This is a genomic window from Alteromonas oceanisediminis, from assembly GCF_018474025.1.
Taxonomy (GTDB): Bacteria; Pseudomonadota; Gammaproteobacteria; order Enterobacterales; family Alteromonadaceae; genus Alteromonas_E; species Alteromonas_E oceanisediminis.
The window spans coordinates 1-413,961 of record NZ_JAHCTA010000004.1; the positions used below are offsets into that span (position 1 = coordinate 1).

The 413,961-nt window shown below is 48.0% G+C and carries 360 protein-coding genes, 6 tRNA genes, 1 other RNA gene and 1 pseudogene; 158 read left to right on the top strand and 210 right to left on the bottom strand.

The window, feature by feature from the left end; translation table 11 throughout:
* Positions 1-91 precede the first annotated feature (91 nt).
* The 4 genes from KIU71_RS07665 to KIU71_RS07680 form a co-directional block, all read right to left on the bottom strand.
* Complete coding sequence (locus KIU71_RS07665; RefSeq protein WP_214130644.1) at positions 92-721, bottom strand: hypothetical protein; 630 nt, start codon at positions 719-721, stop codon at positions 92-94.
* 179 nt (positions 722-900) lie between these two features.
* Positions 901-1,773, bottom strand: coding sequence for a cupin-like domain-containing protein (locus tag KIU71_RS07670; RefSeq protein ID WP_214130645.1), 873 nt, complete (start codon positions 1,771-1,773; stop codon positions 901-903).
* A gap of 78 nt (positions 1,774-1,851) precedes the next feature.
* Entirely contained in the window at positions 1,852-2,994 is a 1,143-nt protein-coding gene (locus KIU71_RS07675) for an endo-1,4-beta-xylanase (RefSeq protein ID WP_214130646.1), read from the bottom strand.
* 27 nt (positions 2,995-3,021) lie between these two features.
* Positions 3,022-3,828: a glycoside hydrolase family 11 protein gene (locus KIU71_RS07680; RefSeq protein ID WP_250207379.1), complete on the bottom strand. Its 807-nt coding sequence runs from the start codon at positions 3,826-3,828 to the stop codon at positions 3,022-3,024.
* Between the two features lie 147 nt (positions 3,829-3,975).
* Between KIU71_RS07680 and KIU71_RS07685 the strand changes: the two genes are divergently transcribed.
* From KIU71_RS07685 to KIU71_RS07700, 4 genes are all read left to right on the top strand, one after another.
* Positions 3,976-4,794, top strand: a complete 819-nt coding sequence (locus KIU71_RS07685) for a hypothetical protein (protein WP_214130647.1) — start codon at positions 3,976-3,978, stop codon at positions 4,792-4,794.
* An 80-nt stretch (positions 4,795-4,874) separates the two neighbouring features.
* The gene (locus KIU71_RS07690) at positions 4,875-5,606 is read left to right on the top strand and encodes an NUDIX hydrolase (RefSeq protein ID WP_214130648.1); all 732 of its coding nucleotides are present in this window, start codon (positions 4,875-4,877) and stop codon (positions 5,604-5,606) included.
* Positions 5,607-5,775: 169 nt separating this feature from the next.
* On the top strand, positions 5,776-7,116 hold the full coding sequence (locus tag KIU71_RS07695) for an MFS transporter (protein ID WP_214130649.1): 1,341 nt from the start codon (positions 5,776-5,778) through the stop codon (positions 7,114-7,116).
* 27 nt (positions 7,117-7,143) lie between these two features.
* Entirely contained in the window at positions 7,144-8,211 is a 1,068-nt protein-coding gene (locus KIU71_RS07700) for a glycoside hydrolase family 43 protein (protein ID WP_390881830.1), read from the top strand.
* A 20-nt stretch (positions 8,212-8,231) separates the two neighbouring features.
* On the opposite strand, the pseudogene KIU71_RS07705 reads toward KIU71_RS07700, so the two are convergent.
* A pseudogene (locus KIU71_RS07705) lies at positions 8,232-9,014 on the bottom strand (SMP-30/gluconolactonase/LRE family protein); the annotation flags it as partial.
* Between the two features lie 324 nt (positions 9,015-9,338).
* Between KIU71_RS07705 and KIU71_RS07710 the strand changes: the two are divergent.
* Both KIU71_RS07710 and KIU71_RS07715 read left to right on the top strand, forming a co-directional pair.
* A complete protein-coding gene (locus KIU71_RS07710) occupies positions 9,339-10,424 on the top strand; it encodes an endo-1,4-beta-xylanase (RefSeq protein WP_315853265.1) in 1,086 nt (361 codons plus the stop codon).
* A gap of 39 nt (positions 10,425-10,463) precedes the next feature.
* On the top strand, positions 10,464-11,684 hold the full coding sequence (locus tag KIU71_RS07715; RefSeq protein ID WP_214130652.1) for a DUF4350 domain-containing protein: 1,221 nt from the start codon (positions 10,464-10,466) through the stop codon (positions 11,682-11,684).
* 24 nt (positions 11,685-11,708) lie between these two features.
* Here the strand turns inward: KIU71_RS07715 and KIU71_RS07720 are convergent, their stop codons facing one another.
* The gene (locus KIU71_RS07720; RefSeq protein WP_214130653.1) at positions 11,709-12,674 is read right to left on the bottom strand and encodes an aldose epimerase family protein; all 966 of its coding nucleotides are present in this window, start codon (positions 12,672-12,674) and stop codon (positions 11,709-11,711) included.
* Positions 12,675-12,791: 117 nt separating this feature from the next.
* Between KIU71_RS07720 and KIU71_RS07725 the strand changes: the two genes are divergently transcribed.
* Positions 12,792-13,310, top strand: a complete 519-nt coding sequence (locus KIU71_RS07725) for a YkgJ family cysteine cluster protein (protein ID WP_214130654.1) — start codon at positions 12,792-12,794, stop codon at positions 13,308-13,310.
* Positions 13,311-13,547: 237 nt separating this feature from the next.
* Here KIU71_RS07725 and KIU71_RS07730 read toward each other — a convergent pair whose 3' ends face one another.
* A complete protein-coding gene (locus KIU71_RS07730) occupies positions 13,548-14,195 on the bottom strand; it encodes a TetR/AcrR family transcriptional regulator (RefSeq protein ID WP_214130655.1) in 648 nt (215 codons plus the stop codon).
* Positions 14,196-14,337: 142 nt separating this feature from the next.
* On the opposite strand from KIU71_RS07730, the gene KIU71_RS07735 reads away from it, so the two are divergent.
* Both KIU71_RS07735 and KIU71_RS07740 read left to right on the top strand, forming a co-directional pair.
* On the top strand, positions 14,338-15,255 hold the full coding sequence (locus tag KIU71_RS07735; RefSeq protein ID WP_214130656.1) for a sterol desaturase family protein: 918 nt from the start codon (positions 14,338-14,340) through the stop codon (positions 15,253-15,255).
* A 58-nt stretch (positions 15,256-15,313) separates the two neighbouring features.
* The gene (locus tag KIU71_RS07740) at positions 15,314-17,755 is read left to right on the top strand and encodes a TonB-dependent receptor (RefSeq protein WP_214130657.1); all 2,442 of its coding nucleotides are present in this window, start codon (positions 15,314-15,316) and stop codon (positions 17,753-17,755) included.
* Positions 17,756-17,864: 109 nt separating this feature from the next.
* On the opposite strand, the gene ilvB is transcribed toward KIU71_RS07740, so the two are convergent.
* Positions 17,865-19,625, bottom strand: a complete 1,761-nt coding sequence (gene ilvB / locus KIU71_RS07745; RefSeq protein WP_214130658.1) for a biosynthetic-type acetolactate synthase large subunit — start codon at positions 19,623-19,625, stop codon at positions 17,865-17,867.
* A 417-nt stretch (positions 19,626-20,042) separates the two neighbouring features.
* Between ilvB and KIU71_RS07750 the strand changes: the two genes are divergently transcribed.
* Entirely contained in the window at positions 20,043-20,498 is a 456-nt protein-coding gene (locus tag KIU71_RS07750) for an Lrp/AsnC family transcriptional regulator (protein ID WP_214130659.1), read from the top strand.
* Between the two features lie 244 nt (positions 20,499-20,742).
* Here KIU71_RS07750 and KIU71_RS07755 read toward each other — a convergent pair whose 3' ends face one another.
* The 4 genes from KIU71_RS07755 to KIU71_RS07770 all read right to left on the bottom strand — a co-directional run bounded on the left by KIU71_RS07755 (position 20,743) and on the right by KIU71_RS07770 (position 24,670).
* Complete coding sequence (locus KIU71_RS07755) at positions 20,743-21,636, bottom strand: hypothetical protein (protein WP_214130660.1); 894 nt, start codon at positions 21,634-21,636, stop codon at positions 20,743-20,745.
* A 71-nt stretch (positions 21,637-21,707) separates the two neighbouring features.
* Positions 21,708-22,469, bottom strand: coding sequence for a PEP-CTERM sorting domain-containing protein (locus KIU71_RS07760; RefSeq protein ID WP_214130661.1), 762 nt, complete (start codon positions 22,467-22,469; stop codon positions 21,708-21,710).
* A 169-nt stretch (positions 22,470-22,638) separates the two neighbouring features.
* Positions 22,639-23,013, bottom strand: a complete 375-nt coding sequence (locus KIU71_RS07765; RefSeq protein WP_214130662.1) for a VOC family protein — start codon at positions 23,011-23,013, stop codon at positions 22,639-22,641.
* A gap of 16 nt (positions 23,014-23,029) precedes the next feature.
* Positions 23,030-24,670 carry an FMN-binding glutamate synthase family protein gene (locus KIU71_RS07770; RefSeq protein WP_214130663.1) on the bottom strand — a complete coding sequence of 547 codons (1,641 nt, stop codon included), beginning with the start codon at positions 24,668-24,670 and terminating at the stop codon, positions 23,030-23,032.
* A gap of 109 nt (positions 24,671-24,779) precedes the next feature.
* Here KIU71_RS07770 and KIU71_RS07775 point away from each other — a divergent pair, with 109 nt between their 5' ends.
* The 8 genes from KIU71_RS07775 to bfr (KIU71_RS07810) all read left to right on the top strand — a co-directional run bounded on the left by KIU71_RS07775 (position 24,780) and on the right by bfr (KIU71_RS07810) (position 31,930).
* A complete protein-coding gene (locus KIU71_RS07775) occupies positions 24,780-26,249 on the top strand; it encodes a flavin-containing monooxygenase (RefSeq protein WP_214130664.1) in 1,470 nt (489 codons plus the stop codon).
* A 2-nt stretch (positions 26,250-26,251) separates the two neighbouring features.
* Complete coding sequence (locus KIU71_RS07780; RefSeq protein ID WP_214130665.1) at positions 26,252-27,139, top strand: SDR family NAD(P)-dependent oxidoreductase; 888 nt, start codon at positions 26,252-26,254, stop codon at positions 27,137-27,139.
* 6 nt (positions 27,140-27,145) lie between these two features.
* Positions 27,146-27,838, top strand: coding sequence for a 2OG-Fe(II) oxygenase (locus KIU71_RS07785; protein WP_214130666.1), 693 nt, complete (start codon positions 27,146-27,148; stop codon positions 27,836-27,838).
* Position 27,839: 1 nt separating this feature from the next.
* Positions 27,840-28,763 (top strand): alpha/beta fold hydrolase, encoded by a 924-nt coding sequence (locus tag KIU71_RS07790; RefSeq protein ID WP_214130667.1) that lies wholly within the window; start codon positions 27,840-27,842, stop codon positions 28,761-28,763.
* A gap of 25 nt (positions 28,764-28,788) precedes the next feature.
* The gene (locus tag KIU71_RS07795) at positions 28,789-29,163 is read left to right on the top strand and encodes a hypothetical protein (RefSeq protein WP_214130668.1); all 375 of its coding nucleotides are present in this window, start codon (positions 28,789-28,791) and stop codon (positions 29,161-29,163) included.
* A gap of 95 nt (positions 29,164-29,258) precedes the next feature.
* Positions 29,259-30,860, top strand: coding sequence for a cation:proton antiporter family protein (locus KIU71_RS07800; protein ID WP_214130669.1), 1,602 nt, complete (start codon positions 29,259-29,261; stop codon positions 30,858-30,860).
* A gap of 124 nt (positions 30,861-30,984) precedes the next feature.
* Positions 30,985-31,461: a bacterioferritin gene (gene bfr, locus KIU71_RS07805; RefSeq protein WP_214130670.1), complete on the top strand. Its 477-nt coding sequence runs from the start codon at positions 30,985-30,987 to the stop codon at positions 31,459-31,461.
* Position 31,462: 1 nt separating this feature from the next.
* Positions 31,463-31,930, top strand: coding sequence for a bacterioferritin (bfr, locus tag KIU71_RS07810; protein WP_214130671.1), 468 nt, complete (start codon positions 31,463-31,465; stop codon positions 31,928-31,930).
* Positions 31,931-31,943: 13 nt separating this feature from the next.
* Here the strand turns inward: bfr (KIU71_RS07810) and KIU71_RS07815 are convergent, their stop codons facing one another.
* Positions 31,944-32,396 (bottom strand): hypothetical protein, encoded by a 453-nt coding sequence (locus KIU71_RS07815; RefSeq protein WP_214130672.1) that lies wholly within the window; start codon positions 32,394-32,396, stop codon positions 31,944-31,946.
* 199 nt (positions 32,397-32,595) lie between these two features.
* On the opposite strand from KIU71_RS07815, the gene ccoN reads away from it, so the two are divergent.
* The 12 genes from ccoN to rssA all read left to right on the top strand — a co-directional run bounded on the left by ccoN (position 32,596) and on the right by rssA (position 43,350).
* Positions 32,596-34,029 carry a cytochrome-c oxidase, cbb3-type subunit I gene (gene ccoN, locus KIU71_RS07820; protein ID WP_214130673.1) on the top strand — a complete coding sequence of 478 codons (1,434 nt, stop codon included), beginning with the start codon at positions 32,596-32,598 and terminating at the stop codon, positions 34,027-34,029.
* Between the two features lie 10 nt (positions 34,030-34,039).
* Complete coding sequence (gene ccoO / locus KIU71_RS07825) at positions 34,040-34,645, top strand: cytochrome-c oxidase, cbb3-type subunit II (RefSeq protein ID WP_214131016.1); 606 nt, start codon at positions 34,040-34,042, stop codon at positions 34,643-34,645.
* A gap of 2 nt (positions 34,646-34,647) precedes the next feature.
* Positions 34,648-34,824 carry a cbb3-type cytochrome oxidase subunit 3 gene (locus KIU71_RS07830; RefSeq protein ID WP_214131017.1) on the top strand — a complete coding sequence of 59 codons (177 nt, stop codon included), beginning with the start codon at positions 34,648-34,650 and terminating at the stop codon, positions 34,822-34,824.
* 5 nt (positions 34,825-34,829) lie between these two features.
* Positions 34,830-35,783 carry a cytochrome-c oxidase, cbb3-type subunit III gene (ccoP, locus tag KIU71_RS07835; protein WP_214130674.1) on the top strand — a complete coding sequence of 318 codons (954 nt, stop codon included), beginning with the start codon at positions 34,830-34,832 and terminating at the stop codon, positions 35,781-35,783.
* A 58-nt stretch (positions 35,784-35,841) separates the two neighbouring features.
* Positions 35,842-36,336: a FixH family protein gene (locus KIU71_RS07840; RefSeq protein ID WP_214130675.1), complete on the top strand. Its 495-nt coding sequence runs from the start codon at positions 35,842-35,844 to the stop codon at positions 36,334-36,336.
* Entirely contained in the window at positions 36,333-38,789 is a 2,457-nt protein-coding gene (locus KIU71_RS07845) for a heavy metal translocating P-type ATPase (RefSeq protein WP_250207380.1), read from the top strand. Before KIU71_RS07840 ends, KIU71_RS07845 begins: the two co-directional genes overlap by 4 nt.
* Entirely contained in the window at positions 38,786-39,019 is a 234-nt protein-coding gene (gene ccoS / locus KIU71_RS07850) for a cbb3-type cytochrome oxidase assembly protein CcoS (RefSeq protein WP_214130676.1), read from the top strand. The genes KIU71_RS07845 and ccoS overlap by 4 nt, the downstream gene beginning before the upstream one ends.
* Entirely contained in the window at positions 39,016-39,690 is a 675-nt protein-coding gene (locus tag KIU71_RS07855) for a sulfite exporter TauE/SafE family protein (protein ID WP_214130677.1), read from the top strand. Before ccoS ends, KIU71_RS07855 begins: the two co-directional genes overlap by 4 nt.
* A gap of 31 nt (positions 39,691-39,721) precedes the next feature.
* Entirely contained in the window at positions 39,722-40,471 is a 750-nt protein-coding gene (fnr, locus tag KIU71_RS07860; RefSeq protein ID WP_214130678.1) for a fumarate/nitrate reduction transcriptional regulator Fnr, read from the top strand.
* 79 nt (positions 40,472-40,550) lie between these two features.
* Positions 40,551-41,480, top strand: a complete 930-nt coding sequence (gene uspE / locus KIU71_RS07865) for a universal stress protein UspE (protein WP_214130679.1) — start codon at positions 40,551-40,553, stop codon at positions 41,478-41,480.
* 65 nt (positions 41,481-41,545) lie between these two features.
* Positions 41,546-42,454 (top strand): tRNA 2-thiocytidine(32) synthetase TtcA, encoded by a 909-nt coding sequence (gene ttcA, locus KIU71_RS07870; protein ID WP_214130680.1) that lies wholly within the window; start codon positions 41,546-41,548, stop codon positions 42,452-42,454.
* On the top strand, positions 42,451-43,350 hold the full coding sequence (gene rssA, locus KIU71_RS07875) for a patatin-like phospholipase RssA (RefSeq protein WP_214130681.1): 900 nt from the start codon (positions 42,451-42,453) through the stop codon (positions 43,348-43,350). Before ttcA ends, rssA begins: the two co-directional genes overlap by 4 nt.
* A gap of 18 nt (positions 43,351-43,368) precedes the next feature.
* Here the strand turns inward: rssA and KIU71_RS07880 are convergent, their stop codons facing one another.
* The 12 genes from KIU71_RS07880 to KIU71_RS07935 form a co-directional block, all read right to left on the bottom strand.
* A complete protein-coding gene (locus KIU71_RS07880) occupies positions 43,369-44,007 on the bottom strand; it encodes a DUF2987 domain-containing protein (RefSeq protein WP_214130682.1) in 639 nt (212 codons plus the stop codon).
* Positions 44,004-44,810 (bottom strand): glucosaminidase domain-containing protein, encoded by an 807-nt coding sequence (locus KIU71_RS07885; RefSeq protein ID WP_250207381.1) that lies wholly within the window; start codon positions 44,808-44,810, stop codon positions 44,004-44,006. The genes KIU71_RS07880 and KIU71_RS07885 overlap by 4 nt, the downstream gene beginning before the upstream one ends.
* The gene (locus tag KIU71_RS07890) at positions 44,800-45,561 is read right to left on the bottom strand and encodes a hypothetical protein (RefSeq protein ID WP_214130684.1); all 762 of its coding nucleotides are present in this window, start codon (positions 45,559-45,561) and stop codon (positions 44,800-44,802) included. The genes KIU71_RS07885 and KIU71_RS07890 overlap by 11 nt, the downstream gene beginning before the upstream one ends.
* Positions 45,562-45,654: 93 nt before the next feature.
* A complete protein-coding gene (locus tag KIU71_RS07895) occupies positions 45,655-46,308 on the bottom strand; it encodes a LysE family translocator (RefSeq protein ID WP_214130685.1) in 654 nt (217 codons plus the stop codon).
* 34 nt (positions 46,309-46,342) lie between these two features.
* Positions 46,343-47,191, bottom strand: a complete 849-nt coding sequence (locus tag KIU71_RS07900) for a sulfurtransferase (protein WP_214130686.1) — start codon at positions 47,189-47,191, stop codon at positions 46,343-46,345.
* 150 nt (positions 47,192-47,341) lie between these two features.
* Positions 47,342-47,428, bottom strand: a tRNA-Leu gene (locus KIU71_RS07905).
* Positions 47,429-47,462: 34 nt separating this feature from the next.
* Positions 47,463-47,536: transfer RNA gene (locus KIU71_RS07910), tRNA-Cys, on the bottom strand.
* A 34-nt stretch (positions 47,537-47,570) separates the two neighbouring features.
* Positions 47,571-47,646: transfer RNA gene (locus tag KIU71_RS07915), tRNA-Gly, on the bottom strand.
* 110 nt (positions 47,647-47,756) lie between these two features.
* Complete coding sequence (pgsA, locus tag KIU71_RS07920) at positions 47,757-48,323, bottom strand: CDP-diacylglycerol--glycerol-3-phosphate 3-phosphatidyltransferase (RefSeq protein WP_214130687.1); 567 nt, start codon at positions 48,321-48,323, stop codon at positions 47,757-47,759.
* A gap of 61 nt (positions 48,324-48,384) precedes the next feature.
* Positions 48,385-50,211, bottom strand: a complete 1,827-nt coding sequence (gene uvrC / locus KIU71_RS07925; RefSeq protein WP_214130688.1) for an excinuclease ABC subunit UvrC — start codon at positions 50,209-50,211, stop codon at positions 48,385-48,387.
* Entirely contained in the window at positions 50,212-50,856 is a 645-nt protein-coding gene (gene uvrY, locus KIU71_RS07930) for a UvrY/SirA/GacA family response regulator transcription factor (protein ID WP_214130689.1), read from the bottom strand.
* 175 nt (positions 50,857-51,031) lie between these two features.
* Positions 51,032-51,123 (bottom strand) — tRNA-Ser (locus KIU71_RS07935).
* Between the two features lie 249 nt (positions 51,124-51,372).
* Between KIU71_RS07935 and KIU71_RS07940 the strand changes: the two genes are divergently transcribed.
* The 5 genes from KIU71_RS07940 (at position 51,373) to KIU71_RS07960 (ending at position 53,480) form a co-directional block, all read left to right on the top strand.
* Positions 51,373-52,041, top strand: coding sequence for a Bax inhibitor-1/YccA family protein (locus KIU71_RS07940; RefSeq protein WP_214130690.1), 669 nt, complete (start codon positions 51,373-51,375; stop codon positions 52,039-52,041).
* 84 nt (positions 52,042-52,125) lie between these two features.
* Positions 52,126-52,482: a sulfurtransferase complex subunit TusD gene (gene tusD, locus KIU71_RS07945; protein ID WP_214130691.1), complete on the top strand. Its 357-nt coding sequence runs from the start codon at positions 52,126-52,128 to the stop codon at positions 52,480-52,482.
* Between the two features lies 1 nt (position 52,483).
* Positions 52,484-52,837: a DsrE family protein gene (locus tag KIU71_RS07950; protein ID WP_214130692.1), complete on the top strand. Its 354-nt coding sequence runs from the start codon at positions 52,484-52,486 to the stop codon at positions 52,835-52,837.
* Entirely contained in the window at positions 52,837-53,142 is a 306-nt protein-coding gene (locus KIU71_RS07955) for a hypothetical protein (RefSeq protein ID WP_214130693.1), read from the top strand. The genes KIU71_RS07950 and KIU71_RS07955 overlap by 1 nt, the downstream gene beginning before the upstream one ends.
* On the top strand, positions 53,139-53,480 hold the full coding sequence (locus KIU71_RS07960) for a TusE/DsrC/DsvC family sulfur relay protein (protein WP_214130694.1): 342 nt from the start codon (positions 53,139-53,141) through the stop codon (positions 53,478-53,480). Before KIU71_RS07955 ends, KIU71_RS07960 begins: the two co-directional genes overlap by 4 nt.
* Positions 53,481-53,499: 19 nt before the next feature.
* Here the strand turns inward: KIU71_RS07960 and serS are convergent, their stop codons facing one another.
* The 6 genes from serS to lrp form a co-directional block, all read right to left on the bottom strand.
* Positions 53,500-54,795, bottom strand: coding sequence for a serine--tRNA ligase (serS, locus tag KIU71_RS07965; RefSeq protein ID WP_214130695.1), 1,296 nt, complete (start codon positions 54,793-54,795; stop codon positions 53,500-53,502).
* A 9-nt stretch (positions 54,796-54,804) separates the two neighbouring features.
* Positions 54,805-55,173, bottom strand: a complete 369-nt coding sequence (crcB, locus tag KIU71_RS07970; RefSeq protein ID WP_214130696.1) for a fluoride efflux transporter CrcB — start codon at positions 55,171-55,173, stop codon at positions 54,805-54,807.
* Positions 55,170-56,498 (bottom strand): replication-associated recombination protein A, encoded by a 1,329-nt coding sequence (locus KIU71_RS07975; RefSeq protein WP_214130697.1) that lies wholly within the window; start codon positions 56,496-56,498, stop codon positions 55,170-55,172. Before KIU71_RS07975 ends, crcB begins: the two co-directional genes overlap by 4 nt.
* On the bottom strand, positions 56,470-57,108 hold the full coding sequence (gene lolA / locus KIU71_RS07980) for an outer membrane lipoprotein chaperone LolA (RefSeq protein WP_214130698.1): 639 nt from the start codon (positions 57,106-57,108) through the stop codon (positions 56,470-56,472). Before lolA ends, KIU71_RS07975 begins: the two co-directional genes overlap by 29 nt.
* A 1-nt stretch (position 57,109) precedes the next feature.
* On the bottom strand, positions 57,110-59,566 hold the full coding sequence (locus tag KIU71_RS07985; protein ID WP_214130699.1) for a DNA translocase FtsK: 2,457 nt from the start codon (positions 59,564-59,566) through the stop codon (positions 57,110-57,112).
* 167 nt (positions 59,567-59,733) lie between these two features.
* Positions 59,734-60,219, bottom strand: a complete 486-nt coding sequence (gene lrp / locus KIU71_RS07990) for a leucine-responsive transcriptional regulator Lrp (protein ID WP_214130700.1) — start codon at positions 60,217-60,219, stop codon at positions 59,734-59,736.
* A gap of 124 nt (positions 60,220-60,343) precedes the next feature.
* Here lrp and ald point away from each other — a divergent pair, with 124 nt between their 5' ends.
* Complete coding sequence (gene ald / locus KIU71_RS07995) at positions 60,344-61,474, top strand: alanine dehydrogenase (protein WP_214130701.1); 1,131 nt, start codon at positions 60,344-60,346, stop codon at positions 61,472-61,474.
* Between the two features lie 21 nt (positions 61,475-61,495).
* On the opposite strand, the gene pyrF is transcribed toward ald, so the two are convergent.
* The 9 genes from pyrF to gyrA form a co-directional block, all read right to left on the bottom strand.
* Entirely contained in the window at positions 61,496-62,200 is a 705-nt protein-coding gene (gene pyrF / locus KIU71_RS08000) for an orotidine-5'-phosphate decarboxylase (RefSeq protein ID WP_214130702.1), read from the bottom strand.
* Between the two features lie 4 nt (positions 62,201-62,204).
* Positions 62,205-63,374, bottom strand: a complete 1,170-nt coding sequence (lapB, locus tag KIU71_RS08005) for a lipopolysaccharide assembly protein LapB (protein WP_214130703.1) — start codon at positions 63,372-63,374, stop codon at positions 62,205-62,207.
* Positions 63,375-63,377: 3 nt separating this feature from the next.
* Positions 63,378-63,632 carry a lipopolysaccharide assembly protein LapA domain-containing protein gene (locus tag KIU71_RS08010; RefSeq protein ID WP_214130704.1) on the bottom strand — a complete coding sequence of 85 codons (255 nt, stop codon included), beginning with the start codon at positions 63,630-63,632 and terminating at the stop codon, positions 63,378-63,380.
* A gap of 27 nt (positions 63,633-63,659) precedes the next feature.
* The gene (gene ihfB / locus KIU71_RS08015; RefSeq protein ID WP_214130705.1) at positions 63,660-63,944 is read right to left on the bottom strand and encodes an integration host factor subunit beta; all 285 of its coding nucleotides are present in this window, start codon (positions 63,942-63,944) and stop codon (positions 63,660-63,662) included.
* Between the two features lie 106 nt (positions 63,945-64,050).
* On the bottom strand, positions 64,051-65,724 hold the full coding sequence (gene rpsA / locus KIU71_RS08020; RefSeq protein WP_214130706.1) for a 30S ribosomal protein S1: 1,674 nt from the start codon (positions 65,722-65,724) through the stop codon (positions 64,051-64,053).
* A 127-nt stretch (positions 65,725-65,851) separates the two neighbouring features.
* A complete protein-coding gene (gene cmk / locus KIU71_RS08025; RefSeq protein ID WP_214130707.1) occupies positions 65,852-66,529 on the bottom strand; it encodes a (d)CMP kinase in 678 nt (225 codons plus the stop codon).
* 116 nt (positions 66,530-66,645) lie between these two features.
* Positions 66,646-67,920: a 3-phosphoshikimate 1-carboxyvinyltransferase gene (gene aroA, locus KIU71_RS08030; RefSeq protein ID WP_214130708.1), complete on the bottom strand. Its 1,275-nt coding sequence runs from the start codon at positions 67,918-67,920 to the stop codon at positions 66,646-66,648.
* A gap of 4 nt (positions 67,921-67,924) precedes the next feature.
* Complete coding sequence (gene serC / locus KIU71_RS08035) at positions 67,925-69,004, bottom strand: 3-phosphoserine/phosphohydroxythreonine transaminase (RefSeq protein ID WP_214130709.1); 1,080 nt, start codon at positions 69,002-69,004, stop codon at positions 67,925-67,927.
* A gap of 6 nt (positions 69,005-69,010) precedes the next feature.
* Positions 69,011-71,719, bottom strand: a complete 2,709-nt coding sequence (gene gyrA, locus KIU71_RS08040) for a DNA topoisomerase (ATP-hydrolyzing) subunit A (RefSeq protein ID WP_214130710.1) — start codon at positions 71,717-71,719, stop codon at positions 69,011-69,013.
* A gap of 237 nt (positions 71,720-71,956) precedes the next feature.
* Here gyrA and ubiG point away from each other — a divergent pair, with 237 nt between their 5' ends.
* The 4 genes from ubiG to yfaE all read left to right on the top strand — a co-directional run bounded on the left by ubiG (position 71,957) and on the right by yfaE (position 77,055).
* Positions 71,957-72,664: a bifunctional 2-polyprenyl-6-hydroxyphenol methylase/3-demethylubiquinol 3-O-methyltransferase UbiG gene (gene ubiG / locus KIU71_RS08045; protein ID WP_214130711.1), complete on the top strand. Its 708-nt coding sequence runs from the start codon at positions 71,957-71,959 to the stop codon at positions 72,662-72,664.
* 541 nt (positions 72,665-73,205) lie between these two features.
* Positions 73,206-75,530 (top strand): class 1a ribonucleoside-diphosphate reductase subunit alpha, encoded by a 2,325-nt coding sequence (gene nrdA, locus KIU71_RS08050; protein WP_214130712.1) that lies wholly within the window; start codon positions 73,206-73,208, stop codon positions 75,528-75,530.
* Between the two features lie 83 nt (positions 75,531-75,613).
* Positions 75,614-76,744 (top strand): class Ia ribonucleoside-diphosphate reductase subunit beta, encoded by a 1,131-nt coding sequence (nrdB, locus tag KIU71_RS08055; RefSeq protein ID WP_214130713.1) that lies wholly within the window; start codon positions 75,614-75,616, stop codon positions 76,742-76,744.
* 8 nt (positions 76,745-76,752) lie between these two features.
* Positions 76,753-77,055 (top strand): class I ribonucleotide reductase maintenance protein YfaE, encoded by a 303-nt coding sequence (gene yfaE / locus KIU71_RS08060; RefSeq protein ID WP_390881831.1) that lies wholly within the window; start codon positions 76,753-76,755, stop codon positions 77,053-77,055.
* 49 nt (positions 77,056-77,104) lie between these two features.
* Here yfaE and purC read toward each other — a convergent pair whose 3' ends face one another.
* From purC to dapA, 3 genes are read right to left on the bottom strand one after another with little or no spacing between them, the layout of a single operon-like run.
* Positions 77,105-77,815, bottom strand: coding sequence for a phosphoribosylaminoimidazolesuccinocarboxamide synthase (gene purC, locus KIU71_RS08065; RefSeq protein WP_214130714.1), 711 nt, complete (start codon positions 77,813-77,815; stop codon positions 77,105-77,107).
* A gap of 21 nt (positions 77,816-77,836) precedes the next feature.
* Positions 77,837-78,955: an outer membrane protein assembly factor BamC gene (bamC, locus tag KIU71_RS08070; RefSeq protein ID WP_214130715.1), complete on the bottom strand. Its 1,119-nt coding sequence runs from the start codon at positions 78,953-78,955 to the stop codon at positions 77,837-77,839.
* 9 nt (positions 78,956-78,964) lie between these two features.
* Entirely contained in the window at positions 78,965-79,843 is an 879-nt protein-coding gene (gene dapA, locus KIU71_RS08075; RefSeq protein WP_214131019.1) for a 4-hydroxy-tetrahydrodipicolinate synthase, read from the bottom strand.
* Between the two features lie 159 nt (positions 79,844-80,002).
* Between dapA and KIU71_RS08080 the strand changes: the two genes are divergently transcribed.
* Together KIU71_RS08080 and bcp are read left to right on the top strand one after the other, a co-directional pair.
* A complete protein-coding gene (locus tag KIU71_RS08080; RefSeq protein ID WP_250207382.1) occupies positions 80,003-80,539 on the top strand; it encodes a glycine cleavage system protein R in 537 nt (178 codons plus the stop codon).
* Between the two features lies 1 nt (position 80,540).
* Positions 80,541-81,005, top strand: coding sequence for a thioredoxin-dependent thiol peroxidase (bcp, locus tag KIU71_RS08085; RefSeq protein ID WP_214130716.1), 465 nt, complete (start codon positions 80,541-80,543; stop codon positions 81,003-81,005).
* Positions 81,006-81,028: 23 nt separating this feature from the next.
* Here bcp and KIU71_RS08090 read toward each other — a convergent pair whose 3' ends face one another.
* Positions 81,029-82,099 (bottom strand): AI-2E family transporter, encoded by a 1,071-nt coding sequence (locus KIU71_RS08090; RefSeq protein WP_214131021.1) that lies wholly within the window; start codon positions 82,097-82,099, stop codon positions 81,029-81,031.
* A 214-nt stretch (positions 82,100-82,313) separates the two neighbouring features.
* Here KIU71_RS08090 and bepA point away from each other — a divergent pair, with 214 nt between their 5' ends.
* On the top strand, positions 82,314-83,783 hold the full coding sequence (bepA, locus tag KIU71_RS08095) for a beta-barrel assembly-enhancing protease (RefSeq protein WP_214130717.1): 1,470 nt from the start codon (positions 82,314-82,316) through the stop codon (positions 83,781-83,783).
* Here bepA and KIU71_RS08100 read toward each other — a convergent pair.
* The gene (locus tag KIU71_RS08100; protein ID WP_214130718.1) at positions 83,766-84,260 is read right to left on the bottom strand and encodes a TlpA family protein disulfide reductase; all 495 of its coding nucleotides are present in this window, start codon (positions 84,258-84,260) and stop codon (positions 83,766-83,768) included. The two genes, bepA and KIU71_RS08100, sit on opposite strands and share 18 nt — an antisense overlap.
* Positions 84,261-84,323: 63 nt before the next feature.
* On the opposite strand from KIU71_RS08100, the gene arsC reads away from it, so the two are divergent.
* Genes arsC through KIU71_RS08120 form a run of 4 tightly spaced genes read left to right on the top strand, consistent with a single transcriptional unit; the run spans position 84,324 to position 87,676 of the window.
* On the top strand, positions 84,324-84,677 hold the full coding sequence (arsC, locus tag KIU71_RS08105) for an arsenate reductase (glutaredoxin) (protein WP_214130720.1): 354 nt from the start codon (positions 84,324-84,326) through the stop codon (positions 84,675-84,677).
* Positions 84,674-85,264, top strand: a complete 591-nt coding sequence (gene wrbA, locus KIU71_RS08110; protein WP_214130721.1) for an NAD(P)H:quinone oxidoreductase — start codon at positions 84,674-84,676, stop codon at positions 85,262-85,264. The genes arsC and wrbA overlap by 4 nt, the downstream gene beginning before the upstream one ends.
* 24 nt (positions 85,265-85,288) lie before the next feature.
* Positions 85,289-85,705 carry a DUF2069 domain-containing protein gene (locus tag KIU71_RS08115; RefSeq protein WP_214130722.1) on the top strand — a complete coding sequence of 139 codons (417 nt, stop codon included), beginning with the start codon at positions 85,289-85,291 and terminating at the stop codon, positions 85,703-85,705.
* A 3-nt stretch (positions 85,706-85,708) separates the two neighbouring features.
* Complete coding sequence (locus tag KIU71_RS08120) at positions 85,709-87,676, top strand: hypothetical protein (protein WP_214130723.1); 1,968 nt, start codon at positions 85,709-85,711, stop codon at positions 87,674-87,676.
* Between the two features lie 8 nt (positions 87,677-87,684).
* Here the strand turns inward: KIU71_RS08120 and KIU71_RS08125 are convergent, their stop codons facing one another.
* Together KIU71_RS08125 and KIU71_RS08130 are read right to left on the bottom strand one after the other, a co-directional pair.
* Entirely contained in the window at positions 87,685-88,428 is a 744-nt protein-coding gene (locus tag KIU71_RS08125; RefSeq protein WP_214130724.1) for an HdaA/DnaA family protein, read from the bottom strand.
* On the bottom strand, positions 88,416-89,693 hold the full coding sequence (locus KIU71_RS08130; protein WP_214130725.1) for a DUF2066 domain-containing protein: 1,278 nt from the start codon (positions 89,691-89,693) through the stop codon (positions 88,416-88,418). Before KIU71_RS08130 ends, KIU71_RS08125 begins: the two co-directional genes overlap by 13 nt.
* Positions 89,694-89,847: 154 nt before the next feature.
* Between KIU71_RS08130 and purM the strand changes: the two genes are divergently transcribed.
* From purM to fadE, 4 genes are all read left to right on the top strand, one after another.
* Positions 89,848-90,891: a phosphoribosylformylglycinamidine cyclo-ligase gene (gene purM, locus KIU71_RS08135; protein WP_214130726.1), complete on the top strand. Its 1,044-nt coding sequence runs from the start codon at positions 89,848-89,850 to the stop codon at positions 90,889-90,891.
* The gene (gene purN, locus KIU71_RS08140; protein WP_250207383.1) at positions 90,888-91,520 is read left to right on the top strand and encodes a phosphoribosylglycinamide formyltransferase; all 633 of its coding nucleotides are present in this window, start codon (positions 90,888-90,890) and stop codon (positions 91,518-91,520) included. The genes purM and purN overlap by 4 nt, the downstream gene beginning before the upstream one ends.
* Positions 91,483-92,244 (top strand): DUF3108 domain-containing protein, encoded by a 762-nt coding sequence (locus tag KIU71_RS08145; protein WP_250207384.1) that lies wholly within the window; start codon positions 91,483-91,485, stop codon positions 92,242-92,244. Before purN ends, KIU71_RS08145 begins: the two co-directional genes overlap by 38 nt.
* A gap of 183 nt (positions 92,245-92,427) precedes the next feature.
* Positions 92,428-94,887: an acyl-CoA dehydrogenase FadE gene (gene fadE / locus KIU71_RS08150; protein WP_214130728.1), complete on the top strand. Its 2,460-nt coding sequence runs from the start codon at positions 92,428-92,430 to the stop codon at positions 94,885-94,887.
* A gap of 60 nt (positions 94,888-94,947) precedes the next feature.
* Here the strand turns inward: fadE and ggt are convergent, their stop codons facing one another.
* On the bottom strand, positions 94,948-96,666 hold the full coding sequence (ggt, locus tag KIU71_RS08155; RefSeq protein ID WP_214131023.1) for a gamma-glutamyltransferase: 1,719 nt from the start codon (positions 96,664-96,666) through the stop codon (positions 94,948-94,950).
* 68 nt (positions 96,667-96,734) lie between these two features.
* The gene (locus tag KIU71_RS08160; RefSeq protein ID WP_214130729.1) at positions 96,735-97,496 is read right to left on the bottom strand and encodes an enoyl-CoA hydratase; all 762 of its coding nucleotides are present in this window, start codon (positions 97,494-97,496) and stop codon (positions 96,735-96,737) included.
* A 96-nt stretch (positions 97,497-97,592) separates the two neighbouring features.
* Between KIU71_RS08160 and rrtA the strand changes: the two genes are divergently transcribed.
* Positions 97,593-98,207 carry a rhombosortase gene (gene rrtA, locus KIU71_RS08165; RefSeq protein ID WP_214130731.1) on the top strand — a complete coding sequence of 205 codons (615 nt, stop codon included), beginning with the start codon at positions 97,593-97,595 and terminating at the stop codon, positions 98,205-98,207.
* Here rrtA and KIU71_RS08170 read toward each other — a convergent pair.
* Complete coding sequence (locus KIU71_RS08170; protein ID WP_214130732.1) at positions 98,204-100,699, bottom strand: S9 family peptidase; 2,496 nt, start codon at positions 100,697-100,699, stop codon at positions 98,204-98,206. The genes rrtA and KIU71_RS08170 overlap by 4 nt on opposite strands.
* A gap of 234 nt (positions 100,700-100,933) precedes the next feature.
* Between KIU71_RS08170 and KIU71_RS08175 the strand changes: the two genes are divergently transcribed.
* On the top strand, positions 100,934-101,500 hold the full coding sequence (locus KIU71_RS08175; RefSeq protein WP_214130734.1) for a glutathione peroxidase: 567 nt from the start codon (positions 100,934-100,936) through the stop codon (positions 101,498-101,500).
* A gap of 190 nt (positions 101,501-101,690) precedes the next feature.
* Here the strand turns inward: KIU71_RS08175 and KIU71_RS08180 are convergent, their stop codons facing one another.
* Genes KIU71_RS08180 through KIU71_RS08190 form a run of 3 tightly spaced genes read right to left on the bottom strand, consistent with a single transcriptional unit; the run spans position 101,691 to position 103,986 of the window.
* Complete coding sequence (locus tag KIU71_RS08180; RefSeq protein ID WP_315853273.1) at positions 101,691-102,095, bottom strand: NAD(P)H-dependent oxidoreductase; 405 nt, start codon at positions 102,093-102,095, stop codon at positions 101,691-101,693.
* A 9-nt stretch (positions 102,096-102,104) separates the two neighbouring features.
* Positions 102,105-103,343 (bottom strand): cystathionine gamma-synthase family protein, encoded by a 1,239-nt coding sequence (locus KIU71_RS08185; RefSeq protein ID WP_214131024.1) that lies wholly within the window; start codon positions 103,341-103,343, stop codon positions 102,105-102,107.
* On the bottom strand, positions 103,333-103,986 hold the full coding sequence (locus KIU71_RS08190; protein ID WP_315853267.1) for a lysophospholipid acyltransferase family protein: 654 nt from the start codon (positions 103,984-103,986) through the stop codon (positions 103,333-103,335). Before KIU71_RS08190 ends, KIU71_RS08185 begins: the two co-directional genes overlap by 11 nt.
* Before the next feature lie 84 nt (positions 103,987-104,070).
* Between KIU71_RS08190 and KIU71_RS08195 the strand changes: the two genes are divergently transcribed.
* Together KIU71_RS08195 and KIU71_RS08200 are read left to right on the top strand one after the other, a co-directional pair.
* Positions 104,071-104,844, top strand: coding sequence for an NRDE family protein (locus KIU71_RS08195; RefSeq protein WP_214130735.1), 774 nt, complete (start codon positions 104,071-104,073; stop codon positions 104,842-104,844).
* Between the two features lie 77 nt (positions 104,845-104,921).
* Positions 104,922-106,112 (top strand): amino acid aminotransferase, encoded by a 1,191-nt coding sequence (locus tag KIU71_RS08200; protein WP_214130737.1) that lies wholly within the window; start codon positions 104,922-104,924, stop codon positions 106,110-106,112.
* A gap of 3 nt (positions 106,113-106,115) precedes the next feature.
* On the opposite strand, the gene KIU71_RS08205 is transcribed toward KIU71_RS08200, so the two are convergent.
* Genes KIU71_RS08205 through KIU71_RS08225 form a run of 5 tightly spaced genes read right to left on the bottom strand, consistent with a single transcriptional unit; the run spans position 106,116 to position 110,954 of the window.
* Complete coding sequence (locus KIU71_RS08205) at positions 106,116-106,571, bottom strand: YaiI/YqxD family protein (RefSeq protein WP_214130739.1); 456 nt, start codon at positions 106,569-106,571, stop codon at positions 106,116-106,118.
* A complete protein-coding gene (locus tag KIU71_RS08210; protein ID WP_214130741.1) occupies positions 106,571-107,332 on the bottom strand; it encodes an SDR family oxidoreductase in 762 nt (253 codons plus the stop codon). Before KIU71_RS08210 ends, KIU71_RS08205 begins: the two co-directional genes overlap by 1 nt.
* A 28-nt stretch (positions 107,333-107,360) precedes the next feature.
* Positions 107,361-108,122 carry an SDR family NAD(P)-dependent oxidoreductase gene (locus tag KIU71_RS08215; protein WP_214130742.1) on the bottom strand — a complete coding sequence of 254 codons (762 nt, stop codon included), beginning with the start codon at positions 108,120-108,122 and terminating at the stop codon, positions 107,361-107,363.
* Entirely contained in the window at positions 108,122-109,135 is a 1,014-nt protein-coding gene (locus tag KIU71_RS08220) for an NADP-dependent oxidoreductase (RefSeq protein ID WP_214130743.1), read from the bottom strand. The genes KIU71_RS08215 and KIU71_RS08220 overlap by 1 nt, the downstream gene beginning before the upstream one ends.
* A gap of 16 nt (positions 109,136-109,151) precedes the next feature.
* A complete protein-coding gene (locus KIU71_RS08225) occupies positions 109,152-110,954 on the bottom strand; it encodes an acyl-CoA dehydrogenase (RefSeq protein ID WP_214130744.1) in 1,803 nt (600 codons plus the stop codon).
* A gap of 397 nt (positions 110,955-111,351) precedes the next feature.
* Here KIU71_RS08225 and KIU71_RS08230 point away from each other — a divergent pair, with 397 nt between their 5' ends.
* Complete coding sequence (locus KIU71_RS08230) at positions 111,352-112,356, top strand: GlxA family transcriptional regulator (protein ID WP_214130746.1); 1,005 nt, start codon at positions 111,352-111,354, stop codon at positions 112,354-112,356.
* Between the two features lie 95 nt (positions 112,357-112,451).
* Positions 112,452-114,743 carry a TonB-dependent receptor gene (locus KIU71_RS08235; protein WP_214130748.1) on the top strand — a complete coding sequence of 764 codons (2,292 nt, stop codon included), beginning with the start codon at positions 112,452-112,454 and terminating at the stop codon, positions 114,741-114,743.
* A gap of 127 nt (positions 114,744-114,870) precedes the next feature.
* Here KIU71_RS08235 and KIU71_RS08240 read toward each other — a convergent pair whose 3' ends face one another.
* From KIU71_RS08240 to KIU71_RS08255, 4 genes are all read right to left on the bottom strand, one after another.
* Positions 114,871-118,023 (bottom strand): efflux RND transporter permease subunit, encoded by a 3,153-nt coding sequence (locus KIU71_RS08240; RefSeq protein WP_214130750.1) that lies wholly within the window; start codon positions 118,021-118,023, stop codon positions 114,871-114,873.
* Positions 118,020-119,249: an efflux RND transporter periplasmic adaptor subunit gene (locus tag KIU71_RS08245; RefSeq protein WP_214130751.1), complete on the bottom strand. Its 1,230-nt coding sequence runs from the start codon at positions 119,247-119,249 to the stop codon at positions 118,020-118,022. Before KIU71_RS08245 ends, KIU71_RS08240 begins: the two co-directional genes overlap by 4 nt.
* Before the next feature lie 175 nt (positions 119,250-119,424).
* Entirely contained in the window at positions 119,425-120,351 is a 927-nt protein-coding gene (locus tag KIU71_RS08250; RefSeq protein WP_214130752.1) for an electron transfer flavoprotein subunit alpha/FixB family protein, read from the bottom strand.
* Positions 120,348-121,100 carry an electron transfer flavoprotein subunit beta/FixA family protein gene (locus KIU71_RS08255; protein ID WP_214130753.1) on the bottom strand — a complete coding sequence of 251 codons (753 nt, stop codon included), beginning with the start codon at positions 121,098-121,100 and terminating at the stop codon, positions 120,348-120,350. Before KIU71_RS08255 ends, KIU71_RS08250 begins: the two co-directional genes overlap by 4 nt.
* A gap of 210 nt (positions 121,101-121,310) precedes the next feature.
* On the opposite strand from KIU71_RS08255, the gene KIU71_RS08260 reads away from it, so the two are divergent.
* From KIU71_RS08260 to KIU71_RS08280, 5 genes are all read left to right on the top strand, one after another.
* Entirely contained in the window at positions 121,311-122,963 is a 1,653-nt protein-coding gene (locus KIU71_RS08260) for an electron transfer flavoprotein-ubiquinone oxidoreductase (protein WP_214130754.1), read from the top strand.
* A 10-nt stretch (positions 122,964-122,973) separates the two neighbouring features.
* On the top strand, positions 122,974-123,747 hold the full coding sequence (locus KIU71_RS08265) for an alpha/beta fold hydrolase (RefSeq protein ID WP_214130756.1): 774 nt from the start codon (positions 122,974-122,976) through the stop codon (positions 123,745-123,747).
* Between the two features lie 447 nt (positions 123,748-124,194).
* Positions 124,195-124,419 (top strand): DUF2788 domain-containing protein, encoded by a 225-nt coding sequence (locus tag KIU71_RS08270; protein WP_214130757.1) that lies wholly within the window; start codon positions 124,195-124,197, stop codon positions 124,417-124,419.
* A gap of 31 nt (positions 124,420-124,450) precedes the next feature.
* Positions 124,451-124,975 carry a flavodoxin FldA gene (fldA, locus tag KIU71_RS08275; RefSeq protein WP_214130758.1) on the top strand — a complete coding sequence of 175 codons (525 nt, stop codon included), beginning with the start codon at positions 124,451-124,453 and terminating at the stop codon, positions 124,973-124,975.
* Positions 124,976-125,068: 93 nt separating this feature from the next.
* Positions 125,069-126,163 carry a tetratricopeptide repeat protein gene (locus tag KIU71_RS08280; protein ID WP_214130760.1) on the top strand — a complete coding sequence of 365 codons (1,095 nt, stop codon included), beginning with the start codon at positions 125,069-125,071 and terminating at the stop codon, positions 126,161-126,163.
* Here the strand turns inward: KIU71_RS08280 and KIU71_RS08285 are convergent.
* Positions 126,153-128,153 (bottom strand): methyl-accepting chemotaxis protein, encoded by a 2,001-nt coding sequence (locus KIU71_RS08285; RefSeq protein ID WP_214130761.1) that lies wholly within the window; start codon positions 128,151-128,153, stop codon positions 126,153-126,155. The two genes, KIU71_RS08280 and KIU71_RS08285, sit on opposite strands and share 11 nt — an antisense overlap.
* A 261-nt stretch (positions 128,154-128,414) precedes the next feature.
* Between KIU71_RS08285 and fur the strand changes: the two genes are divergently transcribed.
* Positions 128,415-128,843 carry a ferric iron uptake transcriptional regulator gene (gene fur / locus KIU71_RS08290; protein ID WP_214130763.1) on the top strand — a complete coding sequence of 143 codons (429 nt, stop codon included), beginning with the start codon at positions 128,415-128,417 and terminating at the stop codon, positions 128,841-128,843.
* Here fur and KIU71_RS08295 read toward each other — a convergent pair.
* Genes KIU71_RS08295 through KIU71_RS08310 form a run of 4 tightly spaced genes read right to left on the bottom strand, consistent with a single transcriptional unit; the run spans position 128,840 to position 132,066 of the window.
* The gene (locus KIU71_RS08295; RefSeq protein ID WP_214130765.1) at positions 128,840-129,712 is read right to left on the bottom strand and encodes an aminotransferase class IV; all 873 of its coding nucleotides are present in this window, start codon (positions 129,710-129,712) and stop codon (positions 128,840-128,842) included. The two genes, fur and KIU71_RS08295, sit on opposite strands and share 4 nt — an antisense overlap.
* On the bottom strand, positions 129,709-130,674 hold the full coding sequence (locus tag KIU71_RS08300; RefSeq protein WP_214130766.1) for a 5-oxoprolinase subunit C family protein: 966 nt from the start codon (positions 130,672-130,674) through the stop codon (positions 129,709-129,711). The genes KIU71_RS08295 and KIU71_RS08300 overlap by 4 nt, the downstream gene beginning before the upstream one ends.
* The gene (locus tag KIU71_RS08305) at positions 130,667-131,338 is read right to left on the bottom strand and encodes a 5-oxoprolinase subunit B family protein (protein ID WP_214130767.1); all 672 of its coding nucleotides are present in this window, start codon (positions 131,336-131,338) and stop codon (positions 130,667-130,669) included. Before KIU71_RS08305 ends, KIU71_RS08300 begins: the two co-directional genes overlap by 8 nt.
* The gene (locus KIU71_RS08310; RefSeq protein WP_214130768.1) at positions 131,335-132,066 is read right to left on the bottom strand and encodes a 5-oxoprolinase subunit PxpA; all 732 of its coding nucleotides are present in this window, start codon (positions 132,064-132,066) and stop codon (positions 131,335-131,337) included. The genes KIU71_RS08305 and KIU71_RS08310 overlap by 4 nt, the downstream gene beginning before the upstream one ends.
* An 82-nt stretch (positions 132,067-132,148) precedes the next feature.
* On the opposite strand from KIU71_RS08310, the gene KIU71_RS08315 reads away from it, so the two are divergent.
* From KIU71_RS08315 to KIU71_RS08335, 5 genes are all read left to right on the top strand, one after another.
* On the top strand, positions 132,149-132,988 hold the full coding sequence (locus KIU71_RS08315; RefSeq protein WP_214130770.1) for a CvfB family protein: 840 nt from the start codon (positions 132,149-132,151) through the stop codon (positions 132,986-132,988).
* Positions 132,989-133,010: 22 nt separating this feature from the next.
* A complete protein-coding gene (locus KIU71_RS08320; protein ID WP_214130771.1) occupies positions 133,011-133,412 on the top strand; it encodes an OsmC family protein in 402 nt (133 codons plus the stop codon).
* 162 nt (positions 133,413-133,574) lie between these two features.
* Complete coding sequence (locus KIU71_RS08325) at positions 133,575-134,678, top strand: efflux RND transporter periplasmic adaptor subunit (RefSeq protein WP_214130773.1); 1,104 nt, start codon at positions 133,575-133,577, stop codon at positions 134,676-134,678.
* 25 nt (positions 134,679-134,703) lie between these two features.
* Entirely contained in the window at positions 134,704-137,994 is a 3,291-nt protein-coding gene (locus KIU71_RS08330; RefSeq protein WP_214130774.1) for an efflux RND transporter permease subunit, read from the top strand.
* Positions 137,987-141,076 (top strand): efflux RND transporter permease subunit, encoded by a 3,090-nt coding sequence (locus tag KIU71_RS08335; RefSeq protein WP_214130775.1) that lies wholly within the window; start codon positions 137,987-137,989, stop codon positions 141,074-141,076. The genes KIU71_RS08330 and KIU71_RS08335 overlap by 8 nt, the downstream gene beginning before the upstream one ends.
* Positions 141,077-141,136: 60 nt before the next feature.
* Here the strand turns inward: KIU71_RS08335 and KIU71_RS08340 are convergent, their stop codons facing one another.
* Both KIU71_RS08340 and KIU71_RS08345 read right to left on the bottom strand, forming a co-directional pair.
* Positions 141,137-141,931, bottom strand: a complete 795-nt coding sequence (locus KIU71_RS08340; protein WP_214130776.1) for a DUF2189 domain-containing protein — start codon at positions 141,929-141,931, stop codon at positions 141,137-141,139.
* 217 nt (positions 141,932-142,148) lie between these two features.
* Positions 142,149-142,670 (bottom strand): hypothetical protein, encoded by a 522-nt coding sequence (locus KIU71_RS08345; RefSeq protein ID WP_214130778.1) that lies wholly within the window; start codon positions 142,668-142,670, stop codon positions 142,149-142,151.
* Positions 142,671-142,857: 187 nt separating this feature from the next.
* On the opposite strand from KIU71_RS08345, the gene KIU71_RS08350 reads away from it, so the two are divergent.
* From KIU71_RS08350 to KIU71_RS08360, 3 genes are read left to right on the top strand one after another with little or no spacing between them, the layout of a single operon-like run.
* Positions 142,858-144,075: a pyridoxal phosphate-dependent aminotransferase gene (locus KIU71_RS08350; RefSeq protein WP_214130779.1), complete on the top strand. Its 1,218-nt coding sequence runs from the start codon at positions 142,858-142,860 to the stop codon at positions 144,073-144,075.
* A gap of 3 nt (positions 144,076-144,078) precedes the next feature.
* Positions 144,079-144,684 carry a 5'-deoxynucleotidase gene (gene yfbR, locus KIU71_RS08355; RefSeq protein ID WP_315853268.1) on the top strand — a complete coding sequence of 202 codons (606 nt, stop codon included), beginning with the start codon at positions 144,079-144,081 and terminating at the stop codon, positions 144,682-144,684.
* On the top strand, positions 144,662-145,186 hold the full coding sequence (locus KIU71_RS08360) for a YchJ family protein (protein ID WP_315853269.1): 525 nt from the start codon (positions 144,662-144,664) through the stop codon (positions 145,184-145,186). The genes yfbR and KIU71_RS08360 overlap by 23 nt, the downstream gene beginning before the upstream one ends.
* 16 nt (positions 145,187-145,202) lie before the next feature.
* Here the strand turns inward: KIU71_RS08360 and KIU71_RS08365 are convergent, their stop codons facing one another.
* Positions 145,203-146,066, bottom strand: a complete 864-nt coding sequence (locus tag KIU71_RS08365; protein ID WP_214130780.1) for a transporter substrate-binding domain-containing protein — start codon at positions 146,064-146,066, stop codon at positions 145,203-145,205.
* A gap of 169 nt (positions 146,067-146,235) precedes the next feature.
* Between KIU71_RS08365 and KIU71_RS08370 the strand changes: the two genes are divergently transcribed.
* The 3 genes from KIU71_RS08370 to msrQ all read left to right on the top strand — a co-directional run bounded on the left by KIU71_RS08370 (position 146,236) and on the right by msrQ (position 149,318).
* Positions 146,236-147,588, top strand: a complete 1,353-nt coding sequence (locus KIU71_RS08370; protein ID WP_214130781.1) for an anti-phage deoxyguanosine triphosphatase — start codon at positions 146,236-146,238, stop codon at positions 147,586-147,588.
* Between the two features lie 102 nt (positions 147,589-147,690).
* Complete coding sequence (gene msrP / locus KIU71_RS08375) at positions 147,691-148,695, top strand: protein-methionine-sulfoxide reductase catalytic subunit MsrP (RefSeq protein WP_214130783.1); 1,005 nt, start codon at positions 147,691-147,693, stop codon at positions 148,693-148,695.
* On the top strand, positions 148,695-149,318 hold the full coding sequence (gene msrQ, locus KIU71_RS08380; RefSeq protein ID WP_214130784.1) for a protein-methionine-sulfoxide reductase heme-binding subunit MsrQ: 624 nt from the start codon (positions 148,695-148,697) through the stop codon (positions 149,316-149,318). Before msrP ends, msrQ begins: the two co-directional genes overlap by 1 nt.
* Positions 149,319-149,322: 4 nt before the next feature.
* Here msrQ and KIU71_RS08385 read toward each other — a convergent pair whose 3' ends face one another.
* Positions 149,323-150,201: a hypothetical protein gene (locus KIU71_RS08385; RefSeq protein ID WP_214130786.1), complete on the bottom strand. Its 879-nt coding sequence runs from the start codon at positions 150,199-150,201 to the stop codon at positions 149,323-149,325.
* Between the two features lie 293 nt (positions 150,202-150,494).
* On the opposite strand from KIU71_RS08385, the gene KIU71_RS08390 reads away from it, so the two are divergent.
* On the top strand, positions 150,495-150,911 hold the full coding sequence (locus KIU71_RS08390) for a hypothetical protein (RefSeq protein ID WP_214130787.1): 417 nt from the start codon (positions 150,495-150,497) through the stop codon (positions 150,909-150,911).
* A 2-nt stretch (positions 150,912-150,913) separates the two neighbouring features.
* Here the strand turns inward: KIU71_RS08390 and KIU71_RS08395 are convergent, their stop codons facing one another.
* From KIU71_RS08395 to yceD, 14 genes are all read right to left on the bottom strand, one after another.
* On the bottom strand, positions 150,914-151,501 hold the full coding sequence (locus tag KIU71_RS08395; RefSeq protein WP_214130788.1) for a pyridoxamine 5'-phosphate oxidase family protein: 588 nt from the start codon (positions 151,499-151,501) through the stop codon (positions 150,914-150,916).
* Positions 151,498-152,274: a TatD family hydrolase gene (locus KIU71_RS08400; protein ID WP_214130789.1), complete on the bottom strand. Its 777-nt coding sequence runs from the start codon at positions 152,272-152,274 to the stop codon at positions 151,498-151,500. The genes KIU71_RS08395 and KIU71_RS08400 overlap by 4 nt, the downstream gene beginning before the upstream one ends.
* Entirely contained in the window at positions 152,264-153,256 is a 993-nt protein-coding gene (holB, locus tag KIU71_RS08405; protein ID WP_214130790.1) for a DNA polymerase III subunit delta', read from the bottom strand. The genes KIU71_RS08400 and holB overlap by 11 nt, the downstream gene beginning before the upstream one ends.
* Positions 153,253-153,876, bottom strand: a complete 624-nt coding sequence (gene tmk / locus KIU71_RS08410) for a dTMP kinase (RefSeq protein WP_214130791.1) — start codon at positions 153,874-153,876, stop codon at positions 153,253-153,255. The genes holB and tmk overlap by 4 nt, the downstream gene beginning before the upstream one ends.
* Positions 153,877-153,892: 16 nt before the next feature.
* Complete coding sequence (mltG, locus tag KIU71_RS08415; protein WP_214130792.1) at positions 153,893-154,900, bottom strand: endolytic transglycosylase MltG; 1,008 nt, start codon at positions 154,898-154,900, stop codon at positions 153,893-153,895.
* The gene (pabC, locus tag KIU71_RS08420; protein ID WP_214130794.1) at positions 154,897-155,721 is read right to left on the bottom strand and encodes an aminodeoxychorismate lyase; all 825 of its coding nucleotides are present in this window, start codon (positions 155,719-155,721) and stop codon (positions 154,897-154,899) included. The genes mltG and pabC overlap by 4 nt, the downstream gene beginning before the upstream one ends.
* An 18-nt stretch (positions 155,722-155,739) precedes the next feature.
* Complete coding sequence (fabF, locus tag KIU71_RS08425) at positions 155,740-156,981, bottom strand: beta-ketoacyl-ACP synthase II (RefSeq protein ID WP_214130796.1); 1,242 nt, start codon at positions 156,979-156,981, stop codon at positions 155,740-155,742.
* Between the two features lie 78 nt (positions 156,982-157,059).
* Positions 157,060-157,299 carry an acyl carrier protein gene (gene acpP / locus KIU71_RS08430; RefSeq protein ID WP_075609221.1) on the bottom strand — a complete coding sequence of 80 codons (240 nt, stop codon included), beginning with the start codon at positions 157,297-157,299 and terminating at the stop codon, positions 157,060-157,062.
* A 175-nt stretch (positions 157,300-157,474) separates the two neighbouring features.
* Complete coding sequence (gene fabG / locus KIU71_RS08435) at positions 157,475-158,212, bottom strand: 3-oxoacyl-ACP reductase FabG (protein WP_214130797.1); 738 nt, start codon at positions 158,210-158,212, stop codon at positions 157,475-157,477.
* 9 nt (positions 158,213-158,221) lie between these two features.
* On the bottom strand, positions 158,222-159,151 hold the full coding sequence (fabD, locus tag KIU71_RS08440) for an ACP S-malonyltransferase (RefSeq protein ID WP_214130799.1): 930 nt from the start codon (positions 159,149-159,151) through the stop codon (positions 158,222-158,224).
* A gap of 17 nt (positions 159,152-159,168) precedes the next feature.
* Complete coding sequence (locus KIU71_RS08445) at positions 159,169-160,128, bottom strand: beta-ketoacyl-ACP synthase III (RefSeq protein ID WP_214130801.1); 960 nt, start codon at positions 160,126-160,128, stop codon at positions 159,169-159,171.
* 2 nt (positions 160,129-160,130) lie between these two features.
* Entirely contained in the window at positions 160,131-161,156 is a 1,026-nt protein-coding gene (gene plsX, locus KIU71_RS08450) for a phosphate acyltransferase PlsX (protein WP_214130802.1), read from the bottom strand.
* A gap of 28 nt (positions 161,157-161,184) precedes the next feature.
* Positions 161,185-161,355, bottom strand: a complete 171-nt coding sequence (rpmF, locus tag KIU71_RS08455; RefSeq protein ID WP_214130803.1) for a 50S ribosomal protein L32 — start codon at positions 161,353-161,355, stop codon at positions 161,185-161,187.
* 3 nt (positions 161,356-161,358) lie between these two features.
* Positions 161,359-161,892, bottom strand: coding sequence for a 23S rRNA accumulation protein YceD (gene yceD / locus KIU71_RS08460; RefSeq protein WP_214130804.1), 534 nt, complete (start codon positions 161,890-161,892; stop codon positions 161,359-161,361).
* A 50-nt stretch (positions 161,893-161,942) separates the two neighbouring features.
* Here yceD and KIU71_RS08465 point away from each other — a divergent pair, with 50 nt between their 5' ends.
* Positions 161,943-162,602, top strand: coding sequence for a Maf family protein (locus KIU71_RS08465; RefSeq protein ID WP_250207386.1), 660 nt, complete (start codon positions 161,943-161,945; stop codon positions 162,600-162,602).
* A gap of 51 nt (positions 162,603-162,653) precedes the next feature.
* Here KIU71_RS08465 and KIU71_RS18105 read toward each other — a convergent pair whose 3' ends face one another.
* From KIU71_RS18105 to rluC, 3 genes are read right to left on the bottom strand one after another with little or no spacing between them, the layout of a single operon-like run.
* Positions 162,654-162,740, bottom strand: a complete 87-nt coding sequence (locus KIU71_RS18105; RefSeq protein WP_390881843.1) for a hypothetical protein — start codon at positions 162,738-162,740, stop codon at positions 162,654-162,656.
* A 20-nt stretch (positions 162,741-162,760) separates the two neighbouring features.
* The gene (locus tag KIU71_RS08470) at positions 162,761-163,411 is read right to left on the bottom strand and encodes an HAD-IA family hydrolase (RefSeq protein ID WP_214130805.1); all 651 of its coding nucleotides are present in this window, start codon (positions 163,409-163,411) and stop codon (positions 162,761-162,763) included.
* Positions 163,401-164,372 carry a 23S rRNA pseudouridine(955/2504/2580) synthase RluC gene (gene rluC, locus KIU71_RS08475; protein ID WP_214130807.1) on the bottom strand — a complete coding sequence of 324 codons (972 nt, stop codon included), beginning with the start codon at positions 164,370-164,372 and terminating at the stop codon, positions 163,401-163,403. The genes KIU71_RS08470 and rluC overlap by 11 nt, the downstream gene beginning before the upstream one ends.
* A 510-nt stretch (positions 164,373-164,882) precedes the next feature.
* On the opposite strand from rluC, the gene rne reads away from it, so the two are divergent.
* On the top strand, positions 164,883-167,738 hold the full coding sequence (gene rne, locus KIU71_RS08480) for a ribonuclease E (RefSeq protein WP_214130808.1): 2,856 nt from the start codon (positions 164,883-164,885) through the stop codon (positions 167,736-167,738).
* A 61-nt stretch (positions 167,739-167,799) separates the two neighbouring features.
* Here the strand turns inward: rne and KIU71_RS08485 are convergent, their stop codons facing one another.
* From KIU71_RS08485 to KIU71_RS08500, 4 genes are all read right to left on the bottom strand, one after another.
* Entirely contained in the window at positions 167,800-168,429 is a 630-nt protein-coding gene (locus tag KIU71_RS08485; RefSeq protein WP_214130809.1) for a TetR/AcrR family transcriptional regulator, read from the bottom strand.
* A complete protein-coding gene (sohB, locus tag KIU71_RS08490; protein WP_214130810.1) occupies positions 168,426-169,466 on the bottom strand; it encodes a protease SohB in 1,041 nt (346 codons plus the stop codon). The genes KIU71_RS08485 and sohB overlap by 4 nt, the downstream gene beginning before the upstream one ends.
* Before the next feature lie 74 nt (positions 169,467-169,540).
* A complete protein-coding gene (locus KIU71_RS08495) occupies positions 169,541-172,054 on the bottom strand; it encodes an acylase (protein ID WP_214130811.1) in 2,514 nt (837 codons plus the stop codon).
* A 176-nt stretch (positions 172,055-172,230) separates the two neighbouring features.
* Positions 172,231-174,822 carry a VolA/Pla-1 family phospholipase gene (locus KIU71_RS08500; protein WP_214130812.1) on the bottom strand — a complete coding sequence of 864 codons (2,592 nt, stop codon included), beginning with the start codon at positions 174,820-174,822 and terminating at the stop codon, positions 172,231-172,233.
* A 387-nt stretch (positions 174,823-175,209) separates the two neighbouring features.
* On the opposite strand from KIU71_RS08500, the gene KIU71_RS08505 reads away from it, so the two are divergent.
* Positions 175,210-175,992, top strand: coding sequence for a YciK family oxidoreductase (locus KIU71_RS08505; RefSeq protein WP_214130813.1), 783 nt, complete (start codon positions 175,210-175,212; stop codon positions 175,990-175,992).
* A gap of 37 nt (positions 175,993-176,029) precedes the next feature.
* Here the strand turns inward: KIU71_RS08505 and glnS are convergent, their stop codons facing one another.
* Positions 176,030-177,688 (bottom strand): glutamine--tRNA ligase, encoded by a 1,659-nt coding sequence (gene glnS, locus KIU71_RS08510; protein WP_214130814.1) that lies wholly within the window; start codon positions 177,686-177,688, stop codon positions 176,030-176,032.
* Between the two features lie 193 nt (positions 177,689-177,881).
* On the opposite strand from glnS, the gene KIU71_RS08515 reads away from it, so the two are divergent.
* Positions 177,882-178,910 (top strand): LacI family DNA-binding transcriptional regulator, encoded by a 1,029-nt coding sequence (locus KIU71_RS08515; RefSeq protein ID WP_214130815.1) that lies wholly within the window; start codon positions 177,882-177,884, stop codon positions 178,908-178,910.
* Between the two features lie 17 nt (positions 178,911-178,927).
* Here KIU71_RS08515 and KIU71_RS08520 read toward each other — a convergent pair whose 3' ends face one another.
* Both KIU71_RS08520 and KIU71_RS08525 read right to left on the bottom strand, forming a co-directional pair.
* On the bottom strand, positions 178,928-180,403 hold the full coding sequence (locus tag KIU71_RS08520) for an MFS transporter (RefSeq protein ID WP_214130816.1): 1,476 nt from the start codon (positions 180,401-180,403) through the stop codon (positions 178,928-178,930).
* Positions 180,404-180,440: 37 nt separating this feature from the next.
* Positions 180,441-182,321: a glycoside hydrolase family 13 protein gene (locus KIU71_RS08525; protein WP_315853270.1), complete on the bottom strand. Its 1,881-nt coding sequence runs from the start codon at positions 182,319-182,321 to the stop codon at positions 180,441-180,443.
* 339 nt (positions 182,322-182,660) lie between these two features.
* Between KIU71_RS08525 and KIU71_RS08530 the strand changes: the two genes are divergently transcribed.
* Positions 182,661-184,133, top strand: coding sequence for a tryptophan halogenase family protein (locus tag KIU71_RS08530; protein WP_214130817.1), 1,473 nt, complete (start codon positions 182,661-182,663; stop codon positions 184,131-184,133).
* A gap of 6 nt (positions 184,134-184,139) precedes the next feature.
* On the opposite strand, the gene KIU71_RS08535 is transcribed toward KIU71_RS08530, so the two are convergent.
* From KIU71_RS08535 to KIU71_RS08555, 5 genes are all read right to left on the bottom strand, one after another.
* Positions 184,140-186,527, bottom strand: coding sequence for a glycoside hydrolase family 31 protein (locus tag KIU71_RS08535; protein ID WP_214130818.1), 2,388 nt, complete (start codon positions 186,525-186,527; stop codon positions 184,140-184,142).
* Positions 186,524-188,491 carry an alpha-amylase family protein gene (locus KIU71_RS08540; RefSeq protein WP_390881837.1) on the bottom strand — a complete coding sequence of 656 codons (1,968 nt, stop codon included), beginning with the start codon at positions 188,489-188,491 and terminating at the stop codon, positions 186,524-186,526. Before KIU71_RS08540 ends, KIU71_RS08535 begins: the two co-directional genes overlap by 4 nt.
* A gap of 136 nt (positions 188,492-188,627) precedes the next feature.
* Positions 188,628-188,780 carry a DUF5989 family protein gene (locus tag KIU71_RS08545; RefSeq protein ID WP_214130819.1) on the bottom strand — a complete coding sequence of 51 codons (153 nt, stop codon included), beginning with the start codon at positions 188,778-188,780 and terminating at the stop codon, positions 188,628-188,630.
* 1 nt (position 188,781) lies between these two features.
* Positions 188,782-189,213: an SxtJ family membrane protein gene (locus KIU71_RS08550; RefSeq protein ID WP_214130821.1), complete on the bottom strand. Its 432-nt coding sequence runs from the start codon at positions 189,211-189,213 to the stop codon at positions 188,782-188,784.
* Positions 189,214-189,218: 5 nt separating this feature from the next.
* Positions 189,219-191,072, bottom strand: coding sequence for a carbamoyltransferase family protein (locus KIU71_RS08555; protein WP_214130823.1), 1,854 nt, complete (start codon positions 191,070-191,072; stop codon positions 189,219-189,221).
* Between KIU71_RS08555 and KIU71_RS08560 the strand changes: the two genes are divergently transcribed.
* The 6 genes from KIU71_RS08560 (at position 191,062) to KIU71_RS08585 (ending at position 198,076) form a co-directional block, all read left to right on the top strand.
* Positions 191,062-192,933, top strand: a complete 1,872-nt coding sequence (locus KIU71_RS08560; RefSeq protein WP_214130824.1) for a tetratricopeptide repeat protein — start codon at positions 191,062-191,064, stop codon at positions 192,931-192,933. The two genes, KIU71_RS08555 and KIU71_RS08560, sit on opposite strands and share 11 nt — an antisense overlap.
* Before the next feature lies 1 nt (position 192,934).
* Positions 192,935-194,674, top strand: coding sequence for an SGNH/GDSL hydrolase family protein (locus KIU71_RS08565; RefSeq protein WP_214130825.1), 1,740 nt, complete (start codon positions 192,935-192,937; stop codon positions 194,672-194,674).
* 9 nt (positions 194,675-194,683) lie between these two features.
* Positions 194,684-195,580 carry a mechanosensitive ion channel family protein gene (locus tag KIU71_RS08570; protein ID WP_214130827.1) on the top strand — a complete coding sequence of 299 codons (897 nt, stop codon included), beginning with the start codon at positions 194,684-194,686 and terminating at the stop codon, positions 195,578-195,580.
* 89 nt (positions 195,581-195,669) lie between these two features.
* Entirely contained in the window at positions 195,670-196,572 is a 903-nt protein-coding gene (gene rimK, locus KIU71_RS08575; RefSeq protein ID WP_214130829.1) for a 30S ribosomal protein S6--L-glutamate ligase, read from the top strand.
* A gap of 2 nt (positions 196,573-196,574) precedes the next feature.
* Positions 196,575-197,612: a succinylglutamate desuccinylase/aspartoacylase family protein gene (locus KIU71_RS08580; RefSeq protein WP_214130830.1), complete on the top strand. Its 1,038-nt coding sequence runs from the start codon at positions 196,575-196,577 to the stop codon at positions 197,610-197,612.
* Positions 197,613-197,650: 38 nt separating this feature from the next.
* On the top strand, positions 197,651-198,076 hold the full coding sequence (locus tag KIU71_RS08585) for an ATP-dependent zinc protease family protein (RefSeq protein ID WP_214131031.1): 426 nt from the start codon (positions 197,651-197,653) through the stop codon (positions 198,074-198,076).
* Here the strand turns inward: KIU71_RS08585 and KIU71_RS08590 are convergent.
* The 9 genes from KIU71_RS08590 to KIU71_RS08630 form a co-directional block, all read right to left on the bottom strand.
* Positions 198,062-198,916 (bottom strand): LysR family transcriptional regulator, encoded by an 855-nt coding sequence (locus KIU71_RS08590; protein ID WP_214130831.1) that lies wholly within the window; start codon positions 198,914-198,916, stop codon positions 198,062-198,064. The two genes, KIU71_RS08585 and KIU71_RS08590, sit on opposite strands and share 15 nt — an antisense overlap.
* Positions 198,917-199,060: 144 nt before the next feature.
* The gene (locus KIU71_RS08595; protein WP_214130832.1) at positions 199,061-199,243 is read right to left on the bottom strand and encodes a hypothetical protein; all 183 of its coding nucleotides are present in this window, start codon (positions 199,241-199,243) and stop codon (positions 199,061-199,063) included.
* Between the two features lie 95 nt (positions 199,244-199,338).
* Positions 199,339-199,773 (bottom strand): DUF4019 domain-containing protein, encoded by a 435-nt coding sequence (locus tag KIU71_RS08600; RefSeq protein WP_214130834.1) that lies wholly within the window; start codon positions 199,771-199,773, stop codon positions 199,339-199,341.
* Between the two features lie 148 nt (positions 199,774-199,921).
* Positions 199,922-204,274, bottom strand: coding sequence for an alpha-1,6-glucosidase domain-containing protein (locus tag KIU71_RS08605; protein ID WP_214131032.1), 4,353 nt, complete (start codon positions 204,272-204,274; stop codon positions 199,922-199,924).
* 32 nt (positions 204,275-204,306) lie between these two features.
* The gene (locus tag KIU71_RS08610; RefSeq protein ID WP_214130836.1) at positions 204,307-207,363 is read right to left on the bottom strand and encodes a TonB-dependent receptor; all 3,057 of its coding nucleotides are present in this window, start codon (positions 207,361-207,363) and stop codon (positions 204,307-204,309) included.
* Positions 207,364-207,648: 285 nt separating this feature from the next.
* On the bottom strand, positions 207,649-209,148 hold the full coding sequence (locus KIU71_RS08615; protein ID WP_214130837.1) for a tryptophan halogenase family protein: 1,500 nt from the start codon (positions 209,146-209,148) through the stop codon (positions 207,649-207,651).
* Positions 209,149-209,155: 7 nt separating this feature from the next.
* Entirely contained in the window at positions 209,156-210,649 is a 1,494-nt protein-coding gene (locus tag KIU71_RS08620) for a tryptophan halogenase family protein (RefSeq protein ID WP_214130838.1), read from the bottom strand.
* A gap of 107 nt (positions 210,650-210,756) precedes the next feature.
* Positions 210,757-213,540, bottom strand: a complete 2,784-nt coding sequence (locus KIU71_RS08625) for a TonB-dependent receptor (RefSeq protein ID WP_214130839.1) — start codon at positions 213,538-213,540, stop codon at positions 210,757-210,759.
* A gap of 271 nt (positions 213,541-213,811) precedes the next feature.
* On the bottom strand, positions 213,812-215,227 hold the full coding sequence (locus tag KIU71_RS08630; protein ID WP_250207388.1) for an alpha-amylase family glycosyl hydrolase: 1,416 nt from the start codon (positions 215,225-215,227) through the stop codon (positions 213,812-213,814).
* Between the two features lie 260 nt (positions 215,228-215,487).
* Here KIU71_RS08630 and KIU71_RS08635 point away from each other — a divergent pair, with 260 nt between their 5' ends.
* Positions 215,488-216,504 (top strand): cupin-like domain-containing protein, encoded by a 1,017-nt coding sequence (locus KIU71_RS08635; RefSeq protein WP_214130840.1) that lies wholly within the window; start codon positions 215,488-215,490, stop codon positions 216,502-216,504.
* 87 nt (positions 216,505-216,591) lie between these two features.
* Here KIU71_RS08635 and sucD read toward each other — a convergent pair whose 3' ends face one another.
* The 8 genes from sucD to sdhC form a co-directional block, all read right to left on the bottom strand.
* Entirely contained in the window at positions 216,592-217,464 is an 873-nt protein-coding gene (gene sucD / locus KIU71_RS08640; RefSeq protein WP_214130841.1) for a succinate--CoA ligase subunit alpha, read from the bottom strand.
* Positions 217,461-218,630, bottom strand: coding sequence for an ADP-forming succinate--CoA ligase subunit beta (sucC, locus tag KIU71_RS08645; RefSeq protein ID WP_214130842.1), 1,170 nt, complete (start codon positions 218,628-218,630; stop codon positions 217,461-217,463). Before sucC ends, sucD begins: the two co-directional genes overlap by 4 nt.
* Positions 218,631-218,772: 142 nt before the next feature.
* Entirely contained in the window at positions 218,773-220,317 is a 1,545-nt protein-coding gene (gene odhB, locus KIU71_RS08650; RefSeq protein ID WP_214130843.1) for a 2-oxoglutarate dehydrogenase complex dihydrolipoyllysine-residue succinyltransferase, read from the bottom strand.
* A gap of 11 nt (positions 220,318-220,328) precedes the next feature.
* The gene (locus KIU71_RS08655; protein ID WP_214131034.1) at positions 220,329-223,151 is read right to left on the bottom strand and encodes a 2-oxoglutarate dehydrogenase E1 component; all 2,823 of its coding nucleotides are present in this window, start codon (positions 223,149-223,151) and stop codon (positions 220,329-220,331) included.
* 200 nt (positions 223,152-223,351) lie between these two features.
* On the bottom strand, positions 223,352-224,062 hold the full coding sequence (locus KIU71_RS08660; RefSeq protein ID WP_214130844.1) for a succinate dehydrogenase iron-sulfur subunit: 711 nt from the start codon (positions 224,060-224,062) through the stop codon (positions 223,352-223,354).
* Positions 224,063-224,076: 14 nt separating this feature from the next.
* On the bottom strand, positions 224,077-225,849 hold the full coding sequence (gene sdhA, locus KIU71_RS08665) for a succinate dehydrogenase flavoprotein subunit (RefSeq protein WP_214130845.1): 1,773 nt from the start codon (positions 225,847-225,849) through the stop codon (positions 224,077-224,079).
* A gap of 1 nt (position 225,850) precedes the next feature.
* Positions 225,851-226,198, bottom strand: coding sequence for a succinate dehydrogenase, hydrophobic membrane anchor protein (gene sdhD, locus KIU71_RS08670; RefSeq protein WP_214130846.1), 348 nt, complete (start codon positions 226,196-226,198; stop codon positions 225,851-225,853).
* Positions 226,192-226,566, bottom strand: a complete 375-nt coding sequence (gene sdhC, locus KIU71_RS08675; protein WP_214130847.1) for a succinate dehydrogenase, cytochrome b556 subunit — start codon at positions 226,564-226,566, stop codon at positions 226,192-226,194. The genes sdhD and sdhC overlap by 7 nt, the downstream gene beginning before the upstream one ends.
* A 408-nt stretch (positions 226,567-226,974) precedes the next feature.
* On the opposite strand from sdhC, the gene KIU71_RS08680 reads away from it, so the two are divergent.
* Both KIU71_RS08680 and KIU71_RS08685 read left to right on the top strand, forming a co-directional pair.
* Positions 226,975-228,255 carry a citrate synthase gene (locus KIU71_RS08680; RefSeq protein ID WP_214130848.1) on the top strand — a complete coding sequence of 427 codons (1,281 nt, stop codon included), beginning with the start codon at positions 226,975-226,977 and terminating at the stop codon, positions 228,253-228,255.
* A 61-nt stretch (positions 228,256-228,316) separates the two neighbouring features.
* Complete coding sequence (locus KIU71_RS08685; RefSeq protein ID WP_214130849.1) at positions 228,317-228,742, top strand: DUF3429 domain-containing protein; 426 nt, start codon at positions 228,317-228,319, stop codon at positions 228,740-228,742.
* On the opposite strand, the gene KIU71_RS08690 is transcribed toward KIU71_RS08685, so the two are convergent.
* The 5 genes from KIU71_RS08690 to lhgO all read right to left on the bottom strand — a co-directional run bounded on the left by KIU71_RS08690 (position 228,739) and on the right by lhgO (position 234,889).
* Positions 228,739-230,196 (bottom strand): phosphomannomutase CpsG, encoded by a 1,458-nt coding sequence (locus tag KIU71_RS08690; RefSeq protein ID WP_214130850.1) that lies wholly within the window; start codon positions 230,194-230,196, stop codon positions 228,739-228,741. The genes KIU71_RS08685 and KIU71_RS08690 overlap by 4 nt on opposite strands.
* On the bottom strand, positions 230,193-231,614 hold the full coding sequence (locus KIU71_RS08695; RefSeq protein ID WP_214130851.1) for a mannose-1-phosphate guanylyltransferase/mannose-6-phosphate isomerase: 1,422 nt from the start codon (positions 231,612-231,614) through the stop codon (positions 230,193-230,195). Before KIU71_RS08695 ends, KIU71_RS08690 begins: the two co-directional genes overlap by 4 nt.
* A 111-nt stretch (positions 231,615-231,725) precedes the next feature.
* Positions 231,726-232,595, bottom strand: coding sequence for a pirin family protein (locus KIU71_RS08700; RefSeq protein WP_214130853.1), 870 nt, complete (start codon positions 232,593-232,595; stop codon positions 231,726-231,728).
* Positions 232,592-233,554, bottom strand: a complete 963-nt coding sequence (locus tag KIU71_RS08705; RefSeq protein WP_214130854.1) for a glutathione S-transferase family protein — start codon at positions 233,552-233,554, stop codon at positions 232,592-232,594. Before KIU71_RS08705 ends, KIU71_RS08700 begins: the two co-directional genes overlap by 4 nt.
* A 138-nt stretch (positions 233,555-233,692) precedes the next feature.
* Positions 233,693-234,889 carry an L-2-hydroxyglutarate oxidase gene (gene lhgO, locus KIU71_RS08710; RefSeq protein ID WP_214130856.1) on the bottom strand — a complete coding sequence of 399 codons (1,197 nt, stop codon included), beginning with the start codon at positions 234,887-234,889 and terminating at the stop codon, positions 233,693-233,695.
* Positions 234,890-234,967: 78 nt separating this feature from the next.
* On the opposite strand from lhgO, the gene tcdA reads away from it, so the two are divergent.
* Positions 234,968-235,747 (top strand): tRNA cyclic N6-threonylcarbamoyladenosine(37) synthase TcdA, encoded by a 780-nt coding sequence (gene tcdA / locus KIU71_RS08715; protein WP_214130857.1) that lies wholly within the window; start codon positions 234,968-234,970, stop codon positions 235,745-235,747.
* On the opposite strand, the gene KIU71_RS08720 is transcribed toward tcdA, so the two are convergent.
* Positions 235,744-236,067 carry a hypothetical protein gene (locus KIU71_RS08720; protein WP_214130858.1) on the bottom strand — a complete coding sequence of 108 codons (324 nt, stop codon included), beginning with the start codon at positions 236,065-236,067 and terminating at the stop codon, positions 235,744-235,746. The genes tcdA and KIU71_RS08720 overlap by 4 nt on opposite strands.
* Before the next feature lie 86 nt (positions 236,068-236,153).
* Here KIU71_RS08720 and KIU71_RS08725 point away from each other — a divergent pair, with 86 nt between their 5' ends.
* Both KIU71_RS08725 and KIU71_RS08730 read left to right on the top strand, forming a co-directional pair.
* On the top strand, positions 236,154-237,059 hold the full coding sequence (locus tag KIU71_RS08725; RefSeq protein ID WP_214130859.1) for a LysR family transcriptional regulator: 906 nt from the start codon (positions 236,154-236,156) through the stop codon (positions 237,057-237,059).
* A gap of 44 nt (positions 237,060-237,103) precedes the next feature.
* Positions 237,104-237,511: a hypothetical protein gene (locus tag KIU71_RS08730; protein ID WP_214130861.1), complete on the top strand. Its 408-nt coding sequence runs from the start codon at positions 237,104-237,106 to the stop codon at positions 237,509-237,511.
* A 22-nt stretch (positions 237,512-237,533) separates the two neighbouring features.
* Here KIU71_RS08730 and KIU71_RS08735 read toward each other — a convergent pair whose 3' ends face one another.
* Positions 237,534-238,031: a DUF2919 family protein gene (locus KIU71_RS08735; protein ID WP_214130862.1), complete on the bottom strand. Its 498-nt coding sequence runs from the start codon at positions 238,029-238,031 to the stop codon at positions 237,534-237,536.
* 110 nt (positions 238,032-238,141) lie between these two features.
* Between KIU71_RS08735 and rimO the strand changes: the two genes are divergently transcribed.
* On the top strand, positions 238,142-239,557 hold the full coding sequence (gene rimO / locus KIU71_RS08740) for a 30S ribosomal protein S12 methylthiotransferase RimO (protein ID WP_214130863.1): 1,416 nt from the start codon (positions 238,142-238,144) through the stop codon (positions 239,555-239,557).
* Positions 239,558-239,562: 5 nt separating this feature from the next.
* On the opposite strand, the gene KIU71_RS08745 is transcribed toward rimO, so the two are convergent.
* From KIU71_RS08745 to KIU71_RS08770, 6 genes are all read right to left on the bottom strand, one after another.
* Positions 239,563-240,222 (bottom strand): SDR family oxidoreductase, encoded by a 660-nt coding sequence (locus tag KIU71_RS08745; RefSeq protein ID WP_214130865.1) that lies wholly within the window; start codon positions 240,220-240,222, stop codon positions 239,563-239,565.
* Between the two features lie 25 nt (positions 240,223-240,247).
* Complete coding sequence (kdsB, locus tag KIU71_RS08750; RefSeq protein WP_214130867.1) at positions 240,248-241,018, bottom strand: 3-deoxy-manno-octulosonate cytidylyltransferase; 771 nt, start codon at positions 241,016-241,018, stop codon at positions 240,248-240,250.
* Positions 241,019-241,026: 8 nt separating this feature from the next.
* Positions 241,027-241,221, bottom strand: coding sequence for a Trm112 family protein (locus KIU71_RS08755; protein ID WP_214130868.1), 195 nt, complete (start codon positions 241,219-241,221; stop codon positions 241,027-241,029).
* 9 nt (positions 241,222-241,230) lie between these two features.
* Positions 241,231-242,265 (bottom strand): tetraacyldisaccharide 4'-kinase, encoded by a 1,035-nt coding sequence (gene lpxK, locus KIU71_RS08760; protein ID WP_214130869.1) that lies wholly within the window; start codon positions 242,263-242,265, stop codon positions 241,231-241,233.
* Between the two features lie 2 nt (positions 242,266-242,267).
* Complete coding sequence (msbA, locus tag KIU71_RS08765; RefSeq protein ID WP_214130871.1) at positions 242,268-244,016, bottom strand: lipid A export permease/ATP-binding protein MsbA; 1,749 nt, start codon at positions 244,014-244,016, stop codon at positions 242,268-242,270.
* Between the two features lie 64 nt (positions 244,017-244,080).
* On the bottom strand, positions 244,081-246,471 hold the full coding sequence (locus KIU71_RS08770) for a DNA internalization-related competence protein ComEC/Rec2 (protein WP_214130872.1): 2,391 nt from the start codon (positions 246,469-246,471) through the stop codon (positions 244,081-244,083).
* 41 nt (positions 246,472-246,512) lie between these two features.
* Here KIU71_RS08770 and KIU71_RS08775 point away from each other — a divergent pair, with 41 nt between their 5' ends.
* Positions 246,513-247,037, top strand: coding sequence for a DUF2062 domain-containing protein (locus KIU71_RS08775; protein WP_214130874.1), 525 nt, complete (start codon positions 246,513-246,515; stop codon positions 247,035-247,037).
* A 12-nt stretch (positions 247,038-247,049) separates the two neighbouring features.
* Here the strand turns inward: KIU71_RS08775 and ligA are convergent, their stop codons facing one another.
* From ligA to smc, 3 genes are read right to left on the bottom strand one after another with little or no spacing between them, the layout of a single operon-like run.
* Positions 247,050-249,080, bottom strand: coding sequence for an NAD-dependent DNA ligase LigA (gene ligA, locus KIU71_RS08780; RefSeq protein ID WP_390881844.1), 2,031 nt, complete (start codon positions 249,078-249,080; stop codon positions 247,050-247,052).
* 20 nt (positions 249,081-249,100) lie between these two features.
* Positions 249,101-250,408: a cell division protein ZipA gene (gene zipA / locus KIU71_RS08785; RefSeq protein WP_214130877.1), complete on the bottom strand. Its 1,308-nt coding sequence runs from the start codon at positions 250,406-250,408 to the stop codon at positions 249,101-249,103.
* Positions 250,409-250,427: 19 nt separating this feature from the next.
* Positions 250,428-253,892: a chromosome segregation protein SMC gene (gene smc, locus KIU71_RS08790; protein ID WP_214130878.1), complete on the bottom strand. Its 3,465-nt coding sequence runs from the start codon at positions 253,890-253,892 to the stop codon at positions 250,428-250,430.
* A 201-nt stretch (positions 253,893-254,093) separates the two neighbouring features.
* Between smc and cysZ the strand changes: the two genes are divergently transcribed.
* Complete coding sequence (gene cysZ / locus KIU71_RS08795; RefSeq protein WP_250207413.1) at positions 254,094-254,831, top strand: sulfate transporter CysZ; 738 nt, start codon at positions 254,094-254,096, stop codon at positions 254,829-254,831.
* Here cysZ and KIU71_RS08800 read toward each other — a convergent pair.
* Both KIU71_RS08800 and nlpI read right to left on the bottom strand, forming a co-directional pair.
* On the bottom strand, positions 254,728-256,302 hold the full coding sequence (locus KIU71_RS08800; RefSeq protein WP_214130880.1) for a tetratricopeptide repeat protein: 1,575 nt from the start codon (positions 256,300-256,302) through the stop codon (positions 254,728-254,730). The two genes, cysZ and KIU71_RS08800, sit on opposite strands and share 104 nt — an antisense overlap.
* Positions 256,299-257,225 (bottom strand): lipoprotein NlpI, encoded by a 927-nt coding sequence (gene nlpI / locus KIU71_RS08805; protein WP_214131035.1) that lies wholly within the window; start codon positions 257,223-257,225, stop codon positions 256,299-256,301. Before nlpI ends, KIU71_RS08800 begins: the two co-directional genes overlap by 4 nt.
* 80 nt (positions 257,226-257,305) lie before the next feature.
* On the opposite strand from nlpI, the gene KIU71_RS08810 reads away from it, so the two are divergent.
* Positions 257,306-257,740, top strand: a complete 435-nt coding sequence (locus KIU71_RS08810) for a cytidine deaminase (protein WP_214130882.1) — start codon at positions 257,306-257,308, stop codon at positions 257,738-257,740.
* Here KIU71_RS08810 and KIU71_RS08815 read toward each other — a convergent pair.
* The 3 genes from KIU71_RS08815 to nhaR all read right to left on the bottom strand — a co-directional run bounded on the left by KIU71_RS08815 (position 257,737) and on the right by nhaR (position 261,274).
* Entirely contained in the window at positions 257,737-258,042 is a 306-nt protein-coding gene (locus KIU71_RS08815; RefSeq protein WP_214130883.1) for a DUF1244 domain-containing protein, read from the bottom strand. The genes KIU71_RS08810 and KIU71_RS08815 overlap by 4 nt on opposite strands.
* Positions 258,043-258,144: 102 nt before the next feature.
* The gene (pnp, locus tag KIU71_RS08820; RefSeq protein ID WP_214130884.1) at positions 258,145-260,271 is read right to left on the bottom strand and encodes a polyribonucleotide nucleotidyltransferase; all 2,127 of its coding nucleotides are present in this window, start codon (positions 260,269-260,271) and stop codon (positions 258,145-258,147) included.
* 100 nt (positions 260,272-260,371) lie between these two features.
* On the bottom strand, positions 260,372-261,274 hold the full coding sequence (nhaR, locus tag KIU71_RS08825; protein WP_214130885.1) for a transcriptional activator NhaR: 903 nt from the start codon (positions 261,272-261,274) through the stop codon (positions 260,372-260,374).
* A 151-nt stretch (positions 261,275-261,425) separates the two neighbouring features.
* Between nhaR and KIU71_RS08830 the strand changes: the two genes are divergently transcribed.
* Positions 261,426-261,758, top strand: coding sequence for an HPF/RaiA family ribosome-associated protein (locus KIU71_RS08830; RefSeq protein WP_214130887.1), 333 nt, complete (start codon positions 261,426-261,428; stop codon positions 261,756-261,758).
* A 30-nt stretch (positions 261,759-261,788) separates the two neighbouring features.
* On the opposite strand, the gene KIU71_RS08835 is transcribed toward KIU71_RS08830, so the two are convergent.
* The 7 genes from KIU71_RS08835 to ftsH form a co-directional block, all read right to left on the bottom strand.
* Entirely contained in the window at positions 261,789-262,862 is a 1,074-nt protein-coding gene (locus tag KIU71_RS08835) for a mechanosensitive ion channel family protein (RefSeq protein ID WP_214130888.1), read from the bottom strand.
* Positions 262,863-263,077: 215 nt separating this feature from the next.
* Positions 263,078-263,163 (bottom strand) — tRNA-Leu (locus tag KIU71_RS08840).
* Positions 263,164-263,187: 24 nt separating this feature from the next.
* Positions 263,188-263,562: a preprotein translocase subunit SecG gene (gene secG, locus KIU71_RS08845; protein ID WP_214130889.1), complete on the bottom strand. Its 375-nt coding sequence runs from the start codon at positions 263,560-263,562 to the stop codon at positions 263,188-263,190.
* Between the two features lie 26 nt (positions 263,563-263,588).
* Entirely contained in the window at positions 263,589-264,344 is a 756-nt protein-coding gene (tpiA, locus tag KIU71_RS08850) for a triose-phosphate isomerase (RefSeq protein WP_214130891.1), read from the bottom strand.
* A 110-nt stretch (positions 264,345-264,454) separates the two neighbouring features.
* Entirely contained in the window at positions 264,455-265,798 is a 1,344-nt protein-coding gene (glmM, locus tag KIU71_RS08855; RefSeq protein WP_214130892.1) for a phosphoglucosamine mutase, read from the bottom strand.
* Positions 265,799-265,805: 7 nt separating this feature from the next.
* Positions 265,806-266,639, bottom strand: a complete 834-nt coding sequence (gene folP, locus KIU71_RS08860) for a dihydropteroate synthase (RefSeq protein ID WP_214130894.1) — start codon at positions 266,637-266,639, stop codon at positions 265,806-265,808.
* 86 nt (positions 266,640-266,725) lie between these two features.
* Positions 266,726-268,678, bottom strand: a complete 1,953-nt coding sequence (ftsH, locus tag KIU71_RS08865) for an ATP-dependent zinc metalloprotease FtsH (RefSeq protein ID WP_214130896.1) — start codon at positions 268,676-268,678, stop codon at positions 266,726-266,728.
* Between the two features lie 418 nt (positions 268,679-269,096).
* On the opposite strand from ftsH, the gene yhbY reads away from it, so the two are divergent.
* The 4 genes from yhbY (at position 269,097) to KIU71_RS08885 (ending at position 272,306) form a co-directional block, all read left to right on the top strand.
* Positions 269,097-269,393 (top strand): ribosome assembly RNA-binding protein YhbY, encoded by a 297-nt coding sequence (gene yhbY, locus KIU71_RS08870; RefSeq protein ID WP_214130897.1) that lies wholly within the window; start codon positions 269,097-269,099, stop codon positions 269,391-269,393.
* Positions 269,394-269,446: 53 nt separating this feature from the next.
* On the top strand, positions 269,447-270,226 hold the full coding sequence (locus tag KIU71_RS08875) for an SDR family NAD(P)-dependent oxidoreductase (RefSeq protein ID WP_214130898.1): 780 nt from the start codon (positions 269,447-269,449) through the stop codon (positions 270,224-270,226).
* A gap of 12 nt (positions 270,227-270,238) precedes the next feature.
* Positions 270,239-270,739 carry an AAA family ATPase gene (locus KIU71_RS08880; protein WP_214130900.1) on the top strand — a complete coding sequence of 167 codons (501 nt, stop codon included), beginning with the start codon at positions 270,239-270,241 and terminating at the stop codon, positions 270,737-270,739.
* Positions 270,740-270,929: 190 nt separating this feature from the next.
* Positions 270,930-272,306, top strand: a complete 1,377-nt coding sequence (locus KIU71_RS08885; RefSeq protein WP_214130902.1) for an NAD-dependent succinate-semialdehyde dehydrogenase — start codon at positions 270,930-270,932, stop codon at positions 272,304-272,306.
* A 7-nt stretch (positions 272,307-272,313) separates the two neighbouring features.
* Here KIU71_RS08885 and KIU71_RS08890 read toward each other — a convergent pair whose 3' ends face one another.
* A complete protein-coding gene (locus tag KIU71_RS08890) occupies positions 272,314-274,692 on the bottom strand; it encodes a Lon protease family protein (RefSeq protein WP_214130903.1) in 2,379 nt (792 codons plus the stop codon).
* Positions 274,693-274,891: 199 nt separating this feature from the next.
* On the opposite strand from KIU71_RS08890, the gene leuS reads away from it, so the two are divergent.
* The 13 genes from leuS to lipA all read left to right on the top strand — a co-directional run bounded on the left by leuS (position 274,892) and on the right by lipA (position 287,684).
* Entirely contained in the window at positions 274,892-277,501 is a 2,610-nt protein-coding gene (gene leuS / locus KIU71_RS08895; protein ID WP_214130905.1) for a leucine--tRNA ligase, read from the top strand.
* A 2-nt stretch (positions 277,502-277,503) separates the two neighbouring features.
* Positions 277,504-278,043, top strand: a complete 540-nt coding sequence (locus KIU71_RS08900; RefSeq protein WP_214130907.1) for an LPS-assembly lipoprotein LptE — start codon at positions 277,504-277,506, stop codon at positions 278,041-278,043.
* A gap of 2 nt (positions 278,044-278,045) precedes the next feature.
* Entirely contained in the window at positions 278,046-279,071 is a 1,026-nt protein-coding gene (gene holA / locus KIU71_RS08905) for a DNA polymerase III subunit delta (RefSeq protein ID WP_214130908.1), read from the top strand.
* A gap of 13 nt (positions 279,072-279,084) precedes the next feature.
* The gene (gene nadD, locus KIU71_RS08910; protein WP_214130909.1) at positions 279,085-279,759 is read left to right on the top strand and encodes a nicotinate-nucleotide adenylyltransferase; all 675 of its coding nucleotides are present in this window, start codon (positions 279,085-279,087) and stop codon (positions 279,757-279,759) included.
* A gap of 19 nt (positions 279,760-279,778) precedes the next feature.
* Positions 279,779-280,096 carry a ribosome silencing factor gene (gene rsfS, locus KIU71_RS08915; RefSeq protein WP_214130910.1) on the top strand — a complete coding sequence of 106 codons (318 nt, stop codon included), beginning with the start codon at positions 279,779-279,781 and terminating at the stop codon, positions 280,094-280,096.
* Positions 280,096-280,566 (top strand): 23S rRNA (pseudouridine(1915)-N(3))-methyltransferase RlmH, encoded by a 471-nt coding sequence (gene rlmH, locus KIU71_RS08920; protein ID WP_214130911.1) that lies wholly within the window; start codon positions 280,096-280,098, stop codon positions 280,564-280,566. The genes rsfS and rlmH overlap by 1 nt, the downstream gene beginning before the upstream one ends.
* A 3-nt stretch (positions 280,567-280,569) precedes the next feature.
* Positions 280,570-282,453, top strand: coding sequence for a penicillin-binding protein 2 (gene mrdA / locus KIU71_RS08925; RefSeq protein WP_214130912.1), 1,884 nt, complete (start codon positions 280,570-280,572; stop codon positions 282,451-282,453).
* Positions 282,450-283,565, top strand: coding sequence for a rod shape-determining protein RodA (gene rodA, locus KIU71_RS08930; protein WP_214130913.1), 1,116 nt, complete (start codon positions 282,450-282,452; stop codon positions 283,563-283,565). Before mrdA ends, rodA begins: the two co-directional genes overlap by 4 nt.
* Complete coding sequence (locus tag KIU71_RS08935) at positions 283,562-284,467, top strand: septal ring lytic transglycosylase RlpA family protein (RefSeq protein WP_214130914.1); 906 nt, start codon at positions 283,562-283,564, stop codon at positions 284,465-284,467. The genes rodA and KIU71_RS08935 overlap by 4 nt, the downstream gene beginning before the upstream one ends.
* Positions 284,468-284,631: 164 nt before the next feature.
* Positions 284,632-285,780 carry a serine hydrolase gene (locus KIU71_RS08940; RefSeq protein WP_214131036.1) on the top strand — a complete coding sequence of 383 codons (1,149 nt, stop codon included), beginning with the start codon at positions 284,632-284,634 and terminating at the stop codon, positions 285,778-285,780.
* 22 nt (positions 285,781-285,802) lie between these two features.
* Positions 285,803-286,066: a DUF493 family protein YbeD gene (gene ybeD / locus KIU71_RS08945; RefSeq protein WP_214130915.1), complete on the top strand. Its 264-nt coding sequence runs from the start codon at positions 285,803-285,805 to the stop codon at positions 286,064-286,066.
* 78 nt (positions 286,067-286,144) lie between these two features.
* Positions 286,145-286,729 (top strand): lipoyl(octanoyl) transferase LipB, encoded by a 585-nt coding sequence (gene lipB, locus KIU71_RS08950; protein WP_250207417.1) that lies wholly within the window; start codon positions 286,145-286,147, stop codon positions 286,727-286,729.
* Positions 286,722-287,684 (top strand): lipoyl synthase, encoded by a 963-nt coding sequence (gene lipA / locus KIU71_RS08955; protein WP_214130916.1) that lies wholly within the window; start codon positions 286,722-286,724, stop codon positions 287,682-287,684. Before lipB ends, lipA begins: the two co-directional genes overlap by 8 nt.
* A gap of 68 nt (positions 287,685-287,752) precedes the next feature.
* On the opposite strand, the gene KIU71_RS08960 is transcribed toward lipA, so the two are convergent.
* A complete protein-coding gene (locus KIU71_RS08960; RefSeq protein WP_214130917.1) occupies positions 287,753-289,099 on the bottom strand; it encodes a M24 family metallopeptidase in 1,347 nt (448 codons plus the stop codon).
* Between the two features lie 227 nt (positions 289,100-289,326).
* On the opposite strand from KIU71_RS08960, the gene ansA reads away from it, so the two are divergent.
* Together ansA and KIU71_RS08970 are read left to right on the top strand one after the other, a co-directional pair.
* A complete protein-coding gene (gene ansA, locus KIU71_RS08965) occupies positions 289,327-290,334 on the top strand; it encodes an asparaginase (protein ID WP_214130918.1) in 1,008 nt (335 codons plus the stop codon).
* Positions 290,335-290,495: 161 nt separating this feature from the next.
* The gene (locus KIU71_RS08970) at positions 290,496-291,329 is read left to right on the top strand and encodes a class I SAM-dependent methyltransferase (RefSeq protein ID WP_214130919.1); all 834 of its coding nucleotides are present in this window, start codon (positions 290,496-290,498) and stop codon (positions 291,327-291,329) included.
* Between the two features lie 2 nt (positions 291,330-291,331).
* Here the strand turns inward: KIU71_RS08970 and KIU71_RS08975 are convergent, their stop codons facing one another.
* The 8 genes from KIU71_RS08975 to KIU71_RS09010 form a co-directional block, all read right to left on the bottom strand.
* Positions 291,332-291,553: a hypothetical protein gene (locus tag KIU71_RS08975; RefSeq protein ID WP_214130920.1), complete on the bottom strand. Its 222-nt coding sequence runs from the start codon at positions 291,551-291,553 to the stop codon at positions 291,332-291,334.
* Entirely contained in the window at positions 291,553-294,387 is a 2,835-nt protein-coding gene (locus KIU71_RS08980) for a DUF349 domain-containing protein (RefSeq protein WP_214130921.1), read from the bottom strand. The genes KIU71_RS08975 and KIU71_RS08980 overlap by 1 nt, the downstream gene beginning before the upstream one ends.
* Positions 294,384-294,665: a YeaC family protein gene (locus tag KIU71_RS08985; RefSeq protein ID WP_214130922.1), complete on the bottom strand. Its 282-nt coding sequence runs from the start codon at positions 294,663-294,665 to the stop codon at positions 294,384-294,386. The genes KIU71_RS08980 and KIU71_RS08985 overlap by 4 nt, the downstream gene beginning before the upstream one ends.
* 6 nt (positions 294,666-294,671) lie before the next feature.
* Positions 294,672-294,998: a zinc-ribbon domain-containing protein gene (locus KIU71_RS08990; RefSeq protein WP_214130923.1), complete on the bottom strand. Its 327-nt coding sequence runs from the start codon at positions 294,996-294,998 to the stop codon at positions 294,672-294,674.
* A 130-nt stretch (positions 294,999-295,128) separates the two neighbouring features.
* Positions 295,129-296,790: an alanine/glycine:cation symporter family protein gene (locus tag KIU71_RS08995; protein ID WP_214130924.1), complete on the bottom strand. Its 1,662-nt coding sequence runs from the start codon at positions 296,788-296,790 to the stop codon at positions 295,129-295,131.
* 46 nt (positions 296,791-296,836) lie between these two features.
* The gene (locus KIU71_RS09000; RefSeq protein ID WP_214130925.1) at positions 296,837-297,964 is read right to left on the bottom strand and encodes a M14 family metallopeptidase; all 1,128 of its coding nucleotides are present in this window, start codon (positions 297,962-297,964) and stop codon (positions 296,837-296,839) included.
* A gap of 68 nt (positions 297,965-298,032) precedes the next feature.
* Positions 298,033-298,542, bottom strand: coding sequence for a redoxin domain-containing protein (locus tag KIU71_RS09005; protein WP_214130926.1), 510 nt, complete (start codon positions 298,540-298,542; stop codon positions 298,033-298,035).
* A 142-nt stretch (positions 298,543-298,684) separates the two neighbouring features.
* Positions 298,685-300,130, bottom strand: a complete 1,446-nt coding sequence (locus KIU71_RS09010; protein ID WP_214130927.1) for a glyceraldehyde-3-phosphate dehydrogenase — start codon at positions 300,128-300,130, stop codon at positions 298,685-298,687.
* A 178-nt stretch (positions 300,131-300,308) separates the two neighbouring features.
* Here KIU71_RS09010 and KIU71_RS09015 point away from each other — a divergent pair, with 178 nt between their 5' ends.
* The gene (locus tag KIU71_RS09015; RefSeq protein ID WP_214130928.1) at positions 300,309-301,115 is read left to right on the top strand and encodes a DUF2989 domain-containing protein; all 807 of its coding nucleotides are present in this window, start codon (positions 300,309-300,311) and stop codon (positions 301,113-301,115) included.
* Between the two features lie 112 nt (positions 301,116-301,227).
* On the opposite strand, the gene msrB is transcribed toward KIU71_RS09015, so the two are convergent.
* From msrB to malQ, 5 genes are read right to left on the bottom strand one after another with little or no spacing between them, the layout of a single operon-like run.
* Positions 301,228-301,620 (bottom strand): peptide-methionine (R)-S-oxide reductase MsrB, encoded by a 393-nt coding sequence (gene msrB, locus KIU71_RS09020; RefSeq protein WP_214130929.1) that lies wholly within the window; start codon positions 301,618-301,620, stop codon positions 301,228-301,230.
* 55 nt (positions 301,621-301,675) lie between these two features.
* The gene (gene gndA, locus KIU71_RS09025; protein WP_214130930.1) at positions 301,676-303,226 is read right to left on the bottom strand and encodes an NADP-dependent phosphogluconate dehydrogenase; all 1,551 of its coding nucleotides are present in this window, start codon (positions 303,224-303,226) and stop codon (positions 301,676-301,678) included.
* 47 nt (positions 303,227-303,273) lie between these two features.
* A complete protein-coding gene (glgX, locus tag KIU71_RS09030) occupies positions 303,274-305,328 on the bottom strand; it encodes a glycogen debranching protein GlgX (RefSeq protein WP_214130931.1) in 2,055 nt (684 codons plus the stop codon).
* Positions 305,329-305,334: 6 nt separating this feature from the next.
* Positions 305,335-307,518, bottom strand: coding sequence for a 1,4-alpha-glucan branching protein GlgB (gene glgB, locus KIU71_RS09035; RefSeq protein ID WP_214130932.1), 2,184 nt, complete (start codon positions 307,516-307,518; stop codon positions 305,335-305,337).
* Between the two features lie 8 nt (positions 307,519-307,526).
* Positions 307,527-309,743 carry a 4-alpha-glucanotransferase gene (gene malQ / locus KIU71_RS09040; protein WP_214130933.1) on the bottom strand — a complete coding sequence of 739 codons (2,217 nt, stop codon included), beginning with the start codon at positions 309,741-309,743 and terminating at the stop codon, positions 307,527-307,529.
* Positions 309,744-309,963: 220 nt separating this feature from the next.
* Between malQ and gap the strand changes: the two genes are divergently transcribed.
* Together gap and KIU71_RS09050 are read left to right on the top strand one after the other, a co-directional pair.
* Positions 309,964-310,959, top strand: a complete 996-nt coding sequence (gap, locus tag KIU71_RS09045) for a type I glyceraldehyde-3-phosphate dehydrogenase (RefSeq protein WP_214130934.1) — start codon at positions 309,964-309,966, stop codon at positions 310,957-310,959.
* Between the two features lie 103 nt (positions 310,960-311,062).
* Positions 311,063-311,899 (top strand): D-hexose-6-phosphate mutarotase, encoded by an 837-nt coding sequence (locus KIU71_RS09050; RefSeq protein WP_214130935.1) that lies wholly within the window; start codon positions 311,063-311,065, stop codon positions 311,897-311,899.
* A gap of 2 nt (positions 311,900-311,901) precedes the next feature.
* Here KIU71_RS09050 and KIU71_RS09055 read toward each other — a convergent pair whose 3' ends face one another.
* Genes KIU71_RS09055 through zwf form a run of 5 tightly spaced genes read right to left on the bottom strand, consistent with a single transcriptional unit; the run spans position 311,902 to position 317,545 of the window.
* Positions 311,902-312,549 carry a bifunctional 4-hydroxy-2-oxoglutarate aldolase/2-dehydro-3-deoxy-phosphogluconate aldolase gene (locus KIU71_RS09055; protein WP_214131038.1) on the bottom strand — a complete coding sequence of 216 codons (648 nt, stop codon included), beginning with the start codon at positions 312,547-312,549 and terminating at the stop codon, positions 311,902-311,904.
* Positions 312,550-312,551: 2 nt separating this feature from the next.
* Positions 312,552-313,505, bottom strand: a complete 954-nt coding sequence (gene glk / locus KIU71_RS09060; protein WP_214130936.1) for a glucokinase — start codon at positions 313,503-313,505, stop codon at positions 312,552-312,554.
* Between the two features lies 1 nt (position 313,506).
* Entirely contained in the window at positions 313,507-315,330 is a 1,824-nt protein-coding gene (gene edd, locus KIU71_RS09065) for a phosphogluconate dehydratase (protein ID WP_214130937.1), read from the bottom strand.
* A 10-nt stretch (positions 315,331-315,340) separates the two neighbouring features.
* Positions 315,341-316,033: a 6-phosphogluconolactonase gene (pgl, locus tag KIU71_RS09070; RefSeq protein ID WP_214130938.1), complete on the bottom strand. Its 693-nt coding sequence runs from the start codon at positions 316,031-316,033 to the stop codon at positions 315,341-315,343.
* A 9-nt stretch (positions 316,034-316,042) separates the two neighbouring features.
* Complete coding sequence (gene zwf / locus KIU71_RS09075; protein WP_214130939.1) at positions 316,043-317,545, bottom strand: glucose-6-phosphate dehydrogenase; 1,503 nt, start codon at positions 317,543-317,545, stop codon at positions 316,043-316,045.
* 314 nt (positions 317,546-317,859) lie between these two features.
* Between zwf and KIU71_RS09080 the strand changes: the two genes are divergently transcribed.
* Both KIU71_RS09080 and pyk read left to right on the top strand, forming a co-directional pair.
* On the top strand, positions 317,860-318,711 hold the full coding sequence (locus tag KIU71_RS09080; RefSeq protein ID WP_214130940.1) for a MurR/RpiR family transcriptional regulator: 852 nt from the start codon (positions 317,860-317,862) through the stop codon (positions 318,709-318,711).
* Between the two features lie 143 nt (positions 318,712-318,854).
* On the top strand, positions 318,855-320,291 hold the full coding sequence (gene pyk, locus KIU71_RS09085) for a pyruvate kinase (protein WP_214130941.1): 1,437 nt from the start codon (positions 318,855-318,857) through the stop codon (positions 320,289-320,291).
* Between the two features lie 13 nt (positions 320,292-320,304).
* Here the strand turns inward: pyk and KIU71_RS09090 are convergent, their stop codons facing one another.
* The gene (locus tag KIU71_RS09090; protein WP_214130942.1) at positions 320,305-320,859 is read right to left on the bottom strand and encodes an NAD(P)H nitroreductase; all 555 of its coding nucleotides are present in this window, start codon (positions 320,857-320,859) and stop codon (positions 320,305-320,307) included.
* Positions 320,860-320,921: 62 nt separating this feature from the next.
* Positions 320,922-321,524, bottom strand: coding sequence for an HvfX family Cu-binding RiPP maturation protein (locus KIU71_RS09095; RefSeq protein WP_214130943.1), 603 nt, complete (start codon positions 321,522-321,524; stop codon positions 320,922-320,924).
* A 74-nt stretch (positions 321,525-321,598) separates the two neighbouring features.
* Here KIU71_RS09095 and KIU71_RS09100 point away from each other — a divergent pair, with 74 nt between their 5' ends.
* The 3 genes from KIU71_RS09100 to KIU71_RS09110 all read left to right on the top strand — a co-directional run bounded on the left by KIU71_RS09100 (position 321,599) and on the right by KIU71_RS09110 (position 324,334).
* Entirely contained in the window at positions 321,599-321,769 is a 171-nt protein-coding gene (locus KIU71_RS09100; protein ID WP_214130944.1) for a hypothetical protein, read from the top strand.
* Positions 321,770-321,906: 137 nt separating this feature from the next.
* The gene (gene sppA / locus KIU71_RS09105; RefSeq protein ID WP_214130945.1) at positions 321,907-323,772 is read left to right on the top strand and encodes a signal peptide peptidase SppA; all 1,866 of its coding nucleotides are present in this window, start codon (positions 321,907-321,909) and stop codon (positions 323,770-323,772) included.
* 64 nt (positions 323,773-323,836) lie between these two features.
* Entirely contained in the window at positions 323,837-324,334 is a 498-nt protein-coding gene (locus KIU71_RS09110) for a SprT family zinc-dependent metalloprotease (protein ID WP_250207389.1), read from the top strand.
* Between the two features lie 40 nt (positions 324,335-324,374).
* Here the strand turns inward: KIU71_RS09110 and yfbV are convergent, their stop codons facing one another.
* Complete coding sequence (yfbV, locus tag KIU71_RS09115) at positions 324,375-324,821, bottom strand: terminus macrodomain insulation protein YfbV (protein ID WP_214130946.1); 447 nt, start codon at positions 324,819-324,821, stop codon at positions 324,375-324,377.
* A gap of 380 nt (positions 324,822-325,201) precedes the next feature.
* Between yfbV and KIU71_RS09120 the strand changes: the two genes are divergently transcribed.
* The 5 genes from KIU71_RS09120 (at position 325,202) to infA (ending at position 328,803) form a co-directional block, all read left to right on the top strand.
* A complete protein-coding gene (locus tag KIU71_RS09120) occupies positions 325,202-325,897 on the top strand; it encodes a hypothetical protein (protein WP_214130947.1) in 696 nt (231 codons plus the stop codon).
* 145 nt (positions 325,898-326,042) lie between these two features.
* Positions 326,043-327,002, top strand: coding sequence for a thioredoxin-disulfide reductase (trxB, locus tag KIU71_RS09125; RefSeq protein ID WP_214130948.1), 960 nt, complete (start codon positions 326,043-326,045; stop codon positions 327,000-327,002).
* 42 nt (positions 327,003-327,044) lie between these two features.
* On the top strand, positions 327,045-327,782 hold the full coding sequence (aat, locus tag KIU71_RS09130) for a leucyl/phenylalanyl-tRNA--protein transferase (RefSeq protein ID WP_214130949.1): 738 nt from the start codon (positions 327,045-327,047) through the stop codon (positions 327,780-327,782).
* Between the two features lie 28 nt (positions 327,783-327,810).
* The gene (locus tag KIU71_RS09135) at positions 327,811-328,509 is read left to right on the top strand and encodes an arginyltransferase (protein WP_214130950.1); all 699 of its coding nucleotides are present in this window, start codon (positions 327,811-327,813) and stop codon (positions 328,507-328,509) included.
* A gap of 75 nt (positions 328,510-328,584) precedes the next feature.
* Positions 328,585-328,803, top strand: coding sequence for a translation initiation factor IF-1 (infA, locus tag KIU71_RS09140; protein ID WP_214130951.1), 219 nt, complete (start codon positions 328,585-328,587; stop codon positions 328,801-328,803).
* Positions 328,804-328,861: 58 nt separating this feature from the next.
* On the opposite strand, the gene clpA is transcribed toward infA, so the two are convergent.
* Together clpA and clpS are read right to left on the bottom strand one after the other, a co-directional pair.
* Positions 328,862-331,129 (bottom strand): ATP-dependent Clp protease ATP-binding subunit ClpA, encoded by a 2,268-nt coding sequence (clpA, locus tag KIU71_RS09145; protein ID WP_214130952.1) that lies wholly within the window; start codon positions 331,127-331,129, stop codon positions 328,862-328,864.
* An 18-nt stretch (positions 331,130-331,147) separates the two neighbouring features.
* Positions 331,148-331,468 (bottom strand): ATP-dependent Clp protease adapter ClpS, encoded by a 321-nt coding sequence (gene clpS / locus KIU71_RS09150; protein ID WP_214130953.1) that lies wholly within the window; start codon positions 331,466-331,468, stop codon positions 331,148-331,150.
* 191 nt (positions 331,469-331,659) lie between these two features.
* Here clpS and cspD point away from each other — a divergent pair, with 191 nt between their 5' ends.
* The gene (gene cspD / locus KIU71_RS09155) at positions 331,660-331,878 is read left to right on the top strand and encodes a cold shock domain-containing protein CspD (protein ID WP_214130954.1); all 219 of its coding nucleotides are present in this window, start codon (positions 331,660-331,662) and stop codon (positions 331,876-331,878) included.
* Between the two features lie 63 nt (positions 331,879-331,941).
* On the opposite strand, the gene KIU71_RS09160 is transcribed toward cspD, so the two are convergent.
* The gene (locus KIU71_RS09160) at positions 331,942-334,170 is read right to left on the bottom strand and encodes an NADP-dependent isocitrate dehydrogenase (protein WP_214130955.1); all 2,229 of its coding nucleotides are present in this window, start codon (positions 334,168-334,170) and stop codon (positions 331,942-331,944) included.
* Positions 334,171-334,370: 200 nt separating this feature from the next.
* On the opposite strand from KIU71_RS09160, the gene KIU71_RS09165 reads away from it, so the two are divergent.
* The 6 genes from KIU71_RS09165 to KIU71_RS09190 all read left to right on the top strand — a co-directional run bounded on the left by KIU71_RS09165 (position 334,371) and on the right by KIU71_RS09190 (position 340,683).
* The gene (locus KIU71_RS09165) at positions 334,371-334,973 is read left to right on the top strand and encodes a pseudouridine synthase (RefSeq protein WP_250207390.1); all 603 of its coding nucleotides are present in this window, start codon (positions 334,371-334,373) and stop codon (positions 334,971-334,973) included.
* A gap of 79 nt (positions 334,974-335,052) precedes the next feature.
* Entirely contained in the window at positions 335,053-336,177 is a 1,125-nt protein-coding gene (gene mnmA, locus KIU71_RS09170; RefSeq protein WP_214130957.1) for a tRNA 2-thiouridine(34) synthase MnmA, read from the top strand.
* 1 nt (position 336,178) lies between these two features.
* Positions 336,179-336,805 (top strand): high frequency lysogenization protein HflD, encoded by a 627-nt coding sequence (gene hflD, locus KIU71_RS09175; protein ID WP_214130958.1) that lies wholly within the window; start codon positions 336,179-336,181, stop codon positions 336,803-336,805.
* Positions 336,806-336,819: 14 nt separating this feature from the next.
* On the top strand, positions 336,820-338,187 hold the full coding sequence (purB, locus tag KIU71_RS09180) for an adenylosuccinate lyase (RefSeq protein ID WP_214130959.1): 1,368 nt from the start codon (positions 336,820-336,822) through the stop codon (positions 338,185-338,187).
* Positions 338,188-338,287: 100 nt separating this feature from the next.
* Positions 338,288-339,547: an adenylate/guanylate cyclase domain-containing protein gene (locus tag KIU71_RS18035; RefSeq protein WP_214130960.1), complete on the top strand. Its 1,260-nt coding sequence runs from the start codon at positions 338,288-338,290 to the stop codon at positions 339,545-339,547.
* Complete coding sequence (locus KIU71_RS09190; protein WP_214130961.1) at positions 339,544-340,683, top strand: cupin domain-containing protein; 1,140 nt, start codon at positions 339,544-339,546, stop codon at positions 340,681-340,683. The genes KIU71_RS18035 and KIU71_RS09190 overlap by 4 nt, the downstream gene beginning before the upstream one ends.
* Here KIU71_RS09190 and KIU71_RS09195 read toward each other — a convergent pair.
* Positions 340,680-341,099: a DUF4826 family protein gene (locus KIU71_RS09195; RefSeq protein ID WP_214130962.1), complete on the bottom strand. Its 420-nt coding sequence runs from the start codon at positions 341,097-341,099 to the stop codon at positions 340,680-340,682. The two genes, KIU71_RS09190 and KIU71_RS09195, sit on opposite strands and share 4 nt — an antisense overlap.
* 20 nt (positions 341,100-341,119) lie before the next feature.
* Complete coding sequence (gene ydiJ / locus KIU71_RS09200; protein ID WP_214131040.1) at positions 341,120-344,221, bottom strand: D-2-hydroxyglutarate dehydrogenase YdiJ; 3,102 nt, start codon at positions 344,219-344,221, stop codon at positions 341,120-341,122.
* 172 nt (positions 344,222-344,393) lie between these two features.
* Between ydiJ and KIU71_RS09205 the strand changes: the two genes are divergently transcribed.
* Positions 344,394-344,606 carry a PGPGW domain-containing protein gene (locus tag KIU71_RS09205; protein ID WP_214130963.1) on the top strand — a complete coding sequence of 71 codons (213 nt, stop codon included), beginning with the start codon at positions 344,394-344,396 and terminating at the stop codon, positions 344,604-344,606.
* 49 nt (positions 344,607-344,655) lie between these two features.
* Here KIU71_RS09205 and ppsA read toward each other — a convergent pair whose 3' ends face one another.
* Entirely contained in the window at positions 344,656-347,028 is a 2,373-nt protein-coding gene (gene ppsA, locus KIU71_RS09210; protein WP_214130964.1) for a phosphoenolpyruvate synthase, read from the bottom strand.
* 181 nt (positions 347,029-347,209) lie between these two features.
* Here ppsA and ppsR point away from each other — a divergent pair, with 181 nt between their 5' ends.
* Positions 347,210-348,022: a posphoenolpyruvate synthetase regulatory kinase/phosphorylase PpsR gene (ppsR, locus tag KIU71_RS09215; protein ID WP_214130965.1), complete on the top strand. Its 813-nt coding sequence runs from the start codon at positions 347,210-347,212 to the stop codon at positions 348,020-348,022.
* Between the two features lie 4 nt (positions 348,023-348,026).
* Here ppsR and KIU71_RS09220 read toward each other — a convergent pair whose 3' ends face one another.
* A complete protein-coding gene (locus KIU71_RS09220; protein ID WP_214130966.1) occupies positions 348,027-348,374 on the bottom strand; it encodes an RnfH family protein in 348 nt (115 codons plus the stop codon).
* Positions 348,367-348,804: a type II toxin-antitoxin system RatA family toxin gene (locus tag KIU71_RS09225; RefSeq protein ID WP_214130967.1), complete on the bottom strand. Its 438-nt coding sequence runs from the start codon at positions 348,802-348,804 to the stop codon at positions 348,367-348,369. The genes KIU71_RS09220 and KIU71_RS09225 overlap by 8 nt, the downstream gene beginning before the upstream one ends.
* Positions 348,805-348,910: 106 nt before the next feature.
* On the opposite strand from KIU71_RS09225, the gene smpB reads away from it, so the two are divergent.
* Positions 348,911-349,381, top strand: coding sequence for an SsrA-binding protein SmpB (gene smpB, locus KIU71_RS09230; protein WP_214130968.1), 471 nt, complete (start codon positions 348,911-348,913; stop codon positions 349,379-349,381).
* Here the strand turns inward: smpB and KIU71_RS09235 are convergent.
* Positions 349,378-350,625: an NADH:flavin oxidoreductase/NADH oxidase family protein gene (locus tag KIU71_RS09235; RefSeq protein ID WP_214130969.1), complete on the bottom strand. Its 1,248-nt coding sequence runs from the start codon at positions 350,623-350,625 to the stop codon at positions 349,378-349,380. The genes smpB and KIU71_RS09235 overlap by 4 nt on opposite strands.
* Positions 350,626-350,692: 67 nt before the next feature.
* Between KIU71_RS09235 and KIU71_RS09240 the strand changes: the two genes are divergently transcribed.
* Both KIU71_RS09240 and ssrA read left to right on the top strand, forming a co-directional pair.
* Complete coding sequence (locus KIU71_RS09240) at positions 350,693-351,124, top strand: MerR family transcriptional regulator (RefSeq protein ID WP_214130970.1); 432 nt, start codon at positions 350,693-350,695, stop codon at positions 351,122-351,124.
* Between the two features lie 89 nt (positions 351,125-351,213).
* Positions 351,214-351,573, top strand: a transfer-messenger RNA (tmRNA) gene (gene ssrA / locus KIU71_RS09245).
* A 143-nt stretch (positions 351,574-351,716) separates the two neighbouring features.
* Here the strand turns inward: ssrA and KIU71_RS09250 are convergent.
* From KIU71_RS09250 to KIU71_RS18040, 4 genes are all read right to left on the bottom strand, one after another.
* Positions 351,717-352,490, bottom strand: a complete 774-nt coding sequence (locus tag KIU71_RS09250; RefSeq protein WP_250207392.1) for a hypothetical protein — start codon at positions 352,488-352,490, stop codon at positions 351,717-351,719.
* A 62-nt stretch (positions 352,491-352,552) separates the two neighbouring features.
* On the bottom strand, positions 352,553-354,511 hold the full coding sequence (locus KIU71_RS09255; RefSeq protein WP_214130971.1) for an alkaline phosphatase: 1,959 nt from the start codon (positions 354,509-354,511) through the stop codon (positions 352,553-352,555).
* Between the two features lie 12 nt (positions 354,512-354,523).
* Positions 354,524-356,107 carry an alkaline phosphatase gene (locus KIU71_RS09260; protein ID WP_214130972.1) on the bottom strand — a complete coding sequence of 528 codons (1,584 nt, stop codon included), beginning with the start codon at positions 356,105-356,107 and terminating at the stop codon, positions 354,524-354,526.
* 509 nt (positions 356,108-356,616) lie between these two features.
* Positions 356,617-357,135 (bottom strand): prepilin-type N-terminal cleavage/methylation domain-containing protein, encoded by a 519-nt coding sequence (locus KIU71_RS18040; RefSeq protein ID WP_214130973.1) that lies wholly within the window; start codon positions 357,133-357,135, stop codon positions 356,617-356,619.
* 522 nt (positions 357,136-357,657) lie between these two features.
* On the opposite strand from KIU71_RS18040, the gene KIU71_RS09270 reads away from it, so the two are divergent.
* From KIU71_RS09270 to KIU71_RS09290, 5 genes are all read left to right on the top strand, one after another.
* Positions 357,658-357,798, top strand: a complete 141-nt coding sequence (locus KIU71_RS09270) for an entericidin A/B family lipoprotein (RefSeq protein ID WP_250207393.1) — start codon at positions 357,658-357,660, stop codon at positions 357,796-357,798.
* A 167-nt stretch (positions 357,799-357,965) separates the two neighbouring features.
* Entirely contained in the window at positions 357,966-358,634 is a 669-nt protein-coding gene (locus KIU71_RS09275; RefSeq protein WP_214130974.1) for a methylamine utilization protein, read from the top strand.
* A gap of 2 nt (positions 358,635-358,636) precedes the next feature.
* Entirely contained in the window at positions 358,637-360,970 is a 2,334-nt protein-coding gene (locus tag KIU71_RS09280; protein WP_214130975.1) for a bifunctional diguanylate cyclase/phosphodiesterase, read from the top strand.
* A gap of 4 nt (positions 360,971-360,974) precedes the next feature.
* Positions 360,975-361,808: a DUF3034 family protein gene (locus KIU71_RS09285; protein ID WP_214131043.1), complete on the top strand. Its 834-nt coding sequence runs from the start codon at positions 360,975-360,977 to the stop codon at positions 361,806-361,808.
* Between the two features lie 4 nt (positions 361,809-361,812).
* Positions 361,813-362,232: a group I truncated hemoglobin gene (locus tag KIU71_RS09290; RefSeq protein WP_214130976.1), complete on the top strand. Its 420-nt coding sequence runs from the start codon at positions 361,813-361,815 to the stop codon at positions 362,230-362,232.
* An 18-nt stretch (positions 362,233-362,250) separates the two neighbouring features.
* Here KIU71_RS09290 and KIU71_RS09295 read toward each other — a convergent pair whose 3' ends face one another.
* On the bottom strand, positions 362,251-363,393 hold the full coding sequence (locus tag KIU71_RS09295; RefSeq protein ID WP_214130977.1) for a flavohemoglobin expression-modulating QEGLA motif protein: 1,143 nt from the start codon (positions 363,391-363,393) through the stop codon (positions 362,251-362,253).
* A gap of 179 nt (positions 363,394-363,572) precedes the next feature.
* Between KIU71_RS09295 and acnA the strand changes: the two genes are divergently transcribed.
* The 4 genes from acnA (at position 363,573) to KIU71_RS09315 (ending at position 369,662) form a co-directional block, all read left to right on the top strand.
* Positions 363,573-366,305, top strand: coding sequence for an aconitate hydratase AcnA (gene acnA / locus KIU71_RS09300; RefSeq protein ID WP_214130978.1), 2,733 nt, complete (start codon positions 363,573-363,575; stop codon positions 366,303-366,305).
* A 3-nt stretch (positions 366,306-366,308) separates the two neighbouring features.
* The gene (locus tag KIU71_RS09305) at positions 366,309-367,664 is read left to right on the top strand and encodes a class II fumarate hydratase (protein ID WP_214130979.1); all 1,356 of its coding nucleotides are present in this window, start codon (positions 366,309-366,311) and stop codon (positions 367,662-367,664) included.
* A 168-nt stretch (positions 367,665-367,832) separates the two neighbouring features.
* Complete coding sequence (locus tag KIU71_RS09310; RefSeq protein WP_214130980.1) at positions 367,833-368,297, top strand: pyridoxamine 5'-phosphate oxidase family protein; 465 nt, start codon at positions 367,833-367,835, stop codon at positions 368,295-368,297.
* Positions 368,298-368,309: 12 nt separating this feature from the next.
* Positions 368,310-369,662: an MATE family efflux transporter gene (locus KIU71_RS09315; RefSeq protein WP_214130981.1), complete on the top strand. Its 1,353-nt coding sequence runs from the start codon at positions 368,310-368,312 to the stop codon at positions 369,660-369,662.
* Positions 369,663-369,700: 38 nt separating this feature from the next.
* Here KIU71_RS09315 and KIU71_RS09320 read toward each other — a convergent pair whose 3' ends face one another.
* Positions 369,701-371,797, bottom strand: a complete 2,097-nt coding sequence (locus tag KIU71_RS09320) for a M13 family metallopeptidase (RefSeq protein ID WP_214130982.1) — start codon at positions 371,795-371,797, stop codon at positions 369,701-369,703.
* Positions 371,798-372,083: 286 nt separating this feature from the next.
* Between KIU71_RS09320 and KIU71_RS09325 the strand changes: the two genes are divergently transcribed.
* Both KIU71_RS09325 and KIU71_RS09330 read left to right on the top strand, forming a co-directional pair.
* Positions 372,084-373,577, top strand: a complete 1,494-nt coding sequence (locus KIU71_RS09325) for a bifunctional GNAT family N-acetyltransferase/carbon-nitrogen hydrolase family protein (protein WP_214131044.1) — start codon at positions 372,084-372,086, stop codon at positions 373,575-373,577.
* Positions 373,578-373,673: 96 nt separating this feature from the next.
* Positions 373,674-374,444 carry a hypothetical protein gene (locus KIU71_RS09330; RefSeq protein ID WP_214130983.1) on the top strand — a complete coding sequence of 257 codons (771 nt, stop codon included), beginning with the start codon at positions 373,674-373,676 and terminating at the stop codon, positions 374,442-374,444.
* A 63-nt stretch (positions 374,445-374,507) separates the two neighbouring features.
* Here KIU71_RS09330 and rpsO read toward each other — a convergent pair whose 3' ends face one another.
* Complete coding sequence (gene rpsO, locus KIU71_RS09335) at positions 374,508-374,777, bottom strand: 30S ribosomal protein S15 (protein WP_214131045.1); 270 nt, start codon at positions 374,775-374,777, stop codon at positions 374,508-374,510.
* A gap of 558 nt (positions 374,778-375,335) precedes the next feature.
* Between rpsO and KIU71_RS09340 the strand changes: the two genes are divergently transcribed.
* The gene (locus KIU71_RS09340; RefSeq protein WP_214130984.1) at positions 375,336-375,716 is read left to right on the top strand and encodes a VOC family protein; all 381 of its coding nucleotides are present in this window, start codon (positions 375,336-375,338) and stop codon (positions 375,714-375,716) included.
* A gap of 102 nt (positions 375,717-375,818) precedes the next feature.
* Here the strand turns inward: KIU71_RS09340 and KIU71_RS09345 are convergent, their stop codons facing one another.
* The 7 genes from KIU71_RS09345 to rimP all read right to left on the bottom strand — a co-directional run bounded on the left by KIU71_RS09345 (position 375,819) and on the right by rimP (position 382,910).
* A complete protein-coding gene (locus tag KIU71_RS09345) occupies positions 375,819-376,079 on the bottom strand; it encodes a Txe/YoeB family addiction module toxin (protein WP_214130985.1) in 261 nt (86 codons plus the stop codon).
* Positions 376,076-376,327 (bottom strand): type II toxin-antitoxin system Phd/YefM family antitoxin, encoded by a 252-nt coding sequence (locus KIU71_RS09350; RefSeq protein ID WP_214130986.1) that lies wholly within the window; start codon positions 376,325-376,327, stop codon positions 376,076-376,078. Before KIU71_RS09350 ends, KIU71_RS09345 begins: the two co-directional genes overlap by 4 nt.
* Positions 376,328-376,746: 419 nt before the next feature.
* A complete protein-coding gene (gene truB / locus KIU71_RS09355; RefSeq protein ID WP_214130987.1) occupies positions 376,747-377,739 on the bottom strand; it encodes a tRNA pseudouridine(55) synthase TruB in 993 nt (330 codons plus the stop codon).
* The gene (gene rbfA, locus KIU71_RS09360) at positions 377,740-378,168 is read right to left on the bottom strand and encodes a 30S ribosome-binding factor RbfA (RefSeq protein ID WP_214130988.1); all 429 of its coding nucleotides are present in this window, start codon (positions 378,166-378,168) and stop codon (positions 377,740-377,742) included. It lies immediately after the preceding gene.
* Between the two features lie 110 nt (positions 378,169-378,278).
* Positions 378,279-380,888 (bottom strand): translation initiation factor IF-2, encoded by a 2,610-nt coding sequence (gene infB, locus KIU71_RS09365; RefSeq protein WP_214130989.1) that lies wholly within the window; start codon positions 380,886-380,888, stop codon positions 378,279-378,281.
* A 24-nt stretch (positions 380,889-380,912) separates the two neighbouring features.
* The gene (gene nusA / locus KIU71_RS09370; protein WP_214130990.1) at positions 380,913-382,406 is read right to left on the bottom strand and encodes a transcription termination factor NusA; all 1,494 of its coding nucleotides are present in this window, start codon (positions 382,404-382,406) and stop codon (positions 380,913-380,915) included.
* A 45-nt stretch (positions 382,407-382,451) separates the two neighbouring features.
* The gene (rimP, locus tag KIU71_RS09375; protein WP_214130991.1) at positions 382,452-382,910 is read right to left on the bottom strand and encodes a ribosome maturation factor RimP; all 459 of its coding nucleotides are present in this window, start codon (positions 382,908-382,910) and stop codon (positions 382,452-382,454) included.
* Positions 382,911-383,341: 431 nt separating this feature from the next.
* Here rimP and KIU71_RS09380 point away from each other — a divergent pair, with 431 nt between their 5' ends.
* Both KIU71_RS09380 and KIU71_RS09385 read left to right on the top strand, forming a co-directional pair.
* Entirely contained in the window at positions 383,342-384,415 is a 1,074-nt protein-coding gene (locus KIU71_RS09380) for an efflux RND transporter periplasmic adaptor subunit (protein ID WP_214130992.1), read from the top strand.
* Between the two features lie 10 nt (positions 384,416-384,425).
* The gene (locus KIU71_RS09385) at positions 384,426-387,563 is read left to right on the top strand and encodes an efflux RND transporter permease subunit (RefSeq protein WP_214130993.1); all 3,138 of its coding nucleotides are present in this window, start codon (positions 384,426-384,428) and stop codon (positions 387,561-387,563) included.
* Positions 387,564-387,620: 57 nt separating this feature from the next.
* Here the strand turns inward: KIU71_RS09385 and KIU71_RS09390 are convergent, their stop codons facing one another.
* Positions 387,621-388,052, bottom strand: coding sequence for an OsmC family protein (locus tag KIU71_RS09390; protein ID WP_214130994.1), 432 nt, complete (start codon positions 388,050-388,052; stop codon positions 387,621-387,623).
* Positions 388,053-388,220: 168 nt separating this feature from the next.
* The gene (locus KIU71_RS09395; protein WP_214130995.1) at positions 388,221-389,975 is read right to left on the bottom strand and encodes a diguanylate cyclase; all 1,755 of its coding nucleotides are present in this window, start codon (positions 389,973-389,975) and stop codon (positions 388,221-388,223) included.
* Between the two features lie 205 nt (positions 389,976-390,180).
* Here KIU71_RS09395 and KIU71_RS09400 point away from each other — a divergent pair, with 205 nt between their 5' ends.
* Entirely contained in the window at positions 390,181-391,377 is a 1,197-nt protein-coding gene (locus tag KIU71_RS09400; protein ID WP_214130996.1) for a diguanylate cyclase, read from the top strand.
* On the opposite strand, the gene KIU71_RS09405 is transcribed toward KIU71_RS09400, so the two are convergent.
* The 13 genes from KIU71_RS09405 to KIU71_RS09465 form a co-directional block, all read right to left on the bottom strand.
* On the bottom strand, positions 391,374-392,477 hold the full coding sequence (locus tag KIU71_RS09405) for an acyltransferase family protein (RefSeq protein WP_214130997.1): 1,104 nt from the start codon (positions 392,475-392,477) through the stop codon (positions 391,374-391,376). The two genes, KIU71_RS09400 and KIU71_RS09405, sit on opposite strands and share 4 nt — an antisense overlap.
* Positions 392,478-392,494: 17 nt before the next feature.
* Positions 392,495-395,311 (bottom strand): response regulator, encoded by a 2,817-nt coding sequence (locus tag KIU71_RS09410; protein ID WP_214130998.1) that lies wholly within the window; start codon positions 395,309-395,311, stop codon positions 392,495-392,497.
* Between the two features lie 9 nt (positions 395,312-395,320).
* On the bottom strand, positions 395,321-395,533 hold the full coding sequence (locus tag KIU71_RS09415; protein ID WP_214130999.1) for a hypothetical protein: 213 nt from the start codon (positions 395,531-395,533) through the stop codon (positions 395,321-395,323).
* 9 nt (positions 395,534-395,542) lie between these two features.
* Entirely contained in the window at positions 395,543-396,373 is an 831-nt protein-coding gene (locus KIU71_RS09420; protein WP_214131000.1) for an SAM-dependent methyltransferase, read from the bottom strand.
* Between the two features lie 289 nt (positions 396,374-396,662).
* Positions 396,663-396,739, bottom strand: a tRNA-Met gene (locus KIU71_RS09425).
* 155 nt (positions 396,740-396,894) lie between these two features.
* On the bottom strand, positions 396,895-398,844 hold the full coding sequence (locus tag KIU71_RS09430; protein WP_214131001.1) for a hypothetical protein: 1,950 nt from the start codon (positions 398,842-398,844) through the stop codon (positions 396,895-396,897).
* Positions 398,804-401,257: a hypothetical protein gene (locus tag KIU71_RS09435; RefSeq protein ID WP_214131002.1), complete on the bottom strand. Its 2,454-nt coding sequence runs from the start codon at positions 401,255-401,257 to the stop codon at positions 398,804-398,806. Before KIU71_RS09435 ends, KIU71_RS09430 begins: the two co-directional genes overlap by 41 nt.
* Positions 401,250-402,359, bottom strand: a complete 1,110-nt coding sequence (locus KIU71_RS09440) for a BatA domain-containing protein (RefSeq protein ID WP_214131003.1) — start codon at positions 402,357-402,359, stop codon at positions 401,250-401,252. Before KIU71_RS09440 ends, KIU71_RS09435 begins: the two co-directional genes overlap by 8 nt.
* A gap of 11 nt (positions 402,360-402,370) precedes the next feature.
* Positions 402,371-403,270, bottom strand: a complete 900-nt coding sequence (locus KIU71_RS09445; RefSeq protein WP_214131004.1) for a DUF58 domain-containing protein — start codon at positions 403,268-403,270, stop codon at positions 402,371-402,373.
* A gap of 17 nt (positions 403,271-403,287) precedes the next feature.
* Positions 403,288-404,304: an AAA family ATPase gene (locus tag KIU71_RS09450; protein WP_214131005.1), complete on the bottom strand. Its 1,017-nt coding sequence runs from the start codon at positions 404,302-404,304 to the stop codon at positions 403,288-403,290.
* 29 nt (positions 404,305-404,333) lie between these two features.
* On the bottom strand, positions 404,334-404,966 hold the full coding sequence (locus KIU71_RS09455) for a DUF4159 domain-containing protein (RefSeq protein ID WP_250207427.1): 633 nt from the start codon (positions 404,964-404,966) through the stop codon (positions 404,334-404,336).
* 62 nt (positions 404,967-405,028) lie between these two features.
* Positions 405,029-406,372 (bottom strand): TldD/PmbA family protein, encoded by a 1,344-nt coding sequence (locus KIU71_RS09460; protein WP_214131006.1) that lies wholly within the window; start codon positions 406,370-406,372, stop codon positions 405,029-405,031.
* Positions 406,373-406,393: 21 nt separating this feature from the next.
* Entirely contained in the window at positions 406,394-408,025 is a 1,632-nt protein-coding gene (locus tag KIU71_RS09465) for a TldD/PmbA family protein (protein ID WP_214131007.1), read from the bottom strand.
* Positions 408,026-408,050: 25 nt separating this feature from the next.
* On the opposite strand from KIU71_RS09465, the gene KIU71_RS09470 reads away from it, so the two are divergent.
* Positions 408,051-408,188, top strand: coding sequence for a hypothetical protein (locus KIU71_RS09470; protein ID WP_214131008.1), 138 nt, complete (start codon positions 408,051-408,053; stop codon positions 408,186-408,188).
* Positions 408,189-408,297: 109 nt separating this feature from the next.
* Here KIU71_RS09470 and KIU71_RS09475 read toward each other — a convergent pair whose 3' ends face one another.
* The 3 genes from KIU71_RS09475 to KIU71_RS09485 form a co-directional block, all read right to left on the bottom strand.
* On the bottom strand, positions 408,298-408,600 hold the full coding sequence (locus tag KIU71_RS09475) for a 4a-hydroxytetrahydrobiopterin dehydratase (RefSeq protein ID WP_214131009.1): 303 nt from the start codon (positions 408,598-408,600) through the stop codon (positions 408,298-408,300).
* A gap of 227 nt (positions 408,601-408,827) precedes the next feature.
* Positions 408,828-411,512 (bottom strand): TonB-dependent receptor, encoded by a 2,685-nt coding sequence (locus KIU71_RS09480; protein ID WP_214131010.1) that lies wholly within the window; start codon positions 411,510-411,512, stop codon positions 408,828-408,830.
* 275 nt (positions 411,513-411,787) lie between these two features.
* A complete protein-coding gene (locus KIU71_RS09485) occupies positions 411,788-412,246 on the bottom strand; it encodes a MaoC family dehydratase (RefSeq protein WP_214131011.1) in 459 nt (152 codons plus the stop codon).
* 142 nt (positions 412,247-412,388) lie between these two features.
* Here KIU71_RS09485 and KIU71_RS09490 point away from each other — a divergent pair, with 142 nt between their 5' ends.
* A complete protein-coding gene (locus KIU71_RS09490) occupies positions 412,389-413,291 on the top strand; it encodes a LysR family transcriptional regulator (protein ID WP_214131012.1) in 903 nt (300 codons plus the stop codon).
* 10 nt (positions 413,292-413,301) lie between these two features.
* Here the strand turns inward: KIU71_RS09490 and KIU71_RS09495 are convergent, their stop codons facing one another.
* Positions 413,302-413,742 carry an SRPBCC family protein gene (locus KIU71_RS09495; RefSeq protein WP_214131013.1) on the bottom strand — a complete coding sequence of 147 codons (441 nt, stop codon included), beginning with the start codon at positions 413,740-413,742 and terminating at the stop codon, positions 413,302-413,304.
* Positions 413,743-413,961: the final 219 nt, after the last annotated feature.

Here is a 413,961-nt window from a genome sequence, read left to right on the forward strand (position 1 = left end):
GGATAGAGTCAATGATTGTGGGTCAGGAAGTGCGGATAAAATCGGGTCAGACAGGATAATAAGTCGGGCCGCTACAGCTAATATTTAAAATTTACAGCAACGGCAACGTTGTTAAATCCGCCTCTTTTCCCAAGTTAAATACTAAAGTTGGCCCCAACTCTACTTTTTGTTTTTTTTGAGATAGCTGCACATGCAAGCGAATTTCATCCTTTTTATACTTCTTTTCTGCTTTTACAGCCATCGCATATGTTTGCCACTGATCTTCAAGAGCCAGCTCTTCTGAAACAAGGTAGCTATAGGGTTCAACGGCTAATTGAAGGCCCCCAGTAGCATTAACGGTATTGCTGTTTAACCTGACCCAAAGGATCAAATAAATAACATCGCCTTTTTCAATGTCCGTTTGAATATTAGCAAAAGCGCCAACGTCCCATGGGTTCTTTCCTTTGCGTTTAACATTTACAAGTAAGGCATCACCACCGATCACCTCACTGTTGTTTAATGAAGTGACTGAATAATTTTCACCATAGGTTTGCCAAGCGCTTGAGTAGGGGTTGTGAATAAGCTGCGCATTAGTTGGTAGCAAATTCACTATTTTTGAATAGGCCAAATCAATTTCTTTTTGGCGATCTTCGGCTCGAGTGCATGTACTAATTGTCAAAACAAAGATAAGAAAAAAACCGCTGAATATCTTCATATTTACCTCTTTTTTTAAATTAACCATAAAAAGATTCAACCCTAGACCTACAGGTTTTTAAGCGATGACACGATAAAGTGTTCGATTACCCTATTGCGTTGTGCAGAACTCTTGCCTAGCACTCCACGCGCGTGTTCAGGCAAATGATCAACAGACTGACCTGCCGTATTTGAGAAAACAAAGTGCTCAAACAACGCTTCCCAAGCTTACCGTTCATTCAAGGGTAAATCGCGAATGACCATGACGGCGTGCGCTAGGCTAGCAATACAACAGCCCCTTTTGACATCATTCCACCAGTAATTCGCTAAGACGTTTAATGGACCTGTAGATTCAACATAATGCCACCACAAAGCAGGAATGTAGATCGCATCACCTGGTTCAAGTTCTGCAACCAAGGCACTTTTTATTGCCTCCTGATATTTTGGGCATTTGATAAAATCCGGAGCTGCCGGATCAACCATACTTGAAGGTTGTCCCGCCATAGTATTTTCTAGTGGGCCGACATACAGATTTTCTACTTGTTCGGGCGGAAATAATAAAAATCGACGTTTCCCGCAAACTACTCCTGCAATGTTTTCTGAAGCATCGTAGTGAGGTGCTATGCGCGCATTATTACCAATCCAGATAAGTGGGTTAATTTGCTGTTCCAAAAGAGAAAGCGGATTTTCCTCAGCAAAACTAGGAAATAAGTCTTGAGCAGATTTTGCGCCAGCATAGATGCTGATTGGCTTTTCATCGGTAGCAAGCGCCAAGAGTTTATCCAGAATATGTTCTACTGGAGCTTCACAATGCTCAAAATTATACCCACGTATATCTGAGCGATAAAAGTATCGCCCCGCCATTTCACGATTTCCCAGCATGATTTGTAAAGGCTTAGCACTATCGAAATGTCTTAGATATTGAGCCATGCTATGAACAGACTCGCGCCCAGTCTTTACTGCTGGCCAATGGCCCAATAAGTTGCGCATGACAATAGGTTTACCCGTCGCGCGAATCTCAGTGTTAAGGCTTTCTTTTGTTACTGAAGTGCATTCAACTAAAGGTGTGTAATCTTCAATATTTATGTGAATACTATGCAATGGACCGTTCCATCTTAAGTAATATGTAAAGGCTGGTTCAACACTTAAATCTATGAGCGCAACCGTATTACCTTGGTTTTAAAGAGAAGATACAAAATCTTTCACATCACCATTGCGGTCAATCAGTAGAGGGTAATCTGTTCTGCCTTTCATCGGCCAATCATTTCTCCAAGACTGCTGATCATGTACTCCCCAAAATGTGACTCGACTAATTTTGTCTTGATGACGTCGCAATACTTCAAATATCTGTTTATATCGAAAACCAAGTTGTTCATGCACTGAACGAGGTAGCGCCTCAGAATATGGATTAAACTTTGCACTTAGCTCGATATTTAAGGAAACATCTGCTCCCTGATTATCTTCGTCAGGAAACTCCAAAACTGAAACGTCTAACTCTGTGATCGGAACATCAACACCCAGTTTAGAAAATGCAATAATTGAGTCTTCTGTCATTGTTAGATTTGGGTAGTCAAGCGCGTAGTGTCCCTGAATACCGATACCATCAATTCGAATTCCCTTTTCCTGTAGCATTTTTGCTATTCGAATTGCGCCTTTTCGTTTGGCCGGCTTAAACAGGTTGTAGTCGTTGTAGTAGAGTTTTGCATTTGGTGCTGACTCTTGAGCGAACTTAAATGCGTAATAAATAAACTCCTCACCGATAATTTCGAACCATGGTGATTGACGATAAGTGCCATCCTCGTTTAGTGCTTCATTGACGACATCCCATGCAAAGATTTTTCCGGCGTATCGTCCAGCGACGGTGTGTATGTGGTTTTTCATTCTTTCTAGCAGCACATCCCTGGAGGTACGTTCCCCTGCACCATTTTCAAATACCCAATCTGGTGTCTGTGAATGCCAAACAAGAGTATGACCTACTACATTGATGTTTTTCTCCATCCCAAAATCAACCAATGCATCGGAAATTGAAAACTCAAACTGCTCCGGTCTGGGATGAATGCTCTCCCACTTCATTGCATTCTCCGGCGTAAACGAATTGAAGTGTCTTCGAACAATAGCCAAGTCGTCTAACTCGGTGTTCCCTAATATTTGGTCAGCACTTATAGCGGTACCGATTTCAAATGACTCGGAGAAATGCTGTTTTAATATCAGTTCATTTTGTTGTGAGCTACCTTTTTTATCCGCCTGTGCTTTTTCAATCAAAGAGGTGCAACTCACAGTGCTTACTAAAACAAAAAGTGTTGCAAGTGCGTAGGATTTCATGATGTCTCCTGTATAAGGTTTGTATGACTATTTTTCGGACGATTCCCAAACCCTTCCACTAGCTGAACCACCCTCCTTTGGGTTAAATACTTCTACAGCTAATACTTGATAGGTTGGGTCGTCAGAGGCATCTACGTTGTTTAAGTTGGGTAGCATCCACCCCGAATCGTTCCATGCTTTCACATGATCAGCGAACACAATTGTGTGTGTAACGCCTAAAGGTTGTTGCTGAGCAGGCATGCTCCAATACTGATAAAATGTCGAAGGTCCATTTATAGACGGTTTGTTTTCTCTCAGTGTTCGAAAAGTTCGATATTCAACACCGTTACTAGTTAAAACAATCCCTTCCTCTCCGTTGTCACTTGGCACATAGTCATTGGTCCATCTCTGCAAGACGTAGTACTCAACCAAATGAGAGGGGTCGCTCGTCGGTTGGTCAACATCGAATCCCCAGCCATAAAGCGTAATGAAATTAGCACCTGAATCACTATTCATAGAATAGTTTATATTTCTATTGATTTGGCCTTCGTGCCACCCTGGGCCGCCAACATAGTTATAGCCTCCACCTTCCCACGTAACGTTAAAGTGACCCGTCGGGGCCAATTGTAAAGATGTACTACCTCCGTCCTTCCAGTGAGTAAAAAAGAAGCTTCCTACATTTCCAGTAGCATGGTTCATTTCAATAAGTGAGTCTGATGTTGAACAATGAGTATATGCTTTGAACGTCACTTCAAGCACTTTTTCGACATCACGGTCGCATAGCGCATAAGTGGAAGCGTTAGCCTCAAATGCTAAGATCAATACGCAGCACATTATCCGTTGTCGTAAAGCCATGTTTGCTACTCCTTTTGGGCAATGAAAATGAAAAGAGTGACAAAAGCTCAGAGCACGTCTCAATCGTGCTATCGCTCTCTATTGCGTTAAGAAAGTAAATCCTCTAACCTATAAAGTCAACATGACTATAACATTTTATTAAAAACTATGAGACTCCTTTCTATTTTATTTTTTGTCTTAATTAGTCATTTCGACGTCTTCGCTGGAGTTCAACCTTTCGATAAACAGTATGATTTGCTTGTGCTCCAATTCGACTCTAAAACCGATGCGGACGATCTGCATTCAATCGCGGCTGCTAGCACTATACTAAAAAAGGTTGAGTTACCCGCCGGGCAATTTATTGCTGTCGCTGGGGCTTATGGCATACAAGGGGGTTTGTACATCCATTCGCCTGTGTTATTTGATAGAGCCTTTGAGAATAATTGGATAGACGCGCATTCCGCTCCAGATAGAGCGATTAGTGTGATTGAAGACCGTGTTAAGTCATGCATTAAAACCCGCTGTAGAGTGTGGGTTATGGAAGCGGGGCAATCGGATTTAACATCGCTTTGGCTAAAGAGAGTTGTATCGGACAAACAGTTAGCTGTAGATATCAAAACTAAAATAATCATCGTTCAACACAGTGAATGGAATGAGGAACAAACACATCCATCTAACCTTGAGTATGTCAAAAAGCATGCAAACTATATCAAAATACCAGACGGCAATGCCTTTGGAAACGGCACGCCTGGATTTAATGACGTTAATAGTGAAGCAAGGCAATACCTATTGAGTAACCATGGCGAGACATGGAAAATTGCTATTGACCTTGCTGAAAAATACAACGGTTTAAATGAACGATATTCAAATCAAACCATCCACGATGGTGGATTAGACTTTTCAGATGCAGCAGAATTAATCTGGATTTTGGGCATAAGAAATATTGAAGATATCGATGGCTTCATTAGGTGGACTAGGATGAAGTAAATCTTGAGACCAATCCTAGTTTGAATTTGAGACGTTAAATCAATACCATTTAAATATTCAAAACAAAAAGAACAAGAACAATGTCTGTGTATACCAGCAATCAACCTCGCGCGGGTCTTGATGACGACAAGATACCGCCAAATTGCATCAACAATATTACTGTAGACAACTTAATATTTGCTGTAGAAAATGGCAATCTTAAGGTTCTGTTAGTCAAATATTCTGAGGGCTTAGCTGCTGACAAGTGGGGCTTGATTGGTCATTGGGTGCAAGAGGATGAGAATTTAGATTCAGCGGCGGTGCGTGTAGTTAAAACGATTACCGGCGTAGACAACCTCTATCTTGATCAACTAGCAGCATTTGGCAATGTCGACCGATATCCAATAAGAAGAACCATTACTGTGGTGTACTACTCTTTGGTTCGAATGGAAGAAACATGCGTTGTGCCAAAGAATGATAGGTCCCAATGCCAATGGTTTGATGTGAGAAAACTCCCTGAATTAATGTTTGATCATAGGCACATAATGGATAAAGGCCTTGCACGCCTCCAATACAAAGTCCGCCATGAACCAATTGGATTTAATCTATTACCCGAAAAGTTCACACTGCTACAGCTTCAAGAAATTTATGAAGCGATACTAAACAAAAAGTTTGATAAACCTAATTTCCGTAGAAAAATCTTAAAGATGAATTTTCTGATCGATTGCAAAGAGAAGCAGACAAACGTTGCGCATAGGGCGGCATCGCTATATCGATTTGATAATCACGTTTATGAGAAATTACGAGAATTTGGCTTCACATTCGAATACTGAGTGAACACCCTACCGGTGCAACTTTTGCTGAAATTTCAGCATTGAATAACCACGATTTTCTGCAATTTTTTCAGTTTTAAAGGCCTCCAATAAAAATTAGTGTGGTTTAACTCGAATACTTATGGTTATAATGACTATAAACATTTTTATAACATTTAAGTGATCTTGCATGTCTGACCCAACAAAAAAATTAACAATAAGAGAAAAGTTCGGTTATGGCTTAGGTGATACGGCAAGCAACATCGTTTTTCAGATGGTTGCTAATTTTATGCTTATTTTTTACACCGATGTTTATGGTTTATCAGCGGCAGCCGCGGGAACACTTCTACTAGCAGTAAGGCTTTTTGACGGTTTTACAGACCCTGTAATGGGGGGAATTGCCGATAGAACCCGCAGCAGATGGGGTTCTTATAGACCGTTTTTATTGTTTCTTGCGGTTCCTTACGGTGTGTTCGCTGTATTAGCATTTATTACACCCAATTTCGGTACCATAGGAAACTTAATATACGCTTATGTGACTTACGCTTTATTGATGACTTGCTACACGGCGATTAACATTCCTTATGGTGCGTTAGGTGCGGTAATGACATCAGATCCAAAACAGAGGACGTCTTTGCAATCATACCGATTTGCGATGGCCATGGCTGCATTGGTTGTGATTGTCTGGGCGATTCCAAAGCTAGTTGAATTTTTTGGTCAGGGAGACGATAAAGTCGGCTATCCACTTGCTATGGTGTTTATGGGTACTTTAGCAGCTATTTGTTTTCTATTCTGCTTTAAAATGACGAAAGAAAACGTTCGACCTACGGAGTCGAAGAAAAAGAGAGAAATCATAACGGATTTCTTTAAGCTATTTAAAAATGACCAATGGGCAATTATTGCAGCCGTAAGTCTTGTCACATTAATATTGATTGGGATACGAGCATCCGTGGCCCCCCATTACATCAAGTACTACGTCAATGACGAATCTTTACTGTCCAGCTTTTTGACTCTTTCTGCATTCGGTGCTGTGTTGGGCGCTCTGTCTACAAACTTTCTATCTAAATTCTTTGAGAAGAAAGTGTTATTTCAAGCTGCTGTCGTTGTAGTTATAGTTTCACATTCACTGTTTTATATATTGGATCCCACTGACGTGGTGCTCATCTACATCGTTTATTTTATTGCCAATTTCGCTCACATGGTGCTCACTCCCATTATGTTCTCCATGGTTGCTGACACCGTGGATTATGGTCAGCTGAAACTAGGCAAGGCAATGACTGCAATCACGTTCTCAGGACATTTATTATCAATCAAATTTGGCTTCGCAATCGGCGGCGCACTGGCCGGTTGGATACTGGCTGCAACCGATTACAGTGCAAATGAAGCTCAGACGGAAACCGCTTTGTCAGGAATACTGTTCGCTTTTGCTGGCGTTCCCATTATATGCAGTATATTGAGCCTTCTATTGATCAGATTTTATACGCTTACCGAACAGCGCGTTCGTCAAATCCAAACACAAATAACCGCTTGAAGCGTCTCAATGATTCAGGGAAAAATCGTGACTATTAAAACTACCAACGAAGCTGAAGCTTCAAATCATGAACTAAGCGATGCTGAGAAAACCGTGGAAGAGGATCTGAAGCGTGCATCCTCTCTTAAGCAAAAAGATCTTGCTCTCGTTGATCACATTTACACCGCCGATCCATCTGCTCATGTGTTTGAGGGAAAAATATACATTTATCCGTCACATGATATCGAGACAGACAAACCCATTAACGATAATGGCGACCATTTTGCGATGGAAGATTATCATGTTCTTTCTTATGACGACGCAACTGGCAAAACTGTTGACCACGGCGTTGCTTTGCATATTGACGATGTTGAATGGGCATCGAAACAAATGTGGGCACCTGACGCGGCTCACAAAGATGGTATGTATTATTTGTACTTTCCCGCGCGAGACGAATCCGGTGTTTTTAGGATTGGGGTTGCAACGTCAACATCACCATCTGGCCCTTTTTCAGCTCAAAAAAATTTCATGAAGGGTACCTTTAGTATTGACCCCGCCGTTTTTGAAGATGAGGACCAAAATTATTATCTGTATTTCGGTGGAATATGGGGTGGTCAACTTCAAAATTGGCACAACGGTGCCTTTCAGGAACAAGACGCTTATCCCCAAGATGGTGAGCCTGCTATTCCACCAAAAGTTGCGAAGCTAAACGCCAACATGCTTGAAATTGATGAGCCTGCCAAGGATATATTACTGTTAGATGAGGATGGTACTCCGATTAAAGTAGACGACTTTGAAAAAAGATACTTCGAAGGTCCATGGATACACAAATTTAAAGGTAAGTACTATTTCTCCTATTCGACAGGCAATACACACAAAATTGTATATGCCACTGGAGACAGTCCATACGGTCCTTTTACTTATAAAGGCGTAATATTGAACCCTGTTCTCGGCTGGACTAATCACCATTCCATCGTTGAGTATCAAGGAAAGTGGTATTTGTTTTACCATGATAGTTCTTTGAGTGGCGGTCAAACCCATCTTCGATGTGTCAAAATGACTGAATTAACACATTTGGAAGACGGCACAATCCAAACTATTGATGCCTACGAATGATTTATTCTCTGAGGCAGCACTTACGAGTCATTGTATTCGCAGAATCCACGGCTTGATATTGAAGATGTGGGCAAAAATAAACCGCTTCCAGTAGTGACAAGAAGCGTCTTCCCCTCTGGTCCACCGTGAGCAGCATTAGTGACTTTGGGAGCGATGAAAATCCGACCAATTTCATCACCTCTATTGTTGAGTACGATTAAGTTGCCAGTATTATGACTGGCAACTAATACATTGCCTTCACAGTCTATGGCCATCCCATCCGGGGATTCTATTGTCGCAAACACCCTCTTTTCTTCTAGTCGACCATGCTCGTCGATTCGATACTTCCATACTGTGTTTCCAGCGTCGCCAACGTATAAGAACTGTTCATCGACACTTAACACAATACCTTTTGGATTTTTGTGTGCTTTTGAGAGCGTTACCTGCTGCCCATTTGGCTGCAGCAAATAAACGCCTGTAAAGGGTTTAGAACGTTCTCTGCGGCCTAGTTGCCAATTGGGGTCAGTAAAATAAATGGCGCCAGTTCGATTAAGCACTAAATCGTTCGGCGAATTTAACTTGATGCTGGTTAAATTGACTATCTCACCCGTCTCAACATTGAGTTTAGAAATGGTTTGAGTTGCATGATTTGCAACAATCAGCCAATCATTGAGTGAATATAGACCATTAGAACCGGAGTCAGATTTGACTAGTTTGACACCTTGAGAAGCGGAATAAGAATAAATATTTGATAGCGGCCCATTTGACTGATCGGTACTAAGATCCATCTCTGAAAAATAAAATATACATTTTTTATGCGACCAAGTTGCTCCTTCTCAAAATTTCAATTTATCTGTTATCAACTCTAACGAAGCTTTTTTAAAATACGCGTGGTTATGCTGGCTACTTTCCAGTAAATGGTCAGCCAATACACACTGAGATTTTGTCAACGCAGAAGTTATTGTGATAACCACTACTTTGATTAAGTTCTTGATTAATACCATGTGGAACTTTTCACTTTATCGAAATCGTTAACTTGATGTAAATACAATAACTAGATATAGTCACGCTGACAATAAAGAGATATACGGGCCACTATGTCTATCATGCATCGCTTAATCTTTTCGTTGCTAGTGATAACATCACCAGTGTCTTCTGAAGAGCTATTTCTGAAAGACGCCTTCTCGACCAAATTCAAATTTGGTTTTGCCGTTAATGATGCGATTGTTGCGAACGAACGTCCAGAACTCACAGATATAGTGTTAAGACACGCCAATACGATCACGCTGGAAAATTCAATGAAAGCTGAGGTCATAAGTCCAGCTCCTGGAATATTCAATTTCGCGCCCGGCGACGCCTTTGTTCAGTTTGGTAAAGACAACAACATGTTTGTTATTGGTCATACTCTTGTTTGGCATAATCAAACACCACCTTGGTTTTTTAATGATGAAAACGGCGAGCCCAATAGTTCGGCGGAACAATTAAGCATAATGGATGGGTATATAAAGCGGGTTGCAGGGCACTATGCGGGCAAAGTGGATGCGTGGGACGTGGTGAATGAGATAATTGATGACGATGGAAATTATCGAGAGACTATTTGGGTCGACCGTTTGGGGAGCGGTGAAGCAGTCGTAAGAGCAGCCTTTTCTCTTGCAGAAATCTATTTGCCTGATACCGAGCTCTACTACAATGACTTCAACGCATGGCGTCCTGAAAAGCGAGACGGTATTATTCGCATGATTAAAATGCTCCAAAAAAACAATATCCGCATAGACGGTATCGGGATCCAAGGTCACTGGGGCCTTAATTATCCTGATCTTGCCTTAATAGATGAAGCAATCGATTTATATGCTGATCTTGGCATAAAAGTTATGATCACTGAGTTGGATATCGATGTCTTACCCATTACAAAAGAAGGACAAATAATTGGCCAAGGCCTGATGGACTCACGGTTTGAATTACCAGAATTTGAAAGAGCGTTAGATCCCTATAAGAACGGATTGCCTGAAGAGGTACAACAAGCGCTCACGGCACGATATGGTGAGCTGTTTGAGCTGTTTATTGAAAAACAAGACAAATTGGATCGAGTTACGCTGTGGGGTGTTGACGACAGTATGTCATGGAAAAACACCTACCCTATCCCCAACCGCGTCAATTACCCCTTACTTTGGAATAGAGATTTAACGCCAAAAGAAGCAGTGTCTAGAATTGCAGAACTTTCGAATAAAGAATAAAGGTCTAAACGCACTTCTTATTGCCAGAGCGAACATAGAATGAAAACTTCACAGCTAAAGTCAGTACTCTTTTTTGTCGTATTTCTTTCTCAACTAATATCGCCCTCTGTATTATTTGCAAAAAACCAAAGCTTGAAGTTACAACGCTTTTCAGTCTTGTACGTTTATGGTGATGTGTCTGCCAAAGGTAATATTCCATCTGGCCCCAGTGAAGCATTTGAACCTATGAGACTGAGCGACTCTGGCCCCTTAGGTTTATCGATTTTTAAACAATACATAGAAGAAATCGGTGCTGAAATTATTGAAATGTACGACGCGTCTTTTACGTTGGATACTAATTTTCTCTCTGACTTTGACGTAATAATTCTTGCCTCAAATCAAAGGCGCTTTGCTTCAGCAGAAGCAAAAGCTGTTGAAAATTGGGTGCGCAATGGTGGTGGGCTAATCGTTTGGTCAGACAGCGCATTTGGCGGTCATTGGAAATATGTCGGTGTGGAGAACGAATCAGGACGACTCAGCGATAATGATATTTCCGAACAATTTGGAATGTACTTCTTAACGGACAATGGTGCAGGAAATTACCTTGTAACCAACTTTACACAGGAGCACTTTCTAAATAATTTTAACGCAAAGGGAGGCGTACGAATTCGAGGTGAAGGCATTAGCCTTGTACGAACGTCACCACCAGCAATAATACTCGCAATGCTTGAAAATGGTGGTTTGAATGGAAAGATCAGAGTAAATGAAATTGATGCTCCTTATCAAAAAGATAGAGACAGTGTTCTTTCGATCCTTGAATACCATCAAGGCCGCGTAATAGGGTTATTTGACAGAAATATGTTTTGGAACGGCGGTGCAGGAACACGTATCACTCATGTAGATCATATCGAGTTTTCTCAACGTTTAATTTTGTGGGCAGCAAATAAAGAAAACCTTGATATAGCTCTTTTTACTGATGACAAATCACAATCCTTCAAACACAACGTCCCGCCCTCGGTCGTTCCTTCTTACGACAGCATAGTTGATCGCAATGAAGCCGTTTTACGTGCAAAAATAAATTATGATGGGGTTCCAAATCCTTTTCCAGAAGTGGAGTGGTCGCTGTTAGATGGTCCCTTTGATGTAAAGTTTGATAATGACAACAGATTTACATCGGAGGTTTATGTCACCTTTGGCGGACCAGGGAAATACACGTTCACTGTGACAGTCAACGACGGCGATTTAGAGGTTGTTGAATACCTTGATGTCAGTGTTGATTGACACCGATTTATACAGTTCAACAGCTTAAAAGCTTCTGTGTTTACTCAGATTATTCAACAATGGGACCAGAGTATAATCAATATGGCCCTTGAATGTTGAACCGGGTAGCAATAGCCCATAATTGGGGTAATAATTTGGTGCATTGGCCCCAAAATGAGGTTCAATACATACTCCCTCGTTTGGTTTAAACGGCTTGGTTAAATTACAACCCGCATAATACTGGGCTGCAGGATAACTTGACACTACAAACAGAGACAAGTCCCTGTTTTTACTATACAGAACAGTTTGCTGGCTTCCTCTTCTGAATAAGAAATTATGATCTAAATTGCGAAAAGCACAGTTTTCGGAGAGCAATGTTGGCGTATCAAAGTTATATTGAGTCGCTTTAACATCCGCTTGCCGTTCCATTGAAACATCAAATAAATCCGAATGTTGCGTATGAGTTGCATTGGATTCAAGCCATTGTTCCAGACCTGAACACTGTGACTGAGTGCTATTTAAATTGAAATAACAATGGCTCGTGGGGCCAGCGATGGTTGCTCTTAAAGCATTGACTTCAAATTTTAATCGCAACAGAGCGTCGTGTAGTTCATAGTCTATTTTCAATTCTATCGGTCCGGGGTAACCATTCCACCCGTCTTCTATTGAAAGTTCTAACCGGATTTTATTATCTTCAAAGTCAACGACATTCCACTTTTTCTTGTCAAGAGCGTTAGGACCACCATGAAGATGATTAAGTCTGTCGTTCAACGTAAGTTGGGCAATCAACTTTTGATCTTTTTGGACTCTACCCTGTTTGATTCTATTGGCATACGGGCCAACAAATGCCCCAAGATAAAAGGGATCATCTAAGTAGTCTTCTAGTTTTTTATAAGACAAAATTATCGGTCTTATCTCATCCCCTAGATTCACTTTCCAATCAATGATTCTTGCGCCAAAGTCAGTTAGTGTTATTTCCATGGCTCTTGATTTGAGCGTGTAGGTTTTCAAGTCCTAAGTGCCTCTACCTGAATACAGTTTTTGCTTAGGCTATCACCTTATGGTCTTATTGACCATATTAAAATTAAAGAAGAATTAAGCACTTCTTTAAAAAAACAGAACCCATGTTTGAAATCGATTGTTTTCAAATCTCTTCCGGTCGCATTGAGCCAAAAAGAAGCCAAGATAGCAAAACGATTAACCAAAGCTAATATGCCAGTGTTGAAAAAACTCAACAGGTTGTATGCCTTGATGGATGATTTATCTGCACATGTTGAGAAGTTTACGCCCTGTACTAAAGGCTGTAACCACTGCTGCACTTATCCAGTCACGGTGTCTGAGATTGAAATACAGAATATTGAAAACAGTTCTGGGATAAAAAGAAAATCAATAATACTGAAACAAGAATGCAGTAAATTCACACCATGTCCGTTTCTTAAAGATGGTGCCTGCTCTATTTATGATGCTCGGCCTTTTGTTTGTAGGAGGCACGTAACGATGACTGAAACGAATGTATGGTGTAAACCTGACAATGCTTTTGAATATTCTTTTCCTCTACTCTCCTTTACTGAAATAAACAAGTCTTATGATTTGATTAGAGTTGAGAGTGGTCGACTTTCATTGGTGGACATTAGAGATGTGTTTTGACGTCTCGAAAACATTCATTTATGAGTAACGCGTGATGATTGGTAATAATTCTTATTCGCTGTGCGTGAATTTTGAGTTTTGTTTAGAAAAAGCCTATGTACAGAGCTCTGATTAAATTCAACAATTCAGCAACAATCTGAAGTGTAATGCCTTCAGAATAAAGATTACCATTTATGTGATTTCGTTTTCTTTCAGACCACAATGTTAAACAAAGTTTCGTTAACTTAGGTGAGCGGATCAATCTGTCGGCAAATCAAATAATAAGGTCATGCAGGTTTCGACATGTGTGTCGATTACCTCTTGTTGCATAGCACTTTTACCCGTCATCAACGCAAACTCAGGTGCTAAGACAAAGGGAGCCCCCACCGCTGACGCTAAGATGTATTTGGCATGGATAACGTCGACACGTTTAAAAATTCCCGCCGCTTGCGCTTGACGAATAATATCCATGATCATGTCGCTTTGACGGCGCTGATGGGTGTCGACTAACCACGTTAAGCGATCACTTGGTAATGTCCCTTCAATAAACAATAATCGCATGTATTCTGGTGCCTCAGCGGTTGACTGAATATATCCTTTTAGTAGCGCTCGAATATAATCTGCCCCACTCAATTCATTGATCTGGTTAAACATCTTAGCTAGGGCTTTGTCTAATTTTTCAAACACATTATTCACGCACTCTTTCCATAACTCCTCTTTGTTTTTGAAGTGATAGACAATAAGAGGCACTTTGATCCCCGAGTCACTTGCGACATCAGCTAATGAGGTGCCTTGATAGCCTACCGAAAAAAAGTGTTTTTCGGCTGACTTCATAATCGCGGCGCGAGTCTGTAATTTTAGTTCTGCCCGTGTGAGCACTTTATCTCGTTCATTAGGCCTCAACATCAAACTAAAGCTTCCTTTAAATTTTCATACAGCTTTTCATTGACAAACCAGTCAGTCAATGGAAAGCTTACATTAAATTCACCATTTGTTAACAAGTCGCAATTGGCAAACTGAATTCCTAGACATCCTAACGGAGTTTTCCATGAAAGAGCAATTAGAGAAATGGGGGCACATTGTTTATGCTTCGGCAGAATCAGGTCAATTGTTCACGGTACTTCTTATTGCTTATCTGATTATGATTGCGGTAGAGCGGATGTTGTATATATGGCTTCGTCCAAATCAATACAACAATAAAGATGGTCTCTACAGTATGGGGGTGTCGACAATCACCGCAATCGCTGAGGCGATCATTTTTGGTGCTCTATACATCGCTATCTACCTGTTTGTCTATGAGAACTTCAGACTTTTCACAATGCCTAACGTTTGGTGGGCTTGGGTAGCTATATTTCTGCTTCACGACTTTGCGTATTACGTCGACCATTATATTAGTCACCGAGTAGGTTTTTTTTGGGCATTCCATCATGTTCATCATTCTTCAAATGAAATTAACATAACAACCGCAGCACGCGGGTTTTTTTTGGGACAACTTGCGCAACCAGCATATTTGCTTCTACCACTGCTGGGGGTCGATTTAATCCAACTGGCGATAGTTGCGACCTTAAAAAATGTGTGGGGTATTTTCAATCATACCCGCTTAGTCACTAAGATGGGGTGGCTAGAAAGGTTTTTATGCACACCCTCAGTGCACCGAGTGCATCACGGCACGCAGCGAAAATACATCGATAAAAACTATGGGCAAGTGTTGTCACTTTGGGACAAGTTGTTTGGTACTTTCCAAGAAGAAGAGGAAGAACCTCGTTACGGGCTGGTTACGCCACTAAAGACCTATAATCCCTTTAAGGCGCATGTTGCAGGCGTCAGTGGTCTTTATCAAAAGATGCGCTTAGCTCCAACATTTACGGATAAACTCAAATACTTGTACAAACCGCCGGGCTGGGATCACATTACACAAAGAGAACTTGGGAAACATCGCCCAAGTGCTGATGACGTAAAAACATAAACCATTAAAGCATCTGAATAATTATAAACTAACCAGCAGAAAAAAGGCAGAATCGCACATGAACAGCTTTGGAAGACAGTCTTATTTAGCCCTTTCTGTAGGACTAATTTTTGGCACGACGCCAACTACTACAATCGCACAATCAGATATACCAAACATCGATAACGAGCAAATCGAAATAATTGAAGTCAATGCATTGAGGCGAGCTGCATCTATACAAACTGTGCCGGTTGCTGTATCAGCATTTCGAGCCGATCTACTTGATAATATAGGAATGCGGGATATTAGGGATTTAGAAAACTTATCCCCTAGTATTGATGTCTCGACGGGCCAGTCGGCCGCCACGGCAACGTCCATTAGCATCCGTGGAATAGGAACTGGCTCTGATAACCCAGGCTTCGAACCTGCAGTCGGTATTTTCATTGATGGCGTATATCGAAGCAGAACAGGTGTTGCATTATCAGAGTTGCCTGAATTAGAGCGTGTCGAAGTCTTAAGAGGCCCACAAGGTACTTTGTTTGGTAAAAACACTTCAGCAGGGGCGTTAACTATAACGACCAAAGCGCCATCGTTTGATCAAGGGGGATATATAAGCGGCGCTATTGGTAACTTTAGTGCGAGAGAGCTAAAAGGTGCATACAATACTCCAGCAAATGATGAGTGGGCGTTTCGTATTAATGGCTCAATCAGAGAGAGAGACGGATACATCGAAGATGTAAATAGCACCCGTGAATTTAACGATATTGATCGTTATTCTCTCCGAGGCCAAGCTCTCTATGAAGGCGCCGAACTCACCGCACGTTTTATAATGGATTCAGCATCTACGAATGAAAACTGCTGTGCAAGCATTAATATTTTTACGGGGCCAACTGCATCAGCAGTTGAAGCAGGCGCTGGATTATTAGGACTGACGGGCATTGTTTCAGGTGACTCGAGCGATCCAAAAGTCAGTTATAGTCCAAATCGGGATCTGGGAGAAAAAGTTGATGAGTGGGGTTTCTCAGCTGATATTCAATGGGACCTTGATATCGGCACCCTATATTCTTTGAGTGCGTATCGTGACTGGGACGTTGACAGAGGTATGGATGTCGATTTTTCTGGTATTGATCGCGCGTATCGAGACGATTACCTTTCCGGCGTTACAGATTTTATGCAAGAAGTCAGGTTACAAGGCTTATCGATGGACGATAAGCTTGACTGGCTTGTCGGCTTTTTCTATTCCAATCAAGAATTGAGTTTGCAAGATACCGTGCGTGTTGGCACACAGGGGGATCTGTACGTTGACCTTCTCCTTTCAGGTTTAGCTGGCGGTCAACTGTTTGGGAGCCTAGGCCCTCAAGTGCCTGCTCTCCTGCCCTTCTTGTTGCCAGGCTCGCAGGAAGGTGATGGACAGTTAGCGGATAAATTCGACGTTGAAACTAAGTCTGTTGCGCTATTTACGCACAATGTTTACGAATTGACTGACGATATCTCAGTTACACTGGGTCTTAGGTATTTACATGAGACCAAAGATATTGGTGCTGATTTAAAGGGGCGACTTCCTGTTTGTGACTTTTATTTGGATCCGGCAAATACCGCTATCACTCAAGGGTTAATTGCGGCCACCGGTGGCGCAGCGGTGTTACTATCATGTAACCCTGCAATTAATACTGAGTTTAATGGCGTTTATTCAGATGATCGCAGTGAGAATGCAATAACTGGCACACTCAAAGTGGCCTACCAGATATCGTCAGATATCATGGTCTATGGTGGTTACGATCGTGGTTACAAAGCCGGAGGTTACAATCTTGATAGAGGCGGATTTGATAGTGCTTTGTTTGGCGGTGACGGCGCGCAACTGACCGACCTTGAATTTTCAGAGGAAACAGTAAATGCCTTTGAATTAGGAATAAAGTCCAAATTCATAAACAATCGTTTATTAGTCAACACAACGTTGTTTTTGCAAAATTTCAGGGACTACCAATCGCTTGTGTTTTCTGGTACCAATTTTACGGTGCAAAATGTTGATAAGACCATCTCACAGGGACTCGAGTTTGAGGCAAATTACAGCGCATCAGAGGATTTACAAGTAGGTTTTGCGTATACGTATAACGAGGCGAGATTTGATGACAGCGCAAATCTTGAAGGCACGCCATTAGACGGACTTCAAGGTAAACAGCTGGCTGGCTCGCCTCGAAATGCTTACAATGTAAACTTAACATATACCCCTCACCTTACCGATACTACTAAGCTTGTTCTACACACTAACATTCGTACATACTCTTCTCATTTGGTGGAATCTAGCGATCTCTCGCCAAGAAATGATGGAGTTGCGGTTGTTGGTGCGAAAATTGGCATTACAGATATCGACGATAGATGGTCCGTCGCATTACGTGCAGAAAATCTATTTGAAGAGGACTACCTAGTCGCTGGCTTTTTTGTTCCAGAACAAAACGGAACTTTTGCCGCCTACCCTAGTCCACCTCGATTTATTACACTAGAGGCTAATTACAAGTTCTGATCGTCACGTTAGCGATGAGCTTTATGCATTCTTGACTTGCTCCCACAACTCATTAAGTAGTCAGTGTCTACTTAATGAGTCTTTTTTGTTACGGCGTCAGACCATTAGACTACTTACATGACGCACTTGAAAAGTGTTCACGAGTAGGAGCGTCTGTAATGCATTCAGGCAGGATCATATCACAATGCGCTTTTCCTGCCGGGATCATGGGTAAACAATTTTCCAATGGTGTTACTATGCATTCAATGACCGTAGGCTGTGTCTTGTCAGCTTGACATTCTTCCAACGCCTCTTCGAGTTCACTTTGTGTGGTAACTCGGTGGCTATCTATGCCATACGCTTTAGCTAAAGTAGCAAAATCTGGTAATGACTCAGCATAGCTTTCAGAGTGCCGCCCCCCATGATGGAAGTCTTGCCACTGTCTCACCATCCCCATGTGTTGATTATTAATAATGCAGAGAGTTAATGGTAGGCGATACTGTTTTACAGTAGCGAGTTCTTGAATATTCATTTGAATTGAAGATTCACCGGCAATGCACACAACCTGACGACCAGGAAAAGCTATCTGAGCTCCTATTGCAGCCGGAAACCCAAACCCCATGGTTCCTAAACCCCCAGAAGTCAGCCAGGTTCTTGGTTTTTCAAATTTCCAATACTGCGCAGCCCACATTTGATGCTGCCCCACTTCTGTCGTGACAATCGGCTGCATATGTTTAAAAGCATTGTAGATCGTGTGAATAGCCTGCTGAGGTAAAAGACAAGATTTATCTTTCTGGTAAGCGAAACAGTCTCTGGCTTGCCATACTTGAATCATTGAGCACCAATCAGAAGTATCTTCCTGACTTCTACTTTCTCTCAGCAATTTTATTTGTTTGTTAATCTCACTCAATGCTTCTGCAGCATTTGCTTGAATAGGAACATCCGCTTGAACCAATTTATCTATCGAGCCGGCGTCAATATCAATATGAATCTTCTTGGAGTTTGGCGAAAAACCACCCAGCTCTCCTGTTACTCGGTCGTCGAATCTTGCGCCTACACAAAGCATCACGTCGCAACCATGCAAGGCTAAATTTGCCTCATAAGATCCATGCATGCCAAGCATTCCCAAACTTAGTTCGTGAGTACCAGAAAATGCGCCGAGACCATGCAGTGTCATCGTAACCGGACAATGTAAGCTTTCAGCCAGTTCTTTCAGGTCATCACTCGCGCTCTGCCCTGCCAAAATTACTCCGCCTCCGGAATATATCACTGGCCGTTTTGCATGATAGAGAAGCCGAGCAGCTTCTTTCGCGGCTGCAATAAGAGTATCATTTTGGCTTTTTGTGGGAGGAATTTCTTTCTCTAACGTTTCTGAAGAGGTGTATTGCATTTCCACAGCCTGAATGTCTTTGGGAATATCAATGGCTACAGGGCCGGGCTTTCCATTACGCGCCAATGCAAAAGACTTAATAACTTGTGGAATTAACTCACTTGGATCCATAACTATTGAGTTAAACTTGGTTGCCGCTCGCATTAGACTTACTACGTTAGCTTCTTGAAAAGCATCTGTTCCAATTAAAGAAGTTTTAACTTGTCCGGAAATGCAGAGAATCGGGATTGAATCCAGCAACGCATCAGCTAAGCCGGTTATGGTATTAGTTGCGCCCGGACCCGATGTAACCATTACAACACCAACTTTACCAGTGCTTTTTGCGTAACCCTCTGCAGCGTGAACGGCAGCTTGTTCATGACGCGCTAGCACGTGCCTAATACGAGTTTGTCTAAATATAGCATCATAAAGCGGCAAAACCGCTCCACCAGGGTATCCAAAAATAGTATCTACACCCAGATCACTTAGACATTCTAGTAAGCAGTCTGCTCCCGTTTTCATGTGAAGCTCTCCTCTGTCGTGACGGTAGTTACAGCGTAAACAAACTCAAATGAATTAATTTTTTTTACGAGTCGATGGAAAACACTTTCATTGTAGCAATCAAACCAAAGTTCAATTTTCTGTGTAGAGTTCGATGCCTGACTACTTGTCATTTCGTGTAAGGACAAATTTAAGACCGCTAGTTGATCAAGAACTCTTAGCAAGGACCCCAAAGTACTGTCGGCTTCAACCACTAGTGAGCAGGATGTATTGTACGGTGTACTTGACACCGATTTATCTGCGCTCATCCGAACCATCTCTAATGAATATATTTTTCATATTATTGAGCAAAGTAAGGAATATTATTATGACATTATTGGAATTTACGGGTTATAATTGAATACTTATCAATCATTAAGCTGTAAATCTGAATAGAATATGCTGGACAAGTATGACAAGTTAATTTTAAACGACCTTCAAGCGGATGCCGCTTTGACGACCGTTGAAATATCAGAGAGAAATAATCTTTCACAAGCCGCATGTTGGCGTCGAATTCAACGACTCGAAGCAAATGGCTATATCAACAAGCGAGTTGCCCTTTTAAATGCAGATAAATTAGGGCTTGGTACAATAGTCTTTGCTCATATAAAACTTTCTGCACATGGCCGAACCCATTTAGATCAGTTTAGCAAAGATATTCAGCGCTTAAGTCGCGTAATTGAGTGCTATTGTTTGATGGGCGAACAAGACTTCTTCGCAAAAGTGGTTGTGAAGGATGTCTACGATTACGAGCGATTTTTTTTCGATACATTATCGAAGATAGAAGGTGTTTCTGAGATTAAAAGTACGATGGCCTTATCGCAAATAAAATTTACAACAGAATTACCTATTTAACTGAAGTACATGTGTGTAATCCCGAGGCACCTTGTAATTATTTATTAAAACAGCACTGACAGTTTGCTCAAGGGTGTAAGGGTATCTGCGTAAATAGCATTCTCTTCAACCTCTAGAAGCATATCAGGATGCCAATTTCAGATAAACTCATCGACCAATTGTTTAGCGCATTGTAGCGCTGCCTATTGATTCAAATGATACTCTAATTAATTTTAAGATCATCTTAAACTTCTATCTATCTTTGCTATTCAATATCTTTTAGCGTTTTACCCAAATTCTTATCGTCAGAGCGCTTAGCAGCGATAAGATGTTGCTTCATTAAGTTCGTATTTCCTTGAAGCGCATAAAGCTGCGCAAGGCGTCCGTGTGCCCATTCCTGAGACGGCAAATCTATCGAGTCTTGCGGCACACTATCAATATACTTCTGCAATGCATGGATACCTGCGGCGATGTTTGTTTCACTGAAAACCGCGGTGCGGCCTAGTTGATAAAGCGCGCTTAACTGCGCGTCGGAACCAACCTTTAACGTTGCTGCTTGTAAGAAAGCATTATGAGCTTGTTCATATTGCTCCTGGCTCTGTAAATACAGCCCGTGTTGAAATGGAAACTCTGCTTCTAAAGGGTATTCTTTAATAAGATGTGCAACCGTTCGCTCATAGTCGTCTGTGTTGTCGCCCATTTGATGATAAAATAGTTCTGCTTTGCCTCCTTCGATAGGATCCAGCTGTTGTATCGCTGCTACTTGCTCCCATGCCAAGGCTTCATCGCCGCCAGCAATACTGGGCGCACCTAGGTAAAACCGCAGCAATCCGATACGATATTCAACGTTACTGGGTTCCAATTCCACAGCTTGACTAAAACAAGCCAACGACTCTTTTGCATAACCAAGCGCAGAGAATATGCTGTTTTGCGCTTGCTGCCCCATGATCCTGCCGCACAAAAAATGTAGCTTCGGCTCGTCTGGAAATTGCTTCAATGCGCTCACCACAAGCGATTCTGCTTCATCCAAATCGTTACCGATTTCATTTTCGGCCGCAGTATAAAGTGCATCAGCAGACACCGTGTCTGCATGCGCCGCCGCAGACAACGGCAAAGTAAGAATGGTAAGCGTCAGGAATAGGGATAAATTAGCGCGCATTGTTTGAGCATCGACGAGTTTACAATAGCTCAACAATACCCGCTCTATTCGCTACACACCAGTGACGAAAGTCACTTTCCTAAAAAAGTAACGACACCCGCCTTTGCCTGTTTACGGCGCAAATGAATAGCAAACCCGAGTGCGATAGCAAACAATGCCGCGGTGGCAGGCTCAGGCACTGAAGCATTCGGCGTGGGATTAGTCGCGGGGTTAACTAAGAGCAAGTCCTGCGACGTGTCGCTCTGTAAAACAAATACATTAAAATTGCTAGTAATGCTGCCAAGCTTGCTGAGCCAATTTGATGCCAAGCTTATCACACCGCTGGGTGAGCTCGATGTTGCCTGGTATCGACCTTCAGCCAGGTCTGGCGATGACGAGTCATAAACTAGGTCCCACAGCGCCACTTGAAAAGCCGCGCTATAGGTTCGCTGCTCTCGCTGAGTGGTTTGTTGTGCAAGTGTATGGAAGAAACCCGTGTACAAGCGACCAATTTGGTCCACTTTGTGGCTGTCATGGAAAAAGTCTAATCCAGTCATCAGGTTATAATCTACGTCGCCTTTCGTGGTCAGAAACTGATCCAACTCCACACAGAAAGCGTCAATGCCAGACGGATTATTCGGATCGTGCTCAAAGAAGGAGTGGTCATTTGATTTCACCGTGAGATCGTACATTCCTGCTAAGGAGTTTCGTTGCACGCCGTCAAGTGACTGGCTTATCCTGCCCTTCCCTTGCGAAAAACCGTCGTAGTTTACGGTGATCACAGCTGCATGAGCAGTGTGAGTGAGCTGTAACAGCATCGTTGCTGCCAGTACTAAAACGCTTAAACCTTTCATTGCAAAACCCTTAGTGCGCATGAGCACGCCAATTTAATCTGACTATTTGCTCAGCGAACATTCAGATTAATTTTTCAACATGGTGTACCTATGCTATGACATTCAGGCTATCGATTACGTATTCGGTTACACTAAAAGGTATCGCGTTTTATCACATTAGTGATTGAGTTTACTCTTGATACAGTGCACACACCGCGCCAGCGGGATCCTCAATGATCACGAATTTGCTATTACCATAAGTTCGGATATCAGATAATGTCTTACCATTTCTGGCAACAACATTGGCAAGTGCGTGTTCAATATCTTGCACAATAAAGTACGGTAACCACTTTGCGGGTAATTCAGCGTTGCTCCCCTTGCGATGGCATATGCCTGCAACATCTTTTCCGCTGACGGGCATTTGCATGCTGTAGTCGTTGTATCCATCCATTTCAACACGCTGAGTTGACCAGCCAACCACGGACGCGTAGAAATCTTTAATCTCATCAGCGTTATCAACGGTTAGGTCGATCCATCCCATTTGGCCTATTTTTGAATCATTCATAAGTTTCCTTTCTATATTAAGCCTGCGCCACGGGAATAATATCTTCCTCTTCGACACTGCTTAGCTGTACGCGCGGCATAAAGCTCGAAGCACTTGCTTCTTCTACATCGAGCTTATAGCGCTCAGGGGGCGTCGACGTCAGAAAACTTCCTTCTCCAATGATCGGATAGATTTCATCAAATCGCTTCACTTCGGCCTGATTAATACGCCGATAGATGAATGTACGGTTTAACTCGCTCGGGTGTTTTAGGCCCGTTGACGATAACATATCAGCGACTACGTGCACTGTTTTCTGGTGAAACTGTCGAACGCGCTCAAATTTATCTTCAACCACTAACCCTTTGGCTAATGATTTGTCTTGAGTGGCAACGCCTGTAGGGCATTTATTGGTGTTACAGGACAATGACTGTACGCATCCAAGCGCAAGCATCATACCCCGGCCGCTGTTACAAATATCGGCACCCAGCGCGAGGTGTTTTATCACATGAAACCCCGTGATGATTTTCCCTGATGCAATCAGTTTTATGTCACTGCGTAAATCAAATCCACGCAGCATATCATCAACAAAGGCAAGGGCTTCTTTGAGCGGTGTACCAATCGAATTACTGTATTCAAGCGGCGCAGCGCCGGTGCCGCCCTCACCACCATCTACCGTAATAAAATCCGGTTTGATGTCACGATCTAACATGGCTTTACAAATTGCCACAAACTCACTGCGCCGGCCAAGTGCCAGTTTTATTCCAATGGGTTTGCCATCTGAGAGCTCACGTAGCTGTTGGATAAAATCCATCAATTCCAGCGGAGATTTGAACGCCGAGTGTCGGGCTGGGCTATCCACCTGAGTGTAAGGCTCAACGCCGCGGATCTGCGCAATTTCGGGGGTGTTTTTATCAGCGGGTAAGATGCCCCCATGGCCTGGTTTTGCGCCCTGAGAGAGTTTAATTTCGATCATTTTAACCGCGTCACGAGCCGCATTCTGTCTGAACTTTTGCGCATCGAATCCGCCCTCTTTCGTTCGGCAGCCAAAGTAGCCGGTTCCTATTTGCCAGACAATGTCACCGCCGTGTTCGAGGTGATAATGGCTTAAGCCTCCTTCACCCGTGTTGTGAGAAAAGCCGCCAGCCTTTGCGCCTTTATTGAGCGCCAAGATGGCGTTATCGCTCAGTGATCCGAAACTCATGGCAGAAATGTTTAAAATACTCGCGCTGTAAGGATGTTTGCACTGCTTGCCACCAATAGTGACACGCGGTGAGCAATCCAGCTTTTCAACATCACGCGCTGATAGTGAATGTCCGATCCACTCGTAGCCATTGCTGTAGGTATCTAATTGCGTACCGAAGGGAATTGTTTCGCGACTATTTTTAGCGCGTTGGTAAACAATACTGCGAAACATTCTTTGTATGGGCGCGCCGCCAGTATTTGGCTCAAGAACGTACTGCTGAATAAACGGGCGAAGTGATTCAATGATCCACCGTGAGCGCCCCACCAGAGGAAAGTTTCTTAAAATAGAATGGCTTGATTGAAAGCGGTCGTAAAGCGCCATCGACAGGAAAATAACCACAACACCCGTGAACCAAAAGCCGCTGTGATAAACCACGTTGATCACACCTGCCAATAACAAAAGTAGCGTCAGGATAGGTATTGCACGATGTTCCATGGGCTCTCCAAGTTGCAACACAAAGTGTGTTCGTTTTTAGTGATAGCAGTAGCATCTTTTATCTTGCGTCAGTAAAGTATAGTGAAAGAACGCGTAGAAAGAGAGTCTCTTGTCTAAGGTTAATAGGTTTACGGCAGTCATTATCGGTAGTGGGTTCGGTGGCCAGTGCGCTGCCATAGAGCTTGCCCGGATGGGTATAGACGACTTTATTATTTTGGAAAGACGTGCATTTGTCGGCGGTACGTGGGCGCAAAATACCTATCCCGGCGCAGCGGTAGATGTGCAATCGCCACTCTATTCGCTGTCATTTGAGCCGTATGACTGGAGTCGAATGTTTGCGCAGCGCGATGAACTCAGCCGCTACACTGAGTCGATATACAGCAAATACCGCTTGCATCAAAAAACGCGCGTTAATCAAAATGTCAAACGGGTTGAGTGGCAAGAAACGGCCAAACAATGGCTCATTCAAACCGATGCAGGCGATGAATTTAATGCTCAGTTCGTGATCAACGCGTCTGGCCCACTGAGCACGCCTATCATTCCTAAGTTTCAGGATCAGGCAACGTTTCAGGGGGCAACCTTCCATACCAATAACTGGGATCACTCAATTGATTTGAGTGGTAAAAACGTAGCGATTATTGGCAGTGGCGCCAGCGCTGCCCAAGTGATCCCGGCCATCGCAGAACACGTTAAGGCATTGCATGTATTTCAACGCACACCGCACTGGGTACTGCCCCGTTGGGATATCGTTTTTTCACCATGGCAACGGCGATTGCTTAAGAATCGATTCGCCTATTCGCTAGTTCGGCGCCTGATCTACTGGCTACTTGAAGTTCGCATACTGGGATTCAAGTACTCTAAAACGTTGCTGAAACTTCTAGCGGCTCGTCCTGCCAAGAAACATTTGCGGCGCCAAGTCCCCGACCCTGAGCTACGCGCAAAGCTGACTCCCGATTTCACCATTGGCTGTAAGCGGATCATCGTGTCGAGCAGTTTATACCCGGCCTTAGGTCGCAGTAATGTGGTATTGCATGACAAATACGACAGTATTTCAACATTTACAGAATCAGGGGTTACCACTGCACAAGGGCACGCTGTGCCGCTTGATGTGATTATTTATTCGACCGGGTATGATGCATCTGACGGCATTATTTCGTACCCGGTGATAGGCAAATCTGGCCGCTTGCTGAGCGACGTATGGAGCGACTTCCCACGCGCTTATCTCGGCACGAGTGTGCCCAAGTTTCCCAATTTTTTCGTCGTTACCGGCCCAAATACCGGGATTGGTCACACGTCTGCCCTGTTCGTGATTGAAGCGCAAATGGCGTATATTCGTCAGAGTATACAGGCAGCATTGTCTTCTGGCGCGTCGGCTATTGAAGCAACGAGCGAGGCCGAAAATGAATACACCGAGCATATCCATCAAGAAATGACCAAAACCGTATGGCATTACGGGGGGTGTCAATCATGGTATAAGAGCAAAAGTGGCAAGGTTACCGCGATGTTTCCTGGCTTTAGCTTCACCTACAGGCGATTATGTCGCAAATTTAAACCGCAGCATCACGTTTTTACGGAGTAATGATGGCCAACCCTAAAGAGTTCTTCGCGCATAAAACGGTGGTGATCAGTGGCGCTGGCTCAGGTATTGGTGCAGCACTCGCGTTTGAATTTGCAGCGCACAGCGCTCAGTTAGCATTATGTGATATTAACCAAACCGCATTGCAGGAGACGGTGTCAGCCGTTAAATCACGATACCCGCATACGCGTATTTACGCGCAGCCGATGGATGTTAGTCACGAACAGCAATGGTGTACATTTTTGGCTGCCAGTGAAGCCGCCCTGCAGAACATTGATATTGTTATTAATAACGCAGGTATTGAAGGCGCTTCTGCGCCGGTTTGGGCAACGTCGCAGGAAACGCTTGAACGCGTTATGAATGTCAATTTTTATGGTATGGTGCATGGGTCAAAAGCGTCATTGCCGTTTTTAGCACAGCGGCCCTGGGCGGCAATCGTTAATGTTTCCAGTGTTTTTGGTCTGATTGCGCCACCCAACACAGCGGATTATTGTGCGAGTAAGTTTGCGATACGGGGGTACACCGAAGCAATGCGGGCTGAATTGAGTGAGATTTTTCCGCATATTCAGGTTCACTTGGTGCATCCTGGCGGGATTAACACACAGATCGCGCGTTTACAGGAAAGCCAACAGTTTAAGCAACGCTTTTTGACCACACCACCATCGTGCTTGGCTAAGCGAATTGCAAATGCCGTTATGCGTAACCAGGCGAGGTTGGTGTATGGCAATCAAGCGAGCATGGTCAATCTTGCGTCGCGCTTGTTACCGCTATCATGGTTGAATAAAATACTGGCAAAACAAATGCTCGATTTGCAAATGACCTCTGAGTATTACCAGGATCATTCCGGATTAACACGGGCTCATAAAAAATCAAACGTACAGGAAGATAATTAGAATAACATGGTAACGATAAACCCCAACCTCGACCTCAATGTCATCAAGCAACACTACGCAGAAGATGATAGAACACGCATTCCGAACATTCTTCCTGACGAAACGGCTCAGGAAGTGTTCTCTGCGTTAAATAAAAGTGATGCTTTCGACTACGCTTATGTGAAAGATGGTCGCCCCGCGTTACTCTCTCCCAGTGAGACAGCGGCGATGAGCCCAGAAGCACAGCATGAAATGCGCAAGAAAATTGTCCAGCTTGGTTCGCAAGGTGTCGGGTATCTTTACGGTCGCCACCTGATCGACGAACAGTCTGAAGCGCTGTTTCAGGCAGTAAAGGCGTGGTTGAATAGCGCCGAAACGCTTAACATGATTAGACAAGTAACCGGTAAAGACGACATCGCGTTAGCCAGTGCACAGGCCACCAAATACATGCCCGGTCATTTTCTCACCCGCCATCAAGATGTGCACGATACGGAAAAACGTCGCCTCGCCTATGTCCTAAATTTAAGCCCAAACTGGCATCCTGATTGGGGTGGTCTGTTGCAATTTTTTGAAAACGACGGCACGCCCAGAGACGCATGGTCGCCACTATTCAATTCACTGAGTCTGTTTGATGTGCGTCATATTCATTCGGTAACCTACGTCACGCCAATGGCACTCACACCGCGTGTATCTATAACCGGTTGGTTCAGGGCTTCCTGATATGTGGATCATTCTGCTTTTTATTATACTGTTGGTTGGTGTCTACTGGGCTTACTACGCTCGGGCGGGGGCGTGGATTTATCGACAGGGCAATAAGTTTGAAGCCAAGCTCTATGGGTTGAAGCAAACTCGAATGACTTTAGGTGGCATTGAGCATGCCGTATGGCGTTCTGCGGATAGTGCAAAGCCGATGTTGTTGCTTGTGCATGGTTTTACGGCCAACCACAGTGTGTGGTTGCGCTTTGCGCGCTTTTTTACCCGCGATTACTACGTCGTTATTCCGGATCTTGCAGGCCATGGCGACACGGGCTTTGATCAACAAACAGATTACTCCATCACTGCCCAGGCAGAGCGCCTTGTCGAACTCATCAAAGCCAGTGGGCATTCGCGTGCGCATGTTGTCGGTAATTCGATGGGCGGGTTTATTGCAGCGTATCTGGCACGGTTCCATGCGGACGTCTGCTCGTCTGTCGTGTTGATTGATCCGGCTGGCGTCAAATCGCCAGAGCCCAGCCCTTTAATGACATTACTGTCGGAGGGCGTAAATCCGTTTGTAATGGAAAGCGACGACGACTTCGAACGCTTTTATGGCATGGTCATGGCTCGCCCGCCCTATGCACCCGGCAGCGTTCACCGTGCCATCGGTAGGCAATATCAGGCACGCGCTCGTCAATATGAAAAAATATTTGCCGATTACAATCAGCCCGAAGCTTATCTTGATGATGAGCTAAAAACGATTGACTGCCCTAGCCTTGTCATTTGGGGGGCTCAGGATCAATTGATTGATGTGAGTAGCGTGAGCGTTTGGCAAGAGGGGCTCGATTGTGATACCCACGTGTGGGCGGATCTCGGCCACATGCCTATGATAGAAGCGCCAGAAAGAACGGCGTACGCTGTACGTCATTTTATCCAGAGACATCGTTAACTCTAAAATTGCAGGCAGACCAAGCGTGAGTATTAAAGACGAAAAAGTTGAGTTGGTTAAGCGCCTTATTCGCGCGAACAACTATCGTCAGTACGACAAGACGCTGGAACAGTGCGTGGAACTGGGTATCAACATTAACCGTATCGCGTTAACGCGATTTGCGGATAAGTTGGAGTTAATCGACAAGGCAGAGCGCAGTCGTGCTCAGCGTCAACAAGCTGAACGCCAGCAAAGCAACAGCTCAACATCCACGCCGCTGGCGGCCAGAGATATGACTTACGAGCAGGTTAAGCAGCGTGAGGCCGAAATCACGTTTGAACTCGGTGCGCTCAGGATCAAGGAAAACGCGTTGCTCATGGAATTAAATTCACTGTCTGAGCGATTAAAAGACAAACACTAGCGTATTTTGGCGAATGCCTTATCACCCAGAAAAGGTTGAACCATCGGGACGACACCTTTATCTTTTAGCCCATCACTTTGTTGCACTGCGTTTCTATGGAATACATTTTTTTACTGTTTGCTTTTATTTTAGGCTTGTCGGTTAAGCTGTTCGGTATTCCACCGCTAGTGGGTTATCTAGCCGCAGGTTTTGCGTTGCATTTTGCGGGCTTCAACACCAATCCTGCGCTGCAATCCATTGCCGATTTAGGCATAACGATTATGCTGTTCACCATCGGTTTGAAGCTAAATATCAAAGACCTGGCCAAACGCGAAGTCTGGCTGGGAAGTGTATTACACACAGGGCTCTGGTGTGCACTCGCGGGCTTATGTTTAACTCTGCTTGCCGCATTGGGTCTGTCGGCTATTTCAGCGCTGTCTGTTTCCACTCTGGCATTGATTGTGTTTGCACTGAGCTTCAGCAGTACCGTGTGCGTGATGAAAGTGCTCGAAGAGAACGGAGAAAGTAAAACGCGGCATGGAAAAATCGCCATGGGCATTTTGGTGATGCAAGATATTTTTGCTGTGATTTTTCTGGTCATCGCAACAGGGAAGCTCCCAGAATGGTGGGCTATCGGCTTGATCCTGCTACTACCTGCCATGCCGCTCTTTAGCCGGATAATCAATAGTTCAGGCCACGGTGAGCTATTACCCCTGACAGGTTTCATTTTTGCGCTGGGGGGCTATCAACTGTTCGAGCTGGTTGGCATTAAAGGCGACCTTGGTGCGTTGGTGATGGGTCTACTACTTGCTCAACACAGCAAAGCGGCAGAGATGGCTAAATCGCTTCTCAGTTTTAAAGACTTATTCTTGATTGGTTTCTTCCTGAGTATCGGGCTCGCTGCCCTGCCCGATTGGGAAATGTTCGGGTTAGCCTTAGTACTGTCGTTGTTGTTACCCATCAAATATATTCTTTTCTTTGGCGTGCTATCGATATTACGGTTGCGTGCCCGCACCAGCTTCCTGACCGGTCTGGTCATGAGTAATTACAGTGAGTTCGGTTTGATTGTTGCTGCACTAGCCGTTTCATTGGGTATGCTCAGCACAGATTGGCTGGTGATCATTGCTATGGCCGTGTCGCTGTCTTTTGTAGTGACCAGTATTACTTATCGCTCGGCCCATACACTCTACTCCCGCAATAACGATTTGTTCAGGCGCTGGGAAAAGCAACAACCCTTGGTAGAAGACCAGTATCCTCATATGGATAGCGCCCGTTTTTTAGTGGTTGGCATGGGGCGCGTTGGCTTGGGTGCGTTTAATTCATTGAACAAATTGGCAGATGGTGCCGTTTGGGGGATGGACGCCGACCGTGTAAAAATACGCAGACTTCAAAAAGAGGGCCATAAAGTGATCACCGGCGATGGTGAAGATGCAGACTTGTGGGAAAGTCTGGATATGAGCAACGTCAAGCTCGTGATGTTGGCCCTACCCAGTATTGAAGACTCTATCAATATTGCCAAGCAACTCAAGCACACGCGCTTTCACGGCAAAGTCGCCGCAATAGCCCGTTACGAAGATGAGGTCAAAATTCTACGCGATAATGGCGTAGACAAAGTGTTTAATTTTTTCAAAGAAGCCGGTTTAGGTTTTGCTGAGGAAAGCCTGGCCTTTGTGGAGGACCGAGATCATTATGCTGAGCCAGCCCAACCATCGAACTGAATTACTAACAATGGTAACATTGATAACCATTATCATGTGTATATAGTTGTTTTTAAAGGTTTTTTTGATATTCTGCGCGGAGTACACTATACTCACTTAAGAATTCAATATTGTTAGGTGAACTATGCAAGGCGATCGCAGCGTTATCGCAGTACTTAACGAAGTACTGACGAGCGAACTCACTTCCATCAATCAATACTTTTTGCATGCGCGCATGTACAAAAATTGGGGCTTGGAAAAGTTAAACCATCACAGCTACAAGAAGTCCATCAAGGATATGAAACAAGCCGACGAGCTGATCGAACGCATCTTGTTTTTGGAAGGCCTGCCTAATCTTCAGAAATTAGGCAAATTGTACATCGGTGAAGAAACCCCGGAAATGTTGCAATGTGATATGGATTTTGAGTTAGAGCAGATTCCACTTCTGAAACGTGCCATTGCACTTTGTGAAGAGAAGCAAGACTTCGTCAGTCGCGATTTACTTGAAAGTATCTTGGCCTATGAAGAAGACTATGTGGATTGGTTAGAAACTCAGCAGTTCCAGATCAGCGCATTGGGTCTTGAAAACTATTTACAAACACAGGTAGAGGAGGACGAATAGCATGCAAGGCAAGAAAAACGTTATTGATGGCTTGAACACATTGCTGGGCTATGAGCTTGCTGCCATGGATCAGTACTTCATTCACGCGCAAATGTACGATGATTGGGGCTTAACCAAACTCTACGAACGCATAAATCATGAATTTGACGATGAAAAAAGCCACGCGACTAAATTGATTGAACGGATGTTGTTTTTGGAAGGTACGCCCGACATGCAAACGCGTGTTGGGTTTAAAGTCGGCAAAGATGTTCCTGAAATGTTAGAGAGCGATTTACGTGTCGAGTATGAGGTAGCAGCCAAGTTACGTGAAGTGATTACTCTGTGTGAGCAGGAAGAGGATTATGTGTCTCGCGATATCCTATTGGTTCTCTTGGACGACACGGAAATGGATCATGCACATTGGTTAGAACAACAGCTTAATCTGATCAAACGCCTGGGCTTACCTAACTACTTGCAATCACAAATGTGATGGAATCGCGGCATTAACGTTGCGTTTCGAAAAGCACCTGTATCGGGTGCTTTTGTTTTTCTAGTGTCAGCATTAGCCGCCACTGCATCAGCGGTTGGTGACAACTGCCGAGAAAAAATACGCCGGAGACCCTGTTCGTTGACACCCGATTGATCAGTAATGGCGTTTTACCCATGTACATGTTCACACCTTCCACCCACGCTGAAGTGATGTTTATCGGCTCGCTGGCGCTGATGTCGACCTGAGTCTCCTCTTCTGGCTCTGGCGGCGACATAAATTGAATAGTGAGTTTTTGCTGTCCAACGTGCAGTTCGCAACGGTTATTTTGAATAGAACAGACAGGCATCTTTGCTATACTGTCATCACTTAGTTTCGCACTCTGTCGCGAGTTGTGGGTACTAGTGAGATAGCCTGTCAGAAAAATGGCCGCTATCGCCGGAAATATGAACACTTTAAGCTTGTGCATTAACGTATAATTAACCTTGTATTTACTGCAATGTAGCGTTTATTGACCGAGATCAACAGATTCATTCTTTCGGTATCATTATGTATTTAAAAGCTTTAGTATCGCACCGTTAAAACTGTGGTGCTGAGCATGGTAGCAACAGCTCGCAGGTAAAAACAGAAGTGAACACATTTTTATATTGCAGTGGAAGATCCGTCAAATGAGTGAAATCAGCCAAGCACAGCCAGACTATAATTATAAAGTAGTACGGCAGTTTACCATCATGACCATCGTCTGGGGTATTATCGGCATGAGTTTGGGTGTATTGATAGCGGCGCAGCTATTTGCACCAGCGTTAAACTTCGATATCCCTTGGTTAACCTATTCGCGCCTACGCCCACTTCATACCAATGCGGTAATTTTTGCCTTTGGGGGCTGTGCCCTGTTTGCGACGTCTTACTACATTGTACAACGGACCTCGCAAGTACGCTTATTTAGCGACAAATTAGCGTCCTTCACCTTCTGGGGCTGGCAAGCGGTTATTGTGGCCGCGGTTATTACACTGCCATTGGGAATAACCGGAAGTAAGGAGTACGCTGAGCTCGAATGGCCCATTGATATTTTGATCACACTGGTTTGGGTCGCCTATATCATCAATTTCTTCGGCACATTGGTGATCCGTAAAACGTCGCATATCTACGTTGCCAATTGGTTCTTGGGGGCATTTATGCTTACCGTGGCGGTACTGCATATTGGCAATAGTATGGCGATCCCACTGTCGTTTACGAAGTCTTACTCTTTGTACGCAGGTGCTGTGGATGCGATGATGCAATGGTGGTACGGGCACAACGCGGTTGGCTTTTTCTTAACAGCAGGTTTTCTGGGCATGATGTATTACTTCGTCCCCAAACAAGCGGGTCGTCCGGTTTATTCATACCGTCTGTCAATTGTTCACTTCTGGGCGTTAATTTCACTTTACATTTGGGCGGGTCCACACCACCTTCACTATACGGCCCTGCCCGATTGGACTCAGTCACTGGGTATGGTGATGTCGGTTATTTTGTTCGTGCCGTCATGGGGCGGCATGATCAACGGCATCATGACGTTATCAGGTGCTTGGCATAAGCTACGTACCGACCCTGTGTTACGTTTCTTGATCGTGTCGCTGTCATTCTACGGCATGTCAACGTTTGAAGGCCCGATGATGGCCATCAAGACGGTAAACGCGCTATCACATTACACCGATTGGACCATTGGCCATGTTCACTCTGGCGCCCTCGGTTGGGTTGCCATGGTATCTATTGGCTCCGTATACCATTTGATTCCAGTGTTGTTTGCACAGCGCTCAATGTACAGCACGAAACTGATTAATGTGCATTTTTGGCTAACGACCATTGGTGTCGTTTTGTACATCGTTGCTATGTGGATGTCTGGCGTATTACAAGGCTTAATGTGGCGTGCAGTGAACGCTGACGGCACCCTAACCTACAGTTTCGTAGAATCGTTGGAAGCGTCTAAGCCGTTTTATGTCGTGCGTTTTATCGGCGGCGTGTTTGTTGTAGCCGGTATGCTTATCATGGCGTACAACACCTACATGACCATTCGGGCACCGAAACATAGCTTAGGCGAAGAGCCTGCAAGCGCTGCGGCATAAGGAGTCGATGATGAAAAATCCACATGAGTTAATTGAAAAAAATGTTGGTTTGCTCACCGTTTTGATCCTTGTTGCGATCAGCTTGGGTGCCATGGTGCAGATTACCCCGCTTATGTTTCAGCAGCAAACCATGGAACCAGTCAAAGGCTTGAAGCCCTACACGGCATTACAAATGGAAGGCCGCGACATTTACATTCGTGAAGGTTGCGTTGGCTGCCATAGCCAGATGATTAGACCGTTCCGCGCGGAAACTGAGCGTTACGGGCACTACAGTGTTGCTGGTGAGTCGGTCTGGGAGCGTCCATTTTTGTGGGGCTCAAAGCGTACGGGGCCTGATTTGGCGCGTGTGGGTGAGCGCTACAGTGATGAATGGCATCGTGTTCATTTGATCAACCCGCGTGATGTGGTACCAGAATCAAATATGCCGGGTTACCCCTGGCTGGCGGAAAATACGCTTGATGGCAAAATGACGGGTAAAAAGCTGCAAATATTTAAAGACCTCGGTGTGCCCTACACTGATGAAGATATTGCAGGTGCGGAAGCGGCGGTAAAAGGTAAAACAGAAATGGAAGCCCTTATCGCTTATCTTCAATCTTTAGGAACCTATTTAGAATAATGATGGATCAAGGTGTAATTGGCAGCATTTTTACTGTCATCGTATTTGTCTCTTTTATTGGCATCGTGATTTGGGCGTTTAGTAGCCGCAATAAGAAGAAATTTGACGAAGCCGCGAACTTACCGTTTGCCGACGAAGAAGATAGTCAGCCCGCAAAGAACAATAAGCAGGAGTCTTAAAACTTATGAGCATGTTTTGGACAATTTGGATTTCAGTGATCACCCTTGGTTCAATTTTCGGGTGCTACTGGCTGTTAAGATGGTGTTTATCCAACAAAACCGGAGTGCCTGAAGGCGAAAGTATGGGCCACGAGTTTGACGGGATTATTGAAATCAATAACCCGTTGCCGAAGTGGTGGACGATATTGTTCTACGTGTGCATCGTGTGGGGATTAGTTTATCTTGTCCTTTATCCTGGTCTGGGTGCCTATAAGGGGCTATTGGGCTGGACAAGTTCAAATCAGGGCATTTTGAGTCTTGAAGAGTCTAAAGCCAAACAACAGGAAGCCATCGCAAACAATGAATTAGTTCAGTACGATCGCGAGATTAAATTCGCCAATGAGCGTTTTGACCCCATCTTTGCTGAATATGCCAAGGTTCCGGTTGAAGAACTGATGCATAACGAGGAAGCGGTCAAAGTTGGCCAACGCCTATTCCTACAAAACTGTGCTCAGTGCCACGGCTCTGATGCGCGCGGTCAGAATGGCGGCTTCCCCAACCTAACCGACGATGATTGGCTGTACGGTGGCAGCGGCGATAAGATCAAAGAGACCCTTGTTAATGGTCGCCAAGGCGTTATGCCCGGTTGGTTAGCACCATTTGGTGAACAGGGTATCAAAGAAATTGTGGCGTACACGCTAAGCTTGAGCGGGCGTGAAGTGAATGAAACATTGCGCGATGCGGGTAGGGTTCGCTTTGCCGCCTGTGCAGCGTGCCATGGTATGGATGGTAAAGGCAACCAGATGATTGGAGCGCCAAACCTTACCGACAATATTTGGTTGTATGGCGGCAGTCAGCGCGCTGTAACAGAAACGCTTAATCACGGCCGCAACGGTGTGATGCCGGCATTTGATAAAACATTGGGTGAAGATAAGATCCACGTTGTCGCAACCTACGTTTATAGCTTATCGAATAAGTAGCCGAAAGGTGGTTTACTAGCCCCGTTCTTTCGGGGCTTTTTTATAGGATTTTCACTGAATGACTTCACCCGTTGTGCGGCCATGGTACAAACAGTTCTGGCCATGGTTTTTGATCGCGATCCCACTTTCGTCTTTTATCGTGGGCTTTACGGTGCTTCATCTGGCCATCAATTCATCAGATAGCCTTGTGGTGGATGACTATTATAAAGAAGGTCGTACTATCAATGCGCGTCTGGATAAAATTGAGCAAGCGCGTCAGCAAAATATGTCCGCAGGCTTATCGTTTGCTGACGACGGATCGGTACAATTACGTTTTCTTTCTGGCGTACCCAGAACCGGCGAAGCCATACAGCTGGGCATGTACCATGTCACATTAAAGGACCGTGACATTACGGTGATGCTAACCCGCGATGCTACGGGCCTTTACCGCGGTTACACCGAACAGCCATTGCAGGGTAAATGGCGCGTCACGTTATTGCCTGTTAGCGAATCGTGGAAAATCCAGCAAGTCGTTGCCCTGCCCCGTTCCGACGAGATCCGGTTAACCCCTTGAGTAGGCAGCAACAAACATGCTTTCACTGTGGATTGCCACATTCGGAAGGTACGAAATACGCGGTTGTCATCCATGATCAACGTCAGATTATGTGCTGTCCTGGTTGTGAGGCGGTAGCACAGGCAATCGTCGATAATGGACTTGCAGACTATTACACCTTTCGCACCGAGCCTGCGGCTAAGGGCGATGAATTGCTCGATGAGACCATGGCAAAGCTCGCGGTTTATGACAACCCAGCGATCCAGGAAGAGTTTGTTATTGAATCGGGGCAACACCGTCAGATACAGCTTACCGTTGAGGGGATTACCTGTGCAGCCTGCGGTTGGTTGATCGAAAAGCAAATGAGCAAACTTGCAGGTATAAAACAAATCGCGGTGAACGTGTCGGCGCGGCGTGCCACGCTGACCTGGGATCCTGAAAGCATCGCGCTATCGCAAGTGTTACATACTTTCCAAAAAATCGGTTATCGCGCGGCTCCGTTCCAGCAGGACCAGCACGAGGCCATTTATCACGCGGAACAAAAGGCGTATTTAAAAAAGGTAGGGTTGGCTGGCATCATGACAATGCAGGTCATGATGCTGATGGCAGGGCTCTACTTTGACTGGTTTGGCAACATTGAAGCCGAAACGCGCCATTATCTGTACCTTGTGAGTCTCGTACTTACCACACCCGTGGTCTTTTTTTCCGGTAGCGTGTTTTACCTCAGTGCGTTGAAAGCGTTAGCCGCTAAAACCATTAATATGGATGTGCCCGTCACGTTAGCTATCTGGGGCACCTACCTAGCAGGTATCAAATCAATTTGGCTGGGTAGCGGTGACGTTTACTTTGAATCTATCTGTATGTTTGTGTTCTTTTTGCTGCTAAGTCGGTTTCTGGAGCATAGATCACGGCACAAGGCCTCATTGATCAGTGCCAATATGCTGCAATATATCCCCGTGACTGCAAATCTAAAGCAAGACAATCGCTATAAATGCGTGTTGGCTAAACAACTTGCTGTTGGTCAGGTGGTTTTGGTCAAACCGGGTGAGACTGTGCCGGTCGATGGAATTGTGGTTGACGGAGAAAGTCAGGTTGATGAGTCCATGTTGAATGGTGAGTTCGAACCAGCGCGTAAGTTTTCTGGCAGCACGGTTTATGGCGGCACGGTTAATCAAGCTGGCAGTATTGAAGTTCGCGTTGAGCAAACGTTGAAGTACGCACTGGTGAATCAAATAGTGCGATTGCAAGAGCAAGCGATGGCGACCAAGCCGAAGATTGCCATGGTTGCTGATGTGCTGTCACGCTATTTTGTTGTTGTGGTACTGGCCATTTCTGCACTCACCTTCGGCTTTTGGCATTGGCGTGGCGAACCAGACGCCTTTTGGATAATGATTTCTGTGCTCATTGCCACCTGCCCTTGTGCACTGGGTCTTGCCACGCCCTCTGCGCTGACCTGCGCCATGGCAAAACTGAATAAACAGGGCGTTGTATTAAAGCGAGCTGATGCATTAGAACAATTAACACAGATTAACGCGGTGGTGTTGGATAAGACCGGAACACTCACGCACGGCAAGTTTGCCATTGAGCAACAATGGTATCACCAACCACAGGCCAAGGAGCAGCTGTTTGCCATTGCCTGTGCGCTGGAATCACGTTCTGAACACCCCATTGCGAAAGCCTTTATCGGCGACATCCCTGGCGCTGAAACTTCTGCCTCATCAGGTATACAACCTAGGGTCAAGGATTTTTCGGTGACCCTAGGTGGTGGGATTGCAGGTGAGGTAAACGGAACGACGTACCAAATGGGTTCGGCACGGTTTGTGGATGTAAAAGCGCATGCCAATTGGTCTAGCATTGAACATGAGGTTGAACAAGCCAACGTATTATTGAGTGACGGAACGCATATCCTTGCTGCATTCTGGCTGGCTGATCAGGTCAAAAGTGATGCGAAACCGCTTATCGAGGCACTGCCAGTTTCTACCATTACCATTCTCAGCGGCGACAGTCATGCGGCAGTCCGTCATATTGCACAGGCATTGGGGGTTAACCACTTTGTGGCGCAACAAACACCCCAAGATAAACTCGATTATGTACAGGCACAACAGAAGCAGGGCCATAAATTATTGATGCTGGGAGATGGTATCAATGATGCACCCGTGTTAGCGCAGGCAGACGTTTCCGCCGCTGTGGGTAACGCAACTGATCTTGCTAAAAACGCCGCTGATGTTATTTTATTGAATGAAAAGATTTCTTCATTACCTCAACTGTTCACGATGGCGCGGCGAACTAAGCGTAAAATTTTGCAAAATATGGCGTGGGCACTGGGATACAATCTGCTTGTGCTTCCGTTTGCGGTATCCGGTCTTCTGGAGCCTTGGATGGCAGCCGTCGGCATGTCGCTCAGCTCGCTTATTGTGGTAACCAATTCAACGCGATTACTCACTGATACTCAGCACAGTGAGGTACACCAATGAGCATCATCTTTGTGCTGATCCCTATTGCGGTCATTATTGTTGCCTTAGCCATTGGTATCTTCTTTTGGGCAGTTCGGGCTAATCAGTTTGATGATCTTGAGCGTCAGGGATATAACATTTTATTTGATGATGACTTACCTCCGGAAGAAAAAGCCCTCGCTGAGCAACGCAAGCATGATCAGCTAAATCATGAACGCGATGCACTGTCGGATAAAGAACCCCCGCAATGACGGCGCAGCTTGACTTATTCGCTGCCTTTCTGATTGGTATCGCTGGCGGAGTTCATTGTTTCGGCATGTGTGGCGGCATCACGGTCGCTTTGCAATCAGCCGTGCCAAACTCCCGTTATGCTCCGGTTTACACGCTGGCTTATCATAGTGGTCGAATTGCCAGTTATACCGTCGCTGGCGCACTGACTGGTTGGTTAGGCAGTATCTTCAGCCACCAATTCGTCTCAGGTATCCATTTGTTAACGCTGTTGAGCGCCGTTTTGCTTATTTTACTTGGGCTATACATCGGAGACTGGTTTCGTGGCTTGGCTGTGCTGGAACGAGCTGGCGGTGTGCTTTGGCGTAGAATTCAACCTTTTGCCACTCGCTTGTTGCCATTCAAAACCCCCGTGGCGGCGGTGGGATATGGCGCGGTTTGGGGGTGGTTGCCCTGCGGCCTGGTCTACTCCACGTTAAGTTGGAGCCTGGCGTCTGGCACTGCCGGTTCTGGTGCGTTAGTCATGCTGGCCTTTGGTTTAGGCACCCTGCCCGCTATGCTGACGGCCAGCTTCGGTTACCAGTACTTACGCGACTATTATCGCCATCCGCTAGTACGACAAGGCGTGGCATTAATGCTATTATGTTACGGACTTTATTTGTTTTTTCAGGGTTTACCGGATATAACTCACTAGTGTTTTTGGTAATCCGTATAAGGACGCGTTGATGCAAAAAGCGTTAGGTCGAAATGACCTTTCAATACATTGTCAGACTTGCAGTTTCAGTCATTTATGCCTTCCTGTGGCGCTTAGCGATGACGAGATGACGTCGCTAGATGACATTATTGAACGGAAGAAACCACTGCGTAAAAACGACAAATTGATAAAAGCGGGCGACCCGTTCACGTCGCTGTATGCGGTTCGGTCTGGGTCGTTTAAATCGTTCATTTGCGCAGAGGATGGCGAAGAGCAGATTATTGGTTTTCACTTACCCGGTGATTTGATTGGTTTTGACGCATTGCGCGAGCAGCGCCACCAAAGTTTCTGTCAGGCGCTGGAAACGGCTATGGTCTGTGAGTTGCCTTACGACACGTTGGATATTATGGCATCACGCTTCCCGAAGCTTCGTCGGCAAATCATGAGTTTCATGAGCGCCGAAATTAAAAACGACCATGAATTGATGATGCTGTTGAATAAACGCACAGCCGAAGAGCGGCTAATGTATTTTATTGCGCACCTTTCGGCGCGTTTCGAAGAACGGGGCTTTTCTTCAAAACAATTTAATCTAACCATGACACGCAATGAAATTGGAAACTATCTGGGCTTAACCGTAGAGACTATCTCGCGCTTACTGACACGCTTCCAAAAAGACAACATACTCGCGGTTGAAGGTAGACTTATCACCATTCTCGACCCTCAAGCGATGGAACACAAACTTCATCGTCAGGATCTAAAAGGCGCTAGCCTAGCGCGCTAAACAGGCCATTCGCTGTGCATTGGCGCGCTGTGTGATTGCTGTATACACTTAACTCGATACGTTTATCGAGGACCACGCTATGACAAGCCCCAATCACTTACTCGTCGTTGTCGACGCTGACGCGACGCAACAACCTGCCCTAAGTCGTGCTGTCACTTTGGCCAAGCGCTCAGGTGCGAAGATCACTGCCCTGTTGTGTATCTATGACTTTGCTTATGAAATGACCACCATGCTATCAATGGATGAACGCGATGCGATGCGCAAAGCCGTGTTAGCGGAGCGTCATGACTGGCTATCGACTGTGGTTGAACCTTATCAGGCGGATACTAACGCACTGAAAATTAACGTGGTATGGGACAACCGCCAATATGAGGCTATTATCAAACACGCCGATGACGTTGGTGCTGATCTGATCATCAAAACCGCTCACAGCCATGACGATCTCGCTTCTTTGATTTTCACCCCTACGGACTGGCACTTGTTACGCAAAGCGCCCACGCCGGTATTGATGGTTAAAACGCACGACTGGCCTGCCAACGGTAATATTCTCGCTGCGGTGAATGTGGGCACACAGGATGAGGCCCATGCCCTACTCAATCACAAAGTGACCAATACGGCCACACACTATGCGCAGTTACTCGACGGCAAAGTGCAATTAGCCAACGCCTTCGCTGGCGCCCCGATCAATGTGGCGATAGAAATTCCCGACTTCGATGCAAGCAGCCACAACCGATCCGTGCAACAACATCATCAACAAGAAATGTTGGCGTTTGCGAAAGAGCATCAGATCAGCCCGAGTTGTTGCCATGTTGAACAAGGGCTTCCAGAGCGCGTGATCCCGATGGTGGCGCAAAAAGTAGATGCTGAATTGGTGGTGATTGGTACCGTAGGAAGAGTCGGTTTATCTGCCGCATTGATAGGTAATACCGCGGAGCATGTTATCGACGCGCTAAACTGTGATGTGTTAGCCATTAAGCCGGATGATTTTACATCGCCAATAAATTTATGATCGAGGGTTTTAGCCGGCGCCACGAACGCTTACAATACGCGCCTTATTCGAGGTTACCGTGTGCTATGAGAGATTCATCCAATTCTGCTGTTAGCAAACAGCGATATAGTTTTAACAAACTACAAAAACGATTACGCCGTAACGTGGGCAAAGCGATCGCCGATTTTAATATGATTGAAGAAGGCGATCATGTCATGGTCTGCTTATCGGGCGGTAAAGACAGTTATACGTTACTCGATAGCTTACGCTTTTCACAAAGTATCGCCCCGATCCGTTTTTCGATCACGGCGATTAATCTTGATCAAAAACAGCCGGGCTTCCCCGAGGATGTTCTACCCAGTTACCTTTCCAAACTTGGCGTCGCATTCAAAATTGTTCAGGAAGATACCTACAGTATCGTCAAAGACAAGATCCCCGAAGGCAAAACCACCTGTTCGTTGTGCTCGCGGCTTCGACGTGGCATTTTATACCGTACTGCGAAAGAAATTGGGGCAACCAAAATTGCGTTAGGACATCATCGCGACGACATGCTGGAAACCTTATTTCTTAATATGTTCCATGGCGGTAAGTTGAAATCGATGCCGCCTAAACTGGTCAGCGATAACGGTGAACATGTCGTGATCCGACCGCTCGCCTACTGTAATGAAGCCGACATACGACGTTACTCTGACGCCCTGGCCTTCCCCATTATTCCGTGCAACCTGTGTGGTTCGCAGGAAAACTTGCAGCGCAAGCAAATCAAACTCATGCTACAGGATTGGCACAAACGGTTCCCCGGAAGGATCGAGTCAATGTTTAAAGCAATGCAAAATATTGTGCCTTCGCACATGATTGACAGTCACTTATTTGATTTTAAAACGGTTGCTGCCAGCGGCCGCCATGAACCCGAGGGTGATATCGGCTTCGACGCGCCAGTATTCAACTCGCGACACAATGCTGATGACGATGATGAACCTCAGGTGATCTCCCTATGAAGATTGGTTTAGCACTCGGTGCAGGCGCAGCCCGCGGTTGGACGCACATTGGTGTGATTAAAGCGCTCGAAAAAATGGGTATTGAGATTGACATCGTCGCAGGCTGTTCTATCGGTGCCTATGTCGGCGCGGCTTATGCAAGCGGCCATTTGTTAGCACTGGAAGAGTGGGCGTCGTCGTTAACGGAGTGGCAGGTTTTCGCATTACTGGGCGTGGGTATACGCCGTGGCGGCCTCGCCAGCGGCCAAAAAGTATTTGATAAGTTGATGAACGATTTATGCTTCGAATCGTTTGAAGAAATGCACAAACCTTTCGCCGCTGTTGCGACCGATCTTTATAGCGGCCGCGAAGTTGTGTTCAATTCTGGAAAAATAGGCGATGCGATAAAGGCCTCGTGCGCAATCCCAGGATTATTCTCACCCGTTGAGCATGGTTCACGCTACCTCGTGGATGGCGCAGTGGTAAACCCCGTGCCGGTTAATCTATGCCGGCAACTGGGGGCTGACTTTGTTATCGCGGTTAACCTCAGCGCGGACTTTCGCCCTCAGGTGTTAGAGAAGTGTTCTGTTGATCATGAGAATATTCAGCGCAAAACTGATGATTTCTTTAATAGCAAAGTGTCTGTGCTACGCCAGTGGTTTTCACCCGATCCCAAGCCCGAAAAGAAGTCTACGCCTGGGATCATGGGCGTAATGAGCAGCTCACTGGAAATATTGCAAGCGCGAGTCACTCGCTCTCGCTTAGCCGGTGATCCGCCCGACATTCTGATTGAACCGCATCTGAGAGACGTTGGCTTGCTCGAGTTCCATCGTGCAGCGGAATTGAGTCAAAAAGGCGAAGAGAGTGTGTTACGACTCTCTGAGCAAATTAAGTATCAACTGCAACTTGTTGATTAACGCTGTATTCAGCGCTGGCTAGCGAGTTAGCGCTGTTATTCGTTGCGGTGCAACGGGCAAATTCAGTGCCTTTGCCTGCGCCAACCATGCTTCCCTCAGCATCAACGTGCCATTCACGATGGCGGGTGCGCTGCTCGCTTGCGTACTAAGATTAGGGTCCGCAAACTGCAGGGTTAGCCCATCGACTTGCGGCATCATAAACGATAAGAAACTGCCCATCTCATTAAAAAACGCATGGTATTGGCTGAGCAAAAAATCCAATTCGGCCTTAGAATACTGTGCTTTTAGATACTCTGGCTTTGTTTCAAGTTGCACAGACATATCGCATTGATTCGGCTTGTCCTGAACATCAATTCGAACGATCGCGTCAGCCAGTTTCAATGCGCGTTCACTGGGCACGGTAAAGCGATTTTCGCGCGTCACGCTGAGCGGTATAGAATGTTTTTCTGTAACAATCGTTGCGCTGTCGATGATGCACAGCCTTGCTTCGTGAATATGCTGAAAGCCAAACCCGAATTGCAACGCCTGAGTATCCTCATTATCAAGTTTGCGTACATGACTGTAAAAACTCTTGTAGTCGACCTCAATTTGGTGCTTAGCGGCATTCGCTGAAACACTGAACGCCAGAGCAGCGCACAGTAGCCAAGTTATTTTCATACGCCGATATACTCTTGGTTAATTCTAATCATATGTTGCAATTCGTCGATGTAATCTTCTCCACGCTCTGAATAGCGCATCAGACCCTCACTCAAGGCTATAGCGGTAATTTCCTGTTGATTCTCTCTGAGCGTTCGGCGAATTTCACGCAAGTGCTTATACGCGGGATGGCGGTTTAAATTGCGCAGATAGACGTAGGTAGCTCGACTTAAATCGTCAAACTTAGCGACCTCGTGCGCCGCGTCATCATTGCGGCGCTTAGGCACAAACCCACAGCCTTTTTTAAAACACCACAACCCATAAAAGTTATAGCCGTTTCGAGCAAATCTGGATGTACCCCAGGCACTCTCATTGGCCGCTTGCACAAGTGCGAGTTCAGCAGGAATAATATCGACCCGCATCAGCAACACTTCAAACTGCTGTGCCAACGGCAATTCTTGGTCGATGTTATACTCTTCAACTAACCACGCTAAGCGCTCCTGTTGAAGTGGCGAAAGTTCTCCGGTTTGTTTGAATTCCTCGAACATCGATTTCACAATCAAACGCAAACTCAATATATACTCGTTCTGCTGCTCTACGACCGGAAGTAAATATTGAAAGAAAGCGGACTTTTTATCCTGAACGCGCTCAAATTCGCTGAAATCGGGTACCTCATCGTCGATTTCAGCAACCGGAATGTCGGGTAAAACGTTCGGTTTCTGCCACAGTGATGTGATTAGAATTGCGGCAATAGCAACGATGGCGGCAGCAATCCAAACCGCCTTCTTCTGGTAGATAGGTTTAGCGTCTTGATTATGCGTCAAAGGTTGACCCCTCCGGACTATTGGAAACCACATCGAGGTCTCCATGGCCAAACAACTGCTCGTAGAGCACCCCTTTGGCATTAAAATATAGCGGTATAACCCATACGAGGCCAATACCTAATGTGAGAATGGCGATAAAAAACAACGCAAATGTGATGAGAAAAAACACAACAAATTGCCCAAGATACTTATTCACAACACGTATAGAGAGCATAATGGCACTCAGTGCTGTCATCTTTTTATCGGCAATGAGAGGCAGGGTAAAGGTTGTCGCAATGGCCAAATAAAGGCCCGGTAACACCAATAAACGTAAACCCACCTGAACCAATATCGACGCTATCAACGAACCAAGCGCCAAAATGATGGTGAGCGAAATCCATTGGAACAGATCACTTACTTCGATGTGTTTTCCGCGTGCTTTTGAAATCCCCATCATCATCATACCGGCCATGAGGGGAGATAAGATCAATACCAGCACGATATCAATCACAGCGCGAGGCGTCGCATCAAGACTGTTGTAATTCTCTAAACTCACATTTAACACAGACAATGCAAGGTACAAACAAACGACAACTACCGTAAAAATTATCGCAGCCGCCAACGCAAATGTGCCGAACGACTGTCGCGTCAGAGTATTCCCGCGACGAAAAGCGTCGATTGCGTTGATCGCGATGTCACCTTGCAATGCTTTACGGATTTGGGCATCGTTTTTATGGTTGTTAGGCGGAGGGTTCACGCTGTTTTCTGACATGTTTAATGATTACCTGTATTTCTCAGCGTTCATTATAACGCACTCGCAGGCGACAAAATACAACTTGGCCTCAACATGGGCGCGCTTACACTGTCACGCTGGTTGAAATAGGACTAAGTTTGCAGCCAATATTACCAGTAGTACACCCATCGCTCGATCTAACAAATAGCCCTTTGTACCAATAAACCCAGCGATCCGGCTGGTAGACAACAAAAAAGATAACAGGCAAAACCATGCGCCTGTCGCGATACTCAGATAAATACCATACAGTGCCTGAACTGCGATGGGCGTTTGAATTGAGATCACCACGGTAAACACCGACATAAAAAACAATGTCGCCTTCGGATTCAGACCATTGGTAAGAAAACCAATCCAAAACCCTTTACGTAACGACATTGTCACCTGAGTGATGTTATTTAGCTTACTTGAAGGAGCGGAATCGGAAGGCTTTGCACGTAATGCTCCCCACGCTAACCACAGAAGATAGGCTGCGGCCACGTAGCTAAAAATTGAATACAGCCAAGGGGTCGTCTTTATCACTAAACTGATGCCCAGCAATGAGTAGGCGATATGCAGCAAAATACCGCAGCCAATGCCGATACTGGTAGCAAAAGCAACCTGCCGCCCATAGCGAATACTATGCTTAACAACAATGGCAAAATCTGGTCCGGGGCTGACAACCGCAAGCAGATGGATACTTGCGATGGTGAGAAACTCAAGCCAGTAAAGTTGTACAAATTCGTTCATTGAAACCTAGCGCCTGTTGATCTTTCATTATAGATTATTTGTCGTGCTGCGATGATTGCTGAATGGGAAGCGTGTTATCCCCTCCCCACTCTGTCCATGAGCCGTCGTACACACTGATTTGAGTATAGCCAGCAACGTGTGCAGCCAGCGCTAAAACACATGCTGTGACGCCTGAGCCACAGCTAAAGATTAGCTGATCATGTTTTTTAACGCCTGCACGTTCAAAAAGACGCTTTAACTCTGTTGCGGATTTTAGGCAACCGTCGCTGAGTACATCAGTGAAAGGCATATTGATAGAACCCGGAATGTGCCCGGAGCGCACACCATCACGCGGTTCCGCGGCTTTACCTTCAAAGCGCGCCTGACTGCGTGCATCAATGACTTTGAAATTAGCGCTACCGATGTTTTTGAGTATTGTTTCTTTATCGCACCACGCTGAAATATCATTCTGAGCGGTAAAATTGCCAACTGGCATATCGGTCACTGGCTGGCTGAGTGTTTTTAGCTGACGCTGCGTCCACGCCGATAATCCCCCGTCCAAAATTGCACACTTCAGATGCCCCATGCTACGCAACATGTACCACACGCGCGCCGACGAAAAAATACCCTTGGTATCGTAAACAACTATCGTGTCCGTGTTGTTTAAGCCAAGTCGCTTGGCTTCTTGTTCAAAAGTAAATTCGTCTGGGTGTGTGTGCGGAAGTGTTGCGTTTTCTGCCACGAAATCGTTTTCGAAGTCAAACAGCCTCGCGCCGGGTATGATCATACCGTCTAAAGACTCGTTCATTCCGGTGATGATATCACCCATGCGTGTGTACAAAACCACCACATCATTCTGGTGATAGCGTGCTTCTAACCAGGTTGCGGAAACGAGTGGATTCACAGTAAAAAACTCTTGCGTTGCTTATCATTACGACACGCATAGTCTGTGATGCAAAGTGGCGATAATCAAGTAATAATGTCGTTGATAGACGACGAGAGCCATTAAATGAAAGCACGTGATGCAGCAATTCATTAACTCGATGATGATAAATGGTGCCCGGGGCCGGACTTGAACCGGCACACGCTAACGCGCGAGGGATTTTAAATCCCTTGTGTCTACCAATTTCACCACCCGGGCGAGGATGGTTGCAGTCATCACTGCACTCAATATATGGAGGCGGAACCCGGAGTCGAACCGAGATCCACGGATTTGCAATCCGCTGCATAGCCATTCTGCCATTCCGCCATACAAAGAGCTGGAAACGTTGACTCCAATAAATTGGAGCGGGAAACGAGACTCGAACTCGCGACCCCAACCTTGGCAAGGTTGTGCTCTACCAACTGAGCTATTCCCGCTTGCAACGTGGGAGCGAATTCTACCGACAAAGTCAAAGCTGTCAACCTCTAAACAGTTTGTTTGCTGCGTTTTTAAGCGACTTTTGTGCAAGAGACGCAAATTTGCACAATTACTGACTGAGCTTAAGGTGTTTCCATGCCGCTTGTGTGTAAGTCAACATTGACCATACAGACAACGCCGCCGAGATGTACAACAAAATATAGCCCAAGCTAACCCAGTAAATACGCACGCCCATAAAATACTCCAGCCCCGACAGCAATCCAATGAGTGCCAGCATTTGTGCCATGGTTTTCGCTTTGCCGGTAAAATTCACCTTGACCACATCACTCAAGCCATGTTTTCCCATCCATTCACGTAAGGCTGAGATATAAATTTCGCGCATCATCAGAATGATTGCTGGCACAGTGATCCAAGGCGTTGCGTAGGTATGCGTGATCATCAGCAGAGCGGCGCCCACAATGAGCTTGTCTGCTACAGGGTCAAGAAAAGCGCCAAAAGGCGTGCTTTGCTGAAGTTTGCGAGCTAAATACCCGTCGAACCAATCAGTAATCGCGGCCAACCAAAAAATAAAGGCACCGGTGTATTGAGCCCAGCGCCAGTCTAAAAAGTAAACAATAACAAAAATAGGTATCAGGATGACACGAAAGACGGTGACGATGTTCGGAATGGTCCACACGAAAAATGCTGCTCTACTTCAAAAAGATCCTGCCTGAGTGTACACAACCATAGGGCAAAAGTTAACTGTGCAGGTGATCATAGATGATCTCTGCAAGATCGCTGCTAACACCGGGTACGTTCGCAATCTCATCTTTACTGGCCTTTTTCAACCCATGCAGCCCCCCCATATACTTCAACAGTGCCTGACGTCTTTTTGCCCCAATTCCCGGAATAGATTCCAGCGACGAAGTGGTTTTAATTTTCTGGCGACGATTGCGGTGCCCTGCGATAGCAAAACGGTGTGACTCATCACGAATATGTTGGATCAGATGCAGTGCTACTGAGTCGGCATCCATTGGAATGGTTTCGTGGGTTCCTTCAATGATCAACGTTTCCAGCCCCGGCTTACGCGTTGTGCCTTTAGCAACACCAATAAGCAACGGCTTTTTCTCGTACTGCCAATCCGCGAAACATTCCTCCGCTTGCGCTAACTGCCCTTTTCCACCATCAATTAACAGAATATCGGGAATTTTATCTTCATCCTGCACTTTGCCATAACGCCGCGTTAACGCTTGCGCCATTGCAGCATAATCATCACCGGGTGTAATGCCTTCAATGTTATAACGCCGATAATCACTCTTGAGCGGCCCATCTCGATTGAATACCACACAAGATGCAACCGTTTGCTGACCCGAGGTGTGGCTAATATCGAAACACTCCATACGCTGGATGGTTTGATCCCATTGCAAAATCCGCTCTAACTCAATGTATCGGGCCATCACGGATTTTTGCTGGTTTTGATGTGCGTCTAACGCATTTTGTGCATTGCTGTTGGCTAATTCGAGATAGCGACGTTTTTCGTCCCTCACGCCGTTATATAATTTAACGCGATACCCTGCCTCTGTGCTTAACAGTGACTCAATCGCTTGTTTGTTTTCAAGCGCAACGGGGATCACAATTTGCTTCGGAATGGTTTTATTGCCAGCCAAATAGAACTGTGTCAAAAACGCGGTAAATACTTCGGTTTCATCAGTCAGTGAAGGCACCTTGGGGAAAAAAGACTTACTACCTAACATCTGATTATCGCGAATGAACAAGCCTTGCAGACATGCCCCGCCGCGTCTTACCGCCATACCAAATACGTCAAGTTCCTGTTGCGTACCCGCAACAAATTGCTGCTCTTGAATTTTACGCAATGCCGAAATTTGATCCCGATAGCGGGCGGCAGCCTCAAAGTTAAGCTGCTCACTGGCCGCATCCATACGCTCAACCAGCGCCTGAATAACTTCTTTATTGCGCCCTTTCAAAAACAGTTTGACCCACTCTACTTGCTGCGCATATTCTTCATCAGATACGTGTCCTTTGACACATGGCGCTGAACAGCGCTGCATCTGGTATTGAAGGCACGGGCGCGTGCGCGCTCTATAATAGCTGTCTTCACATTGCCGAACCGGGAAAATACGCTGCATGGAACGTAAACTCTCTCGCACAGACCACGCGCTTGGGTATGGCCCAAAATAATCGCCCTTGGCTTTTTTAGTACCCCGATGAAACGCAAGTCGTGGATGCTGATGACCCGATAAGAAAATATAAGGATATGATTTATCATCACGTAGTACCACGTTGTAACGCGGTTTATACTTTTTGATAAAATTGTTTTCGAGGAGAAACGCTTCTGTCTCACTATTGACCACGGTCACATCAATATGGTCGATATTGGCCACTAAAGCGCGGGTTTTGGCGTTATCGTGCTGACTGCGAAAATAACTGGAAACGCGGTTTTTCAGATTCTTCGCTTTACCGACATAAATGACCTCATCCTTCGCATCGTACATGCGATAAACACCGGGCTTGTGAGTGAGGTGGCTAAGGTACTTGTCGAGATCGAAGGCGTTATCAGCTGGCATCTACAATTGATCAGATTGGATGAGTTTGTGCCGCAACGCTAAATGAGTGAGTTCTACATCAGAACTCACTTGCAACTTCTCAAACATACGGTAACGGTAGGTATTTACTGTTTTGGCACTAATATGGAGATAACTGGCGATATCGGGCACTTTTTGCCCGCGGGTCAACATCATGGTGATTTCTAGTTCTCGATCACTGAGTTGATCAAACGGATTAGAGTCGGTTAATTCTAACTGCCCGAGCGCCACCTGTTGAGCAATGTCAGGTGCCAGATATTTCTGACCTGCGGCCACTTTGTAAATTGCATTGATCACTTCTGTTGGCTCTGCATCTTTCGTCAGAAACCCAAATGCCCCCATTTGCATCACTTTCGCCGGAATAGGATGGTCCTTTTGCATCGATAAACCAATAACGCGCGTGTTTTCAGACATACGCATAATTAACCGAGTTGCTTCTAAGCCTCCCATACCAGGCATATTGACGTCCATCAGGACAACGTCAGGTGCATTTTTCCGGCAAATAGCCACGGCTTCCTCGCCGCTCTTTGCCTGATCAACAATTCGAAAGTCGCTCACATCTTCTAAAATCCGTTTAATGCCTGTGCGAACAAGATCATGGTCGTCAACTAGAAGAATTTTTATCACGTTATGTTCTTACTGTTTAGGTGGAGAATCCGCGCGCAGCATTTTACTACACACCCACAAAGAGGCAACACACCTCAAAATAAAGGCATAATGTTAACCGACTATTGTGGGAATGACAGCAAAAATAGCCAGAGTAGAAAGCAAAAAACCCGCCGAAGCGGGTTTCTTTATGTTTTGGCGGAGAGGGAGGGATTCGAACCCCCGGAAGGTTTGACCCTTCGCCTGATTTCAAGTCAGGTGCATTCAACCGAGCTCTGCCACCTCTCCAAGTGGGGCGAATATTAAAGGGCTACCTTTGGCTTGTAAAGTCTAAACTTAAAAAAAATGACTGTTTGCACAGGTTTTAATCACATCGTACAGCTTTGATGCAATTCATCGTTAAAACAGTTGGTTTAAATGATGAATTCACTTGAAAAATGGAACCAAAGACCATACAACATGCACTAAGATTGTGGGGTTGTGTATAATCACACTTTCCTAAAGAAAACTCAGTTATGACACCTGTTGGAGGGTAAAATGGAACATCGTTCGATGTACGCTGGTTCAGCTCAACAGTCTGCATTGCAGACTAACAAAGTATTGCGTAGTACTTATATGTTGCTCGCAATGACGCTGGCATTCAGTGCATTGTGTGCAGGCGTGACTATGGCAATTGGCATCGGTCCTTTTGCATCTATCGGCATGACGATCGGTGCATTCATTACGCTATTTATTATTCAGAAGAAAGCCAACTCTGCGGCCGGAATAGGTTTGGTGTTCTTGTTTACCGGGCTTATGGGCGGTTCACTGGGTTACATCCTTAACCACTATCTTGCGTTGGCCAATGGTCCTCAGCTCATTGCTCAGGCGTTAGGTGGCACTGCACTGGTTTTCTTTGCATTATCAGGCTATGCACTCACCACTAAAAAAGACTTCTCCTTCTTAGGTGGGTTTTTAATGGTGGGCTTAGTGGTGGTGCTTATCGCTGCTATCGCAAACATTTTCTTTGCTGTACCTGCAGTGAGTTTAGCGATAAGTGCGGCAATTGTATTTATTATGTCAGGGCTTATCCTGTTTGATACCAGCCGCATCATTAATGGCGGTGAGACAAACTATGTGATGGCGACTGTATCATTGTACTTGAGCATCTATAACTTGTTTACTGCAATGCTCCACCTTCTCGGTGCATTTGGCGGCGATGATTGATTAACGCGCTAATTCTGTTATAAAACACCCCTTAATTGGGGTGTTTTTGTTTGTGGCCTCTAAGTCTTATTAGGTTGAGTAGTTATGTCTGTGTCAGTATTGATAACAACGACAGCGCTGAATACGTTGACATCTCAAGATGCCGTTGACTTTGTTCGCTACGTGCTGAGCAACAAAGGCGGCGTTGAGCAAGTGTTTTTTTATCAAGATGGGGTTGATCACGCCAATGCATTGCGTCGTCCGCTTGGTGACGAATTTAATGCGACACGCGCTTGGCATGCACTGGCCGAAGATTTTTCAGTCCCTTTACTGGTCTGCGTTACGGCCGCTGAACGGCGTGGGATTGTGGAAGATAAAAGCAGCGCATTTCCTTTCAAACAGGTAGGTTTGGGCGAGTTTTTCTCCCGTTTACATCAAAGCGATAAACTGGTGCAATTCTGACATGTTGCCGATACTTGTCATCCTAACGCAAGCGCCTTACTCGAGTCCGTCCAATCAAGACGCATTAGATTTTATTTTAGCGTGTGGGAATTACGGTTTTTCAGCGGCAGTTCTGTTGATTGACGATGGTGTGTATCAGCTTGAGCATTGTGAGTCATCGACTGACTATAAAATAAAACAGCCCGGCAAAGTCATAAAGTCATTTAACTTTTTCGACGTCGAACCCATCTATGTGTGCGCCTCCAGCATACAACAAAGAGGCCGCTCGCCGGCTCTACCGCCCGGGGCACAATTGGTGAGTAAAGATGAGCTTCAGCCACTGACGGATGCTTACTCTCATGTGGTGACTTTCTAATGGAATTTGATTCGAAAACCCTGTGGCATGTCACTCAACCCTTCACGCACGACCACAACAATTGGTTACACTGTATACGTTCTGCACACCACGTGCTTTTGAGTCAAAATGCGGTATACAGCGTCGACGCTTATGTCGAACATTTCAGGCAGCGCTCGCTCACGCCGAGCTTGTTCGTCGCAGAGGCGCATGCATTACTGCGCAATGTTAAGGTTGAGACGCTAAAGCGGCGTGATATTACACTACTGTCTAAGGCGGACACGCATTCGCTGATAAACAGTGCAGCAAAGGTGATACTTCGATGACAGACAACACGCTATTCGTGGACGGCGAGACGTTGGCAACCGACACCGAAGGTTACCTTAAAGATTATCATCAATGGAATGAAGCAGTGGCGCAGGCTATCGCACAAGTCGATGGGATCGTGCTAACAGCGTCACACTGGGAAGTGATCCATTTTGTGCGAGAGTTTTATTTGACCTACGATACAAGCCCAGCTATCCGTGCGTTGGTAAAAGCGATGGCGGCATCATTGGGACCAGAAAAGGGAAATAGTCGCTACTTACACCGACTATTTCCCAAAGGCCCAGCCAAACAGGCAACTAAGCTGGCAGGCTTACCCAAGCCAGCAAAATGCCTGTAGCGCGAGCACTGACCGATCACTACTCAGCCGGAATCAGATCGACATTTCCCATATAACCGCGCAATACCTTAGGAATGGCCACTGAACCGTCTGCGTTCTGGTAATTCTCCAGCACCGCAACCAGCGTACGTCCTACGGCTAATCCGGAGCCATTCAAGGTGTGAACAAGTTCGGGCTTTTGCCCTTGTGCAGGTCGATAGCGTGCTTGCATGCGGCGTGCCTGAAAATCTCGCATATTAGAGCAAGACGAAATTTCCCGGTACGTGTTCTGAGCCGGTAACCACACTTCCAAGTCAAACGTTTTTGCTGCCCCAAATCCCATATCGCCGGTGCACAACAACATTTTACGATAAGGCAGTTCCAGCGCTTGGAGAATCGATTCTGCATGGCCGGTTAGTGCTTCTAGCGCAGCGTCTGACTCAGTGGGGTTAACTATTTGAACCAGCTCAACTTTGTCAAATTGGTGCTGGCGAATTAGCCCGCGAGTATCACGTCCATAGGCACCCGCCTCGCTACGAAAACACGGAGTATGCGCTGTCATGCGTAGTGGCAAATCATTTTCGTGCAGAATGCTGTCACGCACGGTGTTCGTCAACGGCACTTCAGCGGTGGGAATGAGTGACATGCCCTGCCCCTCTTCGGTGGCGGGCTTGGTGTGAAATAAATCTTCCCCAAATTTAGGCAATTGACCAGTGCCAAACAAACTGTCTGAATTGACCAGATACGGTACGTACATCTCTTGATAACCGTGATGTTGGGTGTGCTGGTCGAGCATAAATTGGGCGAGTGCACGGTTGAGTTTGGCCACTGCGCCGCGCATCACCACAAATCGAGCACCAGATAACTTAGCCGCCGTTTCAAAATCTAAACCTGCGGATAAGCCCGCGCCAATATCGACATGATCTTTCACATCAAAATCGAAGTTACGTGGCGTTCCCCAACGGCTGATTTCAACATTGTCTGCTTCATCGTTGCCAACCGGAACGTCTTCGTCGGGTACGTTTGGCGTTTCCTGATAGAATATATTCAACGCTTCCAGCACGTGCTCCAGTTCATGCTTAGCGGCATCTAGATCACTTCCGAGTTGACTCACTTGCGCTAACAGAGGCTGAATATCTTCGCCGGCTGCCTTTGCCTTGCCGATCGACTTGCTGCGGACATTGCGCTCGTTTTGAAGCTCTTGAGTCTTAATTTGCAGCGCTTTGCGTTTTTCTTCTAAATCATTGTAGGCGGCAATATCTAGCTCGAACCCTCTGCTGTGCAAACGCGCGGCGGTGGCGTTGATATCAGTTCGAAATAATTTCGGATCTAACATGCGATCTTTCTATCCTTTAAATAAGTGCACTGCCAATCCGGCAGCAGCAAGACATAACATGACATTCAGCACAATATTCGCGAATGCTTTTAACCACTCTCCATGCTGCAGCAATAGCAGTGTATCGTAGGAAAATGTTGAAAAAGTTGTCAATGCGCCTAGCATCCCGATGGCAAGAAAAGCTCGGCTGGGACTTGGCTCTAGGTCAGTGTGTTGCATAAGGGCGTAGAAAACACCCAATAGGAACGAACCGACAACATTAACCGCCAGTGTACCAAAGGGTAAACCTTTTCCAAACCACTGTTCGCAACGCATTGTTATGAACCAACGTAAACACGCACCTATTGCACCGCCCAGTGCTATATAAATGTAGGTCATGAGCGATCTTTATCAGCGAACTGCTGGTCGAGTGACGCCAAAAACGCCTGCTTTTCCGCCAGCTTTTTTTCCAGCCCCCGAGGCTGAGGCTGATAAAAACGGCCTTCAACCCCATCAGGTAGGTAGGACTCACCCGCAGCGTAAGCATGAGGTTCATTGTGCGCGTAACGGTAGCCTTTGCCGTGCTCCATGGATTGACTCAGTTTGGTGGGCGCATTGCGTAAGTGATTGGGAACCGGCGCATGTGCAAAATCCGCAGCGGCGCGTTTAGCCGCTTTGAAAGCGTTGTACACGGCATTGCTTTTTGGCGCTAATGCACAATATACAATCGCTTGCGCGATCGCTCTTTCACCCTCTGCGGCGCCGACGCGGTGGAACACATCCCAACTAGATAAACAAATATCAATCGCCCTCGGGTCGGCATTGCCAATATCTTCTGACGCAATCGCCAACAGACGCCTTGCAATAACCGTTGCCTCACAGCCAGACTGCAAAAGGCGAGCAAAATAAAATAATGCACCGTCAACGGACGAACCGCGTACCGACTTATGAAACGCAGATAAATGGTCGTAAAGATGGTCGCCATTTTTGTCAAATAACTGAACGTTCTCACCCGAGCTTTGCGTCACATGCTCAACCGTGATTTCACTACCCTCGCATAACTGCGCGGCAAGTTCCAATTGCGTCAGCAATCGTCGTCCATCGCCAGCACTCATGCGAATCAATGCCGTTCTGGCTTTGTCAGTGGCCGTGACACGGTTTGACCCGCTGAGGCGGGCTAATGCACGGTCAATAAGCTGCTGCAAATCAATGTCATCCAGCGTCTTGAGCACGAATACGCGAGCTCTTGAGAGCAGTGCGTTATTCAATGAGAAAGCCGGATTTTCTGTGGTCGCGCCGATAAATTGGATCAAGCCCGATTCAATATGAGGTAAAAAAGCGTCCTGCTGACTTTTATTGAAACGATGTACCTCATCCACAAACACGAGCGTACGCTGCTGCATCGCCTGACGCTGTTTTGCTTGCTCGATGGCATGACGGATTTCTTTAACACCGTCTGTCACCGCAGAGATGCGAACAATATGACTTTGACTGGTAGTGGCAATCAATTCAGCCAGAGTGGTTTTGCCAGTGCCCGGCGGCCCCCACAAAATCATTGAAATGGCACTCTGCTGCTTAATGATTTGTGCAATAGGCTTGTTGTCGGCCAGTAAGTGTCGTTGACCCAGCACGTCATCCAGCTGCTGAGGCCGCAGCAGCGCAGCTAGTGGAGCATGCGGTTGTGGGTCCTCAAAATCAAACGCCGGGCTGTCGTTGGTCGTCAAGATAGAAGCCCTCTGGAACGGTCAAAATAAATGTGTTCGCGTCGCCTAAGGGAACGTTTTGCCTCACATTTGTGAAAGCAAGCATACTGGTTTGCCCTTGCGCGTCTAAACTCTTTAGCGAGGTTATTCTGTTTTGGTCATTTAGCACCAACGTTAAAGACATAATCTGCGACCGTTCTTTCGCGGTAATGGAAAAACCGTTATCGACCCGCGAGATGTCAAACGCGTGCCAATCATCCGCATTATTGCTGGTGAGCAACATCATTGGATTGTTTTGCATCGCGGTTTGTTGATCAACCACCGACACTTGCTCAACGAAATAATCAATTTGCCAGACGGCGTCTCCGTCAGCGACCAATAAAATTTCATCCGGCGCGGTTGTATGCCAGCGCAGTAAATTGGGTTGCGCCATACTGATTTTTCCTTCGGCCTGATGCACCTCATTACCTTGCGCATCAACCACCGTTTGGTTGAAATCAGCCATGTAGGTATTGATCCCTCTCAGTACAGTTTGCAACGCTTCCGCTGCATCAGTTTTGTCGCTACCAAAGGCGTTGTAACTCAGGCTGCAAGCGGCGATTGTAATGATTTTCAGACAGTGTTTTATCATATTAGTCTCTTGGCGGGGGTGGAGGTGCTAGCACTTCGCGATTTCCGTTGTGCCCTGACGCAGTTACGACGCCACTTAATTCCATTTGTTCAACTATTCTTGCGGCGCGATTGTAACCAATTCTGAATTTACGCTGCACGCTACTGACGGAAACTTTGCGTGATTGCGTAACAAACGCGACCGCTTCATCATAAAACGCATCCATTTCCTGATCGCCGCCCTCAGGCTGCTCGCCAGGGAGTAAAATGTCTGCGCTTGCTTCACCATTTAAAATTTCGTCAATGTACTCAGGTTCTCCCCGCGCTTTCCAGTCAGCCACAACGGCATGTACCTCGTGATCATCCACAAAAGCGCCGTGAACCCGTGTTGGCACCGCAGTTCCTGGTGGCAGATACAACATATCACCCGCACCCAGCAGAGCTTCAGCACCTTGCTGGTCAAGGATAGTGCGCGAGTCAATTTTACTCGACACCTGAAAGGCAATTCGGGTGGGAATATTCGCTTTAATCAATCCCGTGATCACGTCTACTGAAGGGCGCTGCGTCGCTAACACTAAGTGTATCCCCGCAGCCCTGGCTTTTTGGGCGATGCGCGCGATGAGCTCTTCAACTTTCTTGCCGACAATCATCATCATGTCAGCAAATTCGTCGACTACCACGACGATAGCCGGTAATTTTTCAAGATCTGGGGCTTCTTCCAGCATGCTCTCTTCAGAGCGCCAGAGCGGATCTTTAATTGGCTCACCAGCCTCAATCGCGGCGAGCACCTTACTGTTGTAACCTTTAAGGTTACGCACGCCCAGCTCTGACATCAGCCGATAGCGACGTTCCATTTCTCCAACACACCATCTCAGCGCATTGGCGGCCTCTTTCATGTCGGTAACAACTTCGGCGAGTAAGTGAGGGATCCCTTCATACACAGACAGTTCAAGCATTTTCGGATCGATCATGATCATGCGCACGTCTTCGGGCTTTGATTTATACAGTAAGCTCAAGATCATGACATTAACGCCGACTGATTTCCCTGAGCCTGTCGTACCCGCAACCAATAGGTGAGGCATTTTCGCCAAATCAACTATCACAGGTTTACCCGAAATATCAGCGCCCAATACCATGGTTAGTGCTGATGCATTTGACTGAAAGGCTTCACATGAAATCACTTCACTTAAGCGCACCATCTCACGGTTTTTATTGGGCAATTCAAGGCCGATCACCGACTTACCCGGTATGACTTCAACAACGCGCACGGAAATAGCCGACATCGCCCGAGCCAGATCTTTTGACAACGCCGTGATCTTACTCACTTTAACGCCGGGGGCGAGATCCAGCTCAAATCGAGTGATTACCGGGCCTGGGTATACACCCACTACAACTGCCTCGATGTTAAAGTCAGCCAATTTCTGCTCGACAAGTCGCGATACCGCGTCAAGTTCTTCCGCTGAAATTGGATTCTCATGCTTGTCTGCTCGTTCTAGCAAATCAAACGATGGCATCGGTGTCACGGGCGGCGCCGTCACACTGACTTCGTCTTTAAGGTCTTCAACGGGCCGCTGCGTGGGCGGTGTCGATGTGTTTGCAGACTGAGCGGGCTGATTTACAAGTTCTTTTTGTTCGCTGTGTTCACGATCAACATGGCGACGCTTTGCGAACTTCTCTTTCAGTGTATCTAAACGGCTAACGGCCGGAGTGTCAACGTCATTACTCGATGAACTATGTTCTGTCTGAGCGGAGAAAACTTCCTCTGGGATGGTAAAATGAGGCGTTTTTCTCGTTTCTTCGCTGGACGGAGATGCACGCATACTGGTGATATTGACGGTGCTATTGCCAGCTTGCTCAGACCCGTTTTTGAGCTGAGGTAATCTTAACGCCGGTATCGATTGGGGTAATGCAGCGAGTTTTCGCCCGCCGTTTAATACGCCGGCACCTAAACCATCAATAACACCTAACCACGAAAGCCCCGTCATCAAAGTGAAACCCGTGCAGAAAAAGCACAGTAACAATAAAATGGTACCGGCGGTATTAAAATAGGGGATCAGAGCGCTACTGATAATATCACCGACCATACCCCCCGCGGAAAAGCTATAGATGTCATCGAAATTGATACTGGCTAGCCCTGTCAGGCCCAGTGCCAGCAATAACGTTCCGATAATACGCAAGCCAATCGCGAGATAATCAAGTTCAGAAAGCTGCTTAACATGGTGAAACAGGAACCAGCCCAGAAACGCACACGCGAAGGGTATGGCATACGCCAGATAGCCGAAACCAAAAAGAAGAATATCAGCAGCCCATGCGCCAGTGGCACCGACCCAGTTGCGGATATCGGTTTGCAGCCCAACCTGACTCCAGCCAGGATCGGCAGGGTGAAATGTGGCCACAGCTAACAGCAAAAAGAATGAGAATGTGCACGCCAGCATCATACCCACTTCAAATAAACGTTGTACGCCAGTCAATCGCGTCATAACTCTACATCATTTTCTTAAATTGTCGCCTGCGATACGCAAAAATAGCTCACTAGGCAGATGGATAGCGCAAAGCCTAGTCGCTAGCGAGGTGCTTATTAGGCTGAAAAGAATATCATAAGGCGTATCGATACTCTGCATAAATTCGTCACAAACAAAGCCGCCTATCACTTTACATTAATGTGCACTTGTGTCGTCGCTTTCACCTCTTCCATAACCACATAGGTTCGCGATTCACTCACACCGGGAAGACGCAGCAATGTGTCACCGAGTAGGCGGCGATAACTGGACATATCGGCAACACGTGTTTTTAACAAAAAGTCAAAGTTACCGGATACCAGATGGCATTCTTGAATATCTTCATGTTTTTGCACCGCCGCAGAAAATTCTGCAAAGATATCGACCGACGTTTTCGTTAATGTGATCTCAACGAACACCAACATGGCAGCCCCCAGCTTTTCCGGATCGACCATGGCTCGATATCCAGTGATGTACCCTTGGCTCTCCAGTCGCTTAACACGCTCAAGGCAGGGGCTGGCGCTTAAACCAATTTTCTTGGCCAGCTCGACATTGGATAATCGACCATCAATCTGCAACTCAATGAGTATGCGACGGTCAATCCTATCCAAGCTTTTTGGGGTTTTTGTTAGCATAGATTATTTTGATTATCAGGGTATTCTCCAAATATTAATCTATAATCTCTCATTATTCAGTGCTTTATTTGACTTTTTTCTCAGTATACTGCGCACGTTTTTTATTTAACAAAAGGTTTACGTAATGTTGGTAGGTGTACCTAAGGAAATTAAGAATCATGAGTATCGCGTTGGTCTTACACCTGCGGCGGTAAAAGAGTTTGTCGCGCACGGTCACAAAGTCATCATTGAGACCGACGCTGGCGCTGCCATTGGGTTCGACAATGCGATGTATATCGAAGCGGGTGCAGAGATTGTCGATTCGCCCGAGATCGTTTTTGAGCGCGCGGAACTGATCATCAAAGTTAAAGAGCCGCAACCTAACGAGTGCAAAATGTTGCGCGAAGGCCAAACATTGTATACCTACCTGCATTTAGCCCCTGATCCAACGCAGACCAAGTTGCTTGTGGAGTCTGGTGCGACCTGTATTGCTTACGAAACCGTAACGGATGCGCGCGGCGGCCTACCGCTGTTAGCACCAATGAGTGAAGTGGCAGGTCGTATGGCTGTGCAGGCCGGCGCACACTATCTTGAAAAAGCGCATGGCGGCAGTGGCACCTTGTTAGGTGGCGTTCCAGGCGTAGCGCCAGGTAAGGTCTTGATCATCGGTGGTGGTGTTGTGGGTACAAATGCGGCAAAAATGGCCATCGGTCTAGGCGCTGATGTCACTATACTTGACCGTTCTTTACCGCGTTTACGTGAGCTTGACGATATTTTTGGTAATCAATTGAAAACCGTCTACTCAACGGTTGATGCAATTGAGCATTACTCATCCAAAGCTGATTTAGTCGTAGGCGCGGTGTTGATACCCGGCGCGGCGGCTCCAAAGCTGTTGAACACCGACCATATTGCCAACATGAAGCAAGGCTCAGTGCTTGTCGATGTTGCGATTGACCAGGGTGGGTGTTTTCAGACATCGCGTGCGACTACGCACCAAGACCCTGTTTACATCGTCGATGGTGTTGTGCACTACTGCGTAGCGAATATGCCGGGTGGCGTTGCACGCACTTCAACCATGGCGCTAAACAATGCCACCATGCCTTTCGGGCTTGCGTTAGCGAATAAAGGTCCGAAACGCGCGATGCTGGAGAACCCTCACCTGCTGAATGGATTGAATGTGCATAAGGGTAAGGTGACTTATAGCGCCGTTATGGAAGCGCTCGGTGAACAATTGTCGCTTGAATATCAAGAGGCCGGCGCGGCCCTGAGTTTGTAGACAACGACAACATTGCGGCGGCTATCGCGTCGCCGCAATTTGTTCATTGATAGTACGTAATGCCGACACGGGATCGTTGGCTTTCGTGATAGGTCGGCCTACCACCATATAGTCAACACCGTAATTGATTGCGTCTTCAGGCGTCACGATACGAGTTTGATCGTCAGCTGAAGAGCCTGCAGGTCGTATTCCGGGTGTTACCAGTTGAAAATCGTTCGGCAGTTGATGTCTGAGCATCTGCGCCTCTTGCGCTGAACACACCACACCATCCAACCCGCTTTGTTTACTCAACACCGCCAGTTTCAATACTTGCTGCTCAATACTGATCCCGCCAACCACATCATCAAGCTGCATTTGATCCATACTGGTTAATACGGTCACTGCAATCAGTTTTACCTTGCTTGCACCGTGAGCATCTAACGCTTCACGCGTGTGTGACATCATTTTCTGGCCACCGGAAGCATGCACATTGACCATCCAAACACCCAAGTCGGCTGCTGCGATACACGCTTTTGCGACGGTGTTGGGAATATCGTGGAATTTCAAATCGAGAAATACATCAAAACCAGACGCCACCAAGTGCTTTACAAGCGCGGGCCCTTCGTGTGTGAACAATTGTTTACCCACTTTTAAACGGCATTCAGACGGGTTAAGTTTTTCTACCAATTGATCAACTTGCTGCCTAGTATCAAAGTCTAATGCAACAATGACCTTAGGATCGTTCATAGTACTATTCTCCATCTAATCCTTTAATAGGTTTTACCACGCCCCACTTTTTGCATGAAGGACATAACCAATACACTTTTCGCCCCGAAAAACCGCAGTTTCCACACCGATACTTCGGACGTTGTAACATTTGCTGCTCAACCAAACCTTTCAACAACGCCAAGCTACTCGTGCTTTCGTCCAGTTGTTGATTTTGAATGTACAAACGCATTAATGTGGCAAAGCCTTTCATAGTGGGTTTTTTGCGTAATTGTTCGTAAAGCATCTTGGTCGCTTCGTCCACCTCGCCGCGCCTTGCCATGACATTGACTTTGGCAAGGTATGCCGCTGCACTATTGCCGCCATGCTGATCAATAATACGTTCAAACTGTTGCCAATCCTGAGTGCCCTCTGCGCATTGTTCCAGCAGTGGGATGGCTTCACTCATCCAATTGATGTCTCGCTGAGCGACTTGCGTCAAACACTCGAAACCATCCTGAAAAGCGCCTTTATCAATCGCAAGTTTGCCCAACATCAACCAAGGTCTGACGGCTTTTTCGTCTGAAGCAACGGCTTTTTGTAGACTTTCAGCAGCGGATATTTGCTCACCTTTATCCAGCGCTTTCTGAGCTTTTTCACAGTAGAAATGCGCTAAGCGCACATGAATGTCATTGTTGTCACCATGGCAGTCGACCATTCGCTCGGCGAGGTCAATTGCCCTATCCCACTCTTTCGTGGTTTGATAAATTTTGAACAAACTTTGCTGGGCATTAAGATAATGCTTGTCACTATTCAGCAGTTGTAAGTAGGCGTTTTCAGCACGTTCCAGAAAACCTGCCTGCGTATAGTCTCTGCCGAGTTCGCGTAACGCGTTTTCGCGTTGCATGGGTTGAATTTCATCGCGGCTAACCAGATTTTGATGTACACGAATGGCGCGATCTATTTCGCCGCGATGCCGGAAGAAATTACCCATAGCAATGTGCGTTTCGACCGTATCATTGTTCAGATCGATCATTTTAATCAGCGTATCAACGGCCTTATCAGGCTGCTCTGACAGGAGAAAGTTGAGGCCACGATAATAGTGCTTAGACAGTATGCTTGATTGTTTACGCTGCGCCTGACGCAAACTGTTCCGCCCCATCACCCAGCCGTATCCGACAGCAATTGGAAGCAACAAAAACAACAGTTCTAACATGCGTTATTCGCTTTGCAGCTTTTTAAGTTTCTGCCTCAGCACACCCAGTTTGACCCGTAGGGCAAGCCAACTGCTTGCCATGGTGAGTAAACCAAGCGCCACACCCATTGAGAGTACAATCGCCATTAACGTTGAGAGACGCATACTGGCCTGAGCGACCAGGTAATTCACCGTAACCATCTGATCATTTTGAGAACCAACAACCACGCCTATAATAAGCAACAATAGAACGAGTAAAAATAGAATTAGTCCTTTCAAAAATCGAACTCCTGTCGTCCAGTGGGTTTACATGCCGTCGTTAACGCGGTCGCGAAGTTCTTTGCCTGGCTTGAAATGTGGGACATATTTACCCTCAAGCTGCACGGTTTCACCGGTTTTAGGATTACGCCCGACACGCGGTGCGCGATAGTGAAGAGAAAAGCTGCCGAACCCTCGTATCTCAATACGTTCGCCTTTTTGCAACGTTTGAGCGAGTTGTTCAAGTAATTCTTTGACTGCGATTTCAAGCTCGTGAGCGGGAACATGTTGTGCTTGCAACGCCAGTCTTTCGATCAGTTCAGACTTTGTCATGGCAACCTCTTGAGTGGTAATTAAAGCGCTTAATTATCTCAATGTTACCTGCAAATGATGAGCGGTGCATCATTTGATGCACCGCATTTGACTTTTTAGGTGAGTATTACTCGCCTTTCGCCGCTTTGAAAGCTTCTGCCATAGCGTTTGCGAAACCAGCATCTTCTGTCTGGTTATTCACTTTATCTAGAGCTTCTTTCTCGTCAGCTTGATCTTTCGCCTTAACAGAAAGGTTAACCATACGGTTCTTACGATCCACACCCATAAATTTGGCGTCAATCGCATCACCCACGTTAACTACCTCAGAAGCATCTTCTACACGGTCACGAGCAAGGTCGCCAACGCGGATGTAGCCATCAACTTCTTCAGACAAGTTAACCGTAACGCCTTTTGCGTCAACTGCGGTGACGGTACCGGCAACAATAGTGCCTTTCTTAGTATCAGCTAGGTACTTGTTGAACGGATCTTCTTCGATCTGCTTAACACCTAATGAAATACGCTCGCGCTCTGGGTCGACCTGAAGAACAACGGCTGAGATTTCATCGCCTTTCTTGTAGTCACGAACAGCGTCTTCACCGGTTTTATTCCAAGCGATGTCAGACAAGTGAACAAGTCCATCGATGCCACCGTCTAGACCGATAAAGATACCAAAGTCAGTGATTGACTTGATCTTACCAGACACTTTGTCGCCTTTTTCGTGCGACTTAGCGAATGTTTCCCAAGGGTTATCGATACACTGTTTCAAGCCAAGTGAGATACGACGACGTTCTTCGTCAATCTCAAGAACCATCACTTCAACAACGTCACCTAGGTTAACTACTTTAGACGGATGTACGTTTTTGTTTGTCCAGTCCATTTCAGATACGTGAACAAGACCTTCAACGCCATCTTCAATTTCAACGAAGCAACCATAATCAGTCAGATTGGTTACCGCACCACTCAGTTTAGAACCTTCAGGGTAACGGTTAGCAATCTCTTGCCATGGATCGCTGCCCATTTGCTTCATACCAAGAGAAACGCGAGACTTCTCTTTGTCGAATTTAAGTACTTTAACGTTGATTTCGTCGCCAACATTCACAATCTCGCTAGGATGCTTAACGCGCTTCCAAGCCATATCAGTGATATGAAGTAGACCGTCTACACCGCCTAAATCGACGAACGCGCCGTAGTCAGTAAGGTTTTTAACGATACCTTTAACTTCATGACCTTCTTCAAGGTTAGCCAGCAATGAATCACGCTCTGCGCTATTCTCTGCTTCAATGACTGCGCGGCGTGAAACAACCACGTTATTACGCTTGGCATCAAGCTTGATCACTTTGAATTCTAATTCTTTACCTTCAAGGTGTGTTGTGTCGCGCACTGGACGAACATCAACCAAAGAACCCGGCAAGAAAGCACGTACAGTATTTACTTCAACTGTGAAGCCGCCTTTCACTTTACCGTTAATAACACCCTTGATGGTTTCTTTCTCTTCATACGCTTTTTCAAGGTCTACCCACGCTTCGTGGCGTTTCGCTTTCTCGCGTGAAAGGATGGTCTCACCGAAACCGTCTTCAACGGCATCGAGTGCAACGTCAACCGTATCGCCGATAGCGATTTCAAGCTCGCCTTCTGCGTTCTTGAACTGGTCAACAGGAATAGCACTTTCAGATTTAAGGCCAGCGTCAACTAGCACAATATCTTTATCGATAGAAACAACGGTACCTTTAACAATGGCACCTGGGCGAGTTTCTAGCTGTTGTAAGCTCTCTTCAAAGAGATCTGCAAAATTTTCAGTCATATAAGTAAGTTAAAATAATCATTTTGACATCCACACTACAATCCAGTTAACGTGGGGTTGTTATTAAAAATCATCGCCAGTCCTTGTCGATGATGAGTTACGTGTCATTTCACGATCGAAAAATGCGCTAAACCAGCGCCTTTTCTTTCACAAAATTCATTGCCTTTTCAAATACTTGCTGAATATTCAGCGAAGTAGAGTCGATCAACAAAGCGTCTTCCGCTGCAACCAATGGTGCCACGGCACGTTGAGTGTCTCTCTCATCGCGAGCTTTTATGTCGGTTAAAAGGCGCGCAATGTTAACATCCAAACCTTTGTCTTTCAACTGGTGAAAACGTCGTTCGGCGCGAGCCTCGGCTGAGGCTGTCAGAAAAATTTTCGCTTCAGCACTGTTAAAAACAACCGTGCCCATGTCACGGCCATCAGCAATCAGGCCGGGGGCCTGCTGGAAGGCTCGCTGCCTGCGCAATAGCGCTTCACGCACTCGTGGAAGCGCCGCAACCTGAGAAGCAACACTGCCAACGTCTTCCGTGCGGATAACGTCGGTCACGTCTTCTCCTTCCAGCACAATTTTGCGCCCTTTTCCGTCAGTTTCAAACGAGACATCAAGGCTTGACGCTAGCGGCACAATGCCTTCTTCATCCATCGGCGCAAGGCCATGATGCTGAGTTGCGACGGCAAGCACGCGATAAAGTGCTCCACTGTCTAACAAATGCCATTCCAGATGAGTCGCTAACATGGCTGACAAGGTTCCTTTGCCTGCACCGCTAGGCCCATCCACGGTTACCACCGGTATTGCTTGCATAAAATAGACTTCCCTAGCAAAAAACGGGCGGGATTATACGCCCCGCTCGTCGGAATTACCAACCTCTTACCGCACAGATTATACTGCGTAATCGACAGGGTGGTGCTGGGAGCCCCTTAATACAGAGACTTGAATCGCGTAAAGAAATCAGGAAAGGTTTTGCGGGTGCATCCGGGGTCGTTGATGGTCACCGGTGAATCGCTTAACGCAACCAACGCAAAACACATCGCCATTCGGTGGTCATCGTACGTATCAATTTCGGCGTGCATCACCTTATTCGGTGTAATTGTAATGTAATCATGCCCCTCATCGACCACAGCGCCCACTTTACGTAACTCTGTCGCCATGGCATGCAGTCGATCCGTTTCCTTGACCCGCCAATTATAAATATTGCGTATCGTTGTTGTACCTTCAGCAAACAATGCCGTGGTTGCTATGGTCATGGCAGCGTCTGGTATGTGGTTCATATCCATATCGATTGCTTGCAACGTGCCTGCAGAAACGGATATGGAATCGTCTTGCCACTCAACATTTGCGCCCATTTTTTGCAGCACATCAGCAAACCGAACATCTCCCTGAATTGACTTGCGCCCCACGCCGGTCACTGTGACGGTACCGCCTTTAATCGCGCCCGCCGCTAAAAAATACGACGCCGATGACGCATCACCTTCGACCATAAAGCGGCCTGGGGATTGGTATTGCTGTGAACCTTTTACCGTGAATACCCGATAATCTTGGTTTTCAACCTCGACACCAAACGCCTTCATGGTTGCCAATGTAATATCTATGTAGGGTTTAGACACGAGTTCGCCAACAATAGTGATTGTTGAATCACCTTCGAATAGAGGCGCAGCCATTAATAGAGCGGTTAAAAACTGGCTAGAAACACTGCCATCCACCGTCATATTCCCACCTCGCAAGCGCTTTCCCTTAATCTGCAGCGGTGGAAACCCTGCGTTCTTTAGAAAAGTGATATCTGCGCCAGCTTGTCGCAATGCCTCTGTCAGATCGCCAATCGGACGTTCTTCCATCCGCGGCTCGCCCTGCAGCGTCACATCAACGTCCGACGTTGCCAGCACCGCGCATAAAGGGCGCATCGCAGTGCCAGCATTGCCTAAAAATAATTCCAGTGGAAGTTCAGTTTGAAACGAACGCCCTAAGCCTACGACGGTGCAACGTGTTTTATCATCAGAAAGGCGTGTTTTAACGCCCAGCTTAGACAACGCCGTCAGCATATGGCGTATATCATCACTGTCGAGCAAATTGGTTAATGTTGTTTCACCCTGCGCCACTGCGGCGAGTAATAATGCACGATTAGACAAACTTTTCGAACCGGGTACGTTCACAGTGCCATCGACTCGCGCGATGGGCTCTAGGGTAAGTTGTTGCAACTGGCTATCCTTTAGTACGTTCAAACTCTTGCATAAATTCAACTAAACACTGCACACCGGCAAGTGGCATTGGATTGTAAATACTCGCGCGCATTCCACCCACACTGCGGTGTCCTTTCAACGCATGTAACCCGTGTTGAACGGACTCAGTTAAAAACTGAGCATTCAGACTCTCATCGCGCAATTGAAAAACGACATTCATCAAAGAGCGATTTTGCGGAGCGATACGGTTCACAAACAAATCCGATGCATCGATGGCCTTATAAAGAAGTGCAGCTTTTTGGCGATTTACCGCCTCAATCGCAGCAACGCCACCGTTTTGCAACAACCACTTAAAGACCAGCCCCGACAAATACCAAGAGTACGTTGGCGGCGTGTTAAACATCGACTCGTTTTGCGCTGCCGCAGTATAATCCAAAATCACCGGGGTTTGCGGCTGAGCGCCCCCCAACAGTTCGGTTTTTACAATCACAACCGCCAGACCGCTTGGCCCAATGTTCTTCTGCGCACTGGCATATATGAGGCCATAGTCAGCCACGTTGATCTCACGCGATAAGATATTCGACGACATATCAGCGACAATCGGCACTTTCGCGCTGGGTACATCAAATAACTCGATGCCATCCACTGTTTCGTTCGGGCAATAGTGCACAAAAGCCGTATCGTCACCGACGGGCGAAGCTAAACTCACATCCGCGCCAATAATCCCGTTCTCTTCAAAACGTATATCAGCGCTGTCGGCATGAATATACTTAGAGGCTTCCACCACTGCCGCCTTCGACCAGGAGCCTGACACCAAATGCATACCATGCTGATGAGGTTGTGCCAGATTGAGTGGTACTGCCGCGAACTGACCACGACCGCCACCGTGCATAAACAGCACGGTGTAGTCTTCAGGAATGTTCATTAATTGGCGAAGATCGGCCTCAGACTCGGCGGCCACTCGCATAAATTCGGCGCTGCGATGGCTGATTTCCATAACTGACGTGCCCAGCCCTCCCCAATCGAGAAACTCCTGCTGGGCCTGCGCCATCACATCGGCGGGCAGCATTGCTGGGCCCGCTGAAAAGTTGTACACCGTCATTATTGATTAATCTTCTTGTGGATCATCACCTGATGGAACATCTGCCGATGTACCATCGCCTGATTGCGCTGTTTCAATCGCGCCTGTTTCAACGGAGTCGGATTCAAGAGCATCAATATCGTCAACCGCGATTTCCTCGATACGCTCCAACCCAACGACCTGCTCGTCGTCCGCCGTACGTATCAAGCGAACCCCTTGAGTATTTCGCCCGACCACCGAGACTTCGGCGACTCGCGTTCTCACCAAAGTACCGCGATTACTGATCAACATGATTTCCATGTTGTCATCAACCTGCACCGCGCCGACAACTTTACCGTTACGCTCCGAAACCTTGATTGAAACCACGCCTTGCGTTGCTCGACTCTTGGCTGGGTAATCCGCTAATGGTGTACGCTTACCGAAACCATTTTCGGTCACGGTGAGTACAGCGCCTTCGCCGCGCGGCACGATCATGGAGACCACACGTTGGCCTTCCTGAAGTCGAATACCGCGTACACCAGTCGCCGTTCTCCCCATAGGGCGGATCGCTAGAATTTCATCACCGGTTTCAGGATCACGTTTCACCTCACCGGTTTCAGAGTCACGCGCTTTCTCATTGAAGCGCACCACTTTGCCTTCGTCTGAGAACAACATAATGTCATCTTCGCCGTTGGTGATATCCACACCGATTAACTCATCACCTTCGTTCAGGTTAACGGCGATAATGCCGTTTGAGCGAGGGCGAGAATAAGACGTTAGCGCTGTCTTCTTGACGGTGCCATTCGCAGTCGCCATGATCACAAACTGATCCTCAGAAAACTCTTGGATCGGAAGAATGGCCGTTATGCGTTCATTTTCTTCCAGTGGCAGAATATTCACGATCGGACGACCGCGGGCATTTCGACTGGCGAGAGGCAACTGATATACCTTGAGCCAATACAATCGGCCGCGGGTACTGAAACACAGGATGTGGTCATGGGTATTAGCAACCAACAACTTCTCGATGAAGTCTTCATCTTTCATTTTTGTGGCTGATTTACCCTTCCCGCCACGACGCTGCGCTTCATAATCGCTCAACTTCTGATACTTAACATAACCTTCGTGAGACAAGGTCACAACAACGTCTTCTTGCTCGATCAAATCTTCAATATCGATGTCATGAGTGGCAGCGGTTATTTCAGTGCGGCGTGCATCACCAAACTCATCGCGGATCGCTTCCAATTCTTCGCGGATAACTTCCATTAATCGTTCAGGGCTTCCAAGAATATGCAATAACTCGGCAATCAGCTCGAGCAAGCCCTTATATTCATCGAGGATTTTGTCGTGCTCTAGGCCTGTCAACTTATGCAAACGTAAGTCGAGGATGGCTTGCGCCTGCTGCTCAGTCAGGAAGTACTCGCCTTCACGAATACCGAATTCTGGCGCTAGCCATTCTGGACGTGATGGGTCTTCATCTCCCGCGCGTTCAAGCATGGCCGCTACATCACCGAGTTTCCAGCCGCGTGCGATAATGCCCTGCTTCGCATCAGACGGGCTCTGCGAAGCTTTGATCAACTCAATGATTTCGTCGATGTTTGCTAGCGCAATCGCTAGACCTTCAAGGATGTGAGCCCTATCTCGCGCCTTGCGCAGCTCGAACACGGTACGTCGAGTCACCACTTCACGACGATGAAGTACAAACGCTTCGAGCATTTGCTTCAGATTGAAGACTTTTGGTTGACCGTTATCCAACGCCACCATATTGATTCCGAACACAGTTTGTAACTGGGTTTGCGAATACAAATGGTTGAGCAAAACTTCGGCGGATTCGTTGCGCTTCACTTCTACAACAATACGCATACCATCTTTATCAGACTCGTCACGTAGCGCAGATATACCTTCTATCTTTTTCTCTTTAACCAGCTCGGCGATTTTTTCAATCAAGCGTGCTTTGTTAACCTGATAAGGGATCTCATTGATGATGATGGTTTCTTTACCATTATCTTCGGTCTCAATCTCAGCGCGTGCACGCATATAGATTTTGCCACGTCCGGTACGGTAGGCATCATCGATACCTTTACGCCCGCTGATCATGGCTGCCGTGGGGAAATCCGGACCGGGGATATATTCCATCAATTGTTCAACGCCCAACGATGGGTCATTAATCAACGCGATGCAGCCATTCACAACTTCAGTCAAATTATGCGGAGGAATATTCGTCGCCATTCCCACCGCAATGCCCGAAGAACCGTTGACTAGTAAATTAGGTACTTTGGTAGGTAACACCTCTGGGATATTTTCAGTACCGTCATAGTTGGGTACGAAATTGACGGTTTCTTTATCCAGATCAGCGAGTAATTCATGTGCAATCTTCGCCATGCGAATTTCGGTGTAACGCATAGCGGCGGCAGAGTCACCATCCACAGAGCCAAAGTTACCCTGACCATCAACCAACATATAACGCAACGAGAAAGGCTGAGCCATACGTACAATGGTGTCATACACCGCTGAGTCACCGTGAGGGTGATATTTACCGATCACATCACCAACAACACGGGCTGATTTTTTGTACGGCTTATTGAAATCGTTTTTCAACTCGTTCATGGCGAAAAGAACGCGCCGATGCACAGGCTTTAAGCCATCTCTTACATCGGGTAACGCACGGCCAACGATGACGCTCATGGCATAATCAAGGTAAGAATTCTTTAATTCTTCCTCGATGTTAATGGGAAGGATTTCTTTGGCATTGTCAGTCATAAACTGGCTTGTCCCTTATAGGTTTATCGAGTCAACGCTACCGATACTCACGCTTCTTTAAAACGGCAGTGACACACTTTTATGGGTAAAACATCAAGCCTCCAGTGTACCACTACCTTATGCCAAACTGTAGCCTTTGATGTGCCTTAAAACGCAGTTTTGCAAAGGTCTTTACCTGTGCAACCGAAATCGCTAAGGTTATGCCGTTTTTCTTTTGCTGAATGAGCCTTCCTCTGCATGAATATCGACCACGACGAAATCCAGAAATTTTCAGCCATTGCAACACGGTGGTGGGATAAGTCTGGCGAATTTAAACCTTTGCACGACATCAATCCGCTTCGTGTAGCGTTTATTGCTGAACAGGCGAATGGGTTGTTCGGTAAGAATATCGTTGATGTTGGCTGTGGCGGCGGAATTTTGTCGGAAGCCATGGCTGCGATGGGCGCCAACGTCACAGGCATTGATATGTCATCAGAGGCACTGGAAGTCGCCAAACTGCACGGGCTCGAAAGTCAGATTGACGTGACATATCACACGTCGACCGCCGAAGCCTATGCAGAGCAACATGCGGATACATTCGATATCGTGACCTGTTTGGAAATGCTAGAGCATGTTCCCGAACCTGCGTCGGTTGTGCAGGCCTGTGCCCGTTTAGTTAAACCCGGTGGACTCGTGTTCTTTTCAACGCTTAATCGTAATGTGAAGTCGTACTTAATGGCGATTGTCGGGGCCGAATATTTACTCAATCTTGTTCCCAAAGGCACACATTCTTACGCGAAATTTATTCAGCCCAGTGAATTGTTGAACATGGTTGACTCAACCAGTTTAGTTCCGCTCCGCTCGACAGGGCTGCACCTCAGCCCGTTGACGCAGCAGTATTATCTTTCGAACAAGAACATCGACGTCAATTATCTGGTGGTTTGTCAGAAACAAGATTTTGCATGACGCCCACAAAACACTATATCTAGTGGTATTGAAGAAATATTAACCTATATATCGATATCGCCTAAAAACTAAATCATTATATAAATTTGGTTTTTGGGTGCGATTTAGTTTGATCTTTGCATATCGTTGCTCATCATAGGCACTGTGCAGTGAGCTTCCACTAACTAAAAATTGGTGCCAGTTTTTTATTGCTTAAATCACCATATCTTGGGTTGCATTACACCTAAAACCTCACTATCTTGTGTTTCAGCTGCTCAATAACACCAGAGCGTGCTGACCTTTGCGGTACAAATTTTGAACCCTGCGGGCAGCGCTTGATGACAATTTATACTGCGTTTTCGCTCGCTCATGTAGAATAACTACACAGCGCTCGCTCAGCCTTGTTTAAATTGTCATCAAACTGCTGCAAAAATGTTCCGCAAAGGTCAACACGCTCTCATCAAAAAGCGGCGCTGTTTCTACATAATAAATCAATATCACTGCGTGAGAGTTAACGCTCTTCTTTGCATGCCGTGGGCAAACACAATAATGGCTACTGATAATGAATAATAATTTATATGTCACCAAACGTGATGGCAAAAGAGAAACCATCGAATTAGATAAAATCCACAAAGTGGTAACGTGGGCAGCCAAAGACCTTAAAAATGTGTCCGTTTCTGAAGTTGAAATCAAGGCTCAGATCCAGTTTTATGACGGGATCAGCACTGAAGTTATCCACGAAACACTGATTAAGTCAGCGGCCGATTTAATTTCAACCGATGCACCAGACTATCAGTATCTCGCCGCACGTTTAGCCATTTTCCATCTGCGCAAGAAAGCGTATGGTCAATTTGAACCCCCTGCCCTGTATCAACATGTTGAGCAGATGGTCAAAAATGGTAAGTACGATGCGCATATTCTGACCGATTACACGCGGCAGGAAATCGAAGAAATGGACAGCTACATTGACCATTGGCGCGATATGAATTTCAGTTATGCGGCGGTGAAGCAACTGGAAGGTAAGTATTTGGTTCAAAACCGTGTGACAGGCGACATCTATGAGTCTGCTCAGTTTTTGTATATTCTGGTGGCTGCCTGTCTTTTTGCCAAATACCCTGCCGAAACGCGCCTGACGTACATCAAGCGTTTTTATGATGCGGTGTCATTGTTCAAGATATCCCTTCCTACACCGATCATGGCCGGGGTTCGCACACCGACTCGTCAATTCAGTAGCTGCGTTCTGATTGAAACAGGCGATAGCCTGGACTCTATTAACGCCACTGCCAGTGCCATCGTCAAATACGTGAGCCAGCGTGCCGGCATTGGGATTAATGCGGGCCGAATCAGAGCGCTGGGTAGCCCTATTCGTGGTGGCGAAGCATTCCACACTGGCTGCTTACCGTTCTATAAGTACTTCCAGACAGCGGTTAAAAGTTGCTCGCAAGGCGGTGTACGAGGCGGTGCGGCGACCTTGTTCTATCCGCTTTGGCACCTCGAAGTTGAGTCGTTGCTGGTACTTAAGAATAATCGCGGCGTTGAAGAAAACCGAGTACGTCATTTGGACTACGGTGTACAGTTCAACAAACTTATGTATCAGCGCATGATCAAAGATCAGCATATCACGTTGTTCAGCCCGTCTGACGTTCCGGGCCTGTATGACGCCTTTTTTGCGGATCAAGACAAGTTCGAAGCCCTATACGTGAAATACGAAAACGACCCTAGCATTCGCAAAAAGCAAATCAAAGCGATGGAGTTATTTGGTTTGTTTATGCAAGAACGAGCCAGCACCGGCCGTATTTATCTGCAAAACGTTGATCATTGTAATACTCACAGTCCTTTCAACCCTACTCTCGCTCCGGTCAGACAAAGCAACTTATGCTTAGAGATTGCCTTACCAACTAAGCCGCTAGAACATGTTAATGATGAAAACGGCGAAATCGCCCTATGCACATTATCAGCGTTTAACTTAGGGGCCATTGAAAGCCTCGACGAGTTTGAGGAACTATCTGATTTAGCGGTGCGTGCGCTTGACAGTTTATTAGATTATCAGGATTACCCGGTACCCGCCGCCCTCAATGCCACGATGGGGCGCAGGACCTTGGGTGTTGGTGTGATTAATTTTGCCTACTATTTGGCGAAAAATGGTGTTAAGTATTCAGACCAAAGCGCCAATGGTTTAGTGCATCGCACGTTTGAAGCCATGCAGTACTATTTATTGAAGGCGTCTAATAACCTCGCCAAGGAAAAAGGCCCGTGTCAGAAATTTAACGAAACCACGTATTCTCAGGGGTTAATGCCGATTGATACTTATCGTAAAGACTTAGATGCCATTTGCGATGAGCCGCTACATTACGATTGGGATAGTCTACGCAACGATATTGTAGAGCATGGTTTACGCAATAGTACATTATCTGCATTAATGCCTTCTGAAACCTCATCACAAATTTCTAATGCTACGAATGGTATTGAACCACCACGTGGACACATCAGTATCAAGTCCAGTAAAGATGGTGTGTTGAAACAAGTGGTTCCTGAGTATGACCGCCTAAAAGACCAATATGAGTTGTTGTGGGATATTCCCTCAAATGACGGTTATTTGCAGTTGGTTGGGATCATGCAGAAGTTTATTGACCAAACCATTTCAGCCAACACCAACTACGATCCAAGTAAGTACGAAGGCGGTAAAGTCCCCATGAAGCTATTGCTTAAAGACTTGTTGACCACCTACAAACTTGGCGTAAAGACACTTTACTATCACAACACCCGTGACGGTGCGACCGACAGCAGCAGTGCTACGGTTGCAAAAGCACAGGTCGTTCAGCCGCAGGCAGTAGAAGCTGTTGTTGAAGAAGATGATGATTGTGCAGGTGGTGCGTGCAAAATATAGCGTAGTTTGCGCACGCCATTGTGCCGAAAAGAATAAAACAGCCTAGAACGCTCGATAAATAACATCGTCAGGTAACAGATAATATGAAATACACAACGTTTAATCAGGTCGTCACTGACACCATGGTTGAGCCCATGTTTATGGGTAACCCCGTCAATGTGGCGCGCTATGATCAGCAGAAACACCCTATTTTCGAAAAATTAATTGAAAAACAGATCAGTTTCTTTTGGCGCCCAGAAGAAGTGGATGTGAGTCGCGATCGTGTTGATTTTCAGAAACTAAGCGATGCAGAGCAACACATCTTCATTTCAAACCTTAAGTACCAGACCTTGCTTGATTCAGTTCAGGGCCGCAGTCCGAACATTGCTTTGCTGCCTATTGTTTCATTACCTGAGCTGGAAACATGGATAGAAACCTGGTCATTCTTTGAAACGATTCATTCGCGCTCTTACACACACATTCTACGCAACCTGTTTTCAGACCCGAGTGCGGTGTTTGATGACATCATAGTGAATGATCAGATAAAGAAAAGAGCAAGCGACATTAGCCAATATTACGATGATTTGATTTTCTACACGCAGCTTTGGCAAACTTTAGGTGAAGGTGAGCACGTCATCAATGGCGAAACTCACGTTGTGACCGTGCGTGAGATTAAAAAGAAATTGTACCTGTGTATTAATTCTGTCAATGCGCTTGAGGCCATTCGTTTTTACGTGTCTTTTGCCTGCACATTTGCGTTCGCCGAGCGCAAGTTGATGGAAGGTAACTCGAAAATTATTCGTTTAATCGCACGTGATGAAAACCTTCACCTTACATCAACTCAACACATTCTGAACCTATGGGCCAAAGGGAAAGATGATCCGGAAATGGCGGAGATAGCAGAAGAGTGCCAGGAAGAAGCGAAAGCTATTTTCCTCAAAGCCGTAGAACAGGAAAAAGAGTGGGCTGAATACTTGTTCCAGAATGGCTCAATGATTGGGTTAAACAAAGATATTTTGTGCCAGTACGTTGAATACATCGCGAATCATCGCATGAATGCCATCGGTATGGGCCAACCATTCGATGTACAAAGCAACCCGTTACCTTGGATGAACAATTACTTGAGTTCTGACAATGTACAGGTTGCACCACAGGAGTCTGAGATCAGTTCCTATCTGGTCGGGCAAATCGATTCCGAAGTCAGTTCCAGTGAGTTCTCTGACTTCGAGCTGTAAGCAGTCCAGTGCGCGAATTACCTGTCGATGAGACGTGTATCATCACCGTTGTGGAGCATCAGGGCCACGACGGTGTCGTTAGCACTAAATCCTTGCATACAGAAGCCTCTGAAACATTGCTTCAAACACTGGAGCGCTATCAGATTGATATTCAGTACCATTGCCGAGACGGATTCTGTGGCGCTTGCCGCACTACACTGATTGATGGCTGCATAGACTATATCACCGACCCGCTCGCCTTCATCGACGACGATGAGTGCTTACCTTGTTGTGCTAAACCCAATGGGCCGGTGACGTTAAAGCTGGATTAAAAAAGGCGCTATAATCGCGCCTTTTTTGGATACATTCAGTAAGTGACTTCTATAGTTTAACACCAAGGCGCTGTGCAACTTCAATGTAGGTTTCTACCACACTGCCCAGCCCTTGTCTGAAGCGATCCTTGTCCATTTTCTTGCGTGTTTCCTTGTCCCATAAACGACACCCATCAGGCGAAAATTCATCGCCTAGCACTAAGCGGCCTTCAAACACACCAAACTCAAGCTTGAAGTCAACCAATAACATTCCAGCCTGATCAAAAAGCTGTTTCAATATCTGATTAATCTTCAACGTGATTGATTTCATTTCATCAATCTGCGCTTGCGTTGCCCACCCAAAAACAAGAATGTGAAAATCATTCACCATAGGATCGTGTAATGCGTCGTTTTTCAGGAAAAACTCAAACGTAGATGGCGACAACGCTTTGCCTTCTTCAATCCCCAAACGCTTGCACATTGAGCCCGCTGCAAAGTTTCTCACCACACATTCAACCGGGATCATGTCGAGCTTTTTGACCAACGATTCTGTGTCACTCAAGCGCTCTATTAACTGAGTTTCGATACCCTCAGCTTCAATTTTTTGCATGATGAAATGATTGAACTTATTGTTAATCTCACCCTTACGATCAAGCTGCTCAATAATTTCACCGTCAAATGCCGAGGTATCATTGCGAAATTCCAATATTAACTTATCGGCATCGTTGGTCGTGAAGACAGTTTTCGCCTTACCACGGTAGAGTTCTTGCTGCTTTTGCATTCCAACACTTCTCTTTACAGGTTAGATGTCCAGGTCATTTTCTGACATGACGTCTGAAAATGCATTATATAAATCGGCAACTTGCTTGGCTGAAAACGGCTGGCTTTCATCGTCCATAAACGTGATAGAGGTTTTCTCGCCCTGTCTTTTCACCAACAGGCGGTAATCATCTTCATCCAAATTGAGACCATTATCACTGCCAAACCAATCTTCCCACCAACTTGTCTCAGCACCACTGTAGGTAACAAAAAGTAAGCCATTTGACTTGTCTAAGTCTTTCACGTCGAAGCCTAATTTGCGTAACACCAGCAACGTGCGCGGCCATGTTATGTCATACTTTGCATCGACAACAAACGCTGGATCTCCATTGGGATCAAAGCCCATTTCTGTGGACAATCCTTGGCGAATTTCGCGCAATTTATTCGAGTTGGCAATCTGAATTTGTTGGTCATAATAGCTGATAACCTGATTCAGAATGTCGACTTCTTCCTGACGTTCGCTGATCACGTCAATATCTGCGCTCACGTCATTACCGGTTGTTTTTAAGTAATCGACAAGCTCAGTGTGCAACGCAGCGCTGCGTCCGTGAGGTTTCAAATCCAACGTAAATTCAAAACGTCGGCCCGTTTCGCCCTCAGTACGCGTCCAGCTATACCAGCTTTCATCTTCATCATTGCTGATAATCATCCAGTCCGTTACCAGACGTTGCGCTTCCGGGTCGAAGGTATCAACACCAATACCGCGATCGTCTAAAAACGCAATCAGTGAATTCCAAATGGTTTGATCAAGGGGCTGAGAGTCATCCACTTTATCAAACCAAACGGTGGCGGTTTTTGTGCCTTCAGTCACGTGCGAGCCTGTGACAACCGGCAAAACCAATCGTGGTGAGCTAATACGTAAATCTTTACCGAGTAACCCGCGTGGCGCATCGTCACCTAACTTGGGCAATTTGTAACGGCTACTGAACTCGGGAGAATCGACATCACTAGGAACTTTGATTGACTGCCCTTCTGAAATTTCAGTGTATTTGAAACCACCAGAGGCCAATTGGCGTTCTTGCTTGCTTGCGCAGCCTGTCATGACCAACAGTGGTAGCGAAACCAAAAGAACAGGTTTTAAACCTTTTTTATACGTATTCATGAACACCTTTTATACTAATCCTAGCAACTGCATGGTTGATTCGATTTGTTTTTGACTCACAAGTTCCGGCTCGACTAAAGGAAGTCGCAAAACCGGCGTTGAGATCAAGCCCATTTTAAACAATGCCCACTTTGGTATCACGGGGTTTGGCTCGCTGAACAATTGATGGTGTAACGCATCAAGTTGTTGGTTGATATTTTTCGCCTGTGAAAAATGCTTGTCTAACGCCAATTCACATAACTGTGACATTTGCTTGGGCGTGATGTTAGCTGTCACGGAAACGACGCCATGACCGCCATGGCTGAGAAACTCTAAACTGGTGGCGTCGTCACCACTCAATAGAATAAAGTCGTCAGGGACCAAAGGCAGCGTATCTTTTAACCGCTGGATATCCCCTGTCGCATCTTTAAGCCCAACGATATTGGGGTGTTTTGCTAATTCCGCCACGGTCTCAGGCAGCATATCTGCCGCCGTGCGCCCCGGCACGTTATACAACAATGTGGGTAACGTGGAGGCGTCAGCGATAGCATTGAAATGCGCAATCATCCCGCGCTGCTGCGGCTTATTGTAATAAGGAACAACGCTTAGATAGCCAACGATACCCGTATTCGCTAACTGATGATGAAGGAATATGGCTTCTTCGGTAGAGTTGGCCCCACTGCCCGCAACAACAGGGATTTTCCCCGCGGCGTATTCGACAGTTTTAGCGACAACGTCAATATGTTCTTCAAAAGGAAGCGTTGCAGACTCACCGGTGGTTCCAACCGAAACGATACCGTGTGTTCCCGCATCAATGTGAAACTTAACCAGTTTTTCAAGTGAGACGTAATCGACCTGCCCGTCCTGATGCATTGGCGTGACGAGCGCGACGTAGCTTCCTGTGAACATCATTACCCCTTTTATTTAAGAGCGCACATGGTAATGATGCAGCCTTTTAAAAACAAGCAACAGATGCCCAGATCCAAGCATTTTCATCATAATATTGCCATTCAAGATATTTACACGGAAAATACGCGGCTATTTTGACGCATTACAGTGTGGTCTATTATGAAGTTACAGCTCATTGTCACTATTTTGGGTATGAATCGGCCCGGCATATTAAGTGCAGTTGCACAGTGCGTCGCAGAGGCAAACTGCAATATCTTGGATAGCCGACAGGCCATACTGGGAAAAGACTTTTCGTTGACCATGATCATTGAGGGTCGTCAGGCATGTATTACTAAGGCTGAAATCATGCTACCACGCCTGTGTCAGGAACATGATCTGCTTTCTATTCTTAAGCGTACGAGCGAGCATTGTAAGCAAAACCTTGACCACCTGTTGAGCTTGGAGTTTACGGGCGTCGATTCACTTGGCATCGTAAAAACAGTGACGTCGTTATTTGCAGAGCACGGCGTAAGCGTAAGCGCCCTTCGGCAGCAAACATTTACACAGAAGCAGACGGGTGCCAATATGATGCGTTGTAAAATGATGTTGAGTGCGCCGCAAGCGACCGACATCAACGCATTTAGAATCGCTGTTTTCCGCGTACTGGAAGACTTGGGCCTAACCGGCGAACTGATTGACAAACAACGACAGGATTAATATGCAAACGTTGACAGCGGGCGATAAAGCGCCTCAATTTACTCTCCACGATGAACAAGACCAACCCGTTTCCCTAGCCGACTTCAAAGGTCAAAAAGTGCTAGTGTATTTCTACCCAAAAGCCATGACGCCAGGTTGTACGGTTCAGGCACAGGGCTTGCGTGATATTCATTCAGAACTTGAAGGTCATCAGGTGAAAGTTTTGGGTATCAGTATCGACCCTGTGGCCCGACTGACGAGATTTAAAGAAAAACACGATTTAAACTTCACGCTGTTGAGTGACGAAGATCACGCAGTCGCCGACCAATTTGGTGTGTGGGGTGAAAAAAAATTCATGGGTAAAGTTTACGATGGCTTGCATCGGTTGAGCTTTTTGATTGATGAAGATGGCAATATTGAACATGTGTTCAACAAGTTCAAAACGAAAGACCACCATGAGGTTGTATTGGGTTATTTAAATCAATAAACGTCAGCACTCATACCGCCCCACTATGGCGGCGGTATGACAATTTCTTTTGGTGACGACCACGCATTAACAACGGCTTTCACCAATGTGGCAAGCGGGATAGCAAAAAACACCCCCCAAAAGCCCCATAACCCACCAAAGAACAACACCGCAACAATAATATACAATGGATGCAAGCTGACCGCTTCTGAAAACAGAATGGGAACAAGCAAGTTGCCGTCCAGCGCCTGAATAATCGCGTAGGCGATCATGACCGTCCAAAAAGGTGTGCTAATACCAAATTGAAACAATGCCACAGCAGCCACTGGGATGGTAACTACCGCAGCACCTATATAGGGAATGAGCACCGATAGACCGACCAGCACGCCCAACAAAATGGCATAGCGTAGGTCGAGCACTAAAAATGTGACAACCGACACCGTGCCAACAATGACAATTTCAATCACTTTGCCACGAATATAATTGGCGATCTGTACGTTCATTTCTAAGCCGACTTGTGAAATTAACCGTCTCTCTTTCGGCAGAAATCGGGAAATTCCCAGTAACAGCTCTGCCTTATCTTTCAGCATAAAAAAGATCATTAATGGAACGAGGATTAGATAAATTAACAGCGCGGCTAGGTTGCCGATAGACGTAAACGAAAGAGAAATGATGTCTTCGCCATAACCGACCATGCGTTGATTGACATTTTCCATCATTTTTTGAATGGCATCATATTGGATGTAAGTTGGGTATTTTTCAGGTAGTGTCATCAACCACGCTTGGGCTTGCGCCCAAATGGCGGGTACTTCTTTAATCAGATTAGCACTTTGTTTTGAAATGACTGGTACCAACCCCACTAACGCCATGATGGTAATACTGAAAAACAATAACATGACAATGGCGGTAGAAAGCGTACGCTGCAGGCCCATTCTTTGTAGCTGACACACTAGCCAATCGAGCAAATAGGCGATCACTGCCGCGACAATAACCGGCATTAGCATACCGCCCCAAAAGAGCAAAACAACGGCTGTAAATAAAATTAGCAGCAGCAACATTAATGCATCAGGGTCGGAAAATTTACGTTTATACCAACGGTCAAATACACCTAGCATGGTTAACAATCGATCCAAGAAAAGCTCAGTTGCACGGATGATAGGTTATGCGGGGGTATAATAGCAATGCGGTTTACGCTATAAATACAGGCACGCCACTATACACGGCACGTCGTGCAACGCGTGAACGATATTAATGCAACTAATTTGGCAAAAAGCTGTTCTAATGATGGTGTGATTTCATCACTGGGCCGTAAAAAATCTCTGGAGTATTATGAGCTTTACCCGCGCTTTGACGACGCTATGCATCGCAATATTTATGTTCAGTGCAGCAATGGCTGTTGCACAGGAAACCCAACGCCTCAAACGCAACACCCTGCCAGAGATCGGTGTGGTCGCTTCTGACACCATTTCAATTGACAAAGAGATGTTGGTCGGCAATGTGATCATGCGGCAAATGCGCGCTCAAGCACCCATCGTGAATGATCCTGTGTTAGATGAATACATTCAGGATCTGGGTAACCGATTGGTTATTCATGCCGATAATGTCAAATTTCCCTACACCTTTTTTATGATCAATAACGCTGACATTAATGCGTTTGCTTTTTATGGTGGGCATATCGGCATCCATACTGGACTGATTTACAACGCCGACAATGAAAGCGAAGTTGCCTCTGTGGTGGCGCATGAAATCGCCCACGTCACGCAACGTCACCTAGCGCGTCGCATGCAATCAGCTCAGCGCGCATCTCCTGTGCAGATAGCCTCGTTGCTGGCGGGGATTTTGCTCGGGGCGGTATCCGGCAACGCCCAAGCTGGAATGGCTGCTGTAAGTGCCTCACAAGCTGCTGCTGTGCAAATGCAGCTCAATTACACTCGCTCAAATGAACAAGAGGCTGACCGCATTGGTATTACCATGATGGCACGGGCGGGTTTCGACCCAGACGCAGCAGGCACATTTTTCGGTAAGCTTGCCGCGCAGTTCAGGCTGGTTTCACGTCCGCCTGCCCGCTTGCTGTCGCACCCGCTGCCTGAGTCGCGTATTGCGGATGCCAGAATGCGAGTCGACGCGCTTCCATCGCGCCGAGTTCCGCCCAGTCTGGCGTTTCATTTGGCGAAAGCACGAATCACGGCGCGTTATATTTACGATGCAGAATATGCTTTGGAATATTACCAGGCTGAAGTGACAAAACCGCAAGTGATTGCTGAGGCGGCTCAATACGGATTGGCGCTCGCCTTGATGCGCAACGCAAAATATAAAGAAGCGCGTTCCATCATCGATACGTTGATCGAGAAGGATCCCAACAACAATTTTTATATTGATGCCGCAACCGATGTGTTGATTGAACTTGAGTTAACCTCAGAAGCGATTGAAATGCTGAAAGCGCAGCTGCAACAAACGCCGAGAAATGCGGTGGTGACGTTGAATCTGGCCAACGCGGCAATAAAACAAAATCAGTTTGCATTAGCCACTGATGTGTTGCGTGATTTTTTACTACTGAACCCCGATCATTTCTTAAGCCATCAGCTGTTATCCGACGCCTACGGCAACAACAAACAATATTTGGAAATGCATCAAATTAACGCCGAAATGTTTGCCTTAGCAGCCGCCTTCCCTCGCGCCATCGACGAGCTGCAACACGCATACAATTTCGCCGGTGATAGTCATTTAGATAAACAACGAATACGCGCCCGCATACAACAACTGCGCGACGAACAAGCCAAACTAGAACGATTGTTGTAATTGTAGAATGGCGGCGTTGATTGATTGCGCCGTTTGTTCTCCAAGCAGTGGTTTCGTGACACTGCCGTCAGGCTTTATGATGTAAGTGGCTGGCAGGTACTGAGGCTTGTCCATTGGCATTGCCTGCGTTTTTGCGGGATTGAGTAATGCGAATTGCATGTTGTACTGGCGTTTAACTTGGGTCAGCTGGTCGGTGGTGAGCGGATCATAACTGACCGCAAATAAAGAGATAGAATCACTTTGCTGAGCAAGTTGCTCAAACTGATTGAGTTCAGGCACCTCTTTCAAACAGGGTGCGCACCATTCTGCGAAGTAGTTAACCACCACGTACTGACCGTTAAAGTCCTGCCAACGAAACGCATGGCCATCCAGTGTTTCGAAATCATATCCCACGTCCTGTGGATCGATAGCGCGTTGAAGAAGCACGCCGCCAACTAATGCAGACACGGCAACCATCACAAATAACACTTTACGCACTTGAACCTCACAGCTAACTTCGCGGTATACTTAACGGTACATTACAGCGAATTAGGCTTCACTATGCAATATCTTCACAACCCGCGGTGTTCTAAAAGTCGTCAGGGATTAGAACTTCTGGCCGCCAACGGCGTTCACCCTGACATTGTCCTGTACTTGAAGGAACCGCTCAGTGAAGCTCAACTCACTCACCTTGTTAGCGCATTAGGAATCACCGATGTCACGCAAATGATGCGTACCAAAGAGCCCGAGTTTACTGCGCTCGGTTTGCAAGGCGCTTCCAACGAAAAATTAATCCGCGCGATGGCGCAAACGCCAAAATTGATTGAGCGCCCAATACTTATCGATGGTGATAAAGCGGTCATCGGACGACCACCAGAACAGCTTCTGTCGTTAGTGCAAGTCAATCGTTCATGAGTCATATTTTAATTCTATTTTATAGCCAGCATGGTGCCACGCGCCTTTTAGCTGAGAAAATAGCCTTAGGGGCCAGCTCCGCCGGCGGCGAAGTGCTGTTACGCACCGTCCCCAAAGTGACAGATAACCTTGATGCACAAGCGAAATCTGTTCCTGATGCGGGCGCTCCCTATGTCACCAGCAGAGAACTGCAGGAATGTGCTGCGCTGGCATTGGGTAGTCCCACGCGGTTCGGCAATATGGCCGCCCCAATGAAGTATTTCCTCGACAGTACCAGTGCGCTGTGGTTACGCGGCGACCTTGTGGATAAACCAGCGTGTGTATTTACGTCCAGCTCAAGTATGCACGGTGGCCAGGAATCAACGCTACTTTCTATGATGTTGCCACTGCTTCACCATGGCATGGTTATTTGTGGCCTTCCGTATTCGGTACCTGAATTAGCCAGCACGACAACGGGCGGTACGCCCTATGGGGTCAGCCATGTTGGATTGGATAGCAATGAACAAAACCCGCGTCTGTCTGAAGACGAAATTGCGCTTTGTCTTGCGCAGGGTAAACGTTTAGCGCATCTTGCACGTAAACAGTAAATCAACCTCAAGGCGAAGCACGTTATGTTTTCAAAAACCAGTCACTTTCGGTACTTAGCGCTATTCAGTCATATTGGCTTGCTATGTTGGGTTATCGTCTGGCACTTTTTTCTGCGAGATAGTGCGACGTACAGCCCTATTTTTATCTTCATTATTTATGTGTTGCCACTTCTGCTGCCTTTACACGGAGTTGTTAAAGGCAAGCCCTATACCCATGCGTGGGCAAATTTTATTGTAATGTTTTACCTATTACACGGTCTTACTATCCTATATGCCGAACCACACGAGTGGGTGTATGCCGTGATCGAGCTGATGTTTGTCATCGGTATGTTTGTAGGTTGTGCAGTGTATGCGCGCAAACGTGGAAAAGAATTAGGCGAAGGTCTTCCAAAGTTAAAGTCTGTGATGGAAGAGGAACGCCAACGATTTGAACGAGGTTAATCAATGATGATGTCGTCACGATGGATGTTTGTACTGAGTGTTGTCGCGATGTTGAGTGTCGCAAGCTGTGGAGGAGGGTCGGATAGTGGAACAGGCCCTGCGCCTAACCCTCCTGCCCCCCCTTCACCCTCACCCGAACCTGACAACCAACCGGTAGAACCGATTGCCACTGCCGGAGGATTATCCTTTTTCGGTGATAGTAACGCAGTGGTTGGCGAATCGGTTGGGTTAGGTGTTCGCGCCTCGGACAGCACTGACCTTGAGGAAGTCGAATGGCAACAAATGAGCGGACCTGCCAATGTCAATTTGCTCGCCGCTCATACGTTAGCGGTTGGGTTCGACGTACCTTTGGCGGGTGACTATGAGTTTAGCGTTAATGCACTCACTGCATCAGGCCAGACACTGAGTGCGTCAGTGATACTCACCGTGACAAGTGACCCAACGCCGAATGTCAACGTTCGCCTTGATCATGCGGCCACCGAACGCGGTCGTGTGTCATTCAGAGTCGATGCTGCCAATAGCAAAACAATCGATGCGGTCACATGGACGCAAACTGGCGGTCCTGAAGCGCAGAATGTTCAGCTTGATGCAGACCGACCTGAGTACATTTATTTTGATGCGCCGTCGGTGACTGCTGACACAGCTATCACGTTTGAAGCAGAGGTCGCGTTCACGGACCAAACTGTGGCAGCTGATGATGTCTTGCTCATGGTTCAGAACGACACTATTGTCGCTGATGCTTACTTCCCGGGTAATAATCAGATTGTCAGTGCTGACATGTTTGCTTTCAATTCCAACAGCCCCTACGCAGACGAGATTGAGCGCTGTGTTTACACCAATGCGCTCCGCTCCACCTGTCGATTTGGTGAATTGCCACTGTTAGGACAAACCGCGACCGAACCCACGGTAGAAGACGTACTGGATAGAACCTTGGTCTCTCACGCCTGGATGGGCGAACGATTCAGACAGTACCTGACCAACAGCGACGCAGGGCAAGATATGCTGAAGCTGTTACGTGCGACCACTGCCGTTGTGATTTCGTATGAGGTACGACCCTCTTTTTACTGGACAGCGACGGGGGCTATCTATCTGGATGCCAATAACTTTTGGCAAACCCCACAAGAGCGCGACACGCTGAATGACCGCCCTGACTTTCGTAGTGACTTTGGTAACGATCTTAATTTCGTTATTCCGTGGCGCTATGTGAAAAACAATGACTATTATCCCGCTGGCCGCTACCCAGCCGACGCTCGTTTGACGCGCAGTTTTGTTGACTTGGAAGCCTCAATTTCATGGTTAATGTACCATGAGTTAGGCCACGCCAATGATTTCTTCCCGCCCACCAGTTGGGCTGGATTGCGCAGTAGCGATGATCCGCTGTCGTATTTTCGCAATAATGGTGCTTCATCTGATCAAATCCCTGTTTCCTATCCGCTGTTGCCGAATGAAATGAAGGCGTTAGCGCAGGTAAGTTTTGCCGGTGAAACCGCCACTAGTACTCAACGAAGCTATCGCGGCGATGATATTGAACTGTTTTTCACCCCTGATGTTGCGCCTGCGTATTATGCGTATTTGAATGAACGCGAAGACTTTGCCACGCTGTTTGAACGATTTATGATGGCCTATCGATTAGGCGCCAGCAGCGATATTGGAATCATTGATACTGTGAATAATCCCGACGTCATCATTACGTGGGGGCAACGCGATCGCATTAGTGCAAGTGACTTACAGACGCGCGTTCGCTTCGCCGTTGAAAATGTTCTGCCAGAATTGAATGTTCGGGCGATTCAACAACAACTTCCAGCACCGCGATTGCTCGATCCGACACGAAGCTGGTTCGATAATGTGAACCCAAACGGCGCTACTCCCGCACCTGAGCATCATCACGAGCTTTTGCGCTTACCCGCGCGTCGTCTTTCTGATGAATTTATCCATGGGCCCGATGTACCTGTGTCGTTACCTGAGCAGTAGTGAATGGACTAAATACCCAACTCGCGTTTGATGAGATTGATTGAGAGCGGCTTTTGTTCTTGCAACGAGCGCTTATCTAAGCGCTCAATAAGTTTAACTAGCGCTTTATTACTGCGCTCACAATGGTGGATGATATACAGCGACGCCTGATGAGTGAGGCGCAAGCCTCTCAATCTGGCTAGCTGTTCCAATAATCGAATTTGCGCAGATTCATTCAACGGGTTGAGCACATAAGTTTCTCCCCAAGAAAGGCGAGATTGTAGGTCCGGTAACGTTCCATTGCCGCCTTTGTGTGTGGGTGGGAACCTTGATGCAAAGACGGTCAATCCTGCCCGCTGCTCTGCCCGCTGATTGATCAGATCAAACAACGCTATCTGCCAACCTTTGTCATGACTGATCCCGTGCACATCGTCAACACATAAAAGCGGTGTGTATGCCAACCCTTCGAGCACGTGCGTCGATAGGGTTACCACGTCTTTCATGTTCAGATAAAAACTCGGCAAGGACTCTGCGTTGGCTAAATGACACAGAGAAAACAGCAAATGGCTTTTCCCGGTACCCTCGCCACCATGGATAAAGAGCTGATTTACATCTGGGCCATCTGAGCAATCAGAACGCGCAATACATTGGCGCAATAGCATCTTGGCTCGCGTTACAAGTTGTGAGTTTTCACCTTCAACAAAGCTTTCAAACTGTTGGCTTACTGGCACGCTGATAGGCAGCGTGAGTTGTTCAATGCCTACGGTCGCCATACGAACTCGGCATCGTCAATCACATTACCGAAAGCATCGAGTTTAGGGAGTAATCTTCCATCCAACAGAAGCGCTTCGATCAATCTGGAACGATCCGCAAACAAACGAATTTCAAATGAGCCTTGCTGACCCTGAATTGAATGCAGGGTTGCAGACTCGACCAATGACAACGTGTTTAAAAACTGACTGACTTCGGTGAACGAACGCATGCTGGTCAAATTGGATACCACCAAGGTTGTTGGTTCAATTGCGGCTTGTGAGCGATCATGATGGATGGCGTACTTGCGGCTTAGGGAGTCGGCATACCGATGTACCAGTTCTGCAACGACCTGCTCCAGCGTTTCCCCTCCCAGGGCACCAGAAAGACGTTGACCATCGATGACGAAGGTGTAGTCGAGCTGAAACGGCTGCAAGCGCGCTAACATGTTCGAAAACTCGTCAAACGAAAACAACGGCGATGCGGCATCAGCGACCATCGTTTCGTTCGGTTTAATCAAGTCATCGGCTATCTCTGACGAGGTTATCGTGTCTGCCCCATCGAGTTCACCTTGGGCATCTGCCTGCTTAAGCGACTCAAGACGCGCTTGCAATTCTTCAACATCATAATCCTTACTGCGCTTAACCCGTGCAGCAATAATATGCGTGAGATTGTATCGTGTAGAGGCTTGCACAATCGGCCCCATAAACCGGCCTGCGATATCGTATGGCGACACAGTCAATGAATCTTCAATGTCCATCAGTGGCAGTGCCAGCGCAATACCACGTTGTTCAGCAACAGTATCAATCGTCTCAGTCAGTGAGGGCTTGAGCCCTTCAGACAATACAAAACTTTCAGGATCATTAGGCGCGTAAACCGAAAGCCATAAAATAGAATCAGGCCGCCGCGCATCCCAGACAGCAACGCCCTCTCGTCGCAGAAGTTCTTGCACTTTCACAATGTCAAAGGTAGCAACGTAGTACAGTTGCCCCTGCTCCGCATCGAACTGATAGGCCGTTAAATAGTCATCACCAGAGCGAAAAATGCGGCGCCACTCACTGCCTTCAAAAGCGTCGGTTTGCCCAGCCATTTTAATCAGTACCTGCTCAAAGGCTGCGCGCAGGGCGATGGCGCGCTGACGTTCAGTTTGATCGGGCACAGCAACACGCACGATATGTGTTTGATGTAATCGCGAGTCGTTAGCGTAGCTCGAAAAAGCCGAGAGTAACGCTACCCACATCAATATGAGCGACGCTACGCGACGAGAGGGGGGAGCATAATTAGACATCGACAACCCAATACCGTGTTGAACCAAAGAACCTACTCGCTATTGTCGATGATTTTGATTTTGATTTCATCCGTTAATATTTTATTTGTCGCGTTGGTAATCAAAGGCGATACTGGTAGAATTTGCCACGATTTCAATCTATAGCCATGAAGGTATGCCAGTGAATAGCCCTAAAAGTTCCCTTAGTTACAAAGACGCCGGTGTCGATATTGATGCAGGGAATCGTTTAGTTGAACGGATCAAGTCAGTAACCAAGCGCACGGCTCGCCCTGAAGTAAAAGGCGGCTTGGGTGGTTTCGGCGCGTTGTGTTCTTTACCCACAAAATATAAAAACCCACTGCTAGTATCCGGCACCGACGGAGTGGGTACAAAGCTAAGACTTGCTATGGACTTAAAGCAACACGATACCATTGGAATTGATCTCGTTGCGATGTGTGTTAACGATTTAATTGTACAGGGCGCGGAGCCGTTGTTTTTTCTGGACTACTACGCGACTGGAAAACTCAATGTAGACACTGCCGCAGCCGTCGTTACAGGTATTGGCGCTGGCTGTGATTTATCTGGATGTGCGCTCATCGGCGGTGAAACCGCCGAGATGCCAGGCATGTATCATGGCGATGATTACGACGTTGCCGGTTTTTGTGTTGGCGTTGTTGAGGCGGACGATGTCATTGACGGCAGTCATGTCAGACCGGGCGACGCTTTAATTGCGCTGGGTTCCTCTGGGCCTCATTCAAACGGCTACTCGCTGATACGTAAAATTATTGAAGTCAGCAACGCCGACTTGCAACAAGACTTGGACGGCAAAGCACTGTCCGAACATTTACTCGCTCCCACGAAGATTTATGTGAAGTCAGTTTTGGCACTACTGGAAAAGCACAGGGTCCATGCTATTTCGCACATTACCGGCGGTGGTTTTTGGGAGAACATTCCGCGTGTCTTGCCGTCCGATTGTATGGCTGTCATTGATGCTGGAAGCTGGCAATGGCCTGCCATCTTTAACTGGCTTCAGGATGCTGGCAACGTGACACAACATGAAATGTATCGCACGTTTAATTGTGGTGTGGGCTTAGTAATCGCGTTGCCTGAGTCGGACGTGGATGCGGCGATTGAATTACTTCAATCCCATGGTGAAACCGCATGGCGTATTGGCGCTGTCGCTCACAAAGACGCCGAACAGAGTGTTGTCATTCGATGAGGATTGCTGTTCTCATCTCCGGCAATGGCAGTAACTTACAAGCCATTATCGATGCGTGTGCCGCAGGTCATATCAATGGCAAGATTGTTGCTGTCATTTCGAATAAGCCTGATGCGTACGGATTGCAACGCGCCCAGTTGGCCGGCATTGACACAGCAGTGATCAGCGCTTCGGCAGGCGAGGTTCGCGAGCGCTATGATGAGCGCTTGATGGACTGTCTTGACGCGTTTCAGCCTGATTGTATTGTGCTGGCAGGGTTCATGCGCATTCTCAGTGAACCTTTTATTCATCGTTTTGGGCATAAAATGTTGAACGTTCATCCTTCGTTACTGCCCAAGTATCGGGGGTTGCACACTCACCGTCGGGCTTTGGAAGCGAAAGATGAGGAACATGGCTGCAGTATTCACTTTGTCACGGCTGAGCTTGATGGGGGTCCTGTTGTGCTGCAAGCGAAAGTGCCTGTATTTGATGACGATACGCAAGAGTCACTGGCGGAACGTGTACAAACTCAGGAGCGACAGATCTTTCCGCTTGTGGTTAAATGGTTTTGCGACGGTCGATTAACGGTCATGAACAATAAGGCTGTGTTAGATGAGAAAGAATTGCCAGAAGATGGATACGCTGCGTAGCTTAGTGATCAGTGCTGCGTTTCTGATCGTGGGTCATGCCAGCATTGGCGCATCCAACGCGATAGCAGAAGTCGGCGATTCCCCAGCCACGGAGCCGTTAACCCCCTTTGTTGCGGAGTATTCAGCCTACCGCTTCGGTGGCGAGGTTGGCCAAGCTAGTTTAACGCTAGAGCCGTTAACTACTAAGCAATATTCGCTGACGTACAGTTCAAAAGTCTCGAAGTTTTTCTTATCGGATAAACGCTTTGAGCATTCCATTTTTCTGCTCGAAGACGGTCAGCTTGTTCCCTCTCAATATTATTATAAGCGCAGCGGTACCGGTCCTGACAAAGCACTGGAGGTGAATTTTGACCACGACAAGCAACAGATCAAAATTGACGATCAACCTCCTCTCCCCTGGAATGGTCAATTTGATAATCAATTGTTTCGCATTGATGTACCGCGTCAACTGGCTCGTGGTAAAACAGAAATGACCTACGACTTTGTTAATTATCGCGGTGAAATGCGTGAATACAACATCCAGGTGGTGGGTACGGAACAATTGGAGTTACCTTACGGAATGCTCGATAGCATTAAAATAAAGATCAATCGTGGTTCAAGTTCGCGCGAAACCTTCGCATGGTTTTCGCCTTCCCTCGATTACGTCTTGGTGCGCTTGCAGCAATTTAAAGATGGTGACGAACAAGGCGATATTAAACTTTCCGCTTATCGCACCACAGACTGACCAGCCTCTTCACAACTGAGCTATACTTAGGGCATGCCCTATTAGACCGTTTAAAATCCGTAAATTGTTTTGAGCCGTATGCTTAGCATTGCTTGATCTTTGCGTATAGAACTATTAGTTTTGCAATGTCTGGTCTGACCATAGACCACTATCGAGAATTAGCTCGAGTTATCAGGAGGCTTCATGTCTGACTTAATTTGGTTTTTACTGAGTATCTTAGTGATCGCCATTGCTGCTTATAAGCAAACATCTTTGCTAAACACCGTCATTGGTGTTGGGGTTGTGATGGTTGTTGGAACATTAACCGGCGACATTGGCTGGTTTGGATGGTTGGTTTTTCTTGCGTTGTCGGTGCCGCTGGTCAACCGAGGTATACGCCAGCAGTACCTCAGCAAGCGCTTGCTGAAGTTCTATAAAAAAGTCATGCCTGAAATGTCTGACACCGAACAAGAGGCCATTGATGCCGGTAGCGTCTGGTGGGATGGAGACATTTTTACAGGAAAGCCTAATTGGAACAAATTACATTCCTTTGCGCAGCCTCGCCTTACCGCGGAAGAACAAGCTTTTCTGGAAGGCCCGTGTAACACAGTCTGTAACATGGTGGATGAGTGGCAAATAAACCACAAAGACGCCGACCTGTCTGCAGAGATTTGGCAATATCTTAAGGACAATAAGTTCTTCGCCATGATCATTAAAAAGCAGTATGGCGGGCTGGAGTTTTCAGCCTATGCACAGTCTCGAGTATTACAGAAGCTGGCTGGCGTCAGCGCAGTATTGTCCAGCACCGTTGGTGTGCCCAATTCGTTAGGCCCCGGAGAGCTGTTGCAGCATTACGGCACGAAGGAACAGCAAGACCATTACCTACCCCGTTTAGCCGTGGGAGATGAAATTCCGTGTTTTGCTTTGACCAGCCCGGAAGCGGGGTCAGACGCCGGAGCAATACCTGATGTCGGCATCGTCTGTAAAGGCGAGTGGGAAGGTGAAGAAATCCTCGGTATGCGTCTAACCTTTAATAAGCGCTATATTACACTAGCCCCAGTTGCGACAGTGATTGGTTTAGCGTTTAAAATGCGTGACCCAGATGGATTACTGGGAGACCAAAAAGAACTCGGTATTACCTGCGCACTGATTCCACGTGATACGCAAGGTTTAGACATTGGAAACCGTCACTTCCCGCTGAACGTGCCATTTCAGAATGGTCCGGTGCGCGGTGAAGACATTTTCGTACCGCTGGATTATATTATCGGTGGCAAAGCCATGGCGGGCAAAGGCTGGCGCATGTTAATGGAATGCTTGTCAGTTGGACGCTGTATTACCCTGCCCTCATCAGCCGCTGGCGGGGCCAAATCCATGGCTATTGCGACAGGTGCCTATGCGCGTATTCGTCGTCAGTTCAGGCTGCCTATTGGCCACATGGAAGGCGTCGAAGAAATGTTAGGGCGTATTGGTGGCAACGCTTACCTGATGGATGCGGTGACCAGCATGACAACCGCCGCTTTAGATGTAGGGCAAAAGCCCTCCGTGATCTCCGCAATTTGTAAATATCACCTGACCGAGCGTATGCGCACGGTGGTAAACGATGCCATGGATGTACATGCTGGCAAGGGAATTTGTTTAGGTCCGAATAACTATATTGGTCGTGGCTATCAGGGCGCGCCAATTTCAATCACCGTGGAAGGGGCTAATATCCTCACGCGTAATATGATGATCTTCGGTCAGGGTGCAATGCGCTGTCACCCTTACGTTTTGGATGAGATAAAAGCATCTCAATTGCAAGATCGGAAAGAAAGTTTACAGCGCTTTGACAAAGCGGTATTCGGACACATTGGCTTTGCTATCGGTAACACGGTACGCAGCGTGTGGTTCTCGTTGACTGGCGGTCGTTTAAGCCGCACGCCCTTTAAGGATGACACGTCACGGTATTACCAACTTATGCAGGGGTATTCGGCTAACTTAGCGTTGCTAACCGATGTTTCAATGGGCTTGCTTGGCGGCGAACTTAAGCGCCGTGAACGTTTGTCCGCGCGGTTGGGTGATATTTTAAGTCAGGTTTATCTTGCCAGTGCCGCATTGAAACGATTCGATGAACAAGGCCGCAATCAGGAAGATTTACCCTTGTTACATTGGGCTTTACAAGACTGCTTGTACCAAACGGAGACAGCAATCGATGAGTTCTTACGTAACTTCCCTTCGCCAGTGTTGGCTGGATTACTGCGAGCTATCGTCCTACCCTTCGGCCGTCGTATCGACCGCCCTAGTGACGTCACAGAGCATAAAATTGCGCACATCTTGCAAACACCATGTGCGGCACGTGATCGTATTGGCTATGGCCAGTATTTGACGCGTGAAGAGGGCAACCTGATTGGTGATCTTGAGCAAACACTCGACGATGTTCTAGCAGTTGAGCCTGTGTTTGAGCGCATTTGCCAAGCGCGTAAACAAAAGCTACCTTTCACTCAGCTAGCCGATTTAGCAGATAGTGCGCTGAAAGACGGCATTATCGACGAGCAAGAGGCCGCGTTAATGAAGCGTACTGAAGCAGGTCGACTGCGCGCCATCAGCGTGGATGACTTTGAACCCGCTGAGCTAGTGGCAGCGTCCACGACGAAGAAACGCAGTTCTCGCTCAAAAAAAGCAGCTTAGCTTAAACAAGCAATAATGAACAAAAGCCAGCGAAGTGCTTCACTCGCTGGCTTTTTTTTGCTATTGCCCTACCGCCACGCCCTCTCTTCTGGGGTCGGCTCCGCCAACCAATTGGTTGTTAAGGATCTGAATGCCATGCAATCCACTATTTAGGTCAATCACACGCACCGTGTGGCCTTTCTCAATTAGGGCTTTTTCTAGCTCAACAATGGGTGTCCCTTTTTCAAGCGCCGTATAGTCATTTCGATTGGTGATTTTTGGTAAGTTGATCGCTTGTTGGATATCTAATTGCCAGTCCAGAACGCCCACCAGTGTCTGAGCAACATAGCTGATAATACGACTCCCACCCGGTGAGCCCACCACTAGGGTCAATTGGTCATTTCGGTCAAATACCATGGTTGGACTCATTGCACTGCGCGGACGCTTGCCCGGTTCAAGACGATTCAGGGTCGGAAAGCCGTTGCGGGTTGGCGCAAGTGAAAAGTCGGTCAGCTGATTGTTTAGTAAAAAGCCGCCAACCATCAACCCTGAGCCAAACATAAATTCAATGCTTGATGTCATGGATATCGCATTACCCTTTTTGTCGACAATGGCAATATGGCTGGTATTCGGCAGCTCTAATGAGTAATCAGGGTTTAATTGCATGTGGGTGTAGGGTTTACCCGCTCTGAAGCGCCGCATTGGCTTATCCAACGCGATTTCCTTTGCGCGGTCAGATAAATAAGCATCGCTGATCAAAGCCGAAAAGGGTAACTGCGTAAAATCGTTGTCAGCGACATACATATTGCGATCAGCATACGCCAACGCTGATGCCTGAGTGTACAGGTGCGCAAACTCTACAGAGTTGTTTGCCATTGTGGCGACATCATAGCCTTCAAGCGCTTTCATGATCTGAAGCACATTGATACCACCTGAACTCGGTGGGGCCATACCGCAAATTTTATGCGTGCGATAATAGCCACACACGGGGGAGCGTTGGATCACGTTATAGTCAGCAAAGTCACTTTCACTGAGTACGCCGGGATTGATCGGACTGTTGGTAACCTTTTTCACGATGGCTTGAGGTAATTCCCCTTCATAAAACGCCTTTGTGCCAGACTCAGCGATAGTGGATAGGGTCTTGGCCAATGCAGGGTTTTTCTTCTTTGAACCGATGGGCAAGGGTTTACCGTTAGGGAAAAAGTAGCTTTTGGTTTCCGGAAACTGCTGCAGTCCAGGATGAACATTCAAGCTCAGCAGTTTATGTAACCGCGGTGATACTTCGAAACCGTGTTGCGCCGTAGTGACGGTATCTACAAACAATGTTTTCCAAGCCAACTCACCAAACATCGAGTGCGCTTTTTCCATGGCAGCTAGCACACCCGGAACACCAACCGATTTGCCACCTACGACGGCATCGCGCCATTTCATGACGTCGCCGTTGTCAGTAAATAATAACGCATCGGCCTTGCTGGGCGCTTTTTCTCTGCCATCAAAGGTGTGCAGCGTTTTTGTCTGATTATCCCAATACAGAATAAACGCGCCACCACCGATCCCTGAAGATTGAGGCTCGACCAGGGTAAGCATGGCCTGAACTGCGACTGCGGCATCAATCGCTGAACCGCCCTGTTCAATGATGTTACGTCCCGCCCAGCTTGCATAGGGATTGGCAGCCACAACCATAAACTGCTCGGCTGTAAAGGCTTGCTTCTCGCTGTACCCAGTCGCGGCTTCCGGTTCGCGGTCTTCTCTGGGGGCAATTTGCGCATCCACGCTGGTGGCCCATAGCGTTATGCACATGGCCGCACAAACACGACGAAAGTGCTGATGAAAGATTCTTATTGACGGCATGTTATCGCTGTTCGGTATCATTTAAACTTCTCTTTATTCACAGGACGTTTTTGTAAAAACGCCGCAAAAGCTTCCTGTGCCGGCTCTGAACGCATAGCGTCAATAAAGAAATCAAGTTCTTCCGCCATATGCTCATCTACGTTATGCACATCTGATTTCATCAGCTTTTTTGTATTTTTTAAGGCAAGAGCAGGTTTGGCGCGCAGTGCGTCGACAATGGTGTCAACCACACTGTCTAGCTCAGCGGCGCTAAACACATCATTCACAATGCCGAAATGCTTTGCTTCATCGGCACCAAATGGCTTGCCCAACATTAACCACTCGCTGGCTTTTCGATGGCCTACTACTCTTGGCAGAATGTAACTTGAGGCATACTCAGGCACTAAACCAAGGTCAATAAACGGCATCACAAATTTGGCTGAATCATCGCAATACACCAAGTCGCAATGTAGTAACAAGGTCGTACCGATGCCAACAGCCAAGCCGCGCACTTTGGCCACCACCGGCAAGTCACAGTGCATTAGAGCATTCATAAAGTGAGCCGTTTCGTTAACGTGCTCTGCCTCATCCACTGATGCAAAATCAGCGATATTGTTACCTGCGGTGAAACAATCGCCCTCGCCTTCAATAACAATGACACGCGCACCATCATCACGCGCCCGTTCAATGGCTTGTGCCATCTGTTCATACATCTCACGCGTTAAAGAATTCTTCTTAGCGGGACGGTTAATGACTACGCGCAATACGTGATCAACCATCTGAGTGTTGATATCAGACATACAGTATTCCTCTTTTCACAATGTTCAGGTACCACGTACCCAGTTTGGGTTATGATAACCGTTGTTGCTCACACAAAACGACTTTAAATCATCAATATGTTGGTATTACCCACTCAAATTCGCTATTGGATTGGCCCTTTGTGCGTTGCCATGATCGCTATCCTCGGCTTCGTTTTCGAACCTTGGTCAAGCCAATGGTTTGCGTTTAATCGTGCAACCGTGAATCAGGGCGAACTTTGGCGCTTACTGAGCGCACATCTGCTGCACACCAATGCGATACACCTTTTGTTAAATATCGCCGGCCTTGCGTTACTGTGGGGTCTACACGGCGAATACTATCGTCCTGCCCGCTTCAGTATTTTTTTCTCACTCTGTGCGGTGCTAACGTCACTTGCCATCTGGTTGTTTTCGCCACAGTTAACTCACTATGTGGGCCTGTCGGGGGTTTTACATGGTTTATTCGTGTGGGGCGCCTGTGGAGATATTCGCCGAGGCGATCACACTGGCTGGCTGCTACTCATTGGTCTGGCAATCAAGATTTGTTATGAACAATTTGGCGGTGACAGCAGCCAAATCGCCGCATTGATCGAGGCATCAGTTGCCGTTGATGCACACCTCTGGGGCGTGTTAAGCGGTTTATTGCTAAGTTTGTTGTGGTCGTTGCTGGGGCTCACCTGGCGTGAGCCCCTTGCAACTTCGAAAATACCCTAAAGGTTTTGCTCGAACAACTTATGAATACGGCGATATTCGTCTAGCCAGGAACTTGGCTGCACGAAACCGTGAGGCTCTACCGGGTAAATGGCGGTCTCGAAATTCTCTTTCTCAAGCTCGATCAGACGCTGAACCAACCTGACAACATCGACAAAAAACACATTATCATCCAGCATTGGTGCGTTGATTAACAAAGGTTTCTGCAAGCCTTCAGCAAAGTATATCGGCGAACTGCGACGGTAGGCAATCGGATCGATATCAGGTGTATTGAGAATATTGGACGTGTACGGGTGATTGTAGTGCGCCCAATCACTCACCGGCCTGAGTGCCGCACCCGCTTGAAAGAGGTCTGGCTCTGTAAACAGTGCCATAAACGTCATAAATCCGCCATAAGAGCCCCCGTAGGTTCCAATCCGCTGACGATCAACGTTGGCGTTTTCAACCATCCACGCGACGCCATCAACAAGGTCCTGCACTTCTGGCGTACCCATTTGACGATAAATAGCGGTACGCCAGTCTCGTCCATAACCTTTGGAAGCACGATAGTCCATATCCATCACAACATAGCCTTGGTGCGCGAGCAAACTATGGAACATAAACTCTCGAAAGTACGCTGACCAACCCATGTGCGAATTCTGCAAATACCCGGCACCGTGGTTGAACACAACAGCGCGCCGTTTCTCTGTGGTTGTGTCTGTGGTTTGTGGCGGCTGGTACACACGTGAAAAAATCGGTGCATCGGTATGTGACGAGGGTACCGGCACAATGCTAGGCGCAACCCAGGGTAACGCAAGAAACGCGTCACTCACGGTGTGCGTTAAGCGCTTTGCACTCATGTTTTCACTGGCTAGTGGCTGAATGTAAAGTTCTGGCGGCATCGTCAATTGACTGTGGGTTAGCAGCAATGCATCTTCAGTTGGGCTCAACACATAGTCAGTCATGCCATTCAGATCAGTCAACGCCTGTTGCTTAGCCGTTAGCACATCAACGCGATAGATTTCGTAAATTCCGGGGTGCTTAACGTTGCCTTTGAAGTAGGCAAATTGGTCGTTGGCACTGAAGGTAACGTCGTCGACGACAAACTGCCCTTTGGTTAACGCGCGCGCTTTGCCATCAAGTGGCTTAACATATAAGTGCGAATACCCTGTTTCTTCAGACAAGTAAAACAGCGTCTCTTCCGTGTTCAACCAGCCAAACTGATTGTACGCGTAATTGATCCAGGCATTGTCTGATAAACGATGCTGTGTCACGAAACGCTTCGCGTCAAAATCGACCGACACAATCCAGCGATCTTTGTTGTCCCACGCTTCCAGTTGTAAGGCGACGTTGTCGCCGGAATGGCTCCACTGTACTCCTGGTTGATTGTACCAACTTGACAACAAACCAATGTCACGCGGAAGGCGGTTAACCTGATAGTCTTCACCGCGCGCTTGCGCATTCTCGCGCTTAACGTCAGCCAACACGTCATCGTTGTAACCGGGAAGATGAGTATAAGCTAACTCACTGACATCACGGGAGGGAATATCAATCAACCAAACAGTATCACTTTCGGGGGTCGCATCGGCAACACGACGGCGTACTTCATCTGCCGCAATGCGACCGTCTTCCTGGATGTAATTGGGCATAATGTCGCTGTCTTGCCGTGTGGCTTTGTCCTCAGCAGTAACCACGATTAACCGGTCCCCTTTGGGAGATAGCGCTGCAAACACGTTTCTCTGGGTTTCAGGCAAATAGAACGGCTGGGGACTGGTAGTGACGTTCGCGTCGCGCATCGCCAACTGATAGTCAAATTGCTCCTGTCGCTGTTGCCGTTTAACCTGCACATACTCAATGAGATCCAACTGTTCGCGCGCAATGAAATCACTCGCGGGTTCGACCGCTTTGGGTTCCTTGGCGAACCGCCAGCTCACCAGTTCAACCTGTCGCCCCGTATCAACGTCCATCGCCATATACTGATTGTTTATGCGAAACGCTAAGCGGCCATCAGTCAAAATCAGCAGGTCATGCGGTTGATGGCTGTCTTGGGTTAACTGACGGACGTCTTGACCCTCTAACGTAGCGACAAATAGATTGCTATCAAACACCCAGGCCTGAAAACCGTGTTGCTCTGAACGCACGCTATGTTGCCTGTGGACCAGATGCATGTCGCTCAACTCAACCTGCTGCCCATTCCCCTGTGTTGTTTGATTTGGATCTCGCAGGAAAACATCTCTAAGCTCACTACCCGCTTGCTTCTGATAATAGATGACATTCTCGCCATCCAGTGACCAACTTGGCCGCTCGGGTGAATTCCCGATCCAGTCAGGATCGCTCATAATCAATTCAAGTGAAATTTCACTGGCGTTAACCAGATTTGCCGGAGACTGGCTTGATAAAGTCTCGAAGGTATTTGATTGAGGGGCAGATGCTGTGCCACTCGATTGGGTAGCCGAACAAGCCGACAAACTGAGAAACACAGCGGCTAGCGCTGAAAGTCGTTGAGTTTTAGTCATAGTCTTTAGTATGTGTTATTTGATCCAGTTCACTATACCACTGCGCCCATAGCTCAGGTCAATCACACTGAACGCGAGATATCGGTGCACTCATCGAAATTCACGTAACGGCAACAGTCGGATTCTTATCCGATGCACGCTGACATTGCCAGCGCCGCAGAATAATCATTGGTGATCTGTTTACAATCAATTAAGCTATTGATAACGGATAACATACAACTCAAGGCAAGTATCATGACGCGTTTTACCTTTTCAAAGACTGTGTTTGCAGCAATCACATTGTCCACAGCACTTATCAGTACCAATGTACAAGCCAATGAATGCCCTGATTTACTAAAGTTCGTCAAACGAAAACTGAACTCACAGGAAACGGTTAATCTGTGTGATGAATTTCAAGGCAAAACACTCTTGATCGTTAACACGGCCAGTTACTGCGGTTTTACACCCCAATTTGAAGGCTTAGAAGCACTTTACTCAGACTTTAAAGATCGCGATTTCGCGGTACTAGGTTTTCCCTCACATGACTTTAATCAGGAAGATCAAGATGAAGAGAAAACAGCCGAATTATGTGAGCTGACGTACGGTGTTCAATTCCCCATGTTTGAAGCTGTCAGTGTGCGTGGTGACGATGCTGATCCTCTGTATCGTATGCTTGCTGAACAGTCAGGCACAGCACCGAAATGGAATTTTTATAAATACTTAGTCGATAAAAACGGCAATGTTGTTGACAGCTATAGCTCATTCACTAAGCCGGGCGACGAAGACTTCAGAGCCGATATTGAGAAGGCATTGACGTTATAAGCAGTACTGCTAGATAAAAAAGCCCCGCTAAATTAGCGGGGCAATCAAGCACACTCAACTTGGAACACACAGTGAACAGAGTCGGAAGACATTCGTCATTCCCTGCTCACATAATCATAGACCACAGCATTGTTAAATAAGTTCCAATATTTTTTTATGCGCATCTGCCATACTCGTTCGCGCTTTTTCATCACCCATGGCTAGGCCCTCTGCGTAGACAAAGCGAACATCGGTCAAACCATGCTTTTAACGTACTGGGTATTCCGAAATTATACATCGGCACAGCCAACACGATTTCATCAGCAGACTGAACTTGTGAAACTATCTCATCAGACAGTGCAGCATGATGAGCTTGTTCTTCTGAGCGTTGTAATTCAGGAACTTGCCACGCAGCCAATTCATTCTGGTCAAGGTGCGGCATACTTTGTTGCGTTAGCGCACGTTCGACGACGGTAACGTTACCGTTTCGCTGCACAGCCTGGGTGTAACTATCAGCCAGAAGACTGGCATTACCATTTTGCGAATCGATACTCGATTTTACCCCCCCACTTAATCGAATAAAATCGCAAAATATAGCGCTTATCTTTCGAATAATTAGATACTTTTACTGAGCGTTAAGCCCCTGCTCGAAATCAGCAATGAGATCATCGATATCTTCGATACCCACCGATATTCGAATAAGATTCTCGGCAATGCCCATATCGGCTCGACCGTCCGGGCCATTTTCATAATAAATTGTGGAAGCGACAGGTAACGCAAGTGTGCGGGTATCGCCTAGGTGCGTTGCACACAGCACGAGTTGTAGTCGATCCAAAAATACACAGGGGTCGGCATCAGGCGCTAATTCGATGCTTAAAATGGCGCCAAACTCACTAAACAGACTACGCGCAATAAAGTGTTGAGGGTGATCGGCCAATCCCGGATAGTAAACCTTATCCACCTTTTCATGCGAGTTGAGCCAGGTCGCGAGTTGCAGGGCGTTATCACAGGCTCGGCTCATTCTGAGCGCTAACGTCTCTAAACCAATCGACAACCGGCTAGCAGAGTCAGGGCTTAACGTCGCACCGATATCACGCAGTCCGCGCTTCTTGATTTGGGTTAAACCCCATTGAGAAGTATCTGCAACCCGATATTCAGCATGTATATTACTGAATGTCTGCCAGTCATAGAGCCCTGAATCGACGACCGCACCGCCCAAAACATTGCCGTGACCTCCCACGTATTTTGTTAAAGAGCTGACCAGCAAACTGGCGTGCACCTTTTTGGCATCGAATATATAGCAGGGCGTCATGGTGGTATCCAGCATGAACACAATATTCTTTTCCTGGCAAAACCGGCCAATCGCTTCGCAGTCGCTCACCTGCGTAACCGGGTTCGCTATCGTTTCACAAAACACCATTTTGGTATTTGGCTGATAAAGCGCTTCAATGCAACGTACATCTGTGACGTCAACAAAACTGATTTGAACCCCCAAATCGGCGAGCGTATTCATAAAACTGCGTGAATTTCCAAACAAAAAGCGACTAACGATAATGTGGTCACCCGCGCGGATCAGCGAGAATAATGTGCTGGCAATAGCAGCCATTCCCGTCGAAAAGCACAGAGCGCCAACACCACCTTCCAGTTGATTGAGCATATTTTGCAACGCAGTCACTGCACCAGACGATGAGCGAGAGTAGACGTGCCCTGCTTGTTTACCTTGGAAAACGTCAATGAGATCCTGTGCACGGTCGAAGTTAAACAACACAGATTGTGTGGTTGAGGTATGTACCCCACCATGTTCAATCGTATTTAATTGCCGATCGGCATGAATGAGTTGCGTGGTAAACCCTTTATTGGTCACTACTGACGTCTCCATTGGCGACAGCGCTATGTGCGCTGGTGTTTACGGGGTATTTTGCTGGAACACTAGCATAAAACGAATACACGGTTTGCATATCTTTTTCAATGTCGCCGCTGGGTGAAAAATGAGGTCCTAAGACCACAGCTTTGCGCACAAAGTCAAAGCCAATCAATACCACTGGCACGTCGGCTCTGTGGGCAATTCGGATAAAGCCAGATTTCCAGGGATGAATATATGAACGGGTCCCTTCGGGTGCGACCGCTAAAATCATCTTTTTCTGGGTTTGAAAAATATTTGTAACCTGTTCAACCATTCCGTGTGCAGCGCGGCGATTGACTGGGATACCGCCGATAGACTTAAGCCACCAGCGTATGCCGGGAACGAAAATCGTGTGCTTGCCCAAAAAACGTATTTTGATGCCCAGCGCAAACAATACCGCTACACCGAGGAAAAAGTCCCAGTTGGAAGTGTGCGGACCTACTGCCAATACCATCTTCGGTGTATTTGGCAGTTCACCTTCGATGCGCCAGCCGGAAACACGCAACAGTAGCGCTCCGAAAGCACGTGATAATCCATTGCCTCCGCGCGAAATCTGGTCTAATTCACTCACTTTATTGACGTTGTGTAATTTTTCTGGAGGCACGGCGGTCTCTACGGCACAATGGACAGCTGAAAGCAGTCTAATCAACCTTAGGCTGTAAATGCAAATAAACGATGTATTGGCGCTATGTGTATACTTTTTATCGCAATCAATCAACACCCTGAGTACCCGTTGATTATTGCTGCGAATCGAGACGAGTTCTACGCTAGACCGGCATTAGCCTCACATTTCTGGGCGTCTCCTGAACAGCTTTTAGCCGGCCAGGATGTTGAAGCTGGCGGCACATGGATGGGGGTTACGCGTAACGGATTGGTTGGCGCATTGACGAATATTCGTGATCCTGAGCGGCAACGTTCCCATGCGCGCTCGCGTGGCGAGCTCATCGTGAATTATGCACAAGGCATCAATAACGATACCGACTATTCAGAGCAGTTGCGCAAGACCGCTTCGGAGTACAACGGGTATAATTTGCTCTACGGCACGCTTAAGCCACTCAAGCTAGCCGTGTTCAATAATCACACCCTGCTAAAGGCAGACTTACGTGACGGATACTATGGGTTATCAAATGCAGACCTTGATCGACCCTGGCCTAAGATCCAACGCGGCAAGGATGCCCTTATGCAATATTGTGAAAATCATCAACACCTTTCGGTGGAAGCACTGTTCACGTTGCTGCGCGATCCCACTCAGGCAGAAGACATCGATTTACCCCAGACTGGTGTGCCCTATGTCTGGGAGAAGCAGCTATCGTCGATTTTCATCAAATGTGAAAATTACGGGACGCGGTCCAGTACGCTACTTATGCTAGATAAACAAAGCAACGTCACATGGCAGGAACGCACATTTTCGTCTGTCGGGGAAGAAACCGAGCGTCAGCATTATCAATTTTCCTTGGGTTAAAACACAGCTACCGCTTCATCTTTGCACTGAAACTGGCATAATGCCGCTTCGTCATCACAATCACCTAAGGAACGCCTGTGTTCGAAGTATTACCGCAACTCGCCCCCGATCCAATTTTGGGTCTTTCCGCTGCTTTTAAACAGGACAGCAACCCACGAAAAATTGATTTAGGCGTTGGTGTCTACAAAGATGAACAAGGTAATACTCCTATTGTGTCTGCCGTCGCGAAGGCATCTAAGCGTTTACTCGAGCAGGAAACATCAAAAACCTACATTACCCCACAAGGTGTACAAGGGTTTATCGACAATATGTTAGGTTTGATTCTGGGTCACAAAAGCCCCGTTTTGATGGCCGACAGAGCAGCCGCAGTGCAAGCACCCGGAGGTTGTGGTGCATTGCGCATTTTGGCTGAACTACTCACACGCGTGAACAAAGATCTCACGGTGTGGGTTAGCGACCCAACCTGGGCAAACCACATTCCGTTAATCGGTAATGCCGGTTTAAAAATTAAAACTTATCCCTACTACGATAAAGCCACGGCATCAGTCAAATTCGATGAGATGATCGATACCCTCAGCACGATTCCACAAACTGATGTTGTGTTGTTTCATGGGTGTTGTCATAACCCAACCGGCGGCGACATGACTAAGGAACAGTGGCGTGCAGTACTTGACGTTACGCAGCAACAAGGTTTCTTACCCTTCTTTGATATCGCTTATCAGGGGTTTGGCGATGGGCTTGAGGAAGACGCGTATGCAGTGAGACTGTTCGCCGAAGCCCTGCCAGAAATTATTATCGCTGCCTCGTGCAGTAAAAACTTTGGTCTCTACCGTGAACGCGTTGGGTTAGCCGCAATCATCACCCAATCAACCCAGACCCGCCAGATTGCACAGTCGCAGATCCAAAGCGTTGCACGCGGCATCTACTCAATGCCGCCGAGTTATGGTGGTGCACTAGTGGAGATTATTTTAAGCGATGACGCCTTAAAGCAAGAGTGGATAAGCGAGGTCGATGATATGCGCACTCGCATGCAGTCACTGCGCGGTATGTTAGTGAGTGCGTTAAGCAAAAAAGGCGCAAACAAGGATTTTAGTTTCGTAAACCAGCAAAAAGGAATGTTTTCTTACCTGTGTATTTCACCTGATCAGGTGCAACAAATGCGCGATGATCACAGCGTTTACTTTGTTGACTCGAGCCGCGTTAACATCGCCGGAATCAATCACGAGAACGTAGACAGATTGGCCGATGCGCTGATCTCAGTATTGTAATTTTCATGATTGAATGGTGGCTCTTGCGAGCCACCGATCTAGCGCATTTGCAAAACTCTGCTTTTCTTTTTGACCATAAGGGCGTTGTCCTCCGGTACGTTCTCCGCTAGCTCGCATCGTATCCATAAAGTCGCGGATATTCAGCTGAGCGCGGATTGTCGATGCATCGTACTCGTCGCCACGAGGATTGAGCGCTGCTGCGCCTTTTTTCAACACGTCTGCCGCTAGCGGGATGTCAGAAGTGATGACGAGATCACCGGTTTGACAACGCTCAACAATCTGATCATCTGCTACGTCAAACCCCTGCGCCACCACAATACTCTGAATGTGCGCATCAGGCGGTGTTCTCATGCTTTGGTTAGCCACCAAATACAGTGGCATCTTGGTCCGCTGAGCCGCTTTAAAAAGGATTTCACGCGCCAAAACCGGGCATGCATCTGCATCTACCCAAATCGCCATTAGGCTAAGAACCCTCCATCTACCGTCACCGTAGTCCCCGTCGTGTAGGACGACGCATCTGAAACCAAATACAACACCGTGCCCGCCATTTCCTCCGGTTGCGCAACCCGCCCGAGTGGGATTTGCATCAGTGCTGTTTTGAGTATTTTATCATTCGTTGTCAGTGCAGACGCAAACTTGGTTTCCGTTAAGCCTGGGAGTAATGCATTGACACGAATATTATAACGCCCGCACTCTTTTGCAAATGACTTGGTCATGCTGATAACAGCGGCCTTAGTGATTGAGTAAATTCCTTGCATATCGCCGGGGCGAACGCCATTCACAGAAGCGGTATTTAATATCACACCACCGCCCTGCTCTCGCATCATTTTTCCGGCTTCCACTGACATAAAAAAGTATCCGCGAATATTCACGTCAGCGGTTTTGTTAAATGCGCCCAAATCGGTATCCAGTATATGACCAAAAAATGGGTTTGCTGCAGCATTGTTAACCAAGATGTCCAATTGCCCAAATTGTGACTTTATTGCCTCAAATGTTGCAGTAATCTGGTCCATCTCCCCCACATGACATGCCATCGCAGACGCTTTGCCTCCATCAGCGGTGATCGCGTCTGCAACGGTTTGGCAGTCGTTCAACTTACGACTCGACACGATCACATGTGCGCCGTGATGGGCAAGCAACTTTGCGATCGCCTCACCGATCCCACGGCTGGCACCTGTGACTAAGGCAACTTTGCCTGATAAATCAAATAAATTATCCATGTTCATAACCTTTCAATTGTTGTGATGACTACGCTAACATGCCGCCATCAAGCACCACATTATGCCCTGTCATAAAACTAGATTCGTCGCTGCTTAACCAGGCAACGGCAAATGCAATTTCCTCGACTTTGCCTAAACGTTTCATTGGATTTGCACCGATGATCGCTTTCTGAGCACGTTCGTCGACTTTTTTCAGTGTATTTTGCACCATCGGTGTGTCAATGAAGCTTGGACATACCGCGTTGATACGAATATTGGCGCGGGCATACTCGACCGCAGCAGACTTAGTCAAGCCAATAACACCATGTTTAGCGGCGCTGTAAGCTGCAATCATTGGTGACGAACGTAACCCGGCGACCGAGGCAACATTAATGATTTGACCCGCTTTTTGCTGCAGCATATACGGGATACATTCACGCATACAATGCCATACACCGGTCAAATTCACGGCAATATTGCGCTCAAACGCTTCTTGAGGGATGGCAGTTAAGGGGGCCGGATCGTGATCGACCCCGGCATTGTTAATCAGTACATCAATGCCGCCCAAATGCTCCATTGCATACGTCATCAAAGCTTTAACGTCAGCATGCTGGCTCACATCTGCATGGCAGAAATACGCTTTCGCGCCAGCTTCATTCAGCGATGCAACTAACGCATCACCTTCAGCATCATTGACATCACTGACCAACACCGTTGCCCCGCGTTGCGCCAGCAACCGAGCCGATGCGGCACCAATACCGGAGGCACCGCCGGTGATCACAACACGTTTGTTTTCCACGTTGGCCACCATTACTGAGCCGCCTCGTGATCGACTTTAAGCACCAGTTTACCGAAGTTCTCGCCGTTAAACAGCATCATCAGCGCCTCAGGGAACTTCTCTAACCCTTCAACAACATGTTCTTTTGCCTTGAGCTTTCCTTGCGCAATCCACCCCGCCATTTCCGCAGCCGCTTTGCCATAATTGGCTGCATTATCAAACACGACAATACCCTCCATACGGGCCCGGTTGACTAAAAGAGACAGGTAATTTGACGGCCCAGTCACAGGCTTCGTGTTATTGTATTGGCTGATTGCACCACAGATTACAATGCGCGCTCTCAGATTAATCCGTGTTAGAACACTGTCGAGAATATCGCCACCCACGTTATCAAAGTACACATCAACGCCTTTGGGACATTCGCGTTTCAAACCCACTTTAACGTCTTCATTTTTATAGTCGATAGCGCCGTCAAACCCCAACTCATCGATAAGGTATTGGCACTTGCCCTTACCGCCAGCGATGCCTACCACACGGCAGCCTTTGATCTTGGCAATTTGGCCAACGACAGTCCCGACCGCGCCAGCAGCGCCCGAAACCACCACAGTCTCGCCCTCTTTTGGCATGCCAGTATCGAGAATGCCAAAATAGGCTGTCATTCCTGGCATACCCAACACACCCAAGTAACGCTCTAAGGGCGCGAGAGAAGGGTCAACTTTATGTACCCCTTTGGTACTAACCACCGCGTAATCCTGAACGCCAAAATGACCGTAAACGAAGTCGCCAGGCGCGAAACCATCATCACTGGACTCTATCACTTCGCCGACCGTGCCTGCACGCATCACGTCACCAATGGCGACTGGCTCAATATATGATTTGCCTTCATTCATCCAGCCGCGCATGGCAGGGTCAAGCGAAATGTAGTCGATTCTGACCAATATTTCGTTATCGCCCAGTGCCCGGGTTTCACTGGTGGTGAAGGTCCAATTATCAGCGGTGGGTTCCCCTACGGGGCGAGAAGCAAGAAGAAATTGTCTGTTTTGCATAGTAAAAATCCTGTAATTAGAACCAATCCGGCTGCATGGTATCGCAGGTTGGATCGATCGTTTCGAGAAGTGAGAGATCACGCTGTACTAGCGGCAACTCCCAATGAATATAATATTCAGCAGCAGCCAATTTACCTTGTATGAACGCGCTGTGATCGGAACCGTTCTGTGTGCTTTCCATCGCTTCTGCGGCGATGGCCTGACGTATCCACACCCAACTCATCACAATTGACGAAAACACGTTCATAAAACACTGTGCATTGGCCAATTGTGCTGCTTGCTGGTCGCCTTGCAATGTTTTACCTATATGGCCAATGATAGATTGTAATTGCCCAAGATACGGGGTTAATTTTGCGACTAATGCACGTGTGCGAGTCGATGTTGCTTTCGCTAAATCGATTTCCACGCGTTGCTGCAATGTTCGTAAACCCAATCCCTGACTTTGCCAAAGTTTGCGAGCCATCAAATCCAATGCCTGAATACCGTTGGTGCCCTCGTGTATTGGATTGAGGCGATTGTCACGCCAACACTGCTCAACCGGATATTCTCGCGTGTAACCCGCGCCACCCAACACCTGTATTGCCAGATCATTTGCTTTTGGCCCAAATTCTGAAGGCCATGCTTTGCAGACTGGCGTTAGCAGGTCAAGCAACTCTTGTGTCGCTTGTTTCTCTTCACCCTCAGATAAAGTGGTCAGGTCGTCGACCAAACGGGCACCGTAAAAACACAGCGCCATGCCCCCTTCTGAATAGGCCTTTTGTGCCAACAACATTCTTTTTACATCACCGTGCTCGATGATAGGTACTGCACTGTCTGAAGGCGCAGTATTCGGCGCTTTTCGGCCTTGCGTTCTATCTTTGGCATATTCCAAAGAGTAACGATAGCCGCGATACCCAATCATCGCGGCCCCAAAGCCTACGCCAATACGTGCTTCATTCATCATTTTAAACATATATCGAAGCCCATGATGCGCTTCGCCAACCAGATAACCATGGCAGTCATCATTTTCACCAAAGGTGAGTGCCGTTGATGTCGTGCCGCGATAACCCAGCTTGTGGATCAAGCCCGCTAATGAAATGTCGTTTTTCTGACCGATACTGCCATCGTCCTGTAGTCGATACTTTGGCACAACGAACAACGATATTCCCTTCACGCCACCGGGTCCACCCGGAATTTTTGCAAGTACCAAGTGGACAATATTATCTGACAGTTCGTGCTCACCGCCGCTGATATAAATCTTACTGCCCTTAATGCGAAAGCTACCATCAACTTGCTTCACCGCTGTCGTACGAATATCAGCCAGAGAAGAACCCGCATGCGGTTCGGTCAACGCCATTGTACCGGTAAACTCACCGCTCAACATGCGCGGCATAAACTGCGCTTTGAGCTCATCAGTAGCGAAATGAGCGATCACGTTTGCCGCCGCTGCCGTCAGAAAGGGATAAGCGGTTGTCGATGGATTTGCTGCCATAAAATAGCTTGCACACGCTGTCATCACGGTCTCAGGAAGTTGCATACCCCCATCTTCAAATTTATAGCGGCCGGCAATGAAACCCGCTTCACGGTAGGCATCAAAAGCCCGTTTAACGTCATCCAGCATAGTGACTTTACTGCCGTCAAAGGTGGGCTCGTGCTTGTCAGCCGTTGCATTGTGAGGCAGAAACAGTTCTTCAGCAATTTTCTCCGCAGTGTCTAACACTGCGTTGAACGTATCAGTGGAATGGTCTGCGAAATAATCTCTGTCGATAAGTTCGTGGGTGTTGAGTGCATGATAAAGCTGAAACTCAAGCTCCTGACGCGGAACCAGTTGATTTGCCATTGTCGTATCTCCTTTAACGCTGTTAGAGCGTGTTGATCTTTGCGGTGCATTTTTGTAGCAGTTTGGTGACAATTTAAACCAGGCTGAGTGAGCGCTGTGTAGTTATTCTACATAAGCGAACGAAAACGCAGTGTAAATTGTCACCAAGCGCTGCCCGCAGGGTTCAGTTCTATAGCTTGGGGCTTTCGTCATTCGTCATTCACTTGGAATAACTAAGCTTCAATCCTCTTTTCTCAGCCGCAAGCTATAGAACTGAACAAAATTTGTACCGCAAAGACCAACACGCTCTAGTAATAATGACACGCAAACACGGTGAGGATAATTGTCACAAATGACATTATTATGGCGTATACTGCCACATATCATTGGCGTCAATAGAAGCAAGTAAACAACAGTAATGGACTCGCTGAATCACACAAAAAACTCACGCTTCCGTGTCATTATAGTGGGGTTTGACCAAGCCTTGGCATCGTCCATCACCGGTGCCATCGACATGTTTTCGTTGGCCGGCGTCGCCTGGCAACGTATTCACAATCAAGCCGTTCAGCGTCACTTTGAGGTGCGTTTAGCGTCACTCAATGGGCAGGATGTTCACTGCATCAATGGCAATACGTTGAAGCCCCATTGTCGTCTTGATCATGTCGAATCAGCCTCTATTGTCTTGGTGCCAACCATTGGCGGCGACATCAGTTATGTGCTGGAGCAAACCCGCGGGCTACTGCCGGAATTGATTCGATTGCACCGCGCAGGCAGCGATATCGCCAGTAATTGCACCGGCGCTTTTATTCTCGCTAATAGCGGGCTGCTCGATCACAAGCTCGCAACCACCCACTGGGGCTATGCGGAGCGATTTGGTCAGCAATTTCCACAAGTAAACCTACAACCAAACCAATTGATAACCGAAGACGAGCGCATTTTCTGTGCCGGTGGTGGGATGGCCTGGTACGATTTGGTACTACGCTTGATTGAGCGTTACTGTGGCCACCACGTTGCCTCAGAGACAGCGAAGTCTCATGTTATTGACGCTGCTCGGGGACATCAAGCAGCATATGCGCCGTTGCAGCGCCGAAAATTTCATCATGATGCTGAAATTCTTGCCTTGCAGAATTATCTTGAGCAGCACCTTGCCGAAGCAACCAGCGTTGAGCACATGGCACAATTGACGGCATTGTCTACACGCACTCTTATGCGCAGATTTAAGCGTGCAACCGGAAAAACACCTCAGCTGTATGTTCAGGAACTTCGTGTCGAGCAAGCCAAGCGCCTATTGGATAGCACTCCCATGCCAATCGCTGCTATCGTTCAAAGTGTAGGCTATGAAGACCTCAGCTCATTTAATCGTCTTTTCAAGCGGATTACCGGGCTATCGCCAGGGTTCTACCGAAAAAGTCTTCGAAACTGAGTGCTTCGTCTGGCATTGAGTAAAAATTAACTGGTATAATGAGTTCCAGCTTGTAGAAGCTACACAATTCCACACACTTGACTTGGTAAACACACATGAACTCAATGAAAATTGCATCGCTAGCAGCGTGTATCAGCTGTGCGCTAGGCAGTTCTGTTGCCTTTGCGCAGCAGGCTCCGGAGAATGAAGACGCCGTACTGGAGAAAATTACGGTTACTGCACAGAAACGCACTCAGTCAATTCAGGAAGTCCCCATTTCCATCGCGACACTGAATGGTGACGAATTCAACTCTATCTTTAGTGCCGGTGACGATATTTTATCTATCGCCCTTCGTGTACCGGGTTTGTATGCAGAATCCTCAAACGGCCGTGCTGCGCCTCGCTTCTATATTCGTGGTTTAGGCAACTCTGATTTCGACTTAGCGGCATCGCAGCCTGTTTCCATCATTATGGATGAAGTGGTTCAAGAAAACGTCGTTCTGAAAAGTTTTCCACTGTTTGATGTTGAACAGGTTGAAGTCATTCGTGGCCCGCAAGGTACATTGTTCGGGCGAAATACCACAGCAGGTATTGTGAAGTTCGACTCGGTAAAACCATCCGATGTTTTCGGTGGTTACGGGCGCGTATCATACGGCTCCTTTAACAGCATTAATTTTGAAGGTGCTGTTGGCGGTGGTTTAACAGACGAACTGTCTGCACGTGTGTCGGTGTTGTCACAAGATCGCGATGACTGGATCGACAATGGATTTACCGGTGAAAGCGACGCGCTTGGTGGGTATGATGAAAAAGCCTACCGTGTTCAGCTATTGTGGGAACCAACCAATGATTTTACTGCACTACTCAATGTGCATGGGCGTGATCTGGAAGGCAGCGCCTCAATTTTCCGCGCCAACATTTTTGACCGCGGTTCGAATAACCTGAACCAGAATTATGATCGCGACACGGTTTATTACGACGGTGGCGACGGTAACCCACAGGGTTACGAAGGTTTTGGTAGCTCACTAAAGCTTGAATGGGAACTTGATGGTTTCACAGTCACGTCGATCAGTGCAATTGAGGAAGCCGACGGCTTTTCACGCGGTGATATCGACGGTGGCGTCGTTCCGTTCAGTCTTGATGCCGTTGTTCCTGAAGGCATTTCATCGGCAATTGTTAACGTGTTCGGAACTGACACAGTCACATTCCCTGGCCCGATTTTCACGCCATCAGTCACGCAAGACAGTGCCGACGTAGAACAGTTTACCCAGGAAATACGCTTTGCCAGCAACACCAGCGATGCTTTCCAGTGGCAGGTCGGTGGATTCTATTTTGATTCCAGTTTAGATGTTGAGACCGAGTCATTTGCCTCTTTTGGTTTCGCAGGCGATCAACAAAATACCATTGTTTCTCAGGAAAACACCACATGGGCTGTTTTCGGACAAGGTTCATATGATCTGAGCGATGAATGGAACGTGACCCTTGGGTTGCGTTACACCGATGATGAAAAAGACTTTTTCGTCGGTCAATACGGTCAGCTATGGCTAGATTTAGGCATTCCGGCGGTGAGTGATATTAACCGTGAAGATGACAATCTGAGCTGGGAACTGAGCACCAGTTATCAGCTAACGCCTGATTCTATGGTGTTTGGTCGTGTTGCCAGCGGTTTTAGAGCACAATCTATTCAGGGTCGCGACGTGGCATTTTTGTTGTTCCCGACCACGGCAGAGTCCGAGACCATTATGTCCTATGAAGTGGGTTACAAATCCGATCTTCTCGACAATCGTGTTCGTTTGAATACCGCTGTTTTCTACTACGAGATTGACGATATTCAACTTTCAGCGGTGGGTGGCGCAACTAACAGCAACCAATTGTTGAATGCTGATCAAGGCACTGGCGTTGGTTTTGAAGTTGATTTGGAAGTGTTGGTCACTTCAGATTTCCTAGTCACTGCCGGTTTTGCTTACGCAGACACAGAGCTGAACGACGACACATTAGCAACTGCTGCGTGTGGTTCGGGTCTTTGTACCGTATTAGATCCACTCGATGCGAACGGAAATGCGCTGCTGGATGGAAACTCGTTCCAACAAGCTCCGGAAACCACGTTTAATCTAGCAGGCCGCTACACTTACGAAACGGAAAACGGTGAGATTTACGTTTACGCAGATTATGTGTATCAAGGCGATACCAACATGGCTTTGTACGAGTCAATTGAGTTCCAAACTGATGGTCAGTTTGAAATTGGTCTACGCATTGGCTACATCGATTACGTGCATGATTATTCAATCGCGTTATTTGGTCGAAACATTACTGACGAAGATAATGTAAAAGGCTTTGTTGACTTCAGTAACAACACTGGCTTCGTGAATGACCCTGCGGTTTACGGCATTGAGGCACAGTTCAACTTCTAAGTGGCTGTAGCCATTGTACAAAAAAACCGCTGACTAAACCCGTAAAGTCGGGGTTAGTCAGCGGCTATTAGGGCCTGATTTCGATTCACTGTCGAACTCAGGCCTTTTTTGTGGCTATCAATCTCGTTTATTTATCGAATGATGGGCTCTCATGTACGTACTCGCCTGCGGACTTCTTGCGAGACAATACGCCTTTTAAGTCGTTTAAAATTAAGTATAACGACGGTACCAATAGTAGCGTAATGATGGTTGCAAACAAGATCCCAAAGGCGAGTGAGATTGCCATTGGAATAACGACCTGAGCCTGCAGACTTCGCTCAAAAACGATCGGCATTAGGCCCATGAACGTGGTCAGGGATGTCAAAATAATGGCCCGAAAGCGTTGCGCGCCAGCTTGAATAGCTGACTCGATGAGTGAATGCCCCTCTTTGCGGTAGCGGTTTACAAAATCAACCATGATCAAGCTGTCGTTCACCACCACACCCGACAAAGCAATGATCCCGCAAATCGACAACACACTGACAGATTGCCCCAGGAGCAGATGCCCAACAACCGCGCCCACGATCCCAAAGGGTATAACAGACATGATAATGAGTGGCTGCGAATAACTGCGCAGTGGAATGGCTAACAATGCATAGATCGCAAACAGCGCAAACAGCATGCCTTGCATTAAGCTCACCATGGCTTCCTGCTGCTCGCGCGAATTCCCCTCAACTTTAAAATCCACCTGCGGATAGCGAGCAAGCAAATCGGGGATCACATTAGATGTAATTTCATTCATCGCTTCCGTGGGCTCCAGGATCGCTTTATCCAGCTTTGCGCTGACGGTAACGCTGCGATTTCCATTTACACGGATAATCGAGTCAAACCCCCGACCCAGCTCTATTTCAGCGACTTGCTCGAAGGGAACTTCATCACCGGCGAGCGTGCGAACCCGCATATTTTCTAAATGCCCCACCGACGATCGCTCACTTTGCGGGTAGCGGACCATCACTTTCACTTCTTCATCGCCACGCTGGACACGCTGCGCTTCGGCACCGTAGAAACCATAGCGCACCTGTTGCGCGAGCTGCTGCAATGATATACCCAAAATATCGGCTTGATCTTTAAGCGCCAACTGTATTTCATCAGCGCCGCCACTGAACGTATCATTGATTTCAGTCACACCGGTGTAAGCACGCAGGTATTCTTTCAGATCAACACTGATATTGCGTAGCTCATCGATATTTTCAGAAGAAAATTCAAAACTTAGGTCATCACCGCCCCCCGGGCCGCCCGGAGCACCAATCGTCAGGGTTCTTAAGCCAGGTATTTCAGTCACATAGTCGCGCCATATATCGCTGATTTCGGTGTCTGTGAGTTCCCGCGTTTCGCCCTTAGTCAGCTCAACAAATATCTGCCCCATTAGCGGGCCGTTATCAAACGCAATCGCATGCTTTACCACATCACCGCCACCGTCGGCTTTGACACTTTCTTCCATCTGGTTCATCGCCGCGAGCAATTCATCAATTGCCCTGTCGCGTTGTACCAAGGAAGAACCCGGTTCAAGTTCGACCGACGCCAACATAAAATCACTGGGAATGGTGGGAAAAAATACAAATCGCACTAAGCCGCTACCGAACAGCCCAGCGGTGAGCAATAGCATGGCAATAAAAGTCGCGAGCGTGGTGTAACGATTTTTAATGGCTTTTTCTAAAAATGGCACATACTTAGTTTTGACGAACGTTTTTATGCCTTCCGCAAAAAAGTCTCTAAATCGCTGAAAGCGGTTGGCCTTTGTTGGATCATACGGTTTTAACTTCATGTGCACTAAATGGGCTGGCAGGATCAATTTAGATTCAACCAATGAAAATACTAGGCAGATGATCACCACTAGGCCGATGGTTTTCCAGATAACGCCAAATACCCCTGTGACCATCAACATCGGCGAGAACGCTGCAATCGTCGTTAACACACCGAACGTCGCTGGCATCGCTACTTTTTTAACACCAGCGATAACGTTGTCGGCGGTATGACCTTTCTGATCAATTTCTGTGTAAGCCGATTCGCCCATAATGATGGCATCATCGACCACGATACCCAGCACGAGAATGAACGCAAACAGGCTTAGCATGTTAATCGACACCGCCACTGAGTCCAGCGACATGACCAGCAAAGTGCCTAAAAAACAAACAGGCAGGCCAACAATGACCCAGAATGCCAGCTTGATCTTAAGAAACAAGGACAGCACGATAAACACTAACAACGCACCGAAAAACATATTCTCCAGCATCATATTTAAGCGGTCTGCCAGATAAAACGAACTATCGCCCCAAGAATCCGCTTGTATGTTTGCCGGAAAACTCGCCCGATTGTTGTCGAGATACCGGTTTACCTGCTCAGAGATCTCCAGCGCGTTTTGATCCCCTACCGCGCGCACGCGAATACTCACAGCGGGCTTACCATCAAAACGCGCGTACTGATTGTTTTCGACAAATCCGTCCCGCACTGTTGCCACGTCTTTCAGCAGCAATCGTGTGCCGTCCTCACGAGTGGTCAGCACGATTTCTTCAAAATCCACGCCGTTATAGGCTTGGCCCGTCGTGCGCAATAAAATGTCACCATTCTCAGATTTAATGGATCCGCCGGGCAAGTCGATCGATGACCCTCTAACCGCATTGACGACGTCGGAAAAGGTCAGCCGGAATTCTTGCAAGCGGCGTTCGGTCAGCTCGATAGAAATTTCGTAATCCCTATCACCCACCACGGATACGCTAGAAATACCCGGTAAATTGGCGATATCGTCGCGCATATCTTTGGCAAATTCTTTCAGCTCACGCTCACTCGCATCACCATAAACCGATACCCACATCACGTCTTGTTGTGCCTTAACACGATACACAATCGGTTTTTCAGTGTTGGCTGGAAAACTCGGGATCGCATCTACCTGTGCTTTTGCTTCATCCAGCAGTATTTGCGTGTCGTAGCCATCTTCGACTTCGATTGTCACGGTCGACATGCCTTCAACTGACGTTGATGTGTACTTTTTGATGCCATCGAGATCTTTGATCGCCTCTTCGACCTTAATGGTCACGCCTTTTTCAACTTCTTGTGGCGCAGCGCCTAAATATGGAACTCGAACGGAAATGATGTTCAGCACGAAGTTAGGAAATACTTGTTTTTGAATGACATTCGCGCCGAAAATACCGCCAATGATCAGAATAAACATGAGCAGGTTTGCGGCAACGCTATTGCGCGCAAACCAAGCGATGATGCCGCTGTGTGTATCTATTCTGCTCATACAGATGCCTCGACCTGAGCTATTTCGTCATCTGCAGCATCTTCAACATCGCGTTCCGCTGGCGACGGTTCGTCGGATTGACTTCCCGGCAATCGGACCGGCATTCCGCTGTACGGATTAGGTACTGCGCTGGTAGCCACCTTATCGGTAGGCTCTAGACCACTGCGGATATACACAGATGTTTCATCCGCACGCACCACATCAACTTGCCGTATGGCGATTTCATTATCTGGGGTAACCGCCAGCACAGTGCCATCCAAACGCAGGGTATGACGCGGTAGTACCACTAATCTGTCGGCTTTTCTCCCGGTGATGGTCGCGTTGACGAATTGGCCAAAGCGCAGAACATCGCCGGCTCGGGTTGAATTTTCGTCGCGTAAGTAGGGGTCAGCGACTTGGGCCACGGCATAGATAACACGGCTTCGTTGATCCAAAACACCCTCGGTGCGAACAAGTGACGCCTGCCATTGTTTGCGTTGCCCTGCCACCACTGAGGTCAGGTTGACAGGAAGTGGTTCACCCTTGTCCAACTCTACAAACGCCAGATCCGCATCGGTTAGGGGCAGTCTGACCTCTGCTATGCGTGTCGAGTAAATCATACCCAACGATGTTGCAGAACTCACGAATTGCCCTACATCAACATCTCGCGATACAACCATACCATCATAAGGGGCCTTAATTTGTGTTCGCGCCAGGTTGCGCTGCGCTTTTTCCAACTGCGCCTGTGCCGCTTTCAGACTCGCTTGCTCACGCGCCAACTGTGGCTTGCGCAACCCTAAATCCGGTGCGACAGAGCTGTTGACTGAGCGCCATTCTGTTTCGGCGACACGGCCTCGGGCTACTTCTTCCTGAAGATTTGCCGTCGCTCTGGCCACCTCGGCCTCAGCCAGTTGCACTTCAGTGCGGTAGTCTTCTGACTCCAACGTGAGTAACACGTCCCCTTGTTTAAAAAAGCCACCTTCAACAAACACATCAGCGATACTGTCAATCCGCCCTGATACCTGTGCGGTTAATGTGGTCTCATTCATGGGTAACACATTGCCCTGCGTGCTTACCGTAAATTGAACCGCTTCAAACGCAATGGGCGTAGCACTCACCAGCAAAGCCTCGGTTTCGACCGGTTTTTTCTCTGGCGGCTTTTTCATGGAAATGAGCCCAATCATGGCGATCACCGCCACAATAAGAATGACAATGGGAATGCCTGCTTTTTTAATCGTATTGTTCATTTAAGGCCTTGTTTGAACGCATTTTCACCGCGCTAGTTTAGCCCAACCTAGCCCCCCAACACGATTAAAGATTGTTAATAAATATGTCAGAACCATGTCCACTGCCTGAGCGCTGTGCAAATACAAAAAAGCGGCTTGAGTAAGCCGCTTTTTTAAGTGGAGCTATCATGCGTAATTACAGTGATTTTTCCAACTCAGGTAGAACGTCAAATAAATCACCGACCAGACCGTAATCTGCGACCTGAAATATTGGGGCTTCTTCATCTTTGTTGATGGCAACGATCACCTTAGAATCTTTCATACCCGCAAGGTGTTGAATTGCGCCGGAGATCCCCACCGCAATATACAATTGCGGTGCAACAATTTTGCCCGTCTGCCCGACCTGCATATCGTTCGGTACAAACCCCGCGTCGACTGCGGCGCGAGATGCACCGATGGCAGCACCCAGTTTATCGGCAATACCATTTAACAGCGCAAAATTTTCACCGTTTTGCATACCACGACCTCCGGAAATAACAACATCCGCGGCGGTCAGTTCTGGTCGCTCTGATTCCGTCAACTCTTGAGATACAAATGAGGACTTATCCAGCTCAACCACATCTGCATGGGATTCAACCGGCGCGCTGTTGCCCGTGCCTGCCGCGTCAAATGCCGCAGCGCGAACCGTGACTACCTTCACGCGGTCAGAAGATTGAACCGTCGCAATCGCATTACCTGCATAAATGGGGCGAACAAATGTATCTGCGCTCTGTATTTCAATCACGTCAGAAATTTGCGCCACATCCAACAAGGCCGCTACACGTGGCATGAAGTTTTTGCCCGTTGTTGTCGCTGCAGCAAAAATGTGGGTGTAGCCGTCAGCCATATTAACCACGAGTTGAGCGATGTTTTCTGCAAGCTGATGTTGATAAGCGGCATTATCTGCCAGCAACACTTTGGCTACGCCGTCAATTTTCGCCGCTTCTTCGGCAACCGCCGCACAATCATGACCAGCGACAAGCACTGTAATATCATCACCAGCACGCGAAGCGCCGTGGATCATTTTGTGCGTTTCGGATTTCAGATGCTGATTATCGTGCTCTGCGTAAACAAGAATACTCATGAGATCACCTTCGCTTCATTTTTCAATTTATCGACTAAGTCAGCCACATCCGCGACCTTAACTCCACCTTCACGCACGGGTGGCGGTGATACACTAACAACTTTGACATTGGAAGCCAGTGTTACGCCTAAGTCGGCAGCATTGATGACATCCAATGGCTTACGTTTCGCTTTCATGATGTTGGGCAATGACGCATAGCGCGGTTCGTTCAAGCGCAAATCAGTGGTGACTACTGCGGGTAAACTCAACTTAACGGTTTGCAGGCCACCATCAATTTCACGTGTTACGCTCACACTTTCACCATCAACCGACACTTCTGAGGCAAATGTACCTTGCGGCATACCGGTTAATGCAGCCAACATCTGACCGGTTTGATTGTTGTCTGAATCAATCGATTGCTTGCCTAAAATGACCAACTGTGGCTGCTCTTGCTCAACCACTTTTTGCAACACTTTTGCCACTTGCAAAGAATCCAGATTTTCAGAGGTATCGACCTGAATGCCCTTGTCAGCACCTAGTGCAAGCGCTGTGCGAATTTGCTCCTGACATGCTTTATCGCCGATGGAAACCACCACGATTTCGCTCGCAACGCCTTTTTCTTTAAGACGCACCGCTTCTTCAACAGCGATTTCGCAAAATGGGTTAATCGACATTTTTGCATTGGTCAGATCGACACCTGAATTATCAGGTTTGACGCGCACTTTGACGTTGTAGTCAATCGCGCGTTTAACGGCAACTAATACCTTCATTTTCACCTCGATGAATGGGCTATTAAGGCCCGAGATCCGTAAGTTTGAATACGCAGGCCAGAAAAGACGGTTAAATCTACTGACAGTTGACGTAAACGTCAACCGCATTTACCCTGCTTCACAAAGCGTAATTTACCTGTTTTTATTGAGTTAAAATATTTGTTTAATCAATACTTCTCTATAAAAGCATAAAACATCGGGGAGATGAGTGTGGAAAGAGAATCTATGGAATTCGACGTTGTTATCGTCGGCGCAGGCCCCGCAGGGCTATCAACCGCGTGTAAATTGATGCAACTAGCCAAAGCGGCCGATCAGGAATTAATGGTCTGTGTGGTTGAAAAAGGCAGTGAAGTGGGTGCGCATATTCTCTCTGGCGCCGTGTTTGAACCACGCGCGTTAAACGAATTATTTCCCGATTGGAAAGACAGAAACGCGCCACTCAATACCGCCGTCACCCGAGATGACATTTATTTGCTGAAAGATGAACATAAAGCGACCAAATTGCCGAACGGGATCACACCGAAAACTATGCACAATGACGGTAACTATATCGTTAGCATGGGTAACGTATGTCGCTGGTTGGCTGAGCAGGCTGAGGAGTTGGGGGTGGAAGTGTTCCCCGGCTTTGCCGCCGCCGAGGTGATTTATAACGATGATGGCAGTGTGGGTGGTGTCATTACTGGCGATATGGGTATTGGTGAGCAGGGCCAGCATAAAGAGGGTTACATGCCCGGCATGGAATTACGCGCCAAACAAACTGTTTTCGCCGAAGGTTGTCGTGGTCATCTTGGCAAGGAATTAATAGCCAAGTTTGAGCTAGATAAAGATGCCTCTCCCCAACATTATGCGATCGGCTTTAAAGAAATTTGGGATGTAAAACCTGAGAATCATCAAGAAGGTCTGGTCGTGCACACCGCTGGCTGGCCACTTGATGACGCGACAGGGGGAAGCTACTTATATCACGCGGAGAACCATCAGGTTTTAGTTGGCTTGATTGTCGACCTGAATTACAGCAACCCGCATTTGAGCCCGTTCGACGAATTTCAGCGTCTTAAGCACCACCCGACCATTAAACAGTATCTAGACGGCGGAAAGCGCGTGTCTTATGGTGCCAGAGCTATCGCGAAAGGCGGTTTTAACTCCCTACCTAAAATGACCTTTCCGGGGGGAATGTTGGTTGGCTGTGATGCAGGAACGCTGAACTTTGCAAAGATTAAAGGCAATCACACTGCCATGAAGTCAGGCATGCTGGCGGCTGAGGCAATTTTTGAAGCGATGGCAGACGGTAAAGAAATCACATCTGTTGAGTTATCGTCCTACACCGAGAAATACAAAAACAGCTGGCTGTACGATGAATTGTATCGCTCACGCAATTTCGGTCCTGCCATTCACAATTACGGTACCTTCTGGGGTGGTGTGTTCAATACCCTTGATCAAAACGTATTTGGCGGCAAAATATTCATGAATCTGAGCGATAACGCGCGCGATTACGAAGGCATGAAACTGGCGAGTGAAGCTCAGAAAATCGACTATCCAAAGCCAGATGGCACGCTGAGTTTTGATAAACTGTCTTCCGTATTTCTCTCCAATACCAACCACGAAGAAGATCAGCCATGTCATTTGCAACTCAACGATCCTAGTATTCCTATTCAGGTCAATCTTCCGAAGTACGATGAACCGGCGCAGCGCTATTGTCCAGCGGGTGTGTATGAAGTGGTTGAAGACAATGATGGCAACAAGCGCTTTCAAATCAACGCGCAAAACTGCGTGCATTGCAAAACATGTGATATTAAGGACCCGTCGCAAAACATCCGTTGGGTAGTGCCTGAAGGTGCTGGCGGTCCTAATTACCCCAACATGTAACTGAGTCATTATGCTCAATTACCGGGTACAGCGAGCGGATATCGAGACTGACCAATGGGCCGTGCTTATCCACGGCCTGTTTGGTAGTCTGGATAATCTTAATGTGCTGGCGCGCAGCTTAAAGCCAACAACACACTGTCTGTCCATCGATTTGCCCAACCACGGACAGTCACCTTGGCTGGAGGATATCGGTTTCGATCAGGTGGCAGAGCAGATTGCTGAGGTTCTCAGGCATGAAGGTATTAAGTCCGCGCACCTGATCGGGCACTCTTTAGGCGGAAAAGTCGCACTGCATTACGCGATCACGCACCCCGAAGCGTGCCGTAGTGTGATCGCCGCTGACATCGCCCCTGTCGCCTACCCCAGCAGGCACAGCGCAGTATTCGCAGGTTTGCGCAATGTTGATTTATCCGAAGTCAATGCGCGTAGTGATGCATCGCGTATGCTGTCAGAACATGTAAAGGAACCCCCTACCCAACAATTTTTGTTGAAGAGTTTGAAACAATCAGGCGATAACTGGTCTTGGGCGTTTAATCTTAAGGGAATAATCGATACTTACCCGACCTTTATTGATTGGCCAAATTCAACCGATGTATTTAACGGACCGGTGTTGTTCATTATTGGGGGTGATTCAGATTATGTGACACCCGCGCATCAACAGGCTATTCAGGCACAATACCCCAATGCATCAGCGAAAATCATCAATGGCACGGGCCATTGGCTACACGCCGAAAAGCCCGCGGTGTTTAATAAAATTGTCGGTGATTTCCTTCAACATCACTAGAGCGTGCGATGGCGTGCATAAAGTCGCTGACTGACAATCGTCATGAATAACAAATAATGAGAAAACAAAACGTTTAGGGAGAAGAATGTGAAAAATCGGATCATGAAACACTGATTACCACGCTGGATCAAACCGGCCTGACGAACCTTTTGATTTCCGATGTCAACATGGGCGATTTGTTATTGGTCGCAGATAAACTCGAAACGGCTGGCTACTCTCTTTTCTATCTAAACAGCAACGGCGAAATAAAAGCGGTTGATATCGATTAAAAACCGGCTGCCGTTTTCACAAGGAATGATCAAATCGTCAGGGTAGCAGCGTTGCATCACGTTTAGGCGCAATGGTCCTTTTTTGGCGCTTTTTGGCGCTTTTTGGCGCTTCAAATTTTCCTCTTTAATTCAGTTCGTGGTATATTCTGCGCCTCATTATAGTGAGGTTCTCGGTTTAATGATTGCGGACAATTACGAGCAGATCGAAGCCATCATGCTCAACATCGGGTTGTTGGGGTTATTCTTGCTGATGGGTTACGCTATTCACGACGTGTTGAGCAAGAATAATGTGCCCAAGATAGGCCGTTTTGTGGCATACGGCGTACTAGGTTTAGGCGCTCTCGGTTTCGTTGCAAAAGGCATTATCGAAGTGTTTTACATGAGCATGGGTGTTAACGGCTAAATTATTTTTTGATTCAATTGAGGTAGATTAAATGGCAAGCGTTGGCCTTTTCTTCGGCAGCGATACGGGTAATACAGAACACGTTGCTAAGATGATCCAAAAACAGCTGGGCAAACAGCTGATCGACGTACATGACATTGCAAAAAGCAGCAAAGAGCAGATTGCCGAGTTTGACCTGCTAATTTTCGGCATTCCTACATGGTACTATGGTGAACCTCAGTGCGACTGGGATGACTTTTTTCCTGAATTAGAAGAAATAGATTTTCAAGATAAGCTGGTCGCGATCTTTGGATGCGGCGATCAGGAAGACTACGCTGAGTACTTCCTTGATGCCATGGGTATGATCCGGGATATCGTTGAACCTAAGGGTGCCATTATCGTGGGTCACTGGCCAACAGAGGGCTATGATTTTGAAGCGTCAAAAGGCATGGCAGATGATGACCATTTCGTTGGCCTAGGCATAGACGAAGACCGCCAACCGGAGTTGACTGAGCAAAGGGTAAAAGCGTGGTGTCAGCAAATTCATGAAGAACTGTGTCTTGCAGAGCTTGCGTAGGCAGCGGCATCCACATTAAACGAAAGGCGCTCTTGCGCCTTTTTATGATCAAAGGCGTCTGCCCTACCTTTTCGACAAAGAGTGTAAACGGTCATGTTAAATCCAACTCAACACGCTGAATCTCTTTACAACAATGAAGATTATCAGGCTGCATTAGCCCTCTATCAATCCATCCAAGATAACAGCGCGCACGTTCAGTGGAACATTGCCCGTTGCCAGTGGAAATTGGGCGACTATCACGCCGCATTGAGTGCATTTGAAAGTGCCTTTAATAAAGAATCCTCATTAGTTCACGCGATGAGTCTCGCTAACGCGCATATCATGTTGGGTTCGATTGAAAAAGCAAGGCAGTTGCTGGTGCGGATTAATATGGCTCAACCGGGTTTTGCCAATGCGGCAGTAAACCTCAGTCTATTGCAGTTTTGTGAACAACGTCGAGAAACCGCCATTAAAACGGTGGAAAGAGCATTTCAGCATAACCCAAGTGATCCCAATATCTTAATCACGCTCTATGCGTTCTATACATTAACACAATCGGCGCAAGCAAAAGCGTTGCTGGGGCACTTACCTCACGACATACGCACGCAAAGTCATCGAACATCGATTGACTTTATTTCCGAACAAATAGCCGCAAACCCGAAGATAAAGTTAACCAGTTCCACGCTGGAAAATTTGTCGCTTGCCCTTCAACACGCCAAACTGGAAGGTAGTGTGATTGAGTGTGGCGTGTATTATGGTCGCTCCATCAACTATCTCGCCGCTGAGTACGCTGGTGTCATAGATGGGTTTGATAGTTTCAATGGATTACCTGAAAAATGGAAAGCCGATGAAGCAGAGGGAAGCTATTCGACCGGCGGACAACTGCCAGATGTAGCCACCAATGTGAAGCTGCATCAGGGTTGGTTCGACGACACGCTTCCAGAGTATGCAAAAACGCAGTCTACTCCCATCAAGCTGCTGCATATCGATTGTGATATCTACAGTTCGACAAAAACCATTTTTGATTGCCTCGGCGGTTTAATTCAATCCGGCACCGTGATTGTTTTCGATGAATTTTTAGGCTACCCCGAATACCAGCAACATGAGTTTAAAGCCTTCTATGAGTTTATCGAAAGCTCTGGACTGGAGTTTGAGTTTGTGAGTTTTAGCCTATTGCCTCATGAGGCCACGGTTAGGATCATATCTTAAATTTCTCAACCGCTTGTTTCAGGCTCGACATTTGCGTTTCAATTTCGCTGGTAACCTCAGCCGACTTCTGTGTACTGTGTGCCGCTTGTTCAGCTAATTCTACAATCTGATCCAGGCTATTCGCTGCCTGCTCCAGCAGTACATCCTGATCTTTTGTATCATAAACGATCTGGTCATTAATTTTGGTGAGCGCAAGTACGATCTGGGTAATATCACTGACTTGCTGGTTCACTTTCTGGGTTAATTCTACGCTTTCCTGCGCCTGTTCTCTGCCATCTTTGATGGCTTTAACTGCCTGACTGGCGTCAACCTGAAGCGAGCCTATCATCTTCTCGATTTCTTCGGTGGAGTCATGAGTTCGATTCGCTAGCGTGCGCACTTCGTCTGCGACTACCGCGAATCCGCGCCCTTGCTCGCCCGCACGAGCCGCCTCAATGGCTGCATTGAGTGCGAGTAGATTGGTCTGCTCGGCAATGGTTTTAATCACGTCAAGGATGCTACCGATGTTACGACTATTTTCATCCAGTCGAGCGATAATTTGTGAAGATTGTTCCGCCTGTTGCGCCTGTGCTTCAACTTGCTTTCGGCTGTGGCTCAACAAGGTAATCACTTCCTGACTCTGTTCGTTCGCGGTGCGCAGTTGCTCCATGGACCGCTCGAATTGCGTGAGGTTACTTTGGCTCTTGGTTCTCACTTCGTGCGTATTCTCAGACGTGATCTTGATCTGTTCCCGCTGCTGCCCCACTTGCTCCAAACTGCGCTTACTCATGTCAATACTGCGTCTGGTGGTGTCATCCAACGCGATTTCTTGCTCAAGTATGTTGCCAACCAGCATGCGTAAACTGTTTGAGAGTTCATTCACTTTTTTGGCCAGATTAGCGAACTCACAATGACCCTCATCGCTTAAACGCTGCGTTAGATCGCCCTGGATCAGCTTATCCAGACCCGCATTTACACGCGACAAAGGAGTGACGATACTGCGGGTTGCCAGAACCGCCAAACCCACGACCGCCATTAAACCGAGCACAGCAATAAATATACTTTTGGTGACGTTAAGCTGAACATTTGACAATATATCGTTTTGCCCTGCTAGCGTCTGTTCACTGATTTGCGCGGTGAGTTGATCTACCCCATCCAACATAGCGTTGAGTGATGCTCTGGCGATTTGATTTTGCTCAGCCGCCTGTGTGATCGCGTCGATTTTTGCACGTTGCAACGCAAACAAGCCGTCGTCTTTTTCCAATAGCTGCTTTAACACGATAAACTGTTCATTGAACAACTCGACCAACCCTTCATCATCGATGGTTTCGGCAAGTCGATTGATATAATCCTTATCCACTTCGATATTGCTGACTGCGTATTCCAGATCACCAATAATACGCTCGGTCATTTCGCCATCATTTGAGGCCGAAAGCTCTTTAATGCCTCCCAACATCGGCGACAACTTATTATCGATACCAGTGCCGGCGCCAATCAGCGTTTGCAGACCCGGATCATCACCGCTCAGGTATGATAGGTCGAGCATCAACGCACTGGCTTCATCTGCCGCGTATAGCACTTCTTCTCCCAACGTTCTAATCGTACTATTTAATAGCAGGTGCCGTTTACGCTGTGCATACATGGCTTCACTGGCCACTAAAAATTGTTGTGGCTGCGCAAGCACTGCTAACTGTTCCTTTGATAATAACTGCCGAAGTGCTTCCAAATCCTGTTCGAAGACTGTCTTCGTGGTTTGAAAGCGCGTGTAGTTCTGCGCCAACGCCTCACTATTGCGCTCATGAAAACCGTTAGTGGTAATGTTGGCCAGCTTTAAACTGTTCGCCTGAAAACCGATGATTTTCGCTTGAACCGGCATTTTTTCTTCAACAACTGATTCAGCCGCACTGCGTATATCCACCAAGCCGATGTAACTGAGAAAACTGGTTAACATCAACAGCATGCCCAGAGCGATAAACCCAAATACGATTTTTTGAATAACAGTGAGTTTCATAATGTACCAACAATCTTGCTTTTATGAATCGCCGACACATGGCGTCTGATGAATGCAATGGCTTTTTACCACATCGTACCACTTGGTGACTAGCCGAACGGGACATATTGTAAATAAATTGTAAGGCATTTTTAGCATTTAGACCGGATCCATTCGGCGACTCAGTTTTGCCATTCTGCTATTGTTATTATCGTCTTTCCCTTTTAAATCTTGATAAGTCACCTATAATGGCGCTCATTAAATAAATCAAAGAAGCTTCTGATGGATCAAAATAAAGAACTTAAAAAAGCCGGCTTAAAAGTCACTCTGCCGCGCCTGAAAATCTTGGGAATCCTACAAGAGCCAGATAATCAGCACATCAGTGCAGAAGATGTGTACAAAATATTGATTGAACAGGACGAAGAGATTGGTCTTGCGACGGTTTATCGGGTACTGAATCAGTTTGACGACGCAGGAATACTCAATCGCCATCACTTTGAAGGTGGCAAGTCTGTGTTTGAAATCAGCCATAAAAAACACCACGATCACCTCGTCTGCCTGCGGTGTGGCAAAGTGATCGAATTTGAAGATGATGTGATTGAGAAACGCCAGGAAGAAGTCGCGGCGCGGCACAATATGAAACTTACCCACCACAGTTTATATTTGTATGGTGAGTGCAATAACGGCAACTGCGAGAACGCAGACGATTAGAACGAAAATTTGTGAGTGTGGTAACTGGCGAGTGCTTGTTCCCATACTCGCCCTACTTCACCCTGACCAATCGCTTTACCATCAATTTCCACCACTGGCGCAATCTCTTTACTTGAACTGGTCAGCCAAACTTCATCTGCCGATTTTAACTCATCCAGTCCTATTTGCCGTTCGCTGACCGTCAACGTACCGTCCTTGTGTAGACTGTCTATTACCATTCTGCGCGTGATCCCCGGTAACAATTGATTGTCCAGAGGGGGCGTATAGACCTTACCCTCTTTCACCATAAACACATTACACACGCTTGCCTCGGTGACCAGACCTTGCTCATTGTAGAGTATGGTTTCATTAACCCCTTGATCTTGGCTGTGCTGAAAATGCATCACGTTACCCAAGAGTGAGGTGGATTTTATGTGGCACCGTCTCCAACGCAGGTCTTGTTCGGTGTTCACCTTCAGTCCGGTCACGCTGCGCCGGTCCGCTTTATTTGACGCGGGTATACCAAACGCAAATGCAAACACGGTCGGTGTTACGCCCGTTGGGTATGCGTGAAAACGCTTCGAATCGGCACCCCGGCTTACGTGAATGTAAACGCCAATATGCTCGCCCAGCACGGCTTGGTTTTTGTCTACCAATTGCTGTGCGATCATTTGCCAGTCTGGTGCATGGATATTGTTGTTAAACTCGATGCCAATTTCACGCAACCCATTCGCCATGCGTATGGCGTGCAATTGTCCACCCACTAAGCGCCCAGCGTAACTGGGTATGACTTCATAAATTCCATCACCAAATAGGAAACCGCGATCCAGTGGCGATATTTTTGCATCTTCTATCGGTAAGAATTGTCCGTTGAGATAAGCGATTGTCATGATGATGAGTCTGTATAAAAAATTCGTTGTATCGATAAATCAAGCATACGCCAGTCATTTCTTGCTGTCACTGCATCGGCGCCTGAAAATGAAATTTGCTGATCAATGCTAGTCTGCGCAAGGCGTGGCAGATCAACGTGGGCTACTTTGGCAAGCTTCGGATACCCGCCGAGTGTTTGCCTGTCTGACATCATGATAATCGGTTGACCGTCAGGCGGAACCTGCATCGAACCAAAGGACAAGGGTTCTGAACGCATCTTAAATTGCATTTTTTGCACAGGATTGCCACGAAGGCGCAGCCCCATGCGGTTAGATTGTGCGGTGAGGGTATAAGACTCAGACAACAACCGTCGCCAGGCGAGACGAGAAAACACCTCAACCTGTTCGCCGGGCAAAACTCGTATAGGACCGTGTTGATAAACCCGGCGGATTAAATCCGACAATCGACTCTCATCCACCTCACGCTGATACTGCACATCGGTCGGTGCGCCATACACGGTATCGTTATAATTCAGCGCCTTACCGTCATTAGCCAGACCTCCGGCGTTTTCGCGCGCCACGGTGCACCGACTGTTGTAGCGTGTACCCGAGTCGATACTGAACGACACGCCTAGATAGAGCCTAGCCGCGTTCGGCTGGATGACCAGTTGTAGAACATCGCCTTTCTCAACGTGCACGGCTTTCCACTGTTCAATAGGCTGTTGATTGAGCTCACAATGCGCCTTTCCTCCGGTGATGGCTATGCGCAATGGTCGAGCAAAAACAGCGCGAAATTGTCCGGCGGTAATCTCAACTTGCGCGGCAGGCTCAGTGTGTTCGAGCAAGCGGTTATTGATTGTGTAAGCAAACCAGTCCATCGGGCCACTCGCACTAATACCTTGTGCCTGCATCCCGCGCCGACCGCTATCCACAATACAGGACAATGCCGCGGTTTCTTTGACCTGAAATAATGCGTCACTCATCGCCACTCACATCCCGAAATGCGACGGTATCGCCAATCTTGAAATTTAATGAGAGTAATGTTTTGCTGTGGCGGGCATAGCGCCCGATCAAATGCCACCCGCCCGGAGATTCAGTGGGATAAATAGCAGTATAGGCGTCTGCTATCGCTAACGTACCTGCGGGAACGACCGTTCGTGGTTCATCACGACGCGGTAATTGTAAGCTATCAGGCAACTCGCCAAGGTAAGCAAAGCCCGGAGAGAATCCGATTGCGTAGACGCGCAACGCAGCGTCACAGTATCGCTGAATAAACGCGTCACGGTCCATCCCGAGTGAACTGCACACGCGGTTTAAATCAAGCTCATCGGCACGGTCGAATACAATATCTATGGTGTGATGCACCGACGTTATTGACTCGCTGTGTCGTTCTTCTAAGCCGTCAAGCCACTGTAAAACATGATAGTGATCGACGCTTAGCCCATCGTATTGCAACATCAGCGTATCAAAAGCGGGCACGCATTCTTCAAGCCATGCTGGTGCTTGAGCAAGAATATGGCGATGCAGTTGCGCGACGCGGCTATTTTGTTGAACCAGCGTATCACCCTGAAAATAAATCGTGATGGCATTCTCAGCGCTCAACAAAAAATGTCGCACTGACCATTGTGTCAGCCAGCGCTGCTTCACGATGACATTTTAATGATGTGTTGAAGCGAACGCGCGATCGACAGAGCCTTGGGATTATCGCCATGTACACACAGTGACTGTGCAACAACATCAAGCTCCGATCCGGTGCTATCAATGACTTTACCGTGCTCGATCAGCAATCGCCCTTGCTCAATCGCTTCCTGTGGCGTCAAAACTGCCCCTTTTTCGCTGCGCGGCGTCAATGACCCATTGGCTTGGTAACGTCGGTCAATAAAGGCTTCAGCGATAAGCGTTAATGACTGGGGTTTGCATTCGGCTTGCCAATGCGAAAAGTGAGAGTGAGCCTGAAGCATTAAGTCAAGATGTGGAAAGTTTGCCATTGCCGCATAGACCGCATGGCGTACCTTATCATCGCTGACACAGTCATTATACAACGCACCGTGAGGCTTCACATACGTAAGCCGACCTCCCCAGCATTGGGTCAGCCCCTCAAGCGCCGCAATCTGGTATCGTAAACAGGCAGCCAGTTCATCTGCCGCCATGCTCATATGCCGCCGACCGAAGCCGACTAAGTCAGGATAGCCAGGGTGTGCACCAATACGCACCTTCGCCTCTATTGCTCTACGCACCGCTTTTTCGATAGTAGAGGGATCACCTGCATGGAACCCGCAGGCAATATTTGCTTGGTCAATTGAATCGAAAATGGCATCGTCGACCGACATGGACCATGGGCCAAAGTCTTCACCCAAGTCACAATTTAATTGCATGGCATGTTCCCTGATCTTTCGGTTCTGCTTTGTTTCAACAGTGCGTATGATAGTACGATGTTTTGTAAAGAATCTGGAACTAATGATAACAGTTGGCACAATGAATCGTCTAACGGTGGTAGACGAACTACCGTTTGCATACGTTCTAACCGATGAAACGTCTTCTGACTCGGTAGCGCTCACCAGTATACACGCCCCTAAAGGCTGTAAAATCGGTATGCAACTCGACGTATTTGTATACTATGACCATGACGGTGCCCTCGTCGGAAAAACCTCGCCGGCTAAACTTCAGCGTGACAAATGCGCATTGTTAACGGCTGTCGGAGTGACTGATTTTGCGGCATTTTTTGATTGGGGCCTAGAACGTGACTTGATGGTACTCAAGCATGATCAGGAACGTCCGATAGCGGAAGGTTTAGACTACCTTGTTCATCTCTACCACGATGATGATACCCAGCGCTTGCTGGGCAGTACCCGTTTGCACTATTTCTATCCTGAAACACTGGAAGACAATTCGTTAAGCGCAAAGTCGCCGGTAAAAGCCATGGTGTACGCTAAAACCGACTTAGGTTACAAGGTTATGATCAACGACGCGCTATTGGGCTTAATGTTTTTCTCAGATGCTGTGAAACCTTTGCGTACCGGTGATACTTTTAACGGTTTCGTCAAGCAAGTGCGCAGCGATGGTAAAGTCGACGTTAGCATGACAATTGATGGTATTGAACAACGCAAAAGCCTGGAGCAACAGATACTGGACGATCTGCAAGCTCATGGAGGTCTGTCCACACTGACCGACAAAAGCCCTCCGGAAGAAATCTACGCTCATTTTAATGTCAGTAAGGGCGCCTATAAAAAAGCGATTGGCACCTTGTTTAAGCAAAAGAAAATCCTGCTTAGTAAAGACAGCATCAAACTGATTTGAATATTTACGGAGGCCAATGCGAATGAAAACAACGGTACACTGGCAAGGCGATATGCGTTTTGAAGGTATAACGGATACGGGCTATACGACGCAAATGGACGGTGATGGAAAGGCTATATCGCCTATGGAATCGGTGCTTGTCGCGGTAGGCGCGTGCTCATCTGTCGACGTGGTTGAGATTATGAAAAAGTCGCGTATTGACTTACGCAGTTGCCGCTGCGAATTGCAGGCACAGCGCTCTGAAACAGCGCCGCGCGTGTTTGAGAGTATACACGCACACTATGTGGTCAGAGGCGAAGGCATCAAAGAGCATCAAATCGCCCGAGCGGTGAAGCTGTCAGCTGAGAAGTACTGTTCGGTCATGTTGATGCTGCACGGTAGCGTGAATATCACCACCAGCTATGCTATTGAAGAAATAGCGTAATTCGCTATCAATTGGTTTTTTTAACCGGTTGGGAGTGAGTATATTTACCAATAGGCGTTTTTCTATTTATGTAAACTATTGATACAAATAGGTATTTATATTTCCATAGCGTTGGCACAAGTGATGCTCTGAGATGGGAAACAACACATTGGAGTATCACTCATGGAATTCTCAACACACCGAAATCGCGCAAATTGGCTAAAACGGGTCACGTCGATATTACTACTTGCTGTTTTGGCGGGTTGCGGTAACGCCGATGCTATCGACACCACAGCAACGAAAGAAGACGACAAAATCGTCGCTATTCCCGTTGAAGCTGCCACGGTTTCATCTGGCGACATCAGTTCGCATTATGTCACTACCGCCGTTCTTGAAGCGAAAGAGGAAGCCTTTGTGGTTGCGCGGGCCTCAGGGATAATCGATGCAATATACGTGGAAGAAGGTGATTACGTCGAAAAAGGTCAAGTACTGGCACAACTCGACCCTAAGCGATACGAGCTTAATGTCGAGAAAGCAAAAGCTGATTTACAGGGCCTCCAAAAAGAGTTGGATAAAATTCATAAGGTCTATTCGCAACGGCTTGTCAGCGACGACACGGTCGACAAACTCACTGCCCAACATGCATCAGCACAAGCCCTACTCGCGCTTGCCGAACTCGATTTAAAGGAAGCTACCATAGTCGCTCCTATCAGCGGCTTTATCGCCGAACGTAACGCCAAAGTGGGTAACCTGACAGAAAGCTTCCAACGCGAGCGTATGTTTCACATTGTACAGCAACGTGAGTTACTCGGGATTGTTCATTTACCTGAAAAAGAATTAGCCAACATTCAAAAGGACCAGCAGGCCACGCTATCGATTCAAGCCATTGGCGCGGCACCTGTGACCGCCTATGTTCAACGTGTTAGCCCGGTGGTAAATGCGCAAACGGGCACATTTAAAGTCACGCTTCGAGTTCCCAATGAACAAAATCGCCTGATGAGTGGCATGTTTGCTGAAGTCTCATTGCAATATGCAACACATCAAAACGCGACTTTACTGCCACGCCGTGCATTGTTATCCATTGATAATAAAGACAGTGTTTTTGTCGTCACTGATGGCGTTGCCAATAAAGTCGACATTGTGACTGGGTTCCAAGACGCACAGTTCGTTGAAGTGTTATCCGGGCTGTCTGGCACAGAAACCGTTGTCACTGCCGGTCATCACAACCTGAAAGATCAGTCTCCCGTCGAAGTGATCAGCGCCGCAGCGCCCAATACCTTGGGTTAAGTACCCCGCATAAGGATTAAACACAATGAAACTTGTTGATTTAGCGGTTAAACGGCCCGTTGCTATCTGTATGTTTACGTTTGCAATCTTGTTGTTTGGCATGGTGTCCTTGTCACGACTCAGTGTCAGCCTGTTGCCAGAACTCTCCTACCCAACCCTCACTATTCGAACCGACTATGACGGCGCAGCACCTGTTGAAGTCGAACAATTGGTTTCTAAACCGATTGAGGAAAGTATTGGTGTCGTTAAAGGTATTCGCAAAGTCACCAGTACCTCGCGACCCGAACAGTCAGACGTGGTGCTTGAGTTCAGCTGGGGTACGGACATGGATTTTGCCAGTTTAGAGGTTCGTGAGAAGTTGGATGTGCTGCAATTGCCACTCGATATCGCTAAGCCGCGGCTGCTGCGCTTTAATCCAAGTCTGGATCCGATTATTCGAATGGGATTAGGGTTTGCCGATAGCTCACAAGGCGTGAGCGTGGCGCAAATGAAAGGATTGCGTCAATACGCCGATGAACAAATTAAACGCCGTCTTGAGTCTGTTGAAGGTGTCGCGTCAGTGCGTGTGGGTGGCGGACTCGAAAATGAGATCCATGTACTGGTCGATCAAGCCAAAGCGAGCCAACTGAATATTGATCTCAACACCGTGGTCGGGCGCTTAAGACAGGAAAATGTCAACACCGCGGGGGGGCGGATCAACGATGGAGCTCAGGCGTTTTTAGTGCGCACACTCAATCAGTTTGAGTCCCTTGATGATATTCGTAACCTGTACATCGTCAATCGCGAGCAGCGCAATATTAGGCTTGGCGACATTGCACAAATCACTGCAGCGTACAAGGAACAGGATGCGGTAACCCGGTTCAATGGCTTTGAAGGCAGTGAAATTGCGATTTACAAAGAAGGCGATGCTAACAGTGTGGCAGTGGCTGAGCGGGTCGACGCCGCGTTAGCTAATCTGCGCGAACAGATCCCTGCTCAGTATGAGCTGACTGAGGTATATGACCAAAGTGAATTCATTTCGCGCGCCATCAGTGACGTGAAATCAGCCGGATTAATCGGTGGCTTACTGGCCATGCTAATCATCTACTTATTCCTGCGTTCGTTCTGGCCAACACTGATCATTTCAGTGTCTATTCCGGTCTCGATTATTGCCACGTTCAACCTAATGTATGGAAACGGGATCAGTCTCAACATCATGAGTTTGGGCGGAATAGCACTGGCGATTGGTTTACTGGTGGACAACAGCATTGTTGTGCTTGAGAACATTGACCGCCGCAAACGTGTTGGCGACAACCCCCGAGCAGCAGCACAAAACGGAACCAAGGAGGTCTCCAGCGCAATCATTGCCTCTACACTGACCACAATGGCTGTATTTTTCCCCCTCGTGTTTGTCGAAGGGATAGCCGGTCAATTGTTTCGCGATCAGGCCCTCACTGTGACGTTCGCGCTACTGGCTTCTTTGGTAGTCGCGCTCTCCTTAATCCCGATGCTGGCAAGTCGGCAGCGCACACATGCGTCGCCTGAATCGGTTGATCCCGCATTTGCGACTACGCCCTCTATACCCATCAGTCAACGCAAGGGATTGAGTAAAGTGACGGCGATCGTGTTATGGCCGTTCGCGCTGGTGTTCCGTATCCTTTTCGTTGGCCTACCCGCTGCATTATTTTTGTTCGCTATCGTGGTGTGGCGGATCATCGCAAAGATAGGTTATTTTGTTTTTCTGCCATTGTGTTGGTTGTTTAATCACGCTTTTAGCGGTCTATCCGCGCTGTACAACCGACTACTCAATGCCGCACTGAACGCGCGCATCGTTACGCTCTCATTGATTGTTGCCACCAGCGCTGCCTCGGTTTTACTGATACCACAGTTGGGAATGGAGTTGATCCCGAGAATGGCGCAAAACGAGTTCTATCTTGAGATCAACCACGCCACAGGCGCACCCATTGGAGAAACAGACCGAACTTTACAAAATATTGCCCAGTTCGCCCAACAACTGGAAGGGGTAGAGAGAACCTACTCAATAGCAGGCACCGGTAGTCTGGTGTCAGCATCCCCATCACAAGGCGGCGATCACTGGGGCAAGATAAACATCGTTGCAAAAAAAAATGCTTCAGCGCAGGACGTGGCATCTATTCAACAAGCGCTACGCGATTACAGTGCCGGTTTCATCGGCGTCGAAACCCGTCTCGGTTTTCCCGAGCTGTTTACCTTTGCATCGCCCATCGTGATCGAGATCAGCGGTTATGATCTTAAGGCACTGCAATATCATGGCGAACGCATCGCTGAGCAGGTAGAACAACACTCTAGATTTACTGACGTAAGTTCTACGTTACGCGCAGGTAACCCAGAGTTGTCAATCAACTTTAATCACGCACAGCTCAATCAATTGGGTTTGAGTGCGTCGAGTGTATCGCAGTTGATTGCCAGCAAAGTGGGCGGCGATGTTGCCACCCAATACAGTGTTGGCGATCGTAAAGTGGATGTGTTGGTAAGAACATCAGAGCGCCAGCGCGATTCGATTGCAGCAATCGGCAATATTATTGTTAACCCAAATTCATCAGAACCGGTCCCACTGCGCGCTGTGGCATCACTCACCATGGATGTGGGCCCCAGTGAAGTGACGCGTGTGGGTCAACAGCGCGTTGCCCTGATTGAAACCAATTTGGCACACGGTGACCTTTCAGAAGGCGTTGAGGCGATCCAGGCTATTTTGCGCGACTACCCTTTGCCTTTGACAATGAATACCAAAATAGCCGGGCAAAGCGAAGACATGCAGACCAGTTTCACGTCGTTACAATTCGCTTTGGCATTGGCGGTATTCTTAGTGTATCTCGTTATGGCATGTCAGTTTGAATCGTTATTTCAACCGCTGCTCATTCTGATTGCTGTGCCACTGGCCGGCGCAGGATCGGTATATGGTCTGTGGTTGACAGGAACTCACGTCAGTGTCGTGGTGTTTATTGGCATGATTATGTTGGCGGGTATTGTCGTCAATAATGCCATCGTATTGATTGACCGGATCAACCAGCTGCGCGAACAGGGCATGGCGAAAACACAAGCGATTAAACAAGCGGCGAGTCATCGGTTGCGTCCCATTATAATGACCACATTGACCACTGTTCTGGGTTTACTCCCAATGGCATTAGGCACGGGTGACGGCGCGGAAATGCGCATCCCCATGGCTATCACCGTTATTTTTGGGCTGCTGTTCTCTACCCTACTTACGCTGGTGTTATTGCCGGTTATGTACAGTTTATTCGAGCGCAAATCATTCAATGTCGAATCACCTTCGCATGAGGTGACCGTACATGGATAATACAAACCACTCAACCCACTCAACGAAAACGCAGCTCGGTGCTGCCGCGTTAGCGCGCTTTGCCATGCGCCGACCTGTCACCGTGTGCATGTGTTTTCTCAGCTTGCTGGTGTTTGGCATTATTGCGGGTCGCCTGCTACCGCTGGAAAAATTTCCTGGTATTGATATCCCGCAAATGGTGGTGCAAGTGCCGTACAGCGACGCGACGCCAGCAGAAATCGAACGCATGATCACACGCCCGGTGGAGGAGGCTGTCGCATCGATGTCGGGTATTAAGCGCCTCTACGCAAATTCATTTGAAGACCGCGCTGAACTTTTTGTCGAATTTGCGTGGGACGAAAATATCAAAGCCAAAAGCATTGAGGCGCGTGAAAAAATCGATGCAATACGCCATCTCCTACCCAATGACGTTGAGCGTATTTTGGTCTTCAAGTTCAATACCAATGACATGCCAATATTTCAGTTGCGGGTATCAAGCGAGCGAGACTTATCCAGTGCGTATGATTTATTGGAACGCAATCTGAAACGCCCGATGGAGCGCGTACCTGGCGTGTCGAAAGTGGAGCTATACGGTGTATTAAAAAAGCATATTGTCATCCGTATTGATCCTGAGCGCGTGACCGCCCTGAATGTCGATGTGAATCGACTGTCAACGACGCTAAGAGACGCTAACTTTGCTATCAATGCGGGCCACATCACCGATTTAAACCAACAGATCACGCTGATGCCGCAGGGCGAGTTTCGCCAGTTAGACGATATCAAGCAGTTATTGATACGCCCCGGCGTGACCTTGGGAAATATTGCAACTGTGACTTATGAAACACCACCGCGTAATGAGGGCCGGCATCTTGACCGTACATACGCGGTCGGGTTTAACGTGTTTCGGGAATCGGGCAGCAACCTTGTTGAAGTCTCTGATAGCGTTATGAAGGTGATTGATGAAGCCAAACAAAACCCCGCTTTCAATGGCATCAGCCTGTTTGTTATGGATGACGTCGCTAGCAGCGTGACTGAGTCCTTGTCTGACTTGATCGGTGCAGGTTTAATCGGCGCCGCATTATCGATTGCCATTCTGCTTGTGTTTTTGCGTCAACTTTCTACTACCTTGATTGTCGTGCTCTCAGTCCCCTTTTCAATATGCATTACGTTAGGCATGATGTATTTGTTCGGTTATACCCTGAACATTCTGTCGTTGATGGGTTTAATGTTGGCGGTAGGCATGTTGGTAGATAATGCTGTCGTGGTTACCGAAAGCATCTTTCAGGAGAAACGACCCGGCGTTGACGCACGCATCGCCACCGAACGCGGTGTCGCCAATGTCAGCCTGGCCGTTTTTGCTGGCACGGCTACCACCGCCATCGTATTTCTTCCTAATATCGTAGGGGTCAAGATTGACGTCACCGTCTTTCTGGAGCACGTGGCCATCGCCATTTGTATCTCACTGTTTGCTTCATTGATTATTTCCCAAACATTGATCCCCTTATTGGCCAGCAAGATCAAGCCACCACAGCGCAACCTCGCGGTTTCAAATGGTCTGTCGAGGTATCAGAAAATACTTCGATGGACACTGAATAATCCCGTCAAAACCAGTTTGTTTGCCGTGCTTGTCTTGTTCAGTACTGCGATTCCCATGCAGTATGTCACGCAAGATGGTGATGGAAATAATAATAACGAGCGTATTTGGTTGAACTACCACATGCAAACTAACTACACGTTAGAAGAGGTCGAAATGACCGTAAACAAGATGGAGGCATTTCTGTACGCCAATCAGGAAGCCTTTCACATTAAGCAGGTGTACAGTTACTTTAACCCCGGTCATGCTGTCAGCGGGATCACGTTAAAGGACAATTTGCCAATACCGGTCAAAGAATTGAAAGAAAGGATCCGCGCTGAAATGCCAACCTTTGTGCGCGCTAAGCCGTCTTTTCAGTGGGACACCAATGATGGCGGCGGTGTGAGGATGACGATGCTCGGTGAGTCGTCTGAGCGATTACTGGAACTGAGTGAGCAAATCGTTCCTATACTTGCCAGTCTGCCAGGTTTGACCGATGTTAAAGCGGATACGGGCGCGCTGCGCCAAGAGCTACAGATCCGCATTGATCGCGACAAAGCATTTCGTTTTGGGCTGAATGCACAAGACGTTGCCAACCTGATCAGTACCGCTTTGCGTGGTTCAGCGTTGCGTACCTTCAGACACGACCCCAATGGCGAAATTGCCATTCGGCTGATGTACGGCGAGGAATTGCAATCATCGGTTGCCAATCTTAAAGCGCTCACTTTACGTCGCGATGGCAGTCAGCAGATTACGCTTGATCAGGTAGCGACGATCCGTGTCGAGCGGCAATTGGCGCAAATTAACCGTAGCTATCGTCAAACGGCGCTATCCATTGGCGCCAATTTAAATGACAACGTGACGCTGGAAGAAGCGAAAGCCCAAATCGAAAAAGCGATGCAACTGGTGGAACTGCCAGTAGGCTACGAGTGGATGCTGGGCGGCAGTTTTGAACGCCAAGATGAAGCAAATGCCGTTATGCAAATGAATATGTTGCTCGCGGTTTGCATGATCTACGTGGTGATGGCTGCATTGTTTGAGTCGATACTCCTGCCGACGGCCGTTATCACCTCGTTGCTGTTTTCATTCACCGGTGTGTTTTGGGCGTTTTTTGTCACAGGCACCAGCATGTCAGTCATGGGTATGATCGGCATGTTGATTTTGATGGGTATTGTGGTGAATAACGGGATCGTATTGGTTGATAGGATCAATCAGCTTATTCATGAGGGAATGACCCTTTTTGATGCCGTGCTCCAAGGCTGTGGCTCGCGCATAAGGCCCATCTTGATGACGGTGGCAACCACGGTACTTGGCCTTATTCCTTTGGCCATTGGAACAACACGCATCGGTGGCGACGGACCGCCCTACTCGCCGATGGCAATCGCCATTATCGGCGGCTTATTGTTCTCCACGCTCACGAGCTTGATACTGATCCCGTTGACCTACATATCGTTGCTTAAAATGCGCCATAAAACCCAAACGCTCTGGCGGCGTTGTCAACACATGGTGTCCAAGCGTCTGCCTGCCTAATAAGATTGTGAGTAGCTAAGACAAAATCGGCCGCACTACAGCGGCCGATAAATCTAAAAGCTATTCGTATTTTCGCTCGCGTTTAACTTCAATCGTATCAATGTAGCCATGCCATGTGGCGTACCCAATTAACGGCATTAAAAAGATAAAGCCCACAAAACCGGTAACAAAACCAATCGCAACAGCGCTGAATATGATAGCGCCCCAGATGAGCATAGGAACCTTATTTAACCACACAGCATTCATGCTGGTGAGTACAGCTGTAGCGATATCGACCTTACGCTCCATCAATATTGGTTGGGTAAATGCACTGATAAAAAATACCAATAGCGTGAAACCCGCTCCGACAATCGTTCCCAAGGCTAGAAAGGGTAGTAAATTTTCAAGCGTATTGTCTAAGTATTCGGGATAAAGCGCGTGGATCAGAGACGCGACTCTCAACCAGAAAATCATTAATACCATCAACAAGATTCCAAAGCCCCATTCGTTGACTGCGTTTCGGCTAATGGCTTTAAGCGAGTGCAGCATCGTTGGCTTATGCCCCTTCTCTAGTTCCCAACTGATATCGTACAGCCCAGCCGCTAAGAAAGGACCAATGAGCATAAAACACACAATGGCAGGCATGATCACCAAGTGCCAACCGGTCAATTGGACTAAATAAGCAATCATCCATGGAATAATCGCAAACATAATTCCATAGGCGACACTCAATCCTGGCGTGCGAAGAAAATCTCTCAAAGCCAAGGAAAGCCACTTAATCGGGTCGCCAACGTCCAACTGTTTACAGGGTATGACACGTGCAATTTTGCTGTCCGTAATGGCATTGTGCGGTGTTTCTTTGAAATGCTGAGACATGCTTGATCCTTTTACTGAAGAACGATTAATTGAACCGATAGTGCTCACTGATTAGTCAATACGATGACATAGCAAACAATAGTTCACAGCTCGTTAACAATTATAAGGGTATTTTTTAAAATTTCTCAGGGTTTTTTTAGCGCTGGATCAATAAAGGTGCGTTGATAATTTACTCAGAATGGGATGGGTATTCACTGAAAAAGCATCCCCCCCCATGTTAGTCAGTAATGGGCTGCCAGTACAAGGTGGTGTTGAAATGATGTCGCAATGCCGCGTTCAGTGAACCAAATCGCGTAACAAGCTGGTCATAGCCGAGCACGCATTGCAGTGAAAAGCGATGGCAATTATTGCCGATAACATCGTAGTCAGCGAATTGATATACCTGAGCGATTGCTCGCGCAGCACAGCCCTCACTCACCAGTGGGGTGCGCGATTCATCACACGCAACATAAATACGGTTGCCACTACGATCTTTAAGAAATCGTTGCGGCGAAATGGCGCGCACCAAACCGTTTCCGCGCAGCTCAATGATGTTTCCATCGACCCAGATACCGGAGTGTTGAAAAACTTCATAGATCCCGCAACACACCACGCTGCCATTGGCTGGCTCAGAAACGAGGCGGCATTCACCCGGAAAGTGTTTAATATCACCTCGTGACTTCAATCCGTCCCGACTCAGTTTGGTTCCTGCAACGGCGGCAAGCACACCTGCGCCTAACCATATTAAGGGTAATGCCATATCGACTTCTACCGGATGTTCAATAAAACCAAAATAACACGCTCTAGTTAGATTGCTGATTTATCGCTTACAGGGCAAGTAATAAGATGTAACGTTAAATTTCAGCGCTGAACCAAGTTTCTCTTAACATCAACCAAGCGCCTGTATTACTCTACCAGCCCGGTGACATAACCTATTGGAAAAGAGCATGATACAGGTCGGCAAATCGAAAAAATTGGATAATGTGTGTTACGACATCCGAGGTCCGATTGCCGCACAAGCGCGTAAATTGGAAGACGAGGGGCACCGTATCCTTAAACTGAATATCGGTAACCCTGCCCCTTTTGGGTTTGATGCGCCGGACGATATTCTTAAAGACGTTATTCGCAACCTGCCCACAGCACAAGGCTATTCAGATTCAACCGGCATCTATGCCGCGCGTGTTGCTGTGATGCAGTATTATCAGTCCATGGGCATCAAGCACACATCAGTGGATGATGTGTTCATCGGTAACGGTGTCAGCGAGATGATCATGATGTCAATGCAAGCTTTGCTTGATACGGGCGATGAAGTACTTCTGCCCAGCCCAGATTACCCCTTATGGACAGCAGCGGTGAGTCTTTCATCAGGAACCCCTGTGCACTATCGTTGCGATGAGAGCCAGCAATGGTTTCCAGATGTTGAAGATATAAAAAACAAAATTACACCGAAAACAAAAGCCATCGTACTGATCAACCCCAATAATCCGACGGGCGCGGTATACAGTAAAGCGTTATTGCAACAGATTGTTGAGGTCGCCAGAGACAATAATCTGGTTATTTTCAGCGATGAGATTTATGACAAAATTGTTTATGACGACGCACAACACCACTGTATTGCTGCATTGGCCGAAGATATAGTATTCGTCACCTTTAGCGGACTGTCTAAAAATTATCGGGTGGCAGGTTTTCGTGCTGGATGGATGCTGGTCAGTGGCGAAAAGCGCGCGGCAAAGGAGTATATTGAAGGGCTGACCATCCTGTCTTCAATGCGCATGTGTGCTAATGTGCCATGTCAGCATGCGATACAAACGGCGTTGGGTGGTTACCAAAGTATCAACGAGCTTATTCATGATACCGGCCGACTCAAAGTACAACGTGATTTGGCGTACCGCCTGTTGAACGAGATCGACGGGATAAGTTGCGTAAAACCGTTCGGCGCGATGTACCTTTTTGCCAAAGTAGACGCGCAAAAATTTAATATTCATAACGATGAACAAATGATCATGGATTTACTCAACAAAGAGAAGATCCTGTTGGTTCACGGCAGCGCGTTTAACCTGACCGATGGCATTTACTTTCGGCTGGTGTTTTTACCTCATCAAGACGAACTCAGTGTGGCGTTACAACGTATCGCCGACTTCTTTAGCTATTACAAACAGGGTTGAACCGTGATCTCGCACCTTAAACAAAGTACGTTTCTCGCGTGGATATTGCGCATGCCGCTGATCAAGCGATGGGCGCTGATGCATTCTGTCAAAAACGAAAATGTCGCTGAGCACTCGCATCAAGTCGCTGTCATCAGTCATCTTTTGGCGGTGATCAAGAATCATTATTTCAAGGGAACGATTAGCCCCGAGCGTGCGGTCACCATCGCGTTGTACCACGAAATTTCAGAAACCAAGCTACAGGATATCAACCACGTTACCAAGTATCACAATCCCGAACTGACGAAGGAATTCAAAAAACTGGAAGAAATGGCAGAGCTGGAATGCTTGCAAACGCTTCCCGAAGCGCTGCAAGATACGTTTAAGCCATTGATAGTGCAATCCGCGGTTGACCCTGAATATAAAAAGCTGGTGAAGGCAGCAGATTTGATCGCAGCTTATCTAAAAGCGTGCGATGAAATCACATTTGGAAATCGTGAATTTAATCATGTTAAAACGCGTCTAGAGGCCATGCTGAGCACCTACGTAGATACGATGCCAGAGGTGGATTTCTTCTTAAAAACTTTCAAAGACAAATGCCTTGTTAGTGTCGACGAACTTTCTGAGTAACGCCACGGCTGATGCAGCCTGCCCATGTGGTTCGGGGCGCGCGCTGACAAACTGCTGTCTGCCTCTGCTGACAGGTGATTCATCTGACACGGAAGCAATACGCTGTGAGCAATTAATGCGCTCTCGTTACAGCGCGTATGCACTGGGTTTTTATGATTACGTGTTATCCACTTATGCCACCGAGACCCGCCCCAGCTTAACCGCACAGCAGCTGCGTAATGAGAACCGACAGACACAATGGCACAGACTGGTGGTTACTGCAGCATCGCACAATAGCGTTGATTTCAGCGCGTACTATTCTGAGCCCTCAGCGATGGGGTCTGCTTCGCGCACACTGTTTTTGCTGTCAGAGCACTCGCGCTTTATTCAAGAGGACGGGCGCTGGCGCTATTACGATGGCGACATCAAAGCCGAAAGTGGTCCGATTAAACTGGGCCGGAATGAGCCGTGCTTCTGTGCCAGCGGGAAAAAATTCAAACGTTGTTGCGGCGCCCGCTTTTGAGCTTCACGTTTTGCACCTAATGATTAGCTTCCTCGAAAGACAGTAAACCGTATTCATTAATTGCTGCACGCGCTTTTGCAGAAAGCTCCGGATTCTCCAAGATCATCATTCTGCGTTGAAAAAACCGTTGTTCCTCAATCACGTCACCAAAATAGCGGTCAAAGATGGGATCAATCTTATCTTGTGCAAGCGCCAACAATAATCCCTTCTCCAGTCTTTCCGCCAACTCCGGATAAGCCGGTGATACAAACAGCATGTTCGCTAACGGGTATACCAACGCAACATGTTCATCCACAATAAGGTTCAACGCGCGATATTTTTGTGCCTCCGCCTCAACCTCGTTAAGACTGCGCGTTAGGCAGTCAAACCGCTTTCGTGCCAGCATTTCAAGTAAGCTCTTGTACCGGGGTGACGTAGATACCGATACATTATTGGCCAGTAGTATATTGGTGTCTGGCCAATGTGAGCCACTGCCAATCACTAAGCGCTGCTCTCGCAAGTCACGAACATTGCGCACTGACTTAAACAAATTGGGTTCCGCGCCGCGGATAACACAAACCCTCAAGCCAAGCAGCCCTTTATCCAGCGGAAAGTAGATCGGCAATAAGGCGTCTTCGCGAGATTTTTGGTTACCGAGCACGGCAACATTGACCAGCTCGCCACTGTGCATTTCTTTGACGGCCCGGCCCTGCTCCATGGATACTGACAGCGTGATTGAAACAGGCCCGTATTCAGCTTCGGTCAGTTGTGTAAACAGGTGTATATAATCATGCATGCCGGGGATATCGGCATCCCTATCCCACAGTCTTATTTCAGTATCAGCGATGACACAACGCACGAAAAGAAGCATAAAAATGGCTACCATGAGAGCTAAACGCAACAGACATCTCCTGTAAGAATCGGTGAAAAAACGCACTCCAGAGTTCATTTTTGCATAAATAACAGACAAAGTAACAGAACTTACACTCGCTATCTTGTTGCAAAGGTTACAGTGTGATCAAACTACGTTATTCTATTTTCATTCCAAGTTACCGGAGCTTGATAACGCCATGACGTTAACACATCAATGGATTGAACGACGCTTGCCGCGAGTGGAAAATCGAGATGGTGATCACCGATCGCCCTTTCAGCGCGATAAAGCCAGAATACTTCACTCAGCAGCATTTCGGCGGTTACAGGCTAAAACTCAGGTTTTGGGTGTTGGGATCGGCGATTTCTATCGTACGCGCTTAACGCATTCTCTGGAGGCCGCACAAATAGGCGTGGGCATTTGTGCTCAGTTGAACGCAAAATATGCAGCAGCGTGCGCGGCCGTTGAACTTGACGCGAATCTCATTGAAGCACTCTGTTTAGCTCATGACATAGGCCATCCTCCCTTTGGTCATGGTGGTGAAATTGCACTCAATGTGATGATGCACGACGCGGGGGGATTTGAAGGAAACGGTCAAACGTTTCGGATTGTGAGTAAATTAGAACCCTATACCGAGCATCATGGCATGAATCTGTCACGACGTACCGTTTTAGGCCTGGTAAAGTATCCCAACTTCATTGAAGAGTTACGCGTAACGAACAAAAGCACTGACACAAATCTTCACAGCCTCCGTCAAATAAGAGCTGGAGACTGGCACCCTGCGAAAGGTCTATTTACCTGCGATAAAGATATTTTTGACTGGCTTTTGGCACCTTTTAGCGCGCATGACCGGCAGAAATTCATACGCCACAGTGGTGATGACGCGACAATAACGCCAACGCAACACCATCGCACACTTCACAAGTCGGTTGATTGTTCAATCATGGAGCTTGCCGACGACATTGCCTATGGGGTGCATGATTTAGAAGATTCGATTGTGATGGGTATGGTCAATGAAACTGAATTCAGGCGCTGGGTATCTCAACCCATTCAAACCATGCAAGTGCCTTGGTTATCTGACCATATCGAACCGCTCACTGTAAAACTTTTCAGCGACCAGCATTACGAACGCAAGAATGCGATTGGCGCTTTGGTGAATACGTTTATCACGGCCATCACGTTATCACAGCAACATCAATTTGAGCACCCGCTGCTTGACCATCAAGCGCAGATGCCACAGGCACACCAGCAAGCCCTCTCGATATTTAAGCGTTTTGTATTTAATAAAGTGATTCAAAAGCCTGAAATCCAGCTCTTAGAGTACAAGGGGCAACAAGTCGTTATGGAATTGTTCCAAGCGTTTAGCTCAGATCCTGAGCGACTGTTACCAGACAATACCCGAGTGCGATGGGGAGATGCACAGGAGAACAACTTGGGCGCCCGCGTGATTGCGGATTATATCTCAGGTATGACAGATGAATTTGCGTCGCGGCTATACTCGAATATGTTCATTCCCAAGCGTGGTGGTACACACGACACACTTTCGCTTTAAGTCAGCGCGTTGTGCTTGCGTGCAATGCGACATGAAAGAATAGCGAGCTAAATCAGGTCTTAGTGCGTAGCAACTGTAAAACAGACCAAGGTAATCCGTGTTATGCGACTTAAATCGAACAAAACAGTTTCTCGACTGACCGATAATGACGTCACTGACGAACGCACTTACTTAAATCGGCGGCAACTCTTAAAGTCTATGGGGTTTGTCGGCGCCGGTGCATTGTTGTCGCAATCGGCCCAAGGTATTGGCTGGTTCGATGACGATGATGAGAACGTGTTTGAAAGACGCGATCTGTCCTTTACGCAGCCCGATCAATTTCAAATTAACGACACGGTAACACCTGAAGTGAAATCAACGTCGTATAACAATTTTTACGAATTTGGTACTGACAAGGGTGATCCTGCTGAAAATGCGCAGGACTTTACGGTTGACCCGTGGTCATTAACGATCGACGGCTTAGTCGAGAAACCCATCACGTTGAGCTACGACGATCTCTTCAAACGCTTCGACTTGGAAGAGCGTATTTACCGACTGCGTTGTGTAGAAGCCTGGTCGATGGTGATCCCGTGGATTGGTTTTGAGCTAGCCAACATTCTGCAGCAGGCGAAACCACTCAGTCGGGCAAAATTTGTCGCCTTCCAAACACTGTATGATCCAGAGCAAATGCCCGGGCAGCGCAGCCGTTTTGTTGGAGGCGGTGTAGATTATCCGTACGTTGAAGGATTAAGGCTAGACGAAGCCATGCATTCGTTATCAATACTTTCTGTGGGTATGTATGGGAAAACGCTCCCACCTCAGAACGGCGCGCCAATCCGTCTGGTTGTGCCGTGGAAATATGGTTTTAAGAGTATCAAGTCGATTGTACGCATCACGCTGACCGAACAAATGCCTCCCACTACCTGGAACCGCCTCGCGCCGCAGGAGTACGGCTTTTACGCCAATGTTAATCCAAAGGTTGATCACCCTCGATGGAGTCAAGCGCGCGAACGCAGGATCACCACAGGTGGCCTACTCGCCCGCAATCGCATCGAAACGCAGATGTTCAACGGCTACCCAGAGGTTGCTCCGCTGTATAGCGGCATGGATTTAAGTCGTTTTTACTGATGCAGGCATTGTCAGCGACACCGCTGCGCTTGTCGGAACGCCGCATTCTGATACTGAAGTGGCTTTTACATGGGGTTAGTTTTAGTTGGGTGGCCTATGTATTTTTCACGGCAGTAACCGATCAGGTCGCTGGCGATCCCGTTGATCGCTTACTTCATTTCACGGGTATGGGTGCGCTTAATCTACTCCTTTTGTCGCTCGCGATATCACCCGTGGCGAAACGATTTAGGGCCGCAAATCTGATCAAATTACGTCGTCCCACTGGGCTATGGGCGTTTAGCTATGCATTACTGCATTTGGCAACCTTTGTGTTGTTTGAATTGCAATTAGAATGGGCACTCATCGGGACTGAAATTATTGAGCGGCCCTACATCACGGTGGGCTTCAGCGCATTTATCATTCTGCTTCTACTCGCTGCAACATCGATTACCGCGGTGCGTCGTCGTATGGGACGGCGTTGGCAATTACTGCACAATTGGGTATATGTGAGTGCGCCGTTGGTTGTTATTCATTTTTATTGGTCAGTAAAGTCAGATGTTGTTGAGCCTGTTGTTTACGGACTACTCGTCTTGGTTCTGCTCTATGTAAGACGTGAACGGCTGCGTAAAATTTTTCGCGGTTGATGCACTATTGGGCAGTGATATGTTCTAAAATCACGTCACGTATTTCAGTATGTGCTGAAGGCGGTAAATAAGCTACATGGGCGTCAACAAAGCGCTCACTTTGATAAAGCGACGCCAACGCCTGATCAATTAACGCGATAGTCTGTTGTCCCACCTCGGTATCTGCGCAGATCACATGACCAGTAACAAAGTCAGGAGTTTGTGCAATTCCGTAGCTTCGGGTTTCGTACGGTTCGCTATCACCGAAATTGATGTACATGGATGCTGGAAAAATGAGAGCGAAGTCAACCCGCTGCTTCTCAAACAGTGTCATAAAGCGTTGATAATACGCACTGTTGGACATCGGAATAATTTGTTTTGAATTAATCTGTGCGATATCCGAATCCAATACCTCACCAAACGAATAATTCTCAGGGAGAATAATGGCTGAACGGGTATATTCATCAAGCACATCACTGACGCTGATCACCTGACCTCGTTCATCCAGTAAATGTTCACCTAACGGTTTTACTGAGGCTAACTGATACAGACGCTGAGTTTGGAAGTAACTAAGTGGGCTTGAAAAAAGATACTTTTTAACGCGCTCTGGTGACTTAACTTTGTTCAACACGCACACTGGGTTGCCTTTGTCTAATTGCATAAAAGAGCGTGACAAAGGCACATTCAGGACAGGATGGTGATAGCCCATTTCGTCCATCAGCATTTGTACGGTATCAACGGCGGTTGAATAAGGATCTTGGCTCGATTGATTAATCTTTTGGGTAAGGAATACATTGTCGGAGTGGAAGCGTACCTGTTGCAGGATGGCAGGCGTATGCTGCGCCAACAAGATTGTCGGGTAGGTGTAAAAGACAACGCAAATAAGCAAGCGAAACCCGTGCATGAAAACTCCTTCTTCAGTGCTAAACAGATTAGTCGATGATATCTGCAACCGCAATGACTTTCAGAACTTGAATTGAGGTGCATCAAAACCAGAGTGTGTTATCCCTGCTTATAACGTGCTTGCGTGCAATCCTTCCCACTCGGTCAATGGTGTTGTCTGGCGAAGTATCGCTTGATCACGAGCAACCGAGCAACAGGGTGATGTGTACAAAATAAACACAAAAAAGCTTGCAAAGCGTAAAACGCACATATACTGTATACGTATACAGGCTATATAAATATCAGGGTTTTGTTATGTCTTTACCGGTCGCTATTTCAATCAATACGCAAAATGTTGTTCACTTTGAAACACCACGTCAGCAGCGCGGGTGGCGCTATCTGTTAGCTGATTCGGTCTCATTCCAGAAACAGGATATGCGGCAGCACAGCCACTCTATCCGTATGCAGAAGCCTCAGTCGGATCAACTTCCTACGTGGATTAAGCGTTTAATTACAAGCGGTCAGTGTGAAGCAATCTACGTTGAAAACCTGCAACTCGCTGACGAAGAAGCACTCATTATCAAAGCCTTGTGCACAGAATACTGTGTCTCGCTTGTTGGCTTAACGGTAGCCACACAGTCCGTGAATGACGCGTGCAACGCTAATGTTATTCAAGGGCCATGGAGCGCTAATGATGCTCAGAGAAGTTTTACTTTTGCGGAAGCGGAGTAACCTTAAGGAATAATATCGATTGCTCGCCACTGCTTCTGTCTGTTGAGCGTGTAGCGAATGCGCTGTTGCGGGTCACCACGTAGATTCAGGTAATCAGCATGATTGATGTCGATAGCGAGCAGGCAAAAATGACTCGGTGGAAGGTCAGGTATCGTTTCCGCTGAAACTCTCAGTGAATTACCATCATCACGCCGTTCCCCTGGTGTTCCCCAGAGAAATTGACACTTAGCCGCGTTCGATAAATCATGCCAATAACGGGTGAGTAAAGCGTTGTGTTCTTCACTATCGTGAGCAACCAACGTTGCTTTGCCTGATAATCGATATTGCTCTCGCGTGTCGGTAAAATACCAGCATATTGCCGCTTTAGGGTCTTTTTTCAACGCTGACCATTTTGCCGTGCGCGTATCTGTGATCACAAGTACTCGGCTACTCTCATCAAAACCTCGGAAAACCACGGTTCGGTTGGCAATCCCTAAACTCTCACATGCAGTTGCCAGTTGAAAATATCGACTCTCAGGCTTTTTATGCGTTTTGTACAAGGTCCTCGCTAAAGGCTGGCGCCAGAGCGGAACAATTGGGATCTCTTTCATGATACGTGCGAAATACGATCAAACAAGCTATAGAAATTGCGCGTGGTTGCTTCAGCCAGCGTCGCTGTACTAATACCACGCAAATTAGCAATACACTCAGCGACCTCAACCACAAATCCCGGTTGGTTCTGCTTGCCCCGATGCGGCACGGGTGCCAACCAAGGAGAATCAGTTTCGATCAACATGCGATCCAGTGGGATCGCTTTGGCGACTGCTCTTAATTCGTCGGCACTACGAAACGTAACAATCCCCGAAAACGAAATATAAAACCCCATTTCAATAGCGCGTTCTGCCATTTCAAGTGACTCAGTAAAACAATGTAATACACCCTTCGTGTGTGACGCCAAGTGAGTCTCTAGTGTAGCCAGTGTGTCTTCACGAGCATCTCGGGTATGAATGATCAAAGGTTTGCCGGTTTCATTCGCCACATGAATATGATCGATAAACGAAGCCATTTGCACTGTTTTCGTGTCGGCGCTGTAATAGTAATCTAACCCGGTCTCTCCGACAGCAACCACATCATCCCTTTGACAAACTTGACGCAACTGGTCGATCTCGCAACGATCTTCCTGATGCAGTGGATGCACACCACAGGACATCGATACATTGTTAAACGGCGCCACTGTTTTGCGCATTGATTCAAATTCGTTAACCGACACTGAGACGCACAAGAAGTGCTCAACGCCTCGTTGCTGCGCAAACTCTAGCGTTTTCGTTAGCTGTGCATGATCTTGATCCAAGCGATCAAGGTGGCAATGAGAATCAACGTACATAGTGGGTAGCTTCCCTAAAGGTATTAAAAAGTTCGAACAACAACATACTTTTATTGGTACCCGCATGGCGTACTTTTTGCGCAGCCTGCGTGGTCTGCGTATAGAGCTGCCAGTAGTCAGTATCAGTATCAGTAGCGAGTGAATCGCGTGATTGCTGTCGCGCTTGTTGATGGCAATATCGCTGTAGCCAGATGATGACCTGCTCAGCATCGTTTTGCCAACGAGTAGAAACATCCAGTAAATCCACCTCTGCGCTCTGACCTGATTCGATTGACTTGAGTGTGTCGATAAAGCGGGTGAACGTGATCGCATTTTGCGCTTCAGCGCTGTCCAACAACAATAATGGTGCCCCGCCGTACGCAGCCAACGAGCGTTCATCAATTAATAGATCTTGCGGTAATGACATGGCGTCGTCTTGGCGAACCTTTGCTAACCAATCAAGACTTTCCGCCGTTGTCGGCGTATTAAAAATGACTTTCTCGCAACGGCTCAATATGGTTGGTAATAGCCGATTGTGCTGATGCGTGACGAGTATAATGAAAGTGGATGGTGTCGGTTCTTCGAGTGTTTTCAACAGTGCATTAGCCGCCGCGTCACTCAGTAAATGCGCATCAGGGATAATTAACACTTTGTTATGACTGAGTTGGGCCTTACTGCTTAGCGACTGTATCGCGCTGCGTATGAGGTCAACACCAATTTGCGTTTTGTCAGTGGTCAACCAATAAAAGTCTGGATGGCTGCCGGCTTGCATCAAATCACATGACTGACAGGCACCACAGGCAGTATTATCCGAACGCACTTGCTTACACAACAAACGACCAGCCATTTCATGGGCACTAACTTGCTTGCCAATGCCACGTTGACCAATAAATAACAATCCATGGTGCAAACGCTGGCGCTGCGCACGGCTGGCAAGTTCACTCAGAGTGTCCGCAAACCAGTCAATCTTAACGGCTTGCGAGGCGTCGACAGAAAGCGTCACGGGGTTAAAAACGCCGTAACAATCGCACTGACATCTGCATGCACATCTTTCATCGGTTGCATGGCGTCTACTTTAACGATGTTGCTGTCGTGTTTAACGGCATCTAGATAGGCTTCACGCGTGCGTTCAAAAAAGGATAAGCCTGACTGTTCGATACGATCCAACTCACCACGTCCTCTCGCCCTCTCCAAACCTGTGGCAGGATCAACATCTAAGTAAACAGTAAGATCAGGCCGGAACGACTTAAGCGTAATATCCCGCAGCGTAGACAGCAGCTCGGCTTCTACGCCACGCCCACCGCCCTGATAGGCTTGTGAGGATAAATCGTGACGGTCTCCAACGACCCACCACCCCTTGTTGATAGCAGGAAAAATAACATTGGCAAGCAACTGAGAGCGCGACGCATACATGAGCATTAATTCAGTTTCCGTAGTGACCTGCTCCTGCCATGATTGCTTGACACATTCACGTAACGCTTCAGCTAGCGGTGTACCGCCGGGTTCACGGGTTTGAATCGCGTGAACCTTTGCCTCGGACAGGATCTTCATGATCAGCGCGATGACTGAACTTTTGCCCGCACCTTCGAGCCCTTCAACTACAATAAATTTGCCGTGATTCAATTGGATAATGACTGTTCTAACGATTCTGATTTAGCTGGTATTGTCGCACAGCTTGATTGTGTTGTTCGAGGGTCTCTGAGAAAAAATGTGTGCCATCGCCTTTTGACACAAAATACAAATCATCAGTAACCAGTGGATTGAATGCCGCGCGCAGCGATGCCTCACCGGGCATTGCAATCGGCGTAGGCGGCAACCCATTGATACGATAGGTATTATATGGCGTGGTTGTGCGTAAATGTTGACGCGTAAGATTGCCATCAAAGGCTTCGCCTATGCCATAAATAACGGTGGGATCGGTTTGCAAACGCATATTTTGATGTAAGCGATTAACAAAAACGCCGGCAATATGCTCCCGCTCATGTGCAACGCCGGTTTCCTTCTCAATAATCGATGCCATGATAAGGGCCTCGTAAGGCTCTTCATACGGTAGGCCTGGGAATCGAGTTGACCACAGTTCGCTCAGCAATGTCTGCATTGATGAGTGTGCTCGCTCGATAATCGAGACAACGGGGGTATGCGCTGTAAATAAATACGTATCGGCCAGCAACCATCCTTCCATCGAGTTTCCCGGTAGCTGCCTCTCGGCTATCCATCGCTGCACGCTTTGCTCATTCATTGGATTTATAGTGTGGGGGTGCTTATTGAGTTGCGCCAGCCAGTCAGTAAAAATGAGCCCTTCGACAAGGGTAATTGAAAATTGTTGCTCCCGCCCTGCCGCAATATCATTCAAGGTTTGTTCAAGAGGCTGCGCTGGCCTAATAAGATAAGTGCCCGCTTTGATATTCGCAAGCGCTGGCTCAAGCTTAACCGCTAATTTTAACCAGACACTGTTGTCGTACAGCTCAGTCTCTGACAATCGCGTTAACAGCTGGTAGTAAGATGTGCCCCGCTCAACCACAAAACTATGTTCAGATGTGATCTGGGCTGGCTGAAGTAACGCCTGCGAAATTGCATTCATCGAATAGAACGCAACGCTCAGTACAAGCATAACGATGACAAGGATCACCACGAGAATGCGTTTCATCGCTGAGACATCCAGTCACAGAAATCGGCACAGAGCTGATTAAACTCAGCAGAGTTTGGCTCACTCGCGTATACGACCGTATCGTTAATTTTTACAGTCTTGACCGGCATCATTCCCATCAAGGCATTACAGATAAACAGACGAGAGCACGTAAGCAGGTGATCAACAGACAGCTCACGTTCCTCAACCTGCACATTCTGTTGAGCAAAGTAGTCTATAACCGCAGCACGCATAACCCCTTTCACTCCACATTCGGTCAGCAAAGGCGTGATCCAGCCATTCTGCACGGGACTGAATGCAAACAGGTTACCCGCTGATGCTTCGATAACTGCGCCCGCCGTGTCGAGCACGAGACAATCATCAACATCGTCCGGCATGGCGCGTTTAATCAGCACTTGCTCCAGCCGATTCAGGTGTTTAGCACCGGCTAGCAAGGGCTGCTTGGAAAGCCTTACGTCGGATAAACTGAGTACGACCCCGTGTGCTCGTTTTGCATCGTAATGTTCAGGATAGGCGTGTTCAGACAAATACACTTTCGCTGCCCCACAGTCACGCGGCGAGTAGCCTCGGCCGCCATCACCACGGCTAATGACCACTTTGACAACGCCCTGCATGACGCTTTTTTCTGCGATCGCTAAAATCTCGCCCTCAATATGATCTGGGTAATCAATACCTAGCGTTTGACAGTCGGCCTTAAGCCGTTTGACGTGATAACCCAGCAACTGTGGGTGCCCGCCCACCACACGAATTGTAGTAAAGCAGCCGTCGCCGTAATTAGCGGCGCGGCTGTTAAGAGCAAACCCGGTGAGGTATTCCGACATAGGTTGCCCTTCTGTGGCTTATTCGAAGCGTTTGAATACCAGCGAGCCGTTGGTTCCACCGAATCCAAACGAGTTGCATAAGGCATAGTCATGGAGAAATGGCTTGGCGGTGTGAGCGACTAAGTCGATATCACACTCATCGTCTGGGTTATCCAGATTTATAGTGGGTGGGGCCATCTTGTCACGCAGTGCCAACAAGGTAAATATCGCCTCGACGGAGCCAGCTGCACCTAACAGGTGCCCAATCATCGATTTTGTCGAGCTGACCTTCACATCTGATACTGCATCGCCAAACACGGCTTTAACCGCCCGCAATTCGGCGATGTCACCGGCAGGCGTAGACGTGCCATGTGCGTTAACATAACCAATCGCAGAGGCTTCAATGCCAGCGTCGCGAATTGCATTTTGCATCGACATGGCGGCACCCTCACCATTCTCAGGCGGTGATGTCATGTGGTAAGCATCACCACTCATTCCAAAGCCAACCAGCTCGCCGTAGATCTTGGCTCCGCGGGCTTGCGCGTGTTCAAGTGACTCCAATACAACCACACCTGCGCCCTCGCCCATCACAAACCCGTCGCGGGCTTTGTCCCAGGGGCGACTTGCGGCTGTGGGATCATCGTTACGCGAACTTAACGCGCGTGCGGCGGCAAACCCAGCCATACCCAGCGGCGTTATAGAGGCTTCTGCGCCCCCTGCTACCATGACATCTGCATCGTGATACGCGATGGTTCTAGCCGCGATACCGATATTGTGGACACCCGTTGTGCAGGCGGTCACAATGTTCAGGTTTGGCCCTTTAAGCCCTTCCATGATCGACAGAAAGCCTGAAATCATGTTGGTAATGGTGGAAGGCACAAAAAACGGTGAAACGCGCTTAGGGCCACTTTTGGTTAATTTAGTATGATTTTCTTCAATCAGTTGCAAACCGCCAATGCCTGAGCCGATAGCGACGCCAACGCGGTGTGCGTTTTGCTCATTGACATCTAATTGAGCGTCTGCAATGGCTTGCTTCGCTGCGGCTATACCCAGTTGAATGAAGCGATCCATCTTTTTAACGTCTTTGGGCGGAATGTATGCCGCTGCGTCGAAGTCTTTGACTTCGCCCGCAAAGCGAGTAGAAAACTGTTCTGTATCAAAATGGGTAATGGGGCCAATGCCGCTCTGCCCCTTTAGCACGCCGTTCCATGTTTCTTCAACGGTATTGCCAAGTGGTGAAAGCATTCCCATACCGGTTACCACAACGCGCCGTTTGGTCACTTTGCCCCCGATATTTCACGAATTTAGTAAGGGTATATTGAAAACGGCCCTGAAACAGGGCCGTTTGGGAGAATACGATTACGCGTCTTTGTTTGCGTTAATGTAATCAACTGCAGATTGGACCGTCGTGATCTTTTCGGCTTCTTCATCTGGAATTTCAGTATCAAACTCTTCTTCCAGTGCCATCACTAGTTCAACCGTATCCAAAGAGTCTGCACCAAGATCATCTACAAACGATGCTTCAGATTTTACTTCTTCTTCTTTTACGCCAAGTTGCTCAACGATGATCTTCTTAACGCGTTCTTCGATGTTACTCATAATTCTAGATTTCCCTTAACGTCACTAGATAAAAATTGCGGCTAGTTTATTCAGCCTGAAATGACCTTGCAAGTTACAATTGCCATATCGCCTGAGGTCGAACCAGCCAACTCTGAAAGTGTATCAACAAATTCTTAACAATCAAGCGCCCATTTCTGTTTGAAAGTGCACCTGTTTATTGCATAAACATCCCGCCGTTAACGTGCAGTGTCTCACCGGTGATGTAACCGGCAGACGGACCAGCAAGGAACGCAACCGCAGCGGCAATCTCTTCTGGTTTTCCTAAGCGATTGGCCGGCACATCGGCAAAGATAGCCTGTTTTTGCTCTTCCGTTAACGATTGTGTCATATCAGTATCAATAAAGCCTGGCGCCACAACATTCACAGTAATACCACGACTAGCGACTTCACGCGCCATCGATTTGGTAAATCCTATCACACCGGCCTTAGCCGCTGCGTAATTCGCTTGGCCGCCGTTTCCAGCGCTACCCACGACAGAGCCAATATTGATGATTCGACCGGCGCGCTTTTTCATCATTCCGCGACACACGGCTTTTGAAAGCGTGAAAATCGATTTCAAATTCGTATTAATAATCGCATCCCACTCGTCTTCTTTCATGCGCATCAACAAGTTATCTTTTGTTATGCCCGCGTTATTGACCAAAATATCGACACCGTCGTGCTCGTTGCTGATCCAGCTAATTAAATCGGCGACGCCATCCGCGTCAGTTACATTCAGGCATTTGCCAACCCCATTGTTGCCTAAATAGGCTGAGATGGCCTCTGCACCTGACTCTGATGTAGCCGTGCCAACGACAAAGGCTCCGTTAGCGACCAGTTGTTCGGCGATGGCTTTACCAATGCCACGACTCGCCCCAGTGACTAACGCAACTTTTCCGCTTACATTCAGCATATGTGCTCCTTAAAAATCCAACTCTTCAAAATGCTTTGCTTCATTTAGCGCCATGCCGCCTAATGACTTATCAATACGCTTGGTCAATCCTGTCAGCACTTTACCAGGCCCTATCTCATACAATGTATCTATGCCGTTATCGGCCAAAAACTCTACCGATTCAGTCCAACGCACCGGACAATATAATTGACGCACCAACGCATCTTTAATCTTGCTTGGCTCTGACTCAACGCGCACATCAACATTATTGACAACAGCGATTGACGGGGTGCGCAATTCGACACTCTGCAATAGCGCTTCAAGTTGAAGCGCCGCTGGCTTCATCAATGCACAATGCGACGGCACGCTGACTGATAAAGGCAAGGCGCGTTTCGCACCGGCATTTTTGCAGCCTTCAGCCGCAGCAGTTGCCGCTTTGGTTGAACCTGCAATTACCACCTGACCGGGTGAGTTGTAGTTGACCGGTGCCACCACCTCACCGCAGCTTTGCGCAGCGCGCTCACATTGTGCTTTGATTTCAGCGTCATCAAGCCCAATGATCGCAAACATGGCACCTTCTCCGGCTGGAACAGCCTGCTGCATAAACTGCCCTCGCGCTTCAACCAATTTAACCGCGTCGGCCAAATCGAGCGCACCAGCGCACACCAAGGCCGAATACTCCCCGAGACTATGCCCTGCGAGATATTCGGGCTTTGCCGCGCCCTGCTCCTGAAATACACGCCACAAAGCAACACTGGCTGTCAGCAGTGCGGGTTGAGTAATATGAGTTTGATTCAGTTTATCGGCATCCTGCTGGACCAATGTCCAAAGGTCATACCCTAAGCTATCGGAAGCTTCCTGAAAGGTTTGTTCTATCAGGGAATATTCTTCTGCCATATTGGCTAGCATTCCCACCGACTGTGATCCCTGCCCAGGGAACACACATGCAATCGTTGACATAGTGAGTCCTTAGATGATTAGTAACGTACTAACGCAGACGCCCAAGCGAAACCACCGCCGAACGCTTCTAATAATAGATGCTGGCCGCGTTTAATTCGACCATCTCTTATTGCCGCATCCAGCGCCGTTGGAACAGTCGCAGCTGACGTATTGCCATATTTTTCTAGCGTGATGACCACTTGACTGAGATCCATGTCAAGTTTCTTCGCAGTGGCTTTGATAATCCTGAAGTTCGCCTGATGTGGTACCAGCCAGTCTAAATCTGATTTTTGCATCCCGTTGGCATTTAATGTTTGCTCAACCACTTCACTGAGCTTCTTCACGGCCACTTTGAACACTTCATTGCCTTTCATAGAGCCCCAGTTTTCATGAACGGATGCTTCATCACCGTGTGTTGGGAAACCTATTGTGAGTAAATCACCGTAACTGCCTGCGGCATGAATGTGAGTAGAAAGAATACCCGGCTCTTCGCTGGCTTCTATAATCGTCGCACCTGCGCCATCTCCGAACAATATTACCATGGTGCGATCGGCGGGATTGATAGAACGGCTTAAACAATCGCTACCCACAACCAAAATTCGCTTGCACATGCCCGACTTGATGTACTGATCAGCAACACTTAATGCGTAACAATACCCTGCACAAGCCGCAGCCACGTCAAACGCGGGAATACCGTCTAACCCTAAAATCTTTTGAATTTCACACGCTGTGCTGGGAAGCGCATAACGACCACTTGTGGTGGCGCAAACAATCATATCAATGGTTGTCGGGTCAATCTCCGCCGCGGCAATCGCTTCTTGACTGGCGAGCGCGCCCATCGTTGCAGCGGTCTCGTCTGCAGCAATGATACGACGCTCTTTAATGCCGGTCCGATCGGTGATCCATTCGTCTGAGGTATCAACCATCACTTCGAGATCTGCGTTTGTGCGAACGTCTTTGGGAAAATAACTTCCCGTACCGATAAATCGTGAATACATGCTTAGTGCTGCTCCAACAAAACCTGTTCAATTCTCGTTTTTATTTTCTCAGGAACTTGCATCTCGGCTTCATTGCACGCTTGTTTAATCGCATAATAAAAGGCGTCTGCTGTGGCGTTCCCGTGGCTCTTAACCACAATGCCGCGCAATCCTAACAGACTCGCCCCATTATACTGGTCGGGGTTCACTCGATTATAAATGCTTTTCAGTATGGGCAATGACACTTTGGCTAAAATTCGCGAATACCAATTTTGCTGCGATACACGTTTTACTTCATTGATCACGAGTTTTGCCAAGCCTTCACTGGCCTTTAACGCGATATTGCCGGTAAAACCATCGGTGACGACCACGTCAGCCACGTCCGTAAAAATATCGTCACCTTCCACATAACCAATATAGTTAATACTTTTTGCATTTTTAAACAGTTGATCGGTGTATTTAACTTGCGCATTGCCTTTAATTTCCTCTTCACCCACATTCAGCAATGCGACTCGGGGCGAAGTGATTTTAGCTGTTTGTTCAGCTAATACGGAGCCCATCACCCCGTATTGAAACAACGCCTCAGAATCACAATTAACATTCGCCCCTAAGTCGAGCAGGAACACACGATGATGTGACGCGGTGGGCATTGCACTGACCAACGCGGGGCGATCAATACCGGGCAAGGTTTTAAGCATCAAATAAGCCATTGCCATCAACGCACCCGTGTTTCCCGCACTGACACAGGCATCGGCCTGGCCGTCAGCCACCAGAGCCAATGCTTTGCGCATGGACGACCGTTTTTTAGTTCGCAGCGCTTGAGTGGGCTTTTCATCCATTTCAACGCATTGATCGCAATGTTCGACAATAACGCGTTCTCTGGCGGATTCAGTAAGCTGAATAAGGGCGGGTTGGATAATAGATTGGTCGCCACACAGGATAAAGTGGCATTGATCCAGCGAGATTATCGCTCGAAGAGAAGCGTCTAAAATAACATGGGGGCCGTGATCGCCCCCCATAATATCTAACGCAATTGTTAGCGATGGCAAGATAATAATCTGCGATTAAGCAGTTATCTTATACACCAACAACTTTTTTGCCACGGTAGTAACCATCAGCGGTTACGTTGTGGCGAAGGTGTGTTTCACCCGATGTTGAATCAACAGACAAAGTAGAACCTGTTAACGCATCGTGTGAACGACGCATACCACGCTTAGAACGTGTTTTACGATTTTTTTGTACTGCCATAAATTACTCCTGATCTCGCTTAAGTTCTTTCAAAACCGCAAATGGGTTTTTGCGTGTCTCTTCCTCTGCTATCTGACCAAAACTTAAATCGTTTTGCTTAACTGGGCACTGCTCCTCTGCATGAAGCGGCACAATCGGCAAAGCTAATATAAGCTCGTCTTCTAACAACTGAAATAAATCGATTTCTCCATATTCGTTTACTTCAACCGGTTCGTACACTTCCGGTAGCTCGTCAAGTTCAGCATCTTCAGCCCTCTGCACAGGACTGAAACAAAACTCAATGTCGAGCCGATGAGCAAGCTCACCATTACACCGTTGACAGATAAGTGTAGTGTCAGTCGCCATGTTGCCGTGAAAGAAAGTAAGACCCTGCGCGTCTTTTGCAAACTTTACGGTGACATCAACAACATCGCTGCAACTGCTCACTGCTTCGGTAAATCGACTCAAGTCTTTAGTCGCAATAACGCCAACGTAGTCGGAACGTTTTACTGCGCTTTTAACGGGGTCGATCTGCTGAGGCAGTTTCACTTTCTGCATAGGGCGCGCATAATATAGAGTATGAGTACGTTAGTCAAAGAAATAATTCATTGAATCCTTTACGCGTAAAGCCAGTAAACCCGCAGCATACACCAATTATTTTAGCCTCAAGTTCCCCTTATCGAGCGAACCTGCTCAGGCAACTGGGCCTGACCTTCGATACGTTCAGCCCACAGGTTGACGAAACGGCAAAACACAACGAGCCTGCGCATGAACTGGCAGGCCGACTTGCAGCCAAAAAAGCAGCGGCTGTCGCCGCGCATTGCGCTCAGGGACTGATCATCGGCTCCGATCAAGTTGCGCAATTGGTGCTGCCGGATCAACCTGCTATTCACTTAGGCAAACCCGGCTCAATAGAAAAAGCGATCCACCAATTAAGCCAATGCAGTGGCCAATCGGTCACTTTTTACACCGGACTGAGTGTGTTGGATGCGCAAACACGTCAACAAATCACCCAGTGTGAAACCTTTACCGTTCAATTTCGTCAGCTTTCACTCGCGCAAATAGAGCGTTACGTTGAGAAGGAGCAGCCCCTCGATTGTGCTGGCAGCTTTAAGTGTGAAGGCTTGGGTATTCGGCTGTTTGAAAGTATGCAAGGCAGTGACCCTAATAGTTTAATTGGTTTACCGCTGATTGCGTTAACCAGCATACTCCTTGAATTTGGTGTTGACCCGTTATTCAGGGACCCGGCATGCCTCAATCTTGGGTAACGCAGACGCTATCAAAAGGGATAGCGTAATCGCAAAGACCAAACGCTCTAGTTAGCCAATAATTTTCAGTGCAACATACGGAACGACATTAAAAATCAAAAAAGCCAGCTTGTACCGTGCCATATACTGAAAGTACAAACGGGGAAGATGCTTTTGAATTACGCTCGCAATAGGTACTGATGTAGCTCAGCGACTGATTCCGCCACAAACACTGGCTGATGCGCATTCAAACGATGCTTACCATGAACACCATAATCCACACCGATGCGATCCATGCCAATTTGCTCAGCCATTTGCATATCGTATGTGGTATCGCCAATCATAACTGATTTTTGAATATCGATTCCGGTTTCATCCAACAACTGAAGCAGCATGTCTGACGATGGTTTCGATTCAGCTTCGTCGGCACAGCGAGAATGAGAAAAGTAGTGGCGCGTTTCCGTATTGTCCCAGGCTCGCTCCAACCCGCGACGTGCCTTGCCAGTGGCGACGGCCAGAGTGGCTGGCGTCGGTTCCAAGGCATCCAGCAGTGGTATGATACCCGGAAACAATGGGCACGGTGTTTTATCGCTGTTTATATAATGAAATTTATAGCGATTGACAATGTGAGCAACCACTTCAGGATTATCTTCGTCAAATAGCTGAGCAGTGGCAGGCACCAAACTGATACCAATGATGTTTTCGGCAGCTTCACGCGAGGGGATCGCTAGACCGGCATCTTGCGCAGCGAGCTGCATACATTTGACAATCTTTGCGGCCGAATCCATTAAGGTTCCATCCCAGTCAAAGATCACTAAGTCATATTTCATTTGAACTGCTTTCCTGTCGTCTTAGTGCGGTAAGCAACGTTTCGAGCGCGTTGGGCAACGGCGCCATGCAAGTATGCTGCTTTTCAGTGGCTGGGTGTATAAACGTTATTTTGTGCGCATGTAAAAACAATCGGCTACTGCCCAGTGGCTTAACATAGGCTTCAAACGCCTCATCGGTATATTTTGTATCGCCAGCAATCGCATGGCCGGCATGTAAACAATGGACCCGGATTTGATGTGTGCGCCCGGTGATGGGCGACGCCTCGACCAGTGTTGCGCCAGGCAGCGATTCCTTAATAGCAAAATGTGTTTCCGATGGCTTGCCCTGATCATTGACAAAAACCATACGTTCACCCGACTGAAGCACGTTCTTGTGCAACGGTGCTTTCACTTTAGTGCGAGCCTTTGGCCATTCACCGGCAACCAGTGCCAAATAGCGTTTATCGACCGTCTTCTCACGGAGTTGTTCATGCAGGTGGCGCAGCGCGGAGCGCTTCTTGGCCACCAAAATGCATCCTGATGTATCACGATCCAGCCGGTGCACTAATTCCAGAAACGGGGCGTTGGGTCGTAATGCACGCAGCCCTTCAATGAGACCAAAGCTCAGTCCGCTCCCGCCGTGAACCGCAGTACCACTAGGTTTGTTAATCACGATCAAGCGCTCATCCTCGAACAGAATGGCAGACTCAAGCTCAGCAACACGGTCGAGTTTGACCGAGGGCAAAGCATTCTCTTCCGGCTGGCGAACAGGCGGGATCCGCACGACGTCGCCGCCATTCAATTTATATTCGGGTTTAATGCGTTTTTTATTGACTCGCACCTCGCCCTTTCGAACGATGCGATAAATCATGCTCTTGGGCACGCCTTTCAACTGTGTGCGCAGAAAGTTATCGATGCGCTGACCGGCTTGGTCATCATCGATGGTGTGAAATGTCACTGAGAGAGATTCGGATGTTTTCATGGGCGCGAGTTTACCTTAGAAAACCAGACTCTGGTAAGCGATGTTAAATAAAATATGACTTTACTTGCTTGAAATTACTAAAAAGTGCGATAATACAGCATCCGCCGAGTAGGAAATTAGTTATCCACTCTTTTCACAGCCGGATCATTGATGAAGTAATCTGTTGAGAACATCCAGATTCGCTTGCATCAAACATAACGAACTTGTTAATAGGGCTGATAGGCCGACAGGTTCCGCGATAATAAATAATATCGCCGATAATCGTAACAGAACTGGATTAGTATTGGCCGAGTGAAATCGCTCGCCCAATCATTGAAATTTGAAACTCGCAAGGTTTTGCCTCCCTGACACTTGATGCTCAGCGAAAATGAAATAACACCGTCGAATGAAGACGGCTCGCGGCATCAGGTTAATTTGGCTTCACGTATAAACGCTCGTCGCGACGACGCTCAGAACAGTATGCGCTATCCGCTTCTGTGTCTTTTATCGGTATAAACTGAGAAAGATACAATGAAAAGAATGTTGATCAATGCAACTCAACAAGAAGAGTTGCGGGTCGCCCTCGTAGATGGGCAGAAACTCTACGATTTAGATATTGAAAGCCCCGGACACGAGCAGAAAAAAGCCAACATCTACAAAGGCACCATTACCCGCGTAGAGCCCAGCCTTGAGGCTGCGTTCGTTGATTATGGTGCTGACCGTCACGGTTTCCTTCCACTCAAAGAAATTGCTAAGACTTACTTCCCTAATGGTTACCGCTTTGAAGGCCGTCCAAACATTAAAGACGTCGTTAAAGAAGGTCAGGAAGTTATTGTTCAAATCGACAAAGAAGAGCGCGGCCAAAAAGGCGCGGCCTTAACCACCTTTGTGTCACTTGCCGGTAGCTACCTTGTTTTAATGCCAAACAATCCTCGGGCAGGTGGTATTTCTCGTCGTATTGAAGGTGATGAGCGTACAGAATTAAAGCAGGCTCTTAATCAGCTAGAACTACCTGACGGTATGGGCCTGATCGTGCGTACTGCCGGCGTGGGTAAATCCTACGAAGAGCTTGCGTGGGATCTCAGTGTGTTAATTACACATTGGGATGCGGTGAGTAAAGTGGCGCAAGAGCGCCCTGCTCCGTTTCTTATCCACCAAGAAAGCAATGTTATCGTGCGGGCTATTCGGGATTATTTGCGTCGAGATATCGGTGAAATTCTAATCGACAAGCAAAGCATTTACGAACAAGCGCTTCAGCATATTCAATTGGTTCGCCCTGATTTTGTCAGCCGCGTGAAAATGTACAAAGGCGAAGTGCCGCTGTTCAGCCACTATCAAATAGAAAGTCAGATTGAATCAGCCTTTCAACGTGAAGTTCGCTTACCTTCCGGCGGTTCGATCGTTATCGACCCAACGGAAGCACTAACCTCTATCGATATCAACTCTTCTCGCGCCACCAAAGGCGGCGATATTGAAGAAACCGCGTTAAATACCAACTTAGAAGCAGCCGATGAAATTGCCCGTCAATTACGACTGCGCGACTTAGGTGGCTTGGTCGTCATTGACTTTATTGACATGACGCCTGTGCGCAATCAACGTGAAGTTGAAAACCGCATGTTAAACGCGGTAACACCGGATCGTGCACGGGTTCAAATCGGTCGAATTTCTCGTTTCGGCTTATTGGAGATGTCACGTCAGCGTTTACGCCCGTCATTGGGAGACTCAGCCCATCACGTGTGTCCTCGTTGTAGTGGCCATGGTACGGTGCGCGGTACAGAGTCGTTAGCGTTGTCTATTTTACGGATCCTAGAAGAAGAGAGCATCAAAGAAAATACCCAACAACTTGAAGCGCAGCTTCCGGTCAATGTGGCAACCTACTTGCTCAATGAAAAGCGTAAAGCCGTACGTAATATCGAAGAACGCCATTCAGTTGAGTTGCTGATTATTCCAAACCCTAATTTGGAAACACCGCATTACAACATCACGCGACGCCGCGCAGACGAGCGTGTTTCTGACGTGAGCTACAATGTGGACCTTTTTGAACCAGAAGTTGAAAAGGCAGATATCGCAACGGCAACCCCAGTGAAGCGCGAGCAGCCTGCTTTACAAGGCCTGGTTGCGCCCACCCAGGCACCAATGACACCGCCCGTGGCACCAGCAGCCGTGAATAATGCAGAGCCGGGGCTGTTCGCATCGCTGTCGAAGTGGATCAAAGGTTTGTTTGCCGAGTCGCCGGAGCCTGAGAAACCGGCTAAATCGGAAAGCCGCAACAAGCCTCAAAACCGCCGCAATACGCGCGGCCGAAACAACCAGCGTCGGAATGAGCGTAAGACAGAACCACGCAATAAACGCGAGGCGCGTGACGATAAAGGCGAGCGCGATAGCCGCAATGATCGTAATAAAGCGCAATCCGACGATCGCAGTAACTCACGCGATAAGAGTTCTGAACAAAAGCCTAAGCGCGGCCGTGGCCGTCCTAAGTCAACGAACAAAAATACGGAAGATGCAAAATCAGCCAACGATCGCAATGACGTGAACGAGCAGAGTGAAGCGAAGAGTGAGGCGACTAAAGAGCGTCGCACGCGTCGTAGCTCGCGCCGCAGCGTTCGGGCAAATGCACCTGAAAAAGCACAGAATAAGACTGAGCAAACTCAATCCGTTGAGCATGTAACATCTGACAAAAACGCCAGCGCAAAAGATGAGCAGAAACCCACACAACCGGTTACTGATACTTCTGCAGCCTCAAATGCTGCCGTTGCTGATGATACCCATGTTGCAAACGATGCAGAGCAAGTGGCCGAGCAAAACAATGAGGCGAAGAAATCATCTCGCAGCCGCAGAACGCCGCGACACAACCGGGCAGCCGGTCAGCGTCGCAAACAACAGAATGATGCGGAAGTCGCGCAGGACGAGCTTAACTTTGAAGCACCTGAGCAGGATACGGCTACCTCTGACAATGAGTCTACGTCAGATGCTACACCTACACCAAATGATGCAAAGGCGAAGCCTCAAGCGCCTGCGACACCATCGGAACCGATGGTAGCCGACTTGTTTGAAGCGGTAGAAGGTGCGACCACTCAGCCAGAGCAAACAGAAGACACAACGTCGACTGAAAAGCCGGTGGAAAAGAAGTCAAAACCGAAAAAAGCTGTTGCTGAAAAGGCTAAAAAACCCGTGCAAGCGGAGCCAGAGGTTAAGGTGATCAAACGTGCGTCGCATCCCATGGCGACACCTGCCACGGTGGAGCATGCGTTCAGTGATATCATCATTAGTGCGCTGGCTGACGAGAAGCGTCCTGCGCTGTCAGTTGCTGCGCAGCGTGCAGTTATGGCACAGGCGCGGTCATCGGCTAATGCACCTACAACGACGCCTCAACGCGCGGATTAGGACAGTTTGATGCTGACAAAAAAGCCCGCTTTATAAGCGGGCTTTTTATCATCAATCTCGGTTAACGGCTTCTACCTGCCTCAATGCCCATCGACACGAAAGACACTAAGCGATGCACTATGCTACTGACTGTTTCCTTCGTATCGAAGTCTGATTGCGCGATATCACACAGCGCTTTATGTGATGACATCGAAAACACAAAGCTACCCAAGGCAAAATGCAGACGCCAAAATAAGTCACTGGTTTCGACGTGAGGTAATACGGATTGAAAGCGACTGCGTAGCGTATGAATGGTATTGCCATAGTGAGTCAGGATAAAGGTTCTTAAGTGCCCTTGTGTCTCACTGTACCCTCGGCCTAACAGTTGAACAAAAATAGCCATCCCGTTTGGATGTTGTTTTTCAATTTCAAGCAGTGCATTGGCGATTGACTCCACCAAACTATTAACGGTTACCGTTGTCGCAGCGTCCAACGCCTCCAACGAATGGTCAACATGCGGGATGGCAACGTCAAAATAACGCGCAAGCACAGCTTGAATAAGGTTTTTCTTACTACCAAAATGGTAGTTTACCGACGCTAAGTTAACGCCAGCCTGCTGCGTGATCATGCGCAGAGATGTGTTTTCAAACCCGTGGTTAGCAAACAACGACTCTGCGGCGATGATGATCCGCTGCTTCGTAGTCAAGTTCATCTAAAAAGCGACTGTGACCGTTCCCATACACGCATTAACCCGCGCTCAGTGGCCGACGCAAACCCCAATCCGAGTTTTTCAGCCATGCTCTTTTTCGCTGCGTATTTAATCGCGTAAACCTTTTTCTGCTTGTTTTTCGCCATAATGAAATCATCAGACGTCTGAATCGAGTCAATCAACCCCAGATCCAGCGCTTTGTTACCATACCAATACTCACCGGTGGCCACTTTATCGATGTCAAGATCAGGACGATGATCAGACACAAAGCGTTTAAACATGCCGTGTACATCTTCAAGCTCTTCTCGAAACTTCTCTCTACCCGCTTCGTTATTCTCGCCGAACATCGTCAAAGTACGTTTAAACGCTCCCGCGGTGTGCTGTTCAAATTCTACGTCATGTTTCTTCAACACTTTGTTGAAGTTGGGTAATTGCGCAATAACGCCAATTGAGCCGATAATGGCAAAAGGCGACGCTATTATTTTATCGGCAACACAGGCCATCATGTAGCCACCACTTGCGGCCACTTTATCAACGGCAATGGTTAGGGGTAACTTAGCATCTTTGATACGCTGTAATTGTGATGCAGCAAGACCGTAACCGTGCACGACGCCCCCGCCACTTTCAACATTCACTAGCACTTCGTCCTGCTCAGACGCGATGCTTAATACGGCTGTGACCTCTTCGCGCAGTTGATCAACCTCGTGCGCATCCATTGAGCCATCAAAGTCGATGACAAACAGGCGTGATGCGTTTTTTTCACTATCTTTCGATGATTTTTTTGCCTGTTTTTTATCGGCTTTCGCTTTGGCTTTATCCGCTTTGTCCAGCGCTTTCAGTTCATCCTTGGATAGCAAAACGCCTTTTGCGTAATCTACAATGCCATCTAATTTTTCTGAAATCGATGTGATCTCAAGTTGACCATTGGACGGCTTTTGACGCATCGCTTGCCCCGCGATGACCGCGACAACAACCGCAATCGCGACAACGATAGTAATAGCTTTTGCGAGAAATACGCCGTACTCGTATAAGAACTCCAAATTAACCTCTACTCAGTGTGTGAACAATAAAAAAGGACCCGAAGGTCCTTTTTCACCTGATAATTACCGCAATTTTACTGTGAAGAAAGGTTTAACTCCATGATTTTATTTGCTTCAATCTCAGCCTCTGTGAACAACATGGGGCGTAACTGCGGTTGACTGGAATACAATAGTGTCTGATCCAGAAAATGGTCGCTGTCGCGATTCGATGATTGCGAATACGTTAAGATACCATTAGCTTGTGGACCGTCCTCTGTAAAGTTCATCACTATCATCCAGCTGCTTCCGTAATTGATGTGGTAACCCTCGCCTTCTGCGCTTAAACGCGTGCTGCTATTAATGGGTGCATAGCTGTGGCGTGGAAGTAGCGTTGGATCATTGCTGCGTGTGTCAAACACATTAAATCCGCCTTCAATGTTGTGCGCACCACCCCAGGGCAATTTATTACCCGACGGTTGACCGGCAACGGTGCTACGTTCCACAAATTGAACCTCGCCCATGGTTGCATCAAGTGCGATACCCGCAGTCTGCATGTTCACAATCGCACGTGCAAAATGTTCTAGTGTAGTGTCTGTCGCGGCCAATTCACGCGGTGTATTCACCGGATCGGCTGCATCAAACGGCACAACCCACTGTGGTGCACGATTAAATTGAAATGCAAATTCTCTGAACAGTGGTGCACCTGAACTCATCAGGTTCATTCTACCGTCCCACCCGGCCAGCGCTGTACAGCCTTCACTGAGGTTAACGGCATTACCATCCACCATGACCGGATCATCGCCGCGCGCCTCACACTGGCTCAGCAGTTGCGTTGCCACCGATTCGCCTAAATAATTGCGATTGTTGAGCAACGCTTCCTCAACTTCAGCCGGTGAAAAGAGATTGTCACTGCCAGAACTATCTGCGAGCAGGCGGTGAGCCATTCTTGAACGTAGTGACTGCTGATTATCGACTTGGCCATACAATGGTGACACGCCCGTGATCGGATTCTCTAAATTCGTCAGCCAGAAGCTGTCATTCGAATTCTGGACATAATCCGACCCCTCATATTTTGGTGCCTCTTCATAGGGTACTGGTCGGTCAAAATCAAATGCCGACAAAAAGCCAGGCAGCACCGTAAACCCTGCCGCAGCACGAGTCTGAACTAACAGTGGATTCGTGGTTAATTCATTGATCGCCGTTGCAGTAAGGCGCGGTACAGTCGAGTCGTCAATGTAAAACACCTGACCATCTTTGGATGTTGCCATGGTGTTATTAAAAATAACGCCATCATAGTCTTTGAAAGCCTGCTTGAACTCATCCATATCGTTGGCAAGGTTCATGGCTAACCAGTGATCAATGACATCAAAATTAGGTAAGTTTGCATCCTTTATCGCAAACGCATTGCCACCCGGCCCCCACTCAAAATTTCCCGGTACAACGACCATAGGGCCATAATTTGTGGAATAACTGGTTTTAGCCAGCTTAATGGTTTGCCCGGGTCCGACCGCAACGTCAATCTCATGGGTTTGGGAAAATATCGTACGAGGACTTCCATCCACCGTATGTGATAGGTTTGAATCATCCTCTAATGACAATTGATACATCACAAAATGCTCTGCCGTAGAAAACGTATGAGTCCATGCAACATTTTCATTGAAACCGATGTTAACTGCACCCGGCAGCCCCATCAGCGAGCCGCCTGTTACATCCAGATGGCCTGGGATTGTTGTGTGAAACTGCCAGAATCGCAATGCTCCGGTGTGGGGGAAGTGCGGATTCGCCAATAGAATCCCTTGCCCATTTTCCGTCTTATCACTGCCTAAGCCCCAACCATTTGAACCAAGATCCAACGGATTCATTTCAGGCAGTTCGACGGTAGGACTCATGCGGGGCATCATTTCTTCAGGGCTATTAACCGGCGTTGGTAGAAAACTTTCACCTGGCGGTGCGGCTACAAACATCGCACTGAGAAAATTCGCCGCACCCGGCAGTAAGGCAACGCCTAGTGAATACGTTAATAAATCAACGCTATCGATAGGCTGAACCCAGGGTTGTCCTGCACAACGACCGTCGATATTGGCCGAGCCTGTCTCACTTAGATAGCGGTTATAGCCCTGAGTGTAGCCTGACAGCATGGCCCGAGTATTTGCCGAAAGTGACGCGAAATTCTCCTCTGCAATGTCGCGAATACCTAGCGTTAGGAAGCCGAAATCGTTGATCAAATGAGCAGAGTCACCACTGCCCGGATTCATGTCAGGACCATAAAATTTAGCACGTTGGGAATTGTACCGGATGATTTGGTCGGCAAGCACACAAATGTTGTCTTTAGCAAACGCGTACCCTACGCCATACGACATACTTTCAAGGTTGTCCGCTGTCACGTGCGGCACACCATAGGTCGTCCAGCGAATATTCGCCTCAAGTACACCATCACTATCAAAGTTTGGAACCGCTGGAGCCGGCGTTGGGGGTGAAACGGGAGGGGGTGGCGTAGGCTGTTGGGGAACATCAGCAAAATCGTTGTCATTGCCGCCACAAGCGGTTAAACCAATCACACTTAGCGCCAGTGCAGTGCGTTTAAAAAGTGGCTTGAATTGCCAAATCATGAATCTCTCCATCCTGTAAGTAAGATCATAACGGGTATATCAAAAGGCCTAATAATTTACAAATTATTTACATCGATAGTCTTATATATTTGCGACGATGAATTCGCTCGTCTTGCGGAGGTGAGAACAAAAAAGCCAGTGCAAAAGCACTGGCTTTTTGAATCACAAAACAGTGATTAGTTCGCGATTACGTCAGTATTAGTGATAACAATCGCGCGACCTGATGACTGTACATAACCTGCAACCTGACGTTGCATTTCAGCCGTAACAGCCGGGTCGGATGCTGGATTCAAGCTGCTGGCGTGAGCACCAGAATTGAACTGAACAATTCCACTGACTGGTTCAGTGCTCTGCACCGTGCTGACCACCTGCTCAAGGCCAATGACACCAGCCAATGGCAACTGACCGGATAACGGCAACGCAGTAGTGATAGGGATAACCTGATCAGACGGTTTGTCTGCACCGTTACCAACTACCGTCATCATGTGCACAGGCGTGTTGCTACCGAGACGCTGACCGAAGTTAATCGGATCAGCAGAATCCAGCGACGTTTGCGCTGCAAAAGCAAACTGATTGAACACGCCGTTCACTTGTGCAAGTTGCGCAGGCGTTAAATTATCCAAAAATGTATTTACCGCCGCGACCAGTTGAGCTTCGGTTACGTCAGTAGAGCCATACAATTGCACCAATAAGGCGTTGAAATCTTCAGATGATTCACTTAACAACAAGCCCTTGATCAAGCCACCAAATGCAGGGCTTTCGATTAAGAACTGCGCGGTACCGCCGCCTGGAGACTCCAGTGATGCTGCTGTGACACCGAACAACCCGTCAATCAGCGGGTTACCCAGCGAACTGTTCGCAACTGCAGCGAAGTTTCCGCCAGTAATGGCGCCAAGCGAAACGCCCATCACCGATACTCTCGATGCGTCGATATCAGCCATCTGCGTTGTAGTTGTATCGACAAAGGCGTTTAGTCCCAAACGTACGCCCAATAGATCAGACACTGACTGACGCAAGTTGTCACGCGCGGTCGGTAAGCTACCTAAATTCATATAGTGGGTAGCTGACACCGTGGTTGCATTGAGATCATCAACACCGTCACCGTTCAGGTCAAAGCCACGAGAACCGTGGATAGGTTGATCAATAGCCACCGTCGCAAAACCAGCCAACGATAATGCCCCTGTTATCGCGAGCATATCTTCTTTTTTAGAGGTAATACCGTGCGCCAAGATAACCACTGGCCATCCCGCTTCAGGTTTCTCAATCGGAAAACCAAGACCAGCCGCGATCTGAGCATTTGGCATGGTAACTTGCACGTCTAGCGTTTCATTACCATTATTGCCGCCGCGCGGTTGAGGAACTGGGTTGAATTTAGTGATATTGCGGTCACGATCAAGCTTTTGCCCATTAACACGTAAATCGCGTAATCCAATCGCGCTACACAAGCCGTCATTTGGACCCGGCGTTGCCGTGGCAAGCACCTCTGGTGATGCACCAGCGAGTACGATGCCCGAATCACATGCGGCTTCCCAGAACTGATTCACCGGAGCAAGCGGATTTTCAGCCGACGGGATGCCCAAGTAATACGGCAGCGAGATACTCGCTTCTAAACGGTTTGCCGCACAGAAAGGCCCTGCTTGGCCCAAAATGCCGGTCGCAACGCCAACTGCAAAGTCATTCACCTGGCCCCATACGGGCTGTAATTGCCCCGTCACCGTACCAAACAGACCGTTACAGGTTTGAAGCGCAGAGAAATCAGTCGATTCGATCAACGGCACTAAAGGTGCCGCTTCCGGCGGCAGTTGGGAAATACCCAATTGAACTGCACCGGCTACCGTCTGTGCATTCACAAGGCCCAGTGTTTCCATCACGTTCTGTGGCCCTGATGCATCTTCAACGACTATCGCTGGCAATGATTGACCCGCATTTGGATCGCCAGCGCCCGCGCGGGCAGCAAACTCTGCGATCATCACTTGCTTAAGCGTTTCTAGCGTGGAGATAGTAGATTGTGTTGTGAAAGCTGATACATACGTAAGCTCTTCACGATTGAAACCTACTGTTGAGAGTGCGTCGATATGCGAATTTACCAAGCCTTGCAAACTTAATTGTGATTCAGTCGCTAATGGGAATTCATCAATATCCTGCTTTACCAGATCCCATGTGGTAGACCCTTGAACAGACTTACCAGAAGTATCCTTCAAAGCGTCTGTCATGACTAGCACGTGACCTTGTGCCGGCTTCAACGGTTTCAGAAAGACAACGTTTATCGTGCTATCACCACTTAGCGACAGCACAAAATCTTGACCAAATACTAATTCGTCACCGACTTTACAGCCTGCACTGGGCACTTGAATAGCAGCACAATCAGGGTCACTTTGATCAAGGCCCAAAGTCGCTTCGAACAAGCGCACGCCCGCACTCAAAGTGTTTTCATCCAACGCAACGCCAGCGACAGTGTTCACCTCAATCACAAACGGGTGGCTCGTCGACCAGCCATCTAAAACGTTTAGTGCGTTTTGAGGATCGCCAAAATCAGTCGGGTCAGCAACCGGGATGTTGAGAGTGTAATCAAAGAATCCATCGTCACCCGGCAGCATCAGTAAATCATTAGGGATATTCAAATCACCGTTTGCCGGATCAAAAACAATGCGCGAAAACGGCGTTTCAACCGGTATTTCTGCTTCGATGTAAGCGATTTTCTCACCACCACCGCAACCCACCAAACCCAATGCCATAGCGACACTGGTGCTGATAAATAGTTTTCTCATTTCTACTCCCTACAATTCTATTGTTATTCTTGTTCGACGATTAGTCTGTGCGTACTTGAGAAACCTGCCGTTCACACAAATGAACAATATTTAAACAAGTAAGACCAGTTAAGTTTGCCTAATATTATGGGCTTTGCAGCAACAATGCAAAGGTTTGTTAATACTTTGTAAGTGCATTTATCATCCACGACTTTTGAAGAGATCTGACCCGCTTAAATATTCACCACTTCCGCAAAGTATCTTCAATATCAAATCATTTGCTTTAGAGCGTGTTGACCAAAAGAGTTGTCGGTACAGGGTTATTTTAGTTTATCATTGGTTCTTTGTTTACCGCCGCAACAGTATGCTTCGGATTGCGGTTCAACGTGCTGCTAAGTAGTGATAACTATGCCTTCAACTTTTTCATTCTCTCGTTCAATATCGGTTGCGAATTCATTTACCGCCCCACTCCATGCTTTGCGCGACAAAGTCATACTGATCACCGGCGCCGGTGATGGTATAGGTAAAGAAATAGCGCTGAGCTATGCCAAACATGGCGCAATTTGTATTTTGCTGGGCCGAACGGTCAGTAAACTGGAAGCCGTTTATGATGAAATTATTGAGTCAGGTGGACAGGAGCCGGCTATTGTTCCTCTGGATCTCAATGGCGCAACGCCACAAAATTATAGTGATATGGGTAGCACGATCATCGATCAATTCAAGCAACTCGATGGTCTCGTGCTCAACGCCAGTGTGTTAGGTATGCTATGCCCTTTTGCAGAGATTAAACCTAACGAATGGCAAGAGGCCATGCAGGTCAATGTGAACGCTAACGCTTACCTGATTCAGGGGTTACTTCCAGCACTGAAGAAATCGCCATCAGCATCGGTTATTTTCACGACATCGTCTGTAGGGCGCCAAGGACGCAAGTTTTGGGGTGCATACAGTGTTTCCAAATTTGCCACAGAGGGCATGATGGAAGTGCTGGCCGATGAATTTCAAGCGGAAGCAATCCGCTTCAATTGCATCAACCCGGGCGCCACGCGCACTGACATGCGCGCCAAAGCTTACCCAGCCGAGGATAAAAGTCAGCTAAAAACACCCGAGGAGATCATGCCCACCTACCTGTATTTGATGTGTTCAGAAAGCCAATCAGTCACAGGAAGTGTGTTTGACTGCCAGCCGAAATAGGGGGAATACACAAGCACCCACAAATGACTGACACGCGTCAACGATCTTTCCAAGTATCTCGCAGCTCTACCGTGCGGTTAAACACCAAGCGTTCTGGTGTAGAGTTGGCATCGAGGCAAAAGTAGCCTGTGCGTTCGAATTGAAAAGCGTCACCTACAGAGGCGTTGGTTAGCGACGGCTCAACCACTCCTGTTACCGTGATCAATGAATCAGGATTGATCGTGTCAACGAAATTTTCGGCACTTGCAGGATTAGGCACGCTGAACAACCTGTCGTATAGATTAATATCAGCTTTTATGCCATGACTGCAATCAACCCAATGGATTACGCCTTTCACTTTACGCCCATCTTCTGGGTCTTTGCCAAGCGTATTTGCATCATAGGTGCAGAATATGCACGTGATATTTCCGGCATCATCCTTTTCAACACGTTCAGCTTTGATAACGTACGCATTACGAAGGCGCACTTCTTTACCCAACACTAAACGTTTGAATTTCTTATTGGCTTCTTCGCGAAAATCGTCAGCTTCAATCCAGACTTCACGACCAAATGGAAGTTCGCGATACCCCATGCTTTCATCGTTCGGATGATTCGGCGCCTTCAACGTTTCAGTCTGTTCTTGCGGATAATTCTCTATCACGATTTTGACGGGATCCAATACAGCCATCGCACGCGGCGCATTGGCATTAAGATCGTCACGAATACAGGCTTCGAGCATGCCCATTTCGACCAGATTATCCATTTTTGTGACACCGATACGCAGACAAAATTCACGGATCGACGCAGGCGTATAGCCTCGGCGCTTCAACCCTGCGATGGTGGGCATACGTGGGTCATCCCAGCCTGATACAAAGTTTTCATCAACCAATTGAATCAATTTACGTTTACTCAAAACGGTATATTCAAGGTTCAAACGAGAAAATTCATATTGGCGCGGCGTTGCGGGTGCACTGATGTTTTCGATCACCCAGTCATACAAGCGGCGATTATCCTGAAACTCTAACGTACACAAACTGTGTGTGATATTTTCCAACGCATCCGATATGCAGTGTGTAAAGTCATACATCGGGTAGATGCACCACTTATCCGCAGTTTGATGGTGATGGGCGAACTTGATGCGATAAAGTACCGGATCGCGCATACACATAAACGGCGAAGCCATGTCAATTTTGGCACGTAAACTACATTCGCCTTCCTGATACTTCCCTTCACGCATCGCGATGAAGTGCTCGCGATTTTCTTCAACCGAGGTATCACGATACGGGCTGTTTGTGCCGGGTTGCGTTAATGTTCCACGCATCTCCCGCACCGCGTCCTGCCCCGAAAAATCGACATACGCCAAGCCTTTCTCAACCAGCTCCATGGCATAGTCATAAAGCTTCTCAAAGTAATCGGACGAGTAATGAACATCGCCGCTCCACTGAAAGCCTAACCACTGCACGTCATTCTTTATCGCGTTAACAAAATCGATATTTTCTTTCTCAGGGTTGGTGTCATCAAAGCGCAAATTACACTGACCTTGATAGTCACTCGCGAGCCCAAAATTTAAGCAAATCGATTTAGCGTGACCAATGTGCAAATACCCATTCGGTTCAGGAGGGAAACGCGTAGTAATTGTTTGATGCACGCCGTTTTGCAAGTCTTTTTCAATAATTTGACGGACAAAGTTGGTCGGACGGTGTTCTGTCTCGGCCATTCAGGCTTTCCTCTGGTTGTCGGTGTATTACTCGCGTTGGTAATAGTACCGGATCGATTACTGACTGGCGCAAAGTATACCATCGCACTTTGATTACGATAGCGATTTATAACATTTCTATGAAACTCATTGCGCCACAGAAATGTGCTAAGGTATAACACTAAGATGGTTATTACGGGACAAACCAACCACAATGAAGGACAAAGCGACTTCGTTTGATATCGCACACATGGCTGGGGTTTCTCAGTCGACGGTATCGCGGGCTTTAAGTAACAGTCCTCTTGTTAATAAAGAGACGCGTGAGCGCGTGCAGCGAATAGCGCGCGAAATGAATTACAAAGTGGATAAGAACGCGAGTAATTTGCGCAAACAGCGCAGTTCTACGATTGCGCTGTTATTGTTTGAAGATCCGTCTCCCGACGACTCCTTGATAAACCCTTTTTTCATGTCGATGCTTGGCAGTATTACTCGCGCATGTGCAACCTTCAACTACGACCTGTTGGTGTCGTTTCAGAACATGAACGGCGATTGGCACGCAGAATATGAAGACTCACATAAGTCTGATGGCCTTATTCTGCTTGGCTATGGCGACTATCTTGACTACCGCGATAAGTTAACGCAGTTACAGGATCAGGGTACACACTTTGTTCGCTGGGGTGCGCATGACACAGAATATCCGGGTATTTCAATTGGTTGCGATAACTACCAAGGCGGTCAAATAATTACCGAACACCTTATCCAGCAAGGTGCTAAATCGTTTGCGTTTATCGGTACCGCAGGACAACGCGCCCCCGAATTTATGGCGCGTTTCCAAGGCCACATCGACATGCTAGCCACCCACAACCTTCTGCCGCAGGAAGCCATTCAGTACAACGCGGTCTCAACTGAAGAAGCTGGCTTTGACGCAACACAAAAACTGCTTGCCAGTGGTGCTCGCCCTAATGCGCTTGTGTGTGCAAGCGACTTGATTGCCGTGGGTGCGATTAAATGTTTGAAAACCCACGGTATCGGTGTGCCTCGAGATATGTTGGTATCGGGCTACGACAATATCCCGATTTCAGGGTTTACTACGCCTACCCTCTCAACGGTGCAGCAAAATACGAAAAAAGCCGGTGAGTTGTTAGTCAGTAATTTACTAAAGTTGATTAAAGGAGAGTCCGTAGCCGACTATCTGATGCCAGCCGAATTGGTGATCAGAGAGTCCACTCAACGAGCGGACTAACTGTTATCGCGTGTTCACTAGGGCGTGGTCGTTGCTGCTTGCGCTTCTTGCCCTTCTTGCACCCAGAAAACTGAAATCGCGCCAAGCACCATCGAAACACCGGCAACGATGATGATGTACTTTGCTTCATTGGCAAATACACTGCTGAGTATCCAGCCTGACAATAAGCCTGACACAATTTGCGGCGCGGCAATGGTAAAGTTAAAGATACCCATATACACGCCAGTTTTGTTCGCCGGTAAAGAGCCCGCAAGTATTGCGTAGGGCATGGCTAAAATAGCAGCCCAGGCGATACCGACGCCAATCATGGGCAGTAATAGGTTAACGGCGCCGACCGGCACTTCAACCTGAGTAATCAACAGGTTAACCGTCACGGGCGTCAGATCTTGAAAGAAGACGAAGCTGATATAGCTTAATCCGCCAAGCGCTAATGATCCTGCATAAACCCATTTACGTCCGATTTTATCAGCCAATTTCGCTAAAAAGACTGAAAATACTGCGGCAAACAGTGAATAGGCAGCAAACATGATCCCTACCCAATCACCTGCTGCACCTTTCGCATTGATGACATATTCAGGAATAATCGCCACGGTACTGAGATAACCGGGATCAAACCATTTTGTTTCCAGCCCCCAAATATGTTGAGTAATGGCTGGCATGGTGTAAACCCACATGATGAATAACGCAAACCACGAAAAGAACTGCACAACCGCCAGTTGCTTCATCGTCGTTGGCATTGTTTTCATCAGTTGCCAAAATCCGGCCAGACGTTGTCCCAGTGTTTTCTGTTCGGCATTTTCACGCGCCACTGCGTCCGCATCCATACCCTTATACGCATAGTACTCTTTAGGCGCATATTCTTTAGTACGGATCACTGTCCAAATTACCGTTCCTAACAATACCGTTGCGCCGATGTAAAACGCCCAGATCACTGAAGGTGCAACTTCGCCCGCTTGCGCCGTATTTTCTAAACCAATGACGTTGGTTAAAGCAAACGGTAAAATCGAACCGACGACTGCGCCAATATTGATCAGTAATGACTGCACTGAATAGCCAATGTTGCGCTGTTTTGCTGGTACCATGTCTGAAACCAGTGCGCGAAACGGTTGAAAGCACACGTTAAACGAAGCATCCATAATCGCTAGCATCAATGCCCCAAATAGCATGGGTGCCATAAATGCAACAAACAGCGGAGCATTTGGCATTAAAAACATGCCCATTGCAGCAGCTATGGCCCCTGCAAGAATGAAAGGCCTGCGCCGTCCAAGGCGGTTCCATGTTCTATCCGAGGCCGCCCCAACGATGGGTTGAACCAAAAGCCCCATGATTGGCGCGACAAGCCAAAAGAGGCTTAACTGATGCAGATCGGCCCCTAAGTCAGACAAAATTCGACTTACGTTAGCGTTTTGCAGTGCAAAGCCAAATTGCACGCCAAGGAAGCCAAAGCTGACATTCCAAACTTGCCAGAAGCTTAATTGCGGTTGTTGTTTCATAGGTAATGCGTGTCCCTAATTGTTGTTTTTATCTATTTTATTGGAGTGTGAATATCTGTGTAGACTTTGCGTCGAGTAAAACATGATCGCCTATCGGTTGCTGCTCGTTTTTCAACACGTTGTTTAATATCGATTTTTGACTCAGAAACTGTTCGAATCGCGCAGTGGGAAGTGCCACCTCTTGCGCGTTTTTATTCAATGCGACCATAACGATATCGTCACCTTCATGCCTGAAATACACGTATACGCCGTCATTTGGCGCATAATGCGTCATCTCGCCATGCGTAATCGCAGGGCTTGAGCGCCGGAAATTCAGTAAGGCTTTGAAGTAAGCCTGCAATTGACGCTGCTGCGGACTGAGTCCCTGTTGTGTGAAAGCATTAACAGCGTCACCTGGCCAACCGCCGGGAAAATCGGCACGGAGTAACCCGTGATCATCTGTACCGGGATGACTCATTCCAATTTCGGTGCCGTAAAACACCTGAGGAATGCCTCGCGTTGTGAGGATCACCGACATCGCCATTTTCATCAGCGCCTGATCATCATCGAATTGGGTCATGACACGGCTCATATCATGATTATCTGCAAACACCACCAGATTGTAAGGGTCGCCGTACAGAAAATCAGAGGCAAAGGTTTCATACAGTTTTCGCAAACCCGTTGCCCATGTTTCTTCCTCAGTCAACGCCTCGTAAAGAGCGACTTGCAACGGAAAATCCATCACACTGGGAAGCTCACTGGAGTAATCATCATGACGCATTGAACCACGCTGCCAGTAAGCTGTTATCGCCGGATTTGTGGTCCATTCCTCACCGACGATATTCAGATTCGGGTATTCCGCCATTATCCTCGATGTCCACTCAGACAGAAACTCTTTGTCTGAATAGGAATAGGTATCCACCCGCAAGCCGGACAAATCCGCAAACTCAATCCACCATATCGCGTACTGAATCAGGTAAGTTGCCAGCAATGGATTGCGCTGATTCAAATCAGGCATGGTCGGCACAAACCAGCCACTCGCAAAGCCTTCGATGTCAGCCTCAACCGCGTGAGGGTCATGTAAGGCCTCACGACGGTGTGAGGTGGGAACGAATTTTCTACCGTGATTAATCCAATCTGCGCTGGGCATATCGTCCATCCAGACATGCTCCGAACCGATATGATTCAGTACCACATCTTTGATGACGCCAATTCCGCGTTCACGCGCCTGATGGCTCAGTTGCTGATACAACGCATTGGTGCCAAAACGTGGGTCAATCTGGAAGTAATCAGTGGTTGAATATCCGTGATAGGAATAGGCGTCCATGGCATTTTCCAGCAAAGGCATAGTCCAGATTTGCGTAAACCCCATGTCATGCAAATAATCTAAGTGATTAATAATGCCTTGAATATCACCACCATGGCGTCCCCCTTTGTTATTCCGATCGACTGGGTCGGCGTAACCTTCTACGGTATCGTTTTGTATGTCACCATTGGCAAAGCGATCCGGCGTTATGAGATAGATAGCGTCTTTAGCTGAGAAACCTTCCCTCATGGCAGAGTTCTGACGACGCTGCGCCAGATTGTAGTGCACGGTCTTTTTATCGTCTTCGCCATTCAATATTATCTCGAACGCTTCCGGCTCGGCTCGCTCGGGTAGGCGTAAGTGGATAAACAAATAATTGGGGTTATCCGTGCGCGAGACGTTTTCTATGTGAACCTGAGCAGACGTTAAGCTGGGTGTGTATTGTGCAATATTGTCGCCATGCAGCATTAACTGCAGTTGTTGTGACTTCATCCCTGCCCACCAATGTGGTGGGGAAACCTGAACAGATGCAGTGCCTACATTTTTATTATCGCCTGCGTGAACCGGCGCCATAGTCGCGTTGAGCAACATTAACGTCGCTGTGGCGAAAAAACAAAATGGCAATATTTTCACTGCGTATCCCGTGATAATTGGTTTAACAATACGTTAACAACGCAGTCTAAACGCCGCAGCGTCAAATTACTATTCAACTGCATACGTATTCAAGCAAGAGTGTTGAAGGAATACTCACCGTTAACGAGGGATTTCAATTCACTCTACGAAAACGTTCTATTAAAGCAATGGTAGCGATGCTAAGCACCAGCAGCAAAACGGCTAATCCACTTAACATCACAATACGCATTATTCTGCTTCCTTACCTAAAGCGATAGCACTTAATCATTGTAATAAGATTGGGCTGACATGAGAATAGAGGCATACCAGTCCAAAATAAAAAGCCGGTAAGACAAAATAATGAGTAATAAACAGCGCATCATTATTGTGGGGGGAGGCACAGCCGGTTGGATGACGGCGGGGTTGCTCAATCACCGGTTGAGCGCCTCACAATTTGAGATCACGGTGATCGAGTCGGCGGATATTGGGGTAATCGGTGTCGGCGAGGGGTCGACACCTCAATTAAAGACATTCTTTGATTTACTGTCGATTACCGAAGCCGAGTGGATGCCTGCGTGTCACGCAACCTATAAAAATGGCATTCAATTTAATCAGTGGACGCAGGACAAACCACGCAATCATTATTTTCACCCTTTCCCTTCAGCGACGGATCGCGACACCGCGCGTACCTTTTTACTCCAGTCTCACTATGCGCAACAGGGCTCAAAAGCGGCCTACCACCCTGATGACTATTTTCTAGCGGCTCATCTCGCGAAACAAGGGAAGTCTCCGGTTTCCGCTACGTCGATAAATCTCAACTATGCCTATCACTTTGATTCATTGGCGCTGGGCAAGTTCATTCGTGACACCGTGGTTGCAAGAGGCGTAAAACATACGATAGCCACAGTGCAACACGTCAACCTAAAGGAAAATGGTGATATACAGAGTGTTGTCACGCAATGCGGTAAAGCACTATCAGCGGAGTGGTTTTTTGACTGCAGCGGTTTCAACGGTTTGTTAATTCAGAAAACACTGGGCACTCACTTTGTGTCGTTCAAAGACAATCTGTTTAATAATGCAGCCGTCGCACTTGCAACACCTGCCGACAGTGAACCATGCGCCTATACCAGCGCAACGGCGTTGAGCTGTGGTTGGGCATGGCATATCCCGCTCACTCACCGAAATGGCAACGGTTATGTGTACAGCAGCGATTTTTGTTGTAGCGATGAGGCCGAAACAGAGTTACGCAAGCATTTGGGCTTACTGGATGCCGACGTAACAGCCCGCCACCTGACCATGAACGTTGGCCGCTGTGAGAACACGTGGGTCAATAACTGCATCGCCGTGGGATTATCGCAAGGGTTTATTGAACCCTTGGAAGCAACCGCTTTACACATCGTACAGGAAACAGTGATCCAGTTTATCGGTGCGTTTGAAGCAGGTCATTATTCGCGCCAGCATCAACGGCAATTCAATGACGTTATCAATGCACGTATTGATGGGATCCGCGATTACATCGTATGCCATTATCAGGTTTCAAACCGCAACGACTCGGCGTATTGGCGCGCCAACACGCAGAATCAGCACCGTTCGATATCATTGCAAATGCTGCTTGATGTGTGGCAACGCGGTGGTGATTTGGCAGGAGAAGTCGCTCGCCAGCAGATTGGACATTACTATCCTGCGATCTCATGGCTGTGTTTGCTCACTGGCTATGCGCACCTTCCCGCTTACCACAGTCTGGCACCCGTGACACCAGCGATCGCCCAGCAGTTGCAACAGCTGAGTGAGCAATTTATGACTCACCCAGAAGCGTTGCGAGCGTTATCGTAAAAGCGACTACTGCAAAATCAGCTGATGTGAGCGTGTAACATCTTGAACAGAAACTCGAAACACACCATTTTCATCACCTTTAGCTTCCCACGATGACGTCAAAAGTTCACCCGCCGGCTCACCATCAATAAGTACACGCTTAGGTTTTGCCGTTAGGCCATGCACAACCCAGGTAACTGACCGCTGGTTGACTCGCCCGGTAAAATTACCTTCTGATTGCCAGTCAAACTGCAACTGTTCGCCATGGCGTGCGCGCAGCGTTATTGACTCCACCTTTTGTTCAGACAACGTATTCGTGCTAACGCCGTCATCATCGTAAAACGTGTACTGTGCATCACTCACTGATGAATCAGCATAGTAGTGAATGACAAGCTCTGTGGTCGAATAGCGACTTAAATTATTTAGCTCTGGTACGGTAGGGATAAATGCGCCCGCTTTTACAAGCACGGGGATTTCATCAAGCGGGGCCGCCACCGTCACACGCCGACCGCCATTCAATTTCTCGCTGCTCCAGAAGTTGAACCAGACGCCCTCTGGTGCATCCAAAGAGACCGATAAGCTGCCTTGCTGTACAACAGGCGTCACCAGAAATGCATCGCCAAACATAAAGCTTTGGGTATTGTCGATGCTGGCATTTTCAAACTCGTAGGCCAGTGGTCGCATCAATGGCGCGCCCGTTCGGCTGTTCTCATGACTCAGCGCATAAATATAGGGCGCTAACCGATAGCGCAATTTAATCAAATCACGAGCGCGGCTTTTAACCGGGTCATCGTGAAAAACGGGCTCAGGCGCGATGTGTTCCTGCGCATGGGGCCTGAAGACAGGCGAGAATACACCCAGTTGCAACCAGCGCGTGTACAATTCGGCGTCAAACGTTTCGCCACCAGCAAATCCACCTAAATCCGAATGCGTATACGCCAAACCGAACAAACTCATTTGTAAAGCCAGTTCGACTTGTGACTGCAGCCCCCCCCACTCGCGGCTGACATCGCCCGTCCAAGGGATCATTCCATAGCGCTGCGAACCGGCAAAACCTGAGCGCATCATCACAAATGGCCGTTGACCCGGTGCCATCGCTAATTGCCGTTCGTACACCATTTTAGCCCACTGATGACCGTAAGCGTTATGCACTTCGTCAGCGGTTGCCAGCGTACCGTTCACATTATGTAGGCTGTCAGCAGGATGGACTTCTGGTTCGCCTAAATCACCCCACCAGCCTGCAACACCCTGATTTGCCAGCTTTTCATAATACTGCCAAAACCAATCCTGTGCGTTGCTATCAAATACGTCAACTAAACCGGTATTCCCGAAATAAAAATCAAACGTTCGTGGTTCTGCAGCCAGATTTTTTGCCAACGCGTTATTACTGACTGCACTTTGCCATTGGCTTGATGACGTAAGAATAAAAGGCTCCGTAATCACAATCGTTTTGATGCCTTGCTTCTTTAGTTTCCCTATCATGCCTTCAGGATCAGGCCACGTCGGTTTATGCCAATTGAGGTTGCCCATGTGGCCTTTAATATCAGGGCCAAACCAATACAGGTCGAGCACCACGGCATCTACCGGGATATCCTGCTCCACAAAGGCATCAATCGTGTCAATGACTTCCTGTTGAGTGCGATAACCAAATCGAGAGGCAAAATTGCCCAGCGCCCAACGTGGCGGCAGCGGTTGCCGCCCTGTCACCAGCGTCACCTGTTCGACCACATCGGCATAGTCACGCCCAGCCGCGACAATATAGGCCGTGCGACCTCCCACGGCCTCAAACTGCAATACATCTTTCTCAGTATGGCCGATGTCCAGCGTGCCGCGCGCGCTGTTGTCGAAAATAATCGAATAATGATCTGATGACATCACAGCGGACAAGCCGAAATACATCTGGTTCGATTCGGTGGTGTAACCGTAGTGTGCCTGGTTGTACAGAGGCATTCTGTGACCACGACGATCCATCCCGAGCACGCGTTGACCACCCCCAAGGACTTTTTCGTCAGGCTCTAGTTCAAAACGAAAGCCTCGCACAGTGTCGTGCTGAAAGAGTCCAATTTCTTCACTTAACAATGGCTCTCCAGCAAATTCATAGGACAGTTTGAGCGGCTCGGCTTGCACCACGACGCGCAGATTGGGTAGCGTGAACGCCCACCCCGAATCTATTTTCTGGAGCGACGCACTCACGTTTTCATCAAGCGCGGGATCAATCGCGAATGAAGGTAACTGCTTTACATCATTCGGCTGATACCACACGCTGACACTTTGCGCAGTCAATGCCCGCACTTCAACCTTACCTTCATCCGTCACAATGGTTAATGCATCGGCTCGATGCTCAACGCTTTGCACGATCGCCGCGTGTAAAGGTACCGACACGCACAATAACAGCCAACATAACGTCATTTTCATTGGGCTAGCTCCAACACGACCGATTGCAATGGTACTAGCGTCAGCGACACACTACCTATACCCTCCGGGCTCACCGTCATCGTATACGGTGCTTCGGTGAGTAGATCCACCAGCTCATACTCCCCTGGGGGGAGAGACCATTGTTGTATCACTGCCTCTGGCACGACCAAGTCAAACTGTTTGCGGGAAGAGGTAAATTGACTGGCGACCAACAGGCGCGCGTCATCCTGCCATCGCGCAAACGCAAAGGTTTTGTCGTCGTACTCACCTTGTTGAGCCACATTGGCGCTATGCAAGCTCATGTAGTCTCCTTGCATAGCCGGATGCTGCGCTGAAATATTCATCACTTTGATGTAAAACTCGCGAAGTTGTCGCTCGGTGTCGCTGAGTTGACCTCCATCGAATGCGCCATTGTTCATCCAGCGTTGATGAGCAGGTACGCCGGCATAGTCGAATATGGTTGTTCGACTCGGATCGCCAAAGCCTGTTTCCTCACTGCCGTCTTCTCCAACGTCTTGGCCGAAGTACAACATGGTTGGCGAACGGCTGATCAGAGCGGAAACGACTAGCGCGGGTTTGCCCTTCTCGGCACTGCCAGCGAATTCTGGTGCCGCAATGCGCTGTTCATCATGATTTTCTAGAAAATGCAGCATATGAGCTTCAATATCCTGCATTCGCGTTTGTGTTTCGGCCAATACAGATGCATCACCGTGCCCTTGCATCACAGCTTTTAGCCCATCATAAAACTCGACTTTATCGTACAAGTAATCCATCTTGCCTAAGTGGATATAATCACGATACAAATGCGGCTGATAAACTTCTGCGAGCAGAAACGCGTTAGGTTTTTTCACTTTGATCGAGGCGTTAAGAAATGACCAAAACTCAACCGGTACCATCTCGGCCATGTCATATCGGAAGCCGTCGACGCCGCGGTCAAGCCAGTAGTGCACGATATCGTGAAATTTATACCAGCTATCTGGCAATGATTTGTCTTGCCAGAAAGCGTGATGTTCGGCAAATCCTTTATCTGCGTAGCCGTCCGGCAGGGTTGGAAAATCGTAACTGCCATCTGGCCGAACACCATAATTGACTTTGACGGTTTCATACCAATCGTTCGCGCTTGGCTGCGCGGCACGCGCACCGTTACCAGTCCATTTGGCAGGATTTTCGTCAAACTGCCCATCCGCTAACGGATGCGGATCACCACCCAGTGGCTGATAATTATTTTCAGGCTGAGGAACGACAAAAGGTTGCCCCACCACATAGTAAAAATTGTTGTTTCGCGCATATTCAACGCGTGTATCATCTCCTTGACCAAAGTCTTTTACCCCCTCCGGCGCGGCCAAAGACTGATAATCTCGTGCCACGTGATTGGGCACGATATCAATGATGACCTGCATTCCGGCTGCGTGAGTGCGCTCAATGAGCGCATCAAACTCTGCCAGTCGATTTGCTGGATCAACGGCCAGATCCGGGTTCACCGAATAGTAATCTTTCACCGCATAAGGCGAGCCTGCACGGCCTTTAACCACATCGGGATCGTCATTACTGATGCCATACGCCGTATAGTCATTGATCACGGCGTGGTGTGGCACACCTGTATACCAGATATGGGTGGTACCCAACGCTTTGATGCCAGACAGCGCCGCAGGCGTGAAATCGTTAAACTTGCCGACACCGTTTTGTTCAATCGTTCCCCATGGCGTGTTGGTCGTATTGGTATTGCCAAACAATCGCGTGAAAACCTGATAGACGACGGGTTTCCCCTGCACGGCCTGAGTTTTCGACGCCATTGGCTTTTCTCCCTCGCCATGAGGCGATTGCTGACTATTGGAACTATCGGTGGCGTTTGATGTGGCGCCTGTACAGGCAGATAGCATGCTCACTAATGCTGCGACGCACGCATAACGGCGCACCGAACTTGCGAAGAAAGTGTGATGGAAAATCATATCAGGATTGGTCATTGGCGACTCATGGATGACAAAGTTAGTGGGCCTAGCATACCCGTTAATGAATTGTTAACTCAATCTGCATACGTATGTACTCATGACAGACTAGACGGTATCTGTTCAACCTTTTTGGTATGCAGCGAGTTATCGATCAAAATAACGTGTATATAAAGGCTGCGAGCGAAGACTGCTGGGTAGCGATAACAATACCGCCCAAAAGTGCCAGGATCACAACGATAGGCAACAACCACATTTTCTTACGCACACGCAAAAACGACCAAAGATCGTGCAAAAATTCGAACATGTTAAAAAGGTTCCTTCAAGTTTTCTGCAGTGGGCGATTGTGTACGGTCAATCCAGTAGCTTTCCGCTGACGGGTCAAGTTTTCGATGATAACCGAGTTTGTTCAACCCACGTAAGATCAAACCGATAGGCATGATCAGTAAAAAAAACGCAATACCCAAAATGATGACGGTATTCGTCCACCCGAGCAGACTGGCAATGATCATCCAGACCACATACAGAGGATACAACGCAATGGGCACAACAAACGCACTGAGGAGGAGTGTCACACTCACATACCACGGCCAAAGTGGATACGCCTGATCAAACAACCACGGCAACAGTAATGCGAAAAATAGCGGGAACGCTATCGCCATTTGCCATGCGAACTGGCGCAGTGCAGCGCTATCGTGCTTTTCGGCCATCGGTAACATTATTGTGTTAAGCGGTTTCACTGCACCTAATCCTTATCAAAAGTCACACGACGAGCACGTTGGATCGCCTCTGTGCATTGAGATGATTTTTCTAATAACCAGTTGCCCATCACGAGTATATCCATGTCGGTGGCCAGAAATCCCCGTATTGCGTCTTTAGGCGTGCAAACCGGTGGTTCTCCACGCACATTGAATGAAGTGTTGATTAACACGGCCGTGCCTGTTTTTTGTTTGAATGCACTGAGTAACGCATGTAACCGAGGGTTTATGTGCTGTTCCACGGTTTGCAGGCGGGCGGAAAAATCGATATGCGTAATGGCGGGCAAATAGGAGCGGCGCTGGTTGACGCGTTCCAAATGGTTTTTCTGGCTCTGCTGCGGAGGAACCGCACAGCGCAGTTCAGATTTCACTGGGGCCGTCATCAGCATGTAGGGGCTTACCCCCTCAAAATCAAAATAATCAAGGCAGTCTTCCGCCAGAACGATTGGTGCAAACGGTCTGAATGATTCACGCTGTTTAATCGCTACATTCATTTTGCGTTGCATCGAGTCGCTGCGAGCATCACCAAGAATTGACCGATTCCCTAGCGCTCGCGGACCAAACTCCATACGCCCCTGAAACCAGCCGACGACACACTCCTGAGTCAGAGCCAAGACGACTCGTTCTCGCACTGCCTGTTCGGTTAGGTGAACAGCCGGTAGCTGTTGTTCGTGAATAGCCTGCGCGATATCTTCATCGCTATAGGCCGGCCCTAACTGCGCCCCTTGCATAGCGTCATTGTCCGTCAGGTAATGTGTATTACGCGGTTTGTCATTAGCGCTATACCATGCACAGAGCGCCGCACCTAACGCGCCGCCCGCATCACCTGACGCAGGCTGAACCCAAATCTTATCAAACCCCGTGTGCGCGACGATTTTTGCATTCGCGACGCAATTCAGGGCGACACCGCCAGCCAAGCATAAATGTCGACTGCCGGTTAATTGATGCGCATGCTGTGCAACTTTTATGACGATTTCTTCAGTCACCTGTTGAATAGAGCTGGCCATGTCACAATAAAACGCGTTCGGTGTCGCATCAGCGGTTAACGCCGGTGCACCAAATAGTTTAGCAAATGCGTTATTGGTCATCACACTACCCACGGCAAAATCAAAATAGCGCATATTCAGGCGATAACTGCCGTCTGGCTTTACGTCAATTAAATGCTGATAGATGGTTTCTACGAAGCGTGGGGTGCCATAAGGCGCTAGCCCCATTAGCTTATACTCACCAGCGTTAACACGAAAGCCACAATAATAGGTAAACGCTGAGTACAGTAATCCCAGAGAGTGTGGAAAATGCAGCTCTTGCCGGATAGTTAATGTGTTCCCTTTTCCATGCCACAGGCTACTGGTGGCCCACTCCCCAACCCCATCCATACAAACAACGGCTGCCTCTTCAAACGGGCTGGGGTAAAATGCTGAGGCGGCGTGCGACTGATGATGCTCAGTAAACAGTAGCGGTGGGATCTGACTAGCCGATTTTTCTGGCAACAGCACCTTAAGTTCGCGCCGAAGCACACTTTTTAAATAAAGCTTTTCTTTGAGCCAGACGGGCATGGCACGCACAAAGGACAAAAAGCCCTTGGGTGCGTGCGCTAGGTATGTTTCCAGTAGGCGTTCGAATTTAAGCAACGGCTTGTCGTAGAACACCACTGAATCGATTTCGGCTATCGTCAAGCCTGCCTCGCTCAAACAATATTTCACCGCATCGATGGGGAAACGCGGATCATGTTTGCGCCTTGAGAACCTTTCTTGCTGCGCTGCGGCAATGATCACGCCGTCGACCACGACACACGCAGCACTGTCATGATAATAGGCTGATATCCCCAAAATGGCGGTCATTTTTATTCTTCTCATTCGACGAGGCGATGGTGGATACGCGAATCATGACCCATCGTCTGTTGTTATTCAATCTTATCCAGATTACTCTTTTAGCCTATGGAAGCCTGTATACATCGTTGAGAGCCACACTTTGCCGGGTAGCACTTTAAACAAAAAGCCACTTTTTTATATGATCGCACTGCTGATCCCTGTTGGCTTTTTAGCACTGATAGAAGGTGGGCTGAGATTGGTGGGGTACGGCGAAACCATTCCCTTATTTATCCCCTCGGACCAACCAGGGTGGTTACAACCAAACCCGCATATTATTCAGCGCTACTTCCATTCAACCGACGCAGCACCCAGCGTCAGCCCAGATACATTTCTCTTTCAAGCCGAGAAGCCAGAGCAAACGCTGCGTCTGGTACTCATGGGCGGATCCACAGCGGCAGGGTTTCCTTACGGACGGTTTGGTTCCCCAGCGGGCATGCTTCAACAGCGTTTCAAGTACTTGTATCCAGAGCATGATATCGAAGTTATTTCAGTGGCCATGGCAAGTATCAACTCCTATGCATTGCGTGATTTTACTGATGAAGTCATCGCTATCCAACCCGACGCCGTGCTGGTTTACGCCGGTCACAACGAATATCTGGGGATCATGGGGGTGGGCTCAGTATACGCCAGCAAGGGCGGCCATTGGGCTAATATTGCCTATCTTAAGTTGCAGAATGTGCGCTTGTTTCAGCTGATGCAATCACTGGTAAGCGCGTTTAAAGACGAAGCCCCGACACATCGATCGCAACGCACGGTAATGGCAACCGTGGCCAAAGAGAAAAATATACCGATGGGTTCAGCGCTTTACTATGCGGGATTAGCGCAGTTTGAAAGCAATTTAACGGCAATATTGAGTCATTTTAACGATGCAGATGTACCGGTTGTCGTCAGTACCATCGCCGCCAACGAAAAAGACCAAGCTCCCTTCGAGTCTTATCCCATCGACAACGAGAATCAATCGGCTGACTTTGCATTTGCCCAAGCTCAGTTAGCCTTCTCACGCGGAAATGTCGCACAGGCAAAACGCCATTTTGTGCGTGCATCGGATTTGGACCTGTTGCGCTTTCGTGCCCCGAGCGAATTTAATCACATCATCAAACGCCAAGCCGATCAACACGGCGCCGCGGTAGCCGACAGTTATGCGCTCTTTTCGAACGAAATTTCGCATAACATCATCGATAAAACGCTCATGCTAGAGCATTTACACCCTACCGCCAGAGGGTATTTCCTATTAGCTAATAGCTTTGCCGACGCGATCGAAGATGCTCAAATACTACCAGACCTGCCACCCCGCCCAGTCGATTTAAACACGTTATGGAGTGATACTCCTTTGACTGAAGTCGATCATGCGCTTGCACAGTACAAAGTCGCGCAGTTAACCGCTGACTACCCGTTTCAAACCCAACCCACAGGTTACACCATGCCTGCACCGACGTCAGTGTTCGAATCATTGGCACAACAGCGACTGAATGGTGAAAATTGGCTTACGCAACAGCAGCATTTACTGGCGCTGTATCAGCGTCAACAACGCAGTGATGACGCGGCTAAAGTGGCAGGCCTTCTCTTTGATGCTTTAAAAAACAATCGTCAGGCAGCGATTGTTGCAAGCAAATTGTATTTACGCAGCCAGCAATGGCCACAGGCACATTATTACGCTCGCAAGGCCGTTGAACTGGCACCAGATGATATTGCAGCGCGGCTCACGTACGCTGAAGCATTATTTCGCAACAATCGGGTAAGTGACTCAAAGCAACAGCTAGAAACCGTACTCGCCCGCGATCCGGATAATGTCAACGCGAAACGCTATCTCAACCGGTTAACATCAAACTAATATGCATCATCGGGCCCAACAACGTTTATTCACCCTGATCATGCTGCTCGTGCCGTTGTTGTTTTTTGCCCTGCTTGAAGGCGGCCTTCGACTGGTTGGGTATGGTGATGAGCGAGATTTATTTATTGAAAATCCCGTCCATCCCAATTATTTGTTGCCCGAACCACACGTGATTAAGCGGTATTTCCCACGACACGGGAATGCGTCAGGTTCAGCACCTGCCGTCTCGCTGGAAGCGAACTTCTTTCTCAAAGAGAAACCCCCGAATGGGCTGCGTTTATTTGTGCAGGGTGGTTCAACCGCAGCCGGTTATCCCTACGGGTTGGGTGCCTCCTTGGCAGGTATGCTCGATAATCGGTTGCGCCTGAGTTATCCAAGTCAGCACGTAGAAGTGATCAACACTGCGCTATCGGCAGTCAATTCATTTACGCTTTTAGATTTCAGCGCAGACATTATTCAACAGCAACCGGACGCGGTTCTGATCTATGCGGGTCACAATGAATATTTAGGTATCCTTGGTGTTGGCTCTCAACACCAAATAGCGTCCCACTATTGGTTGACCCGCACATTATTGTGGCTCAAAGACTTTCGCTTGTATCAATGGATTGAAAACACCGCTACTCGTTTTACCCACGGACAACACAGCACAGGAAATGTTGCAGCTGATAGCCGTCGCAGCGTGATGTCACAAGTCGCCAAGAACAAAAATATCGCGCTTGACTCGGCGGTTTTCTCAGCCGGAGTTGAACAATTTGAACGCAATATGACGGCGCTGCTCGAACGCTATCACAGGGCAAATATTCCCGTGTACATTGCCACCATAGCCAGCAATGAAAAAGACCATTCACCCTTTGAATCCACCGCAGTTCCAGCGAATTTTGCAAAAGAATTAAGGCAAAGCGATTCTGGTGAGAGGTTAAAAGCACTTGCACGACGATACTCGGGTGCGCACAGTGCAGAGCTTCATTTTACACTCGCCCAGGCATTGTTCAGCGCACAATTGCCCGAGCTGGCTAAGCATCACTATAGGCAGGCAAAAGAGCATGACCTACTCCGCTTTCGTGCGCCTGAGGCAATCAATCAGGTCATCAGAAGACTGGCGCGGCGTGAGGGCGTGTATTTGGTTGATACACAACATGCGCTGGCGCAGCGAAGCGAGCACAACGTGATCGGCAATAACCTCATGCTTGAACACTTGCACCCCAATTTACAGGGCTATTTCGTCATCGCTAATACGTTTTACGAAGCCATTGCCGGGAACCCTGTGTTTAAACCAGAGCGCTGGGTGGATATAAACCGAGCGTGGCGAGCACGCTCTGTTCTGCCTTCAGAAGAGTATTACGGGTATGCCAGCGTGCAAACCTTGAAATCTGATTACCCATTTACTGACAGCCCACAGCCGGTCACTCTGGCTCCACCGGGAGACTGGCAGCAAGCTTTGGGAAAGCAACGCTTTGAAGGGGCGATTGACTGGCTTGGCATGGCTCGTAAGGCAGCACTTGGCTATGAGCAGCGTGGCAATACCTTTATGCAAATTAAGTCATTGATGCTGATTGCCGATGCGCTGCCCCATGATCCACAAGCTAACCTAAGCGCTGGTGAAAAACTTTACTCAGAACAGCGTTTCACTGAAGCGTTATACTATCTTGAGCGAGCGCAACGCGCTGGCACTATGGGCGAGCGATTAGAGCGTCAAATTGACTTTGCCCGGCATCAAAGTCAGCGAACATCTACCGATTAAGGAGCGGCCATGCTCGACACCATTGCCAATTTATGGAACAAACTAAAAAGCATCGCGGATACTGAAGTATTCACGCTATTTGATGTCAGCTTCTCAGTGGGAGAACTATTAATTGTTCCATTGGTAGTACTTGTCGGACTCTGGGCGACCAAGGCGCTGGCCAAAACGCTCGCATCGAAATTAACATCGCGCGGTGCCAATCCCAACTCAGTGTTGTTGATCAGGCGCGTTTTTTACGTCGTCGCCATTATTCTGTTAGTGATCACAACCTTAGATATTTTAAATATTCCCATTACCGCTTTTGCATTTCTTTCTGGCGCAGTCGCCATCGGCGTGGGTTTTGGCGCACAAAATATTATTAACAACTTTATCAGTGGTTGGATCCTCATGTGGGAAAAACCGATCAAAATCGGCGACTTTCTGGAAGTTGACGGCGCTCGGGGTAAAGTTGAGACGATCAATACCCGCTCCACAAGGATCCGACGGGTCGACGGCGTGCATATGCTCATACCCAACAGCAAACTGCTTGAAAATACCGTTATCAACTGGACCTTGATCGACACACTCACACGTACGTCGGTGCGCGTTGGTGTTGCCTATGGTTCACCCTGCCGAAAAGTGAGCGAGTTGATTGAGCAGGCCACCAACGAACATGAACAAATATTGGGTATTCCCAAGCCTGTCGTGATCTTTGATGATTTTGGTGACAATTCACTCGCTTTTGAAGTGTATTTTTGGGTCAATGCCACCGTCGAACGCGACTTGCGTATAATCCGCAGCGACATCCGCTTTCGCATTGATGAACTCTTCGCTCAAAACCACATCGTGATTGCGTTCCCGCAGCGCGATGTACACATTGACGGTGCTATTCGGCTGGAGCGGTCGCAAGCGCAAAAACCGCAATAAATGTGCATCTTGGTTCAGAGTATTCTATGGTAGAGACTGATATGTCTGATAGACTCACACCACTTTTCACTCCCTAAGGAGTCACAAAAATGCGCATCGCTATCTTATCTCGGAATCCTAAATTGTATTCAACTCGCCGCCTTAAAGAAGCGGGTATTGAAATGGGACACGAAGTCGACGTTGTCGATACCATGCACTGTTACATGGACATAACCAGTAACAACCCTTCCGTACGCTACAAGGGGCGAACGCTGCCGAAATACGACGCCATCATTCCTCGTATTGGTGCCTCGGTCAGCTTTTACGGAACCTCAGTGGTACGTCAATTTGAAATGATGGGCACGTATTCGATCAATGAGTCGGTGGCAATCAGCCGCTCTCGTGACAAGCTGAGATCCCTACAGCTTTTGTCACGCAAAGGTATCGGTATGCCGCGAACGGGTTTTGCAAACCACCCAGACCGCATTGATGATCTCATCAAAAATGTGGGTGGTGCGCCTGTTGTGATTAAACTGCTTGAAGGCACGCAGGGCATTGGTGTGGTTTTGGCTGAAACGGCAAAAACGGCAGAAGCGATTATTGAAGCCTTTATGGGGCTTGGCGCCAATATTTTAATTCAGGAATACATCAAAGAAGCAGGTGGCGCTGATATCCGTTGTCTTGTGGTGGGTGATAAAGTGATTGCGGCGATGAAGCGCCAGGCGGCGCCGGGTGAATTTCGTTCAAACCTGCATAGAGGCGGCTCTGCCAGTATCGTGAAATTAACGCCGGATGAACGTAAAACTGCGGTTGCTGCAGCGAATACCATGGGACTGAACATGGCGGGTGTGGACATTTTACGTTCAAAAAATGGACCGGTCGTGATGGAAGTTAATTCATCGCCGGGCCTAGAAGGCATCGAAACCGCTACAGGGAAAAATATCGCTGGCATGATCATTGAGCATATCGTGAAGAATGCTCACCTAACCACCAAAACGCGAGGTAAAGGCTAACGATGGGGCAGTCAATTCCTGCCATCGAGATTGGTGGCATCCGCATTGCGGCCGGTGAAACCAAACGCATTGAATTAGCCCTGCCGCAACTGTACACCGACACTCACATGTCGATCCCCGTTCATGTACAACGGGGCAAACGCCCTGGTCCGACACTGTTCGTTAGCTCTGCCGTTCACGGCGACGAGCTAAACGGTATCGAAATTGTTTCCAGACTACTAAAGAGTAAATCAATTAAAGCCCTGCGCGGTACGTTGATTGCCGTGCCGATGGTGAATGTGTATGGCGTATTAAATCAAAGTCGCTATCTGCCTGATAGGCGTGATCTGAACCGCAGTTTTCCGGGCTCTCGCAAAGGTTCTCTGGCGGGGCGTATTGCCAACTTATTTTTAACTGAAGTTGTGAAGAAGTGTGATTACGGCATCGATTTACATACCGGTGCGATTCACCGCAGCAATCTCCCTCAGATCCGAGCGAACCTGGACGACGACGCAACGTTGCAAATGGCCAAAGCGTTCGGCCTACCCGTGTTACTAAATGCCGATATTCGCGATGGATCACTCAGGCAGGCGGCTGCTGACAACGATATACGCGTGTTGCTGTATGAAGCAGGCCAAGCATTACGCTATGACGAATTTTCAATTCGGGCTGGCGTGAAAGGCATTATTAACGTGATGCGGCATATTGGCATGTTGAATAAACGCTCGACCAAAGATCATGACATTAAACGTTTCGTCGCTCGCCAGAGTGGCTGGGTTCGCGCGACTGAGAGCGGCTTTGTGCATCATGTTTCTCAGTTGGGTGACCACGTCAAGCAGGGCGATACTTTAGCAACAATTGCCGACCGTTACGGCACAGAGCTCGCATGTGTCACCTGCCCTGCTGACGGTGTAGTCATTGGCAAGCAAAATATCCCTCTTACACAAGAGGGTGAAGCCATGTACCACATCGCGTATTTTTCTAAACCCGACTCTGTCGCTGAACATGTCGAATTGTTGCAAGACAACATGGTTTTGGACGATCCGACAATTGTTTATTAAACTGAACAAAGACCGTTGAGGAAGACGATTTGACTGACATTAGTAAACATTTGGTAGGCGCGCTTGAATTATGTGATCTGCCCGACTTATCCATTGAAGGCTTAAACATCCGTGTAGATACCGGCGCGGCAACGTCTTCGCTGCATGTCGATAACATTGATGAGATTGAGCGCGATGGGCAAATGTGGGTGAGTTTTGATATTCATCCCAACATCCACAATGTGGACGAGATCGTACGTCGAGAAGCCAAAGTGAGCGATATTCGTAAGATAAAAAGCTCAACCGCGACTCGTGAACGTCGTTACGTGATTGAAACGCCTATTGTATTGGCAGGAATGACTTGGGAAATACAACTGACACTGACCGATCGCTCTGAGATGACCTATCTTATGCTGCTAGGTCGCGAAGCCATGGCGGGTAGACTGATTGTTGACCCTGAACATGAATTCCTACTGACCCGTTAGTCCGAGGCCGAGGCAATATTTGGTGATTTCAGGTAATAGGTTCAATTCACAGTCTTTTCGCCAGTAAGCAAACACATTGAGCGGCGCTATTTCAGGCTGCTCAAGTTTTTGCAACTGTAATGCTTGCTCTGAAACCCATGCATCGGGCAATAAAATGACGCCATCGTCAGACAACGCCTGAACGCCAACAGAGGGAGACGGCGTGCGAAGTTTTGGGTGCCTTGTCGCCTTAACTTGCTTAAACACGCTTTCACTCACCGCAATACTGTATTCAATGTGAACATAGTTCGCGCTAGATCCACTCTCACCCTCAGAGAAAGCCTCATGACGTTGCCCTTGCGCAGTATAGAATGACAATGGGCTTTGCCAAACGGCTAATTTTTCAATCTCATCTGACTTGAAATACTCGGTGCTGAAGCCAATGTCTATTGTATGCTCCAGCAGATGCCTGAGTAACATGTCTGACGATAAAATGTCCGACTTTACATGCAGGTCTGGGTATTGACCGGCGAGTTTGGGCAGTGCGTTAGCAAAATAAATTTCCTGAGCACAGCTTGTAGAGGCAACGCTTAAATAGTGGACTTTGTTGTCAATGACGTTGTGCTGAGCTTCTTTGAGAGTATCAGTGAGTTGTTTCGCATACGGGATTAGTAACTCACCTGCCGGTGTAAGTTGAATGCTGTTGCGATGCCGAGTGAAAAGTTTAACGTTGAAAAACTCTTCTAAGAGCTTGATCCTTGCACTCACAGCAGCTTGAGTCAGGTAGAGATTCTCAGCGGCTTTACCGAAATGACGCGTATTGCTGACTTCTAGAAATGTCGACAAAAATCGAATGTCCATAGGTGACTCGCGCAGACACAAAAAATGCAGTATCAAACGTTGTCGCGATAAACTCAAGCAAACTCAGCAATACAACGAAAAAAGGCGCCTAGGGGCTTTCCTTGTAAAGAAAGCCTGGCGCCCATTTTTCAGTTCTAGCGGCAACTAGCGGTGCGAGGATTGCCTAAACTTTGCATCTTCATTGGCCTGCATAAAACCACCACTGCGCTTTAAGTCGCGTTGGTTATTGTTACGCTTGGAGCCTTTCTTCTTGCCCCTTTCCATTAATTCTAAATCGTCGTTTTCGTAGTCATCATCCCAAGAGGATGATTGTTTTTTAGCAGCCATGTTACTGATAACTAAAAAGTGATAAGGATGGCTAAAGATAATGAAAAATGGACCGTTGGAAAGCGAAATATTTTATTCGTTAGAACAAATTTTGTTTATCGAACAAAATAGCCAATAGTCTGCCAACCCTCCTCGTTATTGACCAGCACCAAACGCTCGTTAGCCGCGTTCTTTAACGCAAATGAAGAGTGAAAATCAATCACTTGATATTCACCGGTTGGCAAACCGGGCAAGTTGTCAACACGCTGCGCGCTGGCCACCTTGCGAGATTTAAATGCGCCTAACGAACCGCGCGCTTGCTCAGCAGCGGCTTGCCACTGTAACGCAGTCGTCGCTTGTTTAAACAACGGTGCGGCTGCCTCATAGGACTGTTGATACTGTTTATTATCCAACAATACCAGCCAGTCGTATGCTTCTTGTGGAATATTGTCGCCTGCGGCGTGTGCACTTAACGCAAATATAATCGCGACAATCATACCTGACAACCATGATGTACTGCGCACTGTGAGGCGATGTAGTGTGTTCTTCATGTTCGTTAATCCTTTTAACCTAACCATTTTGAAATCTTATACTAACAACTGCTTATCACAATCATCAAGTCATCTGATGCGCCCCCTTCTCCGCATAAAAAAAGGGCCGCAAGCGCGGCCCTAATTGAGGTTTAACCAAACCCGTGTGCTATTTTTGCGTCACGGTAACCGTTGGCTTGGTCGCATCAGGCCCTACAACTTTAAACTCATAGGTTCCGGCATCGATGCCTAAGCGTAAATTATCATTAGACGATGCCAGTGGATGCGGCTGCCCCAAGGTGACATCAATATCATCCGGTGACGTCGCACCCAGATTGACCGTCGCCCAATCTTCCGACGCTACCTTAAAGAAGTTTTCACCCGCGTTAACATCTACCTCGATAGAGTACACGCCATCGCCCGCATAAGTGAACTCATTAGACGTTCCCCAGTCGCCATTAATACCGCGCAAGTAAACTGGTGTTGCACCAAAGAACTGTTCAGCAAAAACGCGGATGCGTGGGTCGGCCGGATCGGCTTCGTCAAAAATGAACACATAGCTTGCCTGCTCATCAATGGTCATCAACAGATTATTATCATCTGCCATACCCAGTGGCAATTCACCGCCAACAGCCAGTTCCCGATCAGCAAGGTCACTGGAAACACCACCGTAGTTAACCGTTGACCAATCTTCAGTGGCAACTTTAAACGCCTGTTCGCCAGTATTGAGTTCTATCGCGACAGTGAATTGACCACCACCTTGGAACGTCATTTCGTTGGTCGTGCCCCAGTCGCCGTTAACACCACGAATATAGACACCTGTGCCAAAATAAGGATTCTCATAACTCACGGTTAATACCGGTGCAGCAGAATCATTGGCGTCAACACTAAACAAGTAGCGTGCAGTTTCTGGTGTGGTGAAGGCTAGGTTTTCACCCGGCGATTCAAGCGTTTTCTCAACACCCTCTTCCACAGCCTCGTCGCCTGGCGTCGCACCAAAGTTAACGGTAGCCCAATCCTCAGACGCCACTTTGAAGCCTTGCTCAGAACCTTGCTCAAGTTCAATGGCAAACTCGTAGATACCATCACCTTTGTACTCAAACGCATTGGTAGTACCCCAGTCACCGTTAACGCCACGCAAGTAAACCGTGGTATCACCGTAAGGCACAACGTCAGGCGCACCAGATGTAGCATACGCTGATAGTCCGTAACCCTGAGCGCCCATTTGCGGCTTCACGAACACCGCCATGGTCAACGCAGGTACAGTAAAGGTACCGTTACCTTCGTCATCCCCTTCACCTTCAGCGAAGCTTGCTGAACGCACTACGGGGTCGATGGAGTTCATTTGCATCATGTGCAGCTCAAAGCCGGTTGCCGTCGGAACAGTGATCGACTTTTGCTCGTAACCGCTGTTCACTACCACCATCAGCGCATCGTAGTTAACATCAATATCCGCTAGCGTGAACGTGCTGTCCGGCGTGATCCCGTCATCAATGCTCATAGCGATTAGGCCTTGCTGCTGACGGCTGCCGATATTATGGAAACCAACACGATTAATGATGTCTTGTTGTGTGGTTAAACGGAATAATGGTGAACCGGTACGAATGCGCAGCAGCTCCTTAAAGACCTCTGCCGCAAAATCGATTTCGGTCATACTGGCAGCGCGCTCTGGCGAATAAATAAAGGTCGCCATTTCACCCCAACGGCCTTCATTGTCTTGCGCAAGTGGCAAGCCAACGTTCCAGTTATTGGTCTGCATGGTGAAATCGACGTAATTGAACCAATCGCCAGCATCGAAGGTGTTTCGGTCCATAGACTTAGAGCGCAACATATCGCCACCCATTTGCAGGAACGGGATACCTTGCGACAGCATCGGAATACCGATACCAATATTTTGTGCGCGCACCCGCTCCGCTAATGTCAGATCGTTCGGTAGAACATAGTTAAACTGATCCCATAGCGTCTCATTATCATGCTTTGATACATAGTTAATGATGTCGGCAGGATCTTTCGCATAACCGCCCAGGCTACTGGTTGTTGTCGCGCTTCCGCCCGATGTTTCAAGCACGTAGTCGGTCAACGTGCCGGCCATGCTCATTTTGACGCGATCTTGTGCGTTCAAGGCGTCGTCAGACGCTTCGTCTGCAAAGATTTGCCCTTGGCGGATGGCTTCACGGATACGGTCATTGAACGTACCGATTTCAGTGCCAGCCATATTGATTTGCGTCGCTTGCTCATAGCCGCGATCAATTTTCTGCCAGCCTTCACCGTAGAAATAGTTATCGGGGTCAACAGCTTGCACAGCATCTCGTAAACGGATCATGGTGTCTTTAGTTGCCTGACTCATGATGTCAAACCGGAACGAATCGAACTTATATTGCTCCGCCCACTGAACCAAGGAATCATGCATGAATTTTTCCATCATGACATTGCGTGGCTCGGTGTCATCACAACACGTTTCACGCACTATCGCACCGGTGTCTTCTTCATACCGGTGGTAGTACCCAGGAACCACCTTATCCAATACCGATTTAGGGAATACGCCCGAGGCATTGGTATGGTTATACACAACATCTAACACCACGCGCAGTCCCATCTCGTGCAGTGCTTGATTCATGGCGCGCATTTCAATAATGCGCTCTACACCTTCTGGGTTAGACGCATAACTACCTTCTGGTGCATTGAAGTGATGCGGATCATAACCCCAGTTAAACTGGTCGAAACCGCGCATATCGTCGAGCAGCGCTTGTGCTTTAGTTGGCTCTTGCACTGGGTCATAGCTTTCGTACAAGTCGCCCAAGGTCATTGACGCATCAGCTTCTTCACACGCGCCTGCATTCGCATTGAGCAAGCACAATTGCGCGACCGTGCTGTCGAAGTCAACAGTACGCGACACGTTTTCTTCAATGGTTGCAATATCATTTGCCGGCAGCATGTGGAAGTGGTTCAACCCCGCTTCCTGCAATGCGCGCAAATGTTCAACAGGCGCAGTACCGTCTTCCGTAAAGGCGAGATATTTACCGCGATTTTCCGGTGATGTGCTTTCATCACGGATACTAAAATCACGAATATGACCTTCGTATATCACAATATCTTCAGGGTTTGCCACGGTGGGAATAACGTGTGTATCCCATCCGGCTGGCTTGAGATCATCGTCGTTCAAGTTAACAAAGCGGGAAAAACGACCATTAGTCGACAGCGACACTGAATACGGGTCGGTGACTTCAAGCTCTTCAATGGCGCCTGTACGAGGATGGTAGACTGTGACTTCATAACGGTACAAGGTACGGTCAAGCCCCATGTCACCGGAGTAGGTCCACACACCTGAGGTCGTATTTTCAGTCATATCAAACGCATTTGCTAACGTCTTATTGTCGTTATAAGACAACAAGCGAACATTTTGCGCGGTTGGTGCCCAAACAGCAGCCGTTACACCACCATCGGTATACACTGCACCCAACTGTGCTTCATCAGCGTCTTCGTCACTCGTGGTGTACACTTGGTCGATACCATTGGCCAACTGAATGCCAGTGGCTGCAACTAACGTACCTTCGGCGTTATAGCCAGCCAATACCGCTTGCGTTTTTAGGACGGCTTTCGCTTCTTCCTCGGTCCATGCGCCTTGGAAAGCAGGTAAGTCAGCCAAATGCGGTGCAATGGCGGTTTGTTCTTCCGTCAACGTAACAGGTTCTAAATCAACCACTGTGCCGTTCAAGCCACTTTCTAAAGTCGCTTCCAAATCAGCAGAGGCTGAATAATGTAGCTTCATTGAATCAATATCTGTCATGTCTAACGCCGACAGAATAGTATTGGTATCAAGCCAGTGAGCAGACATATTCTCGATTTTGACCGGTTGTGGACCCAGCGTCAGAATTGGAAACTCAAACACAGTGGGCTCACCGCTTAATGTGAAATTCACCCGCGCAAATTTCGCATCATCCTGCGTCAACGAGCCTTTAAAGTCACCGCCGCCCATTTCTTTACCGGCATCATCTGTACCGATGTGAATAATAAAGTTATGACAGGCACCGGCCGTATCGGCGTAACCAGGTTTTAAATCTAATACCCAGTAAGCACCATAATTCGGGTCAATACCATTGTGGATACGCCCGTTAGCCCAATCCGTATCGGGATCGGCGTAGGCATCGCAATCATCATTACTCCACGTGTGTAAACGGTAGCCTTCATAGCTGCTGTCCCCAGGCGTGTTATCAGCACCGACAGAGGCACGGTTGTAGTACAACACGGCTTGGTCTTCACCCGGAAAAACCGTAGGTTCAGGTAGAGTCGGATCAGCACCAACAACGCAGGCGTCATTTGATTCATTCGGCACAGTGGGTGGCGTACACTCAATCGGAGGGGGTGGCACACAGGTTGAACCACTGGAATCCGGTACATTCGGTGCGTTACAAGTGAGAAGGTCGTTACTACCCGACTCCACACCAGAACCACCACAACCGGCTAAAAACAAGACGGAAAGCATTATGGCCATAAAGCCAAACGCTCGGGTTCGATTAAACATAGGTAAATGCTCCAATGTTATGCTTAAATTTTTCATAATGAGTACGTTAACCCCATGAAATATTGCGTACCGAAGAACTGGATTGTTCCAGTTTGCTCCTGCGAAGAGAAATAGCTCTTGGTCGGCTCATCGGTCACGTTATTGATCTGAAAAAGTACGCTCAGGTTGTCATTGATTTCATAAGAGGCTTGGTAATCGATAACCAGTTCTTCATCAAAATTGACCGTCTGGTCGTTAATCGCCACTTGCTCAGAAACAAACTGGTCGCGATAGCGCCCACTAATGCGTGTCTCAAAGCCTTCGTACTCCCAAAAGACGGTAAGCTGCGCCACATTTTCAGAGAGGCCTGGCAGTGCACTCGCAAATACACCATTGCCGACAGTGCGCTGAATTTCACTTTCTGTGTACGAATAGCTCGCACTGACGCCCAGCCCAGCCCAAGCTCCAGGTAACATGCTATAAATTTGCGTGTAGGCAAACTCTAGCCCGCGAATGTAACCTCCTTCGGCGTTGTTGATCGCTGTTTCATAGTTTCCATTTTCTGTGGGCACTGTGACGAAAACAGGGTTGCCCTGTGCGTCTAATACGAGCTCAGGATCTTGTCCAACAAACTCAGGCTCCAAAAACACAGGAACTTGAACTGAATCCGGTACCACAAAACCGTTGCCTGCAAAGTCGTACGGCTCAATGCCAATGTTCTCAATAAATGATTCAATATCTTTGTAAAACGCAGCAGCAATAAAGGCACCGTCGGTTTCATCAAAATAATATTCGTACGACAGGTCGTATTGTGTCGCGTAAAACGGCTCTAGATAAGGACTGTTGCGTGATGACCCGTTAATCCTTGCCGTTTCAGTCGATAAGGTAACTTCGCCACTGTCTCTGTCCTGTACCGCTGTGACCACTTCGACATTGGTCGAGGCGTTGGCTGCAAAGCGGTTAATCGGTGCTCTTCCCATCACTTTAGCGGCAGCGACACGCAATTGTGAATTGTCGGTGACACCAAAATTTAAATTGATGCTGGGTAGAAGGTCAGTATATTCATGGCTGATAATATCAGGGCGATAAAAATTGTTAATCAGCCCAGCTTCATCAGTTATGTTCTGTGCGCCAAGCGTCGGGTCGCTCACTTCCACTTGAACGCCAGTCACAGGGTCTGTCAAAATACGCGTTGCACGTTGCAAGGTCGTTGAGCTCTGCTTGGATTCAACATAACGCACACCCACATTACCGGTGACACGCATGTCACCAATCTCAGTATCGATGTTGGCCATTAAATAAGCCGCACTAACGGTTTCGAACACGTCACCACTCTCTTGCACAGACCAGGCTGTAGAAGGACCAATGCCGGGGCCATTAATCACGCCTGCCGCACCAGGTCCCCAGGTTTGTTGCGGCTGTGGAACGCCTCCAGGAAACCACGCATTCAGCGTTGAATCTAAATCTATTGCAAGGTAACTAGGGAAATAGCTGAAATCGCCTTCCCAGTTAACCACGTCAACCATATCGGGTGACAATTGGAATGACGGTTGTGACGCAGAGAATGCGGAGTCATTTCCGAACTCAAACACCGAGCGATCATTTTTGTACTCACGGTCAGAATAACGCGCACCAAACTCCAGACCTGAAAGAATGGGCATATCCAGTGCATACTGGAAGTCAAGACGGTAAGCGTCCAGCTCATCATCATTCTGGAAGGGGTAAATGCCGTACTTACTCACACGCACGCGATCTAAGTCGGTGAACAGGTCGGTCTGGTTAAATGCCAAATCAGGTAAATTTAGACCATTCAACTGATAAGAAATTGATACATTTTCATCAAACCGAGGGCTGTCTGGATCGCCATCACCCACCAGTGCCCACGTCAAACCATTGCGGAAATTACTTTCCGCTTTTGACAGTGAAATATCAAACTGGGCAGACAGATTATCAGTAATGTCCCAATCTGCATTAATCCCATAGCTTTCTACTTGGTCAAAGTCTTGATTGTCGTCATTGACCAGCTCCACTCGGGTAAAGCTGTCGGCGGTACGGGTGAACGTGCCACCTATTACACTGCGATCAACAACCACTGGATTCGTAATTGACGTTTGTATTCCTCCTAGCTTGACCCGGAAACCACGCGCAAAGGCTTCTGAATCAAACTTGGAAATGAATGCATCCGCTTTGAGCGTGAAATTATCCACAGGCGCCCATTCAATTGCAGCCACATAACCGTCGCGAGTTTCTTCACCGCCTTTGTGTTGCATCTCAAAGCCTTCGCTGATCAGCTCACATTCTTCCAGCTGTGCAAAGTCCTGATCCTGACAATCGGCGTCCGAATGAACACCATCGACGTCGGTCACGCCGTTATACGCTAAACCAATAAACTGCGTCGACACAGACGGTTGATACAGACGCGCATAGCCCAGTGCCACGCCCAACGTATCGTCCATAAACTTTCCTTGGTAAGAGAAGCTCAAGCGATGCCCGAACTCTTCACCATCAGGTATTTCGCTAGCTCTGTCGTTATACATGCCCCGTACATTCGCGTTAAAGGTATGCTGCTCATCATTAGATAACGGGCTCGCAGTACGTAACTCCACCGTTCCGGCGACACCACCTTCTATCAAAGACGCTTTGGGTGATTTGTACACTGCCGCTGAATTAATCAGTTCAGACGGGTACTGATCGAATTCAATTGACCGCGTGCCGCTGGTCGACACTTGCTCTCGACCGTTCAGTGTTGAGAAAACGAATCCGCCCGATAAGCCACGGATGTTAATCTCTGCGGCCTGCCCACCGGTTCTGACCGCAGAAATACCCGGTAATCGCGTCAATGCATCCGCCATTGATACATCAGGGAGACCGCCTAAGTCATCGGCAGAGAGTTGTTCAGATACGGTATCGCCGAAACGTTTTTGGTTGAGTGACTGGATCAGGCTGGTACTGAAGCCGCGCACTTCAATGCGTTCAATCGTTTCTTCCTCAGGTGCCGCCGTTTCCGATGGCGCAGTCTCAGGCTCTTGTGCGTACAACGGCTGAGAGAATATAGCCATCCCACTCGCTATAAACGCTGCCGTGATCAAACTGGGCTTGAATTTTTGCATGTGTAGTCCCATAGCAGTGATGAAGGTGATTGATGACTGAACGAAAACAACCTGTGCAGTCTCACCTTATTGTAATAATCACACCCATGTTACCGCTCGGTTAATATTCAAACAACGAACTGCATACGTATTCAAACATATTTGTTTACGTTTGATTTACATCTCAACAGGTTCGTTTTAGCGAGTTTTCCTCATTCTATCAATAAGATATAAAAACAGCCGATCAGTCATGCTGCATTGGCGCCATCACTCGCCTGTCACAAACTTAGATTTGTTACATGCTGTTTACACATAACGCTGAGGTTGATGCTGGGTCAGATTACGCTGATGTGAGTCAAAGTTAAGTGCACAACGAGATAGAAAATGCTTAACCTGCTTTTCGATATAGAGGTCGCCCGTGCCTGGCTGTTTGGCCGCCAGACGGGGGAAAGCGCCGTAGCCAGCCAATAAACAGTGCCATGAGCTGCTATTGAAATGAGTTTGCAAATTCTGCCGCTGAATTTCTTGGCGCACATCACCGCGCTTGAACCACACGTCCAATATATGTCCCAAGGAATCTGAAAAGTGGCTATTGTTGCGATTTGCCCGCCAATATTCGCTGTCGTCGCGGGTATTAAGCTTGTAGTGAGCGACTATATAATCTCGCACATGCTCAAAGCGCTGGGTCATGTCACGATTAAACGTGTCGCGATGCTGGGGTGTTAATCCACCTTCTTTCCACTTATCGATAAACATTTCGATACTGACCTGCACAAGATGCAGCGCGGTTGCTTCAAGTGGTTCAATAAATCCCTGAGACAACCCTAATCCGAGACAGTTATGCGCCCAGTGTTGGGTGAGCTGCCCGACTTTCATTTTAAGGTGTCTCGCCTCCACGGCTTCGCCTATCTTTAAGTGTGAGCGAAGCTCTACCTCAGCATCGTCCTTTGACGTAAACGCATCGCTATACACATAACCGTTTCCTGTTCGATTGGTTAAAGGAATAGACCAACACCATCCATTTTTCAGTGCGGTTGAGCGTGTTTCAACGGGTAGCTCTTTCTGCGCAGCACTCGGCAACACAACCGCAGCATTGTTGAACAGATTGTCTGAAAACGATTTGAAAGTGACGCCAAGCGTTTGCTGCATCAATAACGATGAAAACCCACTGCAATCGATAAAAAAATCGCCGTTGATCGCCGCATGTTTTGCCAGCGTCAGCGTGCTGACGTCGCCGTTGGCGTGTCTATTGACTTGAATTACCTCATCACTGATGTGGCGCACACCGCGCTGTATCGCAACGTTTTTAAGATAGTTGCCTAACAAGTGTGAATCAAAATGGTAGCCATATTCCATTCGAAATGGAAAATTATCAGGTGTCAGCGGACCTTTGCCTTGAGCCGCCAAAATACCATTCAAGAAAAAATCATCCGGTTTGACGTGCGTGTCCAAACCGAGTCGACGCGTTTGCGTATTCACTTCAAACGCGCGTTCAGTGAAGGTATCTACCTGACTGAAAAACGGATGGCTGTAATCTTGAAAAGGCGCGTTTGGACTCCAGCCCACGAAACGAATGTTGACTTTATAGGTCGCATTGCATTGCACCATCCAGTCTGATTCATGCACATCAATGAGTTGGAAAAATCGCTTCAACGTTGGCGTTGATCCCTCGCCGACTCCGACGATGCCAATGGTCGGTGACTCAACCAAGGTGACATTAACCTGCTCAGCAGGAAACTGTTTAACCAGTAAGTTTGCCGCCATCCATCCGGCTGTACCGCCCCCGACAATTACCACGTTCTTCATAACTCGCCTATTTTACTCTGTTGATCAAATTGTCGATGTACCTATCGTGCATAGGTAACTTTTGCAGTGGCTCATCCTTAACACGTTTCACGGACTGCAGCATATCAAACAGTTGTTGTTTCGGCATTGCATTGGCGATGGGATGGTGGTCATTCGGTTCAATCCCTTGGCCCAGCATCACCTGTAGCCACGAGCTTTCTAAAAACAAATCATTTTGTTCACGAAACAGTTTCCCCGTTTGCTTGAACAATGCGATTTTATGCGCCAATGACGCGGGTAACTCTATCTGCCGCATATCACGCCAAAAGGCGTCTTTGCTGCGCTCATTCAAGTAATAATGTAATACTAAAAAATCTCTGATTTGGACGTACTCAAGTTCAGATTGTTGATTAAACTCATCTTGTGCTGACCTGTGTATACCGGCATGCGGGAATAACTGGATTAAGCGTACAATAGCAGATTGAATTAAGTGAATACTGGTTGATTCCAGTGGCTCCAGAAAACCGCTGGATAAGCCTATCGCAATAACATTTTTATGCCACTGTTTACGACGGCGGCCGGTCGTAAATTTAATGACGCGTGGATCAGCCAAGGGCTTGGTATCGAGGTTGTTCATGAGCACATGGGTGGCTTCATCGTCGGAGAGATATCGACTACAGAAAACATGCCCGTTGCCATTTCGGTGCTGTAAAGGAATACGCCATTGCCAACCGGCTGAGTGAGCAATCGAGCGCGTGAAAGGGGCTGTCGTTGTGTGGCGTTCAGAGGGAATCGCCACTGCGCTATCGCAAGGCAGTAAATGACTCCAGTCATCTAGGCCAACACCGAGTTTTTGCTGAATGAGCAGGCCTTTGAACCCGGAGCAATCAATAAACAGATCCCCACGAACAACTTGGCCATTATTCAGTGTTAGCGCGTCGATATCACCGTTATTGTGTTGCTGCACCTCGATGACTGTGCCTTCGCTGCGCACCACACCCATGCTTTCACTCAGTTTGCGCAGGTAGGCGGCGTATAACCCAGCATCAAAGTGATATGCGAAAGGCAGTTCGACAATGGGGTCTTTACTATTGATTTGCGCAAACTTTCCCTCCACCGCAGCCAAGTAGTTTAAGTCGTAAGACCATAAATCACTGTCATAGCCTAATGACTTTGCACGTTTCCAGAAGTGGTGAAAATGACAAAATGCGACGCTCTTTCCCGGTGCTCCAAATGTGTGATAGTAATGCTCGCCCTGCGTTTTCCAGTTTTCAAAGCGGATCGCCAGTTTCATCGTCGCTTTGGTTTCACGCAAAAAGTCCGCTTCATCAATACCCAACACGCGGTTCACTAAGCGGATAGGCGGTATCGTTGCTTCACCCACACCGACGGTACCGATTGTGTCCGATTCAACAACCTCGACTTCAATATTGGAGCCAATCACTTTTTTAAGCAGTGCAGCAGAGAGCCAACCGGCCGTCCCACCGCCCAAAATAACCACCTTTTTTATTACGTTTTGCATAACGCCCCTAAACAAAAAAACCACTTTTATGCAAAGTGGTTTCAATCAACAAACTGCGTGCCAGAGGCAGTAACTGCCTCTGGCAAGCCAATTAACCCAGGGAAGGATTAAAACGTGTAGTTAAAGCCTAACAAGAAGTTACGCCCAAACGTTTGATACTTCAACACTTCGCGTGAATCAGCATTGGTCTGCACGGTTTCTTCGTCAGTCAGGTTTTGACCTTGTAAAGTGATCCGCAAACCATCGAGCATTTCAATATTGGACTCACTAAAGTCATAAGCGATTTGCGCATCCCACAACTCAGACCCTTGGTCGATTGTTTCAACCAGTGACAAACTTAGGCCACGAGTCTCGGTGACGAAGTCAGAACGTTTGCGACCTGAAACACGGAACTCGAACCCGGCTTTCTCATAGTACGCCGTTAGCTGGTAACCTTCATCAGATAAGCCTGGCACACCAGCCCCATCCGACAATTGACCATTCATGAAGGTAGCGCTGGCAAACATACCGAATCCATCAAGACTTTCATGGAAAATATCGAATGGAACACTTGCCTGTAATTCCCAACCTTGCACAAAACCGGTCAACCCATCTTGTTTAGCGCTAACTAAGCCTTGGAATGTCGCTGGTGTCTGGCCCTCAGAGCCTTGGTGAAAACTTGGGATATACACGTCAGAAAAGTCGGCCAAACGGCTGGAGTCTCTGTGCCAGTTACGTAAATCTTTGAAGAAGAACGCGACGGCAAAGAATCCACTGTCGGCGTAATAGTTCTCATACGACAAATCAAATTGGTTAGCCGCTAGAGGACGAAGCTGTGGGTTACCAGCGCTACCACTCCACGGGCCATTTTCGGGGTTGGGGTTAGTAATTTGGTTGTCATTAAACGCAAATGATACCTGTGCGTTCGGGCGCATATCATCCATGCGAGGGCGACTTTCCGTGCGTGAAAGAGCCGTACGAATAAACTGGTTTTCAGCGATTTCCAAGCTCAGGTTCAAGCTAGGTAACACGGAAGTATACTCTGCCCCACCCGTGACAGGAGCCACATTGGCAAAACCATCAGCATCAGTCGTGACATTAAAACCTGAACCGCTTTGATCGACATCAATGACCTGTACACCAAAATTACCGCGTAAATAAGTATCGCCAAAATCAGCTTCGATATCGAATTTGGTATACAACGTAAGCAATTCTTCGTTGATGGTATAGGTATCACCGAAGCGGTCATTTTGTACCAGAGCCGCATCATTTTCGATGTAGTAGCCTGAGTTGTATAAACCTAGACTATCGTACGCGAGCACACCGTTAATGCCGATAAAGCTCAGATCTGCAACACCGAGTACATTCGGGATAGGCGCATCACCAGGGAAATCTGGGGCGGTTAAATAAGCGCCTGTATTAATTTTGGTTTTAGAACGGTCTGAATAGGCAATACCCGCTTCCACTCCACTGATAATGCCGTAGTCAACAAAACCATCAACCGTGAAACGTGCGCTATCCAGCGATTCATCAAAATCAGGTTGGTTGACGAAGCCGTCTTGTGATGTGCTACCAAAAATGGGGTTACCCCACGCTTGTGGACCAGCAAGACGGATTAAATCAGGATTGGTGTAATCCAATGTCTCGATGCTAGGGTGATCGCTATACAATGCGCCCTGCGGCGTCATGACCCATGAGCGTGCAATGGCAGCACGTCCGTCGATGCCTGCACGACCAACACCCGAGTAACTTTCAATATTGGTAATCGTTTTCTCAACATCACCGGTAGAAATATCCAGCTCAGCCGTCCACTCGTCGTTGATAAGGTATTCGACGTTTAAGCCGAAGGTGGTGAGTTCCGCTTCTTTGCTTTCAGCATCGTTACGAATAACTGAAATGAAATCGCTAAAGGTTCCCGCAGTGACAAGGCCGTTTTGAACTTCATTGATAGTGTAGCTCTGCGTACCCCATTCAGCACCACCTTCTTCAATACCACGGAACACTTTATCTTCGTTGAAGTCAATGTACAAAGCGTCAAGCTTTACTGTTAATTCATCGCTCGGTGCCCATTCAATAACACTCGCAATTGAATCACGCTCCATCACGGCAGAACGTACGAAGGAATCATGCCCACCCAGCACGCGAGTACCGGCTGGTACAGTCACACCTGGTGCTGCCTTTTCTGGGTTAGCATCAGCGTAACCCCAACCACGGAATTGCTCTTCCTGGCTTGGAGATTCCATCGAAGCTATGGTAAGCGCAACACCAATAGTGTCGTCAGCAAACGAATCAACAAAGTTTAGAGAAAAGCGATGACCCTGATCGTCAAAATCCGGGTTAGCTGAATCCATGCCGTTTTGCTCGAACGAGCCATTGAACGTAATCGTGCGCTCTTTGCCCAGCGGATTGATCGTTTGTAGGTCAACAGTACCACCAATGCCTTGCGACATCAGGCTGGCATCAGGCGTCTTGTAAACGAGCACATTGGCGACGATTTCAGAAGGATACAGGTCGTATTCAACCCCACGGTTATCGCCCATACCGAGCAATTCGCGGCCATTCAATGAAGTGCCTACGTAGTTTTCGTTAAAACCACGTACTGACAGGCCGCTGCTACGACCATCACGGCGCTCTCCCGCAAGACCTGGAAGACGTGCCAATGACTCGGCAATACTGGTGTCTGGCAGTTTACCAATATCTTCAGCGGATAACGCCTCAACGATTGAGGTGTTGTCCATCTTGATGGCTTGCGCTCGTTGCAAGCTACCGCGGATACCAGAGACTTGAATGACTTCATAGTCTTGTTTCTCAGCTTCTGGCTGTTCTTGTTGTGCAATGGCTTGGCCGGAGCCAAACGCAAAACCGCTGGATATCAACGCGATTTTGATTAGATTAGGTTTGAAGTGTGTCATAGGTGTCCCGTTCCTGTTAAGCAATAAGGGGGGAGTTCACAACGCGCGATCTTCCCCTTTGTAAGCGAAACGGATGGTATGGCCTATTAGGAATGTCTACAATGAGCTGCATACGTATTCAATGAAAATACACTAACATGTCTTTTACAAACGCCCTGTAAAAAACCCTACTCTTTCTCCAACAACGTTAATAATTTCAATCGCATACCGATTTCTCTATTTACAAACTGGTCATTTCACTCCGACATGGGTAAACAAACAAATTTACAATTCATCCGCCACTTTTGACCAACACTCGATAACCCCACGCCGGTAACGTTATTTCAGATTCTGGCGCGATGTTAACCGATACGTCCGAATCAAAGTCAACGTAGCTGCCTGGATGTAATGTGCCGTCGAAAGTGACTGTTTTTGGTGTTTCAGTAAAATTAAATAGGGCGAATACTTTGTTCTGCGCGTTTTGTCGTACAAAGCTAAAAACGCTGTCTGGCGCTGAATTGTAAACGCGCAGCATGTGCGCTCCATGCTTACCGTGCCACAACGCTGTATTGCTCTCTAGCAATCCGTTGTAACGCGTCAACACATCGCGGAATCGGTGTGGCTGCCATTCGATGGGATCACGTTCGAAAAAAGCCAAGCGCTTCGCATTGCCCGCTTCTAAGCCATTGTAAGCTAATGGCAGGCCTTCACCTACTATTGATAAAACCAGCGCCGCTTCGGTGCCCTCTCCGTAACGTTCAAACACGGTTCCGTCCCATGAATTGATATCGTGATTGGTGATGAATGTCATGCGCAGAGCATCGTCAGGAAATGCACTTTCGTTCCACGAGTAATAAACAAAAAGCTTGTGCATATCGCCCTGATGTTGAATAACGTGATGTACTGCCTGCTCCCACGACCACGCATAAGTCATGTCAAAGGCGTTAGCGTGAAGATCGCGGCTTTCCCATTCAGCCAGCATGAACACCGGCTTTATTTTGTTGAGGTCGGCACGCGCTGCTTCCCAAAAATCCAGTGGCACAAACCCGGCGACGTCACACCGATACCCATCGATATCAAATTCGCGCACCCAGTATTGCAGCGCTTCGCTCATGTATTCACGCACACCCACCTGACTGTAATCTAAGTCAATAATATCAGACCAATCCCACCAAGGTGTTGGGCGAAAATCACCGTTGTGATCCTTTTCGTACCAGTGTGGGTGTGAATAACGCAAGGGGTTATCCCATGCGGTATGATTCGCCACCCAGTCCAGTATCACTTTTAGGCCCAGCTGATGTGCGCGATTGACAAAATCCCGGAAATCTTGTTCTGTACCAAATTCGGGATTAACGCCAAAATAGTCTTTTACCGCATAGGGAGAGCCGAGTTTGCCCTTTCGCTTTTCCTCACCTATCGGATGAATGGGCATTAACCAAATCACATCAAACCCCATCGCTTTTATGTCATGGAGTTTTTCAGAGGCCGCGTTAAAGGTGCCTTGCGGCGTAAATTGACGCGTATTGAGTTGATAGATACTGGCATTTTTCGTCCAGTCAGCATGTTCAAATTGTACATAGGGTTGTGGTGTGAAATCCGACTTTCGGTCTGCCGCAGTATCACTCGATGCTGTGCGTTGAGCGCAACCGGCGATCAGTACAAGGGTCAAACAAACAACAACAGTGAACATTTTTATTGGGTAAGGCATTATTTTGCTCTCATAGGCAGCGAGAATTCTGTAGCACGTCTTCTGCGACTAAACGTAGTGCTCATGGTTAAAATAAACGGTAATATTACGCCACACGCCAATACGCTATCGCTTGTGTAAACTCTCAACATAATCGTTTAAGCTCAGTAATGCATACTACGCAGGTATTAGACTACTTTGCAATAGCATGAGTAACAGGTCTGCGCTCATGAGGTGTGATATTCTATACGGCATTTTTATTGTCAATGATGAGTCGCGTCATGCAATCAAGTAAAACACAGGCCGATTTGCCGCTATCAGCACTGCCCAGACCTCAAGAACTGTCTGAATTTGCGGCACAAGGCTTTATCGATGCAGCCGTTGAGCGGCATCAGCCAATCGTGCTAAGAAATTTTGCTGCGCATTGGCCTATTGTCATGCAAAGCAAACACTCGTTGTCTTCCGTTGCGCAACAGATTGCGGCGGAAAATACTGGCCGCCCCGTTAAATTAGTCACCTTGCCCCAGAGTGGCTGGATGTTTTACACCGATGACCTACGCGGTATGAATTTTTCGGTGAGCACGGCAACCTTAGCCGACGCCATGCAGAGCATGCTTCAAGCAGCAAACTCGCTACCACACTGCGTACAATGTATCGGTGTACGCGAGCACCTGCCAACATTATTGCCGTCACTTGATAATCCGCTAACACCCAACGTCGATCCGTTTATCTGGATTGGCAACGCGGTGCGAGTTGCGCCCCATTTTGATGAAGCAAATAACATAGCAGTGGTGGCCGCTGGCAAGAGACGGTTCACGTTGTTTCCACCGGAGCAAGTTAGCAACCTTTACATCGGCCCGTTAGATTACACTCCCGCCGGTCAACCAATCAGCCTGGTTGATATCCACGCCCCCGATTTGAATCGTTTTCCACGTTATCAATCTGCGTACGATGCGGCGCTATCGGTCGAGCTTGATGCCGGTGATGCTATTTTTATTCCGACGCCTTGGTGGCATGCGGTTGAATCCCTGTCTTCATTTAATGTGTTGGTGAACTATTGGTGGAGTGGCAGACACTTAAGCAGTACGTTACCTTTTCCAATGATGATGCATGCACTGCAAGCGCTAAATGCCATGCCTAACGGCGAACGCGAAGCTTGGAAATCACTGCTGCGTCACTATGTGTTAACTGAGGATGCGGGCGCGCATTTACCGGATAGTGTGCGTGGTATTTTGGGCAAGCAATCAAAAGACAACGCCAACCTCATCGATCAATGGTTAAAGTCGCAACTACGCTAGCGCGTTAGCTCAAGGTGTTGTGGTACTTGATAGGCCAACAAAAAACCCAGCTGACGCTGGGTTTTTTAACGGATTAATAAGGAGCTCTTACCAACCAGTCGCTTCGCGCAATGCAGAGCCAATGTCAGCCAATGAGCGAACAGTTTTAACGCCGGCAGCTTCTAAAGCTGCAAATTTCTCGTCAGCTGTTCCCTTACCGCCAGCGATAATCGCACCAGCGTGCCCCATACGCTTGCCTGCAGGCGCTGTAACACCCGCAATGTAAGAGACAACCGGTTTAGTCACGTTATCTTTAATAAACGCGGCAGCTTCTTCTTCCGCCGTTCCACCGATCTCACCAATCATCACGATTGCTTCAGTCTTAGGATCATCTTGGAAAAGCTGAAGAATATCGATGAAGTTAGAACCTGGGATCGGATCACCACCAATGCCTACACAGGTAGACTGACCAAAACCTTCGTCCGTCGTTTGCTTAACGGCTTCATAAGTCAGCGTTCCAGAGCGGGATACGATACCCACTTTACCCGCTTTGTGAATGTGACCCGGCATAATGCCGATTTTACATTCGTCTGGCGTGATCACGCCCGGGCAGTTTGGACCAATCATGCGCACGCCTTTCTGCGTGATGTACTCTTTCACGTACAACATATCGATGGTCGGAATACCTTCTGTGATACACACAATCAATTCAATACCTGCATCGGCGGCTTCGATGATTGAATCTTTACAAAACGGTGCCGGAACGTAAATCACTGACGCTGTAGCGCCTGTCGCTTCAACGGCTTGACGCACAGTATCAAATACCGGCAAGCCTAAATGCGTTGTGCCACCCTTTCCAGGCGTAACACCACCTACCATTTGTGTACCGTAGTCAATCGCCTGCTCAGAATGGAACGTGCCCTGACCGCCGGTAAAACCCTGGCAGATTACTTTGGTATTTTTGTCGATTAAAACGCTCATGCTTGACCTCCTGCAGCTGCAACGACTTTTTCTGCTGCATCAGTCAGACTTGTTCCAGCAATGATATTCAACTCACATTCTTCTAGGATTTTCGCACCCTTGTCAGCATTGTTGCCTTCAAGACGAACGACCACAGGGACTTTCACGCCCACTTCCTGAACAGCGCCGATGATACCTTCAGCAATCATATCGCAACGAACGATGCCACCGAAGATGTTCACAAACACCGCTTTTACGTTGTCGTCTGACAAGATAATTTTGAATGCTTCAGTCACACGCTCTTTCGTTGCGCCGCCGCCCACATCAAGGAAGTTAGCCGGATTACCACCGTGCAATTTTACGATATCCATCGTTCCCATCGCCAAACCAGCACCGTTGACCATGCAGCCAATGTTGCCATCCAGCGCGACATAGTTAAGCTCCCATTTAGCAGCTTGAGCTTCACGAGCGTCTTCCTGCGAAGGATCTTGCATATCTTGCAACTTAGGCTGGCGATACAATGCATTACCGTCGATAGCGACTTTGGCATCAAGACAATGTAAATCACCGTCTTTCTTGATAACCAATGGATTGACTTCAATCAGCGCAACGTCGAGTTCTTCGAACATTTTTGCCAAACCAAGGAAAATTTTGGTGAATTGGCGAACCTGAGTTGGATTCAAACCTAACTTAAACGCAATCTCACGCGCCTGATAAGGTTGAGCACCCACAAGCGGGTTGATTTCCGCTTTAAGGATTTTCTCTGGCGTTTCTTCAGCCACTTTTTCGATTTCTACGCCGCCTTCCGTTGACGCCATAAATACGATACTGCGCGATGAGCGATCAATAACGGCACCTAAATATAGCTCTTGAGCAATATCAGTGCAGCTTTCAACCAAGATTTTACTAACCGGTTGACCATCTTCGTCTGTTTGATAGGTCACCAGGTTTTTACCAAGCCAATTTTGTGCGAAGGCTCTTATTTCTTCTTTGGTTTTAACCAACTTGACGCCGCCCGCTTTACCGCGACCGCCTGCGTGTACTTGACACTTAACAACCCACTCAGACCCACCAATCTTGTCAGCCGCTTCTGCTGCAGCTTGTGGGGTCTCGGCGGCGTATCCTTCAGATACGGGTAAACCGTATTCTTTGAATAACTGTTTACCCTGATATTCATGCAAATTCATGGTGTTCTATCCGATGTTTATTAATAGAAAAGCCGCCATTGGCGACCTATTTTGAGCGCCGATATTATAGCTGAAAAATATCGGCAATGTGACAGATGATAGTAAAAACTATCATCTGTCACGCACACTTGGTTCTGCGCGTTTATACGTCGAGCAACAAGCGTGTTGGATCTTCAAGCATTTCTTTAACTGTGACTAAGAACCCAACAGATTCTTTGCCGTCAACAATGCGATGGTCGTAAGAAAGTGCCAAGTACATCATCGGTAAAATTTCAACTTTACCATTGACGGCCATAGGACGATCCTGAATTTTGTGCATACCAAGAATAGCACTCTGCGGCGGATTGATGATCGGAGTCGACATGAGTGAGCCAAATACGCCACCGTTTGTGATGGTAAAATTCCCGCCTTGCAAATCAGCCATTGAGAGCTTTCCGTCACGCCCCTTGAGCGCAAGCTCCTTGATGCCTTTTTCAACACCCGCCATGCCCAACATGTCGGTATCTTTGAGAACAGGCGTCACTAAACCGCGTGGTGTCGATACGGCTATCGATATATCAAAGTAGTTGTGATAAACGATATCATCGCCATCGATGGATGCATTGACTTCAGGGAAGCGTTTCAAGGCTTCTGTCACGGCTTTTACATAAAATGACATGAAGCCTAAACGGATGCCATGGCGCTTTTCGAAACTCTCCTGATACTGCTTACGCAAGTCCATAATCGGCTTCATGTTGACTTCGTTAAAGGTAGTCAACATGGCCGTCGAGTTTTTCGCTTCTAACAAACGGTTTGCAATGGTTTTACGCAGCCTTGTCATTGGCACTCGCTTCTCACTGCGCTCGCCACTGGGTACTGAAACGGCCGGTGCGTCGGCTGACTTGCTGCTGTCTTTACTACTATTCTGAAGGTGTTTTTCCACGTCTTCTTTGGTAATACGACCACCCTTGCCGGTGCCTTTCACGCTGCTCGCATCAATCCCCTTTTCTGCCAATAATCGGCGAACGGAAGGACTTAGCGCATCGCTATCCTCAGAAGAAGACTCGCTCTTGGATGAACTGTCCGATGAGCCTGATTTTGCCTGACTTTCAGAGGCGCCCTCTTTAAATTTAGCGATGACTTCCTCAGCCGTCACCGTAGCGCCCTCGTCGGCCAAAATAGAGGACAAGACACCATCATTCGGGGCCACAACTTCAAGCACCACTTTGTCCGTTTCGATATCCACTAAATTTTGATCGCGACTAACCGAATCACCCGGCTTCACGTGCCATGCGGCAATCGTTGCATCTGCAACCGATTCAGGCAAAACAGGCACTTTGATCTCAACTTCTGGGCCATCAGATTGACCGGTTTTAGCGGTCACTTCTTCTTTTTCAACCGAATCAGATTCGTCATTGGAGTCACTGTCGTCATCAGACGATTTTTCGCTGTCATTTGACGAGTCCGCGCCGCCTTTCTCCATCTTGGCAATCACTTGCTCACCCATTACGGTGGCGCCTTCTTCATCTAAAATCTCGCCGATAACACCGTCTTCGGGCGCAACAACTTCTAACACCACTTTATCGGTTTCAATATCGACCAAATTTTGGTCTCGTTTGACCTTGTCTCCAGCTTTTACGTGCCATGTTGCAATCGTCGCATCGGCAACCGATTCAGGTAACACTGGAACTTTTATTTCGATTGTCATTTGAGGTTCCTTTACTTAATTGTGAGTGCGTCATCAATCAGCGATTTCTGTTGCTGATTGTGAACAGTTACATATCCAACCGCTGGAGACGCTGATGCTTCTCTACCGGCATACTTCAGCGATGCCCCATCAGGGATCACTTGCCAGAAATGATGTTGACTACTGTACCAAGCACCTTGATTCTGTGGTTCTTCTTGACACCAAACAAAGTCTTTTACGTGAGCATAATCTTTCAACACGTCAGCACATTCTTCGGCTGGGAAAGGGTACAGTTGCTCAAGACGAATGATCGCGACATCGGTCTGCTCGTTCTTGCGACGCTGGTCCAGTAAGTCGTAATAAACCTTGCCCGAACACATCACGACGCGCTTAACATTCTTAGCATTAATGTCGTCAATTTCACCAATCACGTTGTGGAAGATACCGTCACTCAGCTCATCCAGCGATGACACAGCCATGGGGTGACGAAGTAATGATTTTGGCGACATCACGATCAGTGGCTTGCGCATCGGGCGGATCGATTGACGGCGAAGCATATTAAATACTTGGGCCGGCGTTGATGGGATACAGACCTGCCAATTGTGATCGGCACACATCTGTAAGAAACGCTCCAAGCGCGCAGAACTATGTTCTGGCCCCTGGCCCTCATAACCATGTGGTAATAACACGGTAAGACCACATAAACGGCCCCACTTGGCCTCACCCGATGACAGGAATTGGTCAAATACCACCTGCGCACCATTGGCAAAATCACCAAACTGGGCTTCCCAAATGGTCAGACAGCTGGGTTCGGCGGTAGCAAAGCCATACTCAAATGCCATCACCGCTTCTTCGGATAGCACAGAGTCAAAGATATCGATCTTCCCCTGACCTTCACGTATGTGCTGCAACGGCATGTGCGTGGATGCATCCGTTTGATTGTGCAATACCGCATGACGGTGGAAGAAGGTCCCGCGCCCAGAGTCCTGACCCGTCATTCGAATGTCCGTACCCAGATCGACAATACTGGCATAGGCTAAATTTTCAGCCATTCCCCAATCCAACGGCTTTTCGCCAGCCGCCATCAACGCGCGATCCTGATAGAGCTTGTTCACTCGCGATTGCAACTTCACATCATCGGGCACGTCCACCAGCTTTTCGGCCAGCGCCATCAGTTTTTCTTTACTAATAGCTGAGTCGTACGGCACGGTCCAACTGTGTCCCAAATACGGACGCCAGTCGACCGAATGCTCGGTCATCGGGCGCCATTCTTCAACCACACAGGCACCATGATCGAGTGCGGCACGATAATCCTCTAGCATTTTATCTGCTTCGTGCTCTTTGATCGCGCCTTCACCGGTAAGTTGATCAGCATAAAGCATACGCGGCACCGGGTGCTTTTTGATTTTTTGATACATCAAAGGCTGAGTCGCATTTGGCTCATCGGCCTCATTGTGACCGTGGCGGCGATAACACACTAGGTCAATCACCACATCACGCTTAAACTTGTTCCGATACTCAAGCGCCAGTTTGGTCACAAACATTACCGCTTCCGGGTCATCGGAATTAACGTGGAAAATAGGCGCCTGTACCATCTTCGCGATGTCAGTACAATATTGTGTAGAGCGGGTATCTTCCGTTTTTGACGTGGTGAATCCAACTTGATTGTTGATTACGATGCGAACGGTACCACCCACAGCAAAACCACGAGTTTGCGACATGTTAAAGGTTTCTTGAACAACCCCTTGGCCAGCAATAGCTGAGTCGCCATGAATTGTCACCGGCAATACCGCAGACCCATCGGTACAATCTCGACGTTCAAGACGCGCACGAACGGAGCCCATAACCACCGGATTCACAATTTCTAAATGTGATGGGTTGAATGCAAGTGCTAAGTGTACGTTTCCACCTGGCGTGGCAAAGTCGGATGAAAAACCAGCATGGTATTTTACGTCACCCGCACCGAGAGAATCATCGTGCTTGCCAGCAAATTCATCGAATAGAACGGATGGGTTTTTCCCCAACACGTTAACCAGCACGTTTAGACGACCCCGGTGTGCCATGCCAATGACAACTTCTTTCGTGCCGGTCGAACCGGCTTCCGAAATTAAGCCTTTCAGCATCGGGATTAGGCTATCACCACCTTCTAACGAAAAACGTTTCGCGCCAGGAAACTTCGAACCTAGATATTTTTCCATCCCATCGGCAGCGACTAAACCTTTAAGAATGCCCAATTTTTGATCGCGGGAAATTTCTGGCTTAGCTTGAACCGATTCGATCTTTTGTTGCAACCAGCGTTTCTGCTCTGTGTCGGTAATATGCATGTATTCAGAGCCAATCGAACCGCAGTAGGTTTTATTCAGCGACTTAAACAAATCGCCCAACGTCATCGACTCCTGACCTATAGCGTAAGACCCCACGTTGAAGGTCGTGTCGAAATCAGCTTCGGATAACGAGTGATGAGAAAGCTCTAAATCCCTAACGCGGGGTTGTTTCCAGAGGGAAAGTGGATCGAGATTGGCATGTTGATGACCACGAAAGCGGTAGGCATTGATCAACTGCAAAACACGAACTTGTCGCTCGTCTGAACTGTTATTATTGGCTGCAGACGAAGAACTCATTTTACCCGCTGGCCCTAACGCTGCCAGTGTTCTGAAATGATTTCTGATTGCAGAATGATTGGTGTCAATTTCGACCCCATCCACCTTAGGTAACCCGTCAAACAACTGTTTCCACTCATCAGAAACACCATTTGGATCATCCAGATAGGCTTCATACATCTCTTCGATGTAAGCGGTGTTACCACCGGAAAAATGGGAAGAGTCCCACCACGCTTGCATCACGCTCTCTTGCATTTTATGCATTACCTTACGTTGAGAAAACAACTCAGTCTGCGCTACCAACACAGACCAGCATGCTGATTTTAAACGTTAATTGTCATTATAGCGCCTATTATCTAGCGATAGGCGTTTTTACTAAAAAAATAGCCACCCCAGCGGATGGCCATTTATATTCAAACACTCTGTGACACATGTTGGTGTACAGCGTCGCCTGATTAAACAGCCCGTTGCAGCAACATGGACTTAATATGCCCAATGGCTTTTGTCGGGTTTAACCCTTTAGGGCAAACGCTAACACAGTTCATGATGCCATGACACCTAAACACACTGAAAGCATCGTCTAAATCATTCAGGCGCTCCTCGGTCGCTGTGTCACGACTATCAATCAAGAAACGATAAGCGTGTAATAGACCCGCTGGCCCAATGAACTTATCAGGGTTCCACCAAAATGAAGGGCAAGACGTTGAACAACACGCGCATAAAATACACTCATACAGTCCGTCCAACTTGGCGCGTTCTTCAGGCGTTTGAAGATGTTCGCGCGCAGGAGGCTGCTTGCCATCGTTGATTAAGAACGGCTTAATCTTCTCGTATTGCGTGTAAAATTGGCTCATGTCCACTACCAGATCACGTACCACTGGCAGACCGGGTAGTGGGCGCACGGTAATCTTTCCTTTACCCAGCGCAGATAGCGGCGTGATACACGCTAAACCATTTTTACCATTCATATTTACACCATCAGAACCACACACACCCTCTCGGCATGAACGGCGGAATGATAATGAAGGATCCTGCTCTTTCAACGCGATAAGTGCATCCAGCACCATCATGTCCTGACCCTCTTCAACCTCAAGGGTGTAATCTTTCATATGTGGCGCATTGTCCACATCCGGATTGTATCGATAAATCGAAAAAGTTAATTGCATCAACGTCACTCCACTTAATACGAACGCGCTTTAGGCGGGAATGCTTCACGAAGCTTCGGCGCCATATTAACGTCACGTTTCATCATTTTTTCAGACTCAGGCACGTACACACTGTGACATAACCAGTTGTCATCGTCCCTGTCAGGGAAATCGAAGCGACTGTGCGCTCCCCGACTCTCTGTTCTGAAATTCGCAGCGACTGCTGTGCTGTACGCAGTTTCCATTAAGTTATCCAGCTCTAAACATTCAATACGCATCGTATTGAAATCACTGCTTTTATCGTCCAGACGTGCGTTGGCTAAACGCTCGCGGATTTCTGACAACTCTTTGAGCCCTTCGGCCATGGCATCGCCTTCTCTAAATACAGAAAAGTTGAGCTGCATGCATTTTTGCATGTCTTTTTTGATTTGTACTGGATCTTCGCCCTTGCCTTTTTCTGAGTTTTCCCAGCGGTTAAAGCGTGACAGCGCAGCTTCGACGTCCGTTTTTGATGCGTCACGAGAAGGCTCCATCTCGCCGATCTTTTTACCCAGATGTAACCCGGTAGCACGACCAAATACCACTAAATCAAGTAGCGAGTTTCCACCCAACCGGTTCGCGCCGTGCACAGATACACAGGCTATTTCGCCGCAGGCAAACAAGCCGTTCATCGGCGTTTCGTTACCGTTCTCGTCGATATCGATCACCTGCCCATCCACATTGGTTGGAATGCCTCCCATCATATAGTGACAGGTTGGAATAACCGGGATCGGCTCTTTGACTGGGTCGACATGTGCAAACGTGCGTGACAACTCCAAAATACCCGGTAGACGGGACTCAAGAACATCTTTACCCAAATGGTCAAGTTTCAGCTTTATGTGAGTGCCCCACGGCCCCTCACAGCCTCGTCCTTCGCGGATCTCGGTCATCATAGAACGAGCAACAACATCACGCCCCGCCAAGTCTTTTGCGTTCGGCGCGTAACGTTCCATAAAACGTTCACCGTCTTTATTCAATAAGTAGCCGCCTTCACCACGACACCCCTCGGTGACGAGTGTGCCGGCACCGGCAATGCCTGTCGGGTGGAATTGCCACATTTCCATATCCTGAACTGGCGCGCCCGCTCTCAACGCCATACCCACACCATCGCCGGTGTTGATGTGTGCGTTCGTTGTAGACGCGTAGATACGCCCTGCGCCGCCTGTTGCTAACACCACAGCTCGGCTCTTGAAATAGACAACTTCGCCGGTTTCAATATCGATCGCAGTACAGCCCACCACATCGCCATCTTGATTCTTAACTAAATCGAGTGCATACCATTCGCTGAAAACCTGCGTCTTATTCTTAACATTTTGCTGATAAAGCAAATGCAACAGTGCGTGGCCTGTACGGTCAGCCGCTGCGGCCGTTCGAGCTGCTTGCTCGCCGCCAAAATTCTTTGATTGCCCGCCGAAGGGGCGTTGATACACTTTTCCTTCGTCCGTGCGTGAAAACGGCAACCCCATATTTTCCATTTCTATAATGGCTTCAGGGCCTGTTTTACACATATATTCGATGGCTTCTTGGTCACCGATGTAATCAGAGCCTTTAACGGTGTCGTACATATGCCATTCCCAATTATCTTCATGGGAATTCCCTAGGGCAACAGTAATGCCGCCTTGCGCAGAAACGGTGTGAGAACGAGTTGGAAATACTTTCGACAACAACGCACACGACTTGCCAGATTGTGAAATCTGTAGCGCCGCCCGCATACCCGCGCCGCCAGCGCCTATAACAACGGCATCATACTCATGAACTGCGATACTCATACTACACTCCCCACAATACAAAGACGCCTACTGCTACGTACGCGAAGGCGATAAGGTTTAGCACGTATTGAATGAATGCGCGCAGGCCAGTAGATTTAACGTAATCGGTGAGCACTTGCCACATACCGATGCGAACGTGGATCATGACTGATAACAAGGCCGCAAACGTAAATACCTTCATTGCAATTGATGAGAATAGCTGGGTCCACACCTGAAATGTGATGTTGTCAGTGGTGATAAAAAACCAAGCCATGTAAAAACTGAATAGTGCGATGATAATGGCCGTGCCACGTAACGAAACGTAATCCTGCACACCATTTCTTTTAATCGATGCTTGGCTGGTTACCATAATACGACTCCTACTACGATAGTGAGAACAATCCACGCACCAATAATGGCGCGGGCACTATTGTTTCCCGACTGGATTTCCTCCCAGTAGCCCATGTCCATAATGCCGTGACGAATACCGCCGAGAATGTGGTATGTCAGCGCAGAAATCGTGCCGATCGCAACGATTTTGCCAAGAATGCCGTTCATCAATGTTTGCACGGTATTAAACCCATCCGCACTGGCTAGGGATACTGCCCATGCCCAGATGACGAATAACAGCGCAAAAAACATCGCTACCCCAGTGATCCTGTGTAGGATCGAAGAAATAGCAGACGGCGGAAATTTAATCGTATTTAGGTCTAAATTTACTGGTCTTTGCTTTTTCACAATCTATAGCCTGTAAGGTCCGAAATTAACACGTCTTCAATAGCGTCCTGATGGCGTGTTTGTGGTGGTGTTAAAAGCCTCAATCCCTGAGATGTTAACTGTTTGTGACTATTTAGTTGCCTTCGTAACATAGTCATTCTTCTTTATATTCAACACCGCCAGAGTATATCCAGCAGCCAGTATAAATACAATTTTTTGTTCTATTTTAACACTTTAGTCGTAATCCAATTTGCATACCTGTATCTGACTGGATTATTACGAGAAAGAATCTAGAATATTTATTGACCAAATAAGCATTAAAATTGACTTATTGTGTCTTTATCAGTACAAATAGCGCCACTTTTCCCATCGCAACTGCGCTGTTTTGCGCAGAGTGCGTCATCAAGAATTAGTCTGAGGAGAGCATACATGGCCGACCAAAAAGCCATTTTGAAAGCCGGTGATAAAGAAATTGAACTTCCCATTTTAAGTGGTACCGCGGGTCACGATGTGATTGACGTTAGAAAACTGGGCGCTTCCGGATATTTCACTTTCGACCCCGGCTTTATGGCCACGGGTTCGTGTGAATCAGCCATTACTTATATCGATGGAGCGAAGGGCGAGCTATTGCATCGCGGTTTTGATATTGAATCTTTAGCGCGTGATTCCGATTACCTGGAAGTGTGCTATATGCTGTTACATGGCGATGCGCCAAGCAGCGACGAATATCAAGACTTTAAGCGTACCATCACTCGTCACACGATGGTTCACGACCAACTTAACATGTTTTTCCACGGTTTTCGCAACGACGCCCACCCGATGGCAATGCTGTGTGGCACAGTCGGTGCACTCTCTTCTTTTTATCACAGCGATTTAGACGTCAATAGTGAAACCCAACGTCTGCGAAGTGCACATCGCCTTATTGCAAAAATGCCGACGCTGGTAGCCATGTGTTATAAGTACAATATTGGTCAGCCGTTTGTATATCCACGTAACGATCTAAGTTACGCAGGCAACTTCCTCAACATGATGTTTTCAGTGCCCGCGGAAGACTACAAAATCAGCCCTGCAGTCGAAAGAGCGATGGACCGTATTTTTATTTTGCATGCGGACCATGAGCAAAATGCTTCAACATCAACCGTTCGTTTAGCGGGTTCGTCAGGCGCTAACCCTTACGCGTGTATTGCTGCTGGTGTGGCGTCTCTATGGGGCCCTGCACATGGCGGTGCGAACGAAGCCTGTCTAAATATGCTGGAAGAAATTGGCACGGTCGACCGTATTCCAGAATTTATTGCCCGCGCCAAGGACAAAAATGATTCGTTCCGTTTAATGGGCTTTGGTCACCGCGTATATAAAAACCATGATCCACGTGCGACGGTGATGCGCGAGAGTTGCCATGAAGTATTAGACGAATTGAAAATTGACGATCCGTTACTCGACGTCGCCATGGAGCTGGAGCGAATAGCGTTAAGTGATGATTACTTCGCTGAGAAAAAATTGTTCCCCAATGTCGATTTCTACTCGGGCATCGTATTGAAAGCCATTGGTATTCCAACCAATATGTTTACCTGTATATTTGCGTTATCGCGCACCGTGGGCTGGATTTCACATTGGCACGAAATGCTGTCTCAACCTGGCCAGAAAATCGGTCGTCCACGACAGCTTTATACCGGATCAGCGCACCGCGAATACAAGCCCATTAAAAAGTAAACGGGCATTAATGTGTTAACGGCGTCCTTGGTGACGCCGTTTTTTTATGGAAACAGACATTATGCAAAAAGAAGTTAAAACACTGGGTTATTTAGGGCTCATCCCTTTTGTTACCATTCCGATTGCGCTGCAAATGGGCATGCTCAGTTACGCACAGGCATTCGCGTTTTTCAGTCAGTACTCGGCAATCATCCTGTCTTTTTTCGGCGGCGTACATTGGTTCGCGGCACTCACTGAGCCCACCAACCGCCATCAAATTTACGTGGCCATGTTACCCAGTATTGTAGGCTGGCTCGCGCTCGTCGTGTTCGCTGATGCACGCACGCTCGGTGTGCTCTCACTCGCCTATGTCGGTATGGTGGTGTATGACAAATTCACGCTGCGTTTAAGCAAACATATGATTGTGGAGTATACCCGCATGCGTGTCATACTCACCACAATCGTCGTCATTTGCCATGCTGCTATGATTTGGTTGTCGTCACGTTAACGTCGTATCATGTTGAGCAGTTCAGACGTTTTTTCTGCCACCAGCGCTTCATCTCCTCGGCCTTCCACGTTCAAACGGATCACCGGCTCTGTGTTGGACTTACGCAAATTGAAACGCCAATTTCCAAACGACAGACCGAGTCCGTCAGTCTCATCAATTTCATTCGCAAGTGGTCGGTAATGCGCTAGCACACGAGAGAGGGTTTGATCGGCATCGGTCACTGTACTATTGATTTCACCTGACGAGGGAAAGCGAGCGATGCGATCATTGACAAGTATGGATAAAGGCTGCTTACTGACGGCCATTAACTCTGCCACCAATAACCATGGGATCATACCGGAATCACAATAGGCAAAGTCTCTAAAATAGTGATGGGCACTCATCTCACCGCCATACACTGCATCTTCTTTTCGCATTCGCTCTTTAATGAACGCGTGGCCGGTTTTGCTTTTTATGGCTTTGCCTTTCGAAGAAGCAATGATCTCCTCCGTGTTCCAATAGACACGTGGGTCATAAATGATCCCCTGCCCGGGATGTTTTTTTAAAAACGCTTCAGCGAGCAGACCAACAATATAATAACCTTCAATAAATTGGCCCGTTTCATCAAACAGGAAGCAACGGTCAAAATCACCATCCCAAGCGATACCCATGTCAGCTTGACACGCTATGACAGCGTCGGCCGTGTCGCTTCTGGCTTCAGGAAGTAACGGATTAGGAATGCCATTCGGAAACTGCCCATCAGGCTGATGATGCACCTTGTCAAAAAGGACCCAAACACCCTGCGAGCGTAAATAGTTTTCTATCGCATCCAGTGCAGGCCCGGCAGCGCCATTTCCGGCATTGACCACAAATCGCTTATTGTGTAACGCTTGGATGTCAATATAGCTGCAGACGTGTGCTACATACTCACTGCGTGTTGATTGCTGCCGGTATGCAGTTTGTTCGAAAAGCGACATTGATACCGTTGGCTCACCGGCAAGAAAATCATTGGGCGACCCTATCTGCCCATTGTCTGATAATGCAGCAAGTGCACTATTCACGTCATCTTCATCGTACCTCTCAGCGCGCTGCCTAATGTCTTTCAGGCCGGAATCGCCACTGATAGGCACCGAACCTTTCTTGACGATTTTCATGCCGTTGTAATCCAGTGGATTGTGACTGGCTGTAATTTCGATGCCCGCATCCACTTTTAGCAGTGAAGTGGCAAAATAGACCTCTTCTGTCCCAACCATTCCGATGTCTATCACGTCAGCGCCTGCACTGATTGCGCCCGCGCTGAGGGCGAGCTTTAAAGGATTTGACGTCAATCGCACGTCACTGCCTACCACAATAGACTTTGCCGACAGCACCTCGACAATCGCTTTACCGATACGAAATGCGATATTTTCATCAAGCTCTGTAAGCAACTTGCCACGAATATCGTACGCCTTAAAACACGCGATGCGTCGACTCATTTTTTGACTGTCTCTGCGGCTCTTCCATAGCGGTCTGAAAACCGGACGATGTCATCCTCCCCCAAATAGCTACCCGATTGAACTTCAATCAACTCCAGTTCAATCTTGCCAGGGTTTTCAAGAGCGTGGATCGCACCAATGGGAATGTAAATTGATTGGTTTTCGGTCATCATGGTCACTTTTTCATCAATGGTTACGCGCGCAGTACCAGACACCACAATCCAGTGTTCAGCGCGATGATGGTGCATTTGTACTGATAACTTTTCACCCGGTTTAACCGTGATCCGTTTGACCTGAAAACGATCGCCACTATCGATGGAATCGTACTTACCCCATGGCCTAAAGACTTCTCGATGAAATTCAAACTCTGGACGCTTCTGAGCCTTCAATGTGTTGACGATGGCCTTGATGTCCTGAACTTTGTGTTTGTCAGCCACGAGTACCGCATCTTTTGTTTCGACAATCACAATATCCTTCAGACCCACCGCAGCGACCAAACGCTCTTCGGCATTGATATAACAGTCATCAACATTATTCAGCAAGGTATCGCCTGCAAGGACGTTCCCACGAGCATCTTTGTGCGAGGCGGTCTCCCACAGCGATGACCAGCTCCCTACATCGCTCCAGCCCGCATCAAGTTGAACCATCGCTGCGTGTTCGGTTTTTTCCATCACTGCATAGTCAATCGAGTCATCGGGTGAGGTGGAAAAGGCCGCTTCATCGATGCGAATAAAATCCAAATCCGCTGTTTCGCTGGCAATCGCTTGCTCGCAAGCATCAAAGATAGCCGGCGCGAAGCGTTTTAATTCTTGGAGGTAGAGGCGCGCGGAAAACATAAACATACCACTGTTCCAGTAGTATTGACCTGAGTCGACGTAGCGCTGCGCCTTGGCTTGGTCAGGTTTCTCTACAAATTCAGAGACTGCGTAGCCGTGTGAAATCGCATCACCAACTCTAATGTATCCATATCCCGTGTGAGGTTGGTTTGGTACGATACCAAAAGTCACAAGTTTTCCTTGCTGAGCAAGCTTTTCAGCTTTTTCAATCGCGGTATGAAATGCCGGTAGCTGACTGATTAAATGATCAGCCGCTAAGATCAACAACAGTGAATCCGAATTTTCTTTCATCGCATGAAATGCTGCTAGAGCAATGGCAGGGGCTGTATTTCTGCCCACGGGCTCGAGAATGATACCACCATGTTGTTGTTTCGCAGTGCGCAATTGCTCTGCAACCAAAAAGCGGTGCGCTTCATTACAAATTACAATAGGCGATTGGGCGGTTGTGCCCGACAAGCGCAATAGTGTCTCCTGTAGCATGGAGTGTTCTGACGTGAGTGCCAGAAACTGCTTAGGTAGCGCAACGCGCGATTTGGGCCACAACCGACTGCCTGAGCCGCCCGCAAGAACAACAGGTTGCATAACTTTGATTTCCTATAAGCTGGAGAATTAATCCTTGAAACCGCGAGTGTATGCAACCTGCGCTGTGTATTCAATGATTGCCCTGACTGATCTCTCAGCGGGTCTCAGTGCTTAAACGAAGTTCCCGGATTGATAATCCTGCAATGCTTGCTCAATCTCGGCCTGTGTATTCATCACAAACGGACCATACTGAACGACCGGTTCATTGATCGGTTGACCACCAACTACAATAAATGCAGATTTGGGTGATACCGTAACCGCTAACGCGTGATCGCGTGTTAATGTTCCTAGTTCACCCGCGTGCAAAACCCGATCTTCAACGGTGATGCTGCCTTCGTAGCAGTATACAAAATATTGATACTCAGGATCGAGCGCCACAGTAGCGTTTACGGTTTGCTCACTGCTTTTATCAACCGTTGTTGTAAAAAGGTCTGCAAAAAAGGGTTGCGAAAGTTGCGCTGAAATCGTTTTTACGGGGCCGCTGACGGTCCTTCGGTCTAGATCCAGTTTTCCGCTAAGAAGCCGGCATTCTAGTCCATCATCAATATCGAACTGCGGGACGTCACTGCTTGGAATATCTTGGTAGTCGGGTTCCGATAATTTCAATGCAGCCGGTAAATTTACCCATAGTTGAAAGCCGCGCATCAAACCGCTGCTTTGCTCTGGCATTTCTTCGTGAATGATACCCCGCCCTGCGTTCATCCACTGAATTCCGCCATCTTCTATGAGCCCTTCGTTACCGACAGAATCTTTATGACGCATTCTGCCCTTCAACATGTAAGTCACGGTTTGAAAGCCGCGATGTGGATGTGGCGGAAACCCTGCCAGATAGTCAGAGGCTTTGTCTGAACCAAACTCATCCAGCATTAAAAACGGATCCAACCGTGCAAGTAACGGCTGACCAATCACTCGTCTTAATTTCACACCGGCACCATCGGCAGTCGATACCCCTCGCACACGCTGCACAATTGAGGCTGTCATTTCGAAATGTCCGCGCGTGAATGAGGCTGTGTGAAATCAATGACAGGCCCGTTGGGGATGACGCGTGTTGGGTTGATCATGTCGTGGCTGTAATAGTAATGGCGTTTTATATGTGCGAAATTGGTTGTCTCAGCGACACCTTCAACTGCGTATAAGTCGCGCAAGTAACCCCACAAATGCGGGTAATCCACGATCCGCCGAATGTTGCATTTAAAGTGACCCACATACACAGCGTCAAAGCGCACCAGTGTCGTAAACAATCGCCAATCGGCTTCAGTGATTTGGTCGCCTACCAAATAGCGCTGCTTGGCTAAACGCTCTTCCACCACATCAAGTGCGTTAAACAGAGCGGTGACAGCCTCTTCATAAGCCTCTTGCGTCGTCGCAAAGCCTGATTTATACACGCCATTATTGATATTGTGATACACAAAATCATTGATGGTATCAATCTCTGTGTGTAACGCGGACGGATAATAATCGTCGACGTTACCAGTGATATCATTAAACGCGCTATTAAAAATCCGAATAATATCCGCCGATTCATTGTTGACCAGTGTATCTGTTTTAGTGTCCCACAACACAGGCACTGTCACGCGCGTTGTGACATCGGGCTTGGCCTTTGTATATACTTGGTGCATATAGTCAAAATCAAATAGTTTATCGCCCGTAGCGTCTGGAAAGCGCTCGAACGTCCACCCTTGTTCAAGCATATCAGGGCACACCACAGACACACCGATATGTTGCTCTAACCGCTTCAGTTTGCGAAAAATTAAGGTTCTGTGGGCCCATGGACAGGCGAGTGACACATACAGGTGGTACCGCCCTGATTCAGGCTTGAATGTCGCATGATCTTGACTCACGGTTTCTCGGAACTGAGAGGCTTGGCGCTCAAATTTGCCGCCACTGGATGAGGTGTCATACCACTTATCTTGCCATTGCCCGTCGACTAAAAGACCCATTGAAATTCTCCTTTCCGGTTGAGTATGGAACACTTGTCTATACACAGCATAGTCTGGTTTCGATCGAAAGTACGTCAGCAAATTTAAGTCATAACGTTCTATTTTTTAGAATTATTGGTTCACCATTGATTCCGACTGTTAACTGATTTTGTCAACAATCATTTTAGCAATGGGCAGTGCTGATGTTGCCGCTGGCGAGGGTGCATTACCAATATGCAGCGCGTGAGGCGATTGAACGAATTCAAAATCATGGAGTAAGTCACCGCTTAGAGACACAGCTTGTGCTCTGATGCCTGCTCGATAAGGCAACAAATCACGACTCTGTATGCTGGGACAATACCGTTGAACGCGGCGTAAGTATCCGCGTTGACTGAATGAGTCTTTGAGCTCTGCCAGTCCCTGCCGATAGTGTTTGGAAAACAGTCGCCAACTGCCGCCGAACGTCGCCATCTGGGCTAGGTCACGGAAGTTAAATTGATGCTTTTGATAGGCTTCTTTGCCAAGTGCCAACACGGCATTTGGCCCAACCGTGAGATAACCACCAATCATCGGCGTGATATGCACACCAAGGAATGGCAGATCCGGATCGGGCACAGGGTAAATAAGTGTGTTGGTTATATGGTCGCAGCGTGAAGCAAGCCTGTAATATTCTCCTCGAAATGGTAATAACGCAAAATCTGGCTTAAGTCCTTGAGAGCGAGTCAGCGTGTCTGCGTAGATACCCGCACAATTGATCACAAAATCAGCAGACAACGAGCGTGTCTCAGCGTTCATGCTTACCTGCATCCCTGTTGATGTTTCGTGCAAATGGGACACCGGTGAGTTGAACTGCAGGATCACTCCTCGCGCAACGCAAAGACTGAGCATTTGTTTGACAATAGCGCGGTAATCAGTGATACCAGAGCGCTGAATATGTAAAGCGCCACATCCGCGTATGTTCGGCTGCCTTTGTGACAGTACACGGGCGTTCAGATAGTGTGGTTCTAGGTTATTGGCTTCACATTGTGCCTGCAGACTTTCCATCCGGGTTAAGTCAGTTGCATCGCTGGCGACGATAAGTTTGCCACATTGCTGATAAGGGATATTGTGTTGCTGACAGAATCGGATGGTTTCATCAAGACCCTGACGGCAAAGCGTGGCTTTCAACGAACCTGGTTTATAATAGACGCCAGCATGAATAACACCCGAATTGCGACCCGTTTGATGTAAAGAGGCATCTGATTCCTTCTCTAACAGCGTGATGCGCTTACGAGGAAATCGTTGGCTGAGCGTCAATGCTGTTGCTGCTCCTACGATACCGCCGCCAATGATGATAAAATCAAAATTGTTCTGCATCTGCGCTTTCACACCATTGAAAATCAGTAGAGTAGCCCCGATAACATGCAACCGCAATGGATAGATACGAAACTTAATATGGCTGAAAAACAACGATTTGGTGGAATTGCCCGGCTTTACGGCGAGCAACAGTTTGCTCTACTGCAACGAGCCCACTTTTGTGTCATCGGCATTGGCGGCGTTGGCAGCTGGGCCGCTGAAGCATTGGCTCGCACGGGTGTTGGCAACATCACACTGATTGACATGGATGATATCTGCACAACCAACACCAATCGACAGATACACGCTCTCACGAATACTGTTGGCGCGACCAAAGTAGATGTGATGGCTGACCGGATCACGGCTATTTCACCCGATTGTCGTGTTAAAGCGGTAGAAGATTTCGTGACTCCCGATAATGTCAGCACATTGATCACGGCTGAATTTGATATGGTCATTGAAGCGACCGACAGTATCCAAGCAAAAGCCGCTATTATCGCTTTTTGCAAGCGCAACAAAATTGGCATTGTGACAGTGGGTGGTGCTGGTGGTCAGGTGGATCCGCGCCAGATAACCAGTGGCGATCTTGCAAAAACCACGCAAGATCCACTGTCTGCAAAGTTGCGCTCTGAACTACGGCGATTTTACAATTTCAGTAAAAACACACAGCGCCGCTTCGGTATTGAGTGTGTCTATTCAACAGAACAATTGCGCTATCCACAACCTGATGGCAGTGTTGCGTTTAACAAGTCAATAACGCAAGGCAGTGCCCGACTCGACTGTAGCTCGGGCTTTGGTGCCAGCACGATGGTCACGGCGAGTTTCGGTATGGTTGCCGCTGCTCGTGGTGTGGAAAAGTGGCTCGCGAAACAGACTTAATCCGAAGCGACTGAGCGGAAGTGTTTCCGCCAATCGAGAATACACGCCACGAACAGCCAGATAGACAGCAGGGAAAAGACCAACGTTGGGTTTTCAGCCACTTGCATAATTTCTTCACTTGCAAAAGCGGTGGCGGCAATTAATAGCAAATAATAGGGTAAATTTAGCAGGCCAGTTAGGGCGTAGAAATACGTGTTTAGCTGACTTTGCAAATGCTCCAAGATTTGTGTGCCAGGTGGAATAATCTCGTATAGCACGAGAAATTGCATCATCGCCAACGCCAAAAGAGCGGTTAGTGGAAGGGTTACGTAATATTTCATAGTGATTCAGTTTTAGACCTTATTTCAAGCTTAGGCTACAGTAACCCATAATATTCGCTGTGACCTATTAAGAAAATTTCATCATTATGTACCGGCATAAGACAACGCTTGAGCAATGGCGCATTTTACAGGCAGTGGTTGATTGCGGTGGCTATGCTCAGGCAGCAAGCCATCTCAACAAAAGCCAATCATCGCTGAATCATGCGGTGGCAAAACTACAAACACAGCTAGGAGTGGAGTTGCTGACGGTGGTAGGTCGAAAGGCACAACTGACTGAAGCTGGGGAAGTTATGCTTAGGCGCTCCCGATACATCACGCAAACGGTGGAGGATTTAGAACATTTAGCCTCAAACATTCAACAATCGTGGGAACCTGAGATTACGGTTGCAATAGATTTGGCGTATCCACGCGAACAGCTTTTACCTGCGCTTGAAAAATTTCTTCCCGATTCGCGCGGCAGCCGTTTAAGATTGCTTGATACGGTGTTAACAGGCACTGAAGACGCGATTACTCAAGGCTGGGCCGACTTAGTGATCGCACACAGTATCCCGAAAGGACATCTGGGCGAACCGATTGCGACCGTGCGGTTTGTGGCTGTGTGTAGCCCCTCACATGAATTGGCATCGCTTGAGCAACCCATCGACCCTAATGCGCTGCAACAACAGCTTCAAATTGTGATCAAAGACTCAGCGTTAAATCCCCGCGAGCAGCAAGGTTGGCTTAAGTCTGAATCTCGTTGGACAGTCAGTCAATTCACAAGCGCAATAGCACTGCTAAGACGTGGAATGGGATTCTGTTGGCTCCCTGAACACGAAGTCTCAGCCTCACTGGCTGATGGTTCATTGATTCAGCTATCGATAGCAGGCAGCACATTTCGCCAACTTACGTCGTATTTGGTTATCCCCTCGCCGGACAACCTAGGACCTGGGAGCCAGCTTCTAGCAACGTTGTTGCTTGAGCATCGACAAATTCCTCTCACTGACGCACAATAGCCGAGGTTATCGCATACTAAAAAACACTGATAAAGGCCAATACCATGCAGCAAAGCGAACTTGATAAATTGATGCAAGACAGTGCAGACAATGCCGTTCTCACCACCGAAAACGAATTCAATCTGCATCTTGACGGCAGTGTTGAAAGCATAGCGATTATTGATGACGTCATACTCAGTTTTTTAGATAAATATCAAGACAGTGCGCTAGAAGACCAAGCCGTGTTCACTTTGTGCAATATCTACGGCGCGTACATGGGTGAAGTGTTTAAGAAGTGCGTAGGCGGTACGTGGCATTACGATACGTCTGACCCCAAGTCACCGTATGTTGTCATGGAGTTCGAGGATAAATCTTACGCGTTCGCCGGTATCTGTTATCAGCGTTTGGTGAACGACAGCCACATTAGTGTAAAAGCCTACTTTGATGAGGCGGTGAAAAATCATGCACGATAAGCGCAATGAATTTGGGCCTATTTTAATCATTCGCATCACGCACGAATAACACCACATGTCGACTGCGCAGCAGATAGCCAGCGCAAGCCAGTGAGACGAGCAAAAGTATCCCGCTTGCCCATTCAAACTGGCCATGATTTATAGCAACAAGGCGTAGTTGAATTATCACGCTAACACTGAGCCCAGCCAACAAAATGTGTTTCACCTGTCGCTGCCACTGCAGAGCGTTTCGTGCTCTTAACGTGTCACGCAAACTGAGGATCAGCAGGCTAGTAATACCAAACATGGCTGGAATAACGCTCTGATACCAATGACCGGTGTCGGGGTAGAATAGAGAAATCAACGCGGTTGCATTATCACGTAGTGATGCTGAGAGGATCAGTACAACGAGGCCTTTACATAACCAGATAGCGCATAGATACAACATGAGGGGCGGTTTAATATGCCCGGATTCATCATAACAGTGTAGCGGCAAGGGAATTTTTTGATATCGCGACGCGCTGCCATCTTGCTGAGTCATTAACCTTCCTAATTTTTGTGTATTGAAGCGATTGTGAAATAGGTGTGCGTTACCGGGCTGTGACCATTATAATCAACGCCAATAACGATTTCTGTGTTTTAGAGAGAAAAATGACGGTTAATATAGTCAATCCGATCCAAACGACCACGCTGGAGACGCCCCAAAAAACGTTGGCCGCACAAGCCCGGCAAAATGATAAACCGGCGAGCGGCTCGCGCATCGGCTTCGTGTCGCTGGGCTGCCCGAAGAATTTAGTTGATTCAGAGCGGATCCTGACCCAGCTTCGCACCGAAGGCTATGATGTTGTACCAACCTATCGTGATGCAGATTTAGTCATCGTCAACACCTGTGGGTTTATTGACGCCGCGGTTGAAGAGTCACTCGATACTATCGGCGAAGCATTGGCCGAGAATGGCAAAGTTATCGTCACGGGTTGTTTGGGCGTTAAAGAAGATGAGATCCGAGAAGTACACCCTAATGTGCTGGCGATCACAGGTCCTCATGCGTACGAGACCGTGGTTGAACAAGTGCATGAACACTTGCCTAAGCCTAAACATGATCCATTTTTAAATTTAGTCCCTGACCATGGTGTCAAACTCACGCCCAGACATTTTGCCTATTTAAAAATTTCTGAAGGCTGTAATCACCGCTGCACGTTCTGCATTATTCCCTCCATGCGCGGCGATTTAGTCAGCCGCCCGGTGGGCGAAGTCCTTGACGAGGCGAAGCGCCTTAAAAATGCGGGGGTGAATGAACTTCTTGTGATCTCACAAGATACCAGTGCATATGGTGTTGATGTTAAGCATCAAACCGGATTTTGGGACGGCATGCCGGTTAAAACTCACATGCAGCAACTGTGTGAAAAACTGGGCGAAATGGGTATGTGGGTTCGGTTGCATTACGTATACCCGTATCCTCACGTTGACAAACTCATCCCACTCATGACAGAAGGAAAAATTTTACCTTATCTGGACATCCCTTTTCAGCATGCCAGTAAACGCATTCTGCGTTTAATGAAGCGTCCGGGGAGTGCTGATCGCACCTTAGAGCGCATCAAGCAATGGCGTGAACAGTGTCCTGAGTTAATTATTCGCTCTACATTTATTGTCGGTTTTCCAGGCGAAACCGACGAAGAGTTTGAAGAGCTGTTGGATTTTCTACGCGAGGCGCAATTGGATCGTGTCGGTTGTTTCGCCTACTCGCCGGTAGAAGGCGCGACGGCTAACTCACTGCCCGACCCCATTCCAGAAGACATTAAGCAACTTCGTCTAGCGCGCTTTATGGAAGTGCAAAGTGAAATAAGCGCAGAGCGGTTGCGTGGGCGCATCGGAAATGAATATCAGATTGTCATTGATTCGGTCGATGCCGAGGGCGCAGTCGGGCGCTGCTATGCCGATGCGCCGGAGGTTGACGGTGTCGTGCATTTAAATGGGGTGCATCATCTAACGCCAGGGCAACGCGTGTGGGCGCACATCATCCACACCGATCAGCACGATTGTTGGGGAGTTGTGGTGGATGACGAATAGCTACCCTACCAAGGTAGCTTCTCGCCATTGCTATGCCAAAATGATCCGCTGTTATCTAATGTCAGTGCATCAATACGCGCCAACAAACGTTCAGCGGCAGTATCGGCATCAATATCACCACCGTAACCAACCATTTCGGTTTGCACATACCCAGGGTGCAACAGGGCAACCGCGACGCCCTGTTCTGCCATATCTCGTGCAAGTGACACGCCTGCGGCATTGAGTGCTGCTTTAGACATTCGATAACCGTAATATCCCCCTGAACCGTTATCTTCCATCGACCCCATACGTGACGTGATCATGGCAACTTTGGCACCTTTCACGAATTGTTCTTTCAATGCTTGAGTGACCAGTAACGGACCTAATGCATTGACCCTAAACTGTTGTTCGATGGTGGAAGGACTCCACTCATTGAGCGATTCGTTAGCAAGTACTCCTGCATTATTAATCAGCACATCAATAGATACTTTTTTCAACGCCGCCAATGCAGAGGGCAGATGTTCGGCATTGCCTACATCAACGCCTTCGATAACGTCGGCACCGGTTGCTTTGAGCTCTTCACTGGTATGCCGACACAACGCATAAACACTTTCCCCTGCCGCACGATAACGTTTTACCATGGCTAACCCAATACCACGGTTAGCCCCTGTGATAACGATATTCATAGTCCTACTCCTCGTTTCTGCTCAATTAACTCGTTGTTGACTTCATCGCCAGTAGTCGCTGTAAATCATCGGGTGAGTCAATTCCGATTGGCGGTGGTTCATGGGCTTCATCAACATGAACAATGTCGCCATACCACAGCGCTCGAAGTTGCTCTAAGCTCTCTATCCCTTCCAACTCGCTACGCGAATAGTTCACGTAGGTTTTCACGTATGCCGCTCGGTACGCGTACAAACCGATATGCCGACGCATCACCTTGGCATTGTCTGCCAACGCATCGGCAGCTCGCGCATCGCGATGGAATGGGATGCTAGCGCGTGAAAAATACAAGGCATGCCCATGCGTGTTGACTACCACCTTAACCGCGTTAGGATTATCGATATCTGCCGTATCCGTTAATGGCGTTGCTAAGGTGCTCATGTGAACGACCGGGCGTTGCTGCAAGTTCCGCGCAACCTGACGTATATTCTCGGCTGGAATAAACGGCTCATCACCCTGTACATTGACGACGATGGTAGGATCCGCGATTGATAACATGTCAATCACCTCGGCAATCCGCTCCGTGCCTGACTCATGTAGCGCGCTGGTTACGCACACCTCACCACCAAAGCTTTTCACGGCATCAACAATACGCTGATCATCGGTAGCAACGACTACGCGCGAAGCTTGCGCTTCTAATCCTCGTTCGTACACATGCTGGATCATTGGTTTTCCGTGGATATCGGCTAGTGGCTTTCCGGGAAAACGAGTCGAGCCATAGCGTGCCGGGATGACCACAACAACGTCATGCGATGCCATACAAGCTCCTATTTCAGTGCTTCGATTTGATCGAGCGTTAACGGGGTCGCTTCCGTTTCGAGTAACACCGGAATGTTGTCTTTGATGGGATAGGACAATCGATCAAAGCGACAAATCAACGCATTGTCTTCTGGCTTGTACAACAGCTTACCCTTGCATATCGGACAAGCGACTATTTCTAATAATTTTCTATCAAATGCCATTGAGTACTCTCATTGATTTATTGGCTTGTGAGCCGCTAATAAACTATCTACATGCTGATAAAACGCGTTATCCAGCACTGCATCAACACGCAAATACCACCAGTCTGGATGGGCGAACTCTGTGACTTTACCCGCATCCTTTTCTGTGATCACCAAAGCATCGCGTGGCAGTTCGTTACTGGCGAACTGGTGGTGATCATTAAAGCACAAAGCTCGGGATGGTTTAATATTCAACGAGTGAAGTGTTTCTAGAAAACGATTAGGGTTGCCGATGGCACAAGCCGCAATCACCGCCGGATACTTCTGTGCAAACGCGGCCGGCGTCATTTTTTTCGAAGAGTCTGCCACATTAATAAAGCAAACCGGTTGTAAAATCATGCACGTGTTAGCACCAGCGTGGCTGCCGTTCAACGAGCATTGCACCGAGCTTGTCAATGGAAACTGGCCATTGCGCACCAAACAATCGATACGTGCGAGTCGTCGACGAGACTCGCGCAGCGGCCCCATGGGTAACAGATAACCATTGCCTAATTGGCGCTTGTCCATCACCACAATCTCGATATCCCGACCCAGAGCGTAATGCTGCAACCCATCGTCACAGATGATCACATCACAATGAAGCGCACACAATAACGTTGCCCCCCGAGGCCGGTTTGGATCAATGACAACCGTTGCCATTCGACGCGAATAAATCAGCCAGGGTTCATCACCCACTCGTTCAGCACAGTCGTTAGCACTAACCTGATAAGGAAACTCAGCGACGGTACCACCGTACCCACGACTCAACACACCAACACGCAGACCTCTGGCCACAAAATGCTCCATGAGTGCAAGCACCACGGGGGTTTTTCCATTGCCACCCACACTGACATTGCCAACCACGATCGTGGGAACAGACGTATGATGAACCGCGCACAGACCTTTGCGATAAAGTGCGCGACGCACAGCAGTCATTACCGCAAACAGCAGAGCAAAGGGTGCGAGCAACCACAACCAAGTGGGCGCCCGTTGCCAAGCACTCTCTAGACGTTGCTGCAACGCCATAGCTACTCGACCGAACCAAATTGGAGTTTATGCAACTGCGCGTATGCACCTGAGTGTTCCAACAACTGCTGATGTGTGCCCTGCTCCACAATCTGCCCCTCATCAATGACGAGTATCAGATCAGCATTTTCGATGGTTGACAGTCTGTGAGCAACCACGATGCTAGTGCATTGCTTCTGCAATTGCTCTAACGCATCTTGTATCAGGCGTTCACTCTCAGTGTCTAGCGCAGAAGTGGCCTCGTCAAGAATCAGTATTGGGGCGTTCACTAGCACCGCGCGCGCGATAGCAATCCGCTGACGTTGACCGCCAGAAAGCATTAGGCCGTTTTCGCCAATAATCGTGTCGTACCCGTGGCTGAGCTGGGTGACGAATTCATCAACATGGGCTACCTTGGCTGCGCGCTCTATATCTTCCCTACTCACCTCTTTGCGCGCACCATAGGCGATATTGTTGGCAACCGTGTCATTAAACAAGGTGACTTGCTGAGAGACTAGCGCAAATTGGCGGCGTAACGATTTTAGGTCAAATGCGCTGATATCGGTGTCATCAAGCACAATACTGCCTTGCTGCGGCGTGTAAAAACGTGTGAGTAAGCTCGACATCGTTGATTTACCACTTCCCGAACGACCGACCAAAGCAACGGTTTGTCCGGGTTCTGCACGAAAAGAAACATCGGTTAGTGCATCATTGTGTTGATTGGGATATCGAAAGGTGACGTGGTTAAATGCAATGGCACCTTTTACGCGATCGATTTTAATACCGCCTTCATCAGGTTCATTGGCATGGTCAAGTAATTCGAAAATACTCGCGCAGGCGGCCATGCCTTTTTGAAATTCATTATTTACCGTGGTTAATTGCTTGAGCGGCTTCAATAGCATCACCATACAAAACACCACATTGACAAACACACCCGTTGTGAGGTTATCAATCATGCCTGGCGTACTGGCTATGTAGAGCACAACCGCTAACGCAACCGAGGCGATCACCTGAATGGAAGATACGCTTAATATCTGCGTCGTAGTGAGTTTCATGGTTTGTTGGCGATTATGATTATTTTTCTGCTTAAAGCGGCGTCGCTCAATGTTTTGACCACCGAACATCAGTACGACTTTATGCCCTTTCACGGCTTGTTCTACTGCAGTGGTCAAACTGCCCATCGCCTGCTGAATGGTTTTACTGACCTGTCTAAAGCGTTTGCTCACGTATGACACAATCAACGCGACGACCGGCCCTATCAGCAGAAAAATCAGAGATAATTGCCAGGAATAGTAGAACATCACTACCAACAAACCCAGTACCAGTGCGCCTTCTCTGACTAAAATTAACAACGCTCGACCCGCAGCATTCGCTACCTGTTCAGTATCATAAGTTACCTTAGAAATTAACGTGCCAACCGAATGCTCATCATGAAAACTCACGGGTAAATGAATGTATTTATCAAACAACTGCTGGCGCATGCGCATCACAACTTTCGAACCAATCCAAGCTAACGTATAGGTCCCCATGAAATTGAACACGCCACGCAAGATGAATAACGGAATGATCAGGTAGGCCGCAAGGCGCAAATAATCGAAGTTATTTGTACCCAAACTCTCATCGATGATGGGTTTAAGTTGCGAAAATACAAAAGTATCGACCAACGAATATCCCACCATACCCAGTATGGCAAAAAAGAAAGGCAACTTGAAAACACTGATATAGCGGAGAAATCGCCTTACGTGTGTTGGCTGTGCTAAATGACTACTCACGAATAGATACGCTATATAATTGACGAGTTAATCCCTTGATTGTACGCAAAAATGATTGAAAACCCTAGCGAAACCACCGCGCTGACAAATCCTGACGAAAGGTGTTAACGCGTATCTCTGATCCATGCGGTGATATGGTAAAACGAATGTAGCCGTGCTCAGCACTCTGCCACGCATGCGCTTCCAGTTCATCGTAACGCGCGACAACTTCGGGCTTGGGAAAGCCCCAGCGATGCTGATACCCATTCGCGTAGACCACATGTTTAGGGCTGACTGCCTGGACAAACGCCTGACTCGAACTGGTGTTACTGCCATGGTGAGGTGCGATTAACACATCAGATTGAACAGGAGTTTGATGCCAGCCTGAATCAGCAAATCTTAACACTGCCAATTCTGACGTACGGCTGATATCACCAGGCATCATAACTTGCGTGTGCCCATCACTGATGATTAAGACACAGGAGGCGTCATTAGTGCTCTTTGACGCGGTTTGCTGCCATTCAGGCAACGGCCAAAGCACTTTTACACTCAATTGTTGCCATCGCCATGACTGCCCGGCAACGCACTCGTGTTGCGTTATCACTTGCATGTTTGGAAATGCGGCGACCAGTGTGTCCGTACCACCGGCATGATCATTGTCGCCGTGACTCACGACTAGCGTATCAACGTCGGTGATTTTTTGCGCGCGTAAAAAAGGAATAACCGCACTATTTGCAATACTAAAACCACTATCAAAGGCAGAACCCGTGTCGATCAGCATGGCTCGCTGACCACGCGTGATAGCAAGTGCAGTGCCTTGACCCGCATCAAAAACATGCAACTGCCACGGCATTGAGTCAACCTTGCTTTCATCGGCCAGCACCGGGCCACTCAATTCAGCCACCACAGGCAACATCCAAATACTCATCAACATACGTTTGCCCCGAAAAGACGGTAGCAAGGCAATGAATATCGCGACAGCAATACACAGGAGTGACTCTGAGCAAAAGCTGACGTGTTCCCATTTCATGACATTCAGTGAGTCAGCATGGTGCATTATCCATAGCACAGCCTCCATCACGCCGTCGGCAAGACGAAAGGCTTCAAATGCAAAGCCTCGGTGTACCGTAAGAAGCACCGTTGCACACAGGCACAAGGGCACGAGAACGAGGGTGACAAGTGGCACCGCAACGATATTAATGACAATGACCCATGGCGAAAAGAACTGAAACTGTGCAACGATTAACGGGGCCATTGCAACGCTTAACACGCACTGAAAACGCAGCAGGGTAATCATTTTTGCGCGCCAGCCTACTGGACGCTGAGGCCAGCGCCACAGCATAAAGACGATAACAACAACCGCGCCAACACTTAACCAAAAACTACCACTATAAATACTGTAGGGCACGCACAGCGCCAGTACGAAAACGACCCCGATCAGTGCATCTGATGGCGCGATACGGCAGCGCTTTATCGTGAGTAAAGTCACGAGGACGAGTGCTGTCCACGCTCTGAGCACAGGGATTTGCCATCCTGCCAGATACGCATAGGCCGTCACGAGCAGCAGCGCTGCAAAGAACACCAAAGGCTGGAAATTAATTTGATGTCGACTCAGAAAGCCTTGTAGCCATTTCGAGTCACCCAATTGGCTCACCATCACTCGCGGTAATGCAGAAGCAAGCGCAACAAACATTCCGGCCACAATACTCAGATGAAGCCCAGATATGGCAAAAAGATGCGCCGTACCGGTGTGTTGCAATAACTGCCAATCGTGGTCAGTGAAGGCTTGCCTGTCACCGAGACTCAGCGCCGCCAACCATCGCGCATTTTTAAGCTCCAAATCCATCACTTGCGTTATCAAGCTTTGACGCACAGATATCGGCTGGCGAGTAATCACCGTAGACGTTTTATGTTTTATATAGCCGGTTGCCACGATGTTATTAGCAACTAGCCATTTTTCATAATCGAAGGCGTGCGGATTGCCTAAACCGCGTGGCGGTTTCAAGCGTATCGTTGCCGAAATATTGTCACCGACATTCGCCACAACAGCAGGACGATACCAGTTAACCCTAAAATGCCGGGACACTGTGTAACGAGAATCATTAACTGAAAATACATCTACTGAGAGGCGCGAGGAGCCAAAGTCATGCTGGATCGCCGTTATCCGTCCCGCAATTGTGACATCTTGTTGAAATTCTACGCCTGAGAGTTGCCAACGCTTGTACCAATGACCTACACTGCCCCCCCAGAAGAACCCGGCGAGACACCCGATCAAAAGTATGCTCGTCAGGCGCTTTGTGGACGATTTCCAAACCGGAATACGGCAGGAAATCAATGTCGCTAGTGCAATTAGACCAACAGCAATAGCCAGCCAATGAGCTGCCGGTAATGTTGCCCAAAACAGTTGGGAGATAAAAATCACAATGAAGCTTAGCAAAAATAGGTTGTTTTGCCGCTCAACGATGCGCTTGCGCACGGTGTTTGTCTTCCTTGATTGTGAGGCGCTGACCTAATCTCATGCCGAAGAAATTCATTCGCCGCTGGTTACCTGATCCCCAGAGTATTAAGACGAACCGCTATCTTTCGGTATTTGGCAAGGTGCTACATGAACCCAACTTATGGCACTTGAACCGAAAATCAGCGTGCGGAGCATTTGGTGTTGGTTTATTTTTCGCGTTCTGGCCAGTGCCGTTTCAAATGTGGCTATCCGCAGCGGCGGCTATCCCGCTGCGCGTAAACTTGCCGTTATCAGTGGCTACCGTCTGGATCACCAACCCTTTCACGATGCCACCCTTATTTTATGCCGCGTATAAAGTGGGCAGTACCGTACTGGGGACCAGTATGGGCGACTTCGCATTTGAGCTCAGTTGGTCATGGGTAGCGGAAAGTATCGGAACCATTGGCCCGGCATTTTTGTTAGGCTGCGCTATATGCTCTGTCGTTGCTGGCTTAGTGGGGTATTACGGTCTCAACTGGGTATGGCGATGGTCAGTGGTTAAGTCGTGGCAAGCGCGCCAGAAAGCGCGCGCCTCTAAAGCTTAACGGTTACACCCGTTAGCGCTTGTGAGACGATAAGAACGTGGTGAGCCGCTCGTCATCCCAAATTTCGATCCCCAGATCCTGAGCTTTAGTGAGTTTTGACCCTGCTTTTTCACCCGCGACCAAAAAATCCGTATTGGTCGATACACTACCAGCCACTTTCGCACCTAATTGCTGTAAAGCCTGCTTCGCTTCATCGCGGCCCATGGATGACAACGTACCAGTGATCACGCAGGTTTTCCCTGTCAGCGGCAGGTCACCTTGATCACTTTTCACAATGGCAGGCCAATGAACCCCTTGTTCCAACAATGCCTTGACGACTTCTTTGTTGTGCGGCTCGCTAAAATAATTGACGATATGATGAGCAACCACTTCACCGATATCATCCACTTCGACTAATTGCGCGACCGTGGCTGTTTGAATATTGCTTAACTCAATAAAATGCTGGGCTAGGTTATTGGCGGTCGCCTCTCCGACTTCGCGGATACCCAGCGCATACAAAAACTTAGCGAGCGTTGTGCGCTTTGCCGCCTCAAGCGCAGTGACTAACTTACTCGCAGATTTTTCAGCCATACGCTCAAGGCCGATTAAATCACCGAGGCTAAGTGTAAACAAGTCAGCCGGTGATGTGACTTTTTTAGCATCGACTAATTGCTCAATGAGTTTGTCACCAAGTCCGTCAATATCGAGCGCTTTGCGAGAGGCGAAGTGTTTTAGGGCTTCTTTACGTTGTGCTGCGCAGAATAGCCCGGCTGTACATCGCGCTACAGCTTCAGAAGCAAGTTTTTCAACAGCTGAGCCGCACACCGGGCATGCTGAGGGAAACACGATCTCAGGCGCGTTGTCAGGTCGCTCTGTCGTGATGACAGAAACAACCTGAGGTATCACATCGCCTGCACGTCGAACTACGACACGATCACCAATACGCACGCCTAATCGCTTGATTTCATCACCATTGTGCAACGTCGCGTTGGCGACAGTCACACCGCCGACGAAAACAGGTTCCAAACGCGCTACCGGTGTCACAGCGCCGGTTCTGCCGACCTGAAACTCAACGTCAATCAACGTGGTTATTTCTTCCTGAGCAGGAAACTTGCGCGCAATGGCCCAACGCGGAGCGCGCGCGACAAAGCCAAGACGCTGCTGCAAGGCAATGGCGTTTACCTTAAATACAATGCCGTCTATTTCATAATCTAAGCTATCGCGCTGTTGCGCTAGCTTTTCATAATATTGTTGGCAACCGTCAGCGCCCTGCGCGGGCTCACAAAGCGCATTGACAGGGATCCCCCACTGTGAAAGTTGGCTTAATCGCTCGGTATGTGTCTCCGCCAGCGCTTGTTTCACTCCGTCGACAACGCCCATCGAATAAGCAAAAAAGGCTAATGGCCTCGTTGCCGTAATACGAGGATCGAGTTGACGTAAACTTCCCGCAGCCGCATTGCGTGGATTTGCAAAAACTTTACCACCACGCTCGCGCTGTGCGGCATTAAGCGCCTCAAATCCGGCTTTAGGCATAAATACCTCGCCGCGCACCTCAAGGCGCTGCGGATAATCGTCTGAGCGTAATGAAAGCGGCACGTTGCTGATCGTGCGAACATTAGACGTGATATCTTCACCCACACGGCCATCGCCGCGCGTTGCAGCCTGCGTAAGCTTTCCATCTACATACAGAATGCTTACCGCCAGCCCATCTAACTTGGGCTCACACGCGAAAGTCAGTGGCGAGCTGCTGTTCATGCGATCGCCTAAACGCTTCACAAACGCCGCCATCTCATCTTCAGAAAAAGCATTGTCGAGCGACAACATAGGCAGTTCATGCGTTACTTGCGTAAATGCACTCAGCGGCGCAGCGCCAACACGTTGAGTGGGCGATTCCGGTGTGATCAAGTCGGGAAACTGTTTTTCAATCCCAAGTAGCTCTTGCATCAAGCGATCGTACTCTGCGTCAGGAACCTGCGGTTCATCGAGCACATAATAGCGATAGTTGTGATCGTTGATTAGCGCTTGCAATTGAGCGCTACGCGCTTGAGCGCTGTGAAAGGTCATATCTGTCATTGTGTGTACTTTTAGTGACGAGAGATAATGCGTTGGCGTTCAAACTCTCGAATTTTTTCAACATACTGTTGCAACCCTTGCTTCGTCAGCACACTGCGTCGTCCGTCCAGAATTTGACAACCGAATTCATCCGCTAGCTTACGCGCCGCGTTGTGCATCATATTGAAAACCTGATGCGGATCGCCCTCAATCGGCAAGATCATAAACAATGAAACCCCTTTGGTGGTAAATGTTTCCAGATTATCAATGTCGAATATGCCAGGCTTGAACATATTCGCCAAACTAAACAAGACTGGCCCTTTACCATTACTATTCACGTGCCGATGGAAGATATCCTGATCACCAAACTTAAATCCGAGCGTTAGCAACATAGGCAATAACGCGGCTCCTGAAATTTCCTCGCCAGAAGGCGCTTTGACATTAAGTACCAGTACCTCCTGCGACGGCGGCGTAGGCTGCTCAGTCTGGGGCTGACCGTCCTCAGATTGAATTGGCGGGGTATTCGCCTCTCGGCGTGCTTCTTCATCAAAATCAATTCGCATTTGGTCTTCACCGATGGAAGGCTCAACCCGGCGTCGCGGTGAGCCCTTTGCGCGTTTGCGTAAGGAAATAGTGTCTGTAGACGGGTTTTCCTGCGACGCTTCATGGTTGTGCAAATCACCGGGGGTTTGATCCAATTGGAAGTCAGGCGCCGGTGCGGTAGCGGCAGATTCGGTTTGCTCAGCTGGCGGGGGTGTTTCTGGCTCATTGTCAGTCTGTAACAGAAACGGTGGCGGTTCAGGTATAGCACTGCTTTCAGCAGTTTTGGGTTTATTTGAAACGTGCACGGGTTTAACCGCCGGTTTAGGGTTACTCACCACTGAGCCGTAGAGTTTTTTGGGCGCCTCTTCCGGTACTTCCACCAGTGTTGGCTTACTCACATCCCAGTCTTTAATATCAGGAATATTGTTAGAGTCAGGCTGGTTGCTGTCGACCTCAGAAGCCACCTCCTCGTCACGCGTAGCAAGGTTGTCTTTATCATCATCGTCGACCACAATGCTTGGCTCGTCTGATGACAGGTGATCGCCACTGGGTTTATTGTGAAAGGGTTTTTCATCATGCACGGATTTCTTCTGTGATTTAACCTCACCAATGACGCGAACTTCACTTAAACCATATTCGTCAAATCCATCACTTCGCGGCGAATCGCTCACCGGCTCGACACGCTTACGTGGGAGGTTAGATGTCGTATTTTTTCTGAGACTCCATAAGCCATGAGCTAAGATAGCAACGATGGCACAGCCACCTAAGATTAACAGCGCAAAACGTAACTCTTCCATTTAGGATACTCGCCCTTTGTTATGCATTGGCAATGGCAACAGCTTCTTCAACATCGACCGCAACCATTCTCGATACGCCCGGCTCCGACATAGTAACACCCGTAAGGTGTTCTGCCATTTCCATCGCAATTTTATTGTGGGTGATATAAATAAACTGCACAGTTTTAGACATTTCTGACACAAGCCGGCAAAAGCGCCCTACGTTAGCATCGTCGAGCGGTGCATCAACTTCATCGAGCAAACAAAACGGTGCAGGATTTAATCTAAAAATCGCAAATACTAATGATAATGCGGTTAAGGCTTTTTCTCCACCACTGAGAAGATGGATTGTAGTATTTTTCTTGCCCGGCGGTCGCGCCATAATCGTTACCCCAGTTTCAAGCAAATCTTCACCCGTTAAGGCCAGATAGGCACTCCCCCCTCCGAAGACTTTAGGAAACAGTGTTTTTAAATCGTCATTGACTTGTTCAAACGTTCGACTGAAACGATCTTTGGTTTCGCGATCAATTTTGCGGATGGCTTCTTCCAGTGTATCCAATGCATGCTGTAAATCGTCAAACTGCGTGTCTAAATGCGCTTTTCGTGCTGCTTGAGCTTCAAATTCTTCTACCGCAGCCAGGTTCACTGCGCCAAGTCGAGACACGGCGGCTTTGGTTGATTCCAGCTTAGTATTCCACGCTTCTTCACTGGCATCGTCAGGCAAACGTTCCAGTGCTGCGCTCAACGTTTGCTGCGTTTCTGACAATTGCTCAAGTACACTGGCGGCACGAACTTTGTAGCCTTCACAGTCTAATCTGAGACGCTCGATAGAGGCGTGTTGTGAATGCAGATCCTGAGTATCGTTAGCGTGCTTCTTTTCGCCCTCACGTAGTTGCTGTTCAATATCCGCCAACGTCGCTTGTTTTTCAGACTGACGTAAAGCGACATCTTCTCTTTGCTTCAGCAGCGCCTCAATTTCATCTTGCTGTTGTTCGCTGGGAAGCAGCAACTTCGCTTGCTCTTGCTCAATTTTCTGTAAGCGCTCCTTGCGCTCAGTGTGCACAGTACTGAGGCTTTCATGCTTCTCTTTCAATCGCGTGAGTTCGTTGTGTAATTGCTGTAGTGATAGGGTTTGCCGGTGAAGCTCTGATTTGATGTGCTCAAGTTGCGAACGCGCATCAGTGACCGCCGCTTCGCATTGTTCGCGGGACTTCTCATAGTGAAGTTGCTCAGCTTCAAAATCCAGCAAGCGCTCTTCCACATCTGCCACGCGTGCGGATAATGCATCTAACTGTTGTTGCTCTTTGGCTAGCAATCGCTTCTGCTCGACAAGATCATCTTGTAAACGTTTTTCACGACTACTTTGCTGCTCGATCTGCATGGTTAGCATAGACACACGATTTTGCGCTTGCAAAAAAGCATGCTTCGCTTTTTCCACCGCTTCTGCTGTGTCTCGACAGAGCGCAGCGTTGTCAGCCAGATCAGCGATTGCCGCCTTGAGTTGCTGCTCAAGCACTGCCTTTTCTTGATCTGCTTCAGCCAGCAACATCTCACACTCAGCAATTCGCGCACTACGCACCGCCTTGCCCGGTGCAGACACAGTGAGTTGACGTAACCAGTCAACACCAAGCCACGGGCCCTCTTCACTAATAACCGACTGGTGTGGTTCAAGCCGTTTTTGCACTGCCCGCGCCGCTTCTGCAGAGTCAGCGACTAAAATGTGATTAAGCTGACTGGGAACACGTTCATTCGTCACGCGCTGGGCCAAACTGCCCTCTACCTTATGGCTGGTCCATGCACTGTTGAATGACACCATCGGCACGCTGGCAGACTTTGCTTGCGCGTAAAATTCATGTTCACTTTCAATCACAAATGCCTCGTTCCATTGCTCAGCGACCCGATCAAATAACCGCTCAAACCCCTTTTCTATAGCAAGCTGCTGCCATACTTGCGTAAAGCCCTGAGACTTGAGTGCTGCACTTGTCTTGTCAGACAGGTCATCTTGTAAGCTCTTCAGCCCCTCTATTTCGGCGCTGAAGCGTTGTTGACGCGCTGAAATCTGCTGCTCAGAGACCTTTAATGCATCGTGTTTAGCTTGCAGATCGACGCGCTGTGAGCACGCTGCCTCATAGGCGTCAGAGGCTTCATCGCGTTGCTGCGCTAATGTGTTGGATTCGATCTTCGCTTGCGCGCGTTCGCGTACGCGCTCTTCGTGATCCAAAAAGGATAATTCCTGCTCAATTTCAGTCATACGCTGCTGCGTTCTTAACTGCATACTCATGGTCGACTGAATTTGACTATGGTAAGACTGAGCTTGTTGCTTTAGCTGTTGATGTGCTTGCTCCTGCACTTGATACTCACGACCAAAGTCTGTGAGTTTCCGTTCGGCGGTATCCCGCGAACGCAATGCGGTCTCGGCTTGTTCCTGCAGTATTTCTAACGCAGGCTCAAGTCGCTCAACCTCGGTTGCAGATGCCTCGCGCAAGCTAGATAGCGCCTCCAACTCCGTTGCTTCCAACGCCAACTTGTTTCGCTGCTCCTGCGCTTCGGCGTTGAGTTCTTGGTGCCGTTGCTGCGCATAATCGCGAGATTGTTCCAAGCGGGTAATGTGCGTACCAATCGTAAATAGTTGCTGTTGTAAATCCTCGATTGCGTGCTTTGTGTCTGCCTGTATTTGACGCTGCTCAGACAGCAGGGCTTCATCGCGTCGTTGCGAAGCGACTAAGGCCTCGTAATCAGTTTCAGCAAGGTGAATTTTTTGAGTGAGGTTATCCACACGCTCAGAGTAGCCTGCCCACTTCAGTGCAGCCAGTTCACTTTTCACGTTGCGCTCAACCGCCTTAAGCTCTTTATACCGCCGGGCCGCCTGAGCTTGACGATGAAGTTTATCGAGTTGCGTGGTCAACTCACTGCGCACATCTTCCAAGCGTTCCAAGTTCTCTCGGGTATGGCGAATACGCGTTTCCGTTTCTCGGCGTCGCTCCTTGTATTTGCTGATACCTGCCGCCTCTTCAATAAAAACGCGCAGCTCCTGAGGTTTAGACTCAATCAGTCGAGAAATCATTCCTTGTTCAATAATGGCATAGCTACGTGGCCCTAGCCCCGTGCCTAAAAACAGGTCGGTTACATCACGGCGACGGCAGCGACTTCCATTTAGCCAATAGCTGGATTGTGCGTCACGCGTAACCACTCGTTTGACCGCTATTTCGTTGTAGCGAGCAAACTCACCTTGAATACGACCAGACGCGTTGTCAAAGATAAGCTCTACGCTGCACTGAGAGACCGATTTTCTGGCACTGGATCCACTGAAAATCACGTCAGTCATAGCATCACCACGAAGGTTTTTCGCTGAACTTTCACCGAGCACCCAACGCACAGCGTCAATCACATTTGACTTTCCACAACCGTTCGGCCCCACAATGGCGGTCATATCGCCGGGGAAAGGAATTGATGTCGCGTCGACAAAGGATTTAAAACCAGCGAGTTTAATTCGTTTTAAGCGCATCGCTAATGAGGATCTCTGTCATAACTGCGAACAATGGCTGGCAGGCGGTAATTGAGTGATTTGAATGTAACAAAACTCATCGCTTGTAACAATTGACCTTTTTCAGTTGACCTGAGAATAGGTACACTACGCGCCAAGATGTCATTGCAGACAAATGAGGCGATCGTGACAGAGATGGGCAATAGCAGTGCGAAAAGCGGTATGAGTTACTTTATGAGTGGCTTCAGCCTGATCCAGACAAAAGGCTTAAAACGGTTTGTGCTGGTCCCTTTATTTATCAACCTGATACTGTTTGTCACTGCGTTTTATTTCCTGTTTGGCGAGATTGGAAGCAGTATTGCCTGGTTAGTCAACCTGATACCAGATTGGCTGGGCTGGCTAAAAGAAGGTTTGGCGTTTCTGCTCTGGCCCATCGCTGTGCTGAGTATCCTACTCGTGTTCGCATTGGTCTTTGGTACGCTTGCTAACTGGATCGCTGCACCTTTCAATGGGTTGCTGGCAGAGAAAGTAGAGCGCCACTTAACCGGTCAAAGCCTGGGCGACGAGGGATTACTATCGATCATTAAAGATATTCCCCGCACTCTCGCTCGAGAGTTTGCGAAGCTAGGCTATTACCTGCCCCGTGCGGTTGGTTTTTTAATTCTGTTCTTCCTGATCCCCGTATTCGGACAAGTGATTTGGTTTTTATTCTCTGCTTGGATGATGGCTATACAATATTGCGACTATGCGTTTGATAACCACAAGGTAGGATTCTCCGAAATGAAGCTGGCACTGGGTACAAAGCGCACGAAAAGTATGACCTTTGGTATGATGGTCAGTGTCACCTCGATGGTTCCTATTCTGAATTTTCTGGTGATGCCTGTGGCAATTTGTGGCGCAACGGCGATGTGGGTAGATAATTTTCGCGACCAATACCGGCCACTCGCTCCTGTTGAGTAACCGCAAAAACCAGCCACTCTCTAGCTTTTTCAAGCTGGTCGATACTGCGATAGTGCTCTGCAATATTTAAAGCCACAGGATACCAGTGATGCTGGTTGAGTATTTGCTCTCGCCACAAGCGTCGATAGACAGCCGGAATGAAATCGATATCGTGAAATTCCATAAAGGTGCGTTCGGCGGTCAGCTTGTAGGCAACTTGATCGATATTTTGACAAGTTCGCGCCGGGTGAAGTGTGAGAGGCAGATCACTGACACCTTCCTGGATCAATGACTGTGTTTGTGTTTGCCAATGCCGTAGTCTGCTCATTGGCGCATAGGTGATCTCGCCGTCGAACACAAGGTTGGGCGCGCGTTGCGTTTTACAATGATGGCGCGCCAACGTTGTTGTGATGGGGTACTCGTCAGCAAACCCAGCAAAATGGGCGAGTTCGTGCACCAATACTGAATAGGGGTCAGTGAGGTCAATATACATTGCGCCTCGGTCTACATAAGCTCGGGCTTTCTCGGCAAATACGATCACATGAGTCACATCGTTAGCGTTGATGGTTGACGAAAGCCGCGTTAGGTCACAGCTAAAGCGCTCTCGTCCAGCCTGCTGCTTCTTGGAACACCACTGGTCCTTATCCGCCAGCCAAATGGGATCAGCAACGCAAATCGGTAGCTCAGAAAGGCGCTTATCATCCTTCAATTGATCGATTAGATGAATCGCCTGCGCCTGGCTCTCTAAAGACAGCGTGACGGGCATGATACGCATAGCACAATGACGCGGCTGTTCAGACTGCCGCAACGCATCGAACCTTAATTCTGAGCGTTGTGTGTTTGGGTTTTCGGGTCGATGGTGCATCGCTACGTCGACTAATTCGGCCGCTTGCTCGTGACCTAACTCAGCTGCCACAGTAAAGTACTGTAAGGATTGATTGAATGCCTGTTCAGATTCGATTTTCGCCATGACTTTACCCAGTGCAAATGCATCTTCCGCGTAGTGAGCAGCAGTCTGCTTTAACCACGGTAGTGCCTTCTCCGGCTCAGAATTCATCAAGAACCAGTTTGCTAAGGCACTTTGAGCAGGTAAGTAATTCTGCTCAGCACTGGCTTTCAACAGCGCCATGCGCTTGTCGGTATGTTGAGTCTCTAAGCCCAACAAAAATTGCGCTTCAGGCGATCCCATTCGGCTTGCCCGCGATAGCCAGTGGCTACGCTGCTGCAGATCTACTGAGCGTTCAGCAAGGGCGACTAAGGCGACTACACTGTCGCGTTCCCCCAGCTGTGTTAGCCAATATCGCTGCAGTGACTCATCCGTTATGCGTAAAACAACCTGCTCTAAATGCATCAATGCATCGGGATTACCCAAATGTAACGCTTGAAACAAGCGCTCTGGTCTGGTGACAGTGTTCTGCTCAGGAAGTTGACGCGTTGCTGACGAGGTTAACAATAACGCTGCCGCTGCGACCAAAGGCCACAACAGCTTCATTGAGTCTCTTCAGAGTTTGCTGCTGGGATTAGATTACGCATTCTTTCCAGTTCAAGACGTGCGTAACGATGCTCAACGTACTCAAACACATTGGTACTCAAGGCGAGCTTAAAGTAATTTGAGGCTATTCCGCGCTCACCGCGCGCACTGTGGTACTTGCCCAGATAAAAATAGGCTTCACACAGCCGATCAGTTAATTCGTTTTGACTGGCAACACCGTCTAACAAAGAGGTTAGTAACGCATTTTCACTGATCTTGCCTAGATAGAAATCAACCACACTGACTGCCCAATTTGATTCATCTAATGCTTTACGTTGCGCCTTGAGTGAAGTCATAGCCTGTTCAGGATCGATCTCCCGCATCACAATATAATGCCAAATTGCGCGGTAAGGGTCAGTCTGATCCTGCTGCAAAAAGGTGCTGATATCATTTTTTGCCAGATCAGGACGCCCGCCATAGTAGAGTGCAATGCCGCGATTCAGAAATGCAAATTCATAATCCGGATTAATCTCTAACGAGGAATCAAACGCCTCATAGGCTTGGATGAACTCCATTTGTTGAGTGTATTGAACGCCAATCGAGTTGTACGCTTCTGCCATGTCTGGTTTGAGCTGTAAAGCTTGTGTGAAGTCATATTGTGCTAGTCCTACTAAGCCAACACTGTCATACAGGGTACCGCGCTGATAAAGCAGCTCTGCCCGCTCGGTGTCGTCAATTTCAGCCTGATCAAGAATGTAGTTATAGCGTGCAATGGCCAATTGAGCACGCGGATTCATCGGTGCTGGCTCGGCGAGGAGCAAGTTACCCATTTGCGGCGCTTGCGATGTAGGTAGTGTCGAACAACCTGTCAAAAAGAGGACTATCAGGACTACGGAAAAAGGAAATGACCGCAAGATATAATCGTACAAAATAAAAAATCCCATTTGCGGTAAAAGCACAACGACTATTGCACTTATCACCAAACATGATAAAAAAGGCAGCCGATTGAAGACAGTGGCACCTTATGGACAACGACCAAACCGATATTAACAAAATTAATCAGCGGACTACAGCACTGCTTTCTGCTGCCAGGCAGGCGCAAACAAACGCCTACGCGCCGTATTCCGGATTCAAAGTGGGTGCCGCTCTGTTGAATAAAAATGGGGATATATTTACTGGATGCAATGTTGAAAATGCAGCATTTCCACTGGGGCAGTGTGCAGAAGCCTCTGCAATCAGCGCAATGGTTGCCGCTGGGTCACAACAGCTCTCCCGCATCCTTATTGTCAGCCCCAATGAAGAACACTGCTTTCCCTGCGGGGGCTGCCGACAAAAAATAGCCGAGTTTGCGCATCCGGAGACTGTAGTCATTATGGCAACGCAGAGCGGTTCACTAGTCTATCGGACCATAACACAGTTACTGCCAGACGCTTTCAATTTGAACGAAACACCTACCTAACCACACCCTTTATCCGCTTGACGCGCTTCAAACGCAGCCAACTGTGCAGGTGTCGCTTGGGCTTGATAATGCGTTTTCCATTCGCTGTATGGCATGCCATAGACGCGTTCACGAGCGGCTTCATAGTCTAAGGTCTCACCACGTTCTTCGGCTGCCGCCACATACCACTTGGCCAAACAGTTCCGGCAAAAGTCCGCCAAAATCATCAAATCAATATTTTGTACATCTTTGTTATCATCCAAATGTGCCAACAGACGCCTAAAAACCGCGGCCTCGATTTCAGTTTCTTTTTGTTTTTCCATCTGATCACTCCCACTATTCAATGCTTTACACCTGTGCCGTAAAAAGAGAAAACCAGCGCAAGCGCTGGTTTCCTATGACACTACAATAACGCGACTGAACGCTTATTCGCTGTCAGTATTGTTACCTTCGTTATCTTCACGCGCTGGCTTTTCAAGTAACTCTTTGATACTCAGGCGCACACGGTTTTGACGGTCAATTTCCATAACTTTCACGTCGACCATTTGCCCTTCCGTCAAATAATCACTGACTTTTGCAACACGCTCGTGAGCGATTTGTGAAATGTGTACAAGACCTTCTTTGCCTGGTAGCACTTCAACAAACGCACCGAAATCTACGCAACGAGTAACTTTACCGTGGTACGTTTTACCCACTTCAATCTCGGCAGTGACCTGCTCGATGCATTCAATAGCCACTTCGGCTTTAGCACGCTCGGTGGCAAAAATCTTGATTGTACCGTCATCTTCAATTTCGATGTTAGTATCAGATTCTTCAGTGATTGAACGAATAACGGCTCCGCCTTTACCAATAACATCACGGATTTTGTCTTGATCGATCTTCAACGTATAAATACGCGGCGCGTACTCAGACATTTCTTCGCGGTGCCCGCCAATCGCTTCATCCATCACGCCCAAAATATGCAAACGCGCTTCTTTCGCTTGCTTCAGCGCTTGCTGCATGATTTCTTTCGTGATCCCTTCAATCTTGATATCCATCTGAAGCGCCGTGATACCGTTGGTGGTACCGGCTACTTTGAAGTCCATGTCGCCAAGATGATCTTCATCACCTAAAATGTCAGATAAAACCACGAAGTTATCGTCAGATTTAACCAAGCCCATTGCAATACCCGCAACAGATGCTTTGATTGGTACACCTGCGTCCATCAAGGCCAAGGACGTACCACACACAGACGCCATTGAAGACGAACCATTCGACTCAGTGATTTCTGATACAACTCGTACAACATACGGAAAATCCGCTTCGCTTGGCATAACAGCCTGAATACCGCGTTTCGCCAAACGTCCGTGGCCAATTTCACGACGCTTCGGCGAACCAATCATACCGGTTTCGCCAACGCAGTATGGCGGGAAGTTATAATGCAACATGAAGCGGCTGTCGCGACGACCAGCCAACTCATCAATCATTTGCGCATCGCGCTCCGTCCCTAAGGTTGCAACAACCAAGGCTTGCGTTTCACCGCGTGTAAACACCGCTGAACCGTGAGTACGAGGAAGCAAGCCGGTCGCGACGTCTAGGGCGCGGACCATTTCTGGGCTACGGCCATCAATACGTGGCTCACCAGCAAGTATACGTGAACGTACCACGTCGCTTTCCAATTCATGAAGCAGATCGAGTACTTCTTTAGGGTCTTGCTCAGGATCGGCTTCAACAACGGCAGCTAATGCTTTCTCTGTCACCGCAGTAACCGCGTCTTTACGCTCCATTTTATCTGAAATTTGATACGCCTCAGTCATGCCCGATTTGGCAAGTTCAGCAATCTTGTTTTTCAGTTCAGTGTTTTCCGCTTCTGGCGTCCAATCCCATTTAGGGGTATTCACCTCAGCCGCAAATTCAGAGACTGCATTAACCACGGTCTGCAACTGCTCATGGCCGTACATGACAGCACCTAGCATCACATCTTCACTGAGAATACTGGCTTCTGATTCAACCATTAGAACGGCGCTTTGTGTACCCGCTACGACCAAATCAAGTTCACTCGCTTCCTGCTCAGAAGCGCGGGTATTCAGTACATACTCACCGTCTGTGAAACCCACACGAGCGGCACCAATTGGGCCATTGAATGGGATACCGGAAATGGACAACGCCGCCGACGTACCAATCATCGCAACGATGTCAGTGGGAATGTCTGGATTTGAAGAAATCACCGTAATAACCACTTGGACTTCATTCTTGAAGCCTTCTGGAAACAACGGACGGATGGGTCTGTCGATAAGACGCGCTGTTAAGGTTTCGCTCTCTGAAGGGCGACCTTCACGCTTGAAAAAACCACCCGGGATTTTGCCGGCTGCATAGGTTTTTTCTTGGTAGTTTACCGTCAATGGAAAAAATGATTGGTCTGGCTTGGCTTCTTTCTTACCCACAACCGTCACGAGGACCGAAGTGTCATCCATACTGGCCATGACTGCGGCAGTGGCTTGGCGAGCAATAACGCCGGTTTCTAGCGTAATGGTATGTTGACCATACGCGAATTGTTTTGTAATAGGAGTCACTATTATTCCTTTATTAATCTATTTAACGCTTTTAAATGCGGCGCATAGTATAGCTGCGTATCGCCTTTATGGCTACGCTTGGCAGTACAATTGGCTGCGCTTATTTGAAAATAATGTCACGCGCTTTATCACAAATTGCGGCCACCGCTGGATGGGTGACCTTGCGCTCAGATGAAATAGCATAAAATCGCTGCTTGATATCTTCGGTTCGCCCTACCACTTCAACCTTGAACTGGTCGCACACTTCCTGTTCAATGACAGTTGGCATAAAGAATACGCCTAGGCCTGCCTGACCAAAGGATTTCATCAACGCGCTGTCATCAAACTGCCCTTTGATGACGGGAAACAAATCAATGTCACTGGTCCAGCGGTCGAACAATTGGCGAATCGCATATTGTTTTGTCGGGAGTAACATCGGTTTGTGGTTCAAATTATCGGGGAATTGGCCGCTAAGTTGCTCTGCGAGCTTGGGTGCCGCAAAGAACGACAGGCCGGATTCACCTAAAAAGTGATTGTAGGCCTTGATACTAAACGCGGCAGAAAGCGGCGTATCAGTGAGCACCATATCAACATCGTGCACAGCGAGATCCGCCACGATAGCGTCGATGGGACCTTCTTTACTGACTAAGTTTATGTCCTCGCTCAAGTTAAGCGCAGGTTCCACGATTTTGTATACAATGGTTTTAGGAATAGCGCTAGCCGCACTGACAATGAATTCAGATGCGCCGAACTGAGGCGCTCCTCGCAATACATCACTGAGCTCTCGGCCCAACTCAAAAATCTCATCCGCGTAGCGCAATACCAATCGCCCGGTTTCTGTCAGTTGCAAACCTCTGCCGACGCGGTCGAACAGCGGCTGATTTAAACGATCTTCAAGCATGCTCAATTGCCCACTGATCGTTTGCGGCGTGATATGTAATTTCGCTGCGGCTTTTGCAATTGAGCCCTCTTTCGCCACTACCCAGAAATAATGCAAATGCTTGTAGTTCATATTTTCTGCCATGAAACCGTGCCCGTAATGTATGAATTCAATTTTTTCCGATGTATATCAATACAAACAAACGAATTTTTTTGTTCATTATTGATTGATAAATTTTTAATTACCCAATGTCTGAGGCGTGACAACGCTCACTAGACGAAAACCGGAGCAGCATATGCACATCAAAATCAATTCGCGAGACTTTTCCATCACACCTGCCTTGCAGCAGTTTATTGAAGCGAAGATCCAGTTTGCACTGAACCGATATGCACAACGTATACGCGTGCTTGAAATAAGTTTGAAGGATATCAACGGCCCACGCGGTGGAATCGACAAACAGTGCACCATTAAGATGAAGATAAACCAGTTCAAAACTCTAGTGGTTGAAGATACCAGCGCGGATGCTTATGAATCAGTTGTGGCTTGCACGCAACGGGCTAAGCGCCGAATGGAGCGCCATTACACGAGAGCGCGAACACAAAGTAGACGCTCGCCTGTTATCCAATAGATGCATTGGGGCTGCCTGATCACTCGACTACTAGCCATTAGCAAAGGAACTGCCTAGATCATCGGTAGGCCGTTCTTGTGAGAGGTTAATAGCACTGATGGGATAAGGAATGACAATACCTTCTTTTTTGAATCGTTTGTGCAATGCTTTTATGTACGCCGATTTGATGAAAAATCGGTTGAAGTACTCCTGCGCACGCAGCATGACGGTAAAATTAATACTGGAATTGTCAAAGGTGTGAAACACAACGAATGTATCGTAATCGTCAATTCCCCATTTGTAGGAAATAAGGATTTCTCGTGCAACCTCCAGCGCCACCCGTTCCACTTCATCCAAATCAGAATCGTAATGAACGGAGCAATCTACCGGCACCGACAATTGTTTCTCAGGATAGTAGTAATTAATTATTTTTGATTTAGCCAACACGGAATTGGGCACGATAACGATATTGTTAGGGAGCATTTTTATCCACACTGAACGCCAGCCGATTTGTTCCACAAAACCCTGCTCTCCTGATTCCAATTCGATGTAGTCTCCCAGCCGGATAGGTTTGTCTGCAAGAATTTGCATACCCGAAAAAAAGTTTTCTAAGGTAGGTTGTAGCGCGAGGGCTACGGCTAACGAGCCAATGCCTAGCGAAGCAACGATAGGTGTAATGGAGATACCTAGCGTGGTTAATAACACCAGAACGCCGGTAACCAGTACCAGTATCCGAAGCGCACCCCGCACAAGTTTGCCACTAGTTCGCAACAACGGAGAGCGTGCCTGATAGTGAATCAACGATTGTCTTACCAGACTGTCAGCAAACAATATCAACCCAACGATGAGCACAAACTTTGATGCCAGAAGAAAATTCTCTCGGCTGAAGTCGTCTAACCTTTCATATCGAATAAGGGTGGATTGAGTTGCCAACAAGCTCATGGAGACGATCAACAATCGCAATGGACGTTTGGCTGCGTTTAACAAAATGGTATCAAAAACAAACGGAGTTCTTGCGAGGGCTTTTGTTGCAAGAAGCAAAAGTCCCTGCAAAATCAATCCAAGAGCAATTAAAAAAAATGTACACAGCACCACTATTGCCAACCACAATGGTAACGCGTGCATAACTTTTTCTAGCGCCTCAACCCAATCCATTTTCCTGTAGAACCATGCGATTAAACCACAGTGTTTGCAATAAACAGACCATACGCTTGCCCTGCCAAACACCGGCTTTCAGCACAAATCAGCTATGCCTAGTGCACTGCTTTGGGGATTATTGCATCGCAATAGTGAGGTGATAGACAATGAAAAAGCCCAGCTTGCGCTGGGCTTTTTTTAATTGGTGCGGAAAGCGGGACTTGAACCCGCACGAGCTATGCTCACCACCCCCTCAAGATGGCGTGTCTACCAATTCCACCACTTCCGCTATATCATTTCGCTCGAACGTAGATTAGTTCGGAACGTCTGAATCTTCGTCGTCGTTCGCTGCACCATTGTCTTGTGCCGGCACATCCGTGTTATTCACTGGTGCTGAGACTGGCACTTCCGATGCGGGAACTTCGAGGTTCTGCCATTCATCAACGGCTTTCTCTTTGTTGGCCGCAATGTTACCCAACGTCAGACTAATCAAAAAGAACAAGGTAGCCAATATCGCCGTTGCGCGTGTCATAAAGTTACCTGAACCTGATGATCCAAATACCGTATTAGAGCCACCAGCGCCAAAACTAGCGCCCATATCAGCGCCCTTGCCCTGCTGGATCAATACAAAACCAATCAGCAACAATGCCACCAACAGATACGCAATAATCAGTACTTCATAAACCATATTATTAACCTTTTACCCTTCGTCGCTTACTCTGACGCAGCTAAACAAATTGCTTCAAATTCTTTGGGATCTAAGCTGGCTCCGCCAATTAATCCACCATCAATGTCTTCTTGTGAAAACAGCATCTCGGCATTTGCCGGTTTTACACTGCCGCCGTACAGTAATCGAATACTTTTAGCCACCGACTGGCTCTGTTGAGCAACACGCTGGCGTATAAATCTGTGCATCGCCTGAGCTTGCTCAGGACTTGCGGTAACACCGGTTCCAATCGCCCAAATCGGCTCATACGCTATCACAATGTCGCTCAACTGCTGCGCCGACAAACGTTCAAACACCGCTGAAAGCTGCGCTTCAACAAAGGCTTCTTCACTGCCCTCGTTTCGCGTTTCGAGTGACTCACCGACACACACGATGGGCGTAAGACCTGCCGCTAGCGCCTGTTCTGCCTTGCGCGCAATAAGCTGATTACTCTCGCCATGATCAGCTCGGCGTTCAGAATGGCCAATGATCACAAACTGACACCCTGCCTCAACCAACATTTGCGCCGAGAGATCACCGGTATGCGCGCCATTTTCTTCCGCGCTAACGTCTTGACCGCCAACCAACCAGTGACATTTTTCACTCGCCGAAACCGCATTCAATGTCAACAAACTGGGTACACAAAGAACCGTTTCGCACCGCTTGCGACTTGCAGAGAAATACTCAACAAACTGCGCTAGAAGCTTAGCATTGCCGTTCATTTTCCAATTTCCCGCAACCAATGTTTTTCTTTGCAAGCTCATTCGGTTTTTTCCTTAGCCCAGCTTTTGAGCGGGCGAGATATTAACGATTCCATGAATAATATACAAGCGCTTTTCAGCAATAAAGCCGCGTTTTCAGCGGCCACATTGACTTATTCCGTGACTTCGGTCACAACTTCAGCAATATGCGCTGCCCACTTCTTCGAAAGCGCATCGTCATTTGACTCTACCATGACTCGAATGAGCGGCTCAGTACCACTTTTACGCAATAAAACTCGGCCTTTCTTGCCCAAGCCGTTTTCAGCTTCTTTAACCGCTGCTAACACTTTTGCGTCCGTCAATGGGTCATTTTCGCCCTCTTTAAACCGCACGTTTAATAATACTTGCGGAAATTTTTCGAACCCACCTGCCAATTCGTTCAACGTCATGCCGCTGCGCAACATGGCCGTGAGGACTTGTAGCCCGGCTATAATGCCATCTCCGGTGGATGAGGTATTCAAATTAAGCACGTGCCCCGAGTTTTCTCCGCCAATCATCCACCCCTTGCTTTGCAGCATCTCCATCACATACCGATCACCGACTTTGCTACGCGCAAATGGGATGCCCAATTGATTCAGCGCTAATTCAAGGCCTAAATTGCTCATCAGTGTGCCGACGACACCGCCAGATAATCGGCCAGAACGTAATGCGTCTCGTGCAATAATATAAATAATTTGATCGCCATCGATAACGTTACCCAAGTGATCGACCATCATGATGCGATCACCGTCGCCATCCAGAGCAAACCCCAAGTCGGCGCCGCTGGCAAGCACTTCATCAACCGTCGCTTTCATACTGGTAGCACCCACTTTGTGGTTGATGTTTGTGCCATTAGGCTCTGTGCCTATTTCGATCACTTCAGCGCCCAACTCGCTCAACACATTGGGCGCAATGTGATAGGTTGCACCGTGGGCACAATCCACGACAATCTTCATGCCAGTCAGTGATAACTCGCTGGGGAAGGTGCCTTTACAGAACTCAATGTAACGACCTGAGGCATCATTAATACGAATGGCTTTACCTAATTTGTCTGACGCGACACAGGTCATGGGTTGATCCATCATGGCTTCAATAGCCAACTCAATATCATCATCCAGTTTGAAGCCATCTGCAGAGAAGAATTTAATGCCATTGTCATAGTAAGGGTTATGTGATGCGCTGATCACAATACCCGCCTCTGACCGAAACGTTTTCGTCAAATAAGCAATAGCGGGCGTCGGCATAGGCCCCAAGAGGCCAATATTAATTCCCGCGGCAGACAAACCGGCTTCAAGCGAGGATTCGAGCATATAGCCGGAAATGCGTGTGTCTTTTCCGATCAACACCTTGTTCGTTCCCTGCCCGGCAAGCACTTTACCTGCCGCCCATCCTAGTTTGGTGACAAATTCGGGATTAATTGCACTCTCTCCCACTTTGCCGCGAATTCCATCTGTTCCGAAGTATTGTCTTGAGGCCATGACATTCTCATTGTTGTAGTTGATATTGTTTGCATGCGTTGACGATTTTAACTGCATCAGCAGTCTGGTCAACATCATGCACACGAATAATGTGTGCCCCCATCTGAGCGGCTAAGGTTGCTGCAGCAATACTGGCCGCTACGCGTTGATCAACGGCTTTGTTCACCACATTTCCCAGCATCGACTTTCTGGAAACACCCACCAATAGCGGCAACCCTAATTGCAGTAATGCCGGTATGGCGTTAAATAACTGATAATTGTGCGCCAGCGTTTTGCCAAAGCCAAAACCGGGGTCCAACACAATTTGGCTTCTCGCTATACCTGCTGCTAAACAAGCATCGATCCTTTCCTGTAAAAACGCCCTTATTTCTGCAACCACATCTGAGTATTGTGGTTGGTGCTGCATATCTCGGGGCTTGCCTTGCATGTGCATGATGCAGACCGGCACGTTGTGCGCGCTGGCTATGCTAAGTGCATGCTCTGCTCTGAGTGCATTGACGTCGTTGATCATTGATGCTCCGGCTTGCAAAGCGGCATCCATTACCACAGGTTTACTGGTATCAATGGATATTGGCACGTCAGAGCGAGTGCGGATCGCTTCAATCACAGGGATAACACGATCCAACTCCTGTTGTTCTGAAACTGCGCTGGCGCCGGGTCTCGTCGATTCGCCACCAACATCAATCAGGCTAGCGCCTTGAGCATGCATGTTGAGGGCAGCTGATACCGCGCGTTCTGTTTGTGCAAATTGCCCCCCATCAGAAAACGAGTCTGGCGTCACATTAAGAATACCCATAATCGCACAACGCGGTAATTGCTGGAGGGAAAATGCAGTGCTCATAAATTCTTTTTATTCCGAAACCGATGTTACAGCAGGGTACAAAAACGCCAGCGTTACGCTGGCGTGTTTAATTCCGACAAGACCGTCTAATTGGCGGCGTCGCCCGGTTTTGCATTAGGTGCATCAGATTCTGACTTATCGTCATCCACTGGCTGCTTCACTTCTGCTCCACCACTGGGTTTATCACCGCCGCCTGACTGACTGGATGCATCCCAGTCGGCTGGTGGACGTACTTCACGACGAGCCATGAGATCATCGATTTGCTTAGCGTCGATAGTTTCATATTTCATCAGCGCATCTTTCATCGAATGAAGAATATCAATATGCTCTTTGAGGATCTTCTCAGCACGCTCATAATTCCGGTCAATCAAAGACTTAATTTCAGCATCAATCGCGCGCGCCGTGTCGTCAGACATATTCTTCGCTTTCGACATACTGCGACCTAGAAATACTTCACCTTCTTCCTCGGCATACAGCATTGGCCCCATCTTAGACGACAAACCCCACTGCGTAACCATTTTACGCGCAATGTCAGTCGCTCTCTCGATATCATTTGACGCACCTGTGGTCACTTTGTCATCGCCATAGATGATTTGCTCAGCGATTCGGCCACCAAATAAGCTCGAAATCATACTTTCAAGATGTTGCTTACTGTGGCTGACCCGATCTTGCTCAGGCAAGTACATGGTCACACCTAACGCCCTACCGCGTGGAATGATTGAGACTTTGTATACTGGGTCATGCTCAGGTACAACACGGCCAACAATGGCATGACCCGCTTCGTGGTACGCCGTCATGGTCTTTTCTTCTTCCGTCATCACCATGGACTTGCGCTCAGAGCCCATCATTATTTTGTCTTTCGCTTTATCAAACTCTTCCATCGCCACTAAGCGCTTGTTTGAACGCGCTGCAAACAAAGCCGCTTCGTTAACGAGGTTCGCCAAATCAGCACCTGAAAAACCGGGAGTACCACGCGCTATCACTGATGGCTCAACGTTGTCCGAAATAGGAACCTTCCGCATGTGAACTTTTAAAATTTGTTCACGACCGCGAATATCAGGTAACCCGACAACCACCTGACGGTCAAATCGACCTGGGCGCAACAATGCAGGGTCTAGCACGTCCGGTCGGTTTGTGGCTGCAATGACAATGATGCCTTCGTGCCCTTCAAAACCGTCCATTTCAACCAACATCTGGTTCAACGTTTGCTCACGCTCGTCATGACCGCCGCCAAGTCCCGCACCGCGTTGGCGACCAACAGCATCGATTTCATCGATGAAAATAATACAGGGGGCAGATTTCTTTGCTTGCTCGAACATGTCACGAACCCGCGATGCACCCACACCAACAAACATTTCCACAAAATCAGAACCTGAAATCGTGAAAAACGGCACTTTTGCTTCACCCGCAATGGCCTTCGCCAGCAGCGTTTTCCCCGTTCCAGGAGGGCCGACCATTAAAACGCCTTTAGGGATTTTACCGCCAAGCTTTTGGAACTTGGACGGGTCGCGCAAAAAGTCGACCAGTTCCGACACGTCTTCTTTGGCTTCATCACACCCTGCCACATCCGCAAACGTGGTTTTGATCTGGTCTTCACCCAACAAACGCGCTTTGCTTTTACCGAACGACATTGCACCTCGGCCGCCGCCACCTTGCATCTGCCGCATAAAGAAAATCCATACACCAATCAGTAGCAGCATGGGGAACCATGAGATAAAAATGTTTGCCAGTAATGAAGGCGACTCTGGTGGTTCGCCGATAACGCGTACGTCTTGTTCAATCAAATCGTCAACAAGTTTATCGTCGAAATAAGGAATATAGGTTACAAAAGTGTCACCCGAGCGACGCGTACCGCGTATTTCGCGAGCATCACTGTTTATCCGCACTTCACGGATATTGCCTTGGTTGACTTCTTTAATGAAAGTTGTGTAATCCGTTTGTGCACGGCTAGACTCGCCCGGCGAGAAGCTCTGAAAAACCGACATCAATACAACGGCGATTACCAACCAAAGAATTAAATTTTTTGCCATGTCGCTCAACGCGTTAACCTCGTTTAATATTGCAGCAGAATACCATGCCCTGTTGCGTTTGACCGATTACGGTAGCGTTAAGTTTCGCATTGCTACCACAATTGATATTTCCTGTTATGTTACGCCCCATCTTCCATAGCGAAACATACTATACTTTACGCCAACCTACCACCCACACTGCGCCGGATACAGCGAGTATCGGGTTAAATAGACGTTACCTCGCAAAGTTCATTACGAAGCAGAGGCTCATTCTGTTCAGAAACACAGAAAGAAACTCTGTGTAATTATCTTTATACACAGAATACCTGCACGCTCACTCTGATTTGAAACAATCTCTAAGATGACATTCGTATTGCAGTGATTATGGCGCTAGAATAACGGTTTTCAAGTGACTTAACGTCATCAAATTGTAAGAAAATTGGTTCAGATGAATTTATCAACAAAGCAAAAGCAGTTCCTCAAGGGACTGGCGCACGACAAAAAACCGGTTGTTCAATTGGGTAACAACGGCCTGACAGAAGGTGTCATGGCAGAGATCGACAACGCACTCAACTTTCATGAACTCATCAAGGTGAAAATTCCCACCGACGATCGAGAGGAGAAGTCATTGATTGCAGATGCCATTGTTCGAGAAACAGGCGCGGTGAAAATTCAAGTTATCGGGCACACGCTTATCCTTTTTAAGCAAAGCGATGAACAAAAAATAACGTTGCCACGGCGCTAGGTTGGCAGAATATCCCGTTATCAAACCCCGACACAAAATAAGAGGGAAGCAGAATGAAAATTGATTCGACAATGACTGCAGTTGTTACCGGTGGCTGTTCCGGCTTAGGGCATGCAACGGCTGTACGTTTACGTGAATCCGGCTTTAACGTCGCCATCTTTGACATGAATGCGGAAGTGGGTGCACAGCGTGTCAGCGAACTTGGCGAAGAGTCAACATTGTTTTGTCAGGTTGATGTGCGTGATGCACAGGCGGTGGAAGCCGCTTTTGCGCAAGTGGAAGAGCGCTTCGGCAATCTTAGAGTGTGTGTAAATTGCGCAGGTATTGCCCCAGCGAAGCGCGTGCTCAGTAGAGAGGGTGACCCTATGCCCTTAGACAGTTTTTCATCGGTCATCGATATCAACCTGGTCGGCACATTCAATGTTGCCCGTGTGGCAGCGTCCTATATGGCAAAACACCCAACGCTCGGTGAAGCGCAGGAGCGGGGTTTAATTGTTAACACCGCATCCGTGGCCGGTTACGAAGGGCAGATTGGCCAAGCGGCCTATGCTGCGAGTAAAGGAGGCATCATTGCGTTGAGCTTGCCGCTAGCGAGAGATTTAGCCAAAGTAGGCGTTCGCGTCAACGCGATTGCCCCCGGGATCATGGGCACGCCTATGTTGCTCGCCATGCCTGACAACGTGCAAGATGCGCTGAAAGCGAATGTTCCGTTTCCTGACCGCCTTGGTCTACCGAGTGAATTCGCTAGTCTGGTTGTGCACATGATAGAAAACGCCTATTTGAACGGAGAAACTATTCGATTAGACGGCGCGTTACGCATGCCGTCTAAGTAGAGGTACAACCTGATGAGCGAGATGCCGCGCAAGATTGTTCTCTTGGGTAACTCGGGTTCAGGGAAGTCGACGCTGGCTAAACGATTGGTCGGCGAAGCGCACCTCGCTCATCTCGATTTAGATACAGTTGCATGGTTACCAACAGAGCCACCTCAGAGACAGTCACTGTCAGTATCAATCGAACGTATTGATCAGTTTATGCAACACAATACCCGTTGGATCATTGAAGGCTGTTACACCGATTTGCTCAGTCATGCCGCCAAAAGCGCCAATGAACTGATTTATCTTGACGTGCCTACTGAGCAGTGTGTCGCTAATGCGCTCGCTCGGCCGTGGGAGTCACATAAATATTCCTCGGCTGAGGAACAAAACCGCAACCTTCCCATGTTACTTGAGTGGATTAGGCAGTACCCCCACCGCACTGACACGTTCTCACAGGCGGCGCACAATGGTTTATTTGAATGTTTTACCGGGAAGAAAACGCGCGTGTCACGCCAGGCTGACTCAGTGTAATTTGCAAACTCTATTGTAAAAAGCACTTGCGCCTGCACAGATCATTCATTCAAACACCTAATCGCTGCGTGCTTTAAAACCATCTATGCAAATGATTTTATTGAATAATTTCACTTTTCGCATACGTGTAAAACGACGGTATTAAACTTGCTGCGTTATCGGCTTCCACAATGTGCAAAAAGGATTGCTAATGACCACAGTTACGACGATAAACCCCTACACTGAACAAAAAATAACGACCTACTCCTTAATGACCAAAGCCGATGCGGAAGAGCGCATAGAACAAGCCCACACCTGTTTTCAGTCTTGGAAACTTACATCCTTCGACGAGCGCGCCACATTGATGCAGGCTCTCGCAGACGAAATTGAAGAGGCAGAAGATGCGCTCGTTAATCTGATGGTTTCTGAGATGGGGAAACTCGCGGCGCAGGCTAAACAGGAAATCGCGTTGTGTGCGGCCATCTGTCGCTATAGCGCAGACAATGCAGCAGATGTGCTTGCCGATGAAGAGCGTGAATTTGAGCAAGGCAAGGCGTTGATCACGCATCAACCCATTGGCGTCATTTTGGGGATACAGCCTTGGAATTTCCCACTTTACCAAGTGATACGATATAGCGCAGCCAATATTATGGCGGGCAATGTCACCGTGTTAAAGCATGCATCAAATGTTTTTGGCATGTCGCAAATGATAGAGACCCTCTACCGCAAAGCGGGATTTCCAGAGCATTGTTATCAATCTTTGCTGTTAGATGGCGAAACGGTCAATGACCTAATTGCGAATCAATATATACGTGGTGTTACGTTTACGGGTAGTGATGAAATTGGCAAAAAAGTCGGTGCAGAGGCCGCTAGGTACGCTAAGAAGTCGGTACTTGAGCTTGGCAGCAATGATGCATTTATGGTGTTAGATGATGCTGACATTGCATTGGCCGTAGAAGCGTGTGTTAAAGGTCGTATGATCAACAATGGCGAAACCTGTGTCTCGGCAAAACGCTTCATCGTGACGCGCAAAAACTACGCAGCATTCAAACAGCAATTTGTTGCGGCGTTAGAAGACATGAAGATGGGCGACCCTACCGCAGAAGATACGGACTTGGGTCCAATGGCGCGTGAAGACTTGCGCGATGAGTTGCACGAACAAGTCACCCAATCAATTCAAAAAGGCGCAGTCAACGTCATCGGTTGTGAGGTACCTGAGCGAACCGGATTCTTCTACCCACCCTCCATTTTGGAAAACGTAAAACCCGGCATGCCAGCTTACGATGACGAATTATTTGGACCCGTGGCCGCGTTGATCGAAGCACAAGATGACGAAGATGCAATGCGCATTGCCAACGACTCCCGTTATGGGTTAGGCGGCGGCATTTTCAGCAAAAATGTCGACAAAGCCATCGAGCTGGCAAAGCTGCATTTTGACACCGGTATGGTCAATATTAATGGTTATGCACTGGCACAACCGAATCTACCTTTCGGTGGGGTAAAAGCCAGCGGTTATGGCCGGGAACATGGTGGACTGGGCATGACAGAGTTTGTTAACACCAAATCGATCATGATCATGCCCTCATAGGGAGCGGCTAGTCTGCGCCACTGACAATATTAGCAATGTTATACAAGCGATTGACCGCATGATAATTGACGCTGCCCTTAGGGTAGCGTCCTTTCGTATTAATCTGGCCGGCATCCATTCCCATTAACAGTGATATAGCTTCATCTACCGTGGCCACCACATACACGTGAAAGCGTTTTTCGCGAATCGCTTTAATCACCGCACTATTGAGCATCAAGTTAATTTGATTCGAAGCCGGTATTACCACGCCTTGCTGACCAGTAAGCCCGCGATGTAAACACAGGTCGAAGAACCCTTCTATTTTCTCATTAACGCCGCCCACCGCCTGAACCTCACCGTATTGGTTGATGCTGCCAGTGATTGCGAGCTCCTGAGTAGCAGGCAGTTCAGTCAAGGCTGAGATTAAGGCGATCAGTTCCCCCAGAGAGGCACTGTCGCCGTCAATATGGCCGTAGCTTTGCTCTAACGCAATATTAGCCGACAGCGTGAGTGGAAAATACTGTGCGTACTTGTTGCCCAAATAGCCGGTTAGCAGCATGACACCCTTACTATGAATGGGTTGCCCTAATTCCACTTCGCGTTCAATATCAACTACCCCAGCGGCTCCCGCGTATACGGTTGAAGTGATCCTCGCAGGCGTGCCGAACATGGTGTCACCCACTTCCAGTACCGTCAGTCCATTGACTTTACCCACCGCTTTGCCTTCTGTTGCGATAAGTACGTGACCTTCTTTTATATCTTCCAATAACGCACTACTGACCCGACCTGTACGCATTTTTTTAGCCGCCAGCGCCTGCTCAATGTGGTTCAGTTGCAACACGCTATGGCCCTGTTGGTGGCCGAAATAGTGCGCTTCGTGGATCAACTCAATCACGTCCGAGAAACGCGCAGAAAGTTTGAGTTGATGTTCAGCCATACGCATCGAATAGCTCACTAAACGCAACATCGCATCTTCTTCAATTCCCGTCATGCCCAACCGCAACACCTGATGACGCACCCTGCCTACGAAGTCCACAAGATTCCGATTCTTCAATGCAATTTCATGATCGAAATCGACCAACACACGGAACAATTCTGCAAACTCATCATCGTAATCTTGCAGCATGTAATACAAATCACGCGAGCCCAGCAATATCACTTTCACATTCAGGTCAATGGCCTGTGGCGATAATGTGATCGAGTTCACCATGCCTACATCCTGCTGCGGTAAATCCATTTTCAGCGAAGAAAACTTCAGCGCCAGTTTGAGCGACTCCCAAACATAAGGCTGCTCGACAAGTTTGTCGGCATCAAGCAACAAATACCCCCCATTCGCGCGATGCAATGCACCGCTTCGGATCATTTGATAGGTGGTATAAGCAACACCTTGAGCGCTGCTATATTCTATTTTCCCGAACAAATGCTGATGGGTTGGGTTGGGCTCGTAAACCACTGGCACGCCATCAGTCAAGCCATGACTTACCAACGTGTTAGGCAGAAACTGTTCTTCAAACATCGCGCGTAAATCAGCGTCGTCTGGTTTGTCTTCCTTGCCTTCAAAAGCCAAAATATCAAGTACAGTGTCGATTAACGGAGAGCGCATACTGCGCAAATATTTTAGAATGCCTAAATTCGCAGCGTATTTATGCTCAAGGCTTTTCAACAAGGGCTTAATGCCCTGCTCAGCCGTGGCTCGCGTAAGTTCACGTACACGTTCTGAGTGCTGTCGCTTCCAAATAGGTAACTCGATGAGTGCTTCACTGAGTTGTGTTTCCAAGTCGTCGATGAGGGCGTAAAACTGCTGCCGAGTCGGTTCATCAACATGGGCAAAGGCTTGATCCGTGACAGGAGTTCCATTGATGATCGGCGAAAAGGTAATGCTGCCATCGTCTTCGATCATGGCCACACCTTTAGCTTGTGCCTGAGACTCTATGGCATCGATGGCGTGATCGTATTTTAATTCAAACTGCCGGCCAATAGCGGCCTTCTTGCGTTGATAGCCAGGATTTTCAAACGCTGCTGGGAACGTATCCTGTACCTGATCGATAAGATCATCAATATCCGCGTAAAATTGCTTGCTGTCGCCGGGCGGAAGGCGCAACGCAATCGGTTCTCGCTCTTCGCTAAAGTTATTTAAGTACAGCCAATCATCGGGTGTTGGTTTGTCCACAACGGCCTTTGCGACATGGTCGTGAACCAGTGTGTATCGCCCGGTGGCCTGCTCCCCCATAACGTATAGGTTGTATCCTGTGGCCTGTATTCCAAGACCGAAGCTAAGCGCCTCGCGCGCGCGGTCTTGTCCGATAAACGTAGCCTGTAGCGCGGCATCATCTTCAAGTGCAGCTCGGATGACTTTACGGTCTGGCAGCGCACACAGCTGCTCGGGGGAAAGTATGTAATCAGTCAAGCAGTCTATCTTCTCTTTTTATTCGACCGTGTTTTCCCTGTAGTGTACACCGGTGACAAAGCGGTGTGTCAAATAGTGCGAGTTTTTTAAGTGATTCCACCCACATAGGCTGTTGCATGCTGTGCGGTTAAGGTATCCTTATCGGTTAACAGTTTTGGGAATTGATCCCTCACCATTAACTATCGGAATATTCAGCTGCATGTCAGATAAGCCTTACGATCACAAAAGTGTCGAACAACACATTCAACGTCATTGGGAAACCACCAACGCTTTTAAAGTTGACGTCGATGAAGACAAAGAAAAATTTTACTGTTTGTCTATGTTTCCCTATCCGAGCGGCAAGTTGCATATGGGTCACGTGCGGAATTACACCATCGGTGATGTGATCAGTCGCTATCAGCGCATGCAGGGCAAAAATGTGATGCAACCGATGGGGTGGGATGCGTTTGGTTTGCCGGCTGAAAACGCGGCCATCAATCATAAAACCGCGCCCGCTAAATGGACTTATTCAAATATTGACTACATGAAGACTCAGCTTAAATCCTTAGGCTTTGGCTATGACTGGGATCGTGAAGTCACCACCTGCAAGCCAGATTATTATCGATGGGAGCAGTGGTTCTTTACTCGCCTGTTCGAAAAAGGTCTTGTGTATAAGAAACTCAGTACGGTGAATTGGGATCCTGTCGACCAGACAGTGCTTGCCAACGAGCAGGTTATCGATGGCAAAGGCTGGCGCAGTGGTGCCGTAGTTGAGCAAAAAGAAATTCCACAGTGGTTTATCAAAATTACCGATTATGCCGAAGATTTGCTCAATGACTTAGACAAGCTTGACCAATGGCCTGAACAGGTCGTTGCGATGCAACGCAACTGGATCGGCAAGTCAATCGGCGCAGATGTGCGTTTCAAACTGCCTCAGCCAGTCGCAGGGCTTGAGCATATCGAAGTGTATACCACACGCCCCGACACACTCTACGGCGTCACGTACCTTGCCGTCGCAGCGCAGCATCCATTGGCACAATATGCGGCGCAAGGGGATCCCAAAGTAGCGGCGTTTGTGGAAGAGAACAAACACACCAAAATGGCTGAAGCCGACTTGGCAACGATGGAGAAGCGCGGTATCCCAACCGGGCTCTCGGTAACTCACCCATTAACGGGCGAAGTGTTACCGGTTTGGATTGCTAATTTTGTTTTAATGGAATATGGCTCAGGTGCGGTTATGTCTGTGCCGGGGCACGATCAGCGAGACTGGGAGTTCGCCACTAAGTACGCATTGCCAATCAAGCAGGTTGTCAAACCACTAAGCGGCGATGACGCCGCTGATGTGTCGCAAGCGGCGCTGACGGAAAAAGGCATCTTGATTAATTCTGGCGAATTCGACGGCCTTGATTTTGAGCAGGCTTATACAGCCTTGTGTGACGCGTTAGAAGCAAAAGGCGCAGGCACGCGCACAGTCAATTACCGCTTACGCGATTGGGGTGTGTCTCGTCAGCGATATTGGGGTGCGCCCATTCCTATGCTCAACCTTGATAACGGTGATGCCGTGCCAGTGCCGGCAACTGATTTGCCGGTTACGCTGCCCGAAGACGTGGTGATGGACGGCGTAACCAGCCCCATCAAAGCGGATAAGGCATGGGCTGAAACGGTTTTCGAGGGTCAACCTGCCCAACGCGAAACAGATACATTTGATACATTCATGGAGTCGTCCTGGTACTATGCGCGCTACGCGTCTGCTCCAAGTGACGCCATGCTTGATCCTCGCCAAAGCAACTACTGGTTGCCGGTCGACCAGTATGTTGGTGGTATCGAACATGCAATTTTGCACCTTCTCTACTCGCGCTTTTTCCACAAGTTACTGCGTGATGAAGGTTTGGTGAATAGTGATGAACCCTATAAGCGTCTTTTATGCCAGGGCATGGTTCTGGCTGAATCGTATTATCGCGAAGACGATAGTGGGAAAATTACGTGGTACTCCCCTGCCGATGTGACTTTGACGCGTGATGATAAAGGCAAAGTGATCAGTGCCACCCTAAACCATGACGGCCAACCCGTGGTACCGGGTGGCATGACAAAAATGTCCAAGTCCAAGAATAACGGCATCGATCCGCAACATGTGATTGATTTATACGGCGCAGACACGGTGCGCTTGTTCACCATGTTCGCTGCTCCCCCCGAACAAACACTTGAGTGGATTGATTCAGGCGTTGAAGGCGCGCACCGTTTTGTCAAACGTTTGCATCGGTTGGTGATGGAACATATCGATAGTGCTGCACAGCCACCCGCCCTTGACAGCTCACTGTTAACCTCGCTGACGAAAGCGCAAAAAGACTTACGCCGAGAAGTGCATAAAACGATTGATAAAGTCAGCGACGATATTGGTCGACGCCAAACGTTTAACACCGCCATTGCAGCCATTATGGAGCTTTTGAATCGATTGCAAAAAGCGCCCAGTGAAACCACTACCGATGCCGCATTGATGCGTGAGGCCGTCGAAGCTATGGTGAAATTGTTAAACCCAGTAACGCCTCATATCTGCCAATATCTGTGGCAACAACTCGGCCATACCGGTTCCATTGAAGCTGCCGGTTGGCCCGTTGCTGATGCCACGGCTATGCAGGAAGACGAAAAGCTCATTATTGTACAAGTCAACGGGAAGTTACGTGCCAAAATAACGATTGCCGCTGATGCTACAGAGGATGATGTGAAATCGACAGCACAGGCGCACGACAACGTACAGGCGTTTATTGACGGCAAAACCATTTGGAAAGTCATTTATGTGCCAGGCAAGCTCGTCAACATTGTGGCCAATTAGTTATGAATAAGTGCAATGTTTTCCAACTCCGCTACTGGCTCATCATCGCCTGTTGTTGCGTGACGGTAAGCTGCGGGTTCGCTTTACGTGGATCGCAGCAGTTGCCACCACATATTCAACAAGTTGAGGTGCGCAGCCTGTCTAGCCACGATCTGCAAGCGCGAGCAATCGCGCAACGGCTAGGTATTTACCAATTGGATTATACGCGTGCTGCGAAACCGTCAGAGCTGAGCCAAACAGTCATTCTCGAACTGCAACCAGAAAACCTTGACCGGCGCTTACTGTCGGTATTTCGAACCGGACAAGTAGCGGAATATGAGCTAATTTACCGTATCGACTACCGCGTGACCTTTCCGGGTTACGCTCCGATTGAATCTACCGTTGAGGTACTCAGAGAATACCAGGATGATCCTGATCAGGTACTGGCGAAATCCCGCGAACTTGATTTGATTTTAAGTGAGATGCGCGCGGACGCCGCCGATAGAATCATTCGCCTGATGTCGAGCCAAATCAACACACTCGATCTACAGCCTGTTCCGTAGTCATGCAAGTTTACCCGAATAAATTCGCGGAACAGATTGGCCGACAGTTGCCGAAAGTCGTTTTGATCTTCGGCGACGAGCCTCAACAGAAATTGGAATGTATCGACACACTGCGCCTTGCGGCAAAGCAACAAGGCTTTGATGAGCGGCAAAGCCTTGTCGCAGATAGTGAATTTGAATGGCACACCTTGCTGGAGGCAGCACAGAGTTTATCGTTGTTTTCTGCGCAACAATTTATTGAACTTGAGCTTCCGACTGCCAAGCCCGGCGCGGCAGGCTCGAAAGCATTGATTGAGGTGGCTCAATCCGATATGACCGATATGCTGCTTATGGTACATGGCCCTAAGGCTGGCAAAGATGTGCAGTCGACAAAGTGGTTTAAGACGCTGGCCAGCCGTGGGCACTTTACCTTATGTTATCCGCTCGAAGGAAATCGCCTACACCAATGGGTACAGCAATGCCTTCGCCAGCATAACCTCAGCGCTGATCCAGAGGCGGTTGCACTACTGGCAGACAGCTGTGAAGGGAATATGCTGGCAGCACGCCAAGAGATTGAAAAGTTAGCCTTACTGTTTAACGAAACCCATTTGAGCCGGGAAAACATCGAGTCTGCGATTGTCGATCAATCACGGTTTACTGTATTTCATCTGGTCGACGTGCTGTTACAGGGCGACAGTCAGCGTGCAGTAAAGATGCTGTATCGTCTGGAAAGTGAGGGCGTAGAGCCCAATATTATCATATGGGCGCTTGTCCGGGAGTGGCAAACGCTTTGGGCACTAACAGAACATCAGCGGATGAACCCTGCACAGCCCTTGCCTTGGCAAAAGCTGCGTATTTGGGGTAATCGGCAGGCGTTTTATCAATCTGCTCTTCAGCGCCTGACGGCGCATGACTTAGTCCAAATTCAAGCTAAATTGACCGAAGCAGATCGACGTTTTAAGCAAAGTCAGGTGAGCAAACCGTACGTGACTTTATGCCATCTGTGTTTACTGTTTGTTGCCGCTCCGCTGCATGATATGGCGATTTAAGGGATAGCACAGGGTGAACACACAATCGGTTATCGCTTTGTTCGGCGGCACGTTCAATCCTCCTCATCAAGGTCACCTTACCCCGTTGCTCTCATTGATTGACGAGCTAACGCTAGAGTGTGTTCGGGCGTTGCCGGCTAAGCAGCCTCCACACAAGGCCGGGGCAACGCTTGTCTCTGAAACGCACCGTTTAGAGATGCTAAAACGTTTGTATCAACCCTACCCGTCTTTACGTGTCGACGACACGGAATTACATTTACCAACGCCGTCCTTTAGCGTGCAGACACTACGCTACTTTAGGCAACTGTACCCGTTTGCCAGTGTGCTGTTTATTATGGGGGAAGACTCTTTGAAAAGCCTTCCGCAGTGGCACGAATGGCGGGAGATTAGCTCACTTGCCCACGTCGTCGTTCTACGCCGGCAAGACACCTCAGTAGCTTATGACCCAAATAGTGAGCTAGGCAGATGGCTGGAACAGGTTAAAACGACACAAAAAAGCCAGCTTTTCGCACAAACCGCGGGTAAGGTGTTTTTTGCAGAAACACCACTACTGGATGTATCATCTACACAAATCCGACACGAGCTTGCGTGCGCCGCGACTTCAATTGACTGCGTTGAACGCATCAAACAGTGGCTGCCTAAGCGTGTGCTCGACTATATTCAACAACACAATTTATACCAACAGTGATAACTCGCTAGGAGAACCTTTGGACCATCAAACTTTGAAGCAATTTGTTATAGAAAAAATAGATGATATGAAAGGCCGTGACCTCATCGATTTGGATGTTGCCGGCAAATCAACCATTACCGACACACTGCTTATCTGCTCTGGCAATTCAAAACGTCATGTGGTGTCTATTGCTGAAAACGTGTCGTTAGAATGTAAAGCGGCCGGCAACCCACCATTGAGCATGGAAGGGAAAGAGACCGGTGAATGGGTACTGGTCGACTTAGGTGATATCGTCGTGCATGTTATGCAGGACGAGACACGAGATTTTTATCAGCTAGAAAAGCTCTGGGCTTAATGCGAATACACATTGTCGCGGTGGGGAACAAGATGCCTAATTGGGTGTCTGAAGGAAGTCATGAGTATTTGCGTCGTTTCCCGGCAGACTGCAGCGTTTCCATCACAGAAATTACGCCCGGTAAACGAGGGAAAAACGCGGACATACCCAGAGTATTGCAGAAAGAAGGTGAACTCATGTTAGCGGCAGTGCCAAAAAACAATCGCATTGTCAGTTTAGAGGTTACCGGTAGACCGTGGACAACCCCTCAGCTTGCCGAGCAATTAGCGAAATGGCAAATGGACGGTCGAGATGTTTCTTTGCTGGTCGGAGGCCCCGAAGGATTGGCGCCATCCTGCGTTGCAGCAGCCGAGCAGCGTTGGTCGTTGTCGCCATTAACGCTGCCGCACCCTATGGTACGAGTATTACTGGCTGAAAGTCTCTACCGTGCATGGAGTGTCAATCAAAATCATCCTTATCATCGAGAATAAGTTGTGCCGATAAAGCGCCAGACCATCCGAGACCATACCGCTGAAGCGAATCTTTTTGCACGCCGCACCATTATTGCCCTATTGGTGATTGGCGTGACTCTGGGTGTGATCGTGAGCAACCTATATTCGTTGCAAATAACGCAGCATGAAGATTATCAGACTCGATCAAACGGTAATCGAATTAAGGTGCTACCCGTCGCGCCTAACCGGGGTCTCGTATTGGATAGAAACGGGGTTATTCTGGCAGAAAACATTCCCGTTTTTTCACTCGATATTATTCCTGAAGAAGTCGACGATCTAGACGCTACTCTGACCGAATTAACACACATTTTGTCGCTCAGCGAAGACGATATCAGTGATTTCCGACAAGCGCTGAAAGGCCAACGGCGCTTCAAACCTGTGTCGATTAAAACACGTTTAAACCAGCAGCAAGTGGCACAATTTGCCGTACACCAGCATCACTTTCCCGGTGTATCGGTCAATGCGCGCTTGGCGCGCTATTACCCCTACGGTTCAGCACTCACTCATGCATTGGGCTATGTTGCTCGGATCAATAAACGTGATCTGCAAAAACTGCAAGAGTCCGGTCAGGACGCAAACTACGCTGCTACACATGATATTGGTAAACAAGGCATTGAACGCTTTTATGAAACGCGCTTGCATGGCAGTGTGGGTTACCAACAGGTTGAGGTGAATAATCAGGGGCGCATTTTACGCACGCTTGATTTTCAACCCCCCACACCAGGTGATGATATCGTGTTGAATATCGATATCGAACTCCAGCTGTATATTCAGTCGCTGCTGGAAGGCCAACGGGCGGCTGTTATTGTCACCGAACCTAAAACGGGGGCGGTACTCGCGTTATACTCCAACCCAAGTTATGACCCTAATCTGTTTGTACATGGCATTAGCAGCAAAGACTATCGTGGGCTTCTGAGCTCGGGTGGTCGCCCCTTAATCAACCGTGCAACGCAAGGACAATATGCGCCCGCTTCAACCGTAAAACCCTTGCTGGCAGTCGTTGGCTTGGAGCAAGGTTTGATTACGCCGGAAACGACCATGACCGATCGAGGGCGCTACTCTATTCCGAACGTATCACATACCTGGCGAGACTGGAAAAAATGGGGGCATGGTAAGGTTGATGTGGTTAAGTCCATCGAAGTTTCCTGCAATATTTTCTTTTACGATCTGGCGTACAAACTGGGTATAGATACCATTAACGCCTCAATGTCTGAATTCGGTTTTGGTGATTACACGGGGATTGACCTGGCAGAAGAATCCGATGGGATCATGCCCTCTCGCGGGTGGAAAAGAGCCAATACCAATGAGCCATGGTATATCGGTGACACTATTCCAGTCGGTATTGGGCAAGGCTTTTGGACGGCAACGCCACTGCAGGTCAACCACGCCATCAATATACTCATCAATCACGGTCAAAAAGTCCTCCCTCAAATATTACGGGGGGTTAAACACAATGATGAGATAAGTTTGGAAGGCCTGAAAACAGCACGTCCAATCGCCGTGAACGATGACAAAAACTGGGATTTGGCGTTGCGTGGGATGCGCGGCGTTGTGAATAATCAAGAACACGGCACAGCGCGGCTTGCGTTTAAAGGTACACCCTATAGTTCTGCAGGAAAATCAGGTACTGCGCAACGGTTTACGGTTGCTCAGGATGAAGAGTACGACGCTGAAACAGTGTCAGCGCATCTACGCGACAACGCTATTTACGTGGGCTTCGCGCCTTATGAATCGCCAGAAATTTCATTCACTATAGTGTTAGAAAATGCCGGCGGCGGTAGCTCAAACGCAGCGCCTATCGCGCGCCAGATTATGGATTTCTACTTTCGTGATCGAACACCTGATATCGCACAGGTAGAACCATGAATCGTACCGTAATTAATCCGCACTACACCAGTTTGCTTCAGCGTATTCACGTCGACGGCGTTTTATTGTTGGGGCTGATATGTTTGATGGCAGTCGGTCTCGTCACTATTTATTCCGCCGGCGGTCAGGATATGGCACTGATTCAGCGTCAGGTCGTTCGCTTAGGGCTTGCACTCGTGGTGATGCTTGTGCTGGCTCAAATACCGCCCATGGCCTACCGAGGTATGGCCATTTATTTCTATATTATCGGCCTGTTAATGCTGGTCGCAGTTTTGGCAGTGGGCGTAGTCGGTAAAGGGGCTCAGCGCTGGTTGGATTTAGGGTTTATGCGTTTTCAGCCATCTGAAATCATGAAGCTTGCGGTGCCCATGATGGTTGCCTGGTACATCAGCAAATTTACGCTCCCGCCGCGAAGTCTGCATATTGGTCTGGGATTTCTTATGGTGGCTATCCCCACCATTTTGATTGCGCGTCAACCTGACTTGGGAACATCACTGCTGATTGCCAGCTCAGGTATTTTTGCGTTATTCCTCGCCGGTATGAGCTGGCGGCTGATTGGTTTTGTTAGTATTCTTGGCGGCGCATTTGCGCCGGTAATGTGGTTCTTTTTGATGAAAGATTACCAGAAGCAGCGCGTGCTCACGTTCTTGAACCCCGAAAGCGACCCGCTGGGATCGGGCTATCACATCATCCAATCTAAAATCGCCATCGGCTCGGGTGGTGCTGACGGAAAAGGTTGGTTGCAGGGCACGCAATCACAATTGGAATTTTTGCCTGAACGGCACACAGACTTTATCTTTGCGGTGTTCAGTGAAGAGTTTGGATTGTATGGCATCCTCGGTCTGTTGGGTATTTATGCGTTTATCATTCTGCGAGGCATGTGGATTGCAGTGCGTGCGCAAGATGCGTTTAGCAAGCTACTTGCTGGGTCCATCACACTCACTTTCTTCGTCTACGTGTTTGTTAATATGGGCATGGTGTCTGGGCTTCTGCCCGTGGTTGGCGTTCCGTTGCCATTAGTCAGTTATGGAGGCACGTCAATGGTGACACTGTTGGCAGGATTTGGCATGCTTATGTCCATTAGCACCCAGAAACGTTTAATGTCCCGATGAAGCTGATACCCTCTCTGTTCAAATTTGGCTTGTTTAACCCAGTTCAATGCCGTTTTGCGGTGATCATTATGACTATGCTGCTGGTATCGGCATGCCAATCCAGCGGACGATATTCTCAACGGCATGATTCTGCGCCCCGCTACGTTCCACACAGTATTGCAACCCAAGATGCTATACCGCATTACGAACCTTATCGCGCTTGGAACAGTCGCCCCTATACAGTATTGGGCAAACACTACACCCCGTTAACAACCGGTAAAGGCTTCCAGCAAAGTGGCATCGCAAGCTGGTATGGGCAAAAGTTTCATGGGCATTTAACCTCCAATGGCGAAACGTATGATATGTACGCTATGACGGCTGCACACACCACATTGCCGTTGCCGTCATTTGTGCGCGTTACCAACCAGATTAACGGTAAACAGGTTATCGTGCGCGTCAATGACCGTGGGCCATTTCACGACAACCGTGTGATTGACTTATCCTATGCTGCGGCCAAGAAACTTGACTACCTCAAAACAGGCACAGCGCCGGTCTTGCTGGAGGTTATTCACATAGACGAACAAAATCGCGTGACCGTGGGTAACAACCCAACCATTTCCTATGCCGAGTATGCTGGCTTGGCTATCCCCGAGCCTGTTGCCCCTCCCACGACTGCAAATGCTGAGGAATCGACGAGAGAAGAAATATTCATTCAAGTCGCAGCGCTGTCAGATAAACAGCGAGTACAGCAATTGTCTAGCGATTTGTTTGAGCTATATCAAGTACCAACGGGGGCAGATGAGCGTGATAACGTCTATCGACTGCGCTTAGGTCCTATAGCCAATGAGCACTTAGCGGAACTGCTGTTAAGAGAGCTTCAATCGAATGGTTACCCGTCGGCATTTACGGTTACGGCGCCGTAGTAAGGGCCCTTAACCAAACTTTTCACGGTTAATGCGGTCCAAATGGCGACGCGGTCTAGTGCTTGTAGGCACTCATGCGTTAGAATACTCAATATTACGGTTGTGAGCTGACTGTCATTCCATCCGATAACTATCAATAATACGGTACATTCATGTTGTTAAAAATGCGCTTGCTTATATTCACTTTATTCACACTCACATCGTTTACCGTTGCAAGTGCAGTGGTTATACCACCTGCACCAGAGGTAGACGCCGAAGGTTTTCTGTTAATTGACCCTTCGACCAATACTGTCATTGCCGACAAGAATGCAGATATGCAACTTGCGCCCGCCAGTTTAACCAAAATCATGACGGTCTACGTGATTGGTAAGGAACTCAATGCTGGCAATATTAAATTGACCGACAAGGTCAAGATTTCTGAAAATGCATGGGCGAAGAATTTTCCAGACTCGTCTAAAATGTTTATCGAGGTGGGTACTGAAGTCAGTGTCTCCGATTTACTGCGCGGGATTATTGTTCAGTCTGGCAACGACGCGTGCGTAGCGATGGCGGAACATATCGCAGGCAGCGAGGATGCGTTCGCCAGTATGATGAATGCACATGCACAGTCCCTTGGAATGCAGTCATCAAACTTCGTGAATAGCCATGGTCTGCACGATGCTAATCATTTCACGTCACCGCGTGACATGGCGATTTTGTCGGCTGCGGTCATTCGCGAAGTGCCGCAGATGTATGCTATCTATAGTGAAAAAGAATTCACCTATAACAACATTAAGCAGTACAACCGCAACAGTTTGTTGTGGGACAAAAGTCTGAATGTTGACGGCATCAAAACGGGTCACACCTCGGACGCGGGTTACAGCCTTATTACCTCTGCCACACAAGGCGACATGCGGCTTATTTCAGTGGTCATGGGCACCGACAGTGAACGGTCGCGCAAAGAAGAAAACAAGAAGTTACTTCGTTATGGCTTCCGTTTTTATGAGACAGTGACGCCTTATGAAGCGGGTGCCAGTTTTGTATCTCACCGCATATTCATGGGTGATCGTGAAACGGTGGACTTGGGAATCAACCAGTCTACCCCCATTACTATTCCGCGTGGGCAGGCGAAGAATTTAGAAGCCAATTTCGTGCTCGATAAGCAGCTTCAAGCCCCACTGGCGAAAGGCGAAGTGGTTGGCACGCTATTTTTGCAGCTTGACGGTGAAGATATTGCCGAGTATCCGCTGGTTGCACTGCAGGAAGTGCAGGAAGGTGGCATGATCGACCGCGCAATCGACTACATTAAATTACAACTTGGCTTTGATAGCTAAGCCCAAGACTCAGGATTTTGCCGTGGATACACGTTTCGATGAATTACTCGATTTTCCCTGCCATCAAACTTTTAAAGTGATGGGTGTGGCAGATGAATCGCTTCCCAGCGTGGTGGTTGATTGTTTGCAAAAACACGCACCAGACGACTACGCACCAACGATTAAGCCAAGTAGTAAAGGTAATTATCACGCATTATCAATCAGTGTGCGCGTGACCAGTAAAGAACACATGGAAACCATTTACACGGAGCTGGCAAAACTCGATCTTGTTCGCGTGGTACTCTAACGCGTGACAGAGTCCATACAAAGCGGTGTGATTGTGCGTCAATTGGGCAGGCAGGCTTACGAACCCATATGGCAGCGTATGCAGGAGTTTACCGACAAGCGCACCGCTAACACGCAGGATGAAATTTGGTTAGTCGAGCACAACCCTGTTTTTACTCAGGGGCAAGCGGGTAAAGCAGAGCATATTCTGATGCCGGGTAGCATACCGATAGTCGAAGTTGACCGCGGCGGTCAGGTGACCTACCACGGCCCCGGGCAGCAAATGATGTATACTTTAATTGACATTAAGCGGGCCAAACTGGGTGTTCGACACTTGGTTAATGCGTTAGAGAACTGCATTGTTAATCTGCTCGGCGACTATCAGATAAGCGCCCACGCCAAGCCTGATGCGCCTGGCGTCTATGTTGATGAGAAGAAAGTGTGCTCTGTAGGGCTCAGAATTCGCAAGGGCTGTTCCTTTCACGGTTTAGCGTTAAACGTCAATATGGATCTCTCCCCTTTCCTGCGTATTAACCCATGTGGCTATCAAGGATTGGAAATGATAGATTGTGCGCAATTAGCCGGCCCCGCGTCGCTGGTTGAATGTCAACCAGGTTTAATTGATCATTTTTGCACATTGGTCGGTATTAACAGCAAACAAATGAAAGAAGGTTTCGATGACTAACGCGCGACCACAAGCCGGAGTAAAGCTCCGCGATGATGAAAAAGTAAAGCATATTCCGGTAACCATCATACCGACCGAAAAAGAGCAAATGCTGCGCAAGCCAGACTGGATCAAAATCAAACTGCCGCGCACCACAGACCGTATCGACCACATCAAACAGACGCTGCGTAAAAACAAGTTGCACTCGGTGTGCGAAGAAGCGAGCTGCCCTAATTTGGCGGAATGCTTTAATCACGGCACAGCGACCTTCATGATTTTAGGTGATATCTGCACAAGACGTTGTCCGTTTTGTGATGTAGCGCACGGAAAACCCCTTCCCCCAGCGGCTGAAGAACCACTTAAGTTAGCCACAACTATCAAAGAGATGGCGCTTAAATACGTGGTGATCACCTCGGTCGATAGAGACGATTTACGCGATGGTGGAGCTCAGCATTTTGTCGACTGTATTAACGCTATCCGTGAGCATAGCCCCTCAACAACGATTGAGGTGCTGGTGCCAGATTTTCGCGGGCGGATGGATAAAGCGCTGGAAATATTCAAAAATGGCGTGCCCGATGTGTTCAACCATAATTTAGAAACCATTCCACGCCTTTATCGAGAGTGCCGCCCTGGCGCTAACTATCAATGGTCGTTAGATTTGCTTAAAAAGTTCAAAGCACAGCACCCAGACATACCAACCAAATCCGGTTTGATGATGGGTATGGGCGAAGAAAATGAGGAAATCCAAACCGTACTGGACGACTTACGTGCTCATCAGGTTGACATGCTGACGTTGGGCCAATATTTGCAGCCCAGTAAGCATCACTACCCAGTAAAACGTTACGTGCCGCCGGCAGAATTTGATGAACTCGGCGATTACGCCAAGAAAATTGGTTTCAGCCACGCCGCGTGCGGTCCAATGGTTCGCTCAAGCTACCACGCTGACAAGCAAGCTGCAGGCGAGGAAGTTAAATAACCTGAACTCAAAAAAATAGCAGTTAGGCCTGAGGCACTCAGCCGATCCTCAGGCAGTCACTGTCAGAGTTATTCGGCGTGAGGTCGACTTGATATGAGATGAAACTCGGTTTGTCGCCCATCCATATAGTTCACTCTATCGCCGTCAAAAAACGCGTTCTCTTCCAACATGATCCGTATTTCCTTACCCCATTCCGGCACGAAGGTTGCCGCGTTTAATTCAATAGAGTATGCGGTATTCGGTTGCAGAGGATAATCGCCTTGCACGGGCACACCTCCCTGTGAATCCCACATACCCAGCGTCGTGCCTGCCGCGTGTCCATGATACCCCAATGGGTGTGTATAGATGGAAGGTTTGATGCCCTCTTCAATCGCTTGCTGCCGCGACATAGACAACACCTCATTGCCTGAACGCCCGACTTTAAAGTTAGCGGTGAATATGTCCTGCAAGCGATTTGCGTTTGCCAGAGCTTGGCGAAGATAAGCCGGAGCGTCTGTTTCCCCTTCGCGGAGCACATAAGCGTGCTGTTGCTGATCAGAGTTTAAACGCAAATAGGTTAAGCCAAAATCCATATGAACAAGATCGCCGGGTTGGATGATCTGAGTCTCGGGACGATCACTGAATGCGACAAGATGATCAAATTTTTCAGCACTCGCGCGCTGAATCGACACCGATGGATGAAACCAGTTTTCTAATCCCAGTGACTTACTTTTATCGCGTAACCACCACACAACATCATTGGTTGTCGTCGTGCCCGGCGTTATCACCGCGTTGCTAAACGCTTCAGCAATCACATCGTGGCCAATCGCTATCAGAGTCGGGTAATGCGCCATTTCCAGCGCAGTACGTGTTTCGAGCCAGTTGATAGCAAGATACTCAGCAGACACCAATCGTTTGGCATAGTCAGCCGGTAGCGCTGCCGTAAATGCTTCGTACTCCGTTGCCGTCATGCCATCAGCAAGCGCGAAATGCTCACTTTTATTGATGCCAATCTTAGTCGGCGCTTTTTGTTTAATCAGTTCCACCAATCGCTGCCATTGGTCCGGCTGCATTTCTTTATCCCACGCTTTGGAAAATAGCGAATCTACGGCATAGCGAGCGACAGCGAAACGTTGTAATGGCTTGCCCTCGCCCGGATCAAAGAGCACCAAAATCGTACGGCGGCGCGCCGACAACCACGTCGATGGCAACATGGTTTTTAGCACCGGATCTTCGTTGTACTCTCGCGAAATGAGTACCCACATATCAATGCCTTGTTTGCGCATTAGCTGTGGCAGTACAGTGGTTAATTTGTCATCCAGCATGCTATTGACCAGCGCTGCGCGTTGTTGCATCGATTTGATACGTTCATCGGCCTTCACGTTGCTACACAAGATACCCAGCAGCACGCATATCGCCAAAACCAGTCTATTCATCCGTTGTTCCTTGTTGTTGTTGAAAAGGTTACCCGCATCAAATGGCAACCACTATCAAACTACCACCAAAATCATCAAGCCAGCAATATTTTCCAAAGTGTAAATCACTTATCCAATGCGATGCTAAACGTTCAGCTAACTCATTCAATCAGGATTTTACTCGGCAATGATGCCACTAAACGGTAGAATGCTGTGGCGTGATGAGCGAAGAATCAGTGGAGACTTACGTGCGGAAACGAATTTATGTAGCCTACACGGGCGGTACAATCGGTATGCGCCCGTCGCAACGCGGCTTTGTTCCTGCACCCGGCTTTTTAAGTGAAACCTTACGCAATATGCCAGAGTTTCATCGCCCCGAAATGCCAGAGTTCTACATTCACGAATACGACAATTTAATAGACTCCTCGGACATGTCACCCAGAGACTGGCAACGAATGGCAAATGACATCGCAGCCCATTACGATGACTATGATGGATTTATTATTTTGCACGGTACAGACACCATGGCATACACTGCATCGGCACTGTCATTTATGCTAGAGGGCTTAACCAAGCCTGTTATCGTTACCGGCTCTCAAATCCCTCTGGCTCAGTTACGCTCAGATGGCCAAGTAAATTTGCTCAATGCACTTTACATTGCCGCCAATTACCCGATCGCCGAAGTCGGTTTGTTTTTTAATAATCGCTTGTTCAGGGGAAACCGTGCGCGAAAACTTGACGCCAATGGATTTGATGCGTTCGGTTCGCCAAACTACCCGCCGCTGATCGAAGCTGGGATATCAATCAAAGTTACTGGGCAACACCGCCACGTTTCATCAACCGAATCACTTTACGTCAGCGATATTCACCCCCAGCCCATTGGCATGGTCAGCCTTTACCCCGGCATTTCTGCTGAGGTCATCCGTAATACCTTGCAACAACCGGTCAAGGCTTTAGTTTTACTCAGCTATGGGGTCGGTAATGCGCCGCAGTCTAAAGCCATCGTTGAGCAGCTGGCAAGTGCCAAGGCTCAAGAGATTGTGGTGCTCAATTGCACTCAATGCACGCGCGGAAAAGTGGATATGATGGGCTATGCAACGGGGCAAGCGTTGGCCGAGATTGGCGTCGTTTCCGGTGCAGACATGACCCCAGAAGCCGCGCTGGCTAAACTGCATTACCTACTCAGTAAATCGTTGCCTTACACCGAGTTGAAGCAGCAATTGAGCACGAATCTCTGTGGGGAGTTAACTGAGTGAATGGCAGCAAACAACACGGTAGCGTTGACCTCACATGGTGTGAGGCGCGTTTAAACAACGACAATCCCCCTCTGGTCACTCAATTCCAGTACTGATCGCATAATGCGTCAATTGCCGCTATGCTTTATGGGCTATAGATACCAGTCTTGAGGAAAATCGTTATGAATAAACAGGCCCTAATTTTTGCTGGGCTGCTTTTGATGAGTTCAGGTATAGCCGCTCAGACTCTTGAGCAGGTTGTAAACCAACGACCACCAGAAATGCAGCAGAGAGACGCACACCGTCACCCTATACAAACGCTTGAATTTTTCCGCGTAGAGCCCGGTATGACCGTCGCCGAAGCCTTGCCGGGCGGCGGATGGTACACACAGATTATCGCCCCCACGCTGGGTAAAAACGGCATGATTTATGGGATTAACTACAACGATGATATGTGGGCTAGATTTGGCTTTTTCTCGCCCGATGCCATCATTCAGCAACAAGCACTCACCAAGCAGTTCGAGCAAAACGTCGCTGATTTAGGTGACACGATGCCACCAGCGCGAGGATTTACGTTTGAAACGGTGCCCGAGTCACTGAAAGGAACCGCTGACCGCGTGTTGTTTATTCGCGCGTTGCACAACTTACATCGTTTCGAAGCGGATGCCGGTACGTTGACTCAGGCATTGAAAGTTGCTCATATCTTGCTAAAACCAAACGGGTTGGCGGGTGTGGTGCAACACCGGGCACCGGAAAAGTCCAGTGATGCCTGGGCCGATGGGAGTGCAGGTTACCTAAAAACCAGTCGCGTCATTGAGGCTTTTAAACAGGCGGGCTTCGCCTTAATAGACGCCTCTGAAGTCAACGCCAATGCGAAAGACACGCCAAACGAACAAGACATCGTATGGCGCTTACCGCCTTCTTACTTCGGAAGCGATTCTGATGACAAAAAAGCGGCTATGCAAGCCATTGGAGAATCCGATCGGATGACACTACTGTTCGCCAAAACGCCTTAAGGCTATAAGGCGCTGCCGTTATGTTGCAGCGCCAAATCGTCTAACCGAGATACGGTATCATCAAACTGAATTTTCCGTGGTTGGTAGGTTATTTTGACGTGAGATGCATCGCGCCCAAATTCTGCTTTCAAATCCATTTGCTGCCAATTTTTAACAGCGTTTAAGAATCGATACGCATGTGGCTCGTCATCAAACACATACTCATTTTGGGTTGTGATACTCACTACTGCGCACCCTGATCAGTGCCGGTCATCGCTAGCTCGATCCGCGTCAGTTGGTCGATTTCTGACTCAGAAACTTGACCGTGCGCAATCCAAGCCTTCCAGAGGTCATCTGCGCTGTCCAGCGTTCCATCCTGTAATTTAGCGGTCATTAACGCTAGCTGTTGTTGTTGACGTAATTCGCTTTCAGAGGCTGGAGATTCCACCTGCAAAACACACTCAATTCGGACCGTAAGCTCTGCACGTGACAACTCACTTTGGTCGCTGACAGGTTCAGCAAGCGCTTGCACCACCCATTTGGGCGCCTCCGGCGTCACTAACTCGCTTTCACCGACCCGACTGCGCAAATAATCAAATACCGCCTTTCGTTGCGCAACTTGCTCGGCTTTCTTGTGAGCCTCGCTTCGCGTTCTCACCAATTTTTCAATCTCTTCTACCTGACTCTTTAACGGACGCAGCTGTTTACCTAACGAGTCAGCAGCCGCATTTATCTGCGCTACAATATCCAACAACATGACTTTGGCTTGATGCTCAGTCACAGAGTCTACCTGCGATTCAACGTCGCCAAGTTGTTTAGAAAGCTGTGAATACTGTTCATTAGCTAGGTTCTGCTGTTGTTGCTGCGTTTCTTTAGCGCGACTGAATACGCTGTCACCGGCAGCGCGGAACGCTTGCCATAAAATATCATCTTGTTTACGGCCTGCTGTGCCTATGCTTTTCCATTCACGTTGCAGTGCCTTGATCTCATTCGTTGATGTGTCCGCTGTGGCCTGTGCAAACGCCTGCGCTTTGTTAACTAAGCGCTGCTTAGCCTGTTCATTCGCACTGAGTATTGTCTGCTGACGTTGTTTTAACGGTTGATTGACCTCTGCGAATCGTTTTCTAAGCGTTTGCCAACGTTGACGATCAACCTCGCCCAGATTTCGCCACTGCTGCGTGAGTTTCCGGTAGCGTTTCAGAAACACGTCGTTTTCATCAACCGAGGCGAGCGAACCTAGCTCGGTAAGCATCGACTCAGCCTGTTCAGCGCGCGCTAGGCGTTGCTTTTCAAGATTTTCATAGTGCTCCCGGCAAGGCGCAAACGCTTGCTCAATGACCGCGTTAAACCGCTCGTTGAGTTCATCGTCTTCAGGTGTGTTTAACCGCCCAAAACTCATCCAATCTGCGCGCCATAACTTAACGCGTTTTGCTCTTGCTTCGATGCTTTCGCTGAGAGGCGCCTTAACCGCTTTTTCAACTTCATTCAGTAAATCAGGCTTTCGGGGTTGCGCAACATATGCCTGCCAATCCGCAATCGTATTAATGTGTTCTTCAACAGCCTGATAACGCTTGTTTAGTTTCGCCTGCATGGATTCAGGCAACATCGCGTATGCATTCTGTAACTTATGAAATACCGATGTGGCAGGCTTCAACTTTCCTTGATGGATCAGAGATTCACAGGTGCGCAATTTACGCCGACACGATGCAAACTTCTCTTCGTTCTCAGTGGTAGCCTGTTTCTCGATGTCTTTGATATTATCAACGAATGGATACCATGCTTCAAAACCAGTAATAGGTTGTAAGGAGTGAAGCTGTCGCAGCAACGCATTGACACGAGTCGCCGTGTTGAAAACAGATTGCCGATAAGATGACGCCTCTGGATTGGCACGCCCCTCTGCAGCATCGCCTTGCTCAATGAGTGCATGTGTGTCGGTGAGCAACTGTTGATAATCCTCTCGCAACGCAGAAGCGCTTTCACACAAGCTTATCTGCTTGGCAGCCAAGGTCGCCAGATTGCTCCTCAACGTCGTGTTATTAACCGGTTCAGGGATTGCGTCAAGTGCCGCAATGCTTTGATTAATCGCTTCGAGTACCCTACCTCGACGTTGCTCAGCAGCCCCGTCTGGCTCTGAACCTCCAGCAATGAAAAACTCGCGCAGTGCGTCTCGTGAATGCTTTAACTGCGTGTCAACGGCGTCCAGTTGCTCTTTTTCGTGTTGTTGTCTCGCCTCAAGTGCCTGTTGGGCATCAAAATCCGGCTTAAGTCGAGCCAGCACTGCCTCTACTGCCGTATCAATAGACCTCAACTTGTCGCGCTGCTGCACTGACAATGCTGGATCAAACGTTTCCAGCTCATCAAGGGCTTCATTGATTTCAATGAGCAAGTCTCTTCGTGCAGCCATCATCGGTGAAAAATCAGCTTTATCTTTGAGTGCGTTAAGTTTAGATAGCGCTAACGTCAGTGACTTAACCAGTTGACTGGGCCGCTCTTGCTGAAACGTCAGGTCTGAAATTTTAGCATGAAGACGTTCTTGTGTTTCGGGCAGCAATTTCTTGCGAAGCAATTTGTTAAGTTCATCCAGCGAATCAGTTTGCATGACTAACCATTGCTGCAGTACAACCGAGTTTGAACGAATGATGAATTGACGCAAAAAACGCTCATCGTTGAGCTTCATCAGCATAGACTTTACATCTTCGTCACCCAATGCAAGAGCGTCTGCGGCTTGAAGCGCGCGTTTAATCACTTCCGGATGCGTTGATTCGCGTAGTGTTCGTTGTCGCTCTTGTGCAGTCAGCGACGTGTTATCTGGATCGAACAGCGCCGAAAAGACACGTTTTTCAGCGGCTTTTGCGAGTCGAGGATCGGCCGCAATTTGATACATTTTAAGCCATAGCGTGAATGAATCGAGCTGTTCAAGCGCAGCGATACTGACCGAAGCGGCATCATCATTGAACGCAAGTTCGTGCAATTTACGCTTATCTTCCGGCTTTTGCGGTGATAGATTGGCAATCGCTTTAATACGAACGGTAGGGTCAGGGTGGTCAAATTTCGGTTTGCGAAAGCGGTCTAATATCATGATTGTTTAAACCGAGCGATCATCGCTTCCTGTTCAAGCTTGAGCTCATTCTTAAAGTCTTGACGTGTTTTATGCACGATTTCACCATTATCGCCAATGGTCATGTGTTGATTCGATTTTTCTACCTTCGCCTGATAAATCATTACGGCTTGCAAACAGATTTCACGCTGATTGTCGTCTAACCGATTACCGTCGAACCATTTGCCGGTTTCTACGGCAGTTCTCAATCGCTCATAGAGCGTGGGGGTCATCTGGGATATAAGCTGTTCTAACTGCATGAAATTTTACGAAAACCTTTTCAGAATGACTAATCGAACGCGATTAACAATATACCAAACAAAACCGAACACTGAGCAACCAACAGCAATGTTAAATTGCAAATCGCTGGGTTGGTCGCCCCCCCAGTAAACCAATCCGAAGCCCGTTACAAACAACAACATGGCCACCATCGACTGGTTCTGCAGGCTCTGCTTTTTCTTGTACCGTTGCATATCTAATTTACGCTGAACGTCTTCAGCACTGGCGTTACCTATGGCAAAGCCACAATGTTGGCAGGTTTGCGCCTTGTCAGAGACTTTCTTGTTGCATGCTGGGCAATCGATCAATGCCATTACTATCTCCTCTCATGCATCTACTCCCCCTTCACATACGCGGTGAGCAGACATTTAGTTTGATTCTACATTTGAGTTTACTGATAAAAAAAAGACACCGCGAACGCGGTGCCATTTCGCCGTAAAACATCTATTTTTGGCTTACACGCTTCCAATAGTCGTTTACGGTGTCTTTCATTTCTTTACGTAGGAGCACGATGCCGAATAAGTTAGACAGTGTCATGACCACAATCGCTACTGCCGACAACGCCCACACCAGCGTGGTATCGGAAAACGATGCCCAGATAAAACCGGCGACGTAAATTACGCGATAAGGCATCACAGAGCGGGGCCCCAACAAATACGTCATCGCGCGATCGCCGTAGTAAGACCAGGCAATCGCCGTTGAAAACGCAAATAGCAGTAACCCCACAGAGACAATGTATTGCCCGAAATCACCGAAAAACCCGCGCGTAAACGCAATGGCGGTAAGTGGCGCCGAATGTACCAGCGACTTGCCAGCAACCTGCAAATCTTTCTTAACCGGCTTGCCGTCGACGATCTCTAATGTGCCCGTGTATAAATCGTCAGAACTCACTCGATAAATCACATCTTCAGCGATCGATCGCGAATTAATCAGGGTAAACCCATCTGATACAGCGACACCGTTAACCACTGAAATTTGCCCGGTAAACGAATCGACCGTGCTGCCTTCTACGTCGTTCAGGTAAAGATAAAGTTGATTGACGCTCTCAACATCAGACTCGGAAAATTGCCCACTGACAAACAACATATCGGAACGGTCAAACTCATTCTGGTGTTTTTCGTTCCACACGCCGGATGACAGGATCACTAAACCCGTAATGGTACAAATAATGATCGTATCAATAAAAGGTTCAAGAATTGACACCATTCCTTCGGCAACAGGCTCTTTGGTTTTTGCAGCGGCGTGAGCAATAGGCGCACTACCCTGACCAGCCTCATTCGAAAACAAGCCTCTATTCACACCCCGATTAAAGGCGTAAGCCAATGTTGCACCTAAAAAGCCACCTGCCGCTGCAGAGCCCGTGAATGCATCGCCAATCACAGCGATAAAGGAAGGCCAGATGTTACCTAAATTGGCAAAAATGACGGCAAATGCACCGATCACGTAGACCAGCGCCATGAAGGGCACAATGCGCGCTGTCACCGCCGCGATGCGTTGAATACCGCCCAATATCACTAATGCCAGTAAAATCCCCAGCACCGAACCCACGATGTAAGGCTCGATACCAAAGGTTGCCTCTATACTGGTCGCAATGCCATTACTTTGCGGCAAATTGCCTGTTCCGAATGAGCTGATTACAGTTGCAATAGCAAACGCAACTGCCAGCCACTTCATATTTAAGCGGCGGTCCATATAGTACATTGGGCCGCCTGACATCGTGCCATCTTCAGTCTGAACACGGTATTTGTGCGACAGCGTGACTTCAACAAATTTGGTTGTCATACCTAGAAAGGCCGTTGCCCACATCCAGAATAGTGCGGCTGGCCCCCCTAAGAAAATGGCAAACGCCACGCCACTGATGTTGCCCGTTCCGACCGTGCCGGATAGTGCGGTAGTCAACGCTCGAAAATGAGAGGTGTCGCCCGGGTCAGCGGCATTATCGAACTTGCCGGTAACCACTTTACACGCGTGTTTAAAAAAGCGGATTTGAGGAAATTTTAGATAGACCGTAAAAAACAGGCCAACGCCGAGTAGCACATACGGAAACCAAAATGCACCACCAAGCAAACCGTCCAAATCGGTTAAAAAATTATACAACCCTTCCAAGGTGTTCCCCTCTTATTGTTATTGTGAACTTGTTGTGGGGCTAAGATTAACCCAGTTCTGCCAAGACTGCACGCACCGCAACCAATAAGTCTTCACCCAACTGCATGCTGCGCTGAGGCGACCAACCAAAGGCAGGATCCGGTAAATTAGCATTGTCTTTAAATGGCATTTCAAGCGTGAACGCCATACAGTGAAAGCGCTCAGCCACCGCATTGGTGGCGATACTCAAATTCGCACTACCCGGCGCATCTTTTGGGTAGCCAAACTCTGTCTGAAATTCAGGTGTTACACGGCATAACGTTTGCTTAAACACGTTTTCCTGCGCCGCTATCGCATCGTCGTAGCTTGGCACGCCCTCACTGCCAGCAACGAAATTGTACGGCAGGGCTTCATCGCCATGCAGATCAAGGTACATATCAACCCCTGTTGACTGCATTTCGTTTAACACGTGGTATACCTCTGGGCTGCGTTCCAGTGTAGGCGTTGCCCACTCTCTATTAAGATTGGCACCGACTGCATTGGTGCGCAAATGACCTCGCACAGACCCGTCGGGGTTCATATTCGGCACAACGTAAAATACCGCTTTTGCTAATAACTCGCGAGCAACGCCGTCTTGGTCGTCAAGCAAACGCGAGATAAGTCCTTCGGCACACCACTCAGCCATGCTTTCGCCAGGGTGTTGACGTGCAGTCACCCAAATGGCTTTTTTACCGTCTTCCGGTTCGCCGATAATGAGTAAAGACAGGTCACGCCCATCCAATGTCTGCCCTAACAGTTTGTGACGACAGTCAAATGCAGTCTGCGCGGAAGCAATAAGGTCGAGATGGCGATCATAACTATAAGGCGCAAAATACGCGAAATAGGTCACATCATGTTCCGGTGTAAAGTCAAACGATAAGGTATCGCCATCAAACGACGACGTGACCCGAAACCACTCCTGACGATCATAACTGGCAACCACATCATAACCTTCCCAGCCGCCGGGGTACGCTGAATTTGCCAGCTCGTGAAGAGCAAATTTGTGCTCTACAAACGGCGTGCCCTGTAGGCGAAAATGGAACCACTGGAAAAAATCTGACTGATTGTCTTTGCGAATACTGAGCTGAATATCGGTGGGCTCATCCGCTTTAATGACGTGAATATTACCGCTATCGAATTGCGAAGAAATGTGCATTGCTGTGCCTTCTTAATCATCACATTGTAGGCGCCAACGTTACCATAAAGCGACGACAATGTTTATGTTCAATGTGCGTTTAAGTACGCGCGTAATTTGAGCCCGGCGGCGGTGCTGTAGCCTTTCGAGCCGCCTAAAATGGTGCGGTCAGTATCCACTAAGTAGTACGTTGGGAAAGCCGTGACATTGAACATATTCCGCAGTGAGTCATCGCCTAATAAAATGGGGCTATTAATCTCATGCTCTGCGGCAAAATCGGCGACCGCTTGTTCATCTGCATATTCCAGTGCAACACGCACGACGTGAATCGAATCACTGGAAACATACTCCAGATTGCCGATACTTAGATGGCACACCTGACACCAAGGCGCAAAAAAATACACCAGAGTCTGCTGGCCCTCTCTGAACAACGGTGTAGGCTCACCATCGAGAGACATCAAGGTTGTTGGCGGTATAGCAATGCTACCATCTGTGGCCAGCATATCACGCGACTGCCACGCCAAAACAGCGGCTATGATGACACCACCAATAGCGATATCTCGCACCCACACCGTCCATTTCTGACCAAATAATTTCACTGTGTTACCTTTCACTGTTGCATGGATTGAATACACCAGACCGGTTAATCGTTAACACGGTTTCAGTTCACCCGACAACATACGCAAACAAAAAACCCCTATACGCGATACCGCGATAGGGGCTGCTGAGTACAATATCCGTTTAGCGCGGCAATGTTGGAAAGTTTATACCCGCCATGTCGCGTACCACACGCATGACCTGACAACTGTAACCAAATTCGTTGTCATACCAAACATAGAGTGTAACTCTGCTGTCAGCAACAATCGTTGCCTGAGAATCAACCACCGACGCTGCGCGCGAGCCAACCAAGTCAGTTGAAACAATTTCCTTTGATGCCGTGTAGTCAATCTGATGTTGCAGATCGGAAAACAGTGCCGTGTCACGCAAGAATTCATTCACACTGACTTTGTCTGTTGTTTTGCTTAAGTTCAGGTTCAGTATCGCCAGCGACACATTCGGCGTTGGTACTCTAATGGCATTACCTGTCAGCTTTCCAGCTAATTGCGGATACGCTTTCGCAACAGCTTTCGCTGCGCCGGTTTCAGTAATAACCATATTGAGCGGTGCACTGCGGCCTCTGCGTTCAGCTTTATGATAATTATCAATCAAATTTTGATCGTTTGTATAAGAGTGCACAGTTTCAACGTGGCCACTCACAATACCGTATTGCTCATCCAGTGCTTTTAACACAGGCGTGATTGCATTGGTGGTGCAACTTGCCGCCGATAGAATCGTATCTTCCGGCTTAATATCGCCATGGTTAACACCATGCACAATATTCTTAATATCGCCCTTACCGGGTGCAGTGAGAATCGCTTTCGACGTTCCTTTCGCTTTGAGGTGTAAACCTAAACCATCACGGTCTCGCCACATGCCCGTATTGTCAATTACGATAGCATCCTTGATGCCGTAAGTTGTGTAATCAATCTCATCTGGGCTATTGGCGTATATGACCTGAATGTAAGAACCGTTCGCTTTAATCGCTTTGCGTTCTTCGTCAACAGTGATGCTACCATTGAACGGACCGTGTACAGAATCCCTGCGCAATAAACTCGCTCGTTTTTCTAAGTCGCCTTCTTTACCGCCTCTCACGACAATCGCACGCAGTCTTAGTTTGTTTGACTGCCCCTGACGCTCAATCATCAGACGCGCCAATAACCGACCAATTCGACCGAAGCCGTAAAGCACCACATCCTGCGGTTGCTGGCTGTCATCAAGATCCAAAACGTCGCTTAACGCATTTTTCAAATAGGCAACATGGTCAGTTTTATCCACCGCACTGCCGTAATGAAAATCAAATGCCAATTTGCCGATATCAATTTGCGCCGGCGCAAGTTTCATTTTACTGAGCGCTTCCAGAATAGGCCAACTCTCGCGAAGACGTAACTTCACGCCTTCGTGCAATCTCACACTGCGGTGTGCCTTAATAACGTCTATCGCACTGGCGTTTAACAACGGGCGACCATAAACGGTAATCTCAACGGCATGATTGCGATATAATTTGCCAATCAGCGGCAGCATCATCTCTGCGTATTCTTGTCGTTCTTGCCAACTTGATTGTAACTCTTGTTCAAATTGCTGGTTCATGCCCCACCCTGTCGTCAAAAAATTCGGTTTAGTCCATACTGAGAATTGCGCTACACTTGCCGCATGTGCGCCCCCGTAAATGAAGGTGCTTAATCTCAGCGGGCGCTATTGTAATGAAGCGTTTTAGTTTCGCCAAATTGTTGAAAATTTTCACATTCTAGGATTTATCGCCGAATTAATGAGAAGTTTACGTAATTTATCCACACTTATCATTGTGCTAACGCTGCTGTATGGGTGTGGACAATTCTCCAGTAAAACGGTGGCAACACTGTGTGAAGAACGCCCAGATTTATGCAGCGACTTGAATCCTGATGCGTGGTGCCGAGCTGAAAAAGCGGAGATCATTCGGCATCGCTACCAATTTGAAAACAGTGACGAAGATGCGCATAAATACGACCAGTTATTGAACTTCGAACGGTATCAGGCTTGCGTGAGTAAAGCCGCTCAAATTAAACATATCAAATTACGCGATAAAGAAGCTGGGAGGATGAAAGGCCTGCTCACAGCCCAGCGTGAACTCAAACGCCTTTCAGCTGAGACAAGATTATCCGACAATCCCTATCTAGCCTATTACCAGTGGTCTCGACATGGCCACAAAGATGCCTTGGCGCGGTTTCTTCAACATGAAGAGAGTGGTCAGCTTGAGACCGCAGAATTGCAAGTCTCACTCGCTACGTATTGGGTCAAACGCGATAGCGCGAAAGCCATCAATGCCCTGTACTCAGCGCTGAGTTTGTACGATAAAGATGAGGTCATCGACACCGAAATTTTTTCATCGCTGTATACTCTGCATTATGAACGTAAAGCTTATGAACAGGCTGTGGTTTGGGGTTTGGTCGGTGAAAAATTTGGCGATGAAAAACTGAATCGGGCGGCCTTACTTCAGATCGCTGAAACGCATGAGATTTCAACGGACTGGGCATTGCGCAGAGCCGATTTTTTGTTCGATAAAGTCAATGATCGCGATTTCAATTTTGAGTCTTAACTGAAATTTAATTTCATTTTTTTACGAAAAATATTTTTTGCATCGCGCTGTGACTTGCGTAAACAATCTCGAACACTCACCTGCCATTGGCCTCGAGCGCGCATCAGAGGCCTTATGTTTCATTGGCAGAACGGAATTTAATTGAGACTGAGTTGACGCAATAGCGTTTGCCAGTATCTGTAGGCCCATCATCAAATACATGCCCCAAATGCGCATCGCAGTGTTTGCAGACAATCTCCACGCGCCGCATACCATGGCTTTCATCGAACTCATAACCGACGTTGTCGTCAGCAGATTGCGCATCAAACGACGGCCAACCACAATGTGAGTCAAATTTCGAGGTCGCGTCAAATAATGGTTCACCACAGCAGGTACAGTGATACGTTCCCGGCGCAAACTGATTGAGCAATTCACCACTGAACGGTTTTTCGGTGCCTTTCTCACGGCACACTCGGTATTCTTCCGGCGTGAGCTGCTCGCGCCATTCCTGCGGTGTTTTTTTCATAAGCTATACCCTCCAAATAACTGACAGGTGATACGCGTTATTCCACGAAACAGATTTACTTTTTCACTGTGACCTGAGGTCTGGCTGGATCATTCCATTCAATATGAAAATATTTTGTGTCAGGTTTATCCACCCGCTGAAAAGAATGCGCACCAAAGAAGTCACGCTGCCCCTGCAGTAAATTCGCTGGCAACACGTCACATCGATACGAATCGTAGTAACTTAATGCTGACGTCATAGCAGGGCACGGTACACCGCTTAACACCGCGTGACTGATAGCACTGCGCCAATCTTGTTGAAAGCGCGCAATCTGGTCGGCGAAGAACGGATCGACCAACAGATTGGCGAGTTGATCGTTTTGCTCATAAGCATGCGTAATTGATTGCAAAAACACAGCACGAATAATACAACCGGCACGCCAGATTTTGGCGATCTCAGCAAACTCTAGCTTCCAACCATGTTCTTTGGCTGCAATATCCATCAACTGAAAACCTTGTGCGTAGGCACAAATTTTACTGCAGTAAAGCGCGTTTTTGAGCGCATCCACTATCGCTGTTTTTTGAGATGCCGAATAGCGTTGAGCTTCAGGGCCAACCAGCGTTTGACTGGCGGCTTGGCGCTCGCGTTTCAAGCTGGATAAACTGCGAGCAAATACGGCTTGGGTGATAGTTTGGGCTGGGCTCCCCACTTGTAGCGCACTGACCGCAGTCCACAAGCCGGTACCTTTCTGGCCTGCACGATCGAGGATCACATCAACCAATGGTTGACCGGTTTCTTCATCAATTTGTTCAAGCACTTCCGCACTGATCTCAATGAGGTAGCTGTTGAGTTCCCCCTGATTCCAATCTCTGAAAACCGCGGCAATGTCACTGGGCATCATACCCAGTGCTGAGCGCATGACATGGTAGGCCTCACAAATTAACTGCATGTCGGCATACTCTATACCGTTGTGCACCATTTTCACGTAATGACCCGCGCCAACTGGGCCAATATAGGTCGCACAGGGTTCGCCCTCTTTAACGGGGTGACCCGGCGTATTGGATTCGATCGGTTTGCCGGTTTCTGGATCCACCTTAGCCGCAATAGACTGCAATACTGGCTCAAGTCTTGTCCATGCATAGGGATCGCCAGAGGGCATCAAAGAAGGGCCAAAACGCGCGCCAACTTCACCGCCGGAAACGGCTGTCGAAAAGAAAATAAACTTACCCTTATATTGTTGCTCCCGCGCCACGGAGTCAGTCCACAAACTATTTCCTGTGTCGACAACAATATCATCGGCAGCGATACCAGCGTCGATAAGATGATGACAAACATGATCAACTGGATCGCCGGCCGGGACAGACAAAATGATCATGTGAGGCGCATTTAACTTGCTCAGTAATTCAGTGTAGGAACGGCACGCTTCAACACGGGCAGGTGCGTCGCCACGCTCTGCAGCATCCTGCTCAATAATGGCGTCCACTTTTGACTGGTCAAGGTCAAAGCACGCAATACGATAGCCATTGTCCGCTAAATTTAACGTTAGGTTTTTGCCCATGACACCAAGGCCAATAAAGCCAATATCACATTGTGGCTGGCTGTTTTGAGTTGATGTGTTCTGCGTCATCGAAGATCCCCATTCCGGTAATGGGGCGGCATGATAGCAAAGCTAGATTAATAGGAGTAGGTGAAAATTGCGATGGATTTGCCCGCTTGCAGAAACAGTTGCTTTACGCAGACCTTGGGCTGGGCACTTAATCTTGCGTACCGAGTATCAAGGCGTAGAGTCCACCCACCATTCATGCTCAACATCGGTAAACTAAAACGCACGTCATCGTCGCTGGCATTGACACAAATTAACCAATGCTCTGCTCTTTCCGTTGGCTGAGTGTCGCAGGCGCCACCGCGTATCTCTAACGCAAACGCCTGATTTTCCATTTCGTGCCAATCTTGTGGTGCTTTTTTACTGCCATCGGGTTTGTACCAGCGTATCGCTGCAACGTTAGCGGTGGCGTAATAGGGATCGTCGGCCATATGCAACTGCTGTAGCAAAAAACTGCTGTTGCGCAGCGCGATGATATCTTTACAGAAATCCAAAAAATCTTGCTGGGTACTGTTCAAATTCCAGCCGAGCCAATTCAACTCATTGTCTTGGCAGTAGGTATTGTTGTTTCCTTGTTTAGAACGGCTCAGTTCATCACCGCCCAATACATGCGGAGTGCCTTGCGATAGCATTAACGTGGCGAACAAGTTGCGTTTCTGCCGTTCACGCAGCGCGATAATTTTAGCATCCGTCGTAAAACCCTCTACACCATAATTGGCAGAAAGGTTGTGCGAATGGCCGTCACGATTTTCTTCTAAATTAGCGGCATTGTGTTTTTCGGCATAGCTAACTAAATCTTGTAACGAAAAACCATCATGATAGGTCAGTGGGTTGACCGATGTCGTGACGGGCCTGACGCCCTTATGAAACAGGTCGCGCGATCCCATCAGGCGAGTTGCTAAGTCACTGGTTAACCCCTTATCGCCGCGCCAGAATGCGCGCACTGTGTCGCGAAACTTATCATTACACTCGCGCCATCCGTCAGGAAAGCCCCCCACTTGGTAGCCGCCTAGGCCAATGTCCCACGGTTCGGCAACCAGTAAAACATCACGTAAAATGGGGTCTTGCTGAAGGGCTCTGAAAAACCCGGCTTGTGCTGTAAACGTTAATGGGTCACGACCTAAACTGGCAGCTAAGTCAAAACGAAAACCATCCACACCGATGACCGTGACCCAATGGCGCAAGGCATCCAACACTAACGTGAGCATGTGTGGATTGGCCACGTTGAAGCTGTTGCCGCAGCCCGAATGATTGAAGAAGGATTTCTTACCGTTTGCCTGCTGTTCGTACAGATAGGCATGATTCGGGCAGAGCCCTTTAAAGCTTAATACAACCCCGCCATCGCCACCTTCTGCGGTGTGATTGAATACCACGTCGACAATCACTTCTAACCCAGCATCATGATAACGTTGTACCATCTGCTGGCATTCTTCTAAAGCATTCTGATAGGCGTAGCGCGGTTCTACAGCAAAAAAGTTAATCGGGTTGTAACCCCAGTAATTGGTCAGGCCTTTTTCGGTGATATAGGGCTCTGGCATAAAGCTGGCGAGCGGCAAAAACTGCACAGTCGTCACCCCAAGCTGTTTGAGATGCTGCAAAATACTGGGGTGGGCCGCCCCCAGATACGTGCCTTGTAGATGTGCGGGTACATCGGGGTGAAGCTTACTGATACCTTTTACGTGGGCCTCATAAATGATTCGCGGAGCCCGTTTATCTAAGCGCTTTCGAGGCGGTGCTTTTGTAGGCAAAGCAACGACACCCTTGGGTAGCATGAACTGACTATCGCCCTCATATTGCTGCGCGTTCCAATGACAGGCTCTATTCAGTTTACGTGCGTAAGGGTCGATAAGTAGCTTCTGTTCGGTCACATCCGGGTGTGTGGATTTCACGCGAAACCCATACAATTGCCCTTCTTCGATCCCCTCTATAGCGACATGACGCACAGGGCCACTACGCCCTACCATGTCAACGGTCGCAAGTTCTTCCTCAGTGTCAGGATGATACAAGCAAACCGTCACTCCATCAGTATCGGGCGCGAATACGGCAAAATTACAACGCCCCTCGTCCACTGATGCCCCCAGCGGAACAGGGCTTCCCGGCGTGACTATTAAAGGTGAGTTTTGCACCGCAGGTTATCCGTTGAACGCAATAAACAACGTAGCGAGTGGCGGTAGAGATATCACTACACAATGGTCGCGATGATTCCAAGCCTCGTTTGTCGCCTCAAGGTGTGTACTGCCGGCGTAGTCTGATCCCCAAAATGCGCCTGCATCCGTGTTCAGCAGCACGGTGTAATGACCACTGTCTTCAACGCCGAGTTTAAACTGATCACGCGGCAGCGGTGTAAAGTTGGTGATCACATAGACTTTTTGCTTGCGATCCGCACTGTAGCGAACGAATGACAACACACTTTGCTCAGCGTTTTCATGATCAAGCCAGGCAAAACCGGCTTGCGTGGTATCACCTTCGTGCAGCGCGGGTAACGTGCGATAGAGTGTATTCAATTCACGATACAACGATTGAACGCCTTTGTGTTTGTCGTACTGAAGCAAGTCCCACTGTAGCTGGCCATCATGATCCCACTCTCTCGGTTGCGCCAACTCAACGCCCATGAAATTAAGTTTCTTGCCCGGGTGTGCATACATAAATGCCGCATAGCAGCGCAAATTTGCAGCCTGCTGCCATTCATCGCCGGGCATTTTATGCAGCATCGAGCCTTTGCCATGCACAACTTCATCGTGAGAGATGGGTAATACAAAATTCTCATTAAATGCATAGACCATGCTAAAGGTTATATCGCCATGATGGTAACGACGATAAGCAGGATCTTTACTGATAAAATGTAAAGAGTCATGCATCCAGCCCATATTCCACTTGAACCCAAAGCCCAACCCGCCGTCATACACAGGGCGTGAAACTTTTGGATACGAGGTAGACTCTTCGGCAATGGTCATGGCGTTGGGGAATTGCTTGTAAACCGCTTGATTCATCCATTGCAACAGGCTAATGGCTTCATAGTTGTGGTTTCCACCATCAACATTCGGGATCCACTCCCCGTCGTTGCGTGAATAGTCAAGATACAGCATGCTGGCCACGGCATCGACGCGCAGACCATCGATATGAAATTTATCCAACCAATACAATGCATTTGCAACCAGAAACTGTCGCACCGTTTGTTTGCCGAAGTCGTAAATGCAGGAGTTCCAGTCCGGATGCCAGCCTTTGCGAGGGTCTTCATATTCGTACACACAGGTGCCATCAAACCGAGCCAAGCCGTGCCCGTCTTCAGGAAAGTGAGCAGGCACCCAGTCAATGATAACGCCGACACCATGCTGATGGCACTGATCCACAAAGTACTTAAAATCATCTGGATGACCAAAGCGACTCGTGGGCGCAAACAACCCGACAGGCTGGTAACCCCACGAACCATCAAAAGGGTATTCCGATACCGGCATCAATTCGACATGGGTGTAGCGCATGTCGACCAGATACGGAATCAGCTCATTGGCTAAATCACGGTAGCTTAGATAACGTTCAGCCGGATCAGATGGACGCTTCCATGACCCCAGGTGTACTTCATAGATCGACATAGGTTGCGTGTATGGATTGACCGAACTACGATTCATCCAATCAGAATCTTGCCAGTCGTACTGACTATGGTCATAAACGCGCGATGCATGTGAAGGATGCTGCTCAGCACTGAAACCGAGCGGGTCGGCTTTATGCGGTAAAGTATTGCCCTGCGCATCCTTGATTTGGTATTTATACTGCGTGCCAGCTCCCAGATTCGGTACAAACAACACCCAAAAGCCTAAGTCAGTGCGCTGCATTGGATGGCTTGAACCGTTCCAAAGATTAAAATCACCAATCAGTGACACCGCCGATGCGTTCGGCGCATAAACGGCAAACCGAACCCCCTGAACACTGAGTTTTGATTCGGTCTCTGCGGTGTACAACTGCGCACCTGCCTGTCGATAGAGATTTTCCGGCGCGTGATCGATGTAATGCACCGCGTGAAAAGCTTCTGCCTGAAACTGGTAGGGGTCAATACAGCGGTAGGTTGTTTCCGGTGTCGTAATGTTAAACGCATACGTAAAGCGCTTTTTAATGCGTTTAAGGGTCAGAGAAAACCAATGAGGGTGTTCACCTTGCGATAGCTCGCCACGTTCTTTACCGGTTTTCAGGTCAATCAACGTGACCGACGTCGCGCCCGGAAGCCAGGCATTGAACACTGCACCGGTGCTTTCCCATTGAGCGCCAAGATGGCTAAACGGCGTGCTACAGCTCGCATTTTCTAACTGGTGAACACTCTTCATATCCTTCCTTATTCGCCTTCGCGGCCTGATTGGCTAACGCGCTTGCGCGCGGAATCAATGCGAGACGCTAATCCCTGCACTTCTGGGTCGTCAAACACGCTGGATAATGTGCGCGATAGTTTGCGTTTCCAATTAGGGTATTCATTAAACGTACCGGGAATATTGACAGGTTTATCCATTTGTAGCCAATCTTCAAGTTGCAAACTTAACAAGGCACTACTGCCGGCTGCCATATGCGTTTGCAATCCAAAATTAAGGGCTTGCGTCATCGGCGTATGATTAACGTCGCGCCCTACGTGATGATCCACTGACTGATGACCGTGAAGCGTGTTCAAAATTTCCTGCTTGTTACTATGCCGACTGTCATACAAGGTTTGCAGCACCTGCTCATCACGGTACAACCCTAACGATTTTCCTAAGCTCAAATCATCACAATGCCAGTAACCGATTAATGTAGGCATATCGTGCGTGGTTAATGTCGACATTGACTGTTCTGGATAGTGGCTGGGCGAGAAGAAACCGCCGTCCTCTGCTTGCTCAAAGAAGAACACTCGGTAAGAATAGATTCCGTTATCTGCTAACTTACCGCGAATTTCATCAGGTACTGTACCTAAATCTTCACCAATCACTAAGCTTTGGTGACGCTGGCTTTCCAGCGCAAGAATACCGAGCAGATCATCAACAGGATAATAAACATAGCCGCCTTCTTTTGCATCATCACCCTTTTGTATCCACCATAGGCGTAATAGTGCCATGGCATGGTCGATACGCAATGCGCCAGAGGCATGCATATTTGATGAAAACAGATCAATGATGGGTTGATAGGCCTGCGCGTAAAGTTTTTCTGGATCCATTGGCGGCAATCCCCAGTTCTGGCCATTTGGACCAAGAATGTCAGGTGGTGCTCCAACACTCGCTTCCGTGCAGTACAACGACTTGTTGCCCCATATTTCAGCACTTCCTTCACTCACACCAACGGCTAAGTCACGGTATAAACCGATGGTCATGCCCAAGTCACTTGCCTTCTGGCTGGCTTGCTCAAATTGAATTGAGGCCTGCCATTGTAAGAATAAGTAAAATTTTATTCGCTTAGCATGCTGCTTTTTAAACTTGCTCACGGCAGGTGAGTCAAAGTCAGCAAATTGCGCAGGAAATACCGGCCAGCCCCAACTGGGTTTGCCCTCGGCTTGCAAGTGCTCTTGCATCGCGTCGAACGTCGCCAGGCATTGCAGACTGTCGCCACCCTCGACAACAAACTGTTTAAATGCCTTGTTGAAGCGTGTGTTTTTGGTCAGGTATTTTTGATTGAAGACATCAAAGATACGTGACAGCGCAGATAATTTGAGCTTGGCCACCGCTTCGTAATCAATGTAGTCAATATCTCTGACGTGCTTCAACTGTTGTTGAAAGCCACTATTGCTGATCAACGATTGAACGCTTTCATGATTGAAGCCATCGATTTGTTTCGGATCGATATACAAATAGTTCAGCCAGCGTCGTGACGATGGGCCATATGGGCTGCACGCATCCGGATTTGAAGGATACAGTGCATGAATGGGGTTCAGGCCAATAAAATCGGCTCCTTGTGCAGCAGATTTTTCAATTAAATAAGTGAGATCGCTGAAGTCCCCAATGCCCCAGTTAGCCTCGCTACGCAAGCAGTACAACTGAACACTGAGCCCCCACACCTTTTTACCTTGCGCAATGTCAGGTGGAGTGAAACATCTGTTCGGAGCTTGAATCAGGCGCATTTGTGCAAACGGTTGGTCATCTTGCGCAGCAAGAGAGACTTGATGATAGCCCAATGGAATATCTAATGTGAGTGCCACAGAATAGGCATGGAACTCCACGTCATCCACCGTGGTTGCATCCAGCATTTCACAATCCACGGGTGTGAATTGTTGACGCATCTCAGTGCCATCTTCCAAGGCAACGATAAACTGATGAGTGTCATTGACTAACTCAATGGGTAAACGCACAACGATGTTAATTGCTGCGTTAACGCGGTTTACCTGCACTGGCTCTAGCGGAGTCATCCATGCGCCGGCGAAGCGTTCATGGATTTGCTCTTGCATTGCCTCTTCCGACTCTGTGTCGTAGCCCATGACTTTAAGCAGTTTTGCTTTTGTTGCATCGTTGACTTTAGCGGGTTTACCCCACGCATCAACGTACTGTGTTTCGATGCCGCGCATCTCTACCAAGGATTCGAGTGCCCCTGTGCTCATTACCAATATCCACCTGAAAAAGTTAGCTATTTAGGCCAACGTAAATAATTTGTTAACATTATCGTTTAAGTTCCAGTTTGAAGCATTTGAATACGTTTGCAAGCAATGGAGCCCAACTAATCATGTAATTTTACATCAATATTGTGCTCAAATTTTGCTTATTTGCCCAATGTGATCCATAATTTACGTAATTATTTTACAGATTAGTTGAGGCTCCCCCATGACCACTAAAATAGGTATCAACGGTTTTGGCCGAATCGGTCGTTTAGTTTTTCGCGCTGCAGCACAGCGTGAAGACGTCGAAGTTGTTGGTATTAATGATCTATTAGACGTTGAATACATCGCGTACCTGTTAAAATACGACTCAACGCATGGTCGCTTTGATGGCAGTGTTGAGGTCATCGATGGTCAGCTCGTGGTTAACGGTAAAACAATTCGTATTACGGCAGAAAAAAATCCGGCTGACCTCGCCTGGGATTCAATCGGTGCTGAAGTTGTGGTTGAAGCGACCGGCCTTTTCCTGACGCAAGAATCTGCACAGCCACATTTGGAGGCAGGTGCAAAGAAGGTGGTGCTTTCTGCGCCGTCAAAAGATGCGACGCCTATGTTTGTCATGGGCGTGAATCACACCACCTATGCAGGCGAGAGTATTGTGTCGAATGCATCCTGCACAACTAACTGCCTGGCACCGCTGGCAAAAGTCCTGCATGACAATTTTGGCATTGTCGATGGGTTGATGACGACAGTTCACGCCACAACGGCTACGCAAAAAACCGTTGATGGGCCTTCCATGAAAGACTGGCGTGGCGGGCGCGGTGCATCGCAAAATATCATCCCATCATCCACGGGGGCTGCCAAAGCGGTGGGAAAAGTCATTCCAGAGCTGAATGGCAAACTCACTGGCATGGCATTCCGCGTACCGACAGCCAACGTCTCGGTTGTCGACCTAACGGTCAATCTGAAAACACCCACAAGCTATGAAGCGATTTGCGCGGCCATGAAAAAGGCATCGGAAGGCGAGCTAAAAGGGATCATGGGCTACACCGAAGACGCAGTCGTGTCACAGGACTTTATCGGTGAAGTTGAAACCTCCATTTTTGATGCGACTGCTGGCATCGCGTTAACCGACACGTTCGTTAAAGTGGTTTCTTGGTACGACAATGAAGTCGGCTACTCTAATAAGCTGCTTGATTTAGTCTCTCACATTAGCAAATAATATCGCTCGGCAGGGGCTGCTCCCTGCCCTTTTAGCCGAATATCCGATCGTCTTTTACGCGCGAGTGACGCCTTTCACTTACCGCTAAAATCAGGTCTGTTGCATGTCTTTTTATAAAATCGAGAACTTATCTGGGCTGTCTGTCGTTTCTGTGGAAACCCCACACGCTAGCGCCACTATCAGTTTGACCGGCGCACAGGTGCTTAGCTTTGTTCCCAAACATGATCATCGCGAACGATTGTGGCTCAGCCCGCAAGCAATCTTGGATGGATCTAAACCTATTCGCGGCGGAATACCCGTATGCTGGCCGTGGTTTGGTGCTAGGCCTGACGATATCGACGGTTTGGAAGCCGATACATCGTCTCATGGTGTCGCGCGCACAGCCCAATGGCAGTTGTCTGCTCAGCATCAAGCGGATAATGGCACCGTTTCATTGACTTTTACGCCAGAAAACGCGTTTGAGACACCGCTGGTGCCTACGATTCATATCAGTATTCGACAAGCTCTACGCATCACGTTAACCACACTCAATTCGGCGAATACAGCCAGCACGTTTTATGCAGCTTTACACACGTATTTCCGGGTTGAAGACATTCATAAAACAGCGCTTAGAGGTATTGAACAGCCGTACTTCGATAAGCTTACTGGCACCAACAGCAATCAAGCTCCTAGCCCCTACATCATTACGGCAGAGACTGACAGAGTTCACCATGGCGGAGCGAGCCGCATCGCGCTTTTTCATGGCACGAGTGACACGTTGATTGAATCATTTGGAGGCGACAGTACCGTGGTATGGAATCCGTGGATCCGAGGAAGTCAAGCGCTGGGCGACATGCCCGATGATGGCTATCGCACCCTGTTGTGTGTAGAGACGGCTCGCACACAACACGGTGTCATCGGCGCTGGAGATGAACATCAGCTTACACAAGTGATTACTTGATATCAGTCAGCGCTTGCTTGGCTCACTGCATCTTTAGCGAGTTGAGTGATCTTGTCCCAATCGCCGTTCGCGATGGCATCATCAGGCGCCAGCCATGATCCTCCAACACAGGCTACATTTGGCAGCGCCAAATATTCCAGATAGTTGCTGGGGCTGATCCCCCCGGTAGGACAGAACGTTACATCAGGGAACGGGCCACCAATTGACTTAATAGCCTTAATACCTCCCGACGCTTCGGCAGGGAAAAACTTTAAGTAACTGTAGCCAGCGTCTTTGGCTTTCATCAGGTCGGAAATGGACGAAATACCAGGGATTAGCGGGATCGAGCCCTGTGTTCCCGCCATCAAGAGTTCCGCTGTCATGCCGGGACTGATAGCAAATTTAGCCCCTGCCTCGGTGACGTCTTTTAGCTGCTGTGCATTAGTTACCGTACCCGCGCCGATGATAGCGTCTGGCACCTCGTCGGCTATTTTACGGATAACCTCAAGTGCGGCTGATGTACGCAAAGTCACTTCCAAAACCTGTATACCGCCTTTCATTAACGCTTTTGCTAATGGAACTGCATGGGCAACGTCGTGGATCACGAGTACGGGCACTACTGGCCCTGCGGCAAATATTTCTGCGGGCGATATTGTCCAATTGTTTGTCATGCTCATAAACTCGCTGTTTGTTGTGTTAAATACGCTCCGGCACCTAATAAGCCATGATCAGGTTCAGAGATTAAGAATGTCGGTATGGGCTTCACGTAATGTTCAAACTGGCCTTTTCGCTCAAAACAGCGTCGAAAATCGCCCTGTTGCAGTACATCCAATAAACGCAATGCAATACCACCTCCGATGAACACCCCACCTGTTGTGGCCAGATTAAGTGCCAGATTGCCGGCAAAGTGACCAAGAATACGACAAAATTGCTGCACCGTTTGTACACACACAGCGCATGTGCTGTCTGCTGCCGCCTGCGTAATCTCTGCGGCTTGACTATGCACAGCATCGACACCGGCATGCTCGGCAAGTGCTCGATAAATATTCACGATACCGCGGCCAGACATCACCTCTTCCGCAGATGCCCGCCCGTATTGTTTAAACAGGTAGCGCCAGATAATGACGTCAGTCTCGTCGCCCGGCGCAAAATCAACATGCCCACCCTCGCCATCCAGCGTTTGCCAGCCTGCGGGTGTCATTGTCATGTGCTCTACGCCTAACCCTGTACCCGGGCCAAACACCGCGATATTGCCAGTAGGCGAACGCGCACCTGCACCCAATTGCACAAGTTGATGCTCCTGCAATACCGGCAACGAGTGTGCTACAGCCGTAAAGTCGTTAATCACACCTAACCAATCTAACCCAAAATGCGCTTGCAACTGCTGCTTCGAGAACTGCCAGCTATGATTAGTCATTTTTACCCAATCATTATGGGTGGGGCACGCAATCGCAATACAGCCAGATGAAAACGTGTGTTCAGGCGTATCATCAAAATACCGTTGGATCGCCAATGCGATGGAGTCGAAATCAGCACAGAGGTACTTTTTAATATGAGACAATTCACCGTTCTCAAGAACGGCAAGGCGGATATTGGTACCGCCTACATCAGCAACAAAAGCAGCCATGTTATTGCTCTTGCCCCACAAACAAAGAACACGCGCCCTGCTCTGCGCCCGTCAGTGTCGACCGCATGCCCGCAAACATCTCACGCCCCATACCAATTTGATGTAGCGCGATATCAGAGTTCTTCGCTGCTCGCTGAGCCAATTCAGCGTCATCAACATGCAACGTCAATGCACCGGTACGGGTATTAATTTCAATCATGTCGCCATTTTCGACCTTCGCCAGCAACCCGCCTTTCAACGCCTCTGGCGTGACGTGAATAGCCGCTGGCACTTTTCCTGACGCGCCTGACATTCTGCCATCGGTGACCAGTGCGACCTTGTAACCACGATCCTGCAACACGCCCAAAGGCGGTGTCAGCCTGTGAAGTTCCGGCATACCAATTGCCGCCGGCCCTTGAAAACGCACCACGACGATACAGTCCTTGTTCAACGCGCCCGATTTAAACGCCTCATCCAACTCAAACTGATCTTCAAACACGACTGCAGGGGCTTTGATGTGGCACTCAGGCGCTCGTAGCGCCGACGTTTTCATCACGGCCCGGCCTAAATTACCCTCAAGGACTGATAAGCCACCGTCTGGTTTAAACGGTTTGTCTACGGTGGCTAAGACGTCGGTATCCAAAGAAGCTTTTGGTCCATCCTGCCAAACAAGCTCACCATCTCGTAGCATAGGCTCCTTGGTATAACGATCCAGCCCATCACCACAAATCGTTTTCACATCGTTATGCAATAAACCGGCGTCTAGTAAGGTTTTAAACAACAGTGACATCCCGCCAGCAGCGGTAAAATGATTGATGTCCGCCGAGCCGTTGGGATAAATGCGCGTCAGCAATGGCGTTGCGTTAGATAATTCTGAGAAATCGTCCCAATTCACAATATAGCCTGCTGCTCTGGCAACCGCGACCAAGTGCATCGTGTGATTGGTTGACCCACCCGTAGCGAGTAATGCGACCAACCCATTCACCACGGCTTTGGCATCAACAATTTGGCCAATCGGTGTGTAGTTGTCCCCCAAATCCGTTAAGCGCGTAGCTTGCACGGCTGCCGCACGCGTTAGCGCGTCACGCAATGGCGTACCCGGATTGACGAAGGATGAACCGGGTAAATGCAGCCCCATCATTTCAACAACCAACTGATTGCTGTTTGCCGTACCGTAGAACGTACAGGTTCCCGCGGAATGGTATGACTGAGATTCAGCTTCGAGAAGCTCTTCGCGACCTACTTTACCCTCAGCATATGCCTGGCGAACACGCGCCTTTTCTTTATTGGGGAGCCCTGAAGGCATAGGCCCGGCAGGGACAAAAACCGTGGGAAGGTGACCAAAACTGAGTGCGCCGAGCAATAACCCTGGCACGATCTTGTCACAAATTCCCATCATTAACGCGCCATCAAACATATTGTGCGACAAGGCTACAGCGGTGCTCATTGCAATAACATCGCGACTCATCAGGCTCAAATCCATACCAGGGTTACCTTGTGTCACCCCGTCACACATGGCTGGAACGCCGCCCGCAAACTGTGCAACACTACCCACAGCCTGAACCGCATCTTTCACTATCTGCGGATAATGCTCATACGGTTGATGTGCCGACAACATGTCATTGTAAGCAGACACAATCGCAATATTGGCTTTTGTCATGCTGCGCAAATCTGATTTATCGCTGCTGTTACACGCTGCAAAACCATGTGCTAAGTTACCGCAGGACAAAGCGCCGCGGTGTGGCCCTTGGCGGCGCGCTGTATTGATTTTATCCAGATAAGCGGCTCGCGTCTTCTGACTGCGCTCAATGATACGTTGCGTGACATCATGTATTTGTGAATTCATTGTGCTTCTCCTAGGGTGCCCACATCAGCGTGACTACCGCTTTGTCGACAACAGCTTTAATCGGTTTTTCCTGCTCGTTAGCGCTGCGTAAAGCGTCATGCAAAACGGTGCGCTTTTTATCCCCTGTCAGGTGCAGGAATATATGCTTCGATTCAACCAGCGCTGGCAATGTGTAGGACATTCGTTGGTGCGGTGCTGTTTTGGGTTCAGTTGCAATAAAGCGCTGCCCCGACTGCATGTTTAAGCCCTGTTCAATTTGATCGCAACAGGGAAACAATGACGCCGTATGCGCGTCTTCGCCCATACCGAGGATCAAAACATCAAAAGGCATACGAGGTTGTTCAGACGAGCTGGTTAAATGCTCAACCGCATCAAATGCATTGTCATGTGAGGTTTTCAACGCAAAGAATCGTGCATCAGCGGCACGGCCTACCAATAGATTTTCACGCACCAGTTTTTCGTTACTGTCGGGGTGATCACCATTAACCCAACGTTCGTCAGCTAGCGTCACCACCACCTTAGACCAGTCAATCGCTAACTGACTGAGTGTCTGGAACAACGCCAACGGCGTTCGCCCACCACTAACCGCGATGGATGCCGCGCCGTTCAGTTCAATCGCCGTCGACAAAATGCTGCCTATCTGTTGGGCAAAATCGGCGTTTAGCGCATCAGGTGTTTCAAAGTTGTTTTCAACAAGTGGCATAGCAGTCACCTACTTCTTTGATTTTTTGCTGGACACTCGGCTTTCATACCAAGCGCGATTTTCTCTTGCAAGCAGGCCTATAGAATCAACCGGGCCCCACGTACCCGCCTGATAGGGCTCTGGTGGTTCGTTACTACCAGCCCATGCGGCCAGGATTGAGTCGACCCACTTCCAGGCTTGCTCTATTTCATCTCGACGCACAAACAAAGCCTGATTACCGCGCATCACTTCCAATAACAACTTCTCGTACGCGTCTGCAATCCGATCATCCGCAAACGCTTCTGAGAAACTTAAATTGAGCTTCGACTTTTGCAAATCCATCGAGCCAGAACTATTCAGCCCTGGCACTTTATTCATCACGGTGATTTCAACGCCTTCATCGGGTTGTAAGCGGATCACCAGTTTGTTTGGCGGCAAATTCGCGAAACTGTCGCCGAATAGGTTGTGCGGCTGGCGCTTAAAGTAAATCACGATTTCACTGACTTTGGTCGGCATACGTTTGCCGGTACGTAAGTAAAAGGGAACCCCTGCCCAGCGCCAATTATCAATTTCAACTTTCAGCGCAACAAAGGTTTCGGTTGAACTCTCGGTATTGGCGTCAGGCTCTTCAAGGTATCCCGGCACCTCGGTCCCCTTGACAAAACCATTGATATACTGGCCTCGAACGGTAGATTTTTGATAGTTGGTCGAATTGATGGGACGAAGCGCTTTCAACACTTTCAGTTTTTCATCACGAATACTGTCTGCATCCAATGTCGTTGGGGGCTCCATGGCGATTAAACTAAGCACTTGCAGCAAATGATTCTGCACCATGTCACGCATCTGACCCGCTTCATCAAAGTAACCCCAGCGCCCTTCTATGCCCACGGACTCAGCAACACTGATTTGGACATGATCAATACAGTTATGATCCCAGTTGGTCGCAAAAATAGAGTTCGCAAATCGCAAGGCAATAAGATTAAGAACCGTTTCCTTCCCGAGGTAGTGGTCAATGCGGTAAATTTGATTCTCTGAAAAGTATTCCGCGACTTGTTCATTGATGACTTTAGACGACGCGAGATCGTGGCCGATGGGTTTTTCCAACACAACGCGAACACTGCTGTCGATAATACCGGCTGAATTCAAGCCACGGCAGATGTCCCCATAAATTGACGGCGGCGTGGCAAGATAACACACCATAGTGCGGCCAGGATCAACGTGATCACTAAACTGCTGATAACTTGCGCTGTCTTTCATATCCACTTGCACATAATCCAAGCGCGCCGAAAAACGTTGCCAAGTGTCGTTACACAGCGTAGCCCCTGAGAACTTTTCGATGTTAGCTTTGACTTGAGCCGTATACTCTTTGATATCGATATCCTGGCGAGCCACACCAATAATTTTCGTATCTGGATGGATTAACTCGACTTTATCCAATTGATACATTGAGGGAAGTAATTTGCGACGGGCCAAATCGCCTAGCGTGCCGAAAAGTACGAAGTCGCACGGCTCGGAAGAATTTTCAAATACCATTATTCATAACCTCATGCCTCGAAGGCTTTATCATTTTAACGGGTAGTAGCACTCAGGCTGTCTGGTCGCATCACTGCCACGAGCCGTTCTCAATGAGGGCATTACCGCCTATCAATACAGTAAACAACAAATGTTGTAATTTTACAACTTAAAGGCGGTAATTGTTGTTAGATTTGCGCCAATCTTACCCTGTTCCGACCCTCATTTTGATCACTGCTGTCAAAAAATTACAGGTTTTCGTTTTTTTTTAACCTCAAATGATAGACTATGACAGCATCGCATCCTTTTTATTATAGTAATAACAAGCGACCACCATGAATATTCTTGAGAAAATAAACGAGCACAAGAGTTCTTTTAGCAAGTCTGAACGCAAAGTCGCCGAAGTTATTTTGGCGAACCCGCAAACGGCGATACACAGCAGTATTGCAACATTGGCAAAGATGTCAGATGTCAGTGAGCCGACGGTCAACCGATTCTGCCGACGCTTAGATACCAAGGGATTCCCCGATTTTAAATTGCACCTTGCGCAAAGCCTTGCGAACGGCACTCCCTACGTCAATCGGCATGTGGACGAGAATGATGGTCCGGCCGAATACACCAATAAGATTTTTGAATCCACCATGGCGTCGCTGGAAGTCGCTCGTCAATCGGTCGACATTCAAACCATAAATCGTGTTGTTGACCTACTTACACAGGCACAAAAAATCTCGTTTTTTGGGTTGGGTGCATCGGCGTCCGTTGCACATGATGCGCTGAATAAATTTTTCCGTTTCAATGTGCCGGTCGTGTATTTCGAAGACGTTGTGATGCAACGTATGAGTTGTATGAATTGCACTGAAGATGATGTGGTGGTGCTTATCTCCCACACGGGACGAACTAAAAGCCTGGTCGAAATTGCCGCCATTGCACGGGGTAACGATGCGACGGTGGTTGGTATTACGTCGGCCGATAGCCCACTGGCAAAAGAATGTAATTATGTGTTGTCGCTGGAAGTCCCTGAAGACACAGACATGTATATGCCGATGGCGTCACGCATTGCTCAACTCACGCTGATTGATATCCTTGCAACGGGCTTTACCTTGCGCAGAGGCAACAAGTTCAGAGAAAACCTGAAACGTGTCAAAGACACACTGCGTAGCTCTCGCTACGACAAACGAGAAAACTGATCAACGCCAGCCGGCAACTTATTTGTTGAATAAGTTGCCAAAACCATCTCAGCTAGACTAGTATAAATGTAATAAAATTACGTAATAGTATTTCATAATTTCATTTCCTTTCATTAGATTCGACGATAAAGGCAGCTAGCGTTATGACGAGAAGAACCAAAATCCTGGCAACCCTAGGTCCAGCAACGGATACGCCTGAACGTATTGAAGCCATTTTGCGCGCTGGTGCAAATGTAGTCCGAATGAACTTTAGCCACGGCAACCCGGAAGATCATATTGCTCGAGCCAATAAAGTCAGAGCCGCCGCCAAAAAACTTGGCATCTATGTGGCAATTCTAGGTGATTTGCAAGGGCCTAAAATTCGCGTTTCGCGCTTTAAAGATGGTGCGATTAAATTAGCGCAAGGCGACGCCTTCGTATTAGACGCCGAGCTGGATAAAGACGCCGGGTCTCAGGCGTCTGTTGGCATTGACTATAAAGCGTTACCCGATGATGTGGGTGCTGACGATATATTGTTGCTTGATGATGGGCGTATTCAACTCAAAGTCGAACGCGTCGAAGGGCGTAAAATCATCACCACAGTAACGGTTGGTGGTAAACTTTCCAATAACAAAGGTATCAATCGTCAGGGAGGAGGCTTGTCTGCTGAAGCGCTCACAGCAAAGGACAAGGAAGATATTAAGACAGCCGCAAAGATTGGTGTCGAGTATTTAGCAGTGTCTTTTCCCCGTAGCAGCGCAGATTTAAATTATGCACGAGAACTTGCTCAGCAGGCAGGCAGTAACGCAAAGATTTGTGCCAAAGTAGAGCGGGCTGAGACGGTTGAGAGTGACGAAGCCATGGACGACATTATCAGCGCATCTGATGCGGTTATGGTGGCGCGTGGAGACCTCGGTGTAGAGATTGGCGATGCAGAATTGGTTGGTGTGCAGAAGAAGCTGATCGCCCGCTCCCGCCAACTCAATAAAGTGGTTATTACTGCAACCCAAATGATGGAGTCGATGATTGACAGTCCAATGCCGACTCGCGCAGAAGTGATGGACGTTGCCAATGCTGTATTGGATGGAACAGACGCTGTTATGCTTTCGGCTGAAACAGCAGCGGGTAATTTCCCCGTTGAAACGGTACAGGCTATGGCACGCGTGTGTGAAGGCGCTGAAACCCACCCCAGTGTTAAAATATCCAAACACCGACTTGACGAATTTTTTACTTCTGTCAGTGAAACAACGGCGATGTCGGCTGTGTATGCCGCCAATCACCTACCTGATATTAAAGCCATCGTGGGCTTGACGGAAAGCGGTAATACCACCAAGCTGATGTCGCGGATCACCACGTCGCTGCCCATCATAGCGCTTTCTCGGCACGTCGACTCACTTAACACAATGGCGCTGTATCGCGGTGTTCAACCGATATTGTTTGACTCACGGAACAGCGCGCCTGGTGAATTAAAACAAGATGTCATTAATGTATTGAAATCGCATGGTCTGGTGAAAACGGGTGACCAGTTTGTGATGACGTACGGCGATGAGATGGAAACGGTTGGTGCTACCAACGCGCTGAAGATAGTGCAGGTGAATTAAATTAATGCGTAATTTATGAACCCAACTGCCTGAAATAATCTGCCGCACGTTTTGCAGGTCTATCTCGCGGTGCCAGTGGTGTACTTCCCAAGTAAAGGAAACCGACTAACTCGTCTTCGTTAGCAATACCTAATTCGGACTTCACCACTTCACACTGTGCGTAGGGGCCTGTACGCCAAACACCCCCAAACCCCTGCGCAAAGGCAGCCATTTGCATCGCATGAACAGCACAAGCTGCGGATTCGACCTGCTCTATCCACGGGACTTTATCGTGTTGGGTATACTTGGTCGCGGCAATAATGATCATCGGCGCTCGATGAGGCATTTCGGCCGCTCTGGCAACAGCAGAATCGTCTAACTGTTGATGCTTGGCAGATTTTACGAAAATCTCGCCTAGTCGACTTAAGCCATCCCCCTCAGCAATAATAAATTGCCACGGTGTCAGAGCAGCATGATCCGGAGCACGCAGCGCTGCTTGCTTAATGTTGTCCAGTTGTTTGCCACTGGGCGCTGGGCTTTGCAACCGCGGTTGCGATTGACGACCCAATAATAATTCTAATGCATTCATGACAGTAGATTAGCAAGTAACAAGGCGTATTGAAACCAGCGTGTGTTGATCTAGGCTAGGCCCTAGTTAATCCACTTTTTAAGCCAATAGTCGAGGCTTACAAAACGGCCTCCCCCAATGAACAGCAGCGCGAGCAACATAATGAAATACGTTATTGCAAACTCAACACCGTTGTTAAGGATCACAAAATTACCGCTACTCGTAAGCCACTCGTAGTTACCGTGCTGCTGTAAAATCGACTTTGCAGCGTCGAGTTTCTCAGCGGCCTCAACAACGGATGGGTTATAAAACAATGTACCGTTTGCCAACCAGCTCGACGAGTCCGCAATGGCTAGCCAGCCATTCTCCCAATGTACTGATAAAGCAGCAACCAGCATTGTGATCATTAACGGTATTGAAATCAGGCGAGTCAACAACCCTGCTAATAAAAGCGCACCGCCGATTAATTCTGTACCGGTCGCTAAACCAGCCATTACAGTGGGAAATGGTAAACCTAAGCCCCACTCAGCATTACCAAACCAGGTCACGATACTGTCAAAGTTGGTGACTTTGTTCCAACCGGCTTGAAGCATCACTGGCGCTAAGTAAAGGCGCATCAATAATGGCGCGATGCCCTCAAACAGACGTAGTTTCGTGAATGTCGTTTGGTACAGTGATATCAACATGGGCTTACCTTGATGTAGTTTAACGGTATACTAGGAGATAAGAGCTTGTCAGCGCGGTTTTTCTTTCATTTCGCATGCAAAAAAATCAACAGCGTGTTGTGTCTCATTCTCCGTTTAGCCGCCTTCATCAGCAGAAACAAGGTCGTGTCAGGCATTCTAAGCGTACCGCAAATACGTTGCTTGCCCTCTCACACAGCGACCATGCGGCTATTGCTGCGGTGATCAAGCAATGGCTGAACGAATAGACAGTTTCATAGCGCAAGCAATGAGTGACACAATGTGAGCTTGCAAAGGGTCTGTCATATTTAATTACATTTAAATTTTCGCGATCCATTCGCGAGTCAGTACTATATAAAACGAGAAACCAAATAGGATTGCATCGATGGCATCAGGCGGTAGTTGGACAAAATCATTTTTCACTGGCATTTGGAGCGTATTGAACTTCAGTCGCAAGCTGGTGTTTAATCTCATTTTTATCTTGTTGATCGTTGGCATTGTGATCGCTGTCTCCAGCGGCGATGACGGCAAAGTTATCGTGCCTCAAGATAGTGCCCTCGTTCTGAATCTGAAAGGCCAGCTGGTGATTGAGAAAACCGCTGTCGATCCTTTTCAATCCTTTGTGGACGAGGCATTTGAACAAGAGCCGGAAAATCCGGAAGTACTCGTTAGCGATGTGGTTATGGCGATTGAGAATGCCAAAGAAGATAACCGTATCAAATTACTCATTCTCGATGTGCAAGGTTTAATGGGTGGCGGTTTGGATAAACTGCGCACGGTTTCAGAAGCCGTGATTGACTTTAAGCAATCGGGAAAGCCGGTGTTTGCGATTGGCGATTATTATTCGCAAGACCAGTATTACGTCGCCGCACACGCTGACCATGTCTACCTACACCCCATGGGTGGCATGTTATTGGAAGGCTATGGTCGTTATCGTACGTATTTTAAAGAGGCGCTGGAAAAACTGAAGTTAACCACACATATCTTCCGCGTCGGTACATTTAAATCTGCCGTTGAACCCTATATTCGCAATGATATGTCTGACGCAGCAAAACAGGCAAATTCAGCATGGTTAGACGTTTATTGGGACCAATACAAGGCTGACGTCGCTAGAGCCCGTGATATAGATGCGTCTAATTTTGACGAAGCGCTAGATGTGTTAGTTGAGAAGATGCAGGCCGTCGACGGTGATTTTGCTCGCTACGCCTTAGAAAATGGCTGGGTTGATCAACTCAAAACCCGTGAGCAAATCCGTACTGAAATGATTGAACTTGTTGGCGAAGACGACGACAAAAAAGGCTTCAATGCCATTTCTTATGATAGCTACCTTAGCGTGATCAATCCTCCGCTTGCTATACCTTCTAGTGCAGAGAACGCAGTCGGTATCGTGGTTGCCAAAGGCGTGATTTTAAACGGCAATCAAAAAGCCGGTACCATTGGTGGTGACTCAACCGCGCGATTGCTGCGTCAAGCACGTCTGGACGAAAATGTAAAAGCAGTGGTACTACACGTTGACTCGCCGGGAGGTAGTGCCTTTGCGTCAGAGGTCATACGCAACGAAGTTGAATTGTTAAAGCAGTCCGGAAAGCCCGTTGTTGCTAAAATGGGTACCTACGCTGCCAGCGGCGGCTACTGGATTTCGGCCAGTGCTGACAGAATAATTGCATCACCCAGCACCATCACTGGGTCAATCGGCGTATTTGGTATGTTCATGAGCTATGAAAATACATTGAAATACCTCGGCGTTTATACCGATGGTGTAGGCACAACTGAATTGGCAGGCATTTCCCCTGCCCGTGCGCTCGACCCGCGCGTTGCGCAAATCATTCAAACCAGTATTGAGCATTCTTATGACCAATTTATCAACCTGGTTGCTGACGAACGCGCTTTGAACGTTGCCCGCGTCAATGAGATTGCCCAAGGCCGTGTATGGATTGGAGAGACTGCGTTAGATTTAGGTTTAGTGGATGAACTCGGCGATTTGGATCGTGCAGTCGCCGTCGCGGCCGAATTGGCAGACTTAGATGATTATGAGGCGCGCGACATTGAACGTGAGTTGTCGCCTAAAGAACGCTTCTGGAAAGAGTTTTTTGGTCAAGCGTCGGTCTGGGCAGCAGGCTCAGGCATCGGTGCATCGGAAAGCTACGCAGCTGGTTTGTTTAAACAGGTAGTCTCACAGTTTGACAGCATTGCTCAGCTCAATGACCCGCGAGGCGTTTATGCCATGTGTGTCGCTTGCGAGATTGACTGAGGCTTGTAAACCATAAATTAAAGCGCTCAAGCCCTACATCGGCTTGAGCGTTTTTTGCGTTAACTTGAAAACAACCTTGTCGACTCACCTTATCCAGCGCATTGAGCACCGTGTTGCTCAGTTAGTCGAGCATGCTCAGCGCCGCACCGGACGCAAATTAACTTGCCCAAGCATTGGCTTTCGTCGCGCAGGTCGTAATGCCGGAACGGCTCATCTCAACAGAAATCATATCAACTTTAATCCGCTGTACTTACATGACAATGTCGATGAATACTTATCACAGGTGATCCCGCATGAGGTTGCTCATATCGTGGTTTATCAGATTTTTGGGCGGGTTAAGCCGCACGGGCTGGAGTGGCAATCAATGATGCGTGATACGTTCGACTGTAAACCGCAGGTCACTCACACCATGCACAGCGATGCGGTCACTTCACGCGTGTTTACCTATAAATGTGATTGTGGGCAGGTTGAGCTAAGCGTTCGGCGTCACAATAAAGTCGTTCGCGGGCAGCAACAGTATCGCTGCAAACGATGTCACGCTACACTAAGTCAAACCCTCTAAGGTGTTGCGAGCGCTACGCAGGGCTTGTCTCTAAGCGGCTTTAGAACCACGTTTTGGTAAATACGCGGTCGAGCTCATCAAACGCCGTCTTGAGCATGTGTGCCAATTCTTTATAACGCGGCTTCTGCTTCAGCCCTTGTAATGAGCAGCCTTCACTGCGCATTTTCGCATGGATCTCGACATACCAGACTTTCAGTGCCGGTGGTAACGGCTGATTGGCGCGATGCCCCAGCCAAAGCAGACCTTGAATAGGCAAGCTTAAGAAGAACGCAGCAGTGGCAATGGTTTGAGGCAAATTAGTCATACCAAATTGATTTATCATCATGGCGGCACACAAAATGGCCAAAGGTGGGGCCACTTTGATAACTAATCGGGTCGCTGTTATCACACGACATTCAGGGAAAAGCGCATATAGCGATTTCTGCATCGGCCATGTATCCATGTAATGCTGACCATCCTTGAGCATGGTGACTACTGAAAGTGACATTGCAGGCGCTTTGCCTCCGCGATAGAAAGTTTGGAATCGGTAACTATAACTAACTACGGATAAGAAGAGTATATCGATTTGTTCTATTAAACATTTTTCTGTTGTGGAACAGAACCTCAAGATCGTTATGAACCCATTGACAAGTGCACCCGACAAAACCACTGTCTTTTTCACGGTCTCGCGCGGTAAAATAAACACGACAGTCTGTTGTCTCTTTGTTACGCTCGGTGACGCAATGGCATGTCAAATGCGCGTGACACTCGTTTCAACTTCAGTGTCACGGTCAGCAGTGGCGCAGTAGCGAATTTTTTGGGTTCATTTTTCAATAGTGTGAGTAGATGCGGCAAGTTGGATTAATCTTAATATGGCTTTGCGGTAGCATGACGTGCTCTGCGATAAATGCTGCAGCCTCAGATGACCGTTGGGCGATTGGCTATGTTCCCAGTGCAGTCTTCTTCACAGATAGTAACAAGACGCTTCAAGGTAGTTTAGCCCCGCTCAATCAATGTTTTCTCAATCATTTCGATCAGTTTGAGCTGATTGAAATGCCTAATTTCGAGCGGCTGGCGAGATCGCTTAAAGCCCATCAGGTTGATATCGCGCTGAATATGTCGCGTTCACATCCGCGCGATCAAATAGCAACGTATATGGGGCATCAGTTCGGGTACGATATCGTCAAAGTTAGCAACACTAGGCTGTCGTCACTAAAATCAGTAGGATTGAAACGCGGCGACGCGGATACTGCGCAGTTCATCACAGACAATGCTGATGTAAAATTCGTGTACCTGAAAGGCACTGAACAGCTGATGGGTTCATTTAACTTAGCCCGGATTGATAGCTTTATTGATGCTGCACCGATTCTATTGGATGCACTTAAATCAACCGATTTGCTGACACCTTATCGCATGGATGTCGTTGCAAATGCCCACGCAGGCATCTATGTTTCAAACGCATCGTTTAAACGTGTTCAAAATCAACTACCAGAAATACGTTCGGTTTTGGTATCCTGCAGCAAGCAGTTGCCTGACGACGCTTCTGGGTTTAACCCAGTTACACACAGTGTGACACCGGAATAACACGCTATTGGGCTGATCAGAATGAACGACACGTGCGTACTGACAACAACTCAACATTTAGAGTTGAAACCTGACAATTTACCCCCAACATACAACGCAATTATTTTTTTCGGAAAGGGTTTTCCGATCATAACGGAGTTTCCACATGTCTAAAAAAGACACTCGACATGTTCGCCTGCTTATCTTAGGTAGCGGACCAGCAGGCTACGCAGCGGCAGTTTATGCAGCTCGTGCAAACTTGAACCCAGTGTTACTGACGGGTATTCAACAAGGTGGCCAACTTACCACAACCACTGACGTCGAGAATTGGCCCGGTGACCCAGATGGACTTACCGGCCCAGATCTGATGGTAAGAATGCAAAAGCACGCCGAAAAATTTGATACCGAAATTATTTTTGATCACATCAATAAAACGGATCTCAGCAAACGGCCTTACACGCTGGAGGGCGATAATGGGGTCTACACCTGTGATGCATTAATCATCGCGACAGGTGCTTCTGCGCGCTATCTTGGCTTACCGTCAGAGCAAGCGTTTATGGGTAAAGGGGTTTCCGCCTGTGCAACCTGTGACGGGTTCTTTTACAAGAACCAAAAAGTCGCTGTCGTTGGCGGCGGTAACACAGCGGTTGAGGAAGCGTTGTACTTATCAAACATTGCTTCAGAAGTGCATGTTATCCATCGACGTGACTCCTTTCGCAGCGAAAAGATTTTAGCCGATCGTCTATTTGAAAAAGCCAAGAATGGCAACGTCGTATTGCACCTCAATCGAACGCTTGATGAAGTGATGGGCGATGACATGGGAGTCACTGGCATTAAGATTAAAGATACGCAATCTGATGCCACCGAAAATGTTGATATTATGGGGCTCTTTATCGCTATCGGGCACAGTCCAAATACCGGCATCTTTGAGGGGCAACTCGAGATGAAAGATGGCTATATTGTGGTGAATAGCGGATTGCAAGGCAACGCGACGCAAACCAGCGTCGAAGGTGTTTTCGCCGCTGGCGATGTGTCCGATCACGTGTACCGCCAAGCCATCACATCGGCAGGCACAGGGTGTATGGCTGCACTTGATGCTGAAAAATTTCTGGATGCGATTGAGTAGCCACGTTAGTCATTCAAGGCCTCTTTCTGGGGTCTTCAATGTATGATCCAGTTGTATCAGCTGGACAATAGTTATCACTTCCCTTCTGCCGAACAATCGCTAGCAGAACCAAATGGCCTGATAGCGTTCGGTGGTGACCTGAGCATGGGGCGTTTGGTCAGCGCTTATCAGCAAGGTATTTTTCCGTGGTTCAACCCCGGCGAACCCCTATTATGGTGGTGCCCCGACCCACGAGCAGTGTTACCGCTAGATTCATTTCATCGCTCTCGTAGCCTGCTCAAACTGCTGCGCCAGCAGCGATACACCTTTAGCATCAATCGTGCGTTTGAGCGCGTCATTCTGGCTTGCGCGACTGTACCACGAGTGCAACCTAACAGCGAAACGGGCGAACTGGCGGGCACTTGGATCACCGACCAGATGACCGATGCCTACATTCAGTTACACCACGCTGGTGTAGCGCACTCTATTGAAGTGTGGGACCAACGCGAACTCGTGGGCGGTCTGTATGGAGTCGCCGTGGGTGGCGTATTTTGTGGAGAGTCGATGTTTCATCGCGTCCCGAACGCCTCCAAGCTTGCATTCTCGGCACTTGTTAGCCATATGCAATCGTATGACTTGGACTTTATTGATTGTCAGTTAGAAAACCCGCATTTACGCCGGTTAGGCTGTAAAACGATAGCCCGTAAAGACTTCCTTAGAGCCCTTCACATTAGTCGTCAACGAAAGTTACCAACTGAATTGTGGGACGCACAAACACTTCATCACGTGGTCGCTCAGTGAGTAGGCAGGAAACAGCAAGGTGTCCACAATGAAGTTTGGTATCACACAAGCATTTGATTGCAGTTACCTGCCGGACCAGAAAGAACAACTTCTGGTCTACGTCGACGAAACCTCTCACATCAATGCGCAGTATGAACAACTGCTTCGTGCGGGGTTCAGGCGCAGTGGTGAACAAATCTACCGACCGCATTGTAAGAGCTGCTCCGCGTGTCACAGTTTGCGTGTATTGGTACAGTCTTTTACACCATCACGTAGCCAAAAACGCGTGCAGCGTAAGAATGCAGCGTTACGACTGGAAACGAGCACACGGACAAGATCCAGTTACTACCCACTGTACGAGCTTTATATTGAACAACGCCATCGTCACGGCAGCATGTACCCACCCTCGCCGCAACAGTTTGACAATTTCATTCACTGTAGCTGGAATCACGCTTTGTTTTTGGAGGCATGGGACAACGAAAAACTCGTCGCCGTGTGCGTGATGGACGCATTTCCCTCAGCATTGTCAGCGTTGTATACGTTTTTCGATCCGGCCTATGAAAAACAGTCCATTGGCAGCTATATGATTCTAGAACAAATTGCGCTTGCGCAACGCACGGCCAGACAATATGTGTACCTGGGCTATCAGATCGATGCCTGCGCGAAGATGAGTTATAAGCAAAATTACTACCCTCACGAGCGGTTTTATCAAAATAAATGGCATCTACAGGTAAAAAAAGCAGACTAGCGCTTTACACTGCTGCGTAGATTGATTAAAGTCTGCGCGGCTAATTTTTGGAATTTTTTGAGGTAATTGCTTTACATGGCAAAAGAAGACAGTATTGAAATGGAAGGGACAATTTTGGATACCCTTCCAAATACAATGTTTCGCGTAGAACTTGAGAACGGTCACGTTGTGACGGCTCACATTTCCGGTAAAATGCGTAAGAACTACATCCGAATTCTCACTGGTGACAAAGTTACCGTGGAAATGACGCCGTATGACCTCAGTAAAGGTCGTATTATCTACCGCGCTCGTTAATCACAATACCTCAAGAAAAAGCCCGGTAACGACCGGGCTTTTTTTATTACACGATAGCTTACGCCTCTGACTTACGCTTCTCTGGTGCGGTGTACTTAAATGTGAAATTGTCGCCTTTCAGGCCAACTTTGACACTACCACCACTACTGAGTGAGCCAAACAGCAGCTCGTTCGCCAATTCTTTCTTAATTTCTTCCTGGATCACACGCGCCATAGGTCTTGCCCCCATGGATTTGTCGTACCCTAGTGTGGCTAGATGCGAGCGTGCACTGTTAGTCACTTCCAAAGAAACCCCTTTCGCATCTAATTGGGCTTGCAGTTCAATAATAAACTTATCGACTACCTGCAAGATGATCTCCTCATCAAGATGATTGAACCAGATAATGCTGTCTAATCGGTTTCTGAACTCCGGTGAGAAGATTTTGTTGATTTCGCCCAGTGCATCAGTGCTGTGATCCTGTTGCTTGAATCCAATCGATTTGCGCACAGTCTCCTGTACACCCGCGTTGGTTGTCATCACGAGCACCACATTACGGAAATCGACTTTGCGACCATTGTTGTCTGTCAATGTACCATGATCCATCACCTGCAATAGGATGTTGTAGATATCAGAGTGCGCCTTTTCAAGCTCATCCAACAACACGACAGAATAAGGATTTTTAATCACGGCATCCGTTAACAAACCACCCTGATCGAAACCAACATACCCCGGCGGCGCCCCAATCAAGCGACTAACCGAGTGACGTTCCATGTATTCTGACATATCAAACCGAACTAACTCGACACCCATTATCTTTGATAACTGTTGGGTAACTTCTGTCTTACCGACGCCTGTAGGCCCGGCGAACAAAAAGCTACCAATGGGTTTCTTCTCACTGCCTAAACCCGAGCGCGATAAATGAATCGCATTGGTCAGCGTTTCAATCGCTTTATCCTGACCAAACACCACCATTTTCAAATTTCTGCCCAGATTTTTAAGCACTTCCTTATCCGTAGCTGACACAGATTTCTCCGGCACTCGTGCAATTTTTGCAATAACGTGCTCAATGTCACCCACACCGATAGTCTTTTTCCGCTTAGACTGTGGCAGCAGGCGCTGGCTCGCACCGGCCTCGTCCATCACGTCGATGGCTTTATCCGGTAAGTGGCGCTCATTAATGTACTTCGCAGACAGCTCTGACGCCGCTTGAATCGCTTTGTTGGTAAAGCGGACATTGTGGTGAGCTTCGTAACGTGACTTCAATCCCATTAAAATCTTTGTCGTATCGCTGACACTCGGCTCTACCACATCAACTTTTTGGAAACGACGCGCAAGTGCGCGATCTTTCTCAAAAATACCCTGATATTCCTGATAGGTGGTCGAGCCGATGCAGCGTAATTCACCGCTGCTCAGTTTAGGTTTGAGCAAATTAGAGGCATCCATTACACCGCCCGAAGCCGCTCCCGCGCCAATGATGGTATGTATTTCATCAATGAACAAAATAGCATTAGGATCGGCACCTAATTCTTTCAAGATTGCCTTAAGCCGCTTCTCAAAATCACCGCGATATTTGGTACCCGCCAGCAAGCCGCCGAGATCAAGCGAATACACCGTGCTATCGGCGATAACCTCAGGCACCTGATTATTAACGATACGGTATGCCAACCCTTCTGCGATAGCCGTTTTACCGACCCCCGCTTCGCCCACCAACAAAGGATTGTTCTTGCGTCGACGACAGAGTATTTGTACGGTACGTTCCAGCTCACTGTCTCGGCCAATCAATGGGTCAATTTTGCCGTCTTTGGCGTACTGATTCAGGTCAGTGGTAAACTTATCCAATGCAGACTGAGAGGCCTCGGCGTCCCCTCCTTCCTCGGCGGTTTCTCCACTCGCAGGCGCATCATCATCATGCTTGCTCACACCATGGCTGATAAAATTCACAACGTCCAGACGAGTGACATCGGCTTTTTTAAGGATGTAAACCGCTTGTGATTCCTGTTCACTAAAGATAGCTACCAGCACATTCGCGCCAGTGACTTCCTCTTTGCCAGAAGATTGTACATGAAACACTGCGCGCTGGAGAACTCGCTGGAACCCCAGGGTGGGTTGCGTTTCACGGTCAGAGTCTTCCTCCTCCAAAATCAGAGGTGTTGTGTCTTTGACAAATTCGGTCAGCTCTCCGCGGATCAAATCAATGTCGGCTCCACAAGCTTTTAGCGCTTCTTGCGCTGCAGGGTTGTCCATCAATGCCAATAAGAGATGTTCGACCGTCATAAATTCATGCCGATGCTCTCTAGCAAACACAAACGCCGCATTGAGCGTTTGTTCTAAATCTTTATTTAACATACTTCCCCCAATTTCAACCTACGCTGGCTCCATAGAGCACATGAGTGGGTGTTGATGTTTGCGTGCGTACTGATTGACTTGCATGACTTTTGTTTCCGCGATCTCAGCGGTATACACGCCGCACACTGCGCGCCCCTGATAATGAACCGTTAACATAAGCTGATTCGCTTTTTCGCCGTCCATGTTGAAAAACTTGCGCAACACTTCGATGACAAAATCCATTGGTGTGTAGTCGTCATTGTTCAGCATCACCTTATACATCGGCGGCGGCTGCGCTTTCTTGCGCACTTCATCGAGGTGCTTTTGTTTGTCGATGCTGATGGTGTTGTCTTTACTCATACTCTCATAATAGCCATTGGATCGTTAAAAAATAAGCATTTCTTATAACGAATTTGATATTCGCCTTGACATATCGTGGTTAAAATATCTACAGTTTGAGGGTGGTGTTGTGAAGTGACGCACAATTCCTCTCCCTATCTCATTGTGGGGGCTAAAAAGTTCGAGTTCAAGGATTAAGAGGAAGTAGATGTATGGCGGTTGGCAAAGTTAAGTGGTTTAACAACGCGAAGGGTTTTGGTTTCATTGTACCTGAAGATGGTGGAGACGATATTTTCGCCCATTATTCTACCATTCAGATGGAAGGTTATCGTTCGTTAAAAGCGGGACAAGAGGTAACCTACGACGTGCAGGAGGGTCCGAAAGGTCTTCATGCCGAGAATATTGATATACCTGAAAATCCTGAGAGATAGTCTCACCGATACTGAAAAGCCCAGCTTATGCTGGGCTTTTTATTGGTCTTAAATCGCGTTTGTTTACACCGTTGCTAACGCGTCACGCAACAGCTGACTGGGCGACATCGCCTTACTCACTAGCTCTTCATCTGGCATGTAGTAACCGCCAATATCTGTTTCTTTGCCTTGAGTCGCATTGATTTCGTCCAGAATAGCCTGCTCGTTCTCTTTGAGCATTTGCGCCAACGTTGCGAAATGCTTCGCCATCTCAGCGTTTTCGGTTTGATTCGCAAGTGCATCAGCCCAATACATCGCTAGATAGAAATGACTTCCACGGTTATCCAGTTCGCCAGCGCGACGTAGCGGTGACTTTCCGTTGTTTAATAACTGCTCAGTTGCGTTATCTAACGTTTTTGCCAATATCTTTGCGTTCGCATTGTCTTGCTTAATGGCTAAGTCTTCCAGAGAAACGGCTAGCGCTAAAAACTCACCGAGTGAGTCCCAGCGTAAGTGCCCTTCTTCAACAAACTGCTGAACATGTTTCGGCGCCGACCCACCAGCTCCTGTTTCGAACAAGCCACCGCCCGCCATTAGCGGTACGATAGAGAGCATTTTTGCACTGGTTCCCAGTTCAAGAATGGGGAACAAATCTGTCAGGTAATCACGTAGAACATTGCCGGTCACAGAGATTGTGTCCAAACCACGGATAGCGCGCTCCATGCTGTAACGGATCGCGCGAACCGGAGACATGATCTGAATGTCCAGACCCTCAGTGTCGAGTTCCTTCAAGTAGGTGTTCACTTTGCTAATCAATTGAGCGTCATGCGCACGCTCATCGTCCAGCCAGAATACCGCAGGCGTGTCGCTTTGACGCGCACGACGCACAGCCAGCTTCACCCAATCACGAATAGGCTCGTCTTTCGCTTGGCACATACGCCAGATATCGCCTTCTTCAACCTCGTGTTGGATCAACACATTATTGTCCTGATCGATGATGCTGACTTTACCATCACCTTTCATTTCAAAGGTTTTATCGTGTGAGCCGTACTCTTCCGCCTTTTGCGCCATTAAACCAACGTTAGGTACCGAACCCATTGTGGTTGGGTCAAAAGCCCCATGGGTTTTACAGAAGTTAATCACTTCTTGATAAATGGTCGCGTAGGTACTTTCCGGAATAACCGCTTTCGTATCTTTGGGCTTTCCATCTGGCCCCCACATTTGACCCGAATTACGGATCATCGCCGGCATTGACGCATCAACGATAACATCGCTGGGTACGTGCAGGTTTGAAATGCCTTTGTCGCTATTTACCATCGCTATCAAAGGGCGGTCCGCGTAGCATTTATTGATGTCGTGCTGAATTTCTGAGCGCTTAGATTCTGGCAAACTCGCGATTTTGTCGTATACGCTTCCCAAACCATTATTCGGGTTAACACCTAACTCATCGAATAGCTCGCCATACTTATCAAACAAATCTTTATAAAATACTTTGACACAGTGACCAAATACAATCGGGTGCGAGACCTTCATCATGGTAGCTTTAACGTGCAGCGAGAAGAGTACGCCCGTTTGTTTCGCATCTTCAATCTGTTCTTCAAAGAAAGCGCATAGCGCCTTTTTGCTCATGAACATGCCATCGATAACTTCACCTTCCAGCAAATCAACCTTTGGTTTCAGTACGGTTTTATTACCTTGCTTATCTTCAAACTCAATGCGAACGTGCCCAGCTTTTTCCATCGTCATGGATTTTTCATGGCTGTAGAAATCGCCGCCGCGCATATGCGCAACGTGGGTCTGCGATGCCTGACTCCATGCGCCCATCGAATGCGGGTGTTTCTTCGCATAGTTTTTCACTGCCGTTGGCGCACGGCGATCAGAGTTACCTTCACGCAAAACGGGATTCACTGCGCTACCCAAGATTTTGCTATAGCGCTCTTTTATCTCTTTCTGCTCATCATTTTGCGGCGCTTCCGGGTAATCAGGTAAATCATATCCTTTACTCTGAAGCTCTTTAATAGCCGCTCTCAGTTGCGGTATCGATGCACTGATATTAGGCAATTTGATAATGTTTGTATCGGGGTTCTGTGTGAGTTCACCCAATTCCTGAAGCGCATCTTTTACCTGTTTATCTTCAGGCAAACGATCTGAGAAGGCGGCCAAAATACGCCCTGCCAGCGAAATATCGCTCAATTCAACCTCAATGTCGGCGGTTTTCGCAAACGCCTGTATAATGGGTAAAAGAGAATAGGTCGCGAGTAGCGGTGCTTCATCGGTTTTGGTGTAAATGATTTTTGACTTCGATGTCGTCATTCTGAACCTCATGCTCATGGCGCTGTGCGCCGGTTAGATTTCAAGTGGCATAAACGGCATTAGTATAGGGTCGAATTGCGAGGTTACAAGTCATACCATTGTCGCAAAGGCATTCAAGCGCTAAGAAATATCGAGTAGACTGGGTTGCTGACGGTGCGCCTATACACCACTAGCCTCTCACACAAAAAGAAATGATCAGCATGCAGAAACACCGACAGGGTCGCCGCTTTGCGACCAAGAAACCAATCCACACGGCGAATAGAGAAGTACTGCTGTTCAACAAGCCGTTTGATGTTCTCTGCCAGTTTACGGATGACTCGGGCCGTAGAACGCTCAAAGATTACATCGATGTACCCAATGTTTACGCTGCGGGGCGCCTTGATCGCGACTCCGAAGGGTTGTTGTTATTGACTAACGACGGCTCACTGCAACACACACTCACTGACCCGACACAGAAAACATCAAAAACCTACTGGGCGCAAGTCGAGGGCATTCCGCACCCTAAAGCACTGGAAAACTTTGCCAGCGGACTGAAGTTGAAAGATGGCCTGACACGTCCTGCCAAAGTAGAGGTGATACCCGAACCTGAAATCGTGTGGGAACGGACCCCACCGATACGGGAGCGCAAAGCAATACCTACGACCTGGCTGGCCATCACGTTAACAGAAGGCCGCAACCGCCAAGTCCGGCGCATGACAGCGCACATTGGTCACCCTACGTTACGTTTAATCCGCTATCGGATTGGTAGCTGGACAATCGATGGATTGAATTGCGGTGACTGGCGGCGCATATCACTCGGTTAACTTTGGAAATCCCTCGTCAGTTCTGCTAAAATCCCGCGCCTTAAAAAGCCCCGATAGATTGGCCGTTAAATTGAACTTCATGACTGAAAAGAACCCTTCAAATCAACCTTCTCCAGCAATGCAAAAAGTCATTGTTGGAATGTCCGGCGGCGTTGATTCGTCTGTCTCTGCATATCTGCTACAACAGCAGGGCTATCAGGTTGAAGGCGTGTTCATGAAGAACTGGGAAGAGGACGATAACGACGAATATTGTGCGGCTGCCCAAGACCTGGCTGATGCTCAAGCCGTAGCAGATAAATTAGGCATTGAACTGCATACGATCAATTTTGCTGCCGAATATTGGGATAACGTATTTGAGTATTTCCTTGCCGAGTATGCCGCTGGTCGCACGCCTAACCCGGATATCATGTGCAACAAGGAAATAAAGTTCAAAGCCTTTTTGGAGTTTGCCGCCGAAGACTTAGGCGCAGATTATATTGCCACCGGGCACTACGTTCGCCGACGTGAACGGGAGGGAAAATTTCAGTTGCTGCGAGGTTTAGACGGCAACAAAGATCAGAGCTATTTTCTGTATACCTTAAGCCACGAGCATGTGGCTAAAACACTGTTTCCCGTCGGTGAAATCGATAAGCCGCGTGTACGGGAAATTGCCGCAGAACTGGAGCTTGTTACTCATGACAAGAAAGATAGCACTGGGATTTGCTTTATTGGCGAGCGCAAGTTCACAGATTTTCTACGTCAATACTTACCTGCTAAACCGGGGCCTATCGTCAGTGCTGAAGGCGAAACGTTAGGAGAGCATCAAGGTCTGATGTACCACACCTTGGGGCAACGCAAAGGTTTGCATATTGGTGGCTTGAAAGACCATAGCGAAGACCCATGGTATGTTGTCGATAAAGACGTAGCCGGCAATACGCTTATCGTCGGTCAGGGCGCTGATCATCCTCGTCTCTTTTCCAAAGGGCTGATCGCCAATCAACTGCATTGGGTTGATCGCGAAGCGTTAAATGAACCCCTTCGCGCGATGGTGAAAACACGCTATCGTCAGCAGGATATTCCGGCCACACTAGAGCCTCAGGAAGATGGGAGCGTAACGGTGATGTTCGACGAACCTCAAAAAGCCGTCACGCCCGGTCAGTCTGCGGTATTTTATCAGCATGAAGTCTGCCTTGGTGGCGGCATTATTGAGAGTTATATTCGTTAATATGTTAGCCCCCAACATTGAAAACCAACTCGCATTGGCTGGCGTTTGTCAAGCCGCCGCTTTGGTCCAGCAAATCGCAAGAAAAGGTGAGGTTGACATCAAAGCCTTTGAAGCGAGCCTGTCCAGTATTTTGGTTACCAGCCCGGAAAATCCTCAGCAGGTGTTTGGTTCGCTGGATAATCTGGCCATCGGATTTCAAACACTGGTTGCGCAATTGGGCAATAAGCCCGGGAATAAAGACGCTGAGGTGACACGCTATATTGCCAGCGTTTTAGGTCTTGAACGGAAGTTAAGCCGCAACGATAAAGCCATGAACCAGCTCGGCGAACGCATCTCCCACGTACAGCGACAATTAGCGCATGTCGATTTTGAGAATCAGCAGATTATGAGCTCACTGGCTAGCATATACAGTGATGTAGTAAGCCCCTTGGCACCACGAATACAGATTGCTGGCCATCAACAACATTTGGACAAAGTCTCAAACCAGCATAAAGTGCGCGCTCTGCTATTGGCCGGCGTGAGAGCCGCAGTGATGTGGCGACAAATGGGTGGCAAACGTCGCTATATTCTATTTAAACGTAAACATATTCTAGCGTCTGCTGTTCAAGCGCTAAGACTGATCAACTAACTTCGGAGAACCTTGTGACGTTATCATCACTCACCGCCATTTCGCCTATTGATGGGCGCTATGCCAGCAAAACAGACGCATTGCAGTCCTTATTTAGCGAGTATGGGTTGTTAAAGTTCCGAGTCGTTGTTGAAGTGCGCTGGTTACAGTTTCTTTCACAATTGGATGACGTTAAGGAAGTACCAGCCTTCAGCGAGTCAGCAAATCAGCATCTCGATCACATAGTAGAAAGCTTTGACGTTTCTCATGCCGAACGCATCAAGCAGATTGAGCGTACCACCAATCACGATGTGAAAGCGGTCGAGTATTTTCTAAAAGAGCAAGTAGCCGACATTCCAGAATTAAATGCGGTCAGTGAGTTTATCCACTTTGCGTGTACATCAGAAGACATCAACAACCTTTCACATGCCTTGATGCTTAACACTGCACGTCACGATGTGCTGTTGCCTTTGCTCGACACCATTATTGGCGAACTTCGCCGTCTTGCAAATGAGCTAAAAGCCGTACCGATGATGGCACGAACGCATGGTCAACCGGCTTCGCCAACCACCATGGGCAAAGAGATGGCGAATGTCATGATGCGTCTGGCGCGCCAGCGCGAACAAATCGCCAAGGTTGAGATTTTAGGTAAAATTAATGGCGCAGTCGGCAATTATAACGCGCACCTTTCGGCCTATCCCGACACAGACTGGCATGCTGCCTCAAATGCATTTGTGACCTCATTGGGCATTCAGTGGAATCCCTATACAACACAGATAGAGCCGCACGATTACATTGCGGAACTGTTTGACGCCATTGCACGCTTCAACACGATATTGATCGATTTCGACCGAGATATTTGGGGTTACATTGCCCTTGGACACTTTAAACAGAAAACCGTTGCGGGTGAGATTGGCTCCTCAACGATGCCACACAAAGTGAACCCCATTGATTTTGAGAATTCAGAGGGTAATCTTGGGCTGGCAAATGCGCTGTTCAACCATTTATCAGCTAAGTTGCCTATCTCACGCTGGCAACGTGATTTGACCGACTCTACCGTACTGAGAAACTTAGGCGTAGGCTTGGGGTACTCTCTGATCGCCTATCATGCGACGCTTAAGGGGATCAGTAAACTCGAAGTTAACGCTTCGAGCTTAGACAACGAGCTGGACTCAAATTGGGAGCTTCTTGCCGAACCGATCCAAACGGTCATGCGCCGATACGGAATTGAAAAGCCTTACGAAAAATTGAAAGAACTGACTCGTGGTAAGAAAGTCAATGCACATGCTATCGCTGAATTTATCGACCAGCTTGACCTGCCTGACCATGCCAAAGCCCAGCTAAAAGCGTTGACACCGGCGAATTATATTGGCGATGCAATACGGCTAACTGACCAGTTGTAAGGTAACGTCTTCCCCACTACGCTTGCATAAACATCGGCAGGGAGGCCGTTGTGAACTTCTCATCCTATGAGATTTACACGCACAGGGAGCACAAACCATCGTGTCGGCACAAATGATCGCAACGCTTAAAACCACACGGCAGCATCTACACAGCGTGGTAACACTGTTAGTGTGTGTTGGTGTTGGCTGTCAAATCCTTTTAGCGCTAATTATTCAGCCGCCATACAGCGTAGCGATTGCACTTAGCGGGGTTGCGCACATGCTAATGTTTGGCAGTGCGCTACTTTTAGTTCACAGAGAAGCCCTCCGCATAGCGCGGCGCATTACACTAGTCAGCTACCTCACCTATCTCACCAGTGTGTGTATTTTATGGCAAAGCAACTATCACACGCATTGGTTCATGTTATTAGGTGTTTTCATTGCGTGTTATCTCTATGCCGGTGATACCACTAAGCGCTTGATCGTTCCTGTCAGCGCCTATGTTGCTGCATTTGTGGTGTTTGAATTACTCTACACCGGTTGGGTTCCGGCCTCACTTTACAGTATGTTGCTAAGCGCATGGCCGCCAATACACAGTCACGTTAAACCTTTTGTCAGTTTTTCCAATGCGCTGCTGTTACTCATTACGTGCACCAGTGTCGCATTTAGTGTGCGCCATTTGATCACGCTCCGCTGGAAGCAACTAAACGCGCTTCACCAACAATCATACGGTGTGCTTAGGCAAATATTGCCAGCGAACATTCACTTGAATGACACCCGTTCTACCCCCGAGACGATCCAATGCCCACAAGCCGTTGTCATGTTTATCGATATGTCGGGTTACAGTACGTTCGCTGCCAAACATAGCCCTGTACAGAGCATGCAATTGTTGCACGACTGCTTCTGTGCTTTCGATGATGAAATCGTTCAGGCGGGTGCGGAACGTATTAAAACCAACGGCGATCAATACATCGCCGCTATTGGACTCAACACCAAAGGGTCAACGGGTGCGCCGGGCCCCTCAGTTCAAGCAAATGCAATCGCTTTATGCCGCGCTGCCCTGTCTATCGTCGACGCATTTGGTCAAATAGCCCACAATTCAGGGTTCGATTCGTCTTTGCGAATTGGTATTGCTTGTGGCTCGGTATCGGCCGGTGTAATCGGCAAACTGCGCCCGCACTGGGATATTTGGGGTGTTTCGGTGATCAGAGCCGCGCGACTGGAGCAAACCTGCCCACACAATCAAGTTCACATTTGTGCCAATACCGCCGCATTGATCACGTTGGAAATTGCCGTTAAGAATCATGGTAAAATTCCGCTCAAAGGCTTGCCCCTCACAACAAGCTACCTTATTCGCCGCCACATAGCAGATACCCAATGAATTTAATCGATAAAGACTTTAACGTTCAGCATTTTCTCACCCAGCACTGGCAACAAAAGCCTGCTGTACTGAGGAACCTTATTCACCACTTTAGGGATCCGTTAGATGAACATGAACTGGCTGGATTAGCCATGCAGCCGGATGTAGACAGCCGCATCGTGTCACGAACAGCGACGGGGCAGTGGAAAAACACCTCTGGTCCATTCGATGGATTCGAATCGGTGTGTATTGACCAGTGGAGTTTATTGGTCCAATCCGTCGACCGGCATATCGGTGAAGTGGATGACCTGATCGAGCAATTCACTTTCATACCTTACTGGCGTATGGATGACGTCATGGTAAGTTTCAGTGTTGCAGGCGCTGGTGTCGGCGCGCACATTGACCAATACGATGTATTTCTTATCCAAGGTAAGGGGCAGCGTCGTTGGCAGATAGGCGAACCGGGAGACTACCAGGAAGTGAACCGTGACGGGCTACGTCAGATCAACGAGTTTACTCCGATCATTGATGTGATCACGCAGCCAGGCGATATTATTTACATTCCGCCCGGTTGGCCGCATCGGGGTGAAACGATACATGATGCTCTGACATACAGCATTGGTTTTCGTGCACCGGACAACGAGCAACTGATCGCCGCGTTACATGACAACCTTTTTGAGCAGCAAGGCAAAAACAGCCGTTTTACCGACCCACACCGGGAAGCAACCATGCATCCAGCCTGTGTCGATAATGGCGACATCGAACGTTTAAAACAGCTCATGATAGAGGCCGTCAATCGCCCAGAGACTGAAGAGATGCTCATGCGTTTTCTGAGTGAGCAGTCCCTTGATATTGAACCTTTGGCCCCCTCGCCGGAGTCACGTTCCGACTTAGAAATGCACTTACCCCACCGCATCACGGTGTGTCGAAACGAAGCGGTGAGGCCCCTCTATAGAGCTAAACAGAGCGGCGCTACCTTCGTTTTCTACATCGACGGTGTCGGGTTTGAATGCTCAGCGGGTCTTAAACACATCGTTGAGCCTTTACTGAATCAACCACTGACTGAAACAAAGTTGGCAGTAACCGACCCCTACTTTGCAGAATATTGCTCACTACTACGATCTTTGGCTGAGCAAGGCTTCTATTTTGTTGACTAGGACTGAGAGGCCCAGAGTTTGTCTTGCGATTGCAGTTCAAACAAGCCTTCAGCGCGGGCCTCTAGTAACTGGGCATACTCGGTTTGTGTTGCGTCGTTGGCGGCTTCCGAACGAATGTTCTCGGCTTTCAACTGCCATTTGAGCGCAAAGTGACGTAAGGCACTACGCGCATCTTCAGCCACACTGCTGGGCAAGTAATCGACCGGCAAGTCGCCGCTGATAACCCAGTATTGTTTTTGATTGTTCGCGTTAATCTTCCAAATAGCCACAAAAGGTGCCATGTAACGGCTATCTTCCGCCACCACGGATTCAAATAAGACACCATTCTCAGCCAAGTGTTTATTCGCTTTTTGAAATTGTGTTCTGACCCACTCACCCAATTGCTCCTGGTTTTGAGGCGCTTGTTGCTGTTCCATGTTAATGTCCTTAATCGTTGTTATAGCTTGTGCTCAGCGGAGGAATTTGTCGCCTGTTTCGCGTGTTTTATATGCGCGGTTAGCACTTGTAAGGGATGTTTCGGTTTGAAGCCATCAAACCGATTAACCTGGCTACGACAGGAGTAGCCGGTTGCTAATAGAGTGTTATGCGCTGCGTGCTGCACCACGTCGCGCCAACTTAAATCGTAGATATTGCGACTGTTTTCGAATTGTTCCGCTTCGTGACCATAAGTTCCCGCCATGCCACAGCAACCGACGGCAGTCGATTGCAGCGTTAAGCCGGCTTGTTTAAATATGTTTTGCCACTGGCGCTCTGCCGCAGGAAGCGCGGTTTTTTCAGTGCAGTGCGACAGTAGTAGGTAGGGTGTCGTTGGCGATTTTTCGTCACCGCTATCAGCTAATCGACTTGCCACAGCGGGGTTGCTCAGTGCGTCGGTAAGCCACTCCTGTACCGTGAGCACTTCAAATTCACCGCGCTTATCGCCTAACGTTTTTTTGTATTCATCGCGATAACACAGTACCAATGAGGCATCCACGCCCACCATCGGCACGCCCAGTAGCGCAATTTCGTTAAGAAATGTGGACGTGGCCTGAGCGGTGCGCTCAAAGCGTGACAGAAAGCCTTTAACGTGCTGAGGTTTACCATTGGGTTTAAATGGCAATAGCACGGGCGTCAGACCCAATGCACTGATTAACGTTGCAAACTCAGCGACGACCTCTGCATCGTAGAAGGAGGTGAACGGATCCTGAACGATAATCACATGCTGTTGACGTGCGCCTTCATCTAAACGACGCAATTCGCCAAGCGTTACACGATTATCTAACGACTTCATCTGCTGTTGTAACGATGGCGACGAGATGAGCGGCGTATCGACATAACCGATGCTTTTTTTAAGTAACGTTTGCATCCAGCTCTGGCGCAAAAACGCATTAAAAAACCCAGGTGCTTTTGCCATTATCGGCGCGATCTGCTCAACATTGGCAACGAAGTGATCTTTTAACGGTCGCAAATAACGCTGGTAATAAATTGAAAGAAACTTGGCTCTAAAATCGGGGACGTCAACGCCGACAGGACATTGGCTACTGCATGATTTGCACGCCAAGCACCCGTTCATAACCTCTAACACTTCATGAGAAAAATCCTGCGTGCGGCTACGCGAATTTATCCAGCGCTCCCACAGCGATGTAGAGAAAGACTCAGCATCGAGTTTATCAGGTGTGACACCTTGTTGATTCAGTAAGCGCAGCCATTCTCTGATCATGCCTGCTCTGCCTTTGGGGCTATGCCGGCGATCTTGAGTGACTTTGCTTGACGGGCACATCGGCGATGTCGTGTCGTAATTAAAACACAGCCCATTGCCGTTACAACTCATGGCGGGCTCAAACGTTTGCTTAAACTGAATGGGAATTGTCTTATCCAGATGCGCTCGCTTTGGTCCTGCCACTTTAACCAGCGGTTCGTTGGAATGAATGGGTGTGCATATCTTGCCCGGATTCATTTGGTTATGGGGATCAAAGGCTGTTTTGAGTTTGCGCAATTCCGTAAAGAGCTCATCACCAAAAAATGCCGGTCCGTACTCACTGCGATAGCCTTTGCCATGCTCTCCCCACATCAGCCCGCCGTATTGTGCAACGAGTGTAACCACTTGGTCTGACAAGGTTAGCATTAACTTTTCCTGAGCGGGGTCGCACAAATCTAACGCGGGGCGAACATGCAAAACGCCAGCATCAACGTGACCGAACATACCGTAGTGCAAACCGTGTGAATCTAAAAGAGCGCGGAAATCCATAATAAAATCGGCGAGGTTTTCGGGGGGTACCGCAGTGTCTTCGGCGAAGGCGATGGGTTTCTGACTCCCTTTTGTCTTGCCCAAAAGGCCTACCGCTTTTTTGCGCATGGCATAAATCTTTTGAATTTCTGCCGTGTCAAAGGTGATTTGATAGCCAATCACTCCATTGCTTTCATCGTTGATGGCACGATCCAGTGTGGTTTTCAACGCGTCGATGCGAGACTCTATGTCTTCAAGCGATTCGCTATTATACTCAACCATATTCAGGCCCATCACCGACTTATTTGGTACATCTTTGATTAGGTCGCTGATGCTGTGCCAGATGATGTCGGTACGGGCCAAATTGAGCACATTACTGTCGACGGTTTCGACCGATGTTGCCTGCGCCTCAACCATTGCCGGAGCATGCCTGAGTGCAGATTCAAAACTGTCATATTTTATGTTGATCAGCGCTTTGTGCGTTGGGATAGGCGTAATATCCAAAATCGCCTCAGCCACAAATGCCAGTGACCCTTCTGAACCTGTGATCACGCGGGTTGCATCGATCGCGCTGAGGTCATCGGATGCCGCATGCTCCAAATCATAGCCCGTCAGAAAGCGGTTCATACGTGGAAATTTGGCTAAAATTGCATCGCGTTTGCCAATACAGGTATCAACCAACTGAGCATAAATGCCTTTCGCTGTATCGGTTAGCCCCTGCTGCTGTACCTGCCCCAGTTCGCTATCCACTTTTCTGGGCGCTGTTTTGAATACTTCACCATTGGCCAGCACCGCAGTAATGCCCAGTACGTGGTCGCTGGTCTTGCCGTACACCAGTGAACCCTGACCTGACGCATCCGTATTGATCATACCGCCGATAGTGGCGCGATTACTGGTTGACAGGTCTGGCGAAAAGAAAAAACCAAACGGGCGTAAATAATCGTTCAGTGCATCCTTCACAATCCCGGCCTGCACCTTAACCCAACGCTGCTCCACATTGATTTCCAGCACTTGATCCAGATAACGGCTGATATCAACGACGATGCCATTGGTGAGTGATTGCCCATTGGTACCGGTTCCACCACCGCGAGCTGAAAACTTGATGCTGGGGTTCTGCGCTGCCAACTGGCCTATCTGCACGATATCATCGACACTGCGCGGATACACAACGGCTTGTGGCATAGCCTGATAAACCGAGTTATCGGTCGCAACAGCAAGACGACTCGAGTAGCTTGATTCTATGTCGCCTGAAAACGGACTGCGCGACAACGCATCCAGAAAGGCAAGATACTGACTGTCTAAGCCAGACTCAGGTGATATGGCAGGTAAAATCAAACGCTTTCGCTCCCGAAAATGAGGCGCAATTATACAGTGCGGCAGATTAATAACCAAGTGACGAAGCGGCGGAGCGCGCAACAATTAGAAACAACTTAACCGTACGCATGACTGTTGCCACCACTATACTGACTTAGTTAATACGAGAGACCGTTCAAAAGGGGTACAAATGAATAAAACATTGAGAACCATCGGCGGCGCTGCGCTATGCATCACGGGTGTCATATTTACTGTGATACCGGGGTCAATTTTATTGGTTATTGCAGGGTTGGTTTTGCTGAGTATGGATCACCTTGCGGCACGCAAAGTCTTAAAGCGCACTCAGCGCTCCATGACGCGAAGCGCTGCGTGGCTTGATCGTTGGTTGCTAAGTCGTCGTTAAAAAAAACGCAACCGGTTGGTTGCGTTTTTTGCGATGAAAAGGCTGCTTGCTATGCGTGTTTTTCAGCCAGATACAGCCAGGTTTCAACCACTGTATCAGGATTAAGTGACACGCTGTCTATACCTTGCTCCACCAGCCAGGCCGCCAAGTCTTCGTGGTCAGATGGGCCCTGACCACAAATACCAACATACTTGCCACGTTTCTTGGCTGCTTGAATAGCCATCGCTAATAACGCTTTCACGGCTTCGTTGCGTTCATCAAACAAATGCGCAATGACGCCTGAATCTCGGTCTAACCCTAAGGTTAACTGCGTTAAATCGTTTGAACCGATAGAGAAGCCGTCGAAGATATCCAAGAATTTATCGGCCAGTAGGGCATTAGAAGGTAATTCACACATCATAATAACGCGTAATCCGTTTTCACCCTGCTTCAAGCCCTGTTCGGCCAGTAGCTCAATAACTTTCTCACCCTCTTCCAAGGTCCGAACGAAGGGGATCATAATCTCGACATTGGTCAAGCCCATGTCGTTTCGAACACGCTTAATTGCCTCACACTCCAAGGCAAAACAGTCTCTGAAATCTTCCGAGATGTAACGGCTTGCCCCACGGAAACCCAACATCGGATTTTCTTCATCCGGTTCGTATTGGAAACCACCGACCAAGTTGAAATATTCATTCGACTTAAAGTCTGACATGCGCACAATCACTTTTTCAGGTGAGAATGCCGCACCGATGGTTGATATACCTTCAACCAACTTCTGGATGTAAAACTCAACAGGTGATTCGTAGCCGGCAATCATTTCACTGATTTCCGCTTTCAAATCATCAGGCTGTTCCTCAAAATTTAACAGCGCCTTCGGATGCACACCAATCATACGGTTAATGATAAATTCAAGACGTGCAAGGCCCACACCAGCGTGCGGTAAGCGGGCAAAATCGAAAGCTCGATCTGGATTACCGACATTCATCATCACTTTAAGCGGTAGATCCGGCATAGAGTCAACACGCGATGTTACTACATCAAACTCCAGCGCTTGATTGTATATGTAACCCGTGTCGCCCTCAGCACAGGACACCGTGATTTTGTCACCATTTTTAATCGCTTGAGTCGCATCTGCACAGCCCACAACCGCAGGTATACCAAGCTCTCGCGCGATGATCGCAGCATGGCATGTACGCCCGCCTCGGTTAGTTACAATCGCAGCCGCTTTCTTCATGATCGGCTCCCAATCTGGGTCGGTCATGTCAGTCACTAACACATCGCCTGGCTGGATTTTGTCCATTTCTTCAATGGAGCCAAGCACCTTAGCCACACCCGCACCAATCTTATGACCAATAGCACGGCCTTTACACACGATCCCAGCATTACCTTTAAGCTGGAAACGCTCAATCACTTGCGCGTCTTCTCGGCTACGCACCGTTTCTGGGCGAGCCTGAACGATATATAACTTTCCGTCAGTGCCATCTTTGGCCCATTCGATATCCATCGGACGTTTGTAATGCTTTTCTATGATCTGTGCTTGCTTAGCAAGCTCCATCACTTCTGCATCGTTCAAGGAAAACTGCAACGACTGCTCTTTGGGAATATCAACGATTTCCACTTGCTTGCCGTGTTCGACCGCATCTGAATAAATCATTTGTGTGAGCTTACTGCCCAAATTGCGACGCACAATGGCAGGTTTACTGGCATTTAATGTTGGCTTGTGCACGTAAAATTCATCGGGATTTACCGCCCCCTGCACCACCATTTCGCCCAAGCCATACGAACTGGTGATGAATACCACATCTTCAAAACCGCTTTCGGTATCAATAGTAAACATGACACCAGAGGACGCAATATCGCTACGTACCATGCGCTGAATACCCGCTGACAACGCCACACCTTTGTGATCGTATCCCTGGTGCACGCGATACGAAATAGCCCGGTCGTTAAACAATGAGGCAAACACATGCTTAATGGCTACCATCACCGAATCATAGCCTTTCACATTCAAAAACGTTTCTTGCTGGCCTGCAAACGAGGCGTCTGGCATATCTTCGGCGGTCGCAGATGAGCGTACTGCAAACGAAGCTTCGTCGCCCGCATCGCCCTGTAATTCAGCAAATGCGGAACGAATAGCATCTTCTAGCTCGGGTTGAAATGGGGTTTCGATGATCCAATCACGTATTGTCTTGCCGGCTTGCGCCAAGGCATTTACGTCTTCGACATCGAGAGAATCTAGCAATTCGTGGATACGGGCCTCAAGACCGCTTTGTTCTAAAAATTGATTGAATGCTGACGCGGTGGTCGCGAATCCACCTGGCACTTGCACACCGGCGTTGGCTAAGTTGGATATCATTTCACCTAAAGAGGCGTTCTTGCCGCCCACTCTACCAACGTCGTCCATTCCCAACTGTTGATACCAAAGTACGTACTCTTGCACCTGTAAAGCCTCCGGCTGTTATTGCTAAATTGTAGGTTTTTTGTGTTTTTGTTGCCGCCTAGATAAAGTAAATTCATGCTAAGACTGGCTTTTTCTCGGGGGGATTTTAGAATGCCGGTCATCACAAAGTAAAATTTTATTTACTTCTGTAATAAATTTACAACAATGTTAAGGAGATGTTGTGCGCACTGCATACTATATATCTGATGGTACAGCCATTACTTCTGAGGTTTTTGGCCACGCGCTTCTGTCTCTGTTCCCAATGAAATTTACTCACAAAACCATCCCGTTTGTGGAAACCGAACAACATGCGCACGAAGTGTTAACAAAAATTTCTGAAAGTTTTCAAGAAAATGGTGAGCGTCCACTGGTGTTCTACACCATAGTGAACACAGATGTTCGTAAAATAATCTCGTCGTCAGTGGGAATAAACTACAATTTTCTCGATCAATTCGTGGCGCCGCTGGAAAAAGTGCTGGGGGTTCCCTCAAAACCTGAGAAGCACCGTACACACAGTATTCACGAAACCACTTACGATATTAGAATTGAGGCGGTTAATTACGCCCTGGCGAATGATGATGGCTCTAACTTGAAGAACTATCACGAGGCCGATTTAATTTTGGTGGGTGTATCGCGCTCGGGTAAAACACCGACAAGCCTTTATCTGGCGCTGCAATACGGTATTAAAGCGGCGAACTACCCGTTCACTGAAGAAGACATGGGCGATATTTTGAAACTGCCGCCCGCGCTACGCCGCTTCAAAGATAAGCTCTTTGGCTTAACTATCCATCCTGAGAGATTGCATCAGATACGTTCTGAGCGGCGCGCTAACAGCCGTTATGCGTCTATGCAGCAGTGTCGGATGGAACTTCGTGAAGTCGAAAATTTATACCGCAAGGAGAAAATACCGTTTCTGAACAGTACAAAATTTTCGATTGAGGAGATCTCAGCGAAAATCTTAGCAACCACAGGCTTACAACGCCGCAAATACTAAATAGTTAATCAGGTTTTTCAACAGGCGGCTTGGGACGGCCGCCAGTGACCTTATCCGCACGTCCTTCCTGTTTCGCTTTTTCCGCACGGCGTTTACGCACTTCTTTTGGATCAGCAATCAACGGGCGATAAATTTCAACTCTATCGCCGTTAGACAACACATCCGTTAGCTTCGCCGTTCGGTTCCATACACCCACTTTGTTTTGAGACAAATCAATATCCACGAAGGTCTTTAAAATACCTGAGGCTTGGATAGCTTCCTCGACGGTTGCGCCTGCATCAATGCGGATCTCAAGTAACGCCTGCTTTTCTGGCAACGCGTAGGCCACTTCTACCGTGATTTGCTCAGCCATGTGAATAAACCTGCTTGGCACGTGCGGTGAATGCATCGACCATATTCGCCGCAATACTGTTAAACACCTTCCCAAACGCCAATTGAGTGAGGCGGCTATTAAATTCAAACTGTAAATTGAGCTCGATCTTACAGGCTGATTCATTTAGGGGCGTAAACACCCAACCGCCACTTAACGCCGAAAACGGCCCATCCACTAACGACATATCAATGCGCTGGTTTTTCACCCAATGATTGCGCGTGGTGAACCACTGCTTGATACCCGCTTTTGAAATTAACAATGATGCTTGCATGGCATCGTCAGAATGCTGATCGATTCGGCTGTCAGCACAACCGGGTAAAAATTCAGGATAAGACTCGACATCATTGACGAGGTCGAACATTGATGCCGCGCTAAATGCGACAAGCGCACTGCGCTGAACTTGGGCCATGCGGCTCCTTAAAATCACGTTTTAATACACTGGGTAAAAGTTTATCACGAAATTTTTAGATAAAAACCGTTAACAGGTTGTGTGGGTCGTATATAATGCGCGGCTTATGAATAAGAAAAAACAATCTCCGGGCAACATTGCCCAAAATAAAAAAGCCCGTCACGAATTTAGTTTAGAAGACAAATTTGAAGCAGGGCTTGAGCTGCAAGGCTGGGAAGTCAAAAGTATTCGCGCTGGCAAGGCGAGTATCAGCGAATCGTATGTCACCATCGATAAGGGTGAAGCGTATCTTCTTGGCTGTCGCATACAGCCGCTCAATCAGGCTTCCAGCCACGTGATTTGCGACCCTGAGCGCCCTAAAAAACTGCTTCTGAAAAGGCGCGAGCTCGACAAACTGATGGGCGCACGTGATCGCCAAGGCTACTCAATTGTCGCCACGTCAATGTATTGGAAAGCGTGTTGGGTAAAAGTCGAAATTTATCTGGCTAAAGGTAAACAGGCTCACGATAAGCGCGATACGGTGAAAGACCGTGACTGGGCACGCCAAAAAGAACGTATGATGAAACACAGCGCCTAGCTGGCGCTGTGTTGACTGTGTTTGATGACATTACGCCGGTAACGTTTGGTCAATCTGGCCGTGCGCCATCGATCAATAATCAGTGTCCATAACGGGCTGTCATTTTTTGAGGGTGATTTCTGTTGGCTTAATCGCCTGAGCTGGCGTTTGATCAAGGCCATCGTCGCCAATCCAGTCAACGCTTTATCTTTCCATTGTACTGTCGGTAAAGCGCAATCGGGCGCTTCACCGCGCTGCCATTTTGCCACTAAATCCGGTTGATAAGCCAGTGCACTTGCCATGCCGACTAAATCGATACCCCCATCGATGACTTGCTTGGCGGTTACCAACCGAGATATCCCGCCCGTGGTCATTATTGGCAGCGAGGTGTTGGCGGCAATGGCTTGTGCAAATGTTAAAAAATACGCTTCTCGCGCCAGTGTACGATCATCCGCTGAACGACCTTGCATGGCAGGTGCCTCATAACTACCGCCTGACAATTCGACAAAATCGACAGCCAACTCACTGAGTTGCGAGACGACTACCTGTGCATCGTCGATATCAAATCCGCCGCGCTGGAAGTCTGCTGAGTTAAGCTTAACTGATACACTAAAGCCCTGCCCGCATGCACGGTTTATCTCACCGACAATGTCGCACAGCAGGCGCGCACGATTTTCAATCGACCCTCCCCACTTATCATCGCGTTTATTCGTTAGCGGCGAGAGAAATTGGGACAGTAAATAACCGTGTGCCGCGTGGATCTGTACTCCATCAAACCCGGCTTGTTGCGCACGTTGTGCCGTTGTAGTGAAGCGTTTAATCACATCGGAAATTTGCGCATCAGTCATGGTGGTTGGTTGCGCAAACAAACCTGAATGCTTACCCATATTTAAGGCAACGTTCGACGGCGAAAGTACTTTCCCCCCCATACTTTTGAAAACCTGACGGCCCGGATGGTTAATTTGCATCACAATTTTACCGCCATTGTAATGCACCGTTTCAGCCAAACGGCGAAATGGCGTTAGTTCACTTTGCTCAATTAAGGCCACGCCCCCCGGGCCAGTCATGGCGTATTCATCCACCATGACATTGCCGGTTAAGATCAGGCCCACACCACCTTTTGCCCACGCTTCATAGAGGTTAAACAACGCACTATCCGGCTGCTGTTGCGCATTGGCTAAATTCTCTTCCATTGCGGCTTTTACAAACCGATTTTTTATCGTCAATCCGCTGGGTAGCGTGATTGGCCTAAATACATCTGACATGCCATTCTCTCTCGCAGTTGGGGTGTGGTAGCATAAGTCTAAAGTCTACTTTAAGGTCAATAGCCGCATGAAAATTGGTGAGTTAGCGCAGCGCGTTGGGATTGAACCATCAGCCATCCGTTATTACGAGGGCGTGGGCCTGTTACCTAAAGCGGACCGCACAGCATCTGGCTACCGGCAGTACACTCAACAAGCGGCTGAGCGACTCATGCTAATCAAATTGGCCAAACAGTTTGGATTTTCTTTGACGCAATTGTCCGATTTGCTCGCACCTGCGGTTTCACCGCATCAAGATCCGAATGAAAGCGAACTCGACCATGAGAAAATTCTTACCTTATTAGCGCAGCAAGCACAGGAGATTGAAAATACGGTAGCCGCGCTAGAACAAAAACGCCAGACACTTAATCACCTGCACCACGTATTGTCGGCAACGTGGCACAGCGGCCAATGCGTTAATATGGCTGATATACAAAGACTGCTGCGTAGTAAAAGCACATAAGTGCGTTTAACCAATTATTTATGGCGATAGGGATTACGAACGCGTTGATTAATGTTATTATACGCCCGTTAGCGATAACACACCTTTACGGGGCTGATTAGGATTCGACAGGACTTGAGACGCTTTAGGTGCATGCAGAGGAGCGGTTTGCCTCTTAAAAAGCCGCAATTAAATAGTCGCAAACGACGAAAACTACGCACTAGCCGCTTAATACCCGGCATAGGCCCTTCTACCCCAGCCTCTGTCCACTAGGCGGGGAATTGGAAGGTCATAAAAGTGGAATAGCGAGGGAAACTTGTCTAAGGTTGAACCGCGAAATAGTATTAGGCCAGCTGCAAGGGAATCCTGTTTGTCGGAGTCCCAAGTAGTTAAATAAAAGACAAAATAAGCATGTAGTACCGACGGTTGACACTTTCTGGACGCGGGTTCAAATCCCGCCAGCTCCACCAAACATATATCCAAGGGCGTTTTTTACGCCCTTTTTTATTGCTTCAGTTAAAAATATGATTGCCTTCCTACCGACTAATGCAGTCAATCATAGTCTTAACTTTCTTTGAAATAACTCGTCGTGCAAAGGGCTTCACCGATATCGTTAGTGATTGTGATGCCCAATTGTTTCTCCCTTATCGTTGTAAAACCCGCTGGCACCATGTTCTATGAAGCCCTGCGTTACCATTTGTGTTAAAAATGGATCTGTGTGATCATCGCCGATATCAGCAAAATCTGTTACATAATAATTATGCCTCGTTTCAAAAAAGGCATTAATTTTATCTACATCACTTTCGACACTTTCAAGTGTCCATACGACAGATTGATTTCCTTTTTTTATGTGGAACTGCTTTATCAGTTTCTGGTTTGTTAGCCAATTGAGCGTCAGTGTCGTATCCCCAATATGCGCTACTTTCTGAGCTAATTTACATTCGGATGCAATCGTTGACTCCTGACCATAATTAGTCATTTTAGATAGAACAGAATCAGAAATTAATTGATAGCGATTCGACCAATCGGTTTCGCGTTTCCCGTGCACGGTTTCGCCTGGTTGGTACTCAATAGCGCGTTCAAAGTGATCAAAAAAGCGAATAGGTTTCAATCGGTTTCCTTTTATCAATTGCCATGCTTCGGTGATCCCTGTTTGAGGATATTGATGTGCTACTTCCTTTCCTTTTCTCCAAAGAATTAAGGAAGTCTCTTTAACGTTTCCAGCGCTGTCGTTAGTCTCAATTTTATAGTTCGCTCGCAAAAATTCGGGATTCTCAACAATGCAATCGTTAGTTACGTTGGCCGATGCTGCAATGGGAGAAACTACCGCGGAGATGGTCGGGACAGCCAATGTGAATACTAATCGAAGGGAGAACAGATTTTTCATGTTTTACTCCATAAAAATTGAGGGGCATTGCACCAATGCCCCTCCGTTGTCAGACAAATAGATTATTCAACTACCGCATTCGCTTTTGTGACCAAGTCACCGGCAAATGCCATAACATGAAACACCATGCTCTGTTCGTTTGTGCCATTAACCAACAGTGCACCAGGACCCTTCGCATAAATACCTATGTCTTCACCCGAGTGCGTCTCAGCGCTTAGTGGTATCAATGCTTCTTGGTGGAAACCCGTTGATCGGGTATCAACCTCTGTTAGATCCTTACGCCCTGTATCAGCATCAAAGGCATACGTTGCATCAGCATTGGTTTCATCGCCGAAGTCTCTGAAGCCACGTCCATTAGTATACCCAAGGGTTGTGAATGGCATGCCATCTGCAGCAACAGCTGGTGTTTCAGAACCTACACCAACAACTTTACCTAGAATTGGATTACCACGTTTTGGGTAACCCGCAATGGTGAAAACATGGCCATGATCGGCAGTGACTATGATTAAGGTGTCTTCGTCGCTGGTTAATGAATCGGCAACTTTTACGGCTTCTGCAAATGCAATAGTGTCCGTCAATGCACCATAAGCACTACCTGCGTGATGTGAATGATCGATGCGACCCGATTCAACCATGAGAAAGAAACCTTCATCATTATTGTTTAGTATATTAATTGCTGTTTCCGTCATTTCTGCAATCGACGGCTCACCCGCTATGTCGTTGCCGCGATCTGCGTCGTATTGCATATGTGACTCATTAAACAGCCCAAATAAACGCTCGGTTGTCTCAGTATTGATGGTGTCGAAACCCGCTTGGTCAAAGACATAAACTCCACTAGGATAGTTTGCTTGCCATTCCGCCGTTAAATCACGGTTATCGGTACGATCACCTTCCGTAGAGCTCGCTGCATCAGGACTATTAAAAGCTGGATCACGTGGTAAGAAATGTCTGCGACCACCGCCCATTGCGACTTCAATTCCATCAACGTCAAGCCCGTTATATCGTTCTTCGAGATAAGTCTCAAAATTGATAAGTTGGTCAGCTATATCCATACAGCCAGCTGTAATAGCATCTGCTGGCATATCTGAGTTGTCTTCCCAGTTACGATCAGCAGATTTTGCGTAAGTGGCTGCGGGTGTGGCGTGCGTGATCCGTGCTGTCGATATGATACCTGTGGACTTGCCTGCAATTTCAGCAAGCTCTAATGCGGTAACCAATTCATTGCCAGACACAGTAGTACAATCCCCGCGTTGAATATCTTCATCTACGCCTATCGTACCAACATCTGTTTTCACACCGCTCATCATTGCAGTCATAGTGCCCGCGGAGTCGGGTGTTTGAGCATCAACATTGTATGTTTTGGCCAATCCCGCGAATGGAAAATCGTCAAAACTAAGTTGATTTTCTTCGCCTTGTTGGCCCTTCATTTGGCCTTCAAGAATACGTGCGGCGGTAACAGTGGAAACCCCCATTCCATCGCCAACAAACAAAATCACGTTTTTTGCATTACCTCGAAGGGTGCTAATTGTAGCCTCAAGACTGGCGTCGGGTTCAATTGCGATTTGATTCACACTCACAGAATTCAACGCAGCAGAATTCGTAGTCTGTCCAGTGGCAGCTAACCAAACCTGCTTTGCTTCTTCAATCTCTGCACTGCCTTCCATGTACCAAGCATTGTTCAAATTAGCGAGTATTTCTCCAGAACTTACTGCGGTCACACCGGGTGCGCAAACGTAGTTTGTGTCATCGATTTCATCTGAACTCAGCATGCCATCGCCATTAACATCGAGACCAGAATCGAACTGTACACCACTGTTTGGACAATTTAAGTCACCCACAGCAAGAGCGGTTTGCATCGTTAAACTTTGTAAACCCGCAGCACCATCTTGACCAGGTGAGCCATCTTGCCCTGGTGCACCAGCCTGACCTGGAGCACCGTCTTCTCCATCGTCACCCTCTAAAAAGCAACCTGATAAACCCGTTAGGGCAATCGCTATAATACTTAGTCTGAATAATTTCATTTCGATTCTCACTTATTCTTCGATTAACCCTAATGCCTGATTCATAACATGGAAAACCATGTTCTGTTCGACTACGCCTTGAACTAACTGTGAGCCAGGTCCTGTAGCGTGTAGTGAAATATCTTCACCTGAGTGCGTTTCTGAGGACAAAGGAACCAATGCCTCTTGGTGATATCCTGTTGTTGTCGTTTCCACGGTAGTGAGGTCTTTGCGTCCCGCATCGGGTTCAAATGCATAGGTTGCGTCAGCATTGGTCTCATCGCCTAAATTCCTAAAGCCGCGACCGTTGGTATAACCCAGTGTCGTGTAAGGTAAGCCGTCAGAAGCACTGGCGGGATCTTCAGAACCCACACCAACAACTTTACCTAGAATTGGATTACCACGCTTCGGATAGCCCGCGATAGTAAATACATGGCCATGGTCAGCCGTAACTAAAATTAAAGTCTCCGCTGGATCTGAGTTTTCATAGGCGGTTCTTACTGCTTTAGCGAACTCTAAGGTGTCAGTTAATGCGCCGTGTGCGCTGCCAGCATGGTGAGAGTGGTCTATGCGACCAGATTCAACCATTAAGAAGAACCCTTTCGAATTGTTATTAAGAACATTGATAGCCGTACTGGTCATTTCACTTAATGACGGCTCGCCAGCAATGTCATTGTCGCGGTCTGCTTCATACTGCATGTGTGATTCGTTGAATAACCCAAACACGCGAGATGCAGAATCGGTATCGATTGCCTCAAATCCAATCTGATCATAAACGTAAATACCGTCAGCATACTGCGCCTGCCATTCTGCTGTTAAGTCACGTCCGTCAGTACGATCACCCTCAACACTGCTCGATGCATCTGGACTGTTAAATGCTTCATCTCGTGGCAAAAAATGGCGTCTGCCGCCTCCCATCGCAACTTCAATACCATCAACGTCTACACCGGTGTATCTGGCTTCAAGATATTTTTCGAAGTTGACGAGCTGATCTGCGATATCTGTGCATCCTGAAGCAATTGCATCGTCCGGCATATCAGATACGTCTTCCCAGTTTCTATCAGCTGACTTTGCATACGTGGCTGCGGGCGTTGCATGTGTAATCCGCGCTGTAGAAATAACACCCGTTGACAAACCTTTGATTTCAGCTAGTTCTAATGCTGTGATAACTTCATTACCAGCAACAGAGTCACAATCGCCTCGTTCGATGTCTTCATCAACGCCTATAACACCAACATCAGTTTTTAAGCCTGACATCATTGCTGTCATAGTGCCTGCTGAATCAGGGGTTTGCGCATTCACGTTATACGTTTTAACCAACGCAGTGTAAGGAAACTCTTCAAAGCTCAAATAACCCTCCTCTCCGGGATTACCTTCTAGTTGGCCTTGAAAGATTCGTGATGCGGTTAAAGTTGAGATCCCCATACCATCACCTACAAACAAGATTACGTTCTTTGCACGCAAGCTATTATTGGTGTCAAGTTTGTCAACAAGACGGGTTTGTGCATCGATATACCAAGCGTTGTTCGCTTGATACTCAGGTAGAACTTCTGCATTGAGCGTAGCTGACGCGGTCAATGCAGCAAGGCTTAACGTGCCTTTCCAAGTTAATTTCATTCCATTTTCCTTTGTTGAGGTTGCGATATTTCCGACACTGCGCATGCTCGGGGTGCTAGCAAGACTAGGGAGGGTTTGTGTCAGTTCTTTGAAGTAAATATGAAGGATTTGTGGAGGAAATATTGCCGACGCATTAAAGAAAAATGACAGCCTACTAATGACATGGACTACAGCCACACTTTGACTATAACTCTATGATTTAAAAAGCTTATTATGTTATGTTATATCGTTTTACCCTTCAGCGATAGTACTGCCTTGTTCGTGTCAGATGCCAAGCGCCATCCGCTTCGCTGGTTCTCCATTTGCCATCAATAGGTGAACAATTGGGCGGTGCATATGACCCTGATTTACGGTTTGAAACTGATATTTTTCACCGTACGTCGTGTAGGGTCTTGCTCAGTCGTGCTGCGTTACTTGTGACTTCCGGTCATAAGTAAAAATCGTGTCGACAACGCTATGGAAAAAACCTCATCAAGCTCGCCAGACGAAGGAAGGAGCTACAGCGCTTTTTAACAATCCTCTGTAATCACCTCAACAGTGCAGTTCGGTGTTGCAAACGAATCGTAAAGCACATAGCAGCCCTGATTTGTGGGCGTACCATTGGGTGGAACGTCGTAACCAATGAGTGTGTATTGATTGGTTGAGCGGCTGGTTAGCTCGCCGTCTAAGTCGATGTCGAGAAAGTCGATCATATCAAGTTGATCGCCCGCCTCTGCTTCGGCTTCTGGGCAGAGGTTTCTAAAATCAACTTCAACACTGCCAAACCCGAAATCCACAATGTAGTCTGTCTGAACACTACCAGAAACTGGGTTGGTGGCGCGTGGGCGTATGCCACTCACCCGGGCTTTTGCTTGGGTGAGTTGTGTCATTGATTTTATCTGACCACTCACCGATGTCAGCACGGCTATTCTGGCGTCCCGGCTAACATCAATAAAGCGCGGTAATGCCGTGACGGCTAAAATACCGAGGATGACGATCACAATGATGAGTTCTATTAAGGTAAAGCCAGAGGATTGCTGTGTGCGCATAATATTTTGTTTTTATTCAAGTGATTATCATGAATCCAAACAGGCCGACACGGGTTGCGCGCTGCCTAGTTTGACTATGGAAATCGCAATTTATACGAATTAACTGAACTTTACCACAACTTGAACCTGCCATTCGCCAGCCCCGAGAAACCATTTTACATCTAAAATCAAAAAAGTCAGGGATGACGCGGTAAAAACGGCGTCGCTAAATGGCATTCCGGCATTTAACTCAGTGGTCTTAAAAAACCGTTATCACAGTGTCTGTAAATTTGGGAAATGCGATTGCAATTTTGTCTTATCCGCTCTTGCTTTCGGAACTAATCGAGCACCATCTACACCGATGAAACGTTGAATAAAAATCAGTGAAAACAAATAAACAACGGTTTTTCAATGCCTTATGAAACCTATTTTAACTATTTGTATAGATGTAACCACAGACTAATCAGTCTGGCACGCACCCTGCTAGATTAAAATCAAGTTAAGCAATTAGAAAAGATACTTGTTATGAAAATGGAGTTATCAATGAAGCTATTTAAATCTGTTGCAGCCATTCTTGCCACTATGTTGATGCTGAGCGCTGCAGGTTGCGCCACCGTTGAAGGGGCGGGAAAGGATATAGAAAGCGCTGGTGAAGCGGTGCAGGACGCTGCCGACGGCGAGTAAGTCAACGTTAAGTCCCACTGGGTTGAGTTGGGAATGCAATATTCCCGTACTTTTGGCGCTAGCTTCGGTTAGCGCCTTTTTTATAAGAAGGACAAGTTACTCTCGATTAATCGATTTAGACACGTTAGTATTTTGAATACTTATACGCGGTATGTTGGTTGTTTTTAATGATGAAAATAGTATTGCGGCAAAAATGTGGGTTATTCGCAACACTGATAATCGGGTTGAACATACTTAGCGCTCAGGCGCTCGCTCAAAACACGATCACTCTGTACGACCAACACGGGGCGCCAGTGCCCGACGCCGTGATTTCAATACCACGCACTTCCTCTTCGACAACTGAGACTCAGCCAGTTGCCGTGATGGACCAAGTGAACATGCAGTTTTCACCTCAAGTTCTTGTCATAGACAAAGGCCAATCCGTCATGTTCCCCAACAGCGATGACATTCGCCACCATGTTTACAGCTTCTCGCAAATCAAGCCCTTTGAGATAAAGCTGTATAAAGGATCTGAGGTGCCACCTGTCGCGTTTGATCAGCCGGGGATTGCGGTACTCGGCTGCAATATCCACGACAATATGATTGCTCACATCTACGTGGCCGATAACGAAACTGCCGCTGCAACCAACACGCTGGGTCAGGTGCAGTTTGAACAGGATGTCCCCTTAACGGTAACGGTGTGGCATCCAAAACTGTCACTCAGTGCAACTGAGCGACGACAGATTGAACTCATTCCTGTAGACGGTGAGTATCACGCGTTGGTTAACTTGCTCCAGCCAGCGAAGAAAACTGAAACGCGCACGTTTGGCTCTCGTACTTTCGGTAAGAAGAATTAGCTTTGGCTTTACGCTCACTGAATCAACACATCTTCCGCTTAGCTGGCGGGCTGGTGCTGTTATCAACCATAGCGATACTGATCAATGTTTGGTTATCCATCATCGATCATACTCGCAAACAGCTTACCGCTAATTTGGCGGTGGCAGAGTCTGTATTTAAACAGGCCGTGAGTGACAGGGAAGAACAACTGTTTTTAAGCACCAAGGTATTGGTAGAAGATTTTGGTTTTAAGCAAGCCGCCGCCACGGGCGATGCAGCTACTATCAGCTCAATGCTGTATAACCACAAACAACGCATCTATTCCGATTTGATGGCGTTGGTATCGCTTGATGGGCGCGTAGTTTCTAGCACCAGTGAGGAATTGCAGCCAGATACCCCCTTTACCGATGAACGTTTGCTCGCTGACGCCTTTCACAATGGTGGTGCCATCAGCGTACTGATGATCGACGGCAAACTGTATCAAACGATGTTACTCACCGTTAGCGCGCCCAATCCCATTGCCGTTGCGATGATCGGTTTTGAGCTAGACAAAGAACTGATTGAAGAGCTTAAAAGCATCTCGCAAATCGATATTACGTTGTATCTCAAACAAGATGATAACGTGCGTTTCAGCGCCTCTACCGTGAGTGACATGGATATGCTGAATGGCTCTGATTTTTCAGTCGATGGTGTGTCTTGGGATATTTTCTTCAAAACAGAGAGCGAAGAATACGTTAGCCATGAGTTCTTATTGAATGAAAACAACGGACAACAGCTTTGGGTAAAGCTTTCTGAAAACGTCGACCGCTTGTTTGGAGAATTTACTCAGATGCAAATCCGCGTTTCCATTATCGCGCTCCTGTGTATCTGTTTGTCTTTATTTATGGGCGCGGTGGTTGCCAAACGTCTGGCTAGACCGTTACGGCGATTATCGGGTCAGGCGTACCGTATTTCGTCAGGCGACTACGAGCAAACGATTTCAGACAAGTCGAATACACGCGAGATATCAGAATTAGCGGAATCCTTTGAGTCGATGCGCGTAAACATTCAGGCGCGTGAGCGGCAAATCAATTATCAGGCAAAACATGACCTGCTGACGCATTTGAATAATCGTTATCAGATGAGCAAGATCCTCGATAGCAAGTTTGAAACAGGAGAGCCGTTTCAGGTCATTGGTGCCAATATTATTGGGTTCAGAGGGATCAATGATGTTTTCGGCTACGAAAACGGTGATCTTTGTTTGAAAGTGATTGCCGAGCGCTTTAAAGATATGGGTGGTCACTGTGGTCGTTATAACGGTGGTGAATACTTGTGGCTTCCTCCTTGCGAACTTTCTGAGGCTGACCTTGTAAGTACTCAGGTGATGCTTGAGCAACCCATCATTGTTAACGATGTCACTATACAGCTCAAAATTGCCATAGGGGTTTTGCACTGCCCGAAAGATTGCACCACGCCAGAGGAAATCCTTACGTGCCTGAACGTAGCATTGGATGAAGCAAGGGCGACTAAAAACCTTTTCGTTTATTACGATCCGGTTTTTGAAGAACGCTACGTGCGCCGGTTATCGATTATCTCTGAGTTGAAAAAAGCACTTTCCGATCGGCAGAATGAATTGAACATGGTGTACCAGCCTAAACTGAATTTGCGTTCGGGCAAAATCACCCATGCTGAGGCATTGATCCGTTGGAACAGCAAAACGTTAGGATTTGTGCCACCTGACGAGTTTATTGGTATTGCCGAGCAGGCTGGTTTAATTGGGGCGGTGACGGACTGGGTGATTGAGCGGGCGATTACCGACGTGAAATATTTTATCGCCGAAGGTCAGCCCATCTGCGTCGCGGTCAACCTGTCCGCACGCGACATACTCAACGCAAAGTTGCTACCTCGCATTGACCAATTGCTGTTCAAACACGATATACCGTACGAATGTTTGGCCTTTGAAATCACAGAAAGTGACTTAGTCACCGACCCTGAGCGAGCCATCAGCGAACTCCAAGCGTTCAGAGACGCAGGATTTTCGCTTGCCATCGATGATTTTGGCACCGGCTATTCGTCTCTGGCGTATCTAAAAAGTCTGCCTGTAACGGATCTGAAAATAGACAAAAGCTTTGTACTCAATTTAAAATCACAGCACAGCGACAGACAGATAGTTCAAACAATCATCGAATTAGCGCATAATTTCGGTTTGGGCGTGATTGCGGAAGGCGTGGAAGATGCAGACTCGTTACAAATGTTACGCGCATGGGGCTGCGAGTATATGCAGGGCTATCATGTGTGCCGCCCCGTAGCGCCTAAAGACTTTGTACAATGGCTTTCTGACAATAAAGATAAGGATTGGCTTCGTGAAATATCCTAAACGTATTTTATCTTCTGTATTGTTCGGCGCCAGTCTGCTGGCAAGCGCGTGTGTGGCCGCGGCAGATGGCAAGCTTATTGGCACTGCCGGATTGGTTCAGGTTGAAGGTGCCGGTGGTGGCGGTATTGTACCGTGGGCCATTCTCAGCGGTTACGATACCGATCAGCAAATATCAATCAGCGGTGTGGCGACACAGGTTGACCTAGACGATTATCGTTTGAACGTGATTGGTGCATCTGCGTCGTTTTATGATCGTGTCGAAATCAGTGCTGCTCATCAGCGCTTCGATTTAAAATCACTCGGTGGTGACATTAAGCAGAATATCTTCGGCGTGAAATATCGGCTGTATGGTGATGCGGTTTATTCTTCATGGCCCCAGTTAAGTGTCGGTTTGCAGCACAAGCGCCTCGAAGACAAAGCCATCGCCAACCTGCTGGGTGCGGCTGACACCAGCGGCACTGATTTTTATCTGGCAGCCACCAAAATACATTTAGGCGCAATTGCAGGTTACAACGCCGTATGGAACGTCACTGCCCGAGCGACTAAAGCGAATGAAATGGGGCTGCTCGGGTTTGGGGGTGCAAACAATGATGATTATGAAATCATGTTAGAAGCCAGTGCGGGAGTCCTACTTTCACGGCATGTCGCAGTCGGTATGGAGTACCGGCAAAAACCTGATAATTTAGGGTTGAATGAAGACGACTGGATTGATTACTTTGTAAGCTACATTCCGAATAAACATTTCAACCTAACGTTGGCGTGGGCTGACTTGGGCACGATTGCCGGTGCGCCGGACCAACGCGGCCTGTACTTATCTTTCAGTGGACAACTCTGGTAACGACATGAAAATACTCTCTACACTCCTGCTCCTTTCCAGTATCGGACTCTCGGCCTGCACCACCACGTCTCAAAGTGTTTATGAACAATTGGGGGGTGCGCCCAAGGTCGATCAGATTGTTGAGAACTTTGTGGTTGAAATTGAAAATGACCCGGTGATATTAGCGTACTTTGAAGGCGCTAATATTGACCGCTTTGTAGAAAAACTCAGCGAACAGATTTGCCACCGAACCGGTGGTCCGTGTGAATATACCGGTGACTCGATGGCACAAGTGCATGCGGGCATGAACATAAACCAGCGAGACTTTAACCGAACAGTAGACCTTTTGATCAATGCCATGAACAAAGCTGATGTGCCGCACCCGCTGCAAAATCAGGTACTGAAAGTGTTAGCCCCGACACGAGATGAAATGCTTTACCTGTAGGGTAAAGCACCCTGCCATCTATTTAATCGCGTGTGCAATAAAGGTTTGAATGTCGTCCGTCACATTCGGATTGGCGAACGATGGCGTGATAAATTTAGGTGAGTTAAGAAAACCTTTTTCAATCAGCCGATTAATGGTGGGCAAATAGTCTAACGAAGTTTTGCCCGCCAAAAGATTAGTAAAGTCACTGCTTGTTTCATAGGCGTTTAACATTTCGTGGAAACCACGGAGGTAAACATAATCCTTTGTGAATCCCCCGCCCCGATATACCCGCGCGGTTACGGTAAAGGCTTGTTCATCACCCGCATTGTAATCTTCTTTCAGCATCGCAAAGGTAGTTTTAAAACTTTTCTCTTTGATCATCGACTCCACTGCCAAGACGCGTAGTGCTAAGTTGCGTAGCCGCGAAACCGTTAAACAACCGCCCATGTATTCACTGAGAATCGCTAAGCCTTCCTGCGTTTTAGTATTCGCCGGGCAGCCCAGTGATAAAATACTCAAAGGCTGCTGCCGCCCATTGAGCGTTGTAGCCAGGTGCACGCCCAGTTCGTGATGCGCCAGCGCCTCAGCGTCGGTTTGAGTAACGCGAGCCGAACTATTAATTTTGACTGTCGTTCCCGAGACCAATGCGTTAGCAATCATATTGTCATCCAATTTAATCGCGTACTCATACTCATGCGTATGGGCAAACTCACTTAGCATCGCTTCGATTTGCGCCGCATTGAGCGTTGGGTCGTCGGGATCATCATTGCTTGGGAGGTGCAGCACAAACTTAGCATTGCGAATATCTTTCTCTGAAGGCTCACCATAGTAGCGAAAGGAATCGTATAGAAAGTCAGGTGTTCCCACCGAGCAGCACTGGTCAATCTTGTCCACATAAGAGTTGATAACACCCGCATACAATTGAACAAGATCCGGATCTGACAATGATTCAATCGGCAGGTTGAACAGTTGCCGCTTCAACCCAAAAGCATCAATCGATTGTGGTCGATAACTGAATTGCGGGTCAGTTTTGCAGCCATTGTCAAAAAACTGTTGGCGTTGTTGTTTGTAGTTCAGCGGTGCTACCGCCTCCAAAATTTCAATACCACTGACGAGCTGATTAAGCTCACTGTCAAACTTTACTACTGATTCTAAGGTCATGATTATCGTCTGGCTCATGTCTTGCAGCCCAGCACTTGTAAATGCGCAGGACGCAGCGTTTAGCAATCACAATTACCGTGGTGCTTACACAGATAATTACACATATCGCGTTGATTAAACTACGCAATTTGTACCAAGGTTGACTACCCTTTGAGGAACAGGTCAACACTCATGCAAGTACACCATTAGAGGGGATTATGAGCAAGAATAGTTTTGATACCAAAAGTTCTTTAGCGGTTGATGATAAACACTATGAGATTTTTGACATCAGTCGGATAAGCGCACAAGAGAAAGTGCAAAAGTTACCGTTTAGCCTGAAAATCTTACTTGAAAATTTGCTCCGCAATGAGGATGGCCATCATGTCAGCAAGCAGGATATTGACGCGCTAATTAACTGGGATCACAGCCAAACGCCGCAGCAACAAGTGGCCTTCTCTCCTGCCCGTGTTGTACTTCAAGATTTTACTGGTGTTCCTGCAATCGTTGATTTGGCCGCCATGCGCGACGCAATGATTTCTCTCAACGGCGACCCAGAAAACATTAACCCCCAAGTGCCCGTCGATTTGGTGATTGACCATTCGGTGATGGTCGACTATTTCGGTACAGACGATGCGCTTGAGAAAAACACCAAAGTGGAATTTGAGCGTAATAAAGAACGTTACCAGTTTTTGCGCTGGGGCCAAAAAGCCCTGTCTAATTTCCGCGTGGTACCACCGGGAACGGGTATCGTGCATCAGGTTAACCTTGAATATCTTGCCCACGTGGTGATGAGTAAAGACACCAGCGAAAACCCACAGCTATTTCCGGATACCTTAGTCGGCACGGACTCGCATACCACGATGATCAATGGCTTGGGTGTGCTCGGATGGGGAGTCGGCGGCATTGAAGCAGAGGCAGCCATGTTGGGTCAACCCATTAGCATGCTGCTACCTGAAGTGGTTGGCTTCAAACTGGATGGCAAACTCGCATCTGGCGCAACGGCAACTGATTTAGTCTTAACGGTGACGCAGATGTTGCGAGAGAAAGGCGTTGTCGGCAAATTTGTTGAATTTTACGGAGATGGTCTTGCCAATCTGCCACTGGCGGATCGGGCCACCATTGCCAACATGGCACCTGAGTATGGTGCTACGTGCGGGATCTTCCCGGTTGATGACGAAACCCTCACTTACCTACGTTTAAGTGGTCGTACACCCGAACAGGTTGATGCGGTCGAGGCGTATGCCAAGAAAACTGGCCTATGGCGCAAAGATGGCGAGACGCCAGCAAACTATACCGACACACTTGCGCTCGATTTGGGTGACGTGGTACCCAGCATCGCCGGACCGAAGCGTCCTCAGGATCGTATTTCTTTGTCAGACGCAAAACATGCTTTTATTGACCATATGCAGTTACAGGGAATTGAGCTGGATAACGACGCGCTGAACCGCTTCGCCGATGAAGGTGGCGACACTGCTGTCGGTCAAGACCCATCGTTAGGCATGGAAGAACTGGAAATCAATGGTGAGAAAACCCATCTGAAACATGGCGACGTAGTGATTGCCGCCATTACCTCCTGCACTAATACGTCAAACCCGGCAGTGATGCTTGCCGCAGGTTTGGTCGCGCAAAAAGCGATTGAAAAGGGTTTAAAGCCGAAACCTTGGGTAAAAACCTCGCTAGCGCCTGGCTCGCAAGTGGTTCCTGCCTATCTTGAGAAAGCTAATTTACTTGGCTCCCTAAAACAGCTTGGCTTTGATGTGGTGGGTTTTGGTTGTACCACCTGTATTGGAAATTCAGGCCCGTTGCCTGATGCCGTTAGCGAAGCAATTAGACGTGGGCAGTTAACGGTAAGCTCTGTGCTGTCGGGAAATCGCAACTTCGAAGGGCGGATCCATCAGGATGTGCGCGCTAACTACCTAGCATCACCACCGCTGGTTGTGGCATACGCCCTAGCCGGTACGATGACAAAAGACCTCACCCGTGAACCCATTGGGTACGGGAAAGACGGCGAAGCAGTGATGTTGGAAGATATATGGCCAACACCGCAAGAGGTCAGCGACTTGGTGTCTTCGTCGCTCTCATCGGAAATGTACAGCAGCCGCTATCAGAATGTGTTTGAAGGCACCGAACAGTGGAAATCACTGCCCGTACCCGAAGGGAAAACGTACAGCTGGCCCGAGTCAAGCTATGTCAAGAACCCGCCATTTTTTGACGGTATCAAGCCAAATATTGCTGGATTCCCAAGCATCTCTGATGCCCGCTGCATCGTAAAAGTCGGCGACTCGATAACCACAGACCATATCTCTCCCGCTGGCGCAATACAGGCAGACAGCCCCGTTGGACGGTATCTACAGCAAAATGGCGTCAGTCCGAAAGACTTTAATAGCCTTGGGTCACGTCGCGGCAATCACGAAGTGATGATGCGTGGCACGTTTGCAAACACGCGCTTGCGCAATCAGTTGGCGCCGGGCACTGAAGGTGGATTAACGCGGTACTTCCCCGACGACAAAGTCACCAGTATTTATGATGCCGCAATGAAGTATCAGAGCGCCGGCACACAGCTGGTGGTGCTGGCCGGTAAAGAATACGGCACGGGTTCGAGTCGCGATTGGGCCGCCAAAGGGACGAAATTGCTTGGTATTGAAGTGGTTTTAGCGGAAAGCTTTGAGCGTATTCACCGTTCTAATCTGGTTGGATTCGGTGTTCTACCACTTGAGTTTATGAACGATGACAGCGCTGAAACGCTGGGCCTAGATGGTACAGAAACCTTTCAATTTGGTAGCGTAGAATCGAAACCTAAAGTGATTACGGTTGATGCTACCAAACCCGATGGCAGTTCAATTTCCTTCGAAGCTAAGGTCAGAATCGATACGGAAAGCGAGTGGGACTATTATCAACATGGCGGTATTCTGCACTACGTGCTGCGCGATTTAGCGTCTAAAGTGGCCTAAGTAATGAGAGAGGAAAAAGACAGTCTGGGCACCGTAGAGGTGCCCTCTGACGCGCTTTATGGCGCGCAGACTCAACGTGCCATTGATAATTTTCCGATCAGCGGCATTCCCCTACCCGCTTCATTCATACAGGCACTGGCGCACATAAAATCAGCTTGCGCGCACGCAAACGCCGAGCTCGGTTTGCTCGATCACGATGTTGCGGCTGAAATCGAGCGCGCTGCGGATTCAATTGCTGCGGGTGAGCACGCCGATCAATTTCCGGTGGATGTTTTTCAGACGGGGTCAGGTACCAGCACTAACATGAATATGAATGAAGTGATTGCACGGCTGGCATCGACTCAACTGGAAAAGGATGTTCACCCCAATGACCATGTAAACAAGGGGCAAAGCAGCAATGATGTGATCCCGACAGCCATTCATTTATCGGCCTTACTGGCGCTTACGAAGCAACTAATGCCATCACTGCAGCAGCTAATCAATTCTGTATCGACTAAGGCAGATACGTTAAAAAACGAACTTAAAACTGGCCGCACCCACCTGATGGATGCGATGCCAATGACATTTGGGCAAGAGCTTGGCGGCTGGGCCTATCAACTTGGCGACAGTCAACAACGCTTACAGGAATCAGTCAATCGATTGCAGGTTCTAGCCATTGGCGGCACAGCAATTGGCACGGGAGTAAATACACACAACAGCTTTGCTCGGCATGTGGTTAGCGTGTTAAATGAAAGACTTTCTCTCACAATGCACGTAGCAGACAATCATTTTGCCTTGATCAGTGGCCAGGAAACGGCGCTTGAAGTATCCAGTCATCTGCGTACGCTAGCGAACACGCTGTTTAAAATCAGTAATGACTTGCGCTGGATGAACAGTGGCCCCTACGCAGGTATCGGCGAAATAGCGCTTCCGGCATTGCAACCTGGAAGCAGCATTATGCCCGGCAAAGTCAATCCGGTTATTCCTGAGGCAGTCGCCATGGTCAGCGCGCAAGTGACAGGCAACGATACAACGATTGCCATGGCAGCACAGTCAGGCAATTTCCAGTTAAATGTCATGCTGCCCGTCATTGCCTATAACCTGCTGCAAAGCATTTCGCTGGTAGCCAACAGTTGTCAGGCTATCGGCGGCACAACGCTCAAGGACTTTACCTTGAATCATGACACTATTGACCACGCATTATCACGTAATCCTATTTTAGTCACTGCGTTGAATAACGAAATTGGTTACGAATTAAGTGCAAAAATTGCAAAGCAAGCGTACGAACAGAAACTGTCGGTCAAGGAAGTGGCTAAATCAATGACCGATTTAAGTGATCAAACACTGGATAAACTGCTCGACCCGCGCAACATGATTTAAGCCAAGCTTACACGCTGTCATGAAAAAGTTGCGCAACGTTTTAGCGGATTGCTTCAATCGTATTTAAATGTTTTAAATAGTCTTTATATTTCATGCACATAAATATTCAGTGGGGTGGAACACTGCTTGCTTCAGTCAAAGCGACTTTATTGTTTTTAAGGAGTGAAGATGTCTAACGATATTCGCAAGCAAATGTGGTTGGCTATGGCTGAAAGCCCCTATGTGATGGTGAGTTTGAACAAAAATGCCGATCACAGCGAACCCATGAGAGCACAGTTGGATAAAGACGCCGACAACTGTTTTTGGTTTTACACAAAAAGGGATAATCGCATCGCAGATGGTGGCAAAACGACAGTGACATTTACAAGCAAAGACCACGATGTTTTTGCCTGTATTATCGGCGATCTCTCAGAAGAAACTGACCAAGACGTGGTTGATAAGTATTGGTCGAATCAAGTGGAAGCCTGGTACGAAGGTGGTAAGAGCGATCCGAAACTGAAAATGATGCGTTTTGATCTCAAAAATGCCGAAGTGTGGCAAGTGGACACATCGATAACAGGAATGCTGAAACTCGCAACAGGGGCGAAAGTAGATTCTGACGAAATGGGCGAGCACCAAAAAATAAGTTTCTGATAAGGATTTTTAATGGCGAGTGCGTCGAGGGACCTGACCGACGGGTCTATATGGGCGGCAATCGCCAATCTGACAATGCCGATGGTGGTTGGCATTGTCGCCGTGCTATCCGTTTCTCTAGTTGACACCTATTTTGTCGGCAAGCTTGGCACGGACGAGCTTGCCGCCTTATCATTTACATTTCCCATCACCATGGCCATAGCTAGCCTCGCGAGCGGCCTTGCTGCTGGCGCAGCGTCTGTAGTATCCCGTGCCATTGGATCGAAGAATCAAGCGGACGCGAAGCGTCTGTCCACCGACAGCTTAGTGCTCGCGACCGTTATCGTCATTGCTATTTCAGCTATCGGCTTCTTCACAATCATCCCATTGTTTTCCCTTCTTGGCGCGCAAGGAGATGTTCTAGCGTTATTAACCCGCTATATGCAAATATGGTACGTCTCCATGCCGTTTCTTGTGATCCCCATGGTGGCAAATTCGATTATCCGCGCGGTGGGCGATGCTTTCTGGCCCAGCCTCATCATGATCGGCGCTGCGGTCATCAATGTTATATTCACACCATTACTAATTTTCGGTTGGGGGCCGTTCCCCGCGCTGCATATTGAAGGAGCGGCCTACAGCACCTTAATTGCACGTGCAGCAACACTTTTTCTGGCGCTGTACATCGTGCTTTACCGAGAGCATATGATTGACGTGTCACTACCCGCCCTAAAAACGCTGGTTCAATCATGGTGGAAGGTGCTAAAAATAGGCGTTCCTGCTGGGGCTGGCAGTGTCGTAAACCCTGTTGGCATTGCGGTTGTTACTGCATTACTAGCAACTGCCGGTGATACCACGGTGGCCGCGTTTGGTGTCGCGACGCGAATAGAATCCTTTGCCAGTATTCCTATGCTCGCGTTGTCAGCAGCGATTGGCCCTATTGCAGGCCAAAACTGGGGCGCGGGGAATCGGTCGCGCGTGGTCGAAGCGGTTAAAAAATGCTATTGGGTGTGTGCTGTATGGTCTGTCATTTTGGCTGTCAGTTTTGTTTGGTTGGCGGCACCACTGGCTGAGTTTTTAGCATCTGAGGCACAGGTTGCCGAACAGTCCACCCAATACCTTATGATAGTCACTGTCAGTTTGTGGGGTTATGGTGTGGTTATCGTATCATCGACGGCATTCAATTCGCTGGGTAAATCGGTGACAGGTTTGGCATATTACATCGTGCGAACCGCTATCTTTTATGTGCCGCTGAGTGCTATTGCCAGTATTGCGTTTGGCAGTAGCGCCGTGTTTTATGCCATTGCAACAGCGAATGCGCTATCTGGCGCAATCGTCGGAGCCTACGCGCTGCATTGGCTTACACGCCATGCAAATGATGCGAGCTAAAAAAAAGGCGACACAAGAAGGTCGCCCTAGTATGCGCATTACCAGATTTTAACGCGTTCCTCTGGCGGCAAATATAGCGCGTCTTCAGGCGTCACGTCGAAGGCGCTGTACCATTCAGGCACATTACGCACTGCGCCATTGGTTCTGAACTTACCCGGTGAATGCGGATCGGTATCAATCTGACTGCGCAACGCTTCATCTCGGTACTTGCCCGCCCAAACCTGAGCGTAACCAATGAACACTCGCTGTACGCCGGTAAAGCCATCCAATACAGGCGCAGGCTCACCGTTTAAAGATAATTTATAGGCTTGCAGACCGATACTAATCCCGCCTAAATCGCCGATGTTTTCACCTAGTGTGAACTCACCGTTGACATACACATCGGGTAGAGCCTCAAACGCATTATATTGCTCAACTAACTGACTGGTGCGCGACTTAAATTCTTCCAAGTCAGCATCGGTCCACCAGTTCCGCATAACACCGTCACCATCAAATGCACTGCCGGAATCATCAAAACCGTGGCCGATTTCATGCCCAATAACGGCACCGATGCCACCATAGTTCACAGCATCTTCGGCATTCAGGTCGAAAAATGGGGGTTGTAAAATTGCCGCAGGGAATACAATTTCATTGGCTGGCGGATTGTAATAAGCGTTAACCGTCTGTGGCGTCATACCCCACTCGGTTTTGTCGACAGGCTTGCCTTGTTTCTCAACCTGCTCAGCGTGTTGAACGTCAGCCGCAGCTTTAATATTACCGAACAAGTCCTTCGCATCAACGCTTAACGCTGAATAATCTTTCCACTTGTCGGGATAACCGATTTTAACCGTAAATTTAGACAGCTTATCCAAAGCCTGAACTCGCGTTTCTTCCGTCATCCAGTCGAGTTCTTTGATGCTTTGCTCATACGCCAATAACAGGTTATCAACGAGCTCTGTCATACGCGCTTTCGCAGCGGGCGGGAAGTGTCGTTTAACGTAGACTTTGCCGATAACCTCACCCAATGTGTTGTCTAGCACGCGTGTTGCTCGCCGCCACATAGGTTGCTGTTCTTGCACGCCATAAAGCGTTTTATTGTAGAAGTTGAAGTTGGCTTCATCCAGCTCAGTGGTTAGATAGCTGGCAGACGAATTCAGAACACTCCAGTCAAGATAGGTTTTCCAGTCATCTAACGAAACCTCTGCAATCACATCATCAATGCCAGCGAGGAAGTCCCTTTGCATAATGATAAGTTTCTTGGGTGTTTCAAAGCCTGTTGCAGCAACATATTTTTCAACCGCAAATTTCGGCATCAGCGCTTTTAGCTCATCCAGCGTTAGGCCTTCGTAGTTTTGCGCCCAATTTCGCGTTTGCTCCTTTTTCATGTGCAACGCGGCGATTTTCTCTTCAATGTCATACACCGTTTGCGCTTTTTCAGCGGCATCGTCTTGGCCGGCGATAGTGAACACTGTTTCAAGGTGCGCAAGATACTTGTCTCGCACCGATTGTGACGTTTCATCATCTTTAAAATAATATTCGCGATCAGGCAAACCTAAACCCGATTGGAATACATAAAGACCGTATTCTTCTGGCGATTTAAAATCGGCATACTGGAAAAAGCTAAACGGAGTGGAAACCCCATAGCGAGCGGTTTTGCCAAAGAACGTGGCAAGTTCCTCATAAGAACTGATCGCGTCAATTTGTGAGAACATGGGCGCTAGTGGCTCTAACCCTAGCGCGTTGCGGGTATCGACATCCATGAAGGATGCATACATATCCCCCACTTTTTGCTCATCAGTGCCTTGCTCAAAATTCCCTTCCGCCGATTCTCTGATGATTTCGATCACGTCTTCTTGCGCTTCATCGCGCAGCTTCACGAAAACGCCATAACTGGCCTTATCGGCTGGAATTTCAAAGTTCTTCAGGAACGTACCGTTAACGTATTGATAAAAATCATCACCCGGATCAACGCTCAAATCCATATTTTCTTTCACCACGCCGGACGACAAATCTTGCTGAACATCCGCTGGCTGGGTTTGCGTTTCGCTTACACCGTCTGCGCCTGTTACTTGGCTTGATGGCGTGTTTGGGCTGCATGCACTGAGCATTAAAGCTGCTGATACAGCCAACCCGACACTACTTAATTTACGCTTCATAACGTTCCTCTTATTATTATGGTCATGTTAACTTTTCGATTCTGTCACCTTTCGCGTTCACGCGCACCCTCTGTTAATACCTTGTTACACTCTCTTGTGTATCAATGGCAGTTCTCTCAAGCGTCGAATTATTCAGAGAATTTAACGTTTTGCTCTATAAGATTTTTGCAGAGTGCGTAAACTAGAGCCTGTTTGAGAGAAGGGTATTGTGGAGTGAAATTTGACAACTGAAACCATCAATCTTAACGATGAATCTGAACATTTACTTGAGTTACGCCATCTCAGAATGGACGACTATGCCGACATCAAAGAATTGATGGATGTGGTTTATGAGCACGTCGGCGGTGCCTGGCCGCTGAAAAATTATCAGGCGCAAATTTCAACCTTCCCTGATGGACAGATTTGTATTGAAGATAAGGGCAAGGTGGTCGCCGCAGCCTTTGCTGTCATTGTTGATTATGAGCAGTTCGGCGACAAACACACGTACGACGAAATTACCGGCGATGCGTATTTAACCACCCACGATCCTAATGGCGATGTCCTTTATGGCGTCGATGTATTCGTGTCGCCCGAATATCGCGGTATGCGCCTCGGGCAGCGATTGTATGAAGCACGCAAAGAGCTGTGCCGAAACTTAAACCTGAAGTCCATCATGGCCGGTGGGCGTATTCCCAACTACTCCAAGCACGCCAGTGAGATGACACCGTATGAATACATCGAAATGGTTAAGTCAAAAGACATCTATGACCCAACACTAACATTTCAGGTCAGTAATGGCTTTGAAGTTAAGCAGGTTATGAAAGCCTACCTGCCTGAGGATAAAGCCTCGCTGGGCTATGCAACCTTATTGCAATGGCACAATATTTATTATGACGCTGAAAAACCGAGTTTAATCGGCGGTAAGAAGTCAAGCGCCCGTATCGGCTGCGTACAGTGGCAAATGCGTTACTTTGAGAACGTGGAAGAACTACTTCAACAGGTCGAGTACTTTGTCGATGCGCTATCCGACTACAAATGCGACGTCGCCTTATTCCCTGAGTTTTTTAACGCACCGTTGATGGGGCTAAGTCCATCTGATTCATCTATTGATGCGATTTGGCATTTGGCCACCTACACTGATGAAATACTCACAGCGATGTCGCATCTGGCCGTGTCATACAACATCACCATTATTGCCGGTTCAATGCCAATGATCGAAGATGATGAATTGTATAACGTTAGCTACCTTTGCCATCGTGATGGTAAGGTTGAAAATCAACCGAAACTGCACCCCACTCCGCATGAAAAGAAAGACTGGATCATGAAAGGTGGCAACACGCTAACGGCATTTGATACCGACTTTGGCAAGATCGGCATTCTCATTTGCTATGATGTCGAATTTCCCGAACTGGCACGTATTCTATCCGAGCAAGAGATGCAAATCCTGTTTGTGCCTTTTTGGACAGATACCAAAAATGGTTATCTTCGTGTTCGCCGCTGTGCTCAGGCGCGAGCGATAGAAAATGAATGCTATGTCGCGATTGCCGGTAGTGTGGGTAATTTGCCCAAAGTGGACAACGTTGATATTCAGTATGGTCAAACAGCGGTGTTTTCGCCTTCTGATTTTGCGTTCCCACATGATGCGATTGTGTCTGAAACAACCCCGAATACAGAGATGACCTTAATTGTCGATCTTGATTTAGACAAACTCACAAAGCTGCAGAATGAAGGTTCTGTTCGCAATTACCTGGATCGTCGCCGTGATCTGTACCGGGTCGAGTGGATTGGCGATAATAAATAGGTTGTTATCAAGCTGCCATACGTTTGCAACTGCACACATCTTGCAGCTATCATGCAGTGTGTGCATCGTTTTAACCTTTTAGAGTAGAAGTGTTTTATGTCGAACCCTAATGATCATGATGATTTACCCCTAATCAAACTGGACGAAGAAGATCGCCGCGGGCACCGTACACCTCAAAGCACCACACCCGCAGGCAAGAAAACGGTAAGGGCATCACAACAGCAGGATGCCCCACAGCCCACCGCCAAAGGCGGTAACGGGTTAGCTGTGTTCGCTTTGTTGCTCGCAATTGGCTCAGCAGGTGCCGCAGGTTGGTTGTTTTACCAGCTTGAGCAACAAATGGCCGTTGCTCAAGGTGCTGAAATACGTATAAAGGAACTGGAAAACAAGCTTTCCGCCACCGGGGAAGAAATTGGCGAATCGACCGTCGCACTGCAAGTCAAAGTCACTGAGCTGACCAATAAAACCAATGAGCTATGGGAGCAGATGGATAAACTCTGGGCTTCAGCATGGCGCAGAAACCAAGAAGAAATTGGTCAGCTTAATAGTAAGGTTGACGATCAGGTTGCATCCATCAAAAGTAATTTAAGTAGCACAACAGCAACGGCAAAAGACAACGTCTCATCCATCGCCGACACGCGTGGGCAGGTTGAAAACTTAGTCAGTGAAGTCCTTTCACTCAATGTTCAGCTGGAGCGCGCCGCTGCAACCAATGGTTCTGCTCGTCGCGATCTTCAGGCAGCGACAGAAAAACTGACGTTGTTAGAACAGCGGAATGCGTCGTTGGTGACCAGAGTGAATCAACTGGAAAACGAGATTCGGCAAATCGCAACTCGCGTTGCTTCATCAGCTGGCGGCACACCCTAACGGGAGCCACAGACATAAAAAAAGCGCCGAAAGGCGCTTTTTTTTGAGTCTTTAGGTCGACGATTAACGACGTAGACCTAAACGTTTGATCAAGTCAGCATAACGCTCTGCGTTTTTGCTCTTTAAGTAATCAAGCATTTTACGGCGCTGGCTAACCATGCGTAGCAAACCACGACGTGAGTGGTGATCTTTCTTGTTGCTAGCAAAGTGACCTTGAAGCTTGTTGATGTTATGCGTAAGCAAAGCAACTTGTACTTCAGGTGAACCCGTATCACCTTCTTTCGTTGCGTATTCAGCGATGATTTCAGCAGTTTGATCTTTAGTGAGCATAATATTCTCCCGTAGAGAGGTTTAAACACGAGCAGACCGATCACTAATTCAGCACTGCTCAAAAGAGCGCGTATTATAGCCATGTACCGGTAGAACGCAAGCAACAGTGCGACTATTTAAAAGTGGATTCGTCATTGTTCACTATCTGACATTATGGAAAACAGAGCGCAATCAGACCTGATGGTTTCCCGTATACGTATGTCGAACACTCCGATTAATCAACATGAGCAAAATCATCACCAGTTACTTGCTCCCGTAGCCAGAAAAAAGACCGGATTGGTCGATATTAAATCGTTAGCTGCGAAAATGGCGGTTTAATTTATCCAGAATTTTTAAACTTTCTTAGGGCTACCAATGACGGCGAGTGCTCTGAATCTCGTCTTAGTATCAAATTCTGCAATGGCTTGCGTGGACAACGCTTCAATAAGCTTGTTCGTGCTTATCTTTCTGTGTATTGCCAACGCTTTCAGTTTGGCTCCTATTTGTTTACTCTACGTAAATGGCAAGGCGAAAAATATCAGATATGGTACGAGCCGACATCGTTATACGCTAGGAGTTTACATGGAACTTAACCAGATTACATTGCCAGTAAAAGAAATGGGTATTGCCGTTAACTTTTACCTCAGGCTCGGCTTCACTCAAATTGTCGATACACCGCATTACGCTAGATTTTCTTGCCCAAATGGGAATTCTACTTTTTCCTTATCGCTCGAATCTGGTGAGTTTGAAAACAGTTCTGTGATTTACTTTGAGCATGAAAATCTTGATGAACTGTGTACTGAGTTATCTCAGAAAGGTTTTCAGTTTGAGCAACTACCGAGAGCACAACGATACCTGTGGAAAGAGGCCATACTTAAAGATCCATCTGGTAATAAAATCAAACTTTACTGGGCAGGTGAGAATCGTTTAAACCCTCCTTGGAAAGTCGAGAAACGCGTATAACGATCACATTAAATCGGTCGCTAGCTTTCTGAGACAGTATTGCGTGGGCTCTGTCGCTTCACTCGGATTTTAGCCTACGTATTACTACCCGTTATGTGGATTTTATATGCCATAGTGATATCGGAGCTGTGCGATAAAAATAGTGTCATCTTGGATTTTGTACACAATGCGATGCTCATCTGTTATTCGCCTAGACCAATAACCAGCCAAACCATGTTTTAGTGGCTCGGGTTTCCCAACACCTTCATGCGGTGACCTACTGATGTCTTTAATCAAGGCATTGATCCTCTTAATTATCTTCTTGTCAGTCTGCTGCCAATAAAGATAATTGTTCCATGCCGTGGTTGAAAACGTCAGTTTCACTCAATCAGTTCTTTTTGAAGCCCACCGCCAGTTTCAAGCTCAGCAATCGATTCTAACAACTTCCGAGCATTCTCAGGAGAACGCAGCAAGTATGTGGTTTCTTCCATTGCTTGATAATCTTCGAGGGACATCATAACCACTGAAGGTTGTGTTTTACGAGTTATAATGACAGGAGCATGATCATTACAAACTTGCTCCATAGTTGATGCCAGTTTCGCTCTAGCCGCTGTATAACTTATAGCATCCATAACAAACACCCTGTACATATAGTTGTACATATCTTAATGTCATATAATAAAACAATCAAGCTCGCTCACTGTATTCGCTGGGCGAGTTACTCGCGCGCGCTATCCCTATTTTCGCGATTGGAGAAAGGCTTGAAAACCCACATGTCATTTCCGACTAACTGAAAGGCTATCAATCAGTCTATACATTTACATTGAGAACTGCTGGATATCGAATGGCCTATGAAGTATTTGATGATGCGATTTTAGTCTGCGTTTTAGCGGTCGGAAAGCGAGACAAAAATGCGATCGATGAAAAATCCTAACACGTAAACATCTGCAACTTGTCTAACGCTGCCTGTCAGCTTCGGTCGAGACCTATTGCTAAAAAACGACTTCAAAAAATTCAGATTAGACTTGACCCACGACAAGTTGAAACTAAGTTAATTGTCTCTCACTGTTAACCGCTTCGGTGTGACAAAGGTGTGTTGGTCAAATAGTGAGGGAGACCTGTCACGGGGCTTGTCGATATGCTCTCCTACCCCAATAAACTGTTCTGTGCCCTCACATTGCTGATAAACCCGAATGTGGCTGCCTAGTTCACACTGCACGTTACATATCGCGCTTTGACCGTGCAAAAACCGTGAACCTTGCTGCCTATCCACAACCATTTTCGGCAATTGCATGGCTGCTGCTTCAAGCGGCAACAATAACGCATCTAACGCTGAGTAATTAACTGACTCAACAGGCGTATCACGGTCGCGCGCCGGGGCTAAATCGCGAAGTTCTGCCATCGTATACATCGGTTGATGGGCGTACTGCGCCACAGACACACGATGCAGTTTTGATACAAACGCACCGCAGCCCAATAACTGGCCGAGATCGTCAATCAACGTGCGAATGTAAGTGCCTTTGGAGCAGTGAATACGCATGGTTGCTTTGCTGCCAGTGAATGAAGTCAGTGTGTAGTCAAACACGGTGATCTCTCGCGCAGGCCGGTCAATCGTTTCACCACGCCGGGCATACCAGTAAAGAGGTTTGCCCTGATACTTCAACGCAGAGTACATAGAAGGAACTTGCTGACCAACCCCCTTAAAAGACTGTATCGCGTCGAGCAACTGAGACTCTGTTAAACAAACAGGTGCTTCTGACACCACTTCTCCATCGGCGTCAGACGTGGTTGTGCGCACGCCGAAAGTTGCTTCAACCTCATAGGTTTTATCGGCATCAAGCAGATATTGCGAAAACTTGGTGGCTTCACCCAGGCAAATCGGCAACATGCCTGAGGCTAATGGATCGAGCGCACCGGTGTGACCCGCCTTCGCCGCGCCGAACAAGCGCTTAACCTGTTGCAATACCTCGTTTGAAGACTCATTTAGCCCTTTATTGAGCAATAACATGCCGTGAATAGCACGCCCTTTGTTGCGTCGCCCCACTTAGTCGTCCTTCTTTTCACCATCTTTGTGAGCGTCACTATCAGCCGCTTTAGCAGCGGCCCGACGTTCATCTTCGGCAACCGTTTGTGATACCAGATTAGAAATGCGGATACCTTCTGTGAGTGAAGCGTCACGCACAAAGGCAATAGCAGGCACGGAGCGCATGCGCAGGCGTTTAGCCAGTATTGACCGCACCATGCCGCGCAAATCGATTAAACGCTTTAAGCTGTGTTCGATCAATTGCTCATCATTTTCATAAAAAGTCACGAACACTTTGGCGTGTGCCAAATCGCGACTGACTTCAACACCCGACACCGTCACCATGATGAGATCGGGTTCGGTATGCTTGATTTCGTTTTGCAGGATACTGGCAACTTCTTTATGAACCTGCTGTGCAACTCTGTCTGTACGAGAGAATTCCCGAGCCATGACAACCTCTTTAAGTTAACTGTTGATTTGTGTGCATGGCACACCTGCTTGCTGCTGAGCGCAAAACGGAGGCTTGCGCCTCCGTTATTCAGTAGACCATGAAGCTGCGTTTAAATTTCGCGCTTCACTTCAACCGTTTCGAAGACTTCGATTTGGTCGCCCACTTTAACGTCGTTGTAATTCTTCACGCCGATACCACACTCCATGCCATTACGCACTTCCTGCACATCGTCTTTGAAGCGACGAAGGGACTCTAGTTCACCTTCATAAATCACCACGTTATCGCGTAGCACGCGAATTGGCGCGCTGCGTTTAATGATCCCTTCAGTGACCATACAACCCGCGATAGCACCGAGCTTAGGTGACTTAAACACATCACGAACTTCCGCCAGGCCGATAATCTGTTGCTTGAATTCTGGCGCTAGCATACCGCTCATCGCCTGTTTCACTTCATCAATCAGATTATAGATAACACTGTAGTAACGCAGATCGATTTCTTCATTTTCTATCACGCGACGTGCGGTAGCATCGGCACGTACGTTAAAACCAACCACAATCGCATTAGACGCAGCAGCCAGACTGGCATCCGTCTCAGTGATACCACCCACACCGCTACCAACAATGTTCACTTTAACTTCACTGGTAGAAAGCTTCATTAGTGATTCAGCAATCGCTTCAACGGAGCCCTGAACATCGGCTTTAAGCACTACGTTCAACTCACTCACGTCACCGGCTTCCATGTTGGCGAACATGTTTTCCAGTTTTGCCTTCTGCTGTTTAGCCAGTTTCAGTTCACGCTGTTTGGTGTGGCGTTTAGCCGCAACTTCACGCGCTTTACGCTCATCTTTTACGACAACCGCATCTTCACCGGCAATCGGTACCCCGGATAAACCTAGCACTTCTACAGGCGTTGACGGTCCGGCTGATTTCACGTCCTGACCATTCTCATCACGCATTGCACGAACGCGGCCATATTCTTCACCACACAACAGAATATCACCGGCTTTAACTTCACCTTGCTGAACCAATACTGATGCAACAGGACCACGGCCTTTGTCCAAACGAGACTCAATCACGATTCCGCGACCTGGGCCAGTTTGAACCGCTTGCAGATCAAGCAGTTCCGCTTGTAGCGTGATCGCTTCAAGTAACTCTTCAATCCCCATGCCGGTTTTCGCTGACACGTTCACAAACTGATAATCACCGCCCCACTCTTCTGAGATAACGTCAAGCTGTGAAAGCTCAGTCTTGACGCGATCAGGGTCAGCAGATTCTTTATCCATTTTGTTGACCGCTACAATCAACGGCACATTTGCTGCGCGAGCGTGCTGAACAGCCTCTTTTGTTTGCGGCATCACACCATCATCGGCAGCCACCACCAAAATAACGATGTCAGTCGCCGTTGCACCACGTGCGCGCATAGCAGTAAACGCGGCGTGCCCTGGGGTATCCAAGAAAGTTACCTTACCGCGTTCTGTTTCAACACTGTAGGCACCAATGTGCTGTGTAATACCACCCGCTTCACCATCGGCCACTTTGGCGCGACGAATGTAATCCAACAACGATGTTTTACCATGGTCAACATGACCCATAATGGTAACAACTGGCGCACGCGTTGATTTTTCGCCTTCACCAGAGTCGGCAATCAACTCATCTTCCATCGCATTGTCGTTGACTAATTCATACTTATGACCCATTTCTTCAACCACTAATACGGCGGTATCTTGGTCCAATACTTGGTTAATGGTGGCCATTTCACCCATTTTCATCATGGTTTTGATGACTTCGTTTGATTTAATGGCTAAACGACTGGCCAATTCACCCACGGTGATTGTGGCACTGAGTTTAACCACGCGTTCAACCGGTTGGGCTGGTTTATTAAAGCTATGCTTCAAATCTTCTCCCGCATTTTTGCGTGACTTCTTGCGTCGACGAGATGAGCGCTCAACCTGAAGATCTTCTTCATCTTCAGCTTCCTGAGCATAACGATTGGAATGCAAGTGCACTTCTTTCGCTTCTTCCGCTTTGCGGCGCTCTTCTTCTTCTTTCCAACGACGCTCGTTCTCTTCTGCCAATTTGCGTGCTTCTTCTGCCGCTTTTTTGGCATCTTCTTCCAACTTACGCTGCGTCTCTTCTTCCTGCTGCTTTTTAATACGCTCTTCTTCTTTACGCGCTGCTTCCTGCTCAGCCTTCTCTTCTGGCGTGAGTGTCGATTCAGCCGCTTTGCGTTCTTCCGCTTCTTTCTTCGCTTTTTCAGCACGCGCTAAACGCTCAGCTTCTTGGGCTTTGCGAGCTTCTTCAGCTTTCTTCGCTTTTTCTTCAGCGGCTTTTTTGGCCGCCTCAGCGGCTTCACGTTCAGCTTTTTGACGCGCTTCTGCTTCTTCAGCCTTACGCTTCGCTTCTTCTTCAGCAAGACGCTGTTCTTCAATATCTGTGCGTTTCACGTAAGTTCGCTTTTTACGAACCTCTACCTTAACCGCCTTGGACTTACCCACACTTAATGTGCTGGTTGTTTTACGCTGTAGCGTCATGCGCTTCGGGCCATCAGAGCCTGAGCTGCCGTGCTGCTTACTTAAATGATCAAGCAACTGACGTTTTTCATCTTCGGTGACGTTATCAGTCGCTTTTTTCTCTATACCAGCGTCTTTAAACTGCCCCAATAGACGGTCAACTGCTGTGCCAATATCACTGGCGAGTTTTTCAATGGATACTTCTGCCATTACTCGAATTTCCTCTTGTTGACCTTATTCTTCGTTGAACCAAACGATATTGCGCGCAGCCATAATCAGCTCACCCGCTTTCGCTTCATCAAGTTCTTCAATGTCGCTAATATCATCCGTTCCTTGCTCGGCTAAACCTTCCAAATCGATAATGCCGCGACTTGCCAGTACGAACGCAACATGGCGCTCCATACCCGGAAGGTTAATCAATTCTTCTTTCGGCTCATTGGCTTCTAAAGACTCTTCGTTTGCCAGTGCCTGCGTGGTTAAGTAGGCTCGCGCACGTTCACGAAGCTCTTCAACCATCTCTTCATCCAAGCCATCAATGGCTAACAACTCGCTGACAGGCACATAGGCCACTTCTTCCAGCGTGGTAAAGCCTTCCTCAACCAATACGGATGCAAAGTCTTCGTCGATATCCAAACCAGAAGTAAACACACCCAGCACTTTCGAATTTTCTTCTTCGTGCTTGGCATTTAAATCGTCGATGGTCATTACGTTTAATTCCCAACCGGTAAGTTGGCTGGCTAAACGTACATTCTGACCACTACGCCCAATGGCCTGAGCAAGGTTGTCTTGCTCAACAGCAACGTCCATATGGCCGTTATCTTCATCCACGACAATAGAAGCCACTTCAGCAGGTGCCATTGCGTTGATCACGAACTGCGCTGGATTTTCATCCCATAACACAATATCAACACGCTCACCGCCAAGTTCACCTGAAACCGCCTGTACACGTGAACCGCGCATACCAACGCAAGCACCAACAGGATCGAGACGTTTATCGTTTGTTTTAACGGCAATCTTTGCGCGAGAACCCGGGTCACGAGCAGCTGATTTTATTTCCAGCGTTTCTTCCGCAATTTCAGGTACTTCTAAACGGAACAACTCAACCAACATGTCGGGATGCGTACGGCTGATAAACAACTGTGCGCCTCGCGCTTCTGGGCGAATGACATAAAGAAGGCCGCGCACGCGATCGCCCGGACGGAACGTTTCGCGAGGTAACATATCGTCGCGGAAAATAACGCCTTCCGCATTATTGCCTAAGTCGATAATAATGTTGTCGCGATTCACTTTTTTAACCGTACCGGTGACCAAATCACCCACGCGATCTTCGTATTCCGCAATCATCTGAGCGCGTTCAGCTTCACGCACTTTTTGCACAATCACTTGTTTTGCCGTTTGCGTTGTTATGCGGTCAAAAGCAATCGACTCAATTTGCTCTTCAACGTAATCGCCTACCTGAATTTCAGGCTCATCCACCTGCGCCGCAGACAAAGTCATCTCTGCATACGGGTTTTCTTGTGGCTCATCATCCGGCGTCACTAACCAACGGCGAAACGTATCAAAATCACCGGTTGTACGGTTAATCTCAACGCGTACTTCAATCTCGCCTTCATTTTTCTTTTTGGTGGCGCTTGCAATTGCGAATTCAAGTGCCTCGAAAATCTTCTCACGCGGTACTTGCTTCTCGTTGGATACAGCTTCTGCTACTAACAATATCTCTTTATTCATTTCTTGCCTCATTGACAACTGCGGTTTGTGTTTAAGTAATAACCGCTAATCAAACGTAGGAACCAAGTTCCCTTTCTCTATATTTGCAAACGCCAAATCGTAAGTTTGACCATCTACTTCCACACTCACCACACCGTCTTCAACAGCGATGAGTTTGCCTTTAAAGTTGCGACGATTATTCATCGGCATCGACAGCCGCACACTCACTACTTCCCCAATAATGCTGGCGTAATGCTGCTGTTTAAACAGCGGTCTATCCATGCCAGGAGACGAAACTTCAAGGTTGTATTCTGTCGTGATTGGATCTTCTACATCCAACACGGCACTCACCTGATGACTCACGTCCGCACAATGGTCTACACTGATCCCATCAGGATGATCGATAAACACCCGCAAAATAGAGTGTTTTCCCGCGCGAACGAATTCAACGCCAACCAGCTCAAAGCCTAATGCCTCAACGGCTGGCTCTAACATCGCAGTCAGTCGTTTTTCTAATTGCGACAAACAAACCTCCAAATACGAAAAAAGGGCCTAAAGCCCATCTGAAACTAGCTCTAGCACAACACCGAGCCGATATGTCATTTCCACAAAGTGACCACCAACAAAAAACCCCGTTCAATGCGGGGCTCAAATACTGGTTGGGACAACAATCGAGCTCAAACTTCGGCTGCTTCCCAGAAATTGAATCGGCAGATTGTGCATTAGCACAAGCGATGCCTCGCGAGGAACGTTACTTTCCTTCAGAGGGAGCCCGTTCCAACAATGGCGCATATTATAGAGTGTCTGCGTGTAATGTGCAACGCCTCAGGGCGCGTTGAACGATATTTACACAAAAGTTTCATGAATTACCCGTAATATAAAATTCGAAGCTTATTCTGCGCAACTCGCGTATCATTTTCGGCGCAACTAAATCGTTTAATCAAAGGGATTCCGCTATGCTCGTTCGTTGGGTAACCGCAATACTGGTTTGTGTGTTCGTGATTGCAGGCTTAGGGTTCATTAAATTTACGCAAGTGAAAGCCGCCATCGCCTTCGGTGAGTCTTTCCCCGAACCGAGCGAAACCGTACATACCCTATCAACCCAGTTCAGTCAGTGGCAGCCACGCCTGCGTGTGATGGGCGAAGTGGTTGCTCCACAATCGGTCACGTTGCGCACCGAATTAGAAGGGGTTATTGCTGACGTCAACTTTCCTTCTGGCGGGCATGTCGATGAAGGCCAGCTGTTACTGCAACTTGATGTTCGTGATGAGCTCGCGCAGTTAGAGGCCATTGCCGCAGAAATTCGACTTGCTGAACTTGATGTTTCCAGAGCGAATCGCTTGTTAGATGCGAAAGCATCGACCAAAGATCAATTGGACCGCGCTCAGGCACAACTGGCCATCACGCAAGCACGAGCCGAGTCGATGCGTGCGGTTATTTCCAAAAAATCCATTATCGCGCCCTTTTCTGGTTCTGCCGACTTACATGAGTTTGAAATCGGTCAATTTTTGCCTGCCGGCTCTGTGGTCACTGATCTTGTGGGTAGCAATGACTTTGTCTGGGTCGACTTTTCGCTGCCCCAACAATACGCTAATTTACCGGCCAATGCGCCGATAACCGTCAGCGCTGTTGACCACAATTTTGCATCGGTTGAGGCCGAAGTGATCGCACAGCGCTCACGCATATCCCCTCTATCTCGAAGCCTACAGTTTCGAGCAAAAGTCGACCTGACTGGCAGCAATCTGTTAGCCGGAACGGCGGTTAATGTGAGTGTTCCAAAAGGTGACGCCAAAACCATCATCCGCGTACCAGTACAAGCGGTACGCTACGATAGTTTTGGCAGCTATATTTTTACGCTGTCTAAAGACGATAAAAATGATTGGCGCGCAGCTCGTCAAGCTGTCACCGTTTTATACAAAGATAATGTTGATGCGGTGTTAGAAAACACCCTCGGTGAAAATGTGGTCGTCGCGACAACCGGCTCCTACAAGCTGAAGCCCGGACTGCTAACCAACGTTGCACCTCATTAGGATCACGTCAATGAAATTTGAAGAGCAACACGATCCTGCACAAGCTGCCCGGCCCAACATCATGGACGTGTTCAGTTTACGCCCCATCGTCGCCATCGTGCTGTCGCTGGCCATCGTTCTGGTCGGTATCCGTGCCGCGATCGATATTCCTGTACTACAGTTTCCAAAAATCAGCAGCGCCTCGATACAAATCACAACGCCCTATATCGGTGCGTCATCTGAAGTGATACAAGGCTTTGTGACTGAGCCGATTGAACGTGTCGCGGCTTCCGTTCCGGGCGTTGATTACGTCGACTCACGCACAACGCCCGGCACCAGTGTGGTCACGGTCTGGCTACGTTTAAATGAAGACACCACACAAGCACTGGCTGAACTGTCGGCACGTATCGACCAGATCCGGTTTGAACTGCCTGAAGCCGCAGAAGACCCAATGATCGAAGTGGTTCGCGCCGACCGCCCCTTCGCACTGTTTTACTTAACCGTTAATTACGATCAGCAAGAAGCCGGGATGTCGCGTCTTGAGGTTACCGATTTTCTGTCTCGCAATGTGTCTCCTTCGTTAGCCACGATCCCGGGGGTGCAACGCGTTGGTCTTGAGGGAAGTCGCAACCCTGCCATGCGGATCTGGCTCAATGCAGACAAACTCCTTGCCTATAACCTCACCGCTCAGGATGTGGATTCTGCGTTGCGGCGCAACAATATTATTGCCGCTATTGGTAATACTGAAAATAACCTGCAACGCGTGTCATTGCTCACTGATACGTCACTGTCGCAGGTCGACGAGTTTGAACAACTGGTGATCCGCGAGTCAGAGGGCGTGCAAATTCGCTTAGGCGATATAGCACGGATCAATATTGGCGAAGAAGAAGGCCAACTAAGTGCTCGCTTCGACAAAGACACCACCTTGTATATCTCAGTGTGGCCGCTGCCCGGCGCCAATGAGATAGCCATTGGCGATCGCTTATACGTCATGATCGACGAATTAAACGCAACCTTTCCGCCGGGCTTGAGTATTTCTCAGGGTTACGACGGCACGTTATACATGCGTGATGCACTGAAAGAGATTTTTATCACGTTGGGTGAAACGGTGTTCCTGGTGGGGATTGTAGTGCTTGCTATGATGGGATCATTTCGTACCGCTCTGGTTCCATTAATCACGATCCCGATATCCATTCTCGGTGCAATCGCAGCAATGTCTCTGATGGGGTTTAGCTTAAACCTCCTCACGGTACTTGCGATCGTTTTGTCAGTAGGGCTTGTCGTCGATGACGCCATTGTCGTGGTAGAGAATGTCGCGCGACACATGCGATCAGGCATGACGCGCACACAAGCCGCGCTCACCAGCTCGCGTCAGTTACTGGCGCCCATCATCAGTATGACCGTAACATTGGCCGCAGTGTACGCACCTATCGGCTTACTCACTGGGCTAACCGGCGCCTTGTTTAAGGAGTTCGCCTTCACCTTGGCTATTGCCGTTTTAATTTCGGGCGTGGTTGCCACAACGCTTTCGCCGATCATGAGCGCGTATGCCTGCCCCGAAGGAGGCAAAGAAAGCCGGCTAACACGTAAAATCAACGGCTGGTTTGGCGCCATTCAGTCGGCTTACGGTCGCTTTGTTGTTAGCTCCATGCGGCATCGTTCGGCGATTTTATTTGTTGCTTCGGTACTGGCATTACTCAGTGTGCCCTTCTACTTGTTTTCACTCAAAGAACTCGCTCCCACTGAGGATCAATCTGCCATCACAGTTATTATTGAAGCGCCGCCTGAAGCCTCTTTGGAATATACCGAAACCCACATGAATGACATTGTCGATACCATGATGCAATTGGAAGGCGCGCAGTTTATGTGGCAGATTGTCAACCCGAGTGGCGCCTTTAGTGGCGTTGAACTTGTCGCTGTAGAGGAGCGTTCACAAGGTGTTCAGGACATGTTCTGGCAAGCTTATGGTATGTTATCGACGGTGCCCGGCTTAAAAGCTTTTCCTGTGCTCGATTCTGCATTGCCCACCGCCGGCAACTTTTCAGTCGAACTGGTTGTGCTAAGCACAGATGAATACGCTGACATGAAACCTTATGCTGAAAAAATACTCGCCGCGGCGAACGCCAGTCAAACGTTCTTATTTGTTGAGACTGATCTTAAAATCGATGTGCCTCAAGCGCGCTTGGTGTTGAACAGAGAGCGCATTGCTGATTTAGGGATGGATTTAGCCAATGTTACCCAGCAGCTCAATTTCATGCTGTCGGGCAACTTCGTTAATCGCTACAACCAAGATGGCAAAGCCTACCGGGTGGTGCCGATGCTGGAGGCTCCTAATCGGTCTGCTCCAGATGCGATTCTAAATTTAAATCTGCGCACCCCTCAGGGCGAACTCGTGCCCGTGCGCTCTATCGCCGCGCTGACCACAGAAGTGGGGCCACGCGTTCTGAGCAAATTCCAGCAGAAAAATGCGTTTCGGATCTACGGTGAAGTTATTCCCGGAACCACCAAAGAGCAAGGTTTAACCGTATTGGAAAAGGCAGCCGCCGACATTCTGCCCGCGACTTACACACTGGATTACGCGGGTGAATCTCGGCAAATTCGCCTTGAGGGAAATACCTTGGAGGGCGTTTTATTAGTTGCCCTGATGTTTGTATTTTTGGTGTTAGCGATTCAGTTCAACAGTTTCAGAGACCCTCTTGTGGTATTGATTGGCTCAGTTCCATTAGCATTAGCAAGTGCCTTGGTGTTCGCGTTCGTGGATTTCACTACCATTAACATCTACTCGCAGGTTGGCTTTATCACGTTGGTGGGGTTGATTGCTAAAAATGGGATTTTAATGGTGGAATTTGCCAACAGTATGCAAAAACAAGGCTACGCCAAATTGGATGCCATTGTGATGTCGGCACAAACACGTTTACGCCCGATTCTAATGACCACCGGAGCTACCGTGCTCGGCCACTTCCCGCTCGTACTGGTCACCGGTGCAGGCGCAGAGGCGCGTAACAGCATTGGTATTATCTTGGTGGCCGGTATGCTGGTAGGTACCTTTTTCACCTTGGTGGTGCTGCCTAGCGTTTATATGGTATTAGCATCTGAGCACACTCGTGATGACACATTGCAAACCCCACAACCAGAAGATGTGCCACCTCCTGCACCGCTCCGGTCATAAAAAAGCCGCCACTATTGTCATAGTTGGCGGCTTTCGATGAATCACTTAGCGAAGGTGCTAACTGAATGACTCGATGGTCAGACTAATATCACAGTTCAATAACTTGGAAATCGGGCAGTTTTGTTTAGCATCGTTCGCGGCTTTCTCAAAGTCAGACATATCAAGGCCTTCCACGTCACCTGACAGTGTCAATTCTGATGACGCGACCTTAAATCCATCACCTTCTTTAACTAAGGTGACTAATGCTTTTATATTGAGCGTGCCGTCAGTAAAGCCTTTTTCAGCCAACCCGAAAGACAGCGCCATGGCGAAGCAGGACGCATGAGCTGCAGCGATCTGTTCTTCGGGGTTGGTGCCTTTTTCATCCTCAAAACGCGTATTGAAGCCGTACGGTTGCTCACTCAGTGCGCCCGATTGCGTCGTTACCGTACCTTTTCCCTCTTTACCCAGACCTTTATAGGTTGCTGTTGCCGAATTCTTCATTGACATAATGTAACGCTCCTATTAAATGTGAAAATTCACGTTTACTCGCATTCTCGCATCTTATTTAAGCAATAACGATTCCAGCTTGCAGGGTGAAGCAGGGCCTGGTGTGGCATTCAATTATCGTGGTGAGCGACAGTCTTCTGCGTAAGGGTTGCACTTAAACTGCAAGAATTACATGACAGAAGCAACACAGACTCTATTTCGCCCCTGCGCTTTCGCCTCGTACATTGCAGAGTCGGCTCTGGACAAAATATCATGAAGGGTATCAGACGTGGTCGTTACGTTGGTGAGCCCGATAGAGGCAGTTCTGTTTAACCTCTCGCCTCGAACGTTCTCTATAAAGGTTTGAGCGACATCAACACAGACACGCTCTGCGAGCGTTTTGGCGTCCTTAATTTGGGTTCTCGGCAACAATAGAATAAATTCTTCGCCGCCGAATCTGGCCAATACGTCCGATGGACGAAGCGAAGACGTTAACGTAGCTGAAATGGCCACAAGTAACTCATCACCCACCCCATGTCCGTAGGTGTCGTTGATCGATTTAAAATGATCAATATCAATCATGAGAACGCAGAAGCCTCCATGCTGATGAGAAGAACGATTGAGCCATTCTTCAATGATTGCAATGGCGTGCCGCCGGTTGAAGACATTCGTTAATGGATCGTGCACCGACAGTTGATATAACAGTCTGGCACGGCGGCGTTGATAGAAAAACAACGCAATCAGCAGCAACAGGATTAACACGGCTCCGCCCATCAGCAACATACTGCGCTGCCGCTCAGCTTCATTTGCGATCAACTGCAACGACTGTAGCTCGGCCTGTTGTGTGAGTTGCTCAATTTGAGCATCTTTGCGCGCAGAATCCAGCGCTGATTTTAACGCCAATACGCGTTCGGAATTTTTATGGATATGAAGGCGCTGTGTAACATCGTGGAAACGCTTAAATAATGTGAGAGCTCGGTCGGCATCGCCAGCAGCTAATGCAATATCTGATTCAATCTTTATGAGCTCAGCATGCCATAACGTGTCGTCCAGGCCGGTCGATCGAGTTAGGATTTGACGAGCATTACGCAACGCATCTTCTGCCAACGCTAACTCACCGATTTGCGCAGCACAGCTGGCTTGTTTTTTGAACAATTCGCCGACATAGTCCAATGGGCCTGACAAACTTAAAGCGACTGCTATTTCGCCCAATGCCTGTTGGCATCGTTGACTTGACGCGAAGGTCAATGACTTTCCATAGTGATAATAAAACCGGCTTCCTACACTTTCTTGAAATGTCAGGGCGCGACCATAATCTTCATAAGCTTCCAAGGCGAGATCCCATTCCTGCTGGTAGCGGAATGTCGCCGCAATACCTTGTAGTGTTTCAGCAATATAAGTTGGGTAAGCCAGTGACTGATAGCGTTTTAATGCCTGTTGGTAATAGGCCAATGCTTGTGCATAGTTATCAGCGTAACTATTGACGCCACCGAGGGTTTGTTCAATAAGTGCCAGTTCAAAGTGTTGCTGAGGAGCGGTAGTGTTGTACGCATCCTGAAGCAGAGTGAATGCGTCTTCAAAACGTTCTTGCAATGCTTCGTTAAACGCAAGCTCTTGAGTGGAGAGGACCCATAGCCGACGATTTCCGTGTGCTTTGGCATGTGCTCTGGCTGTTTGTAAGGCGGTTGTAGCCGCCTCATACTGGCCGTCTTTTGAAGCGGTAGCACCACGCAGGAAATACCAGAGCGTTTGCCAGCCCAGATTATCTTCCATCGCCTCTGGCTTGAGTTGACTCAGTGACGCCGACACTTCAGCTTGTTTACCCAATTGGTGTTGCAAAAATGCCAGTTGCAATTGCTGCGCAGTGCCTCGCTCGCTGCGTGCTCTGAGCTTGTCGTACATATTGACGGGAGCTCTGAGCAAATCGTCAGACAACAAATCCACGGATGATCCCGCGAAACTTTCATTCTGAGCGTATGCACGGCACACTGACAAGGACCAGATGCATACAAGCAACAGACAAACACGGCTCAAAATGAACTCCTTTAATTACTGCTAGCGATAGCCCCAATCAAAAATCCGCGTTTTAGTTGATATTAACGCTGATGATCGTAATCTAGCAGTATTGGCTCAGCGAGGTAAGGGCAAAATGGCTTCCAATCAGAAAAACAATTACGCCATCGAAATTAAAAATCCCAGCAAGTATATGACGCTCACATACGCGATATCGCTGACCGTGATTGCCATTCTTTCTGGTATTGTGCATTTGGTACTCGACCAGGTGATTGAGCAGCAAAGCCAAACCGGGCGGATTGTGAATATGAGTGGGCAACAGCGTATGCTGTCTCAGCGCGCGAGTTTGTTTACTTTGCACTACGTAAACTCTGGCTCAGTGGAATCGAAGCAAATTGCGCTGGAGGCGATTGACCGTATGTTGCTGAACCAGCGTACGTTATTGCAAAAAGTGACTGGCGACGAAGAACCGTCGTTGTCTCGGGAACTTAACGCCTTGTATTTCGAGCAACCTCACAATGTGCAACAAAATGTGGTGAAATTTTCTGAAACCATCCGAGAAACGCTAAACAAGCCCCCTGTTTCCGTTAGTGGATTGGAGGGATTCTCCGATAGTTATATTACAGATTATTCGAAAAGCGCGTTATTGACCGGCCTTGATAACGTTGTAAAACAGTACGAAAAAGAAAGTCTGGAACGAGTCAATGATCTGCGTTTCGCGCAGAATGTGGTTTTCTGGATTATTATATTTACCATCATGGTTGAGGCGTTTTTTATATTCCGCCCCATGGTTGCACGCATGAGCGACTTTGCTACACGCCTTCAACGCGACGCCAACTTTGATGCGCTGACCAACGTGCTCAATCGCCGTGCGTTCAATATCTTAGCCAAGCAAAATTTCCAGCTCAGCAAGCGGCATAACCACATTTTCTCGGTAATGATGTGTGACATCGACTACTTTAAACGCGTTAACGACAGTTATGGTCATGCCACCGGCGATGAGGTAATCAAATCAGTTGCCAGCCAGCTATCCAGTCTAACCCGCAGCTCCGACATTGTGGCGCGCTTTGGTGGAGAGGAGTTCGTGATCATTTTACCGAATACACCTCAGGAAGAAGCATTACGGGTCGCCGAAAAAATTCGCCAGCAGGTTGAATCTCATGTTATCGACAGTGAGGAAGATCAACTGATGGTGACGATCAGTATCGGCGTTTCGGCTGTGGCGCCAGATGACAGTAATGTTGAGCCCGTTATCGCACGCGCCGACGATGCCTTATACCTTGCGAAAAATGCAGGGCGAAATCGGGTCGAAGCGCATGAGTCCACAGACTAACTTGAACGAGGGCGCACGCCAAACAATACCCTGACAGGATTAAAGGGTGCGATGCCAATCGCACAAATCAACACCGTCGCGGTGAAGCTTCCTGCGGCCAATAAGGTTGCCTTCACGAACAGCGACGCATCAGTTGCCAGAATAAAGTAACCTAAAATAATAATCACAGTTTGATGAAAGATATAAAAAGGGTAAATAAACTGATTACACCAACGCAGTGTGCTGCTTTGAAAACGTAAGTACTGCTGTGCATAACCCAGCATCACGCTGACACTTGACCACGACAGCACGGCACAGAAAAACCACCATAGCGACCAACGTGTCGGCAATGAAAAAACCCCACTAAAATCGACTAGATAGTAGGCATAAAAAAGACCTGAAATGATAATAAAAGCAATCAGGTTGAACCGCCGGTGAGCCGCGAAGCTGCGCCACGTTGAAGCAGAAGAGATGCTCAACATACCCAGACCAAAAAATACGGCATAAAACGTCAGGTCAGCGCTGTAGCTTAAATCTTCGCCACCCTTGTTGTGATGCAATAACACGTTGAACCCACCTATAAGCACAGCAACGACCACTGCGGCGAATCGGGCGGATAGCAGTGACTGAAGTTGTGTGCCTAAACGTGATAATGGACCTTGACCTGCCAATGCAAAAAGCGGCACGGCCATCACCATCAATATCAGCAGATATTCTATAAACCACAGATGATTAGTACTTAAATGAGACACTAACTCAGGATATGCATCTAAATAGGATCCGTACTCGCTGCGGTTCTCAAAGTAGCGCTGTGGCGGAACGATAAACAGTACGCCAACGATGAGTGGCAACAGTAAGCGGCGCGCCTTATCTTTGAGAAAGGCAACTGCTGACAATCGCCCTAACAGTATAAACGCCCCTGCACCGGCGATGAAAAACAGCGCAGGTAAACGCATTTGCTCGAAATAGACCATGATGTCGTCTAGCAGTTTACTCGATTGGGCATTCATAATGTGCCAATCATCACCATTAAATGGCATGAACGCGTGATGCAAAAAAACACCGATGATCAGCAACGTTCTGAGCCAATCTATTTCGTGGTATCGAACACCTCGTTCCATACGTTTCCCCTGCTTTTTCAGTACGTATCTTTGTTCAACTGCTGCTGGATCGTATCAATGAGCGTTTGCGGTTCAATGGGTTTAATAATATGCGCGTTCATGCCAACAGCGGTACTTTTCTTGATATCTTCATCAATTGCATGCGCCGTCATGGCGATAATAGGTAACTCTTTTGAAATTTCACTGCGTATTTTCTGTGCGGCCGTCAAACCGTCCATCTCAGGCATTTGAATATCCATTAGCACAACATCCACGCTAGAGTCATCTAACAATACCTCAATGGCTTGCAGGCCATTCTCCACAACACTAATCTTTGCCTGCGTATCTTCCAAGTAACCAAGCGCGACTTTACGATTTAATGCATTGTCTTCTGCCAGTAAAATGTGAACGCCTTTCCATACCGGTACTGATGACGGCTTCGCGTGTCTGGATGTTTTACCTTGCATAGTGTCTGGCATGTTACCGGCTGACATTAACGCGTTAAAAATGGCGCTCGCATTCAGCGGTTTTTCGAGCGTCACATCAACCCCTGACGGACTGGTTTGCGCCACGGCCATGGGGTCAGACGCGTCCGTCATCAGCAAAATTTGCGGCGGTGCGCTGTTCACCTCTTGGCGCACAATCGAGACGACTTCAATGCCTTGAATATCTGACATTTGCCAGTCAACGATAATCACATCAAAGGGGTCTTTGTGCTGCTGAGCTTGTCGCCAAGCACCGATCCCAGACAAACCATCTTCGGCAACTTCGGTTGCAACATTCATTCGTGCCAGTGTTTGATCCACCAGTTCGCGGGAAACGGCATCGCTGGAAATGACCAAAGCGCGTTGCAACTGCTTTGATTGTCGCTGACGCGCTTCATGTTCATTCAACTCTGCGCGCTGGGTCTGTATAGTGAAAAAGAATGTCGCCCCCTGACTGGGCACGCTTTCTACCCAAATAGTCCCACCCATCAATTCGACCAGTTGCTTGGAAATTGCCAAGCCGAGCCCCGTGCCGCCATAGTTGCGCGTGATGGATTCATCGGCCTGAGAAAATGAATCAAACAAGGTCGCACGTTGCGCAGTAGACAGCCCTCGCCCAGTGTCTTTCACCTCAAATTGGAGTTGCAACTCATCCTCTGTGTATTGGCGATTCACGATCAATGTAATACTGCCCTCGGCAGTAAACTTAACCGCGTTACTCAGTAAGTTGTTTAACACTTGCTGCAACCGCAACGCATCACCGCGAATGTGCAGCGGAACATCCGGGCTGACAAACTTAATCAGCTCTAAGCCCTTTTCCTGCGCTTTTAACGCATGCATTCTAAGCGCACTGTCAATCACTTCGTCCAAGCTGAACGCGGTAGACTCCAGTGTCATTTTCCCCGCTTCTATTTTAGAAAAATCGAGAATGTCGTTGATCAGACCTAGCAGGGTTTGCGACGACTCTTCAATTTGCTTTAAATTCGTCGCCTGACGCTGATCTTCACTGCTGCGCAATGACAATTTGGTTAAACCAACAATCGCATTCAGTGGCGTTCTGATTTCATGGCTCATTCGTGCAAGAAACTCAGATTTTGCATTGGTAGCACGCTGAATTTCTTCCGAGGCGGTACCCAACGCATGTTTCTGCTTGCGTAAACGGAACGTAAAAAACGCCAGAATCGCAATCACCATACCCGTTAAGCTCAGCATGAGAACCTGATTAGTTTGGCGTTGCTGGCTAATCTCCTGCTTGAGCTTCAACGTGCTAATTTCGCGATTTTTAGTGTCCAAGTCTAGGCGCGCCTGACTGACCGCCAGCAACTGACGTTCAGCATCAATTTGTGACTCCTTTCTCAGCGTTTGCTGGCGTTTTAAAGTCTGGAATGCTAAATCTACATCGCCTTTCTGTTCATAAATCTCAACCAGTTTCGTCAGCGCCATTAGTTGAAAATGAGAAATGCCTACTTCGCTACTCATAAACTCTGCGCGATTGAGTAACTGTATCGCCAAGTCGATATCGCCCATGTCTTTGCGGATATCGCTTTCGATAACCAATATTGAGGGCATCGCTAGGGCAAACCCTGATCGCTCGGCGGTTGCTTTGGCGTTTTTGATAAAGGATAAGGCTAGCGCAAATTCATTTTTCTCGCGATAAAGCTTGGCGTAAGCTGCATCTGTCATAAAAGTAAACGCTGAAGGGTCGTTTCGGTTGGCGATTTTTTGTTGCTCGAAGTGATACTCAGCCTGTTCTAAATTACCGCGTGCCAGAAAGACGCTGCCGATGGAGTAGTGAGCCGTCGCAATGGTATTATAGTTGGTTGACTTAAGAGCCTCTTCAAGTAATAGCCACGAGTACTCCATTTGTTGATCGAGCTGGCCTAACAACTCGTAAATATTAACGATTGAGCCTAGACTAATTGACGCTTTTGGAGATTCTGCCGCTAAGTGAAGTTTTAAACTTTTGTCTAACAAAGCTAATGCGTCAGAGTATTGATTCAAAAGCATCAGTACGATGCCTTCTCGCCGATAAGATTCAGCTTCCTGAATTTTATTTTCTGAATCTACAGCGAGTTGTCTTGCTGTTTGAAAAAAAGAGACGGCTTTGGGATAGTTAGCGCCCGTAAGTTCAATATACCCTTTAATATTGTATAAATAACTTTTTAAACTATCAGATGACATGATCACCTCATCTGATTCTGCTTCGGCAACTAAACTTTCTGCTGTTTTGCGCTGTGTGACAACCATTTTCTCAATTTGAGTGAGCAATGAAAGGCTCCCCTCAACTTCTTGCGCACTCACGATCGGCTGATACAGCAATCCGATAAAAAGGATTAACCAGCGCAACAGACTTTTATTAATTAAATACACGTTGATAAATTATTTTGCGTGCTGAACCCAAACAATTGAGCTTAACCCAGCCATATCAAGCCGTTGCTGAAGTGCTTCAGTGTTGCCACCGAAGAGTAGCGATAGATCTTCATCTGACACCCCAAAACTTTCAGCGGTTCCTCTGGGATCTTCTTTATATTGTGCTTGCAGCGCTGGGTCTTGGTCGAGTGCGTTTACAAAATCAACGAGTTTATCCGTCATCGTATTTCCTTAATTTACCGGTTGTTTTATTGAAAGGTGATGCTGTATGTCTTCGGCGGTAATGCCTAAGCTATCTAATGTTTCATGGTCAAAATCGGGTAACCCTAGGCTAGGTATCACCAACGTTGATATCGGCGAAAGTTGTACCGACGTTAACTCAGCGAGTTTAACTTCGTCTATTCGGCTGGTGAACAATGGCGAGGTTCTGGCTTCATATACAATAACAGGGTGATCCTCAGGGTAATATTTTGATAACGCAGAGACTAAAGCCGCTAACCCTCTTTTTTCATGCGCGAGTGTCGAAGTTAATGTGTGATCGCCAACGCCCCATATTTGCCAAATAATCTGCGTCATGTGGGGGTCGAGCGTGTAACGGCGAAACAAAAATTGCGTTGCTTCATAGCTCTGGCAACCAAACGCTGCTGGGTCAATCCCCAAATCGGCTACCAAGCAGTCTTCCGCAGAGATACCAGGTTCCATCATCACAGAGAACCCGCGCTCCTTAAGCACCTCGATAACGCGATGAGAGGGATTGACAAATACTCCCGGGTGACCGTAAAACGCCGCACACACTTTTTGGCCTGCCTCAACACTGTTGATAATCCGATCGCACATGTCTTGATAGGTTTGAACTCGCGATTTACCTAGCTCATAAAGATCAGTCAACGTGTGAGTATTGGGATTGAGTTGCTTGATGAATGCTTCGCCCGGTTTGTTGGGGATGGCAACATAGACGATATCTGCCTGACGCACGTGATTTTGCGTGATTAACGTCATCTGACCCGCGACACTGATACCCGTACCGACGACAACTAACGATCCATGTTGATTGGATTGCATAACGCTCTAATTCTTGACCACGCCAGACAGCATTATAAACGAATTTGATTAAAACGTGCACACAAGTTTCGGCCAAGTGTAGGGGCTGAAGCACTCAGATAAAAAAATCTTACATTGCTGACTTATCAAACTGGACTTCCCAGCTTCCACTAAACAGTTTGCAGCTCCAAAAAATACGCTTGTTCGAATTTAGCAGGTGATACTTAAGAAAAGTGGAGGAATAGACCTAGAGCTTGGCCCGTGAGCCTTAATAAAAAAAGACCCGCTATTGCTAGCGAGTCTCTTCCAATGGTTGCGGGAGCAGGATTTGAACCTACGACCTTCGGGTTATGAGCCCGACGAGCTACCAGACTGCTCCATCCCGCGATTGTTCTGGTTTAACCGAGACGCTCATGCAGGCTGTTTGCTGCTGCAGTCTGGCTAAGTGGGGCGTATTATACATAGCGATTAGATTGACGCAAGTCATCAATCTCAATTATTTTTTGATCGCTCAGTTAGTATACGAATTGGTGACGTAACGGTTATTTTTCAACCACGTTGTGCCATTTTTGTTCTAACCAGAGAAGAACAGTGACGGTAAACCACAGGTAAAATAACCAGAGGGGCGGAAAAGTGTCTTGCGCAATGCCTTCCGCCGTATCGTCATTCTGAGCACTATTCAGCCTATTTCGCCAGTCTGAAGTAGCTTGGCGCGTTTGTATTTGCTGATACGCATAAAATGCATCGTCATTCATCACGTAGAAGGGTAATTGATATTTATGTTCACCGCTTTGAAATTGAACGGCGTGCCACCCCGCTGCCTGCCTCACCCAGGCACTGCAGTAGCGATTATTGGACACAAAAGGCACTGGTTGAAACCGCAGCGGTTGTTGCTTAATTTGCGCAGCGGCAGAGTCTGCATGGGTTAACACAGCGTCTGTGGGCTGCTTTTCAGTGTCGAGGCACAGTGGCGCGACATCCAATGAGCGGTGATGAAAAGGCGTTCGCGCTGACAGCATGCCGTGCTGATGGAGTAAACGTGGCGTAGATTTTGGTCGCGCGAGGTTCGATATAATGCGTTGCCAGTAGCGACTATGCAGCGCTGGTTTACCCTGCAGCCGCCATACGTAGGATGAAGGTAACACCGACATGCCCACTTGGCCTCTGCCAACCGGTGTGGTCGCGACGACAGCACGCCTCTGTTGGTCGACGACCAGGTGTGAACCGTTTACTGATTGCAGCCGAGCAGGTGTTGTGACTACGGGTTCTTCAATTAAAGCGCCGGGCCATGCTGGCAACGCGGAAGTTTCAGCAACGTCTTCAAGGCGAAGGGAGCCGGGAGTCCATATGCCGTGCAATACAGACGTATCAGCGCTTGTCTCATCAACGATTACAAAAAAACCCAAGCCAGTGGATATCTCATCGGCTAACCTGTCAATTTGTGCGGTTGTCCATGAACTGAGAGACCGCGTGTCAGTTATCACCACATCAGCCCACCGTAATTGCTCGCTCGATAGCGCAGGTGTATCAGGCAAGACGTTATTATCCGACAGGTTAAAACGCTGCGTGGTAACCTTATCGCGACTGACTGTCGTGTACACGATAACGTTGCTGCCCTGCTCAGTTAACCAGTTGTGCAAATGCCTTGTTTCAAACGATGCCGATGACTGAATGATCACAGCATTGATTACGTCACCTGCAGTCACAACAACTGGCACTGCCTCTTTTGCAATCACGCTATTCGCGCGCGAGCTCAGCTCAAGCGAGTAAAGCCACTGGCCCTCAGCCTTTGGCACGAAGTGAAACGTGATAGATTCACCTGCCCGAGCGCTGTGTTGCTGTAGGCGTTGATTATCCGGCCCCGTTAAACTGACGTTAAAAATCGTATCGCTGTGAGCGAGTTGTTCGCCCACTACGCGCACGTGAAGCGAAACTGATTCCCCTAAGGTGACCGTTTTTTCCCACTCGGGATACGCCAGCCCCACTGTTTGAATACCCGGTGTGTGTTCCACTTCTGAAACCTTACCCAGCACGCCTAGCTGGGCAAAGTCCTGCCACGCTGCTCTGGAAAACCCATCTCCCAAGATATGCCAGCGTCGGTGCGATTTAAGTCTGTCGGCGATTTCATTGCGAGTGAGCCCCCGTGTATCAAGCGCTTCTGTAGGGCTTTCAGGCGCGTTTTCCGTCACCACGATCAATGGTTGAGTTGCTTGTGGTGGCGGGCTATGGCTCAACCGCACAAACAAAAGAATGAACAGCAATCCAATACTGACTAAATTCGCCACACTCAGTAACACGGCCCATATCAAACGCTTTCGATGACGCCGCATGATGTGTGTAACAACACCCAGCCACACAATCACGCTCATCAAGGCAATCACAATAACCAGCGTTTGCGGGGCATTTAGGCTCAGCGTCCATCCTGACAAGGTTAACGTGTTCGATAGCATATCAATTCTGCTCACGTGGTAACGGTTGATTGACTTGATCATGTTGTAGGCGTCGAATAAAGTCGTCGACAACGGAAGAGGTAACATCAAATGAAGCTGGCACTGGTTTCGCGACTGGCGCGGTGAGTCGGGATAACAGGTAGTTCTGTAGGCGTTCAATACATCGGTCGCAGCCGGGTGCATTCCAACGTTCATGCTGTAAAAAACGCTGCACAATCGCAGTCACGTGAAGTGTTTCAGGATCACTCACGTCACTGGCTATCTCTTCACTCAATACCGCCACTAGCGCTTCCAGTTTGACGAGCTGATCGGCTTCGATCCGCGATTGTCGTGGCTGCTGCATCGCACTTGCCAGTGCGGCGCGTAAGGTCGCGTCAGTCGTTACGCCAACGTTGACCTGCTTTGTTCTATCCGGCGCGGTAATATCATCAAGCTCGCCCTGATAGCGGCGTTCCTCACTCACTGGCGGCGGTTCAAACCCCAAACGTTTTACATAAACCCGATCGGCTTTGCGTGCTCTGTTTAATAAGTCTAGTGCGCGCTGCTCGTAAGGTAATGCTTGGTGTGGTTCGGCAAGGTGCAGGAATAATTCAGCTTGCCACATCTGCGCGATGGACTGCTTCATCAATAGTTTGGGGCTGAATTGTCCTTTTTCCAGTGAAATAAAGCCGATGTCCGCTTCACCATGATTGTGTCCAAAACGTTCGATAATGTCGTCGTAACCGGACAGCGCATTCGCTGTTCCAGCACGCTCACTGGCCTGATGATCACCATGGTTGTGGGCATGACCGCTAGCGTGCTGGTGAGCTTGCTCAGATGCATGATCATGTTCGTGCTCATCTGCGTGTGAGTGGTCGTCGTGCGGGTCTTGTGCCAGTTTAGGAACTAATGGCCCCGCTTCCATCGTTTGCATCACGCCAGATTCAAATTCATCCCCTAGGTATTGGCCATAGCGTTGCTTTAGGTCCGCCTGAGCTAACGCTAGCTCGCGGGAAGTTTGCTCAAACTCTGCCTGACTCAGGCGCTCCTGTGCCTCAATGAGCGCGGTGGTCTCAATAATGATTTGTCGCTGACTCTTAAAATAGTCTGGAATGAAGTCCATTAAGACACCATCGGCATTAACGCCGACCACGTCATCATCGAGCCATTTGATGATTTTTGTTTGTGAACGCACCTGCTGTGGTTCAGGCTCACGATTGTCTACGGCCACCACGCTAAAATATAATTCATCACCAGGTTCCATGCCCAACGCGATTAAATCCCACTGTTTCTGATATAGGCGATGTACCGCGGTCGCTGATTGGGTAGTACTAACCTGTTGAACCGGCGCTGGCTGTTGGGTGTCAAAGCGAAACGTTTCATCTCGAAACTTTACCGCCTCGCCAGTGCCTTTAGCGATTGATGCTAAAATATAGACGTCAGAAATGCCGTAATCATCGTCGATGAACACTTTGGTCATGAGTGCTGGTACAGCATTTTTGGCAAACTCAGTTACCGTGCTCTCGGGCGAAACCACATCAATAAAGGGCGCTCGGTCACGTATCACATTAATAGTATGGATATCCGTGATTGCCTGCCACTCAGCATTTTTCTCACGTTGGATGGTATACAACAGCGGTGTTTGCACATGCAGCGTGACGCGCAATGGGGTATCTTGAAACTCGCCTACGTGGGCTGTGTCGTGGACTGTGTGTGCAAACGCATACTGTGAACCTGAGTGAACGTTCAATGCATAAACATTGGGCTGCGATGTCTGCATATACCAGGTGACCTGCGCCCCCTGCGCAACCTCGACATCCAATGATTCACTGGTTCTTGCGGGTAACCCGGTGTATGTCGGCGGTTGAATACTGAGGTGAAATTGTGGCGGTTGCAACGATTGCGGTTGTTCCTCAACCACCATGTTTGATGCGTCTTGCGGCAACTGAGGCTCACCGCGCAAGTGTTCAATCATCGCCAGCAGAGACACTACGATAAACACACTGATCATCAGATGCCAGAACACACGGCGCTGCGGATACACCATGCTCAGGGCCACAGACACCTCGGCCGCATTCGCTTTCAGATAGGCTGTCACATGGCGCTTTTGGCGTTTTTGCAGGGCACTTAACGTCTCATCAGACGCTAGGAAAAGTTGTGCGCTTTCTTCAAGCTCTGGCAGATTACGATTGAGATGCAGCAGCAAATTCTCGGCAGTAATGTGCTGTACTCGACGAACAAGGTTGCGCCCGAGTAACCACGTAAAGCCGACCGTAACGACAATTGCCCAAAAAACCCAAGCACTAGGGGCCAGAATCGAACCTGTGGTGACGCCAGCTAGTTGAGTGGATACAACCACAACCAGTAAGATCGCTGCGCAAAGTAATAAGACAGCACCAAAACGAGTCAGCTCTTGCCGCACGTATTGAGCACGCACTCTGCCAACCCATGTCTGTAACTGATCTCGTTCAGTCATGTGACGCCCTACGCCGCGTTACGAACTCGCTGAACAGTCGCTCCATCAACAACAGAATAAACGCTATGCCAGCAATCAACTCACTGGTAGCGCTGTTGGCTGACAGGTCTTTGCTCATCGGGTTAGGTAGAGCCACGTTCCGCTCCTGTGCGGCTGTTGGTGACAGCGGCGATGTGATTAAGTCGTGTGGTACGGTTAACTGAGATAACGCGATATTGTGTTGCGCTGCGCTGAAAAGTGCATCGGCTAATCGAAGCGGAAAATCAGCACGGGTCGTGTGGTCAAATTCACTGACATGCCAAACGCGATTGTCAGGCGATTTTTCGAATTCCCTGCTAAACCGTATGACCGCATCAAAGACGTCTACATTTTCCGGTAGGTCGCGTTGACGCTTTATCGTCAGGTTTAACCCTGTCAACGGCTGTAACGCCGCCAATGCCGCCATGAATGCCGGCGCAGCCGGCTGCGGGTCTTCAACCAAATAGACGGTGGCATGAATCGCTGATGATGTGCTCGTCGGCAAAGGATCGACTTTTGGGATCATTGAGATCAGTTGCCATTGAACACGATGTGGCAAAGGGACCTTTTGCCCCACATAATCCGTCATGGCATCAGTTGCATAGACTGTCAGCTGTGCACCTGAACTCAAGGCACCCGGTTGATAGCGCAACCACTCGCCGACACGATGCCATGTGTTACTCGCTGTGTCTTGCAACGACGACCGCTCAGCCACTAAGTGAGTATCGGGCAGAATAATATGTTGATTCGCCTTATCGGCTTTCTCGAATAAGTCGTCTCGTTGCGCCTGGGTCGCGTTCGCTAACCATGATGGTGTAATAAAATGTATTTCGTCTTGCGCGCTATAAGGCGTGGTTATGTGCAAACCCGCTAACCACAAAATAATTGCCGACAACAGGAGAATGCGCAAGGCCAGTAAACGTTTCTGAGTGAGAGCAATACGCGAACGCTGGCGCATTTTCTCGACCGGGATCAAGGCCAAAAAACTGAACACATGTGATTGTGCTTTGCTACGGCTGAATAGATGGATCAGCAACGGCACTGCAAGCAACGCAAATGCCCATAGCACGGTTGAGTCAGACACGCCCCACGCCATCAGCGCACGCTTTCTGCACTATCGGCTGTCGCCTGCAGCACGGCACGTATATTTTGCTCTATTGGCTCGTCGATATTGACACATAAGTGCGTGATGCCCCTAGTGGCACACCGCTGTGCCAACGACCGGTTAAAGTCTCTGCGCTTGGCTAAATAGCCAGGTCTGACTGCGTCTGCATCGAATTTGCGTTGACGACCGGTTTCTCTCTCCGTCATCTTTACTAACCCATGGAAGTTAAACTCAGCCTCATCGCGTGTTTCAAGCTGGATACTGAGTACATCGGTGTGTGTGCTTTTCAGTCGGGTGAGCATTTTATCAATCTCAGTGCCTTGTTGATAAAAATCGGATACTACGACAGTCAGCGCGTTGCGTTGCAGTTTTGAAAACTGGTGTTGTAAAGCGGTTGTATCTGGGAAGACCCCTTGTGCAGTGACGCTATCTAACTGCATTAAACAGCGGTAATAATGCTGTCGAGTCGTTTGAGCGGGAATAAACGCCCCATTCTGCCCCGCGCACAGTAATCCGACTGCATCACCTTGGCGGTGTCCAACGTAAAAAATAGCGCTGATAAGCCATTGGGCATACTGTAATTTAGTCAGGTTTGAGCCTGATGAGTGTTCCAGCATGGAAGCACTCCCGTCGAGTACCGCCCAAATATTCAGGTTGCTTTCACGCATTGCTTCGCGAACATAATACCGGTCGCTTCTGGCAAACAATTTCCAATCCAATAAACTCATCGCATCGCCCGGCTCATAGGCGCGAAACTGGCTAAACTCGACCCCACTGCCCCGTTGTCGGCTAGCATGCTGACCGTGAAGCGCGCCCTGCGCAATAATTTTAGCGCGTAGCTCAAGGTCGCTCAGTTGTGCCAGTAGCGCTGCGTTCAATGTTGTATTCATGAGCGATGACAATAATGTTAGCTGAGCAAGGGACTGGAAGGTTTCGCGACCTCGTTCAGTACGTTTTCGATGACCTCAATAATAGACACCTGTTGCGCCTCCGCCTGAAAATTGAGCATCAATCGATGACGGAGCACGGCTGGCGCAACGGCGGTAATATCATCTAATGTGACTGCAAATCGTTTGTGCAGAAGGGCGTGCGCTTTCGCGCACAGCACCAACGCTTGCGCACAACGCGGGCCGGCGCCCCACTTCACATACTGCGTGATAGCGTCGACTGTCGATTCTTGTGGGCGCGTTTGACGCGTTAAGCGCGTTGCGTAGCTCAGTAGCGGCTCACTCACTTCAACATCGCGCACCACGGTTTGCAGTTGGCGCAATTCAACAGCGCTCAGTTGCGCCGACAGTGAAACAGTGTGCGAACCGGTTGTGCGCCTGACAATCTCCAGTTCTTCAGCTTCTGTTGGGTAACTCACTTCAACAAACATCAAAAAACGATCGAGCTGCGCTTCCGGAAGCGGATATGTGCCTGACTGCTCTATCGGGTTTTGTGTTGCGAGTACAAAAAAGGGCGCTGGCAGTGGATACAACTCACCCGCGTAGCTGACTTGCCGTTCCTGCATAGCTTCAAGCAGTGCAGCTTGGGTTTTCGGCGGTGTACGGTTTATCTCATCGGCTAATAATATTTGCGTAAACACCGGGCCTTTTTGAAACTTAAAAAATCGTTCGCCAGAATCATGATCCGTTTCCAATACTTCAGTACCAATGATATCGCTAGGCATCAGGTCCGGGGTAAACTGAACACGCTTGAAAGTTAAATCAACCGCCTGAGCCAACGAACTGACCATCAACGTTTTCGCCAGTCCCGGTACGCCTTGCAATAAGCAATGTCCGCCCGCCAACATACTGACCAACAGTTGTTCCATAACAACACGTTGCCCCACAATGACCTGACCGACTTCATCTGTTACCCGGTGTAGTTTCGACAGTAACTGATCCAACTCTTCATCGTTTAGGTCTAGCGTTTTAGTCATAGCATTCCAATCTAATCTGTCAGGAAGTTTTAGGCCGTCATGGCATACATCACAATATTGACCGCAAACTTGGTATTGTCGACACGAAGCCAGCGTTTGTTGCGGAAATCATAATCCCATTCACAGCCAAAGTCCTTATTGCTGTAGAGCACTGCAATGCGACCGTTTACGATGATCGCTTTCAGGTAGTCGTGCACCAAATCATCTCCCCAGCCGTTTAATTCCATCGACGTACGAGGCGGACCATCAAAGGTAAAGAAGCTGGTGTAAATCGCGTGGTCATTTGGAATTTTCTGCAGCGCGTCAGGCCCAAATAATTCTGCCATTTGTTGTTCAAACGTACGGGCAAACATGCCGTCTATGTCATGGTTGCAATCATCCACAAACACAAACCCACCGTTATTCACGTACCGAACAAAATTTTCTCGCTCTTGTAATGTAAATTGCACTAAACGATGGCCGGCCATATAACAAAACGGCGCACTGAGCATAGCAGGATCCGATAGTGGCACCACCCGTTCCCTAATGTCCACACGCAGGCTGGTATATTCGATTAACGAATTAAGTACATTGGCTGGCATGCGCTCATCCACGTCCCAATTACCGGATTCGTAACTTAATCGGGTGAAATAAAAGTCGTAGCTTTGCGCATGAGCGCGCATCGGAAAAGCCGCGACGAACGCTGCGGCCAATGCCGATTGTAAAAACGCACGACGCTGCAAAGTTAAACAGCGTCCGATAAACTACTGAAGGTAAAGTCACGCACCTTCATCGGTGGGATCATATTGCCATCGATGCGTTGTGGTTCGCCCAACGCCTCAATATTGTTTAACATCACAATTGGGCTTTCGTTAAAACGGAAATTTTTCACTGGGAATTTAATTTTACCGTCCTCAATATAAAAGGTTCCGTCGCGGGTTAAGCCCGTGTAGAGCAACGTTTGCGGATCCAACGGACGAATGTACCATAGGCGTGTTACCAAGATGCCCCGGCGAGTGTTAGCAATCATATCTTCAAGTGATGAATCGCCACCCGCCATCAGAATATTGCCCCCCTGAGGCTGATAGTCGACACCGGTTTTTTTCGCCCAGTAGGGTGTATTTGGCATATTCACTACCACACCATCCTTAATCCAATCGGTTTTTACACGCGGATAGCCATCGCCACCAAAGGGAGCGGCAGGTGCAATGGGGTGTTGTGGGTCACTGGAAATATTGACGCGCTCGTCGAACATCTTCTCGCCCAATCGGTTTTTAGGCGCTTTTTCCGGGTCGTCGCCTTCTTTTGGCTTATAGCTTAAAAAACTGCGTCCTTCATCAGCCGCACGTTGAGCCATGCTGTTGACCATATTACGCAGCAAACCTACGCTCGCCGCAGGCTCTAAAATTACGGTGTACTTACCCGGCTCCATGGCTTTCGCATCGACAGAGTTTTTCGCTTTAGTAATGGCAATACTGGAGGCTTTCGCTGTATCCAGCAGTTTGACGTCACTGTAATTGCGCGTCACCCAACCTGAACCGGTGCCATCTTCGGTGCGGATAGTGACCGAAAAATCCACGTTGGTCGCAGGGTTGTAGGCAAACAAGCCCTTATTGTTCATGATAGCTTCAAACGTCACGGCTTCTTCTAAAAAGCCTGATGAGACCAGCTTGTTTTTCTTGGAAGGCGCGATGCTATCCTCGGCCGCTTGCGCACGAATTTCCGGCGACACATTGGCTGTTGACTCAAAATACGTTTTTGACTCGACATATTTCTGCGGGCCAAATACAGGCATGTGCTCTTCATTTTCCGGCGCCAGCTTGGCCAACTCTTCCGAACGGCGCACCACTTTTTCAAGCGACGCATCATCAAACTCGTTGATGGTTGCAACACCGGTACGCTTGCCAAAAGTCGACTGCACGGCAAGCGTTAAGTCTGCTTCTTCCCCCGCCGTCGACACGGTATTGCGTGCATAGCGGATGTTTCCACCAACTAAGCCGTTTAAATAAACTTCAACTTCATCTGCTTTAGACAGCTTAATCACTTTCTCTAGCAAGGTTTTAGCAGCTTTTTCAGTCATGATTGTCATAATGGTTTCCTTATTCTCGACTTAGACCTTGCGGGCCGTGTTGATTACGTTGACATTGTTAAAGCGTGTCGTCGGGCAACCATGTGATACTGCGCTAACCTGCGAAGGTTGGCCTTTACCGTCGAAAAATGAGCCGCCGAGGCGATAATCGGACTGACCCGCCATCTGCACGCAGCTGTTCCAGAATTCTTGTGTGTTTGATTGATAGGCCACGTCTTCAATTTGTTCAGTGATTTTGCCGTTTTTAATTTCGTAAAACAGTTGTCCGCCGAATTGGAAGTTGTAGCGCTGCTGGTCAATTGAAAATGATCCTCGTCCAGCAATGTAAATACCGTCTTCAACGTCCTTGATCACATCATCAGCAGATATATCTTTTTTGTTGGGTCGCAAAGAGACATTCGGCATACGCTGGAATTGCACATCACGCCAACTCTGTGAATAGCAACAACCATGAGACTCTTTCTGATCAATCATGTGCACCTGATCGCGCGTTGCTTGGTAGTTAACAAGGATACCGTCTTTGACCAAATCCCATTGTTTGGTCTTTACCCCTTCATCATCAAAAGCGACTTTACCTAACGAATAATCCTGAGTTTTATCAGCGAACAAATTGACGATGTCGGAGCCGTATTGAAACTTACCGCTTTTCCACTTATCCAGCGTGGCGAAACTGGTGCCAGCATAGTTGGCTTCGTAGCCTAACACACGATCAAGCTCCAATGGGTGACCGACGGATTCGTGGATGGTCAACATCAAGTGTGCTGGGTCAAGCACCAGATCGTACTTACCCGGTTCAACAGATTTTGCTTTTAACTTCGCTTTGAGCTGCTGCCCTGCCGCCGTTGCATCTTCAATAATGTCATAGCTATTTTTGTAACCTACGTTCGCGCCGGACACGCGAATTTTGTCTTCTTCTTTGCCATCAAGGTACTCAAAGCCCATACCCACTGGATTGCCCAAACCGGTACGTTGTTTAAAGCCGGCCTCGCCAATCGCCGTTGCGAAGAACGGTGCCCACAATCTGTGAACGTCCTGGTCGATATACGAACCATCCGTGGATGCAAAATACTTCTGTTCATTGACTAAAAACAATACTGACGTAATGTAGTTTGCGCCGTTTTGCATTGCCGCATCGTTGACCGCCATCAGCATGTCGACTTTTTCTTTGACGGGAACTTCAAAGGCGTTTTTCTTGATTGGCGTTTTCCATGAAACCTCACCCACGCCTTTCACAGGCGCAAGTTTAACTGGATCAGTTTGGAACTTGGAATTGGCTTTTGCTACCGCAACGGCTTTTTCAGCCGTTTTAGCAATCGAGTCCGGCGTCATGTTTGACGTGGAAGCAAATCCCCAGGTTCCGTTAGCGATAACGCGAATACCAATACCTGCTGACTCTGTATTAACAATATTATCAACGCGCTTTTCGGCGGTAGTCACAAACTGGTTCAGATATCGGCCAATACGAGCATCCGCATAGGTTGCACCTTTTGCTTTGGCTGCATTAAGCGCAATATCTGCAAGCTTCTTTTTGTACGCAACGTCCATAGGGCGATCGAGTAGCTGGTCAGCACTCACGGCCATTCCCGAAACAGGCAAGATCAAAGCGCCCATACCGGCTGCGCCTCCAAGCTTAATAAAATCACGTCGTTCCATTGTTATTCCTTGGTCAGGTTTTTTTATGAGTTATTTGGTATCACGAAAAGATACGCTGAGCGACTATCTCAAGTTGAACAAACCAGATAAACCGATGAAAACCCGCATTCATATTGCGGGTTTTCAACACGAACTCGCTCGGTATAAAATGAGTGTAAACTAAGGTGGGTAGGTTGTGTGCATTGCGGTGCACTAAACTGTAAGAAAGTGTGTAATATCATTGCGCGGTGCCTAGCACAAAAAGCTGCTGGCAACCGCGCCAAACGAGCGAGCTACTTAAACAGTTCCATTTTGCTGGCCAGTTTAAAATCCAAATCGCTGATCCCGCCTACGTCGTGTGTGGTCAACTGCACATCGACTTTGTTGTACACATTAAACCACTCTGGGTGATGATTGAGCTTTTCTGCCCAAATCGCAATTTGCGACATCCAGCCGAATGCCCTGATGAAGCTTTTAAACTTGAACTCTTTCGAGAGCTTATCATCCTTAATCTGCCATTGTTGGTCATCTGCCAAGTCTTTATTAAGCTCAGCAAGCGCCTCGTCAATGTGGGCTTGTGAAAACTTTTCTGCCATATCTTTTCTCCTTAAGCTTTTGAAAATGGAAACTCTAACTGTCACGCATAAACCTAGCACTGCGCTCTTCGCATCTCAACGGTAACATGGCGCTGATGCAGGCGTAACTGCTGATGCATGAATGTACCCAGCAAATACGTTGTGAATGATGCACTGTCGTTCGCTGTGTGAGTCACGCTGATTAAAAAAGCCCGGACAAACCGGGCTCAACCATCATTAACGAATGCTTAGAATTCTATCGCAATTCGTGCATAGATTTGACGCCCGCGCGGATCGTGTACCTTTGAATCAAAACCGCTGTTAGTAAAGACTTGCGGTGGATCTTCATCAAACAGGTTAATTCCGCCGACTGTTAGCAAATAATCAGTCTCAGTTTCAAACACCTCGCCAAGATTAACACTGTACTGTGCATCTACGGTGACGTGGCTATCAATCTCATAGAAGCCGTCAGCGCAGCCCGTGGTGTTGGTTGTACCATCGGCACAATTCTGATCGTCATCGTATGCGCTGATATAACGCACAAAGACGTTTGCACCATGGATACCGGCAGACCAGTTAAGTCCTAAGTTCATGCGCAGCTCAGGTGACGAAACACCAATATTGTTAAAGTTACGACGCCCTGCACCATCAATGTTACCGGCCTGAGGGTCGGTTAAATCGTAAGACAGGATGTAAGTCGCATTAACACTGGGTGTGAGCGTGCCAAAGTCTGTCTCTATTTTGTAACTTGTAACTAAATCGATACCGGAGGTGTCGAGTTCACTGGCATTGACGTAGGTATTGTTGACCTGTAACAGCGGACCGTTCAGAGGGTCACCCGCGCGAATAATACGTTCAGGATCTTGTGGATTTGCTGTCAGCAATGCTTGTGCGTTTTCTTGAATGATCAGATCTTCAAAACTGAAGTTCCAATAATCCATTTCCACAGATAAATCATCGATAGGCTCAAATGAGAAACCAACGTTATATGCCGTAGACTCTTCAGGTTTGAGCTCTTCGTTACCCGCGGTTCTCACCGCTGCAAACGCAGTTCCAAACAATGGATCGCTCAATTGCTGTAGCGTTGTCGCCCCACCATTACGTAAGAATACGGTTGGAGCCCTAAATGACGTAGACCATGAACCTCGCAATGAAAAATCATCCGTTGCACGCCATGAGAACGCCACTTTTGGATCAATGGTATCGCCCACAGAGCCGCCGTAATCTTCGTAGCGCAATGCTAACTGGATGTCGAGTGTGTCATTAACGGGTAACGCCATCTCCGCAAAGGCCGCCCACACATCAAGCTTACCTTCAAAGTCAGGGTTACCAATAACAAAGGTAAAACTATCCTGATTTGACAGCTCGTCGTAGTCTTGGCTGAGTTTTTCTTCGCGGTATTGTAATCCAAACGCGACACCCGCTGTACCACCGTCCATATCGAATGCATCAATCGATGCAAAGCCTTCTACAACCTGTAAATCAGTTTGTGAGTCAATACGCTGACGACCAGTAAAGGAATCGATTACATATTGTGAGTTGGGCAATACCGTGTACGAGGTGGCAAACGGATTAAAATATTCACACGCACCGACACCTGGCGTTCCGGTTAACGGATTACAATCGCCACCGCCTAAGCCGTTAAGCGCTAGGTTAAACTCAGTATTTAACACATCCGGTACGCTAAATAGGAAATCGTTGGTTGCATTGGTATAACTGACTTCCCAAAAGCCGTTGTCCATTTCGCCGGTTAAGGTAGTGTTAAAACGGAAAGTGTCGGACTCGGTATTCGCAGCATCGCCAGGGAACCCATTTCCTTCTGCTCGCCCAAAGAACGCGACTGGGGCGCCAAATGGATTACTAGGATGTGTCGCCGGAACGACAGGCTGAGTGAGGATTGGGAAGCTTGGTGCCCCACCGCGCTCAGCACGGTTACGCGCAAAACTAATTTCATTGCTCCAAGTGATGTCGTCGGTGATGTCGTAATCGGCTTTAACGTAGGCATTGACGCGAGTTTCATCGGGCACATACGAATAAAACGGACCAAAATCAAACCCACAAAAACCGATATCTAACCCTGGAACTGTGCCGGGGGGGGCCAGTAACTGTGGAAAACCACCGAACTCTTCACATCCGGTCGGATCGATAAACGGTGTAGCGCCTAAGAAAAAGGCACCGGGGTTACCCAATGCACTGGTATCGTCCTGAGGACGTGACAAGCGGCGATCAGAAATAAACAAAGGTGAACGGTTTGTGTAGCTAATGGCGGCCATTACGCTGCTGTTATCACCAACAGCGCCCCACAAACCTTGCAAAATATATTCTTTGTTATCACCATGCGCGCCATCCTGATAATCAAAAGTGACCTTGGCGCCTTCGTAATCCTGCTTTGTAATAAAGTTAACAACGCCAGCAACCGCGTCTGACCCGTACAATGCAGAAGCGCCGTCTTTAATCACTTCCATTCGATTGATAGCAATCATTGGAACGAGCGAGCTGGTATCGACAAAGTTCAAACCGTCGTTGGTTTGCTGAGCGTTGACGACTTGGCGTTTGTTGTTTAACAACACTAAGGTCGACGCAACCCCTAAGCCACGTAAGTTGATGTTAGACGTACCGGCCGTAGCATTCTGAGTGAATGCATCTGGGTTGTTCTGCGCGCCTGTGTTAATCGTTAATGTTTGCGTGATATCAGCAATATTTTTCGCGCCGATTGAATCAATCGAAACACTGTCGACAACCGCCAAGGGCGACGGTGATTCAAAATTCTCACTGCGGCGGACAAAACTACCCGTCACCATAATGAGCTCAAAGTCTTTTTTCTCTTCAGCCTGCTCGGACGACTGATCTTGCGCATTGACAACGTGCGGAATAAACGCAAATTGTGCTGCGACGCAGGCGGCCAAAACGGTCTTGCGTGTAGTTAACTTCATATGAGTCCTCTATCTCAGGCAGCATCACAGCCTGATAAAGTTGTTGTGGTGGAGCTTTCTTGTTATTCACGCCCACAGAAACTGCAGAACGCTGAAAAAATAGTATGCGCAATAACCAGCAATGTAAATCACATGTTACTTATATGTAAACATTAGCGCGCTGGATGGTCTGACCTGTTGAATAAAGGCTGTCGGCACGGGAGGAGAGGCAAATGTCTTACAATGTTGCTGCGCAGCAGCACACAGGAGCCTCTGCGCGGTGAGAGAAGTGAAAATTAGGGGGCTGAACGGATCACGGCAAGCATCAAAAATTGCCCGACTAAAGCAGGCTTATCACGGCCATCTATTTCGACTATGCAGTCGAAACTATACAGCCGCCCCAACGGCTTTTGCTCTATCTTGGCGACCTTGAACTGATACCTTACGCGGTCATTCACTCTGACAGGTTCGAGAAAGCGCAGATTATTGATCCCGTAATTCAACACTGACGATATATCTGGATGCGGGGCAATGGCCTGTTCAAATGCGCCAGGCATCAGCGATGCTGAAAGAAACCCGTGCGCTATCGGTTGTTTAAACGGGCTTTCCTTTGCACATTTTTCTACATCGACATGTATCCACTGGTGATCGCCTGTCGCATCGGCAAAGGTATTAATGTGCTGCTGTGTTACCGTTACCCACGCCGTTGCGGGCAAGCTCTGCTCTGGGCTAAGGTCAAGAAGCGTTAACGCCATAAATACTCCAAAAATACGTTTTGTTACGCATTTATACTATTAATGTACTGAATATTTCAAATCATCTTCTATAATGCAGCCTAATAAATTATGGTAGTGTTTTACCGCGCTACTGCTATTCGAAGAGAAGTTGACTACCTGCATGAATTTGAACCGGATCGATCTTAATTTATTTGCCGTCTTTGATGCAATTTACACGGCAGGAAGCCTAACCAAAGCCGCGGATGTACTGTGCATTACGCAACCGGCAGTGAGCAATTCATTGGCTCGCCTGCGTGAAATGCTTAACGATCCGCTGTTCGTACGCACAGGCCACAGTATGACGCCAACCCCCGTCGCCCAGAATATCATTGTTCCCGCGCGCCAAGCACTGGGGCTTTTGCGTAAAAGCGTGCAACAAAGCCATACGTTCGACCCGTCAATTTCTGAGAAAGCGTTTAATTTTGCCAGTCGTGATTTGCTTGAGGTGAGTATTATGCCCAGGCTCATGGTGCGGCTACAAAACGTAGCCCCCAGTATTACCCTGACCAATTATGAAATCGCTCGTAGTCAGGTGGTGTCCTCTATGGCGAACGGCAGCTTGGATTTTTTTGCAGACGCATCAACCTTTACCGATCCGCATTTGTGTAAACAGCGCATTGCTGAAGATCGCTTCGTGGTTATTGCGCGCAAGAATCATCCGGCGCTCAAACACGGCTTAGACATTGATACCTTTTTACGGCTTGGGCACATTAATGTTTCACATCGTAAAAGCGGTGCCGGGCCAATCGATATTGCGCTGGATAGGCTCAGTAAAAAACGCAAAGTCATTATGCGAGGTCAGCATTTTTTAACGGTGCCCAGCGCGATTGTCAAAACTGATCTCATCGCCTGCCTACCGTATCATTTGGCCAAACACTACGACTTAGCGATTTATGAAGTACCCTTTGATATTCCGCCAGTCGAATACTTTCTATATTGGCATGTGAGCGCCGACCATGACCACGCTCACATGTGGATGCGCGAACAAATTGCTGAAGTTGCAAAAGCCTATGAACCCCACTAAACAGGCAATATCAGCTCGCTCTATCGATAGCTTTTAAAATACTTGCGAACCCTTTTGCGCCCTGCGAGTTAATCATAGGATCGAGTACTAAGCGACCGAGTATGGGTGTTGCTATATAGCCCTTCGATATCCACACGACATCGGTCTTACCGTCTTTTTCCGATAGCGTAATCTGCCCGAGTTCGTGTACGAACTTAAAGGGTTTTGAATGCTCAATACGATACTCCATTAACGTAGGGCGCATGAATGCCACTATCCGTTCCTTAAGCACTACAGGCCCCAGTTTGACTTGGCGCAATGCCCCGATACCATTCTTTTCATTGTCGCCCGGCTCCAACAAGGTAGAACTATCCACACCGGGAAAAGATTGATAATTTTCATGCTCACTGAGCATTGCAAATACAATGTCAATGGGTTTATTGATGGTTCGTTCAACGCGGATATTAAACACAACACTGCCCTCTGTAAGGTAATGTGCCACCATAACCGAATACGAAACACTAGAGAACGTATTATTTGAAATACCTATGTATCGCCTTGCAGATTTTTTTTTGCTCTCACCTCGGCTTTAATAAAACTCGTCAACACAAACTACTTAACAAACCGAGGAATTTAACCATGTTGAAAATAGTTAAAACTTCTATCGCTATCGCCGCCGCTTCTTTTGTCT

Bases quoted from the DNA above. Each gene is read 5' to 3' on its own strand.
- KIU71_RS07665 (WP_214130644.1), bottom strand. From the start codon at position 721: ATGGTTAATTTAAAAAAAGAGGTAAATATGAAGATATTCAGCGGTTTT.
- KIU71_RS07675 (WP_214130646.1), bottom strand. From the start codon at position 2,994: ATGAAATCCTACGCACTTGCAACACTTTTTGTTTTAGTAAGCACTGTG.
- KIU71_RS07680 (WP_250207379.1), bottom strand. From the start codon at position 3,828: ATGGCTTTACGACAACGGATAATGTGCTGCGTATTGATCTTAGCATTT.
- KIU71_RS07685 (WP_214130647.1), top strand. From the start codon at position 3,976: ATGAGACTCCTTTCTATTTTATTTTTTGTCTTAATTAGTCATTTCGAC.
- KIU71_RS07690 (WP_214130648.1), top strand. From the start codon at position 4,875: ATGTCTGTGTATACCAGCAATCAACCTCGCGCGGGTCTTGATGACGAC.
- KIU71_RS07695 (WP_214130649.1), top strand. From the start codon at position 5,776: ATGTCTGACCCAACAAAAAAATTAACAATAAGAGAAAAGTTCGGTTAT.
- KIU71_RS07715 (WP_214130652.1), top strand. From the start codon at position 10,464: ATGAAAACTTCACAGCTAAAGTCAGTACTCTTTTTTGTCGTATTTCTT.
- KIU71_RS07730 (WP_214130655.1), bottom strand. From the start codon at position 14,195: ATGTTGAGGCCTAATGAACGAGATAAAGTGCTCACACGGGCAGAACTA.
- KIU71_RS07735 (WP_214130656.1), top strand. From the start codon at position 14,338: ATGAAAGAGCAATTAGAGAAATGGGGGCACATTGTTTATGCTTCGGCA.
- KIU71_RS07740 (WP_214130657.1), top strand. From the start codon at position 15,314: ATGAACAGCTTTGGAAGACAGTCTTATTTAGCCCTTTCTGTAGGACTA.
- ilvB (WP_214130658.1), bottom strand. From the start codon at position 19,625: ATGAAAACGGGAGCAGACTGCTTACTAGAATGTCTAAGTGATCTGGGT.
- KIU71_RS07750 (WP_214130659.1), top strand. From the start codon at position 20,043: ATGCTGGACAAGTATGACAAGTTAATTTTAAACGACCTTCAAGCGGAT.
- KIU71_RS07755 (WP_214130660.1), bottom strand. From the start codon at position 21,636: ATGCGCGCTAATTTATCCCTATTCCTGACGCTTACCATTCTTACTTTG.
- KIU71_RS07760 (WP_214130661.1), bottom strand. From the start codon at position 22,469: ATGAAAGGTTTAAGCGTTTTAGTACTGGCAGCAACGATGCTGTTACAG.
- KIU71_RS07765 (WP_214130662.1), bottom strand. From the start codon at position 23,013: ATGAATGATTCAAAAATAGGCCAAATGGGATGGATCGACCTAACCGTT.
- KIU71_RS07770 (WP_214130663.1), bottom strand. From the start codon at position 24,670: ATGGAACATCGTGCAATACCTATCCTGACGCTACTTTTGTTATTGGCA.
- KIU71_RS07780 (WP_214130665.1), top strand. From the start codon at position 26,252: ATGGCCAACCCTAAAGAGTTCTTCGCGCATAAAACGGTGGTGATCAGT.
- KIU71_RS07785 (WP_214130666.1), top strand. From the start codon at position 27,146: ATGGTAACGATAAACCCCAACCTCGACCTCAATGTCATCAAGCAACAC.
- KIU71_RS07790 (WP_214130667.1), top strand. From the start codon at position 27,840: ATGTGGATCATTCTGCTTTTTATTATACTGTTGGTTGGTGTCTACTGG.
- KIU71_RS07800 (WP_214130669.1), top strand. From the start codon at position 29,259: ATGGAATACATTTTTTTACTGTTTGCTTTTATTTTAGGCTTGTCGGTT.
- bfr (WP_214130670.1), top strand. From the start codon at position 30,985: ATGCAAGGCGATCGCAGCGTTATCGCAGTACTTAACGAAGTACTGACG.
- bfr (WP_214130671.1), top strand. From the start codon at position 31,463: ATGCAAGGCAAGAAAAACGTTATTGATGGCTTGAACACATTGCTGGGC.
- KIU71_RS07815 (WP_214130672.1), bottom strand. From the start codon at position 32,396: ATGCACAAGCTTAAAGTGTTCATATTTCCGGCGATAGCGGCCATTTTT.
- ccoN (WP_214130673.1), top strand. From the start codon at position 32,596: ATGAGTGAAATCAGCCAAGCACAGCCAGACTATAATTATAAAGTAGTA.
- ccoO (WP_214131016.1), top strand. From the start codon at position 34,040: ATGAAAAATCCACATGAGTTAATTGAAAAAAATGTTGGTTTGCTCACC.
- KIU71_RS07830 (WP_214131017.1), top strand. From the start codon at position 34,648: ATGGATCAAGGTGTAATTGGCAGCATTTTTACTGTCATCGTATTTGTC.
- ccoP (WP_214130674.1), top strand. From the start codon at position 34,830: ATGAGCATGTTTTGGACAATTTGGATTTCAGTGATCACCCTTGGTTCA.
- KIU71_RS07840 (WP_214130675.1), top strand. From the start codon at position 35,842: ATGACTTCACCCGTTGTGCGGCCATGGTACAAACAGTTCTGGCCATGG.
- ccoS (WP_214130676.1), top strand. From the start codon at position 38,786: ATGAGCATCATCTTTGTGCTGATCCCTATTGCGGTCATTATTGTTGCC.
- KIU71_RS07855 (WP_214130677.1), top strand. From the start codon at position 39,016: ATGACGGCGCAGCTTGACTTATTCGCTGCCTTTCTGATTGGTATCGCT.
- fnr (WP_214130678.1), top strand. From the start codon at position 39,722: ATGCAAAAAGCGTTAGGTCGAAATGACCTTTCAATACATTGTCAGACT.
- uspE (WP_214130679.1), top strand. From the start codon at position 40,551: ATGACAAGCCCCAATCACTTACTCGTCGTTGTCGACGCTGACGCGACG.
- ttcA (WP_214130680.1), top strand. From the start codon at position 41,546: ATGAGAGATTCATCCAATTCTGCTGTTAGCAAACAGCGATATAGTTTT.
- rssA (WP_214130681.1), top strand. From the start codon at position 42,451: ATGAAGATTGGTTTAGCACTCGGTGCAGGCGCAGCCCGCGGTTGGACG.
- KIU71_RS07880 (WP_214130682.1), bottom strand. From the start codon at position 44,007: ATGAAAATAACTTGGCTACTGTGCGCTGCTCTGGCGTTCAGTGTTTCA.
- KIU71_RS07890 (WP_214130684.1), bottom strand. From the start codon at position 45,561: ATGTCAGAAAACAGCGTGAACCCTCCGCCTAACAACCATAAAAACGAT.
- KIU71_RS07895 (WP_214130685.1), bottom strand. From the start codon at position 46,308: ATGAACGAATTTGTACAACTTTACTGGCTTGAGTTTCTCACCATCGCA.
- uvrC (WP_214130688.1), bottom strand. From the start codon at position 50,211: ATGCCAGCTGATAACGCCTTCGATCTCGACAAGTACCTTAGCCACCTC.
- KIU71_RS07940 (WP_214130690.1), top strand. From the start codon at position 51,373: ATGGAACATCGTTCGATGTACGCTGGTTCAGCTCAACAGTCTGCATTG.
- tusD (WP_214130691.1), top strand. From the start codon at position 52,126: ATGTCTGTGTCAGTATTGATAACAACGACAGCGCTGAATACGTTGACA.
- KIU71_RS07950 (WP_214130692.1), top strand. From the start codon at position 52,484: ATGTTGCCGATACTTGTCATCCTAACGCAAGCGCCTTACTCGAGTCCG.
- KIU71_RS07955 (WP_214130693.1), top strand. From the start codon at position 52,837: ATGGAATTTGATTCGAAAACCCTGTGGCATGTCACTCAACCCTTCACG.
- KIU71_RS07960 (WP_214130694.1), top strand. From the start codon at position 53,139: ATGACAGACAACACGCTATTCGTGGACGGCGAGACGTTGGCAACCGAC.
- serS (WP_214130695.1), bottom strand. From the start codon at position 54,795: ATGTTAGATCCGAAATTATTTCGAACTGATATCAACGCCACCGCCGCG.
- crcB (WP_214130696.1), bottom strand. From the start codon at position 55,173: ATGACCTACATTTATATAGCACTGGGCGGTGCAATAGGTGCGTGTTTA.
- lolA (WP_214130698.1), bottom strand. From the start codon at position 57,108: ATGATAAAACACTGTCTGAAAATCATTACAATCGCCGCTTGCAGCCTG.
- KIU71_RS07985 (WP_214130699.1), bottom strand. From the start codon at position 59,566: ATGACGCGATTGACTGGCGTACAACGTTTATTTGAAGTGGGTATGATG.
- lrp (WP_214130700.1), bottom strand. From the start codon at position 60,219: ATGCTAACAAAAACCCCAAAAAGCTTGGATAGGATTGACCGTCGCATA.
- ald (WP_214130701.1), top strand. From the start codon at position 60,344: ATGTTGGTAGGTGTACCTAAGGAAATTAAGAATCATGAGTATCGCGTT.
- pyrF (WP_214130702.1), bottom strand. From the start codon at position 62,200: ATGAACGATCCTAAGGTCATTGTTGCATTAGACTTTGATACTAGGCAG.
- lapB (WP_214130703.1), bottom strand. From the start codon at position 63,374: ATGTTAGAACTGTTGTTTTTGTTGCTTCCAATTGCTGTCGGATACGGC.
- ihfB (WP_214130705.1), bottom strand. From the start codon at position 63,944: ATGACAAAGTCTGAACTGATCGAAAGACTGGCGTTGCAAGCACAACAT.
- rpsA (WP_214130706.1), bottom strand. From the start codon at position 65,724: ATGACTGAAAATTTTGCAGATCTCTTTGAAGAGAGCTTACAACAGCTA.
- cmk (WP_214130707.1), bottom strand. From the start codon at position 66,529: ATGCAAGCAATACCGGTGGTAACCGTGGATGGGCCTAGCGGTGCAGGC.
- serC (WP_214130709.1), bottom strand. From the start codon at position 69,004: ATGACGGTGTACAACTTTTCAGCGGGCCCAGCAATGCTGCCCGCCGAT.
- gyrA (WP_214130710.1), bottom strand. From the start codon at position 71,719: ATGACTGACAATGCCAAAGAAATCCTTCCCATTAACATCGAGGAAGAA.
- ubiG (WP_214130711.1), top strand. From the start codon at position 71,957: ATGAATATCGACCACGACGAAATCCAGAAATTTTCAGCCATTGCAACA.
- nrdA (WP_214130712.1), top strand. From the start codon at position 73,206: ATGAATAATAATTTATATGTCACCAAACGTGATGGCAAAAGAGAAACC.
- nrdB (WP_214130713.1), top strand. From the start codon at position 75,614: ATGAAATACACAACGTTTAATCAGGTCGTCACTGACACCATGGTTGAG.
- purC (WP_214130714.1), bottom strand. From the start codon at position 77,815: ATGCAAAAGCAGCAAGAACTCTACCGTGGTAAGGCGAAAACTGTCTTC.
- bamC (WP_214130715.1), bottom strand. From the start codon at position 78,955: ATGAATACGTATAAAAAAGGTTTAAAACCTGTTCTTTTGGTTTCGCTA.
- dapA (WP_214131019.1), bottom strand. From the start codon at position 79,843: ATGTTCACAGGAAGCTACGTCGCGCTCGTCACGCCAATGCATCAGGAC.
- KIU71_RS08080 (WP_250207382.1), top strand. From the start codon at position 80,003: ATGAAGTTACAGCTCATTGTCACTATTTTGGGTATGAATCGGCCCGGC.
- bcp (WP_214130716.1), top strand. From the start codon at position 80,541: ATGCAAACGTTGACAGCGGGCGATAAAGCGCCTCAATTTACTCTCCAC.
- KIU71_RS08090 (WP_214131021.1), bottom strand. From the start codon at position 82,099: ATGCTAGGTGTATTTGACCGTTGGTATAAACGTAAATTTTCCGACCCT.
- bepA (WP_214130717.1), top strand. From the start codon at position 82,314: ATGAGCTTTACCCGCGCTTTGACGACGCTATGCATCGCAATATTTATG.
- arsC (WP_214130720.1), top strand. From the start codon at position 84,324: ATGCAATATCTTCACAACCCGCGGTGTTCTAAAAGTCGTCAGGGATTA.
- wrbA (WP_214130721.1), top strand. From the start codon at position 84,674: ATGAGTCATATTTTAATTCTATTTTATAGCCAGCATGGTGCCACGCGC.
- KIU71_RS08115 (WP_214130722.1), top strand. From the start codon at position 85,289: ATGTTTTCAAAAACCAGTCACTTTCGGTACTTAGCGCTATTCAGTCAT.
- KIU71_RS08120 (WP_214130723.1), top strand. From the start codon at position 85,709: ATGATGATGTCGTCACGATGGATGTTTGTACTGAGTGTTGTCGCGATG.
- KIU71_RS08125 (WP_214130724.1), bottom strand. From the start codon at position 88,428: ATGGCGACCGTAGGCATTGAACAACTCACGCTGCCTATCAGCGTGCCA.
- KIU71_RS08130 (WP_214130725.1), bottom strand. From the start codon at position 89,693: ATGTCTAATTATGCTCCCCCCTCTCGTCGCGTAGCGTCGCTCATATTG.
- purM (WP_214130726.1), top strand. From the start codon at position 89,848: ATGCCAGTGAATAGCCCTAAAAGTTCCCTTAGTTACAAAGACGCCGGT.
- purN (WP_250207383.1), top strand. From the start codon at position 90,888: ATGAGGATTGCTGTTCTCATCTCCGGCAATGGCAGTAACTTACAAGCC.
- KIU71_RS08145 (WP_250207384.1), top strand. From the start codon at position 91,483: ATGAGAAAGAATTGCCAGAAGATGGATACGCTGCGTAGCTTAGTGATC.
- fadE (WP_214130728.1), top strand. From the start codon at position 92,428: ATGTCTGACTTAATTTGGTTTTTACTGAGTATCTTAGTGATCGCCATT.
- ggt (WP_214131023.1), bottom strand. From the start codon at position 96,666: ATGTGCATAACGCTATGGGCCACCAGCGTGGATGCGCAAATTGCCCCC.
- KIU71_RS08160 (WP_214130729.1), bottom strand. From the start codon at position 97,496: ATGTCTGATATCAACACTCAGATGGTTGATCACGTATTGCGCGTAGTC.
- rrtA (WP_214130731.1), top strand. From the start codon at position 97,593: ATGTTGGTATTACCCACTCAAATTCGCTATTGGATTGGCCCTTTGTGC.
- KIU71_RS08170 (WP_214130732.1), bottom strand. From the start codon at position 100,699: ATGACTAAAACTCAACGACTTTCAGCGCTAGCCGCTGTGTTTCTCAGT.
- KIU71_RS08175 (WP_214130734.1), top strand. From the start codon at position 100,934: ATGACGCGTTTTACCTTTTCAAAGACTGTGTTTGCAGCAATCACATTG.
- KIU71_RS08195 (WP_214130735.1), top strand. From the start codon at position 104,071: ATGTGTATACTTTTTATCGCAATCAATCAACACCCTGAGTACCCGTTG.
- KIU71_RS08205 (WP_214130739.1), bottom strand. From the start codon at position 106,571: ATGGCGATTTGGGTAGATGCAGATGCATGCCCGGTTTTGGCGCGTGAA.
- KIU71_RS08210 (WP_214130741.1), bottom strand. From the start codon at position 107,332: ATGGATAATTTATTTGATTTATCAGGCAAAGTTGCCTTAGTCACAGGT.
- KIU71_RS08215 (WP_214130742.1), bottom strand. From the start codon at position 108,122: ATGGTGGCCAACGTGGAAAACAAACGTGTTGTGATCACCGGCGGTGCC.
- KIU71_RS08220 (WP_214130743.1), bottom strand. From the start codon at position 109,135: ATGCAAAACAGACAATTTCTTCTTGCTTCTCGCCCCGTAGGGGAACCC.
- KIU71_RS08225 (WP_214130744.1), bottom strand. From the start codon at position 110,954: ATGGCAAATCAACTGGTTCCGCGTCAGGAGCTTGAGTTTCAGCTTTAT.
- KIU71_RS08230 (WP_214130746.1), top strand. From the start codon at position 111,352: ATGGACTCGCTGAATCACACAAAAAACTCACGCTTCCGTGTCATTATA.
- KIU71_RS08235 (WP_214130748.1), top strand. From the start codon at position 112,452: ATGAACTCAATGAAAATTGCATCGCTAGCAGCGTGTATCAGCTGTGCG.
- KIU71_RS08240 (WP_214130750.1), bottom strand. From the start codon at position 118,023: ATGAGCAGAATAGATACACACAGCGGCATCATCGCTTGGTTTGCGCGC.
- KIU71_RS08245 (WP_214130751.1), bottom strand. From the start codon at position 119,249: ATGAACAATACGATTAAAAAAGCAGGCATTCCCATTGTCATTCTTATT.
- KIU71_RS08250 (WP_214130752.1), bottom strand. From the start codon at position 120,351: ATGAGTATTCTTGTTTACGCAGAGCACGATAATCAGCATCTGAAATCC.
- KIU71_RS08255 (WP_214130753.1), bottom strand. From the start codon at position 121,100: ATGAAGGTATTAGTTGCCGTTAAACGCGCGATTGACTACAACGTCAAA.
- KIU71_RS08265 (WP_214130756.1), top strand. From the start codon at position 122,974: ATGCTCAATTACCGGGTACAGCGAGCGGATATCGAGACTGACCAATGG.
- KIU71_RS08270 (WP_214130757.1), top strand. From the start codon at position 124,195: ATGATTGCGGACAATTACGAGCAGATCGAAGCCATCATGCTCAACATC.
- fldA (WP_214130758.1), top strand. From the start codon at position 124,451: ATGGCAAGCGTTGGCCTTTTCTTCGGCAGCGATACGGGTAATACAGAA.
- KIU71_RS08280 (WP_214130760.1), top strand. From the start codon at position 125,069: ATGTTAAATCCAACTCAACACGCTGAATCTCTTTACAACAATGAAGAT.
- KIU71_RS08285 (WP_214130761.1), bottom strand. From the start codon at position 128,153: ATGAAACTCACTGTTATTCAAAAAATCGTATTTGGGTTTATCGCTCTG.
- fur (WP_214130763.1), top strand. From the start codon at position 128,415: ATGGATCAAAATAAAGAACTTAAAAAAGCCGGCTTAAAAGTCACTCTG.
- KIU71_RS08295 (WP_214130765.1), bottom strand. From the start codon at position 129,712: ATGACAATCGCTTATCTCAACGGACAATTCTTACCGATAGAAGATGCA.
- KIU71_RS08300 (WP_214130766.1), bottom strand. From the start codon at position 130,674: ATGAGTGACGCATTATTTCAGGTCAAAGAAACCGCGGCATTGTCCTGT.
- KIU71_RS08310 (WP_214130768.1), bottom strand. From the start codon at position 132,066: ATGCAATTAAATTGTGACTTGGGTGAAGACTTTGGCCCATGGTCCATG.
- KIU71_RS08315 (WP_214130770.1), top strand. From the start codon at position 132,149: ATGATAACAGTTGGCACAATGAATCGTCTAACGGTGGTAGACGAACTA.
- KIU71_RS08320 (WP_214130771.1), top strand. From the start codon at position 133,011: ATGAAAACAACGGTACACTGGCAAGGCGATATGCGTTTTGAAGGTATA.
- KIU71_RS08325 (WP_214130773.1), top strand. From the start codon at position 133,575: ATGGAATTCTCAACACACCGAAATCGCGCAAATTGGCTAAAACGGGTC.
- KIU71_RS08330 (WP_214130774.1), top strand. From the start codon at position 134,704: ATGAAACTTGTTGATTTAGCGGTTAAACGGCCCGTTGCTATCTGTATG.
- KIU71_RS08335 (WP_214130775.1), top strand. From the start codon at position 137,987: ATGGATAATACAAACCACTCAACCCACTCAACGAAAACGCAGCTCGGT.
- KIU71_RS08340 (WP_214130776.1), bottom strand. From the start codon at position 141,931: ATGTCTCAGCATTTCAAAGAAACACCGCACAATGCCATTACGGACAGC.
- KIU71_RS08345 (WP_214130778.1), bottom strand. From the start codon at position 142,670: ATGGCATTACCCTTAATATGGTTAGGCGCAGGTGTGCTTGCCGCCGTT.
- KIU71_RS08350 (WP_214130779.1), top strand. From the start codon at position 142,858: ATGATACAGGTCGGCAAATCGAAAAAATTGGATAATGTGTGTTACGAC.
- KIU71_RS08370 (WP_214130781.1), top strand. From the start codon at position 146,236: ATGACGTTAACACATCAATGGATTGAACGACGCTTGCCGCGAGTGGAA.
- msrP (WP_214130783.1), top strand. From the start codon at position 147,691: ATGCGACTTAAATCGAACAAAACAGTTTCTCGACTGACCGATAATGAC.
- msrQ (WP_214130784.1), top strand. From the start codon at position 148,695: ATGCAGGCATTGTCAGCGACACCGCTGCGCTTGTCGGAACGCCGCATT.
- KIU71_RS08385 (WP_214130786.1), bottom strand. From the start codon at position 150,201: ATGCACGGGTTTCGCTTGCTTATTTGCGTTGTCTTTTACACCTACCCG.
- KIU71_RS08390 (WP_214130787.1), top strand. From the start codon at position 150,495: ATGTCTTTACCGGTCGCTATTTCAATCAATACGCAAAATGTTGTTCAC.
- KIU71_RS08395 (WP_214130788.1), bottom strand. From the start codon at position 151,501: ATGAAAGAGATCCCAATTGTTCCGCTCTGGCGCCAGCCTTTAGCGAGG.
- KIU71_RS08400 (WP_214130789.1), bottom strand. From the start codon at position 152,274: ATGTACGTTGATTCTCATTGCCACCTTGATCGCTTGGATCAAGATCAT.
- mltG (WP_214130792.1), bottom strand. From the start codon at position 154,900: ATGAAACGCATTCTCGTGGTGATCCTTGTCATCGTTATGCTTGTACTG.
- pabC (WP_214130794.1), bottom strand. From the start codon at position 155,721: ATGTCGGAATACCTCACCGGGTTTGCTCTTAACAGCCGCGCCGCTAAT.
- acpP (WP_075609221.1), bottom strand. From the start codon at position 157,299: ATGAGTAACATCGAAGAACGCGTTAAGAAGATCATCGTTGAGCAACTT.
- fabG (WP_214130797.1), bottom strand. From the start codon at position 158,212: ATGCTGAATGTAAGCGGAAAAGTTGCGTTAGTCACTGGGGCGAGTCGT.
- fabD (WP_214130799.1), bottom strand. From the start codon at position 159,151: ATGTCAACGATTGCATGTGTGTTCCCTGGGCAGGGATCACAGTCGGTG.
- KIU71_RS08445 (WP_214130801.1), bottom strand. From the start codon at position 160,128: ATGTATTCACGATTTATCGGTACGGGAAGTTATTTTCCCAAAGACGTT.
- rpmF (WP_214130803.1), bottom strand. From the start codon at position 161,355: ATGGCAGTACAAAAAAATCGTAAAACACGTTCTAAGCGTGGTATGCGT.
- yceD (WP_214130804.1), bottom strand. From the start codon at position 161,892: ATGCAGAAAGTGAAACTGCCTCAGCAGATCGACCCCGTTAAAAGCGCA.
- KIU71_RS08470 (WP_214130805.1), bottom strand. From the start codon at position 163,411: ATGAAATATGACTTAGTGATCTTTGACTGGGATGGAACCTTAATGGAT.
- rluC (WP_214130807.1), bottom strand. From the start codon at position 164,372: ATGAAAACATCCGAATCTCTCTCAGTGACATTTCACACCATCGATGAT.
- rne (WP_214130808.1), top strand. From the start codon at position 164,883: ATGAAAAGAATGTTGATCAATGCAACTCAACAAGAAGAGTTGCGGGTC.
- KIU71_RS08485 (WP_214130809.1), bottom strand. From the start codon at position 168,429: ATGAACTTGACTACGAAGCAGCGGATCATCATCGCCGCAGAGTCGTTG.
- KIU71_RS08495 (WP_214130811.1), bottom strand. From the start codon at position 172,054: ATGATTTGGCAATTCAAGCCACTTTTTAAACGCACTGCACTGGCGCTA.
- KIU71_RS08500 (WP_214130812.1), bottom strand. From the start codon at position 174,822: ATGAGAAAACTATTTATCAGCACCAGTGTCGCTATGGCATTGGGTTTG.
- KIU71_RS08505 (WP_214130813.1), top strand. From the start codon at position 175,210: ATGCCTTCAACTTTTTCATTCTCTCGTTCAATATCGGTTGCGAATTCA.
- glnS (WP_214130814.1), bottom strand. From the start codon at position 177,688: ATGGCCGAGACAGAACACCGTCCGACCAACTTTGTCCGTCAAATTATT.
- KIU71_RS08515 (WP_214130815.1), top strand. From the start codon at position 177,882: ATGAAGGACAAAGCGACTTCGTTTGATATCGCACACATGGCTGGGGTT.
- KIU71_RS08520 (WP_214130816.1), bottom strand. From the start codon at position 180,403: ATGAAACAACAACCGCAATTAAGCTTCTGGCAAGTTTGGAATGTCAGC.
- KIU71_RS08530 (WP_214130817.1), top strand. From the start codon at position 182,661: ATGAGTAATAAACAGCGCATCATTATTGTGGGGGGAGGCACAGCCGGT.
- KIU71_RS08535 (WP_214130818.1), bottom strand. From the start codon at position 186,527: ATGAAAATGACGTTATGTTGGCTGTTATTGTGCGTGTCGGTACCTTTA.
- KIU71_RS08540 (WP_390881837.1), bottom strand. From the start codon at position 188,491: ATGACCAATCCTGATATGATTTTCCATCACACTTTCTTCGCAAGTTCG.
- KIU71_RS08545 (WP_214130819.1), bottom strand. From the start codon at position 188,780: ATGTTCGAATTTTTGCACGATCTTTGGTCGTTTTTGCGTGTGCGTAAG.
- KIU71_RS08560 (WP_214130824.1), top strand. From the start codon at position 191,062: ATGGCGGTCATTTTTATTCTTCTCATTCGACGAGGCGATGGTGGATAC.
- KIU71_RS08555 (WP_214130823.1), bottom strand. From the start codon at position 191,072: ATGACCGCCATTTTGGGGATATCAGCCTATTATCATGACAGTGCTGCG.
- KIU71_RS08565 (WP_214130825.1), top strand. From the start codon at position 192,935: ATGCATCATCGGGCCCAACAACGTTTATTCACCCTGATCATGCTGCTC.
- KIU71_RS08570 (WP_214130827.1), top strand. From the start codon at position 194,684: ATGCTCGACACCATTGCCAATTTATGGAACAAACTAAAAAGCATCGCG.
- rimK (WP_214130829.1), top strand. From the start codon at position 195,670: ATGCGCATCGCTATCTTATCTCGGAATCCTAAATTGTATTCAACTCGC.
- KIU71_RS08580 (WP_214130830.1), top strand. From the start codon at position 196,575: ATGGGGCAGTCAATTCCTGCCATCGAGATTGGTGGCATCCGCATTGCG.
- KIU71_RS08590 (WP_214130831.1), bottom strand. From the start codon at position 198,916: ATGGACATTCGATTTTTGTCGACATTTCTAGAAGTCAGCAATACGCGT.
- KIU71_RS08595 (WP_214130832.1), bottom strand. From the start codon at position 199,243: ATGGCTGCTAAAAAACAATCATCCTCTTGGGATGATGACTACGAAAAC.
- KIU71_RS08600 (WP_214130834.1), bottom strand. From the start codon at position 199,773: ATGAAGAACACACTACATCGCCTCACAGTGCGCAGTACATCATGGTTG.
- KIU71_RS08605 (WP_214131032.1), bottom strand. From the start codon at position 204,274: ATGTTTAATCGAACCCGAGCGTTTGGCTTTATGGCCATAATGCTTTCC.
- KIU71_RS08610 (WP_214130836.1), bottom strand. From the start codon at position 207,363: ATGCAAAAATTCAAGCCCAGTTTGATCACGGCAGCGTTTATAGCGAGT.
- KIU71_RS08615 (WP_214130837.1), bottom strand. From the start codon at position 209,148: ATGAAGAACGTGGTAATTGTCGGGGGCGGTACAGCCGGATGGATGGCG.
- KIU71_RS08620 (WP_214130838.1), bottom strand. From the start codon at position 210,649: ATGCAAAACGTAATAAAAAAGGTGGTTATTTTGGGCGGTGGGACGGCC.
- KIU71_RS08625 (WP_214130839.1), bottom strand. From the start codon at position 213,540: ATGACACACTTCAAACCTAATCTAATCAAAATCGCGTTGATATCCAGC.
- KIU71_RS08630 (WP_250207388.1), bottom strand. From the start codon at position 215,227: ATGCCTTACCCAATAAAAATGTTCACTGTTGTTGTTTGTTTGACCCTT.
- KIU71_RS08635 (WP_214130840.1), top strand. From the start codon at position 215,488: ATGCAATCAAGTAAAACACAGGCCGATTTGCCGCTATCAGCACTGCCC.
- sucD (WP_214130841.1), bottom strand. From the start codon at position 217,464: ATGAGCGTTTTAATCGACAAAAATACCAAAGTAATCTGCCAGGGTTTT.
- sucC (WP_214130842.1), bottom strand. From the start codon at position 218,630: ATGAATTTGCATGAATATCAGGGTAAACAGTTATTCAAAGAATACGGT.
- odhB (WP_214130843.1), bottom strand. From the start codon at position 220,317: ATGACAATCGAAATAAAAGTTCCAGTGTTACCTGAATCGGTTGCCGAT.
- KIU71_RS08655 (WP_214131034.1), bottom strand. From the start codon at position 223,151: ATGCAAGAGAGCGTGATGCAAGCGTGGTGGGACTCTTCCCATTTTTCC.
- KIU71_RS08660 (WP_214130844.1), bottom strand. From the start codon at position 224,062: ATGCAATTAACTTTTTCGATTTATCGATACAATCCGGATGTGGACAAT.
- sdhA (WP_214130845.1), bottom strand. From the start codon at position 225,849: ATGAGTATCGCAGTTCATGAGTATGATGCCGTTGTTATAGGCGCTGGC.
- sdhD (WP_214130846.1), bottom strand. From the start codon at position 226,198: ATGGTAACCAGCCAAGCATCGATTAAAAGAAATGGTGTGCAGGATTAC.
- KIU71_RS08680 (WP_214130848.1), top strand. From the start codon at position 226,975: ATGGCCGACCAAAAAGCCATTTTGAAAGCCGGTGATAAAGAAATTGAA.
- KIU71_RS08685 (WP_214130849.1), top strand. From the start codon at position 228,317: ATGCAAAAAGAAGTTAAAACACTGGGTTATTTAGGGCTCATCCCTTTT.
- KIU71_RS08690 (WP_214130850.1), bottom strand. From the start codon at position 230,196: ATGAGTCGACGCATCGCGTGTTTTAAGGCGTACGATATTCGTGGCAAG.
- KIU71_RS08695 (WP_214130851.1), bottom strand. From the start codon at position 231,614: ATGCAACCTGTTGTTCTTGCGGGCGGCTCAGGCAGTCGGTTGTGGCCC.
- KIU71_RS08700 (WP_214130853.1), bottom strand. From the start codon at position 232,595: ATGACAGCCTCAATTGTGCAGCGTGTGCGAGGGGTATCGACTGCCGAT.
- KIU71_RS08705 (WP_214130854.1), bottom strand. From the start codon at position 233,554: ATGGGTCTTTTAGTCGACGGGCAATGGCAAGATAAGTGGTATGACACC.
- lhgO (WP_214130856.1), bottom strand. From the start codon at position 234,889: ATGCAGAACAATTTTGATTTTATCATCATTGGCGGCGGTATCGTAGGA.
- tcdA (WP_214130857.1), top strand. From the start codon at position 234,968: ATGGCTGAAAAACAACGATTTGGTGGAATTGCCCGGCTTTACGGCGAG.
- KIU71_RS08720 (WP_214130858.1), bottom strand. From the start codon at position 236,067: ATGAAATATTACGTAACCCTTCCACTAACCGCTCTTTTGGCGTTGGCG.
- KIU71_RS08725 (WP_214130859.1), top strand. From the start codon at position 236,154: ATGTACCGGCATAAGACAACGCTTGAGCAATGGCGCATTTTACAGGCA.
- KIU71_RS08730 (WP_214130861.1), top strand. From the start codon at position 237,104: ATGCAGCAAAGCGAACTTGATAAATTGATGCAAGACAGTGCAGACAAT.
- KIU71_RS08735 (WP_214130862.1), bottom strand. From the start codon at position 238,031: ATGACTCAGCAAGATGGCAGCGCGTCGCGATATCAAAAAATTCCCTTG.
- rimO (WP_214130863.1), top strand. From the start codon at position 238,142: ATGACGGTTAATATAGTCAATCCGATCCAAACGACCACGCTGGAGACG.
- KIU71_RS08745 (WP_214130865.1), bottom strand. From the start codon at position 240,222: ATGAATATCGTTATCACAGGGGCTAACCGTGGTATTGGGTTAGCCATG.
- kdsB (WP_214130867.1), bottom strand. From the start codon at position 241,018: ATGGCATCGCATGACGTTGTTGTGGTCATCCCGGCACGCTATGGCTCG.
- KIU71_RS08755 (WP_214130868.1), bottom strand. From the start codon at position 241,221: ATGGCATTTGATAGAAAATTATTAGAAATAGTCGCTTGTCCGATATGC.
- lpxK (WP_214130869.1), bottom strand. From the start codon at position 242,265: ATGGCGTTGCAGCAACGTCTAGAGAGTGCTTGGCAACGGGCGCCCACT.
- KIU71_RS08775 (WP_214130874.1), top strand. From the start codon at position 246,513: ATGCCGAAGAAATTCATTCGCCGCTGGTTACCTGATCCCCAGAGTATT.
- ligA (WP_390881844.1), bottom strand. From the start codon at position 249,080: ATGACCTTTCACAGCGCTCAAGCGCGTAGCGCTCAATTGCAAGCGCTA.
- zipA (WP_214130877.1), bottom strand. From the start codon at position 250,408: ATGGAAGAGTTACGTTTTGCGCTGTTAATCTTAGGTGGCTGTGCCATC.
- smc (WP_214130878.1), bottom strand. From the start codon at position 253,892: ATGCGCTTAAAACGAATTAAACTCGCTGGTTTTAAATCCTTTGTCGAC.
- cysZ (WP_250207413.1), top strand. From the start codon at position 254,094: ATGAGTTACTTTATGAGTGGCTTCAGCCTGATCCAGACAAAAGGCTTA.
- KIU71_RS08800 (WP_214130880.1), bottom strand. From the start codon at position 256,302: ATGAAGCTGTTGTGGCCTTTGGTCGCAGCGGCAGCGTTATTGTTAACC.
- nlpI (WP_214131035.1), bottom strand. From the start codon at position 257,225: ATGGGATTTTTTATTTTGTACGATTATATCTTGCGGTCATTTCCTTTT.
- KIU71_RS08810 (WP_214130882.1), top strand. From the start codon at position 257,306: ATGGACAACGACCAAACCGATATTAACAAAATTAATCAGCGGACTACA.
- KIU71_RS08815 (WP_214130883.1), bottom strand. From the start codon at position 258,042: ATGGAAAAACAAAAAGAAACTGAAATCGAGGCCGCGGTTTTTAGGCGT.
- nhaR (WP_214130885.1), bottom strand. From the start codon at position 261,274: ATGGCAGAAAATATGAACTACAAGCATTTGCATTATTTCTGGGTAGTG.
- KIU71_RS08830 (WP_214130887.1), top strand. From the start codon at position 261,426: ATGCACATCAAAATCAATTCGCGAGACTTTTCCATCACACCTGCCTTG.
- KIU71_RS08835 (WP_214130888.1), bottom strand. From the start codon at position 262,862: ATGCACGCGTTACCATTGTGGTTGGCAATAGTGGTGCTGTGTACATTT.
- secG (WP_214130889.1), bottom strand. From the start codon at position 263,562: ATGGTTTATGAAGTACTGATTATTGCGTATCTGTTGGTGGCATTGTTG.
- tpiA (WP_214130891.1), bottom strand. From the start codon at position 264,344: ATGAGCTTGCAAAGAAAAACATTGGTTGCGGGAAATTGGAAAATGAAC.
- glmM (WP_214130892.1), bottom strand. From the start codon at position 265,798: ATGGCCTCAAGACAATACTTCGGAACAGATGGAATTCGCGGCAAAGTG.
- folP (WP_214130894.1), bottom strand. From the start codon at position 266,639: ATGAGCACTGCATTTTCCCTCCAGCAATTACCGCGTTGTGCGATTATG.
- yhbY (WP_214130897.1), top strand. From the start codon at position 269,097: ATGAATTTATCAACAAAGCAAAAGCAGTTCCTCAAGGGACTGGCGCAC.
- KIU71_RS08875 (WP_214130898.1), top strand. From the start codon at position 269,447: ATGAAAATTGATTCGACAATGACTGCAGTTGTTACCGGTGGCTGTTCC.
- KIU71_RS08880 (WP_214130900.1), top strand. From the start codon at position 270,239: ATGAGCGAGATGCCGCGCAAGATTGTTCTCTTGGGTAACTCGGGTTCA.
- KIU71_RS08885 (WP_214130902.1), top strand. From the start codon at position 270,930: ATGACCACAGTTACGACGATAAACCCCTACACTGAACAAAAAATAACG.
- leuS (WP_214130905.1), top strand. From the start codon at position 274,892: ATGTCAGATAAGCCTTACGATCACAAAAGTGTCGAACAACACATTCAA.
- KIU71_RS08900 (WP_214130907.1), top strand. From the start codon at position 277,504: ATGAATAAGTGCAATGTTTTCCAACTCCGCTACTGGCTCATCATCGCC.
- holA (WP_214130908.1), top strand. From the start codon at position 278,046: ATGCAAGTTTACCCGAATAAATTCGCGGAACAGATTGGCCGACAGTTG.
- rlmH (WP_214130911.1), top strand. From the start codon at position 280,096: ATGCGAATACACATTGTCGCGGTGGGGAACAAGATGCCTAATTGGGTG.
- rodA (WP_214130913.1), top strand. From the start codon at position 282,450: ATGAATCGTACCGTAATTAATCCGCACTACACCAGTTTGCTTCAGCGT.
- KIU71_RS08935 (WP_214130914.1), top strand. From the start codon at position 283,562: ATGAAGCTGATACCCTCTCTGTTCAAATTTGGCTTGTTTAACCCAGTT.
- KIU71_RS08940 (WP_214131036.1), top strand. From the start codon at position 284,632: ATGCGCTTGCTTATATTCACTTTATTCACACTCACATCGTTTACCGTT.
- lipB (WP_250207417.1), top strand. From the start codon at position 286,145: ATGCAGGAGTTTACCGACAAGCGCACCGCTAACACGCAGGATGAAATT.
- lipA (WP_214130916.1), top strand. From the start codon at position 286,722: ATGACTAACGCGCGACCACAAGCCGGAGTAAAGCTCCGCGATGATGAA.
- KIU71_RS08960 (WP_214130917.1), bottom strand. From the start codon at position 289,099: ATGAATAGACTGGTTTTGGCGATATGCGTGCTGCTGGGTATCTTGTGT.
- KIU71_RS08970 (WP_214130919.1), top strand. From the start codon at position 290,496: ATGAATAAACAGGCCCTAATTTTTGCTGGGCTGCTTTTGATGAGTTCA.
- KIU71_RS08980 (WP_214130921.1), bottom strand. From the start codon at position 294,387: ATGATATTAGACCGCTTTCGCAAACCGAAATTTGACCACCCTGACCCT.
- KIU71_RS08985 (WP_214130922.1), bottom strand. From the start codon at position 294,665: ATGCAGTTAGAACAGCTTATATCCCAGATGACCCCCACGCTCTATGAG.
- KIU71_RS08990 (WP_214130923.1), bottom strand. From the start codon at position 294,998: ATGGCATTGATCGATTGCCCAGCATGCAACAAGAAAGTCTCTGACAAG.
- KIU71_RS09000 (WP_214130925.1), bottom strand. From the start codon at position 297,964: ATGCACATTTCTTCGCAATTCGATAGCGGTAATATTCACGTCATTAAA.
- KIU71_RS09010 (WP_214130927.1), bottom strand. From the start codon at position 300,130: ATGAACCAGCAATTTGAACAAGAGTTACAATCAAGTTGGCAAGAACGA.
- KIU71_RS09015 (WP_214130928.1), top strand. From the start codon at position 300,309: ATGAGAAGTTTACGTAATTTATCCACACTTATCATTGTGCTAACGCTG.
- msrB (WP_214130929.1), bottom strand. From the start codon at position 301,620: ATGAAAAAAACACCGCAGGAATGGCGCGAGCAGCTCACGCCGGAAGAA.
- gndA (WP_214130930.1), bottom strand. From the start codon at position 303,226: ATGACGCAGAACACATCAACTCAAAACAGCCAGCCACAATGTGATATT.
- glgB (WP_214130932.1), bottom strand. From the start codon at position 307,518: ATGAAGAGTGTTCACCAGTTAGAAAATGCGAGCTGTAGCACGCCGTTT.
- malQ (WP_214130933.1), bottom strand. From the start codon at position 309,743: ATGAGCACAGGGGCACTCGAATCCTTGGTAGAGATGCGCGGCATCGAA.
- gap (WP_214130934.1), top strand. From the start codon at position 309,964: ATGACCACTAAAATAGGTATCAACGGTTTTGGCCGAATCGGTCGTTTA.
- KIU71_RS09050 (WP_214130935.1), top strand. From the start codon at position 311,063: ATGTCTTTTTATAAAATCGAGAACTTATCTGGGCTGTCTGTCGTTTCT.
- KIU71_RS09055 (WP_214131038.1), bottom strand. From the start codon at position 312,549: ATGACAAACAATTGGACAATATCGCCCGCAGAAATATTTGCCGCAGGG.
- glk (WP_214130936.1), bottom strand. From the start codon at position 313,505: ATGGCTGCTTTTGTTGCTGATGTAGGCGGTACCAATATCCGCCTTGCC.
- edd (WP_214130937.1), bottom strand. From the start codon at position 315,330: ATGAATTCACAAATACATGATGTCACGCAACGTATCATTGAGCGCAGT.
- pgl (WP_214130938.1), bottom strand. From the start codon at position 316,033: ATGCCACTTGTTGAAAACAACTTTGAAACACCTGATGCGCTAAACGCC.
- zwf (WP_214130939.1), bottom strand. From the start codon at position 317,545: ATGGTATTTGAAAATTCTTCCGAGCCGTGCGACTTCGTACTTTTCGGC.
- KIU71_RS09080 (WP_214130940.1), top strand. From the start codon at position 317,860: ATGAATATTCTTGAGAAAATAAACGAGCACAAGAGTTCTTTTAGCAAG.
- pyk (WP_214130941.1), top strand. From the start codon at position 318,855: ATGACGAGAAGAACCAAAATCCTGGCAACCCTAGGTCCAGCAACGGAT.
- KIU71_RS09090 (WP_214130942.1), bottom strand. From the start codon at position 320,859: ATGAATGCATTAGAATTATTATTGGGTCGTCAATCGCAACCGCGGTTG.
- KIU71_RS09095 (WP_214130943.1), bottom strand. From the start codon at position 321,524: ATGTTGATATCACTGTACCAAACGACATTCACGAAACTACGTCTGTTT.
- KIU71_RS09100 (WP_214130944.1), top strand. From the start codon at position 321,599: ATGCAAAAAAATCAACAGCGTGTTGTGTCTCATTCTCCGTTTAGCCGC.
- sppA (WP_214130945.1), top strand. From the start codon at position 321,907: ATGGCATCAGGCGGTAGTTGGACAAAATCATTTTTCACTGGCATTTGG.
- yfbV (WP_214130946.1), bottom strand. From the start codon at position 324,821: ATGTCACTTTCAGTAGTCACCATGCTCAAGGATGGTCAGCATTACATG.
- KIU71_RS09120 (WP_214130947.1), top strand. From the start codon at position 325,202: ATGACGTGCTCTGCGATAAATGCTGCAGCCTCAGATGACCGTTGGGCG.
- trxB (WP_214130948.1), top strand. From the start codon at position 326,043: ATGTCTAAAAAAGACACTCGACATGTTCGCCTGCTTATCTTAGGTAGC.
- aat (WP_214130949.1), top strand. From the start codon at position 327,045: ATGATCCAGTTGTATCAGCTGGACAATAGTTATCACTTCCCTTCTGCC.
- KIU71_RS09135 (WP_214130950.1), top strand. From the start codon at position 327,811: ATGAAGTTTGGTATCACACAAGCATTTGATTGCAGTTACCTGCCGGAC.
- infA (WP_214130951.1), top strand. From the start codon at position 328,585: ATGGCAAAAGAAGACAGTATTGAAATGGAAGGGACAATTTTGGATACC.
- clpA (WP_214130952.1), bottom strand. From the start codon at position 331,129: ATGTTAAATAAAGATTTAGAACAAACGCTCAATGCGGCGTTTGTGTTT.
- clpS (WP_214130953.1), bottom strand. From the start codon at position 331,468: ATGAGTAAAGACAACACCATCAGCATCGACAAACAAAAGCACCTCGAT.
- cspD (WP_214130954.1), top strand. From the start codon at position 331,660: ATGGCGGTTGGCAAAGTTAAGTGGTTTAACAACGCGAAGGGTTTTGGT.
- KIU71_RS09160 (WP_214130955.1), bottom strand. From the start codon at position 334,170: ATGACGACATCGAAGTCAAAAATCATTTACACCAAAACCGATGAAGCA.
- KIU71_RS09165 (WP_250207390.1), top strand. From the start codon at position 334,371: ATGCAGAAACACCGACAGGGTCGCCGCTTTGCGACCAAGAAACCAATC.
- mnmA (WP_214130957.1), top strand. From the start codon at position 335,053: ATGACTGAAAAGAACCCTTCAAATCAACCTTCTCCAGCAATGCAAAAA.
- hflD (WP_214130958.1), top strand. From the start codon at position 336,179: ATGTTAGCCCCCAACATTGAAAACCAACTCGCATTGGCTGGCGTTTGT.
- KIU71_RS09190 (WP_214130961.1), top strand. From the start codon at position 339,544: ATGAATTTAATCGATAAAGACTTTAACGTTCAGCATTTTCTCACCCAG.
- KIU71_RS09195 (WP_214130962.1), bottom strand. From the start codon at position 341,099: ATGGAACAGCAACAAGCGCCTCAAAACCAGGAGCAATTGGGTGAGTGG.
- KIU71_RS09205 (WP_214130963.1), top strand. From the start codon at position 344,394: ATGAATAAAACATTGAGAACCATCGGCGGCGCTGCGCTATGCATCACG.
- KIU71_RS09220 (WP_214130966.1), bottom strand. From the start codon at position 348,374: ATGGCTGAGCAAATCACGGTAGAAGTGGCCTACGCGTTGCCAGAAAAG.
- KIU71_RS09225 (WP_214130967.1), bottom strand. From the start codon at position 348,804: ATGGCCCAAGTTCAGCGCAGTGCGCTTGTCGCATTTAGCGCGGCATCA.
- smpB (WP_214130968.1), top strand. From the start codon at position 348,911: ATGAATAAGAAAAAACAATCTCCGGGCAACATTGCCCAAAATAAAAAA.
- KIU71_RS09235 (WP_214130969.1), bottom strand. From the start codon at position 350,625: ATGTCAGATGTATTTAGGCCAATCACGCTACCCAGCGGATTGACGATA.
- KIU71_RS09240 (WP_214130970.1), top strand. From the start codon at position 350,693: ATGAAAATTGGTGAGTTAGCGCAGCGCGTTGGGATTGAACCATCAGCC.
- KIU71_RS09250 (WP_250207392.1), bottom strand. From the start codon at position 352,490: ATGAAAAATCTGTTCTCCCTTCGATTAGTATTCACATTGGCTGTCCCG.
- KIU71_RS09255 (WP_214130971.1), bottom strand. From the start codon at position 354,511: ATGAAATTATTCAGACTAAGTATTATAGCGATTGCCCTAACGGGTTTA.
- KIU71_RS09260 (WP_214130972.1), bottom strand. From the start codon at position 356,107: ATGAAATTAACTTGGAAAGGCACGTTAAGCCTTGCTGCATTGACCGCG.
- KIU71_RS18040 (WP_214130973.1), bottom strand. From the start codon at position 357,135: ATGCGCACACAGCAATCCTCTGGCTTTACCTTAATAGAACTCATCATT.
- KIU71_RS09270 (WP_250207393.1), top strand. From the start codon at position 357,658: ATGAAGCTATTTAAATCTGTTGCAGCCATTCTTGCCACTATGTTGATG.
- KIU71_RS09275 (WP_214130974.1), top strand. From the start codon at position 357,966: ATGATGAAAATAGTATTGCGGCAAAAATGTGGGTTATTCGCAACACTG.
- KIU71_RS09290 (WP_214130976.1), top strand. From the start codon at position 361,813: ATGAAAATACTCTCTACACTCCTGCTCCTTTCCAGTATCGGACTCTCG.
- KIU71_RS09295 (WP_214130977.1), bottom strand. From the start codon at position 363,393: ATGAGCCAGACGATAATCATGACCTTAGAATCAGTAGTAAAGTTTGAC.
- acnA (WP_214130978.1), top strand. From the start codon at position 363,573: ATGAGCAAGAATAGTTTTGATACCAAAAGTTCTTTAGCGGTTGATGAT.
- KIU71_RS09305 (WP_214130979.1), top strand. From the start codon at position 366,309: ATGAGAGAGGAAAAAGACAGTCTGGGCACCGTAGAGGTGCCCTCTGAC.
- KIU71_RS09310 (WP_214130980.1), top strand. From the start codon at position 367,833: ATGTCTAACGATATTCGCAAGCAAATGTGGTTGGCTATGGCTGAAAGC.
- KIU71_RS09315 (WP_214130981.1), top strand. From the start codon at position 368,310: ATGGCGAGTGCGTCGAGGGACCTGACCGACGGGTCTATATGGGCGGCA.
- KIU71_RS09320 (WP_214130982.1), bottom strand. From the start codon at position 371,797: ATGAAGCGTAAATTAAGTAGTGTCGGGTTGGCTGTATCAGCAGCTTTA.
- KIU71_RS09325 (WP_214131044.1), top strand. From the start codon at position 372,084: ATGGACGACTATGCCGACATCAAAGAATTGATGGATGTGGTTTATGAG.
- KIU71_RS09330 (WP_214130983.1), top strand. From the start codon at position 373,674: ATGTCGAACCCTAATGATCATGATGATTTACCCCTAATCAAACTGGAC.
- KIU71_RS09340 (WP_214130984.1), top strand. From the start codon at position 375,336: ATGGAACTTAACCAGATTACATTGCCAGTAAAAGAAATGGGTATTGCC.
- KIU71_RS09350 (WP_214130986.1), bottom strand. From the start codon at position 376,327: ATGGATGCTATAAGTTATACAGCGGCTAGAGCGAAACTGGCATCAACT.
- rbfA (WP_214130988.1), bottom strand. From the start codon at position 378,168: ATGGCTCGGGAATTCTCTCGTACAGACAGAGTTGCACAGCAGGTTCAT.
- infB (WP_214130989.1), bottom strand. From the start codon at position 380,888: ATGGCAGAAGTATCCATTGAAAAACTCGCCAGTGATATTGGCACAGCA.
- nusA (WP_214130990.1), bottom strand. From the start codon at position 382,406: ATGAATAAAGAGATATTGTTAGTAGCAGAAGCTGTATCCAACGAGAAG.
- KIU71_RS09380 (WP_214130992.1), top strand. From the start codon at position 383,342: ATGCTCGTTCGTTGGGTAACCGCAATACTGGTTTGTGTGTTCGTGATT.
- KIU71_RS09385 (WP_214130993.1), top strand. From the start codon at position 384,426: ATGAAATTTGAAGAGCAACACGATCCTGCACAAGCTGCCCGGCCCAAC.
- KIU71_RS09390 (WP_214130994.1), bottom strand. From the start codon at position 388,052: ATGTCAATGAAGAATTCGGCAACAGCAACCTATAAAGGTCTGGGTAAA.
- KIU71_RS09400 (WP_214130996.1), top strand. From the start codon at position 390,181: ATGGCTTCCAATCAGAAAAACAATTACGCCATCGAAATTAAAAATCCC.
- KIU71_RS09405 (WP_214130997.1), bottom strand. From the start codon at position 392,477: ATGGAACGAGGTGTTCGATACCACGAAATAGATTGGCTCAGAACGTTG.
- KIU71_RS09415 (WP_214130999.1), bottom strand. From the start codon at position 395,533: ATGACGGATAAACTCGTTGATTTTGTAAACGCACTCGACCAAGACCCA.
- KIU71_RS09420 (WP_214131000.1), bottom strand. From the start codon at position 396,373: ATGCAATCCAATCAACATGGATCGTTAGTTGTCGTCGGTACGGGTATC.
- KIU71_RS09430 (WP_214131001.1), bottom strand. From the start codon at position 398,844: ATGATCAAGTCAATCAACCGTTACCACGTGAGCAGAATTGATATGCTA.
- KIU71_RS09435 (WP_214131002.1), bottom strand. From the start codon at position 401,257: ATGACTGAACGAGATCAGTTACAGACATGGGTTGGCAGAGTGCGTGCT.
- KIU71_RS09445 (WP_214131004.1), bottom strand. From the start codon at position 403,270: ATGAATACAACATTGAACGCAGCGCTACTGGCACAACTGAGCGACCTT.
- KIU71_RS09450 (WP_214131005.1), bottom strand. From the start codon at position 404,304: ATGACTAAAACGCTAGACCTAAACGATGAAGAGTTGGATCAGTTACTG.
- KIU71_RS09455 (WP_250207427.1), bottom strand. From the start codon at position 404,966: ATGCGCGCTCATGCGCAAAGCTACGACTTTTATTTCACCCGATTAAGT.
- KIU71_RS09460 (WP_214131006.1), bottom strand. From the start codon at position 406,372: ATGACAATCATGACTGAAAAAGCTGCTAAAACCTTGCTAGAGAAAGTG.
- KIU71_RS09465 (WP_214131007.1), bottom strand. From the start codon at position 408,025: ATGGAACGACGTGATTTTATTAAGCTTGGAGGCGCAGCCGGTATGGGC.
- KIU71_RS09470 (WP_214131008.1), top strand. From the start codon at position 408,051: ATGAGTTATTTGGTATCACGAAAAGATACGCTGAGCGACTATCTCAAG.
- KIU71_RS09475 (WP_214131009.1), bottom strand. From the start codon at position 408,600: ATGGCAGAAAAGTTTTCACAAGCCCACATTGACGAGGCGCTTGCTGAG.
- KIU71_RS09480 (WP_214131010.1), bottom strand. From the start codon at position 411,512: ATGAAGTTAACTACACGCAAGACCGTTTTGGCCGCCTGCGTCGCAGCA.
- KIU71_RS09485 (WP_214131011.1), bottom strand. From the start codon at position 412,246: ATGGCGTTAACGCTTCTTGACCTTAGCCCAGAGCAGAGCTTGCCCGCA.
- KIU71_RS09490 (WP_214131012.1), top strand. From the start codon at position 412,389: ATGAATTTGAACCGGATCGATCTTAATTTATTTGCCGTCTTTGATGCA.